General features: G+C 46.1%; 338 protein-coding genes, 5 tRNA genes, 1 pseudogene and 2 riboswitches. Of the genes and pseudogenes, 83 read left to right on the top strand and 261 right to left on the bottom strand.

Features of this window, described 5'->3' with window-relative positions:
• Positions 1-1125 precede the first annotated feature (1125 nt).
• Entirely contained in the window at positions 1126-1371 is a 246-nt protein-coding gene (locus LRL21_RS10960) for a hypothetical protein (protein ID WP_240415822.1), read from the top strand.
• 152 nt (positions 1372-1523) lie between these two features.
• Here the strand turns inward: LRL21_RS10960 and LRL21_RS10965 are convergent, their stop codons facing one another.
• Together LRL21_RS10965 and lipA are read right to left on the bottom strand one after the other, a co-directional pair.
• Entirely contained in the window at positions 1524-2030 is a 507-nt protein-coding gene (locus LRL21_RS10965; RefSeq protein WP_240415823.1) for a YutD family protein, read from the bottom strand.
• Positions 2031-2194: 164 nt separating this feature from the next.
• Positions 2195-3100 carry a lipoyl synthase gene (lipA, locus tag LRL21_RS10970; protein WP_275900695.1) on the bottom strand — a complete coding sequence of 302 codons (906 nt, stop codon included), beginning with the start codon at positions 3098-3100 and terminating at the stop codon, positions 2195-2197.
• 125 nt (positions 3101-3225) lie between these two features.
• Between lipA and larB the strand changes: the two genes are divergently transcribed.
• Positions 3226-4017 (top strand): nickel pincer cofactor biosynthesis protein LarB, encoded by a 792-nt coding sequence (larB, locus tag LRL21_RS10975; protein ID WP_240415825.1) that lies wholly within the window; start codon positions 3226-3228, stop codon positions 4015-4017.
• 2 nt (positions 4018-4019) lie between these two features.
• Positions 4020-5300 (top strand): nickel pincer cofactor biosynthesis protein LarC, encoded by a 1281-nt coding sequence (larC, locus tag LRL21_RS45610; protein WP_275900696.1) that lies wholly within the window; start codon positions 4020-4022, stop codon positions 5298-5300.
• Between the two features lie 115 nt (positions 5301-5415).
• On the opposite strand, the gene larC2 is transcribed toward larC, so the two are convergent.
• On the bottom strand, positions 5416-5952 hold the full coding sequence (larC2, locus tag LRL21_RS10990) for a nickel pincer cofactor biosynthesis protein LarC2 (protein ID WP_240415826.1): 537 nt from the start codon (positions 5950-5952) through the stop codon (positions 5416-5418).
• Positions 5953-6117: 165 nt separating this feature from the next.
• On the opposite strand from larC2, the gene LRL21_RS10995 reads away from it, so the two are divergent.
• Positions 6118-7152 carry a M23 family metallopeptidase gene (locus LRL21_RS10995; RefSeq protein ID WP_240415827.1) on the top strand — a complete coding sequence of 345 codons (1035 nt, stop codon included), beginning with the start codon at positions 6118-6120 and terminating at the stop codon, positions 7150-7152.
• Positions 7153-7165: 13 nt separating this feature from the next.
• On the opposite strand, the gene yunB is transcribed toward LRL21_RS10995, so the two are convergent.
• The 5 genes from yunB to LRL21_RS11020 all read right to left on the bottom strand — a co-directional run bounded on the left by yunB (position 7166) and on the right by LRL21_RS11020 (position 12608).
• Positions 7166-7954: a sporulation protein YunB gene (gene yunB, locus LRL21_RS11000; protein WP_240415828.1), complete on the bottom strand. Its 789-nt coding sequence runs from the start codon at positions 7952-7954 to the stop codon at positions 7166-7168.
• Between the two features lie 202 nt (positions 7955-8156).
• Entirely contained in the window at positions 8157-8969 is an 813-nt protein-coding gene (locus LRL21_RS11005) for a sugar phosphate isomerase/epimerase family protein (RefSeq protein ID WP_240415829.1), read from the bottom strand.
• Positions 8970-9171: 202 nt separating this feature from the next.
• Complete coding sequence (locus tag LRL21_RS11010; RefSeq protein ID WP_240415830.1) at positions 9172-10689, bottom strand: extracellular solute-binding protein; 1518 nt, start codon at positions 10687-10689, stop codon at positions 9172-9174.
• A gap of 24 nt (positions 10690-10713) precedes the next feature.
• Positions 10714-11586: a carbohydrate ABC transporter permease gene (locus tag LRL21_RS11015; RefSeq protein WP_240415831.1), complete on the bottom strand. Its 873-nt coding sequence runs from the start codon at positions 11584-11586 to the stop codon at positions 10714-10716.
• Positions 11587-11675: 89 nt separating this feature from the next.
• Positions 11676-12608: an ABC transporter permease gene (locus LRL21_RS11020; RefSeq protein ID WP_240416127.1), complete on the bottom strand. Its 933-nt coding sequence runs from the start codon at positions 12606-12608 to the stop codon at positions 11676-11678.
• 407 nt (positions 12609-13015) lie between these two features.
• On the opposite strand from LRL21_RS11020, the gene LRL21_RS11025 reads away from it, so the two are divergent.
• Genes LRL21_RS11025 through LRL21_RS45615 form a run of 3 tightly spaced genes read left to right on the top strand, consistent with a single transcriptional unit; the run spans position 13016 to position 13555 of the window.
• Positions 13016-13318, top strand: coding sequence for a hypothetical protein (locus tag LRL21_RS11025; protein ID WP_240415832.1), 303 nt, complete (start codon positions 13016-13018; stop codon positions 13316-13318).
• On the top strand, positions 13267-13458 hold the full coding sequence (locus tag LRL21_RS11030; protein ID WP_240415833.1) for a mannonate dehydratase: 192 nt from the start codon (positions 13267-13269) through the stop codon (positions 13456-13458). The genes LRL21_RS11025 and LRL21_RS11030 overlap by 52 nt, the downstream gene beginning before the upstream one ends.
• Entirely contained in the window at positions 13433-13555 is a 123-nt protein-coding gene (locus LRL21_RS45615) for a hypothetical protein (protein ID WP_275900721.1), read from the top strand. The genes LRL21_RS11030 and LRL21_RS45615 overlap by 26 nt, the downstream gene beginning before the upstream one ends.
• Before the next feature lie 84 nt (positions 13556-13639).
• Here LRL21_RS45615 and LRL21_RS11035 read toward each other — a convergent pair whose 3' ends face one another.
• From LRL21_RS11035 to LRL21_RS11145, 23 genes are all read right to left on the bottom strand, one after another.
• Positions 13640-15172, bottom strand: coding sequence for an extracellular solute-binding protein (locus LRL21_RS11035; protein WP_240415834.1), 1533 nt, complete (start codon positions 15170-15172; stop codon positions 13640-13642).
• 39 nt (positions 15173-15211) lie between these two features.
• On the bottom strand, positions 15212-16381 hold the full coding sequence (locus LRL21_RS11040) for a mandelate racemase/muconate lactonizing enzyme family protein (protein ID WP_240415835.1): 1170 nt from the start codon (positions 16379-16381) through the stop codon (positions 15212-15214).
• 128 nt (positions 16382-16509) lie between these two features.
• Complete coding sequence (locus LRL21_RS11045) at positions 16510-17418, bottom strand: dihydrodipicolinate synthase family protein (protein ID WP_240415836.1); 909 nt, start codon at positions 17416-17418, stop codon at positions 16510-16512.
• Between the two features lie 98 nt (positions 17419-17516).
• Positions 17517-18197, bottom strand: a complete 681-nt coding sequence (locus LRL21_RS11050; protein ID WP_240415837.1) for a GntR family transcriptional regulator — start codon at positions 18195-18197, stop codon at positions 17517-17519.
• 50 nt (positions 18198-18247) lie between these two features.
• The gene (gene gucD, locus LRL21_RS11055) at positions 18248-19705 is read right to left on the bottom strand and encodes an alpha-ketoglutaric semialdehyde dehydrogenase GucD (protein WP_240415838.1); all 1458 of its coding nucleotides are present in this window, start codon (positions 19703-19705) and stop codon (positions 18248-18250) included.
• Positions 19706-19897: 192 nt separating this feature from the next.
• A complete protein-coding gene (locus tag LRL21_RS11060) occupies positions 19898-21493 on the bottom strand; it encodes an extracellular solute-binding protein (protein WP_240415839.1) in 1596 nt (531 codons plus the stop codon).
• 30 nt (positions 21494-21523) lie between these two features.
• Positions 21524-22402, bottom strand: a complete 879-nt coding sequence (locus tag LRL21_RS11065) for a carbohydrate ABC transporter permease (protein WP_240415840.1) — start codon at positions 22400-22402, stop codon at positions 21524-21526.
• 100 nt (positions 22403-22502) lie between these two features.
• Positions 22503-23363 carry an ABC transporter permease gene (locus tag LRL21_RS11070; protein WP_076235612.1) on the bottom strand — a complete coding sequence of 287 codons (861 nt, stop codon included), beginning with the start codon at positions 23361-23363 and terminating at the stop codon, positions 22503-22505.
• Positions 23364-23670: 307 nt separating this feature from the next.
• Positions 23671-26034 carry a helix-turn-helix domain-containing protein gene (locus LRL21_RS11075; RefSeq protein WP_240415842.1) on the bottom strand — a complete coding sequence of 788 codons (2364 nt, stop codon included), beginning with the start codon at positions 26032-26034 and terminating at the stop codon, positions 23671-23673.
• A 39-nt stretch (positions 26035-26073) separates the two neighbouring features.
• Complete coding sequence (locus LRL21_RS11080) at positions 26074-27732, bottom strand: glycoside hydrolase family 43 protein (RefSeq protein ID WP_240415843.1); 1659 nt, start codon at positions 27730-27732, stop codon at positions 26074-26076.
• Between the two features lie 187 nt (positions 27733-27919).
• The gene (locus tag LRL21_RS11085) at positions 27920-30235 is read right to left on the bottom strand and encodes a helix-turn-helix domain-containing protein (protein ID WP_240415844.1); all 2316 of its coding nucleotides are present in this window, start codon (positions 30233-30235) and stop codon (positions 27920-27922) included.
• Between the two features lie 165 nt (positions 30236-30400).
• Entirely contained in the window at positions 30401-31945 is a 1545-nt protein-coding gene (locus tag LRL21_RS11090) for an extracellular solute-binding protein (protein WP_240415845.1), read from the bottom strand.
• A gap of 335 nt (positions 31946-32280) precedes the next feature.
• Positions 32281-33357, bottom strand: coding sequence for a lactonase family protein (locus tag LRL21_RS11095; RefSeq protein WP_240415846.1), 1077 nt, complete (start codon positions 33355-33357; stop codon positions 32281-32283).
• Between the two features lie 76 nt (positions 33358-33433).
• Entirely contained in the window at positions 33434-34885 is a 1452-nt protein-coding gene (locus tag LRL21_RS11100; RefSeq protein ID WP_240415847.1) for a DUF5060 domain-containing protein, read from the bottom strand.
• Between the two features lie 26 nt (positions 34886-34911).
• Positions 34912-36384 carry a DUF5605 domain-containing protein gene (locus LRL21_RS11105; RefSeq protein WP_240415848.1) on the bottom strand — a complete coding sequence of 491 codons (1473 nt, stop codon included), beginning with the start codon at positions 36382-36384 and terminating at the stop codon, positions 34912-34914.
• A 42-nt stretch (positions 36385-36426) separates the two neighbouring features.
• Complete coding sequence (gene glpK / locus LRL21_RS11110; protein WP_240415849.1) at positions 36427-37968, bottom strand: glycerol kinase GlpK; 1542 nt, start codon at positions 37966-37968, stop codon at positions 36427-36429.
• Between the two features lie 12 nt (positions 37969-37980).
• Positions 37981-38919 (bottom strand): transketolase family protein, encoded by a 939-nt coding sequence (locus LRL21_RS11115; RefSeq protein WP_240415850.1) that lies wholly within the window; start codon positions 38917-38919, stop codon positions 37981-37983.
• Positions 38912-39745: a transketolase gene (locus LRL21_RS11120; protein ID WP_240416128.1), complete on the bottom strand. Its 834-nt coding sequence runs from the start codon at positions 39743-39745 to the stop codon at positions 38912-38914. Before LRL21_RS11120 ends, LRL21_RS11115 begins: the two co-directional genes overlap by 8 nt.
• Positions 39746-39975: 230 nt before the next feature.
• The gene (locus LRL21_RS11125) at positions 39976-41412 is read right to left on the bottom strand and encodes an L-fucose/L-arabinose isomerase family protein (RefSeq protein WP_240415851.1); all 1437 of its coding nucleotides are present in this window, start codon (positions 41410-41412) and stop codon (positions 39976-39978) included.
• Positions 41413-41415: 3 nt separating this feature from the next.
• On the bottom strand, positions 41416-42912 hold the full coding sequence (locus tag LRL21_RS11130; RefSeq protein ID WP_240415852.1) for a DUF5060 domain-containing protein: 1497 nt from the start codon (positions 42910-42912) through the stop codon (positions 41416-41418).
• A gap of 54 nt (positions 42913-42966) precedes the next feature.
• A complete protein-coding gene (locus tag LRL21_RS11135; protein WP_240415853.1) occupies positions 42967-43809 on the bottom strand; it encodes a carbohydrate ABC transporter permease in 843 nt (280 codons plus the stop codon).
• Position 43810: 1 nt separating this feature from the next.
• Complete coding sequence (locus LRL21_RS11140; protein ID WP_240416129.1) at positions 43811-44668, bottom strand: carbohydrate ABC transporter permease; 858 nt, start codon at positions 44666-44668, stop codon at positions 43811-43813.
• Positions 44669-44841: 173 nt separating this feature from the next.
• Positions 44842-46173: an ABC transporter substrate-binding protein gene (locus LRL21_RS11145; RefSeq protein ID WP_240415854.1), complete on the bottom strand. Its 1332-nt coding sequence runs from the start codon at positions 46171-46173 to the stop codon at positions 44842-44844.
• 420 nt (positions 46174-46593) lie between these two features.
• Between LRL21_RS11145 and LRL21_RS11150 the strand changes: the two genes are divergently transcribed.
• Positions 46594-47652 carry a LacI family DNA-binding transcriptional regulator gene (locus tag LRL21_RS11150; RefSeq protein WP_240415855.1) on the top strand — a complete coding sequence of 353 codons (1059 nt, stop codon included), beginning with the start codon at positions 46594-46596 and terminating at the stop codon, positions 47650-47652.
• A 398-nt stretch (positions 47653-48050) separates the two neighbouring features.
• On the opposite strand, the gene LRL21_RS11155 is transcribed toward LRL21_RS11150, so the two are convergent.
• The 15 genes from LRL21_RS11155 to LRL21_RS11215 all read right to left on the bottom strand — a co-directional run bounded on the left by LRL21_RS11155 (position 48051) and on the right by LRL21_RS11215 (position 70922).
• Entirely contained in the window at positions 48051-49553 is a 1503-nt protein-coding gene (locus LRL21_RS11155) for a sulfatase (RefSeq protein ID WP_240415856.1), read from the bottom strand.
• A 54-nt stretch (positions 49554-49607) separates the two neighbouring features.
• Positions 49608-51974 (bottom strand): AraC family transcriptional regulator, encoded by a 2367-nt coding sequence (locus LRL21_RS11160; RefSeq protein WP_240415857.1) that lies wholly within the window; start codon positions 51972-51974, stop codon positions 49608-49610.
• 142 nt (positions 51975-52116) lie between these two features.
• On the bottom strand, positions 52117-53634 hold the full coding sequence (locus LRL21_RS11165) for an extracellular solute-binding protein (RefSeq protein WP_240415858.1): 1518 nt from the start codon (positions 53632-53634) through the stop codon (positions 52117-52119).
• A 38-nt stretch (positions 53635-53672) separates the two neighbouring features.
• Positions 53673-54545, bottom strand: coding sequence for a carbohydrate ABC transporter permease (locus tag LRL21_RS11170; protein WP_240415859.1), 873 nt, complete (start codon positions 54543-54545; stop codon positions 53673-53675).
• Position 54546: 1 nt separating this feature from the next.
• Positions 54547-55473, bottom strand: coding sequence for an ABC transporter permease (locus tag LRL21_RS11175; RefSeq protein ID WP_240416130.1), 927 nt, complete (start codon positions 55471-55473; stop codon positions 54547-54549).
• Between the two features lie 347 nt (positions 55474-55820).
• A complete protein-coding gene (locus LRL21_RS11180) occupies positions 55821-56795 on the bottom strand; it encodes a diaminopimelate dehydrogenase (RefSeq protein ID WP_240415860.1) in 975 nt (324 codons plus the stop codon).
• A 226-nt stretch (positions 56796-57021) separates the two neighbouring features.
• Positions 57022-58512: an L-arabinose isomerase gene (araA, locus tag LRL21_RS11185; protein WP_240415861.1), complete on the bottom strand. Its 1491-nt coding sequence runs from the start codon at positions 58510-58512 to the stop codon at positions 57022-57024.
• Between the two features lie 443 nt (positions 58513-58955).
• Positions 58956-60626, bottom strand: coding sequence for a ribulokinase (locus tag LRL21_RS11190; protein WP_240415862.1), 1671 nt, complete (start codon positions 60624-60626; stop codon positions 58956-58958).
• Between the two features lie 19 nt (positions 60627-60645).
• Positions 60646-61341 (bottom strand): L-ribulose-5-phosphate 4-epimerase, encoded by a 696-nt coding sequence (gene araD, locus LRL21_RS11195; protein WP_240415863.1) that lies wholly within the window; start codon positions 61339-61341, stop codon positions 60646-60648.
• Positions 61342-61912: 571 nt separating this feature from the next.
• Positions 61913-66013, bottom strand: a complete 4101-nt coding sequence (locus LRL21_RS46780) for a collagen-like protein (protein ID WP_420832443.1) — start codon at positions 66011-66013, stop codon at positions 61913-61915.
• On the bottom strand, positions 65971-66261 hold the full coding sequence (locus tag LRL21_RS46230; protein ID WP_338044609.1) for a hypothetical protein: 291 nt from the start codon (positions 66259-66261) through the stop codon (positions 65971-65973). The genes LRL21_RS46780 and LRL21_RS46230 overlap by 43 nt, the downstream gene beginning before the upstream one ends.
• A 207-nt stretch (positions 66262-66468) precedes the next feature.
• On the bottom strand, positions 66469-66657 hold the full coding sequence (locus tag LRL21_RS46235; RefSeq protein WP_338044610.1) for a hypothetical protein: 189 nt from the start codon (positions 66655-66657) through the stop codon (positions 66469-66471).
• A 369-nt stretch (positions 66658-67026) separates the two neighbouring features.
• On the bottom strand, positions 67027-67917 hold the full coding sequence (locus LRL21_RS46240) for a hypothetical protein (protein ID WP_338044611.1): 891 nt from the start codon (positions 67915-67917) through the stop codon (positions 67027-67029).
• 565 nt (positions 67918-68482) lie between these two features.
• Positions 68483-69577 (bottom strand): GntR family transcriptional regulator, encoded by a 1095-nt coding sequence (locus LRL21_RS11210; RefSeq protein ID WP_240415864.1) that lies wholly within the window; start codon positions 69575-69577, stop codon positions 68483-68485.
• Between the two features lie 163 nt (positions 69578-69740).
• On the bottom strand, positions 69741-70922 hold the full coding sequence (locus tag LRL21_RS11215; protein WP_240415865.1) for an MFS transporter: 1182 nt from the start codon (positions 70920-70922) through the stop codon (positions 69741-69743).
• A gap of 313 nt (positions 70923-71235) precedes the next feature.
• On the opposite strand from LRL21_RS11215, the gene LRL21_RS11220 reads away from it, so the two are divergent.
• Complete coding sequence (locus LRL21_RS11220) at positions 71236-71979, top strand: DUF975 family protein (RefSeq protein ID WP_240415866.1); 744 nt, start codon at positions 71236-71238, stop codon at positions 71977-71979.
• Between the two features lie 303 nt (positions 71980-72282).
• Here LRL21_RS11220 and LRL21_RS11225 read toward each other — a convergent pair whose 3' ends face one another.
• The 9 genes from LRL21_RS11225 to gcvT form a co-directional block, all read right to left on the bottom strand.
• Positions 72283-73170 carry a 5'-3' exonuclease gene (locus LRL21_RS11225; protein ID WP_240415867.1) on the bottom strand — a complete coding sequence of 296 codons (888 nt, stop codon included), beginning with the start codon at positions 73168-73170 and terminating at the stop codon, positions 72283-72285.
• A gap of 73 nt (positions 73171-73243) precedes the next feature.
• Complete coding sequence (locus tag LRL21_RS11230) at positions 73244-74866, bottom strand: helix-turn-helix domain-containing protein (RefSeq protein WP_240415868.1); 1623 nt, start codon at positions 74864-74866, stop codon at positions 73244-73246.
• Positions 74841-76658, bottom strand: coding sequence for a cache domain-containing sensor histidine kinase (locus LRL21_RS46245; RefSeq protein ID WP_240415869.1), 1818 nt, complete (start codon positions 76656-76658; stop codon positions 74841-74843). The genes LRL21_RS11230 and LRL21_RS46245 overlap by 26 nt, the downstream gene beginning before the upstream one ends.
• 168 nt (positions 76659-76826) lie before the next feature.
• Positions 76827-78167 carry an ABC transporter substrate-binding protein gene (locus tag LRL21_RS11240; protein WP_240415870.1) on the bottom strand — a complete coding sequence of 447 codons (1341 nt, stop codon included), beginning with the start codon at positions 78165-78167 and terminating at the stop codon, positions 76827-76829.
• A gap of 136 nt (positions 78168-78303) precedes the next feature.
• A complete protein-coding gene (locus tag LRL21_RS11245; protein ID WP_240415871.1) occupies positions 78304-79134 on the bottom strand; it encodes a carbohydrate ABC transporter permease in 831 nt (276 codons plus the stop codon).
• A gap of 20 nt (positions 79135-79154) precedes the next feature.
• Positions 79155-80099: a carbohydrate ABC transporter permease gene (locus LRL21_RS11250; RefSeq protein WP_240415872.1), complete on the bottom strand. Its 945-nt coding sequence runs from the start codon at positions 80097-80099 to the stop codon at positions 79155-79157.
• Positions 80100-80420: 321 nt separating this feature from the next.
• Positions 80421-81896 (bottom strand): aminomethyl-transferring glycine dehydrogenase subunit GcvPB, encoded by a 1476-nt coding sequence (gene gcvPB / locus LRL21_RS11255; RefSeq protein WP_275900697.1) that lies wholly within the window; start codon positions 81894-81896, stop codon positions 80421-80423.
• Positions 81893-83254, bottom strand: coding sequence for an aminomethyl-transferring glycine dehydrogenase subunit GcvPA (gcvPA, locus tag LRL21_RS11260; RefSeq protein WP_240415873.1), 1362 nt, complete (start codon positions 83252-83254; stop codon positions 81893-81895). The genes gcvPB and gcvPA overlap by 4 nt, the downstream gene beginning before the upstream one ends.
• A gap of 12 nt (positions 83255-83266) precedes the next feature.
• Positions 83267-84370: a glycine cleavage system aminomethyltransferase GcvT gene (gene gcvT, locus LRL21_RS11265; RefSeq protein WP_240415874.1), complete on the bottom strand. Its 1104-nt coding sequence runs from the start codon at positions 84368-84370 to the stop codon at positions 83267-83269.
• Between the two features lie 110 nt (positions 84371-84480).
• Positions 84481-84590, bottom strand: a riboswitch (glycine riboswitch).
• Positions 84591-84593: 3 nt separating this feature from the next.
• A riboswitch (glycine riboswitch) is annotated at positions 84594-84689 on the bottom strand.
• 181 nt (positions 84690-84870) lie between these two features.
• Here gcvT and gcvH point away from each other — a divergent pair.
• The 4 genes from gcvH to LRL21_RS11285 all read left to right on the top strand — a co-directional run bounded on the left by gcvH (position 84871) and on the right by LRL21_RS11285 (position 88381).
• Entirely contained in the window at positions 84871-85263 is a 393-nt protein-coding gene (gene gcvH / locus LRL21_RS11270) for a glycine cleavage system protein GcvH (RefSeq protein WP_240415875.1), read from the top strand.
• Positions 85264-85420: 157 nt separating this feature from the next.
• The gene (locus tag LRL21_RS11275; protein WP_240415876.1) at positions 85421-86476 is read left to right on the top strand and encodes an SIS domain-containing protein; all 1056 of its coding nucleotides are present in this window, start codon (positions 85421-85423) and stop codon (positions 86474-86476) included.
• 80 nt (positions 86477-86556) lie between these two features.
• The gene (gene fba / locus LRL21_RS11280) at positions 86557-87423 is read left to right on the top strand and encodes a class II fructose-1,6-bisphosphate aldolase (RefSeq protein ID WP_240415877.1); all 867 of its coding nucleotides are present in this window, start codon (positions 86557-86559) and stop codon (positions 87421-87423) included.
• Between the two features lie 10 nt (positions 87424-87433).
• A complete protein-coding gene (locus LRL21_RS11285; protein ID WP_240415878.1) occupies positions 87434-88381 on the top strand; it encodes a 1-phosphofructokinase family hexose kinase in 948 nt (315 codons plus the stop codon).
• A 30-nt stretch (positions 88382-88411) separates the two neighbouring features.
• Here LRL21_RS11285 and LRL21_RS11290 read toward each other — a convergent pair whose 3' ends face one another.
• From LRL21_RS11290 to LRL21_RS11345, 12 genes are all read right to left on the bottom strand, one after another.
• A complete protein-coding gene (locus LRL21_RS11290; protein WP_240415879.1) occupies positions 88412-89419 on the bottom strand; it encodes a LacI family DNA-binding transcriptional regulator in 1008 nt (335 codons plus the stop codon).
• 276 nt (positions 89420-89695) lie between these two features.
• Entirely contained in the window at positions 89696-90217 is a 522-nt protein-coding gene (locus tag LRL21_RS11295; RefSeq protein ID WP_240415880.1) for a hypothetical protein, read from the bottom strand.
• Positions 90218-90363: 146 nt separating this feature from the next.
• The gene (locus LRL21_RS11300; RefSeq protein ID WP_240415881.1) at positions 90364-90882 is read right to left on the bottom strand and encodes a hypothetical protein; all 519 of its coding nucleotides are present in this window, start codon (positions 90880-90882) and stop codon (positions 90364-90366) included.
• 23 nt (positions 90883-90905) lie between these two features.
• The gene (locus tag LRL21_RS11305; protein ID WP_240415882.1) at positions 90906-93053 is read right to left on the bottom strand and encodes an ABC transporter transmembrane domain-containing protein; all 2148 of its coding nucleotides are present in this window, start codon (positions 93051-93053) and stop codon (positions 90906-90908) included.
• Between the two features lie 87 nt (positions 93054-93140).
• A complete protein-coding gene (locus LRL21_RS11310) occupies positions 93141-94373 on the bottom strand; it encodes a Bcr/CflA family multidrug efflux MFS transporter (protein ID WP_240415883.1) in 1233 nt (410 codons plus the stop codon).
• Between the two features lie 99 nt (positions 94374-94472).
• A complete protein-coding gene (locus LRL21_RS11315) occupies positions 94473-94862 on the bottom strand; it encodes a hypothetical protein (protein ID WP_240415884.1) in 390 nt (129 codons plus the stop codon).
• Positions 94863-95009: 147 nt separating this feature from the next.
• Positions 95010-96188, bottom strand: coding sequence for an iron-containing alcohol dehydrogenase (locus LRL21_RS11320; RefSeq protein WP_240415885.1), 1179 nt, complete (start codon positions 96186-96188; stop codon positions 95010-95012).
• A gap of 54 nt (positions 96189-96242) precedes the next feature.
• Positions 96243-98303 carry a glycoside hydrolase family 65 gene (locus LRL21_RS11325; protein ID WP_240415886.1) on the bottom strand — a complete coding sequence of 687 codons (2061 nt, stop codon included), beginning with the start codon at positions 98301-98303 and terminating at the stop codon, positions 96243-96245.
• Between the two features lie 114 nt (positions 98304-98417).
• Positions 98418-99773 (bottom strand): glucarate dehydratase, encoded by a 1356-nt coding sequence (gene gudD, locus LRL21_RS11330; protein ID WP_240415887.1) that lies wholly within the window; start codon positions 99771-99773, stop codon positions 98418-98420.
• A gap of 49 nt (positions 99774-99822) precedes the next feature.
• Positions 99823-101289, bottom strand: coding sequence for an alpha-ketoglutaric semialdehyde dehydrogenase GucD (gene gucD / locus LRL21_RS11335; RefSeq protein WP_240415888.1), 1467 nt, complete (start codon positions 101287-101289; stop codon positions 99823-99825).
• A 53-nt stretch (positions 101290-101342) separates the two neighbouring features.
• Complete coding sequence (gene kdgD, locus LRL21_RS11340) at positions 101343-102266, bottom strand: 5-dehydro-4-deoxyglucarate dehydratase (RefSeq protein WP_240416132.1); 924 nt, start codon at positions 102264-102266, stop codon at positions 101343-101345.
• A 72-nt stretch (positions 102267-102338) separates the two neighbouring features.
• The gene (locus LRL21_RS11345; RefSeq protein ID WP_240415889.1) at positions 102339-103037 is read right to left on the bottom strand and encodes a FadR/GntR family transcriptional regulator; all 699 of its coding nucleotides are present in this window, start codon (positions 103035-103037) and stop codon (positions 102339-102341) included.
• Positions 103038-103253: 216 nt separating this feature from the next.
• On the opposite strand from LRL21_RS11345, the gene LRL21_RS11350 reads away from it, so the two are divergent.
• From LRL21_RS11350 to LRL21_RS11370, 5 genes are all read left to right on the top strand, one after another.
• Complete coding sequence (locus LRL21_RS11350; RefSeq protein ID WP_240415890.1) at positions 103254-105575, top strand: helix-turn-helix domain-containing protein; 2322 nt, start codon at positions 103254-103256, stop codon at positions 105573-105575.
• Between the two features lie 196 nt (positions 105576-105771).
• On the top strand, positions 105772-107058 hold the full coding sequence (locus LRL21_RS11355) for an extracellular solute-binding protein (RefSeq protein ID WP_240415891.1): 1287 nt from the start codon (positions 105772-105774) through the stop codon (positions 107056-107058).
• A 91-nt stretch (positions 107059-107149) separates the two neighbouring features.
• A complete protein-coding gene (locus tag LRL21_RS11360) occupies positions 107150-108022 on the top strand; it encodes a carbohydrate ABC transporter permease (RefSeq protein WP_240415892.1) in 873 nt (290 codons plus the stop codon).
• A gap of 15 nt (positions 108023-108037) precedes the next feature.
• On the top strand, positions 108038-108904 hold the full coding sequence (locus LRL21_RS11365; RefSeq protein ID WP_240415893.1) for a carbohydrate ABC transporter permease: 867 nt from the start codon (positions 108038-108040) through the stop codon (positions 108902-108904).
• Between the two features lie 28 nt (positions 108905-108932).
• Positions 108933-110396, top strand: coding sequence for a sulfatase (locus LRL21_RS11370; protein ID WP_240415894.1), 1464 nt, complete (start codon positions 108933-108935; stop codon positions 110394-110396).
• A 38-nt stretch (positions 110397-110434) separates the two neighbouring features.
• Here the strand turns inward: LRL21_RS11370 and LRL21_RS11375 are convergent, their stop codons facing one another.
• Complete coding sequence (locus LRL21_RS11375; protein ID WP_240415895.1) at positions 110435-112330, bottom strand: ABC transporter substrate-binding protein; 1896 nt, start codon at positions 112328-112330, stop codon at positions 110435-110437.
• Positions 112331-112467: 137 nt separating this feature from the next.
• On the opposite strand from LRL21_RS11375, the gene LRL21_RS11380 reads away from it, so the two are divergent.
• Complete coding sequence (locus tag LRL21_RS11380; protein WP_240415896.1) at positions 112468-113484, top strand: DMT family transporter; 1017 nt, start codon at positions 112468-112470, stop codon at positions 113482-113484.
• Positions 113485-113698: 214 nt separating this feature from the next.
• Here the strand turns inward: LRL21_RS11380 and LRL21_RS11385 are convergent, their stop codons facing one another.
• The 5 genes from LRL21_RS11385 to LRL21_RS11405 form a co-directional block, all read right to left on the bottom strand.
• Complete coding sequence (locus LRL21_RS11385; protein ID WP_240415897.1) at positions 113699-114679, bottom strand: aldo/keto reductase; 981 nt, start codon at positions 114677-114679, stop codon at positions 113699-113701.
• A 111-nt stretch (positions 114680-114790) separates the two neighbouring features.
• Entirely contained in the window at positions 114791-115231 is a 441-nt protein-coding gene (locus tag LRL21_RS11390) for an NUDIX hydrolase (RefSeq protein ID WP_240415898.1), read from the bottom strand.
• 49 nt (positions 115232-115280) lie between these two features.
• On the bottom strand, positions 115281-115433 hold the full coding sequence (locus LRL21_RS11395) for a hypothetical protein (protein ID WP_240415899.1): 153 nt from the start codon (positions 115431-115433) through the stop codon (positions 115281-115283).
• Between the two features lie 230 nt (positions 115434-115663).
• Positions 115664-116296 carry an HD domain-containing protein gene (locus LRL21_RS11400; RefSeq protein ID WP_240415900.1) on the bottom strand — a complete coding sequence of 211 codons (633 nt, stop codon included), beginning with the start codon at positions 116294-116296 and terminating at the stop codon, positions 115664-115666.
• A gap of 59 nt (positions 116297-116355) precedes the next feature.
• Positions 116356-116838 carry an NUDIX domain-containing protein gene (locus LRL21_RS11405; RefSeq protein ID WP_338044613.1) on the bottom strand — a complete coding sequence of 161 codons (483 nt, stop codon included), beginning with the start codon at positions 116836-116838 and terminating at the stop codon, positions 116356-116358.
• Positions 116839-117139: 301 nt separating this feature from the next.
• On the opposite strand from LRL21_RS11405, the gene LRL21_RS11410 reads away from it, so the two are divergent.
• Entirely contained in the window at positions 117140-117625 is a 486-nt protein-coding gene (locus LRL21_RS11410; RefSeq protein WP_240415901.1) for a hypothetical protein, read from the top strand.
• Here LRL21_RS11410 and LRL21_RS11415 read toward each other — a convergent pair.
• The gene (locus LRL21_RS11415; protein ID WP_240415902.1) at positions 117612-118073 is read right to left on the bottom strand and encodes a VOC family protein; all 462 of its coding nucleotides are present in this window, start codon (positions 118071-118073) and stop codon (positions 117612-117614) included. The genes LRL21_RS11410 and LRL21_RS11415 overlap by 14 nt on opposite strands.
• A 160-nt stretch (positions 118074-118233) precedes the next feature.
• Between LRL21_RS11415 and LRL21_RS11420 the strand changes: the two genes are divergently transcribed.
• Positions 118234-118668 carry an Lrp/AsnC family transcriptional regulator gene (locus LRL21_RS11420; protein WP_240415903.1) on the top strand — a complete coding sequence of 145 codons (435 nt, stop codon included), beginning with the start codon at positions 118234-118236 and terminating at the stop codon, positions 118666-118668.
• A gap of 95 nt (positions 118669-118763) precedes the next feature.
• Here LRL21_RS11420 and LRL21_RS11425 read toward each other — a convergent pair whose 3' ends face one another.
• The 4 genes from LRL21_RS11425 to LRL21_RS11440 all read right to left on the bottom strand — a co-directional run bounded on the left by LRL21_RS11425 (position 118764) and on the right by LRL21_RS11440 (position 121505).
• Complete coding sequence (locus LRL21_RS11425; protein ID WP_338044614.1) at positions 118764-119012, bottom strand: DUF2164 domain-containing protein; 249 nt, start codon at positions 119010-119012, stop codon at positions 118764-118766.
• A 243-nt stretch (positions 119013-119255) separates the two neighbouring features.
• The gene (locus LRL21_RS11430) at positions 119256-119405 is read right to left on the bottom strand and encodes a hypothetical protein (protein ID WP_420832437.1); all 150 of its coding nucleotides are present in this window, start codon (positions 119403-119405) and stop codon (positions 119256-119258) included.
• 15 nt (positions 119406-119420) lie between these two features.
• Positions 119421-120650: an MFS transporter gene (locus LRL21_RS11435; RefSeq protein ID WP_240415904.1), complete on the bottom strand. Its 1230-nt coding sequence runs from the start codon at positions 120648-120650 to the stop codon at positions 119421-119423.
• Positions 120651-120902: 252 nt separating this feature from the next.
• On the bottom strand, positions 120903-121505 hold the full coding sequence (locus tag LRL21_RS11440; RefSeq protein ID WP_240415905.1) for a TetR/AcrR family transcriptional regulator: 603 nt from the start codon (positions 121503-121505) through the stop codon (positions 120903-120905).
• A 252-nt stretch (positions 121506-121757) separates the two neighbouring features.
• On the opposite strand from LRL21_RS11440, the gene LRL21_RS11445 reads away from it, so the two are divergent.
• Together LRL21_RS11445 and LRL21_RS11450 are read left to right on the top strand one after the other, a co-directional pair.
• The gene (locus LRL21_RS11445) at positions 121758-122183 is read left to right on the top strand and encodes an exosporium protein C (RefSeq protein WP_240415906.1); all 426 of its coding nucleotides are present in this window, start codon (positions 121758-121760) and stop codon (positions 122181-122183) included.
• A gap of 266 nt (positions 122184-122449) precedes the next feature.
• Positions 122450-122545, top strand: a complete 96-nt coding sequence (locus LRL21_RS11450; RefSeq protein WP_240415907.1) for a YjcZ family sporulation protein — start codon at positions 122450-122452, stop codon at positions 122543-122545.
• A gap of 71 nt (positions 122546-122616) precedes the next feature.
• On the opposite strand, the gene LRL21_RS11455 is transcribed toward LRL21_RS11450, so the two are convergent.
• The 11 genes from LRL21_RS11455 to LRL21_RS11505 form a co-directional block, all read right to left on the bottom strand.
• Positions 122617-123753 (bottom strand): IS4 family transposase, encoded by a 1137-nt coding sequence (locus LRL21_RS11455; protein ID WP_240415908.1) that lies wholly within the window; start codon positions 123751-123753, stop codon positions 122617-122619.
• Positions 123754-124180: 427 nt separating this feature from the next.
• A complete protein-coding gene (locus LRL21_RS11460) occupies positions 124181-125029 on the bottom strand; it encodes an SDR family oxidoreductase (RefSeq protein ID WP_240415909.1) in 849 nt (282 codons plus the stop codon).
• Entirely contained in the window at positions 125026-126102 is a 1077-nt protein-coding gene (uxuA, locus tag LRL21_RS11465; protein ID WP_240415910.1) for a mannonate dehydratase, read from the bottom strand. The genes LRL21_RS11460 and uxuA overlap by 4 nt, the downstream gene beginning before the upstream one ends.
• A 148-nt stretch (positions 126103-126250) precedes the next feature.
• Positions 126251-126937 carry a GntR family transcriptional regulator gene (locus tag LRL21_RS11470; RefSeq protein ID WP_240415911.1) on the bottom strand — a complete coding sequence of 229 codons (687 nt, stop codon included), beginning with the start codon at positions 126935-126937 and terminating at the stop codon, positions 126251-126253.
• A gap of 177 nt (positions 126938-127114) precedes the next feature.
• Positions 127115-127963, bottom strand: a complete 849-nt coding sequence (locus LRL21_RS11475) for a carbohydrate ABC transporter permease (protein ID WP_076235048.1) — start codon at positions 127961-127963, stop codon at positions 127115-127117.
• An 18-nt stretch (positions 127964-127981) separates the two neighbouring features.
• Complete coding sequence (locus LRL21_RS11480) at positions 127982-128893, bottom strand: ABC transporter permease (protein WP_240415912.1); 912 nt, start codon at positions 128891-128893, stop codon at positions 127982-127984.
• 46 nt (positions 128894-128939) lie between these two features.
• Entirely contained in the window at positions 128940-130025 is a 1086-nt protein-coding gene (locus LRL21_RS11485) for a Gfo/Idh/MocA family protein (RefSeq protein WP_240415913.1), read from the bottom strand.
• Complete coding sequence (locus LRL21_RS11490) at positions 130026-131606, bottom strand: glycoside hydrolase family 43 protein (RefSeq protein WP_240415914.1); 1581 nt, start codon at positions 131604-131606, stop codon at positions 130026-130028.
• Positions 131607-131622: 16 nt separating this feature from the next.
• Positions 131623-132780: a Gfo/Idh/MocA family protein gene (locus LRL21_RS11495; protein WP_240416135.1), complete on the bottom strand. Its 1158-nt coding sequence runs from the start codon at positions 132778-132780 to the stop codon at positions 131623-131625.
• A 65-nt stretch (positions 132781-132845) separates the two neighbouring features.
• Positions 132846-134990 carry a glycoside hydrolase family 52 protein gene (locus LRL21_RS11500; protein WP_240415915.1) on the bottom strand — a complete coding sequence of 715 codons (2145 nt, stop codon included), beginning with the start codon at positions 134988-134990 and terminating at the stop codon, positions 132846-132848.
• Positions 134991-135117: 127 nt separating this feature from the next.
• Complete coding sequence (locus LRL21_RS11505) at positions 135118-136647, bottom strand: extracellular solute-binding protein (RefSeq protein ID WP_240415916.1); 1530 nt, start codon at positions 136645-136647, stop codon at positions 135118-135120.
• 260 nt (positions 136648-136907) lie between these two features.
• On the opposite strand from LRL21_RS11505, the gene LRL21_RS11510 reads away from it, so the two are divergent.
• On the top strand, positions 136908-137882 hold the full coding sequence (locus LRL21_RS11510; protein ID WP_240415917.1) for a helix-turn-helix domain-containing protein: 975 nt from the start codon (positions 136908-136910) through the stop codon (positions 137880-137882).
• Here LRL21_RS11510 and LRL21_RS11515 read toward each other — a convergent pair.
• The 3 genes from LRL21_RS11515 to LRL21_RS11525 form a co-directional block, all read right to left on the bottom strand.
• Positions 137848-139938 carry a methyl-accepting chemotaxis protein gene (locus LRL21_RS11515; RefSeq protein ID WP_240415918.1) on the bottom strand — a complete coding sequence of 697 codons (2091 nt, stop codon included), beginning with the start codon at positions 139936-139938 and terminating at the stop codon, positions 137848-137850. The two genes, LRL21_RS11510 and LRL21_RS11515, sit on opposite strands and share 35 nt — an antisense overlap.
• Positions 139939-139956: 18 nt before the next feature.
• A complete protein-coding gene (locus LRL21_RS11520) occupies positions 139957-140340 on the bottom strand; it encodes a hypothetical protein (protein WP_240415919.1) in 384 nt (127 codons plus the stop codon).
• Positions 140341-140565: 225 nt separating this feature from the next.
• The gene (locus tag LRL21_RS11525) at positions 140566-140760 is read right to left on the bottom strand and encodes a hypothetical protein (protein WP_076235027.1); all 195 of its coding nucleotides are present in this window, start codon (positions 140758-140760) and stop codon (positions 140566-140568) included.
• A 289-nt stretch (positions 140761-141049) separates the two neighbouring features.
• Here LRL21_RS11525 and LRL21_RS11530 point away from each other — a divergent pair, with 289 nt between their 5' ends.
• Complete coding sequence (locus LRL21_RS11530; RefSeq protein ID WP_240415920.1) at positions 141050-141679, top strand: DUF1796 family putative cysteine peptidase; 630 nt, start codon at positions 141050-141052, stop codon at positions 141677-141679.
• A 123-nt stretch (positions 141680-141802) separates the two neighbouring features.
• Here the strand turns inward: LRL21_RS11530 and LRL21_RS11535 are convergent, their stop codons facing one another.
• The 4 genes from LRL21_RS11535 to argC form a co-directional block, all read right to left on the bottom strand.
• On the bottom strand, positions 141803-141955 hold the full coding sequence (locus LRL21_RS11535; protein WP_240415921.1) for a hypothetical protein: 153 nt from the start codon (positions 141953-141955) through the stop codon (positions 141803-141805).
• An 83-nt stretch (positions 141956-142038) separates the two neighbouring features.
• Positions 142039-146346, bottom strand: coding sequence for a DEAD/DEAH box helicase (locus LRL21_RS11540; RefSeq protein ID WP_240415922.1), 4308 nt, complete (start codon positions 146344-146346; stop codon positions 142039-142041).
• Between the two features lie 178 nt (positions 146347-146524).
• Positions 146525-147304: an SDR family NAD(P)-dependent oxidoreductase gene (locus LRL21_RS11545; RefSeq protein WP_240415923.1), complete on the bottom strand. Its 780-nt coding sequence runs from the start codon at positions 147302-147304 to the stop codon at positions 146525-146527.
• A 76-nt stretch (positions 147305-147380) separates the two neighbouring features.
• Positions 147381-148334: an N-acetyl-gamma-glutamyl-phosphate reductase gene (argC, locus tag LRL21_RS11550; RefSeq protein WP_240415924.1), complete on the bottom strand. Its 954-nt coding sequence runs from the start codon at positions 148332-148334 to the stop codon at positions 147381-147383.
• A gap of 148 nt (positions 148335-148482) precedes the next feature.
• On the opposite strand from argC, the gene LRL21_RS11555 reads away from it, so the two are divergent.
• Both LRL21_RS11555 and LRL21_RS11560 read left to right on the top strand, forming a co-directional pair.
• Positions 148483-148656 carry a hypothetical protein gene (locus tag LRL21_RS11555; RefSeq protein ID WP_240415925.1) on the top strand — a complete coding sequence of 58 codons (174 nt, stop codon included), beginning with the start codon at positions 148483-148485 and terminating at the stop codon, positions 148654-148656.
• Between the two features lie 101 nt (positions 148657-148757).
• Positions 148758-149426, top strand: a complete 669-nt coding sequence (locus LRL21_RS11560; protein WP_240415926.1) for a YjgB family protein — start codon at positions 148758-148760, stop codon at positions 149424-149426.
• An 89-nt stretch (positions 149427-149515) separates the two neighbouring features.
• On the opposite strand, the gene LRL21_RS11565 is transcribed toward LRL21_RS11560, so the two are convergent.
• Entirely contained in the window at positions 149516-150679 is a 1164-nt protein-coding gene (locus LRL21_RS11565) for a Gfo/Idh/MocA family protein (protein WP_240415927.1), read from the bottom strand.
• A 142-nt stretch (positions 150680-150821) separates the two neighbouring features.
• Here LRL21_RS11565 and LRL21_RS11570 point away from each other — a divergent pair, with 142 nt between their 5' ends.
• Complete coding sequence (locus LRL21_RS11570; protein WP_240415928.1) at positions 150822-151676, top strand: AraC family transcriptional regulator; 855 nt, start codon at positions 150822-150824, stop codon at positions 151674-151676.
• A gap of 41 nt (positions 151677-151717) precedes the next feature.
• Here LRL21_RS11570 and LRL21_RS11575 read toward each other — a convergent pair whose 3' ends face one another.
• The 5 genes from LRL21_RS11575 to LRL21_RS11595 all read right to left on the bottom strand — a co-directional run bounded on the left by LRL21_RS11575 (position 151718) and on the right by LRL21_RS11595 (position 156614).
• The gene (locus LRL21_RS11575; RefSeq protein WP_240415929.1) at positions 151718-152443 is read right to left on the bottom strand and encodes an SDR family NAD(P)-dependent oxidoreductase; all 726 of its coding nucleotides are present in this window, start codon (positions 152441-152443) and stop codon (positions 151718-151720) included.
• On the bottom strand, positions 152440-153150 hold the full coding sequence (locus LRL21_RS11580; RefSeq protein WP_240415930.1) for a ThuA domain-containing protein: 711 nt from the start codon (positions 153148-153150) through the stop codon (positions 152440-152442). Before LRL21_RS11580 ends, LRL21_RS11575 begins: the two co-directional genes overlap by 4 nt.
• An 85-nt stretch (positions 153151-153235) precedes the next feature.
• Entirely contained in the window at positions 153236-154768 is a 1533-nt protein-coding gene (locus tag LRL21_RS11585) for an extracellular solute-binding protein (protein ID WP_240415931.1), read from the bottom strand.
• A 68-nt stretch (positions 154769-154836) separates the two neighbouring features.
• Positions 154837-155715 carry a carbohydrate ABC transporter permease gene (locus tag LRL21_RS11590; RefSeq protein ID WP_240415932.1) on the bottom strand — a complete coding sequence of 293 codons (879 nt, stop codon included), beginning with the start codon at positions 155713-155715 and terminating at the stop codon, positions 154837-154839.
• 17 nt (positions 155716-155732) lie between these two features.
• Entirely contained in the window at positions 155733-156614 is an 882-nt protein-coding gene (locus LRL21_RS11595; RefSeq protein ID WP_420832444.1) for an ABC transporter permease, read from the bottom strand.
• 329 nt (positions 156615-156943) lie between these two features.
• Here LRL21_RS11595 and LRL21_RS11600 point away from each other — a divergent pair, with 329 nt between their 5' ends.
• Positions 156944-157819, top strand: a complete 876-nt coding sequence (locus tag LRL21_RS11600; protein WP_240415933.1) for an AraC family transcriptional regulator — start codon at positions 156944-156946, stop codon at positions 157817-157819.
• 110 nt (positions 157820-157929) lie between these two features.
• Here the strand turns inward: LRL21_RS11600 and LRL21_RS11605 are convergent, their stop codons facing one another.
• The 3 genes from LRL21_RS11605 to rpiA all read right to left on the bottom strand — a co-directional run bounded on the left by LRL21_RS11605 (position 157930) and on the right by rpiA (position 162598).
• Positions 157930-159471, bottom strand: coding sequence for an SAM-dependent methyltransferase (locus LRL21_RS11605; RefSeq protein ID WP_240415934.1), 1542 nt, complete (start codon positions 159469-159471; stop codon positions 157930-157932).
• Positions 159472-159556: 85 nt separating this feature from the next.
• Entirely contained in the window at positions 159557-161815 is a 2259-nt protein-coding gene (locus tag LRL21_RS11610) for a helix-turn-helix domain-containing protein (protein ID WP_240415935.1), read from the bottom strand.
• A 114-nt stretch (positions 161816-161929) separates the two neighbouring features.
• Entirely contained in the window at positions 161930-162598 is a 669-nt protein-coding gene (gene rpiA / locus LRL21_RS11615; RefSeq protein WP_240415936.1) for a ribose-5-phosphate isomerase RpiA, read from the bottom strand.
• Positions 162599-162714: 116 nt separating this feature from the next.
• Between rpiA and LRL21_RS11620 the strand changes: the two genes are divergently transcribed.
• A complete protein-coding gene (locus tag LRL21_RS11620; protein WP_240415937.1) occupies positions 162715-163362 on the top strand; it encodes a hypothetical protein in 648 nt (215 codons plus the stop codon).
• A 3-nt stretch (positions 163363-163365) separates the two neighbouring features.
• Here the strand turns inward: LRL21_RS11620 and LRL21_RS11625 are convergent, their stop codons facing one another.
• Positions 163366-163992, bottom strand: a complete 627-nt coding sequence (locus LRL21_RS11625) for a DUF2812 domain-containing protein (RefSeq protein WP_240415938.1) — start codon at positions 163990-163992, stop codon at positions 163366-163368.
• Positions 163993-164010: 18 nt separating this feature from the next.
• Positions 164011-164322 carry a PadR family transcriptional regulator gene (locus LRL21_RS11630; RefSeq protein ID WP_240415939.1) on the bottom strand — a complete coding sequence of 104 codons (312 nt, stop codon included), beginning with the start codon at positions 164320-164322 and terminating at the stop codon, positions 164011-164013.
• 364 nt (positions 164323-164686) lie between these two features.
• On the opposite strand from LRL21_RS11630, the gene LRL21_RS11635 reads away from it, so the two are divergent.
• From LRL21_RS11635 to LRL21_RS11665, 7 genes are all read left to right on the top strand, one after another.
• Entirely contained in the window at positions 164687-165355 is a 669-nt protein-coding gene (locus LRL21_RS11635; protein ID WP_240415940.1) for a response regulator transcription factor, read from the top strand.
• Between the two features lie 3 nt (positions 165356-165358).
• A complete protein-coding gene (locus LRL21_RS11640) occupies positions 165359-166774 on the top strand; it encodes a HAMP domain-containing sensor histidine kinase (protein ID WP_240415941.1) in 1416 nt (471 codons plus the stop codon).
• A 62-nt stretch (positions 166775-166836) separates the two neighbouring features.
• Positions 166837-167622: a DUF3919 family protein gene (locus tag LRL21_RS11645; protein ID WP_240415942.1), complete on the top strand. Its 786-nt coding sequence runs from the start codon at positions 166837-166839 to the stop codon at positions 167620-167622.
• Between the two features lie 24 nt (positions 167623-167646).
• Positions 167647-168681, top strand: a complete 1035-nt coding sequence (locus LRL21_RS11650) for an ABC transporter substrate-binding protein (protein WP_240415943.1) — start codon at positions 167647-167649, stop codon at positions 168679-168681.
• An 84-nt stretch (positions 168682-168765) separates the two neighbouring features.
• Positions 168766-170424 carry an ABC transporter permease gene (locus LRL21_RS11655; RefSeq protein ID WP_240415944.1) on the top strand — a complete coding sequence of 553 codons (1659 nt, stop codon included), beginning with the start codon at positions 168766-168768 and terminating at the stop codon, positions 170422-170424.
• A gap of 18 nt (positions 170425-170442) precedes the next feature.
• Entirely contained in the window at positions 170443-171525 is a 1083-nt protein-coding gene (locus LRL21_RS11660; protein ID WP_240415945.1) for an ABC transporter ATP-binding protein, read from the top strand.
• 91 nt (positions 171526-171616) lie between these two features.
• Positions 171617-172630 carry an extracellular solute-binding protein gene (locus tag LRL21_RS11665; RefSeq protein WP_240415946.1) on the top strand — a complete coding sequence of 338 codons (1014 nt, stop codon included), beginning with the start codon at positions 171617-171619 and terminating at the stop codon, positions 172628-172630.
• A 537-nt stretch (positions 172631-173167) separates the two neighbouring features.
• On the opposite strand, the gene LRL21_RS11670 is transcribed toward LRL21_RS11665, so the two are convergent.
• Both LRL21_RS11670 and LRL21_RS11675 read right to left on the bottom strand, forming a co-directional pair.
• Positions 173168-174247: a hypothetical protein gene (locus LRL21_RS11670; RefSeq protein WP_240415947.1), complete on the bottom strand. Its 1080-nt coding sequence runs from the start codon at positions 174245-174247 to the stop codon at positions 173168-173170.
• A 36-nt stretch (positions 174248-174283) separates the two neighbouring features.
• Positions 174284-174874 (bottom strand): TetR/AcrR family transcriptional regulator, encoded by a 591-nt coding sequence (locus tag LRL21_RS11675; protein WP_240415948.1) that lies wholly within the window; start codon positions 174872-174874, stop codon positions 174284-174286.
• Between the two features lie 130 nt (positions 174875-175004).
• Between LRL21_RS11675 and LRL21_RS11680 the strand changes: the two genes are divergently transcribed.
• From LRL21_RS11680 to LRL21_RS11690, 3 genes are read left to right on the top strand one after another with little or no spacing between them, the layout of a single operon-like run.
• Positions 175005-175742 carry an SDR family NAD(P)-dependent oxidoreductase gene (locus LRL21_RS11680; protein ID WP_240415949.1) on the top strand — a complete coding sequence of 246 codons (738 nt, stop codon included), beginning with the start codon at positions 175005-175007 and terminating at the stop codon, positions 175740-175742.
• A gap of 51 nt (positions 175743-175793) precedes the next feature.
• Positions 175794-176189, top strand: a complete 396-nt coding sequence (locus LRL21_RS11685) for a MerR family transcriptional regulator (protein WP_240415950.1) — start codon at positions 175794-175796, stop codon at positions 176187-176189.
• A 35-nt stretch (positions 176190-176224) separates the two neighbouring features.
• Complete coding sequence (locus LRL21_RS11690; RefSeq protein WP_240415951.1) at positions 176225-177184, top strand: aldo/keto reductase; 960 nt, start codon at positions 176225-176227, stop codon at positions 177182-177184.
• Between the two features lie 268 nt (positions 177185-177452).
• On the opposite strand, the gene ytaF is transcribed toward LRL21_RS11690, so the two are convergent.
• Complete coding sequence (ytaF, locus tag LRL21_RS11695; RefSeq protein WP_240415952.1) at positions 177453-178061, bottom strand: sporulation membrane protein YtaF; 609 nt, start codon at positions 178059-178061, stop codon at positions 177453-177455.
• Between the two features lie 196 nt (positions 178062-178257).
• Here ytaF and LRL21_RS11700 point away from each other — a divergent pair, with 196 nt between their 5' ends.
• Positions 178258-179391 (top strand): FtsW/RodA/SpoVE family cell cycle protein, encoded by a 1134-nt coding sequence (locus tag LRL21_RS11700; protein ID WP_240415953.1) that lies wholly within the window; start codon positions 178258-178260, stop codon positions 179389-179391.
• Here LRL21_RS11700 and LRL21_RS11705 read toward each other — a convergent pair.
• From LRL21_RS11705 to LRL21_RS11715, 3 genes are all read right to left on the bottom strand, one after another.
• Positions 179388-181607 (bottom strand): ATP-dependent helicase, encoded by a 2220-nt coding sequence (locus LRL21_RS11705; RefSeq protein ID WP_240415954.1) that lies wholly within the window; start codon positions 181605-181607, stop codon positions 179388-179390. The two genes, LRL21_RS11700 and LRL21_RS11705, sit on opposite strands and share 4 nt — an antisense overlap.
• 34 nt (positions 181608-181641) lie before the next feature.
• A complete protein-coding gene (locus LRL21_RS11710; protein ID WP_240415955.1) occupies positions 181642-182250 on the bottom strand; it encodes a hypothetical protein in 609 nt (202 codons plus the stop codon).
• Between the two features lie 122 nt (positions 182251-182372).
• Positions 182373-183056 (bottom strand): sugar phosphate isomerase/epimerase family protein, encoded by a 684-nt coding sequence (locus LRL21_RS11715; protein WP_240415956.1) that lies wholly within the window; start codon positions 183054-183056, stop codon positions 182373-182375.
• A 142-nt stretch (positions 183057-183198) separates the two neighbouring features.
• On the opposite strand from LRL21_RS11715, the gene LRL21_RS11720 reads away from it, so the two are divergent.
• Both LRL21_RS11720 and LRL21_RS11725 read left to right on the top strand, forming a co-directional pair.
• Complete coding sequence (locus tag LRL21_RS11720; protein ID WP_240415957.1) at positions 183199-184107, top strand: AraC family transcriptional regulator; 909 nt, start codon at positions 183199-183201, stop codon at positions 184105-184107.
• A 240-nt stretch (positions 184108-184347) separates the two neighbouring features.
• Positions 184348-184815, top strand: coding sequence for a DoxX family protein (locus tag LRL21_RS11725; protein ID WP_420832438.1), 468 nt, complete (start codon positions 184348-184350; stop codon positions 184813-184815).
• Positions 184816-184878: 63 nt separating this feature from the next.
• Here the strand turns inward: LRL21_RS11725 and LRL21_RS11730 are convergent, their stop codons facing one another.
• The 3 genes from LRL21_RS11730 to LRL21_RS11740 form a co-directional block, all read right to left on the bottom strand.
• Positions 184879-185127: a hypothetical protein gene (locus LRL21_RS11730; RefSeq protein ID WP_240415958.1), complete on the bottom strand. Its 249-nt coding sequence runs from the start codon at positions 185125-185127 to the stop codon at positions 184879-184881.
• A 274-nt stretch (positions 185128-185401) separates the two neighbouring features.
• Entirely contained in the window at positions 185402-186220 is an 819-nt protein-coding gene (locus LRL21_RS11735; protein WP_240415959.1) for an SDR family oxidoreductase, read from the bottom strand.
• Between the two features lie 105 nt (positions 186221-186325).
• Positions 186326-186937: a TetR/AcrR family transcriptional regulator gene (locus tag LRL21_RS11740; protein ID WP_240415960.1), complete on the bottom strand. Its 612-nt coding sequence runs from the start codon at positions 186935-186937 to the stop codon at positions 186326-186328.
• A gap of 213 nt (positions 186938-187150) precedes the next feature.
• On the opposite strand from LRL21_RS11740, the gene LRL21_RS11745 reads away from it, so the two are divergent.
• Entirely contained in the window at positions 187151-187708 is a 558-nt protein-coding gene (locus LRL21_RS11745; RefSeq protein WP_240415961.1) for an NADPH-dependent FMN reductase, read from the top strand.
• A gap of 59 nt (positions 187709-187767) precedes the next feature.
• On the top strand, positions 187768-188646 hold the full coding sequence (locus LRL21_RS11750) for a pentapeptide repeat-containing protein (RefSeq protein ID WP_240415962.1): 879 nt from the start codon (positions 187768-187770) through the stop codon (positions 188644-188646).
• Positions 188647-188794: 148 nt separating this feature from the next.
• On the opposite strand, the pseudogene LRL21_RS46250 reads toward LRL21_RS11750, so the two are convergent.
• The 8 genes and pseudogenes from LRL21_RS46250 to LRL21_RS11790 form a co-directional block, all read right to left on the bottom strand.
• Positions 188795-188994: pseudogene (locus LRL21_RS46250) on the bottom strand (isomerase); the annotation flags it as partial.
• A gap of 60 nt (positions 188995-189054) precedes the next feature.
• Positions 189055-189486 carry a DUF6526 family protein gene (locus LRL21_RS11760; RefSeq protein ID WP_240415963.1) on the bottom strand — a complete coding sequence of 144 codons (432 nt, stop codon included), beginning with the start codon at positions 189484-189486 and terminating at the stop codon, positions 189055-189057.
• A 166-nt stretch (positions 189487-189652) separates the two neighbouring features.
• Positions 189653-190363 carry an AAA family ATPase gene (locus LRL21_RS11765; protein ID WP_240415964.1) on the bottom strand — a complete coding sequence of 237 codons (711 nt, stop codon included), beginning with the start codon at positions 190361-190363 and terminating at the stop codon, positions 189653-189655.
• Between the two features lie 26 nt (positions 190364-190389).
• On the bottom strand, positions 190390-191007 hold the full coding sequence (locus LRL21_RS11770) for a GNAT family N-acetyltransferase (RefSeq protein WP_240415965.1): 618 nt from the start codon (positions 191005-191007) through the stop codon (positions 190390-190392).
• Positions 190997-191923 carry a phosphotransferase gene (locus tag LRL21_RS11775; protein ID WP_240415966.1) on the bottom strand — a complete coding sequence of 309 codons (927 nt, stop codon included), beginning with the start codon at positions 191921-191923 and terminating at the stop codon, positions 190997-190999. Before LRL21_RS11775 ends, LRL21_RS11770 begins: the two co-directional genes overlap by 11 nt.
• 165 nt (positions 191924-192088) lie before the next feature.
• On the bottom strand, positions 192089-194479 hold the full coding sequence (locus LRL21_RS11780; RefSeq protein WP_240415967.1) for a fibronectin type III domain-containing protein: 2391 nt from the start codon (positions 194477-194479) through the stop codon (positions 192089-192091).
• 169 nt (positions 194480-194648) lie between these two features.
• The gene (locus tag LRL21_RS11785) at positions 194649-196274 is read right to left on the bottom strand and encodes a response regulator (protein ID WP_240415968.1); all 1626 of its coding nucleotides are present in this window, start codon (positions 196272-196274) and stop codon (positions 194649-194651) included.
• Positions 196275-196337: 63 nt separating this feature from the next.
• Complete coding sequence (locus LRL21_RS11790) at positions 196338-196727, bottom strand: apurinic/apyrimidinic endonuclease family protein (RefSeq protein ID WP_240415969.1); 390 nt, start codon at positions 196725-196727, stop codon at positions 196338-196340.
• A 234-nt stretch (positions 196728-196961) separates the two neighbouring features.
• On the opposite strand from LRL21_RS11790, the gene LRL21_RS11795 reads away from it, so the two are divergent.
• A complete protein-coding gene (locus tag LRL21_RS11795) occupies positions 196962-198137 on the top strand; it encodes a benzoate/H(+) symporter BenE family transporter (RefSeq protein ID WP_240415970.1) in 1176 nt (391 codons plus the stop codon).
• A gap of 459 nt (positions 198138-198596) precedes the next feature.
• On the top strand, positions 198597-199793 hold the full coding sequence (locus LRL21_RS11800) for a hypothetical protein (protein WP_240415971.1): 1197 nt from the start codon (positions 198597-198599) through the stop codon (positions 199791-199793).
• Between the two features lie 152 nt (positions 199794-199945).
• On the opposite strand, the gene LRL21_RS11805 is transcribed toward LRL21_RS11800, so the two are convergent.
• The 11 genes from LRL21_RS11805 to LRL21_RS11855 form a co-directional block, all read right to left on the bottom strand.
• On the bottom strand, positions 199946-201223 hold the full coding sequence (locus tag LRL21_RS11805; RefSeq protein WP_240415972.1) for an ankyrin repeat domain-containing protein: 1278 nt from the start codon (positions 201221-201223) through the stop codon (positions 199946-199948).
• A gap of 85 nt (positions 201224-201308) precedes the next feature.
• Entirely contained in the window at positions 201309-202541 is a 1233-nt protein-coding gene (locus LRL21_RS11810; RefSeq protein ID WP_240415973.1) for a MerR family transcriptional regulator, read from the bottom strand.
• A gap of 45 nt (positions 202542-202586) precedes the next feature.
• On the bottom strand, positions 202587-203747 hold the full coding sequence (gene wecB / locus LRL21_RS11815) for a non-hydrolyzing UDP-N-acetylglucosamine 2-epimerase (protein WP_338044615.1): 1161 nt from the start codon (positions 203745-203747) through the stop codon (positions 202587-202589).
• A gap of 122 nt (positions 203748-203869) precedes the next feature.
• The gene (locus tag LRL21_RS11820; protein ID WP_338044618.1) at positions 203870-204154 is read right to left on the bottom strand and encodes a response regulator; all 285 of its coding nucleotides are present in this window, start codon (positions 204152-204154) and stop codon (positions 203870-203872) included.
• Positions 204155-204160: 6 nt separating this feature from the next.
• Positions 204161-207331 carry an S-layer homology domain-containing protein gene (locus tag LRL21_RS11825; RefSeq protein WP_240415975.1) on the bottom strand — a complete coding sequence of 1057 codons (3171 nt, stop codon included), beginning with the start codon at positions 207329-207331 and terminating at the stop codon, positions 204161-204163.
• Between the two features lie 5 nt (positions 207332-207336).
• Positions 207337-209013 carry a dockerin type I domain-containing protein gene (locus LRL21_RS11830; RefSeq protein WP_240415976.1) on the bottom strand — a complete coding sequence of 559 codons (1677 nt, stop codon included), beginning with the start codon at positions 209011-209013 and terminating at the stop codon, positions 207337-207339.
• Between the two features lie 450 nt (positions 209014-209463).
• Positions 209464-209901, bottom strand: coding sequence for a GNAT family N-acetyltransferase (locus LRL21_RS11835; protein WP_240415977.1), 438 nt, complete (start codon positions 209899-209901; stop codon positions 209464-209466).
• A gap of 266 nt (positions 209902-210167) precedes the next feature.
• Positions 210168-210563, bottom strand: a complete 396-nt coding sequence (locus tag LRL21_RS11840) for a VOC family protein (protein WP_240415978.1) — start codon at positions 210561-210563, stop codon at positions 210168-210170.
• Between the two features lie 203 nt (positions 210564-210766).
• Entirely contained in the window at positions 210767-211324 is a 558-nt protein-coding gene (locus LRL21_RS11845) for a dihydrofolate reductase family protein (protein ID WP_240415979.1), read from the bottom strand.
• Positions 211325-211477: 153 nt separating this feature from the next.
• Complete coding sequence (locus LRL21_RS11850) at positions 211478-211825, bottom strand: VOC family protein (RefSeq protein WP_240415980.1); 348 nt, start codon at positions 211823-211825, stop codon at positions 211478-211480.
• A gap of 640 nt (positions 211826-212465) precedes the next feature.
• Complete coding sequence (locus LRL21_RS11855) at positions 212466-213497, bottom strand: sensor domain-containing diguanylate cyclase (protein WP_240415981.1); 1032 nt, start codon at positions 213495-213497, stop codon at positions 212466-212468.
• A 685-nt stretch (positions 213498-214182) separates the two neighbouring features.
• Between LRL21_RS11855 and LRL21_RS11860 the strand changes: the two genes are divergently transcribed.
• Both LRL21_RS11860 and LRL21_RS11865 read left to right on the top strand, forming a co-directional pair.
• On the top strand, positions 214183-214551 hold the full coding sequence (locus tag LRL21_RS11860; RefSeq protein ID WP_240415982.1) for a MerR family transcriptional regulator: 369 nt from the start codon (positions 214183-214185) through the stop codon (positions 214549-214551).
• 28 nt (positions 214552-214579) lie between these two features.
• Entirely contained in the window at positions 214580-215341 is a 762-nt protein-coding gene (locus LRL21_RS11865) for an SDR family oxidoreductase (RefSeq protein ID WP_240415983.1), read from the top strand.
• A 189-nt stretch (positions 215342-215530) separates the two neighbouring features.
• Here LRL21_RS11865 and LRL21_RS11870 read toward each other — a convergent pair whose 3' ends face one another.
• Positions 215531-216253 carry a hypothetical protein gene (locus LRL21_RS11870; RefSeq protein ID WP_240415984.1) on the bottom strand — a complete coding sequence of 241 codons (723 nt, stop codon included), beginning with the start codon at positions 216251-216253 and terminating at the stop codon, positions 215531-215533.
• A gap of 346 nt (positions 216254-216599) precedes the next feature.
• Here LRL21_RS11870 and LRL21_RS11875 point away from each other — a divergent pair, with 346 nt between their 5' ends.
• Complete coding sequence (locus LRL21_RS11875) at positions 216600-217097, top strand: DinB family protein (RefSeq protein ID WP_240415985.1); 498 nt, start codon at positions 216600-216602, stop codon at positions 217095-217097.
• A gap of 389 nt (positions 217098-217486) precedes the next feature.
• On the opposite strand, the gene LRL21_RS11880 is transcribed toward LRL21_RS11875, so the two are convergent.
• Both LRL21_RS11880 and LRL21_RS11885 read right to left on the bottom strand, forming a co-directional pair.
• Entirely contained in the window at positions 217487-217777 is a 291-nt protein-coding gene (locus tag LRL21_RS11880; RefSeq protein WP_240416139.1) for a transposase, read from the bottom strand.
• A 153-nt stretch (positions 217778-217930) separates the two neighbouring features.
• Positions 217931-219499, bottom strand: a complete 1569-nt coding sequence (locus tag LRL21_RS11885) for an IS1182 family transposase (RefSeq protein ID WP_240416140.1) — start codon at positions 219497-219499, stop codon at positions 217931-217933.
• 906 nt (positions 219500-220405) lie between these two features.
• Here LRL21_RS11885 and LRL21_RS11895 point away from each other — a divergent pair.
• A complete protein-coding gene (locus tag LRL21_RS11895; protein ID WP_240415986.1) occupies positions 220406-223663 on the top strand; it encodes an Ig-like domain-containing protein in 3258 nt (1085 codons plus the stop codon).
• Between the two features lie 448 nt (positions 223664-224111).
• On the top strand, positions 224112-224273 hold the full coding sequence (locus LRL21_RS11900; protein WP_240415987.1) for a hypothetical protein: 162 nt from the start codon (positions 224112-224114) through the stop codon (positions 224271-224273).
• A gap of 61 nt (positions 224274-224334) precedes the next feature.
• Here the strand turns inward: LRL21_RS11900 and LRL21_RS11905 are convergent, their stop codons facing one another.
• The gene (locus tag LRL21_RS11905; RefSeq protein ID WP_240415988.1) at positions 224335-224955 is read right to left on the bottom strand and encodes a hypothetical protein; all 621 of its coding nucleotides are present in this window, start codon (positions 224953-224955) and stop codon (positions 224335-224337) included.
• Positions 224952-225374 (bottom strand): ribbon-helix-helix domain-containing protein, encoded by a 423-nt coding sequence (locus LRL21_RS11910; protein WP_240415989.1) that lies wholly within the window; start codon positions 225372-225374, stop codon positions 224952-224954. The genes LRL21_RS11905 and LRL21_RS11910 overlap by 4 nt, the downstream gene beginning before the upstream one ends.
• 413 nt (positions 225375-225787) lie before the next feature.
• On the opposite strand from LRL21_RS11910, the gene ku reads away from it, so the two are divergent.
• Positions 225788-226663, top strand: coding sequence for a non-homologous end joining protein Ku (ku, locus tag LRL21_RS11915; protein WP_240415990.1), 876 nt, complete (start codon positions 225788-225790; stop codon positions 226661-226663).
• 41 nt (positions 226664-226704) lie between these two features.
• On the opposite strand, the gene LRL21_RS11920 is transcribed toward ku, so the two are convergent.
• The 5 genes from LRL21_RS11920 to LRL21_RS11940 form a co-directional block, all read right to left on the bottom strand.
• Positions 226705-227013 (bottom strand): transposase, encoded by a 309-nt coding sequence (locus LRL21_RS11920; RefSeq protein ID WP_240415991.1) that lies wholly within the window; start codon positions 227011-227013, stop codon positions 226705-226707.
• Positions 226950-227456, bottom strand: a complete 507-nt coding sequence (locus tag LRL21_RS11925; protein WP_240416153.1) for a hypothetical protein — start codon at positions 227454-227456, stop codon at positions 226950-226952. The genes LRL21_RS11920 and LRL21_RS11925 overlap by 64 nt, the downstream gene beginning before the upstream one ends.
• A gap of 161 nt (positions 227457-227617) precedes the next feature.
• Entirely contained in the window at positions 227618-228409 is a 792-nt protein-coding gene (locus LRL21_RS11930) for an SDR family NAD(P)-dependent oxidoreductase (protein WP_240415992.1), read from the bottom strand.
• Positions 228410-228593: 184 nt separating this feature from the next.
• Positions 228594-229616, bottom strand: coding sequence for an AraC family transcriptional regulator (locus tag LRL21_RS11935; protein ID WP_240415993.1), 1023 nt, complete (start codon positions 229614-229616; stop codon positions 228594-228596).
• A gap of 52 nt (positions 229617-229668) precedes the next feature.
• Positions 229669-230061 carry a MerR family transcriptional regulator gene (locus LRL21_RS11940; RefSeq protein ID WP_240415994.1) on the bottom strand — a complete coding sequence of 131 codons (393 nt, stop codon included), beginning with the start codon at positions 230059-230061 and terminating at the stop codon, positions 229669-229671.
• Positions 230062-230185: 124 nt separating this feature from the next.
• Here LRL21_RS11940 and LRL21_RS11945 point away from each other — a divergent pair, with 124 nt between their 5' ends.
• Complete coding sequence (locus tag LRL21_RS11945) at positions 230186-230944, top strand: SDR family NAD(P)-dependent oxidoreductase (protein ID WP_240416141.1); 759 nt, start codon at positions 230186-230188, stop codon at positions 230942-230944.
• A 32-nt stretch (positions 230945-230976) separates the two neighbouring features.
• On the opposite strand, the gene LRL21_RS11950 is transcribed toward LRL21_RS11945, so the two are convergent.
• On the bottom strand, positions 230977-231936 hold the full coding sequence (locus tag LRL21_RS11950; RefSeq protein WP_240415995.1) for an AraC family transcriptional regulator: 960 nt from the start codon (positions 231934-231936) through the stop codon (positions 230977-230979).
• Positions 231937-232026: 90 nt separating this feature from the next.
• Here LRL21_RS11950 and LRL21_RS11955 point away from each other — a divergent pair, with 90 nt between their 5' ends.
• Positions 232027-234726 carry an MGH1-like glycoside hydrolase domain-containing protein gene (locus LRL21_RS11955; RefSeq protein ID WP_240415996.1) on the top strand — a complete coding sequence of 900 codons (2700 nt, stop codon included), beginning with the start codon at positions 232027-232029 and terminating at the stop codon, positions 234724-234726.
• 181 nt (positions 234727-234907) lie between these two features.
• Here the strand turns inward: LRL21_RS11955 and LRL21_RS11960 are convergent, their stop codons facing one another.
• The 13 genes from LRL21_RS11960 to LRL21_RS12020 all read right to left on the bottom strand — a co-directional run bounded on the left by LRL21_RS11960 (position 234908) and on the right by LRL21_RS12020 (position 251401).
• Complete coding sequence (locus tag LRL21_RS11960) at positions 234908-236602, bottom strand: sensor histidine kinase (RefSeq protein WP_240415997.1); 1695 nt, start codon at positions 236600-236602, stop codon at positions 234908-234910.
• A 145-nt stretch (positions 236603-236747) separates the two neighbouring features.
• Positions 236748-238181, bottom strand: a complete 1434-nt coding sequence (locus tag LRL21_RS11965) for a response regulator transcription factor (RefSeq protein ID WP_240415998.1) — start codon at positions 238179-238181, stop codon at positions 236748-236750.
• Positions 238182-238393: 212 nt separating this feature from the next.
• Complete coding sequence (locus LRL21_RS11970; RefSeq protein WP_240415999.1) at positions 238394-239980, bottom strand: extracellular solute-binding protein; 1587 nt, start codon at positions 239978-239980, stop codon at positions 238394-238396.
• Between the two features lie 119 nt (positions 239981-240099).
• Positions 240100-240972 (bottom strand): carbohydrate ABC transporter permease, encoded by an 873-nt coding sequence (locus LRL21_RS11975; RefSeq protein WP_240416000.1) that lies wholly within the window; start codon positions 240970-240972, stop codon positions 240100-240102.
• Between the two features lie 13 nt (positions 240973-240985).
• Positions 240986-241936 (bottom strand): ABC transporter permease, encoded by a 951-nt coding sequence (locus LRL21_RS11980; RefSeq protein ID WP_240416001.1) that lies wholly within the window; start codon positions 241934-241936, stop codon positions 240986-240988.
• A gap of 241 nt (positions 241937-242177) precedes the next feature.
• The gene (locus tag LRL21_RS11985) at positions 242178-243410 is read right to left on the bottom strand and encodes a family 1 glycosylhydrolase (protein WP_240416002.1); all 1233 of its coding nucleotides are present in this window, start codon (positions 243408-243410) and stop codon (positions 242178-242180) included.
• Between the two features lie 35 nt (positions 243411-243445).
• A complete protein-coding gene (locus tag LRL21_RS11990) occupies positions 243446-244267 on the bottom strand; it encodes a carbohydrate ABC transporter permease (RefSeq protein WP_240416003.1) in 822 nt (273 codons plus the stop codon).
• A 12-nt stretch (positions 244268-244279) separates the two neighbouring features.
• A complete protein-coding gene (locus tag LRL21_RS11995; protein ID WP_240416004.1) occupies positions 244280-245176 on the bottom strand; it encodes a carbohydrate ABC transporter permease in 897 nt (298 codons plus the stop codon).
• Between the two features lie 26 nt (positions 245177-245202).
• Positions 245203-246489 carry an ABC transporter substrate-binding protein gene (locus tag LRL21_RS12000; protein WP_240416005.1) on the bottom strand — a complete coding sequence of 429 codons (1287 nt, stop codon included), beginning with the start codon at positions 246487-246489 and terminating at the stop codon, positions 245203-245205.
• Between the two features lie 128 nt (positions 246490-246617).
• Positions 246618-247646 carry a LacI family DNA-binding transcriptional regulator gene (locus LRL21_RS12005; RefSeq protein ID WP_240416006.1) on the bottom strand — a complete coding sequence of 343 codons (1029 nt, stop codon included), beginning with the start codon at positions 247644-247646 and terminating at the stop codon, positions 246618-246620.
• A gap of 161 nt (positions 247647-247807) precedes the next feature.
• Positions 247808-248689, bottom strand: coding sequence for a carbohydrate ABC transporter permease (locus tag LRL21_RS12010; RefSeq protein WP_240416007.1), 882 nt, complete (start codon positions 248687-248689; stop codon positions 247808-247810).
• Between the two features lie 12 nt (positions 248690-248701).
• The gene (locus LRL21_RS12015) at positions 248702-249643 is read right to left on the bottom strand and encodes an ABC transporter permease (protein WP_240416142.1); all 942 of its coding nucleotides are present in this window, start codon (positions 249641-249643) and stop codon (positions 248702-248704) included.
• A gap of 72 nt (positions 249644-249715) precedes the next feature.
• Complete coding sequence (locus LRL21_RS12020; protein ID WP_240416008.1) at positions 249716-251401, bottom strand: extracellular solute-binding protein; 1686 nt, start codon at positions 251399-251401, stop codon at positions 249716-249718.
• 454 nt (positions 251402-251855) lie between these two features.
• On the opposite strand from LRL21_RS12020, the gene LRL21_RS12025 reads away from it, so the two are divergent.
• The gene (locus tag LRL21_RS12025; RefSeq protein WP_240416009.1) at positions 251856-254147 is read left to right on the top strand and encodes a helix-turn-helix domain-containing protein; all 2292 of its coding nucleotides are present in this window, start codon (positions 251856-251858) and stop codon (positions 254145-254147) included.
• 526 nt (positions 254148-254673) lie between these two features.
• Here LRL21_RS12025 and LRL21_RS12030 read toward each other — a convergent pair.
• Positions 254674-255192 carry a DUF3231 family protein gene (locus tag LRL21_RS12030; RefSeq protein WP_240416010.1) on the bottom strand — a complete coding sequence of 173 codons (519 nt, stop codon included), beginning with the start codon at positions 255190-255192 and terminating at the stop codon, positions 254674-254676.
• A 301-nt stretch (positions 255193-255493) separates the two neighbouring features.
• Here LRL21_RS12030 and LRL21_RS12035 point away from each other — a divergent pair, with 301 nt between their 5' ends.
• Both LRL21_RS12035 and LRL21_RS12040 read left to right on the top strand, forming a co-directional pair.
• Complete coding sequence (locus LRL21_RS12035) at positions 255494-255925, top strand: MarR family winged helix-turn-helix transcriptional regulator (protein ID WP_240416011.1); 432 nt, start codon at positions 255494-255496, stop codon at positions 255923-255925.
• Between the two features lie 4 nt (positions 255926-255929).
• On the top strand, positions 255930-256940 hold the full coding sequence (locus LRL21_RS12040; protein WP_240416012.1) for a hypothetical protein: 1011 nt from the start codon (positions 255930-255932) through the stop codon (positions 256938-256940).
• 6 nt (positions 256941-256946) lie between these two features.
• On the opposite strand, the gene LRL21_RS12045 is transcribed toward LRL21_RS12040, so the two are convergent.
• The 3 genes from LRL21_RS12045 to LRL21_RS12055 are packed head-to-tail and all read right to left on the bottom strand — an operon-like array spanning position 256947 to position 258507.
• Positions 256947-257591, bottom strand: a complete 645-nt coding sequence (locus tag LRL21_RS12045) for a hypothetical protein (protein WP_240416013.1) — start codon at positions 257589-257591, stop codon at positions 256947-256949.
• Entirely contained in the window at positions 257588-257833 is a 246-nt protein-coding gene (locus tag LRL21_RS12050) for a hypothetical protein (protein WP_240416014.1), read from the bottom strand. Before LRL21_RS12050 ends, LRL21_RS12045 begins: the two co-directional genes overlap by 4 nt.
• Positions 257834-257847: 14 nt before the next feature.
• Entirely contained in the window at positions 257848-258507 is a 660-nt protein-coding gene (locus LRL21_RS12055) for a TetR/AcrR family transcriptional regulator (RefSeq protein WP_240416015.1), read from the bottom strand.
• A 126-nt stretch (positions 258508-258633) separates the two neighbouring features.
• On the opposite strand from LRL21_RS12055, the gene LRL21_RS12060 reads away from it, so the two are divergent.
• Positions 258634-260199, top strand: a complete 1566-nt coding sequence (locus LRL21_RS12060; protein WP_240416016.1) for an FAD-dependent monooxygenase — start codon at positions 258634-258636, stop codon at positions 260197-260199.
• Positions 260200-260298: 99 nt separating this feature from the next.
• Complete coding sequence (locus tag LRL21_RS12065; RefSeq protein WP_240416017.1) at positions 260299-260808, top strand: ABC transporter ATP-binding protein; 510 nt, start codon at positions 260299-260301, stop codon at positions 260806-260808.
• Between the two features lie 137 nt (positions 260809-260945).
• Here the strand turns inward: LRL21_RS12065 and LRL21_RS12070 are convergent, their stop codons facing one another.
• The 15 genes from LRL21_RS12070 to LRL21_RS12135 all read right to left on the bottom strand — a co-directional run bounded on the left by LRL21_RS12070 (position 260946) and on the right by LRL21_RS12135 (position 278706).
• Positions 260946-261098: a hypothetical protein gene (locus LRL21_RS12070; RefSeq protein WP_240416018.1), complete on the bottom strand. Its 153-nt coding sequence runs from the start codon at positions 261096-261098 to the stop codon at positions 260946-260948.
• A 363-nt stretch (positions 261099-261461) separates the two neighbouring features.
• Positions 261462-262220 carry an SDR family NAD(P)-dependent oxidoreductase gene (locus LRL21_RS12075; RefSeq protein WP_240416019.1) on the bottom strand — a complete coding sequence of 253 codons (759 nt, stop codon included), beginning with the start codon at positions 262218-262220 and terminating at the stop codon, positions 261462-261464.
• Between the two features lie 22 nt (positions 262221-262242).
• A complete protein-coding gene (locus LRL21_RS12080; protein ID WP_240416020.1) occupies positions 262243-263361 on the bottom strand; it encodes an enolase C-terminal domain-like protein in 1119 nt (372 codons plus the stop codon).
• Between the two features lie 9 nt (positions 263362-263370).
• Complete coding sequence (locus tag LRL21_RS12085; protein WP_240416021.1) at positions 263371-264036, bottom strand: RraA family protein; 666 nt, start codon at positions 264034-264036, stop codon at positions 263371-263373.
• A 24-nt stretch (positions 264037-264060) separates the two neighbouring features.
• Positions 264061-265197 (bottom strand): mandelate racemase/muconate lactonizing enzyme family protein, encoded by a 1137-nt coding sequence (locus LRL21_RS12090; protein WP_240416022.1) that lies wholly within the window; start codon positions 265195-265197, stop codon positions 264061-264063.
• A 48-nt stretch (positions 265198-265245) separates the two neighbouring features.
• Positions 265246-266262, bottom strand: coding sequence for a zinc-binding alcohol dehydrogenase family protein (locus LRL21_RS12095; protein WP_240416023.1), 1017 nt, complete (start codon positions 266260-266262; stop codon positions 265246-265248).
• Positions 266263-266305: 43 nt separating this feature from the next.
• Positions 266306-267928, bottom strand: a complete 1623-nt coding sequence (locus tag LRL21_RS12100; protein WP_240416024.1) for a response regulator — start codon at positions 267926-267928, stop codon at positions 266306-266308.
• A 27-nt stretch (positions 267929-267955) separates the two neighbouring features.
• Positions 267956-269677 (bottom strand): sensor histidine kinase, encoded by a 1722-nt coding sequence (locus LRL21_RS12105; protein ID WP_240416025.1) that lies wholly within the window; start codon positions 269675-269677, stop codon positions 267956-267958.
• A gap of 18 nt (positions 269678-269695) precedes the next feature.
• Complete coding sequence (locus LRL21_RS12110) at positions 269696-270511, bottom strand: carbohydrate ABC transporter permease (protein ID WP_240416026.1); 816 nt, start codon at positions 270509-270511, stop codon at positions 269696-269698.
• Positions 270508-271389 carry a carbohydrate ABC transporter permease gene (locus tag LRL21_RS12115; RefSeq protein WP_240416027.1) on the bottom strand — a complete coding sequence of 294 codons (882 nt, stop codon included), beginning with the start codon at positions 271387-271389 and terminating at the stop codon, positions 270508-270510. The genes LRL21_RS12110 and LRL21_RS12115 overlap by 4 nt, the downstream gene beginning before the upstream one ends.
• A gap of 87 nt (positions 271390-271476) precedes the next feature.
• Positions 271477-272799 (bottom strand): ABC transporter substrate-binding protein, encoded by a 1323-nt coding sequence (locus LRL21_RS12120; protein WP_240416028.1) that lies wholly within the window; start codon positions 272797-272799, stop codon positions 271477-271479.
• A 714-nt stretch (positions 272800-273513) separates the two neighbouring features.
• A complete protein-coding gene (locus LRL21_RS45635) occupies positions 273514-273639 on the bottom strand; it encodes a hypothetical protein (protein ID WP_275900702.1) in 126 nt (41 codons plus the stop codon).
• 857 nt (positions 273640-274496) lie between these two features.
• Entirely contained in the window at positions 274497-275582 is a 1086-nt protein-coding gene (locus LRL21_RS12125) for a UvrD-helicase domain-containing protein (RefSeq protein WP_240416029.1), read from the bottom strand.
• On the bottom strand, positions 275563-276714 hold the full coding sequence (locus LRL21_RS12130; RefSeq protein ID WP_240416030.1) for an ATP-dependent nuclease: 1152 nt from the start codon (positions 276712-276714) through the stop codon (positions 275563-275565). Before LRL21_RS12130 ends, LRL21_RS12125 begins: the two co-directional genes overlap by 20 nt.
• A gap of 414 nt (positions 276715-277128) precedes the next feature.
• On the bottom strand, positions 277129-278706 hold the full coding sequence (locus LRL21_RS12135) for an extracellular solute-binding protein (RefSeq protein WP_240416031.1): 1578 nt from the start codon (positions 278704-278706) through the stop codon (positions 277129-277131).
• A 277-nt stretch (positions 278707-278983) separates the two neighbouring features.
• Here LRL21_RS12135 and LRL21_RS12140 point away from each other — a divergent pair, with 277 nt between their 5' ends.
• Both LRL21_RS12140 and LRL21_RS12145 read left to right on the top strand, forming a co-directional pair.
• Positions 278984-280705 (top strand): sensor histidine kinase, encoded by a 1722-nt coding sequence (locus LRL21_RS12140; protein WP_240416143.1) that lies wholly within the window; start codon positions 278984-278986, stop codon positions 280703-280705.
• A gap of 14 nt (positions 280706-280719) precedes the next feature.
• The gene (locus LRL21_RS12145) at positions 280720-282090 is read left to right on the top strand and encodes a response regulator transcription factor (protein WP_240416032.1); all 1371 of its coding nucleotides are present in this window, start codon (positions 280720-280722) and stop codon (positions 282088-282090) included.
• Positions 282091-282304: 214 nt separating this feature from the next.
• Here the strand turns inward: LRL21_RS12145 and LRL21_RS12150 are convergent, their stop codons facing one another.
• The 8 genes from LRL21_RS12150 to LRL21_RS12185 all read right to left on the bottom strand — a co-directional run bounded on the left by LRL21_RS12150 (position 282305) and on the right by LRL21_RS12185 (position 292686).
• Positions 282305-282733, bottom strand: coding sequence for a hypothetical protein (locus tag LRL21_RS12150; protein WP_240416033.1), 429 nt, complete (start codon positions 282731-282733; stop codon positions 282305-282307).
• Between the two features lie 7 nt (positions 282734-282740).
• Positions 282741-283388, bottom strand: a complete 648-nt coding sequence (locus LRL21_RS12155) for a hypothetical protein (protein WP_240416034.1) — start codon at positions 283386-283388, stop codon at positions 282741-282743.
• Positions 283389-283541: 153 nt separating this feature from the next.
• Entirely contained in the window at positions 283542-284552 is a 1011-nt protein-coding gene (locus LRL21_RS12160; RefSeq protein ID WP_240416035.1) for a D-2-hydroxyacid dehydrogenase, read from the bottom strand.
• 30 nt (positions 284553-284582) lie between these two features.
• Complete coding sequence (locus LRL21_RS12165; protein WP_240416037.1) at positions 284583-286604, bottom strand: alpha-amylase family protein; 2022 nt, start codon at positions 286602-286604, stop codon at positions 284583-284585.
• A 228-nt stretch (positions 286605-286832) separates the two neighbouring features.
• The gene (locus LRL21_RS12170) at positions 286833-288422 is read right to left on the bottom strand and encodes an extracellular solute-binding protein (protein ID WP_240416038.1); all 1590 of its coding nucleotides are present in this window, start codon (positions 288420-288422) and stop codon (positions 286833-286835) included.
• Between the two features lie 134 nt (positions 288423-288556).
• Complete coding sequence (locus LRL21_RS12175) at positions 288557-289435, bottom strand: carbohydrate ABC transporter permease (RefSeq protein ID WP_240416039.1); 879 nt, start codon at positions 289433-289435, stop codon at positions 288557-288559.
• A gap of 27 nt (positions 289436-289462) precedes the next feature.
• Positions 289463-290431 (bottom strand): ABC transporter permease, encoded by a 969-nt coding sequence (locus tag LRL21_RS12180; RefSeq protein WP_420832439.1) that lies wholly within the window; start codon positions 290429-290431, stop codon positions 289463-289465.
• A 29-nt stretch (positions 290432-290460) separates the two neighbouring features.
• On the bottom strand, positions 290461-292686 hold the full coding sequence (locus LRL21_RS12185; RefSeq protein WP_240416040.1) for a helix-turn-helix domain-containing protein: 2226 nt from the start codon (positions 292684-292686) through the stop codon (positions 290461-290463).
• Positions 292687-293660: 974 nt separating this feature from the next.
• Here LRL21_RS12185 and LRL21_RS12190 point away from each other — a divergent pair.
• Positions 293661-293846: a hypothetical protein gene (locus LRL21_RS12190; protein WP_240416041.1), complete on the top strand. Its 186-nt coding sequence runs from the start codon at positions 293661-293663 to the stop codon at positions 293844-293846.
• 877 nt (positions 293847-294723) lie between these two features.
• Here the strand turns inward: LRL21_RS12190 and LRL21_RS12195 are convergent.
• The 16 genes from LRL21_RS12195 to LRL21_RS12265 all read right to left on the bottom strand — a co-directional run bounded on the left by LRL21_RS12195 (position 294724) and on the right by LRL21_RS12265 (position 314981).
• Positions 294724-294894: a hypothetical protein gene (locus LRL21_RS12195; protein ID WP_240416042.1), complete on the bottom strand. Its 171-nt coding sequence runs from the start codon at positions 294892-294894 to the stop codon at positions 294724-294726.
• Entirely contained in the window at positions 294830-294994 is a 165-nt protein-coding gene (locus tag LRL21_RS46785; protein WP_420832445.1) for a glycerate kinase, read from the bottom strand. The genes LRL21_RS12195 and LRL21_RS46785 overlap by 65 nt, the downstream gene beginning before the upstream one ends.
• A gap of 43 nt (positions 294995-295037) precedes the next feature.
• Positions 295038-296231: an NADP-dependent malic enzyme gene (gene ystJ, locus LRL21_RS12200; RefSeq protein ID WP_240416043.1), complete on the bottom strand. Its 1194-nt coding sequence runs from the start codon at positions 296229-296231 to the stop codon at positions 295038-295040.
• A 104-nt stretch (positions 296232-296335) separates the two neighbouring features.
• A complete protein-coding gene (locus tag LRL21_RS12205; RefSeq protein WP_240416044.1) occupies positions 296336-298510 on the bottom strand; it encodes a malate synthase G in 2175 nt (724 codons plus the stop codon).
• Positions 298511-298534: 24 nt separating this feature from the next.
• Positions 298535-299296 carry a fumarylacetoacetate hydrolase family protein gene (locus LRL21_RS12210; protein WP_240416045.1) on the bottom strand — a complete coding sequence of 254 codons (762 nt, stop codon included), beginning with the start codon at positions 299294-299296 and terminating at the stop codon, positions 298535-298537.
• Between the two features lie 105 nt (positions 299297-299401).
• Positions 299402-300163 (bottom strand): IclR family transcriptional regulator, encoded by a 762-nt coding sequence (locus tag LRL21_RS12215; protein ID WP_240416046.1) that lies wholly within the window; start codon positions 300161-300163, stop codon positions 299402-299404.
• A gap of 146 nt (positions 300164-300309) precedes the next feature.
• Entirely contained in the window at positions 300310-301710 is a 1401-nt protein-coding gene (locus LRL21_RS12220; protein ID WP_240416145.1) for an FAD-linked oxidase C-terminal domain-containing protein, read from the bottom strand.
• Between the two features lie 77 nt (positions 301711-301787).
• Positions 301788-303146, bottom strand: a complete 1359-nt coding sequence (locus LRL21_RS12225; RefSeq protein WP_240416047.1) for a (Fe-S)-binding protein — start codon at positions 303144-303146, stop codon at positions 301788-301790.
• A 1-nt stretch (position 303147) separates the two neighbouring features.
• Entirely contained in the window at positions 303148-304476 is a 1329-nt protein-coding gene (locus LRL21_RS12230; protein ID WP_240416048.1) for an FAD-binding oxidoreductase, read from the bottom strand.
• Between the two features lie 349 nt (positions 304477-304825).
• On the bottom strand, positions 304826-305716 hold the full coding sequence (locus LRL21_RS12235) for an NAD(P)-dependent oxidoreductase (protein WP_240416049.1): 891 nt from the start codon (positions 305714-305716) through the stop codon (positions 304826-304828).
• Positions 305717-305739: 23 nt separating this feature from the next.
• The gene (locus LRL21_RS12240; RefSeq protein WP_240416050.1) at positions 305740-306750 is read right to left on the bottom strand and encodes a D-2-hydroxyacid dehydrogenase; all 1011 of its coding nucleotides are present in this window, start codon (positions 306748-306750) and stop codon (positions 305740-305742) included.
• 29 nt (positions 306751-306779) lie between these two features.
• A complete protein-coding gene (locus tag LRL21_RS12245) occupies positions 306780-308804 on the bottom strand; it encodes an alpha-amylase family protein (protein WP_240416051.1) in 2025 nt (674 codons plus the stop codon).
• A 568-nt stretch (positions 308805-309372) separates the two neighbouring features.
• Positions 309373-311478 carry a hypothetical protein gene (locus LRL21_RS12250; RefSeq protein WP_240416052.1) on the bottom strand — a complete coding sequence of 702 codons (2106 nt, stop codon included), beginning with the start codon at positions 311476-311478 and terminating at the stop codon, positions 309373-309375.
• Positions 311479-311558: 80 nt separating this feature from the next.
• Positions 311559-313136 (bottom strand): type 2 periplasmic-binding domain-containing protein, encoded by a 1578-nt coding sequence (locus LRL21_RS12255; RefSeq protein ID WP_240416053.1) that lies wholly within the window; start codon positions 313134-313136, stop codon positions 311559-311561.
• A 67-nt stretch (positions 313137-313203) separates the two neighbouring features.
• A complete protein-coding gene (locus LRL21_RS12260) occupies positions 313204-314073 on the bottom strand; it encodes a carbohydrate ABC transporter permease (protein ID WP_240416054.1) in 870 nt (289 codons plus the stop codon).
• A 2-nt stretch (positions 314074-314075) separates the two neighbouring features.
• Entirely contained in the window at positions 314076-314981 is a 906-nt protein-coding gene (locus tag LRL21_RS12265) for an ABC transporter permease (RefSeq protein ID WP_240416055.1), read from the bottom strand.
• 605 nt (positions 314982-315586) lie between these two features.
• On the opposite strand from LRL21_RS12265, the gene LRL21_RS12270 reads away from it, so the two are divergent.
• Positions 315587-320671: an S-layer homology domain-containing protein gene (locus tag LRL21_RS12270; RefSeq protein ID WP_240416056.1), complete on the top strand. Its 5085-nt coding sequence runs from the start codon at positions 315587-315589 to the stop codon at positions 320669-320671.
• Between the two features lie 235 nt (positions 320672-320906).
• Here the strand turns inward: LRL21_RS12270 and LRL21_RS12275 are convergent, their stop codons facing one another.
• From LRL21_RS12275 to LRL21_RS12315, 9 genes are all read right to left on the bottom strand, one after another.
• Entirely contained in the window at positions 320907-322490 is a 1584-nt protein-coding gene (locus LRL21_RS12275) for a response regulator (protein WP_240416057.1), read from the bottom strand.
• A 35-nt stretch (positions 322491-322525) separates the two neighbouring features.
• On the bottom strand, positions 322526-324331 hold the full coding sequence (locus LRL21_RS12280) for a cache domain-containing sensor histidine kinase (RefSeq protein ID WP_240416058.1): 1806 nt from the start codon (positions 324329-324331) through the stop codon (positions 322526-322528).
• Positions 324332-324911: 580 nt separating this feature from the next.
• The gene (locus LRL21_RS12285) at positions 324912-325112 is read right to left on the bottom strand and encodes an SDR family oxidoreductase (protein WP_240416059.1); all 201 of its coding nucleotides are present in this window, start codon (positions 325110-325112) and stop codon (positions 324912-324914) included.
• 7 nt (positions 325113-325119) lie between these two features.
• A complete protein-coding gene (locus tag LRL21_RS12290; protein ID WP_240416060.1) occupies positions 325120-325305 on the bottom strand; it encodes a hypothetical protein in 186 nt (61 codons plus the stop codon).
• A 696-nt stretch (positions 325306-326001) separates the two neighbouring features.
• Positions 326002-326697 carry an LrgB family protein gene (locus LRL21_RS12295; protein ID WP_240416061.1) on the bottom strand — a complete coding sequence of 232 codons (696 nt, stop codon included), beginning with the start codon at positions 326695-326697 and terminating at the stop codon, positions 326002-326004.
• On the bottom strand, positions 326694-327092 hold the full coding sequence (locus tag LRL21_RS12300; RefSeq protein ID WP_240416062.1) for a CidA/LrgA family protein: 399 nt from the start codon (positions 327090-327092) through the stop codon (positions 326694-326696). Before LRL21_RS12300 ends, LRL21_RS12295 begins: the two co-directional genes overlap by 4 nt.
• A 324-nt stretch (positions 327093-327416) precedes the next feature.
• Positions 327417-328229, bottom strand: a complete 813-nt coding sequence (locus LRL21_RS12305) for a sugar phosphate isomerase/epimerase family protein (protein ID WP_240416063.1) — start codon at positions 328227-328229, stop codon at positions 327417-327419.
• A 471-nt stretch (positions 328230-328700) separates the two neighbouring features.
• Positions 328701-329564 carry a TrmH family RNA methyltransferase gene (locus tag LRL21_RS12310; RefSeq protein ID WP_240416064.1) on the bottom strand — a complete coding sequence of 288 codons (864 nt, stop codon included), beginning with the start codon at positions 329562-329564 and terminating at the stop codon, positions 328701-328703.
• Between the two features lie 4 nt (positions 329565-329568).
• A complete protein-coding gene (locus tag LRL21_RS12315; RefSeq protein WP_240416065.1) occupies positions 329569-330228 on the bottom strand; it encodes a potassium channel family protein in 660 nt (219 codons plus the stop codon).
• 168 nt (positions 330229-330396) lie between these two features.
• Between LRL21_RS12315 and sspI the strand changes: the two genes are divergently transcribed.
• Positions 330397-330600 (top strand): small acid-soluble spore protein SspI, encoded by a 204-nt coding sequence (gene sspI, locus LRL21_RS12320; RefSeq protein WP_240416066.1) that lies wholly within the window; start codon positions 330397-330399, stop codon positions 330598-330600.
• Between the two features lie 156 nt (positions 330601-330756).
• Here sspI and LRL21_RS12325 read toward each other — a convergent pair whose 3' ends face one another.
• The 4 genes from LRL21_RS12325 to LRL21_RS12340 are packed head-to-tail and all read right to left on the bottom strand — an operon-like array spanning position 330757 to position 334929.
• On the bottom strand, positions 330757-331860 hold the full coding sequence (locus LRL21_RS12325; RefSeq protein WP_240416068.1) for a Gfo/Idh/MocA family protein: 1104 nt from the start codon (positions 331858-331860) through the stop codon (positions 330757-330759).
• 46 nt (positions 331861-331906) lie between these two features.
• Positions 331907-332629, bottom strand: a complete 723-nt coding sequence (locus tag LRL21_RS12330) for a ThuA domain-containing protein (RefSeq protein WP_240416069.1) — start codon at positions 332627-332629, stop codon at positions 331907-331909.
• A gap of 50 nt (positions 332630-332679) precedes the next feature.
• On the bottom strand, positions 332680-333840 hold the full coding sequence (locus LRL21_RS12335; RefSeq protein ID WP_240416070.1) for a Gfo/Idh/MocA family protein: 1161 nt from the start codon (positions 333838-333840) through the stop codon (positions 332680-332682).
• A 60-nt stretch (positions 333841-333900) separates the two neighbouring features.
• On the bottom strand, positions 333901-334929 hold the full coding sequence (locus tag LRL21_RS12340) for a LacI family DNA-binding transcriptional regulator (RefSeq protein WP_240416146.1): 1029 nt from the start codon (positions 334927-334929) through the stop codon (positions 333901-333903).
• Positions 334930-335528: 599 nt separating this feature from the next.
• Here LRL21_RS12340 and LRL21_RS12345 point away from each other — a divergent pair.
• From LRL21_RS12345 to LRL21_RS12370, 6 genes are all read left to right on the top strand, one after another.
• Positions 335529-336242: a response regulator transcription factor gene (locus LRL21_RS12345; protein WP_240416072.1), complete on the top strand. Its 714-nt coding sequence runs from the start codon at positions 335529-335531 to the stop codon at positions 336240-336242.
• A gap of 2 nt (positions 336243-336244) precedes the next feature.
• Positions 336245-337690, top strand: a complete 1446-nt coding sequence (locus LRL21_RS12350; RefSeq protein WP_240416074.1) for a sensor histidine kinase — start codon at positions 336245-336247, stop codon at positions 337688-337690.
• Positions 337691-337844: 154 nt separating this feature from the next.
• The gene (locus tag LRL21_RS12355) at positions 337845-338840 is read left to right on the top strand and encodes a FecCD family ABC transporter permease (RefSeq protein ID WP_420832446.1); all 996 of its coding nucleotides are present in this window, start codon (positions 337845-337847) and stop codon (positions 338838-338840) included.
• Complete coding sequence (locus tag LRL21_RS12360) at positions 338841-339857, top strand: FecCD family ABC transporter permease (protein ID WP_240416078.1); 1017 nt, start codon at positions 338841-338843, stop codon at positions 339855-339857.
• A gap of 22 nt (positions 339858-339879) precedes the next feature.
• Positions 339880-340824: an iron-hydroxamate ABC transporter substrate-binding protein gene (locus LRL21_RS12365; protein WP_240416079.1), complete on the top strand. Its 945-nt coding sequence runs from the start codon at positions 339880-339882 to the stop codon at positions 340822-340824.
• A gap of 295 nt (positions 340825-341119) precedes the next feature.
• The gene (locus LRL21_RS12370) at positions 341120-341812 is read left to right on the top strand and encodes a YceI family protein (protein WP_240416080.1); all 693 of its coding nucleotides are present in this window, start codon (positions 341120-341122) and stop codon (positions 341810-341812) included.
• On the opposite strand, the gene LRL21_RS12375 is transcribed toward LRL21_RS12370, so the two are convergent.
• From LRL21_RS12375 to LRL21_RS12400, 6 genes are all read right to left on the bottom strand, one after another.
• Positions 341807-342577: a YheC/YheD family protein gene (locus LRL21_RS12375; RefSeq protein ID WP_240416081.1), complete on the bottom strand. Its 771-nt coding sequence runs from the start codon at positions 342575-342577 to the stop codon at positions 341807-341809. The two genes, LRL21_RS12370 and LRL21_RS12375, sit on opposite strands and share 6 nt — an antisense overlap.
• A 227-nt stretch (positions 342578-342804) precedes the next feature.
• Positions 342805-343341, bottom strand: coding sequence for a CcdC protein domain-containing protein (locus LRL21_RS12380; RefSeq protein ID WP_240416082.1), 537 nt, complete (start codon positions 343339-343341; stop codon positions 342805-342807).
• A 59-nt stretch (positions 343342-343400) separates the two neighbouring features.
• Entirely contained in the window at positions 343401-344972 is a 1572-nt protein-coding gene (locus LRL21_RS12385) for a peptide chain release factor 3 (protein ID WP_420832440.1), read from the bottom strand.
• Positions 344973-345020: 48 nt separating this feature from the next.
• The gene (locus tag LRL21_RS12390) at positions 345021-346088 is read right to left on the bottom strand and encodes a metallophosphoesterase family protein (RefSeq protein ID WP_240416083.1); all 1068 of its coding nucleotides are present in this window, start codon (positions 346086-346088) and stop codon (positions 345021-345023) included.
• Positions 346089-346248: 160 nt separating this feature from the next.
• Positions 346249-347772: a glucose-6-phosphate dehydrogenase gene (zwf, locus tag LRL21_RS12395; RefSeq protein WP_240416084.1), complete on the bottom strand. Its 1524-nt coding sequence runs from the start codon at positions 347770-347772 to the stop codon at positions 346249-346251.
• 281 nt (positions 347773-348053) lie between these two features.
• Positions 348054-348536, bottom strand: a complete 483-nt coding sequence (locus LRL21_RS12400) for a GNAT family N-acetyltransferase (RefSeq protein ID WP_240416085.1) — start codon at positions 348534-348536, stop codon at positions 348054-348056.
• Positions 348537-348897: 361 nt separating this feature from the next.
• On the opposite strand from LRL21_RS12400, the gene fliD reads away from it, so the two are divergent.
• Positions 348898-350181 (top strand): flagellar filament capping protein FliD, encoded by a 1284-nt coding sequence (gene fliD, locus LRL21_RS12405; protein WP_240416086.1) that lies wholly within the window; start codon positions 348898-348900, stop codon positions 350179-350181.
• Between the two features lie 70 nt (positions 350182-350251).
• Here the strand turns inward: fliD and LRL21_RS12410 are convergent, their stop codons facing one another.
• The 16 genes from LRL21_RS12410 to helD form a co-directional block, all read right to left on the bottom strand.
• Complete coding sequence (locus LRL21_RS12410) at positions 350252-350548, bottom strand: hypothetical protein (protein ID WP_240416087.1); 297 nt, start codon at positions 350546-350548, stop codon at positions 350252-350254.
• Positions 350538-352448 carry a DUF4179 domain-containing protein gene (locus tag LRL21_RS12415; protein ID WP_240416088.1) on the bottom strand — a complete coding sequence of 637 codons (1911 nt, stop codon included), beginning with the start codon at positions 352446-352448 and terminating at the stop codon, positions 350538-350540. Before LRL21_RS12415 ends, LRL21_RS12410 begins: the two co-directional genes overlap by 11 nt.
• Entirely contained in the window at positions 352429-352998 is a 570-nt protein-coding gene (locus LRL21_RS12420; protein ID WP_240416089.1) for an RNA polymerase sigma factor, read from the bottom strand. Before LRL21_RS12420 ends, LRL21_RS12415 begins: the two co-directional genes overlap by 20 nt.
• A gap of 137 nt (positions 352999-353135) precedes the next feature.
• Positions 353136-355631, bottom strand: coding sequence for a WG repeat-containing protein (locus LRL21_RS12425; protein ID WP_240416090.1), 2496 nt, complete (start codon positions 355629-355631; stop codon positions 353136-353138).
• A gap of 219 nt (positions 355632-355850) precedes the next feature.
• Positions 355851-356504: a response regulator transcription factor gene (locus LRL21_RS12430; RefSeq protein ID WP_275900704.1), complete on the bottom strand. Its 654-nt coding sequence runs from the start codon at positions 356502-356504 to the stop codon at positions 355851-355853.
• On the bottom strand, positions 356494-357561 hold the full coding sequence (locus tag LRL21_RS12435) for a sensor histidine kinase (protein WP_240416091.1): 1068 nt from the start codon (positions 357559-357561) through the stop codon (positions 356494-356496). The genes LRL21_RS12430 and LRL21_RS12435 overlap by 11 nt, the downstream gene beginning before the upstream one ends.
• Before the next feature lie 33 nt (positions 357562-357594).
• Positions 357595-358305, bottom strand: coding sequence for a cell wall-active antibiotics response protein LiaF (gene liaF, locus LRL21_RS12440; RefSeq protein ID WP_240416092.1), 711 nt, complete (start codon positions 358303-358305; stop codon positions 357595-357597).
• A gap of 148 nt (positions 358306-358453) precedes the next feature.
• Positions 358454-359158: a PspA/IM30 family protein gene (locus tag LRL21_RS12445; protein ID WP_240416093.1), complete on the bottom strand. Its 705-nt coding sequence runs from the start codon at positions 359156-359158 to the stop codon at positions 358454-358456.
• 3 nt (positions 359159-359161) lie between these two features.
• Positions 359162-359704, bottom strand: coding sequence for a PspC domain-containing protein (locus LRL21_RS12450; protein WP_240416094.1), 543 nt, complete (start codon positions 359702-359704; stop codon positions 359162-359164).
• Positions 359701-360390: a PspA/IM30 family protein gene (locus LRL21_RS12455; protein WP_240416095.1), complete on the bottom strand. Its 690-nt coding sequence runs from the start codon at positions 360388-360390 to the stop codon at positions 359701-359703. The genes LRL21_RS12450 and LRL21_RS12455 overlap by 4 nt, the downstream gene beginning before the upstream one ends.
• A gap of 39 nt (positions 360391-360429) precedes the next feature.
• On the bottom strand, positions 360430-360729 hold the full coding sequence (locus LRL21_RS12460) for a LiaF transmembrane domain-containing protein (RefSeq protein WP_240416096.1): 300 nt from the start codon (positions 360727-360729) through the stop codon (positions 360430-360432).
• Positions 360730-360971: 242 nt separating this feature from the next.
• Positions 360972-361673: an adenosylcobinamide amidohydrolase gene (locus LRL21_RS12465; protein WP_240416097.1), complete on the bottom strand. Its 702-nt coding sequence runs from the start codon at positions 361671-361673 to the stop codon at positions 360972-360974.
• A gap of 33 nt (positions 361674-361706) precedes the next feature.
• Positions 361707-362918, bottom strand: coding sequence for a GNAT family N-acetyltransferase (locus LRL21_RS12470; protein ID WP_240416098.1), 1212 nt, complete (start codon positions 362916-362918; stop codon positions 361707-361709).
• A gap of 50 nt (positions 362919-362968) precedes the next feature.
• Positions 362969-363934: an anti-sigma factor gene (locus LRL21_RS12475; protein ID WP_240416099.1), complete on the bottom strand. Its 966-nt coding sequence runs from the start codon at positions 363932-363934 to the stop codon at positions 362969-362971.
• The gene (locus LRL21_RS12480; RefSeq protein WP_240416100.1) at positions 363927-364508 is read right to left on the bottom strand and encodes an RNA polymerase sigma factor; all 582 of its coding nucleotides are present in this window, start codon (positions 364506-364508) and stop codon (positions 363927-363929) included. Before LRL21_RS12480 ends, LRL21_RS12475 begins: the two co-directional genes overlap by 8 nt.
• Positions 364509-364864: 356 nt before the next feature.
• Positions 364865-367219: an RNA polymerase recycling motor HelD gene (helD, locus tag LRL21_RS12485; protein WP_240416101.1), complete on the bottom strand. Its 2355-nt coding sequence runs from the start codon at positions 367217-367219 to the stop codon at positions 364865-364867.
• 373 nt (positions 367220-367592) lie between these two features.
• Between helD and LRL21_RS12490 the strand changes: the two genes are divergently transcribed.
• The gene (locus LRL21_RS12490; RefSeq protein ID WP_240416102.1) at positions 367593-368759 is read left to right on the top strand and encodes an MFS transporter; all 1167 of its coding nucleotides are present in this window, start codon (positions 367593-367595) and stop codon (positions 368757-368759) included.
• Positions 368760-368799: 40 nt separating this feature from the next.
• On the opposite strand, the gene LRL21_RS12495 is transcribed toward LRL21_RS12490, so the two are convergent.
• The 10 genes from LRL21_RS12495 to LRL21_RS12540 all read right to left on the bottom strand — a co-directional run bounded on the left by LRL21_RS12495 (position 368800) and on the right by LRL21_RS12540 (position 378477).
• The gene (locus LRL21_RS12495; protein WP_275900705.1) at positions 368800-370059 is read right to left on the bottom strand and encodes a molybdopterin molybdotransferase MoeA; all 1260 of its coding nucleotides are present in this window, start codon (positions 370057-370059) and stop codon (positions 368800-368802) included.
• Positions 370059-371063 carry a GTP 3',8-cyclase MoaA gene (gene moaA / locus LRL21_RS12500; protein ID WP_240416103.1) on the bottom strand — a complete coding sequence of 335 codons (1005 nt, stop codon included), beginning with the start codon at positions 371061-371063 and terminating at the stop codon, positions 370059-370061. Before moaA ends, LRL21_RS12495 begins: the two co-directional genes overlap by 1 nt.
• Before the next feature lie 134 nt (positions 371064-371197).
• Positions 371198-371812 (bottom strand): molybdenum cofactor guanylyltransferase, encoded by a 615-nt coding sequence (mobA, locus tag LRL21_RS12505; protein WP_240416104.1) that lies wholly within the window; start codon positions 371810-371812, stop codon positions 371198-371200.
• A gap of 237 nt (positions 371813-372049) precedes the next feature.
• A complete protein-coding gene (locus tag LRL21_RS12510; protein WP_420832441.1) occupies positions 372050-372691 on the bottom strand; it encodes an MOSC domain-containing protein in 642 nt (213 codons plus the stop codon).
• Between the two features lie 160 nt (positions 372692-372851).
• Positions 372852-374189 (bottom strand): molybdopterin-dependent oxidoreductase, encoded by a 1338-nt coding sequence (locus LRL21_RS12515; RefSeq protein WP_240416106.1) that lies wholly within the window; start codon positions 374187-374189, stop codon positions 372852-372854.
• 67 nt (positions 374190-374256) lie between these two features.
• The gene (locus tag LRL21_RS12520; protein WP_240416107.1) at positions 374257-375318 is read right to left on the bottom strand and encodes a sensor histidine kinase; all 1062 of its coding nucleotides are present in this window, start codon (positions 375316-375318) and stop codon (positions 374257-374259) included.
• A complete protein-coding gene (locus LRL21_RS12525) occupies positions 375315-376046 on the bottom strand; it encodes a response regulator transcription factor (protein ID WP_240416108.1) in 732 nt (243 codons plus the stop codon). The genes LRL21_RS12520 and LRL21_RS12525 overlap by 4 nt, the downstream gene beginning before the upstream one ends.
• Before the next feature lie 252 nt (positions 376047-376298).
• The gene (locus LRL21_RS12530; RefSeq protein WP_240416109.1) at positions 376299-376913 is read right to left on the bottom strand and encodes a PH domain-containing protein; all 615 of its coding nucleotides are present in this window, start codon (positions 376911-376913) and stop codon (positions 376299-376301) included.
• Between the two features lie 36 nt (positions 376914-376949).
• Positions 376950-377756: a pyruvate, water dikinase regulatory protein gene (locus tag LRL21_RS12535; protein ID WP_240416110.1), complete on the bottom strand. Its 807-nt coding sequence runs from the start codon at positions 377754-377756 to the stop codon at positions 376950-376952.
• Positions 377757-377823: 67 nt separating this feature from the next.
• Complete coding sequence (locus LRL21_RS12540) at positions 377824-378477, bottom strand: CBS domain-containing protein (RefSeq protein WP_240416150.1); 654 nt, start codon at positions 378475-378477, stop codon at positions 377824-377826.
• A gap of 254 nt (positions 378478-378731) precedes the next feature.
• On the opposite strand from LRL21_RS12540, the gene glpX reads away from it, so the two are divergent.
• The 3 genes from glpX to LRL21_RS12555 all read left to right on the top strand — a co-directional run bounded on the left by glpX (position 378732) and on the right by LRL21_RS12555 (position 381036).
• The gene (gene glpX / locus LRL21_RS12545; RefSeq protein WP_240416111.1) at positions 378732-379709 is read left to right on the top strand and encodes a class II fructose-bisphosphatase; all 978 of its coding nucleotides are present in this window, start codon (positions 378732-378734) and stop codon (positions 379707-379709) included.
• Positions 379710-379799: 90 nt separating this feature from the next.
• Entirely contained in the window at positions 379800-380612 is an 813-nt protein-coding gene (locus tag LRL21_RS12550; protein ID WP_240416112.1) for a sulfite exporter TauE/SafE family protein, read from the top strand.
• 79 nt (positions 380613-380691) lie between these two features.
• The gene (locus tag LRL21_RS12555) at positions 380692-381036 is read left to right on the top strand and encodes a DUF3243 domain-containing protein (RefSeq protein ID WP_240416113.1); all 345 of its coding nucleotides are present in this window, start codon (positions 380692-380694) and stop codon (positions 381034-381036) included.
• A gap of 60 nt (positions 381037-381096) precedes the next feature.
• On the opposite strand, the gene LRL21_RS12560 is transcribed toward LRL21_RS12555, so the two are convergent.
• Positions 381097-381771 carry a TIGR00266 family protein gene (locus LRL21_RS12560; protein ID WP_240416114.1) on the bottom strand — a complete coding sequence of 225 codons (675 nt, stop codon included), beginning with the start codon at positions 381769-381771 and terminating at the stop codon, positions 381097-381099.
• Positions 381772-381922: 151 nt separating this feature from the next.
• Positions 381923-382798, bottom strand: a complete 876-nt coding sequence (locus LRL21_RS12565) for an SDR family oxidoreductase (protein ID WP_240416115.1) — start codon at positions 382796-382798, stop codon at positions 381923-381925.
• A 263-nt stretch (positions 382799-383061) separates the two neighbouring features.
• Between LRL21_RS12565 and LRL21_RS12570 the strand changes: the two genes are divergently transcribed.
• The 5 genes from LRL21_RS12570 (at position 383062) to cyoD (ending at position 387593) form a co-directional block, all read left to right on the top strand.
• Positions 383062-383343 carry a hypothetical protein gene (locus LRL21_RS12570; protein ID WP_076236254.1) on the top strand — a complete coding sequence of 94 codons (282 nt, stop codon included), beginning with the start codon at positions 383062-383064 and terminating at the stop codon, positions 383341-383343.
• 342 nt (positions 383344-383685) lie between these two features.
• The gene (gene cyoA, locus LRL21_RS12575) at positions 383686-384624 is read left to right on the top strand and encodes a ubiquinol oxidase subunit II (RefSeq protein ID WP_420832442.1); all 939 of its coding nucleotides are present in this window, start codon (positions 383686-383688) and stop codon (positions 384622-384624) included.
• A gap of 24 nt (positions 384625-384648) precedes the next feature.
• Positions 384649-386616, top strand: a complete 1968-nt coding sequence (locus tag LRL21_RS12580; protein ID WP_240416117.1) for a cbb3-type cytochrome c oxidase subunit I — start codon at positions 384649-384651, stop codon at positions 386614-386616.
• Positions 386616-387269: a cytochrome o ubiquinol oxidase subunit III gene (cyoC, locus tag LRL21_RS12585; RefSeq protein WP_240416118.1), complete on the top strand. Its 654-nt coding sequence runs from the start codon at positions 386616-386618 to the stop codon at positions 387267-387269. The genes LRL21_RS12580 and cyoC overlap by 1 nt, the downstream gene beginning before the upstream one ends.
• A complete protein-coding gene (cyoD, locus tag LRL21_RS12590; RefSeq protein WP_083689773.1) occupies positions 387270-387593 on the top strand; it encodes a cytochrome o ubiquinol oxidase subunit IV in 324 nt (107 codons plus the stop codon).
• Positions 387594-387726: 133 nt separating this feature from the next.
• On the opposite strand, the gene LRL21_RS12595 is transcribed toward cyoD, so the two are convergent.
• The 3 genes from LRL21_RS12595 to LRL21_RS12605 form a co-directional block, all read right to left on the bottom strand.
• On the bottom strand, positions 387727-390066 hold the full coding sequence (locus LRL21_RS12595) for a helix-turn-helix domain-containing protein (protein ID WP_240416119.1): 2340 nt from the start codon (positions 390064-390066) through the stop codon (positions 387727-387729).
• Between the two features lie 27 nt (positions 390067-390093).
• The gene (locus tag LRL21_RS12600; RefSeq protein ID WP_240416120.1) at positions 390094-391650 is read right to left on the bottom strand and encodes an extracellular solute-binding protein; all 1557 of its coding nucleotides are present in this window, start codon (positions 391648-391650) and stop codon (positions 390094-390096) included.
• A 247-nt stretch (positions 391651-391897) separates the two neighbouring features.
• The gene (locus LRL21_RS12605) at positions 391898-392815 is read right to left on the bottom strand and encodes a helix-turn-helix domain-containing protein (protein WP_240416121.1); all 918 of its coding nucleotides are present in this window, start codon (positions 392813-392815) and stop codon (positions 391898-391900) included.
• 216 nt (positions 392816-393031) lie between these two features.
• On the opposite strand from LRL21_RS12605, the gene LRL21_RS12610 reads away from it, so the two are divergent.
• Together LRL21_RS12610 and LRL21_RS12615 are read left to right on the top strand one after the other, a co-directional pair.
• Positions 393032-393763, top strand: a complete 732-nt coding sequence (locus LRL21_RS12610) for a ThuA domain-containing protein (protein WP_240416122.1) — start codon at positions 393032-393034, stop codon at positions 393761-393763.
• Between the two features lies 1 nt (position 393764).
• A complete protein-coding gene (locus LRL21_RS12615; RefSeq protein WP_240416123.1) occupies positions 393765-394826 on the top strand; it encodes a Gfo/Idh/MocA family protein in 1062 nt (353 codons plus the stop codon).
• 203 nt (positions 394827-395029) lie between these two features.
• On the opposite strand, the gene LRL21_RS12620 is transcribed toward LRL21_RS12615, so the two are convergent.
• The 9 genes from LRL21_RS12620 to LRL21_RS12660 form a co-directional block, all read right to left on the bottom strand.
• Positions 395030-395112: transfer RNA gene (locus LRL21_RS12620), tRNA-Leu, on the bottom strand.
• A 7-nt stretch (positions 395113-395119) separates the two neighbouring features.
• Positions 395120-395196: transfer RNA gene (locus LRL21_RS12625), tRNA-Arg, on the bottom strand.
• A gap of 173 nt (positions 395197-395369) precedes the next feature.
• Entirely contained in the window at positions 395370-395837 is a 468-nt protein-coding gene (locus LRL21_RS12630) for a GNAT family N-acetyltransferase (RefSeq protein WP_240416124.1), read from the bottom strand.
• Positions 395838-395905: 68 nt separating this feature from the next.
• Positions 395906-396454, bottom strand: coding sequence for a GNAT family N-acetyltransferase (locus LRL21_RS12635; RefSeq protein ID WP_240416125.1), 549 nt, complete (start codon positions 396452-396454; stop codon positions 395906-395908).
• Between the two features lie 138 nt (positions 396455-396592).
• Complete coding sequence (locus tag LRL21_RS12640; protein WP_240416151.1) at positions 396593-397381, bottom strand: SDR family oxidoreductase; 789 nt, start codon at positions 397379-397381, stop codon at positions 396593-396595.
• A 60-nt stretch (positions 397382-397441) separates the two neighbouring features.
• Entirely contained in the window at positions 397442-397939 is a 498-nt protein-coding gene (locus tag LRL21_RS12645) for a GNAT family N-acetyltransferase (protein WP_240416126.1), read from the bottom strand.
• Between the two features lie 217 nt (positions 397940-398156).
• Positions 398157-398233, bottom strand: a tRNA-Pro gene (locus LRL21_RS12650).
• Positions 398234-398258: 25 nt separating this feature from the next.
• A tRNA-Phe gene (locus LRL21_RS12655) sits at positions 398259-398334 on the bottom strand.
• A gap of 19 nt (positions 398335-398353) precedes the next feature.
• Positions 398354-398430: transfer RNA gene (locus LRL21_RS12660), tRNA-Asp, on the bottom strand.
• Positions 398431-398478 lie beyond the last annotated feature (48 nt).

Below are 398478 nucleotides of genomic sequence, written 5' to 3' on the forward strand. Positions count from 1 at the left end.
ACCAACGTTCGGAATAAGGTAGACTTATTCATGAGGTCGCCTCTTTTCGGAATGGTTTGGTGGTACTTACCATTTACCCGAATCGGCGGTCTTTTTTGTTACATATTTTGGTTAATCAACAGGCGTGTTACATTATTTGAGTTTTACGGCGTTTCCCATTAATCCATAAGTTAAAATCGGGGTCTTTCAGAATATTGTTCAAGAATCTATCTACAACTTCATTTTCGCTGAACCCTGTATAACCGAACACCCGTAAAGCGAACATGTGAAATTTTGCAAATTACAGCTAGGATAAATTATCATTTTGTTCTATATTAGATTTAGATATCTATTGAAAGGAGTGTTTAAACCATGTTCAAACTTTATAAAAATAACATGAGTTATTTCATTGGTGCAAGCTAATTTATAATCCTATTTGACCTAGTTATTGTTAATTCTGTACTGTTTAAAGAGAATGATCAACTCCTGACCATTGGTATTTCGTTAGATTTTGTTGTTGTAATACCTTTATTACTTTACTTTCTTATTTATCGAAACTTAAACAAAAAAATCATAGCGATTCTTCCCTTCGCTCTTTTAGGCTATATCGCTTTGGTATTGATGATACCCAGTACAGGTCAAGGAACACTTGAAGTTGTAAAATATACGCTCATACCAATGGAACTTATGTTCCTTTGTTATGAGATTTATAAAATCTATCAAATCATAATTAATTTTAGACGCAATATTACAGTTGGTTCCCACCCGATAGAAACGCTTCGGAAAAGTCTTGAAGCAACATTCAGCAATTCTAAAATAACATCTCTACTTGTCCATGATGCATCTGTCTTTTACTACGCTTTATTCTCTTGGAGAAAAAAGCCGTATTTACGAACTGCTTCTACTTCATTTAGTTATCATACAAATTCAAGCTGGCTTATAACAGTATTGATATTATCTAAGGTACTGTTAATTGAAGGTGCGTGTGTTCATATTTTTCTTATGCAATGGTCACATACCGTTGCATGGATTCTTTAATTAGGAAATATATATGTCATTATCTTATTAATTTCTGATTACAGAGCTATGTGTTTAAATCCAATCTTAGTTTCAAAACAAGAGATAAGAATTCAGTATGGCATTCAAATGTTATCGTATATTGATATAAATAATATTGAGTCTGTCTCTATGATTAAGTTTGAGAAATTAGCTAAAAAAGATTTGAAAACATCAATTACGCCCCTTGTTATAGAACCCAATGTACTTATTCGTTTGAAAAGTAAGATTACTGTTATCCGTCTGTTTGGAAAGCGACAAATGGTTGATCATGTTTATCTATTCTTAGATAAACCTCATGAATTCCAAGTTGAATGCCATAAATTAATTGGATAAACAAAATAATATTTGATTGTAAAACCAAAAGGACAGCCAATAAAACGCTGTCCTTTTGGTTATTTGTTATTCATTTTCTTACCAAAACAAGTGTCAAAATTGTATTTGCACATCAAAAGGGAACCCGTTTCTTTATAAAGGCTGGCCTTTTTTCATGATGGCTTCGGGTTATTTGATTGGTGGTTCTGGTGGTTCTGATGCTTATTGGAATAAGACTTCCGCTGGTGATGCTGACGCTGCTGGCGAGGAGTCGGTGACTGAGAGGGCAAGGCATCCTCTTGCTGCTCCTGCGCAAGAACCTCGTGTTGTTCAAGGCCAGCAGCTACACCGACTTCCCGTTCTTCCGTTTCCACATCATCTGTTGGCTGCTGGTTGGACTGATGCTTGGAAGGTACCTTTTCAATAATGAAATACGCACAACCGAAATTGCAATATTCATTCAAATAGTCCTGAAACGTAGCAATCATCGATTCCTTGGTAGCTTTCGGATGGCTGTCCTTAAAAAAACCTCGCATACGCAGCTGATTGTAGCCCCAATCCCCAACAATATAGTCATAGCGCTCTAGAACTTCACTGAATCGCTCTTTAAAGGCATCAGGCTTCCAGCCATTTTTGTGGTCAACGACCACCTCGTAGGTTTTGTTGGCGATGAAAATCACTTGGTTTTCCCCTCCTTAAAGTTTTGCGTAAGCAAAACTGACTTCGTAAGCATTCTCTTAAAGTTTTGCATAGGCAAAACTGACTTCGTAAGCATTCTCTTAAAGTTTTGCATAGGCAAAACTGACTTCGTAAGCATTCTCTTAAAGTTTTGCGTAAGCAAAACCTATACTTGCTGTGCTGATTTAACCTGTTCATGCGCATGGTACGAGCTGCGTACCAAAGGTCCGGATTCGACATGACTGAAGCCGCGCTTCATGCCTTCGATTTTCAGCTCTGCAAATTGCTCCGGTGTATAATATTTTTTCACCTTTAAATGTTTAACCGATGGCTGTAAATATTGACCGATTGTCATGATATTGCAGCCAACTGCGCGCAGGTCATCCATAGTTTGCAAAATTTCAGACCATTCTTCCCCAAGCCCCAGCATGATACTGGCCTTTGTCGGGATTTCCGGTGCAATTTTCTTTGACCTTTCCAGCAGCTCCAAGGTACGGCTGTATTTGGCCTTGGACCGTACTTTATCGGATAAACGCTCGACGGTTTCGATATTATGATTCAAAATATCCGGCTTCGCGGCCAGCACGGTACGCAGTGATTCCTCATTACCCAAGAAATCGGGAATCAGCACCTCGACACCACACATCGGCAGCCGTTTACGAATCGCTCTAATGGTAGCAGCAAATATCGAAGAGCCTCCATCAGCCAGATCATCTCTCGCTACAGAAGTAACTACTACGTGTTTTAGACCCATTTGCTCTGATGCCTCGGCCACACGCTCCGGCTCTTGAAGATCAAGCTCAGTCGGCAAACCTGAATTAACAGCACAAAAACGGCAGGCGCGCGTACAAATATCACCAAGTATCATAAAAGTGGCTGTGCGATTCGCCCAGCACTCATGAATATTCGGGCATTTGGCCTCTTCACAAACCGTGTGTAGTGTTTTATCGCGCATCATATTTTTTATTTCTTTAAAATTCTCACCTGTAGTCAATTTAATTTTTAACCAATCGGGTTTACGTTCAAGTGGTGTAGACATTGTGTCGTCCCTGCTTTCCGTGGCATATTCCAAGCTTATGAAGCTATTATATCACGAAAGAGCTAACAATCCACATTCGCTTTTATTTGTGTTAAACTGGATAAGGACAACAATTAACGGGCAGAGCTCAACTGTCACTTTGGAGGCATAGGCTTTATATGATAAATCTGGAATCCATACTTAAACACGTTCGTTCCGGAGATTTGGACGTTGCAGAAGCGCAAAAGCATCTCGAGGAATTCATGAGCAAACAAAGTCAGGCAAGCGATCGTATCGAGGATCTTGGCTATGCACAGCTGGATATCGATAGGGAACGCAGGACCGGCTTTCCTGAAGTTATTTACGGGGAAAATAAATCGGCTGAGCAAATCTCGGCGATCTTTCTTAAGATGATGGAACATCTGGACCGCGTGCTGGCGACACGTGTGAGCAAGGAAAAAGCGGATTTTGTGCAGCAGGCGATTCCCGGGATTACTTATCATGACGATGCTCGTGTACTGACATGGTATAAGGATCAGGCTGCACGCAAACCCAAGACGGAAGGTTATATTGCAGTCGTATGTGCTGGAACCTCCGATCTCTACGTTGCTGAGGAAGCTGCTTTGACAGCTGAAAATATGGGCTGCCGCGTGGAGCGGGTGTATGATGTGGGAGTTGCCGGTATACATAGATTATTCCGTAAGCTTGACGTAATCCGCGGAGCCAATGCGATCGTCGTTGCTGCAGGCATGGAAGGCGCTCTGGTCAGCGTTCTAGGCGGACTCGTCTCGAAGCCCATTATTGCCGTTCCTACGAGCGTAGGCTACGGTGCCAGCTTTCATGGCGTGGCTGCACTTCTCACTATGCTTAATTCCTGTGCACCAGGCGTATCCGTAGTTAATATTGATAACGGCTTTGGTGCCGGTTATAATGCGGCATTAATACATAAAAATACGACAAAGAGGGATTAACGATGAAAATAGCTTTTTTTGACTGCTTTTCCGGGATCAGTGGAGATATGAGCCTGGCAGCCCTCGTCGATGCGGGCGCTGATCGTCATTATATCGAGGAGGAACTGAGCAAGATTCAGATCGAGCCTTTTTCTCTGGAGTGGAAGCGTGTTAATAAAAAAGGGATTTCCGCATTAAAAATGGACGTTATACTCGATCCCCATTCACCTCCGACCCAGCATCGGCATTATTCGGAGATTGTAAAAATCATTAATAGCTGCGGCTTTAACGATCGTGTTGTCACTTTAAGCTCGGCTATATTTGAGAAAATTGCTATTGCCGAAGCCAAAATCCATAATATCCCGATTGAAACCGTTCATTTTCATGAGGTGGGCGCTATCGATTCTATCGTTGATGTAATCGGTGTTGCCCTTGCTCTGGACTCGTTAGAGGTCGAGAAAATATGGTCCTCACCCGTGCCACTCGGTTCAGGAACCGTTCGTTGCGACCATGGGATCTATCCGGTTCCTGCACCAGCAACCTTGGAAATGATGCGTGGGCTTCCTATCGCCCCAACCGTCTACAGCATGGAAATGACCACGCCAACAGGCGCCGGTATCATTGCCGGTGTAGTGGATGAATTCTCCAAGGGTTTTCCTTCGATGATTGTTGAAACCATCGGATATGGCGCCGGGACTCGCGACTTGCCTAACCAACCAAATGTTCTTCGTGTCGTTATTGGAAAAACGGACCCTTTTATTCCTAAATATAAAGTCCCGCATCAAGAAATCCAAAACCATGGACACTTGCATGAACACGAACAGCATCATAAGGACCACGGTCATGATCATAGTCACGACCACGGGCACAGCCACGGACATGATCATTCCCACGATCACGGACACAGCCACGGACATGATCATTCCCATGATCACGGACATAGCCACGGACATGATCATTCCCACGATCACGGACACAGCCACGGACATGATCATTCCCATGATCACGGACATAGCCACGGACATGATCATTCCCACGATCACGGGCATAGCCACGGACATGATCATTCCCACGATCACGGGCATAGCCACGGACATGATCATTCCCACGATCACGGGCATAGTCATTTGCGTAATCAGGATCAAGGACGATTTCGTATGATTGAGCAGCCTCATAGCCATTCCCATGATCACTCACATCCTCATTCACATGATGAGGCTTCCGATCACAATCATCATCATCATAAACATGAACCTGCTATTCATGTCGAATGTGCGGACCTCCCTCCGGATCTCAAGCAGTAGCTCCATAGCTCCAAACAATTCTAGACAAAAAGGACACCGATAGGAAAAAATCCTTCCTAAGGTGTCCTTCTTTCTTCTAACTATTCAAGCCATCCTGCTCCTCACTTCTAGCAGCTTACTCCTCGTTTTCCCGCTTGCCTGTATGAAGAAACTGGCGCTTTACCTCTTCATAAACCTGTTTCAACGGGATGCCATGCGTGAGCGCAGCCTGCTCGCAGTCTTTGAATTCTGGAGCAAATTGAACCATATCGCCGCGGTGATAGCCGACTTTTACATTAATCATACCCCATGGTGTGGGGACCTGCTCAAATGATCGGCCCAGTCTGTGACAGGCTGCCCGTAAGTAACGAAGACCAATCGTTGTTGTTTCGCTAAAAATCACTTCTTCTATCGTTTGCAACTTCTGTTCATCTATTAGTACATTCAACATCATACCGGGTCGGCCTTTTTTCATAATTATCGGAATCCAGTACACATCATTTGCACCTGCATCAAATAACCGATCGGTCACATAAGGACAAATCTCCGGATTCATATCATCAATATTCGCCTGAATGAGCAGCATATCTTCATCAATGTGCTCTTCTCGGTGTTCAAATCCCATCCTGCATCCCTCTTTCTTCAATACCAGATCCCCTGGCCAAGCGATCATGGTTAAACCCTTCTCTAACCTTAATTCTACCAAAAATAAGCTGTGCTGAGAATCTGTACCTCAAGTTTATATCAGCGGATAAAAGCTGCACTTCCAACATAACCTACTAACACCAATTCGATCGGACGTACACAGCCATCATGTCCGAATATGGAGGAAAACATCATGAAAGCAATTGGGATACGTGGGTTCCTTAAAGTATTCATCTGCGGAAGCATTCTTCTGGGTACGTCTTTTCCGATATATGCAGCAGCACAACAACCCACTCAGCCTGCAGCAGATTCCAGGAGCATTAGCGCTGTATTCGCTGAAAGAAAAGATTTATTCGATAAAATCAGTACGGTGACCGGAATACCCTGGTACATATTCGCAGGTATAGACCAATATGAGCGTACCATTCAGCTCGCACGCAAACGCACCAACAGCGATGGGTTGATCGCTTTAAGTTTTACTGAGCTGCAATGGTGCGGCATGATGAATCCTGACCACTCGGATACCAATGAAACCAGTATTGCAATGTTTGACGGAATTGGCAAGGATGGCTCAGGCGATGGAAAAGCAGACCGTTTGAACGAGCTGGACAGGCTGTACGCCATGGCCAGCTATTTGTTAAAGCAAGGCTCAGGCGACGAGGACCTGCGAATTGGATTGTGGGAGTATTATCAAAATACACGCAGTGTGGAGCGCATTGAGCAGTTTGCGAGGCTATATGCAGAGTTTGAAACGCTTGATTTGCACGAGCACGCTTTTGTCATGCCATTGAATGCTGATTATTCATACCGCAGTACGTGGGGAGCAAGCAGGGGCTGGGGCGGTTATCGTATACATGAAGGTACCGATATTTTTGCGGGTTATGGTGTACCTGTGCGAAGTGCTGCTTATGGCATTATCGAAGTGATGGGCTGGAATGTATACGGGGGCTGGAGAGTAGGCATCCGCGATTTAAATAATGTGTATCATTACTATGCGCATTTATCGGGCTTCAATAAAGAGGTCAAGGAAGGGGACATCGTCAAGGCTGGCCAGATTATAGGTTGGGTAGGCAGTTCAGGGTATGGGAAGCCGGGAACGTCCGGAAAATTTCCTTCGCATTTACATTATGGACTATACCGGGATAATGGCTTGACGGATTGGTCGTTCGATCCCTACCCCCATCTGCGCAAATGGGAGCGTGAGGAACGGATTCGTAAAAAGAAATGAGCCCATCGAATCTTTAAGGCTTGACTACACTGCCAGCTTCTCCTGCCTCATGGGGAGCAGCTTCCTTCGAAGGGGCCAATGGCAGCTTGGGCAGCGATAAGCCGGAAGGCAGTGCCGGTGTCTGAGAGCTGTTCACCTGGTTCCCTTTGCCGTCAAAGTAATAAGTTGGAACATCACCCACTACAAGTGCATAGGAAATCGGTACCTCCGTCTCCACCACTTCAGGTACGGTATCCATCGGGATAATAATGGTCACCTCCGCGATAATACGAAGGTAAACCTCTACGAGCAGCATATTGATGCCTGCATTCTGATAGCGCGTGCTTAGGTCAACCTTGACGGCACCTGCAGGTACAAACTTGATAGGAATATTGGGGCCAAACGAAGCCAGAATCGGACTGTTTAATGCTTGCCCCAAAGGGATATGCTCAGGAAAAGCCTGCAGATTAGCTAGCTGACTCTGAACGGTTTTGATCGTATCGGCAGTTATTTTCATATGCTCGGAATAGTTCAGCATGAACCCGGTAATTTTACCGTTATTGTTTGTCCGCCAATCAATCAGCTTTTCAAAATTGGTGCTTTGTGCAATCCTGTCGGATATGGCTGAATTGATGGATTGTGTAGCGATCTGTTTCACCCGAATTTTGGCCAGACTGGCAAGCGGCGGTTTTAGGTTTTTTTCAATATAAATAAACATTTGCAAAGTAAATAGCAGCACAATGAGAGCAATGATGATCAGATTGCGTTTTAACTTTTTGGTGCCAACAGGCTTGCTTCTCCATCTTCGCTTCAGCACCAGCATGGCAGGGACCTCCTAAAAGTTTTTGCAGCAAAACTGGCTTTGCAAGGATGCTCTAATTAGCATGTACTTCCCTAAAGCCTATGCCGCTGCCGACTGAAAAAGAAGAGAAGGATTTGTTCCCCACCACATCGCCTGATCCAGGCCAAAAAGAGCCGCAATAATTTACACGGCTCTTGCTCAGCTCTTAATTACAATTTACAACCTAACCCCGCTGCTTAAGAACGAAATCACGAGCATCGCTGGTATAAGGCTCCTGGGCATTTTCCAAAGTTATGTAGGATAACGGCTTATGCTGGTTCAACAGCTCGATGAACATCGGATAATTTAATATACCTTGTCCTGAAGAAACGGTTTGCAGCTTGCCGTCGGCATCCAGCTTAATATCCTTTGAATGTGCACTAACCACCCGATGTCCCAACAGGCGGAACGCTTCCTGCATAATTTCATGCTGACCCTCATAGTTATCCTGTGTCATCAGATTACACGGATCCATCACCACACCAATATTGGAAGAAGGAACCTCATCAATCAACTGTGCCAAATCCCTGGCTGTACCTACAATATGACGTGATGCAACCTCCAGTCCGATCATAATACCGAATTTCTCCGCTTCCTCGGCCATCTCCTCAACCGCTGAGCGCAAACGCCGCCAATTCCGGTCATGCTCCTGAATTACAGGCACACCCGTTTCAGTAGCAACAATTGATGCACCGAACTGGCGCGCATAACGCAAATGCTCCTTGAAGCGGTCTACGTTATGCCGCCACTTGGTATCGTCAAGTTCAATTAAATCCATATAACAGCCCAACACAGGTATGCCTACACCCTGTTTATCGAAGGCCTCGCCAATAGCGTTTGCCAAACCGGGACTAAGCTTGCCCAAGCTGCAATCGACATCTGTGATAGCTTTGGACAGCGCGAGCTGCACATAGTCAAAGCGATAAGATGCGACCTTGGCTGCAAGCTGCGCAAAGGGCTGAGCACCTACATTATGAGCCAATATGCCAACTGACATGTTTACACACTCCATTTCCATCTATCAAGGTAATTATTGCAGGATCACTAAAAGGTTCAATTTGCAACCACATTCAAAGAGTCACTAGTGATCGTATACTTCTGGTACACATGATACCAGTTTTTTGGACAGCTATAAAGCGCAAACAATCCCTTGATAGCACAAGAGATTGCTTGATCTTTTCGAAAACACGTGCAGCTCGTTATTTCTTCTTACTCATTTTCTCGTAATCCGCTTTATATTCATCCATAATTTTGGAGCCACCGGCCTTCTTCCACTTTTCAATCTCGGCCTGCCAGCCTGCATCGTCAAGCTTGCCCATGATGTATTTGGTTTGGGCATCCCAAATCATTTGCTCCAACTCTTTACCACGCTCTGAATAAGTCGCCGAATTCAAGGTAAGGGCCGGATTGCCGACCGAATACTTCGTATTTTCCTTCGCTACCATGGTCCCCTTCTCGCCAATCGGTGTATCTTTCAATGGCGGGCTGTTATAACCTTCAATCTGGAGAAGGTTATCACGGAAGGGTTTGACTTCCCTTTGGAAAGCCGAAAGATCAGTAAACTCTGCTTTTTTATCGGCCGTCATCACGTAGTGCTTGCCTTCTACACCGCGCTGGAGTAGTGTTGTTGCTTCAGGCTCCATCACACTATCCAGAAATTTTAACAGCTTTTTGACTTCATCCTCGGTTTTTACTGTCGATTTGGGAATGACATAGATGCCGGAGTTGCCCGTTTGACCCGCCACACGAATTCCTTTGGGACCGTCCAACGGCTCCACATCAACTACACCCTTCGGATCTACCTTCGATAAGCGATCCTGCTGGCTCTTGCCAGTTTGCGCGACGGCGATCTTGATCCCGGCTCGCCCAGAATCGAACAGCTTGTCGGCTTCGGTAGAATCAAATACGGCAAAATCCTGATTGAGCAGCTTTTCATCATATAAACGTTTGAACAGCTTCAGTACATCATTGTATTCTTTGGAGGTAAACTCCGGCTCAAAGCTGCCATTCACGATAGACCACTTATTCGGTCCACCTAAGCCAACAGCGAATCGGGTAAGCAGTGATGCCTGGCCTTCATTGTATTTTTTAAACAGCACTATGCCATAGGTGTCGTTCTTTCCATTTTTATCAGGGTCATTCAATGTCATCGCTTTGATAACGTTGTACCAATCGTCAACCGTTTTGGGCACCTTGAGACCAAGTCCATCTAACCAATCCTTGCGGTAAACAATGGCTGCTCGTGCGATTTCGGAGAAAATGGGGACCCCGTACATTTTTCCATCCACCAGGATATTATCGAAAAATTGCTGGTTCTGTGCTGACAAATTTTTGTAATCCTTTAAGTATGGGCCTACTTCCCAGAACAATCCCGACTGCATGGCACTGATCGTATTCGGCGTGTACTGCAATTTGAGCAGTTGGGGCATTTCGTTGGAAGCAATCATCACATTCACTTTATCATCGTACGCTGCCCCTGGAATCCATTGAATGTTCAATTTGGTATTCGTGTACTTCTCAAGCAGCTGCTCGACTTCACCGCCTTTTCCCGGAATATCGCCAACCTGAGCGAACGCTATGCTGATCGGCATTGGATCATTGTTATCTTTACCGGCAGCTTGCTGCTTGTTATCGGAAGTACCTCCTCCGCAAGCCGTAAGGGATGTCGTTACAGCGAGCGCCGCTGCCATTAAAGCTTTTCTGGATTTTTGCGTCATATCGTAACCCCCATATTTTTACAATTAACCTTTAACCGAGCCCAGCATAACACCCTTGGCAAAATGCTTCTGCAGGAACGGATACACTGCCAATATCGGCAAGGTTGCAAACACGATGACCGCCATCCGAATCGTTAACGGTTGAATCTCCGTTTCGTCGAAGCCTGTATCCCCGATCCGGCTTTGCGCCAAAATAACGATCTCGCGCAGAAGTACCTGCACCGGCCATTTGTTGTTATCGTTGATGTACATGATCGCACTGAAAAATTGATTCCAATGCGTGACCGCATAGAACATCCCGAAGGTTGCCATCGCAGGCATAGACAAAGGCAGCACGATCCGGAACAGGACGCCAACATCACTGCACCCGTCGATTCGGGCGGAATCCTCAAGGCCGTCAGGAATTTGCTGGAAAAAGTTTTTCAATACAATCAGATTAAATGCGCTAATCGCATTGGGAATCATGAGCGACCATAAAGAATTCGTTAAGCCCATCGCCTTCACAACGAAATACGTAGGAATCAATCCTCCGCTGAACAGCATCGTGAACAGGACCGCCATGAGAATGAATTGACGACCGCGAAGCGTCTGCCGTGCCAACGGATAAGCCATCAAGGAAGTAAGCAGCAAATTGATGAACGTACCCACGACTGTGATGTAAATGGATACTAACAAACTTTTGAGCAAGGTATCCGTAGAGAAAATATATTTGTAGGCAGACAGGGAAAATTCCTTGGGAAACAGGATAAAGCCGCCTTTGGCCACCTCATGAGGGCTTGTGAATGATACAGCTAATATATAAATGAAAGGAAGTATCGTCGCAAGGCTGATCAGCGTCAGCAGCACGTAGTTAACGCCGTCAAAAATTTTATTACCCACGGTTTGATCGTGATTCATCGGTTGTTCCTCCTTAGGCTTTGCGTAGCAAACTGACTTCGTAAGCATCATCTTGATTTTCGTAGAAAACTGACTTCGTAAGCATCTTCCTAATATACGCCTTCTTCACCGAATTTCTTGGCCATCCAGTTGGCTCCCATGACCAGCACCAGGCCAATTACCGATTTGAATAATCCGACTGCAGCGCTATAGCTGAACTGTGACTGTGTTAAGCCTTTGACATATACATAGGTATCGAACACTTCCCCGACATCGCGATTCGTTGAGGTCAGCATCAGGAAGATGTGCTCAAAGCCAGAGTCCATGAAGGAACCCAGTCGCAAAATCAGCAAAATGATGATCGTTCCACGAATAGCCGGCAGCGTAATGTGCCATACTTGTCTCCAGCGGTTGGCTCCATCCATCCGTGCAGCTTCATACAATTGAAGATCGACTCCGGACAGCGCAGCGAGGAAAATAATCGTTCCCCACCCTACCTCTTTCCAAATCGATTGGGTCACAATCATCGTCCGAAACCATTCAGGCTCCAGCAAAAATGCGATTTTGACACCGGTAACGAGGAATAGCAGTTCATTGATAATACCGCCCTCAGTCGTAAGCAGCATATAAAATACACCGACCACAACGACCCAAGAAACAAAATGCGGCACATAAATGAGCGTCTGCACCCATCTTTTGAAGCGTTCTCTTCTCACTTCATTCATCATCAGCGACAATACAATCGGCAGCGGGAAAAAGAACGCCAGGTTGTATACCGCAAGCAGCGCCGTATTCCTAAATAACTCCCAGAACTGGGGCTCACTGAAAAAACGTTGAAAATGCTTTAGCCCTACCCAATTGCTATTTAACATACCGAGATGCGGCTTGTAGTCCTGAAAAGCGATAATGACTCCATACATCGGCACATACTTAAAAATAACAAAGTAAATCAAACCCGGCAGCAGCATAAAGTACATCCATTTATCCCGAATTAAATCTTTCAAGAGGGGGCTGCGTCGAATCACTTTCGTCTGGCTTTTCATTACCTCTGCTTCAATCTGTGTATTCATGTGAGTAGTCCTCCTGACTGTTATCGTTCAACCTGCTTTACAGTCCTAATTATGTTCCGGTACGTCGTAACATGCTATAGCTTGAATTTAACTTGTTGTCTGGATGCAGGGAATAGGCTGAATTTAACCTGTTTTCTCAATAAAAAGCAGTTGGCGATTAGGCATAACCTAAAGAAACCCCCATGTATACCGTAAGAGACTAAATATTCAGCTTTCATGCAAGGATTTATAATAAAGAAGCAATCACTTGAAGGGAGGTAGTATAATTGGATAAAGGCAGCTATAAGACAAAATGTTAGCGGTTACAAGTTTCGTAAATTCATATCATGAAAAGATGGTCTTCTATGCGTAAATAGATACAAGTCAGTGCTTCAGCCCTTGTGATTTCGAGTCTGATTACAGGCTGTGCCATATCGTACGTAGAAAAATCACCGAATATCAATGAAGACAAGTGGGTGAAAAAGCTGGGAGAGCTGACCCATACGAAGCTTTCCATTACGACGATGATGCCCAAGGACCGTGAACAAAAAATGCTGCAAATGTTTGCCACCAACGATCTTCCCGATGTGGTCCAGACGGGCTTCGACTGGAAACGATCGAAAATGTGCCAAAGCCCTTTTATGATAAAGTCATGCTTGGCCTGCCTGGACGAGATGAACAGATTGAAAATTACCAGCAATTGATCCGTAACGCGGGAAAAGCAGGCATACCACTTCTGTGGAGCCATTACGCGTATTTTATTAAAGCAGTCATTCCTGTAGCGGAGGAAGCGGGCGTGAAGCGGGCCCTTCATCCGGATGATCCATGTTCCGATGATGGATAACGATACGAGCTATAGGCATCTCGCGCGAGCCAACGCCATCGGTTATATCCAAGAGCTGCTGAATATGATAGAGCGGGTTCCGAATTCATTTGAATGACGCAGAGATTCTCCTGAAAGCAATTCCAGCTGTTTTTCCAATAAAAAAAAGCAGCGGGCTATTACCCTAGCTGCTTTCTTATCCTTATTTTTTACTTGTTTTGGCAAAAGAATCTTCATATTCCTTGATCACTTTATCTCCGCCGCTTTTTTTCCATTTATCAACTTCCGCCTGAAAGCCGGCGTCATCGATTTTGCCGACAATGTATTTGGTTTCCGCATCTCTGATCAACAGATCAAGTTCATTGCCGCGCTCGGAATACGTAGCAGACGATAAGGTTAAGGCAGGATTCGGAACTGCATATTTGATATCCTCGCGTGCCAGCTTGGTACCCTTTTCTGCAATCGGAATGTCCTTCAGTTCTGCGACATTATAGCCTTCAATATTCAGTAAAGCATCGCGATAAGGCTTGACTTCCCGTTGAAACGAGCTGAAATCCTTATATTCCGTTTTATTCCCATCAATCTTGGCATAATGCTTTCCTTCGATTCCTCTCATTTGAAGCGTGGCCATCGGCTCATCCATCAGCTTATCCATGAAGGTCAAAACCTTTTTTAATTCAGCCTCTGTTTTTACCGAGGATTTGGGAATCGCGAGAAATCCGAAATTACCCGGCTCTCCTGCAATACGAATACCGCCTGGACCTTTGAACGGTTCAACATCCCATACTGCGGAAGGATGGGTTTTGGCCATCGCAACCTGATACCCCTGACCGTTCTGGGCAGAAACGTTCAAACGGATACCGACACGTCCGTCATACATCATTTTATCAGCTTCAGTCACGTCAAAAGCAGGGAAATCCTGATTAATGAGCTTTTCTTCATACAATTTCCTGAACAATTTTAAAGTATTCATGTAAGGCTGGGTCATAAATTCAGGCGTAAATTTGCCCTTCTCTTCACCCCATCTATTGACACCTCCGACACTGACTGCAAGTCTGGTAATAACGGGTTGAGTTCCCGAGTTATAGCCCTTGAATAAGACTGTACCATAGGTATCATTTTTCCCATTTTTATCCGGATCACCCAATGCGAACGTTTTCAAAACGTTGTACCAATCATCCAGCGTTACTGGAAGCTTCAACCCCGTAGCATCCAACCAATCCTTGCGAAAAACGACAGCCGCACGTCCAATATCACGATAGTTGGGAATTCCATAAATCTTATCCTCGACCTTGATATTGTCGTAATATTGCTGATTCTGGGCAGCCAAATTTTTGTAATCCTTAATGTAAGGACCAAGCTCCCAAAAAACACCATCTTTAGCTGCGTTAATAACGCTTGGAACATAATTGACCTTAATGATCTTGGGCAATTCATTGGAGGCGATCATAATATTCACTTTATCGTCAAATGCGGCTTGTGGAATCCATTGTACGGATAGCTTGGTATTCGTATATTTCTCGATAGCCGTCTCGACTTCATTTCCTTTGGCCGGGATATCCCCGACCTGACGAAGCCCTATCGAAAGCTCATAGGGCTTGCTATCCTTCTCTTCCGCTTTAGGATCGCTTGTCGCTGCTCCTTTCTCCGTATTGCTGCACCCTGCCGCTACGCTTGCTGCCAGCAGAACCGTACACGTACCGGCCACCCAACGTTTGCTTGTCAATATATCCATCCCCCGGTGTTAAATTATTTTCCTCACAAAATCTGCAGCTTACGATTTGGTTTGTGAAGTGCGGTCCTGCAGCTGATGGACGGAAATGGTGCCCCAGCTCAAATCCTTTACCCGATACTTGTCGATTAAATCCCAATCCAGCTCCATTCCGAGCCCCGGCACATCGCGGCCTGGAACCAACAAAAAGCCGTTTTCATACTTCACCGGATTTTTGACAATATCACCGATGTACAATTCAGGTCCGGTAGGATCCGAGGTATAATTCAGATTAACTAAGGAGCTGCCCAGATGCGCCATAGCTGCTGTTCCGATCGATAGCTCCTGAGTTGTTCCCATCAGGCAGCCCTTCCCTGCAACCTCTGCGGCAGCTGCGGCTTTTCTCGCGCTTGTCAAGCCACCGATAAAGATCGGAGAGATATTGAAAATATCGACGGAATCATGACGAATCATTTCGTATTGCTGGCGGAAGCTCCACACATGCTCACTGACCAAATGCTCGCATTTCAATCGAAAATGGTGCAATCCGTCAAAGTCATTTTGCACAGCGGGGCTTTCCACCATTTGAAAATCATATTGGGATAAACGTTTAACCGCCCGCAAAGCCATCTTCCAATCAAGCAAATGACTGAAATCGAGCGATTTGATCGTCACCTTGGAGCCAAATTCGCTTTTCACGCCATCGAGGAAAGCTTCATCCGCATCGAGATTTTTACCGACATACAGGCGGTACGTATCAAATCCCTGGGCAAAGCGCTTCCTAACGACCTCAAGGTTTTCTTCAACCTCTTCCATGAAGCGATGTCTGAAGATCGGGAAGCAAACCTTGATTTTATCCTGAATGCGGCCTCCGATGAAATCAGCAACGGAAATATTCAGAGCCTTGGCGCACAGATCATGCAGAGCCGCGTCAACGCCGTTACGGATAAAGTTACCTTTTTCGTAATAAAACATCGCTTCCGGGAAGTTGGCCGTCAGTTCTTTATTGATTAGCGAGATATCAAATGGATTTTTGCCCACTACAATATCTTTCAGGGAGTGTGTCAAATCATCAACATTCAGTGAATAGTGGGGAAGATGCGAGAAATCTGACATCTCACCGATTCCGGTCACACCCTCGTCGGTCATTAGCTCCACAATCACATGCTTACTCACAAATCCTGTAGTTCTTGGAATGCCGACTACCGTTAAACGAATATCTGAAATTTTCATCAGCTGGCTCCTTTATGATCCGAATTAGAATTACTTTAAAAGTCCGGTGAATAATGAGCGGAGCGGCCAAATTGTCCTGGAGAAGCGTCAACGATCGGAGGGATATTTGGCCGCGCAGCGAGACTTATTCACCGGACTTTTAATCCCCATAGCTTTAAAATTTCCGTCACTCTGCTCTTCTCATTATCCTGAAGCAAGGCAATCGGCGGTCTGACTGCACTGGTGGCGATCAGGCCCAACTGGTACATCGCTTCCTTTACAACGCTGACGTTGTTGCCGTTCTTGTTGCTTTCACGAAGCTCCTCGAACGGTAAAACATCTGACCACACCTTCATTGCCTTTGGATAGTCGCCAGCCTGGAGTGCTTCCAGCATCGTAAAGGACCGCGCTACATCGACATTGACCATACCGGAGGTAAAGCCCTCGGCTCCGGCCGCATAAAACGAAGGCGCCCACATTTCTGCCGTACCGCAAATCCAGACGATATCCTGCTTCACTGCCTCGACGGCTTTTCTAAAGGCCGGGGGGTTGTTAACGGCGTATTTGACGCCAATCACATTCGGCAGCTCCGCCACCTGTGCAAGCACCTCGGGGGTAACCTGCTCGCTGCGTACATACAAGATCAATGGCAGCTTGGTCGATGCCGCAATTTGCTTGTAGTAAGCGATCAAGCCTGCGGGCAGTAAATACGGGTGCACCGGCTGATGAACCATAATGCCGTCTGCTCCAACCTGCTCCGCATGCGCAGCCAATTCGCTGGCTGTTTGTGCATCATAGCCTACGCCCGCTATGACAAGGCTGCGCTTGGCGATAGTGTCGGTTACGAAACGTGTCACTTCCTTCGCTTCACTCACCGTTAACGCATAAAATTCACCCGTATTGCCGCATGGATAAATCGCCTGAATACCTCCATCCAGCAAAAATTCCACATTGCGCTTCAGCGAATCCCAATCGATCTCCAACTGGTGATCGAAGGGGGTAACATTGATTGCATTAATTCCTTTAAGCCTGGATTGAATGGAACTGAAATTACTCATGAATATTTCTCCCTCTTTATTGTAGCTTGTAGTTCTAAAAGTTTGATGAATAAGTCTCCGCTGCGCGACCAAATATACAATAGCTAATGCAGCTCTTCCTATAGGATAATCTCGCCACTTTCCTTAATAAACACGATCGTACGCCGGATGTGAGAGATCATCGCATGCTCGGCTCCATCGGCATTTCTTGCACAAATTTGCTCGTATATCTGAACGTGCTCCTGAAAGCCTCTCTCCAGCTCATCCTCATGAGCCAGTGCTTTCTTACGGAAAGATCGATCGAACGAGTGAATGGCTTCAATCTGTTGAAAAATGTAGTTGTTCTTCGCGCACGTACGAATCAGCTTGTGGAAATCCGCGTTGACGCTTAGCAGCTGCTCGACGTTTTTTTGCTTAGTGAACAGCTTCATTTGATCGACAACAGCGCCAAGCTGGCTGATTTCATCATCCGATATTTTCAAAGCTGCCAGCCTTGCTGCCACACCCTCCAGTGCGGACCGGGCCCAGTTAATTTCCTCGACGGAATTCATGATGTCACTGGAAACAAAGGTCCCCCGTCTTGCGCTGGTTGTCACAAGCCCCTCCTGCTCCAGACGGCGAAGCGCCTCCTTCAGCGGTGTCGTGCTGATTCCATACAGCTTGGCCAATTCCCGTTCCTTCAAATGATGACCCGGCTTATACTGCTCGGATATGATCGCATCCTTCAGCCTTTCGTAAACAACATCGCGAATCGACTTCGTTTGTATGGCGTTCTCGTCTGCCAGCGGGTTGGAATCCATAGCTGCAAGCCTCCTTCTACGCTCAAGTATTCAGTCGTACCTAATAGTTGCTACGCTTTTACAAATACGGTTTTGATTGATGTATAAAACTCAATGGCCGCTTGACCCTGCTCTCGCGAATGCGAGCTGGACTGCTTCATGCCGCCGAACGGTGCCTGCAGCTCAACGCCTGCGCTTTCTGCATTGATTCTGACAAGACCAGCATCCATCTCGCTGATGAATGAGAGCATGTGGCCAATATTTTGTGTGAAAATCGAGGCGCTAAGTCCGAATTCGACATCATTGGCTGCCTCAATCGCTTCCTCCAGCGAATCCACCTTGATCAAGGCCAGAACCGGTCCGAATATTTCTTCCTGAGCAATAGTCATTTTGGACGTTACCTGAGCAAAGATGGTAGGCTCAACGTAGTAGCCATTGTCCAAGCCTTTAGGCTTGCCGCCACCATACAGCAGTACAGCGCCTTCCTCTACGCCTTGACGGATATAGGAAAGTACATTGTTGTACTGATTCTCGCTTGCGCACGGCCCCATCCAGGTATGTGGACTCATACCGTCACCAATCTGCAATTGTTTGACTCTTGCCAGCAGCTTCGTTACAAACGGTTCATAAATCTCGCTCTGCACGATGACACGACTGGTTGCCGTACACTTCTGCCCTGTAGAACGAAGTCCTCCGCTGATCGTTGCCTCTACGGCCAAATCCAGATCTGCATCCGCGGCTACGATCACGGGGTTCTTGCCGCCCATTTCCAGCTGATATTTGGCGCCGCGGGCGATTGCCCCCGCCGCAATTCCTTTGCCAACCGTATTGGAGCCTGTGAAGGTGATTCCGTTAACATCCGGGTGCTCGGTAAGTGCCGGACCGATTACTGAGCCTTTACCTGTCACCATATTGACGACACCGCTCGGGAACCCAGCTTCATGAAAGCATTGGATGACTTTGGCTGCCGTAAGGGCAGTTTCACTAGCAGGCTTCAGCACGACCGTATTTCCGTAGATCAGAGCAGGCGCCATCTTCCAAATCGGAATCGCTACCGGGAAATTCCATGGTGTAACAACAGCAACGACGCCCAATGGAACACGAGTGGTAAACATCATCGCCTCACTGTCCGTTGATGGAATGACATCACCCACCTTGCGCATTCCTTCACCGGCATAATAGCGCAGAATAGCCACACCCCGGGCTGTTTCGCCCTTGGCCTCGGCAAAGGTCTTACCCATTTCCCGAGTCATCGTTTCAGCAATCTCGTTGATATGCTGCTCCACAATATTCGCAGCCTTATATAAAAAATCGCCCCTAGCCGATCCTGCCAGCTTTCTCCAGGCCATACGTGCATTTTTGGCTGCCTGAACGGCCAAATCGACATCTGCCTGATCAGAGCTTTGCAAATAGCCTACGACCTCACCCTTATCCGCGGGATTCAGGCTGGCGTCCAGCTTGCCGGTAAGTGCTGGCTGCCACTGACCTCCAATGTAATTCAACGCTGTAAATGCCGTTGTTTCGCTCATGGTTATACACACATCCTCATTCTGTTTTCATATTTGATATCTGATATATCAGATTTTAAATGAAGAGGGCAGCTTCGTCAATCTTTTTCTACTCTGCTGCATTTCTTATCCGTACAGCAATTGTCCATCTCCGCACAATCAGCCTCCGCTTCCACCGCAATGGGCAGACAACGAAGGCCGATATTTGTTCCTTTATCTTTTTACGTAACGGTCATAAGAGGCTTGCTGGATTTTCAAAACGGCGTCAATACCCATCTTGTCGATCTGCTTGACATAATCGTCAAACTTGCTGATCGGCTCTGAGCCAATAATGAATTTGTTCAGCATCTCGTCCTTATAAGTCGCAATTTCCGTAAACTTGGAGTTGAGCACGTCACGCTCCTGCTGCTTGAAGGAAAGGGCAACCGGGTACTTCGGTTTAATAAAAGGTGTGATGGAATCACGGATTTGCGCCAGCTTCGGCGTTACCATAGCATTCTCGTAGCGGATATCCCACTGATAAGCAAACTCGCGGTGTCCCAGCTCGTACATCTTAATCAACGGTGAGTTGTTTTTATCCTTCATCACCAGATCCGTATACTTGGGTTCATTATTGTCCATCGTATACGTTTCACCGAGCTTACCGAAGTTCATGGCCAGTTGGCCCTCTGGACTGTAGAACCAATCCTGCACCTTGGCAATTTCGGTTTTGAATTTCGATTTGGAGCTGATGCCAAAGCCGTTCTTGATCAGATTTTGCTGGCTTTTGGTATATGGAGCAATGCCTGTTGGCCCCTGAAGAGGCGTCAACCCGGTTAAATTGACCTTCGGATTTGCCTTGCCGACCAGCTTCTCGAGCGCTTCGATCCGTGGAAAGGAATCAAAAGTAGCACCCGACACCTCATTGGTAAATCTCGACTCCCAGATTTTCTGATCATTCGTTATATATTCCTTGTCGATCAGACCTTCCTTGTATAGCATCGCCGTGTACTCAAGCGCAGCCTTTAATCTGGGATCGGTATACGTGTATTTGACCTGACCGTTATCCACATAAAAATCCTCTTCAAATGATACACCAAAAGGCTCGATGAATGGCAGCAGTCCCTTGATCTTGCTTCTTGTCGTGAACGGAATTTCGTCGTTCTTGCCGTTGCCATTCGGATCCTTTTCCTTGAATGCCTTCAGTACCTGATACATCTCCTCGGTTGTTTTCGGTGCTTTCAAACCAAGATTATCGAGCCAGTCCTGACGGAAAATCTGCAGGTTGATCGTTTTGACAGCAGAGATTTGCGGAAAAAAGTAAATGTTGCCGTCATCGGATTTGATATCCTTCAAAACTGCCGGATTTTGCTCAATCAGCTTTTTGAAATTAGGCATGTGCTGGTCGATCAGCTTGTTCAATGGTTCAAACACGCCGTTCTCCCCGCCCTTGTTTAGCAAATCCGGCGGTGCCTCCATCAGATCAGGCAGCGTTCCGCCAGCTAGCGTAAGATTAAACTTTTCAATGTAGTCATTGTTATCGGCCGGAGCCTTCAGCCATTTGAAATTGACGTTGGTTTTCTCCGAAATCGGCTTCATCCACAGCAGCTCATTGGATTCGACTGATTCAGGTCTTGGCCTCATATACACACTGACCTCGATCTGCTTATCGAGAATCTTGCCATTCGCATTCGCAGTCTTCCCGGCTTCCCCTGCCTTGGCATCCGGAGCCACCGCTGCTTTCTCCTGACCTCCTGTCTGACAGCCTGCCAATGCAACCGATGCCAATAATACACCGGTCATTCCTTTCATCCAGCTTGCTTTTTTCATCTTGACGCCTCCCTTTAGTATGAATAATGATTAGCCTTTAATAGATCCCATCATGGAGCCTTGAACAAAATATTTTTGAATAAAAGGATACACCATCAGAATGGGCAATGTCGCTACTACCAAAGTCGAATACTTGATCGATTCACTTAACAGATTTTTATCGTCAAACACATCAACCAAAACCTGGTCTGTCTGGTTCTGAATCACGATGGCCCGAAGCAGAATTTGCACCGGAAACAGATTCTCGTCATTTAAATAAATCATTGCCGGAAAAAAGCTGTTCCATTCGTTGACCGCATAGAACAAACCGATCGTCACCAACGACGGAAGCGCCAACGGTAAAATGATTTTGACCAAGGTTTGTACCATCGAGCACCCGTCGATCTTGGCAGCATCCTCCAGCTCCAGAGGAATTTGCTCAAAAAAGGTACGCTGAATAAATACATAAAAAGAGGTTACTGCCGCCGGAATTACGATGGCCCATATTGAGTCCCGCATTCCAAGCGCATTCACGACGAGAAAGGTCGGGATCAGGCCGCCACCGAACAGCATCGGAATCAGCACGATGGTGGTCATAAATTTACGACCGGGCAGATCCCGCTTGGACATCGGATAAGCCGCACAAACCGTTAATATGAGGCTAATCGCCGTTCCAAGCGCCGTATACAGGATCGTATTCAGGTAGGAGCGTCCCAGCATCGGGAACTCCAGCACTCTGCGGTAAGCCTCCAGCTGAAAGCCCATCGGGATGATCCCGATTCTTCCCTGCTGAATATACAGCTGCTCGCTTAAAGAAGCGGATACCACATACAGAAACGGGTATAAGGTCATTACAACGACCAAACCGAGAATCAATGCATTGATACAACTGAACGCCAATCCCCCAAGCGTCATACGCCGGAAAGCCATATTTTTACCTCCTAAAAGTTTTCGTAAGAAAACTGACTTCGTAAGCATCTACCTAAAAGTTTTGCGTAGCAAAACTGACTTCGTAAGCATCTACACTACATTACCACAAGCTAGTTTCAGAATATTTTCGGGCCAATTTATTGGCAATAACAATCAGCACCAGCCCCATGATTGACTGAAATAGTCCAACAGCGGAAGCAAAGCTGTAGTTGGCATCCAATATCCCTCTGCGATACACGTAGGTGCCGATCACATCTGCAGTCAGGTACGTATTGGGGTTGTACAGGAGCACGATCAGCTCATAGCCGATCTCCAGCATATGTCCGATTTTCAGCAGGAACAAAATAATAATGGTAGGCGCGATACCCGGAAGGGTAATATTCCACGTCTGATGCCAGCGATTGGCGCCATCTACTCTGGCAGCCTCATACAATTCCGTATTGATACCCGTGAGTGTGGCAAAATACAGGATCGCTGACCAGCCGAGCGTTTTCCACAAATCCATAAAGGTATAGATTCCCCAGAAATAGTTCGGGTCCAGCAGAAAGTTCGTTCGCTCCATACCGAATTGCACCAGAATATTGTTGACCAGCCCCACACTGGGTGACAGGAAGGTGACCGCCATACTGGCCACAATAACTGTTGAAACAAAATGAGGCAAGTAGCTGATCGTTTGCACCGTGCGTTTAATAAGCGAATTGCGAACCTCGTTTAACAGCAATGCGAAAATAATCGGTGCAGGGAATACAAACACCAGATTCAGCAGGTTGATCATCAATGTGTTGCGCAGCAATCTTCCAAAATAGACCGAATTGAAAAAATCGATAAAATGCTTGAAGCCCGCCCATTCACTAGCCAGTATTCCTTTGTAAATATTATAGTCCATCATCGAAATCACGACAGCCATAACGACAGGTACATATCTGAAAATCAGATAATAGATCAGTGGCGGTAGGAACATCAAATAGTAAGGCAGCACTTTTTTGAAGGTACTTCGTCTGCTTGATGTTTTTTTGTAGCTCGCATGGATGGATGGCGGACCCGCAGTAACCATAGTTTGCTTAGACAATGCAAGACACTCCTTTCATCGGTTTCATGTGCTTCGTTTGCCTACTCAATGTATCCCCTTACACGAATTTCGTATATCGCTAATTCTTTGGATGCATCTACTTTTTTCATGATGCATGCCAAAAAACCGCCAGGAATCAGCTTCTGGCGGTCATAGAAAAGTGATAATTAAGTTTACGCTGCATGCTGTTGGTCCAGGCCTACTTAGCGTTTTCCTTCGCATGCAATTGCCTGAACTGCCCTGGTGTAATTCCTTCATACCGCTTGAATACGCGGATAAACGTATTGGAATTTGTGAAGCCTAGCTGTTCAGAAATATCAACTACTGTATCCTGCGTTTGCTGCAGCCGTATTTTGGCCTGCTCGACACGCCGGGTATTAATATAATCAACAAAGTTCATTCCCGTAACCTCTTTAAAAATACTGCTCAGATACGAAGGAGATAATCCGATATTCTCACCAAGGATCGTTAATGATAAATCCAGGTGATAATTATTTTCCACATAATCCTTGATTTGATTGAACAGGGTATTGTCCTGCCCTTGCTTCTTGTTATGAATCCAGTCACTGATGCTTTGGAACATTCGTTCAATGAACTCCTTCTTGTCCTCCAAATGTATCTGCTGATTAACCTCCTTGTATAAATCTATCGCGTCACTGAAGATCTCGGCGGTTGTAGATTGGACCTCATAAATTGTCCGTATTGCGGTGCCTACCAGAGCCTGAGACAAATAAGTAATAATTTCAGGTGTAACATCTCCCTGTTGTAAATTCTCCCCCCATAATTTGTGCAAATGCTGCTGCAGGGCAAGCCGGTTCCCCGTTTTTACGCAGTTGATTATATGCTTCTCGGCTTCAATCGAATAGCTGAAGGAGCTTTCAGTCATCTTGCCCACTTCATCAACAAAGATCACGCTGCCTTCTCCCTTGACAATCTTGTACTGCAGCGCAGACAAAGCCTCCACGTAAGAAAAGGGCACTTCCTCAACCGAGCTGTAAATATTGCCAATCCCCACCGTGAAGGTCCGGGAATGCTCCCGCTCAAAATATGACATCACCTTGCTGATAAAATCGTGAATAACCTCGGGCTTCGGATTGGGATGATCCAGGTTTAATAACGATATGATTTTATCATTTCGCTTGCGGATTGACCTCACGCTGATGTGGACATCCTCAAGCTCTGCAATCATACCATCTACAATCTCCAGAATATCGCGATTACGCAGGCTTATTTTATCCTCCAGAGAAAAATCCACCGTTTCAAATACGATCACCTGAAAGGAACCATAGCTGAAATCCAGCTGAATTTCCTTGGCAAGCTCCTGCACATTGGCCGATGACACTCTGCCCTCTATAAGATCATACAGAAATTTTTGACGGAGCGCCGGCAAATTCTTTTCAAAGGACCCTCTCAGGCTTTCATTCTCATAATAGACATAGTTGATAATGCGATCTATGAAGCCAAGCTCATCCTCCTTGGCGCTGCGGTTTTGATTGGATGGTGTACGGCCCAACACATTGATGTATCCGATTATTTTGCTGATGGGACTGTAAATCCGGTTAATAAGAAAATAGGACATAATCAACCCGCCAATCAAACAAATGATCGCTGTTACAAATGTGAATTGACGAATCGCATTGGCTTTCTCGGTGATAAAAGCTGTAGGCACCACACTGATATAGGTCCAGTCATTCACCTTCGAGGAAGTAAACAGAATCTGGTAGGAGTGCCCCGCAATGGTCTGCTCCAGATAACCCTCACGTGCTCCGGTTCCTCTTACTTTCTCTGTAATGGCCCCTTTGACCGAGCTTATCAGCCCGTCCTGTTCACTGCGGATTTTGCTGTTGAAAACAACCCCTCCGTTGATGTCCAAAGCATAGATGAATGCCGGATACGGGTCACTTGCGCCCTGCACCCTGTTGGCAAAATCATCGGTTTTGATATTCAGGTACAAGCCGCCCATAGGCTTGATTTCACTTAGTGGCACCGTCCTCTCAAAGGTAATCACAGATGAGCTTACGCCATAGGTAGTCGCTTGAAATTTGCCGATCGGAGTAAGTCCATGATGGGTTGGACTGGGTCGTTCCCAGCCTGTGGGCTGATCGGTTGTATAAATATCGTCATAATAATAATTCAGATTGTATTTGGATTCCTGATTGATGACGATGGGATAGCGGTAAAACTGAATCCATATATCCGAGATCAGCGTGTTGGAGAGCTTGACGCTTTTTAAATATTTAATGATATCGAGAAACAACAGCTGATCCTGATCCCATGTGGTTTCCGACAAATAGAGCGCCCGCCGAATCTGCGATTGAAGTGAAACCTGATACGATAAATTATCCAGTGAAATCAACGTTTCATCGATATTATCCCTGGCCTGCTCGACATATTTATAGTTGGATTTCACGACTTCCTCGACTAGCAATGAGGAGGACTGGGTATACGACACATAGCCAAATGCAAGAATTGCGATCAGAATAAACAAATTAAATAAAAGCAGCATTTTGACAAAAATGCTTTTTTGCTTAAATACCTTTAAGCCTTGCGGGACTAATTTCAAATCGCATCCCCCCTATTTCCTGAGCCTTATGCATGGATTCTATTCGAAGGTCTCTTCCAAGTCACTGCTTGCATTTGCTGTATCCACACCTCGATAGCTAAAGCTTTTGAACAGTACCTTGCCTTCCGGCTGATACTTGACACCCATTGCATAGATGCCGACGCGGGGCGCGGTGTAGCACTTATATCTCGCATAGTTTTCAGGGTATAAAAAGGCAGCGGGTACCAAAAGCTCAATCTCCTCATAATGAACGCCATCGATCGAATATGAAAAAGACAGCTGGCCAGTCGTGCTCTCAAGTCGGGTCTTCAACCAAATGTCCGCACCCGTCGGAAGCTCCAGCCGAGCCTGGTATAAGGTCGTACGGAAGCATTTCTCGGAACGGTCAATTTGCAAATACAGTCCCTCGTGCTCCTGCTTTTCATGTGATCGGGAAACGTCGAACTTTTGCCCGGAGGTTTGGCCGATTCCATTGCGGATACTCGCCAGCAGCATGCCATCCATATCCCGGTACAGGAGAAGTCCTGCCTCTTCGCCAAGGGTCTGTGGTGCGAAATTGAGACACGCTTCTGCCTCGAATCCAAAATGCTCCCAACGGCGTGTCAGCAGCAGTGTTGAGCCCGGTACATACAGGGGATACGCAGCGCAGTCCATTTCCAGTCCAGCAGCAGTGAGCCTAAATTTGTTCTCCAGCGGATGCCGGACCCATTCCCATACCGATGACAGCTCTTTGCCATCGAATCTGTCAACTGGGTCATCATCAGTGAGTTCTGCGGAGCTTCCAGCAGCCAACGCAGTCTTCCGGGGCATTTCAATCCATTCCAATGGCGCCCCCTCATTACCAACCTCCAACCAATCATCGTCCGTCCAGCGTACAGGCTCCAGAAATGTCTCACGCCCCAGTGGTGTAGCACCATTCGGTGTTAATGGACGTCCGCCAAGGTGGACCATCCACCAGTTACCATCAGGGTCCTCCACCAGCTTGCCATGACCAGCCTTTTGCAGCGGTTTGGTTGAGTCCTGCTGGGATAGAATCGGGTTGGACGGACTTGCCTCATAGGGCCCCCAGACGGACCTACTGCGAGCAAGCGTTTCCATATGTCCGAATGCAGTTCCGCCTTCCGCCAGCAGCAGGTAATACCATCCGTTTCGCTTCACGATATGCGGAGCCTCGGGAGTGCTTCCGCCTGTACCGGACCATACCTGCCTGGCCTCCCCAATCAGCCTTGATCCATCCTGCGCCAGCTCGTGCACCCAGCCACCACCAAAGGCCAGATAACGTTTGCCGTCATCGTCGTTAAAAATCGAAGGATCGATGAAGTGATGGTTAAGCACCACGCCGTCACTGTATGGACCTTCCGGGCGGTCGGCCGTATACACGATATTGGTACAGCGAGGCTGGCCGTGAAAATAAGGAATAACAACCCAATACTTCCCGGCATAATACGAGATATCTGGTGCGAATGCGCCATGGGAGTCAGGTATATCCATGAAGTCGAGCTGGCTGCGGCGTGTAATGACATGGCCTATGGGCTTCCAATGCACCAAATCCCGTGAATGATGAATCAGAACAGATGGAAAATACTGAAAGGTTGAGGTGACCATGTAGTAGTCGGGTCCGACCCGGATCACCGATGGATCAGGATGATCTCCTGGAAGAACTGGATTGGAAAAATATTGCATTGTGGTATTATTCATAGCTATCACCCTTCTTTTATTAATGAACACGTGTACATAAAGCAATTAAATATTCGACCTTCACATTTGTATTCCTTCCACTTCTCATTAATTTATTACCGAGCCATAGCGAAGAACCGGACTGCAGATCAGTCCGGTTCTATCCCAACTTGATATGAGCGTATGAATCGACCGTCCAGCGTACGCCTCACAAATCCTTGTTGTATTGATCCCGATACTGTCCCGGGGTCATATCTACAACCTTGCGGAAGGTACGAATAAATGCCGTCGTGTTCGTATAATTTAATCTCTCGGCGATTTCAGAAACCTTCCAGGATGTGTTTTCCAGCCAGTTCTTGGCTATGGTCATCCGGTACTCAGCCAGGTATTCACTGAAATTGACCTTCATTTCTTTTTTGAATACACGACTTAAATAGACAGGATGAAAATTCAAAATCGAAGCGCATCCCTCCAGGGAAATCTCCTGATCATAACGTTCATGCACCAGCTTGACCATCTGATTAGCGATATTCATATATTGCGATTCCGCCTGTTGAACTGAGAAACTGATGATGGGCTCGAACAGCTCTGTTTTAAACCACTGTATGATCGACTCCAGCGTAGTCAGCTTGAGAAAATGCTCGATTGTTGCTTTTTTGCCAAGCACTTGTTTAACCGAGCCGCCCTGCTCCTGCACCAAATGAAACACTTTGGCAATAAGCTGCATCATCAGTACCGGGTACTCATTGAAATGAATCCCTTTCTCGACAATCGCTGCGATATATTTATCAAAAATCCCATCCACGGCTGCCTGATCGCCGGCCTTCAATGCGTTCCCCAGCTGATCCTCCATCAGCTTCAGCTGCGTATACACCGTGACCTCCATCATTTTCTTGCCGGCATCGATATCCTCGTAATGAATGATGATCTCTTGTCCCAAACTCATCCTGCACTTCAATGCCTCCAGACATTCTCCATAAGCCAGAACCGATTGTGTGACACGTTCAAAAGGCCGACTGATCCCGATACTGACGGGGAGCTGCAAAAATTCATGCACCTTGGCTTTAATCTGCTCTGCAATCGTATAAAATTGCTGCTTCAGCTGTGCCTCATGCTCGTAGGAACTGAGCAGCAGCGTGACCTGGGATTGATTCAGCAGAATCGGGCTGAACCGCTCCTCCTTGGAAATAATTTCACCTGCAATATTATTGATCGCGAACAGCAGCAGCTCCTTATCGTGCTCCTGATAACGCGTTTCCTGCAAGGAATCGATCTGTACGGCCAATACACCAAGCCGCTTCCACTCCGTAGGAAATCCGAAAATTTGCGAGCGATAGGCAAATTCACTATCCGACAGCTGACCCGCAAATAGCTTTAGCATAAAAAATTCCTTCAGTTGGCTGAATTGACCGATAACCTGCTGCTGCAGCTTTCTCTCCGTACTGAACAAGGTACTGAATCTTTTTTCAATCGATAAGAATTCATCTTTGTTATCCTGATCTTCAACTTCAATTTCCTTTGTGAACTCAAACAGCCGTTTAATCGGAGAATACATCTTCCGACTCCCATACAGAGCAAATAGCGCAACCAGCAGAAAGATGACCGAACACGCAATAAACGTAATCCAGGCGATTTTACGTGATTGCTGGGTAATATCCTTAATCGAAACAGCAGAAACATACATCCAGCCATTATAGGGTGAAGCTCGGAAGGTAATACCCAGCGTGCGACCATTCACATCCGCGTTAAAAAAGCCGTTCTCCTCATTGGTCGCGATGATACGTTCAGCTACCAAGGCATGAATGGCACGGTTACTGTCAGACGTATTGCCTTCGGCCAGAAAATCGTATCCGTCGCGATTCACCAGGAACACTTCGCCCAGCTTGGCATTGGAGGATAACAGTTCCTTGAGCTCACTGTTGGCAATTTCCACAATCAACAGTCCCTTGGGCTGTCCCTTCGTTGGAATAGGTATCTTATAGATCATCCTGATAACCTTGGAACTACTATTTGCTCCCTCGGAGGTTGCTTCTGTCGAGCTGGTTTGGGCTTCATTGTTCACAAGATTACCTGTCATCCAGAATAAGCTGTTAGGGTACTGGGCGTACGAAGCCATCCGCGCGTGGTCCGTAAATGTGCTGAATTGGCGAAAAATGGTGAAGCTGACCAACCAATCCTTTTGCAAATTGACCAGATAAGCTTCACGTATGCCGGTAAACGTTTGCAAATTATATAGACCCTTGGATAAATCCCGAATTTCGGAAAAGTCGTCTATACTCAGGTCCTTGTTCATCGATTCCATAACTAGCGGAGAATTTAAATATTGCAGGGAAGTAAACTCCAGCGTTTTCAAAACCTGCTCTACGCGCATTTGTGTTTGCAAAAGCACCTGCATATTGCCTTCCTTGACTTTTTCCTCAATATCGCCAGAAGCAATATAGTAAGAAATCAGACCGATTGAAATGACAGGAATTGCTGCGAGTATAAAACTGAAGCCAAGCAGACGCAGCAAAAATTTGGGCATCAGGCGATTGCCTCCTTTTCTTCGTAATTACTTCACTTCCCATTTTAACATAATACAAGCTTAACATGCCCAAAAAACCCTACCAAAGGCAAGGTTTTTTGAGCTTACATGAATGACTGCCTCATTTGTCCGACCTGGTTCTACTATACATGTATCGTTTCACGATTATTTCTTATTTTTTGCATAAGCCGCTTCGTATTCCTTGATCAGGCTGTCGCCGCCTGCCTTGCGCCATTTAGCCACTTCATCCGCCCAGCCGGCGTCATCAATTTTACCTACAATGTATTTGGTTTGTGCATCTGCGATTTGCGTATCCAGCTCCTTGCCGCGTTCCGAGTAGGTTTGGGAGCTTAACGTCAGTGCCGGATTGGCTACGGAGTACTTAAGATTGTCAGGCTCCATCTTATAGCCCTTCATTGCCAGATCCGTGTCCTTGAGCGGCGGCACGTTATAGGTTTCAAAGTTGATCAGATTATCGCGGTAAGGCTTCACTTCCCGATTAAAGAGCGTCAGATCTGTCCACTCGACAAAGCCATCGGCAACTTTCTTATGGTGAACGCCTTCAATGCCGCGTTTTTGCAGGAGTGACATGTCCTTATCCATCAATTTATCAAGGAACGTCAGCAATTGCTTCAGCTCTGCTTCATTTTTGACTGACGATTTGGGAAATACTAAGAATCCATTGTTGCCTGTTTGGCCTGCGACACGCGGACCTGACGGTCCTTCCCACGGTGTAATATCCATTTGGGCTGTGCTTATAGTTTTAACAATCCGGTCCTGAATGTTAGCCGCATTGGTAGCCAAACCATTGATCTTGATGACCGCACGGCCGGCTTCAAACTGCTTATCCATTTCTGTGCTATCCAAAGCCGGGAAGTCCTGATTGATCAACTTTTCCCCATACAGCTTCCTGAACAGCTTCAATGTATCTATAAATTGCGGAGTTATGAATTCCGGAGTAAACTTTCCACTGCTGTCCACGCCCCATCGGTTAACCCCGCCCTGGCTTACTGCCATTCTTGTCAGGACGGAGTTATTGCCGTCATTGTATTTTTTATCCAGCATGAGTCCATACGTATCATTTTTTCCATTTTTATCAGGATCATCTAATGTTAACGTTTTCACAATGTTGTACCATTCATCCAAAGTTTTCGGCATTTTCAAGCCGTTGGCATCCAGCAAATCTTTGCGGAAAATCAACGCACTTCTACCGATTTCACGATAGGTTGGAATCCCGTACAGCTTGCCGTCGACTTTAATGTTTTCATAATATTGCGGATTTTGTGCAGCCAGGTTTTTGTAGTCCTTCAGTAAAGGTCCGATTTCCCAGAATTGATCGCCCTGAATGGTGTTGATGATCGTCGGAACATAGTTAACCTTCATGATTTTGGGCATTTCATTGGAGGCAATCATCACATTGATTTTTTCATCGTACGTCGAGGTTGGTACCCATTGAAAGCTTAGCTTGGTATTGGTATATTTCTCAATCGCTTGTTCAATCGTGTTTCCCTTGGTTGGAATGTCCCCAACCTGCGTAATCACCATAGAAATCTCTAACGGTTTGGCATCTGCCGCTTTTGTATCAGCAGCAGGCTTAGCTCCTTCTGTTGTCTTACTGGCCGGTTGATCTCCTCCACAGCCAGCCAATACCCCCATCGCCATTGTAATCGTCCCGACTGCTGCAAACCATTGCCTAGGTGTCCTGTTCATTAAACCATTACCCCTTTTCCTACTAAGTTTTGCAAATATGCCCATCTGCTAATCGGATGAAACTGCTGGTTGCTGCTTCATGTAAGCCGAGTATATCGCCATGCCCCATTACAGACAATCCTCTTTATTTAACTTGTTGCAATCTACCTCTAATCCCAGCAATATCAAGGGTTCACGGGTGTAAAAACAAATCTAATGAGCATCGGTGTACATCCGAATATGGCAGAAATCAGTCGGATGAAGCGCTTTAAAATAATAAAAAAGCCGATCCCCCTTATTAACAAGGGAGACCAGCTCTTATGTAAAATCCGTGTATCCTGAATAGTATCATTGAACTAGGGAAGCTTATGGAAACGTACGCAGGTTGGTTGAGGCATCGTAATCTGTTGTCCGGTTGGCGTCAGCTTGCCGCTGTCTGGATCCACCTTGAACCAGTATACCGAATCCGAATCTTTATTGGCTGCGATCAGGAATCGTCCGCTTGGCGTCAGGCTGAAATGACGAGGATGCTTGCCCAGAGTGGACGTATGCTGAAGCAGGCTCAGCTTACCGCTAAGCGGGTCGATGGCAAACACAACGATGCTGTCATGCCCACGATTCGAGCCGTATAGGTAACGGCCGCAAGGAGAAATCTGAACTTCAGCTGTAGAGCTGGTTCCCACAAAACCTTCAGGCAATGTGTTCACGGTTTGAAGCGGAAGCAGCTTGCCGATCAGACGCTCATAGGAGAACACTGTGATCGTGGAGCTAAGCTCTTCAATGACATAAGCAAAGCTGCCGGTCGGATGAAAGGCAAAATGGCGCGGGCCTGCCCCAGGGTTGACAGCAACCTCGTCGTGAAGCACCAATCTAGCCCCTTGGCGATCCAAACGGTACACCATAATTTTATCCAGTCCGAGATCGGGAACAATGACGAATTGATCAGACGGGTCCGGATAAATCGAATGCGGATGAGCAGTGTCCTGACGATCGGCAACAACGCCGCTCCCACCATTATGATGCATGCTTCCGCAGAGCTCGCCAATATTCCCATCACCCTGCAGCTTGAACAAGGAAACATTGCCTTCTCCATAGCTGACTGTCATCAGGAACTGCTCGCCAAGATCCGTATTAATATGGGTTGCCGATTTGTCTGCCCCATTCTGACTGCCTGCCAATGTCAATTTGCCCGTAGTCTCGTCAATCCGATAAGCATAAATGACCGATGTTGGCTGCCCTTCATAAGCCTGCGTAAAGGAATAGAGCATCTTATGCTTGTCACTGACCTTAATGAAGGTCGGGTCCTTCAGGCCATCAACGGATTCAATAAAAGTTAGCTGCTCCGTATCCTCGTCAAACCGGTACGCAAAAATGCCAGGTAATTCCTTTCCCGTATAGGAACCCAAATAAATCACATAGCTTGAGCTTTCCAAAAGAACCACTCCATTCCTCGATTAAATTTTCCCTCCCTATTGTACCCTAAATTTGCCTGCAAGTCCTCTTCACGCTTTACGAAACAGCAGTAATCCGAAGTGCTAAGTATGATTTACCCGGAAGTGTAACCTTGCAGCTTCCGTAATACGTATGAGGAAGCCTCTCAACCTGCATATCCCAAGTATCAATAAGATCGATGTGGAAGGCCCGATGCTCGGGAAGCTGTAGTTCCCAATAGCCGGGACGGCTAAGCCCTAAATAAATCCAGAAGCAGGTGCGTTCACTCTCCAGCTCCCACAAATCTGCTTGACCCGCTTCCATCAATTCGCGTAAAAATTGAATTCGTTTCGGACTCTCCCCCATTAGCGTACCGCCGCGGGAAATCCAGGTACCGCCCCCTTGACCTTCGTAAGCTTCACCATGCGACGCGTACCCGCCCCGGATCTGACTTTCCCAAATTCTCCGCAGCAGCTCCTCACCTGAGATATTTCCCCATCTGCGAATCGAATCGCCTTCATAACAGCATTCATCAATAACGACCGGCTTGCCGCACCTATCCAGCCAGCTTGTTGTCCATGAAGTGTCCCAATGCTGAATGCTTTGATGTGTTATCCAAGGCTTGGTGTAATCATAAAAGGCTGTCCGTTCATAATCGTACATCTTGGTTCCATTGTGGATGGAGCGCAAATGACTGTAGGGATCCAAACGCTGTACGGTTTGCAATAACCGATCCCAATCACTCATGGATTTATGTATATTAAAATCAAACTCGTTCGCAATCGACCACCAAACATTGCGATATGAAGAGAGCCGGGCTATCACATACCGCAGATAAGCTTCTTCTACCTCTGGCTCCAGCTGCTCAAAGCCCCATACGCCTTGGTCGTACGGATGAAACAAAATCATATCGGCCTCAATGCCAAGCTGCTGCAAATCATCAAGTCTTTTTTCCATATGCGCAAAAAAATCCGGGTTAAACTGCTGTATATCGACCCCCTGCTCCCTATTACCGGCAAAGGCAAGCATAGAAGGCTTCATCTCTCCAGTTGGCAGTATGCACATCCGAACCTTATTGAAGGGTGACGCAGTGAGTGTGGCCAAGGTTGTCCGCTCCTGCTCCTCATCCCCATGATGAAACCAATGATACAGCGTCGTGCCAAAAGGCAGGTACGGTGTACCATCGCTATAAGTAAACCTGTATGCATCCTTCACCCTTACCGGCCCGCGGTTCATTCCAACGGGAGCTGACACCTGTAATTGTCCACGTTGAGCGTCCAGCTCTTTGCAATTACTGAACGTCACATAGCTCCAGGCTCCTACCGCATCAGGCATAAATCGAAGCTTGTATACACCGCCGCCATCGTAAAAGCCTTCTGTTTTCACCACCCGATTATGATGCCTGAACTCCGCTTGAAACGTGATTTCTTGAAAGGGATTCCCGTCAGCCGGTCCGTGAAAGCTGCGCTCAAACCGTCCCCAGCATTCCAGTGTATCAGCAGCCATACCGATTGCATCCTTGCTGAACATCTCACCATCTCCGATCTAGCCTCTATTTACCTCTGTGCATGATCCTTCTTGGATCGATCTGTCGTATAGTTGTCATTCTGTTCGGCATCGCGTATCTCTGAACTCTGTGTATCGGTAATGAAGCTTGTACTACCTGAGCCTTGTAAGGATAAATCGTATTTCTTGATGGATTTGGGTTCCTGCGGGTGCCATCTGCGTATGCGCAGGGCATGAAAAGGAAGCGTAGGCAGCTTCACTGTTACATGTTGTTCACAAATACCTGCTACAGCTGTAACCGTCATATTCCACACATCAATGATCTCTACGTTATAGCGACCCTCAGGTAAATACAGCTCTCTGAAAGGAAATCTGTGAATACCACAATATTGCAAATAATACTCCCCTTCGCAGCCAATCGTTGCCGCATCATAAAAAACCGGCATATAACGAAGCCCAAGCGGAGCCTCTTCCAAAATGCTGCGCAAAAAAGCAATTCTCGTGACAGCAGAGCCCTGCAAGGAGCCGCCATCGTGATGCCAACTGTGACCCTCCGGCTGGAGAAACATCTCACCATGTCCGGCATATCCGCCTCTGCATACACTTTCCCAGACGCGGTTGACCATTTCCTCACCAGGCAAACTCCCCCATAGCGTGGGTGCATCTCCTTCACATCCGCACACTTCCATCAGTATGGGCTTACGATGTAATCTGGCATAATAGGCAACTTGACTGGGATCCATACCCTGCAGACTGACATGAGTCAGGCTCCTATACCCATAATCCCTTTCTGGAGTGTCGCTATGGATCGTTATAAGATGATGGTAAGGATCACGCTCTTCCAAAATACGAAGAAGCTCCAGCTTGTTGAACTCCAATGAAGCATGCTCTCCATGGAGATACAGCGACCACCAAATATTGCGGTATGCCGCCAGTCTGATGACAACATGCTCTACAAAAGCCGCAGACTGCGGCTCTCCAGACCCACAGTCCAGCAGCAGCTCAGCTTGCACACCGAGTTCCATAAGACGGACAAGCACTTCCTCAAGAACGGTGAAATCAACAAAGCTGCTGTCCAGGGAAATTCGAACTTTATTAAATGGAGCGGTTGCCATTGACGCCAAAGTCGCTTCCATATGCTCACGCCTAAACCCGTTCAGGCAAGTCGTACCGAACGGATAATACGGCGTGCCATCTGCGTAGCAAAAATCCTTATCATTAACAACGCGAACAGGTCCGAGATTTCCCTCTAAGGGCGCGGTACAGTAGAGGCGACCACTGCCATACCCTTTCTCGTAATCCATAGAGTCGCTGTTTATTTGATATAGCCATTCACCTTGTTCATCCGGCATAAAACGAGCCCGATACCCACCTGAGTTATCGATAAAGGCATCCACTTCCCTTACACGGCTGCCTTTTGAAAAGATAACCTTTCCTGCAAGCTCTCCTCCAGGCACACTCGCCACAGAAGGCAAGGCAAGCTCAAAGATGCCCCAGCATTCAACCTGATTGATAGGTTCCATATCCTGTTTTGTTCACTTCCTTTGCATTGTCACTATCCCTGATCAGAAAATAACCGATTGAACCGCTTTTTTCCAGCCCTCATGAAAGACATCGCTCACTTGTTTATCCATCTTATGTGCATACACGATTGGCACTTGAGCCAATTTGTGCAGCTCCTCTATGCTGCTCCAATAGCCGATGCACAGCCCACCGAGAAACGCCGATCCGATAGCAGACAGCTCTGCAATGGACGGTTTTACGATATGTGCCTGCAGCATATCCGCCTGAAACTGCATCAGCAGCCGGTTTCCAGCGGCGCCTCCGTCCACTCGCAGCTCCACAATGGGGACACCAGACTCTGCCTCCATTAATGTGATCGTATCGCGCACTTGGTAAGCAATACTTTCCAGCGCCGCTCTGATGATATGTCTCCTGTCACTACTCCGGCTCAGACCAACAATAGCCGCTCGGGCATTTGGAACCCAATAGGGTGCTCCAAGTCCGACAAAAGCCGGAACCAAGTATACGCCCTCATTATCTGCAAGTGCAGCTGCTTGAGTCTCTGCTTCCGAATAATCCGTAAACAGTCCCAGCTGATCACGTACCCACTTCAAGCAATCGCCCGTACAGTGGATGATCCCTTCCAACGCATATTCCACCTTGCCATTAATTCCCCAGGCTATTGCCGTAACCAAGCCATTCACTGGTGGTACCGGCTTATCTCCAATATTCATCATCACCGAGGTACCCGTCCCATAGGTAGCTTTGGCCATACCTGGCCGGTGACACAACTGCCCGAATAGCGCAGCATGTGAATCCCCGATAACACCTGAGATCGGAATGGAATCGGCGAATAGCTCAGGAGCTGCCGTATAGCCATAAATCTCATTACTTGATTTGACCTGAGGGAGCTTAAGATTACCTACACCGAATAGCTCGATTAATTCTTTATCCCACTGAAGTGTATAAATATTAAACAATGAGGTCCGGCTTGCATTCGTGTAGTCTGTTGCGTGAACAGCTCCACCGGTCAGCTTCCAGATTAACCAACTGTCGATCGTACCCGCGAGCAGCTGCGGTTTTTGCTCATTGCCACCAGCATGCTGCCGGGCTGCTTGATCACAGATCCAGCGAAATTTGCTGGCCGAGAAATAAGGATCAAGAACAAGACCTGTTTTGGCTTTGACCTGAGGCTCGTTGCCCTGTTCCTTCAATTCTGCGCATAGATCAGCGGTTCTGCGGCATTGCCACACAATCGCATTATATATCGGAAGCCCTGTTGCCGAATCCCAAACTACCGCCGTTTCACGTTGATTCGTAATCGTGATAGCTGCGATTTGTCTTGTAGAAATCCCACTTCTGCTTATAATCTCCTTGATCGCATGGACTACATTCAGATAAATCTCCATCGGATCATGCTCGACCCAACCGGGCTGCGGATAGATTTGGGCATGCTCAATTGCATATTTGCTGACGACACTGCCTGACTTGTCAATCAATAAGGTTTTGGTGCCCGATGTGCTTTGATCGACTGCCAATATATAAGTGTGATCATACTGCTTGTTGAAAGCTTGATGACCCTGTAAGGTCTCGTTATCCTCCATAGCGCAAGCTCCTCACACTCGGTTAACCATATGGACAGCAATGGAGCGGATGGCGTCCACATGTATCCCGTAATGGTTGAACACCTCAGCTGTATTGCCCGTGATGGCCGGTTCGTCCGGTATGCCAATAATTTTCATCGGAACTGCGTAGTTCTGCACGACGACCTCGGCAACGGCTGCGCCTAATCCTCCGAATACACTGTGCTCCTCAACCGTAATGATACGACCTGTTTCCTGAGCGGCCTTGATAATTACTTCCGTATCCAGCGGTTTGATCGTATGCATGTTGATGACCCGGCAGCTAATGCCCTGCTGGGCGAGTGCATCCGATGTATCCAGTGCAACACGTACGGTTTCTCCGGCCGCAATAAGGGTGATATCCGTACCTTCACGAAGCGTAACGGCCTTGCCAATTTCAAAAGGATAATCGTCAGACTCGTAGCAATCCTGAACAGGATTTCGTCCGATTCTTACATAAACCCCTCCCTTATGGGCGGCAAGTGCTTCGGTCATTTTCTTCGTTTCGTGACGGTCAGCAGGCAGGATGATCGTTAGGCCGGGAATGGCGCGTGTCACCGCGATGTCCTGAAGGGAATGATGAGACATGCCCAGTGCTCCATAGCTAACCCCGCCACTGATACCAATAAGCTTAACGTCCGTACCCGAGTATGCGACATCAACCTTTACCTGCTCTATGGCACGCATGCTGAGAAAGCAGGCCGGGGAGGTGACCCATGGCTTCTTGCCGCTGGCAGCCAAACCCGCAGCGATTCCGACAATATTTTGCTCGGCGATTCCGGTTTCAACGAATTGATCTGGCAGCTCCTTGACAAAAGGCGCCATCGACGCCGAGCCTCTTGAATCGCTGGCGAGCAGCACGATATCCCGATCCTGTCTGGCCCGATCCAATAAGGTTTCACATATCACTTGTCGATTAGCGATTTTATTCATGTCCGATCACCTTCAATTCTTCAGTTAATTCAGCCAAAGCGAGCTCCAGCTCGGAATCAGTTGGCACATGATGATGCCAATGCGGTACATTTTCGGCGAAGGACACCCCTTTGCCCTTGATCGTATTTGCCATAATGAGCGTTGGTTTGCCTGCTACACACGGTCCTTGATGAAGAACCTCACACAGCTCCGCGATGTCGTTGCCGTTAACCTGAATAACATCCCAGCCGAAGCTGCTCCATTTCTCATCCAACGGCTCAAGCCCCATGACATCCTCCGTACTGCCGCTGATTTGCAGCTTATTGCGGTCGATAAAGCCGACCAGATTATCCAGCTTGTAGTGAGCCGCAGCCATCGCCGCTTCCCAAACCGAGCCTTCGGCCTGCTCCCCGTCCCCCATCAAAGTAAAGACACGATAAGCTTTGCCGTCCATCTTGGCTGCCTTGGCCATACCAACCGATATCGATAAGCCATGCCCAAGCGCACCTGTATTCATCTCGACACCAGGTACTTTATTATTCGGATGCCCGATTAACCGCGAGCCAAAACGGCTAAAGGTTTTCAGCTCCTCCTTGGGAAAAAAGCCCTTGTCCGCGAGTATGCAATACAATGATTCGACTGCATGACCTTTACTTGCTATAAAACGATCACGATCCTCCCATTGAGGTCGAGCCGCATCCACATTCATCACATGGTAATACAGCGCGGTCAAAATGTCCGTGTTGCACAAGGATGACCCTGTATGACCTGTCTTCGCGTCGTATACCATTTGCAGCAGATCCATGCGAATTTGAACCGCTTTGCGCTTTAAATCATTGATGCTCATCTTGCTTGCCCTCGTATGGTTTGCACTCATTTTCTCTACACTCCTTTTTATATACGGGAATCCGGTGAATAACTAGCGGAGCGGCCAAATGATCCTGGAGAAGCGTCAGCGCTCGCCTTTGTTTCCGTACTTTTACCGCTAAATATTCTATATAATCAAAAAATACGGAAACAACAGCGATCGTAAGGATATTTGGCCGTGCAGCGATATCTATTCACCGGATTTCCCCGTCACTTCCACTCGTTCCCACGCAGCCAGGACTGAATTTCACTAACCGTCGGATCAACCGGATCTGCAATCAAACCCGGAATATACGTACAGGCCTCGAATAAAACAGGAATCACGTCCTGATGAATACCGACAGCATGATGCACATACGGTCCTTTAACCAGCTTTTCTTCCCAAAGCGGCCAATCATTCACTTCCACCCAAACGTAGGAGCCCCGAGTGTAAGGCCCTTCAATCCCTTTGGCTTTGCCGAGAAAAATCGAATATTCACCATGGTCCCCGTCAAACCGTGCCAGCGTCATGGCACCGCCTTTTATTTCCCCTTCATGCGTACCCGGAGAATGATCATCAAACAAAAAATGCTTACGCAGCTTCGGCTTCTCCTCCACACTCAACGAGACCGGGAAGTTCCCGCAGTGGAACAGCAGCTCGCCATTCGGATTTTCGGGATGTCTGATCGTCAAATCAGCAAAAAACGTAGGCGCCGCATTCATCGAAGCCGCCTGCACCATAATGGAAGTAATCGCTCCATGAATATCCGTTTCACAAGTAACCGGAATTTGTTCATCTGTTAGAATCGCATTTGCCAAACAGGGCATGATTCCCATCGCATCCTGCAGCGACGACCAGCATTGAATCGCAATTGCGGTGGAGTTCGACTGGATCGCATAGTTTTTCATGGCAACCTTTAATGCAGCAATTTTGCGGACGGCCTCTTCGCCAACCTCGGTATAGTCGAGCTTCTCTTTGATATATTGAATAGCTTCCAATAATTCAGGACTATCCTTGGCTGCTGCCTTTAAGGAGGCGCGTTTGATATCCTCCAGCGTGATCGGATAAATCTCGATCCCGAAGCGCTCCAGCAGCTCGCCCTCATTGCACATCATCGTCCAGAACGAAGTCGGTCTCGGTCCAATTTGCAAAATCCGCATACTGCGGAAATGCCTGACTACGTTCGCTGCAGCCACGAAATTACGAAAGCCCCGTTCAAATACCGGGTCGTCAACCCGACTGTTCGTAATATAAGTGAACGGCACATTGAAGCGTCGCAAAATTTTACCCGTAGCAAACAAGCCGCATTGCGTATCCCGCAGACGCATACCATCCTCAAGCGGCGCTTCATCACGCGGCCCCCAAAGCAGCACCGGTTTACCAATCGCTTTGGCTACACGACCGACCATATCCTCCGTTCCGAAATTACAGTGCGGGAAAAACACAGCATCTACTTCCTGATGTTGAAAATGCTTAATAATTTCTTCTGCATTATACAGGTCGTCGTACAGTAAGCCTTCCTTATTCAAGCCCTCCAAATCAACAATTTCGATTGGAAGTCCGAAGCTTTCCATCTTTTGACGAATCAAGACTTTATATTTAAAAGCATCCTCCGCGCTGAACACAAATCTTCTCGTCGGCGCATAACCCAGCTTGAATGTTCTCATGAATTAGTTCTCCACCCTTTCTACCCGGTATGCCCGTAATGCAATGTATGGAGTTGCAGGCATGTTAACACGGGTCAAACCTGAGTAAACGCCATTTAAAGCAGTTATAGTCATATTCCATGTATCAATGACCTCGATTTGAAAGCATGACTCTTCAGGCAGCGGAAGATCCCGATAGGCCGGTCGGTGAACACCAAAATATTGTAAATAATAGTCTCCCTCAATACCGAGCGTCGGAGCATCTCGGAAGGTCTCGATAGGCGTTATCCCCTCAGGAGAAGCATCAAAAATTTGCCTTAAGAAAGCAATTCGCTTCGGACTGTCCCCATAGAGCTGGCCCCCTTTGGACCACCATACGATTTCATCGGGATGCAAGAAGGTTTCCCCATGTCCCACATACCCGCCACGCATAAATCCATCCCACATCCGCGCCGCCATATCTTCACCCGTAATATTGCCCCAACGCTGCGGCAGGTTCCCCTCATAGCAGCACTCGTCTACAACAATCGGCTTTCTGTAAAGCTTGCGCCAAGCCGTGGTCGGCGATAGCTCCCAATACTGCATACTGACATGTGTTACCCAAGGCTTCGTATGATCGTAAATCGTCAAATGGGTAGGATCATACATTTTCGTTCCGTTATGGATCGAACGCAGGTGCTGATAAGGATCACTTTCCTGTACGATACGGAAGAAGCGATCCCAGTCGTCCAGCTTTTTTTCTTTCATAAAATCAAATTCGTTGGCGAGTGACCACCAAATATTTCGAAATGCGCTCAATCGGGCGATCACATAACGCAAGTAAAACTCGTCGGTTTCAGCATCCATCCGATCAAAGCCCCACTGTCCATTATCATAGGGATGAAAGAGAATTAAATCCGCTTCGATACCCAGCCTTTGCAGCTCCCCAATTCTTTGTTCCAGTTTATCGAAGTAAAGCGGATTAAAGCGGGTCCAATCAAATCCATCCGTCTTGGAGCCAACAAACGGAAAATGCTCCGGCTCGTTCGTATTGAAGCTGTAGCGCTTCGGGAACACGCACATGCGGATTTTATTGAATGGTGAATGACTCAAGCTTTGCAGCGTTTGCTCCTGCAAGGCTTCCTCTTGATGTGTCCACACATAGCAGGTCGTACCATAAGGCCGGTAGGTGGTTCCATCTGCATAGGCGAACCGGTCCATATCACGAACATGAACAGGGCCATGATTTCCGACTGAGGCTGCCGAACATACAAAACCTCCTGCTGATCCGTTCAACACCGCTATGTTGCTGCTGACCGAATACGTCCATTCCCCTTCGGTATCCGGCATGAAGCGAATTTTGTACACACCATTTCCATCATAAAAGCCGTCCACATCGATGACCCGTTGTTGATGCTGAAACTGTGCTTGCAAGCGAACCTCCTTAAAGGGATTACCGTCACTCGGACCCTCCAAAGATAGCTCGATAAAGCTCCAGCATTCAATTTTAACGGTAGATGAAGCAAGCTGACTCGATTTCATAACCCATCACTCCTATACGAATTAGTTTTTATCTCTATACCTCATGGTTCGAATCTAGCCTTTAATTCCCGAGGTCGAGATCCCCTCAACAAAATATTTCTGACTGCTGAAGAAAATAATCAAGCTTGGAATCAACGACAATACCGACATCGCAAACAACACGCCCCAGGCAGACTCCCCGGATGAATCCAAAAACAACCGCAAACCAAGCGGAATTGTGTATAACTTGGCTGTATTGATGTAAAGCAATTGACTAAAGAAATCATCCCACGTCCAGATAAAGGTAAAAATCGCTGTTGTAATCAGTGCAGGTGCTGCCAGCGGCATAATAACCCGCCAGTAAATTTGTGTCCGTCCGCAGCCATCAATTGTTGCTGATTCATCAAGCTCCTTGGGAAGCCCACGAATAAATTGAACCATCAGAAAAATAAAAAATGCATCTGTAGCCAGCCATTTCGGCACGGTTAATGGATAGTACGTATCAATCCAGTTCAGCTCTTTGAACAAAATGTATTGAGGAATGATCGTCACATGATGCGGCAGCATAATCGTAACCAGCATGAGCGAGAACCATACCTTTTTCCAGGAAAAATCAAGCCTGCCGAACGAGTACGCCGCCATCGAACAGGATAAGAGGTTACCTGCCACGCATAAAGCCGAGATAATAAATGAATTCGTAAAAAAGGTTAAAAAGCTTACGCGCGCAATCCCTGCCCAGCCTTTGATGTAATTATCAAAAGTGATTTCCTTAGGCCACAAACTCATATCGGTAAAAATCAAATTTGCAGGCTTCAAGGAGCTGCTGATCAACCAAAGAATCGGATACAGCATAATCAGTCCCAGGATGAGGATAACAGCATGGAGCAGGTAACGGTTGATTCGGTTGGCAGCTGCCATCTTATTTCCCCCCGTCCGCATAATGCACCCAATACTTGGATGAACCGAATAGTATAGCAGTTACAATGCCGATAATAACGAGCAGCACCCACGCCATGGCGGAAGCATAGCCCATTTCGTAGAACGCAAAGCCCTTCATATACAAGTACAGCGTGTAAAACAACGTCGAGTCCATGGGACCTCCAAGCCCGCCGCTTATAATAAAGGATTGGGTAAAGGCTTGAAACGAACCAATCAATTGAATAACTAAATTAAAAAAGATAACCGGTGTGAGCAGCGGCAATGTGATGTGTAGAAACTGCTTGATTTTGCCTGCTCCATCGATCTGCGAAGCCTCGTAATAATCCTGCGGAATTTGCTTCAGTCCAGCCAGAAAAATAATCATCGAGGACCCGAACTGCCAGACGGAAAGTGCGACAATGGAGTACAGTGCATAGGATGGATTGGATACCCAGTCCGGTGCATGGATATTAAATATTAGAAGAAATTGATTGACGACACCGGAGCCACCGAATATTTTGCGCCACAATACCGCTATCGCCACACTGCCACCAAGCAAGGTGGGCAAATAGTACAGCGTACGGTAAAACCCGAGACCTCGCAGTCCCTTGTTCATTAGCGCAGCAACCATCAGAGCGAAGGCCAGCTTTAAGGGCACAGACAAAAACACATAAGTAAAGGTCACCTTCAATGAAGTAAAAAATCTCGGATCAGCCGTGAACATCGTTTTGTAATTGTCAAACCCGATAAACTGCGGCGGGGAAATCACATCAAACTTCGTTAGTGAGTAATAGAAGGAATTCACCATTGGACCAATAGTCAGCGCGAACAAGCCTATAAACCATGGCAATAAGAACATATAAGGCACATTGTTTTTCTTCCAGAGCTTCACCCAATACCTGCTTATGGTGCTGGGAGCACTCTTATCTGCTGCTGTAGCCTGATTCATTGTTTCACCTCTTAAATGTAAGCTGTGTCAGAGACGAACCCGGATCATCCTCATCCGAGTCCGAATTCTCACATCAAGTTAGTTTACTTTTTCCCGATAGCTTTCTCCGCAGCTGCAAATACTTCTTGAGCCGCATTGTCGATTGTTTCCTTGGCGAAACCTACCTTTTGGCTCATATTAATGAGTGTCGTTTCAAACTCTTTGCCATTTGGAATTTCTCTGTCCGGTACTCGTGAATTTTTGGAGGCGATGTCGATATAATCATAAACCTTTTTATCAACAGGTGTTGCGCTCGCTTTTAAAGCATCCCGAGCTTTTGAGGAGCCTGGTACGCCGCGCTCGCTGCCAAGAATCATCGTAGCTTCAGGATCGTTAACCATAAAGCTGATGAACATCGCCGCTTCCTTCGGATTTTTCGATTTGGCATTAATCGTCAGAAACTGGCTTGGCTGCAGCCACAAGCCTTGTGCTGATCCTCCTGTTGGCGGAAGAACAACATTGATTTCGTCCTTCATCAGCTTTTGATAAGCTGTTATTTGATTGGACCAGATCAAGTGCATCGCCGTTTTGCCTTCGACGAATGAAGAATTTTCCGGTGCTTCTGTATAAGCGGCTGTGACTTCGGCCGGAGGCGTGCTGCCTGCCTTCCGATAGTTATCCCATAACGTAAACCAGTTGGCGATATCTTCCTTGCCCAGACCAGCCTTTCCATCCTTATACAAGGTTTTATTCGTTTGTCTGGCAAAATAGTTCAGATATAATGGAAATCTTGATTCATCAACAGCTCCGTAATAGCCTTTGCCTAACGCTTTGGTCAAGTCTTGAGCATACTTACCGAACTCCTCCCACGTCCACTTGCCTGTTGGGGGCTGAAGTCCGGCTTTTTTAATCAGCTCCGTGTTATAAGCAATACCAAATGCATTAGATCCCAAAATAATGCCGTACTGCTTGCCATCCATCGCACCGGATTCAATATTCCCCTTGTCGAAGTTATCCACGTTGATCTCTTTACCCATATAAGGATTAATATCCAAAAGCGCCGAGCGGGACACATAATCCGGGTAGTTGTTACCGAGCTGGATCAGGTCTGGCGCATTACCACCTGCAACCTGAGTATTTAATTTGTCAAAATACCCGTCGCTGCCCATGTATTCGCCATTTATTTTGATATTCGGATTTTTCTTCTCAAATAAATCAATCACTTTTAAAGTAGCATCATGACGAGCTTGGGAGCCCCACCACATCATTCGCAGCTCAACATTTTTATTACTGGTAGGAGTTGGTGCAGTACCTGCTGCTGCTGGCTGTTTGGTCTCTACAGGTGCAGATCCACCTCCCCCTGGCGTACATGCAGCAACCATAGAAGCTATAGTGGCCAGCATAACGAGCAAGGATGTATTCTTTTTAACGTTCATTGTATATCCTCCTTTAGTATCATTACTAAATTTGTTTAATCCCCATCCCACATTCACATTACATATGAAAGCGTTATCTTTTTATTCAAATAAACCTCCTTTGTTTCTGAATTTTCACCAATTTGCGGATAATAATGATATAATCCAGCTTTATTCGATGAATTTTCCAGCTGATAATCTCACTCGAATCATAACATCGGCTATTAGATGAGTCAATATACAAAATAAACTTTTTTATCAAATTAACTAAACTTGTCTATGTAAATATTGTACTTGTTTATTTTTCCACCTCTCCATAACACAATGTGTACGAAGCGAATAGCATCCCTACAAAATTCAAACTTGTTAAATAAACAAGGTCGTAGTAAACTAAAATAGTTTAGTAAATGCATCTGTGATTTAGAAGGAGTGTAGTACAGCATGAAAATGGAGGACATCGCTAAACTGGCCAATGTATCCAAATCAGCCGTTTCGATAGCGCTTAGTGGAAAACCAGGCATTAGTGAGGATACACGAACCCGAATTTTGAAAATTGTCAAGGACAGCGGCTATATGCCAAGGTCCATGATCAAGGCCGACAAATTCTACAGCTTAACCAAAACATTACGTTTTGTCGCTTGCACCAATAATGGGATCGTCTTGGAGCAGTATTATAAACAGCCCTTTTTTATGGAGCTGATTCATCATATTGAGGAGCAGTGCCGTGTCCGCGGATACTCCTTGTTCTTCTCCTCCGTGACCACTGACCATTTGGAGGACGCGATGGAAACGATGGAAACCGAGCATGAATCGAACGGGATTATTTTACTCGGTACCAATCTGACTCCGGAGCAAATTCAACTGATCGCCAAAAAACAGCCGAATCTGGTCGTGCTCGACACTTGTCTCGAAACGTTGAATATGAATTTTATCGTGATGAATAATGTTATGGGGGCCTATCAGGCAGGACGTTATTTACGGGAGCTTGGGCATTCAAAAATAGGGTACGTTCAGTCGAATTCGCGGATGTACAATTTTGATTCCCGTAAGAGAGGTTTTTTGCAGGCTTTGGAGGAGGATCAGCTAACCGTTGATAAAGCTCACTATTTTGGGGTATCCCCAACAGTCGTCACTGCGCAGGATGAGTTTATGCACAAAATAACCGAGCTGAAGGAAGATTTGCCGACCGCGTTATTTTGCGAATGTGATTATATCGCCGTCAGTGTGATTAAAGCCTTGAACGAGTTGGGTATTCGAGTGCCTCAGGATATATCTATCGTCGGCTTCGATAACATCCAGGAATCCACGATCATCACACCGGAATTGACCACCGTTAACGTAGAAAAGAGCACAATCGCGGAGCTTGCCGTCTCCAAGCTGCTGGATATGATCGAGCACGGGGATACGGTGAAGATCAAATCTTTGATCGATACGCAATTGGTGATTCGTAAATCGTGCAGTCCGGTTGCTGTCAAAGAAACCGACGCAGCTGCGCTGTGAGCTTGGCTAGCCACTAAACTCCGGGGGCTGTACGATAGAAAAAAGCTTGGTGCGTTCGATGAAGCATGACTTCATTCGTCTAAGCGCAACAAGCTTTTCATGCGGGTATGAAAGTACGTTTATTTAATTGTGTATATGTTCACGGGTAAGCGACAGCTCATTGTTAAAGCCTTTGGAAAACAACACCTGGTGAAAGCTCATACTTTTTGTTTTATTTTCTCCTCCTTAACCTCACCAATAGACCTTTCTTTCACCCAGGATTAAATCTTCGACTGTCAGTTAGGGGCTTCGTACGAACGCATGAATTATTTCCAACTGAGTGGTAACTTAGAGCTTACTGAAGGAGGTGAACAGCATTAAAGTTAGCCGTAGGATGACCGTTTTTGATCTCTTAAAGTTTACTCGATCTTATGTGAACTTACAGATTGACCTTCCATCGTCATACCAAGCCGTTCAAACTGCTCCGCAGGCGCATCGTGCTCACGCATCAATCGTGCCATCAGACGCAGCATACGCGCTTCAATCTCGGGATCATTCAGTTGCGATTCCTGCTTCGGGTCCTGACGAAGATCGAATAGCAGGCTACCGTATCGATAAGGATTCAGATAGGTTTTACCTTTTATCTTCATAACCTGTGCACCCTTGGTGAAGGAAAAGGGACCCGCCAGCTCCATCCCTGCAAATTCGCGCGGATCGAACCTTGTGTGCATATGCGTGGGCATCAGCGTGTATTCGTACAACGGTTCATTATCCTCCTGGATAGGGGCACGCATGTATACATAGCGGCCATCCGTGCAATTGACGTGACCACCGTGCGTCCCGAACAACACGGCCTCGCGGGGTCTGTCCCCATCGGAATCGGTAAGTACGTTCAACGGTTTGCCCTGCATATCAGGTGGAATATCTACTGCAAAAAAATCAAGCAGCGTTGGACCCATATCTATCAATTGCACCAAAGCTTCGGACCGTCCACCGCCCACTTGTGTTCTCGGGTCCCAAACAAACAGCGGTATGTTGGCAATTTGGTTATAGAACGGCTGAATGTTTTTGCCCCACCAGCGGTGCTCACCGAGCAGAAAACCATGATCTGTATTCACAATCAGCATCGTATCCTTCCACAGATCATAACGGTCGAAGGTATCCATAATGCGTCCGAGATAGGCGTCACACATGCTCACCAGTGCGGCATACTCATAGATGACATGCTGCACCTCTTCGGGCTGCTGCTTCACAACCCCATAATCGGGCCAGTCAAAATGCTTGCCTTCGTAAGTGTGCGGGTACAAGTCCTTATATTTGCGTTGAGTGAAAAAAGGCTCGTGCGGATCAAACGCCTCGATTTGCAAAAACCAGCGATCCTGATCGTGATTACGCTCGATGAACTCAATGCCCCTGCCTACCGTGACAGCCAACGGCTGCTTCTCCTCCGTGTCCAGATGCTCGCGGTTTACCCAGTCCTGTCTCCATAAATCGCCCAGCTTCGGGCCGCTTAAGGTTTCAGGAATTACCGGGTCCTTCACGCTTCCTTTCCACGGGTCACCCTCCTGGCCTCTGGCAAATTCCCACGAGTTGTAGCGAGTGTGATAGGTGGCGCCACCGTCCTCGAAGTAATGATTGTGATCAGTAGTCAGATGCGTATAGACTCCGTTCTTACTTAACAAATCGACCATGGAATCATCGAACGGCTCGAGCGGTCCCCAGCTTCTATGCAGAAAATTGTATCGACCCGTATGCAAATCCCTGCGCGCCGGCATGCAAGGGAGGCTTCCCGCATAGCAGTTGTCGAAGGTGACGGACCGCTCCGCCAATCTTTGAAAATTCGGTGCATGAACCCAATTGCAGCCGTAAGGGGGGAGCATATGTTTATTCAAGGAATCGAACATCACCATAACTGCCTTCATGCTTTCTCTCTCCCTTTTTATATAATTACAGACAATTATTCAACCCATACCGGGTTATTCATCCTGCGGCGGCAATGTCACGAGCATAGACTCGCGGTATTGACTTGGTGTTACCCCTTCGTTTTTTTTGAAAATTCGGTTAAAATATGTTGGCTGATAGCCGACCATTTCGGCGATGTCATTGATTTTGTAATCCGTTTCCGACAGCAGCTCTTTCGATTTGCGAATCCGGACATCGGTCAAATAAATAATAAAATTGGTGCCTGTCATTTTTTTAAACGCCTTGCTCAGTGTAAGCGGCGTTAAATTGTGCTCCTCGGCAAACAGGTCCAGCGACAAATCGGTTTCGTATTTGTTATGGATGGTCTCGATAACACGTTCAATTGCCTGCTTTAAACGAACATCCTGTTTTTCAGAATCTTGTCGAATTTTGTCAATATAAGGCTGAATGACGCGCTTTTGAAACAAGTTGGTTATATCTGCAGGCTCTGTTAAATTCGCCAGCTCCTCTTGAATGCTGAAAGGGGCTGCTTCAAACGGATTATAGCCTGCTTTCAGAAAACCGAACTGCAGGTTTCCATACAGCTGCAGCATACCTTGTTGAAATAAATATTCCTTGGTCGTATTCGCCTTGAGCTCGCTGCTAAACTTATTCAAAGCGATTATCGATTCCTCCGCGTTAACATTGCGAATAGCCTGAAGGATTTCTGATTCTGCAGCAAAAGGGTAATGGATCGTATCGGTCCCCTGAGATAAATAATCGTCAGCATGGATAACCTGCCTTGATTCGTTCATATCCCGGTAACGGACGATTCGACCAACCTCATCCCAGGCTTGAGGAATATCTACGACCGATGGAACCCATTTACTGATGCATACGGTAACATCCATTTGGATGAAGCGATGCAGCATGATGGACAGCTGTTCAGCAAGACGGTACAGCTCATCACTTCGTTCATCGGCTTCATAATAAAGCGGGCAGCCTACAAGGACACTAATCGAAAGATCGTGAAAGTTAATAATCTCTCCATTCAAAAAGCTGTCCTTCATAATTTCTTCCGTAATATTCACAGATGCAAAGGAAATAAGCTCCTGATCGCCTTTATGAAACCTTCCTTTCACCCGGGAAGATCCATGCAGCTGTATACTGAGAACGACAAAACCAATCTCATCCGTATCCCAGCCAAACAGCCGCATTCTTTCTTCCAATTCGGATTGATCCGATGAGCGAAAATGCCCCTGGAGCAGCTGAAGCAGGAAGCCTTCCTTCATCGTGGGCAGCTGCTGCTGCAATCGCTGCTCCAGCGTCCGGCTTTCAAGGTTCAGGCGTCTCCATTGCTCGCCAATAAATTCGATTTCATCCGCCGATTCCTTGCCTGTATTGCTGTTCGTTTTGAACATTTTCATCAGCTCAAGGATCGGTTGGTACAGCTTGCGGGAGACGACAATCGCCGTTATAATTCCGAACAGCAGCCCTGCCAAGCCTACCATGTATACGAAATTGGAAGCAGCAATGACAGGCGAATTTAATTTATCCAAAGCATCCATCGAGACATAAGTCCAGCTCTTGCCCAGCCGTTTAAATGAGGTGTAGGAGACCGAATAGGCAGACCCACCATAATCGTAAACAAATGAGCCTTTGGCTTGCTCACGTCTCTGGATCAGATGCGCCAGCTCCTGCTGCTGCTGAATAGAATCAAGCGTTTCGTTAGAGCTTCCTACTGTTTCCCCCGTTTCGTTAAACAAAAAGGTCGCACCATTCTCGCCCAAGGTCACCCCGCTTAATAGCTGAGCCACCTGCTTCTGCTTCAAATAAATTAATAGTGTACCAAACGGCTCGGCGCTTTCATCCGACAGCAAATAGGCAAGCGTCAGCCTTCCTTTGCCGACCACCGTATTGGCAGCTTGATAAGCCGGCAGCCAGAAGGTCGAATGCGGATTGTTCAGCAGCTCGTGGAACCTTGGACGCTCCTGCTCACGCAATTGTATCGTTCCGTTACTATCCGAGAATACAAGGCCGGGGCGATCCAGAACGATATAAACCTGATCAATTAACGGATTGGATTCCTTTAAAAGCAATAAATTCGTATATACATTTCGGATAAATTCATAATCGTAGCTCGTTTCCTGACTTTTTAATTTAACGCCAAATTCAGGATTAAATGCCCATTGAGCCGCTGTTTTCTCCAGATAAGAGAAATAATCGTCCACACGCTGGGCTGATTGAGCCACCTGATGATTACGTGCTACGAGCACACTATCCTCCAGCTGCCGCGTACCGATCCATTTGACACCACTGCCTACAACAAGTGTCGGCAAGCAGATCGCTATGAGAATGATCATAAAGCTTTTGCGGTAAAAACGCTTTTGTACCATCGAATATTTACCAAGAGCACGAAATGAGGCAGTCCAGTTATTCAACGCAGCTCTTAACTTCCTTTCTGTGATCGGATGGTCGAATGCTTGAAGTCAGACTTCTGATCCTTTGCCATTTTATCATCCATTAGGAAAAGTCACCATGCCGTGCAGTAAACATCAGGCCCCACTTCGCACACACCAGTCTTTATTTCCCTTGTCTTTTCTTGTAATCGTCATTAAATTCGGTCACGATTTTTTGATATTGGGCGTCTGCTTTTAAGCTTGCTATGTACGTATCCCAGGCCTCAATAGGCTCCCGTCCAAAAATAATTTTCACCTTTAGATCCTGAGTCCTTTTGTCATAATCGATCCCGACTTTGTTATACGTATCGGAGTTTAAGCCAATCGCCGGGTCTCCGGTTGCAACCTTCGCTTGTTCGTCAATAATGGACATATTCCGTTTCAGGAAATCTGCTGGAATACCCGTTTGATAGGCAAATGCATATTTATCGAGGCTTTGGAAGATCGGAAAAATAACCCCGGTGTACACTTTAGCCTTCTCCGTGAACAAATACATACCATCCTGCACATTATAATGCTCGCCTTTAAAGCCATAGTTGGCCATGACGCTGCCTTCCTCAGTGGCGCCGTAGTCCATGAACGCCAGAATCTGCTTCAGCTTCGCCTCAGGTACCGATTTGGGGATTACCCAGAAGCCAAATGCGCCGCTGCCCTTGGGTGCGAACTTGCCTTGAGGCCCTTCGAGAGAAGAAAGCTGCAATAAATCGGCTTTCGGATTAGCTGCACGCATCTGTCCGGTAAGCAGCCAGGTCGGTTTGAGCGCATCCGTGAAGATCCCCACTTTATTCGTTGTGATGCTTTCTCTGACCTGGGAATTTTTTAATGTCGGGAAGTCGGCGGCCAGTAAACCTTCTTTATATGCCTTGGTTAACCAAATTAACGCGTCTTTAGTTCCCTTCTCAAAGGTCATATCGATCAGCTTGCCATCCTTTTCCTTCCACTTGCCGTAATTACCGTTCAATACGTTCTCCACCCACGACAGGCTGCCCATATTGTTCGCATTGACGGTTGCCGTTAATCCGATCGTATCTTTCTTACCGTTGCCGTCGGGGTCCTTTTCAGTAAAGGCTTGCATGACCGCGTACATTTCATCCAGATTTTTGGGCGGCTGCATTCCCAGATGGTCGAGCCAATCCTTCCGCAGGATCGGCATGCCTTCCGTACCATAGAGCGGACGGGTAAATGGAATCCCATAGTTTTTTCCGTTCAGGCTCGTATTTTTCCAGCTTTCCGCCGGAAAAGCGCTTAAATTTTTATAATCCTTCAACAGCGGCGTCAAATCCCAGAAAGCACCCTGGTCTGCCATTTTTCGGATTTGAGCCTGGAACGGTTCACGAATCAGCATCAGCTCCGGAAGATCGCCAGAGGCTAGCGTCACATTCGTTTTGTCTCCATAATTGTTCGGAGATACCCATGTAATGTTCAGCTTCGTATTTGTTTTTTTCTCTATTTCCAAACGAATCGGGTCCTGATCACTCGGAGGCTCTGGACTGTAGAAATCCGACATGATGTTAATCTCAACGGGCTTGTTCGCTTCTTTTCCAGCCGTGCTGACTTCACTACCGCTCTTGCTGCATGCAGCGAGCACCCCACTCATCCCAATCATACACGATAATGCAATTGCACTGCTTTTCTTCATCATTGAATCCTTCCCCCTATTAGTCGTATAATGGTATGCATTCATTCCTTGATGGAGCCGATCATAGCCCCTTTGGCAAAATGCTTTTGCAGAAATGGATACACCATCAGAATCGGTACCGTGGCCACCACCACAGCAGCCATCTTGATCGTCTCCGAAGGCAGCTGCAAATCATTTCCCAAAGCCATCGACCCCCCCATTGAAGTTGAAGAGTCGACGATCATATTGCGCAGCAGCATTTGCAGCGGCCATTTGTGATGATCATTGATATAAAGCATCGCATTGAAAAACGTATTCCAGTAGCCTACAGCAAAGAAGAGGCCAAACGCTACCATGGAAGGCACCGAAAGCGGCAATATAATTCGAACCCATACCCCGATTTCATTACACCCATCAATCGTAGCCGCTTCCTGCAGCGCATCCGGGATCCCATCATAAAAGCCTTTCATTAATAAAATATACCAACCGCTGGACATCACAGGTATAATCAACGCCCACAAGCTGTTCATCAGGCCCAGCTGCTTGATCAGCAAATAATCCGGAATAATGCCAGCCTGAAACAAGGTTGTCAGCAGCACGAGCAGCATCAGAAGCTTGCGGCCCTTTAATCTTTTCCTCGAAAGTGTATAGGCAAAGCTGGACGTAATTAATAAAGAAACTACAGTGCCTGCCAGTGCCAGAAAGCCGCTGACACCAATCGCCTTCACGAATGCTTGCGTCGAAAAAATATATTGATACGATAACAAGCTCCACGACTCAGGAAAAAGCACAAAACCTTTGCTGATATATTCCTCCGGCTTCGTAAATGATACCGTAAATACATAATACAGCGGGAACAAGGTGACCAATCCGACGATCGATAACAGCATAACATTCGATACAATAAACGTTCTATCTCCTATGGACAACCTCATATCAATAGACTCCTTCCTCACCCAGCTTCTTGGCCAATTTGTTGGCAATAACAACCAGGGTCAACCCAACTACCGACTTAAATATACCAATCGCAGTACTGTAGCTGAATTCACCCTGCTGGATACCCACACGGAACACATAAGTATCAAACACGTCTGCCACATCGGAAACGGCACCATTGGCCATAAGCAGCACCTGCTCAAAACCCACATCCATCATATGTCCGATCCGCAGAATGAGGAGAATCACGATCACGTTACGAATGGAAGGCAGCGTAATATGCCAGATTTGGCGAAAGCGGCCAGCACCGTCCATTTTCGCTGCTTCATAGAGCTGTGGGTCGATGCCTGCAATGGCTGCAAGGAATAGAATGGTTCCCCAGCCCGCATCCTTCCATATCGTTTGCAGGGTAAGAATCGGCCAGAACAGCTGCGGACTCGTCAAAAAATCAATTTTGTTCAGCCCTGCGGCGATCAGCATCTTGTTAACAACACCCTCGGACTGGGACAGCAGCAGGAAAGTAATTCCTGCAATAATAACCCACGATAAAAAGTGAGGCATGTAGATAATCGTCTGAATCGTTTTTTTGAACAGCTCATTTTTTAATTCCGTCAGTAAAATCGATAGCAGGATCGGAAGCGGAAAATAAAAAAACAGATTCATTAAGCTGATGGCGATCGTATTGCGAAAAAGATGAAAAAAATCGGGATTGGCAAAAAAACGATTAAAATTGTCCAGTCCCACCCATGGGCTTTTGAAAAACCCCTGGTACGGTGAATAATCCTGAAAAGCGATGCTGATCCCCCATAACGGAACATATTTAAAAATTAGAAAAAATAAAATTCCGGGAACAGCCAACAAATATAAATATTTATCGCGCTTTAACACATACATTAAGGCACTCTTTTTGTTGTGGCTGTTTCCCATGCTCCTCCCTCTTAAGGCGGCTTCCTCTGTTTTGCTAACTGCCATGGTGTTCCTCCCTTATTGCTCGATAGCGCAATCATAGACGGAACTTCCCATTGCCGACAATAACACATTTCTCCCCTATTGTTAGGTGGTTATAACACTTTTTATCCGCTTGCACTTTTTATCCTTGTAATGAAAAAAAGAGCCTGCCACCCTAACAGTGGCAAAGCTCTTCAATTCCCTGTGCGTTGCTTTCGGTATTCTCCAGGCGTGATGCTCTCAAGAAATTGAAAAGGTCCTACCCCTTTTTCCCGCAAGAAAATGGAGGGTATGACCTTTGTGTGCAGCTTTAGTCCCGTTTAATGCTATAACAATTCTTTTCTCAGCTGTTCCGCTGATTTGGGTGACAAATAACCGTATGGAATATCGAATACCGTTTTGGCTCCGACAAAACCTTCGCCAGCAAACTTATGGATGGCTCGGGCATAAGCTACCAGTACGCTGCCCGTAAATTCAGGATTGCTATCCAGGTTAAGTCCAAATTCTATGATCTGCTTGCTGTTGACGCCGGTCTTGCCGCTTCTGAATACAAGCCCACCATGAGGCATAGTCGCATGCTGTTCCTGCAATTCCTCAGCGCTAATAAAATGAACCACAGTCTCATAATCAGCAAAATAATTAGGCATCGTAGTAATCTCTTTTTCAATTCGTGACAGATCTTCTCCGGCTTCCGCCACAACATAACATTCTCTTAGATGCTTATCTCTCGTTGTTAATACGGGATCTTCGCCATTTCTGACTTTATTAACTGCCTCGTCATTAGGGATGGTATATTGGACAGCGTTCTTCACACCCTGAATTCGACGAATCGCATCCGAATGACCCTGGCTTACCCCTTTTCCCCAAAATGTATATTCTTTTCCTTCAGGCAGCACCACTTCAGCCAGCAAACGATTTAATGAAAACAATCCTGGGTCCCAGCCTGTTGAAATGACACTGGCATGTCCAGATTTTTTGGCTGAGGCTTCTACAGCATCAAAATATTCAGGGATTTTGCCGTGATTGTCAAAGCTGTCCACTGCATTGAACATGGACGCGATGTACGGACCTTGCTCCGGTAGATCCGTTGCCGAACCGCCACATAATATCATCACATCGATTTTGCCTATGTAGGTATCGATTTTCGAAATATGAACCATTTCTACAGCTGATTCAATATCAGCGGGTTGACGTCTTGTAAATATCGCAACGAGCTCCATGTCTGCATTTTGCTGAATAGACGATTCCACACCTCGGCCTAAATTACCATAACCTACTATACCTACTTTTATTTTGTTCATCACGAATACCTCCATATTATAATAGCAATCTGCCCGTTCTAATATAACATGAAATGTAAGGATTGCACAAAAGATTTAAGTATGAAGTCCGGTGAAAATGAACCGCTGCGCTCATTATTCACCATACCGCTGGGAAGATAGATAGACAAAAAGTGCTTCTTCACCAGTGGCGTAAAAAAGGAGCCTGTCACCTATTACGGGACAAAGCTCCTTAAATTAATTCTTCTTAGCGCAGGCGCCAGAACAGTTCATTCCACTTCAGTTCATTGCGGAATCCGCGCAGGCTGGTATCTTTATTAATAATGACACTTTCGATACCCGTCATTTCTGCCCAGTCGAGCAGCTGATCAACGGTTACCACATAGGAGAACACGGTATGATGCGCGCCCCCGGCATAGATCCAGGCTTCAGCGGCTTCTTGCAGGGAAGGCTGGGATTTCCAGAGAACTCTCGCTACAGGGAGCTTGGGCATCGATTTATGCGGAGCTACAGCATCTACCTGACTGATGATCAAGCGGAAACGGCCACCCATATCGACCAAGGATGCGTTCACGGCTGCACCGGCACGACCATCAAAGGTCAGGCGCGCCGGATCTGCTTTGCCGCCAATGGAAAGTGGATGAACTTCAATTTTGGGACGCGTCGCTGCGATGGTTGGACAAACCTCGAGCATATGCGAGCCCAGCACCAATTCATTTCCCGGCTCCAGGTGATACGTGTAATCCTCCATGAATGAGGTTCCTTCGTTACCCGCAATAATTTTCATCATCCGTGTTAAAGCCGCTGTTTTCCAATCGCCTTCTCCGCCAAAGCCGTAGCCTTGACTCATCAACCGTTGAACCGCAAGGCCTGGAAGCTGCTTAATGCCATGCAAATCCTCAAAGCTGGTCGTGAAGGCACTGAAACCGCCCTCTTGTAAAAAAGCCTTCATCCCGATTTCAATGCGCGCTTGCTCAAGAATCGAATCCTTCAATGCGCCCGGCGCACGTCCTTCGGCAGAAATATCATACAGCTCTGAGTACTCATCAAACAAAGCATTGATTTGACTGCCCGATACATCATTAATCCGCTGAACCAAATCACCGACGCCATACCCATTGATCGACCAGCCGAATTTAATCTGCGCTTCTACTTTATCACCTTCAGTCACCGCGACCTGACGCATATTGTCCCCAAAACGGGCCAGCTTCAAATTGCGGCTTTCGATTACCGCGACAGCTGTGCGCATCCAGCCACCGATCCGCTCACGAACCTGAGCTTCCTCCCAATATCCGACTACAACCTTACGGACTATCCCCATACGACTGCCGATAAAGCCATACTCACGATCTCCATGAGCCGATTGATTGGTGTTCATAAAATCCATATCGATCGTGTCCCATGGAATATCACGGTTGTATTGCGTATGCAGATGCAGCAGCGGCTTGCGCAGCTCGGTCAGGCCGGCAATCCACATTTTGGCTGGAGAAAAGGTATGCATCCAGGTAATAATCCCCGCGCAGGCTGCGTCCGCATTAGCATCAATGCAAAGCTGGAGAATGGCATCTGGCGTTGTGAGCACACTTTTGAAGACGATTGAGTAAGGAATTGCGTTATCTCGGTCCAAGCCTTGTGTGATCTCGCGTGAATGCTGCTCGACTTCTAATAGTGTTTCAGGGCCGTACAAGTGTTGGCTTCCGGTAACGAACCAAAATTCGTAGGGTTTTATGGTTAGCATGGCGGGTTAATCTCCTTTTTTCGACCCTCCCAAACCCTCCCTGTAGGGAGGGCCCCAAAGGGCGTTGCCCTCTGGACTCCCCTGACTGTCTGCAGACTGGGGTGTTCTCGGGGCGCTTTCGTCCCTGCGGGACACGCTTGGCTTTGGGTGCTGGGGTGCGGGTGCATAGTTTTGTTGTGTATTCGGGGCGCTTTTCGTCCCAATGGGACACGCTTGACTTTGGTGTATGGAGTTAGTTAGGGATAAGGGCACTTCGTTCCTCATGGAACATCAGCAGGGCGAGAACAGAGCGAGAGCAGGGCAAGAGCAGGGCAAGAGCAGGGCGAGAGCAACGACGACAGGGCAATGACGACAGGGCAATGACGACAAGGTAACGATGACAGAGCAACGATAGTGCAACGACTGAGAGACTTCAGTGCAACTCAGCAGAGCGATTTTAGCGATTATTTGATTTCTTCTTTGATGGCCTTTAGGCGCTTCATGACGTCGTTCGCGCCTCGGCCAAAGTAATCGTGAAGCTTGCAGTATTCCTGATACAGCTTCTCGTAGACCTCGACGTTAGCTGGAATCGGCTTGAACGTTTCCTCGCGGATGCGGGCCATTTGCTGGGCGGCTTCGACGATGGTGTCGTAGCCCCCGTTAGCGGAGCCGGCGGCAACAGCGCCAAACATAGCAGCGCCAAGCGCTGGCGTTTGTTTGGAAGCGGCGATTTTGATTTCGCGGTTGGTGACATCCGCGTAAATTTGCATCAGCAGCTTGTTCTTTTGCGGCAAGCCGCCGCAGGCGTACAGTTCTTGGACTTCGACGCCATTATCATGGAAGGCGTCGACGATTTTGCGTGTGCCGAATGCAGTAGATTCCAGCAAGGCACGGTAAATTTCCTCAGGCTTGGTCAGCAGTGTGCAGCCGACCAGCAGACCGGTTAAGTCGGTATCGACCAACACGGAACGGTTGCCGTTCCACCAATCCAGAGCAAGCAATCCGGATTGTCCAGGCAGGTAGGCGGATGCTTGACGTTCCAGCCATTCGTGGACGGTAATATTATCGCTTGCTGCGGCTTCGTGCACGTAAGCTGGGACGGCTTGCTCTACATACCAGGCAAAGATATCGCCTACGGCGGACTGACCGGCTTCATAGCCCATATAGCCGGGGATGATTCCGTCCTCGACGACGCCGCACATGCCTTCGACCTGCTTTTCATGGTCGCCAAGCAGCATATGGCAAATCGATGTGCCCATCGCCATCACGAGCTTGCCAGGTGTGACGACGCCAACAGCGGGAACCGCGGCATGAGCATCCACATTGCCAACAGCTACTGCTGTACCGGCTTTGAGTCCTGTCAGTGCGGCCATAGCTTCAGTCAACCCGCCTGCTTTGGTGCCAAGAGGCAGAACCTCTCCTCGCAGCTTGGTGTCCGTTAAATGCTCGAGTCTTGGATCCAATGCTTTGAAAAAATCTTTGCTCGGGTATCCCTCCTGCTTATGCCAGATCGATTTGTAGCCTGCCGTACAGCTGTTGCGGACCGTATTGCCTGTCATTTGCGCGATAACCCAGTCAGTCGCTTCCAGAAATAAGTCCGTGCGCTCATAAATATGAGGCGCTTCATTCAGTACTTGCCAGATCTTCGCAATCATCCATTCGGACGATATTTTGCCACCGTAACGCGGCAGGAACGCTTCTCCGCGCTGCTCAGCAATTTCATTCAGCAGATTGGCTTCATCCTGAGCCGCATGATGCTTCCACAGCTTCAGCCAGCTATGGGGCTGATCCTTCAGCTCGGGATCGAAGCATAACGGTACCCCTTTTGCATCAACAGGCAGCATCGTACACGCTGTAAAATCAATGCCCAACCCGATCACATCAGCCGGATCGATACCAGATTGCTTCAGCACTGCCGGAATCGATTGTTTGAGTACAGTCATATAATCCGCAGGATGCTGCAATGCCCAATCCATTTCCAGCTTGACATTGGATTCCGGCAGCTGCTCGTCAATAACATTATGCGGATACGGCGTAACATGATCCGCCAGCTCCGTTCCGTCGCTTAAATCGACCAGCACGGCTCGGCCGGATTCAGTTCCGTAATCGACACCAATTGCATATTTGTTGCCCAACCTGTTCGCCTCCATCGCTTTATTTTTGTCCGTAATATGCGTTAGCACCGTGTTTTCTCAAAAAATGCCGATCCAGCAGCACTTGATCCATCGGAGCAATCTGCGGATTCAATTGGTACGTATGGTAAGCCATTTTGGCGACTTCCTCCAGCACAACAGCATTGTGAACAGCATCATGAGCGTCCTTACCCCAAGCGAATGGAGCATGACAATTGACCAATACACCAGGAATTTGCCGTGGATTCCGCTTTAAATTGTGAAAGGTTTCAATAATCACATTCCCGGTCTCCAGCTCGTAAGCGCCTTCAATCTCATCCTTCGTCATATTACGTGTGCAGGGCACTTCTCCGTAAAAATAATCCGCCTGCGTCGTACCGAGAGCCGGAATCGGTCTGCCAGCCTGTGCCCAGCTCGTCGCCCAAGGCGAATGGGTATGTACAATTCCGCCAATATCTTCAAAAGCGCGGTATAAAGCCAAATGCGTAGGCGTGTCGGATGAAGGACGATAGCTGCCCTCCACAATAGTTCCTTGCAAATCCACAACGACCAAATCGTTCGCCTGTAATTCCTCATAAGGCACACCGCTTGGCTTAATGACCACCAGTCCGCGTTCACGGTCAATTCCACTCACATTGCCCCATGTAAAGGTGACCAAGCCGTACTTTGGCAAATCCAGATTAGCCTGCAGCACTTCCTGCTTTAATTTTTTTAACAAACGGTTCCACACCTTTCCTGAAATCGAGTTTGTTCTCACTTCACAATACCCATTATATATTTGTACGTACAAATTTTCCACTTCTATTTTTTAACTTTCTAAAAGTCCTGTGAATAATGTCCCGCTACACGTCAAAATATCTTCCTAACGCTGTTGTTTCCCGTTTAACAGAAACACAGATCCTAATGTAACGAATTCATGCTGAAATGGTAAAAAACAAAAATGAATTGCGGGCCAGACAAATCAAGGTGTTTGAGGATAACCGTATAGATGATGACCTGCACTTAAATATATTTGTCTGGGCTACGATTATCCTTTCACCGTGATGCGAGATGTATTTAAAACGCGTATTAGTATCATGATGGGGAATACGTTAAAGTTTTGTTTACTAAAATGAAAGAGTAGTCCTATAGATTAGTTCTTATACGTATACCACAATATGGTATATTTAGCTTGTTCGGAAGCACCGACAAAGAAAATCCCCGCGCAGCTGCGTGAGGATTTTTCTTATTTGAACAATTTCTTAAGAAACTTAAATATATCAAAGCTTGTTCGTCTATACCACCTTTTGCTAAGGCTGTATTAAAGCGCCTGTAAAAGTGATGGCTCCGACAGCATTAGCCGTACCGATAGTAGTTAATCCGTCTAATGAATACGTTACATTACCGGTTCCAGGGGTTAAATCAACATGGTTCACACTTGTAGCTGCAAACGTGTTGTTCCCGGTCCCATGTTGATTAATGCTGAAAATAACAGTTGCTCCACGAAGAATTTGTAATTGAACTATTGTATTACCTGCCGTATCTTGCCAACCAACGAGACCAGTTAACCACACGCGACTTCCAGCAGGAACCCCTGTTATCGTGATCGTTTTTAATGTAACCGGGGCAAGGCCTATCGCGATTGCTGAACTACCAGTGGTATTTGGAGTATTTTCAGATACCTGAAATTGCTGGAAAACCCCGCCTTGTGGGCCTTGCGGCCCTTGTGCACCTTGCGGGCCTTGCAGTCCTTGCGGGCCTTGTGCACCTTGCGGGCCTTGCAGTCCTTGCGGGCCTTGCAAGCCTTGCGGGCCTTGTGCACCTTGCGGGCCTTGCAAGCCTTGCGGCCCTTGTGCACCTTGCGGGCCTTGCAAGCCTTGTGGGCCTTGCAAGCCTTGTGGGCCTTGCAGTCCTTGCGGTCCTTGTGCACCTTGCGGGCCTTGCAGACCTTGTGGCCCTTGTGCACCTTGCGGGCCTTGCAAGCCTTGTGGGCCTTGCAGGCCTTGCGGGCCTTGCAAGCCTTGTGGTCCTTGCAGTCCTTGCGGGCCTTGCAGACCTTGCGGGCCTTGCAGACCTTGCGGCCCTTGCAAGCCTTGTGGTCCTTGCAGTCCTTGTGGTCCTTGCAGACCTTGCGGCCCTTGTGCACCTTGAGGCCCTTGGGTACCTTGAGGTCCTTGTAGACCTTGCGGCCCTTGGGCACCTTGCGGGCCTTGCAAGCCTTGTGGTCCTTGCAGTCCTTGCGGGCCTTGCGGGCCTTGTGCACCTTGCGGGCCTTGCAAGCCTTGTGGTCCTTGCAGTCCTTGCGGGCCTTGCAAGCCTTGTGGTCCCTGCAGACCTTGCGGGCCTTGCAAGCCTTGTGGTCCTTGCAGACCTTGCGGCCCTTGTGCACCTTGCGGGCCTTGCAAGCCTTGTGGTCCTTGCAGTCCTTGCGGGCCTTGTGGTCCCTGCAGACCTTGCGGGCCTTGCAAGCCTTGTGGTCCTTGCAGTCCTTGCGGCCCTTGTGCACCTTGCGGGCCTTGCAAGCCTTGCGGGCCTTGTGCACCTTGCGGGCCTTGTGCACCTTGTGCACCTTGCGGGCCTTGTGCACCTTGCGGGCCTTGCAGACCTTGCGGGCCTTGCAGACCTTGCGGGCCTTGTGCACCTTGCGGTCCTTGCAGACCTTGCGGGCCTTGTGCACCTTGCGGGCCTTGCAGACCTTGCGGGCCTTGTGCACCTTGCTGTCCTTGCAGACCTTGCGGGCCTTGTGCACCTTGCGGGCCTTGCAGACCTTGCGGCCCTTGTGCACCTTGCGGGCCTTGCAGACCTTGCGGGCCTTGTATACCTTGCGGTCCTTGCAGACCTTGCGGGCCTTGTGCACCTTGTGGTCCTTGCAGACCTTGCGGGCCTTGTATACCTTGCGGGCCTTGCAGACCTTGCGGCCCTTGTGCACCTTGCTGGCCTTGCAAGCCTTGTGGTCCTTGCAGACCTTGCGGGCCTTGCAAGCCTTGTGGTCCTTGTATGCCTTGCGGCCCTTGGGCACCTTGAGGCCCTTGGGTACCTTGAGGTCCTTGAACACCCTGAGGTCCTTGAGGTCCTTGAGGTCCTTGTATACCTTGCTGCCCTTGAGCACCCTGAGGTCCTTGATCACCCTGCGGCCCTTGAGCACCTTGAGGTCCTTGATCCCCCTGAGGTCCTTGCAAGCCTTGAGGCCCTTGGGCACCTTGGGCACCTTGGGCACCTTGGGCACCTTGGGCACCTTGGGCACCTTGGGCACCTTGCGCTCCTTGCGAGCCTTGTGGTCCTTGCAGACCTTGCGGTCCTTGCACACCTTGTGGGCCTTGTATGCCTTGCGGCCCTTGGGTACCTTGAGGTCCTTGATCACCCTGAGGTCCTTGAGGTCCTTGTAACCCTTGAGGCCCTTGGACACCTTGCGACCCTTGTATGCCTTGCGGTCCTTGATCACCCTGCGGCCCTTGAGCACCTTGAGGTCCTTGATCACCCTGAGGTCCTTGCACGCCTTGTGGTCCTTGCAGTCCTTGCGGGCCTTGCAAGCCTTGTGGTCCTTGCAGTCCTTGCGGCCCTTGTGCACCTTGCGGGCCTTGCAGACCTTGCGGCCCTTGTGCACCTTGCGGGCCTTGCAGTCCTTGCGGGCCTTGTATACCTTGCGGTCCTTGTGCACCTTGCGGGCCTTGTGCACCTTGCGGGCCTTGTGCACCTTGTGGGCCTTGCAGTCCTTGCGGCCCTTGCAAGCCTTGTGGTCCTTGCAGTCCTTGCGGGCCTTGTGCACCTTGCGGGCCTTGCAGACCTTGCGGCCCTTGTGCACCTTGAGGCCCTTGTGCACCTTGCGGGCCTTGCAGACCTTGCGGCCCTTGTGCACCTTGAGGCCCTTGGGTACCTTGAGGTCCTTGAACACCTTGAGGTCCTTGTATACCTTGCTGCCCTTGAACACCTTGAGGTCCTTGATCACCCTGCGGTCCTTGAGCACCTTGAGGTCCTTGTATACCTTGTGGCCCTTGGGTACCTTGAGGTCCTTGAACACCCTGAGGTCCTTGTATACCTTGCGGCCCTTGAACACCCTGAGGTCCTTGATCACCCTGCGGCCCTTGAGCACCTTGAGGTCCTTGATCACCCTGCGGTCCTTGGGCACCTTGAGGTCCTTGTACGCCTTGCGGCCCTTGAGCACCTTGCGCTCCTTCTACGCCTTGAGGTCCTTGGTCACCCTGAGGTCCTTGCACGCCTTGAGGCCCTTGGGCACCTTGCGCTCCTTGCGAGCCTTGTGGTCCTTGCAGACCTTGCGGTCCTTGCACGCCTTGTGGTCCTTGCAGACCTTGCAAGCCTTGTGGTCCTTGTATGCCTTGCGGCCCTTGGGCACCTTGAGGTCCTTGATCACCCTGCGGTCCTTGGGCACCTTGAGGTCCTTGTACGCCTTGCGGCCCTTGAGCACCTTGAGGTCCTTGAGGACCTTGCGTTCCTTGAGCTCCTTGAAGTCCTTGATCACCCTGCGGGCCCTGAACACCTTGAGGTCCTTGATCACCCTGCGGTCCTTGAGCACCTTGAGGTCCTTGTATACCTTGTGGCCCTTGGGTACCTTGAGGTCCTTGAACACCCTGAGGTCCTTGAGGTCCTTGAGGTCCTTGAGGTCCTTGTATACCTTGCTGCCCTTGATCACCCTGCGGTCCTTGGGCACCTTGAGGTCCTTGTACGCCTTGCGGCCCTTGAACACCTTGAGGTCCTTGATCACCCTGCGGTCCTTGGGCACCTTGAGGTCCTTGTACGCCTTGCGGCCCTTGAGCACCTTGAGGTCCTTGATCACCCTGCGGTCCTTGATCACCCTGCGGTCCTTGGGCACCTTGAGGTCCTTGTACGCCTTGCGGCCCTTGGGTGCCTTGAGGTCCTTGAGGACCTTGGTCACCTTGAGGACCTTGAACACCTTGCGATCCTTGTACGCCTTGCGGTCCTTGTATACCTTGAGGTCCTTGATCACCCTGCGGTCCTTGAGCGCCTTGAGACCCTAGAGCACCTTGAGGCCCTTGAGCACCTTGCGGTCCTTGATCACCCTGTGGTCCTTGGGTGCCTTCCGGTCCTTGAGGTCCTTGCGATCCTTCTACGCCTTGAGGTCCTTGTACACCCTGTGATCCTTGTGTGCCTTGAGACCCTTGGTCACCTTGAGGTCCTTGAACACCTTGTGAGCCTTGTATGCCTTGCGGTCCTTGGTCACCTTGAGGTCCTTGGTCACCCTGCGGTCCTTGGTCACCTTGAGGTCCTTGGTCACCCTGCGGTCCTTGGTCACCCTGCGGTCCTTGGTCACCCTGCGGTCCTTGGTCACCTTGAGGTCCTTGGTCACCTTGAGGTCCTTGGTCACCCTGCGAGCCTTGTACGCCTTGCGGCCCTAGAGCACCTTGAGGTCCTTGTACACCTTGCGATCCTTGTATACCTTGCGGTCCTTGAACGCCTTGCGGCCCTTGGGCGCCTTGAGGTCCCTGATCACCCTGCGTTCCCTGAACGCCTTGCGGTCCTTGTGTGCCTTGCGGTCCTTGATCACCCTGAGGTCCACCTTGCGGTCCTTGTATGCCTTGCGGTCCTTGATCACCCTGCGGCCCTTGAGCACCTTGCGGTCCTTGTATGCCTTGCGGTCCTTGGTCACCTTGAGGTCCTTGTACGCCTTGCGGACCTTGAGCACCTTGCGATCCTTCTACGCCTTGAGGTCCTTGGTCACCCTGCGGTCCTTGAACACCTTGCGGTCCTTGATCACCCTGCGGTCCTTGAACACCTTGCGGTCCTTGATCACCCTGCGGTCCTTGAACGCCTTGAGACCCTAGAGCACCCTGCGGTCCTTGATCACCTTGAGGTCCTTGATCACCCTGCGGTCCTTGAGCGCCTTGAGACCCTAGAGCACCTTGCGGTCCTTGAGGACCTTGCGTTCCTTGAGCGCCTTGAAGTCCTTGATCACCTTGAGGTCCTTGATCACCCTGCGGTCCTTGAACACCTTGCGGTCCCTGAACACCTTGCGGTCCCTGAACACCTTGCGGTCCTTGATCACCTTGCGGTCCCTGAACACCTTGCGGTCCTTGATCACCTTGCGGTCCTAGAGCACCTTGCGGCCCTTGGGCGCCTTGAGGTCCCTGATCACCCTGCGTTCCCTGAACGCCTTGCGGTCCTTGGTCACCTTGAGGTCCTTGTACGCCTTTCGGCCCTTGAGCACCTTGCGATCCTTCTACGCCTTGAGGTCCTTGGTCACCCTGCGGTCCTTGAACACCTTGCGGTCCTTGATCACCCTGCGGTCCTTGAACGCCTTGAGACCCTAGAGCACCCTGCGGTCCTTGAACGCCTTGAGACCCTAGAGCACCCTGCGGTCCTTGATCACCTTGCGGTCCTTGATCACCCTGCGAGCCTTGTACGCCTTGCGGTCCTTGATCACCCTGCGGTCCTTGAGCGCCTTGAGACCCTAGAGCACCTTGCGGTCCTTGAGCGCCTTGAAGTCCTTGATCACCCTGCGGTCCTTGATCACCCTGCGGGCCCTGAACACCTTGAGGTCCTTGATCACCCTGCGAGCCTTGTACGCCTTGCGGCCCTTGAGCACCTTGCGGTCCTTGGTCACCCTGCGGTCCTTGAACACCTTGCGGTCCTTGATCACCCTGCGAGCCTTGTACGCCTTGCGTTCCTTGAGCACCTTGAAGTCCTTGATCACCCTGCGGTCCTTGATCACCCTGCGAGCCTTGTACGCCTTGCGATCCTTGAACACCTTGAGGTCCTTGGGTGCCTTGCGGTCCTTGAACGCCTTGAAGTCCTTGATCACCTTTCGGGCCCTGAACACCTTGAGATCCTTGTACACCTTGCGAACCTTGAACACCTTGAGGTCCTTGTATACCTTGCGGCCCTTGAGCACCTTGCGGTCCTTGGATACCTTGAGGCCCTTGTATACCTTGCGGTCCTTGATCACCCTGCGATCCTTGTGCGCCTTGCGGTCCTTGCGTGCCTTGCGGTCCTTGCGTGCCTTGAGGTCCTTGTATGCCTTGCGGTCCTTGGGTGCCTTGGGTGCCTTGGGTGCCTTGCGGTCCTTGGGCGCCTTGCGGTCCTTGGGCGCCTTGCGGCCCTTGATCACCCTGCGAGCCTTGTATACCTTGAGACCCTTGGTCACCTTGAGGTCCTTGGGTGCCTTGCGGCCCTTGATCACCCTGCGGCCCTTGAGCACCTTGAGGTCCTTGTACACCTTGCGATCCTTGTATACCTTGCGGACCTTGAACGCCTTGAGGTCCTTGGGCGCCTTGAGGTCCCTGCTCACCCTGCGTTCCCTGAACGCCTTGCGGTCCTTGTGTGCCTTGCGGTCCTTGATCACCCTGAGGTCCACCTTGCGGTCCTTGCTCGCCTTGAGGTCCTTGTGCGCCTTGAGGTCCTTGTACGCCTTGAGGTCCTTGTTTACCTGTCGGACCTGTCAGACCCGTTTGACCTGTCAGACCCGTCTGACCTGTTTGACCCGTCTGACCTGTTTGACCTGTGAGACCTGTCAGACCTGTCAGACCTGATAGCCCCTCAGACATAATTAAATACCGCCTTTCATTAAAAAACTAATATAAATATATATATTAGATTTGATTAATTAAGGAACGGTACCAGTCCAGTGGTATCCATGACGTATCATATTGTGCTTAAGCATCGGTTTTAGGGGGGAATATAGTGGCAAATTGTCTGATCTGTAATCGGATCAAGATTTTTGGGAGATGTTTCTTGTTGAAATAAGCATTGTATCTGAAGCTGTAGGCAATCCTGTTTTATGATTCACAATGATAATTACATAATAGATGAATGTTGCTTTACGGAAACAAAGGCGAACGCTAACGCTTCTCCAGGATCATTTGGCCGCTACACTCGTCCTTCACCAACTTCTAAATAGGCTCTTACGCTCATACCGGTCTCGTCGATTCACGGACAATCAGCTCAGGCTTCCAGATCTTCGAACGATCAGCGGTATCCGATGGTTTATCCTCAACCATATCAATCAAGGTTTCTGCTGCCTGTATGCCCAAATCCAGCTTCGGATGGGTCAATGTTGTCAGCTTGACCTCCATCGCAGTAGCGAGTGTAGAATCATCGTAGCCAACTACAGAAACATCTCCTGGAACGTTCAGCCCTGCCTCGCGAATCGCACCAATCAGCTGTACGGCCAGCTCATCGTTGTAACAGACAAAGGCGGTGGGCCGCTCCTCCTCCTCCTGCCTTAGCATGGATAATGCTGCAGCATAGGGCTTCGTCTTCTTTTCCTCTGTTGTATAATGAATCACTGCGTGTGGCAGCAGCGGAACCTTCCATTCATGGTGCGCACGAATGAAGCCCTTCATCCGGTTCACTCCCTGCAGATCATCCATTTTGAAAAACCCCGCAATGCGTCGGTGGCCTAGCTTGATTAAATGCTCAACTGCTGTAAATCCACCGGCCTCGTCGTCCATTTTAATACAAGGGCAGTCCATCTCCATGTACCGCTCATTGATCATCAGGAATGGTATGCTTCTGTATTCCAGCGATAAATAAAAATCGAGATTCGGGTTTCCCTCCGCGCTTTTGGTCGGCTCGATAATAATCCCGGCCAGTGGATGGGTCAGCAGCATTTGCAGACTTTCGCGCTCCCTGGCCTTATCATTGTCCGTGCTGGAAAGCAGCATCCGATACCCTCTGGACCGAAGCACACTTTCCACTCCACGTACGATGGAAGGGAATATATAGTCGGAAATATAGGTCGTCAGCACACCGATTGTTTGAATTTCCCGCTTCGGCTTTGGTGCTGGCGCCACATACGTACCGCTTCCCTGCACACGATACAGCCAGCCCTCCTGCTCCAGCTCTCCCAGTGTCTGTCGGACCGTCTGCCTGCTCATGCCAAATTGGTCGGCAATTTCGTGCTCGGTCGGCATCCGCTCATTGGGCATAATTTTTGCGGCATGTATCCAACCCATAATTTCCTGCTTTAGCTGCATATATTTAGGTAAAGGTTTTTTACTCATCGTGCACCTCTGCTGTTCGTGATCTTTTCATTTCTATTATACTTTTGTACGTACCATTTATCCATGTTATTCTAATGACCTGCAGCCAGACATACCAAAAAGCCGTCCCTCAGATCCTCTCGGACCTTACGGAACAGCTCTATCAACCATTTTGTCCAAATCCTCATTCAGCTTCCAGGGCTTCCTCACTTTTTTGTGAAAAGAACGGCACCAGCAGTGCGCAGCCAAGTGAAAAAGCAAGCAGCAGGATGAAGGTCATACCCTGTAAATCCTTTACAAATAAAATAAGAACCAGCATCGCGATCCGCGATATATTAAGAAACCATTCACGCCACAATAAAATTCGCGCCTGCTCAATGGAGGTATGACGGCTAATAATCCGGAATTGACCACTGTTCCAGATCGTACTGAAATAAAAGAGTCCCACTGTCGTTAAAATATTCGAAATCACGAGAAATACCGAATGCTGAAGCAGCGCGATCAGAAAGCCGACCGAGATCGCCACCATGCCAACCTTTAACCAAATCCCGCTGCTCACCGTAAGCTTTCTGTGCAGCACCATCGCTATAATCGAGGATACTGCGTAGAGGACATTGAGCAGTGCTATGACCAGCTTGTCATTTGAGACGGAAAACGTAAATATTAAGGCAAACAAGCCCTGAAACTGCAAAAATATACCGGCAGCCAAGCAAGAAGGCACCATCCAGCGGATAGCCGGATAAGAAAATACCGTCGAGAAGCGCATCTGCTGGAACAACGGCTTCCTTTCCTCCGCCAAGGTCACAGGAGAAATGAAGAACGAAACCACCATCAGCACCGTTATAAAAATAAACATCATAATAAACGATCCATAGTAACCGATCCATTTGATAATAAAGGCAAATACGATCGGATTCACAATCGAAACCGTCTGTCCAATAATCGTCGCATACGAGAAATAATCTTCAAATGCTCCACCCTTGCCGATAGCGGACAATGTAATATTTTGCGAAGCCGCATACAATCCCCACATGATACCGACCGGTATCGCAATAATGGTAATCCACAGCAAGCGGCTGTCCAAAGTCAGTGTGGTCAAGAGAATAAACGTGATGGCACCACATATCGCTGTCGTTCGAATCAACGCTCGTGTCGTATATTTGGTTAACAACCGGGATCCCCCTGCAAAAGCAAGACTCCACGTGATGAACATAATCAGATTAAACCAGGTAACATCAAAAATGCTGTGATTCTTTTCCCAAATGAACAGATTTACAAAAATACCAATGTAGTTAAAAATAATCGTTGAGGCTGCGTTCATGATCAGCACTTTGCGGATAGAGGCCGCGATGCGCAAGTTGTCCATCTCCTTAAATTTGTGCTCTTGACTTCGTAAAATTGCGGCATATTAGACCTCTTCAGTTTGCGCAAATTGCGCAGCAGCCTTACATGCATGATGACATCATAACCCATTCTACAGATCATGCAACCATAATTTTTTGGGCTTATCCATTACTTGACAAAAAAGTGTATTCCGCACATAATCAACTGCAGCAGTTGGGTATATATAGATGAAGACCTTATCAAATTGTAAAGGATTGATTCACATGTGGACGCGTAAGGAACTTAAGACGAGAGCAAAGGACGTGTTAAGAACCTCCTACTGGAAAGCCTTCTTGGTGAGTTTGATTATTGGCTTTGTAGGGGGTAACGGGGGCAGCGGCAGCAGTATCCCATCCAATCTCTTTAACGGGTTTAATCCTGATACCTGGAACCTTGATGGCGGCAGCTCGCACAATCGTCATAATGCCAGCAGCGGCGGAGACAGCTTCACTGAGATATTCAGGGATATGATGGATAGTGATTCCCTACCGCTCGTACTTATCTTCGTCATTATATTTTTTGGGATTATGTTGTTTGCAATGGCGTTTCGAATTTTTTTATGTTATTCACTTGAGGTTGGTGGCAGACGGTATTTTGTAAGAAATGCACAGGGCGATAATAATTTGAATCATATTGAATACGGTTTTCGCAAAAACAAATATTTGGCTATCGTAAAATCCATGTTATGGAAGGATTTTCTTAACTTCCTCTGGTTCCTGCTGCTGATTATTCCTGGAATCATAAAATCGTACGCTTATCGCATGGTGCCTTATATATTGGCTGATAATGCCAACATTGGCTACAAACGGGCGGTTGAATTGAGTAATCGGATGACAGCCGGACACAAGTTCAAAATGTGGGTTCTGGATCTTTCTTTTATCGGGTGGTATTTGCTTGGATGCATTGCACTGTTCGTCGGTGTACTGTTTGTTATGCCTTATGAAAATGCTACAAAAGCGGAATTATATTTGGTATTGCGGCAAAATTTGCTGGATAACCACGAGTGCAGCTACGAGGAGCTTGATCTGATCGTGCAATAAGTCACCGTCAGGTGCACCTGTATGCTACAGCGGGAGAAGCCTTTCCAGTCTTATGGTAAAAGCTTCTCCCGCTGTCATCATGATATGGACTCAATCAAATCAAAGGAGCGTGGATATGTGGACAAACACCTGTCGAATTCCATGAAGAGAAAAAAGAAAAGGAACACAAGGATGACCAAGGTGATGATAAAGACAAGCACAAAAAAGCTCACAACACTTAGATGAATTCTCTAAAGCGGTGAGCTTTTTCCTTTGATTCTCCGATTTAAGTATGTACGGGATTTCAGATACTGTTCCCAGACACTAGATGACGATTTTGATCAAACCGCCAAATTCAAGCTCGTCAAACTTGCTAATCGTAGCTTCCTTCTGAATACTCCAAATACATTGCTCCAGACTGCACGTTAGCGGCACATCCAGTCGGATCGTAGCCAATTCCTTGGACAGCATCAGCATGTCCCTGTCGGACTCGATTTTGGTTCGAACTCCTTTGGGCAGCGATTCCAGAGCATCCAATACACCTTCAACGGTTTGATATTCCTGAACTAATTTTAAAGCTGTTTTTTCACCAATTCCCCGAACCCCGGGATAATTGTCACTCGTATCGCCCATAAAGCTTTTTAATTCAATAATCTGATAAGGGTGCAGCTGCTTTTCCTCCCACAATACCTGCAGATCATAGGTCAAATAGTTCAGCTTGCCTTTTTTCATAATAATGACATGAATTCGCTCCGAAATCAGCTGCAGCATATCATGATCCCCGGTCAAAATATAGACTTGCGCTTCCTCGCTGATCGCCTTGGCTACCGTACCGATGCAATCATCTGCTTCATAGCCTTGCACGCCGAGATTGAGTATGCCCATTTCAGCGACAACTTCCTTCACCAACTCGAACTGGGGAATCAGCTCTTCAGGCGGGGCCTTCCGATTGGCTTTGTAGGAATCGAACAACTCCGCGCGAATCGTAGTCCCCCCCAGGTCCCAACAGCACACCACATGAGTAGGCTTGAACGTTTTGACTGCATCGAACAAATATTGAATAAAGCCGTAGACCGCATTGGTCGGCAAGCCTGCGCTTGTTTTTCGAATATATCCACTATACGAGGTTGCATAAAAGGCTCTGAATAATAAGGCCATACCGTCGACAATTAACACCTTAGGTTCGGTTGATAAATCAGATTTCGTTTCCATTCTGTACACTCCACTCTCTGGCAATATGAACTGATGTTCCTATTGTACCAGATTAGAGGTCGCAAAGTGAATGTTACCCTTTAATATGCGCGGCTCGGTAACCGTTCGGCACTGTACCTGTGTGTGCTTTAAACAGCTTGCCAAAATAATTTTTGTTGTCATAGCCAAGCATTTCAGCAATTTCCTCTATCGACTTATCAGTGATCTCCAGAAGCTCTTTTGCCTTCCCCATTTTGATCCGTGTCACATATTCAACAAAATTCTCTCCTGTTTCCCGCTTAAACAATCGGCTCAAATAACTGGGATGCAGATGAAGGTGAGTAGCCGCGTCCTCAAGCGAGATTTTTTGGTCAAGATGATTGTAAACAAAACGCTGGCATTCCACAATCTCGCGGTTATGGGATTCACGATGTACTTGTCCAGCCCACCCAATGGCCTCCCCCAAATAATCCTTCAGCCACAGCTCCAGCTCGCGAACGGATGCTAGCTCCAGCAAATCATGGTGCAGCAGTTCTGAGGAGAAGGTTGCATTGTAGTGCTGCAGCGATTTGAGGCGCAGGCGTACATCGAGAATCATTTTCAGCAGCCATTCCTTTACTTCCATAGGGCGGAAACGATGATATTGGATGAAATCAATCCACTTGGATACATACTCGTTGATCATCTCATTGCGCTCTTCAAAAATAGCACGGCGAAATTCCTCCAACGCGGGCATATACTGCTCCAGCAGCAAATCGCCTTCCCCGAAGCTTCCACTCACATGCTCCAGCTTCATCACTGACGATTCCGGCAAGTAAAACCGTTGGTTCTTGGTTTCGGCCATCTGAATGAGTTGATCCTTCAGTAATTTCGCATTTTTCACCGGACCTCCGGTTAGAAACGAAAAGGGGATTTTGGAATACTGAAGCAAGCAGTTCTGGATTTCTCTCAAGGTCTGCATGATCTTCTGACTGTTATTCACATGAAGCTCTGAGTAATGGGGAAACAGCAATATGATTTCACCTGTATCGTAGGTAAAGAACACCGTTTCCTGGTAATCGACCAGCAGCTCCTCCATAATATTCTCAATCGTATATACGAACAAATCTTTGGACTGAAATCGATTCACAGCCTCTTTAAGCTGATTCGCATAACCGAATACCGGTAATATAGCATGTTCTCCCCATTTGATACCGAACTCTTCAGCCTTGCGATTCCACTCTGCGATATCGAGAAGTGGCTCATTCACCGTACTCCGGATAAAATGACGCTTTGACGCGCTTCGGTTCAGCTCAACCTCCCTCTCCAGCTTTAAGCTCTTTGACAAAACACCAGCTTCCACATCCAACTGCTCCTTCAACTGTAGGAGCACCTCAGTAATGAGGCGTGCATTCATGGTTTCCTTTAATACATATTCACTCACTGATAGCTTCACAGCTGCTTGGGCATACTGAAAATCATCATGGCAGGATAAGATTACAACCTTCAGCATGGAATGATTCTCTCGCAAGGATCGGATCAATTCAAGTCCGTTCAGACCGGGCATACCAATGTCACTGATCAGTACATCCGTCTTGTCCTTACGTCCAGCCTCAAGTGCTTCTAAAGGATCGTCATATGTTCCCGCTAAGCGAAATCCTAGCTCGCTCCAATTGATCGATGTCTCCAAAAATTCAAGTACAGGCAAATCATCATCCACGATCATAACTGAATACATCGTTTTCCCCCTTGTCCGCATTCTCGGGAAAACGCAGCACGATACACGTTCCCCGATCTGGTATGCTGTCGATATCATAGTCGAACCGATCACCGTAAATCAACTTTAATCGTTCAAATACATTATTAATTCCGATACCCGATAATAATTCTTTGTGGCTCTCTTCCATATGGTCCCGCAATTTAGCCTCGATGTGAGCACGCAGGTCAGAGAGTTTGTCGGCAGTCATCCCGATGCCTGAGTCGCGGATCTCCACCTGTAGTCTTCCGTCCTCACACTTGCACGAAGCGATAACAATTTCCCCCGGTTTACTTTTCAATCCGTGAATATAAGCATTCTCGATCAACGGCTGGAGTATAAATCTGGGTACTTTGAGCATAAGCGTATCTGAAGCAGCCTCAATATGCAGCACCACACGATCTCCATGGCGGGAGTTCAATAACCGGACATAATGTTCATTTATATCAATTTCCTCATGCAGCATGATGAACTCATTGTTACGGTTGATCGTCATCCGCAATACCGAGGATAACGAGCTGATCAGTTCAGCATTCTCTTCATCGCCCTTCATGATGATTTTCAGCCTGATCGAATTCAATACATTGAACAAGAAATGTGGATTGATTTGCGCCTGCAGCATTGCAAGCTCTGCCTTACGCTTTAGCTCCTGCTCTCGGAGGTTTTCTTTAATCATATGTTCAATACGGCCAATCATCCGGTCAAATACATAGCCGAGGCGTCCAACCTCATCACCTCCTGTTATATTGGAACGTTCGCTGAGTTGCCCGGATTCGATTTGGACAACAGTCTGGACAAGCTTCGCAATCGGTTTTGTCAAGGCACGCACCCTATAAAGAAGAATACCAACGAATACGATCAAAAATAGCAGTTGAATCAGAAAATCAGTCTGGCGAAACGATTCAATCTTTTGAGCTGCCTTCTTATAAGGACTCATACTCACAAGCCGCCACTCCGGGGTTATTTGCTCGCTGAGCATTATATATTCTTCCCCCGCTACCTTCAGGAATGAAAAACTACTACTCGTCGGCAATTGATCATAATAGGGAAAAGAGGTCCCGATGGAGCTATAATCCTTATCTACCACTACACGACCTTGACGATCGATAATTACCATGACTTCTTCGGCTTTATATTGATCGAATAACTGCTGGAAAGCATCCATCTCCGAACTGACTATCACATAGCCGTAGGTGGATGAGTTGGTGCGTAGAGGCTTGGCTGCCGTGAGCACATAAGGTTTATTTAATGTTTGAAAATCATCGTTTGGCTCTGCCCCAACCCACTTCACATTATAACCGGATACCTTATCAACATCCTGAAACCAGCTTTTATCGAAAATATTACGCGGGTCTTTGCTGAACGTTGAGTAAGACGCTACATACTCCCTGTTGGGCAGCAGTATAGTTACATTCAAATGTCCAAGTGAGTTAATAACCGTTTCCAGTCTTTTAGAAATTTTTTGTTTGTGGGATAAAATATCTCCTTGGCTCGTAGTCTCATCGACCTGCCCCAGCCCTTGGATGGATAGCTGCAATTCCTCATCGAATTGAACAAAATTCATCACATAAAGCATATTTTTTATTTGTCCTGCTACAAACTGATTGACGATTCTCATTGCTTCCTGTGAGTTTTCCGTCACCTGCGAACGAACGACGTCTCTCGTTAACAGATTGGATACATTCATCGAAACGATTGATGGCAGAACGAGACAAACAAGAATCGTTAGCACCAGTTTATTGCTAAGCGACAAGGTACGAAGCCAATTCGGCACTGTAAACCGCCTGCCTTTCCTTAAGGAAGAGAAAAAGAGGAGGCTAATCGCCTCCTCCTTTTAGTATAACATTAGAATGAATAAGTTATCAGCACAGCTGATCCATTCTAATGCTTCAAGAAAACTTACATTTAATACACGGATGTCTCTTCTTCGATACAGAAATGTTTATTTGTTGCTTTTCTTGATTTCTTCTATTTTAGTTGTTGCCGTTTGAATCGTTTTATCCAGATCCTGCTTACCGACCAAGTACAGCTCTACTTGATTCAAATATTCCTTTTCTTGCTGCAATGCATACGTTGGAGGTACTACCAGCTTCGTTGCTTTGTTCACCTTCAGTGTGCTTAACAATGATTCTTTATCAATTAATTTAACATTCTCTGGTTTGCCGCTTTTTAGAATGGCATCAACGTTTTGGTTAATATCAGCTTTTTTCCAGCCGGAGAAGAACATGCCTTGTGTTGTGATACCTTCCGTTGTATACCATTTCACGAAATCATATGCTTCCTGCTTATGCTTGGAGGATGCTGCGACACCCATGAAGTCTGCGCCAATTTCTGTTAAACCGTTTGTATCCTTGGCGTCAAATTTTGGATAAGGTGCAAATACGGTGTTGAATTTACCGTTTAGCGAAAGCTCCCCTACCATCCAGTTACCAGTTGCAAGCATGGCTGTTTTACCCGCATAAAACACATCGCGGTAATTCATTTTTTGTGATACAACTTCGAAGTAAGGTACCGAAGTTTTGTCTACATTTTCCATCTTGTTGCGCAGATCAAGAGAGTAACGAACCTTCGGGTTGTCAATATTCGCTGAGCCATCTGATTTAACGAGGTACGGATTTTCCATATCATTATTCAACGCAAGAAGGGAATAGTCTTTCCAGTTATGGAAATACGAACCATATGTTTTGGATGCTCCTTCACCCTTGGTCATTTTCTTGGCATATTCGGCATAATCGTTCCAAGTCCAATCAGTCGGAACTGGAAGCTTCGCTTCATCCAGCTTGTCCTTATTCAGCATAACGAACCATTCGATCATTTTACCAGGCAAAGCATAATATTTGCCGTTCACGATAGGATCGATCTTGTATTCGTCCTTAACGACAATGTTGTCTTTCTTCAAATAATCATCTAGAGGTTCCAAAATCCCTGCACCTACACGTTGGGCAAAATCAGATGCACTGGAATACATCACTACGTCCATTTGATCACCGGAAGCGGCCAGGAGGTCCATTTTTTTCATACCTTCCTGGGAATCACCCTTCTCGGACATCCCCTCATATACCACTTTAACGTTTGGATGTGTTTTATTATATGCCTCAACTGTGGCATTCCAATTCCCTTGAGCTTCCGTATACCAAGCCTGAACCTTGATCGTTACTGGCTCCTTGGAACCTTCATTACCGGTATTCGTCGATGATCCTGCATTATTATTTGTGGCACCGCATCCAGCAAGTGCGGTTGTGGTTAATAGTAAACCGCTAAGCGTTAATAAACTCTTTTTCATATAAACCCCTCCATATACGAACTATTTATTTGAAAACCGTTACATTCCCGATAATAACAGACGCTTTATTCGAGCAGAAGTCAATTTTTTAACCTATTCCACTCTTATTTTGACCTCTTCCAATCGCTTGAATTGTTTATCCTTTGACCCCACCGACCGAAATACCCTCGATAACATGTTTTTGACCGATGATAAAAATAATCAACAGAGGCAAAATGGCAGACACTGCTCCCGCCATGATCAAGGAGTATAGCGCTCCGTTCAAAGTCGCAAAAGACTGGATACCTAGCTGAATCGTAAACAATTCCTTTGATTTCAGGAAAATAAGTGGACCTTGATAGTCGTTCCACGTCCAGATAAAACGCAGGATTGCATACGTCGCAATCGCCGGACGAACTAGTGGTGTACAAACTGAGAAGAAAATTCGTATATGTCCTGCCCCATCCATTTTGGCCGATTCAATGTATTCATCATGAATCCCCAAGTAAAATTGTCGAAGCATGAACGTCCCGAGCACGCTGAACGAGCCAAGCAAAATCAAACCAAGGTGGCTGTCAAACAGGCCAATCCAGCGAAATATTAAAAACTGAGGAACCAATATCGCCTGACTCGGGATTAGATAGATCGCCAATATGATCATGAAAAACAAACCACTGCCGCGGAACTTGATCTTCGCAAAGGCATATGCCGACATACAAGCAAGTGTGACGGACAATAAAGTCGTTCCCACTGTAACTTTGATCGAGTTCCAGTAAAAGAGCGGAAACTGCGTCGTAGTCCACACCGTCGTATAATTCTCAATCAAATTCCAATGCTTCGGAATCCATTCTATCGGAAATGTAAACACATCGACTTCCGGCTTCATCGATGCGGAAATCATCCATAGAAAGGGAGACATGAACACGAAGCCGAGCGCGCACATAATCGCAGTCAAAATTACTTTTTTTATAACATTCCAATTATTCATCAGATTCATCCCTTTCCCAATTAATAATTAACCCATTTGCGTTGGCCATACCACTGTATCAGTGTGATGATCAGAACGAATATCAAGAGCACAATAGCCATTGCGGACGCATAACCTGACTGCAAATTAATGAATGCTGTTTCATATAAACGATACACGACCACGGTTGTAGAATTAGCGGGTCCACCGCCGGTCAGAACGGCTATCACATCGAACACCTTAAATGATCCGATGATACCCGTGACGAGCAAAAAGAATGTAGTCGGTGACAAGAGCGGTACGGTGATGTTGAAAAACTGTTTAATCTTCGAGGCGCCATCAATGTCCGCAGCTTCATAAAGATCATTCGGTATGGATTGCAGACCAGCCATGAATACAATCATGTTATAACCGATATTCACCCATACCATCAGCCCCATTACACAATATAAAGCCACATCGGGATCGGCCATCCATTTGGGTGGATTGGCTACTCCAAATGACATCAGCATCTGGTTAATCGGTCCGAAGCTTGGGTGGAACAGCACTTGAAATACAATCGCTACAGCGACAATACTTGAGATGTACGGAATAAAATAAACAAGCTTGAACAGATCCTTAAAATAAATCTTTTTATCAATGATAACCGCCAGCACCAGAGATACAATTAAGGTGATAGGTACGACAAACAATAAAATCAGGTTGTTTTTGATGGATAGTAAAAATATACTATCGTGCGCAAGCTTGATGAAGTTGTCAAAGCCTAAGAACTTCATTTTGGAAAAACCGGCGACAAAATTCCAGTTCGTAAAGCTAAGAAGAAATGAAGCTATAATTGGAAAAAGCGTCAATATAAACAGGCCAATTAGCAGCGGACCAATAAATAAATATCCAGCCAAATCCTCACGCCATTGTTCTTTGGAGCTTTTCCGTTTTTTTTGTACTTTCTGTAGAGCATTTGAGTGCGTTTGTGATTCAGTTGCCATGAAGTTCACCCCAAGTCTTGTTTTTAATCATTCTACCTTCCTGAAACTGTGGACGTAAGAAATTATATTAACCCTTTCAGGTAAAGTTTTGACATTCAGTTTTCTCGCTGGCTCTTTAAATCCTTTATGTAAATCAATTTTTTCCCATCGACCCTTTTCCTAACCATCCCTTTAATTGGATGCAGTTATTGATTTCTACCTGTTCAGCTGACTTTCATACCTCGTCACATAATAAATATCCCCTTCAAGGCCACTCATTCCTTCATCATAAAATGAAGGCTTATTCGAGTGTCTACTTAAAGGGGATATGGGAGCTTCAATTCAACCGCAGGTACAATTCAGCACCGGCTTGCGTGCAGCCAAGGTTTCATCAAGACGGCGGACATCTGTTGTATAAGGAGCATTGTGAAGCAGCTCTGGCGTCTCCTCCGCCTCCTTGGCAATTCGGATCATCGTATCGATAAAGGCATCCAGCGTTTCCTTGCTTTCGGTTTCCGTTGGCTCAATCATGATGCACTCCTCAACATTCAGTGGAAAATAAATCGTCGGCGGGTGGTAGCCAAAATCAAGCAGCCGCTTCGCGACATCGAGTGTACGAACGTTGAATTTTTTTAACCCCCGACCCGACAATACGAACTCATGCTTGCATACGCGGTCAAAGGGAGCCTCATAATAAGGCGCCAAGCGGCGCAGCATGTAATTGGCATTCAGCACGGCACACTCCGATACCCGACGCAAGCCCTCCGGACCGTATGTACGAATATACGTGTAGGCACGAACCAGAATACCGAAGTTGCCGTAAAAGGCTTTGACCCTACCGATCGATTCCGGCCTGTCATAATCAAAGTAATACTTCCCATCCTCAGCTTTAGCCACAAGCGGCTTAGGCAGGAAGGGAACCAGTCGCTGCTTCACGCCAACCGGGCCTGCACCCGGACCACCGCCGCCGTGCGGTGTGCTCATCGTTTTGTGCAAATTCAAATGTACGACATCAAAGCCCATATCACCCGGACGCGTGATGCCCATAATCGCATTGGAATTGGCTCCATCATAATAGAGTAACCCCCCTGCCTCATGCACAATCGCCGCAACCTCGACAATCTGTTCCTCGAATAAACCAAGCGTATTCGGATTGGTCAGCATCAGCGCTGCTGTATCCGGCCCTACAGCCTTGCGCAGCGCATCCAGATCAACAAGCCCTTTCGCATTCGACGGGATGGTGATCGTATCAAAGCCTGCAACAGTCGCACTCGCCGGATTCGTGCCATGTGAGGAGTCGGGCACAATAACCTTGGTCCGATGATCCCCGCGGCTCTCATGGTAAGCACGGATCATCATCAGTCCGGTCCACTCGCCATGCGCGCCTGCTGCAGGCTGGAGCGTCACCTGATCCATGCCTGTAATCGCAGCCAGATCGTTTTGCAGCTGGTATAAGAGCTCCATCGCACCTTGAATAGAGCTTTCCGGCTGATACGGGTGAATCTTGGCGAAGCCGGAAAAACGGGCGACATCCTCGTTAATTTTTGGATTATATTTCATCGTGCAGGAGCCAAGCGGATAAAAACCGTTGTCGATGCCGAAGTTTCTCCGAGATAGCGCCGTATAATGCCGAATCACGTCTACCTCGTATACCTCAGGCAATTCCGCCGGCTTGGTACGGAGCAGATTTTCAGGGATCAGCTTGTCCGTGTCTGTTCTCGGCACATCACATTCTGGCAAGGAATAGCCGACACGACCCGGCTTGCTCATTTCAAATATGAGCGCCTTATCGTGCTTGATTTCCAATGTTTCGCTCATAGGGTAGCCTCCAATTGTTGGGCAAATTCGTCGATTTCGGCTTTCGTTCGGCTTTCCGTCACAGCAATCAGCATATGGCCTGCAAGCGCTGCGTCATCTCTGCCTAAGTCATAACCGCCAATAAATCCGGCTTCAAGCAGCTTTTCATTCAATGCTGTAATGGAAGTGGAAGATGCTTCGGGCAGTTTAATTACAAACTCATTAAAAAATGGCGTCCGTCCAAATGGAACCGATACACCGGATATACGGCTTAATACATCAGCGGCATAATGAGCCTTTTGTATATTCAGATCAGCTACCTCTTGAATTCCCTGCTTACCCAGGGTTGAAATATAGACAGAAGCACACAGCGCGAGCAACGCCTGATTGGAGCATATATTGGAGGTCGCCTTCTCACGGCGAATATGCTGCTCTCGCGTTTGCAAGGTTAGCACAAAGCCGCGTTTTCCGTCCCGATCCACGGTTTGTCCGACAATACGACCGGGCATCCGGCGCATCCAGGCCGTTGATACGGCAAAGTAACCGCAGGTCGGTCCTCCGAGCGAGGCCGGAATGCCAAAGGGCTGCGCATCGCCAACCACAATGTCTGCACCTAGCGCACTAGGAGATTCCAGCAGCCCCAGAGAAAGCGGATTGGCGCTGACTACGAATAGAGCACCCGCTCCATGCGTCACAGGCTCGATAGCTCGCAAGTCCTCAATACAGCCAAAGAAATTAGGCGATTGAATCAACACAGCTGCTGTATCCGTGGTCACACATGCAGACAGCTCGTCCAGATCCGTAACCCCATCACGTATGCCCACCTCAACGATGTCCAGATTCAAGCCTTTGGCCGTCGCCGCCACAATTTGTCTCGCTTCAGGATGAATAGCACGGGAAACCACAAGCTGCTTGCGTTTGGTTGCTCCCGATGCCAACGCTCCGGCCTCCGCCAATGCGGTGGAGCCGTCATACATGCTGGCATTGGCTACCGACATGCCTGTCAGCTCGCAAATATACGATTGAAATTCAAAAATCGCCTGCAGCTCGCCTTGGCTGATTTCCGGCTGATAAGGCGTATACGCTGTATAAAATTCCGATCTGGAAATCACATGATTAATAACAACCGGAATATGGTGATCGTAAATGCCGGCACCCAAAAAGCTGGTATAACGGTCAAAATCGGCATTTTTCCCGGCTAATTGCCGCATATGCTTTAACAGCTCACGCTCATTCAAAGCTTCCGATACTTCAAGCCGTCCCTGAAAGCGCACGGAAGCTGGTATATCACTGAACAATTCTTCTACGGTTGTCATGCCAATCGTCTCCAGCATCTCCGTCTGGTCCTGCTCGGTCATTGGCAAATAGTGGTGCTTCACTTGATCCACTCCTTATTTATGATCACGTTTATAAAATGGCGCCTTCACAACAATCGCTTTCAATCGTTTTTCACGAATCTCCACCCACACCTCTGTACCCAATCCACTGTATCCAGCTTCGATTAAGGCCAGACCGAGATTCCGCTTTAAGGTCGGTGACTGAGTGCCTGTGGTAACCTCACCAATGAGACGATCGTCAGCATATATCGGATAATGACTGCGGGGAATGCCGCGGTCGACCATCTCGATACCTACCAGCTTGCGGGGAATGCCGCTTTCCTTTTGACGAATCAACGCTTCCCTGCCTATGAAATCCCCCTTATCCAGCTTTACAAAAAATCCAACCGAAGACTCCAATGGACTCACCAAAGCGGATAGCTCCTGCCCATACAGCGGCAGCTTGGCTTCGAACCTCAATGTATCCCGCGCTCCCAATCCCACCGGCTGCAAACCATATGCTTCGCCAGCCTCCATGAGCAGAGTCCAGACCTCTATGGCGTGCTCAGCTGCTACATAAAGCTCGAAGCCATCCTCACCCGTGTAACCCGTCCTAGATACAAGCGCCTTCAACCCGCCGATTTCAACATCGGGCAGGAACGAAAAAGCTTTTAGCTCATGCACCGGTACCGACGTCACTTTGCGCAATATCGCCTCGGCCGCAGGTCCCTGCAAGGCAAGCAATGCAGTCTGCTCGGAAATATTGTTTAACTGCACCCCTTCAATCAGATGACTTTGCAGCCATTCCATATCCTTATCTATATTGGAAGCATTGATGACGAGCATGAATCGGTCAGCCTCCAGACGATACACGAGCAGGTCATCCACTACGCCTCCAGCCTCATTACACATCAAGCTATACTGAGCCTGGCCGTTAATCAGCTTCGTGACATCGTTGGTGGTCAGCTTTTGCACATAGGCTTCCGCATGCACTCCCGTAATCATCACCTCGCCCATATGAGATACGTCGAACAAGCCCGCCTGCTGTCGAACAGCGTCGTGTTCCTTTTGGATACCGGTAAATTGCACGGGAAGCTCCCAGCCTCCAAAATCAATAACCCTTGGAGTGCCATACTGTGTGTAAATCGGGAATAGCGGTGTTCGTTTTAAATCTGACATACCCTCACCTCCATTGGATGTAATCATCGTTCCCGTCCTTTATGAAAAGCAAAAAAGACAGCGTGAAAAGCAGAGGCTCATCCTGTTTGAACGACCGTACCTGCTTCTCACTCTGTCCTTTGTACCTGAGAGTTACCTACAACCTGTTCTTCTGACCTGCAAAGAAAGCTGTAGTTTCCCCATCGGTGCCACGGCATATGATGCCGAAGTCTCTCCAGAGCTGCGTCCAGCATAAGTCCTTTTGCCTGAGAGATTCACCCTTTCGGGTTTACTCCTTCGGCGCTGCCGTCAGTGCGTCAGTCTCTCCTTATGCTCTCATCCGCCTATTCATTTCATACACTCATTATTACCTTATCGCTTATCTCATTGTCAACCTTATTTTGGCAGCTTGACCGCTTTTTTAGCAGTTAACTTGACATGACCCACAGCACTGATTTAGTCTGAAAGCATCCTATTCGCAAGTAGGCGAATATAACAACAATTCGAAAGTGGGGCTGGCCATGTCGGTGGTTAAGGATCAATTGCTGTACAGTAAGGAGCATGAATGGGTAGAGGTGATTGGCGAGCATACGATCCGGATTGGTATTACAGATTTTGCGCAGTCCCAATTGGGCGATATCGTCTTTGTTGAGCTGCCTGAAATTGGCTCCGAAGTGTTAAGCGCAACCAGTCTCGGAAATATCGAGTCCGTCAAAACCGTCTCTGACGTATACGCTCCGATATCGGGTGTCGTAACCCAGGTCAACAACACTTTGCTGGATCAACCGGAAAATGTGAACAGCGATCCTTTTGGCGGAGGTTGGATGGTAGAGCTCGAAATCGATGATCATGCCAAGGAAGCGCTAACCCAGCTGTTAACTGCAGAGCAATATCGCGAATATACAGCAGAATAAGAAAGATTACATAAATAAGCCTATGACCTTAAACGTAAACGGTCTTGAATTCTATGATGAAGGATTCAAGGCCTTTTTTGTTTGCAAGATCAAATAAATGATTGAATAAATCATAATTTTGAATTATAATTTCATTATATTGAAGGGAGCTGTGAACATGACAACATTAGGACAACATACCTATTCAGAAATTAACGCACAAGCCGAGGCGATTTCAGCCGCATGGAACCAACTGGAGCTTCAGCAGGATTGGATTGAACGTTACTTGAATAACCCTGCTTTTGAAGAGATCATTTTTATCGGGTCCGGTTCCTCGTATTATCAGGCACTTACGATGGCTGCTACCTGCAGAGCCTGGCTGGGAAGAAGCGCCGTTGCTTACCCATCTTCAGATTTGCTGCTGTTCCGTGAGCAAACGGCTCCTTCTCATCGCAATTATCTGGTCATTGGCGTGTCCCGGTCTGGTGAATCGACTGAGGTTGTATTGGCGCTGGAGTCCGTACAATCGCTTGCCAACTGGACAATTGCCGGAATCACCTGCTATGAGGAAAGCTCGATGGCCAAGCTGGCGGAATGCCTCGTCTCCCCACTCGGGAAAGAAACGAGCACAGTTATGACGAAATCACTCAGCAGTATGACATTTATGATGCAAGCAGCAATTGCCAAAGCCGCAGGCCGCAATGACCTGCTGGAGGAGCTTGCCCAAGTCGTGAAGCAGGATGGAGCTACCGTTCTGGCCGCCCAACCTTTTATTGATACCCTGGTGCGTGAGCAATCTTTCATTAAATATGTATATCTCGGTATGGGAGCACTGTACGGTCTTTCATTGGAGGCTTGTTTGAAAATCAAGGAAATGTCCTATGTATGGACAGAAGCGTATGGAACGCTGGAGTTCCGTCATGGCCCCAAATCGATCGTTGAGCCAGGTACGCTTGTCTGTCTGCTGCTGTCAGAACAGGCTCGTGATTATGAGTTGAAGGTTGCACGCGAAATGCAGGAATACGGAGCATTTGTACTGCTGTTAACGGCTAACAAAGGTGAGGATACCTCATTTGCCGATGCTGTGTTCGAAGTAGGAGGCAGCGACATTTCCGATGAAGCCAGAAGTGTACTTTACTTGCCTGCCCTGCAATTTTTGGGCTATTACACAGCCTTGAACCGCAATGCCGATCCGGATTCGCCGCGCAATTTGACACAGGTTGTAAAAATTTAACGTTAGCTTTGTTACGCAAAACTCAGCTTATGCTTACGATGTCAGTGTTCCTGAAGGAACACTCTTAGGAGGAATCATCCATGCCGTTAGTATCATCAACAGCCTTATTGCAAGTTGCCCGCAGCCAAGGTTATGGGATTGGCGCTTTTAATGTACACACCCTGGAAATGCTGCAAGCCGTTGTTGATGCTGCAGAGGAAACGAATTCCCCGCTCATTTTGCAATCGACAGTAGGAACGGTCAAGCATCTGGGAGCTGACTATTTGGTCGCAGCTGCGACCACTGCCGCCAATCGTTCGGGTGTTCCCATTGCGCTTCATCTGGACCATTGCACCGATTTTGATATGATCATTCACTGCATCCGCGCAGGTTACACCTCGGTCATGATTGATGCGTCGATGTTTGCTTTTGAGGAAAATGTGGCTCAAACCAAACGGATCGTGGACATTGCCCGCGCTGCTGGTGTGAATGTAGAAGCCGAGCTTGGGAAGGTTGGGGGCGTTGAGGACGATATCGTAGTCGCTGAACACGAAGCGCTATTAGCTGACCCAGAGGAATGTGCCCGCTTTATTGAGCTTACCGGAGTTCCCACATTGGCTCCCGCCATTGGAACCGCGCACGGCATTTACAAGGGTGACCCGAATATTGATTTTGAGCGAATCCGTCAGGTGGCTGACCGCGTAGCGGTTCCACTCGTGCTGCATGGCGGCTCAGGTATTCCCGAAGATCAGGTCAAACGCTGTATCTCGCTGGGCATGTCCAAAATGAATATCGCCACCGAAATACGCATCGTCTTCTCCGATGCCATTAAGCAGGTATTCGCGCACAATCCGGATGAAAATGATCCTCGTAAATATATGGTGCCTGCCAAAAAGGCCGTAAAAGAAGCGGCTATGGAAAAAATGCGGATGCTTGGCAGCATCGGTAAAGCGTCCGGTATCCGCTAAGGAGGCACTCATGATTACTACTGTAACCCTGAACGCAGCCATCGATAAAACCTACTATATACCCACCTTTCCACTCGGACAGGTATCCCGGGTACGGCAGATGTACGCCGAGCCGGGTGGCAAAGGGATCAATGTAGCCCGTGTTATTCAGCAGCTGGGCTATCCTGTTGTAGCTACTGGTATCATTGGCGGTCATAATGGCCGGTTCATCGAACAAAAATTGGATGCGCAAGGAATCAAGCATGATTTTGTACAGATCGAGGAAGAATCACGGTTATGTTTGAATATGATTGATGAATCAAACGGCGCTTCGACTGAGGTTCTGGAGCAAGGCCCATGGATTTCGGCTGAAGCCTGGCAGCTTTTCCAGGCCAAGCTGGCTGGTCTCGCTGCACAGTCGCGTATTGTATGCTTCTCGGGAAGCTTACCGCAGGGTGTACCCACCGATGGCTACGCACAGCTGATCCGTATTGTGAAGCAAGCCGGCGCGCTTGCTTTTCTCGATACGAGTGGTAATGCGCTGCTGCAAGGGGTAGGTGCGCAGCCTGATTTTGTGAAGCCTAATGAAGACGAGGTAACTACGCTGCTTGGAGCTTTTATTGGGGGCAATACCGAGGATCAACCAGATATTGACCGAGCCGAGGGCTTGCTTCGCTTGCAGCAGCAGGGCATCCCGCGTGTGACCGTTTCTCTGGGAGCAGCGGGTTCGATTAGTGCTTATGAAGAAGCAATATATCGGGTGCAGGGTCCTCCCATTCAGGTGGTCAATACCGTTGGCTGCGGAGATTCCTTTGTCGCTGGCATGGCAATGGCTACGGCTCAAAACATCCCGTTTCCCACCTGCTTGCAGTACGCTTCTGCCGTTGCTTCAGCGAATGCATTGACGGAACGGGCAGGTTATGTGCATCTTCATGATGTAGAACGTTTACAAACAGAAATTACCGTAGAGCTTGTATAGCGAATCGACTATACAAGCTTTTTCCTGCTTTTATTTCCTCGGCTTGGATACCGATGAGCGAATAACGAGCTCTGGTGGCAGCACCATTCTCTGATTCATCGTATGACCGCCATTCATATGGCGAAGAATCATATTGACGACCTGAGCCCCCATGTCCTGAATCGGCTGGGCTATCGTCGTGAGCGGCGGGTCCACGATCGTGGCCAGAATCGTATTATCGAACCCTACGACCGATAAATCGTCAGGGATGGACAGCTTCATTTCGCGTGCAGCCTGAATCGTACCGATGGCCAACAAATCATTACAGGCAAACACGGCCGTACAAGCTTTTAATCCCTGCAGCAGCTCGCCTGCAGCTATTTTGCCGCTTTTCACACTAAAATCACTGATGCGCACCAGCTCAGGATTAAACTCCATACCCGCTTCCTCCAAGGCATGCCGATAGCCGCGAATCCGCTCCTTGCTGCTCATTACTTCGGTATCCTCGGCAATGACGGCAATCTGCTTATGGCCATTTTGGATCAAATAAGAGGTTGCCAAATAACCGCCCTGAAAGTCATCGACCAGCACGATATCCACAGCGACAGCCGGCATATCCCGCGCGATGAGTGCAACGGGGAGCTTCTGCCGAACCAGTTCCTTTAATAGAGCATCATTGCGAACCCCTGTTGCGATAATGATGCCATCAACACTTTTTTGCTTTAACAAAGAAATGTATCGTTCTTCTTTATCCAGACTGTTATCCGTACTGCAAATGACGACGTTAAAGCCCATTTCCTGGGCACGATCCTCTATACTTCTCGCAATCTCCGCAAAAAAAGGATTCGCCAAATCCGGCAGCAGCAGTCCGAGCGTATAGGTTTGCTTGCCGGTCAAAGCCGATGCAACAACGCTTGGCTGATAATTCAGCTCATCCATAATTTTAATGACCTTATTACGGGTCTTTTCGCTTATGCGTCCCCCACGGTTAATAACCTTGGACACGGTTGCTATAGAGACACCCGCTTCCTTGGCAATATCGTAGATAGTAACCTTCATGCCATACCCAACTTTCCACAAACAAATTAAAGCAGACGATTAAGCGCTTTACCTAAATATAAGAGAATTACGGCGATTTTGCAATGCACCTGGACGCTTTAGTGAATATAAGAAAAGCTTCTGATCGAAGCCTATTCGATGAAGAGACATTCGTGTTTTAGAGGATGCTTTTCTTGAAATATCAGAATGTTCAACTTCGTTGAAAACTTATAAATTCCGATATTATAAAAAAGGCACCCCATGGGTACCTGAGTCCTTACCTATGTCTTGAGCCAATTAACTGAAATCCCGCAATCGGTTGCAGTAGGACTCCAGTTCATCGAATGGAATGGTGTAGAACGCCATATTGTTCACGATGGACTTCGTTGCATGAGGCAGTAAAGTGAATCTGCCCAAAAGCCTGTCCAGCTCGGGCTGATCAACAGGCGTCCAGAACTGAACCTGCTGCACAGCTTCATTATCCGCCTTAATGGCTTGGACCAATTCTTTTAAACCCTTCGCAAACACAGAGGTTCGACGATAAGCCTTTTGAATAAAGGCTACCTCCACCTGACAAATATGCTGATCCTCATAATCATGGGCACCTGTTCCATAAACAAAACCTGCAGTCCCGATCATCTCATAGGGCTCTTCATTGAAAATCATCAAAGCTTTACCCAAGACCAAGGGACTGGCGATGAAGCTCAGCTTCATTGCAAACGAATAAGGTAAATTCAGTTCGTCATGGTGTTCGAGTAAAAAAGCGATATACAATTCCATATCCATTTCAAATTGACTAATGCGAAATTGAAGTGACATTATTGAGGTTGTACTCTCAGGTTGTCATTGGTTTTCACGATTCTCGAAAAACCGCCGCCTTTATTTGAACCTTTTGGTATACTGGGGGGCACTGGGAACATAGCATACGCCTCCTTTGTCGCAAAGTGTATTTCCTTGTAACTTTATTATATACGAACGAATCGATCCAAAAAAGCCCTTAATTTGTGAATTTCAACACTGTATATGTCTTCAGTACCTATTGTCCCTTCCCGGCTGCCTATGAAGCTGGCAAACTTGGGATAGAGCTTCTGTAAATACGTATTCTCGGAAAGCGCGACGAAGCGAAATTCTTCTACTTCCGGATTATCCTCGATAATCTGGCTCATCAAATATCGAAAACCGCGGATAAATACACGAGTGCTCCGATAGGATCTGGCTACGATCACATTATCGACTAATACAACCCGCTGTTTGTCCACAAATTCCTGTTCAGGCGTACCCATATAGTATGCACCTAGAGCCAACATATGTTCGTCTCCATCCGTAACCATAATCAGGCTGCCAGCAGTCATATAATAGTAAAGCAGCGTAATAATATCCACGGTGCCTAAACTGGGATGCAGTTCTCTCTTATTCTGCAGCATAAACAGACTCGCTTTGGCATAGTCATCATCGGTCGCACAGCGTTTGCAAAAAATAGTCATGGATAATGTTCCGCTCCTTTCGATTAGATTCGCTCCTTCAAGGTTTGCTCCACAACGGTAAAAATTTGCGGATACTTCGCGGTCAATTCCAGAAACGCTTCCCTTCTCACAGATAGCAATACCGAAGGACCCATTGCCCTCACTGTGGCTGTACGAGGGATTCCCTTTAATAGGGCGATTTCGCCAAAATGATCCCCATCCTGCAGCGTCGCAACCCGCTGCAAGCTGCCACTCTGAAAGCTTTTCAGAATTTCGAACTTGCCTCGAACGATGATGTAAAATTTGTCTCCCTGATCCCCTTCCTGGACGACGGTGTCGCCTTCTTTGAAGGTTTCTGTAGAAAACAGTGTGGAAATGTCCTGCAGGAGCAGCGAATCAACTCCAGCAAAAAATGGAAACTTAGCTAGCCGGTGTCCATCGACTGTGGCATGAAGCCCGTCCTGAGACAGCATAAAGCCATGCTGTTTTTCCCACATTTCATGGTAGAGTCCTGACTGCTGCAGTAGCTCCTGATGAGTTCCGGACTCGACGATCCTGCCGTCTTTAAAAACAAAAATCACATCTGCATTCACGATTGACGACAATCGATGCGTGACGGAAATAATCGTCGTATGATGCCTCAGCTGTTGGATAGTCTGATTGATGTCCGCCTCAGTGGCAGGGTCCAGAGCCGAGGTAACCTCATCCAGCAGCAGCAGCCTCGGATTTCTCAGCAGCGCCCTTGCAATGGAAATTCGCTGGCGCTGCCCGCCAGAAAGCGACGCTCCTTCATTATTGATCAGCGTATCGTAGCCCTCTGGCCAGCTTATCAAGGTTTCATGAATACGGGCCAGCTCAGCCGCTTCAATCATCTCGGCATCTGTAAGCAGTTCGCTGCCAAGCCGCAGATTATCTCGGATTGTCGTGTTAAACAGGAACGTGTCCTGGAACACAATGTCCATTTGCCTCCTCAAGGAAGCCTCGCTTACAGTTCTCAGATCATAACCATCGATACGAACGGAGCCTTGCCTTGGATCGTAAAAACGCGACAAAAGCTGTAAGGCTGTGCTTTTACCGGAGCCGCTTGGACCTACAAACGCAGCATAGCTGCCAGCAGCAATACGCAGGCTGACCTCCTTGATCTGATCCGTCCCCTCTGTGAAACCAAAGGTTACCTGATTCATTTCTATGTACTTGTCCAGGGGTGGCAGAGCAACGGGGTCAGATGCTTCCGGCACACTTGGCTGATGATTCAATATTTCCGCTATTCGTTTGAAGCTGATGCTGGAATCAATAAGGTTGGGTATCAAGTAGGAGAGGTTCGATGCAGATTGACCAACACTCATAAATAAAGTAAAGAAGGCAATAAAGTCACCGACTGTCATCTGATCATGAAAGATCAGGTAACCTCCAAAACCGATCATCGTCCCGTTCAGCACAAGTAGTACGGTTAGCGGCAGCCGTTCAAGCAGCGAATTCAGGATGTGCATGTTTAAACCAAGAGAGAGCAGATCTCTGATTTGCCCCTGGGCACGCTGCAGGAGCCTATCCTGTTGATGTAACGCTTTAACGGTTTTATAGCCTTTGACCGTTTCATCGATCATATTGGAAAATTGCTCTTGCGCTTCTTTATACTTGGCATTGCTGGCTTCTGCCCTGCCCTGCAGCAGCTTAGGGCCGATAAACATCAATATGGAACCGATCAGCATGGCCAAAGTAAGCTTCCATTCTAATACCAACAGCATGGCTAGCCCCATCAGAATGCTTAATGCTTCTTTAATAAGAAAGGGAAACGCTTGACAAATCACTCTTTCAATAGAAGCCATATCAGACGAAAAACGGGAGACAAGATCGCCTACCCGGTACTTTTCAAAAAAAGGAAGCGATTGCTTCTGCATATGGACAAAAAGTTCTGTCCTTAGCCTCTGAATGACCTTCCCGCTCAACTTGTTAAGGGCATAATCACCACCGGTACCGGCACAGATGCTTAACACGCCACCAATGAACAAAATGCTCAATATGACAACGAAAACTTGAAAATTTTTTGGTACGAACGCTTCATCTACCAAATACTTCAGACTTAGTGGTGCTGCAACCAAATAAATAACTTCGACTATAACACCGCATATAAAAAATATGCCCAATAGCTTATTTTGCAGCAAATAGGGCATCAAAGTTCGAAAAAATTGCAAGAATATCGCCCGCCTTCCAATAGCTATAGATTACAGCAGTTCATGACCGCTGTAAACGATAGCTTGGTCAGGCCGCGCCTTCTGAATTTATGAGACCGGTGCTTTACGGCGCACCATAAATACGTATACGATCACAGCGCCTACAGATGTGCAGGCAATAACGAGGCCCATCGGCAAGGCGGATTGGCTTCCACCCAGACCAACAAGCGGGGCTACGACGCCGCCCAGCAAGAGCGAGAGTACACCAAGCAGCGCTGATGCCGTGCCTGCGGACTTGCTTTGATTTTGCATCGCTAATGAGAATCCGGTTGATGATACGATACCGACACTCGACACAACCATAAATAGAGCAGGCAGAATCGCATACAAGCCTGCACCTGTTACGATCATAAGCAGCAGCAGCACACCACCGCAAGATGAAATACCGAGACCTGTGATCAGCAGCTTCGTTTCACCTAATCGGCCAACCAGCCTGCCGGTGATTTGACCGGCAATAATGATGCCAACACCGTTAATCCCAAAAAATACGGCGAACATTTGCGGTGATACATGAAAAATCTCCTGAAGCACAAACGGTGAGCCCGATATATAACCAAACATGGCTGCGAAAACTAACCCTTGCGCAATCGCGTACCCCATGAACACACGGTCGACAAGCAGGCCGCGAAAGGTTGACAAGGTGTTGCCAATGCCGCCCTTCGAACGCAATTGATTCGGCAGCGTTTCACGTAAACCGAAGAACACCGCAGCAAGCATCATCATACCGAACACACATAACACGATAAATACGCCATGCCACGAGGTTACCCTCATAAGCTGTCCTCCAGCAATCGGAGCAAGGATCGGCGCCACCCCATTGACCAGCATCAAAAGTGTAAAAAACTTCGTCAGCTCCGTTCCCGAATACAGGTCTCGTACAATGGCACGGGAGATGACAATTCCGGCAGAGCCAGCCAGTCCCTGGACAAAACGGAGTATGATCAGGCTTTCGACCGAAGGGCTGAATGCACATAACAACGAAGTAACCGCATAAAGAGCAAGACCGACCAGAAGCGGCATCCGACGGCCCCGAACATCACTGATCGGCCCGGCAAACAATTGGCCAAGTGCAGATCCGAGCAGAAAAAAAGTAAGACTGAGCTGAACAAGTGACGCGCTGGTGCTGTATTCCCCGGCTATTGCAGGCAGCGCTGGCAAATACATATCTATGGACAGAGGGGCAAAGGCTGCCAAAGAACCAAGCACAAGCACCATCCACAGCTTATTCCCCCGAGTGACCGGCTGGGGTGCAGCCTTCGTACTATTAATTGAACTATTCATGCTGATTCGTTAACCACCTTTATAAGAATAACAATTGAACGATGTCTGCCACCGAAGCTGCCTTCGTTCAGCTCTACTGAACACATGTACATTCCAATGCTATAAAGTATCGATCAACAATCGTATCGCCTCAGACAAATCCAGCTTTTTTTCCTGGCAATAGCTATTTAGTTTCGCATAAGCTGCATCATCCAGACGCACATGGATCGAATGATTGAGCTTTTCGCAGCTCGACTTTTTCGGTCTTCCTCTTCCAATTCTTCGTTGACCCTGTTCATCCTTCCAGACCAGAAGCGTTATATAACCCTGCTGCTTGATGCACGTATCGCCATCATTTTCTGCCCAGACTACGGCGGCATTCTGCTCATGCTTATTCACGTACTCCGCAAGCGCATCACCTTCCAGACCTTTCTTGTGGCCCTTTTGCATAAACTTGTGCTGTATAAATGCCAGGTACTGCTGCCATGATTCGAAAGTGAGCTCCTTCATAGCTCCTCCTTTATTTATTGTTCTACAAAAAATGATATCACGTTTTTGCAAATTTGCAATGATTTTTCGCTTCGATAGAATGCCGTACAAGCCAACTGTCGTGACAGTTGGCTTCATTGTATGACATCGGTTTTCCTTTCATTCCTGTTAAGAGAAGGAATAGCTATAGCATGTATGATAAAGCTCGATCATTTCTTCTACCGTAGGGACACGAGGGTTGTTACCAGGGCTTCCACTAGCCAGAGCATCCACGGCCATTTTGGAAACCGCTTCCTGAAATTTCAGCTTGTCAATGCCCCAGCCTTCCAAATTCGTTATTTGCAGGTCCTTACATAACCTCTTCACTTCTTGAATCGCTACATCCACCATTTCCTGATCGGAAAGCTGAGATAAATCGGGGCGGAATAAACGTCCGACAACAGCTAATCTCTCTATAGCACGATCTTTACTGAATTCCAATATCGCGGGAAGCAGCATGGCGTTCGAGATACCGTGTGGAACATGAAATATAGCTCCAATGGGTCGGGACATCCCATGAACCAATGTAACGGACGCATTAGAGAAAGCAGCTCCCGCCTGCATCGAAGCAAGTGCCATTTGTTCTCTGGCTCCCAGATCTGAGCCATCCGTGTAGGCTTTACGCAGGTTTTGGGAAATCAGCGCTATCGCAGACAGGGCTAATTGATCTGTCATCGGCTGCGCTTTGCGGGAGATGTAGGCTTCTATGGCATGACAGAGCGCATCTATTCCCGTGGCGGCTGTAACGCTCTGCGGCGTTGATACGGTAAGCATAGGATCGACAATGGCTACGCTTGGAAGAAAGGCAGCATGCTTGACCATCATTTTCACATCGTTGAGTGTGTTGATGATGACCGTCACATTCGTCATTTCTGACCCCGTTCCTGCTGTCGTTGGAATGGCAATCAACGGAATAGGCGGTGCCGATAGCACCGCTTTACCACCCACATAATCTCCAAGCTGTCCACCATTTGTGGCCAAGACGGAGACGGCTTTGGCAGCATCTATACAGCTCCCGCCACCAACCGCGATAATGACATCGCATTGGTGCTCCAGACAAACAGCAAGTGCTTCGGATACATGCCAGTCGGTCGGTTCCGAATTAACATCCAAATAGCAAACAGGCACAATGCCGACTTCCTCCAAATGCTGCTGGCATTGTTCAATGGCCCCGATTTTCTCCATGATGCGATCACTGATTAACAAAGCCGTTCTACCCAGCCTTGTCGTCTGGAGTCCCAACTGGGTTAGAGCATGATGACCGTAGATGACTTGCTGCGGTAGCTGGAACGTAGAAAAAGTGTTCATGACTGGCACCTCTTTTCGATTATCATAATGAATGCCCTACTTGCAACTTAGCATTTACATCCATTTCGACAAGCCTTCAAATCGAACCTCCCATGTGCCATCGGTCGGAAAGCCTGGTGCATGGATGTCCGGTCCGTTATCCCATCCGCAGGCCATCATGGCGACTGCAGTCAATAACCCGCCATTGCCAGGCAAATAAGCCATCAGAGACGTATTCTGATAATTATGGCCATTCGGCAGGTATGTATTTTTCACTTCATCCCGCAATAAAATGTCTACCGCCAAACGTCCATCCTCCAGGCGCCCTGCTGTCATCGCAGCCATCGGGAAATCCCAGCCCCAGGAGGTTTGCCAATTCCACTCCTGCATCACCTTGAGCAGGGTTGCTTTCATGATCGAACGATCCGCCTTTTTGCCTGGCAATATGCCAAATGCACCGAGCATCGAAGGGTGATCGGTATTATCCGTCAGGAACGTATCGGGACGATTTTCGTGGGCTATATATACACCGTTATGAACAGGAAGCACGGATAACAATTCAATAATCCGGTTCCATTCCGGTAATTCTTCCATACCAAGCCGTGAACGCCACGCCTGAGCGATTTCCAGTCCTTGCATCCAATATTCCAGCTCAAAGGTCGGATTCCATGTTTCCTCTGCAGCAAAATTTTCCTGTACCGGGATCAACGGCGGGCCGAGCACATATCGTCCACCCTGCTCATCCCAATGCGCATAGGAAGCCATAAATTCCGCTGACTCCAGGACGATGTCGGCAAATTCATTCAGTGTATCCCGCGTAGGCTCCGCTCGGTAACAGAGCTCTGCATACACAATCGGATGCGGCTGCTGCCAGATGAGTAAATTCCCGATTGGGGAAGGGCTTTGCCGTCCATCCGGTCCAACCATTTTGGGCCATCTCGCTCCCGGGTATCCTTGATCACGCGCAAGCTTTTGTGCTACCGGCAATATATCCCGGTACCATCCAAGACTTTTTTTAAGCAAATGCGTACGGCCCCACAATGCAAAATGCACAGCATGCCACCAATGCATTTCCAAGTGAAATTTGCCATACCAGGAATTATATAAGAGTCCGGTTTCCTGAGGAGGAAGGGAGCCCGCGCAATGAATCGCCGTAACGAATTGCGACAATACGATACGTCTTTCCAGCTCATGCGCACCCGGATCCGTGCTGCCGGCAAGCTCTACGGCTCCGCCACTCAGCCAAAAATGCTCCCAATGCTCCATACTGGCAGTCCGAATCTCATCAAAAGTAAGCGCTGTCAGGTTGCCTGCATCAGGCATAAATCCGACCACAATAGTGAACGAATGGCTATTTTTCCCGGGAATAACCCGATATTGATGATGCCCTTCCTGCTCCAGCTCACCCTCATTCCAATGGCAGGTGACTTTATAGCGATCCTCGTCCAATTTTCGTTCAAATGTGCCGCTGCTGGCCGATACCTCCACCCATTCTGTGCGATGTGTTTCATGCTGCCATTCCAAGTCGAGCGCGCTGCGCCATTCCTTGGCCGTCATGGTTGACGAGGGGAATTGGATGGAAAGCTGCAGCAAGCCTGCCGCTATTAACGGGGATTCGATATGGATCCCAAGCTGATCGGAATCAGGATGGCAGCAGGTAATTACCTTGACAGAAGCTCCTGATACCATAAATTGACTTGTCAGGATGCCCTCCCACAGGTTGAGCTGCTGCTCGGTTTGCTCCAGCTGGTCAATTCCGACTCGTTGGCCATCCGGTGTCATGAGCACAAGCCCGATCTGTCCCAGCTGCAGACGATGCGGATTTTGTCTCAGCCAGTGGAAAATATCCGGCTTATCTCCGGGTGCAAATGGATACTCCACTTGACGTCCATGGGTCTCAAAGGACTGCATGGGCGCATCCTCCAATGTATACCGGCTGCCTCCCGTTTGATGCCAGCCCCACTGCGATTGCGTGCCCAGCGGCATTTGGTACGATTCCGGAAAGCTTTGCAAGCCTGTCAGATCGGCAGTAAAAGCAAACTCGCCATTTCCGACGGTAAGGGGGGATACGGGATTCAGTTCTCTGATGATAGGATGATGACGGTTTACCAAAGCTTTTCTATCAATGGATTGCATAAGGTCCTCCTTCTAAATAAGGGAAAATGGAACAAGGGTTTTCCTTTCCAGTATAAGCCTATAAACGGATAAAGACAAAAAAGGAGCGCCAATTGGCCTCCTTTTCGCTATTTATTAGTCAACCAGGCAGGGACGCTTGTTATTAAACTTCCAGCCGGGCTTCAGATACTGCATGGCAATTGCATCATCGCGAGCTCCGAGCGCCTTCTCCAGATAGAGCCGATGAGCACTTTCGAGCTGCTCCATATCGATGTCAATGCCAAGCCCTGGCTTCGTCGGGACCGTGATCCTGCCCTCGTTAATTCGCAAAGGCTCCTTGGTCAGTCGTTGACCGTCCTGCCAAATCCAATGCGTATCAATCGCTGTAATTTGTCCAGGTGCGGCTGCCGCAACATGCGTAAACATTGCCAGCGAGATATCAAAATGATTATTCGAGTGCGAGCCCCAGGTCAATCCCCAATCATGGCACATCTGGGCTACACGGATCGAGCCCTGCATCGTCCAGAAGTGAGGATCAGCCAATGGAATATCGACCGAGCCTAACTGAATCGCGTGACCCATCTCCCGCCAATCGCAGGCAATCATGTTCGTAGCTGTTAGCAGTCCGGTAGACCGTCTGAACTCCGCCATGATTTCGCGGCCGGAATACCCTTGTTCCGCACCACATGGATCCTCGGCATAAGCCAGCACATGCTGTTGGCCGCGGCACAGCCGGATGGCTTCCTCCAGCGACCACGCGCCATTCGGATCAAGCGTAATTCTCGCCTGCGGGAAACGTTCAGCCAGTGCTGTAACGGCTTCCAGCTCCTCGGAGCCGCGCAGCACACCACCTTTTAGCTTAAAATCGTTAAAGCCGTAACGCTTGTGCGCGGCTTCAGCCAGCCGTACAATGGACGATGTCGTAAGCGCTTCTTCATGCCGCAGGCGCAGCCAATCGTCCTCAGCCTCCAGATCACTCAGATATGGCAAATCCGTCTTGCTGCGATCCCCAATATAGAACAGATAACCGAGCATTTCCACGGACTCGCGCTGCTGCCCCTCTCCCAGTAGGGCGGCAACAGGCACACCGAGATATTGGCCCAGCAGATCGAGTAATGCAGCCTCAAGAGCTGTAACCGCATGAATCGTAATCCGCGAGTCAAAGGTTTGCAAGCCCCGCCCGCCCGCATCCCGATGAGCAAAGCTCCTGCGTACCTTGCCGAGAATTTGGTTATACGTCCCTATCGATTGACCGATGACGAGCGCTTTTGCATCCTCCAGCGTTTGCCGAATCCGTTCGCCTCCAGGCACCTCGCCAATCCCGGTTCGCCCTGCATTATCCTTAACAATAACCACATTTCTAGTAAAATAAGGACTATGCGCACCGCTCAGATTGAGCAGCATGCTGTCATGACCTGCAACAGGAATAACCCGCATTTCCGTAATCATCGGTGTTCCCTGAGCGCTGTCCTGTGTCAGTTGAGCATTCATAGTATCACTCCACTTCTATTCAAGTTTGGAAGAACGGTGAGGCCGCGAGCTAGGATTTGATAAAAACGGTTTTAATCGATGTATAAAACTCTATCGCTGCGCGTCCCTGCTCACGAGAATGAGAGCTCGATTGCTTCATCCCGCCAAACGGGGCCTGCAGCTCAACTCCAGCGCTTTCCGCATTAATGCGCACAAGCCCTGCTTCCATCTCGTTGATAAAGGACAACATATGGTCAATCCGCGTAGTAAATATCGAGGCACTAAGTCCGTACTCCACATCATTGGCAAGCGCTAATGCTTCTTCTACGGAATCTACCTTCATCAGTGCAAGCACAGGTCCAAAAATTTCCTCTTGGGCTATCGTCATGTCCGTCGTTACATCTGAGAAAACCGTCGGTTGGACAAAATATCCATGCTCATAGCCATCTCCCTGCAGGCGATTTCCCCCAGCGACCAGCTTCCCGCCTTCTGACTTGGCTTTCTCTATGTAAGAAAGCACTTTATTCAGTTGATTCTCGTTCGCACAAGGTCCCATCCAGATGCCGTCCTTCATACCATCGCCAACCGTAATTTGCTGTACCTTTTGCAGCAGCTTGTCTTGAAAGGCCTCGTACACCTCGCTCTGAACAATAACCCGGCTCGTTGCTGTACATTTCTGTCCTGTGGAGCGCAGGCCCCCGCTGATGGTGGCTTCCACGGCAAGATCCAGATTGGCATCGGCTGTGACGATCACCGGATTTTTGCCGCCCATTTCCAGCTGGTACTTGGCGCCGCGAGCCAGGGCCCACTGTCCGATCCGTTTGCCAACCGCTCCTGAACCGGTAAACGTAATGCCATGAACATCAGGGTGCTCAACCAAGCCTTGACCGATGACAGGACCCGAGCCGTTGATCAAATTCACAACTCCTGCTGGAAAACCGGCTGCTGCAAAACACTCTATCACCTTGGCGCCTGTAATTCCCGTTTCAGCCGCAGGTTTGATGACTACGGTATTGCCGTAGATCAAGGCCGGAGCCATTTTCCAGATCGGAATCGCAACCGGAAAATTCCACGGCGTGATCACACCTACTACGCCGAGCGGGACCCGCGTGGTCAGCATCAGCGCTTCACTATCTGTCGAAGGGATCACATCTCCGATTGAACGCATGCCTTCTCCCGCATAATAGCGTAATATGGCAACCCCCCGCATGGTTTCACCCTTGGCCTCTGGAAACGTTTTGCCCATTTCCCTGGTCATCGTTTCGGCAATTTCATCTACTCTGCTTTCCAGAATAGCGGCTGCCTTGAACAGGTAATCACCACGTGCGCTGCCTGACAGCTTTTTCCACGCTCGGGATGCCTGCTTGGCACTCGACACCGCCAGGTTTAAATCGTCCAGAGAGGACATAGCGATCGTCCCCAGCTTGTCGCTAATGTTGGCTGGATTGCTGCGAACCTCCACTTCACCTGTGGATGCCGGTATCCATTGTCCATTGATATAGTTTAAATAAGTCGGAATTTCAGTCGGGCTGCTCATGGTCGGTCTCCTTGTCTTATCAAATTATGATGCTGTATAGGATGTGATTTCGTTTATGATTTTGCTGCCTTTGGAAATTTCTCGAAAGCAACCTGGATAATTTGGGCCAGCTTGTCGTAATGATCCTTTTCCACCTGAATGATCGGTGCACGAACAGCAGTGCCAACTGGATGACCGACGATTTCCATACCTGCTTTAATTAAAGCGACGGCATAACCTTTTCTTTGCTTGCGAATTTTGTTAATCGGCAGGATCACATGCTCATACAGCTCATGGAGCAGCTCATCATTATGGCTCAGCAAGGCATCGAAGAACAGCGCCGAAATGTGCGGAATATAATTGGAAATCGCAGAAGAATACGTTCTGAAGCCCAGATTCACATAAGCAGGCATTGTGACCTCAGCCATCGGCATCCCATTGAGCCACTCCAGACGCTTACCGATGGTTTGTGTCATCTCAATATTCAAATCCATGTTGCCCAAGCCGTCCTTCAAACCGACAAGCTGAGGAGATTCCAGCAACCGTTGAAGCGTTTCCAAAGAACATACACAGTTATCCCGCTGATACACGATCGCATTCAAGTCCGTACTTTGGATAATTGCATTCAAATATTGGTACAGCCCCTCCTGCTCCGGCTCTATCAAATACGGTGGTAAAATCAGATATCCATCAACCCCAAGCTCGGCCGACAGCTCCGTTAATTCCAAAGCATGGCTTATATTACCGCCAACTCCGGTATAGACAGGCACCTTGCCTTTGGCAGTAGCAACAGCCACTTCAACCATCGACTTGTAATCACGGTGAGATAGCGCATGAAACTCACCTGATCCGCATGCTATGAATATCGAAGACAAGCCCTCATTAATCAAAAATTGAATATTCGCCTCCAAAGCCTTCTCGTCCAGCTTGCCGTGTTGATTCATTGGTGCTACGGGAAATCCCAAAATTCCTGTTGGTGATTGTCTGACCTGGTTCATGTTCATTTCTCCACCCTTCATGATTTCATTCATTATTACGATTTCGGTTTCATAGATGCCATTCGCGTCGGCTTATCCCAGACTCTTCAACACTTTTGATCGGACATGGTTGAGATGGTGATACATGGCTGAATGCGCTGCAAGCGGATTATGCTGCTGAAGCGCCTCAAATATCGCTTGGTGCTCCTGCATGGTCGCCCTATGATCACGATCCACCGTAGGAATTTGCTTCTCAATTTCATCAAACATATTCAACAGCGGGTCGATAATGCCTTCAAGAATCGGATTGTTGGCGCTGTAGGCAATCGTTCGGTGAAATTCCTTGTCCAGTCCCACATAGCCTTGTTTGCTTAGAGCTGTAGCACGCAAAATCTCAGCCAATTGCTCCAGCTGGCTATCGGTAATTTTCTCCGCGGCCATCGTGACCAAGCCCAGCTCCAAGGACATTCTTGCTTCCATCACGGCAGGAATATCCCCCGCTGACAAAGCCAGCATAATCGAAAACGGCTTACTGCCAATCTTGTTGGAAAAAAAAGTGCCTTCTCGTGTCTTCCTCTGGATCATCCCCATCGTCTCCAATGAGCTTAACGCTTCGCGGAGAACCGGTCTGCTGACAAACAGCTTATCCGTAAGCTCGGCCTCCGTTGGCAGCTTATCTCCAGGATGAAGCTGTCCACTCGTCAGCAGCTCGATAATCTGATCAACCACCTGCTTGGACATCGTTTCCCGTTTGATCGATTTCATCGTTACTTCCTTTGGACCGGTTCCCATCCCTATCCCCCCTTGCATGATGCATGTAAGATTCATTAGTCATATTGTAAGACAAATTAAATTGCGCGTCAATTATTAAGTTATTACGTAGAGCAGCCTGTCTTAACAACCTGCTGTTCCGCATGAAAGTCAGCCCTATTATTCTATGAAATGTGTTACATTATAGAAAAGCTCTGTACTTCAATTACACAATCCTAAATGCATGGAGTTGGATCAATGATTACTATCATTCGTAGAGCATTGCATAGTCTACAGTTCCGCAGCCTGTTTATTAAACTCTTGCTTTCCTTGACAATACTGCTGCTGCTTATCATCTTTCTTGTTACTTCTTTTTTGCAATACCGGTTTCAGATTTCTATCACTGAGAATGAAATCGATAAATCCAGCTTCCAACGATTAGAAGAAACAAAGCTATTTATGGATGCTTTATTGCGAAATATCAATGCGATGACGCTTCAGTTAGCCAATACTACTGAGCTTTCCAATAAGCTCGAAGCCGAGGACCTTACTATCCTTTCACCAGCCATTAAGAAATTCGGCAATAATTTTCGCGAAAGCTTTATCTCTTCCTATTCGGTAAATTCCGCTTTTATTTATATCAAGGGAGAGGGAATCGTACAAGTCCCGATTACAGGCGGGCAAGCCGTTCGGAAGTTTGATTTTGCACAAATTACACAAGAGATCAACCATATAGGCAAGGATGAAAAATGGATCGTGCAGACCTTACCTGATAACCATACACTGATTATTTTGATACGTCCGATCCCCCTGTTGGGTAATGACATTAACGGAGCTATCATAGTCAGCTTTGACCCTGCCGAGTTGTTTAAAAGCCCCTTCGTCCAGAGAGATCAAGAACGAATCTGGATTATTCTCCCGGACGGACAACACGCGTTTGAAACAAAAAACGGTACGATCGTACCATCTGATGTTTTTGGCCCAGCTCGCACGAAAGCGCTATCAAACATTACTTCGTTTCAAGGAAGGCTTGAAGATTCCGTATATGGCTTCAGGGTTAACCCTTCCTCTTTGTCCCATTGGAAATATGTTTATGCGATGCCTTTTCATACAGAATCCAGTAAGGTTTACAATCTGGTTGTCATCTCAGTCCTGCTTGCAACTCTCGGTTTGATGTACTATGTGTTTAGAAAGGCCAGACAAATCCAAAGCTATATAGCTACTTTAACCATTATGGTTGGCCGTAATAAGAGCAATCGCCAAGAAAAGCAGCAGGACGAGTTTTTATATTTAATTTCCGAATTCAATACGATTATGGAGCAGGACACGATTTTACAGCAGCGGCTGGAGCAAAGCGAGATGATGCTGCGACAAAACTTTTTACAGCAATTGCTGATCGAACATACAGTTTTCACTGAGGATCGATTGATGAAGCTGCAAGAGCTTGGAATTGAAGTGAGCAGCCATGGGATTTTCGTAATAGTTGTAAGGATTGACGACTATCTTGGATTCAAGGACAAATATAAGCCAGCTGATCAAAGTCTGTTAGGATATTTCATCTGCAAGCTGGCTGAGGAACAGCTTCACGGTAAATTTAATGTGCTGTTTACGCTTTTCAAAGGTCGGGATGTGGTGATTTTATGTAATTTAACGTCCGAAACCCCAATCTCGCTAGCCCGATCCAATGTATTGCATGTTGTGAATACGATTTGTCAATATATCCATAGCTACCTGGAGCTGACCATAAGCGCTGGTATTGGCGATATCCATAGTGATCTGGGCTACATCTCTGAATCTTATAACCAGGCGCTTCAGGCGTTGGAATTTCGGATATTTAAGGGACATAAAGCTTTGATTCCCATCTGGCATGTTCAAAGCAATCAACCCTACATTATGCTCATGTATAACGAACGCAAGGAAATAGAAACCTCACTTTCTGCTGCCATTAAGGAAGCTGATTTGAATAAGGTGAAATGGTGCCTGGATCAATTGAAGACGATGATCAAAAAGCTGGATGGCTGCCCTATGACCCTCATCCGCCATACCTTTCAGGAGCTTGTTATGGTGATGGTACATTATTCAGCGGATTCAAATATACCCACACCTGAGGTTCCGCAGGACCTTCATGACTCCTTGATGAAGCTGGAGACGTTGGATGAAATCATCGAATGGATGGAACAAACAGCGAACCGGATTATTTCTAGTGCCTCGCATGGTCCAACGATCAGAAATCGCACACCTGTTGAGCAAATTCTTGAATATATTCAAACTAATCATGATAAAGAAATCTCTTTAAACGGCATAGCCGAGCAACTGGGACTTGATCCCTCCTATCTGAGTCGATTATTCAAACAAGCTGTTGGGTTAAATTTCATGGAGTATTTGCTGTCCATGCGGGTCAAGCACGCCAAGATGCTCCTGGTAACCACAGATCACAGTGTGACCGAAATTAGCCAAATGGTAGGTTATCATAATACAGCCAGCTTTATCCGCATTTTCAAAAAGCATGAAGGGGTTCCTCCTGGCCAATATCGCACAGAAAATACGAATAAAAAGCTGGATATCCAAGAAATATATTAAAAAAGCTCAGACATAAATCGCATATCATATCAGATTTGTACAATTGTTTACCTGTAAAGTCCATTATTGACTTCATAACCTTAGGCTAGTATAGACTAGGCGAATGGGGTCAGAAATGGACTATTTTATTCGTGTCGTGCTTTTACTATATTGAATTTGTGAACAAGGAATTACCATATGAAGGGGGAGAAGCATCTTGAAGCGTTTAGCAGCAATGATAACAAGTCTGCTTGTCGTGATCGCACTATTATTATCAGCATGTTCGGGAGCAGTTGAACAATCAGGAACGGATAAGCCAGGAGGAGAAGAGAAAGCCGTAACTTTGAAATACTGGTACCCTGCCAGTGATGAATTGGTTATAGCAGAGGTCAAATCCATTATCGTGAAATTCGAAGCAGCGAATCCCAAGATTAAAATCGAATTGACGACGATTCCTTTCAAAGATTATTTTCAAAAGCTATCTGTCGCTTATTCGGGTGGAATCGCTCCTGACGTGCACGGACTTGGCTTCGGGCAGCTGATCTCTACAGTGGAGCAGGACAAATATATGGACCTGAATAAATTTATTAAAGCGGAGCAATGGGCAGGCTCGGAGGATATGTTTCCAAGCATCCTGAAAGCAGGAGAATGGAAAGGCGGACAATACGGTATATTGATGCCGGAAATTCGCCCGTTAGTTTGGCGTAAGGATTTCTTCACGGAGTCAGGTCTTGACCCTAACAAACCGCCAGCTACAATTGATGAGATTTTTGAGTTTGCCGAAAAAGCCAAGGTGATGAAAGATGGCAAAACAACACGTGCCGGCATCGACCTCCAAACCAGTAACGGGGAACAATCCTATTTATCCCTTATGCTTTTACTTGGCCAGGATATTTATGATGACAAGAACAATCCAACATTCGATTCACCGGAATCCATTGCTCTTGTCGAAAAGATGGTGGCTCTTTATAAATCAGGAGCTATTATTCCAGCCAATCAACAAGCACTGGGCGGTACTCCGTTCCAGAATAGTCAGGCCGCTCTGGCATTTGCAAGCTCACCTTCCTTATCAACGCTTCAAAAAGCTGTAGGCGCTGATAAAATCGGCTGGGCGCTTCCACCCAAAGGCCCGACCGGCAAGCAAACGGCGTTAATGCTGGGAACGTTTCTGACCATGTCCAAGAGCAGCAAGCATCCCGAGGAAAGCTGGAAGTTTATTAAATTCTGGTTTGATAAGAAGAATATATATGACTTCACTCTTAAAACCGGTTTTGTTCCGCCGCTTAAATCATTGAAGGATGAATACGTGAAGGTAAGTCCGGAAAATGAAATTATTTTCAAAGTAATGAATGACACGAAGGGTTATGCCCCTTCCGCGGATTGGGCGATTCACACCAAATATTTGCGGATTGCGCTTGAGGAAAGTTTTAACGGCATTAGACCCGTAGCAGAAGCGTTAAAGGATAATGCCAAAAAGACCAGAGACGAGATCAAAAACAAGTAAAAGAACTCTCGCACTACACATGGTTTAATTACCGTCAGCCGCCCTCCGGGTGAATATCCGGAAGCGGTCGCCCGATGGAAAGGAGTTATACATGCAGACACGGTCCAGTCGCTATTTACCCTATTTGTTTATTTTCCCAAATGTGTTCATTTATTTTATATTCGTTCTGATTCCAGTCATCTGGGTGCTGTATTTAAGCTTTACGAATTATACGCTTATGAATCCCGGAGAATGGATTGGACTTAAAAATTACAGCCTTATTATACAAGATTCCATATTTTTGCGGGCTATACGCAACACGCTCTTTTTCTGGATCTGCACGGTCATCCCGACTATGGCGCTTGGCATGTTTATCGCTCAATTTTTGAATTTAAAAATCAGGTTCATCGCGGCTTTCAGAGCTTCCATTTACTTGCCTGGGGTAATTTCCTCCGTAGCCGTCGCCATGACTTGGTTGTGGCTTCTTGATCCAATGAAAGGACCTGTCAATGTTTTTCTGACGAGCATCGGTATGACAGGTGAAAATTGGCTTCAAGATCCGAAGACGGCTTTAGGCTCGATCATTATTATCGGTATATGGACAGGCATCGGTTATGCGATGATTATTTATTTGGCAGGACTTCAGGGGATACCTGAACATTTATATGAAGCTGCCAAAATGGATGGCGCGAACACCGTGCAGCAGTTTATAGCAATTACACTACCTTTGCTTCGTCCTATTACCTTTTTTCTATTCATTACATCAACGATTCGGTCCTTTCAAATATTTGATCTTGTCTATATCCTGACCAGCGGGGGACCAGCGAATTCTACAACAACGCTCGTTAATGAGATTGTAAAAATGAGCTTTTCGGAATATCGCATGGGGTATGCATCCACAATGGCAATGGTTTTACTCATCATTACCTTGATTGTTACTTTGATTAACTACACATTTGGTTCCAGAGATAACGATATTGACTAAAAAGGGGACAGCTGCATGAAAAGCGGGGTACTTCCAAAGCTATCCGTATATTTCGTGCTCATATTATTTTCACTGCTTATGATTATTCCCTTCCTGGTTATGCTCTTTACTTCCTTTAAGGGAGATAATGAGTTTAGTCTTGGAGCGAATACCCTTCTCCCGATGGAATGGCACCCTGAAAATTTTGTGCGTGCGATGGCGAAGACAAGTTGGGCCACCTATTTTAAAAATTCAATGATAGTTACACTTGTTGCCGTTGGAGGAAGCATGTTTTTTAATTCACTGGCTGGTTACACATTTGCCCGTCTGCATTTTAAAGGTAGAGATTTCATTTTTATTATGCTGCTTATCGGTTTGATGGTCCCGCCTCAGGTGACGATTATTCCACAATTTCTGATTATGAAATCGATGCCTTTATTTGGCGGCAATGACTTATTCGGCAGCGGTGGGAATGGTTGGATTAACTCTTACTTTGCTCTCATCATACCGGAGCTGTCGGGCTCCTTTGGGATTTTTCTGGCTCGTCAGTTTTATATGCAATTTCCGCGGGCGTTGGATGATGCGGCATATATCGATGGGGCCGGCTTTTTACGCAGCTTTCTATCGATCTATTTACCACAAAGCGGGCCGCTCATCGCTACCTTGGGTATATTCAAAACTGTTTCCGTATGGAACGACTTTTTTCATCCATTAATTTATTCTACAAGTGAAAGTATGCGAACCGTACAATTGGGTCTGCAGGTATTCAATGGAGAGCACACGATTCAATATAATTTGCTTATGGCTGCAACCGTCGTTGTTTCCTTGCCTTTAGTCGTGATGTTCTTTATTTTCCAAAAGCAGTTTATTAAAAGTTTAATTTCCAGCAGTGTTAAGGGATGAAGTTATAGGATTGAGAGGAGATCGATATATGAAAGCGATCATGGTTATGTTTGACAGCTTAAACCGGCATATGCTTCCGGCGTATGGTTGCGATTGGATTCATGCCCCCAATTTCAAAAGATTGGCACAGCAAACGGCTGTTTTTGACAACGCTTATGTCGGGAGTATGCCCTGCATGCCTGCAAGAAGAGAGCTCCAGACAGGGCGTTATAATTTCCTTCATCGTAGTTGGGGACCTCTGGAGCCTTATGACGATTCAGTGGCAGAGCTTCTTTGCAATAATGGCGTATATACCCATCTGGTTACTGATCATCAGCATTATTGGGAGGATGGCGGTTGCACCTATCATAACCGCTATCATTCTTACGAGCTTATCCGTGGCCAGGAGGGTGATCCATGGAAGGGTCAGGTTAAGGACCCCGAGCATCCCGACATGCTGGGTGGACATCGGGCTGGCAAGCTGATCCGTCAGGACTGGGTCAATCGCCAATACATCCGGGAAGAAGCCGAATATCCACAAGCCAAAACATTCGCAGCCGGTATGGAATTTATTCGTACCAACGCAGACCAGAACAACTGGTTTTTACAATTGGAGACCTTTGATCCCCACGAGCCCTTTCGTGCACCCGAGAATTATAGAGCGTTGTATCCGCATGATTATGAAGGCAAGCATTTTGACTGGCCACCGTATAGTCGTGTGACTCAAACCCCGGAGGAAGTTGCACATCTTCGTTATGAATATGCGGCTCTGCTCAGCATGTGTGATGCTTATCTTGGGAAGGTATTAGATATGATGGACGAGTTAAATTTGTGGGAGGATACGCTGCTTATCGTCAATACGGACCACGGATTTTTACTTGGAGAGCATGATTGGTGGGCAAAGATGGTGCAGCCTTTTTATAATGAAGTGTCCCGTATGCCGCTATTTATTTGGGATCCGCGCAGCCGGATGCAGGGAGTCCGCAGAAGCAGCTTGGTACAAACCATTGATCTTGCACCCACCCTGCTTGAATTTTTCGGTGCTGCTATTCCGGAAGGGATGCAGGGCAAGCCGCTCAAAGAGACAATTGCTTCCGATCAGTCTGTACGGGAGGCAGCTTTATTCGGTATACACGGGGGGCACGTAAATTGCACGGATGGGCGATATGTCTATATGCGGGCACCGGCAACAGCGACCAATGAGCCGCTATACAACTATACGGTGATGCCAACCCATATGCGGACTATGTTCAGCTTGGAGGAACTCAGAGCAGCTACGCTGGCTGAACCCTTTGCCTTTACCAAGGGAGTCAAACCTCTGAAAACACAGGCAAATTCGCAGGTGCACTATCATTCATTTGGTACACTATTATTTGATCAGCGCTATGATCCACAGCAAAACCAACCATTGGAGGATGCAGCGGTTGAACAGCTTATGATCGATCATATGATAAGGATGATGAAAGACAACGATGCACCCATTGAGCAGTTTCAGCGTCTTGGTTTGGTGTAATGCTTATGGTCAAATAATAATATGCTACGCTGTAAAAGCTATTCAGGCCGCAGTGACAGCTCACGAAAATCAACCCAGCCATAGGGGTTGATTTTTTCTGTTCCGAGCAGGTTCGGATGGTAAAAGGCAGCATGCCGCAAATGATATAGGAAATGCAGCGCATCATGACGCAGCAGCAAAGCTTCCACTTCCTGCAAAAGTACGGATCGGGCTGCGGAATCCTTTTCATTGGCGATGGCCGCATAACTTTGATTAAGCTCGATGGACAATTCCGGGTCAACAAAGCGATGGACCCCATAGTTTCCATGGAGCAGTACATGCAGCAGCGACCACTCCCGATTATTCGTTGTAATAGCGTTAAGCAGCACAATATCCGCGTCATCTACCGCTCCAGGTCGATTGAATTGTTCATAGGGCAGTATGTGAATGTGTATAAGGATACCTGTGGATGCACACCGCTGCTGAATCCACTGAGCCGTCTGCTCAAGCGAATTGTTCAAGATGGAGTGCGTGTACAGCTGAAGCGGATTTTGATAACCATTGGTTTGTAAAGAAACCATCGCATCTGCTATAGCAGCTGTAGCCACCTCCTGCTCTGTCTCTGCGACCTCGGTCTCATTCTCTCCCTTGCTCTCTACCCCTTTCTGAGCCGCTATAGCTGCACTCCAATCCGGAAAAAAGCTGTAAGCGGCTCCGATCCGATTACCTGCAAGCTCCGCCACACACTGTTCGGGCTGCAGAAGCTTACGCAGCCTGTGCCGTACAGCAGGGTCCTGTAAAGGTCCTTGCTTGCGGCCGTTCATGATCATGAACGTGCAGCCTCCCTCCGTCTGCTCCATAATCGTGCTCCCCGTTGGAGCATGCGCATGAATTTGAAACGGATGCGTGTAGAGAATAGGTTGTCCGCCTAAACCACCATCGGACATTTTTTGTGTGAGCAGCTCCTTCAATATCCAAATTTCCACCTTATCCAGCTGTGCCCTCTCCCGATAGTAGTCCGCAAATGCCTCCAGAACCACCATCTCCGCGTCATTACGTAACAGCTTAAACGGCCCAGTTCCTATAGGTAGACGCTCATGATTTTCGTTTGTCTGACATGGAATAATGGATGCCTTGGGTGCAGCCAGATAATGCAGCAGCAAGGAGCTTGGTGCAGCCAGTTGAATACGCAGCGCATACCGATGTGTGGCTTCTATCTTGCGAATATGAAGCACCTTCCATTCACAGCACAATCTATCCCTGTCCTGATTGGTGCAACCCGAATCCAACTGGCTAAGGCGCATGAGCGTATGATGGACATCTGCCGCCGTCAGCTCTTTTTTATTATGAAAAAGGACACCTTTACGCAAGTAAAACATCCATACGGTCCCATCGCTATTCTGCTCCCAGTGCACAGCAAGCCGTGGTACAAAAACTGCATTCGAACAATCCCATTCAACAAGTGTGTCAAAAAGCTGGCCCATCATATGCATCTCCGTCCTGAGATTGGCGTTGATCGGATCCAGCAGAGGCATTTCCCGGTAAAAAGGAAGCCGCAGGACATCGATATGCCCCTTCTTATATGGTGTGGATTGGATGCCAAATAGCTTATAGATCGATTCTGTTATTTGTTGTTGAAGAGGTGAGCTCGGATCATACCTGCGCATAAGCTCCATTGCTTGCGAATACTGACCTTTGTCTATTTTGGTCTGGGCCCATAAGCGTATTACGTTTTCCGCTTGCATGTTAAATGTAATTAGGGAACGATTCCCTCTACCACGCCCAGGCTGCCATTCGATCCACCCCAGCTCCTGGCATTGCTTCACAATCAGCTTTACGTTGCGCGGTGTGCAGCACAACACTTCTGCAAGCTGCTCCAGTGTAACCTCTACAGGCTGTTTTTCTGCATAGCCCACATATTCCCTTAGCTTCAAGTAGTGATAAGCAATTTGCATACAAATCTCCTTAAACAGAATGATAATTTAAAAAGGGGAAAATTAATTAAAGAAATTCTACTCTTTTTATCCCCTTTTCACAAGTCTACTATGGAGATACCAATCAGCCTTAATAAAGAAGGGAAGTAACACCTACTATGGATGCAGAAAAGAAAATTAAGGATAATCGCTTAATAACGGTATGGCAGCGTCCGAACGGGGGGCTTTCGATGCTTCGTGCACTTTCTGTTGCAGCGGCCGTCTTCGTAACGCTACTGTGGTCCTCCTCTTACATTTTGAATCAATATGCGTTTGCTGAGCGAGTAGGTCCCTTCACCCTTGCCGGAATGCGCTACAGCGCAGCGACGTTGACCTTATGGGTGGTGCTGCGGCTTCGTGATCGTAAGCATACTCAGGGAAATGGAGTACATGAGGATCAAAGCGTTAAAACAGAAGTTTCACAGGGGAAAGGGAAGCTGACCTGGAAAGACTATTTGTTTCTCGGAATTACCGGATTTATTCTAGCTCAAGGACTTCAGTATGCAGGCCAATTTTATTTGACCCCTATGCAATCCAACCTGTTCCTATCGGTGGGAAATATGCTGTTCCTGCTCGTTATTGACGCGCTTTGGCTGCGTGAGTTAAAGGGCCGCGCCACCTTCCTGGCTGTTCTCGCAGCTATGGCCGGCATCGTCCTTTACTATTATCCGTGGCATTTTGCCCACAGCAGTCTGATCGGCATCAGCTTGATCCTGCTATCCTGTGTTGGCAATGCCGTGCACTTGACCTATTCCCGTTATTTGCTTACCCATAAACAAACAGCCCCTTCGGCACTCGTTCTTACACCAATGCTGATCGGGGCTGCAGGTATGCTGTTAACTGGATTTATACTAGAGGGTATTCCACCTTACTCTTTAAAGCTGATCCTCATTCTGTTATGGCTTGGACCCATCAACGGAGCGTTGGCCTTTACACTTTGGGCTTGGTCGCAAAAGCAGCTGCGCGCCTATGAAAGCAGCCTCATTAATAATTTGATGCTGCTGGAAGTTGCCCTGATGGATATCTTGCTTCTCGGACGCAGTATGACCTATTTACAAGCAGGCTCGTTGTGTATCGCCGGAACGGCCATTGTTGCTGTGCAGCTTGCTACGTTGTTGAAAAAGCATAAACAATGATCAATTAGAAGTCCGGTGAATAAGTCTCGCTGCGCGGCCAAATATCCTTCCGATCGCTGTTGTTTCCGTATTTTTTTAATTTTGTAAGAGATTTAGCGGTAAAAGCACGGAAACAAAGGCGAACGCTGACGCTTCTCCAGGACCATTTGGCCGCTCCGCTCATTATTCACCGGACTCCAGGCATCAGAAAAGTCTACTATTGTCATTTTACCCTTTAGGCTTGCGGCAGTCGAAAATGTGCGAACGGCTTGCCATAACGCGAATATTCACTGACCTGATCAAGCTCCTGCAGTTGATCGGCATTCAGCTCAATCGATAAGCTTTTGTAATTTTCCTCAAGCTGCGCAGCACCTGAAGCTCCAACAATAACGGTCGATACGACAGGGTTGTGCATCAGCCAGGATAGTGACAGATTGCCGGGAGTGCAGTCCCACTTGGCAGCCAATTCACTGACGCTTTGACTCAGCTGTAATCTTTCATCCGTCAAAAACTTGCCAAAGTTAGGATCTTTATCGGCCCGCGATCCTTCAGGTGCTGCACCTACGGATGTGTATTTCCCTGTCAGAATGCCACCTGCCAGCGGGAAATATGGAATGATGCCCACACTTTGATCCAGAGAAATGGGAACAAGCTCCTGTTCAGGGGTCCGATCAGCCAGCGAATAACAGATTTGATGAGAAACAAAACGGTTCCAGCCCTGACGCTCGCTGATCCCCAGTGCTTTCATCAGCTCCCATGCAGCGTAGTTGGACGCACCAATATAGCGCACCTTGCCTGAGCTAACCATGTCTTCCAGCGTTCTGAGCGTTTCTTCGAGCGGAGTCTCCGGATCAAATGTATGTATTTGGTATAAGTCCACATAATCCGTTTTTAGCCGGCGCAGACTACCTTCGAGCTCCTGCTGAAGATGAAATCGCGAAGATCCCCGTTCGTTAGGGCCACTGCCGCGGACTAATCCTGCCTTCGTCGCTAATACAACCTCATGTCGCTTGCCTTCCAAAGCCAGCCCGATAATACGCTCCGACTCGGATTTGGTATATATATTAGCGGTATCGATGAAATTGATGCCTTTATCTATCGCCTGCCCAATAATCCGGATCGACTCCTCCTGGTCGGCCCTCCCTCCTAATGCATTGGTACCCAATCCCAGTAATGAGACCTTTAATCCACTATTGCCCAGTTTACGATATTTCATCTGATATCCTCCTAGAGTTTCGATTTGGATATTTTCCATAAGTAACATTATACATCAAAGGATTGTTTGGCGTTAACCATGCCGCAAGGTAGTGATGCTATTTACCACTGCTTATTCCCTGATTTGTCCAGCCAGGATTCCTGCTCTTCTTATGACAGCAATCCGTTCTTCACGTCCTTCAACCTTCTGAATGATTTCAATTGCGGTATCAAAATTCGTTATGACATATCCTGTTTTTTCGTACACTTGGGACATTTCAATAAATCTCTTCACTTTAGTTAAATAATAAATGCGGTATGAGTCAAATTCCTTCCAATACCAACATGCAAAAGGGATTCTTTCATCCATTAATTCAATTCCGGCTTCCTCTAACGCTTCTCTATCCATGCCTTCGATTAATGATTCATTTTTTTCTAATCTTCCGCCTATGGTAGTTAATACCTGTTCATCCGTATCCCAAACCATGACTACATTTCCGTTATCCAGGACGGGTATGCAATGAACACCGCTCACAGGCTTATCCGTCGGTACTTCAGTAATAAATGTTAACATCTCTACGATACCTCCAATAGGATGGTATATAATGGTTAAGGCGGGGTGCCTAGCCTTGTGTGTTCTTGAGAGCAATCACAGCCTGGAGGTGAGTCATGATACAATTATTATTTTGGCCAATAATGATTTGCTCGGTGATCACATCTTTGCTTGGAGTCATATTCAACCGTTCCGGCTTATTGTTCATTTCCGCTTGTTTCATACTGCCTCTATCACTTTATCTTTCTGCAACACCAAGATTTTCAATTTGGGGACTTGTGTTCCCATTGTTGTATATGGGCTCAGCAGTTTCGATCAATAAAAGGGCAAGATTGTTATCCGTAATTCTGCTTTTCCCAGTTTATTTCCTTATTGCTTGGCTCGGTTACGTAGTAATTAATCAATAAAATACGATAGACTCGTAATACAGATAATAACTATTCATTCGAATCGCTACTGTGAATGGTTAATGTTCTCTATATGCTTCATTTCCTCATATGCTTCTTTCAACCAGGGATGTACAACTTTAAGCGTTTCCTTACGTTCCCATAAGAATTGGATATAGGAAAAAGCCCCATGGGCTAATGAAATTTTCAAGCTCCTCTGAAGCTCTTGAATATAGGGTGGCTCACCCGGTTGATCCCAAGCCACCTTATCCGCTACGAATAATACTTGATCAAGTAGGGTGGATCGAGCTCTCAAGGTAGTATGACAACCCACTGCATCCAATATTTCTGTATCTGTGATTTTGAAAATATCTGTTGCCATAGCTTTAGAGAGCTTCTGATGAATAATCATTGGAAACAATTCTTCTTCAGGCAAAACTTCAATCTGCAGCTCTCTTGAAACAGCGATTCGCTGATGATTTGGAAACACAGCACTAATATCGTGTAACCAACCGGATATTTCGGCCGCATCGGGATTGGCATCAAATAATAAGGCTATCCTTCTTGCTTCTGCACCCACATCCATGCAATGCTCTGCGGTCTTGCTGCAGTTGTTAGCCGATAGAAACAAGTGGATATCGTGCTTTAAGTCACCCGTAAATTGAATGTTTTGTGTAACCTCTTTAAATATGAAATGCATTGAGGCACCACCTTTTTCCTTATAATTTGTATAGACAGCAAACGGGTTAGATGTTTCAACTATTTTGCATAACACTGCAATTGGTGATCCTCTATCAATTCGATATGTCTTTTATCCCTTGCATATTGGGTAATATGGCTCGCTATATTGGGATACAGAACTACGGCTTCCAAATCTTCTAAGGGCACCCATTTGACACCGACCTGGTGGGGATCTGGATGCTCCGGCAGCTGAGGGACAGATCCTTCTTGAAGACTACAGTCAAAAATAATATTGAGTCCTGGAATACTGGATTCATATTGACCGGATTGCTTGTGTGGGGAATATTCATATAGGAATGCGACGGGTCCAACATGAATTGCAGCATCTGCCTCCTCAAGTAACTCTCTTCTTAACGTATCGATGATCGTTTCCCCGGACTCCACCCCACCACCTGGCAAATTGTAATGGAATTGATCATTTTCGCAATACTCAATCAGCAGCACTTTTCCTTCATTAAGTATCAGCGCAGTGGGCCTTACTCTTATCGGATATGTCATCATATACCTCCCAGTCATCCATGATTTGATGTAAGTAATATTATAGCTTTAAATTGGTATTTATGGTAAAAATAAACGAAATTTGAACGATAACAAGAACCCTGTAACCACAAAATTATATAAAAAAAGACCGGAATGCTAAAAGTAACGTCCCAGTCTTTCCGTATGTTTTATTTATGATGTGTATTGCCGCATTAACCAGCCGTGGTAAACCCACTCAATCTTGCAGAAGGTCAACCGCACTCAAGCATCTCATGATATGAGCGCACTCAACAGAGGATAATCAGCAAGGAAAATGACATATATGATACACTTGCATGAGCAGGAACACCCCGTAGCTACGATTGTTGGGCAGGAGGACAATATGCATCCCATAACCGTCATCGAAATAACCGCATCCGTTATTTTTGTAGTCTTACTTTTTATGATTGCTATGCTTATTCCCAGAAAGGCAAGAAAAATCAGTTTATTCCTTGTTTTATCTGTAACGTTGGTATTGATTTCATGGTTTGCCGTTCGTCCCTATTGGATAGATTACCAGGTTTCCATAAAAACAGAGCAGCTCAACCTGTATTTGAAACAGAAATATCCAAACCAGGAGTGGAAGATTGATCGAAAAGTAGGAAGACAATATAATCCATATTCGCTGGATGTGACGTTTGTGAATGAAAAGGGTTGGACTTACTCTTATCTGGTGAGGGACAACCAAACAATTTCGCAAAATGGTTACAGTGTGTCCGATGGTACAAGCCCTGAGGATGGACAACACCACGAGCCTACGGGACAGTAACCGGTCTTAGATCAAAATCAACCTCCTCAATAAATTCAATAACCTCACCATTCGGACTGTAAATTACTGCGTTTTTGACAACAAGTGGGGGTTCGCCAAGAGACAGCTGGCCCGGTTCTATATATGTGCTGGCCCCATGAGCCAAGGCTTTATGATACATATCGTCTACATGATCAACATAAAAGGCCAAGTGTAATAACGCTCCGTGAGCTATTTCCGCTTCGGACGTTGCTTTTTTTCCTTGTGCCGGAATGACCGCTTCGTTATCAAAGATTTCAATACACGTTCTTTGGTCAGGTGAAACCAGCATCGAAGCTTCGTTGATCTGGAAAGACGGCAGACTCCAATGATGACCTACTTTAAATCCTAAAACTTCCGTATAAAATAAAATGGTTGCTTGATAATCTTTGGCTTGTATCGCCACATGCGCGATTCCCTTTACGCTCATCACTAATCTCTCCTCGATTTATAAGTTGTTTTTATTATAGTCATATTTTTCTGTAGAAACTATACTAAAAGCGAGGGTTTTATATTAGAATGGTTATTAAATATAAGCTAATTCCACTTAAATACCTTACTTTATAAAATTGATTTGGAGGCCGCCAAATATGGAACATCTGATCGATGACATTGATAAAAAGATTATGCAATTATTGCAGCATCATGCGCGAATGTCCATTTCCCAAATCAGTAAAGAAATCTCCATGTCTCAACCTTCCGTTAAAGAAAGAATCTCGAAGCTCGAAGAGAAAAAGATCATTTCCGAGTATGGTACTGTGTTTAATTTGCGGGAGCTGAATCGAGGTACGACCACTTTTATTCTAATCAAGACAGAACGCTGCCAAGAGCTAGTGGATTTTTGTAAAGAGGCCAGGGAAGTAACGGATTTATTTCGCATCAGCGGGGAGTTCAATTATCTTATCCAGGTACAAACAGCATCGATTGAGGAGCTTGCCGAATTCCAAGACTCACTTGTAGAGCTCGGACCTTCCAAATCTCATATTAGTATGAAAAACATATTTGAAAACAGAATTTTACTCTAAATCAGCCCCCGCACAGATTCTTGGTCAAACCATCACTGAATTCAAGAAAAAAAGGACTGCCTTCTTCGGCAATCCTGGCTGTACCTTGTATGGAATTATCTCTTTCGGTTATGGAGCGGCTGTTCAAGCGTATACAATTCATCTTCGATTTGAGCGGCTTTTTCATTTATCAAGGCTCTGGCATCAGCAATTCCCTTGTTATACAAATACGGCCCAAGCTCCTTAATCATAAAATCAATTAATTGCTCTGCACCCAAATCTCCTATCGTTTCCGATCTTTCTTCATTAAAATAGGCCTGAACATTTTTAATGATTTCTTCTTTTTGTTCTTTAGGCAGCTTCATGGGCATGATCATAGGTAACAGCATCTCCTTGAGATTGATTATTAACTTACAGGATATTAATCTGTTACTGCTGTAACACTTGTTCAATCGCTCTTGCTTTGTTGTACCTTTTCTCTCTATATTATACGCATTCGGTATCTCGCTGCCCAATGATAGAACTGAAGATCGTCTGAAACCTGAGCGTAAACTACAATCTTTCCACGGTCCAGAAATAAACACATCCCCATATATTCCACTTCATTGTCAGGGAACCTGCTCCCGCAGGGGCTTGGCTGGTTTCATCGGAATCTGGGCTCTGGCTTCATCCAGTAATTGATAAGGCTTTTCGTCCATACAAATGACGGGACAGTCGACATCGTAGGGTAATTGATACACATCCAGTACATCCTCCATGGACGGTTGGCTCAGTTATAGGGTTTGGACGGCGTTTTCCCGTCCGGCTTCAGGCTGCCTGCGCGGAGCGATTTTAAGTCCAAGGCAAAACCAAGCCGCGGCAAAAACGATAGCGGACGCTATGCCGAACGTGACGATGAGCGTCGTCGATTTCAGCACGAAGCCGGACAGCGCCGATCCTGCGAGTATACCGCCGATCATCAGGGGGGCTATCGCGCCGTTTGCGCGCCCGACATATGTCTCATCAACCAGTTTGATCAGCAGCATGCTGAGCACGATCTGCATGAACGCCATCATGATACCGACGAGAAAACGCATTGCAGCGGTCAAGGCGACCCAGACGGAAAGCGCTTCGACGAGCATCGATACCGCTAAGAAGACGATGCCTGCGAACAGTATCAATTTCGTGTTAAGCCACTCGGCCGTTGCCGCCGCGGTCAGCCCGCCGATCAGCATCCCTGTGCCGGACATCGCGTAAAACCATTGCAGAGCTTCCTTGTCGAGATGCAGCCGCTCGGTCACAATGTAGACGTCCAGCGGCTGGATGAGTCCGGCGCCGAGTCCGATCAGCGAAAACGCTCCGGCGATTAGCAGCAGGTTGCGGCTTGCGCGCACATACCGGAAGCCTTCCTTCATCTCCTGCCAAATCCGGCTGTTTGCGGCACGCTCCGGTTTTGACATTTTGGGCAGCCGCATCTGAACGAGCGCCGATGCGCCAAAGAGTGCGAACAGGCAGAGCAGCGAATACGTGATGCCGAGCCACGAATAGATGAACGTTCCGATCATCGGCCCGACGATCATGAACAGGGACATCATGCTTTGGTTAAGTCCTATGGCTGACGATACTTGCGATTCAGGAACGTATTTTTTGAAAATGATGACGGAAGCTGGCTGTGAAACTTGGCTGACGACGGCGGAAACAAGCGTAGCCGCAAAGACGGCCTTCCAGTAGCCTCCTGCGATCAACAGCATGATGACGGCAATCGAAGCGGCGCTCAGCATGTCGCTGATCATGAGCACCTTCTTCGGATTCCAGCGGTCCGCGAGCGTTCCGCCCAGGAAGGCGAATAGAAAAATCGGCGCCTGCTCGATAACCGTCAGCATGGACACAGCGACAGGATCGCTGTTTGTTTGCTCCATGACGTAAAATAACAGCACAATATTTCGGACCCATATCGCGATTTGCTGCAGCAGATCGGCTGCGATGACGACACGGAACACACGGTTTTGAAACAATTCTTTCATAACGGCCTCCTGTTGGGCAAAGTTTAGCGGTTTTCCGAGACAATAAACTGAACGTCCGGTCAGTTTATATGACTGAAAATTCGCCCGCTGTCGATCGCGGACGAAAGGCTGCCAGCGATCGACAGCGGGCGAAAGACGGCGTGGCGGCATTGACTGGCATCGGGAGTTAGCGACGGATGCAGCAAAGCATCGGTTAGCGTGTGACGTCAGGAGTTGGCGGTGTTGAGTGCCGGTTCAGAGCTTATCGTTCTGTTAAGCGAGTGGCTTCGGCAGGCGTATGCCGTCCAGGAATACGTCAATGGCTTTTTTGTACATCGGACCTAGTTTCTCGTATGGGAGATCGTAGAAGGCGACGCTGAGTCCGCTCATCAAAGCGAACAAGATGTACATCAAATCCTTAGTGTCGTCCTCGTGAAATTCTCCGTTTCGCATCCCTTCGTCAAGAAGCTTAATAAAGGCGGGATAGTGCGATTTCGTGAAAATCAGCAGCTGCTCCATGATCGCCGGATCGGCAGAACGGCTACCGGCAAACTCTTCCGCCGCTTTTAGCAGCGGATTTTGAAAATCCTCGACGTAATGCTGTGCGAGCCGATATAGTTTATCGGTCGATGTCGTCAGCGAAAGCTCGAGTTCTTTCCAAGTATCCAGCCATTCTTGCATGTTGGCCTCAATCAAGTGGAGAAACAATGTTTCCTTGCTTTTAAAATGATAGTAGATGCTTCCTTTGCTCATGCCCGTCGCCGTGCGGATATCCTCTATGGACGTGGCTGCGTATCCTTTCTGGCAAAACAGTTCCTTCGCCTTGGTCGCAATCAGGCGTTTGGATTGTTCAGCCTCTTCTTTGCGGCGTGCCATGGTTGCACCTCCTTGATGATAAACTGAACGTACGGTCAGTTAAATTATAAACGACTCCATACAAAAATACAACGGCCGATCGGCTGGTCCTTTTCAAGGAGAGCAAGGGGCGGAGCATCAAGCAGGAAGGGGTGAAGAATTCGTCTGATGTTACCCTTCGTGGTATGCGCCAGTATATCAGGTTACATTCGTCCAAACATTCTCTTTTTGTCCAACATATCTTGGATATATCAAACAAGAGGAGTTGATATTTTGGTACGTGTTCTCGATAAAGCTGCTGTCCAGCCGCGCCGTAGATTCAATTTAGCAAACTCATTTATTATCCGACGTTCACCAGCAAGATCTCGTCTTGCAACAATCACTATACGTATTCCAATGAATTCTCAACCTAATCGGGTAGATTTGGTAGCAACCGCGGGTGTTCGAGGTGTCACTGGCATTGCGCAAATTCTCTTTAGAATTTTCCGCGATGGAAAAGAGATTTTCAACACACAACAAGGTATCGAATCCATTGGTTCTGAACAAAATTATGCTGTTACGTTCCAAGCGGAAGATAGAAACGTAAGAGCGGGTACCCATGTTTATACAGTCACAGCAGAAAACCGTACTGCAAATACAAGAGCCGATGTTGTTGGGCCTATATCGTTTAGTGGGTTAGCCGTTAAAACGAGAACTTAATACCATTTATTCGCAATTTTCAAGTAAAGGTTAAAGGGTTTTTCAATCCTTTTATAACTACTCTTGAAAGGCCTTAGAATACATTCTACCTTTTCGTCAAAGTGAATCTAATCTCTGATACCACAGTTCTCCGAAATTGTGGACATCATGATGGAGCTTAATCGTTTGCGCTCGTACACTAACAGATATATACATGTCCAATCAAAGGTTATATAAGTGTCATATGATAATAAGGCAGATAAACTATTAAAAAGGAGTGTTTGAATATGGGAGAGGTTGTGGGACATCGTCATACAAATGCAGCAACTATTTTGGTTCTCTTTATCCTCTTGGTTATCGTTACGATGACGTTTTGTTGGTAAAATTATAATCCTTTTATATATATCAGTGTGCCAGAGGCACACTGATATATATATATGATCAGACCTGTTGATTAACCAGATTTTGTAACTCTAACCTCAACAGAGACATACGTTTGAATGAAGCGCTGAATACAAACGATCCATTCAACGGGTAACTTACCAAGAACGAAAAAGCGTGAAAACTGAACAAACGAGAGCCTTGCATGCCGAGGCATTCCCGTGGAAACGGCGTCAAATAACCAGGTAAGCAAAACATAGACCATTAAAGCAGAAAATAACTGGCCATATACGGCGTTTTCGGTGGTGCCGAATAGTGTAGCCAGGTTTAAATGCTGCTTGATCCAGCGGAAAAAGACTTCGATCTGCCAGCGAGCTTTGTACATCTGCGCGATCTGCTCCGCAGTCACTTGCATCAAATCGGTCACTACCCGGATTTCACGGCCCTCGAAATCTCGAAAGATCACGACGCGATGGCGCTTTTCCGAACGACATTGAGGGGTTCCGAGCTGACAGGTGATGTCGCGAATGACCGGAGAATCCGTGGGGCTTTGGCGACGCAATGCTTTTGGTTTTTCCAGATGGATATTGTCGCGTAGGCGAATGACGAAGGATTGTCCTTCTATTTTATAGCGATCCAGACGCTCCAGCTTGCCATATGCCCGGTCCATCACCAGGATAAAAGAGGACGGAGTCAGGCTTTCGCTTACGGGTCCGTCGTGTCGGGAGCCGACGGTTTCCACGACTTGCAGTGGTTGCTGCGTTTCGGCCTGAAGGGCCACATGCAATTTGATACCTGCTCGTTCACCATGATAAGGAGCCCAGGGTAAACGGGTTTTACCTACCGTCACCGTGGTGGAGTCGATGAGCAGCAGTTCCTTCGGGAAAGCCAGTTTTCGCCGAATTTCCCGGTTGCACTTACGGATAAGTAAATGAAGGAGTTCCTTAAATACGGCAAACGGTACTTCGGACGCTTTACTTGAAAACCGGGAATAATGAACTTCTGGTAAGCCACTGAGGGATGCACGATCGGCACCAGCGCGATAACTCGGCCATTCTTCGTAAGCCGCCGTGCACCAATACTGTAACAACGGGTGTACCGTAAATTTACGGGCTTTATCCTCGTACCCCACCTCTTTGACGACGGATTCGACCTCTTCTTGGCTCAAAATGGATTGAAGAATAGACAGGATCGTGGTAGACTTTTTCATGGAGTCGCCACCTTTCGGGAGTTTGTAGGGGTACAAACATTTTACCGATTTGGCGGCTCTTTTTCTACCATTTTGTGGTTATTCAACAGGTCTGATAGGTGATTTAAAATTTCTGGGGAACTTTGTGTTAATCTTGTCTTGAAGAATATCAATTTCCAAAGATATGATTAAACTAATCCAAAACGCTCCGGATAGGAATTCACTCAGACTATTCTATGGTGAAACTATAGCAACAAAGCCTATTTTGTCATAGTAAACAATGTCATTCGATAACCTATTATACAACCGGATACTCGCCAAATTGTATACATCTGAGTTACTTTTTTCCGGTAAATCCAAGGCTAAAACAAAAAAAACCATCCGAATCAATCGGATGGCCCTTCTTATACTCTATACATATCCGCAGCGCTCTTCTCTAAGCCCTTTGCTATACACCCGAATAAGCCATAAATCCGCCATCCACCGGCACCGTAATACCAGTCACAAAGCCGGATAGATTCGAATCGGCCAGCCACAGCAGCGTTCCCAGCAGATCGTCGGGAGTACCGAATCTTCTCATTGGCGTATGCGTGATGATTTTGTGCGATCTTTCGGTTAACGAGCCGTCTTCGTTGGTCAGCAGCTTCTTATTTTGCTCTGTCAGGAAAAAGCCCGGTGCAATTGCATTTACCCGAATACCGGAATCCGCCATGTGCACAGCGAGCCATTGGGTAAAGTTTTCGATAGCAGCCTTCGCCGCGCTGTAGACCGGAACCTTCGTCATCGGACTGGGCGCGCTCATCGAGGACATGTTAATCACAACCGCACCCGGACGATTGATCATACCCTTGGAAAATACTTGTGTCGGCAGGATCGTTCCCAGGAAGTTCAAATTGAATACATATTCAATCCCCTCCTGGCTTAAATCAAAAAACGTCTTCAGCTCTTTGTTATCCAAATCCTCAAGCTTCAGCGTTTCATTCGTTGTGATGCCCTTCGGATGGTTGCCTCCTGCGCCATTAATCAGAATATCGCAAATGCCGAGCTGTTCGGTAACCTGCTTCTCTGCAGCTTTTACGCTTTCGATATCGACCACATTACAAGCTACAGCAATCGCCACACCGCCAGCCTCACGTATCTCAGCCGCGACGAGCTCGCCTTTCTCCGCTGTCCGATTGAGGATTGCCACCTTGACGCCTTGACGTCCAAGCTCTCTCGCCATTGCCGAGCACAGCACGCCGCTGCCTCCGGTAATAACCGCTACTTTTCCTTGTAAATTCTCATTAATACTGATCATACCCTCGTCCCCCGTTTCGTTCTCTCCAATGAATCCCATATCCCCCATAAATACATAATGCCAAGCGCACGATCATATAAGCCGTACCCCGCCCTGCATTTCTCATCCCAAATATGACGGCCGTGATCCGGTCGTGCGTAGCCTGTGAAGCCTTTCTCATGGTACGCCTTCACAATATCGCAAATATCTACGCTTCCGTCGGAGGCTCTATGCGAGGTTTCGATGAAATCCCCATTCTCGTAAAGCCGCACATTGCGAATATGGGCAAAAGGGATCCGGTCTGCGAATTCCCTGACCATCTCGGCTACATTATGATTCGGATTCACACCGAGTGAACCGCTGCACAGTGTCACGCCGTTATACGGATTATCGACCAGCTTCAGCAGCTTGCGGATGCTGTCCGGACCCGTCATAATTCTCGGCAAGCCGAAAATCGACCAAGGCGGATCATCCGGATGAATCGCCATTTTGATATCGTTGGCCTCCGCTACCGGAATAATCTGCTCCAGAAAATATTGAAGATTATTCCACAGGTCATCTTCGGTTACGTTCTTGTACGACTCGAATACCGAGGATAAGTGAAGCAGTCTGGCAGGCTCCCAGCCCGGCATCGTAAAGTCTGGATTCTCATTAATTTTTCGCACCAAATCCATGGGGTCCATCGCGTCAACCATCGCTTTTTCATAAAATAGCGCGGTTGAGCCATCCTCCAGCTCCTTGAACAAATCGGTGCGAATCCAGTCGAACACAGGCATAAAGTTATAGCAGATCACCTTCGCGCCTACCTTGGCCAGCTTCTCAATCGTCCGTTTGTAATTTTCGATGTAACGATCGCGCGTCGGCAGGCCCAGCTTGATATCCTCATGGACATTGACGCTTTCAACGACCTCCAGATGGAAGCCGTAAGAATCAGCCAGTTTTTTGTAGGCAAGGATGTCCTCCATGGGCCATTCTTCGCCTGCGGGCAGATGATGAAGCGCCCAGACAATGCCTTCAACTCCGGGAATTTGTTTGATTTGCGGCAGGGTTACGGTATCGTTGCCTTCTCCATACCATCTAAATACCATTCTCATCCTGATTCCTCCAACAACAACTAATTATACTGATATGACTAGTATACCAGATTATTCATATTTCTGAATACGTTTTCTAAAAAATAAATAGTCCGGTGGTTAAAAACGAAGTAAACCTTATTCACCGGACGTTGACAGCTTCGTGTGACTATTTAAAATATCCTGGATATTTGAGTTTTAATTCCTCTTTTTCAATAACGACCAGCTCCAGATGATCCCGTAACACCTGTTCGGCAGCATCGGGATTCTTATCCTTGATAGCTTGAACAATCCCATGATGCTGGGAAAGAATGATTTTCCAGTCATGATTCGTAGCCAATCGCAAAAAACGGATTCGGTTATAATGTGTCGTCACCTGCTGAATAAGACCCCAGGTGCGCGTACGTCCGCAGCCTACAATAATGGACCGATGGAACTCCTCGTCCAACTCGAACAATCGTTCATAATTTTCTTCGGATTCGCACAGCTCCTGCAGCGCAATCAGGTTCTGAAGGTGCAGCACCTGCTCGCTGCTCAGCTTCACACACGCCTCACGTACAATCGCGGACTCCATTGTTTCTCTTAGGAATCGGGCTTCTTCAGCATGCTGCATATCGATCAGCGAAATCACGGATCCTTTTTGCGGAGTAGTTTCAATCAGCTCATCCTGCGACAATTTAACAAGCGCCTCGCGAATGGGCGTCCTGCTGACCTGAAGCATTTCCACCAGCTCTTTTTCCGAGATTGAACGTCCGGGCTCCAGCTTTAATTCCATAATATTTTTTTTCAGGTTTTCGTATACATGATCCCGAATGAGTCCCTTTTTATCTTTTAAAGTTGTTAGCTGCGTAGACATTAAAAAACCTCCCAGGCTCATTCGAGCTCATGCTGTATGATAGACGAGGACAAAAAACGACATCTGACAGTTGCTGCACACATTGCGATTTTCTGCTCACTATTTATCACTATTATATACGAAGACCTGTCAACGACATAGCATAATTGTCAGCGTCCTCCGGGATGTCGTTTTTGTTTAACCTTTGACAGAGCCCATTAAGGCTCCCTTGGCAAAATGCTTTTGCAGGAATGGATATACAATCATAATAGGAATCGTGGATACGACGATAACCGCCATTTTGACGGATTCGCCATAGAAGGCCACCGATTCGCCGCCATCACCCAAGCCGCCGGACGCCAGCACTACGATCTGTCTAAGCAGTACCTGAACCGGCCATTTATCCGGAGTATTGATGAACATAATCGCGTTGAAATATTGATTCCATATGCCAACTGCATAAAATAAACCAAAAGCAGCGAGCGACGGAAGCGAAAGCGGTAAAACAATTCTTATTAACACGACAATCTCATGGGCACCGTCCATCTTGGCGGATTCGATCAGCTCGGTTGGCACGCTGGAAAAGAAGTCGCGCAAAATGATCAAATAAAAAGCACTGACCAAGCCGGGAATCATAAGCGCCCACAGCGAATCAATCATGTTCAGCTCTTTGACCACGAAATAAGTAGGGATAAGCCCGCCTTGAAAAAGCATCGTGAATAACACGAGCAGCATGATTTTGCTGCGGCCGGGAAGCTGCTTATAAGATAAGGAATAAGCCATCAATGCAGTCGTAAGCAAGCTTAAAGCCGTTCCCAGCAAAGTAATGTAAATCGAAACGCCCAAGCTTCTGACAAACGTTTTCGTTGAGAAGATGTAGCGGTACGCGTCCAGATTATAATCACTTGGCCAGCCCGAGGTATCTGCAGAGAAGGAAGTGATAATGACGTATACGAATGGTAAAAAAGTAAGCAAGCCGATCAAACCAAGCAGGACGTAGTTGCACATTTCGAATATTTTTTCACCAAAAGTCTGATTGTGATGCATGGTGCTCTCCACCTTTGCTTAATATATTCCCTCTTCGCCAAACCATTTGGCAATCTTGTTTGCCATGAGCACCAGGACGAGTCCCACCACCGACTTGAACAGCCCGACCGCCGCGCTATAACTAAATTGGCCTTGCTGTAAACCGACGCGGTACACATAAGTATCAAACACTTCGCCGACTTCACGGTTAACGGAATTGACCATCAGGAAGATCTGCTCAAATCCCAGATCAAGAAAGCTTCCGAGTCTCAGGATGAAGAGAATCACAATAACGCTCCGAATCGCGGGCAGCGTCACATGCCAAAGCTGCTGAAACCGATTAGCACCATCCATACGGGCCGCCTCATACAATTGCAGGTTCACTCCCGCAAGAGCTGCCAGGAATATGATGGTGCCCCAGCCTGCGTCTTTCCAAATCATCTGCATCACAATCAAAGGCCGGAACCAATATTCGCTCGTTAAAAATTCAGCAGGCTTGTACCCAAGCGCTATTAATATTTGGTTAATGATACCGCCCTCAGTAGTCAGAAGCACGTAAGAGATACCGGCAATAACGACCCACGACAGGAAATGTGGAATGTAAACAAGGGTTTGCACGAATCGCTTGAACATCTCTCTGCGAACCTCGTTCAGCAGCAAAGCCAGGACAATCGTTATCGGGAAAAAGATCAATAGGCTGTACAGCCCGATAACGATGGTGTTTCGGAAAAGCATCCAAAATTCCGGCATCCCGAAAAATCGTCTGAAATGCGCCAGCCCGACCCATTCGCTTTGCATCAACCCCGCGAACGGCTGGTAATTCTTGAATGCCATGATCACGCCCCACAAAGGGACATATTTAAATAAAAAGAAATAAATAACGCCCGGAACCATAAACAAATATAACCAGCGGTATTTCCACATTTCTCTCATGGCCAGTTGTACCTGCATTGTGTTCTTCACCTCATCCTGTTTGAATTCTGCAGCTGTCCTTTAGTTACTCTTCAGCCCATGGTTGACGAACCGATACTACGGTTTCACCGGACACGATCGCCTGCTCAATCAGCATCCCGATATAGTGGTCCTGGGATGCCTCCGGCAAACCATAGAATCCGGGGCCGCCTGCGGCGTAACCAGCCATTTTGTTCAGGCAGGCAGCAATGGCGATCTCATCGTCATACAGCCTTGCCGGCATAAAAGGATTTTCGTATACCCAACGTTCTCCCGCCATAATTCCTTTCAGGAAATAACCCTCAGCGTTCTCATATTCGCCTTTATTGACGCGCTTTAATTCCGATTGAATCTGTGTGCAGGCTGGGTCCTGTATGCTGATCCGGTTATCGAATATTTCCCCGCGCTCTCCCCTTATACTCATATGATTGGAGCGTGTCCATGAACGATGCTGATCCTTGGTGAAGTCATAAATACCGAGGTTGCCGCCAAAATCGAGCCAAGCCAAATCCCTCTCCGACTTGACTAACTTATCTTCTGTCGGAGGACCGCTGCGGTTAGGCCCGGCAATCCAATTGGATTCGAATCGCATGGCCTTAATTTTGACTTGCTCATACTGGACCCCAAGCATTTTTCGAATTAAGCTGACAGCATGATAAAATTGAGAAATCGATACAGTCACCTGATTAACGCTGCCTAATTGTCCTGACTGAATAATAGCTGACCGCGCTTCTTGTACAGGGTGAAACTGGTACTGCTCGGCCACTTGAATCCGCGCTCCTTGGCGGACAAGCTTATCATACACCTGTAATAAACCTTCGAGGTTAGGAGCTGGAGGTGTTTCCGCAAGAACAGGAATTCCCCGTTCGGCCAGCTGCACCATATAATCAAAAGCAGCAGACGAGCTGACGGATAATACGACAAAATCCGGCTGTTCACTTGCCAGCAGCTGCTCCAGATTCCGATAGGTCGCTACATGCCATTGTTCCTCCATGGCCCGACCCTTGGATTCGTCCCGGACCACCATGCCACTGATGCGAAACTGCTCCGGCAGTGCTTGCGCTATTCTCAGAAAATATTGTGCGCGAAACCCGCTGCCGCCGATGATGCTAAAGGTTGCTGGTTTTGCCATCTATTCCACCGCCTTTTCTATATAAGAAAATGAATCGAAGTCAGCATGTTTTCGAGTGCCGCTTAAATCCTGAGCGCACATTCCGATAAAGGTGCCGGTAAAACGAATATAATCAGGATAATCATCTGATAAATGACAAATATCGACAACCGGACCGATGGCCGCCCATTCGCCACCTTCGGCTGCGTAATAGAACTGCAGCGCTTCACGATCGATACTGGCTTTTAGCTTACAGCGGGTGATGTCCTGCAGTGGGATGTCCGTATCCAACAGCTCATCATATACGCCACCCACCGATTGAATAATTCCGATGCATTTGCCATGTACCTCGTGGTGTGTGATACGCAAATACATGTAATCCTCCGTATCGTAGTAAACAATCAACCCCGCCAGCTGCTGAAAATTGTCAGGCTCAAATTCCACAACGGTTTCAGCTTCGCAATAAAACGCCTGCTGCCTGCGGGCTACAAGACTTTGCCTGTGAAGCGAGCTCATCGATTCCATACCCTTCAGTCGCAGAAAACCAGGTCGTTCTGTCAAAGAAAGCCAATCCGGCCCAGGCGCAATGCGCAGCGTATTCCATACGACGCCGAGACTCGCATCATCAAAGTGATCCACTGCCGGTTCCGCTTCAAAAACAAACGGTTCGATCCTCGGCGCCTTAACACTCGATTTGGGCCAATTGCCCTCTTCGACTCTAAGCCAATGATCCTCTGTCCAATAGCAGCGCTGTAAAGCCGTCTCTCTACCCAAATTGCAGTATTTGTCCTTAACCGGTCTGGCACATAGATGGGCTAAATACCATTCTCCGGTATGTGTTTCCACCAATGAGCCATGTCCCGCTTTTTGCAGCGCCAGCTCGGGTTTACCGGCAGATGTGAGGATGGGATTGGCAGGGTCCACCTCGTAGGGACCTTCAATGGACCTGGCTCTCGCCATCGTCACCGCATGGTTATATTGCGTACCGCCTTCAGCGGTCATTAAATAATAAAACCCGTTTCTTTTGTACAAATGCGGCCCTTCGGTGAGCTTTAGCTCCGTCCCTTTAAAAATATTAATGACCGGACCGATCAGCCTGCGTTCCTCTACCGAATATTCCTGCAGCGCAGTGCCCGCGAATTTATTGTTTCCTTTGCGATGGTCCCACAGCATATTGACCAACCACTTCCGACCATCATCATCGTGAAACAGCGAAGGATCGAATCCACTGCTGTTCAGAAAAATAGGCTCCGACCAGGGACCCATCATATCAGGGGCCGTAACCATATAATTATGGGTATCCTTAAATGCCCCTTTTCTACTCTTCACATCGGTATATATCAAATAAAACAGACCGTCATCATAAGTTAAGCAGGGAGCCCATACGCCCCCGGAGTTCAGTTCACCCTCCATGTTCAGCTGCGAAATACGGTTCAAGGGCCGCGTTAAGAGGCGCCAATGCACCAAATCCTTGGAATGATGAATCTGAACACCGGGAAACCATTCAAATGTCGATGTTGCAATGTAATAATCTTCTCCAACCCGAAGAATCGATGGATCTGGGTTAAATCCGGTCAGAATCGGGTTCGTAATCGTCTGCATGGCAGGTAAACCTCCTCTATTCATATTTCCCGCCTAATGTAATGTCGTTTTTGGCAAATCCGGTTACCGAATTTGTTTTTTCGTAGAAATGGATAGCATTGACCATAATGCCTTCCCTTGTGTAGAACAGGCTGTCCGGCTGTAAAGGCAATTCGACCTGCTGCCCTGTGCTGGCTGCCATATAAATCGCGGTAATCAGCTCCAGCGTATTCTTTCCTTCATAGCCATCGACCAATACGGTTAACGTATCGTTTTCTATAGCGGACAGCACATTATCAATTTGTCCTTGATGTCCACTGTAAGGCACCGAAGGGAGCTCGTTGTACAGCTGTTCAATTTCATTTTCCAATTCGACATTTTTAATGGGGAATCCATTTTCTTTGGGAACGGAGGCGTATACTTTCCAGGGAGCCGAGATTCTCGCCTTTTCCCCTTGAAAAATGAGCTGCTGCTCTTCACCATGATGAACAACCGAGCTTGTGATTTGCGCCAGCGCACCGCTCGGATAAGATAGGACGGCGATCGATAAATCCTCCACTTCCGCATTGTCATGTGAGGTGTTGCTCATGATCGCCTGCACCTTGGTAGGCATCCCCATCATCCATTGAAGCATGTCAATGTGATGCACCGCATGATTGAGCGTACAGCCTCCGCCTTCCTTCTCCCACGTGCCTCTCCACCAGAGATCGTAATAAACATGTCCACGCCACCAGTACGATTCCACCTGAGCATGTACCACTTTGCCCATTTTTCCTGAATCCAGCACCTGCTTTAATTTCATGATCGGATCGCGGAAGCGGTTTTGGCCGACCACGGACAGGATTTTCTTCGCTTTCTCTGCCGCTGCAATCATCCGGTCACATTCAGCTAACGAGGAGGACATCGGCTTCTCCACCAACACATGCTTGCCGGCATTCAAGAATTGAATGGATAAATCGGCATGTGTATAAGGCGGCGTGCAAATCGAAACGAGATCAATATCATCCCGTGAAGCAATGTCGGCGGAATCACTGACGATGTCACAATTCAGTTTGTGTTGTTCCTTAAGTATGGCTGCTTTTTCCGGGTAAATATCGCATAAAGCGACGATTTGGCACCGCTCCGGAAAAGAAATATAGGCTGCCAAATGAGCTGCCGAAATACCGCCTGTACCTACTATCGCGACTCTAATCATCATAATAACCTCCTGTTTTTAGCTGATCATCCTCATAGAACACTATTCAAAAAGATGTACCGCTACTACTGAGCAAGGGAGTTCCTCCGCTCACTACGCTCCTCCAGCAACCACAATATGGCGGTTACGCCTCGAGGATAATATTTGCTGCCGATAATAACCCCGGCAAGAATTTGATCGCTCCAGCTCCAGTATGAATGCTCCGGATGCTTCAGCCAGGCAACGTGAGCCGCATCGGCCTTCTCATCCTGCGGGAAGCCCAGCAGCTTACGAGCGATAAACTGGCATAAATAAATTTTACTCAGCCATGAATTGCTGCTGGTTGAAGACAGCTTCCAGCCTCCATCAGGAAACAGGCAAATGTCCGGGACCAGAACGGCAGCCAAGTGCTGCTTCAAAGCCTGAATGTAAGGACCGAACCTGCCATTCGCATCCAAAGCTTCCTCGCAGCCTGCAAAATAAGGAAAAATCAAACCCTCTATGGCCGGAATAATTTTCGAATCGTTATTCTCATTAATAACTGCGGGAATATATCCTTGATCCGTCATCTTGGAGGCAAGTGTTGCTGCGCATCGCTCCGCTTGTCTGCCCACTTCGATGGATAGCTGTTCCTCGCCTGTGCTGCGGAATAGCTTCTCAAGGGCAACATAAGCGGCCCAGCATTTGCCTGCCATATAAATGTTGTTGCGCGCTTGGCCCAGAGAAATGTCCAGGCTGTCATAGGTCGATATCTCCGCTCCACCCATTGTTCGGCTGCTGTCGAGTCCCATGATCCCATTGCGCAGCTCGGGAATCGGATGATCCCGGTTCAGCATGCTATTGAAGCATAACTTAAGCGTGGCCAGATGACGGTTCAGGAAATCTCTGTCCCCCGTCTGCTCCACATACACGATGGCACAGCAAATCCAGTTAACCAGCTGCTCATGCGTCATGTAGGAGAAGCAATCTTTAATACCGGATATTTCGTAGGATGAATACTGTGGACGGGAGAACACATTGGCTACACCCATATCATGGGTAAAGCTGATGCCTCCGGGGTATTCGACAGAATCATCCGGAAAGCTTACTTGATCCTCATAGCTGTACCTCCGCACAAACATATCCAGCTCGTTACGGACGGTCCACGGGTTCATCTTCAGCTCATAGAACAGCTGGTCTGCTGTCAAATCGAAGGTGTTCATCATCCGATATTCGCCTTCGTTGACCACCCAGAAGGGCTCCCCTTCATAGTCCAGCAGCTGCGTGTTGCCGTAATAGCTGCGGATGGCATGAGCAAGCATAAACTTTTGGTCATCAGATAAACGGGCTGTATCCACCATTTCGTTCGATTGCTCGCAGGAAGCGACCAGTGCGTCATAATGCTCAAGTGCGTAGGCCGAAACGGCTTCGATATTTTTGAAAAAGCGTGTGTACAGGTAAGACGTATCCATCCCGGCCGTAACAATGCCTCCACGATAAAAGCAGATCGCATACCGTACGGTTTTCTTCTCGCCGGCCGCAACGTCCGTAATCAGGGCGCCGCATCCGCCAAGGCCGAACGCACGGTTTTCAATCAGGGGATTGCTCAAAATTTTCTCCATCGTAAAGCCCTGAGCAGAAGAAGTATCCGGGTCCACGGATACAATAGCTGTGTTAAGTCCTTGCCCGACACCTTTAAATCGACCTTCGCTCGTATCGTCCAGTCTTCTCATCGCACTATAAGGATCATTGCCCTGATAGCCGAAGAAAGCTCGCCTTGTGCGGGTGCCTTTCGTATTATCTATAGTCAGCTCGGCAAAAACAGCCGGAACGATTGCTTCCTTCAGTAGATCAGCCTCCGCAGTCTCTGGATCAGGAACGCTGCGTACCGGTGAATAAATTCGAAACGTAAGCTCTCCCGCTTTCCATGTATCCGTACCCAGCTTATAATCGCGAACGATGCTTTGAGCAGGGAAAGAAGCTAGACGCTGCTTGTTCGCAGGGACGGCCTCTTCCGTTTTTTCCACATCGTATCTTGCACTTTCATCCACAGCATCCAAAGCTTCCGCAAAGAAGGGCAGAGCCTCATACAAGCTGCCGTCATCGGACTGCAATCCAATGAATACATTTTGATCGGCTGGCTTGCCGAGCTCAAGTCCCAACCCGCCCTTAGCGCCGCGGAATCCCAGTGTAAAGGTGGCAAATGCACCGATAGGCGAATGATGTGCGTTAAAAAATATTCGATCCGTCATGATGTCCTCCCAAGTTAAAGTACAAGCGTATATCTATCTTATTTACCAAAACGCGGGCTGCTGGCTGAAACAGAAAAACCTCCTGTTGTGGAAGTTTTTCTGTTTCTGCCTGAGTGGCAGCGCTCTATTATTTCTTTTGTGTCTTAGCGTAAGCTTCTGCGTATTCCTTGGCTGTTTGATCTCCGCCTGCGCCTTTGAATTTATCTATTGCGGCCTTCCAGCCAGTTTCGTCAATCTTGCCCATGATGTATTTTACCTTGGCATCGAGCAAAATTTGCTGCAGCTCCTGGCCTTTGGTTGCCCATGTCGGCGAGATCAGCACAATCGTTGGATCCAGCACCGCATATTTATCGTTATCTTCCTCGAGCTGGATCTGCAGCTTGGTCATAGGGTCGAGTACGCCCTCAGTTCTGATTTTGGTAACAGGAATCGTTTCAAAAGGGAATTTATACGGGAAGCCTACTTCGTTGTCGAAAGCATCCTGATTCGTTCTGACCGCTTTTCCATCCTTCAGATCGTAATGCTTGCCTTCAATGCCCCATTCCAGTAAATCAGCCATCGGTTTATCGGACAGCTTGTCAATAAAACCAAGTAATTGCTTTAAATCGGCTTCTGTTTTGACACTCGATTTGGGGAACATCAGAATACCGTTGGAGCCGCGTTCGCCATTAATGAACTTGCCTTTAGGGCCTTCGACAATACTGAAAGCATCCATAACGGCATTCGGATTATGACTTTTAACACGAGTTTCAAAAGTCAGTATTTTGTTGGTAGCTTCATTAATGACACCGCTTTTGGCATTTTCCAGGTTGGCTTCAAATTTAGGCACATCGATCGAAGCAAAATCCTGATTAATCAATTTCTCGTCATACAATTTTTTCGTAAATTTGATTGCTTCGAAATACTCCGGGGTTTCCTCGGATTTGATAAATTTACCGTCCTTCAGACCCCACGCATTGGGCGCACCGAACGTTACACCGAAATCAGGTCTTAAGGAATCATTCTTAATCATCATCGTCAGACCGTAAGTGTCGTTAACCCCATTTTTGTCAGGATCATTGTTTGTAAACGCTTTAAACATGTTGTATAAATCATCAACGGTTTTGGGCTGCTGCAGACCTACATTCGTTAACCAGTCTTTCCGGTACGTATAAGCGTATCTGGCAAATGGGCGATACCGTGGAACCCCATACAGCTTGCCGTCAATCTTCACATTGTCGTACACAGCCGGCGGCATTAATGACAGATTCTTGTAGTCTTTAATATAAGGCCCGATATCCCAGAAAGCCCCATTCTGCGCTGCACTGATCAGGTAAGATTGATTGGGCGCTCCACAGCTGGCGAGAATTTGCGGCATATCACCCGAGGCGATCATAACGGGAAGCTTGCTGCAGAAATCGTTGCTCGATATCAGGTTAATCGAAAGCTTCGAATTCGTATATTTCTCTATCGCCTTTTGTGCTTCATTCCCAGGCTGCGGGATATCCTTTCCGTCAAAGTTCAACGATATTTTGATGGGCAGCGGTTCTGGACCTTGTGCTGAATTACTCGGGGGAGCGGCATTATTGGTATTACTCGAACAGCCGGCTAACAACGACATTGTCACGATTGAAGTAATGGCAACTACACTTCTTTTTTTAGTATTCAGTGCTTTCATGGCTGACCTCCATTTGTAATCATAAAGTAACAGCAAACTTGAAATCGTTTTCATTATGTCCATTCATAATACTCCGGAACGCTGTTGTACCCTCCTTGTTTAGTAGTAATACTAACATACCACTAACTTTAATGAATGACGATACACTAATCGTGGCTGCAATTTACCCTTTTCGCGCATTTTCCTCTGATCAAATTCGATGATATACTAGTATAACCTGTTGCATTAAGCTGAAAATAACGGAATTAACGGGGGGTGTAATGATGAGAAGCTATTCTGATGAATTTGAGCTGGGACGGCTTCCTGATCTGCGAATTACCGTCCAACTCATGGGTCTGCATGGACGGAAGGTCGATTCACACTGGAGCTATCCTTCTCATGAGCATCCGATGTACGAAATTCATTGGGTCATTGACGGGGAGATGGAGATGGTCGTAGATGGGCACATTTATCGACAAACCGAAGGGGACATTCTGTTTATTCGGCCAGGGGTTACCCATTCCTGCAAATCGTCCGGACCACAGGGCTTCACTTACTTCTGCGTGCACTTCAGTGTCATTGACCGTATTTTCTCCAAGGAGCTGGAGCATCACCAAACGACCTATTATCCGGCTGCATCACCGCTGGCGATCGGCATTCAGCCTGCATTAGCTACCCTTTATGACCTGTCGATCGAGATCAAAAGCTCGATTTTGTCCACCTCGAAAAGCATGAAGGTTCATTCCGCTGTATTTGAGCTGCTTGGAAGCCTGATTGACCAGCTATCACAATCCGATAATGTCATGCTGACCAAAAAAGAAGTCATGGCCAGTCAAATTGCCGAGCAGATTGAGGACTCCGTACAAACCCTGCTGCTGCATGGGCAAATTCACGAAAACGGACGGACCTGGGTACAGGATATTGCCAAATCGGTGAATATGAGCACCTCTCAGGTCAATCGCATTTTTCATCAGGTGTATGGCAAAGCCCCGCGTAAATATTTGTCCGAAATTTTGTTGAACGAGGCCAAACGTCTGCTGCAGCAAACCGACCTGTCTGTCGATCATATTGCGATGATGCTCGGGTATCGAACAAGTCCCCATTTTAGCCGCCAATTTAAAAGATGGACCGATATCACGCCAAGCGAATACAGGGAGCAAATCGCTCCCCGGATCAACGCTCATCAGGAATCGCTTGCTCCCTCTACTCTGACTGAAAATGCTATTCATAGCGAAAATGCAGCATCAAGGCTTTAAGCTCAAAAGCGAGCCTGGAAATAGTACCTGCTGACGAAGCAACCTGCTCGATCGTAGCAGTCTGCTGTTGGGCGGCTGCGGCTACATAACCGGAGTTATCTGCGGTTTCACGAGCCAAATGAACAATCCCATCCATCTCATGGACCATATTCTCAGCACTTGAGAAAATTTCCTCGACAGCAGCCGACACCTCTTCCGTTTGCTGTGATACTTTATTCACCGCGTCAACAATATCCCCGAACGAATTACCAGCATGCCCGGCCTTCTCCATACCAGCGGCGACTGCCAGCCTGCCCGATTCCATGCTCTGTGCCGTTTGCTGAATCGTTCCCTGAATTTCCGCAATCATGCCTCTGATTTGATTCGCTGCCTGTGCAGCCTGGTCAGCCAGCTTGCGCACCTCTCCCGCTACTACGGCAAAGCCTTTTCCTGCCTCACCTGCACGAGCAGCCTCTATGGCAGCATTCAGCGAAAGCATGCTCGTTTGCCCGGAAATTGTCGTGATCATGCTCACAATATCATCGATTTGCTGTGACTTATCCTGCAGCTGCTTAACACTATGAAATGATTCATGAACCGTGCCGTGTATCGTGTTCATCTGACGGATCAACTCATATAACGATTCATTGCCTGCTGTCGCAGCTGCCATCGCGGTTGAAGACGATTCACTGACCAGCTCAACACTACCTGCAATTTGCTCCATCCCCTGGGAAACCTCGGTAGACATTTGCTTCAAATTGCCGATAATATGGACTTCCTTCTCCGTACCTTCGGCAACGCCTTGAATAGAGGTAGCAATCTCCTCCGTAGCCTTATTCGTCTCCATCGCTCCCTGCTTCAGCTGCTCGGCCTGGGTAGCGACTTCTTGCGAGCAGACCGAAATCTGGCCCATCATTCCTTTCAGAACTCCGATCGTACGATTGAAGTTATGCCCCATTTGTTCAAATTCATCCTTCGTACGAATCTCAAGCCGAGTATTGAAATCCCCTTCGGCAAGCGAGGTCGATAACGCATTCACCTTGTGAATGTTAGTCGTAATATAACGACTGAAGGCAATAATCGCTCCGATCATGACCAATACCGCAATAACAATCACAACCAGCATCCGCTGCAGCAGGCTATTCAATGGAGCATACAGCTCCTGCTCCGGTATCGCCAGTGCAAAGCTCCAGCCAGTCTCGGGAATGATCGAATAGAACACCCGAACCTGCTTGCCGGACTGTTCAAAGCCTCCTTGAAATCCGCTGGAGCCGCCAATCTTAACGTCCTCCATAATCTTTGTGCCCAGAGCAGCGAGGGAAGGATTGGCATCCTTATACAGCTCGTCCTTCATCACCTTCTGCGCATCCCGGTCGGCGATGACCTTGCCCGTTTTATCCATCAGGAAAGCCCAGCCGGTTTCACCGACCTTAATTTCCTTGATCATTTGCTGCATGCTGTTCAAGCTGATATCGCCAGTGGTCACACCCAGAAATTGCTTGCGCTCATCGTAAAAAGGGACGGTGGCCGTAATCATCGTTGTCTGGATCGTCTCGTCATAATACGGATCTGTAAAAACCGCGCTTTCTCTGGTATTTACACCATTGCGGTACCAATCTGTTGTGGGATAATCGTACTCCGCAGTCATATACTGCTCGGTATAGGTGATCTTGTCCCCATCCTTGTACACATAGGGTCCAAAGTACTGCTGTCCCTGCTTATACCGATTGGGCTCAAACCAGACGCCAACGCCCAGCGTATCGGGATTTAACGACGGAACATTCAGCAGCATGTCCTTGTAATCCTGTGGATTCAACGCCATTCCCCGTGCTTCTACCAATCTGGCCACAGTTTGCGGGATTCGGGTGTGCGAAGAGAGCTTGTTTTGAATATCGTGAATGGTTTGCTGCAATTGATTGTTCATCTTGCCTTCGATCTCGTGGGTGATCATATCTTGCGAGAACGTATAGCTGATCCACGACAAAGATAAGGTCAAACATATAAGGATGGGAAGCATAAATACCAGGAATTTGGTTTGAATCCTTGTAAATTGCATCAACGCTCTCTGCTTAATCACCCGAGTCCCCACCTTAAGCTAGATTCTATTGGAGTGCGACATCCAAAATCTCGAATAACCGTCGATTTCGACCAATACACGACCCAACTGAAGCGCTGCATCCTTTGCATTAATATCCATGTTCAAATGGGTCATGCTTACATACATATCCTTAATCGCAGCTTCAAAAAAAGCGGCTTTCATACCAAAGGTTCCCCCTGTGCTTATGTATTCATGGTGTTTTCGGATATCATTTTCGATCAAAGCATATTTCTCTGTAAGGTCGATCCATGCCTGAGCGCTGCCATCTCCACCCAGCTCTACTACCTCTAATGACTGTTTTAATTCCCCTACACGTACCATGTAATGGGTAAGTACCTCCACCGCTTCTTCCTTCGAGATTACAGCTGCTTCGTTTACCATACACATAGGCCTCCTTGTCCATATCACTCGTATTGGTCTTTAGGATCACTAGAATAGGTATGAATCCCTATATCATTGAGTATAGGTGATGAGATAGCTAACTATATTAAATAAAAGCAGGAAAATTGTAAAAAAAAAGAACACGGAGCTGCTTTTCCATGTTCAGATCAGAATAATTGGATTATGTCTATGTAGTATGCCGATTTTAACATTTATTACCATATATTAGGAAGCGTTAACACCTCCGTTCATGATTTGGTGTAGGAACCTTTGATGGTATTCAGCGCGAACAACCATCGCTTTCAAACTGACGAGTACCTCCCTCGCTTCCTCCAAATACTCCTTATCTCCAAAAATTTCATATAGTCTCAGGTAATCATTATATTCATCCAGCCATTCGTTGAAATAAGAAGATGTCATATGAATCACTCCTTTAGATTTAAGATTAGCAAGGCAACCTTAATGTTTGATTAGAACCAGATAAATGCCAAATATATTTTTTCCAAGCGCCTCCACGATAGCCGTTGATCTCCAGACAGAATCATTTCTTGTCACCACTCTTGTTAGCGCTTCCAAATCTGTTAGTCATATGTCATTAGCCGTTACACATGCCGCTGGGCCTTTATATACTAGTTTAAGGTTTAGATCTTGTGTGTATGCCTGTTTTCCGACAAATTCATTACTATTTTTTTGACCAGGAGTGAGCGCTATGAGATGGAGTGATTGTATAGGCAGTTATAAGGCCTATCTTAGCTTAGGTACGACCTGTCAAACGGCCCATCAGTTACAAAGACTGGGATTGCGTCAATTTGCCGGTCCCTTGGATTGGTTTATTTCTGATTCCGTTCCTGATCTGGTCCAACTGATCCGCAAACGATTTTATGGTTTTATGGAGTTCGATCATCTTCAGCTCATTGACAGAACCTATGATCATTTCGTTGTCAGAGATAATGCTTATGAGGTGGTCTCTTTTCACGACTTCCCCCGATACCTTACGACCGAGCGAATATGGGAAGCCTATCCCCCTTTCAAAGGAAAGATCGATCGGCGGGTTCAGCGTTTTCTGAGAACAGCAAGGTACAGCAGTCCGGTTTTATTTGTTAGAACTCAGACATCCAAGAGAGAAGCAATCCAACTTAAAGCGGCCTTGAACACATTGATGTACGGCAAATTTCGATTGCTTATTGTTAATAATCATGCCAGCGGCTTACACACGGTGATGCACGAAGATTGGGGTATCGATGGGGTGAGCTCGGTTAATATACCCGGCGGACGCGACTGGAAAGGCTCCGATCAGGCTTGGAACACCATTATGAGAGGCTTCACGCTAAGCTACTAATGGACAATCATCAATCGGTATCCGATAAGGACGCAAAAAAAGCTTAACGAAAGCGAATAAACACACTCCCGTTAAGCTTTATTTATTACGTATATACAAGCGTATATGTTTATGTGCTTACCTTTACAGGTCTCTTGTTTTGAGCGTATGGGTATAAGCTTTTTTCATAAAGGTGGCTTTTAACTCCCTGTCCATACTATGTTCATGAAGGATCAAGTAAAAGTTGGACATGAAGTGATGCCAGTTAATTCTCGTTTGTTTCATAATTTCATCCATATTCAGCCCGCCTCACCTGTAGCTTTGATATGGTATATTACCCATCTCCGGTATTTACTAATCAGGCGGTACCATCTCCGTGCTTAACCCAAGGTGCTCGGCCAAAATACAATCGAATTGCGATCCCGCTCCGCTCCGCGTTTCAGCAGCAATTGCCCTTCAGGGGAATCGACCGCCTGTCGACCGTTCCACGAATCGATAACAATTTTGCGGGATTTGCCGTAATCCAGCATCTGGCGAAATATAGGCAGCAGCAGCTCAGGATTCTGATTGTAATCGTCCCTCAGAAATACGATCTTGCGTCCGTAATTTTCCAGCCAGCACACCCACATGCCCCGATGATACACAAGGAAATTACCTTGCTTACGAGTAAAATGTATCCCCGCTACCTCTGGCCAAGGCACAACGGTTCCGAACACATCAGCGGGGTCTGCCGCATGGATCGCCACAGCACGATCGGCATCGTCCGCTGGGGACTGGGCCTCGCCTTGCTGGCGGAGCATGCCAATAACATCTCGTTCCATAAATTGCATCGATTGCACACCCTGAACGAATAGTCCACGCGTGAGCGTCCCGAGCTCCTCCAGACGCTTGAGCACCTTCAGCATGTTGTCCCATAAAAAGGGTGCATATTGAGAGACGACCTCCTTGGTTATAATCCCATGATTCTGCAGCAGGTGCCGAACCCAGGCAAGTGCAGATTCCTCAAGAGGAATAGCAGCATCCGCCAACGACTCAACGGGATACCAGCGTCCAAGACCCGAGCCCATCTTGGGATTCAGCTTGCCTTTGGCCGCGCTATAATTACGCAGTGGAGACCACTGATCGTTCGAGATATGACCTTCCCAAACAAGATCGAACAGTTGGGCCAAAAGAGTGGAAGGAACCAGACCCGTTTCGGTGGATAGTCGGGTTAAGAAGCTTGCTCCTCGGGTACGAAGCAGGGCCAGCAGCTCGGGGTGTGCGGTTTCCGTTGTAGTTGGCATAAACGGACTATAGAGCGAAGCAGATTCTGCGAGAAAAAAGGCGATCTTGCCTTCCTTTTCGTTAGCCTCCTTACGACCCATCCATATCACCTCGCCCGAAGCGCACAACAAATCCAGATCCGCCTTCTGGTACCCGGCTACCCTGGACGGAAATATCAGCTGCTCCCATTGGGAATAAGGCAGAAAAATCCCTTGCAGCAGTGTCACCGCATGACGCAAGCTATCGATGCCTTTCATTTGCTGACCCGGCAGCAGGTGGTGCCGCTGCAGCAGCATAAGCCCAAGTCGAGCTGATGCGACAGGCTCACCCGCATTACGGAAGTGCTGCAAGGACAGACGTGTAATACGGTCGCAAACCTTGCTGCCCGACCACTGAATTTCATCAGCCCCGCAAGCCAGATCAGCTTTGCTAAATGGCGTACGCTCGATACGCCGCTCTTGCTCCCATTTCCTCATGAGCTGCTCAGTCTGTACCTCGCTCAGCAAATATCTGCGTCCCAGCTCTGCTTCCGAGAACGACAGACGACCCTCAATATAGCGACTCAGCACGAAAGTAACAGAAGCTGGATCAAGTGGAAACAGCTCGTAGGTGTCCTTTTCATCACGGCAGATCCATCGTGGCTCACCGCCTACCTGCAAGCGGATAACGACACCCTGCTCCTCAAGCTGACGGATCCACGTTTCGACTTGCTCTCCGTAAGCTTCCTCCAGCTCGGTATTGCTTAAATCGCCTCGCCTTTTCAGCAGTGCAGCCAATTCCTCAGGGCTTTGCGGCTTGCCCACCAGACGCTGCTGTTCCGCAGCCACTACCTCCGGTTCATAAACAATGCCCACTGCAGCCGATCCGAATACCGCTCCTGCCATCTCACGGTTAATGTTCATTACCTGCATTTGCAGCTCGCTGCTGAGTGCATCCGACTCATAAATCTGAGTGTTCACATAGTCCCACATAAATTGATTAGCCCAAGGAGAGGGGAACCGACTTTCCGTGATCTTGACCTCTATCGCTCCTGACTCTAAGCCACCCAATACATATTTGAGACCGTCTGCATCCAGATGCTCCTCGAAGCATTCCGTGATAGCCGCCTCGAAGAAAGGAAACTGCTCGGCATAAGGCAGCACTTCCTTCAGCAGCTCCTCGCTGCGCAGGCGCTTTTGCCACATCGGTGTCCGCGTAAACTGCCGCGACAGCAGCAGGCCCACCTCAGCCATCCGGCGAAAGGTGATGGCGAACATCGGTGAACGCCCCATCGCCTCCATCAGAATCGGATCGACCGCCGATACCGCAGCCCGCCAAATCGATGGCAGCCAATCCGGGTCCCATTCCTTGAAAATCATCTCAATCCCATTATCCTTAGCGCCCATATATGGCGATTGCTGGAGCTTACGCTCAATCTCATGCTCCAGTACGAGCTGCCACGTCCGGTTCAGCCTGCGTCCCCACACATTATGGATAATAACATGGGTTTGGTTCATAGCATCCTGATAATGCTCAATCACAATAGAACGGTGCGTCGGAACTGCGCTTGCCGCCTGCTGCTTTCTGATCAGCTGAATCAGACTATCCGACGCAAGCGCATCAAAGCCATACATCTGCTCCAGCCAATCGACAGTGTCCACATCCGCATGACGATCTTCCAAGCGAGCACATATTTCAGCCAAAAAAACACCTACCTGCTCTCCGAGCCCAAACGATCTTCCCAGCCCCTCGCTGCGCCAAAAAGGAATTTCGCTAATCCGGTTAGCTGTTTCACTGACCAAGATCCGGTCATTGCGGATTTCCCGGATCGTCCACGACTGCGCTCCCAGCTGAAACAGCTCGCCAACCTTGCTCTCATGCACATATTCCTCGTCCAGCTCACCTAGTTGGATCTGGCTATCCATATGGTAAACCGGATAATTGGCGCTCCCCGGAATCGTGCCGGTTCCCATAATGGCCGCCATCCGGCTGCTGCTTCTGCTGCTGAGCCTGTCCGTGTCCAAATCCCAATCGATCAGAGGGCGGACAAAGGGGTAATAACCGGATAGTACACGCAGCAGCGCTACCAGTCTGTCGCGTGTCAGCGTGTGGTAGCAATCACTGCCGCGCACGAGCTGGAACAGCTGATCGACTGTCCAATCATCCGCGGCAATCATCGCAACAATCTGCTGATTCAGGACATCGATTCGGTTGCGCCGAATGACGATGGGCTCTATTTCCCTTTCCCGAATCATCCTGCTGAGCACAGCCACCTCGGGAAGCGTGCTGCGCTGACGGACGATAATGACACCGCGGCTGACCTCTCCGACACCGTGTCCAGCACGACCTATTCGCTGTATACCCGTCGCGGCTGCAAGCGGAGAGTCGATCTGAATGACCACATCGATCTGACCCACGTCGATTCCAAGCTCCAGGGAAGAGGTGGCAATCAAACATTTAAGCTCACCCGCCTTCAGGCGCCGTTCGACCTCCAGCCTCTGCTCACGCGAGATGCTTCCATGGTGCGAGCTGGCGAAATCGCCGCCGCAATAATCGTTCAATTGCTGGGCCAGCCGCTCACACAGCCTACGGTTGTTGACAAAGATCAATGTCGAGCGGCAGCCTTCCATTTCCTTGAGGATACGGTCCATAATCGCAAACCAGACTACCTCTTTATTTTGAGCTGAGTCATGATCGAGTACCGCCACACGAAGCTCAAATTTTTTATCGATGCTGCTTTCAATAATACTGACAGGTCGGGTCGAATCCTCTGCCCAACCGCCAAGGAAAGCAGCCACCCGTTCCAATGGCTTTTGCGTTGCGGACACACCAATGCGAAGAAACGACTTCTCGCATAGCGCCTCCAGCCGTTCCAGTGAAAGCGATAAGTGAGCACCCCGTTTATCCCCAGCGATGTAATGAATTTCATCAACAATAACATGCTCCACCGAGCGCAAAATTTCCCGCGCCTTGAGCGAGGTCAGCATCAAATACAAGGTTTCCGGGGTCGTCACCAGTATATCCGGCGGCTTTCGCAGGATGGAGGCACGTACCTTTTGCGGTGTATCACCTGTACGAACGGCAGCTTTAAGTCCAAGCCAGCTAAGCTCCGTCCGTTCGGCCAGCTTATCCAATTCCGCCGCAAAAGAAACCACATGATGGTGGATATCATTATTCAGTGCTTTGAGTGGTGTAATATAGAGCAGCTTGACCCCAGGCCGCTGATCGTCTTCTGGATTCAGCTTGGACTGAATAATCCGGTTTAATCCCGGCAGCATGGCGGCCAATGTTTTACCTGAACCCGTCGGAGCCGCAATCAGCGTATGGCGATTGGCCACAATCGATGCCCATGCCTGCATCTGCACATCCGTAGGCTCATTGAAGCTTTCCTTGAACCAGGCAGCCAGAACTGGATGTACCCGCTGCAAATAAGAACCTGTTCCCATCTATATAGAATCCCCCTTAAATGGATCGGATTGATTGTATCCAGCGTCTCTAATCATCGTTACCATTATTATATACTTATAACGTCAAACAACAAAAAACGGCCACCTGTAAGTCGCGGCGCCGTTTCTTTTGTAATCTCACAACATCCTCTATCCCTAGCTAGCTTTCCTGTTCCAGCTACAGTACCGTATACCCGCCGTCCACCACGAATACCCCACCGGTTGCATAAGCGGAAGCCTCAGAAGCCAGATATACGACAATTCCGCCCAAATCCTCTGGAATTCCCGGTCTGCCAAGCGGAGTCCGTTCCATCCACAGCTTCGTCATATCTCCGCCGTTATCAAAGAAAGGCTGTGTCAGCTCTGTTTTCATATACCCGGGAGCAATCGTATTCACCCGGACCGAATGAGCTGCCCACTCGGCAGCCAAGCTTTTCGTTAATGAAATGACAGCGGCCTTGGAAGCATTATAAGAGCTTTGGCATTGAGGCGTATTTACAATAATTCCGGACATCGATGAAATATTCACGATGGAACCTTTGCGCTGCTGAATCATTACTTTCCCTACTGCTTGTGCCATCAGAAAAACACCATGGAGATTCACATTAATCACATCAGACCAATCCTTAAAGGACATTTCCTCCGCCTTGGCGTTACGCACGATACCCGCATTATTCACCAGCACATCAATTTTACCGAAGGAAGCGAGCGTCTCTTCGACAATACGCTCAACATCCTCACTCTTGGTGACATCCGCCTGGATCGCCAGTACACGGACCCCTTTTGCCGTGCGCAGTGCCTCAGCCGTTTGCTCGGCCCGCTGCTGATCCAAATCAGCTATGACGATATGTGATCCCATGTCTGCAAGTGCCTCGGCCATCGCTTTTCCAAGTCCTGTTGCCCCTCCAGTAACGATTGAACAATAATCCTTCATCGCAAACTTTTCCCAGATACTCATCCATATTCTCCTCATCCTACTGTTCTGCTAGCCTACTAATACTATTGTATATTTGCAGAAAATAATCAAGCAGCTGTTAGATTAAACAATACCCTTCGTCATATCCCAGCATCAGGTTCATATTTTGAATAGCTGCTCCTGACGCCCCTTTGCCTAAATTGTCATACCTCGATAACAGGTGGATGTGATCCCCCTCGCCAAATACAAAGATTTCAATCCTATTCGTATTGCTGCACTCTGCCAGCTTAAAGTAACCCTCATCCAGATAAGCATCGGATTCATACGGCATCACACGCACAAACGGTTCGGATTCATAATAGGCTGACAGTAGCTCATGCACGTTCCTGGCAGACATTGGTTTGGTCAGATTCCGTTTGATTAAAGGAACAGACATAGCCAGACCTTGATAGTAATTGGCAATAATAGGTGTAAAAAGCGGCTCGTACTGGAGGTTGGTGTACTTTTGCATCTCTGGGATATGCTTATGCGTTTGCTGCAGAGCATAATGTCTGGGTACGTCCAGCTTTCTCTCATTCACGATGGAAGCATCCTCGTACATCTCGATCTTGCTTTTTCCGCCGCCGCTATAGCCTGTTACCGAATAGCAGCTAACGGGGTAATCTCTCGGTACGACACCAGCGTCAATAAGTGGTCTCAGACTAAGGATAAAGCCTGTAGCATGGCATCCGGGCACCGACACTCGCGCTGCACTGCGAATCGCTTCTCTTTGGCTGCTTGTTAATTCAGGTAAGCCATACACCCAATCGGGGTCAGTCCTAAAGGTAGTGCTCGTGTTGATGATTTTGGTCTTGCTGTTGGTAACAAGTGAAACCGACTCCTTGGCGGCAGCGTCAGGAAGACATAGAAAAACAATATCAGCAGCATTCAGCAGCTCACTGCGAGCTTGCGGATCTTTTCTTTTCAGAGGATCAATGGCTAACACTTGGATACCTGTGATTTTGGATAAATACTCGAATATTTTTATACCAGTAGTTCCCTCTTGACCATCGACAAACACTGTATTGCCCATACCCGAACACCTCAATCCCCAAATTTAACATTAATAATTATACATTTTAATGTATTTATATTCAATTCTATTTAAAAATGATAAAGCATCGGTGTTGGCAAGCTTTTGTGTTATAATGTCGAATATCAAACTTTGGAGGATTCATAACATGAAAATATATGTGATCCTCTCCTTTAATGGAGAGTCTATGGACAATGTGTATGTAGGTACAGACGAGGACAACGCACTAGCTTTCAAGCCAGAGGATTTCGAAGACTGCGATGCGCTTTTCGTGGAAATTTGGGAGGATGGGGAAAAAACCGACGATTACCGTTTGCAGTAAACAGATAAATGCAACCTTCAGTGGATATCGTCCGTCTAATTGAAAGCAGCCTAAACAGCTGCAACAATGAGCAGGATGATATCTATAAAGGAGATAACACCATGAAACCACAGATTAAAGCTTTGGCTTACTCCATGATGCTCGCAGGTGTACTTACGCTTGCAGCCTGTAATTCAGATAGCAAGACCGCGACACCTGACGCGCCTGCGCCTGCAGCAACTACACCTGCTGCACCGACGAACAACACGACCCCAAGCCCGGCACCGACAGCTGCCTCCCCAACAACTGCAACTGCACCCTCTCCGGCACCGACAGCGGCGGCAGGATCTGAAGACACCAGTAAGCAGCTTAAAGAACTGCTCAATCAAGCCAAACAAGGCAAGATTCCTGGCATTAAGTATGCGGCGCATACCGCACTAATTGATGAGGTAGAAAAGGATTGGGGTAAAGCCGATAAACAGGATTCAGCAGGCAAAGGCTTTGTTTACGCCACCTATAGTAAAAAGAACGCCGTGCTCGGCTTTAACAAAGGCATGCTTATATTCGATGTTCGTTCCAATGATCCTTCTCTGCACAAGCTCACGCTTCAGCAGATCGAGCAGACATTGGGCAAACCCGCCGACATCAAGTTGAACGGTGACGATACGATCTACATCTTCAAAGCTAATGATCAATTTCAGCTCAAATTCATCATCCCTAAATCAACCGGACAAGTAGACCATATATCCGTATTTTCTCCGCAGGACTCCGTCAATTTAATGGCGGGATAATAAAATCTGTCCTTACCGGACATACAAAAGCAGCAGGTCTCGGAAAGTCCTAAGACCTGCTGCTTTTGTATGTTCAATCCTTAATCGAATCAGCTGCCTGACTTCAAGCTGCTGCCTGTTGTAATCGTCTGATCCTGAAAGTTCTCAACCGATGCCTTCTTCTCATAGAAGTGAGTAGCATTCGCCTGAATCCCTTCACGGGTATAGAAAGGATCGTCCGCGCTAATCGGGAAGGTTACTTTTTCGCCTGTGCTTGAAGATTTGTAAATGCCCAGAATCAGCTCCAGCGTGCTGCGGCCGCTATTCCCATCGATAAGCACGGGAGCACCGGTTTCGATAGCCTGCAGCACATTATCAATTTGACCCTGATGGCCTTCATACGCTACCTCCGGCAGCTCCTCATACAGCTTGACGATTTCCTGCTCCAATTCAACATTCGGTTCAGGGAACCCATTAGCCTTCGAGCTCGACGCCTTCAGCTTCCATGGTGCCGAGACGCGCGCCTGCTTGCCTTGGAAAATAAGCTGCTGCTCCTCGCCGTGGTGGACGACGGAGCTTGTGATCTGAGCCAATGCACCGGACGGGAAACGCAGCATGGCGATAGACAGATCCTCAACCTCGGCATTATCATGCGACGTATTACTCATGAATGCCTGAAGCTCGCTCGGACGTCCCATCATCCACAGGAACGCATCGATATGATGCACGGCATGATTAAGCGTGCAGCCCCCGCCTTCCTTCTCCCAGGTACCACGCCACCACAAATCATAATAGCAATGTCCACGCCACCAGAAGGAATCAACCTGTGCATGAACTATCGGGCCCATCAGTCCGCTTTCCAGAACCGATTTCAGCTTCATCATTGGTGTTTTAAAACGGTTTTGAGCGACGACCGACAAGATCTTGCCGCTCTTGCGGGCGGCTTCATTCATTTCATCGCATTCCTGCAGCGAGGATGCCATCGGCTTTTCAACCAATACATGCTTGCCAGCCTGCAAAAAATCGACCGTAATCGGCGCATGCGTATAGGGAGGTGTACACACGGATATGAGATCAATGTCCAGCCCCAGCAGCTCTTTATAATCCGAAACGGCCTTGGCCGCGGTTAATTGGAATTGATCGATACGCGACTGCGCCTTGTCCACATAAATATCGCAAATCGCCACAATTTCACAGCGCTCCGAAAATTTCAAATAAGCTTGGATATGAGACGGGCTTATCGCTCCCGCTCCGATAATCGCTACCTTCAACATCGCTGAATCCCTCCAGATTAAGATACTTAGTGCTTTTTCATATCTTCATCATAATCGAATCCAGGCTTATTTTATGCAGCGATGTTGTGATAAAATATTCATATCTTGCTATTATTAATATGAAGTGTGGTGAACCCAGAGGATGAGCATCGCCTCCGATCCGTTCCAATTTGACTATCGGCGAACGTCAACGCTAAATTTTAAAGAAGTCTTCCATGCCCACCCCGAGATGGAGTTCACTTATGTGCATACAGGAAGAGGTAATTTAATTATTGAAGGTAAAGCCTATGCCATCGAGCCCAATACCTTAATGATTTTCCAGCCCTTTCAGCTGCATCGCGTGCAAATACATGTCACTTCCGATTCACCCTTCATCAGAACCGTCATCCAGTTCGACCCTGCATTGCTGAAGCCCTATTGGGCCAGCTTTCCTGTCATTGAACGGTTTTTTCTTGATTTGCAGCAGCAAACCAACGTTATACCGGTACACAGCATTCGGGAGTCCGAGCCAATTATTACGCTTATGGGGACATTTAACGAGGCGCGATCCAAAATGAACACCCATGAAATCAAGGAGGAATTTCATTTTTTCCTGCTTGGCTTTCTTCGCCAATTAAAGTCATTAGGGTATAAGCCCGAGGACAATTCCTCCTTACCTGCGAGAAGGCATCATCATCGGGCTGAAGAGGTTATGCAGTGGATCGAGGAGCATTATCATGAGCCTTTTCGGTTGGAGCAGTTGGCTGAGGAGCTTCACCTCTCCCACTACCATGTCGCCCATTTATTCAAGCAGGCCACAGGAACGACCATTGTCGCTTACACGCAGGCAACAAGAATCCGGCACGCCTGTGTGTATCTGATTACAACATCATTATCCATTCCGGAAATCGGGGTCCGAGTCGGAATACCCAATCCTTCTTACTTTTGCCGTGTATTTCGCCATACGATGGGCAGCACACCACACCAATACCGGCTGCATATTCACAAAAGAATCTGACCCGCCACGATATTGACGTCTACGGCATGCAGCCTGTATGCTTACCACGGTAATTCTTTACCGGTATCCGCTTCTACATAAATCGGCTGCTCACGCTGGATATCCTTAAGCGCTTCAATCCGGTTCCGGATATGTACGGCTGCTTCCTCCGGCGTATGTCTCCCTTTGTCGCTCCAGGCACCGTGCATGAAGGTTTTCACCCAGCCTGGATGCAGCAATAGAACACGCCCGCCTTGCTTGCGAATGGTGTTATGAATCAGGGAGGAGCCCATATTCAATGCCGTCTTGGCCATGCAGTATCCGAACCACGCTTCACGCTGATTGTTCCCGATGCTGCCTGCCTCCGAGGAAATATTGACGATCAGCTTCCCACCATTCATAATCGGGCCAATCAAGGCGTTCGACAAGCGAATCGCGCCAACTGCCGTAATATTGTACACTCGCTGGACTTCATCGAAGTCAATAGTGTCCTCTACAGTAGCCTGCGTATCACCGAGTATCGCCGCATTATTGATCAGCAGATCAAGCTTGTCGGTCTTACTCTCAATGAATGCAGCGGCCTCCCTTACGCTCTGGTCACTGCCTACATCCAACGTAAAGATGTGCAGCTGCTGTGGAAAATGTCCCTGAAGCTCCTTCAACTGTTCATTGTTCGGCACGATGCCACCCGCAAATACCGTATAGCCCGCAATCAGCAATTGGTGGGTTAATGCCAGCCCAATCCCTCTATCGGTACCCGATATGCAAACTGTCTTGGTGCTCGTCATGATTGCTGCTCCTTTTCGGTTACCCAGACTACGGACCGCCTCAGTATTTCCCTCACCTCAGGCACAAGGTAAGCATTACGATCATGTCCAAGCAACGTTTGATATACTCTTGAGTTGCGATATTCACTTACCCAGGCAAGTGGTTCTTCCTTACCCGTGATCTTCGAATGTGCAGCATATAACGGATGGATATCCACGTCGCCCTCTTGATCAAAATATAGTTCATCCGTAATGGTAAAAGACGCAATCCCCTCTGTGATCGGATGGGTATTGTCCGTTATAAACACTTCAAACTCGCCATATTTGTCATGCCTGCTCTTGCCATGATGGTTCCATGCCCGGGGCACGATGCGGTGATATTCCGGCCAATCCGACTGTCCGGCCTCCGGCAGGGAAAAATGAAACGCGCCGTTGGCAAAATGCAGAATGACAATCCCGCCGCCTCGTTCGCCAAATTTAATGACATTAGTCTTGGCTTGCTCGCTCAGCTCGGTCGGGTCCTGCCAATTGCAGTAATTGAAAGCAATGACGTCAAAAGCAAGCAAACTTTCCTCCGCCAGACTTTCGATATCATAAGACACCGTCACATGAATCGCTCCATTTTCCTCCAGCGCTTCCTTGATAAGTGGCGTTGTTTCCTCCCAATTATGCCATTTGTGCTGGTCATTCCCTGAAATCAGCAGTACGTTAATGTGTTTACTTGTCATTGTTCCCTCTCCTCACACCCAGATATGACCGAGCTGATTGCAGCATACAAGAGGGGCATCGCTGCCCCTCTCTGTTTCGATCCGGTTATTTTTTGATTTTTGCGTATTGTGCGCTGTATTCCTCGATAACCTTGTCGCCACCTGCTTTTTTCCATTGCTCAATCGCTTGCTTCCAGCCAGCTTCATCCAGCTTGCCCAATACAAACTTGGTACGGGCATCATCGATGATCGGCTTCAATTCATTGCCCTTGGTCGTCTGTGTATCCGATACAAGCGGATTGGTCGGATTGTTAATAGCGATAGCTTCGTTGTCTGTAATCATTTTACCATATTTCTCCATGAGAGGTGTTTCTTTACCCGTTGTTTTCGCCGAATATTTGGCTACCTGCAATTGAAGCAAGCTGGAGCCAATCTCCGTGTCAAACAGCTTCTGATCCGTGAAGGTTGGCTTATTGTCCTCCATTTTATAGTGTCTTCCCTCGATACCCCATCCGAGTAAGTCCAGCATTTTCTGATCAGACAGCTTATCAAAGAATCCCAGGATCTGCTTCAGCTCGGCTTCTGTTTTTACGCTGGATTTAGGGAACATAAACACGCTGTTGTAGCCTTGTCCGGCTGGTGTTCTTTCACCCAGTGGCCCTTTAATCCGGCTGACCACATCCACATCAGCACCAGGGAACGACTTGGTCAGGGATGCTTGATAATTCGGCGCATCCAGCATGCTGGAGATGACCGCCCCTGCCTTGCCCTGGTTAATATCATCCTTCTTCTGCTGATTGTTCAGTACAGGGAAATCCTGCTTGATCAGCTTCTCGTCGTACAGCTTTTTGTAAAATTTCATCGCTTCAAAATAAGCAGGCGACATGAAATCCGGGCTCAGCTTGCCGTCCTTGGCTTCCCAACCGTTGGGTGCGCCCATATATGAGGCGACTACCGCGAAGCCATCCATCGTTTTCTCATCGGTCAGTCCTACGGTATCTGCTTTTCCATTTTTGTCAGGATCGTCAAGTGTAAAGGCTTTCAGCACATTGTATAATTCGTCAATCGTTTTGGGCTCGCTCAGTCCGACGTTTTTCAACCAGTCACTGCGGAAAATAATGCCGCTCGGCGCAAGGTCACGTGCCCGGAATACGCCGTAAATTTTGCCGTCCACACTGATGTTATCGAACACGGACTTATTCATTTTGGATAGATTCGGGTAATCCTTCAGGTACGGTCCTACCTCCCAGAAGACGCCCGAACGGACGGCAGCCAGGATGTTGGAATCCTTATTATTTTGAACGAGCAGTGCCTTGGGCAGCTCACCGGAAGCAATCGTAACATTAACCTTTTCTTTATAAGAGGAATTCGGCACCCAGGAAATATCCAGCTTGGTGTTGGTATATTCCTCGATTTTCTTTTGCGCCTCGCTGTCAGCTTTGGGCGGCTCGGAATACATAAGCGTCATGATGCTGAGCTTTAGCGGTCCTTTGTTTTCTACGGCCGCATTATTGCTGGCGGGACTGGCCGCAGGAGCCTTGCCGCTGTCACTGCCGCAGCCTGCAAGCATGGCCGCAGCTCCTACCATAATACCCATTGTGGCGATGCCTGCTTTGTTTATACCGTTACGTCTTTTCATTGTGAATGTGCCTCCCCTAATCTAATTGTATGTGAACGTGTCCCGAACATCAATTGTCCGAATCCGTTTCAACCTTTTACGGAACCAAGCAGTACCCCTTTGGCAAAATGCTTCTGTAAAAAAGGATACACGAGCAAAATCGGTACGGTTGAGATGACAATAACGGCCATCTTGATAATTTGCGGCGGCAGCGCTACAAAGTTCTGATCGAACTGGGTCGAGTCGCCAATTCCGCCCTGGGACAAGATCACAATTTGCCGCAGCCATACCTGAATAGGCCACATTTTCGAATTGTTAATGTACAGAATCGCACTGAAAAAGGTATTCCAATGGCCTACCGCATAAAATAAGGCAAACGTCGCCAGCACCGGCGCTGACAAAGGAAGCACGATACGCACCAATATACCCGGATCGCTGCAGCCGTCAATCTTTGCCGCTTCCTCCAAACCATCCGGAAGTTGCCGGAAAAAACTGACGATCACGATTAGATTGAAGGCACTGATCGCATTCGGAATCAGCAAAGCCCAGTAGGTGTTCAATAGTCCCATCGCTTTCACTACGATAAAGGTAGGTAAAATACCGCCATTAAACAGCATGGTGAATACAATCAGCATCATGAACAGCTTTCTACCGTCGAAATCCTGTCTGGATAACGGATAAGCCAGCAGCGAGGTGAAGATGAGATTGATCAGCGTACCTGCCACGGTAATGCCTATGGTCACGAACAGACTGCGAACAATCGTATCCGTGGAGAAAATGTAACGGTATCCCTCCAGCGAGAAGGTCGTCGGGAAGAGGATAAAGCCACGACGAAGCACCTCTTCCGGCTCTGCAAAGGAAACCGACACAATGTAAATAAACGGGATTATCGTAATCAAAGCGAATGCGAATAAAAAAGTATAATTAAAGCCGTCAAAAATACGGCTGCCCAAGCCTTTATTAACCATCCTGCACCGTCCCTTTCTTAATACAGGCCGCTTTCACCGAATTTTTTGGCCATTCGATTAGCGCCCACTACAAGCACCAGCCCGATCAGCGATTTGAACAAACCGACTGTTGTGCTGTAGCTGAATTGTCCTTGCTGAATGCCGACATTATAGACATACGTATCGAATACTTCGCCAACCTCGCGGTTCATCGAATTAAGCATCAGGAAGATTTGTTCAAATCCGGTATCCAGGAAAGATCCAAGCCGCAGAATGAACAAAATAACAATAACGCCGCGGATCGCTGGAAGTGTAATATGCCACAGCCGTCTGAATCGTCCGGCCCCATCAATCGTTGCCGCCTCATACAGCTGAGGGTCAACGCCTGCCAATGCTGCCAGGAAAATAATCGTTCCCCAGCCGGTTTCCTTCCATACAACCTGCGATACGATCATCGTTCGGAACCAATCACTGGAAATTAGAAAATCGATTTTGGAAAATCCCAGTGCTACCAGCATGTCATTGACAATTCCGCCCTCGGTTGTGAAGAAGATATACGAGATCCCGACAACCACAACCCACGATACAAAATGCGGAATGTACACAATGGTTTGAATCGTACGCTTGAACGCTTCCATGCGAATTTCATTCAATAATAATGCCAGTACAATCGGCAGTGGAAAAAAGAACACCAAATTGTAAATAGCTAATATTAGCGTGTTCTGGAACAGCATACCGAAGGAAGCATCAAAGAAAAAACGTTCAAAATGCTTAAGTCCGACCCAATTGCTATTCATCATGCCAAGAGCTGGCTGATAGTCCTGAAAGGCAATGAGCAACCCCCACATCGGAAAATAGCGAAAAATAATAAAGAAGAGCATACCCGGGAGTGCCATCAGATACAGCCACCTGTTTTTCATCAGACGTTGTAATCTTCGGCGGGCTTTGCTCCGGTTGGCCGTTTGTGCCGGCACAGAAGTTAGTTCCACCAATCATCGTCCTCCTTCATTCCTGTTGATAGCGTCAGCATACCAAGGACTCCGAATTGCGCTCAATAATCAACAGCGCTCCAATTGCTCTTTCCCAGTGATATCAAGGGTTTAGCTGCGATTCAGCATGGATAATAATCACTTGCGTCCCTTATCTGTAATCATTGAAAGCAGACCCGCAAACCCAACATCATTGTGCACGAAATGTCGGATGGACGTTTTCGATTTCTGCTATTGTATGAATCAAGGAGGTCAATTAAATGGATTTGCTTAAGAACATGAATAAAGCGATAACGTACATGGAGGAAAATCTTACGAGTGAGATTGATTTTAAAGAAGCAGCAAGACAGGCTTACTGCTCCGAATACCATTTTAAAAGAATGTTTTCCTTTCTCTCAGGCATCACGTTATCGGAATACATCCGACGCAGACGCCTTACTTTGGCAGCATTTGAGTTGAAGGACAGCAGCGTAAAGGTCATTGACATCGCAATAAAATACGGTTACGGCTCTCCCGATTCGTTTGCAAGAGCTTTTCATCATTTGCATGGGATTACACCGTCAGAAGCCAGAAATAGTGGCCATTCTCTGAAAGCCTACCCGCCTATGACCTTCCAGCTAACCATTAAAGGAGGAATTGAAATGAATTATAGAATTGAGGATAAAGAAGCATTTCGCATTGTTGGTATTAAGAAAAGAGTTCCGATCATATTTAACGGGGTTAATCCGGAGATTGCCTCGATGTGGAAAAGCTTAGATGCTGAGACGATCCAGAACCTTAAAAGCCTTTCCAATGTTGAGCCTATAGGACTTCTTAGTGCATCGACAAACTTTTCAGAAGGCAGGATGGAGGAAAAAGGGGAGCTTGATCACTATATTGGTGCAGCAACAACCAAGGCGTGTCCGGATAATCTCACACAGCTCGAGGTCCCTGCCTCAGCATGGGCAGTATTTGAAGCCATCGGACCCTTTCCTGATACATTGCAAAATGTGTGGGGACGTATTTATTCCGAATGGTTTCCATCCTCCAGCTATGAACAAATAGAAGGTCCGGAAATGCTGTGGAATGCAGACAAGGATGTAACCTCACCCACTTTTAAAAGTGAGATATGGATACCGATTATGAAAAAGAAATGAATCCAACGGAGAAAGTAACAGTTGTGCGGCAGGAAGATCACTCTGGATTTAATGGATCCAGGGATCATCCTGCCGCATCTGATAATCGGTCATTGGAGGCTAGCGCCCACCTACAATAGATCCAGAAGCGCCGAAGCCCCTTCATGATCAGGGTCCAAGGCTACTGCTCTATGGGCATAGTTTCTTGCAGCAGCTTCTTTGCCGACCTCATAATAGCAAAGCGCCATTGTGTATAGGATATGAGAATCTGCATCATCTACATAACGTGACCGTTCAAAGAAGAGCAGCGCATCCTCGAACAAATCCATTTGAACCAGCAGCCTCCCGCAAGCTAAAGCTAAATCCGGTTTCTCTTCCATAGGGTAGTGGCTCTTCCACATCGTATGCAGCCCATGACAAATATCTTTCATTGCATGCTCGCTACATACGGGCAGCAGCTCCTCGATGCGCTCAGCGCTATGAAGGAACAACTGAGCATCGTAACCACTTAATCTCCAAAAGGCATGCAGCTGCGGCAGCTCCATGACAGAGGGTTGCTCCTCAAACCAGGCTTTGAGACTAAAAAAATCATCCGGGCCAAAGCGATCTACAAACCGCCGATATGCGAGACGGGTATGGGCATAAATGACCGGTTCCTGCAGCATAAGGATGCAGCCCACATTTAAATTGTTATATTGATGCGTCGTGAATAAGGTTAACGCACCCTTGTGCTCACAAACATATTGAATAGCATGGTAGTTGGCCTCCAAAGAGAAGCTTCCGTGATGAATCAGCTTGGGAGGTTCGGCGAATTCCCAGCTTTCCAATCGATGGTCTCCCTTATCTGCGGTGAGCAGACAAAAGCCTGCTTGCGACAACTGACCAAGACGTTCCAAGCAGATCAATCCCACGACCGGAAGCAGAACGTGCGAATCCTCCAGCTTGTCCGTGTACAGCTCGATAAGGCTGCGGTAAGGGTACGATTCCTGTTCGTATTCAGCCGCTCTGCGATAATGGTACTCAGGGATGATGGTCTCCAGCACATCCGATGGACTCCGCTTGGTGGCTTCATCCGCGACATGCAGCGAAACGTCGCATTCAAATATGCGGCCCTCATCCACATACAGCAGTTCCTGCGGGATACTGTCAAAAAAATAATTCGCGATAATCAGCAGCGGCTGCTCCACTTCAGCAGGTCCTATACGCTCGCCCGATTGCGTCAAATGCAGCTCTGTTCCCGTCACCGCATCGAATTGTGCAAAATCCAATATCCCTTGCTCGACATAGGGAACCAAGCTCTCGTGCTGCTGCCAATACGAAATATTGCGGATAGCTAAGTCCGTCATCACATAGCGAAAAGGAGGCAGCGGGAGGCCTGCATAATCCTTAAGCTCACATAACTCCTTCAGAACCTGACAGGCTAATCGACCTGAGCCTGCTCCAAGCTCCACAATCATAACCGGTTCAGTTATATGGCCTAATCTGGCTCTATCCTGAAGAAATCCGAAGATGATTTCCGCATACGCAGTTGCAATCATCGGATTACTCGTAATGTACTGCGGAACTTCTTCACTTTGCCAGGCACGAATTCCTTGTTCCTCATAATAAGCTCGCTGCAGCTCCCAAATAGGTGCTTCACTGAAACGATATGTAGACGGTTCGTTATGGTTCATGCGTGATAACCTGCTTTGCATAATGGATTTAAACACAGCATAAAGGAGCTCCCGGTATTCATAACCTGGCTCCTTTATAATTCCTTTACAGCTCACTCATTTTCTGTTCCCGATATTGTCCCGGCGTCATTCCTTCCAGCTTGCGGAACTGCCGGATGAAGTTTTGTGCATTCGTATATTGCAGCCGCTCAGCGACTTCCGTAATTTTCATATCGGTCCCACTCAGCCAGCTCTTGGCCATATCATGTCGATACCCGGCCAAATAGTCACTGTAATTCATTCCGGTTTCCTTACGGAACATCCGGCGAATGTAGTGGGTACTGTAATTCAGACGCAGCGCACACTGCTCCAGCGTCAGATCGCTGTCATAATGCTCCTGTACCAGATCCATCACCGAACGTGAAATGCTTTTGCCTGATGATTCATGCCGATTGCGGGTCAGCTCCATCATCGGATAAATAATCTGGGTTTTGAACCAGTCTTCAATTTCCTGCGGCGTCCTCAGACTGAACAGCTGCTCGTACTCATTGCGGTGATCCTGAGAAAACAGCTCTCCGGTATCCCCCATATCGTAGAGCATTCGGGCGAGATCGGTCAGCAGCATCGCGAATGACATCCGATACAAGTGAGGATCGGTTTCGACCCGAAGCACATCCTGTATGAACTGCTGGAGAAGCTCTCCGGCCTTGTCCTTATCGAGAAAGGAGATTGCCTGCGTAAGCTCTGATACCAAATGATGCGGATAATAATGACGTGACTCCTGCTGCGGCTTCAGATCATCCAGATACAGAATTGCCTTTTCTCCTAGACGAATCCGGTATTGAAGAGCCTCCTTCGCTTCCAGGAAGGCTTGCGACGTTGTGTAGAGCAGCTCATACGGCCTGCTAATCCCGATACTAACCTTCAGCTCCAAATATTCAGCAGCTGCCCGCTGAATCGACTCGGCCAGACTGCCCAGCTCACTCAGCAGCTCGCTTTGATTGTCGGCATCACTACCAACAAGTGTCACCTGATAATTATCTATCGGCATCGCATGAATTCGCTGCGGCGGCGGAATCAGCTCGGACGCCATATTATTAATGGCAAACAGGAGCAAATCCTGTTCATTCGCATTATAGCGGGTTTGCGCAAGTGTATCGATTTGCAGAACCAGCACCGCATAACGGCGCCAGACCGGGAATTGAAACTTGGCTGCTTTATCCTCCAGCTCGCTGCGATACAGCTCGCCCTGAAACATTTTCAGCATAAAATAATCGACCAGCTGTGCGGATTGGATCTTCATTTGCCCCTCTAGCTGTTCATTAGATTGATGCAAGGATGCAAACTGCGTACCAATCCATTGCAATTCATCCTTAACCGCAGCGCCTCCACTCGTAGGCTTGCTGTGGCGCATCGTAAATTCCATCAGACTGCGTACTGGAAAATACATGCGTCTGGAGCCCCAATAAGACAGCAGTCCGGTAAAAAGCAGCAGCAGCACAACAGCTGTCAACGTTGCCCAACCGATCGAGGCGGACTCCTTCTTCGCCTCCTCCAAAGGAATGATCGACACATAAGTCCAGTTATTATAACGAGACTGGTTATAGATAACACTGTACGAAGCTCCCTGTGAGGTGCTGTTGATATAACCATGCGTCTGATCCGTGTTTTTGAGCTCCTGCAGCCAGGGCTCGGATGCTACGCTTTGACCGATCCTCTTCACATTGCTGTGAATAATAATATTCATTTTATCGTCCAGAATCATCGTTTCCCGAGTTGAAAAGCCCTGCGTGAGCAGCTTGGCAAGCTCTGTATTGGATACACGGACGGACAAATAACCCTTTGGTTCCGCAGCTGTGGCAGGAATGGCCTTCACCAGCTTCAAGCCGGCAAAGGTTGGACTCTGCTCCGGCATCCAACGGGAATTATTGGCAGCATTCAAAGAAACAGGGATCTTCGCTATATCCGTTCCAAAGTAAAAACCGCTATCCTTGATATACCAGCCGTTCTGAAGACTATGCAGCTCAATGTCTTTAACACCAAGCTCATAGGTTTGAACACCAAGGAGCCCTTTAACGAGCAAATCAACATCCTGAAAGTCTTCAATCTCCATACGCCTCGACACAGAATTAATAACTAAAGGCGATTCAGCAAAACGACCTGATACTTGCTCAATAACTTTGAGAATTTGCTCGACGCGGCTTTGCGACTGCTGCAGGATGAACACGTTGGCTTCGTTAACTTTAGTTTGAACCGTGGAAGTCGATTGGAAGAATGAGTAGATTCCGAGAAATAGGAGCGGAATGGTACTGATCAAGGTAGTAAATGTCATAAGCTTGATAAAAAAAGAATAACGCGAGGGCATACTGCTTCCTCCATACTGCATGTATAATGGTTCTCATTGTATCATATACTTGCGCTTTTGAGGACAAATCTTGGCGAAGAAGCTTTACCTCGCCAGACTCTCCTTCAAGCCCCATCAATTGGACAATATCTTCGTTGATCCGTCCTTATAGCCGACAACAACCGAGCTTGCCATTTGGACGAAAAGTCCGTGCTCCACAACGCCCGGTATCGAATGAATTTGGACTCCCAGCGCTTGCGGCAGCAGGATTTGCTCAAATTTGCAGTCCACAATCCAGTTGCCATTATCGGTCACAAATTCCTTACCGTTATCCAGACGCAGCTGCGGCTTGCAGTCCAGTTCTGTTAGACGGTTGATCGTCAGGTTGGAGGCAAATGGCACGATCTCGACAGGCAGTGAAAACTGCCCCAGATGCTCCACCCGCTTCGAATCGTCCACGATGACAATAAACCTTTTGCTATGAAAAGCGATGATTTTTTCCCGCAGCAGCGCACCTCCGCCACCCTTGATCAAATTCAGCTGATCGTCAACCTCATCGGCCCCGTCTATGGTCAGATCAATACTTGTGATTTTGGAAAATTCGACCATTGGAATACCGGCTTGTCTGGCCAGATCCTCTGAGCTTTGTGAGCTTGCCACCGCACGGATATGCAGTCCTTTTTGTACGCGCTGCCCTATCTGTTGAATCGCCCAATAGGCAGTAGATCCGGTTCCGAGTCCTACAATCATTCCCTCTTCAATGAATTGGACAGCCTGCTGAGCGGCAATTTCTTTTGGATTCATAGCTATCACTCCCTGCTATTTGCATGATCGATCACTTTGATTATAAATCAGGAAAGGCTGGAATGGTAATTTCCCTATGGTATAATAAGGAAAATAGCTTGGAAAGGATTGATTCCATGTTTTCTCGAAATCGCTTAATCGCTGCTGTAAGCTTGATCATACTCACGATGGTCTTATCCTGGACATATCCTGACGCAACCCCGTTAGGCGAACAATGGTTTACAGCGGTAGGCTTGCCTACATGGTCAAATGGCCATACCGGGATCAATTATTTTAGTGTTTTTCTTGTGCTCATTGTACTTACCGGTTTGTTTTTACTGAGATCGTCCTTATACAAGCATCCTCGTAAAATAGTGCTCGCGGCTATCATCGCGCTATTATGGCTGCCGGCAAACCTGGTTATCGGCTATCAAACCGTGTTTGCAAAAGGAATTTATACACTGGAGTATGACAAGCAAGGCAGCAGCTGCAGCTACAAAAGAGAAGAGCAATGGCTGAATGGCAGCTGCACTTTAACGTTTATTAACCATGGACAGAGTGTAGATTTTTCAGTCATGATTCGCAAAGAACCGTTTCCGAACAACGCTTTCCTTGAGCAATTGGATGTGCTGGGTGATCAAACTCTTCACATGGCCGCCCATGATAAAAACTCCATAACAGTAGCCTTCTCAAAATGGGTCGAGAATGTCGAAACACCTTTCAACGGAAGCATGTCGGGCTTTGATATTACGGTCAAAAATGCAACCTCACAAAGACGTTTGTAAAACTTATTTTGTATAATGATCTTCTTGTGATTCCTTGTACAGCTTATTCGCTTTATGGGCCAGAAGAAAACATATAACGATCATAATCGGAATCAGCATCCAGAAAAACCCTCTGAATAAAGCGAACGGTGTTTCAAAAAGAAAGGCCTGCCAAAAACCCGCTCCGCTTTTCTCCCATAATCCTTGTGTATAATATAATAATTTCGGGTTCAAAAAAGCCTTCACATCAATCAAGTCAGTAGTCGTCAGTACAACGAACAGCGGAATTAAGGCAGTCGCCGTTGAGACCCATATTTCTGAAATTCTTTTATATCTTGCGGCTTTGGAATCGGTGTCCGAGAAAATATCCTCGCTTCCGTGAGCGCCTGAATTTTTAAAATATTGAGCTCCAGAGCTTTTCGTTCCGGCGATATGCTTCCAGCCGCTGTCTTCAAAAAGCGCGCGGTAATCTTCAAAATCCGCTGTTTTCTTAAATTTGCGGTAATCCATTTTTATCGCTGCATGCTCAGGCTTGGCAGGTTGAAACTTATACCCGAATGATTTCCCTGTGAATATATAACCTTGCCTCGCCATTTCATTCAGCCACTCTTCTTCCTTGTCAAAATTAATAAAAAATTTGAATTTTCTCATCACGATTTCCCTCATTTCTCATCTCAAGGTATGTTTCGTAACCTCAATCATGTGATTCATTCTTTCAAAGTCGAGACGCAGGATTTCCTGTCCCAGCTCTGTGATCGCATAAACCTTACGCCGGCTGTCCTCACTGGTAACGGGCTGTATAAATTTCAGCTTCAACAAGTTCTCAATAGCCCCGTAAAGCGTCCCTGCCGCCATTCTTACCTGTCCACCGCTGAGCTCCTCCACCTTTTGCAAAATCAAATAGCCGTGAGCCGGTTCGATCAAAGCCAGAAGAATATAATAAACGGTTTCCGTCAGCGGTAAATGTTTGTCTCTACTCATGGTTCCCCTCCTTTTACTCAACGCGACTATATAGTTCAAATGTATAGTTATACTATATACAGTTTAGCTGTATATTGCAACCCCTTGAAAGGCTCCATTTACTTTTTGGCAAGGTAGCGTTAAGTTATAATATAATCCGGGTCGCGCATACTAAGAGATTTAGCGGTAAAAGTACGGAAACAGCCTATGCTTTCGTAGTCGCTTTCTTACAGAAAGCGTGTAGGCGAGCGCTGGCGCTTCTACAGGATCATTTGGCCGCTCCGCTCATTATTCACCGGACTTCGGTATATAACCCAGCTTTACCCTGAGAATCGAATCCAAGATTGCCGCATGTTCACACTAAGAGGTTGGAAGGTGTTTAACTATGAATATATTAATTATCGAGGACGATCCCAGTATTCAAATGCTGCTCAAGCTCAGTCTTGAGGTTGAAGGCTTTCAAACGTCGGTAGCCGGATCGGCGGCAGCTGGCATGGATACATTGGCGGCTCAACACACGGATCTGATCCTGCTCGATCTGATGCTGCCTGATCGCTCCGGCTTTGAACTCCTCCAAACGCTCCAGCAGCACTACAAAACGATTCCCGTTATTGTACTCAGTGCCAAAAATGAGATGAACGATAAAATACTCGGCTTTCAGCTGGGAGCGGACGATTATTTAACAAAGCCCTTTGAAACAAGGGAGCTGATTGTACGCATCCGGGCAGTTATCCGGCGAATGAACACCACGAGCTCAACACCTGAAACTATCCAGGTAGACAAGATCGAGATCGACAAGCGGGAGCGTTCCTTAAAGGTCGGCGGCACCCTCATCAAAACGACCAGCAAGGAGTTTGATTTTATGTGGCTGTTATGCAGCCATCCCAAAGCCGTATTTACGCGTGAGCAAATTCTTGATCAGGTATGGGGCTTTGAATTTTATGGACAGACACGCTCCGTCGATATGATGGTGAATCGGCTGCGGGAAAAGATGAAGCCCTATGACCATTTAGTCGCAACGGTACACGGTACCGGCTATAAGCTGGAGGTATAGGCCATGGGACTGCGAAATAAGCTGTTTCTCCAACATACCGTGACCATTATTATGCTGCTTACCGCCATGTATTTTATCGTAAATTATACAATTAGCAAAAGCATGATTGAACGCGATATCCGCACCTTGAGCCAATACAATACCTTGCACCGCATCGAAGCGTTAAAAATTGTCAATGATAAAAGAATCAGCATCGAGCAGCTGTTCTCTGGAACCTATGCGCCGCTTATTGCTTCACATCTGGCTGCCAACAGCAACTTTCAGGTTCAGCTGTTTGCTTTGGACGAGACGATCGTCGGCAATAGCGGCGACAAAGAAAATTTGCTGAAACGAGATGATATTGAGACCGCTTTGACAGGGCAAAAGGCTACCGTGATTACGGAATCCGAGGATACGCAGTATTTAATTTATTCGGCCCCGTTTATGTATGAGGGAAAAATAGTCGGCGGGTTTCGGTACTTGCTTGATCTCAATCAGCATGTCCAAACGCTTGATGAAATGAGGTATTGGTTCATTGGTGTAGCCTTGGGATGCCTGCTCTTATCGTTACTGGCAAGCTACTCCTTCTTTTCTATCCTGATGAAGCCGCTGCACGATTTGAAGCAAGCACTCAAGCTTGTATCTGTCGGTGATTTCAGCAAAAAAATTGTCGTGAACAGCCAGGATGAAGTCAGGGAGCTGGCTAAAGACTTTAACCATATGTCCGATTCCTTACAGCACCATATCGAAATGCTGCACTACGAGCAAAGTAAGCAAAAAACGTTTTACGACAATATGACCCACGAATTGAAGACACCGCTCACCTCCATCATCGGCTTCTCCGATTTGATCGCACACATGGATCAAAAGGACGATATCCGCAATTGCAATGTGTACATCCGCAAGGAAAGCGGCCGACTATTGAACATGGTCGAGGAGCTGCTGCAAACCTCACTCAAAGGGGAAGAGGCATGGCGTGTGAAGCTGCAGCTCATGGATCTGGGAACCGTGATCACCGACAGTCTGCGAATTCTCGAGCCAACCCTGCACAAGTCATCCATTACGACAACCCTGCATATATCGCCTTGCGATGTGTATCTGGACTCGGAACGCACCCAGCAAGTGCTGTTTAATGTGATTGACAATGCGATTAAGCATAGCGAATGCACCCATCTGGATATTTTGCTGGAGGATTATGAGGGACAAGGCTGTGTTCGCATTGTTGATAACGGCAAAGGAATCTCCGAGCAGGACAGGCTCACCTTATTTGTGCCGTCCGAGCATAAGCAGGACCGGATTATATCGGCTCAATCTCATGGACTCGGCTTGCCGCTATGCAAACAATTAATGGAACTGCAGGGTGGCAATATCGTGATAAACAGCCGGACAGGTGTCGGGACTGAAGTACAGCTGCAATTTAATAAGGGACTTTTCTGGTGAAAGGCTGTTACAAAATTGATACAAACCTACAATTTTTTTGAGATAAAAGGAGCGTAAAGTAAATGCCAGAGGAAAAGAAAGGGCTTTCATGGTTTCGCCTCATCTTACTGCAGGTTGTTGTTGGCTGCATATTGATAGCCGTGTGTGCCTATACCTTTCGCATCCCTGTGGATGAAGTTCGCATCGTTCCGCCTCAGCAGGATGACCGCGATAAGGTAGCCGGAGTTCCCATGCGCGTCAATATCACCTACCCAGGCCTTGGCACCATCTCGATTGATGACCCAAAGGAGCTTCTGAAATTATCCAATACCTTCTCAGGACTATTGTCCGTCGGCAAGCAGCAAAATCCGGCTAAATCTCCACGGCTGCTGCTTACAGGCTCGATGGCTTATCTGGATCAGGAGGACATTCCTTTTCAAGTCGAGACCAACGCCTTCCGTTTCGGTGATGAATCAGTCAATTCACTCAATGTCAGTGCCGAAATTCGCAAGCTGCAAAGTACGCTCATCGATAAAACGCTGACTTCAGATACCATTGGAGCCGCTATGGACGATACTCGTAACGATGTGTTCTCTTTGCAGCAAGGTGAGCTTACCCTGCTAACAAGTGGGGAGCGGGGAGCGCTTACCGCCAAAATGCGTTCGGCTATCCGCGTCATCGACTTCAGCCATTTTGATTACCTGGCAGAGCAACCTGACGCCCACTATGTTGTACGGCTCACAGATGATTCCAAGTCCAAGCAGCATTGGCTACATCTGGACCGATACAATAACGCTTACATTGTGGTATTCGACCTGTTGGATGAGACCAACCAAAGAGCCTATTTCAAATTGAACGATGCCTCATAACAATTTGAAGGGATGATGGATGGCATGGCTAGAAAGAAAAATAATACACCTGTCATAGTTTTATCAGTAATTGTAATTGTACTTATAGCGGGGTTCTTTATGTACAAATCCGGCGTGTTCGGCGGCAAGGCTCAAGGCAAAGTAACCGTATATTCGATTTTCCAAGAGGAAGAAGCACGTAAAATCATGGATAAGTTTAAAGCGGATACTGGTATCGACTACGATATTTTACGCTTGCCAAGTGGTGAAGCGGTTTCAAGAGTACAAAATGAAATGGGTAAGCCGCAAGCTGACTTCCTGATGGGTGGTCCCGCCGATTCCCATGAGGTATTGAAAAAAGCTGGCGCATTGGAAAGCTACATCTCTCCGAATGCCTCGGATATTCCAGATAACATGAAGGATAAAGAAGGCGCATGGACCGGATTTTATTTAAATCCAATTGCAATCGGCATTAATACACAGCGTTGGAAAGAAAAATACGGAACAGCCGCTTATCCGGAAACCTTTAAAGATCTGTTAGATCCTAAATATAAAGGCGAGATCGGGATGTCCGATCCGGCTACCTCCGGTACTTCCTACACAGCTGTTGCTTCACTCGCTCAAGTATGGGGCAAGGATGAAATGCTGAAATACATGACTCAATTGCTGCCGAACCTGAAGGAAAGACCGAAATCCGGTATCGAACCGATTCAAAAGGCCGGTAAAGGCGAATATACCATCGGGATTACGTTCCTGGGCGACCAAATCAAAGTAAAAAATCAAGGTAATCCGATTATTAGCATCGTGCCGGAAGCAGCTGGTTATGAAGTAGGCGGATTAGCTATTGTCAAAAATGGCCCTAACACAGCAGCAGCCAAAAAGCTGATGGATTATATGTTAACTGCTGAACCAGGCAAAATTTACACAGAATCTGCCTATTCCGTCTCCGTGAAGCCGGGCGTTCCCGTTCCACCAGGCGGCGTCGATATCAAAACGACCAAATATAACAAAGCCTACAGCCTATGGACGGCAGCCGAGCAAAGAAAAGCATTGCAGGATGCATTAAAGGATTTGAAATAAGTTGAACCATTGCGGCATAGCAGGACAGTCAATGTCTTGCTATGTCTCCCTTGGAAGATTCAGAAAGGTGGTAGCTCTCCCCCTATGATCAAAGAAAAAAAAGGCATCGGGGAGTCGATCGGCCGGCTCGTCAGGGATCCCTCTTCACTCATGCTTGTACTGATCAGCTTTATCATTCTACTTTTATTTGTTGTCTACCCACTGGTGTTTGTCGTTTTTATTCCTAGTGGCGAAGACTGGATCACTTTTTTTAGCAAAGGCCGTTATGGCACAGCACTGATGAATACGGTGGTTAGCTCCTCGCTATCCGCAATTACGGCAACAATATTCGGTTTCATTTATGCTTATGCGATTAACTACAGCAACATCAAAGGTAAAAAGTTTTTCCGCTTTATTGCCTTCTTACCGCTGCTGGCTCCTTCGGTCATGAGCGGTCTGGCTTTTCTGCTGTTGTTTGGCCGGGGCGGCATGGTGTCCCAATATTTGAAATTATGGTTTAATGTTGAGCTGGACTTATACGGGCTACCTGGACTGTGGATTGTTCAAACCATTTCCTATTTCCCGCTTGCGTATATGACAATAACCGGCGTCCTGCGTTCGATTTCACCGAACCTGGAGGTTGCTGCACAAAATCTGGGCGCGCGAGGCTTTAAGCTGTTTCGCTCGATTACCTTTAAGCTTGCGCTTCCGGGTGTTATCAACGCCTTCTTGCTTGTAGCTATTAACTGTTTTGCCGATTTTGGTAATCCGAAGCTGATCGGGGGCAACTATACCCTGCTGGCTGTTGAAATTTATGGTGAAATCATTAATAACCAACCTGGACTCGCTTCGGTTATGGGGATCATCCTGGTCATTCCTGCCCTGCTTGTTTTCGTTATTCAAAACAAACTGTTGTCCAAAGGCTCCTATTCGACCATTACAGGCAAGCCTGTTTCCGGCCTGAATCGGGTGGCCACCTCCAAAAAAACCGATATCATGCTCTTTTCATTTAATACGTTGATGTCCATTTTCATTATTGCGATGTTTGCCATTACGATCCTGTTCGCTTTCACGAAAAACTTTGGCCGAGACAATACGTTCACACTCGATCATATGATGAAGGTTGTGTTCAGCACTTCCAGTCCTGCGGTGCTTAACAGCTTGGTGCTCTCCTTAATCAGCTCCCTGCTTGCTGTAGCGTTTGGGCTCATATTAGCGTATATCGTAGTGCGCAAGCCTTTCCCAGGCAAAAAATTGCTGGATTTCACGGCTGTGCTGCCTATCGCTTTACCGGGTACCTTCGTCGGACTTGCCTTGATCGTAGCCTTCAGCTCCGGACCAATTATTCTGCAAGGTTCTGCTGTCTTAATTATCGTAGCGATGCTGCTCAAACAGATGCCTGTTGGTTATCGGGGTCTCAGCGCTTCCTTCAAGCAGGTGGATAAATCCATTGAAGAAGCCTCGATGAATCTTGGCGCTGACAGCCGCAAAACACTAACAACAATCGTATTTCCGATGCTGCAAAAAACAATCGTCGCCAATTTCGTTTATGCGTTTATGAAAAATATGAACACCTTAAGCACCATTGTCTTTTTAATTACACCTCAATGGGTCGTTGCGGCTGTATCCATTTTCAACTATGCAGAGACAGGCACCTATTATTGGGCTGCCGCAGTTGCTGTGGGGCTGATGGGCGCAACCTTGGGTACGCTTGGTATCATTAAATTGATTTTCCGTTCTAAAGTGAAGATATTTGATTTCTAGAGGCTGGGAGTGGGAATAATGGGTACAGAAATATTGCTTGATCTCAAAAACGTGAATAAAGTGTTCGGCGTCAATCACGTTTTGAAAAATATTAACTTGCAGATTGAACGAGGCAAGTTCATTACTTTCCTGGGTCCGAGCGGCTGCGGAAAGACGACCCTGCTGCGTTCGATCGCGGGCTTCTACACGGTCGATGAAGGAGAAATCTGGATCGATGGAAAGCTGATGAACGAGCTGCCTCCTTATAAGCGGGGAACTCCCATGGTATTCCAGGAATACGCGCTGTTTCCTCATATGACCGTATTTGATAATGTAGCTTACGGCTTGGATGTTCAAAAGCGCCCTGAAGGTGAAATCCAGGATCGGGTAAAATCCGCTTTAGCCAAAGTAAAGCTGACCGGACTGGAGGAACGCTATCCGCATCAAATGTCCGGTGGACAGCAGCAGCGTGTGGCTATGGCCCGCGCACTCGTCATGGACTCTCCGATTATTTTGCTGGATGAGCCGCTCAGTAATTTGGACGCCAAGCTGCGTGAAGAGGTACGGGTCGAATTGAGAAATATCCAGCTCGATCTGGGCTTAACGGTCATCTACGTGACCCATGATCAGGTTGAAGCCTTATCGATGTCGGATCATATTGTTGTCTTTAATAAAGGGGCCATCGATCAGTACGGCACTCCTCATGAAATCTATTACAAGCCTCGCACCCAATATGTAGCCGATTTTATCGGAACGACAAATTTTGTCGATGCGGTCGTTGTGCAGCTTGAAGGCGATCAGGCGACTGTCAAATACGGCAAAAACAATCATACCGTTACCGTTCAAACCAATGAGCAGCTTACGGTTGGGGAGAATGTGCTATTAAGTGTCCGACCGGAGTCAATGCGTATCAACGGACCCGATGCAGGGGATTTTATTATGGATGGAGTCGTCGTCACCTATTCCATGTTTCTCGGTGAAAAAGAGCGGTATTTCCTTGCTGGCGATGACAGTAAAGAGTGGATTGTCGATGTGTATGACATTGGTCAGACCTCTTATCAGGGAATCGTAAAAATACATGCTGCGGCCAATAAAATTCATTTGATTAAAATCAGCAATTGAAATAGATTGAGATAAGAGTTAGAAATAAGAGCTATGAAAGGAAAACAACCGTTTTCCTTTTTTGCCTATGTATGTGGAGGAGGCGGTTGGGATGTGGAAAAAAGGCATTGTATTCTTGATGCTGCTGGCAAGCGTGATCATTATCTATACGTTGTACTCGGGCAGCCCCAATAACCAGCCGCTCAAGGTTTATGTTATTTTTCAGGAGGATGAAGGCCGGATCCTGTTGGAAAAGTTCAAGAAGCAGACCGAGCAAGCGTACGAAATCATTCGCATGTCCAGCGGGGAAGCCAGCTATCATCTGCTGACCATGAACAAAAGCGGAATTGATGTCGTGCTGGGTGGACCAGCTGACCTCCATGAGCAATTAAGAAACAGCGGCAAATCCGTAAGCTACTTCTCCCCGAAGAGCGATAACATCCCGCTGCAGTATAAAAATAAAGAGGGCTATTGGACGGGCATGTATATGGGAGCGCTTGCGATCGGTGTGAATCAACAAATATGGCAGCGCGATCCGAAGCTGGCCTCCTTACCGCTGCCGCAGCGCTATGAGGATTTACTCCTGCCTGAGTTAAAAGGCAAAATCGAAATACCGGACCCTGAAACCTCCGGTACCGGCTATACACTGTTGGCCTCTCTGGCACAGGAGCGTGGAGAAGATGCGGCCATTCAATTGATGCAAGCTTTGAAGAAGCAAAGCTCATCGACCACATTCGCCGGAATTACTTCGGCCCAACGGCTTGCCGTAGGCGATGTCGCCGCAGTCGTATGCTTCCTGGGTGATCAGCTTCGCTTTACGAACTCAGGCTATGACATCCACTCCTTTATTCCGCCCCAGGCCGGTTGGGAGATCGGGGCTGTGTCCATTCTGAAAAGCGGGAACAACACGACAGCAGCCAAAAAGCTCGTCGATTTCGTCCTGTCCAAGGAAGCACAAACCGATTACATGAATGCCGCCTTCTCTCTCCCTGTACTTCCCGACATTCCGGTTCATCCTCTGCTCTCTCATGTGAAGCTGGAGAATTTGTTGGTTACGTATCGGTTTGATGTTGCCGCTCAGCGTCGTGAGCAGCTGCTGACGAGATGGCGAGCTGTGAAGGAGTGAGGGGTTGTAAGAAGACGGATTGGTTCGGGCTAACTTGTCATGAAAAAAAGGAACCCAGCCAATGGGGTAGGGTCTCATTCTATTTTGAATGTTACCGCGAGTTTTCCTATGATGATCGAAAAGCTCCTGAAGCCTTGATTTATAAGGCTTTTGGGTTCCCCCTTTTTTATATTTGTCTTAGAGTTTCCTTCAGTTACCTTATATCATTGATTGTTACCGACCAAAATTTTTAATAAGGTTTTTACGGTTCATGTTACTTAATTTACACTACCTGGAAATTCAGTTTTACTATTTTAATTAGTGCTGAAAGTTCTAGCTTGTACCTACAAAATCATCATAGTCCAATGTTTTCTTCGCAATAGAATATTAACTCGCTATTTTCATAAACTTCAAATCTAGAGTTATGAAGTTTTGTTCTGGAATCTTAATGACACCTAAACCTTTACTTTCTAAAGTCAATAATTGAACTATTACTCCGCGATAAAAATTATGTTCATATTCTCCCTCAACCCGCGAATTATAGAAGTTTCATAAGTATCAACTAGTGGTGTCGCCTTCGTGGTTAACTACACTTGTTTCCAAGAAAGTACCTAAAAACCACATAGTAAATCCAAGAGCACACCAATAGAAGATTGCCCATGCTGAGAATTCCCACTTAATTAGCCAGATTAAAAAAAACAGTTCACAGACTATTATCCCAAACGCATTACCATGTTCACGCAAATGTCTATATGACTCAACATACTCCTTTCGAGATAACTGACTTTCTATTTCTTCTTCCCCTTGAGAATCTAATTTAGATGTAGTTTTCCTCTGAAAACCTCGTGTAATAATCGTCTTTTCAACTAAATTTGGTACAACCCTCTTATCTTTATTAAAAACTCTGAACAAACTTATCTTAGTATAGAAAGATTTAAATTCTGTTGAACCCACCACTATTATAGCGAAAATCAAAATAAGAATACTAACACTACTGATGTGTTTCCCAATATGATTATCTGCTATAAAAAAAATGCAAAAAAAGAACAATGCTAACAAAGTGAATATCCAACAAAAAACAAAAGGATACTTTCTACTCTCCGGATTTTTAGGGAAAGAAAATAGCACCGAGCGTACACCATGAAGCACTAGTATGAGCATACTTGATAAATACATATATAGGAATCCAGATATCACTATGACAATCGCAGCAAGAATAGGAAAACCTGTTTGTTTTAACTGAATCATCTTATCACTATGTGTACTTGTAAATAAATCAGATTTACCTAAAACTTTTAAAATATCGATTGCATCATCTTTATTTACATCGTAAGTTGTACTGAACAAAAAGCTGAATAGGTTAGCTCTTACCTTATCATCATCACCAAGCATCTTAACAACTCCTAAAACATCCCCCTCATTAAGTAGTTTTTCAGCTTTTAATTTGTCCTCTTGCTCAAATTTCTCTACTTTAATAGCAATTTCACTCTTAAAAAATGAGGCTGTAATTTGATTGTTGTAATTTATCACCAGAAAGAATAAAACAACTACTCCAAATATTGTCCCAAGTAAGTATCTAACTAAATAAAATTCCCAAAACCGATTCCCGCCCATGTTATCCTCCACATCTTTATCCATAATTAAATATAAAACTTTCTCTCTTCCATTGCTCCCTCACTTCGGCCCAAAAATCCGCAACCCGATCGTCGCCAGCGCCTTACAACCCTCTTCGCTATACTCCATGTTGCACATCCCAATACCGCTAATATATGAAAACCATGACCATGCTATGTAATAGGCATCACCGGATTGAATTTGCTCCAGCTGCTGAGCCTCTTGAATGATCGGAATCAACGTATCGACAAAATCTGCAACAAACTGCTTTAAATCGGTTGCCAAGGCCGGAAAGCGTTCCGGATATCCAACTACATACTGGATCAGACTGACAAAGCTGACGTTTTTTAATTGACGTTCAATCTGCCCTTCGATAAGCGCAGAGATTTTGGATAAAGGCGGGCCTTCCACAAGCAATTCCGCTAGATACGCCCTCTTCGCTGCATCCAGGTGCTCCACAACCACTTTGTGAAACAAGTCTTCTTTGTTCGCAAAATATAAAAATACAGACGCATGACTAATGCCTGCCTCTTTGGCAATGTCTTTAATCGTGCTTTCTGCAAAGCCTTGCCGAGAAAACATCGCAGTTGCGGCATCCATGATTTGTTTGCGCCGCTCCTCCCTTAGCTTTTCATTAACGGTTCGCGCCATGTGAATCACCCCGGATCATCAATAAATATGTATATCGTATTTCAGCTAATGGACAACTTGACAATAATACCCATTATATCATATAAATAAACTGACTGATCAGTTATTTAATTAATGGAGGTATTGAACTATGAAATACTTTATACTAACAGGTACATCCCGTGGTATTGGCGAAGCGCTTGCCCATCAGCTGATTTCTGACGAACATCATCTCTTTTGTATTTCCCGAACACCCAACGAATCGCTGGCTGCAAGAAAGGGTCTCGATTATATCCAATTTGATTTGAATCATATACATGGAATTGAAGCCGTCATAAATACCATCTTTGATAAGATCGATCCAGCCAAGGCGGAATCACTCTATTTGGTCAATAACGCGGCCGTCGTTGCCCCACTGGCTCCCATTGAGAACAGCCCTGTAGATCAAATCATCCACAATATCCACATTAATCTGCTGGCCCCCATCGTCTTAACCTCATTGTTCATACATCATTCCAGCCATCTGCCCATAGATAAAAGAATATTAAATATTTCGTCCGCATCTGCCAAGCATCACGTTCCCGGCATGAGCTGTTATTCGACTGCCAAGGCCGGGTTGGATGTATTCTCAAGCTCGGTCGCTCTTGAACAAGGCAGCAAGGATAACGCGGTGAAGGTCGTATCTGTCTGGCCGGGAATGATTGATACCCATCTTCAGGAGGAGGCAAGAAATGCCGACCAGGAAACCTTTGCTTCCTCCGTTCTTTTCCATCAGGTCAAAGACAATGGGATGCTAACTACCCCGCAACTTGCAGCAGAACAAATCAAAGAGCTATTATTAGGTGACCGGTTTACACAAGGAGCACTTATTGAAAATTTATACGCTTGACTTCGAGCGCGCTCTAACTTGTATGATCCATTTATGAGGAGGCCATTTACTATGGATATGGAATTAACGATTCAGCAGGTTGCGGACCGAACGGGTTTAAGTGTACATACGCTTCGTTATTATGAACGAATCGGTCTGATGGATCCGGTCCATCGTACACCTAACGGGCGGCGTTCTTATAAGGAGAATGATATTGAGTGGATTGTTTTGTTAATTCACTTGCGTTCTACCGAGATGCCGATCGCCGAGATGCAGCAATTTGCCAGCTTAGTCCGTCAAGGGGACTCCACCATTGCAGATCGGTGCGTATTATTGGAAGCTCATGAGCGTAAACTGCTTGAGCAGTACCAGGAGCTGCAAACCACCCTTGCACTGCTAAGTGATAAAATCGGATATTACCGTTCATGGGAAATGTCGCAGCATGAAAAGAAACCGATAACGGGCTGACCTCAACCACTCATTGTTACAAAGGAGACTTTTGGATGCAGCAGCTGTTATTAGGAAATACAGGGATACAAGTGAGCGCTCTCGGCTTGGGATGTTTGAATTTCGGTTCTCGTACGGATAAAGAAACGTCTTATCGACTGCTCGATCAATATGTCGATGCCGGCGGCAGCTTTCTGGACACGTCCAATAATTATGCATTTTGGAATGAAGGCTGCTCGGGCGGGGAAAGCGAGCTGCTGTTGGGTCAATGGTTGAAGGATCGGGGAAATCGGGAGCACATCGTTCTCGCAACCAAGGTAGGCGCCCAACCGACGATTCCAGGTGGCGGCTTTGAGAGTATGGAAGGCTTGTCTCGCAAGGCCATTGAACAAGCGATTGACGGAAGCCTGAGACGGCTCGGGACCGATTATGTCGATCTGTATTACGCTCACATCGATGATGTCAATACGCCGATGGAGGAGACGATGGAGGCATTCGATAGGCTTGTCCGTGCGGGAAAAGTAAGAGCCTTAGGCTGCAGCAACCATCATACGTGGCGAGTAGAGAAAGCGCGGAATATTAGCAAATCCCATCATTGGACACCGTACAGCTGCATACAGCAAAGATATACGTATCTTCGGCCAAAGCCTGGTGCGGATTTTGGTGTCCAAATCAGTGCAAATGATGAGCTGCTGAACTATTGTCAAACCCATGATGATTTCTCCTTGATTGCCTATTCACCTTTACTTAATGGTTCCTATACCCGCAGCGATACACCGCTTCCGAAGCAATATATGAGTGAGGATACTCAGGCGAGACTCAGCGTCCTGGCAGAAGTAGCCCAGGAAACCGGTGGCACCTTAAATCAAATCGTCCTGGCCTGGCTCCTCCAAAGTACCCCTACAACCTTATCCATCATCGCAGCCAGCAAGCCGGAGCAGCTTCAGGAGAATCTCGATTCCCTCAACATCCGGCTGACTCAGGAGAAGCTGCATCGGCTGCATACAGCAGGTTAAGCACGACTCCGAACAATCCCTCTATCCGATCGGCCGTCATATCGTGGCGGCCTTTCAGCATGATTGCCCCCCTCTCAACGATGCAACGATGCATCGATGCTTGTGTAATTTCAGCAAAATCCCGTATCGCCGCTGATGCACAGCAGCTCTCCTATCCCTGCCTGATTGAAATCCGTTAAGTACTGTACATCCCCCATCAGCGGCGGTATACTGAAAGGTATGCCCCCAACAACCATACAGTGGGGCCCATACCCGTCTGTGTATGGTCTTACGCTATCATTTCGTAAATACCTATAAGAATTAACAGGACGCCACCGATCAGATCAGCATATTGACTCACCCAGGTTTTGGAAGCCATCAAGCCGATCCGTGTGCCACAGCTAATAAACACAATTGAAAATAATCCAGCAGCCACTGTCGTCCATAGAGGGGAGACACCCGTCGCTCCAGCTCCAAATCCGGTCGCCATATTATTCAAGGCCAGAGCCAAGCCCAAGGTTAATGCTTCCTTCCACGAAATGACTTTATTCAGATCAACGTCAGCCGTTGCAGGATGATGGATAACATCAATCAGACTATGGCTGCCAGCAGCAGACGGTTGGGGAACTGGCGCACGCCGACGGCTGCTTACTATACCCCAAACCCCGATAAACAAGATCATGAGTGCACCCAACAGGTTAGCTGCAAACCCGGACATGTAGGCTGTCACATATTCTCCCAGGGTTACAGATACATAGGTACCCAGCATCGTAATAACCGCAATAATCCCATTGGATAATGCCGGTATCCGCGTCGAACGAATGCCGAATGAAATGCCTATGCCAAGATTATCCAAGTTGGAAGCTAAAGCAATGAAGATAATAGAAATCCAGTGCATGTTGATGCCCCCATTTCATCAATATTGAATACCATCTCCTACCTTATGCCGCCCAGCCCAAATTGTGATTACTTGGGATCAATGCGCCCATAAATTGGCTTGTCAGCAGCATAAGGAATAGCCATGCCTTTATTGGGCAGGGCACGGGAGCTTGCAGGAACATGCACGACAACATCATGTTTGACGGAGTGATCATATGAAAGAAAAATTAAAAAAGCTGGATCAACCCATCCTATGGGTCTTATTCAGCTTCCTCATCATAAGCACGGCTGTCATATTGAGCGCCACCATGGGAACCAGCTACAGTGGATTGCATATTACGAATGCTGTTACCTTCGGTGTGCTTTTTATTGTGATGATCGGTGTGGCTCTGGTCGACTACCGAATCATAGTCAATCATCTCTCGATCATTATTTACGCCATTGGCATTATTCTGCTGTTGTTGGTAGCAGCCAAGGGGATGGATATTAACGGGTCCAAACGTTGGCTGAACTTGGGTTTTATGGCCTTTCAGCCTTCGGAAATCATGAAGATTTGCGTTATTGTCCTACTCGCCAAATGGATGAAAAAAAGAGAGGGTCATTCCCTGCATTTATTCAAGGATCTCCTTCCCATGGCCATTATCGTCTTTGTACCTTTTTTCCTTGTGCTTGAACAGCCTGACCTTGGAACCTCGATTGTATTTGTCGCTATATTTGTAGGCATGATCTGGATCGGCAATATTCGTCTGACTCACGTCGTTATTGGCCTTGTTGCCATATGTGTTCTTGTCGCAGGAGTAACGACGCTATACTTGTCCGAATCTCCGCTGTTTTCCAAAATCGTGAAGCCGCATCAAATGCAGCGGATTCAGACGTTCCTTGACCCCAAGAACGATCCCGACAACAGCTGGCACGTCGTAAACTCCATCAAGGCTATCTCTGCCGGGCAGCTGACAGGGGATGGTTATCAAAAGGGTACGTTGGTCCACAGAGGGTATATTCCTTATGATTACGCAGACTCGATCTTTGTTGTTATCGGCGAGGAATTTGGCTTTCTTGGAGCCTCCGCACTGCTGCTGCTCTATTTTATTTTGATATACAGAATGATCCGAATCGCGATCAATCGCTCTGAATTAGAAGGTACGTACGTCGTCATAGGAGTTATATCGATGTTTACGCTGCAAATCTTTGAAAATATTGCCATGCATATTGGTTTAATGCCCTTAACAGGCATTGCACTGCCGTTTATCAGCTATGGAGGCAGCTCACTACTGACAAATATGATCTCCATGGGCTTGGTATTAAGTGTTAAAATTCATCAGACTCCGGAAAGAATCTACTCCGACTAAGGGGTTCCATCCGCCGGCTCCAACACGCCAAGCTCCATACACATGGTGATCGACAAAGCTTTAATTCCCGTTTTAAAACGAATGTGTACCCGATCCTCCTCGATGCTCGTAATTTCCCCATGGCCGATAACCCGATGCTTCACAAATTGCCCTACGCCCAGATCCGCTTTATGTCTGAACGCATTGGGATTGTCGGGAATATCGGGTTTGCGCTTCACCTGTTTCACAGATTGATCTTGGGGAGAGATCGGCTTGGGAGGGCTCAGGATATGCTGAACAGCCGTCACAAATTGAGACGTATTGACCTTCTCTCCATCACGCTCTTTGTAGGTAATCAGCTCCAGCTGCGATTTGGTTCGTGTCATGCCTACATAAAATAAGCGGACTGCCTCCTCCATAAGCGCCAAATCCCCCTTCGCCTGCTTCTCGATATCTTCAGAGGAAGGCAGAATTCCATCTATCAGGTCGATCATATATACCCGTTCAAACTCCAAACCCTTGGAGCTGTGCAAGGTCGAGAACGTGACGACATTGGCCTCCCGTTGAAACTTGGACTGCTTCATCACGGATTCCAGATGCTTCAGACGCTGGGCAAAATCGGTCATCGTGTCCAAGGTGGTGGCGATCCCTTCCAGCGTGTTCAGAATCCCGATTACCGTATCCTTGCGGAATCCGAGCCGCTCACTCAGTTTCTCAATGGCTTTCTCATAGCCCAGTCTGGTGCGTATTACCTGGATCGCATTGAGCGGCGGCATATCCTTCATCTGAACCAGGGTTTCCTTGCACTCCTGCAATATTTTCCGCTGATAATCCTGCAGCTCCACGTAATTCAGCAAATTATCAAAGACGGATTCGTTGTTGTTGATCTCCTTCAGAACGGACATTTGCTGCTTGGTAATGTACCCGCTGATTTTGGTATGAATAGCTTCCATAATATCGGCACGCTTGTCCGTAAAGGTCATCCGCATGAAATTCAAAATATCCTTCACAACCCAATGGGAGAAGAAACGCAGATCGTGATCCTTCATATAAAAAGGAATGCCCGCCCGCTCAAATTCATTAATCAAAATGACCGATGAAGCATTGTTGCGGTACAAAATGGCAACATCCCGCAGATTGTCCACCTCTTGAACCTGTTCAATCAGGTACTTCACCTGATATTGATAATCGGCAAAGCTCCTGATCAGAATCGGTTTGTGTGAAGGGTTGCTTGTAAACATATTTTTGTCATACCGATTCTGATTTCGCTTAATGAATTGATTGGTTACACTGACTATATCTTGAGACGATCTGTAATTCTGCTCCATGAACAGCGTTACAGCCTTCGGATAAGCTTCTTTAAAGTTGAGCAAATATGACGGCTCCGCACCACGCCAGCTGTATATCGATTGGTCATCATCCGCGACTACACACAGATTGCCATGCTCACGCACCAGCTTTTCGATAATAGCATGCTGCACCATCGAGGTATCCTGACTTTCATCAGTCAATACATGGTCATATGTGTGCTGATATTTCTTCAGCAGCTCTCGATCTCGCTCCATAATCTCATTGCATAGTGTCAGCATATCATCATAATCGACCAGCAGCTTGTCGGTGCCTGTTCGTTTAAACCGTTCGTATTCCCACAGGATCCGATCCGCTTTGGGCACCTCGCATTTGACCAGCGGCCACGATTCTTCAGGAACCATTTTATTTTTGATGTAGCTGATGTAGGTGGTCAGCTCCTCCATTTGATCCTCGGTAATCGGTTCGTTATGAAGTCTGGTGTACAGGTCCCGCAGAATCAGCTTTTTGTGCAGCGGCAGCCCTTCCGTCCTCGTCTTCCCCTGCTCCTCAAGCTCCATATTCCCTTCAATCAAATGATAGGTTATTCTCGTTTTGCGAAAATGCTCACGAACGACCTCAAAGGCCAAACTATGAATGGTAGAAAAATCGACAGGCGGGAGGTCAGGGAAAAAGCGTTGGAACCGTTCTTTCATATCCGCCGCTGAGGCGCGACTGAAGGTAACGGCCTTGATCCGTGATGGATGCACACGCTTTTCCTCTATTAAATAGCCGATTCTCATAATAATGGTAGTTGTCTTCCCCGATCCCGGCGACGCCAAAAGAAGCAGGGCACCCTCCGTCTGACGGACAGCCTGCTTCTGAATTTCACTGAGCGACACACCGATTTCGTTATGCTTACGGACAAAAAAATCTTCCTGTTTCATCATGATCGTAATATTCCCTTTCAAAAGTAAATGAATCTTATTCAAAAACAACCTCTTTATCCAAAATGATATCCTTGGGTGGAGTCTCCATGGGAGCTGCATATGGTATCAAGCCTAAGCTAAATTCACTGATATTATTAGGCAGCGGTGGCATGACCATAAAACGAACCTGAGCTTGTCCCCCACCACCATGGGAACCGTTTCTACGAACATAGTATTCCTGATTACCTTTTACCTCCAGCAGCAATTGCGGACGAATATGACCATTCATTTCTTCACCTTGTACTTGCTCAATTTCCAGAAAGACAATACTTGCGTTCTTATGCTGCATGGCATGTGTCAAATGATATTCAAAACCATCAACAAACGTCTTTTTCATAATGGGCAGCACACTCAGCAGTTCACCTGGTTCATTTGGCATCTTGGGTTTACTTCTCTCATTAAGACTGTGCATAAGCCAACTGATTGTGGGAATGTCCATATCATAGCTTATTGCCCATTCCTGCATAATTTCTTTTGTTGGAAAGTACCGTTTGCCGTTAGCAAGCAGCTTGCGTTCATTCAGAAGTCTCAGGATCGTTTCGTCAACGGCTCTAAATTGATCATTATATTCATTCGGTATCAGCTGCATTTCACCCCAACCCATTGTCGTTGTCTCCTTTATTATAGAAATCCATTTTCCCTTAGGCTAGCTACGGATTGTGCCAAGGAATCACTCGTTTTCACTTCAATAACGACCGAACAATCATGTGTGCGGGCAAATTCCAATCAGTTGTTTATGGGTACGATGCCCGTATATAAAGCTTGATGATCTGACTTGCCATTATAATCATGTAAGTGCATATGTTGAATGCGATTGCTGTAATGAGCGAAGAACGATTCCTCTGCAAAGCCTGCTTTAGCATCATGACCAACATCCCAGGTCAAATAAAAGTTATCGAAAGCACTTAGCTGATCAAGAGCTTTTCGAATATAAGGAAGTTGAAAATTGCCAGTATTCTCAATACATAAGGCTACATCGTAGGCTGCAGCTATTTGATAAAGCTCTGCATACGAATCCTGAAGCAATTCCCGAAAATTGGATTCGTACTGTTCATTGATCCAGACTTTTGTCTGCGGCAGGGTAAAATAAATCCCATTATTCATATGCATGTTCAAGGTTTGGATACCTGATAAATGAGCCCATTCCATCGCTTGTCTGCAGCGTTCCAAATGCCCCTTCCTTATTGAAGGGTGATAGGAGGATACATCCAATTCTTCGGGAAGATGTATCGTAAACTCCACGCCGTATTGTTCTTGATAGGTTCTTATATCTGAACAGCTTAAATTTTCGGGCATGCAGATAGGCAAGTTCATATTTAATTCGATAAAATCCAAACCTAGTTTTTTGCACAACTGGACATTTTCAGCAATGGAAGTGTATTGTACCAATGTAGGCATTCCAAGCTTCATATGAATCCCTCCTCGATCAGGACTAACCCTATTATAACAGCTGCCCCCTTGTCTTGTCCTTCAACTCAAATATAGCAAGAATTATCAAGAAGTAAACGCGAATACCGACTAGAATGGAAACAAAGGGAGGCCACCCGATCGCATGAAGGAAGACTATCTGAAGCAGATTCAAGCGACCATCGATTATGTAGAGACACATATAGCTGAGGAGCTGTCACTGGAGCGACTGGCGCAGGTTGCGAGGCTCTCCGATTATCATTTTCATCGCGTCTTCCTATCCATGGCGGAGGTTACGGTGATGGAATACGTGCGCACACGACGATTGGCGCTCTCTGCTTATCAGGTAGCCTACTCAGATGCACGGATGCTGGACATTGCGCTGGAGAACGGATTTCAGAATCATGAGACATTTACTCGTGCCTTCAAGCGCATGTTCCAAATGACGCCGACCGATTACCGCAAGAAAGGGATTCAACCGCCCAAGTATTCAAAGCTGAACGTGCTTCAACGCAAGTACAATCCTTATTTAGGAGGCATTCGTATGGAATACCGCATCATCACCAAACCTGCTTTTAAAGTTGTAGGTTATGAGCTTCGTACTTCAACCAATAACGGGGAGAACCTGCAGCAAATCCCGGCTTTTTGGCAGGAATATCTTCAAAAAGGCTGGTCCAGGTCCATTCCGAACCGTGTCCATCGAGATAGTCCCGTCGAGCTTGGGATTTGTCACAGCTTCGATATGGATTCGGGTACCTTCACGTATTTGATCGGCATGGAGGCTGAGCATTTCGAAGGGGTGCCAGACGGCCTCGTATGCCGCGAGTTCATGTCCGCCGAATATGCCGTGTTTACAACACCGAAAGTTCCGCATGATCAGTTCTCCCCCTCCATTCAAAGCACATGGAAATCGATTTTCGCGGAATGGTTTCCGCATTCCGGTTACGAGCACGCCGGGACACCGGAGTTCGAGCTCTACGACGAACGCTGTCACCCCGACAAGCCAGATGCACAGATGGACATCTACATTCCCATTAAACATAAAGATGCCTGATCAGACACAAAAGGATGCCGCTTACTAAGCGCTGCATCCTTTTTGTTAGAATTCGCCTTCAAAATTAGCAATCCACAAGAAACCCAAATCAATGTTTTATGATAAATTCTAGAAGTTTGGTGAAGAACGAGCGCAGCGGCCAAATGATCCTGGAGAAGCGTAAGCGTTCGCCTTTGAAATCGTGAATAAACCGCTTAATCTCATCTAATTTCACGATTTCAACAGCGATCGGAAGGATATTTGGCCGCGCAGCGAGACTTATTCACCGGACTTCTAGTTGTTGGATGGAATACAATTAATCAGGTAAGAAAAGGAGCTTTCACAATGAAAAATGGAAAAATGAAAACGATTCTTTATTGGGTAACCACGATATTCGGTCCAGCAAGCTTCGTCATCGGCGGCTTCCTGTTCGTCACTCACGGCGAGCAGCAGGTGGCCGTATTGAACCAGCTCGGTTACCCCGTCTATGTAGCTACCATTCTGGGTGTCTGGAAGCTTCTGGGTGTTATTGCTATCGTGATCCCACGCTTTCCGCGTTTGAAGGAATGGGCCTATGCAGGTTTTTTCTTCGAGCTCAGCGGTGCGGCTGCATCCCATGCATTGTCGGGTGACGGCCTTGCTCTCACCGCCCAACCGCTCGTCTTCCTGGCACTGGTCATCGCGTCGTGGGCACTGCGTCCGTCCAGCCGCAAGCTTGTCGCACAATAGGATATAGGATAGGTTATCAACAGATTCATATCCAGGACAGGACGGTTCCGACGATCAAGGTCTTCAGATCACGCATACCGGGATCAGCATGTCGTGAAAAGGGTTAAGCTCATACACCTGCAGCTCCTGCTCCTCCTTCCACAAACTCATAAATAATTGGTGAAGCTTGGGATATGGTTTGACATATAACTCAAACATAGTCGGCTCAAACAAGATGATACTGCGTGTGTAGGACTCAGCCTCATCGGTATCTACGTGCGCCGACTGTTTGCTTTTTAAAAGTAAATGTACTGTGATCCCGATCGAGTGCAATATACTCCATTTTGTTCACGAAGGTGTTCCCTCCCAAAAATATCAATCCAACAAGATTTTACACAATGGAGTTTTCAGCCGATTGGACAGCCAAGAAAATATGGTCGGGTGCGCCAACCGGCGTGGACCAGGCACTGCGCAAATCATAGAACACAAATAAGGGCAGAGAAGCTTATTAAACAGCTCCCTGCCTTTGCTTATGAGTACTATCTTCTATATCTGCTTCCGATAGAAACCAACCGCTGCTGCTGATAGTTGTTAAGGAAATGCAGTCTTATTTAAAGTTTGCCATAACCTTTTCCAAATATTCCTCAATCGGCACAGAATTTCTGAGTGCGACCAGATTCTTGCTGGATTGGCCTACCAGTGTACGGAATTGCTGGCTGGTCCCGGTTGCCAAGGCCTCAATCTCATCGACGATATTTTGTGGGTCCTCCAATTGACTGCTGTCTATATTTTCGAACATGCGCTTCACTTTTGCGGTTATGGCATCATAGTCCTTAATATCTTCGTTTGTGTTCCAGATGACGTTATTCACAAAATTATTACCACTGGAACCGTCATGCTCCACCAATCTTAATTCGATATTCAGCGGCTTCAGCTCGTAATAAAGCCCTTCGATCAGTCCTTCCAATGCGAATTTCGACATGTTATACAACGATCCGGTCGGTACGGCAGTCGTAACCCCCATCATGGAGCTGATGTTGATGAACATGCCTCCCCCATTAGCACGATAGTGCGGCAAAAACGCACGAATCACATTAATCGGGCCACGAACGTTAACAGCAAACTGCCAATCAATAGCTTCCTCATCGGCTAGCTCCAAGGCACCGTAGGTACCCATCCCTGCGTTATTCACAACCACATCGATTCGACTGAATGCAGCAATCGCCTGCTCTACCGCTGTTCGTACCTGCTGCACATCTGTAACATCCAGCTTGAAGATTTTAATGTTGCTGTACTTGGTAAGCTCGGTTTCCTTGTCAGGCGTGCGCATCGTAGCGGCTACGTTCCAGCCCATCTTGGCAAAATGAATTGCTGTTAATTTTCCCAGCCCAGAGCTGGCTCCTGTAATAAAAATCGTTTTGTTCATGGGTTGATCTCCTCTTTCTGATTTGTTTTATTTGGATCATTCTCAATCTCTTACATGTATAGATCGAATGTTCATTCTATTGACTTTTAAAAAAATCGGCCCTGGTTAAACCAAGACCTGTTTAATTGGCTTTTGGAAATCTCGGCTGATTCCGTTCCAGCAAGCCTGTATCGCGTCACGAGCAATTTCTTCAGTGAATTCAATGTTCCCATGAATATGTCCTTTGACCATATATACGATAGATCCGTAATGCATTTGGACCATTAACTCCGGCTGCATGTCGATAATAAGCTGTTGGTCAATCGCCTCGGCATAAAGCTTGTTCATTGGGCCGCACCAGCCGCCCGAATATGCCTCTTTTTTGACCTCTTCATAAATATAGGGCGAAAACGAATACTGCTCAATAAACAAAAAGCCTTCAGGATACTTTTTGCTCAGCTCAATGACCTTCTCCCAGCCCCAGTTAAAGCGCTCCCGAATGGTCCCCTTCTGATTCAAGCCCTGAATTACATATTCACCGTTAAAGGTAACAATCCCCTTATACAGCTCGTTAACAATATCCTCCTTGCTCTGAAAATAGTGATAAATATTACCTGTCGATACGCCGGATTCCTTAGCGATCAACGCCATCGATGTAGCTTGCAGCTCCCTTTGAATAATGATGCGAAGGGTTGTCTCCAAAACAGCCTGCTGTACTTTATTGTATTTATCAAACATGGCATCCCTCCGTGATTCAGTTTATATAACAAACATAGATCGAATGTTCATTCTATTATATTGTTATTTTGCGTACTTTGTCAAACGGAAACATTAGTTATAACCGATGTTTCTTTTGAACTATACGTAATCCATCTGTTATGATTCACTACAGTGATTATTGTTATATCGCTGCATCAAAAAAATACAGTCAATATGACGAAGGAGCTACTCATGCTAAAAATAGCCATTATTATTGGCAGCACGCGTCCAGGTCGCAGAGGTGAAGCCGTTGCTCAATGGGTGCACGAGATCGCACAAAAACGCAGTGATGCTGTATACGAGCTTGTCGATATTGCAGCATTCAATTTGCCGTTATATGATGAACCGAACCCTCCTTTAATGGCTCGATATACAAAACCGCATACGATCGCTTGGTCTGAGGCAATCAAATCGTTTGATGGCTTTATTTTTGTAACACCTGAATACAATCATGCAATCCCTGGGGCACTCAAAAACGCCATCGACTATCTTTTTAATGAATGGAAGGATAAGGCAGCAGGGATAGTCAGCTATGGCGGTGGTACAGGCGGGGCTCGTGCGGCAGAAAACCTGAGACTTATTTTGGGTGAGCTGCATGTCGCTGATGTGCGTGCTCAAGTTACCCTATCAGTCTTTACGGACTTTGAAAACTACAGCATTCTGAAACCCGCACCCCGTCAGGAAGCGGCCGTCAACACGCTGTTGGATCAGGTCCTCTCCTGGAGCGGGGCATTAAAGGTGTTACGCTAATATTGTAACCAAATTTGAGTCAATTAGCTGTTAAAGGGTACAGCGTAAGGAGTTAACACATGTCCAAGAATCAAGATAAATCAGAGACTTTCCCTGACAGGAGTCGTATCCATCTGCAAGCTGACTGCGAGAATTGCTTCGGCTTGTGCTGTGCCGCGCTGCCCTTTGCAGCATCAATTGATTTTGCAATCGACAAAAACGCCGGTCAGCCCTGTCCCAACCTGCAGTCGGATTTTCGCTGCGGTGTTCACACAAGCCTCAGAGAACTGGGTTTTCGAGGCTGTACGGTTTATGATTGTTTCGGTGCAGGCCAGCAAGTATCCCAAGTCACCTTCGATGGACAAAGCTGGCGGCAAGCCCCGGATACGGCAAAGCCAATGTTTGAGGTATTTCCGATCATGTGGCAGCTCCATGAGCTGCTCTGGTATTTGACTGAAGCGTTGACACTGCAGCCGGCTCAGCCAATCCACGGTGATCTCAGCCTCGCACTCGACGAAACAGAACGCCTAACTTACCTCAGTCCTGACTCTCTCATGGAGCTTGACGTGGCGAAACATCGGGCCTATGTCAATACTCTGCTTCTGAGGACAAGCGAGCTTGTACGAGCCGAAGCTCGTGAACAGCAGCCGGCTTCCTCACGGCGCAAGAAGAACTACGGCCGAGGGGCTGATCTTATCGGGGCCAAGCTTGGAGGAGCAGATCTCAAAGGTGCCAACTTGCGAGGGGCGTACCTTATTGCCGCTGATCTCAAAGGTGCTGACTTGAGAGTGGCTGACCTCATCGGGGCAGATTTTCGAGATGCTGATATCAGCGGCGCTGACCTTACCGACAGTATCTTTCTCACCCAAGCCCAGCTCAACGCGGCGAAGGGCGATGCCGATACCAAGCTGCCCTCTTCACTAACTCGCCCAGCACATTGGACGAGCTTTGGAGCATAAGGCAGCTGCCCTTGGCAGCTTTCGACTAAGCAAAATATGTACGGATCGCCTGTTCCGTCGTTTCTTTGCCTGTTTGAATCGTTCGCTCAATCTCCCAATCCCAGTACTCCGGCCTGAACAATTCTACGGATACCATTTCACTGTATCCAAGCGCATTGAAAGCAAACGGTTTTATGTTACTGGTAGTGAAAAAGTTCTTCAAATCAGCTACTGTATTTTCCTCTAGTATTCCTTTAGTTTATCCAAACGGATTTCAATCAGATCGTACCCGTGCTTTTCACAAAATTCAAGATCGATTTTAAGCGTTGAATTTTTCATTGTGGTTGCTTGGTTAAAGGCGATTTTCACAAGAATCCCTCCAATCTTTCAACATTTTTCGTTGGAGCAAAACAGGCAGAACTCCACCACTTACACTCGGTGGTTATCCGCCCTCCACACAGTTATGGATTTTTTGATCTTGTCAGGCTCCATCCCCGTTTCGGCGGCCTTCACACATAATTGAGGAAATGATTCGTCTGAAGCAAAACGAAGTGCGATGATCTGCTGTAAACTGAGTCTTGGATCTAAAGGTTTGCCTGTAAGCTGAACGTGCCGAAATTTCTCTTCCTGTAAAATGGTACGGTCCTGCAATCGGGTTGCAAATTGTCGAATAAGCGCCGCCAATATTAATACGCATAAGATAATACCAAAATCAAAAAGGGAAGCATAACTAAATTGCTCTTTGAACAAGTGAATAATCGACGCAATAAATAGGATCAGCGCGATGGGTGCCAGGACAAAATGGAATAGAGGTACAAATTTCTTGTGATTATTATAACTTTGCGCTATGGGCTTACTCAAACTTTTTCCTCCTTGAAAGTCGCTTTGATAACACTATGTTCAATTTCAAAATGAGTTACACACGACATGGCATTCACAACCAGCCCCTCTTCACCCCGTCATGCATATCTTTCATATATTCAACAAAAAGTTAGTAAATCCTGTTGTTCTGGTATCATCAAACCTGTTAATCTTCAAACAAATCCTTGAGAACAGCCTTCCTGTTTTCCAGAAAACGTCTTGTAATCAAATAATGCAGCGTATCCTCATATCGAATCTCCGCTACAGGCTGAACGTCAAAATTCAGGATTTGCGCATTTGGATATCCGAGCAGAATCGGTGAATGCGTAGCGATGATGAACTGAGCATCGTTCTCCAAATCTTTAATAATGCGCAGCAATGCCAGCTGCCGCGCAGGGGATAGAGCCGCTTCCGGTTCATCCAGCAGGTAAATCGCCCTTTTTCCAAAGCGATGTGTGAAAAGTGAAAGAAACGCCTCCCCATGCGATTGCTCGTGTAAGGAACGACCTCCATAATATTGCAAGCCCTCGGGCAGCGTGTCCATATGGGACGCAAAGTGATAAAAGGTTTCTGCTCGCAGAAAAAATCCATTCGTGATTTTGGGCATCCACGAGAGCCGGATATGGTCCCCCAGAATGGACGCGGAAGCATCAACCTCATAGGCGTTGTTCCTCCCTCCTCCAGCCGTGTTAAATCCGCACTGATAGGCGATCGCCTCCAGCAGTGTAGATTTCCCCGAGCCATTCTCCCCCACAAGAAAGGTAACATTCGTTTCAAACGAAATGGAGTCCAACTCTTTGATCGCGGGTATCGTAAAGGGATACGCTTTTGAGTCATGATCTTTATTTCTGAGAATTTCCAGGCTACGTAAGTACATGGTGTTCAACTCCAATACTTATACTCTTAATTGGATACATTCAGCTGTTTGATAAGGCTAACACGAATGATATCATCCCAAATAGGACCACGTCGAACCTCTTGATAACCTATTTTTTTATTAAGCTCAATGACGTGATCATTTACCTCTTCGGTATGTGTATAAATTAAATTGACATTGTGATATTGAGCTTCTTCTTCCAGCTTGTTTTTAAGTTGTGTTGCCAAGCCTGCTCTGCGGTAAGCTGGATGCACCCATAATTGAAAAATCTCTAGAAATCGACCGTCACTTTGAAATAAGGTACGATCTAATTCATTATATATTGTTTTCCAGGGATACACATCATCCCTGTTGGATATGGAATACATGATCATACCAATGGGCATGGACATAACTGAATTTTCAATAATAAATGAACCTTTATTGGGGTCAGTTACATACTTTTGTATCTTCTGGCGATGTTCCTCTTGCTGCTGCTCTGTCAGTTCAACATCATCTGCTCCTGACGTATATCCATCATTTTTTAAATCAATTCTAATCAAGAATTCAAGATCATTCCTGTTTCCCTTTCGCAAGATGAGCATGGTTTGCGGATTGAGCCCATATGGTTTTATCGCTGATTTAAGCAGGTCTTCATAGTCCACGTCCATCTGCTCCTCCACAATTTAGCATACTCATGTCAATCTGGTGTAGAATGTGTTTAGCAAGCTCCAATTGTCGAGTTGCAAATCCCAAATCCCCATGTCCCGTATGCGCTAAATCAAGGTTGGATAAGGTAGACATTAGAATTCGTGCGGTAAGCGCAAGCTGAAAAGCTTTTTGATCTTCGCATTTATCTATATGATTCCATATATACTGATAGGTAGGATCCTGAATTCCACCAAATAAAACAAGGTTACCAATAAATGAAGCCATGTCCCAGTAAATCGGCATGATGGACACATCCTCAAAATCCATCCAGAGCCAGCCTTCAGGACCTCGCAGCAAGTTTCGGGCATGAGCATCACCATGAGCAGGTATCAATGCTTCAGGTTGAATCAACCGAATTTGCTCGTTTACTCTCCAAAAAATCTCTAATAGAGTTTGTATTCGGGAGTCAGGATTTTTTTTCAATCGAATTGCTGCCTGTTGTACTCTGTTCCATACGCCGAGTAATGGGATCACACCAGGGAAGCTTTTCATGGCTAAGGATAGTTTATTTACTAGTTCGTATGCATGTCTTGGTTCCAGAGACTCCAATTGTGCAGGAGGCACATACCTCCAAAATGTCGCCCACTTATCCCCCACCTTGTGTGGTCCTGCAACCCGAAAAGGCAGTACAACCGGAACATCATTGGCATGCAGGTGACGTGCGACCTGCAACTCTCGATCCAGCATATGATAGGTGCGCTCCGCGTCATCTTCTGATGTAACAATAGCGAGTCGGGCCACTATCTCATGCGGAGCCAAATGAATAATCAGATTCCCGCCATCGCTGAGAATCATAGGAGTAATCCCGGTGAGTCCAAGCATCTGAGCCGTTGAGAGTACTTGTGAAACCAACTCTTCTCTTGCAGACAATTCAACAGCTCCTTTGCCAATCGGTATTCATTTATTGTAGCATTACGGCTGTATCCGTTACAGGCATAAAACGTTTATAAGCAACTTATCGTCTATTACAATAAACTGCACTGAAGAACAAATAAGAGGATGGATTATTAATCCAACCCCTTTAAACAAATAATTTTAATTCTTAGTAATCTTGTCAGCTACATATTGAATATCAATACTGTTGATTACACCATCATTATTTAGATCATAGATGGAATCATACATAGGCTGTCCTTTGTACGCACCATTATGATGTGAAATGATAACTAGATCACTAAGATTGACGAGTCCGTCATTGTTAAAATCAAGGTCCCCTATATGAACACTTAAACTAACAGGATTGTTTAGATTGCTAATATGTCCATAAGAATCACTTAATTGAGAGTTTGTGGATAATTCAAATTTTCCATTACCATTCTGCAATGCAGTGAACTTTATTGTAGCTAATTTCAGGTTATTATACTTACCAGGAACGTTTCCAAGCAAGACGCCAGAAAAATCGATATGACCTATTAAGCTATCATCTTTCCCAAGTATGGCATCTACATTTTCAATTCCAAAGTCAGAATGCAATCCTATTTGTGTCATCTTAAATTTAGAAGGATCATAGTCTAGCTTCATTAAAAAACCATATAAATCAGATGCACTGCTTGCAGCAACGTTCAGTTCAATTGTGGAGCCGACTTGGATAAACCCCTCGTTAGTTTGGAGTGAAACCTGTGGTGTTTGAGGAATCACATTGGGCAGCTTTACAGTCAGGGAAGGACCACTAGTAGATATATTTCCAGCATAATCCGTCGCTTTAACATCAAATTTTACAGTAGTGTTCGGGATTAAATTCGAAATATTCAATGATGTACTTTTTGCATCAATAGATGCATAAAGCTCGCCATCGCGGTAAATATGATATTGCTTCACACCCACATTATCAGTAGCTGGATCCCAGGATAATGTAAGACTATTATAGGTTACATCTGCTACTGTTATGCGTGCATAAGGCAGCCAGTATGGGGGGGTGATATCATTGGTATTGTAGGTGCTTGTTGTTACTGTAACGATAGGATTATTAACACTATTACCATCCTTATTATTTGCTTCTACCATAAATTTATAGGTTTCTCCAGGGGAGAGCCCATCTACATGATATCCGTATACGTTCCCACCTACAGTTTGTATTAAACTACTATTTTTATAAATATTATAATGATTAATTTCGCTTTGACTAATTGCGGGCTTCCACTCAATATCTGCACTGGTATAAGTAGAATTCGTTACAGAGAGTGCATTTTCAGAAGGCCAGGTCGGGATGCCTGTTTCAAAGTTTATATTATATCTGCTTAAATCTTCATAGCGATAGTTCGCTGTTTGGCTTGTATTCGTTGTAGAGTGATATATGGAGTATGCATTCCCCTGATTATCTTGAAAACCTATTCGATCTAGTACATACACTCCTTTGTCATCATTGGGGCCAAAATATATAGTAGCAATGTATAAGCCCTGATTGTTGCGCACAAAATTCAAGCTTTTGTCATATAATCTCGTGCTATTTATTGGTTTGTAGTTTCCATATGCAATAATTTGGTCTGATTCATCATAAATATCTGCTGTAACAGTTACACTATCTCCAACTCTTACATTCGTGCTGGATATGGTCAAATTATTTAATACAGGCGGTTTCAAATCGGGGAGCACCGAACCTTCTACAACGATATTATATTGACTCAAATCGCGGTAAGAGATATTTGTCGATTGATCAGTATTCGTTTTCGAATTATAAATCGTGAACATGTTTCCCTGCATATCTTGGGCATAAATAGAAGAGATTTCGTATGTTCCTGATGGATCACTTGGACTAAAAAATAGAGTTCCTACATAATCTCCGTTTCCATCAATAAAAAAACTAGTCGATTTCCCTACGTTCGATCCCGCTAGTTGATACCTTATTCCTGCATAAGCAACTCCAGTTAATTCATCGGTAATTGATGCTTTCACTTGGACAATTCCGTTTCCATTAATATTCGTTGGACTAACGGAAATTCGATTAATTAATGGGGGACTTGTATCAGTCACCGTGCCAGAAACGTTAATAGAATAAGAGCTTAGATTCATATAGATTCCATTATTATTGCCGCCTGTCTGTGTTTCCGAATGATAGATATAAGCTATATTTCCTTGTGTATCCTGTATTATTATGTTCTGTAAATTGTATTTACCTGATCTGTCGTTAGTTGATACCAAGAACGTAGTAGTAAGAACACCATCGCCATTAGGTATTATATGAAGGTTCTTACCTGGTCCTCCACCAGCTTCAATTTGATACGATAAATTGATATAAGCAATACCAGATTCGTCAGATGCGTCAGCCGTAATTGTTACAGGTTGATTCGGATCAGCAGTATTAGATGATAAATGGATAGATTTAAAAACTGGGGGATCGTAATCTCCTATTTGAGCAAAAATAGATGAAGAAATGGAAAAGAAGAGAAGCAACGACACAAGAACAGAAGAATAAACTTTCGATTTCACTTGTAAACACATCCCTTAATAGTATTTTAATTCCATAAAATACTATACTACAAAATTTGATAGAAGTCGTTTTTATTCGAGTGAATTTTATTTGCTAATTATAGTTGGCTGCGGCCACCCCTCAATCCAGACAGGCCGCCGCACCGCGGTACGTGCAAGTATTCCCCCCTTACTTCAAGCCGAGATTTTGCTGCAACAAGGAAGGTGGCATATTGTAAATCGATTTAAAGCATTTGTTAAAATAGCTTTTATTCTCATAGCCAAGCTGAACCGATATTTCCTCCACCGTTTTGTTTGTCGTTTCCAGCCATTCCTTAGCCTTCTCCATCTTCATCCGGGTAACATAGCCGATAAAGCTTTCCTGGGTCTCTTTTTTATACAAACGGCTGAAATAGGCCGGATTCAAATGCAGCAGTTCCGAAACTTCCTCCAAAGTAATTTTCTGATCAAGGTGGGTTAGCACATATTTTTGTGCCTTAATGATTTCCATACGTCTGGAACGTTTGGACATGGTTGAAATAGATTCGAGCAATGATTTCCAAAATAAAGTCAACCACGCTTCCAACTCGCAGATCGATTCGACAGATAAAACAGCCTGATGCAGCAGCTCCTTCGACATTTCAAAATCAAAATATTGTGCTGAGGATCTGACTTTCACATATTGGTCCATCACCAGTCTGAGAATGAAGCTCTTCAGCTCTTCAGGATGAAAGCGATGTTCAATGAAGAAGCGGAACCATTCCGAAATCGTTCCATCAATCAGAGCCACAGCATCATCGAGTAACAGCTTCCCGAAGGCATCAGACACTTCCGAGTAATACTGGAAAATATCCTCCCGAGCAAACGGAACGGTTAGCTGTTCCATTCGGGTGACCACCCTATCAGGCAAATAAAACCGTTGAAGAGACAGCTCCATTAGGACATTGATCTCTCTTTTAAGCACTTTAATCGTGCTGCTGTAATGCTCTCCCATAATAAAAGAAACATCAATTTTTATATATTTGTGAATGGCTGACTGTATATCCAATAAAGGCTTCTTATCAAAATCCGTAACCTGATTCCCGTTCATTCTGGACCCGGCAAACAGAAACAATAGCTCCTTGGAGCCTAAACGGAAACAAACCGCATCCTGATTATTATGCAAAATTTCATCGATGATATTGATTATCGCATATACAAGCACTTCCTCGGACTGGAACCGTTTCAACTGCTTGTCATATTGATTGATGTAACAAATGACAGAGAAGTATTTTTTAGCTGCAAAGTCGACACCGAATTTGTCAAACTCCCGATGCCATTCGGCTTCATCAAAGATCGGAGCATGTAATAGCTTGCTGATCAGCTTCTCCTTCAGCGTATCCTGATTTTGCTTGAACGATAGCAGCATCCCTTGAGTTTTTCGGGTTTCGTTCTGTTCCTCATCCAATTGAACCAGCAGCTTTTTCAAAATATCTACCAGCTCTTCAATTTCCATCGATTCCTTGAGCACATAATCTTGTACATGCAGCTTAACCGCTTGCCGGGTATACTGAAATTCATCATGACAGGACAAAATGACTGTACGCATTTTGGGATTGAGCTGCTTCAAGTGCTGGATCAGCTCGATGCCATTCATTCCGGGCATGCCAATATCGGTAATCAAAATATCAGGCATCTCCTCCTGAGCTTTGGCCAATGCCGATAAACCATCCTCCGCATACCCGATAAATTGCAGATTCAGTTCATCCCAAGGGATTTCTTGTCTCAAAAATTCGATTACCGGATAGTCGTCATCTGCCAACAATACTTTGTACACGCTAATCCTCCCCTTAGATTAAGGCCAAACGGTCATGGGCATTTTTCAATCCGATCCCATTAATTAAACTACAACCATCCTGAAGTGAAGCAGCTGGTTAAGAAAAATTATACCGATGTGGCCATGGCTTATAAAGGATATGCAGCTTCCATTCGCTTTGGTAGCATAATATTCTTCCCTCATCAGAAAATCAGATGCATATTCCAGCGCGGTAATTTGCCCGGCCAGCTCCATAATAACCTTCATCCCGATTTGCTCCGCATGCTTAAGAATCTCGATCCCCGTCTGAAAAGGGTAATTCGCATTGGCTTTATTTTCCCACCAAAAAACAGCAGGCCAAATGACGACAAAGTTCATACCACATTGCTTCATATCATCCAATTTCTTTTTGATCGTTTCAAGCGTAAATTCCCGTTGTACCTTGAGCACAGATCCGTACGGAAAGGATTTCATTATATTTCCCCTACCTTCATCATATTAATAGTCATTGTTTAATTATAAATGTCAGGCTTTTGACTGATAAGCAAGGAACATGACCAAATCCAAGAAATTTATACCACTTCAAAAATTCATATATTGGATGGTTACTGATGATCTTTTTTAAGTTAATATAGTTAAGGAAGCTTAGAACGAGCTATTTAACAATATGCCTATGCAACAACTGGTTAAAAAGGAGCATCATCGATTTTGAACAGACACAACGTTTTAGCCGGAGTTTTGTCCGCTTTAATGGCCTGCACAGGCGGTGCAATTCTGGTGATCCAATGTGCAGACATGATGGGATTAAACCGTTCCGAGCTTGTTTCATGGATATTTGCTGTTTACTTTATTGGTGGAACTTTCAACATCATTCTGTCTCTCAAATACAAAATCCCTTTTGGCGGAGCACACTCCATTACAGCCGTCGCTTTTTTAAGCACAGTTGCAGCTGGCTTTTCACTAAATGAATTGTCAGGCAGCTTCATCATGACCGGTGGACTAATCATCTTATTCGGATTTTCGGGACTATTTAATAAAGTACTGGCATTCATCCCCAAACCAATGATTGATGCCATGCTCGCGGGTCTTATTCTGAATTATGTTGTTCATATCGTGCCTGCTTTTAAAGAATCTCCACTTGTAGGTGGGCTGGCCATTCTCGGTTTTTTCATCGGACCTAAACTTTCTAAATGGATTTCTCCTTTATTAGGTGTACTTATTTTTGGTGTCTTAGGGCTTTTCATTGGCTACGATTTTCCAATTGTTGAAACAACTGAACTTAGTTTACCGCAGCTTGTTATTCCGGCCTTTACATGGAATAGTCTGATCTCGGTTGCGATTCCCATCGCTGTTTTAATTTTGAGCAATGACATCGCTGTCGCTTTAGCTGCCCTGAAAAAAAATGGTTATCAACCACCTGTCAATAAAACGCTAATTTTTTCGGGATTGGGAACGTTATTTGTTGGTTTATTTGGGGGACATGCCGTGAACATCGGCGGGATGATGACTGCGCTTTGCAGCAGTGATGAAGCTGGCCCCAAAGACAAGCGCCTGGTGGCAGCGATAGTTTCCGGTGGATTGGTCGCATTATTTGGATTGTTTGCGTGGAAAATGATCATAATTATTGAGCTGCTCCCTTCCTCATTTATTACGCTGCTTTCTGGTTTTGCTCTACTGGGAGTACTGTTAAACAGCTTGCGATCGGCCTTTTCTGAACCCTCATATCAACTATCCATCTTGTTTGTTTTTGTAATCGCCATATCGAATATTTCCTTCCTTGGTATTTCCGCTCCGGTATGGTCTTTGGTGGTGGGTGTGATATCAGCCAAACTGCTGGGGGAAGGCAAGTATAGCAAGGACAAGTTAAAGGAAGATCAAGCTTAAGCAACACACTATAGTAACAGCTATATAATGCTTGCCAAGCACCTGCAATTGGAAAATACAACACAAAAGAAGGTCACACAAAATGTCGTGACCTTCTTTGTGCTGTGCGCTACCTCTTAAAACTCCCGAGGATGTCGTTGTCTCAGTTGTTCTATCGCATGTCCCCGTTCCGATTATTCCAGCCTAAGTGCGTAGTCCTTCAAGTAACCCTTGGCATGGAAGGGGCCGAGTTCCGTAATAACATAGCAAAATAGATGACTGAAAAAGGAATTCAGACCTATTCACCCTCCTTTACAATTAATTAATATTTCTTATAACTTTAGTTACATGTGTTTTCGCTAGCTTGACTAGTATAGTAATGAAAAAATATTACTTTTTATATTAAAAGCTCACTAGATTTATAAGAAAAGAGGATTCGTATATCACATGACTTCACAACAGTAATCGGCAGGTCTCTAAATGTTCGTTCAAACAGATTTTGAGGAAGGCATAGCTGGAATCGAAAAGAACAGAAATATAAAACAGTTAATTAATATGGAGAAGGTTGTGGGTACCGTGCAAGAAAAGCTAATGAAAATCACCAAAAAACAAAAAACAGGATTGATCCTGTGTGCAATTGTTATTCTGGCCATATACGTAGCTTTTACTATTTATTTCGGTTTATTTATGTCAAATGCTAGAGAACAATCCTCTTCAGATCACAAAAACCGTATGGATGTCACTAAGGTAGAGGTTAAATATCCTCCGCAAAAATCTGCCTTCACTGAGGTGAAGATTGGTTCTTACCTGGAAAACATACATAATGTTTCTATTGCGGATTCGACATTTTCCGCCGATCTCTATATATGGTTCTCATGGCTGGGCAATAAAGATCTGAATCCGGGTGAGACCTTTCAGGTTATAGGTGGAAAAATGGATTCAAAGGAACTTTCAAGCGAGCATTATTTAGAAGATGGTAAAAATTATCAACGTTATAAGATTACCGTTACCTTAGATAAGGTTTTCGATACTACTCGTTTTTCATTAGAAGATCATATGCTTAATATCTATTTCGAAGATAAAAAAAATGATGGCGGAGCCTTGAACTATGTTGTGGATGACAACTCAGCCATCAGCTCCAGAGTGAAAATTCCCGGTTATCGCGTCACTAATTTTCAGAATGTGGTTAAACCACATGAGTATAAGTCCACCTTTAGCTCGCCCAATGCAAACGGCTTAAACCGGGTATTCTCTCAATATGCAATAGCTATTTCAATGAATAGAACCGACTGGAGCTTCTATTTCAAAATATTTTTTCCGTACTTATTGTCAGTTGCTCTGGGTTTAATCGTATTGTGGACAAAACCCGATCTTATCGATGCACGAACCGGTTTAGGTGGCGCTTCATTCTTTGGCGTAGTTGCCAATGCCTATGTTGTGAATTCCCTCGTTCCAGCAAACGGAGGTACATTTGGACTTTTGGATATTCTCACGTTATCGTCATTGATTTCGGTCTTTTTAATTGTGGTAGCATCCATTTTGTCCTATAACTTATATAAAAGACAAGAAAAGCCGGAATTATCGATGGTGTTCGATAAAGTGGTGTTTTTCTCCATTAGTGTGGGCTATTTATTGTTATCTCTAGTTATACCGTTCTGTACTTATTTGAAAGTTTAACAGATCACAAGTCGTAAACTTCTTTGAATCCATGAGATCAAGCAAATTCGGAAGCCTCTTTTCACAGCCGCCAAGCATGTAATATCAAAAGTTTCGGACCATTTGTAATAATTCTCCACTCAATGAATTTCGAGCTCTCCTGCCCGATTGTATCATTTCCCTTTCCTAACTCGGTGACGCGCAAGCACTTCCTTTACTTCCTCGCTGCCCGACACCTGGTTGGGCAAGGGAGCTCCTGCTTGAAGGAGTTGCTCCGCTACCGCCGGATAATCCCCGGCCGAATCTCTAAAGTGAACGGCACCCCACATACAGCTATTCAATGCATTGCCGCCGTACCCGTGGGTTAGATGAACGGATGCGCCGTGCGCAAGCAGCAACCGCACGGCTTCGTCGTTTCCACGCATTGCCGCGTTATGAAGCGCCGTAAATTCCTTGCTATCGCGTCGGGAATCTGCAGGGAACCCGGCTTCGAGCATCGTACGAACGGCTTGAACCTCATTGTTCCATGCGGCATCGGCAATTAAGCTTAGATCCTCAGCCGAAAGCGACTTTACCAGATTCGAATCTTGCTCAAGCAGAATTTGCACAGCCGCCGGATCGGCCTGCATGCAAGCAAGCAGCAAACGCTGATTTAAAGGACTATGCTTCGTGATCAAATCCACGATCTCGGGATGATTGCGGCGCGCCGCGAGATAGAACGGTCGCGTATTTGCACCTATTTTGTACGTGTAGATGTGCCCCCCGTTCGAATCGCCGGATGTGAAACTGCCCCGCCCGACTTGAGCTTGAAGGCACTCGGGGTCCTTATTAATGAATGAGCGAACCAGCTCTGTATCTCCGATATTGATCGCTATAAAAATATCCGCTGCCGAGCCACGCTCAATGAGAAGCCTGCATTTAGCCACGTTATCGATTGCCCATTGAGCTGGCGTACTGCCATGATCGATATCACGCCTATCGATATCGGCACCGTTAGCAAGCAGAAAATCAATGATTTCAGGTTCAGTGGCAAAATGAAGCGGAACCTGTCCATCAGGCCCGCGCTGATTGACGGCGGCGGGATTCATCTCGACCATTTCTTTCACAGTATCCAACATGCCCAGCGCCGCGGCCGCGTGTATATCGACGGGAGCTCCTCGTTCAATTAAATATCGGGCAAGCTCATGATGGTCATGATGCAAAACCCCGAATCCTCCTGCCCACCAGCTGCTTTTTGCATGTAAATCAGCACCGTGCTCCAGCAATACGTCCACTGCTTCGCGGGTCCCGTTAGCCGCTGCGGCAACAATCGCAGGTGAATCGAAGGCAAACCACGGCTCGTTAATTTGCTTGGCGAGAAAGGGATGCTCGTTTAAGCATCGGCTCATCGCAACCGTATCATTGCTCATGACCGCCTGCTTGAACTGTTCAACGACTATCTGCTCATTCATGTTTTTAGCCTCCAATCAACTATTCTTTATGGGCTCTCCGAAGCTTCTCTGCTATCGTTAGTTCTCTTCTTTCCCAGCTCTATCATTATTTGCGAAATGCTACAAATAAGCCGACTTCCTTGGTAATATGAATTGCACCATCCGAGCCTATTGATTCGTTCAGCATTGCCTCGAGCTTAGTCAAGCGGCTGTCAGTAAGATTTTCCCGGCCTCCAGGGGTTGTCCGTATGTAGGCGACGAGCGGCTTTGCATCTGTTACTAGCATAGCATCCTCATACCTTTGCAAACGGATATCGACGAAGCCTGCAGCATCCAGTTGATCTTCTCCATTTTCCAAACCAAACTCGCAGGCGAAATCCTGGCGACCAGTATCATAACTCGGATTCAATTTACTTAGAAATCCTTTTACTTCATTCATGTGGCTTTTACCCATCGTGGATGCGAACAGCATGCCACCTGGCTTCAGAACACGCCGAATTTCTTTCAAGCATTGATGACGCTCGCTAACATGATAAAGCATATGATTGGCCAAAACCGCATCAAAGCTTGCGTCCGGAAATGGGATTGACCGTGCGTCTGTCGGGATGAACCGAAATTTGTTAGAGGGCACCCGATGTTGTAGCCCCTCCTTTGCATCATGTATCATCCCCTCAGACAGGTCCGTCAGAGTAACGTCCCACCCTTCCGGTACACGGTCTGCATTCCGTTTCCATAAAGCTCCGTCCCCGCAACCCAATTCAAGGATTGTACTATTTTGCGGGACTATCAATTGATCAAAAAGCCATTGATGCCACTTGTACGGATTTACGCTGAATTCGTCGTGTAATCGAATTCTCGTTTGCAGGTTGAGCGCGCTCTCATACTCTTGATTCACAATTCGGATAATTGAAGCGAATAGCTCCCATGCGGGACTGCTTTCACCGTACTCTGCTCCAGAATCCGGACTTTCCCGCTCTGAGTGATCCAAACTTTCCAATAGCGAAAGAGTCTCTTTTACCGTTTTTTGAACGAGACGAAGATGCTCCATTTTTTGCCCGATAATCGTGCTCTGAACTCTTAAGGACTCCTTCAAATCCTCCTCGTGTCCATCACGGTGTATGATTCGTCCAATCTCTTCAATGGTCAACCCGATATACTTTAGCGTCAATATTCTTTGTAGTCGAGCTAAATCCTGCTTTGTGTAGTATCGATGCCCAGAGTCGGTCCTAAGACTCGGATTTAAGAGTCCTACATTATCGTAAAAACGCACCGTACGTTTTGTTACGCCTGCCTTGTCCGCAAATTGCCCCGCGGTCATCCAATCTCCTCGCATTTGCATTTCATTTTGACCCCCATTAACTTCCTTCCTATATACCTCCGGTTTCTATCCAATAAATTCTTTTGGAAGTTCAGAGGCGAATCCAAAATGATGGGCGATAATCTGAACAATACGCCTTGAGGCTTGCCCATCGCCAAAGGGATTTACAACGTTTGACATGGAATTGTAAAAGGTCTTATCCGTGAGCAGCCTGGCTGTTACCGCATAGATAGAGTCCTCTTCAGTCCCGGCAAGATAGACTGCCTTTGCAGTTACAGCTTCAGGTCGTTCCGTTGTATCGCGCATGAGTACGAGCGGTTTTTTAAATACCGGAGTTTCTTCCTGAAGACCTCCGGAATCACTTAGTACAAGAAAGGATCGAGACAACAAATTGATCATGTCCGGGTAATTTATGGGTTCAAGTAAATGGATTCTATCGTGCCCTGATAATATTCGGAATGCTGTTTCTCGAACGATTGGACTTAGATGAATGGGATAAATAACAGATACATCTGGATTTTCGTCCGCTATACGACGTATGGCTCGAAACATTTGGTACATCGGAGCCCCATAGTTTTCTTTACGATGAGCGGTCATGGTTATGATTTTTCTGTTTTGTTTACATATGTGATTCAGCCTAGCTTCGCTAAATACATAATCAGAGCGATTTGTCATTATTGCAGCATCAACCGCAGTTTGTCCGGTGATATGTATATTGCCTCTATTGTAGCCTTCTTTAAGAAGATTGTCTTTACCGATAGACGTGGGTGCAAACAAAAAGTCAGTAACTACGTCAATGATTTTTCGATTCATCTCTTCCGGCCAAGGCGAGTACTTGTTCTGTGATCGTAATCCTGCTTCAATATGCCCAATCGGTATTTTATGAAAAAATGAAACCATCCCGCCACACATTGCTGTTTGAGTATCTCCGTGAATTAAAATGAGATCCGGTTTTTCTTCGGAAATAACTTTATCTAAACCAGTAACCGCTGCAGACGTAATATAGGCAAGACTTTGGTTTTCTTTCATAAGGTTCAAGTCGACATCTGGTCGTATATCAAAATGAGTGAGCACTTGATCAAGTTGCTCTCTATGTTGCCCTGTAACAATAACCTTCGTTTCGAACCATTCCGGGTGTTTTTTTAGTTCTTGAACCACTGGTCCCATTTTTGTCGCTTCCGGACGGGTGCCAAAAATTAGCATTATCTTTTTGCGTGTTGCCATCATACCTTCCCCCTTGACAAAATTAGCTTGATACAAGAAGAGTAAAGGATGACGTTACGTCATATGCAAGGAAAAAAGTATATAAAGTGACGATTAAATTTTTGTCAGCTAAAAAAAGCACGGAGCTAACACAGACTTAAAAGAAGCACAAAAAAAGCAGAGAGAATGTCATCTCCCTGCTGTGCAACGTCCCTTCCATTTGCCACTTTACCCAACTCTACACCTGTATACGATATGATTTTCGTATGCTTCGACGCCTCGTTAATCTTTTCCGCGAGCTGCCGCCCGTTCATCCTTGGCATTTCCACATCAAGGAAAGCGACATCCGGTTGAAGGTCATGCATACGAGATAACGTCTCAAGCGCGCTTGTAAACGCGCCTGTGATCGTAAAGTGTGGAACTTGTCCAATAACGCGTTACTTTCCACTAACTGATTCCGGCACGTGAACATGATCCACGGACGCCTCTTGAATGTTCTTAAACGCCCAGTGCTGTGCAGGTACATCGCTCCATTTAGCATCGGATACAGATAACGGATCCCGGCCCGACAACTTGTTAAGCATCGTCACCGCTTCAGCCCGGGTAAGAGTCTGCTCAGGACGGAACGTGCCGTCCGCGTATCCGTTAACTACTCCCGCCGCCTTCGCTTTCCCAATCGATGCCGCTGCCCAATGGCCTACGGTGTCGGAGAAGCTGCCGCCGCCTTCCGCGGCTGAGCTCAAACGAGCTGCAATGCTTGCCGCTTCAGCTCGCGTAATGGTTTGCTCCGGCTTGAAGCTGCCATCGGGATAACCGTCCATCAGTCCGCTGTCCGCTGCCAAATCGATAGCTGCATGGGCCCAATGACCAGGCGTGGTATCCTTATAGGTTATGGCAGCTGTCTTACTGCCCTTATCCTTAGCGAACAACCGGACTAACACTGTTGCCATCTCTGCACGCGTAATTGGCTTGTCCGGTCCGAATGTGCCGTCGGGATAGCCCGTCATATACGCTTGATGCACTTTACTTGCTTGCGATCCTAGCTGAACGACGGTAAACGTACTAAACTTGTTCACGGTAAACCGTATACCCAGCTTGCCCGTTGAATCGTAGGAGACAATTTCCCCTCGAATCAGCTCTTTTGTACCGTCGCTATGCTCGATGAAGATGCCCAGCTCTTTAAGCTGCTGCTCGTTCAGGCCCGTCTCGGGTAGAGGCAGTATCAGCGTAACCGGACGGTTCTGCATGTTCGTCTCGATCATCATGGGACGACCCAAGACATTGACAATTGCACTGCCGGCGGCTTCACGCACAATCTGCTCCGTTCTTGCGCGCTGTTCGATTTCACTGCGTTCACTTTCTGTTTTGACCGGCACGATATTGAAGTAGATGTCATCCTTCCATCCTTGCAGAGAGCCGTCCGGAATAACAATACGTACATTATTTGTGCTGATTTCTAAATTCACTTTATTGTCCGCCAATTTGGCTGTTGATTCTTTCGGCAAAGTTACTTTAACCTCTGATACCTCATCCTTGGGATCGGGAATGACGATCTTGGCAGAGTTGGAACCGGCAGCTTTCAGTTGATCAACAAGCTTGTCTGTCTGACCCGGCGTAAGGGAAAGCTCATCCTTCTTTCGTCCGTCTGCTCCAGTCGTTCGATGTATGACCGCCGTGGACACAACGCCGCCGTTGCCGGTGTTTTCAACATTGACGGTGATGGTCTCACCCTGTGAAGAACCGGACGATGAACCTGACGATGAACTGCCCCCGCCGCTGGACGTATTGCGTAAGGTAATCGCCGCGCTGATCGCAGGCGTTGTTACATTGCCCGCCGCATCCGTCAACTCCATGGATACTGTCTTTGCGCCGCTGCCAGGGGTCAACGCCCATGCTTTCGTTCCAGCAATCGCTTCCCATGAGCTCCAGTCCGCGTTGTCGTTAGAAAAGCGCATCCGGATGCCATTCGAGCCCGCACCGTCGCTCCCCGTAATCGTCAAGTTGACAGAGGTCGAGATCGTGCTCTCTGCTCCGCTGTTAATGCTCAATGTTCCCACAGGCGCCGTTTTATCGAACAATACACTGCTGCCATCTGTTGTTGTATTTACGCGCACTCCAAGGTCTCCGGACAAATTGGCGAAATCGATGGTGAACGGAACAAGCCCTTCCGTTTCATTGCCTGTAAATGCATATTCCGCTTTATAGACATTGCCGCCCAAGCTTGTCACGCTGGCCGCCCTGCCTGTAAGGGTGACTGCCGGCAAATTCTTCAAGCTCTCGCTGGCGGTAAAGGTTAGAGTCACCACATCGCCTTTTTTGGCAACGAACGGGGTGGCATTGCTGCTGGCGATGCCCACTTTCGTCAGCGTCGGCGGCACTGCCGTGTTCGGCTTTATGCTGGCCTCATTGGAATCAGTTATCCATCCGTCGGCATTGTATGCTTTGACTAAGAAATAGTAAGCTGTCCCGTTCGTCAAGCCGTTCACGTTATAGGTGGTTTGCGTAACGGAAGCTTTGTAGGTTGCGTCGTAAACGCTGCTTGCTGTACCCATATAAAGATTGTAGTAGGTAGCACCTGTTACGCTGTTCCAGTTCAAGAGAGCTGTGCCGTCTCCCGCAGCCGCCTTCAAATGGAAAGCAACTTCAACTTTACCGGACTGCAGCGTTTTCGTCATTTCTTTCGCTGATGCGTCGGTCACGGTAAATTGTTCCGGATTGTTTCCCTTTAAGGTTAAAGCTTTAGTCCCGGTCATCGCCCCATCCTTAATACGGAAGGAGATTGTAAACATTTTTTGGCCTGCCGTTATAACGGCATCGCCGCCCCTCTGATCTGCCCAAGCAGCTTTGAGCGAGCCTGAAGTATTGTCGTATACGGAATCGAAGCTGTTGCCGGATTGGCCGGTTATTTGGGTCACTTCCAGTGCGGCTGCATCATAGCCGATTTCCATTCCGTAAGATCCTACTCCTTTCGAAGCTTCGCTTACGGATACCGGCACATCGACCGTTTCGCCGGGTGCTCCGCTGGCACTGCCGATACCAATACTTACCGTGCCGGGCGCAAGCGGATTGATGCTGACTGTGCCGGCAGTGAGACCGGGAATCGCAGTGAAAGTCGTACCATCCACCGTATATTGCGCGGTGGTGAAGCTTACAATGGAATCACCCGGTACCGCGTTATCTTTGATTTTCAGTTGAACCGTGAAAATCTTTTGTTTGGAACTAAGAAACCCTAAGTCGGTTAAACCCGTTGCCGCAACCTTAATCTTTCCGGCAATGGATGTATCCGGGTTAAAAAGAGAGGATTGCGCTTCATCTTTTACCGCTGAATTCCCCTGAACAAGCTCAAGCACCTGGGTGTCGTAAGACAATTCCATGTTGTATCCTAGAATAAAATCATTACCTGGTGCTGTCCCTGGCTCCATATTGACTGCCACACTTACCGTACTTCCGGGCTCGCCTGACGCTCCGATAGCCTCAGCTTTCACTCCCGCAGTCGGAGCAGCCTCGGCGCCTCCCATCGGTCCGAATGAAGCCGTCATGCACAAGACTACGATAATAACGAGCATTTGGTACAACCATCGTTTGGTTCCATATCGACGTTTATCCATTTATTTCACTGCCTTCCCAGGTAAATGTTCATCATGATCGCCGTGTCTGCCGCATTCACAACTCCATCGCCGTTCATATCGGCTATTTCGATTTGCTCGGCAGTAAAGGTGATTTTCCCCAATATATATTGATTGACAAGGAGTATATCTGCTGGCGTGACCTTTCCATCGCCGGTCAGATCTCCCTTGATAAGAGTCGTAAAGCTCCATACCCCAGGGGAGGATATCCCCTCATAGGTGCTGCTGTCCTGGTTCTGAAACGCCCCTGCCTCGATATATACATCATACTTGGTACTGCCCTCCAATGGTTTGGACTTAATAGTAACCGTTTTTCCCAAAATGCTCACCTTCTGCGAATCATTAACCCCGATTCTCTCCACCTCGCTGTTATCTGACGACTTGCGGATCACGATGCTTTTTCCGCTCACTGCCGTTGGGTTCTCGCTGAAGGTGAGACTCAGTCCTGTCTTCAGTGGAACTCCGGTCGCATTCGCGGACGGGGCGAAGGTGCTTACTTGCAGTCCAAACGGAATCGCCTTGATCACCAATTGACTTGAACTCGGACTGGCAGCATCGTAAGTTCTATATGCGGCATAAATCGCGCTGTTGTTTCCATACAGGGGGAGCTCACCATTGATATTGGGAAACGTCTCGTTGTTGCCGATCATCGTCCAGTTCCCGTTTACATACTGATGGACGAACGTTTTTAAAGCGAATGTATTTCCCTGCATTTCAACCTTGTTATAGGATACATATAACGAATCCTTCGCCTTTGTGAAGTTGATGTACGAGGGCATCGGTTCCGAAAAATTGGTTGCGCCTACGCTTTCCCATTCGCTTCCGTTGTATTTCCGTACGTTAACATACTGAATATTTGAAGAATTTTGATGTCTGTAGGCAACATAAGGCGTTCCGTTGTCAACGTAAATCTTGGGATATTCAACGAAATCAGCAAAAAAAGGGTTGTTCGACGGTAACTGAACCTGGGAAGAGCTACCCACTACTTTCTCCCATGTATCTCCATTAAACTTCTGCGCTACAATGGAATAGGGGTTTAATTCCTGGTAAACCACATAAGGTGTTCCTTGGTAGACATACAGGTCGTTAGCTTGAGCTTGCTGGCCAAGCTGTGCGTTGGCGAGCGTCTTCCAAGCCCCATTCTCCAACTTCATTACGGATACCTTCCCAGTTGAAAAAGAAATATAAGGAACGCCTTCGTAAGCATAAAGAGAGAAGTTCATCCATCCCGTTCCGATTTGGAATGAGTCATTTCCTGCCAAAGACCAAGAGCTTCCGTCATATTGTTTCACGTATAACTTAGTAGTGTAATTCACACTAGCCGTATAGGCAACATAGATGATCCCGTTACTGATGCTCATTTTGGCTGCGTGGATTTGGCTTTGATCATCATCTGAAATGTATTCGCTGCCTACCGGCTCCCAGGCACTCCCGTTAAATTTCTTTACTTTCATCCTTGGGATATTGTTTACCGTATGGATATAGGCGGCATAAAGACTGCCGCTGTATGAAGCGATAGTAATGTCAGATATGATTCCTCCTTCGTTAATGCTGCTTACATCCTCCCACTTGGTTGCTGCCTGCGCAGGTGCTGCCTGCAATCCGGCGAATGCCCAAACCATTACCAGACTGAAGATCAGCATGCGCTTCATTAAACGCGCCATTTCTCTCACCTTTTTCTATTTTTTTATCCAGGTTTATATGGATATGTATTCTAATATAACAATCACTTCTCACAAGAAACTCACAAACTTGCTGTTTTCCAATGCAAAATATGTTCTATTATGTAGTTATTTGCAAAATGCTAGACGAAGGAGACATCTTCATCTATTTAAATCGTAAATATTACTAAAAAGTGAGACTTAAGCATATTTCATGATCCACGATCGTGTTATAAAGCTTAGGAGGACATTATGACAAATAATCATATCAATTATCTATTCAAGGCTACTACTCCCGACTAGAATCAGAATGAGAAGAAGCCACCCCTGACAATGGAGTGGCTTCTTTGTATAGAACTTTCTCTTTTATTTAGTTGCAGGTAGATACTCCCAAAGTCTTTGGCAGTCAGGGCAATTGAAAGGCTCCGCATCTTCTATGTGTTGTGTCTATCATCAAATATTTGTTGACATATAGTTCTTTCCTTCAACAAAACCAAGACTTTCATACAACGGTTTAGCCATATCAGACGAATGTAGCAGGATTTTTCCAATTCCTTGTGCCTTCAAATCGTCTATTGCTTCAGTAATAAGTTTGGATACTATACCTTGACGACGGTAATTGGGGATTGTGAAAACATTAGTCATGTATGCAACCATTCCAGAAGGATTTTCAAATCGTGGTGCAAATCGACATAAGCAAAAACATACCGTTGATACAACGACTCCGTCATCATCAGCAACCCATACAACGAGTGACTTGTCTGATAATGAGGAATCAAAGTAGTTTCTAAATGTTTCATCCATACTACTGTTGTCCTCATGACATAGTAGTATCTTACGAAATTTAATTAACTGCGGTATATCAGTTGTAATAGCTTTTCGAAACAGCACGATTGACTTCCTTCCTGTTAAAAATATAAATTTCCAAATATTAACCGATAGCTGAGTTATTGCTTGGATCTTTATTAATCGCTTGCTTCACCTTTCTTTACACTATACATATCGAACAGCTTTAACTGTATCATATATTTGACCTTGCCCCACTACTTTGAAGGTAAGTTCTTGATAATCTGCGGTGATCCGTAGATTTTCGACTATTGGTGTGAGTCTCTTTGATCGTATTTAATGTACTATCATGCGTGTGTAGCAACCTAACGTTAAGTCAATTGCTGCGCGATCTCCCAGATATGTCCTCCCGGATCAGTAAAGCTGACAGTGCGTACTCCCCATGACCGATTCATTGGACCGTTGAGTAAAGCCACGCCGCGCACCTTTAATTCATCGCATACGGCATCCACATCATCCACACGGATGGTGAACTGGAAACGTGACCCGGCCTCGCGACTTGCGACCGTTTGGGGAGCGATAAGGCCCTGCGCTTCAGAAATTTTCAGCAGATTGATGCTTATATTTTCAAATTCGAATACTGCCGAATTGTCGTCATCGTACACGGATGAAAGGCCAAAGACATCCTGATAAAACGACATCGCATCTTTCAAATCCTCAACGAATAACGTAATTACATTGACATTCATTGACCCTAAAATGCCCATACCTACACCCCTTCTCGTTTCTTCTTATTGAGCTCCCCTACCCTTTAATTGAGCGAAGACGAATTATCCACTATACAGTACTGGCTTGTAAGAAAATGCTTCCAAAATCGTAATGACAAAGGGACCTGCCGTAGTCTCAGACCCCTTTTCAATTGATTGAGCTATCGTTTCCCTATAATTGAAGAAATTAAATTTTTTGTATTCTAATCAATTGTGTTCATATGATAGATCAGCTGCACAACACCAGAGGAGAACGTTTTTGTATTAACCATTTTTAAATTCAACCTCTGTTTAATATCAATAAACAACGGTTTTCCTTCTCCCAAAATAACAGGGTGAACAGATAATCTAAATTCATCAACAAGCCCTAAATTGATAAAAGTTGTAATAAGACTCGCTCCGCCATATAGCCAGATGTCTTTACCAGGCTTATTCTTTAATTTATTCACTTCTTCAAGAATATTATCATTTATAACTAATGCTTGATTATCCGTCCCTTTTTGCGTTCTGGAAAACACATATTTCTCTTTACTGTGAACCAATCCCCACATTTCTTTTTCAGTTTCAGTATCTTCAATTTCTGGAGTAAATTGTCCCCACAAATCATAGCTTTTTCTTCCGTAAAAAATAGTATCAATTTGATTTAAGAAATTTATAAACCCCGTCTCAGAGTCCATAATGCACCAATCAACTTCCCCATTTTTCCCTTCAATAAAACCATCTAAAGTAACTGCTAAATCTAAAATTATTCTTCGTTTCATGATTTGTTACTCCTTTCGTTGATCTACCACCCATTATAGACTTTAAATATGTCACCTTGTGTCATATTAATAGGTATCTTTTTCAACTATTGGAACAGAACATGATTTCCTGGCTGAAGATCGTGTTAGATAGTGTGGACTTCCGCCAACTCGTTATTTCTCCCAAAGCTCGATTAGTCGACCTTCAGGATCTTCAATCCAAATAAACTTTCCAAATTCACTAATCTCTTGTTTCTTTGCAAGAGGAACACCAATATGTTCAAGATGCTTAATAGTCTCATCTAGATTATGTACTTGGAAATTTAACATCACTTGTTGTTCTGTTGGAAAATAACTGTCATTCTCGGTAAAGAAAGAAAAGATAGTCTCATTTCCTAATTGGGGCTTTATCACAGTCCCATTCCAATTTTCTATTTCAATCTTCAACACTTCACTGTACCATTTTTTTATAAATTCAAGATTTTTAGTTCTCCAAAATATTCCCCCGAAGCCTTTTATCATCGTATCTAACTCCTGTCTGTCATCAAATTTTTAAATATTCGAGATTTAAATTTTATTTCCTTTCTCAACTATTATGCCCTTTAGCCACACATACAGTTCATGGGCCGCACCAACTGGGATCGAATGACTTCTTCATCATCTTAGGCATCTGTACAGTCAAATAGTTATTAACCCACATATCTTGAAATACGAATTAATTTAAACTTCTAAAAAGGAAGTGGAATTCAATGTTCTTTACCCCACTACCACAGGTGTATATGAGACAACCGCTCTCTCCTCCACCTTCATTCATCCCCCCAAAGCCTGAGGTATCTTATGTAGTTGATTGTTTATATGAGAACACCTATGTCTGGCTGCTGAATGGAGACAATTTCTGGTTTTACCCGACTCGTGTAGAGTACGGTGAAGTATCAGGTTATAGGTGGAATGGAGCGTTTTGGATGTTTTATGGCATTGATCCAAGAATAATTGATGTCGTTGCGTGCCCTCCAATTCCTACCCTTTATTGAGATGATTATTAGTTTGCACGACCTCTTGCCTGACAACAAGAAAGGTATCCGTACAATCTGCATCGGCTGCCTTCCTTGTTTATTAAAAACTTTCCCTTTAGATTTCACTTACGATAGGCATTAAGCCTAAACTAAAACTGATACTTATTTTTCCCACTTGCTTTAGCCCGATAAAGTGCGTTGTCCGCATTTTTCATTAAATGATTAATGCTTTCCGATTCATTGGAATATGAAGCAATCCCAATGCTTACGGATAGATGTGATTCTGTTAATAGAGTGTCCCAAGATGACATGCAGCGGAGTATTTCATTGGCACTATCTATAATCTCCTGCTTATCCGTTATCCCTATTAAATATATAATAAACTCATCTCCGCCCAAGCGGATAGCGAATCCGTAATGCTTGTCCACAAACGTTTCTAGCCTGCGTGCCGTCTCTTTTAGAACCAGATCACCTACATCATGGCCATGAATATCATTGACCGCCTTAAATCCGTCTAAATCCAAAAACATTAGAGTACCACATTGGTTGGAATTTTGCGCGAAATATTTGTACAAAAACTGCCTGTTAAAAAGTCCCGTCAATCCATCTCTGTAGGCCAGCCGTTCCAATTCCAGAAAGTAAGTAAATAATTTGGATATCTTTTGAAATAACATGGCGTCCTCTTCCCTTATTTTTGTGGGAATGGAGTTAACAGAACACAAAGTACCAAATACTTTACCGTCACTCAGTATGATAGGTACGCCGAGATATGAATTTACATTCGCCTCCACCAATTGCTTTCTTAAGCTGTCCAGACCTTGGGCCTTGCTCAGGTCTTCATAAATCAGAGGAGCCCCGACCGTAAAGTCAATACGGTTGCAGAGTGTGCTATCCAGAGGAATTTCCATGCCTTCGGTAATTAAACATCCCGTCTTAGTATCTAGAACCTCCAAAATGGTTTGTTCAGTTTTGGAAATCTTGGTCAGGTAGACCATGTTATTGACCATACATCTGTTTGCCATAATCAGGATATCATTGGCTGCTTCTTTAAAATCTTTATACATTTGGTATTCGTTATTGAATTGCACTGTACAAACACTCCCATCATAGTAAGATTTGCCATGCAGCCCTAAAATTTTAATAACTTCTGCTATCGCAACTGCGGTTGATGTCTTTTCCAAACAACATTATCCAATTCGTAATGGGGAATACTATTCCAACCACCAGCGTTAACAGACCCGTAAACAGCAAAGTACGTTCCTGAGGATTGAAGAAGTAGAGAATACAAGCATATAGGCCATGCAGCAGTAAAATAGTAAACGTAACAAGTTGAAAGCCAATGGAGTACCAACGCAGGTGATCGTCGATAAGTTCCGTATCCGTATGAGGAACCCGAATCCTTATTCAGCACGCCTCTCCATTCTCCCGGAACCTGTATATTGCGGATTTGGTTTTCACCCGACTGCATATTCTGACTTGAAATTAACTTTTGGGGGTAGAATTCCCATTCTCCGTTCAAATAGAATGAGGAGGATTTTTCCAAATCCAAACCACGTATGTCGAGTACGCCATTAACAGCAGGATGGTGGTTCGATGTCAAAAAAACTTCGGACCAAGCCCATCGCAGGCCATGAAGAATACTAAGAAACAATAAAATGATGGCTATATATTTTAAGGTAGCTTTGTTTGTTATCCGTATCATAACTAAGAAATTCGACATAAATGAATACATTTCCTTTTTAATAGCTATTGACATACAGGGTCATTAACGGGGACAGCCTAAAATAATTTTTGTTGACTTAAACCAAGGTTTAAGTCGTATGATATTCCTGTCGACGAAGTAAGATAGATGTTGGAGGTCTCCAAATGAAATATTGTTCAATTAGCGAAGCTGCCACCAAATTCAATATTCCTGAATCAACGTTACGTTATTATGAAAAAAAAGGATTACTGCCATTAATCGAGCGTGATGCAGCTGGTAGACGGTTATTTTCAGAAGATCAACTATCGCTTCTCGAAACCGTTATTTGTTTAAAAAGCACGCACATGCCAATAAGTGATATTAAGCAATATATTGATTGGGTGATAGAAGGAGACAAAACCATTGAAATGCGACTTGAAATGATGAATCATCACAAGCAAGCCGTGCTAGCTGAAATTTCATCGATGACCAAATCCCTAAAGGGAATTCAACTAAAAATTACACGTTATACCCAACGCATTCAACATAAATAAGATAAAATAATGGAGAAGAGGAACGATCATGAAGCTTTCAGGAAATACAATACTAATTACCGGCGGAAGTGCCGGGATAGGATTAGCTTTTGCAGAACGTTTTATCAAAGCTGACAATACCGTCATTGTTACTGGACGCCGTGAACATATTCTTCTTAATGCGAAGGAAAAATTCCCAGGTCTTATTACTCGTGTGAGTGATTTGAATATTGAATCCGAGCGTGTTGCCTTGTTTGATTGGGTAACAACGAACTATCCAGAAGTGAATGTGTTAGTTAACAATGCAGGGATTCAACAACGCTTTAATGTGTTAAAAGCGGATGCGACAAACAATTGGAGTTATTTCAATAATGAAATCACAACCAACATTGAAGCACCTTTCCATCTCTCTATGCTGTTCGCTCCATATTTGGCAACAAAAGCAGAAGCAGCTATCATTAACGTGACATCCGGGCTGGCTTTTACACCGTTTGTGATCGCTCCGATTTATTCAGCTACAAAAGCGGCGCTTCATTCATTTACAGTGAGTCTAAGACACCAGCTTGCTGAAACGTCTGTAGAAGTCATTGAAGTTGCTCCTCCAGCAGTGAATACAGAATTAGGTGGAGCGGGGTTACATGTTCATGGAGAACCATTAGATGCCTTCGCAGATGGAATTTTCAAAGGACTAGAAGAGGGTAAAAAGGAAATTGGATATGGTACTTCCGTGGATCGCTTACGCATGTCGCGGGATGATGTTGACAAGCACGTAGAAAATATGTACAAGGCAATGAAAGGTTCAATGGAGTGACTATTATTGCGAATAAAGTACCAACAGTGTGTACCGTGTTTTGAATTTTTGTTATTGGCATATATAAACAAGAAAACTCGCCGCAATATTGGCGAGTTTTCTTATTATAGTTCTCCCTTATTCAACTAAACCAGGAAGCAGTTGCCGCGTGGTGATCTGGTCCCTAGTCATTTTTGAAATAACGCATCTTCATTCGTTGACTTGTTCAACATTCGTGACAGATTTAATCTTTCTCAGTTTGATTGAAGACAAGGTATCCTCATTCAAGGCTGCAGGCAAATCACAGTTAGATCCTAACCAAAAATCACCATAACGCTCCATGACCAAAACGTCCCCGCATCGATAAAATGTATGAGTAGGTCCCTCTTCCTTGGGGCTAATATAGTATCCATTTAGCCATACATCTTCAATCGGCTTATCAAACAACATCTGTATATTATCTAGTTTTCCTTCTATGATATAAAGATGTTTGCAGCCAACAACAACCTCCTGTAAACAAAAGCTTTTCAGAAAATGAAATAAAGAGTCATTTACGATGAGATATCCCTCTGCGTTGTCATCCCAAAGCAGGTGCTCGTCACAGTAGACAGGAGAATCGTTGTTTCCTGCCTCCACCTGGCAAGTCCAGTTTGCTTGATTTTCCTCGAGAAACGTAATCTTATCCGCATCCTTCTTCAGTCGATCCACCGAATAAAGACAATCCTGCTGTTGAAATATTTCTGGAGAGTTCTCGAGATGATCACCCGAACCATCTTTCCAGCGTCCTGCAAACGCATATAAGTCATGCAACGCCTTTGGCAGATATGCAGGAAGCTCGTCCACTGGCACACCGTAGGAGCTTTGGTACCTTCCATAGCAGTTGATTAGAAACTCCTTAAGATCGTCCAGTTGATCTGTATCTTTCAGCAGCATTTGTAATTCCTCCTGTCTAGCTGTTCATAATACAACCGTATTGATTCAGACATCCCAAAAATAAAGATAAATATGTATTATTATACCATATAGTAAATAGTTCAAGCCCAAATACCATATAATCCTGCCTGTACTTAATGAGCAAAAAAGAGCAGCGGCGATGTTTGGAATAATTCGACACCGCACGAAACTCTTTTTCACAAAAACGAAGGACAAGGTCGGTAATGAAGCATACCGTTATTCAGCTATCAGGAATAATCACGCAATATTATAATCAGTGGTTACCAGAGCTTTCCACTCGACTGAGGTTTATAGTATGCTAGAGTCATAAAGGAGGAGAAAATTCATGGTTAAACAACTGATCGTCGGCGACGCAACGCATGAACTGGCCACTACGCGCCGTATTCTGGAACGCTTGCCCGAGGAGCATATGTCGTGGAAGCCGCACCAAAAATCGATGACGCTCGGTGGACTTGCCACGCATCTGATCAACCTGCTGAACTGGCAAATTGCGATTTTTCAGTTCCCTGATTTCGATCTTTCCACCGTGCCGCAGCGGCGGGAGCCTTTAGAAAAACGCGCTGACATTCTGGAGGAGTTCGACTCGAACGTAGGTAAGCTTGAGAAGCTGCTCGCCGACTGCGACGAGAAAGCACTAGGCGAGGAATGGACGCTTCGCCATGGCGACCATATTATTCTCCGCGAGCCGCGGGCGATCGCGCTCCGCACCTTCGGATTAAGCCACATGGTCCACCACCGGGCGCAGCTCGGGGTATACTTGCGGCTTCTCGATATTCCGGTGCCAGGCATCTACGGTCCTACGGCCGACGAGGAAGCCCAATGAACTAAGTTTCTAGAATCCGACCTCTTAAAAGGGTCCCGCCAACATTTTAACGAAAATAAACGCTAAGCCTTCGGATATAACCGGCTTAGCGTTATTTTCTTACTCGCCTTTACGTTTATACCGATCAAGCAGTTCGCTCAATCCAGCTCTCGCCAAATAACACATTTACATCTCAGTAGTTCACTCGTAATAGAGTTAATAATGAACCTCCCCTGCCTACGTTTTGCTTAGAGGCAGGAGTTTCTTACTACTACTTACCGTAACTTTCTACAAAACAGCAGGTTGGCTGCTGTCTTTCACTACCCTGATAGCGGAAACGTTGACAGCAAGCTATCGTAAGCAACACTTTCGCAAGTGGGTGGGAACCTCACCATCTACTACTTCTAGCTTTAGGCTATCCGTAGATACTTGATCTCTTGGGTTTCTCCCAAATGTCGGATCTCTCCATACAGTTGCTTGGATAAGATCCCTTTGCTCCCATGGACATCCCGATGCTCCTTATAGCCGCACCAACATCTGTAATTTCTTGTAGACGTCTTGTTCCGTCTACCGCAACAAGGGCATTGTTGGCTCGTATAGCTTTCATCGATCGTTTTCACGCGGGTTCCATATGCTTCAAACTTGCATCGGATTTGCTTCTGGATCTTGCCAAAGCTCCAATTGGATAACTTTTGGTTCACTACCTTTCTTCTTTTCTTTTTCGTGTTCCGCTGTACGCCTTCAATACCGATACCTATGACCGCAGGCGATGAGGCTGTCCCATAAGTCAAAATTGAAAGATCCGCGACACGTCGGATCTTCAGTGAAAATGAATGTTTAAATGAGCAAAGGAGTTAAGCAACTTGTCTGTGCTTAACTCCTTTGCTTTTTGCGTTTATTGCTGCTTTCTTCAACAGGTTATGGGCGAGCGAAAGCCACCCGACCTCCAGGCTTACTTTGGGTAAGCCTCGAAGCAGGAATCTTTTGAAGCCACGGTTGTTCTTGATGTCACCAAATACAGGCTCCGGTTCAATCATCCGCCTGACGGCTAGCTTGTAGCCTTCTTCACTACGGAGTTTTTCTCGTGCCTGGTTCTTTAATCGTACATAATTCAAGCTTACTTTGACTTCGCGATTTCCCTGGGCTTTCGTACACTGCGGTTTTAACGGACAGCCTTCACAACTTGCACTTCGGTAATGACGATATTCTATTTCGTAGCCACTTTCCGTCTTCTCCTTGCTCACTCTGCGGAATACGAGGGTTTGCCCAGCTGCGCACGTCCATGTATCTTGTTCGGCGTCATAAGTCCAGTTATCTATTTTGCTAATATCCTTTTGCCATCCCTTGCTTTTTTCACGGTGGTACGTGCTGTATTTGACGATGGCTTCGGTTTCATTTCGCTCTAAATAATCGTAATTTTCTTCACCGCCGTAGCCTGCATCAGCAATAACGGTGCTTGGGAGTTTGCCCAGCTGCGATTTTACTTTTTCAAGATGAGGGATGAGACAGCGTGTATCTGTAGGCCGTTGGTGTACACTGTAGCCGAGGATGAATTGATTTTCGGTACCCATCTGCACATTGTAGCCCGGCTTTAGCTGGCCGTTTCGCATGTGGTCTTCTTTCATCCGCATAAATGTGGCGTCCTTGTCGGTTTTGCTATAGCTGTTACGATTTCCTAAAACTTCTTCATGCGCTTCGTACTTTTGAAGGCGGGGGAGAAAGTCTTTTCGTAGTGTACGTACGGCTTTCTTCAGCGGCTTGTTTTTCGGTTTTTCTTGCAGTCTTGCTTCCAATTGCTTGACGGCAAGCTCCAGTTTTTCACTCGTCATCTGCGAAGCTTCGCCTAGCTCACGCAGGTCTCCACTGCCATGGGTCTTTTCTTCTTGTTTCTCCGTTTCTTCGATGGTGGCAAATAGCGTCTGAACTTTTTCCTGAAGCTTGGCTTTGTGCTTCACTACAGCCTTGCCCCAAACAAACGTATACCGATTGGCATTGGCTTCGATTTTAGTCCCATCGACAAAGTAGTTTTCAAGTTGCACGTAGTTCTCATCGGCTAGAAATTGAAGAACCGCCGTAAACACGGCCTCCAACACGTCTTTTATTCGCTCAGAACGAAACCGGTTGATGGTACGGAAATCCGGACGCTGTCTACCCGCGATCCACATGAACATGATGTTTTCACGGACAGCTTTGGCGATCTGTCGGGAGGCATAGACACGCTGAGTGTAGGCGTAGATGATGACTTTGGTTAGCATCTTCGGATGATAGCTGTCTCGTCCACCTCCGGGATAAGCCGCGTCAAAGATGGCGTCGTCAAGCTTATTCACGGCTTCATTAACGACACGAACGAGATGATTTAGAGGAATGTCCTCTTCCAAATCCATTGGCAAGCATAGTTGGTCCATGGTATATTGAATGTACAAAGAAACCGTTCCTTTTGTAAGTGGGTGGGGGTACCTCCATTTTACCAAAGAACGGTTTCTTTTTGTTGTGAAAAATTGAAAAGAGGTGTCCGTAGCCATTTTCATAGCTTATGGGACAGCCTCTTTTATTTTTCGGCTCTGTTAAAAGCGAATGGTTGATATTTAATTGTCTGAGTTTCAATTTTTGCCCCCATCCTACGGGATCTAGGGCCTATTTTGTTGATTTTCTAGAAATAGATTACTTTGAAGGACTTTTGTTGTATATTGTCGAAAGGATACACATTACCAATGTTGAATAACCACCACCACGGTGACGGTAGGTAAAGCCTGTTTACCTTGGGCCCCTTATCATGGCGAACGAGCAGGAATCAAATTGCATATAGCCCTTCAGGCTGAGACGCAGCAACCGCTGCAAGTTGTGGAAACCGTCGGCTCCCGACACGACGGACCTGTGAGCGAAAGCCTGACTCCGTCCTCTTTCATCTTGGTGATGGACCTGGCATATGCTTACCTGGTTATTTGGCGCCGTTTCCTCGGGAATGCCTCGGCATGCAAGGCTCTCGTTTGGTCAGTTTTCACGCTTTTTCGTTCTTGGTAAGTTACCCGTTGAATGGATCATTTGTTTTCAGCGCTTCATTCAAACGTAAGTCTCTGTTGAGGTTAGAGTTATCTGGTTAATCAACAGGTCTGCTATTAAACTTACCTCTGATTTTGCGATAACTGTACAATTAAATATATTATCGATTAGTATTCAAATCTGATTAACTAATCTAAAATTTATTTACTCCAATGGTTGTAACCAGCTAAGCGCTGACTTATATAGTGTCCACTTTATTCTGCATCAGGAGGGCAGTTAACCATGTAAAATGGTAATGTTTCACAACAATACATTGGAGGTTTGCAATCGTGAATGGTCTACTTAAAAAGTCTTTATCGACAGTAGTTATTTTTACTTTGTTAATTATATCCGTTTTACCGGGACTAGCTTTTGCTGCTCCGATATTAGTATCATCTGTAACTATTACCAACCCTGCCGCGACTGTTGCAATGGGTGGAACACTGCAGATGGGTGTTACTGTTTTGCCTGCTAATGCAACAAACCCAACATTGACATGGTCAATAATGCCTGCTACTGGCAATGCTTCGATCTCAAGTTCGGGATTATTGACGCCTATAACGCCTGGACTTGTCGTAGTTAAGGCAGATGCTAATGACGGCTCTAACCAGGGAACTTCAGTTATTGTTACGATAACGCCAATACTCGTTACTGGAATTACTGTAACTTCCGCAGGTAACGCTGTTTCGTTGAATACTGGTGCAACTCTACAATTGACAGCAACAGTAGCTCCAGTAGGCGCAACTAACAGTGCAGTGACTTGGACTTCTTCCAGTACTGCGGTAGCTACTGTTAGTAGCTCAGGATTGTTAACTGCTAAAACTGCAGGAACTGTTACAGTAACTGCCAAATCGACTGATGGGTCTAATAAGACTGGCACTAAGGTAATTACTATTACAGCAGCTCCTATTGCAGTTACTGGAATTACAGTAACAAGTACAGCTGACTCAGTAGTATCTGGCGGCACACTGCAATTCAGTACTAATGTTTTACCAGCTACTGCTACTAACAAACAAGTAACTTGGACAGTAAGTGGTGGAACAGGATCTGGTTCTATTGATGCTAACGGTTTACTTACAGCTGCTCTTGTAGGAACTGTAGAAGTCATCGCAACGGCTCAGGACGGTTCATATGTAGAGGGAACTAAAACAATTACTGTTACAGCGCCACCAATCTTAGTAAACAGCATTGTAGTTGCAGGCTCTACTTCGGTAGTGGAAGGCAATACAATAACACTGACCAGTTCAGTTCTTCCTAGTACTGCCACTAATAAAGCAGTAACTTGGTCACTAACAGGTACTGCGGCTACCATCAATTCTGTAACTGGAGTACTCACTGCAGTATCTTCTGGAGCCGTAGATGTGAAGGCGACAGCAGCAGATGGATCGGGAATTGTATCTAACACTCATACGGTTACTGTTCTTGCAGTACCAAAACCCGTAACAGGAATTACTATTTCAAGTAATAGTGTTACTAATTCTGTGTATGTTGGTGACACTATTCAACTGACTGTTGATGTACTACCGGTTGATGCAACTAATAAGAATGTTGTTTGGTCCGCTTTTGGGCAAACGGGTTCGGCCACTATTACTCAGGCTGGAGTTTTAACAGGAGTGAATGCGGGTACTGTAACGGTTAAGGCTGTTGCCGCTGACGGTAGTGGAGTAAATCGTCTTTTTACAATTACAGTGGAAACACCACCTGTGGCAACTGTCCCTGTGACAGGAATCTCCATTACTTCTGCTAATACAGTTTCTATGGGCAACACTTTACAAATTAACTCAACTGTAACTCCGAACAATGCAACAAATAAAACTCTTACTTATTCTGTTGTTCCAGCTACGACTGGGTCTGCTACTATTAGTTCAACAGGGGTGTTAGCACCTACAGGCGTCGGTGTAGTAGAAGTAACAGTATCAAGTGCTGATGGATCTTCAGTAGTATCTAAACAAATTATTACTATTACTTCTTCCGACATATTTATTACTAATGTATCTCTTGATACTGGCAGCGCCCCTAAAAATGTTGTAGCTGGAAACACTCTTCAAGTTAACGCTACGATTTTGCCAGCTAATGCAACTAACAAGACAATTGCCTGGAGTGTAACACCAATCACAGGAAGCGCTACTATTAGTTCTTCTGGATTGTTAACTGCGGTTTCTGCAGGAACAGTAACAGTAACTGGTAAAGCTACAGATGGTTCGAATGCAGAAGCTTCTATTATCGACATCGTTATCACCCCTCCGGTAACTGTATTACCTACCAGCATTACAGTAATTACACCAAACACAGATCAAGTAATCGTTGGTCAAACATTGCAATTAAGCACTACAGTAACTCCTTCAAACGCAGTAAATAACAGCGTATCCTGGTCGGTGTATAATAATACAGGTACAGCAAATATCGATGCTATAACTGGATTGCTAACAGGTGTTAAAGAAGGAGCTGTTACAGTAACGGCTGCAACTTATTCCGGTTCTGCAATTAAGGGTACAAAAACTATTACTGTAATCGCTGCTGCAGTAGTTCCAATTGCTGTGACAGGAATTACTGTCAACAGTGATGTGAGTAGTGTGTATGTGAATAACACCATTGCTTTTACGGCAACTGTAGCACCGGATAATGCAGCAAATAAAGAAGTTGTTTGGTCTGTTGTTCATGGCACAGGTACAGCAACTATTAGTGAAACTGGCGTGTTAACTGCACTAACTGGTGGATCTGTTAAAGTTGTTGCTACAGCTAAAGATGGATCTGGAATTACTGGATCTAAAGATATTACTATCACGTTCTATAAAAGCAGTGGCGGAAGTTCCGGCGGCGGTGGAGGACCAGTTGTTACCACACCAACACCAGAAGTACCAGTTAATAATGATCCAAATGCTACAACTCCAAGCACAACAAATGGTTTGATTTCTGAAAAATCAAACGTTAATGCTATCATTCAAGCTATTAAAGAAGTTATTGCTTCCAGCAAGGCTCCTCAAAACTTTACTGATATCACTAATCATTGGTCAGTGAAAACGGTTCGAATTCTTAATCAACTTGGTATCGTTGATGGATTCCCCGATGGACAATTTAAACCGGATGCTAGTACTACGCGTGCTGAGTTTGCTTCTCTAATCGTTAGAGCGTTTAAAATTGGTGATACTGCTGGTAGCAGTGTGCAATTGAAAGATGTCGCTAATCATTGGTCTGCTGCAGACGTGCAAAAATTAGTAAATGGTGGAATCATTAATGGTTATGAAGATGGGACATTTAGACCAGATGCTAGTATCACTCGTGCAGAAGTAATCGCTATTGTATCGAGACTGGTAGATTTGGCTAAGGCCACTAAAGTTTCTACTTCTACGTTCAAAGATGTAGACGGAGCATGGAATAAAGATCAAATTCAGCAAGCTGCTGAAGCTGGAATTATTTCTGGAAAGCAAGAAGGTCAATTCTATCCTAACAGCACTGCGACTCGTTCTGAGGCGTTAGCTATTATGTTGAGAACTCTGGAATTGAATCCAGAGATTAAAGCATTACTGGCTCAGTTACAAGATAAGTAATAGGAACACCGTGCGGGTACTTTTTTTTGCCAGCACTTCCGTGATTGCCTGAAGTCACAGAGAAAGCCAGGTCATTGCGATAACGGGCACATAGCTCCATAAAGGTCTCTATAAAAACGATGAAGGATCTGCCACGGCAGATCCTTTTTTAATTTCATCAATAATATTTATGCTTACTTCAAGTCAGTTTTTTTGGGTTTGGAGTTTGGTATTTTTACATTAAATATATTCTGGAATTATTACTCTGGTTAGCCACGATTTTTGTTTTATATCAGATTCCAAAGGAATTAGCTGGAAAATTGGGGAAACCATTATCTTTGGGGTTTCCTATAATTTTATGGAATAATCAACAGTAAATATTAACAGATCCTATTTTTTTAGTAGTTTAATATGCTTATCACATGACCATACTGAGATCTAAATGAATCTTAGAAAGAAGTGGTCCATTGTGAAAGAAGAAAAAAAAGGGAAATTAATAAAAGGAGATTTTAAGCGTCTCCCCTCTTATAAAGAACAGCTGGATGATATCATTAAGCAGGTCAAAGCTCATGACAAAAGTATGGCCAAAGCCAAAAAAACTATTAATGATATACTTAATAAAAAAAAATAACGATCGCATGTATAAAACGAAGAAAATTGGAAACAATGGCTAATACTAACTCTTCTATGACTTATTCAGATAACCAATCTACGAAAACGCTCATGATTTCACTATGATCTTTAGTTCGAATTTCATGAACAAAATCTCTTAGCAGGACTGTGATAATTTCTTCTATGGTCATAGAAAAATCCGGATTGATATTATTTAGATCCATGAGCAGTACGGTCATTCTGCGTAATGCCTTTAGATGGATCTGAAACGAAATGATCTTGTATTTACGCCGCGGCGCTGGAACTTTACTTTCAACCAAATTCCAGCGGTTAATAGATTGCTGCTTTAAGTCACTTTGAAAGGGCTGCAGGTATTTAGTATGTTTTGCCATCAATGCTTCAGCTAAATTCGATAAGGGGATCCCTATACTAATTTGTTTAAGAAAATCGGCTAATAGAATCGAAGTTAACCCTATAAATGTAATTGAGTATTCTCCATCCGTTGAATCGCTGATATCATCTAAAAAAACCTCGATGCGAGAAAATTCAGTATGCGGGAGCTTAATCATAATAGAATCGTATTTTGAAGGTTTCTCAGTCTGCGATCTAAATAATGATGTTAGCAGCTGCCAGGTTATCGGCCTATCCTTTGTAAGAGCTGGATCTAAAATAAGGGGTGACTTTTGAGCTTCGCGTTTCATATTAGGCTCTGCCCTCCTTGAATGGACATTCTACTTTCTATAGCATAATGGATCAACCGATACACCATTTGACGCTCAGAAACATCATAATATATGGCTAATTCAGCAATAATCTTGTACCACTCTTCTGTAGGCTTAACATGCATGTATCTTCTCGTGTCCTCATATGGGTAACTGGGTATTCTCTGATCTCTCCGCTGCAAGGCGGTCATTAATAGATGTGTGCAGCTGGAAGTTTCTGTCAGATTCAATGACTTTCCGATACGCCGAAGCATCATTTGTTCAACTGGAGTTACTGGAAATCGAATATCATGAATTTTGTCCGAACGAGTTTTGCGCTCTTTTGTTCGGGGCTGGTTCTTTTCCTTCTTAGTATTGGATTGATTTCTTGTTTCTTCAATAATCTGATTTAAAAACAAACCTCTTCCCCCCTTAGGATGCTGCATCCAATTTACGATATAACTCTAGGGCCACTTGACCACTTGACCACTCCTTAGTACAAGCTATGAGTGGGGGAGGGGATATATACGTTTTCCAAAAATAATCTATTAGATAAGGAAGAGGAGGGTTTCATGTTGAATAAGCAAAAGGTCCAGAAGGAAATTGCGATTCAATTTTGTAAACTGGCTCAAAAGGTTCAGAAGGAAATTATCGTTCGTAAGAACCCTAAGCCACACAAGTAATACAAGGTGTTGGAGAAGCAGCTGGGGTGGAATTAAAATGCTATTGAAAGTAATAGAACCCTGAGTGTCCGCATCCGGAAAATCAAGGGCTTTTTTGGAATTCTCAACGTTAATAAGTGGTTTGAAATTAATAAAGGAGATGATCACAAATGCATTCCGTTTGGAACGGGACAATTAGAATTGCAAAATTACAATTTCCGGTCAAGTTATACTCTGCTAATGAGGACAAGGATATTTCATTTAAACAACTCCACGATACATGCGGAAAATCCATATCACATCAAAAGTTTTGTTCAAACTGCAATGTGACCGTAGAAAAAGAGAACATACAACGTACATACGATCTTGGAGGCGGTCATTATATTGAAATCACTGATAGCGAGCTAAATAACATCTCCCGAGATTCTGATAAATGTATCTCGCTGGATCAGTTTGTTAATGCAGATGAACTTGATGCACTCTACTTCAAGAAGCATTATTATTGTGCATCGGAACAAGTAGGTCAACAAGCCTTTCACTTACTTCAGACTAGTTTACAGAAAAGTAATAAGATTGGCATTGGGTATATTACCATACGTTCCAATCGGTGCTTGGCTGCTGTAAGAGCAGTTGGGGAAGGTATCGTACTTAGTTTAATGTATTATGCTGATGAAGTCCGTCCCAATGTAAGTATCTCTGCTTTGGAACCAGGTATACATCCATCCGCGCTCGAAGCCATATCTCGTCTTGTAGACGCTCTGTCCACTCCGTTTACCCATGAACAATTTAGAAATCACCAAAAAGAGGAATTGACAGCAATCATCAACGCAAAAATTACGAATCAAATATTACCTACTTCCGTACCAAGAGTAGTACAGGAGGATGGGGAGGAAAGCATTAAGGATATCGTGGCAGCCATACAACGAAGTATCGAATCCGTAAAAGAAATAAACCGAACTCTTAGCCCAGATCAAAGAGATGAAACAATACCTTTTCATATTGACCAAAATTTGAATGATGTCTCTACAGAGAATTACACAAACTAAAATAGAGCTACCTCATTCAAAAGAAGTAGCTTTCAAAAGACTCATTGACTAACTTGTCCAATGACCACTTCTTTGGCTTCATTTTCCATGCACCACTGTACAAATTGTCGGGTTGTTTTGTGGATCGCATCGCTCATTTGCCGTTCGCTCTTACTCAATATGTATTTGTGGGCTCGGTTATATCGCTTCCACTGCCGGCTGCCTTTCTTGCATTTGCTCATGAGCCGCTGAATTTCTGCTAACTTCTTATTTCTGAGTCTGTGAACACTTCTTAGCTTTCTGCCTGTTATGATGATGGATTTGTTCTCGGTGGTCGTTGCGGCAATGGAATGAATCTCACCCAAATCCACGCCAACCAATTTTTTCCAATATTTTCCACAACTGCTTTTCCATCATCGTAACTCATTGAAATCATGAGTTTTCGATCAAACACGAGTTCGATTTCTTTGATCTCTGCAGCAGGCAGGCGAGGCACTGTAATCCAGATGGCTTGTTGTCTTTTTCCCTTCCACACCCCTAAACTGAGTTGTAGGGTATTCCCTCTATCTGGAAAGCTTTGTCCACCCATTTCGTGTTGAACCGCTTGGACCGACTGAGAGTGTAGGGGAAATTGACCTTTCAGTTCGGATTGCAACTGCGATTGGCTGATCCATTTCCCCTCGTGTTGGCTTGCATAATTTCTAGCGTGGGTCAGGCATTCGTTCCATATTTCTGCGGATATTCGATTGCATGCAAACAGTCGATTTAGATTCTCTTTTGTCGTTCGGAATTCTGTTTTTATACAGCGAATCATGCTGGTTTCACTTCCTTCTCTGGAGATGAAAACGAACGTATATTCCCATTTTAGCAGGAGTCTAATCCTTTTGCTACAAGAAAAATGCCATTCATCCCCGTCTTAACGACAGCGGTTGGAGGGCATTGTCGTTGGAAGTCGGGGAATTCTGCCTGATTTTGTTAAAAGATTGTAGGCACCAAGCCACCGTCCATACGGATTGGAGAACCTTTAAATGCGGATGCATAAGGGCTGCATACGAATGCAGCCAGTCTGCCTATTTCAAAAGGCTTGATAAACCGCTGTATTTCGGATTGAGGCAGGTTGGCAGCCATAAATTTCTTCTCTTTTTCGGAAAATGCAATATCATCAGGGAACATACTTTCAATGATTTGATATACATTTTCACTAAGCGTTGGTCCTGGCATGATCGTATTGGATGTGACTTCCGTTCCTACCGTTAGTTTAGATAAGCTTTTTGACAATGATAATAACATGGATTTGGTCATACAATACTGTGGCATTAGCCCTGAAGGCATAATCGCTTCTTCACTTGCAATAAAGATTATTCGTCCATAATTGTTTTCCAACATTTTAGGCAAATAAAATTTGGATAATCCGTTAGCGGCAAGGACATTCGTCCGGAAATATTTTTCCCAAATCTCATCATCAACATCCTCATAGGACATAATTTCATAAATACCCGTATTGTTAACCAAAATATCGACATGGGGAAATTTATTAAATAAAGCCTCTCTTTGCTGCAAATCCACAATATCGGCTGCAGCATTCTGAGGAGAGCTAGACGGGAACTCCGACTTCAATTCATTTACTACCTGCTCTACCTCTTCATGATTCCGTCCATTAACGAGGACATTGACGCCTTCTCTGGCAAGTTCAATGGCAATTGCTTTCCCTATACCTTTCGTCGATCCAGTTACTAAAGCTGTTTTGTTGCTTAATCCCATATCCATAACAAATGTCTCCTTTGTTGTCATTCTCGGCAAGTTAATTAGAAGTTATTTTCGGACCATCCTTGTACTCCGGATAGAGATTATATTACTTTGTCTGGATCGTTACGTAACTAGCGAACCACGTCAAATTACTTGCTTAACCTGCCAAATGAAACCTGGAAAATGCTAGCCTGTGAAGAACGGGTCAGGTTGGCGATTCTATAACAGGGTGTGCCCTTAAATATTCGAATCGCCATTTTGAAGGAGTCTCACCTTCCCAAAGGCGAAAGGCGCGGTAAAACGAGTTCTGGTCTTCATATCCAATTAAGAAAGCCACTTCTTTAATATCAAACTTGGGGTCAGCCAAATATTCTCGCGCCTGTTCATGTCGTGCCTGCGTCAGCAGCTGCTTGAAGGTTGTCCCTTCATCAGTAAGACGGCGCTGCAGGGTACGATCACTCATACCCATCTCATTCGACACGGTCCGAATGTCAAGGGGGCCTCCGGTTAAGCTGCGCTTCAAGATCCATTTGACCGTCTCGGGAATTGAACGGCTGCTTTGTTCATTCAATGTTCGGTCCAATACGGGAATCAGGATCTCCAGCAGCTCTTTGTTGTACGAAATAAAGGGGCGGTCCAAATCTCTTCGATGCAGTGTCAATCGGTTATCGGCTGCACCAATCCGAATCGGACATCCGAAGTAAGCTTCAAGCGCTTTTACATCGCCCATCGCGTGGGAAAATTCCACAGACCGTGCATTGATAGACTGGCCAGTACCTCGTCGCCCGAGCTCTAGCAGAAAGGCCAGCGTGGTTCCAACCAACACTGGCGGACCAGGCTGCTCGTTATGCATCCATTCCAATTCTATTGTACAGTAATCGCCATCTTCGGTTATCCGCAAGCTTTCCGGAGGGCACAGTTGCTTGTACCGGGCCATTCGGTTAAGGGCATCGCGATAGTCACGAGCATGGTAGGTCGCTAAAACAGTCGGTGGGTATTGTGTTGTTTCAAAAACAGTTACAAGCTTGATGATTCCATTGGCTGTGTCACCAACGAGATCGGAGTATGCTTGCCAAATTTTAAAATATTGTTCGGCGGAGACTGCAGTGGATTCTTTAATAATGGTGAGTGGCAGCCGCGCTTTGCGAACTACGTCGTGTGGGGTAAATCCTAATTGTTGCAATCCCTCCCAAAATCCTGGCGGGAATTTTATAAGGTCAGATTTCATGTCAATCCCCTTCCAGTAATTAATGAAATACCATTGCATCGCAAATTGATCATTAATTCTTCATATTTGTCTCGCAAGCGGAGGATTGCTTTTGTTCAATCTTCTTTTTGTAGCCCGCGATTTTTGCCTCCAGCACGTGATCCGTCGCATTCAGACTCTCGATTTGTTGTTGAATAAAGTCGCGATGAGCTTGCAGCAAATTCAACCGGGCTTCCGCGGTATGCTCGCCTTCCATGACGTATTGCGCATACTTTTTGATTTGGACAATGGGCATTTGGGCTTCTTTAAGCTTTAGTACAAATTGTAACCATTGGAGATGTAAATCGCTGTAGACTCGATTTCCTTGGGAATTGCGATCTGGCTTAACGATTTGCTCTCGCTCGTAATAACGCAGGGTGTATGTGCTGAGGTCCAACAAGTTGGCAAGCTGACTAATTGAATACATGCGGTATCTGGTCTCCTTTGCGGAATTAACGATCCGCTCGAACGTAGTTTGAAAATTAGGTTGACTTAGAGTTAACTGTAATGAGTATAATTCTTGCTGAGAGGAAAAAAAAGGAGGAATCATGATGAGATACACCGTCATTACAGGTGCCAGCTCTGGGATCGGATATGAAACCGCACTCGCATTCGCAGCGCGCGGCAAAAACTTGATTCTCGTTGCCCGCAGGCTGGAGAAATTGGAAGAGCTGCAATCTCGAATTCAGCAGACGCATGCGGACGTTCAAGTGGTCATTCGAACAACGGATCTATCTATTTCCGGCAATGCACTCAAGCTTTACGAAGATCTAAAGACGTATCAGATTGAAACGTGGATCAACAATGCAGGTTTCGGAAATTTCGCTTCAGTCGGCGAGCAGAATCTGGACAAGATCCAAGCTCTGCTGCACCTGAACATCGAGACGCTCACCCTACTCAGCTCACTCTACGTTCACGACTACGCCTCAACGGAAGGAACGCAGCTCATTAATATTTCATCGGGAGGCGGATATACAATAGTGGGCAATGCGATCACGTATTGCGCGAGTAAATTTTATGTCAGTGCATTTACGGAAGGCCTTGCCCACGAACTGAAAGCGAGTGGTGCAAAAATGAAGGCGAAAGTGCTGGCCCCGGCTGCGACCGAGACGGAATTCGCCAAACGCTCGATGGATCTGGAGCAGTTTGAATATACAGGTATCGTTCCGAAGTTTCACACGGCGGCGCAAATGGCGGGATTCTTGCTGGAACTGTATGAAAGCGACAAAGTGGTTGGTATCGTCGATGGTTATACGTATAACTTCGAATTGAAAGATCCTATTTTTCCTTATGTAGCAACGATTAGATAAACTTCGTTCTTTAGGGCGCTTACATAACGGGTTCAATGCCGCCTTTCCTGATGCATGCGCCTATCCATATATTGTCTCGGTGAACACCCATGGTATCTTTTAAACAATTGATAAAACTGGGCAGGACTCGTAAAGCCGACTTTTCCGCTAATTGCTGTTACCGACCATGCCTCAGTCAGCAAGAGCTGCTCCGCCCGCTTCATCCGGCGCATTTGAACATAAGACGTAAAGGTCATCCCCATTCCCTTCTTGAACAGCTTGGCAAAATAACTGTCATTGTAGTTCAATTTGCCGCTAACTGCAGTGAGGTGGCAAGGACCTTCGAGACCTTCTTCGATAAAGGCGAGAGCTGGGCGCAGCTTTTCGGCAAGATGGGGGTCCATGGATACGATTAACCGATCTTCGTCAATTTTAACGAGTAAGTGAAGGAGACCTTTCAAGCTTGCATTTACAGACAGCTCATAGCCGCGCTGCTTATCCGACATATCCAACAGCATTAATTGGAGAATCCGAAATGCTTCTAGCTTGCATGCCGGGTATTTGATTAGCTTCTCGTTTAATGGGATCAAGCTGGTAGAGCGCCCCGTAAATGCAGCATAATAAGGCAGCAAGGACGGGTCCATAAACGACGCTACATCTGCATGACAAACAATATACGTCAGCGCTTGCTGCCGATATTTATAAGAGCGATGCAGTTCATTGGAGCCGAGCATCACCACATCGCCAGCTTGCAGCTCATAGCTGCAAGTGGTTGTTTCCATCCGCAGCACTCCCTCTACAACGGCTATCCACTCCATTTCTTGATGGTAGTGCCAAATGCCATACTGCTCCGATGCCTCATTGGCATGACGAATGGTCCATATCTTCAGTCTGAAATAAGGGTCCGAATAGTCCACCTGTTCTTTATCGTACGCTTCAAGGTTAACGGGCACAGCGGTTCCTCCGACTTCTTCTTGTCTTGTCTCTATTTTATCATAAATATCCGATTCCAAGACATATTTACCTGATATCAAGAGGCTTTCTTCTACATAATTAACTAAAATAAAGAGAAGGAAAGCCACTATGGAAGGAGTGTACTTGGCATGAAAAGTTTACCTGCTGGCCATGACCTGAGGCTGCCGGCTTGGGGCCCTTATACGAAGCAATATATGGGCATCTCCCATATCAGCGATCAAGCGCGTGGATTACGCTTTGACCTCAGCTTAATGCCGGGATTTTATAGAAGAAAGATTGACATCCCCTCCGTGTTATGGGAATCCGGCTATCATCCGTGGGAAGCTACGGCAGATTACAGCTTTTTCTCTCACCGCCATGAGCTGGAATGGAAGGATGAAGTGTACACGGATATATCATTTAGCCGACTGGACGATAACTCTCGTCTGGTACGTGCGGGATTCGTCAATCAGACCAACCATGCTCAAAACCTGGTGCTGCATTGGATGGCTTCCCTTCAACCGCCCCGGCTTCCGGGACATAGGGATATTCATATATGCGCTGAGGCTCGTCTGCCTCAAGGAGCCCAATGGATAGATTCACTTGATTACAAGGAATTGACCTTTGCACGCCCTCGCCCATCCGACGGTTTAGTGTATGACGGCTACTTGCGTGGAGAAACTCGCGGTCAGCATTATACCGGCGGCTCTGCCATTGGACAAGGCTTCGGTAAGGATGAATGCGATCTGCTGCACTATGAAGTACATCTGAACACCCCCTTGCAAGAAGGCACATTTCTCCTCCGATATCAAGCATCTCAAAACGGAGATCTCGATATTCGAATCGGTCAACAGTCCTATCGCTTGAATGTGCGTAAATCAAAGGAGCTTCGTACTTCAACTATACTCGTAGGCGGAATCCCTGCAGGCTCGTTCAGCGTTGAACTATACGGGACAGACACAGGAGCCATAATAATAGATGGATTTACACTAATCGAACAAGCTGATATCGAAGCTGTTTCTTTCCCTGACTTACCCTGGCAAACGGATCCTGAGCTTCTGGAGGGCCCTGTCACAGGCAGCCTGATTCTCCGGTATGACAACTGCCCTTATCATTACGGACTTATGTGGAATTATCCCGATGTCGAGGTTCGGCAATATAAGAATGACGAGTTGGATCGTTATGCGCGTCATACGGTTCACAATCATGTCGACGAGGTCCTTCTCGGGAATGAGAAAGGCCACTTTACGAATATTTTCATGCGGCCGATTCACTTGAAGCCGAATTCATCCATTACCCTGCACGGCATGGTTTGCTCTGGCTCATACGAGGAGGTGCAAGCTGCCCTTCAGCAGTTTACCTTGAAGGATGAGCAGTGCGAGATTGTTTATCAAGCAGCAAGGGCAGGGCTGAATCGCCCTTCCATCTATCCGACAGGCGATACCTACCTGTTCAGCCAGCAATTAATGAGAGCTACGCTGCTCACGAATACGGTATTTCCTGTTTATACGAAGCGCAGCTATATCCGTCACCATACACCCGGCCGATGGTGGGATTCACTTTATACGTGGGATTCCGGATTTATCGGACTCGGTCTCACCGAGCTGGATACCCAGCGTGCGCTGGACTGCTTGAATGCCTATTTGACTGAGCCGGGGGATTCTCAGGCTGCCTTCATCCATCATGGCAGTCCGGTGCCTGTCCAACATTATTTGTTCCTGGAATTGTGGAACCGCGGCCAAGCTCAAGCCTACGTACATGCTTTATATCCGCAATTAAGGCAATATTACTTGTTTCTAGCCGGCAAGATCGGCGGCTCCACAACAGCTACAAGCCATTCAGGATTGCTAAAAACATGGGATTACTTCTACAATTCCGGGGGTTGGGACGACTATCCGCCTCAGAAATATGTACATGCACAAGCATTGGAGCTTACAGTTGCACCTGTTATTACTACAAGTCAAGCCATTCGCGCTGCTAAAATACTTAAAATGGCTGCCCGCATGTCGGATGCATGGCTGAAGGATATTCCGGAGTACGAGACAGATATCCGCTTATGGAGTGAAGCGCTTGAAGCGTATGCTTGGGATGAAGAAGCCGGATATTACAGCTATGTTGTTCATGACGAAGATGGCCAACCCGAAGGCATCCTTCGGCATGCTTCAGGCGCCAATTATAACAGGGGCATGGATGGCCTGTATCCTTTAGTTGCCGGAATTTGCACCAAAGAGCGGGCCGAACGGCTGATCTCCGCGTTATTTGATGAAACCCGGCTCTGGACGCCAATCGGAATATCGACAGTTGACCAAAGCGCCCCCTACTATCGAGCAGACGGGTACTGGAACGGTGCAGTCTGGATGCCTCACCAGTGGTTTTTCTGGAAAACGATGCTGGACTTGGGTCATCCCGAGCTGGCTTTCCGAATTGCCGATACAGCGCTTACGGTATGGAAACAAGAAACGGAAACGACTTATAACTGCTACGAGCATTTTATCGTGCAAACCGGGCGCGGAGCAGGATGGCATCATTTTGGCGGGCTGTCGGCCCCTGTCTTGAACTGGTTCGCCGCTTATTATGAACGAGGCAAGGTTTCTGTCGGGTTCAATGTATGGATGCTGGAACAGTCCTTTAACGAGACGCTCACTGCATATAACGCCAAATTCTGCTATGAAGGGGCTACCGATCAACCTTTCAGCTTGATTGTCAATATGGCGAGCGGGCGCCAGTATGAAGCCAGCAGTACGGGTTGTGTTGTAACTTGGACAATGAACCCGTGCGGTGGCTTGGAACTAGTTATCACCGACTGCCTGCCGCAGGCTGCCATAAGGATTCAAGCTGTCGATGCCTAGAAGTCCGGTGAATAAGTCCCGCTGCGCCGTCAAATATCCTTGCTTCTCCAGGATCATTTGGCCGCTCCGTTCATGATTCACCGGACTTCAAGTTGTTTATAAATTTTTGTCATAACAAACAACGCATCTATCCCTGAGATAGATGCGTTGTTCACATATTATAATAGTTGCATAGCCCACTTCAAATATAGGGGATTTTAACTATCACTGTCGTTCCATAACCTACCTGGCTTTCTATCCCTACTCCATAATCTTCTCCAAACAGCAGCTTTATCCTGTTATTTATATTGGAAAGACCGATACTTTTTCCATCAAAATTGTTTCTCACTCTCTCCGATTCTTCCATATTCAGTTTCGCTTTCATGCTTTCCAGCTCATCGTTATCTATCCCTTTTCCAGAATCCGATACTTGAAAACATACATCTCCATTCGCATCTATATGACCGCTCACGCTAAGATGTCCTCCTGCGTCCATACTTTCAAGTCCATGATATACTGAATTTTCAACGATGGGCTGCAATATCATTTTAGGTGTTTTCATTTCCAATAGCTTTTCATCAACATTTACTTCCATAGAAAATTTGTTTTCATATCTAATTGAGATAATATTCAAATATGCTTTAATACATTGAATTTCTTCACTTATCCTAACAAGCTCGTCTTGTTTAATACTATATCGAAATATCTTGGACATGCTTGAAGTGATCTGCGCAATTTCCTTGCTGCCGTATTCAAGTCCGATACTGCTTATGCAATTTAACGTATTATACAGAAAATGCGGGTTTATTTGACTTTGTAAGGCAGAAAATTCAGCCTGCTTTTTGCTGAGCTCTGACTCATATAATCTTCCCTGAGTATTAAATATATTTCTTGTCATCTCTTCCATTTTGTCAATCATGCTATTGATATCATAGGCCAACACTCCAACTTCATTGGTTGAGCGTACCTTTATCCTGAAGCCCATATCTCTTTCACCAATTTTTCGCATATCTGCTACAAGCCCCATGACAGGTCGTGTTAGATTATTTAAGAAAAAATACCCGAGAATAATCATACTTAGACTTATACCAATTCCTGCTATAATACTAATATTTTTAATAGCATTCATGTCCGTTGTCAATTCATGCACCGGAATAATACTTACTATACTCCAGCCATCCGCCTGCTCCAGGCCTTTTTCCTGAACGATTACGTCTTCCCCGTTTATTGTTGTTTTTACTCCATTAGTTAAACTATTCCTATCTACTGAAAGTAGATCCTTGAATAAAGCGCCACGTAAATTTGCATTATTGGATGCAATGGCCTCATTTCGGCTGTTTAGAATATACAAAGTAGAGTTAGGTGTCAATTCCGTATTTTCAACGAGTTCTTGCATTTTTTCCGTATTAACCATAACTGAACAATAGCCAGTTTTTTGAGAAAAATGAACCCCGCCAATAGCTTCAATAATAGGTGCTATATAAAAGAAATATTCGTTTCCTGTTTTTTCGTTTTTTAATATGTTCGTAAACTTTCCTTTGTTAACAGACTCACTATCATTTTTATAATCACTGATAAATGTATCATATTGTTTCAAAAAAAAAATATCACCATTTGTGGAAGCTAAGCTGTAAACTCGTCTTCCTTGATTGTCATTAATAACAATTCCATTCACATAAGAATTAAAGGACCTCATATACTCCATTAGATCCAGTACATAAGTGCCTATATCAAAATCCCTCGTATAATCATCCTCTGCAATGGTGAATTCTTGTATCTTTTTATTATTAACAGCTATGTTTGTACTGACCTTTATATCGTTAAAAACTGAATCTATCTTTTGGCGTGTTTGTTCGATGATTTTATTACCATAATTGGTAGCTCTATTCTGAGTCAAATTATAAAAGCTATAATAGAAATATAACTCCATTGATGTAAATATTATAATCGCGAATAAAAATATGAGTAATATCTGATGTTTGAGCTTTAATCTACTAATCTTCAAATTCCCCCACTCCGATCCTGCAACAAGGTTATATCAATCAGCTTTTTCTGAACTTCGTAGGCGTTATCCCACATTGCTTTTTAAATACTTTATTGAAGTAATAGTAATCAGAAAATCCCACTTTTGTTGTAATTTCTTCAATTGATAATTCGGTATGTTTCAATAGCTCACAAGCTTTTTTTATCCTCAATTCAGTTACATATTCCGAAAAGGTTTTTCCCAAAACTTTTTTAAACAGTTGGCAGCAATATACTTGGTTTATAAAAAATTTTACGGATAAATCTTTAAGATATAGCTTGTGCTGAAAATTATTGTCGATATATTTAACCATCTGAATAAAATAAGAGTTGATATCACCTTCATTTACAGACTCGCTGTTCAACTGCTTTATATAAATAAAAATGTCATATAAAAAACTGCATAATGACTCAAAGTTTTTAAAGCGCTCTTTCAGTTCAGAGTAATTCAGGAAATCGAGCTCCATATATCTTAACTCTTCGTAATAGGTGTTAACCAACACACTGACCACTTGATTCCATAAATAAACCACCTCTCCCATACCCAAATTATTTTGTTTGAAAGAATACATAAGTCTTTTCATGATGACATCCATTTCTTCAAACTTATTCTCTTGAATAATAGAAGAAATTCCATCTATAAACGGCTTAACCAAATTAAGCTTTGGCTCGTATTCAAATATACCTTGCTCTTCATTTAAAAATATGTTTGACGCTGCGATATCTGATTCCTTTATTAGCTTTGCAATATTTTCATAATGATTAGAAATGCTGCTGATTCCTACCGCTTTTATATCTGAACCACTGAATACTGCAGAATCAAATCTATCCAAATCCGTTCTTTGTTCACTTTTGAGAATATATAGTGTCTTTCTTGATCCAAATTCAACTTCCAATGTATGTTTACTATCAAAAAACGGTCTGTCTTTATCATCCTTCTTTTCGCTATTTGAATACATGATAAGTACACGATAGTAATAGTCCGATGTATGATCAAAAAATGGAGTTAAATGTTTTAATTCTCTTTTATCCGTTGAGATTAGTGCCTCTAAAATAAGGTTATTTCTCATACTTTTCTTTTTAGAAAAATGCAATGCCAGCTTTTCGATTAACGGATCTGCCATCTCAATATCTATGGGCTTCAGGAAATAATCCAGCGCACCATACCTTAAGGCCTCCTGCGCGTATGCAAATTCAGCGAAACCGCTTACAATAACGAACTCAACATCCAATTCCTTTTTTTTGGTCATTTTAATAAGGTCAAGGCCGGAAATTTCAGGCATTCTTATATCTGTAAAAACGAGATCAGGACGCTCTTCGCACATAAAATCAATTGCCTTATGGACGCTTGTAAATTGGCCTGTGATTTCAAACCCGTATTTATTCCAGTTAAATGCATTCCGTATTCCTTTTATCGCCCACGGTTCATCATCTATAATAATAACACTATACATAAGTACCCCCTTGATAGCTGATATACCTATTCCTAACAGCCTGTCCGCCTGCCGTCCTATAATCTGCTAAAATTTTAACTCTTTACCCGCAAAATAACAAGACAGCCAAACGTTCCATGATAAAAACCTATGGATATAACGCCGTTATGTCCATAGGCTTTTAACTTATCCGCTGATACGTCAACGGCCTATATGAACTTTTGGATTACTTCTTACTTCTTATTGGATTGCATTGCCTTGTAGATTTTCACATTCTCATCCATTACAGTCTGCCCGCCTGCTGCCATATACTCTGCAACCAGCTTATCGTACAAGCTGTCGAATTCTGCAGGCTTGCAAACAATAAGCTTATCCGTCATTTGTTTGTCCATATCCCCAAGTGTTTTGCCAAACTTAATATTAGACTCACTTGGCGTATCATAGAAGAAATTTGTGTAAGTATCCGTAGTATTGATTTTGTATGATTTTTCTGCAGCATCTTCGAGACCTGGAGCCGATGCAGCTAAAGCCTTAATATTCTTCTGAGGATCACCCAGCTCCACACCATTTACGACCAATGTAAGATCAAGATTTAGATTACTGGTTTGCATGTTGTCCCCTGTTTGACTGACAACCTGCGGAATACCATTCACCATCTTATGATTAACGCCTTCCTGTCCGTATTGCAGGAAAAATAATACTTTGGGGTCTGACATCCAGTTTAAGTATTTAATTGCCAGCTCTGCATTTTTACTGCTCTTAGGGATAAAGATATTCACTCCATTTTCATTGTACGCGATTTTCTTGTATTTCCCTTCAGCATTCTTAAAAGTATCAATAGGAACAAAGTTTGCGTTAGGTACATTTGCTTTTAAGGGCTCACTGATATTTTGCCTTAACGGATAATCCCAGTTAGCAACCATGAATCCAACTTTACCATTTGTAACGTCAGCATCCGCCTGCTTAGCCGTTTTGTCTAGAGCAAAATCAGGGCTGATTAATTTTTCATTGTAGAGCTTGTTAAGAAACTTGAGCGCATCCTTATTTCCGGGTCTTAGCCAGCTCGGAGTTGTAACGAATTCCTCCTCCGACTGCTTCCCCCAGAAAGATTCGCCTAAATTTCCATAGTTATAGTTCATACCGGTTGCTGCCAAACCCCAGGGAATAACCCGATCTACGCCTCCAGGATTTTTATCTCTGAATGCAATTAAAGTATTATATAATTCATCTCGGGTGGTAGGAATGGGCATCCCCAATTTATCCAGCCAATCCTTTCTAATAAACATACCATTCCATGCGAGCGAAGTTCTTTTTGCAGGGATCGCCATCTGCTTCCCACCAAAAAGTCCGTAAGAAAGAACGGTCTTACCGAGATAATTCGTTAATTCCTTACCATGCTTAGCTAATAAATCATCCAATTGAGTAATACCATTAACCTTAGCGTATCGTGATACGGTTGCGCTGTCATAAGTAAATGATATATCAGGCGCCTCGCCTGCAGCCATCAATACATTGAGCTTATCAATTTCCTGTGACCTGGGTACCGGAACGAACTTCACAACCGCATTATTCGGTTTTCCGAAATTTTCATTAATGTACCGTGTCCAGGTATTATTGTTCAAATCCGGTTGCCCCTGTATGCCTCTGTCAAATACTTCAACCGTTAATGTAACCGGCGTACCTGAAGGCGTTGCAGCTGCTGTTGCTGTTGCTGTTGCTGTTGACTGGCCTTCTTTTTTACTCCCGCTTTCACATCCTGCCACTGTACTTATTAATAGCGTCATAACCGGTAATACAGCCAACCATTTTTTATTTTTCATTTTTGACCTCTCCTTTAATACTTAGTCATTTCGAAAATTGTATAGCCATTTGTATGAGTGCCTCACCAATCCTGGCTGATCGGCAAAGTAACCACCTCCTTTCTTTTCCAGATTCAGTATCAGCCCTTAATTGCCCCCGTCATGACACCATCAACAAAATATTTTTGAAGTTTAGGGTAAACAACTAATATAGGAATTGTCGCAAACATTACACTTGCCGCTTTCAATGACTCAGGAACAATAAAGGCACCCATGCTCCCCTCACCTTGCTGGGCATCTAACTGTTGATTTGCAGTTATAATTTGATACAGCTTTAATTGCATCGGATATAAGTTCTTATCTGTTATATAAAAAAGTGCATCTTGAAAACCATTCCATCTGTCAACCGCATAAAAGAGGCTTAAGGTTGCTATAGCAGGCAAAGATAGTGGAAGCACTATCCGTACAAGTATCCCCAGTTCATTACAGCCATCTATGGATGCCGATTCTTCCAGGCTTTCCGGAAGTGATGAGAAGAAGGTCTTTAGTATGATCAAATTGAAAACACTCATAGCACCAGGCAAAACCAAGCTCCATATCGTATTGATCATTAGCAGGTTTTTTACCAGAATATAGCTCGGTATCAAACCTCCACTAAAATACATCGTAAATACCAGGATTGTTAAAAAAAAGCTTCTTCCCTTTAATCGTTTCTTTGTAAGCGGATACGCTGCACATATGGTTAAAAACATACAAATTATTGTATATAAAATTGTAAGAACAATGGTATACCCAAGTGTATAAATCATCTCTATATCGTTTAAGATCGTTTTATAGGTTTCAATTGTGAAATCTACCGGCCAAAGCGCAACCTTCTGGGAAATAATTGCATTATTCGAGCTTAGAGAAAGAGCAATCATATACAGAAATGGAACCAGACAAGTAATGGCTACTCCAGTAAGGAATAATATAATACATAAATCAATTAAATTAGTTTTTTGCTTTCTACTCAACAACCCCAACTCCTCACCAAATTCCCTGTTCCCCAATTTTTTTAGCAATAAAATTCGCTGTCACTAAAAATACCAACCCGACAACAGATTGAAATAGTCCCACTGCTGTTGCCTGTGAAAAATCGCCAGATCCAATTCCTATCCTATAAACAAATGTACTGATGACATCGGAGTATTCACTTACCAGCGAATTTCCCAAAACAAATGGCCGGTCAAACCCTATCGAGAGCATCCTTCCAATTTGTAAAATAAGCAAAATAATGATTGTAGGCTTAATTCCAGGCAAAGTAATATGCCATATTTTACGAAGCCTGTTGCACCCATCCATATCTGCAGCCTCATACAACTCCTTGTTTATTCCAGTTATTGCCGCTAAATATAAGATTGTACCCCATCCTGCACTTTGCCATATCCCAATAGCCAGATACATGATCAGCCAGTTCGTTTTTTCAGAAAGAAATTCAATGTTAGCAAAGCCAAGGCTGGATAGGAAACTGTTCGCCATACCTCCAGAGGAAAATATCAGGTATGCCATACCTCCAATAATGATCCAGGACAAGAAATGCGGTAAATATAAAATTGTTTGGGTCGCTTTTTTAAATCTTACATGTCTAAGTTCATTCAACAAAATTGCCAGTATGATGGGTGCTGGGAAACCGACTATCAAATCCAGAAAGTTTAAAACCAGCGTATTTTTAAGAGCACGGTAAAAACTATTTTGTTCAAAAATGAATTTGAAGACGTCAAGCCCAACCCACTCGCTCCCGCTAATTCCCTCAAAAATGTTATAGTCCTGGAAAGCCATCAATACACCATATATGGGAGCATATTTAAATATGATGATATAAGCCATTGGCAACAGTAAGAGAAAATAAAGTAGAGAATCTTTTTTTAAACTATGTACGATACTGTTTTTCCTGTTTACTTTGATATTGCCTCTAGAGCTGCCTACAACCGCTTTCAATTACATCATCCCTCTTCCAATAAGTTTTAACCAAACATCCTCCTGTTCAATTATTTGCGCTACAAATCTCATAAAGATATCTTTATGTAAAAAATTATACGCTCAATAATGATTAATAAAATGTAATTTTCTAAAATTAATTTGGTAATATTTTTATATTTTATTTGCCAAGGGGTGCTGGCTGCACCCGTGCTCTCCGCAGCAGTCCCAACCAGCACCCCTATTTACAACCGCTTTTTTATTACAAAACTGACTTCGCTCTCAGCTCTTCCTCAAATCTTTTTCCTGCGGCATTTTTGACTCTGTGGATCGTTCCATCAGGCTGCTCTTCCAGGTTATATAAACCGAAGGTAGCCAGATTTTCTTTAAACGATAGACCGTTCGTCCGATAGGGCCAATCCACCATATCCAGAAAAGGGAACCATGTTACACCATAAAGCTCGATCCCCTCTTCACTCATTTTCCAGCCTGCACGAATAACATCCTCCAGCCAGGAAACTCTCTCCTCTTCGCTACCATTGTAACTTGTCTCCGTAATGAAAATCGGTCTGTGATAACGTTGATACAGTTCTCTGGCAATATCGATCATATCCTCGGCAGTTCCCATCACCGCCCTTGGGATCTGTCCTTGCTCGACAGTTTCTTGGCCAACCACATTTAAGGAGAATTGCGGATAATAATTAACTCCGACCAGATCAAGTTCAATGCGATTCTGCGCATACCATGCCAAATCCTGATCGCTCATATGATGATCTTGAACCCATGTGAACAGTGGATGCCCCTGCTGAATTCGTCCCTGCACCAGCTCCCACATGATGAATCGTATTTCATTCCATAATCGGGCTGCTTCTTCGTAGGATGGATCTTCTGCCACATACTTCTTGGAAGCCTCCACGTGCACCATTACGGCATTGGGATCAACCTCTTTTAAGCATTTAACGGTCATAATGATTCCCTTGCACAACTGATTTATCATCAGCGTAAAGCCAAGCACCCCTGTTAAATATGGAGGCCATTTCCCACTCCATCCGCACCATTCCGCATTAACAAATGGTTCATTAAGTGGAGTATAGTAAGAAGCTACACCTTTGTATCTTTCCGCAAACGCCTTGGCGTATCTGGCAACCAATTGCGGATACTCCGCATTCATGAATTCATTCTTGAGCCATAACGGTGTACCATAATGCATCAGGTCAATAATAGGCACTAAATCGCGGTGCTGGTCGAAATAACTCATTACCTGATCCGTCCATGACCAATCAAATACACCCTTACTGGTTTCAATTCGATACCAGGGAATACCATAACGAATCATGGCAGCCCCTGTCTCCCTGACTCTATTCAAATCCTCCTCCCAATATTGATAATGCTGCGTAATCTCATATTCATCCAGAACCCTCTCGCCTCTGGCCGTTTGACCAATGAAGGTATTTTCGAAGCCTACAGCCCAAACCCAAGGATGTAATTTGTCCATACAGTAACTTTCTCCTTTTCCGTCATCTCTGATCTCTATTCTTTTAAGCCAGTAAAAGCAACACCTTGAATAAAATACTTTTGTGCAAATAAAAAAGCGATGACAAGTGGGGAGGTAGCAATCACGGCACCAGCGGTTAAAACACCATATTCCACCACATGCTGACCCATAAATAGGGCAAGTCCGGCCGGCAAGGTTCTCATATTCTCAGTACTCGTAATGATTAATGGCCACAATAAATCATTCCAGTTGTACATCAAGTGGAACAGTGCCAGACTCGCAATAGCGGGCTTGGCCAGTGGTAAAATTATTTGCCAATACAGCCTGAATTCTGAGCACCCGTCCATTCTGGCTGCTTCATCCAACTCTTTGGGCAATCCTATAAAAAATTGCCTAAGCATAAAAATACCGAATGCATTCGTTGCTCGTGGAATAATCAATCCCCAGAATGTGTTGAGCCAGCCCAAATGGCTGAGCATAATAAATAACGGAATGATTGTCACCTGAACGGGAATCATCAATGCCACCAACACGAGAAGGAATAACTTATTTCGTCCTCTAAATGAAAGTCTGGCAAACGCATAACCGGCCATTGAGTCAAAAAGGAGAGAAATCAAGGTAACACTGAAAGAGAAAATAACGCTATTTTTGAAAAAAGTGAGAAAAGGAATCCTGCTCCATACATGTACATACGAGTCCAAGATCATTGTGGACGGTACTAATGTAGGTGGAAAATGCATAATTTCATTCTCAGGCTTAAACGATGTAAATACCATCCATACGAATGGAAAAGCAATAACAACAGCTGCCGCAATCAGCATCAGATACTGGAAATTGCGGGTTACATGTGTCTTCATGCCCAGTACCTCCTAGTCCGTTTCATTGTAATTAAACAGCTTAAGCTGAGTTAACGTAATTAGAAATACAACAACAAACAATACCCATGCTGCTGAAGAGGCATAGCCCATATCCAGCAAATCAAAGCCTTGATGGTAAATGTAATACACGATCGTTTCCGTACTGAACAAGGGACCTCCGTGCGTCATAACAAACACCTGATCAAATACTTGAAATGAAGCAATTACGGATATTATGGTTACGAACAGTGTTGTATGTCGTAGTGCTGGCAGCGTAACGTGCCAAAATTTCTGAAATGTATTTGCACCGTCCATTTTTGCAGCTTCATACAAGGAGATCGAGATTCCTTGCAAGCCTGCCATAAAAATAACCATATTGAATCCGACATTTTTCCAAATAGCAATCAGAATGACGGCTGGCATCGCCCATGTTGGATCCCGCAGCCAACCTGTCACGGAAAAGCCAATAAGATGACCATAATAAGATAGCAATCCGATATCTGGATCCATTAAAAATGACCATATAATTGAAAGTATTGCAAAGGATGAAATCACAGGTAGAAAATAAATAGCTTTAAAGTAGCTCATTCCCTTGAGTGTCAAATTACATAATAATGCGAGCAGCAGCGAGAAAAAAATACCCAAAGGAACCGAACTGATTGTAAAATAAACGGTATTTCGCACAGAGTTCCACAAACGTTCATCCTGCATCAGCTTGCTGTAATTACTGATCCCGATAAAGGGGTGCTCTGTTTCGAGCAGACTCCATTGATGCAGACTTAACCACAATGAGTTCATAATTGGCCAAAATACAAATAAGGACAAGAGGAGCGCTGTTGGCAATAAAAAGAAAAAAGCTGCCCGGCTTTGCTTGGTCAAAGTCCTTCTATGGACGCGTGGGCTTATCATAACTACCTCCTGGATCTCGTTCATTCTTATTTGCCTGATAAGAGGGCATCCAATTTCTTACTTGCATCTGCCATAGTAGCTTCGACAGTACCTTTATTGTTAGTAATCGCTTGAATAGCTGGCGTGAAAATGTCACTGTCAATTTTACTAAACTGCTCCATGCCTGCTAAGTAAAATCTGGAATCATTTGCGACTGCAGCGAATTGTGGAATGAGAGGATTCGACTTCACTAGCGGATTGTCATTTAAATCCGTTCTTGTTGGCGGGAAGCCGCTTTTTGAAGACAGATAAGCTTGAGCATCTGCACTATTCCAGAATTTCATGAACTCGTAAACCTCATCTTTATGCTTGGTGTTTTTTCCAATCACCATCGCAACTGCATTAGCAAGCGTAGCTTTGCCTGCAGGGCCTGATGGAACCGGTGCAACGCCATAATTTACGCCGCTTAACCCACCAGCCATCCAAGGACCATTGATTTCCATTGCAGCTTTGCCAGAGGCGAAGATTTTGTCCGCATCTCCCCCCGTCAGATTAACAGGAGAAATCCGCTTGTTTGCAACTAAGTCAGCCCATATTTTAAGCGCTTCCACAGTTTTGCTGTCGTTTAACATTGATGTCTTATGATCTGCAGAAAGAATATCTCCGCCATTCCCCCAAATGAGAATAGGCCACATCGGAATTGTTGCATGGTCAGCAAGCACCAGTCCATATTGTTTCTCATTGCCGTTCGTTTTCGTTGTTTTCATAATAGCATCCTGCCATTCTGCCCATGTCGTCGGAGGAGCAGCAATCCCGGCAGCTTTAAATAAGTCCTTGTTGTAGTACATTAATAATGTTGCTGTATTGGCAGGCACTGCATATAATTTACTGTTATATTTCATAGCATCGACTAAACTCGCTGCCATCACCTTGGGATCTATTCCCTTCCCATAAATATCATCTACAGGAAGAATCAAATTGCCTTTGGCATACTGTGGAATTAATGCGGAATCGAAGGATGCGATGTCAGGCCCTTGACCCGAAGCAAGAGATGTAGGTAATTTGGCTAGAAGTGCATCCCAGGGAGAGATCTCCATCGTAATTTGAATATTGGGGTGACTGTCGTTAAATCGCTTCACAAGCTCCTCATAAGCAGGACGATCCGGACCGGTAAACCCATTCCAATACGTTAGCGTTACTTTGGCTTCAGAAGCTGCTTTGCTTCCTGTTTCTGGTGCTGTACTGCTGCTTCCGCATGCTGTCAGGACCGCTGATAAAGTAAATATAGATGCGAACGAAATCAACCATGACTTTTTCATTAAAAGGTTGCTCATACTATTCCTCCTATTTGGTTACAAATGTGGTAGACCCTTACCTTCAACTTGGATAGCTCAATAACGCTACATGCACATCACCTCCTTCAAAATTTAAATCGATTTAAATTTGTTTTAAAAAAAAGAATTTATGGCATATCCGCACCGCAGGATTCACGAATAATTAAATGTGTAGACATAACCGTTCTTTTTTCCTTTACTTCCTGGTTATTTAAGACGGCCATCAATTTCTCCGCGGCCACATAACCGAGCTCTCTCATAGGCTGATGAATTGTCGTTAACATGGGAGTAACCACTGTCGACATCTCTATATCATCGAAACCTACAACGGATACATCACCTGGAACCGAAATTTTGTTTTCTTTATAAAATTTCAGTGCGCCAATGGCCATTAGGTCATTCCCAGCGAATAAAGCATCATAATCGATTTGTTTACGCATTAATTCCGCAGCAGCTTCGTATCCGGACTCTCTGGAAAAATCCTTCTCCATAATCAATGCTTCATCATAATGGATTTTATTATCCATGAGTGCTCTCTTATATCCCTCCAGCCTATCAATACCTTCTTGATGGTCCAGGGGGCCTGTAATATGAACAATCCGCTTCCTGCCTATCCGTATAAGATGCTCTGTGGCTGTATAAGCCCCCCCCATATCATCTCTTTCAACGGTTAGCGCATCGTCATGATGCCATTTCCCCAAATACACAACCGGGAAGCCAGATTCGACCATTCTTAATATGTTTCTGTCATGGATAGAAGCTGAAGAAAGTATAATCCCATCTGCACGTCGATTTTTTAATATTTTATTGTAGGCGGCAGATTCATCTTTTTCGGAAGGGCTTGTGGAGATTAATAAATTATAATTGTGCCTGTCTAATACTTCGTTAATCCCTTCGAGCAGTTGTGCAAAGTAAGGGTGTGTAAATACATGGTGTGAAGTATTGGGAATAATAAATGAGATCGTTTCGGTTTTCTTAGCTCTAAGACTGCGACCAATCTCATTAGGAATATAATTCAACTTCATTGCTGCTTCTTCAACCAGCTTTTTCGTTTTCACGTTTACCCTTGGATCACCAGAGAGTGCTAAGGATACGGTCGCGGTTGAAACATTGGCTAGATTGGCAACATCTTTTATTGTAACTGTAAAATTTTTCAATAGCTGCTCCTTTTATTTTAAATCGATTTAAATGATAAGCAAATAGTAAAACGTTTTCTTTTTTTTGTCAATACTTTCTAAGCTCAACTATTGGCAAAAAGCCCTTCCCACGACAAACGCGAAAAGGGCTTTGCTGTTCGGGCTCGCTATAATTGTCAAGTTTAACCTTTGAGCGCTCCAACCATTACTCCCTTCACAAAATACTTCTGCAAGAATGGATACGCCGCCAAGATAGGGAGTGTAGCAACCATAATTGTTGCATATTTTATCGTTTCCCCAATCGCAGCTCTGTCCTGAGCTACTGTTCCGGACATCATTTCATCCGTACTGTTGGAAATCAGAATTTCCCTTAGCGCCAGCTGCAACGGCCATAATTCTCTATTTCTTAAGTAAATCATGGCCCCAAACCATGCATTCCAGTGGCCTACCCCATAATACAGCACCATAACGGCAATGGTTGGCAACGCTAGTGGCAAAATGATTTTAAATAATATGATGAAATCATGTGCACCATCTATATGGGCAGATTCCACCAAACTGTCCGGAATTCCCTGGAACGCCGTTCTCATGATAATCAGATTCCAGGTTCCGATTGCTCCGGGAATGATCAAAGCCCATAATGAATCCATTAAACCGAGATTCTTGACTAATAAGAAATTGGGAATCAGCCCGCCACCGAAAAACATGGTGAACACAATCATGATGGTAATCGGCTTTCTCCAGAAGAAATCTTTCCTGGAGAGAACAAAAGCTCCCATGGATGTCATAATAATATTGTAGGCCGTACCCACCACTACAATAAAGAGCGTATTCATATACCCGGAATAAATGATCGGGTTTTTTAACACAGCTTTATAAGCCGCTAAGCTCAAATTTAATGGCTTTAGGAGTAAGCCGCTATGGGCTGTAAGCTCATCTGCACTGCTCAAAGATGCAAAAATAACATAAACAAACGGATAGGCCGTTATCACAGCCAGTGCTGCTAATATAATAAGATTCACCGAATCGAAAATGTAATCCCCAACTGTCTTTTTGACAACCATACCTTCCACTCCTTACCAAAGACTGGTTTCATTAACCTTCCGGCTAACATAGTTTGCTGTTACGATTAAAATCAGGTTCACTATAGAGTTAAATAGTCCCACTGCTGCACTGAAGCTGTAATTTGCCTCCACCAATCCACGCCGGTACACAAAGGATGAAATGATATCCGCTGTTTCATAAGTGCTAGGATTATAAAGCAATATGACTTTTTCATACCCTTCACTCATCATGTGGCCAATATTCATAATTAATAGGATCACGATTGTCGGAGCAATTCCTGGTAGAGTGATATGGATAAACTGTTTCCACCTTCCGGCCCCATCTATGGTTACCGCCTCATATAGCTCCGTGTCAATAGCGGTGAGGGCAGCGAGATAGATAATCGACCCCCAACCTACGCCCTGCCAGATGCCTGTACCTACATAAATTGTCCTAAACCATCCTGCTTCAACAAGGAAGATAGTTCGGGAGCCTCCAAAATAAGTAATAATATCATTAATCAGGCCGCTTTTTGCGAAAAAATCGATAATCATGCCACAGATAACCACCGTTGAAACAAAGTGCGGTAAATAGGTAACGGTTTGGATCGTCTTTTTAAAATATTTACTTTTGATTTCATTAAGCAATAACGCCAGAATAATGGGTGCCGGAAAAGCAAAGATAAGCTGATAGAAATTGATTAATAAGGTATTTCGGATGACTCTCCAAGCGGATATACTGTTAAAGAAATCATGAAAATGTTTTAGTCCTACCCAGCTACTGTCCCAGATTCCTTTTACCGGGCTAAATTGTTTAAACGCGATGATGACCCCATACATGGGAACGTAGTGAAACAGGATATACCAGGCTACTACGGGCAGGGCCATCAATATCAACCATTTATTTTTTTTATAATCCTTTTTTATTGCCTGAATGAGGCCTGGCTTTTTGTATATCAAATGTTGCGGCTGCATCTTTACTCCTGGCACTATTGGAACCTCCCTGTATTGTGAAATGGGAGAATTTCTTCCCCCATTTCCATCATGCTATTTATCAAAGATGTCGCTGATATTAAACGATTGCGGATTTAATGCCTGCGGGAATTTTTTAATGTACCGATCATAGGCACCCTGTCTAACTTTGTTGATATCCTCAATACCCAGCTTTTTGATTTGCTCCACATATTTATCCCAGGTAGCATCCACATCCTCTTTTCCCATAAGCCACTTCAGGAACATTTCATCCTTATACGTGTTGATTTCATTTTGTTTGGTAGTGGTTTGAGAAACTTCATCCGGTGTCAAGGTTCCTCTATAGTTCTTATTAGCTTTAGTAACCTGCTTTGCATATTTGGTCCAGGTTTTTAGTGATTCTTGCTGCTGGGGTAACGCCATGTACTGCTCAAAATACCTTCGATCCTGTACAAAGGGTCCGTCTTTAAAGGCGCGGGCGTAAAACTGTCCCATGGTTGCGATAGGCTGTCCGTTGGGATTATTCGTAACCAGCTCCGTATATTTGGGATATCCGTTTTCCATCTTATAGCTCACACCCTCAATACCGAAGTTATAGAGCATGGAGCCTTCCTTCGTATAGCCATAATTCAGGAATGCGAGCGCTTCCTTCAGATTCTTCTTAGCTGCGCTGGTCACGTTCCAGGCGCCACCGCCGGTGGTAGGTCCATCCTTCGCCATAAAGGGATTGAAGTCACCCTTGTTAAGGACGGGATACGGCATGGCGACCAAGTCAAATTTGGGGTCCTTGTTCTTCATCAGCGGCAAGTATTTGCCAAGACCTGAACCGGTGTTTCCCACGGTTGCGCCGGCTTGATTTCCGGTAATTTTGGCATCGATGGTTTTGGAATTATTCGTAGCCAATTCGGGGTCTAAGATACCCTCCTTATACCATTTTACCATCGTCTTGGTATATTCTTTAAACCTTGGGTCAATAGCTCCGTATACGACCTTACCATTCTCAATAAAGTGATCCTGGTTAATCCCCCATGCTCCGGTAAAGTAGATTCCTTTAATATTTCCGACATTTCCGGTAAAAGGTACCGTTGCACCCTTCTTTTCTTTGAAGGCTTTCAATACCGTATACAATTCGTCAATAGTTTCCGGCACTTGTAGTCCCAGATCGTCCAACCAGTCCTTACGCAAATAGCCGCCGAAGTAAGTATACACACTCTCGTGACCTTTGAGGAAAGGGAAATAAAACTGCTTACCATCCTCTGTCTCTACATCCATTAATAAATCAGGATAGGCTTCATAGATTTTGGCAAGATCCGGTGCATACTTGGGGATTTCTTTCTTTATGTCAATCAATATTCCATCTTCGAAGGCTTTTACACTTCCTCCCGGATAGTCTCCAAATGTGCCCACAATAAAATCGGGTATATCGCCGGACGCAAGCATAAGATTAAACTGCTCCTTCGCCGAGCCTTCTGTAGGATGAATATACTCAAGCGTAACATTCAGTCTCCTCTGCAGCTCTTTATTCAGTTCTGACTCGGCATAATTCTTCATAACAGCAAGAGCAGTGCTCGGCAGGGGCTCCCAGACACGGAATTTTACCGGTTTCTCAAAAGGTAATTTTATTGCGGTATCCGTCTGAGTCGAATTGGGTTCAGCCCCTTTTTCCTCTCCTGCACATCCTGTCATCGCCGCAGATGACAAAAGCGCTATCAAGAGGGAACCGGTAGTAATCTTGGTAAAAGCCTTTTTACTTTTTAACATTTTTTTCTCCCCTTAAGTTTCATGTTTTTGCTGCACGTAATTGTAACTAGGGCAAGTGTAGTATTTCTATCAACCGTAAATCAATCTCCATCCAACAGAATGCGTATTCAAAATCCCAAAAGTCAATATTAAATATGAGCAATTCATCATCAAAAACAAAAAAAACGGTGCAACGACTGACGATGTCTGCTTCCCGCGCCACTGCCGGAGTGCCGCCAGTCCGTCATGCTCCAAGTTGTAGGCCATAGATGGTCTTATAAAGCTTGCAGGGAAATTGTGGAATTTCATTTGTAATGTATTGTAGTATAATCTTTAGGAACGTAAGCTCTCCAAGACCGTCCCTTCTAGCGGAGCGTGGAGACGAACCTTCGAATGCGGCTGAAGATCCGGGTACCCTCCTCCGTGCGGAATTTTGTTACCCGAACTCACTAATCCTAATAATGAGGGGGATCTCATGAACGTAATGAGAGTTTTGAACACTAGAAATAGTATCATTTTCACCCAAATTTTATCTTATATATTGATTCTGTTAATTCCTATCATTTTCACTGGAATCGTTTATTTTGTTACTGTAAGGACCATTGAGCAAGAAACAAACAGGGCAAATCTTGCTATGCTGAAACTAGTTCAGCTGAATATGGACAACATCTTAAAGGACGCCGAGCGCTTAAGTTTTGATATTGCCTTTAACCCGGATATTCAATTGCTGGCCACTTCGCAGGAAACGAACTGGAATAACAAACAGTATGAGGTTTCTCAAATAGTAAAAGATTTCAAAAGGATGAATATAACGAATGGCTACATAGATAATTTTTATGTGTACTTTAAAAACCTGGATGCTGTGATTTCTTCAACAACAGCTTCAAGGAGTAATTATATGTACTCTAATCTTGTCCATAATGACCTAAGGTACGAACAATGGATAGATACTCTTCAAAAAGCGTACAGCGGCAGATATATCTCAATAGGCAATAAGACAAACTCAAATGAGGATTCAGGAGCGCTCGCTTACATGCGTTCAATCCCAATATCCAATTGGGAGAAGTCTCTTGCCACAATCGTCATCCTGTTAAATAAAGAACGATTTACTGAAATGATTCAAAATATACAATCGGCGCAGTATGGAAGTATCTTTATTTTAGATAATGATAACAACATTCTCGCGTCGACTGCTTCTTTTCATTTATCGGATATCTTACAGGTGGAAGAACTAAGCGATAGCGATAATATGCTGGTGAAAGGACAAGGAAAGGATTCATTAATCATATCCTATACGAAATCCGATGTATCCAAGCTAAAGTATGTTTCCATTGTTCGCCGAGAGATTGTGATGGAAAAAAGTGAGTTTACAGAAAAATTAATGATTGCAAGCATTATACTATGTTTAATTTTTGGAGGAGCAGTATCGGTTTTACTTACATGGCGTAATTATAATCCGGTTCGTAATCTCATCCGCATCGTCCAAAATGGGAAAATAAAGAACACTTATGACAGATCCAATAATGAATATCAGTTTATTTATGAGGCCATCCAGGATACTCTTCAAGAAAAGGAACAAATAAACCTGAAACTTATACAGCAAAGCAGTGTTGTGAGAGCGGATTTTCTGCAAAAGCTTTTAAAAGGGAAGTTTGGCAATATATCTGTACATCACAATGCATTTTACGCTCTTGACATGCAGTTTATATCCGGTGATTTTATAGTAGTGCTCCTATCTATAGAAGATAAGGGCAAGCTTATTTCCTTAGGGATTGGAGATGATTTTGAAGCGAAGTCAAAGCTCCCCAGCTTTGTGATCACCAATGTTTTTGAGGAGCTCTTGGGACAAAAGTATAAGAATTTTGTTACAGAGATTGATGAGAAAATAGTATTCCTGGTGAACCTGCAGGATCTTGAAGCGGTAGATCATGTGCAGGAATTGGTAAACATTACAGAAGAGCTGCAAAGATTTTTTAGAAAATATTACAATATGATCCTCACAATTTCCATCAGCAATGCCCACACGGGTATCCATGGCATGCAGGAAGCATATCAGGAAGCCGTAGAAGCACTCGAATACAAATTGATTGCCGGTAACGGAAAGATTATCAGCTTCCAAAGTCTGAAATATAATGTGAGAGATTATTTCTACCCTCTTGAAAAAGAGCAAAAACTAGTGAATTGCATCAAATCCGGTGAGTTTGACAAAGGAAAGCAATTACTTGATGACATTATTCGCTCCAACTTTATTGATGGCACTCCGACTGCTGAAATGACAAGGTATTTTATGTTTGACCTTGCAAGTACAGTCGTAAAAACAGTAAAAGAAATATCTGCTGCTGAGCCGGTGGAAAAATTGTTTGAATGTGAAACCGTAGCTGAGCTGCAGGCGGAAATTACCAATACACTATCATCAGTATGTAAGCACATACAGTCAAAAACTGGTAATCGTTCCTACGAATTGAGCAGGAGTATCATCGAGTTTGTTAACAGCCACTATGAAGAGGTTACCTTAAATATAGCAATGATTGCAGAAAATCTCGGAATTACTCCAAGCTATATGTCCAAGCTCTTCAAAGAACAAACCGGAGAAACCTTGCCGGATTATATCAATAAGGTAAGGCTGGAAAAAGCGAAAGTATTATTAAGGGACGAAAAACTCAATATCTCCGACGCGGCTGTCAAAGTAGGGTATTTAAACAGCAATGCGTTGATACGCAGTTTTAAAAAGTATGAGGGAGTTACTCCGGGAAAATATAAAGAGTGATAATCCTTTATAGTAACTGAGCTGCTACTTCTTCAACTCGTCCCTTCCATTTTTCATAGGACCCTTGATCACCGCGTTTATAGAACATTTTATTAAAACAGCCGCATATTAATGAAGCATAAGTAAATGGTAAGAACCTCAACGACGACAGACGAAACCAATGAAGGCGAATATCAGCTTATAGTGGCTGTGATTTCGTGTGAAGTAATAACGGCGTTTTTGAATAAGAAGCTTATTACTCCTGAAACAACACAACCCCCATTCCCGAAGGAGTGAGGGTATAGCACAGGACATTAGGGAGTGTTGAACAGGCAATTTAATATTTCCTCATTCACATAAGAATACTCTCACTATTAGAATCTTGCGATAATTTAATACAGTTGATCTTTGGACAGTATTGTTTCATTCCATCCCACTTTCCCCATATACATCCGCGGCATTTTATGGGTTGTCGAAGTTTTATTTCAGTAGTCAAATCTTTATTTCTCCCTTATATTCATTGATTTATTTAAAACCAGTAGTACGGTTAAGTCTGAACGAGTTCAGGCCTTTTGACTTGGAGTGGTGGTGGGACAAGCCACCCTTTTTCCTTACTCATTTCTAAAATTCTTAAACCGAGACTTGCTTTTGTCGCATGATATTTAGCGAACAAAGCACCAATATCTTCTCTGATGGACTTGCCTATAACTTGACTGCATGCTACCAGACCAGCCGCAGTATCCGCTGCAATGATAGCGGCAATTTCCTGATCGGTAAAACGTGCACCAACTGGGATCTCTTCAACCTTCACTTCCGGCCTTGTTGGCAGCGATGGAGATGGAGTAATTCCGTTATGCGTAAGTATAGTGTCACATTCGCTTATTTCGAGCTCTGCCTGATCGATTATAGCGGCAAGTATTTTTTTGAGATCGTAGTCGCCAGCATGATTTTGGAAGGCCCGGTTCATAGATACACAACCCTTAGCTGTCATGGAAAATTGCCATACATCGTAAATTTCCCCATAATGTAATGGCTCATCCTTAGGGTTACCGCTTAAAATACCCATCGTAACAACTCCTTAAATGAATTGGTTGAACGAAAGTATTTTATCCTAAGCTCAAAAATATATCCCAGATACTTTTTTTCGTTGACATGGGTAAATAGACGGCTGTATCCAGGCGCCGTCTATTTAGGTTAAGCGATGGGATGGTAAACGAGGAGGTGGCGATTCGCGGCTTTCCATGGGCATTGAACGCGACGAATCTTCACTTAATATAGTAAATAATTAATTTGTATTATCAATAATCTTAGTTGATTATGTAGGATTATAGTAATATAATATTTACTAAATGAAAGGAGAACTATTAATGATTAAAGAAATCTCACAAGAATACCTCGCTTTAATACCAACCATTTTTGCTAGTTTTAGAGAGTTGAACAAGGAATCGGAAGAATTAACACATATGCAGAATCATGTAATCGAATTTATGTATATGCAACAAAAGCCTTTGAATCTTAAAGACATTAGCTCTGGTTTAAATATTGCAAAGCAACAACTATCGAATATCATTGGTGATTTGGAATTCGGTGGTTATTTGGATAAGGTGCCTGACACTAGGGATAAACGTGCTGTTTTAGTGTCGTTAACGCCGAAAGGAAAGGAAATTGAAGATAGTAAATGGACTGATATTTATCGGAATTTCAGCAATAATCTTGCTAAATTAAGCGATGAGGAGCAAATTGATTTTAAATTCGCTCTTCATAAAGTCAATATACTATTAAAAAAAATGGAGGGATAAAAAAATGAACCAAAGAGAACAAGCGATTTCATCCGGATTAACATTTGGGATTTATCCGCTTAGCGTGGCAGGAACACCTTTCGGTTTGGCTGTCGGACCACAGGATAACTACGAAAAGATTCAATTAGCACTGCGAGATCTTCGAGGCGAGACAAAAAAGCTGATGCCTAGAAATTATCTCATTTACACAAGAGAATGGGAATCCAAAATGTTCTCAAATGCCGATCGATTTTCCAGAGCCGGTTTATTGGGGGACTTGACTATAGGATGCGGGGATTGGACGAACCAACAAGAACCTGGAATTGAACTTGCAAGCTGGCTTGATTTTATTCGCAAGGTCATTAATCAATACGGCACCCAGCTGGCTTCTCTTCAAATTACAAACGAACCCAATTTATCTTTTATGGAAGGTTCGAAGCCTTATATCATGCAAGCCCTTTTAGAAGGAGTTATTACAGCAAAGAAAGAAGCCCGTGAGCACAATCTCCCGATAAAAATCGGATTCGGTTCGGTACCCGACAGTCCAGCGGCGGTTCCGCACTTTTGGGATAACCTCGCCAAGTCTGGCGGAAACACCTTTATAGAATCCGTCGATTTTGTAGGACATAATTTCTATGTTGATGTATTTGATGATCAGCCGCTGGAATTGAAAGAAATACCGGCATCCGTGGAACGCATACTTCGCAATCTAAGGGATAAAGATCTTGTTACGGCTGGTATACCTGCTTCAGTCCCTATCCGAGTAACAGAAAACGGATGGCCTACAGGGAAGAACCCCGTTGCTAATATAGAAAGAACTTACGAACAACAAGCGAAAGTTCTTGAAATGGTTATCCGCACGATTCATGATTTGCGTCTTGAACTGAATATTTCTCATTATGAGCTATTTGGACTTCGGGATGCAGACAGCTCCAAGGATGATCTCTTCCATCAATATGGGATTATGCGGGACGATTATTCAAAAAAACCAGCGTACGACAGATTTAAGAACTTAATACAAGAGCTTGGTAACTGACAAAATTTAATTTGTTTGACCAGCAAAATTGGCCAGATTTTTCGAGGACACTGAAAAACTAGCTTGTGACAGAAAAACAACGAAAAGACCGTTTAGGGCCTTCTCACAGGCTAAAAACGGTCTTTTTGCAAGTCGGTATGGTACCTGACTGACAGCACGTACCGCCTCGCATAAGACGACCCCGTCCGAGGTCTCCGGCAGGCCATACTGGATGCATAAGCGCCTCTGCCAATAGGCAGACGGAGTATCCGGATTATATCCCATACGACCCCAAGCTTCATACATATACCACCGCCGTTCGAAGTCGTACGTTTGTATGTTTCTTCCTTTCTCATCCATTCTAACCTCCTCCAGAAACGGAAGAACCCGCTCCGGGCCGAAAAAGTAGTCTTCTGCTACCCCGTGAGACGTATTAAACTTCCAATCAATATATACCGTGCCTGTATAGTTAGCCAACTCCACCATCGATCGTGTCGCTTCCACCGGAAGCCAGTTGCTGCGCAGGATGAAGGGTACCTGGCGTTTGGCCTCTTTGAGAGCATTAAAATACACATCAAGGATGAAATCCTCGAATGCGCCCGAAGAAAAATCATACATTCGTTCACCCGGATTGGTTGCGAAGCCGCCAAGATCATCGTAGACGGCGATCAACTCCTTGACCGCCTCCCGCAAGTAATCGCGGATGACAGGATGATCTTGCCCGTACAGCTGGAACCCTCCTCCTTCGCAATCTTCTCATGGAGATGTATGTTCCAGGTTTGCATGAATACTTCCATACCACGCGATTTAGCCATAGCGAATAAGGCTTTCCAAAAGCTAATCTTCTCATCCATCTCCTCGTCACTGAAGGGGCACGCCTCCGGATACTTCGGAAGCTGCAGACGTTTGGCCACTCAACTGCTGGCCATCAGTATGATGGTTGATTTTCGTTTTGAACGGTACGTGGTGCATAAGCGCAAAGAAAGACGCGTACGCCTTCAGTGATGATACGTTTGGTTTGTTCCTCCTCTAATGTCCCGGTTTTTCTAGGTTGATTAAATACCAATAAAAACGTTAATGCAGCGAAGTGCTTTGTTGCCATTTCAGGATCGGGCACATCGAGCAATCCGGTTTGTCCAAACTCTGTAAACCTCCTGTTAATCCTCTCTTCCGTCGCTTTATCCAGCCTTTCTAAAAACGAGTCTGGCAGGTTGGCGGCTTCCACCATAACTAGACGGATCAAAGCAATGTAATCGGCCGAACCGTTTGCAGAAGCTACGATTTGTACGCAAAATAAGATGAGTGCCTTCTCCAGATCCTCGAATTCCCAGAGGTGGTCTGAAATCCCTTGCTCAATCATGTCCAGAACCGCCGAACTGGATTCTTCCACAACGGCAAGCAGTAGGTTCTGTTTGTCGCCATAATAATCATAAACTGTCCTTTTGGAAACTCCCGCTTTGGCGGCGACTGCATCGACGCTGGAACGATCAAACCCATCTGAAAGAAACAGATCTCGTGCCGCCGCAATAATTTTAGCTCGTTTGTCTGAAGAGCCTTTGCGGATTGTCTTGTTTTCCGTATTATCCATTCTTACGTTTCCCCCTTATAGATATACTATCAGAAATCGATTAGAGCTCCACTTTATAAATTACACTGTACGGTGTAGTATAGCAAATGTAGCGTATCAAATCAATGATCAAGGAAGATTCTATCCATGAAAACCATGCCGTCTTTTGTTGATGTTCTCATTGTCGGGGCCGGACCCACAGGCCTTACACTTGCCTGCGACCTTGCCCGTCGAAACGTCGACCATCGTATTATTGAACGAAGCACCTTCTATAACGTTGCATCTCGCGCCAAAGGAATCCAGCCTCGCTCGCTTGAAGTCGTCGATGATTTGGAGGCCGTTCACTACATTATTGACACCGGAATTGTGGATTTGCCTCTTCGTTATTATACCGCAGATGGCGGGAGCATTGACAAGCCGGCTATTATCGTTGCAGCCAGCGCCGAACTTGAGACACCCTATCGTGATCCGGTCTGGATTGCTCAATTTGATGTGGAAAAAGCATTGCGCGACCGATATGCAGTGCTTGGCGGTCAAGTTGAGTTGGGCATGGAAGCTGTAGGGCTTGTTCAGGATTTGGATGGTGTAACGGTAACCGTGAATACACCACAAGGAGAAGAGCAAATTCGCGCTCGTTATGTAGTCGGCGCTGACGGGGGCAAAAGTAATATCCGCAAGTTTATTCACTTGCCGCTGGTTGGGGAAACACACGATCATGAGCGATGGTATCTTGGCGATGTACGATTGGAAGGGTTAGATCGTGACCATATCCATATCTGGACATCTTCGGAGGGGATGGTCGGGGTGACACCGCTGCCGAAATCAGATATTTGGCAACTGCAGGCTACAATTCCGACAGACATCGAAGAACCGGAGCAGCCGTCGCTAGAGGCGTATCAAGCCATGTTTGACCGTCGCGCCGGTGCCGGACGTGTTCGACTCACGGATGCTTCCTGGCTGTCCATCTACAGGATCAACGTCCGGATGGTTGAATGTTACCGCAACGGCCGGGTTTTCCTTGCCGGCGATGCCGCTCATGTACATTCGCCGGCCGGCGGTCAAGGCATGAATACGGGGATGCAGGACGCGTACAACCTCGGCTGGAAGCTGGCGGCCGTCATACGCGGAGCGGACACCGCCTTACTCGACACGTACGATGAGGAGCGCCTCCCTGTGGCTCAAGCCGTGCTCAAGGACAGCACGAAGAAGATGGGAGTGGTCGTAGGAACGGCGACTGAAGGTGGAGCGTTGTCCCAATCCTTGAGCACCATATCCGACGATCTGACGAGTGGGCTTCTCATTTCCTATCGGTCAAGTACTCTTACCCGTCCGTCTGCTCGAACAAATGCTACCCGTTCATTTCCTGGAGATCGTGCTCCTAATGCTACGGGCCTGCAAGGCACCAGGTTTGCAGGAAGTGTCTTTGACCTATTGCGCGGCCCGCACTGGACGCTTTTGGCTTTTGCAAACTGCATTGATCCTTCTCTGAAGAACCTCACCAACGACGAACTCCATGTGCATTATATCCTGCCATCGAATGTGGAGGGGGCGGAAGGCATAATAGACACAGCAGGGAATGCCTATCGAATTTACGATGTAGCAAGTGAAGAACTCGTATTGATTCGTCCCGACGGTTACATCGCACTGCGTACCTCCATTGATGATACCGCATCGATCTTGAATTACTTGAATTTCATTTATTCCGAAAACTGATTTGGAACAGCCGGCGGCGATCTTTTACAATATCACAGGTAACCGCCGGCACTTTTAATGAACTGAGTTTTAATTGATGATACGGGAAGGACTGTTACTATGGAAGATATTATTCGAACCGTTAACCTGACAAAGCAATACGGGAATAAAGTCATTGTAGATCGCGTTTCGATTTCCGTTAAGAAAGGAGAAATCTATGGATTCTTGGGGTTGAATGGCGCAGGGAAAACGACAACCATTCGAGTTCTTCTCGGAATGAGTAAACCTTCTTCCGGAGAAGTGTATTTGTTTGGTCAGCGCTGGGCGAACGGGAATCCCGATTTGTCGAGACGAGTAGGTTATATGGTGGAGGTACCTTATGCCTACCCTAACTTTACGGTTAGGGATAACTTGAATTTGATAGCCAGGTTGCGAGGATTATCGGTTCCGAGGGCAGTTAACGAGATCATGGAGCAATTGAATCTGGCCCAATATGCGGATAGTAAGGCAAGAGATTTGTCACTTGGTAACGCGCAGAAACTTGGATTGGCCAAAAACATTTGTATTGGAACGATATCCAATGTCAGCGCGGATTTAGGCTGTATCAGGTCTATCGAGCTTTTATCATAAAAGGTCTCATATGGATATGTCTTCACCGAACCATCACGCTCTGTAACAAATACGATCCTCTTGTTGAAATCGTAAAAATATACAGTATCGACGAAATCATTGGTTAAACGAAAAGTTGTAGAGTCTGCAAAGTTTCGCTACCAGTAATTTGCCGCTAAATCCTCCTGTTTGATTTCCCCTTTAAGATTTTTGTAATAGGCGCCATTCGGATAGCTTTCGAAGTTGGAAAACGTTTGATTCAGTACGATTTGCCGGCTTATATCCTTGATTTGCTTAACGATGATCTCCATACTGTTACAACTGATTTAGAAACTGCTGCCTGAATATAAAGTCCTCGATTATCAACGATCTCATTTTATATAGAATCTTATTAGGGGAGCTTTGTGTCGATATCCAGTCGGGTGTCAAGAACAGCTATTAGCTTTCCAAAGTATCCCCTGCTCGAAATATCCAGATGGCCCGGGCTAAACCAATGGAGCTTAACGGGTTGTGTTAGCTCCCTTTTCAACCATGTCCCCTGATGCCATTTCAGGCAACTGTACATCGACACAAAGTTTGTATTGGTTAGAAATCGATATCTGTATTGCAACATCATGTGGCTTCTTTCTTTATTTCCTGTTCGAAAACGATTAATCTGAGGCTCTTATGAGGATCTAGAAACCAATACCCGCCCCACCATCAATACGTAAATCGACACCTGTTACAAACCGGGCCGCAGGCGAGCATAAATAGACGGCCGCATGGCCGATATCCTCCGCTGTTCCCAGACACCCCATCGGAGTGCGGGATAAAATTTTGCGTTCTCGCTCGGGATCTCCTTCAAATGCCTTGCGGGTCATACTGCTGTCGATCCAGCCCGGAGCAATCGAATTAACTCTGATACCATGAGGGGACAACTCGCTCGCCAACCCCCTCACCATACCACTTACCGCCGTCTTGGCAGCTGTATAGGCGATTACGTTAGGAATACCGAGCAACGCCGACATAGAAGTAATAAATACAATCGAGCCGCTACCCCGCCGTACCATATGGGCAGCGCATTCCCGCGTCAAGCTAAAGCCGCCCTGTACATGCGTTTGCAGCACCTGCGAGAATCCTTCATCGGTCGTTTCCTGCACCGGGCTTTTAAGATGAATGCCTGCATTGTTGATCAATATCTCGATAGGGCCGAACTGTTCTTCCACTTTCTGAACCAGCCCAGGTATCGTTTTCAGCTGCGTAATATCATGCGGTACATACACTGAGGAGGATCCAAGCTCCTCGCAAGCGGACTTCAGCCTGTCCTCTCTCCTCCCCGTAATCACGACCCTCCCACCAGCGTTCACGATTGCATGACTCATGCCAAGCCCAAGTCCAGTGCCTCCACCTGTTATTAAAGCAAGCTTGCCGTCCAGACGAAACGGATTATCCATGGCTCTCACCTTTCTTGTAGCTTTAAGTTTCCAGCTTTTTATAAGAAACGCACTGGCGTTCAATCAGTTCCCAGTCCAGCTCGGCCCCTATGCCTGGTCCTTGCGGGGCCCTGATCAAGCCTTGCGTGTCGATCGGCAGCTTTCCCTTCATAGGGAGCTGGAAGCGATCCTCTGGAACGAAATATTCAAAGTATTCACAATTCCGGATTGCGCACGATACATGCAAGTTCACGATGTCCATAAAATTCATCGTCGTCGTATGGATTTCGCATCTTAAGCCGAAAGCTTCCGCGAGATGGGCTATTTTCAGCGTGCCTGTAATTCCATGTTTCCATGACACATCGGCGCGCACAATATCGGCTGCACGCTCGGAGATCGATTGCGCCACACCCCAGTGGCAGCCTCTCGTCGTTTCCGTAGCTGCAACCGGAATATCAAGCGCTTCACAAAGCGCTTTGTATTTATATAATTCAAAATCCCGGAAGGGCTCCTCAAACCATAAGTAATTGAGCCTCTCCAGCTGCCTCCCCACTCGGATCGCTTCATCGAGACTATATTCGGCAACCGGGTCCGTGATAAGAATATACCCATCACCGACGGCATCGCGCAAAGCCTGGTGAATCTTCATATCCATCTGAACGGGACCGGGTGGATGTGCCTTGTAGGCAGTAATGCCTAGCGATTTATAATGGAGCGCTTCAGCGACATATTGCTCAACATTTTCATGAAACAATCCGCTTGCATAGACCGGCAACTGATCCCGGTAAGCGCCCATATATTTATACAACGGCAGATTGGCCGCTTTGGCGGCGATATCCCACAGTGCCACATCAACCGGACCCGGAAGGAAAATTGGAAAAAAGGCCAAATGCCGGTCAATGTTCCACAGCTCGTGCCAGATGGCCTCGCGGTCGTACGGGTCCCTTCCCATCAGGATAGGCGCTATATTTTCTTGCAAGTACGCCTCCGTTACCGCTCCTGATCTGGCCGCCATTGCCGTGGCAAGGCCCTCGACTCCAGTGTCCGTTGTAAGGCGAAGAACCACCACATCCCAAGGCATACCGCTTTTGCCCTGCCGCTTCTCATCGAATAAACACTCGTCTCTTCGTACCCACCAAGTTTCGAATTTGATGATTTTCATAGCTGCCTCCTATAAAATTCCATACTTTTTGAAAGCCTCGGTGCTAGACATTCCGTTTTCGATCTCCTTGCGAACTACTTTTTCTCCCCGCACCTTCTGAAGCGCCTTCACTATCACCTCATCAGCAATAGCTTGCGGGATAATAAGCACGCCATCCAGATCAGCGAATACTAGGTCACCAGGATTCACCCATACCTGTCCAATCTCAACCGGGCAGCGGTAACGGACCACCTGCGTGCGAACTGAGGAGTCCTGAGCGAACCTCCCTACGCTGAACACCGGCCAGTTCTGCTCCAGCACCATCGGCGTGTCGCGATGGAAGCCGTGGATTATGGCACCGGCAGCACCTCTTTTTTTGGAGGTAGCCGTCAGTATTTCCCCCCAGTACGCGCATCGCATGGTCCCGCCGGACGCGATATACACATCCCCTGGCTGCAATTGATCGAGCGCTTCAGTCAATAATCCGAATGGAGCTTCCTGTTCCCCAAACACATCGATCATTAGCACGGGCATAGCCCGGCCCGCTATAACCATATGATCCTTCATTGGCTGTATAGGCTGCGGAAGAAATTGGTGGTAATAACCCATGGCGTCGAGAATATCCCCGACAACTGGCGTATATAGCTCTTTTTTCAGCAATTCGAAAAGCTGTTCATCGTTAGTCCAAGTTTGCATTTGGGATAAGCCTCCTACGTTATGTTATTTACTGCCTCCGGCAAACGTGCTTCGAAGCCTAGACGCATCAAGCAAATGCGGAGCCAAAGCAGAACGGTCGAAAACAATCCCGTGTCCGGGAATTGACGATGGGATCCCGACGCCATGCTGAACAATGATCGGCACTTCCAGCAAGCCCAATTCGGTCAGCGAGCCTCCTACTACGTTCTCCAGCATATAACTGTTCTGCACCCCGCACAGTAAATGAAGCGAAAGCTCCATCATAAAATGCGGAGCTACCGGTTTGCCGAACGCGTGGGCCAGATGGGCAATCTTCAGCCATTCGGTAATTCCCCCGACAAAAGCAACGTCCGCCTGCACCACGTCGACTGCATCGGCTCTCAAATATTCCAGAAATTGCTGCTTGCTGTACATGCTCTCCCCGAGCGCTATAGGCGTGCGGATCGCCTGCTTCAGCTGCCGATGTCCCTGAATATCCTGATACTGCAGCGGTTCCTCGATCCAGCCGAGATGAAGCTCGTCCAGGCGGGCGCATTTCTGGATCGCTTCAGCGGCACTCCATTTCTGATTCAGGTCCACCAGCAGCGTCCCCCCCTTACCTAGGCGCTGTTGGACCTTCGTGATCCGTTCGATATCCTCCTCGAAATCATCCTTGCCGATTTTCATCTTGACTGTACTATAGCCCTGAGATATATAACCGTCGACCCGGTCGAGCAGTTCCTCTACCGTACCGTTACTTCTCAGATCGATTTCACTGATGTAAGCAGGAATTCGATCACGGGCTCCGCCAAGCAGCTTGTAGAGCGGCTGATTGTAATGCTTCCCCATCAGATCCCATATGGCAATATCTATCGCGGCAATCGCCATCGAATTTACGCCAAGCCCCAGCCGACGGGATTGACGCTGCAGATGCTGCCATATTTGCTCATAGTGAAGCGCATTCATCCCAATAATCAGATTGGCTAAATAATCGTCGATCAGTGTCCGGATCACCGTGCCGCCAATATCCACGGTATAGCTTAACCCAGTGCCTACCAGCCCGGACTCGGTTGTAATTTCCACGATGATGAATTCCAGGCCATCCACCTTGTTGGTAGCATCTTCCCAGGGCACACTTGGGGGAAGACGATAAACATTAGATTGAATATTCGCAATTTTCAATTTATAAACCTCCTATGTTTGCCTGCAGCCGTAGTCGATAAACTTTTATTATAATTCAATGACCGCTTTAATGACTCCGGAATCCGGATTCATCCAGTTCCCGAAAGCGTCAATCGCCCCATCGAACGGAGCCCTGTGTGTGATGTAAGAATCCGCATCGATGCTTCCCGACTTCAGACCTTGGATGACAAATTGAAATTCCTCCCGGGTAGCCGCCCGGCTCCCCAGCAAGGTAAGCTCCTTCTTATGAAACTCAGGATCACTAAAGAAAATATCCGCTTGCACCAGACTAACGTAAACGATCCTTCCTCCATGTGCCGCATACCCAAAAGTGCTGGCCATTGACTGCGCATTCCCTGTGGCATCAATGACAACCGTCGGATAAGCTCCATCCGTCGCCAACGCCAAATCTTCCACAGCATGCTCCGACGCTTCGATCACCTTATCAACCTTCGCCCATTCTTCACAATACTTCAGACGCATTTTATTTGTATCCATAGCTATGACCGTTGCCCCTGCCAGCTTTGCAAACTTCATGACCGCCAGGCCGATAGGGCCTGCTCCGATAACGAGCACCTGCTCCCCCGACGTGATTCCAGCTCGGTTCACAGCATGCAGCCCGATACTCAGCGGCTCGATAATGGCGATCTGGTTCCAGGTCATGCCCTCCGTTTTCACGATATAATCCACGGGAACTGTCATATACTCTCGCATCGCGCCGTCCGCATGTACACCAAGAACCTCCAGGCTGACGCAGGCATTCGGTTTGGCTGATCGGCAGGCGATACACTGTCCGCATGACAGATACGGCATGATCGTAACTTGGTCGCCTATCTCCAGTCCACTGGCCGGAGCCTGCTCCAGTCCGGCAATTTCTCCCGCAATTTCATGCCCCAAAATCCGTGGATATGAAAAGTACGGCTGCTTGCCGCGAAAAGCGTGGTAGTCGGTACCACAAACACCGATAGTGCGAATCCGAATTAATGCCTCCCCTTCCTTGGGTACGGGCAGGTCTGTTTGCTGCATGACGAATGAGTGCGGCTGCTTGCAGATCAAGTTTCTCATTGAGTATAAATCTCCTTCCGCCATGCGCAGATCTTGCGGCTGGCTATCCATGATGATTCCGGTATTCCTGCGGCGTTGTGCCGTATTTCTTTTTGAACAGCTTGATGAAATAGTGCGGGTTTTGATAACCGACCTCGATGGAAATTTCATATACTTTTTTTGCGCTCGATTTCAACAAACGGATTGACTTCTCCAGCTTGAGCTGAGTGATATAATCGCTGATATTTTCTCCCATTTCGAGCTTATACAGCCGTGACAAGTGAGACGGATGCAGTCCCAGACGGAATGCGATGGATTGAACGGAAATATCCTGGGATAGATTCGAAAGTATGAATTTCTGGGCTTCCTTTACCACAGACAACCGGGCGCTATGGGTTTCGCTCTGCGCCTGCAGCTTGAATTTGTCGAATACACTCCATACCCAATCGCTTAAATGCTTAACGGTTTTGCAGGGCAGCAGCTCTTTGACCGGTAAATAGTCACTCCCGATCAAATCGACCAGCATTTTGCCATTGGTATGAGCTAGATTGGAGAAGGCCGCGTAGATGACAAAAAAAGCTTCCATGATATGCTCCGGCGATTCCGCCCACCGCAGCTCCAGCTCCCCGATAATCGATTCCAGCTTCTGGGATATCGTCCCCCAATCTCCTGCTTCCATAAGATGCAGCAGCACCGGAGGCTCATACAAGCTCTGCAGTGTGCTGATGTCGGTTAACTCCCCGCTGCCTGCGATATATAACGCCATATCCTGCTCGCTGCCAAAACGCCTGCGGAACAATTGAAGCAGATTGTGGTACATCTTGAGCAAGTCGCCAGGGAATACGCCGCCGTGTCCCGTCAGAACGGATATATTTTTCTTCAAATATTGCAGCACATTCAATTGAAACTGGTTGGTTAACTGATTCAACAGCTCGACAGACAGTTGCTTTTCATCTGCATTTGGCTCCTTTGGTGTCAGCAAAATAGCCAAATAACCGTGCACATCTCTGCAGGTCCAGACCAGATATTGTTCCCCGAACGTTTCCTCTGCCATATTGCTGACGGCGAATTCCATCAATGACAGCTCGAATGAATCATAATCCGAGAATTGCTCCTTAAATCGCACAAGCATCATGGCAACATGCTCATCTATGCGGGCCGGCACTTCCAGCAGCTTCATTTTTTCTGCCAGCTTTTCTGTCGAGAATCGCTTGCCCTGCAGCAGCTCCTGGAGTAGCTCACTACGCAACCTGGGCATATGCTCGCGCATCGCGTTCATTGCCCGCTGGACGATGCTTTGCTCCTCCCTTTCCTTGCGGATCATCGCGATGACCACAGCAACGCGATCGATCAGGTCCTGGTCGTCGAAGGGCTTCAAAATGTAATCGCATATATTATTTTGGATCGCTGTCAGCGCATAATCGAAATCGGCATAAGCCGTCAGCAGCAAGCATTTTGTGTTTTTCCAGTGCGTATACACATACCGCGCCAGCTCTAGCCCGTCCATCCCTGGCATCCGCGCATCCGTTATGACGATATCAATGGAATGGATATTCAGCAGATTCATGGCTTCTAATGCTGAATAAGCCTTATGCACCTCACCAATACCCATATTCCCCCAAGGAATGGTGCTGGCCAGCGTATCCACAATACTCATCTCATCGTCGACAAGCAGCAGTTGAAGCATCTCTCTCTCCTCCTTCGTATATAGAGTTTACACGGACTGCCTCCAGGTTATCGTGACTCGTAGACCCCCGAGCGGGGAAGCTTCAAACGTAAGACCGGAATGCAGATCATATTGGTAGAATAGTCTTTGATGCACATTCCATAATCCGCAGCTGCCCTCCTGATCTAACGGCTCTGTCATTCTAGTTTGCAGCTCGTGTATCCCTTCTGCTGACATTCCATCACCACTGTCGTCAATAATGATACGATAGGTACCGTCCTCCTCTTCCCCGGTAATCTGAATGATGCCATAGTTCAAGCTTTTTTCAATCCCGTGAATAATCGTGTTCTCCACAATGGGCTGAATCATCAAACGTGGAACGAGCAGAGGCAGCATGGAATCGGGAATATTGATCGTGTAATGAAACCTCTGAATTCGCAGATTCTGGATAGTCAAATAATTCTCGACCAGCTTGATCTCCTCTTCCAAGGTCGATAATGTGTGTTCCAGCTTTGTGATGTAACGAAAATATTCAGCCAGTTTGAGAATCATCTTCGTTGCGGCCTGATCATCTTGAATAGCAATCATATTTTTGACGAATAACAGGCTATTGGCCAAAAAATGCGGGTTGATTTGAGATTGCAGATGCTTCAATTTCGCTTCCCGAAAGCGGATATTCTCCAGATACACTTTTTCGATCAGCCTCTGAATCTCGTCCGTCATTTCATTGAACTTGGTAAACAAATAATCAAATTCATTGCGCGGCCGATAGCTGAGACGATACGAATAAGAGCCAGTCTGAATTTTTTGGACTCCGCGCAGCAGCAGCAGGATCGGCTTCTGCACCTGATTGTAGAGCAGGACGATCGCTAGAAGCTCAAATAACAGCACAAACACCATCGCCACGTAAAACAAATTACGACTTTTTTTGATCGGCGTCAGCACCTGCTCCAGAGGCTGGTAGTCCACCGCGTACCACTCCAGACTTTTAGACTGGGCGAAGCTGATGAGGTAGGACTCCGTGCCGACATCAAGAGTCTGGTTGCCGGATTTGCCCAGCTCCTGATTATCCAGCAAGCTGGCAATGCGCTCCGCCAGATGAGCCTGTGCACGCTCATCCCGAATAGGAGCGAACCCCTTCTTGTAAAAAAAAGAGTTTGCATTTTTTTCTTCATTTTTATAATCGTTCAGCATGCGTATCATATTGCTTTCCCTAAACCGAACCTCTACGACCGCATCCGCTTCCAGCAGACTCCTGTTCATCAATAGAGGACTCCACAGCATTTTAGAAAAGTAGCCATCTTGCTCGCTCCCGGCAGGATGATACGACCAGGATCGGACCGTCTGTTCCTGCAGGTAGCCATCATCGTACACACTAAGATAGTCATTGGATATTACCTGTTTCGTCTTGGGCAAATAAATGATCAGGCTGTTTTTCCAGCTGCTCGTTACACTTAACAGCCCCAGCTTCTGAATGACCTCCTCCTGTGCCTCCAGCTGCTGGAAGGAGCTTGCCAGCGCTACCGCTTCACCGAGCTTTTTCACACTCGAATCCTTGCTCACTATAATCGAGAGTGTGGACAGCTGATCTACAATATTATCGATCTGGCTCGTAAAGAAGGAAAGCCGACTCAAGCTTTTATCCTCCAGCTCCTGACGGATCGTATTTACCGATACATAATTCGTATAACTGTAGATCATGACAACCGGCAAAATAAAAAGCACGATCAGCACAACCATTTTGCTAAAAGTATTCCACCTTGGATGCATTTCTACAGCTCCTTACGGCTAGCCCTTGACTGCTCCTGCCGACAACCCGCTGACCACATATTTTTGCGTCAACAAAGCAAGCAGGATAACCGGAATCGTAATGATACATGCAGCGGCCATCAGTCCACCCCAATCCACTGACGTTCCTCCCATGAAATTATACACGGCAATCGGAAGCGTCTTGGTCTTCTCTCCGGACAAAATGAACGAGAACATAAAGTTATTCCAGGAAAAGATAAAAGCCAGCAGCGATGATGTAATGATACCCGGAAGCGAAACTGGCAGGACCATCTGGGCAAAGGTCCGGATGCGCGAGCTGCCATCGATCCATGAGGATTCCTCAACCTCGCGGGGAAAGCCTTCGAAGAAGGGAATCATGATCCACATGATGAACGGAAGTCCGATGACCATATGACTCAAGATCAACCCTACGTAAGTATCGATCAGATGCAGCTTATTAAACAGAATGTACCACGGGACGAGGTAGCTGATGCCGGGCAGTATTTTTGCCACAAGAATGACGACCGCCACACCCTGCATTCGATATTTGGCAATGGAATAAGCTGCCGGCAGCCCCAACACAAGCGCTCCTGTCGTAGATAGAGCACCTACGATCAAACTGCTTGTCATGTACTTCAGATAGTCATGGTCGTGAAAGACCGAAATATAATTTTTGATCGTGGGCACAAATACGAACAAATCTTCCGGATTCAAAACTTGAATCTGCGACTTGAAGGAAGCCGACAGCATCCATGCAAACGGAAATAATAAGAAGACCAGAACTAAGACATTCAACAGGGAATAAACGGCACGTGCCGAAACCTTTGTTTTCATTGTAGACCACTCAACCTTGTTCGTATAGCCGTCAAAAGCATAACGACAAGAAGCAGGATGATGAAAAATACAATAAGCAACGCAGAAGCGTAACCAAACTTGAAGCTGGAGAAGGCTGTATCGAAAATCAACAGATTCAGCGTCTGTGAGGTAAAGTTCGGTCCGCCTTGAGTCGTCGCATAAATCGTGTCAAACGTCTTGATCAAATCAATCATGCGCAGCGTAACGGCCGTCATAATTGTAGGCATCAGCAGTGGCAGCGTAATGTGCATAAATTTCTGCACGGATGTCGCTCCATCGACACTTGCCGATTCATACGGGTCTGCGGGAACCGTTGCCAATCCTGCGATGCAGATAAGTGCGATCATCGGCGTCCATTGCCAAACATCCATGACGATAAGGGAAGGAATGACCTGTGTCACCGAGCCCAGCCACTCCTGCGTGCTAAAGCCCAGCCCCTTAAGCAGTTGATTGCCCAGTCCGATCGATGGTTCATAGATGAGCAGCCAGACCAATCCGACCGATACTGGAGTTGCCACCATCGGCAGCATCATTAACGTTTTCATCGCTTTCGCTCCCGCCATCCTGCGGGAGAACAGCACTGCGATGGCCACGCCCAAGACTGTCTCCAGCACAATACTTAAGGAAGAATGATAAAATGTGATCCAAAGCGCGTTCCAGAAAGCGCTGCTCACCAGCAACGCCGCATAGTTATCAACTCCGACCCATTTGGGGGGAGCCACCGCTGACATGCTCCATTCGTAAAGGCTGAGCCTTGCGGTATAGAAAATGGGATAAGCTGCCATAAGCGTAATAAACATTAACGCCGGCGTTATAAAGACCCACTTTAGCTTCCGATCCAACCAGTTAATGATCACCCGACTTCCTCCTCCAGTTGAGATTAGATGATTGTAGCAGGCAAGCCTCCTGCCGTAACATTCGACTTGCCCGAGCCCATCTTTCCGTTATTTGATATTATCCTTGTCAATGATCGCTTGCAGTTCTTTGTTGGCGAGGTCGGCTGCAGCCTGAATATCCTCACCCAGCATCGCTTTGACCACGATAGCTCCAACCGCGTCGCGGGACTCCGATACGCTCATAACCTGCGGGACGAAGTGATCTACGCCGATCTTCATCGTTTCCTTAATCGCAGCAGCCAAATCCTTAGGAAATTTCTCCGTTCCTTCCTGCGATGCCCATACGGAATCGCGTGCCCCCGGAACGCCGCTCTGCTGAATCAGCAGGGCGTTGGCTTTGTTCGTCGTCCATTCCATGAATGCCCAGGCCGCATCCTTGTTCTTCGATTTTGAATTCATCGCGAGCGACCAAGAAGCCGTGCTGTAAGGCTTGGCCCCCGCGCTTCCCGCCGGCAGTGTCGCGAATCCGACATTATCGGCAACTAACGATTTGCTCGGATCGGTCGCATTTTTATACAGAGCAGCCGATTCCATATAGAAGGCTGCCTTGCCTTGAGCGAACAAGCCGATAGCCTGCGGCCAGTTCATGTTGAGAACGCCCTGAGGTCCGTATTTTTTAACAAAATCTGCATACCGCTGAAATCCCCGGATCGCTTCCGGCGTATTCACCGTCGCTTTATTTCCTTTCATGAAATCCCCGCCCTCGGAGAACATGAACGAGGATACCGCCGTGACCAGCGCGTTCCGCTGCCCCCGGGCCACGAAGCCGTAGAAATCAGCGCTCGGATTGTGCAGCTTTTTCATAGCTTCCTCTAACTCCGCCATCGTCTTCGGAACCGCAATCTGGTTCTTCTCAAGAAGATCCTTGCGATAATACATGACAAACTGATCCGTCCATAATGGGATTGACATCAGCTTTCCGTTAATCGTGCTGGCCTCAATAGTAGCTTTGGAGAAATCCTTAAAGTCATAGCTCTCGTTCTTTGTCACATAGGTGTCCAATGGGTTCGTCCAGCCGTTTTTTTCATATAATATTTTGTCCATGTAAGGTCTATATGCAAAAGCATCAGGTGTTTCTGCCTCTGTGGTCAGTTGAACAGCGAGCTTTTGCTGAAGCTGCTCCTCCGCAAAAATCTGCAGATCCACCTTCATCCCCGTCGATTTTTCGAATTCCGGAAGCTGGGCCTTCACTGCATCCGTCCACGGGTGATTGACAGCGAATACCGTTATCTTTTTTCCAGCGAAGGATGACTTCGTTCCCGCTGCCGGGGACGGAGATGTCGCCGCCTCCGGGGTTCCACTGCTGCAGGCGGCGAGGAGTAGTGTCGGAACAAGCGCCATGCTTAACAAGGCGGCCATTTTGGATCTCATATTTTTATTTCCCCTTTCACTCAATGTTGTCTACGCTTTCATTTTAAACACTTCAGGTCAGGGAAACTATAGCAATAATCTGAGCTTTCTACACCAATATCTGCATCACTTGTATTTCAGCCAATTTTCCTTTCATTGAGGCTACAGTGTATAGCGACAAGGTGAACAACACCTTCCGATCGATACATATCCAACTGGTCCGTGATGAATTCCCAAACCCATTCGCAGTCCGTAACCAGCAAAAGCTTTAGATGCTGAACGATATTTTGCTCCTTACACGAATTGCCGAATGAAGAGGCTCGCACTTCACCGGTAACAGCAACGTCGAAGCGGGACAATACCTACCGTGGATCGGTCAATGCTTCGTAACTTCTTTAAGCACCTATCTTAGGGTATACTCGGTATGGAGGAAGTTATTTCATTAATGAAAAGGAAGGTGACCATGAATAATTTAACCCTATTGAGAAAACGGATCACTTATATAGCTACTTTGTTTTCTGCCGTTGGCATAGCTTTTTTGCTTTTAAAGGAGCTCAATAATTCTCTCGGTTTCATACTGCTCGTCATTGGACTTTGCCTTTTTATTATCTCTAACTTTTTCAGACCGAAAAAAAGCCGAAAGGGTTAACTTCAGGCCTTCTACCTGCTTCTTTAGTCAGTTTTATGATTGCCGACCGTTGTATTGTAAGAACCGGATTCTCATAGTTTCTTTAATTATGTATAAGGGTCCTGACTTTCGGCCAAATTGTTCAATTCAGCAGGATCCTGTGCTTGGTCATACAGTTCCTCCACCCCATTGTGCTGGTGATAGATGTACTTCCATTGTTGGTCTGCAATCATATACTGTTGATGAGGGTCATCACCGCATTGGATTCTTCAAGAGATATTTGCAAATAGTCGCTATGGATTAGCCATTCTGAAACAGAACGAGCATGATCTAGTTCGCGCAAAATGTAGGCTAAATAATCCAATTTCTGTTTCCGAGACCTTCCCTTCACCTAAACATGCAGGACAGATTTCAGACTTATACCTTCGTTTTATGCTCCTCTTTTCGACGATTAAAACGCTATTGTTGAAATGTGTGGATTTACATTCTCATACTTTGGTGTGTAGAACGGGCTGAGAAAAATATTGCTCTACTCAATTTGGAGAAAATCGCAAATGGCTTAGAAGTTAGTGTGAGTAACGGGTATAAATGAGACAGAATATTTACAAAAACCCACTTATTTCAATCTACAAATGAGATTTATAACTTTTATAATTGAGATAATGAGTTATAATGACTATAATAATTGAGACTTTCCGAGATTCATATAGAACAGTACCATTACTCCATCAAAAAATGAAATTCGACGTTTGGCTTTTACTGAATTCTAGCACCATATTTGCCAAGCATCTTTTAAATATTTCATTTCTGAAAATGGATTGGAAAGATAAAATAAGGTCGTTTATCAAAACCACACTTTTTCTTGAAGAAGCTGACCATATACAACCGGGGTGCGCTTATATCGAGTTAGGTGATATAACAAATTCCCTCATTAGCTACTTTCATTTTGCCCCTTACCAAACCAACTCAGACGCATGCAAAAACTACAAATTCTCCATCTCATATCGCTTGTATGGATCATGTATTCTCAGCAATATAAAACACGGCTGCGAATTTTTAGCCTTACATAAATTTCAGGTTTACTATTTTGCTAGTTATATTCGTATGTACTAATACCTTCAAATGTTGTTTCTTCATTCATCATGATAGCTACACTGTATTTTGCTCTAGTCACTGCAACATAGAATTTTGATCTCGAGTCTTCTTTTAAGACTTCTTTTCCTGTCATTAAATATTTTTTCATAGGTGTGGTTGGAATGATTAACACCCTATTATATGTTTGTCCTTTAGATTGACCAAAATTCATTACAAATTCAGCATTGATTTGTGTTTTTTTATCATGCCTTAAAACGACGGGATTGAACCTTTTGATATACCTTTGAAGACTCGAGCTTTTAACGATAAACAATCCATCGTGCCCTGTCCGACAATCATTTGTTGAAACTGTTTTGGGCATATGGGGATACAATAAATCAGCAAAATTACAGATAACTTGAATGCTTCTGTGACATTCGGTTCTATACTCAATATTACATTGTTTACTCTTCTCCAATCCAATGAAGAAATCCAAAATCTTTTCACCATTGAATTTACTGTATTTAGCCGCGTTATTTGTTTTATATGTTGTTTGCCTGTTATCCCCTACTAAATCCGTAGATATAATTGATCCAAATAATAACTGAACTATATCCAAGTCATAACCTGCTAAATCTTGAACTTCATCAATAAATATGTGATCAAAAATCTTTTCTAACCTATGAATAATAAGTCCTTTGGATTTTTCATTACATTCGCAAACAAATTGAGCAATCTTGTCTGTATAGATTAAACTACCATCATTAAAATAGTATCTTTCTGTATTACTCTTACTTATATAAGAAGCCGATCTTCCTTCTATAAACTTAATGGATTCGATTCTTTTCTTGTCATATAAAAAATTTTGGTATGGGCGGGCACACTCCTGCAATAAAAAAGAAAACCAACTTTGAAGCTTTATATTTGATGGAACAAACCCAAGCTTAGTAATAATACATTTTCTTATTTCTTCTAAATTTTCATTGGTATAAGTTACGATAAGAATTCGTTGTTCAAGTTTGCTAATTGCTTGATCCACTATGTAAGTGGTTTTTCCAGAACCTGCAGCTGCAATGATGACTTTATTCCTTGATTGCATCATTTATATACCTCGGTATAGTAATTTTTTCCTTTGACTCAAATATTTTCAATGCGCAGTTTGTCTTATTCGTTTTCTTTTGCATGTAGGCCATCATTTCATGTTTATGTAAATAACTTGTTTTGAAAATTTTATTTAATGTAGTTAACTCATTACATTTAACAATTTGAGGTTCCAGGGTCTGATAATCCTCATCTTCATCAAAACAAATCTTAATGGTATCCAATCCTAAATAATCTACATATTTCTCCTTTAGCCCCCTTACATCTCCATCATTATCTGTTACTACATTAACCATTAGATGTAATTTTTTTGCGATTTCCAAAAATCTTTTAAATGCCAATGAGTTTACAGCAATGACATCTATGCCGTCTTCAATCGGCAATTTGTTATTCAATTGATAGTAAGCCTTTTGCACTAATAATTCATCTGACGGGCCTTCCACAAGAATGGACTTTTTTGCTAGTAACATTCTTAGGGTATCGTAGCCAGGTAATTTCATGAAATAATTCTGTGTACCAGAGTTCAGATTATTCAAAGTCATTGATTTGCCATTTTTAAATAAAATCACTTTTTCTAGCCCTAATTTATTTAAAACAAAAGTACTGTGTGTAGTTATGATAAGTTGTTTCCCGATACACTTTTTTTTAATTTGGTCGATCAGTTTATTCATACTTGAGAAAGACAAATGATTTTCAGGCTCTTCGATTAAAATTAAATGCGCTTTATGGGCTCTAGCCTCAAGGGCTAATTTCATTTTAATTGTGTTTTGTTCACCTTTTCCTGCGAATTGAAAAGGTACTTCGTCTAAATATGAAGATAAAATCGATTCCCAATTTGTTTTTGAGGAAATATCAATCGAAATAGTAAAATCTTTCTCTGAAATATCTCCTTTTTTTGTTGCCAGTTTTTCATTAATGCTTTTTATCGCATGTTGTTCAGCAAACAATTCTTTAAATTTTCGATAGTCAAGTGCCATGTTGATACGTTCTTTGGGTTCTAGGACATCAGTAATTATTTTAGATATGTATTGATCAGTTCCATTTTGCATTTTATATATCGTAGTGTCAATCAATGAAACATTAATTGGTATACTCCTTGGTGTAATCACTTTATACGCAAACGAATACTTCATTTCGCCCTCCACAGGCCTCCCCAGATAAGAACGTCATCTGTCTGACCGCAACCACTCAAGTGTACAGAGATAGCCTTTGGCGGCTCCGGATTTCGTCATGTTTGGGTGACTCATCCGACTACCCCTGCCTCAAATTGAGTTCGTGTACCTTGGCTCGTGCGTTTGCCTCCAGCTTCCTTCAGATTCCACCTCACGATGGACACCTTTGCTCTTGGCTACTGTAGGCGCTCGCCAGCCCCCATTCGGGACTTTCACCCTAAAGATGACGCTCATGCTGGGCGTACCAAAAACAAAGGAGCTAAGCTGGCACAAGCCGCTTAGCTCCTTTTTCATCCACATCTTTACTTTTTCCAACGTATGGATCTGTCCCGATCATCAACAATAGTTATTTTTGGGACAGCCTCCTGATCGGTTTTATTGTTTTATTTGTTTATACCATTCCTTAACTCTTTTAGTCACTTCATCCCCACCAGTTTTCTTCCACTTTTCCACAAATTCGTCGAACTTATCAATCGGCCATTCTCCGATAATAATCTTAGCCATATATTCCTGGTAAAGTGTATGGTTCTTGATGTCCGTGAATCCGTCATAGACGCTTGCCGGCAAGCCATCTCCCGCGATCGTTTTGGCTTGAGATTGAATGTCCGTTAGTGCCTTATATTTCATCTCTTCCATCCACTTCTGGTCATCATTAAGTGAGTTCATTGTCAATTCATGAAGGATCTTCTCACCTTCCCAGTCGGTGATGGTAGGGAAAAGGATTGCTTCTACTGTACTTTTCTCCGAGTTCAGCGGAATAATCTTACCATTTTCCTCCTTGTAATTAACATCCTTCATTCCGAAATTAGTTTCCTTCAAATGAGCTGGATCATTAATCCAGTCAATCACCTTAAGAGCATTAATAGTAGTAGCCTCCGATTTGTTCGCAATAACCCACGCCGGACTATTAATCCGTGTGTTGGTAATATACCCTTGATAGCCATCCACCTTTATCAACGGCACAGCAGCGATATCCAACTTAGGGTTCTTTTGGGAGATCGGTCCAAAGGTGGTCGATGGCAAGCCATGCCCCAGATGGAACCAGGTCCCCACCTTCTCCGAAGTAATTCTTGCCCACCAATCGTTTGATTTATTTAAAAAGGTATTATTATCAAGTAATTTTTCTGCGTACAGTTTGTTCAGAAACGTAAGCGATGCTTTCATATTGGGCGTTATCGCGGAATAGGTTATCTCCCCGTTATAGAGATCCCACTGAGGGTATCCTTCGAGCATCGCGACTCCGTACATCCCAAATAGGTTGTCAAACCATCTTCCCTGTTCGCGTCCAGATAGCGGCAACTCATCTTTCTGGCCGTTACCGTTCGGATCCTTGTCCCGGAAAGCCCGAAGCACATTCACGTATTCGTCTTGCGTTTGCGGAATGCTTAGACCAAGCTTATCCAGCCAGTCCTTGCGAATAAAACCGCCATAATCATTGGACAAGGTGACCTTGGGAACAAAATAAATCCTGCCTTTACCGGTCGGATCTGATTTCTTTACATTCTTCCAAACGTCTTCGGGAATCCGATTGTACACATGAGGAGCATATTTGGGAAGGAGATCGGTTAAATCGGCTAGAGCGCCTTGTTTGGCTAAATCGCTTTCAATTCCTTTCCAAGGAACAAATAAGTCTGGAATATCACCGCTCGCTATGCGAGTCTGCAGCTTCTGGGAATAATTGTTTCCTCCGTCCCATACTACAAGCGGATTATAGATTCCGACTCCGATATCCTGAAGCATTTTTTTGGAAGTAGGACCGTCCTTCTCATAGTTTTTATTTCCTTGGTCATTTACCGTCCATAGCTCAACGTATGGGTTATTGGATGCATTACTAGAGGCGTTACTGGATGCACCTTGCTTCGCATCTTGATTCGAGCTGCACCCAGCGACCATCGTTCCAAGCAAAGCAATTGAAACAGTCGCTGCCGTGAGTGTTGTTCTTTTTCTTTTCATTTTCGTACCCCTTTCCTTATTTGCCAGTTGTTTTATGATCATTCCCCTAAGGTATAATCATTACACTGCTTTGTACTTTATGGCAACCGCTTTCATATCACGTTTAAAGCGTAACACAGACAGGTTTCATTCATAAGTACACATTTTTTATCTTTTAGGACTACAAATTTGTCATTTCTCCATTCCATTCAACTGGTGTAAAAATAGACTTGTTTATTAGGGTATGATTGTGATATCAATGTAGTAATCGAACAGGAGGCGAGCTAAGGTGATCAATATGTACAGACAGTTCAAACTCAGCACTAAGCTTTTTATCATTACTACCTTTTTGGGCGTAATTCCTTTGCTCTCCCTAGCTCTGATTTATTCGTATTTTTCCATATCGAACGTTCGAGAGGTCACAACCAACTTTACTAATCTATTTGCATCTCAACTACATGCAAGCGTCGAATCGTATGTTAATGAACTTGATAATATTACCAAGACTGCCTTTGATGACAATGAAGTAACCCATTTCCTTACAAATGAAGAGAAATCAAGCACTTCGGAAAAGATAAAGGGAAAAATATCTATTGATAAGTTTCTTTACAGAATGGCGATACTGAAGCCTGATATTTATAGCGTCATGCTAGTGAGCAACAATGCGACCGTTTATTCTTATGGCAGTTTACCGAGTATTATTGACGGCAATATGCTTAGCTCTCAGGCTTGGTTTCAGGATATTCGGAACGCGAATGGTCAACTTATTGTGTCCCCCCTTCATAAACAGCCCTACTCAAATGTAGGGGTTAATACTGAAGTATTTTCGGTAGGAAGATTGATAAAAGACTCGACAGGGAGCTACGGCGTCCTTATTTTTGAAATCGAACCCTATCAGTTACTAAAATTCAATTCCATTCAACACACAATCAACAATTTGTATCAAGCAGGTGTTGTCATTACTACACCTAAGGGGGAACTCATATTCTCCACAACCCCAGATCGCACCAAAGAAATGGATAACAAAGACTTCCTAACGATCAGGAATTACGTGCAGTCTGCAGGTATGGTAACCTCAGTGATTATACCTAATGAAGCTCTATATGAGAAGATTAATCGGTTCAAAAGTATTGCCCTGTTTAGCGCTATTTCCATTATTTCCTTAATGCTCCTATTTTCCTTCTTATTCGCTCGAAATATTTCGGAACCAATCAAACAATTATCTACCCGGATGCGAGAGGCTGGACTTGGACAGTATCTGCAAATTCCCGAAATCGATACTCAAGATGAAATCGGGTTACTACTCCGCAGTTATAACAAAATGATCACGAATATCAGTGAACTGATCGATCATGTTTATTTATCTCAGTTAAAGCATAAACAAGCGCAATTCTCAGCTCTACAGAGTCAAATCAATCCGCATATGTTATTCAATACCCTGGAGAGCATTCGGATGAAAGCCGCTTTGAATGGAGATGTGGAGGTTGTCCGAATGATAAAGATGCTTGCGAAAATATTTCGGTTCAACCTGGCTAAGGAGGGAAAAATCAACTTCATCAAAGATGAAGTTGATTATATTCAAAACTATATTGCGATACAAAACGTCCGTTTTGATAACCGCTTCGTACTTGAGATCGACATCCAAGAGCAGCTATTAATTACCCCGATCATCCGATTTATCTTTCAACCAATCATTGAAAATAGCATTATTCATGGATTTAAAAATAAGAATCGGGAATGGAATATTAAGATTAAAGGCTATCTGCATGAAAATAGAACTATTGTCTTGCAATTCATCGATAATGGTGTAGGTATTGCGCCGGATGAGTTAACAAAGCTGAATGGAGAACTTGATGCACCTCCTTCGATAAAATCGGACGAAGCACTCGGAATCGGATTAAGAAACATAAAAGACCGTATCAAACTGGAATACGGCAACGAATACAAGCTACGGCTTCAATCCAGCGAAGACGAAACAATCGTTGAAGTGACGATACCTATTGATAGGAAGGGTGAATAGATATGTATCGGGTTATGTTGGTCGATGATGAAGTTACAATTACCGAAGGGTTGAAAGTCACTATTGATTGGGAGCAAAACCAATGCGTTGTCGTGGCTACCTGTAAGGATGGCGATGAAGCTGTGCAACTAGCAATCGAAGTCGATCCCGATATTGTGATATCTGACATTCGAATGTTGAATATGGATGGGTTGTCCATGATAAAGCAACTCAAGTCCATAGAATCAAGAGCCAAATTCATCGTATTGAGCGGATATTCTGAGTTTGAGCTTGCGAAAAGGGCAATCCTCTTAGGAATTCATGCATATCTCTTGAAGCCTGTCGAGGAAGAAGAATTGGAAGACGCGCTTCGCCGCTGTGTAGAAAGTATCGAACAAGAGAAAATGATTCAGCATCAGCTTGATATTGCCGGACATTTGCAAACAAATCTAAGGGAATTGGTACTTTTTCAATTGCTGGACCCAGACAACGAGAACAAAGATCAGATTCATCGACTCGTGGATGATGCTGAATTGGAGTTGCCGGGCCCCGTTTACACCGTTCTTCTGATTAATACCGAAGCCCAAGAATTATCTAAAAGGACCAAGTTGGCGGAGTATTGTTGGAAAAACTTTAATTCCTATGTCGTTCCCTACTCCAATAATCAATCTGTTGTACTACTTAACCATCCTCTTCCGACAGAAAGGCAAGAAATTAAGGCAGCGGCTGAGCTGTTGCTTCAATTTCTAAAGGAAATAGGATTTCCCGAAGCTAGAATCTCGAACCGATTGGATCGAGCAGTGGCCCAACAGACGATTGATAACATAATTCAACATTGGACGGAATATTCTTTAAATTCGTCAACTCATGCCATCAAATCATACATGATCAGCATTCTATTGAATTCCCTTCAGACACTGACATACGATGAAAGGCATCATGATGAATGGTACAGCCAAGTGATTATCCTCCTCAGCGAATCAAACTTTCATCGCTCTATTGAAGAGTGCAAAAGGTGGCTGAACAACATGGTAGGGAAAATAATCGACCTGAAGTCCAGAACCCTTTCCTCTCAAAAAAAAGATATCATTGACGAAGTCAAGGCTTATATCCATAATAACTATCAGTCTGCATTCACGCTTGCTTCGCTCTCTGAACAATTTTTTATTAATCCGTTCTATCTTAGCCGCTTGTTTAAGAAACGAACCGGTGACTCCTACTTGAATTACATTACCCGTGTTAGAATGGAAGAAGCCCAGCGATTGCTACTAACAACTGATTTTAGAATCTATGAAATTGCAGAGAAAGTCGGATATGATACAACCAAATATTTCAGCAAAATATTTGAGAAGTGGGTAGGGTTAAAGCCAAGCGATTACAGAAGTAGACAAGGGAAAGGGATTTAAATATCTATTGCCCCCCGAAGGGGATCTAAAATGACTACCGATCACTGTACGCGCTGATCACGAGGAAAGATGCCGCTTTGGAGGGATCCATGACCACTACTGTCTATAGACTCCAAGCAGACGTTTGGAATCCCCTTCCGCAGTCGTGAATACCTCATACAGCCGAATGGTCAGAGGACGTTCTAATTGTTCAGTAGTCGATTGAACTTTGACGTTACCCTTTTGGAACCCTCATCTGTTTTATCGTCCAAATGCATTTCAACGATTGACTATCTTTATGAATCAACTCGCTCAAAGGGTCAAAGCTCATGGGTGCACCGAGCTTATAGGCAGGATACGCAGTTCTTGCACTAACTGTTGGGAGCAGAATGCTCAATCGGCCAACATTGTAGCTCTCTACACTTGGAGTACTACTAGCTCCCGAGCGTGAGAACTCCTCAGGCGTTAATAAGGTAATACTGGTTAGAACGGTATCATTATTTGTTGAGATCACGAAATGGATATACTTTTGCTCACCGGGTTCAACGATGATTTCTTCTACTGCTGGATCACTTTTAAACACACCGGATTCGTTCTTACCTTCAATACTGAAGACAGGCAATGTTTCACGACGGTCGGTTGGGTTAATCACTAACCATTGCAAAACCTGTTTAGTACCCCCATCTGTAATACTGAGATTGTTTTGGGAAAAGCCCTGCCGCATTGATGTGGATAATCAGTAGACCTTCGGCACGGCCGGTAAACATGACCGGGAGCTTCCGAAAGTAGGAGATTACGCCTTTGGACGAAGCTTGCGGCAAAAACGCCCAGCCTTCCTCCGGGACAAAAGCCATGGCATATTCCGGATCGCTGGAGATCTCCAAATCTCCCGGGAGCGTCGCCCCCCGCTCATTTGAAAGCAGGGTACCGCTGCTTCGATTGTAATAAAGAATATCAACAATCGATTCCTGTGACAGCTTGAATAAGTTGAGTAATTTGATGATACTTGCCTGCTCGGACAAATCGGATTGAAAGGCTGGATTCCAAAAAGAGCGGTTCACTCCCATGTCAATAGAAATTTCCAAGGAACTCTTTTCGATCTGCCGCATTTCCCGCTCGGTTTGTTTCATCATCATCAGAAGTTTTGTCTCACTATCCGCTTCGAGTTGTTCAAGCAGATTATTGATGGATGAATAGTAAAAGACCAGTCCTCCCACAAGAATAGGAAGGCAAGTTGAAAGGAATCCAAGCCAGACGACCTTGTAATAAAACCTTGATTTGTGCCTTATTTCGTAGACCTTATTGTGATACCCCTTCATACGTACCCTCCTATTGACCGATAGAGCCGACTTCGTCGCGCCTATCCTGTGATTGGTTCGCTTTTCCTGAAACCTTCTCTCTCACAGGATGCATCCATGTTATCCAATGACGACTTACCGGTCAACTTGCCCGAGGTATGTCTCGCATTCAGGTCAATTCCCAGTATGGTTCCCTCGCGATTCCGGCGTGTATACATCAGAATAGCGTAATTCATTGAGTAGCGGTTCTTCGGCTCGATAGCGTCTGACATTTTCTGCGATAATATCTATGGAACGGCCAGTGCGATCGGGTACCTGCGGTGTCGTATGTGGTGTAATCAGCGTATTTGGCGCGTCCCAGAGCGAACTGTCCGAAGGTAGTGGTTCCTGAGTAAAGGTATCGAGTCCGGCTCCGCCAATCTGTCTCGCATAAAGAGCCTCTGTCAATGCCATTTCCTCAATGACGGCACCCCGTGCCATATTGACAATGCATGCGGTGCGCTTCATCAGCGCCAACTCCCGGCGGCTGATCAAGTGATGTGTCCCATTGCTCAGTGGTACGGCCAGAACGACGAAATCGCTCTCAACCAGCAACTCGTCGAGCGAATCGCCGTCATCGGCGCAGTAGAGCCGGTCAACTCCCGGAGGCGGAGGGGCGCTGCTCCGGCGATAACCGAGCACACGCATGCCCATGGCTTTGGCTCGTACAGCCAGTTCGGTGCCGATGTTGCCCATGCCGATGATACCGACCGTTTGTCCAACCAATCCCCGCAGCTCATTCTGACCGGGTACTCCCCATTGGTGGGCCCGCTGAGCGCCTAGGAATCGCGGAAACTGATACGCCAACGCCAGCATAAAAAATATCGCATGCTCCGCTAACGCCGGAGACGACCGCCCCGCTGAGCTCGTGACCAGCAACTCACGCTCGAACAGCTCCGGCCAAGCGCACCCGTTTAGTCCTGCATGATCGCAGTGAATCCAACGGAGTTGCGGAGCCTGTAAGAATCGTTCATCGAAATCTCCTTTAAGCACGGCCACATCGGCAACCTCAAGCGCTTGCCGGATACCTTCGTGATCGTCTCTTCGCAGACGAATGAGCGATACCGGTTCAAAGACTTGGGCTAATCTGCGATAATGCTCCTCTTTATAGTCAACCGTCGTTAGCACGGTCCGTATGTCTCTCATATATTAGCCTCCCCAAACAATTTTGTAGTCTTAATCCTCAATCACAATCGTCTCAAACAAGTCCAGCTCATTCAGACAAAACGAAACTTGTCCTTCGTTGTAAACAAAAGGTATATCACCAAAACGGCGCAGCGCATAGACACACGACGGTTCGGAATCAACCCGGAGGGTGAAATGCAAATCCCGAATCGGAATCGGCGCATGGAACGCGGTCCCGAGTTGGCCGGATACATTCACAGCGCTGACCAAGTGACGCGAAACCCCTTTATGAAAGGTTACTTCCACGAGCGGTGAAGCGTTTACTTGCAGCGGATCTCGGTGTCCAAGCACGTCCCGTATCGCTGACATCAAGAGGCGGGCATGACCGTGATTGCTCAGCTTTTCATAGTGCGCTCCGATCCCCCACGGGATATAGGCGGATTCTCCTCTTCCATAGCGCTTGTAAATCAGCCCAGCCGTGTCCGTTTCTTCGGTGATGTAACATTTCTCCGGCGGTCCGAACATGCAGGAAGGAATCAGCCCGAGATATCCGGATGCCCCTTCCTCCAGCTTGCATTCCAAGGCTTCTCCGTACAAGTAAACAAGATCGATGGGTTCGAAATGTTGGAGTGTCGCCTTGTCCGCTTCACGAATCCGGAAATATGCCCCTTGAACTTGCGGTTTAAGAACAAACTCCTTGGCCCCTATGCTTTGCAAACGGATGCTTCCCATCGGATGTCCTTTCCGATCGCAGGTGGAGGTAAACCCGGTTGCAAGGAGCTTACCGCCCTCTTGTACGAAACGGTCAACGGCTTGCACAGCATCGTCGCTCATGCTTCGCTGATCTGCAAGGATCAGCAGCTTGTAGCGACGAAGTTTCTCGTCAATCTGCGGCGATTGCAGCATGCTATCGTGCAGCAGATCGTATTGGACGTGGTTTTCGGCCAAAATTCTCATAATTCCCTTTAATTCGTTTTTGCTTCCATAGATACTGCTGCTTTCAGGAACAACCAGGCAAACCTCTGCCAAAGATTTGAGGTTTGCGTAGTACTCTTCATGATCTTGATGAAAACGGAAAATATCTTTCACGAGATCGAAACAAAGCCGGTCATCTTGATTAACGAGGGTACCGATTACGAAATAATCCAGCCACCCCCCATTCACCAGATCTTGGGCAAGCCGCAGCCCTGTTAAGTGAGGAGAAACCGCCGTATGCCGCATAGCATAATCTACAAAGTGAACCGCTGAATTACTTACGGCTAATCCGTCCCAAGTTCCCAGAACGGTGCGCACATTTTCCGTAGCGGAGTAATTCCATTCCGGTAGAGGTCGATTAATCCCCGTATTGGATTCCTTTCGGAAGATGTCGGCACCTGAATGCGAATTGCATACCGCGATATGGGGAATGATGCTCTTAACTACCTTTATCCGTTTGAGAAAAAGCTCTCTTATAGTTTCGGTACGGAACTTATCGTAATCCCGGAATACCGGATCGTTCGGGTCCTCCTTAAGAGGTAACCGTTCCTGACCTGTGTACTCAAAAAAGCGCATTTGGCAGTTGCCGCATTGACAAATCCCATAATAATTGTAGCTATAGTCTTGAGTCACGTAACGGTGCATATTGAAGAATATACCGTCAATTGGATACCGTTCGGCCACTTCCCGCAATATTTGCAACGAATATTCCTGTTGATAGTAGCCATTGACGCAAGTATGAACCTGACCGTTGTAATTGACGATCTCTCCGTCAACGCTTCGATACAGCCAGTCTGGATTCGGCAAAGCGCAAGCTTCATTTAACCGGCTGAAATCGAAACGAGCGATAAGCTTCATCCCTCGTTCGTGAACACGTTCGATCACCTTCCCGGTAAAATCGTCCTTTAAATTGGGATTGACATAATGGAATTCGAGCTTGGAAGGATAATTGGCCACTATCCCCCCTACGTTAAACAGCAGAACGTTTGCCGAAAACTCCTCAAGGCTCCGCATATACTCATCGACATCCAGCATTGTATCAATCTCTCTTAAATTGGTCTGAATCAGCCGCATAGGCTTTCCTTTCCACCAACCCATAGTTAATTCCTCCTTGATTATTAAAATGGATTCTGCCTCCCCAGGGGCCACCCAGTTCTTAATCTTATCCCAAGGGTAGCTCCCTGGAAACGCCTCGGGTGAGTCACGCTCCATTCGGGTGGAAGACTGTTTCCGAAATACATTTGGCAGAAACGCCGGATGTTTTTCTTTATGGATACTGATTAAGAGTTGAGTTCGGCCCGTAGTCGGATGATTAAAGCTGTTGTTTTACTTGCTGTACGTTTCTTTGTAATCCTGGGCGAATTCCTTGTAAGCCTTTTTAATGTTAGGGTCGTCGTTGATTTTTTTGATATAAGCCTTATATTCATCTATAGAGATTTGGCCTACGACCGCCTTAACGGACATCGACGTCCACTCCTGCTCGAATTTCGGCCAAGTGGCGGTCCAAGTTACTGAGCTGATCACGGCGAACGGACTGATCTTTCCTTTTTCGAAATACCCCTGCGATTCAACCTGTTTGATTTTGGCGTCATTATATTCCTTCGGTGCGGCCGGGGACCCGATTTTACCGTACTTATCGTAATACAGCGCAATGGGCTGCCAAGGGGAAGTGGAACCGACATCCTTCTTATGCTGCTCAGTCAGCTTCACCTCTCCATTTACCAGGTTGTAGTGAATGCCTACTATTCCGTTTACGGTGAAGTTATAGTATTCCTTACTGTTGGTCATCTCAAGGAAATCAAGTATGTGTCTCACCTTCTCCTCAGGAACTTTCTTGGAGATCAGGAATCCCCCTTCCACCCCGGTAGAAGCCTTGATCGCATATCCACCCGGACCTTTAAGCGGAGGGACAGAATCGACGATCCCTCCTGGCTGGTTTTTTTGAATTGATGTTTGGAATGGATAATCCCATCGGAAGGCCTCGTTAATTAACGAGACCGCTTTGCCGGACTCGAACAATTCCGTTGCCTGCGTCGGCTTCATGACGGCGAACTCCTTGGCCAACACGCCGTCTGCATAGAGATCTCGCAGCCAAGCGATCAAGTCCACATACTGCGGCGTCATCGTTTCATAGATGAGTCCACCTTCTTCGTTAAAGGTCGGCTTGGGCGTACCGAAAGCATCGCCGAAGCCGCCGGCTACGCCGTTGATGCCGCTGGTGAATAGGCTGCCTTTGGATACCAAGCCTATAATATCCTTCTTTCCGCTGCCATTGATGTCGGAACTTACGATTTTTTTCAAAGCGCTGCGATATTCATCGAGGGTTTGGGGCATCGGGATACCCAGCTTGTCGAGCCAATCCTTACGGATCTTGGGAGCTCCCGATAATTGCGGACGGTTTTTAGGGACTACATAGTTTTTTCCGAGAATTTTGCTTGTCACCCATGCTTCTGGAGCCGAGAAATTCTTAAGATTCGGATACTTGCTAAAATCGCCCAAAAAGGGAGTTAAGTCCCAGAAGGCACCGTTTTTAACAGCGTTAACGACCGGTGGATGCTTAAGGTCTCTGATAGCGAGCACCTCCGGAATGTTGCCGGAGGCTAAAATCAGATTTAGCTTGGTGTTGTAATCGCCGTCTGGTACCCATTCGATGTTCAACTTGGTGTTTGTTCGTTTCATGAATTCTTTCCAATAAGGATTGTCCATATTAGGCGCTTCCTCAAACAATCTCAATGTCATCTGGATCTCCAGCGGACCTTGTGATTGGGCTTGTTGGGACGTCGCTGGCCCCGGTTTCTTTGTCGCATCTCCGCCGGATGCGCTGCATCCGGCAACAAATACCAGTGCCATCGAAAGACTGATGCAGCTAAGTTTGGAAATGAGTTTAAATCCCTTTTTCTGATTGCCTGAAAACATTCGTTTCATCTCCCTTTTTAAATGAACTTTGTCCGTTCCTTATGCCGATCATTCTTCGGTGTGAAGAAGCTCAACTCATGCATAGATTTCCCTCATCACCCCCCTTCTCGAGCCGGCTAGAATATGTTCCACGGTTACCCCTTCACGGAGCCAAGCATAACCCCTTTGGCGAAATATTTTTGCAGGAAGGGATAGACAACCAGAATAGGAAACATAGCCAATATAATGGCGGCCATCTTGACTGTCTCCTTGGGCACGAGCACCTCGTCGCTGCTGCTCGTTGCTCCGACTCCAGAAGCATCGTTTTCCATGACAAGCTGCTTTATCAGCACCTGAAGCATCCACTTTTTTGTGTCGGAAATATAGATCAATGCATTGAAATACGTATTCCAATGCTGCACCGCAAAAAATAATGTGAACGCCGCAATCGCGGGCATAGACAGCGGAATGACGATTCGCAGAAACACGCCGATATCGGAGCAGCCGTCGATTTTGGCCGCTTCCTCAAGCTCGGGGTGAATGGACTCCATAAAACTCTTGACCACGATCAAGCTCCAGGCGTTGGTCAGACTAGGCCAAATGAGTGACCAATACGAATTCAGCAGCCCCATTTCCTTCACTAGCAGGTAGTGGGGTATGACGCCGGCGTTGAAAAACAAGGTCACCAGAACTGAGCCAAGAAAAAAATTGCGACCGAGCACCCATTTCTTTGTCAACCCATATGCCATGGTGAAAGTGACAATGATATTTAGGACTGTGCCAACGAGGGTGACGAAGGCTGTGCTTTTCAAAGAGTTAATGAAACTGTCGGTGGACAAGATGTAGCGGAAAGAAGCTAACGAGAAGCGGTCCGGCACAAAATAAAATTTTAAAGGCGTGTATGTGGCCGGGTCGGTCAGCGACAGACTGACGATATACAGGAACGGGAACAGGCTGACCAGAGAAATGAGGCCAAGCAGGCTGTAGTTCAACCAATCGCCGGCACTCAACCCTTTTTTGTGTACATAACTCATTTTCGCCTTCTCCTTCAGAATGAATTGTTAATAAATTCCTTCGTGCCCTAACTTCTTGACAATATAATTGGACCCCAATACCATCACGAGTCCGACTACGCCCTTGAACATGCCCACCGCTGTGCCGAGACTGATCTGCCCCTGCTGAATGCCGCGGAAGTACACGAAAGTATCGAACACATCGGCTACGTTGTTGACCAGTGGGTTCATCATGAGGAGCACCTGCTCGAAGCCGACGTCCGCCATATGACCAAGACGGAGGATTAACAAAATGACGATGGTCGGGCGAATTGCCGGCAGTGTAATGTGCCAAATTTGCCGCAGCCGCCCGGCTCCGTCTACTACAGCGGCTTCATAGCGCTGGGTATCCACCCCTGCTACAGCGGCGAGGAAAATAATGGTCCCCCAACCACTTTCCTTCCAGATGTTCTGCGCAGTCAGGATTATCCAGAAGTATCGCGACTCCGAAAGAAAGGAGACGCTTTCAAAACCAAGTGAAATGAGGAGTTTATTAATAAAGCCGATATCGACTGACAGGACAAAAAAGGTCATACTGGCGACTACAACCCAGGACAAAAAGTGCGGCATGTAAACAATCGATTGGGTCCATTTTTTAAACCAATCGTGTCTAACTTCGTTCAGCATGACGGCTAGCACGATGGGTACAGGAAAGAAAAAGATCAAATTAATCAAATTGATAAGCAGTGTGTTACGAAGAAGCACGTAAAAATGATCATCCCGGAACAATTCCAAAAAATGCGCAAAGCCGACCCATTCGCTGCCGCTTATCCCCGCGAACGGATTGTAGTTCTGGAAGGCAATCAGCATGCCCCACATCGGGAGCAGTTTGAATAGAGCGAAATAAAAAAATCCGGGTAGTATCAGGATGTACATATAACGACTGGCAGCTAGCCGCTTCCTCCATGACGGTGTGGCGGACGTCCTTGTGCCGCTTATGGATATTTGCACACGTTGCGAGCTTGAATTATTGCTCATCTCTTGGCTCCTTTCTACGTTTGGCGGTTTCACCGGAATTGGGTGCGGTAATCTCTGGGGGACATTTTCAGCATCCGCTGAAACACCCGGTTTAACGTTCTCTGTGAATAGCCGATCGCCTGTGCAATTTGGCTTATGCTCTGGTCGGTGTACGCCAGCAGCCGCCGGGCTTCGTTAATCTTGCATTCAGTAACGTACTCGATAAAGGCACAACCGAACTCCTTTTTGAACACCCTGCTCAGGTGGGCCGGGGCAATGTGAAGCAAGTCCGCGCATTCCGCCAGTGATATTTCACGAGACAAGTTCTCCGTGATATATTTGCTCGCTTTTTGAGCGATTAACTTGCCTGATTTGCTGTAATTCTCGTCGGCGATTTTTTCATATAATGGGAACAGATACTCGTTAAACCATTCGCACATTTCCGCGCGCGTTTCCCTAACCTGGAGTTGTTCGAACAGCTCGTATTCCAGCAAATCCGCCATGCGGCCGCCCTTTTCCTCAAGGGATGCAACAATGGCAGCAAGCAGCATGTAGCAGCTTTGGGCACTGATCGCGTAAGAGCGCGAGGGCTGAAGTTCCCGGATAAATTGGTCAAGTGCGGATTGAGCCTCCTGCAGCTTGCCGACAGAAAGCGCTTTAACGATTGTTTGCTCTAAGGAATAGGGGTAACGGAATGATGTTTGCTTTAGCCCGTCCTCCAGGTCAACGATATACAGAATCGATTCGTCCTCCTTACACAGCCGGTTCTGCAGTGCAAGTTTCGCTTCTCGGTAAGAGAGGCGAATGTCGGCTATATGTGGGTAAAACCTGCCGATACCAATCGAGATGTTCAACTTCAAATATTGACGGAGCGCCGTCTGTATTATGGTTGCGAATTGCTTGGTCAGCAGCAGCCTCCTGTCCTCCGACATGTTCTGGCTGAAGTACAAGATGGCTGTACCTTGTCCCTGATGATCGTGCAGCACGTTACCATGCAAATGAGCGGAATTTGCAAGCAACTCGTTCATAACATTAATAATCGCAAAGGTGATAATCGGTTTATCTTCCGGTTTGAATCGACCCTCCTTAAACAGATTCTCCACCTTCACGAGCAACGTCACATAAACGCCATCCACGGGAATGCCATATTTTCTGCACTCTTCAAAAAGCGTAGGGCTGTGGATGTAATTGCCTGCCAGCCACTGTTGAAGCAACCGTTCCATCAGAGGGGGAATTGAGCTGTCGAGTTGTTCACCGAGCCGTGTTTTTTCCTTTGTCAGATAAGTGACAAGCTGTTGGATTGGATTGTATGCCCGCCTCAGAGCAATGAAAGCGAACATAATACCAAGCGCTAGCAGGATCAGGACTGCAGAAAAGGTAATCCAGCGAATCCAGCCAAGCTGTTCCAACATGAGACGGTATGGCATTATGGAAATATACACGTTCCCGGAAGATGATTTTTTATAGGAATAATAAAACGTTTCTCCTTCGGAATTAGTCCCCATGTGCGTATTACCGTTCTTGCCGCTGTCCGTGTAGATCGCTTGTATCATTGAACTACTCACGTATTGCCTAGATGCACTTCCTTGTGTCGTTTGGAATAGAGGGCGATGCTGCTCGTCAAGCACTACAATCGATTGGGACTTGGCCAGCAGGGATACGCTGGATAAATATTTGATGATCTGGTTAACGTCGACCTGAATGACCAGCAGTCCTTGAAATTCTTTGGAAGCGGGCATAGGCAGTCTTAGTGAGAATGATATGTATCCGTCCTCCTGCCCCCTTGGTAAATACATCCATTGTCCGTCCAAATCCGTTTGCTCCATAATATCAATGTCTTCTTTATACCGAAAATCTTTCACCGCCTGGTGTCCGGAATTGGTAGACAAAACCAGACCAGCCGTTCGGTTATAGTAATAAATGCTGCCGATAAGCTTGTTCTGGATCTTCTCCAAGTTGAATTTGTGCAGAAGCTCCATTTGGGAGACGTAATTGTTCTCGTAATCGTTCAGATGAAAAGATTCCATGATCATCGGATCAAACGCCAGCTGGAACGAACGGTCCACGATGTCGTGCATGATTTTTTCCGTAAATGTCTCTATCATGCCGAGTGACGTCTCATTGTTTTCTTGTAGACTGGAGATGCCTCCTTTCATCGAAAATTGATAATACACAATTCCAGCCAGCAAGATCGGCAAACATACGGAGATGCTGGCAAACCAGATTAGACGCTTGAAATAAGAACTTCTCATTGCGCGATCATCAACAATACTCATTCAAAACAACCCCCGCTTTTTTAGCTTATCAAACGAACCGTAGTGGCAGATACAGACATTATTTGATCAAATCAAGGCTGTGATTTAAACCCATTACGTATGGACATTTTATCCCTAGATTAATAAATGACCTTCATATATGACAAAGGGAAAATCAAAAAATGAGTGATAATGGCGAATACTATCTATATACACGTCTTTGAATTCGCTTACAAAATTAACTATATAACTTGAGTATTGCAATAATTACGCTATCGAATTGACTGAGTTAAAGTAATCTTGTTAGAACCTTTGTCGAAGATTTACAAATAAGAAGGACACCGAACCTTTGTGTAGAAATTGACGGTTACGACGCCACAATTTCCATATAAAGGAGATGTCCCACTCTTGTGGTATCCCTCTACATGCCAATCGTCAAGTTCATTTTTGCTTTGAAACTCGAATTTTCTAAACCGCAACTTGGTCATCTGTTATCCTCGTTCACGGCATCACTCTTTGTGCTGGACGTAAAAATATAACACAAATTCAACATGCTGCCCGAGGAGGTCGCCACCTTAGCAATGTCACGAAACGAATTTTTTGAAGCATTCGCCATGGTGCGTCAATCGTATGCAGCGTAGGCGTATGCAATTCGTCATGGATAAGATTCGCATTAAACGAGCAAAGAACTGTGACACTCGGCAACTCATCTTCTTCATCGTCGATGATACCTGTTGTAAAAAAGAAACCACAACTAAGAAAATGGAAGCACTCAGTTTTCAATACTCACACGAATCTGGAAAGTCAGTCTGGTACCATTGTGTTGTCACAACTCACGTTGTCAGCCAGGACAGTTCCTATGTCTGGGATTTCCGTCCCAACTATTGTGAAGAATATTGCAAGAACCACCGCTTATCCTTTAAAAGCAAAAATGATCTCGCTCTTGAAATGATTGAAGCATTCCCAATTTCGCAGACGAACAGGTCTACGTTCTGATGGATAGTGGGTACACCGGCGAGAAGGTCATCAATGCCTGCAACCGCAAGGGGTTTCACATTATCGCGGTTGTTAAGACGAACCAGCTGATTTTGCTGCCCAATACATTTACAAGTCTGACCTCCGCTCCGTTACAGTGGAGTGTCAGGGAACGTACTGGGTTTATGAATATGAAGAACCCGTAAGCGAAATGGAAAACGTCAAAGCCCTTTTGTCTTGGAAAGGTGAATATACAGATTCGAGCAAACCTCAGGTTTGTCTCCTGTGCACGGATCTAAGCTTGGATCTCGTCACGATCCAAAGCTACTATCACGTACGCTGGAGCATCGAAACGGATTATCGCTATTTCAAGGAGTTGCTAGGTTTTGATCAATGAAAGTTACTCTCGTTTGAAGGCATTCAGCGATTTTGGGCCATTCAGTATCTGACGCAGAACTTTCTCGAATCTCAGCGTCAGGAGTGCATGAAGAGCGACAAGCATCTTACACTTGGAGATGTGCTGCATCGGATTCGGCAGGAATATTTCGGCCATATTATCTTCTACGTATACCAGCAAGCCGTAAAGTAGAAGCCGTTATTCGACATCAAACATCTCAAGCTACCTGCAAAACGGAATCTCAATTCCTGTTACAAGTCTGCCCTTTGTCGGGATTTATGTTGGAAATCGCAATACTCAAGTATATAACTGAAACGTTCATGTGCTCAAGTAGACATTTTAGCGTTTTTAGGCAATTTTAAAGAATTTGAATTTACGTCCCATTAAGTAGGCACAGTAAATGTCGAACAGAGACGATCTCCCGCTTAGTTAGCAGATCTTCCGATTAATTGGAAATTTTTTTGGTGAAACCTCGTTTTTAGACATTGAAGTGAGCTTTAAGCGGCATACAGATATTCATATTTCGTGTATTCCATAGCAAGTCCTTCAGATGTTAATTGATCCTTTCTTGATAACAGACGGAGATAAAAAAATAGGCCCTTGCTGGGCCATAAATTCATTGTATAACTATCAGATCTAGTGGTTCGCTTTTTTCCTGATAAATAATTAGGAGAATCTGTAAAATTTCACTTTGACTCCTGCCGTTGTTCGTTCATTTCGCTCGTGTACAAAATACATGCCGGACATGTCTTTCTCCCCAAAACCTTCGGCTTTGCCTTATGAACAATCTCTTCATCTAAAGGGCCTTGCAGCAGTATCGGTCTGTTGTATCCGTTTAAAGTCAGCAACCAGCGCATCGATAGTTCCTTCGCCTTCGTCCTCTATTGGGATTTTGATCACTTTGGCCGAGGGAATCTCATGTTGTATAGCCCGTGCTATGATCTCCGCAACCTTCAGGGCGAAAAAACTGCTTCGTAAGAATCCGGCGCTATAACCACTCTCACGCTCCCCCCTCCTTTCCCACTAAGGCGACACCCGTTTCCTGGGCCGCCTTTGCGACAGCGGCTGCCACTCTGGGAGCGACGCGCACGTCAAACGGCTGCGGAATGACATAATTTCCGCTCAATTCTTCATCGCTGATTAATTCGGCTATGACCCGAGCAGCTGCAATTTTCATAGCATCATTTATTTCGAAAGCTCTTACATCGAAAGCTCCCCGAAAAACCCCGGGAAAGGCAAGCACATTGTTAATTTGATTCGGATAATCCGAGCGTCCAGTACCGATAACTTTAGCCCCCGCTTCGAGCGCGGCCTCCGGCAATATTTCGGGATCAGGATTGGCCATGGCAAAAATGATCGGGTCTTTCGCCATGGATCGTACCATATCCGCCGTCAACGCCCCGGCTGCCGAAACACCTAGAAAGACGTCCGCTCCGGCGATAACATGTTCCAATAAACCCGCCGTTTTTTGCCGATTCGTAAATTGTGCAATTCCATGTTTTATGCCGTTCATGCCATCCGTACGTCCTTCGTAAATGGCTCCTTTCGTATCGCAAACAATCATGTTTGTTATTCCCATTCGAAGCAATAACTTGGCGATGGCGATGCCGGCCGCTCCAGAACCGTTGATGACGACACGCAGGTCCTCCAATCTTTTACTAACCACTTTCGCCGCATTGATCAGTCCGGCAAGAGTGACTATTGCCGTACCATGCTGGTCGTCGTGAAAAACGGGAATATCGAGTTCCTTTTTGAGACGCTCTTCAATCTCAAAACAAGCCGGTGCCGCTATATCCTCCAAATTGATGCCGCCGAAAACGGGTTCCAGCAATTTGACGGTCTCTACCAGCTTATCGATATCGGAAGTATTGATACAAATCGGAAATGCGTCGACTCCGGCAAACTGTTTAAACAAAACCGCCTTTCCTTCCATCACCGGCAATGCCGCATAAGGTCCGATGTTGCCAAGTCCCAACACGGCTGTACCGTCGGTGACCACCGCCACCATGTTTCCTTTATTGGTATAATCATACACGAACTCTTTCTGCTTTTTGATCTCCCGGCAAGGTTCAGCCACACCCGGAGAGTAGGCCAAACTCAAATCCCTCGAATTTAATACGGGAACCTTTGAAATAATAGCCAGCTTACCTTTGAAGCTCCGATGTAACTCCAGTGCATCCTCGCGTAATGCCATATTTATCGCCGCCTTTTTTTATCATATGAGTCCGGTACTTTCTTAAATAAAAGAAAAGCATGCTGCTGAGACAACATGTCTTTTCCATCCATACCCATTGCGGTTTACACCTTCACCATGGCCTTAAATTGCTTGCGTCTGCGGTGAAGCACAGGCTCCGTATAACCGTTCGGCTGGTTGTATCCTTCGAATACCAGCTCGCAGGCCGCTTGAAACGCCACGGAACGATCGTAACCTTCGGACATGGGCCGGTAAACCGGATCGCCGGCGTTCTGATCGTCGACCACTTTAGCCATGCGCTTCATTGTTTCCATAACTTGTTCTTTCGTACAAATCCCATGATGCAGCCAGTTCGCCATATGCTGGCTGGAGATGCGAAGGGTGGCCCGGTCCTCCATCAGTCCTATATTATTAATATCAGGCACTTTCGAGCATCCGATTCCCTGCTCTACCCAGCGGACAACATAGCCAAGGATACCCTGGGCATTGTTATCCAACTCTTGGGCAATCTCTTCGGGACTCCAATTTCGGCTTCTATCCACCGGAATGTCCAAAATATCGTCCCTGCAGTCCCGGCCGTTTTGCTTTAATCGGTCTTGCACCGCCTTCACATCGACTTGATGATAATGAAGAGCGTGCAACGCGGCCGCTGTTGGCGATGGAACCCATGCCGTATTACAGCCCGCCTCAAGCTGAGCGATCTTCAGCTTTAGCATTTCCTTCATAAGGTCGGGCATCGCCCACATCCCTTTGCCGATTTGAGCGCGCCCTTGTAACCCGCAGGCAAGCCCGATGCTCACATTGGATTCCTCATAGCCCTGCAGCCACTTCGCCGACTTCATGCTGTTTTTGCGAATCATAGGCCCCGCATCCATTGACGAATGAATCTCGTCCCCCGTTCGATCCAGGAATCCGGTATTAATAAACACGATACGATCCTTCACTTCACGAATGCAAGCTTTCAAATTGAGCGAAGTGCGGCGTTCTTCGTCCATGACCCCGATCTTGATCGTATGACGTTCCAAGCCGAGCATATCTTCCACCCGGTCAAACAACTCGCTTGCAAAAGCGACTTCCTCTGGTCCATGCATCTTCGGCTTCACGATATAAATGGAACCTTTGGAAGAATTAGTGTACGGCCCATTTCTCAACAAATCGTGTTTGGCGATAAGACTGGTCATCACCACATCCAGAATACCTTCGGGAATCTCCTGACCGTTCTGATCCAATATCGCATCTATGGTCATCAGATGTCCGACGTTGCGAACAAACAACAGCGAACGCCCAGGCAGGCTGAATTCCTTTTCGGAAGGTAACGTATACTTGCGATCCGGATGGAGTGTTCGGGTTATCGATTTATTGCCTTTCATGAAGGTCGTGGATAAGGTCCCTTTCATGAGTCCCAGCCAATTGCGGTATACCAATACTTTATCTTCGGCATCCACAGCCGCAACGGAATCTTCACAATCCAAGATCGTTGTAAGCGCCGATTCCATCAAAACATCTTTGACACCTGCTGTATCCGTTTTGCCAATAGGGTGATTACGATCAATTTGAATTTCAAAATGCAATCTGTTATTTATGAACAATATAGCGTTAGGAGCTTCCCGTTGCCCTTGATAACCGGCAAGTTTGGAAGGTTCCTTCAGTCCAGCTCTCTCTCCGCTGCTTAGCGAAACGGACAATTTCCCTCCTCCAATCGAATATGCAACAACGTCAGCATGAGACCCTTCAGTCAGCGGCAGTACCCGATCCAAAAAGCTTCTGACATAAGAGATCACCTTCTCGCCTCGAATCGGGTTGTAGGCAGCCGTTAAATGGGAACCGCCCTCATCATCCGTCGCATTGGTTCCGTAAAGAGCATCGTAAAGGCTTCCCCAACGGGCATTCGCTGCGTTAAGTGCGTAACGGGCATTATTTACGGGTACGACCAGTTGTGGGCCAGCTTGATACGAAATTTCGTCGTCAACATTTTGCGTAGTAACCTGGACATCCTGCGCCTCCGGCTCCAAATATCCGATTTCATTTAAAAACGACTTATATTCGTTAAAATCATAAGTCTCCCCGTTTTTCCGATGCCATTCTTTGATCAGGCTTTGAAACTCATCCCTCTTGGCCAGTAATGCCTTATTTTTAGGCGCCAAGTTGGAGATCAGCCGTTCGAAATCGGACCAGAACTGCCCTTCATCTACCCTGCTTTCAGGCAATGCTTCCGTGCCGATAAACCGGTAAAGCTCGGATGCAACTTGCAGATTTCCTACTTTAATATATTTTTCCATCGGAAACTCCTCCTCATATAGATTTTACTCAGCTTTCACTTGATTTCGAAGGTGTCCAATCCCTTCAATAAAACAATCCACAACATCGCCGTCGCGAACGTTATCAGCTCCCGCTGGGGTTCCCGTCAAAATGACATCTCCCGGCATAAGAGTCATAAATTGGCTGATGTACGAAATCATGACGTCGATCGGTGTAATGATGCGATTCATCAGGCTATCCTGTTTCAATATCCCGTTAACAGCCGCTTTTATGCGTGCGGATCTGTAATCAAATTCCGTCTCAAGCACCGGACCGAGAGGACAAAACGTATCAAACGCTTTGCCGATTGTCCAGTGCCCCTCCGGGTGGAAATAATTAAAGGCACCAAAGTCATTCGCTACCGTATATCCGAAAATCGCCTCGTCCGTATCCTCTGGGCTCAAGTTTTTCACGGTTTTCCCGATTACGACAGCAAGCTCCGATTCGAATCTGATCTCCTCTGTCCCGCAAGGCAAGAGTACCGGATCCTCCGGACCGATCACCGTACCGAGCGGCTTTAAAAATAAAATCGGCATATCGGGAACAGGCGGCATCTCTACACCCTCCGCTGCAAAGTTTTTACCGATGCCAATGATATGCCGTGGAATTAGTGGTGCCTTGTATTGAATATCTCCCAGTTGAAACGTTCTCCCTGTTAAGGTACGGTCGCCAAATAAATCTCCGGTAAATTCTTTAACCGTGCTTCCTTCGATAATGCCGCTCATAATCTCGGTTTCTCCGGAAACCGTGAATCGGGTAAACTTCATTTTTCATCAACCTTTCGTTCATTATTGTGAACATCGTTCGCAATTTTACTTAAAAAAATATTCCCATAGTTTTCTTTATACATCAATGGGAATTGAAGCACCTAATTAGTTCGTTGACAACCTCTGAGCCAAAGCGAAAATCTCGCTTACGGCTTTGTGTTTCTTTACTTCCCAATGATGGATCGGTATGGAGCAGCTGACGGCAGCAACCACTTCTCCCCAGTGGCGAATAGGCGCTGCAACACAACAAAATCCCATGACTCCCTCTTGTAAATCCATAGAATAACCGATGTGCCGTACTTTCTCCAGCTCCAAAAGTAAAATCTCCCGCGAATCAAGCGTATGTGCCGTTAATTGAGGCAGCGTCTCCTCGGGGAATATTCGTCCAATCTGTTCAGCATTCATATCCATCATCAGCGACTTTCCAAGACCGCTTGCATGTGCCGGAAAACGAACGCCAGGGCCTAATACCATATGAACCGGAGTAGACGCTTCCATTTTGGCAAGATATAGAACTGTGTTCCCGTCCAAACGAGCTAGCTGTATCGATTCCTGAAGAGCTTGCATGGCCGGCCCCGCTGCCCCTTTAAATTCTTCAATCAGATCATACTGCCTAAAGTAAGCGCCGCCGAAATCTCCGAACGAACTACCGAGCGCATAAGTTTCGCCTCGGTCCTTTTGTACCCATTGCAGGTGTTCCATCGTGGAAAGCAGAGAATACAGCGTGCTTTTGCTGATGCGCAGATGCTTGGAGATATCGGATAGTTTCCATTTAAAGGGCTCTTCGGCAAGCAACTTCAATACGGAATGCGCCCGATCGAGTGCAAGTACGGCATATTTTTGATCCATCGCGTTTCCTTCTTTCATCCATGCAATCCCGTTTTTAAGGCTTCGATCAGAAGCTTTTTTTATTATAACTTCGTATCACACACTCCTAATATGCATTTCTCGGGCCAATCAATGTGTGAGAGGTTTCATTGTCAAAGAACAAGATGAGCTCATAGCTCCGCGTGCTATTCCTTGGATGATGAGATAAAACTCTTAACTTCTACACAACGGGCAGGTTTCGGGAATACTTTGTCCGGGTTGCATAAGCCGTGCGGGTTGAATATGTCGCGAATATCCGTTTGCGCCTGAATTTCACGTTCATTGAAAATAAAACGCATATCCTCCATCTTCTCAATGCCTACTCCATGCTCGCCGGTAATGGATCCGCCTACGTCCGCGCAAGCCTTCAGCACTTCGGAGCCTGCGGCTACCGCTCTTTCGGTCTCTCCGGGAACCCTGGAATCAAACAAAATGAGTGGATGAAGATTGCCGTCACCAGCGTGGAACACATTGGCGATGCGCAGCTCGTATTTCGCGCTGATCTCGCCGACCTTCGCCAGAACTTCGGGAAGCTTGCTGCGCGGGATCACCCCGTCCTGAACCAGATAATCGGGAGAAATGGTGCCCATTGCGCCGAATGCGGTTTTCCGGTTAGCCCACCAGCGACCTCTTTCCTGCATATCGGCCGCCTGGCGCACCTCCCGCACCCGGTTTCTTTGACAAACGGCAATGATGTGTTCGATCTGATCCTGCAGCCCTTCCTCGATTCCGTCGACTTCGACAATGAGCACTGCACTCAAATCCCTCGGGTATCCGACCGGATAGTTGCCCGATTCAACGCCTTCAATGGCGACTTTATCCATCATTTCCAGAGCTGCCGGAACGATGCCAGCAGCAATGATTTCCGAGACGGCCCTGCTTGCGTCATTGACATCGTCGTATAAGGCTAGTACCGTCTTGACTCCCTGCGGCTTCTTCAGAATACGGACCGTAATTTCCGTTACGATGCCCATCGTGCCTTCCGATCCGGTAAGAATGCCAAGCAAATCATACCCGGGACTGTCCAGCGTGCCTCCGGTTTTCACGATGTCTCCGTTCGGAAGTACAAGCTCGAGTCCCAATACATGATTGGTCGTTACACCGTATTTCAGACAGTGTGCTCCGCCAGCGTTTTCCCCAACGTTCCCCCCGATAGTACAGGTTGCCTGACTGGAAGGATCTGGTGCGTAATAGTACCCTTTCGACGAAATCGAATTGGACAGCTTCAAATTGATATAACCCGGCTGAACGACCGCCCTGCGGTTCAAGTAATCGATACTGAGCAATTTGTTCATCCGCACCAGGCTGACGATCACTTCCCCGCCTTGTGCTATTGCACCGCCGCTAAGACCCGTCCCCGCCCCCCTAGGCAAAAAAGGAATTCGCCGTTCATACAAATATTTGACAACACGAGAAACCTCCTCCGTCGACTTTGGGAAAACAACGGCACCAGGAAGCGATTTTTCAATCGTATATCCATCACATTCGTACGCTACTAAGTCTTCATATCGGTGCAGAACGGCAGCCCGCCCGCTTATTTCTACCATCGCCCGAATGAAATGCTCGCGCTGCTCGAAACTGACGAATCCGTTCGATGCCTTATGCTTATTGTTGTTCATGAACGTTACCCCTCCTCGTTGCCGTATGCCCAATCGAGCAGTTGAATCGTATGGACAATTTGCTCCGTACGGTCATGACGCACGACGCCTACTTGAAACTGCATCATACATCCGGGATTGCCCATAGCCACCGCATCGCATCCGCTGGGAATGTCGTTCATCTTGCGGTCCAGAAGCTGCCCCGCCATTTCGGGATGCGTCAGGTTATAGATGCCTGCACTGCCGCAGCAACGATCGGCATCGGGCAGATCGACAATGCGTAAGCCGGGAACGGATGCAAGCAGCCGGCGTGGCTCGGCCCTTATACCTTGCGCGTGCGCCAGATGGCAGGCATCGTGATAAGTGACCGTCATGTCGAGCTTCCCTGTGGGCGCGATCAAGCCGAGCCGGTCCAGAAACTGTGATACGTCCGTGATTTTTTCGCTGAACAAATGCGCCTTGGCGCGGTAGCGCTCATCTGTTTTGAACAATTCCTCGTATTCCTTCAGCGTCGAACCGCAGCCCGCCGCATTTACAATAATGGCGTCAATGTCATCGGATAAAAATACGTCGATATTATGGCGAGCCAATTGCTTCGCTTGATCCCGGTCGCCTGCATGTACGTGCAAAGCACCGCAGCATTTTTGCGCTTTCGGAATCCATACATCGCAGCCGTTGCGTCGCAGAACTCGGATTGTCGCCTCGTTGACGTCACTGAATACGACATCCATGACACAGCCCGTAAGTACCGCCACCTTCGCCCTTTTGACACCGATGGCAGGTAACGTTTCCGGGTGGGAACGCAGCACCGGGGGCCTCGAAAGCTTCGGCAGCGCCTTCTCCATCTCGCGCAAATGCGTAGGAAGGAGACGCATCAATCCGAGTTTATCCGCCACAAAAGCGAGCCCGGACTTTTGGTACACCTTCAGAAGCGTGCCCAGCATTTGCATTCTTGACGGATACGGGAACAGAACATGTAGAAACAGCTTGTTAACCAGACCCGAGAAGCCTTTTGGAGGATCGGCCTTGTACAGCTGACCTCTCGCTTCTTCGATCAGCGCCCCCACTTGAACGTTAGACGGACAAGCGGTTTCACACGCCCGGCAGTCCAGACAAGTAGACACTGGATTTTTGAAAAACTCGTTCAGTTGCATTTTCCCTTCCGCAACGGATTTGATCAGATAAACCCGTCCTCGCGGAGAATGCGGCTCCAAACCGGTTTCCTGATAGGTCGGGCATGCCTCGAGACACATGCCGCAATGCACGCATTGCGAAAATTTATCCGGATCGGGAGCATCCTCCCATAAATAATTGGAACGTATTAACGAAACATCATCGCATGCCGGGGGAACCGCTTGCTTTAATTTAACGTCTTGTTGAGACACTTCAAATCCCTCCTACAAACCGACCCGGATTCAAGATGCGGTTCGGATCGATTTTATGTTTGATCCCTTTCATCAAATCCCAATCTTCCGCTTCAGCACCCCATACGTTCAGCTTCTCCTTGATTTTGAGGGGAGCGAATTCGATCACCGAACGACCGTTCAGACTACCGAGGAACGATTCGACTGTACGAAGCCATTCGAGAACTTCCTGCTGCTGTCCCAAGTCCGCCCGAACTGTTGCCCTGCTGATGCCCGTATATAGGCCCCCATGGAAGTCCAGCTCCAACCCTCTTACATCCGCTGAATTTTGCACGACCTCGTAAATGGCCGGAATTTCTGTAATCGTAGAGAGCAGTTTGACGATTACCACAAGCTTATCGTCAGGAATGTCGTTCGAATTCGGGAGATGCTCACGCAGTCTGGAGATCACAGCCTGAGTTTCTTCATATCCCGAGATCTGCTCCTGCACCACAACTCCTAAGCTGCCACATGCTTCTAGCAGCCAGCTTAACTGAAATTGCACCGAGCGTTCCACGTCCTCAAACGATACCAACATCATAGGACTTTCAAATTCCCTGCCGAATATATGTTTCCCAAGTCTCCCGTTTACCCATTCCACTGTGGAAGGCTCGAGCTGAGAGTCGAGCAACATTTCTTGCAGCTTGCGTAGCTTAAGTAAATCCGGACTACGTACAGCTAAAGCCCCAGCATAACCAGGAATAGGCCGGATTTTAAAGGTGAGTTCGGTGAAAACTCCCAATGTTCCCATAGAACCGATAAATAGCTTGTTCATATCGTATCCGGCCACATTTTTGACGACCTTTGCCCCCGTGCGAATAAGCGAGCCATCTGGATAACAGATGCGGGATGCGATTAAATAATCTCTTGCTGACCCGTACATTGCTCTTTTGGGCCCTGAAGCGTTGGCGGCGACAATCCCGCCCAGGGTCGATTGCTCCCCCCATGCCGGATCTAGCGGTAGAAACTGCCCCTCCTTACCTAAAGCTTGCTGAAGCTCATGCAGCGTTGTTCCCGGAAGCACGGTGACGATGAGGTCCCCGGCGGAATGCTCGAGGATACCGGACATTTTTCTTAGCGACAGTATTACATCCGTTCCATCGCCGGGATGTCCATACGCATCTTTTGTACTTCCGCCCTGAGGTGCAACCCGCACATGGTTTTTGCAGGCCCAGCCGAGAATTTGCTCGATCTTCCGTTCCTCGTCAGGAAACACAACGATCGGAGCCTTAAGCTGATATTGCCGCTCCTTCTCCAAGTGACAAACCGCAATGTTCTCCGATCCAACCACTTGGACCAAATCTTGTACCATTCTATCGGTTGTTAACTTGACCATTTCATGCATGTTCTCACCTCGCTTGAATTTCTGTAGAAACTTGATCATATTATGAATAATGTTCATAATAATGATCAAGTTGTTACTCGCAATGGTTATGACCATCTCCATACCCGTGGGATTTCAAGTGAGCTATCTCCTACACTTACACATATTAAGTTCTAAATAAATGGCACTCAAGAGACAAAATATGATCTTCACCCCACCGGAATATCGAAATCAAAAAATGAGTGCCGTAGGCGAAAAATCAACTATCTGCAAATAGCTGTCATACCAAACGGTTCGTTTAATCCAGACTAGTGGTTAGTAGGAAAACTGCCAGTTTTTACTTTGTTCCCTGCCGTTGTTCGTTCATTTCGCTCATGTATAAATACATGCCAGACATGTCTTTTTCCCCAAAGCCTTCGGCCTTTGCCGTATGGATCAGTTGCTCTACCTCAGCACCTATCGGTAATGCTGCACCGTTATCGTCCGCCATTTTCTTCACCAATACCAGGTCCTTGTGCAGCAGATTAAGAGCGAACCCTGGCTGAAACTCATCCTTTTCAACAAATTGGGTAAAATGCCGGTCATATATCCGGCTCTGAGCGAAGCTGTTGCTCAGAATCCGATGCAGCATATCTTTGGGCAGGCCCATTTTGTCGGCAAGCGCCATCGCTTCGCTCGCAGCTTGGGTATGGATTCCGACCATGAGCTGATTTAACAGCTTGACGACTGTTCCGTTCCCAATTTTCCCTACATGATAGATGTTTTTTCCCAGATTCTCCAGTATAGGAAGTACTTGATCAAACACTTGCTCACTGCCTCCCGCCATGATAGACAGCGTCGCTTGCTCGGCCCCTACCGTTCCACCGCTGACCGGTGCATCCAGAAAATCCATCCCTGCCTGCTCTGCGGCCGAGGCGATTTTTACACAAAGATCCGGCGATACGGTACTGAAATCGATCAAAGCTTGCCCTTTTTTACCGTTAGCCACTATTCCTTCGGGGCCAAGGAACATTTGCTCCACGTCTGCAGGCATCGGCAAGCATGTCATGATCACATCTGCCTGCTGTGCCAATTCTTTAAGAGACAGTCCGATTTTCCCCCCGGACTCCGCAAACGCAATTTCTCTACCCTTACTCCGGTTAATTCCGTATACCTCGTACCCGGCTTTTACCAGATTCCGCGCCATAGGCAGCCCCATATTTCCCAAACCGATAAATGCAAGTTTCATGTCTTATTCCCCCTTGGATAAAGTCATCTTTTTTCATTCGATTCCAGCGTGTGCGTGTATACATCCTCAGGCATCAGTTCATTGAGCAGCGGTTCTCCGAGTCTATAGCGTCTTACGTTCTCAGCTATAATGTCGATGGAACGACCGGTACGGTCGGGTACCTGTGGTGTTGTATGCGGTGTAATCAGTGTATTCGGCGTATCCCAGAGCGGACTGTCCGGGGACAGAGGCTCCTGCGTGAAGGCGTCAAGCCCGGCTCCCCCGATTTGTCCTGCATATAGAGCCTCAATTAATGCTTCTTCGTCAATGACAGCCCCACGTGCCATATTGATAATGCATGCAGTGCGCTTCATCATCGTCAGCTCCTTGCGGCCAATCAAGTGATGCGTCGCATTGCTTAGTGGAATGGCCAGTACGACAAAATCGCTTTCGGCGAGCAGCTCATTGAGCGAATAGCCATCAGCGGCACAAAAGAGCCGATCGACTCCGGGAGGTGGAGGAGCGCTGCTCCGGCGATAACCGAGCACGCGCATGCCCATCGCTTTGGCTCGTACAGCCAGCTCGGCGCCTATGTTGCCCATACCGATGATGCCGACCGTACGTCCGTACAATCCTCGAAGCTCGTTCTGGCCGGGCACTCCCCATCGGTGGGCACGCTGAGCGTCAAGAAAGCGCGGATACCGATAGGCCAGAGCCAGCATAAAAAATAACGCATGCTCCGCCAGTGCGGGGGACGACCGCCCCGCTGAGCTCGTTACCAGCAATCCACGCTCGAACAGCTCTGGCCGGGCGCTCTTGTTTAATCCAGCATGATCGCAGTGAATCCAACGGAGCTGCGGAGCCTGAAAGAATCGTTCATCTAGGATATCGCCTGCTAGCACTGCTACATCCGCGACCTCAAGCGCTTGCCAGATGCCTTCGCGATCATCGCTTCGCAAGCGAATGAGCGATGCCGGTTCAAAGACTTGCTCTAATCTGCGATAATGCTCCTCATTATAGTCAACCGTTGTAAGAACGACCTTAATATCCCTCATATATTAGCCTCCTTAGACTACTAGCTGCTTTAATCCTCGATCACAATCGTCTCAAACAATTCAAGCTCATCCAGACACAATGAAACTTGTCCATCATTGTAGACATACGGTATATCTCCGGGGCGACGCAACCCATAAATACGCGATGGTTCGGAATCTGCTTGGATGGTGAATCGAATGTCTCGAACCGGTATCGGTGCGTGGAATGCTGTCCCAAGCTGGCCGGATACATTCACAGCGCTTACCAAACGACGCGAAGGACCCTTATGGAAGGATACTTCCACGAGCGGCGAAGCGGTTACTTGCAGCGGTTCCCGCTGGCCAAGCACATCCCGTAGCGCTGCCATCAAGAGGCGGGCATGGCCATGATTACTCAGTTTTTCATAGTGCGACCCGATTCCCCATGGAATATAGGCGGATTCCCCGTTTCCATAGCGATTGTAAATCAAACCAGGCGTGTCCGTCTCCTGGGTGAAGTAACATTTCTCCGGCGGTCCGAACATACAAGAAGGAATCAGCCCGAAGAATCCTGACGCCCCTTCCTCCAGCTTGCATTCCAAGGCTTCCCCATACAAGTACACAAGATCAATTGATTCGAAATTTTGAAGGATCGACTTGTCTTCTTCACGAATCCGGAAATAAGCCCCCTGTACCTTCGGTTTGAGGACAAACTCCGTTGTCCCGATGCTTTGCAGACGGATATGCCCTAAAGGATGTCCTTTAAGATCGCATGTAGAGGTAAATCCGGTAGCAAGGAGTTTGCCTCCTTGTTCTACGAAACGGTCGACGGCCTCCACAGCACTATCGCTCATACTTCGCTGGTCGGCAAGGATCAGCAGCTTGTACCGACCAAGTTTCTCGTCAATCAGTGGAGATTGAAGCTCGTTATCATGCAGAAGATCGTATGTCACATGGTTCTCGGCCAAAATTCTCATGATTCCCTTTAACTCGTCTTTGCTTCCGTAGATACTGCTGCTTTCCGGAACAACCAGGCAGACTTCTGCCAGTGATTTGAGGTTCGTGTAGTAGTCTTCATTTTCTTTATGAAAACGGAAAATATCTTTAACCAGATCAAAACAAAGCCGATCATCTTGATTAATGAGCGTACCGATCACGTAGTAATCGAGCCACCCTCCGTTCACCAGATTTTGCGCCAGCCGCAGCCCGGTTAAGTGAGGGGAAACCGCTGTATGCCGCATGGCATAATCGACAAAGTGAACCGCCGAATTGCTTACGGCCATTCCGTCCCAAGTGCCCCGAACGGTGCGCACATTTTCCGTAGCCGAGTAATTCCATTCCGGTAAAGGCCGATTAATCCCCGTGTTGGATTCCTTTCGGAAGATGTCGGTGCCTGAATGAGTATAGTTGCATACGGCGATATGAGGATTGATGCTCTTAACAACCTCAACCCGTTTGAGAAACAGCTCTCTTACAGTATCGGTACGGAACTTCTCATAATCCCGGAATACCGGATCGTTCGGATCCTCTTTCATAGGCAGCCGTTCATGGCCCGTGTACTCGAAAAATCGCTTTTGGCAGCTGCCGCATTGGCAAATCCCGTAATAATTGTAGCTGTAGTCATGGGTTACGTAACCGTGCATATTGAAGAATATACCGTCAATGGGATACCTTTCGGCTACTTCCCTCAATATTTGCAACGAATATTCTTGTTGGTAGAAACCATTGATGCAAGTATGCACCTGACCGTTGTAGTTTACGATCTCTCCTTCAACGCTCCGATACAGCCAGTCGGGATTGGGTAAAGCGCAAACCTCATTTAATCGGCTGAAATCGAAACGAGCTATAAACTTCATTCCTTTTTCGTGAACGCGTTCAATCACTTTTCCGGCAAAATCGTCCTTCAAATTTGGATTGACGTAATGGAATTCGAGAGCGGAAGGGTAGTTGGCCACGATTCCCCCTACGTTAAACAGCAGGACGTTTACTGAAAACTCCTCAAGGCTCCGCATGTACTCGTCGATATCCAACTTAGCGTCAATCTCTCTTAAATTAGTCTGTATCAGCCGCATCGGCTTCTCATCCCACCAACCCATAGTCTGTTCCTCCAAGATTGTATTTGTAACTCTGGGGTATAACGCCAAAACTTCATTATTTAACCACTAAAGCATTTTGTAATCTGAAGTGTTCGTTTACATGATAACTATACGACTCATACATCCAACGCATTAAAGTTGACTTTCCATTTGCATCTACTATAGTTGACTAATTTGCTACTCCACTTTCTCAAGCCACTCCAGCTGTACTGTGACACCCCAGTCAGGGCCATCGGGAATACATATTTTGCTGTCGCGTACCATTCAATGCTGAATTCCATAAATTAACCAAAGTTCGGAATCCCCCTCTGATACTTTCATGACACCTAAATACCTCCGGGCCGAACATGCCGCGAGAATGGAACCCCACTCCGGATTCCTCCATAGAACGGGATCATTTCAACCGAAATTTGTGTTGTTGTATATTTGGACATCAACATAAATATGCCCAAGCAGAGTCCATCGTGTGGTAAGCAAAACAGCTAACTCACAACTAAAGTGGTAAGCGTGGAGACAGCATACTCATGGAACAAGGTTAAGATAAATAATGTCCAAGTCCGCCATTGGGTCAAGACGAGCTGGTTATCCGTTTCTGGACAAATCCGATATCCTCAAGTACCTGCGGACGAAAGAGCTCCCACGAGAACGGCGTTTTGCCTAGATGCAGCAACGGTTGCTTTACATAATGGGAATTGGTCACACGGATTAGATCATCCCAATGTTTAAGGGCGTTCGGCGAATCCAGCCATTGTATGGCTTTCCGTCGTTCCACTTCATTCCCGGTCCTCAGGTATAACTCGTAACAAACTCCGGCACGTAGTTTAGCTGCGAAATAGAGTCCCAAATGTGCCCACGCCTCGATATCGGCCATCTCGCAGCAAAGAGACGGTGACTCGTAGTCTATTGAAGACAGCGTCGCTAAGCCTTCGCAAGCGTCATTCTCCAGTACATTAGCCAATTGAAGAGGTGTCATGCAACCTTCAGTCGGCTTTTTGGCGATGATATGGTCGACATAGCTGCGGATCGATAAATAGTCGGGATCCAGTGGTTCGCTGTTAAGCAAATCCTCGAGCGAAATAAAGGCTTTCCCTGTATTGTACTCGGACTTATCGGTGGCAAGAAATCCCTCCGCATACAAAGTAAAATCCCAAGAGAAAGAAAAAAACGAAGCAAGTGCCATCGGCATTTTACAAACCGACGAAAAAGCCGCAAGCAGTGGTCGACCTACGGACTTGCCGAAACGGTATTCGATTGCATTCACAAAAACATCATCGGATGTCGTTGGGTCATACAACAATCTTCCCCATAACATATAATATAACCAGTGCTTTTCGAAGGCGTATGTCCATTGGATATGTGGACTCCCAGGGGCATGTGAATAATCATAGGCAGGAATAAAACATTCGGAGCCGATGTAATACCCACCGACATAATCCTGGCCATTATCTAACAGATGTTTTCTGATAAAATCTGGCTGAGCCCAGCGCAGGGTGAAAAAATCCTCATTTCGGACCATCCAAGTGACTTTGTAATTTTGCGGTGCCGGATTCCAATATCCTTCCATACCTTCAGAACCTCCGTGCGTCATCAGAAGCTTCGTCGAAGAATACGCATGGGACCAATTGAATTTTACTTCAACCCATACCGGTTGGGGCAATAACTCGTTTTTTTCAATTGCGGTCCTTGTAATGTGCGGATCAACGGAGAATGGGGCACGGTGAATAAATTTCACGGCACGTCCAGCATTCTTCATTCCTTCAAAATACACGTCGGCAATCCAATCCTGCCGGTCCTCAGGTGACATTCCATTCATTCTTTCCCCTACCGAAATGCCAAAGCCGGCCAGTCCGGGATACTCGTCGATGAGCTGCGTCACGCATTCACGGGTATACTGCTTGATTTGATCGGTAGAATAATAATCTCCGTGATGGTAGAATGTCTCGTCGCTAACTGCATTGGTGTCGTAATTCTCCCGAAACGATTCTGAGACGAAAATATTCCAGTTGATCAAATACGTTTCAATTCCGCGATCATGGGCCATTTGGAACAGGGATGACCAAAACTGCCTCCAATCGGCGAGTTCCTCATCCGTAAAAAGGCTGGCTTTAGGAAAATTCATAGGCCTAATCATATAAGGGAATGGATGAAGACACCATAAAGTCAGCACATTGTAGCGGTTTTCCGCCATCATGTCTAAAAAGGCTTGCCAAAAGTCGAGGTCACGGACCGTTCCCTTTTGTAATTCGAAGCATTCGTTCCTCCGGTAGCTTGACCAAGGAAGATTGAATTTCACGGCACGAAAGGGAAATCTAGGGTTGATGATACATTCAGAGACGTCTGTTAGATTTCCGTGGGTCTGAAGCTGTTCTGCGACCTCCAACACGCCATACATGGCGCCGGACTCATCGCTGGCCAAAACGAACAGTGCTGGATTACCTTGATGGTATGCACGGCGAATTTCAAACCCTTCAGCACCAACTGACGCAGCAGCGGTCATACTAGAAGATCCATTTGCATGCTGATCGTTTATAAGGATAATAATGTGATCTGTAGAAGGTGACTGCGCATCATTAACCTTACATGTCTCACCCATATTCATTATTGCTGCTTGCAATCTTCGAATGGCAAAGCTGAGCATTGGTGAATGATCCGGTAATGTCAGTGTGATTGTCATGATCGTCTTCCTTTCAGCTGTAAAAAAGTAGGCACGTTGTCAAGACAACATGCCTTCTCTACCTTGACTCTGTGACTTTGTTATTTCTTTACTTTCACATACCATTCTCTGGCGCGTTTCGTGACCTCTTCCCCACCCGATTTATTCCATTTTTCTACGAACTCATCGAATTTACTGATTGGATACTGACCAAGAATAATTTTGGTGGCGTATTCCACATAAAGCGTACGGTTGTTAATATCCGCAAAGCCGTCATAGATACTTGCAGGTAAACCATCGCCAGCTATGATCTTGGCGTACTTCTGGGCTTCCTGCAAATCGCGGAGAGTCTGGTTAGTAGCCCACACTCTGTCATCTGAAGTTGTATCCTTGACAAGTTCGCTTGTGAAATCAAGAGTGGCAAGATTTTTATAAGGTGCGAGAATATTCAGGTTCTCCTGAGTGCTCTTTTCATCGGGAAGTTTTAAAGCTTTGCCATCTTTCATAACGTAGTGCATGCCTTCTGCTCCAAGATACAGAGCTTTCCAATTCTTCTTGTCGTACATGTTGTTCAACAGCTTTAAGGTAGCCATCAGCTTCTTCTGATCCTTATTGTTTTTGACGACCCAGGCTGGGGGTGTAAGTCTCTTCCAGGTATAGAAGCCCTTAAATCCCGGAGCCTCAAGTGCAGGAAGCACAGACCAATCACCCTTAACTCCAGTGTTCTTTTCCATATTTTCCAAGCGCTTATCAACTGTTTCCGCCCAGTGGAAGTAGTTTCCAGCCTTGTTACCCTCAATCTTGCCATCCCACTTCGTTTTATTGTTCAGTAGCGACTCCTTATCCATTAATCCATCTTTATACAACTTGGCGATGAACTCCAGGGCGGCTTTCATATTCGGAGTTACCGCGGAGTAAGTAAGCTTACCATCGTAGAGGTCCCAATCAGGATTACCTTCGAACATGGCAATACCGAATGGAGCAAACAGATGATCCATCCAAGCCGCCTGCTCTCTGCCACCGGTCGGAAGTTCATCCTTCTGACCGTTCCCGTTGGGATCCTTGTCCCTGAACGCTTCCAATACCTTTACATATTGGTCCAGTGTCTGCGGCATCGGTAGATCCAGCTTGTCCAACCAATCTTTTCGGATCAATCCGGCATACTTTCCGTAGTCCGTTACACCGGGGATATAATAGATTTTGCCCTGACCGGTAGGATCATTAGCCTTGACGATATCCCATACGTCCTTTGGAATTGCTCCCCAAACATTAGGTGCATACTTAGGTAATAATTCAGTCAGATCAGCAATGGCACCATTCTTGGCAAGGCTTGCTTCGATGCCATTCCAAGGCACGAACAGGTCAGGCATTTCGTTAGCTGCGATTTTCAGGTTTAGTTGATTCAGGTAGTTGGTACCTCCGTTCCATTCCACATAAGGAGAGATAACCCCGACGCCCAGCTTTTCCTTATACAATTCATACATCTTACTACCCTTTGTAGTCGGTTTATAGCCGGCGTTGGAGTTCCATACTTCGATATCAACGATTTCATTGGTGGTGCTCAGATCCAACGAAGAAGCTGAAGGTACTTGAGACTCCGTTTTACTGGAACATCCGGCAATGACGGAAAATGCAAGTGATGCCGTCACGGAGAGTATACCAAGTTTCTTGACTTTCATACCTTTTCCCCCTTGAATTCAATTTAATATATGTTTCAGGCTTTAGGCCATAAAACCAATATCAATATTATCCTTTAACCGATCCGATCATGGCTCCCTTGACAAAGTATTTCTGCAGGAAAGGATATACCGCAACGACAGGAACAATTGCGAAAATAACGGTTGCTGCTCTTAATGTTCGTTCATTATAGGTCATGTGAACTGTCGAGGGAGCACCTGCCATAATGATGCTGTCGTCGGTGATGAACTGCCGGATTTTGATCTGTAGCGGGAACAAATCAGGATTTTGCAGGAACAGCAGAGGAGTTTGAAATTGGTTCCATATCACAACACCGTAGAACAAGGCCAAAGTGGCCAGTACTGCCTTGGACAGTGGGAGCACGAATTGGAACAGCATCCGGAAGTATCCGCATCCCTCAATGAAAGCCGCCTCTTCCAGCTCTTTTGAAAATTGCTTAAAGAAAGTCCTCATGATAATTAGATTAAACGGATTCAAAATATGGGGCACGATTAGGACCAACGGGTTATTATAAAGTCCTATACCGCGTACAGTCAAAAAGAAGGGTACGAGTGGCGCTTTGAATACCATTGCTATGACAACGCCGACCATAACCACTGGACCCCAGCGGAACTCAGTTTTGGAAAGCGGGTAAGCAAGCAATGCGGTGACGATCAGCGCCAATACCGTGCCAATCAATGTTGAGCCCAAGGTCAGAAAGAACGCTTTCCACAGATCGGGACGGTATACAATATATTCCCAGGAAGCTAAAGTAAATTCCCTTGGCCAGATCGTGACCAGATTTAGATCCACGGCTCTCTTGGAACTAACCGAAGTGGAGAGGACAGACAGAAGCGGAATGATTGCAATGACTGACAACAGTACAAGAGCGGCTGTAATTCCCGATACATATATCTTTTCTCTTCTTGATTCAGACATATTCACCAAATCCCCCCATCTGAAACTTTTCTAGATAGCTTATTAAAAATGTATACAAGGATAAATCCAATAACCGACTGGAACAAGCCGACAGCAGTAGCAAAACTGTACTGTGCTTGTTGGATTCCCGTTCGAAATACATAAGTATCCAGAATGTCTCCAACACTATATGTCATCGGTGTCAACAGATTGTACACATGATCAAAGCCCAGTTCCATGAAATTTCCGATCTCAAGCAAGAATAGCACCATCACTGTGGGCAAAAGGAGCGGAAAGGTAATGTGGCGAAGTTGTTTGATCTTGGAAGCGCCATCAATCATCGCTGACTCATATAACTGAGGATCAATCGCGCTGATGGCTGCCATATAAACAACAGTCCCCCATCCCGCATCCCTCCATATGGATGTGATGACATAGATCAGGCGAAAATACCCTCCCTCTTGCATGACAAGTACGGGATCATAACCAAACCATCCAATTACCACATTGAACAATCCGCTTAAAGAGAAGAAATCAAAAATGATGCCAGAGATAATGACCCAAGACAAAAAGTGTGGAATGTAGAGCGCCGTTTGAATTCCTTTCTTCAACGCCGATTTGCGGATTTCGTTGATCATGAGAGCCAGCAAGACTGGAACTGGAAAAACCAACAAAATTTTGAGAAAACCTAACATTAATGTATTGCCGAATATCCTGATAAAATCCGGATGTTGAATAAGTGTCTGAAAGTGCCGGGTCCCCACCCAAGGACTATCTAGTATCCCTTTAAACACGGAATAATCTTTGAATGCGATTACAGTTCCTATCAACGGAATGTACTTGAACACGATAAGAAATATGATGCCCGGAATGGCCATAATATATAACGGCCACAATACTTTCATCCGATGATTTGCGACTTTTTTCACTTTACTACCTCCTGCAACAACTTTCATCCGATGATTTACGACTTTTTCCAACTTACTCCCCCCAGCGATCTTGTTGTATTCGTTTACAATTTCACTATACTATTTAAACCAGCATAGCTCAATTAGGCGTTTTTAAGTTCTTAACCACGTCATTTTTAAGATATTTCCTCCCCTTCCTTCTCGGAGTCATAGGCAACCTCCCTTCTTCAACTGCATCATAACCACCCGTGTCGTCTTTAGTACAATCAAATACCCTTACATTACTCAAAGGAGCAAACAATGCTCAATCCCGCGTTTTTTAGACATTACAAGACCACTTTTTAAGAAAATGATGTTAAAATTACACATTTCCATTTTTAGGGATACAGGGAAACCATTCCATCCAGAATTTTAAATTTCTTAAAAATGCCATTGTTTAAAACTATAAAATGCCCTGTTGGAGAATAGCTCAACAGATAGTATAGTTTTTGTAAACGGATACAATTGCTACCGAAAGGCGGTGAATATTTAAGAACCAACCGTAAAAGAAGGTATTCCGTTTACACTCATATTCCAGGCTATTACACCACCAGGATCATCTTATTTCTAGGAGGTAGCACCTATTAATGTTAAACTTCAAAAAAATACTCAGAATGAAGATTCTTAATTTCACTCTCGTTACTGCTTTAGTGGGGACCAGTACAATCATCCCGCAAACAAGCAATGCAAATGAGGCTTCAATTCCTTCAAGTGCAACGATAGCAGTTGATGCTAATGTCTCACAAGGCGCACTTTATAGAGGTGAACAGCACTTCAACATATCCAAATATTTTACCTATGGGGACCAAAGAAATGCAGATGTACAGTTTATTAATGACCAAGGTCTTCACAGTAAAGTGTTAAGGACTTGGGTTGACCAAGATATTTATGATACGGATACCGATACATATAATTTTAGCAAATATGACGATTACTTCTCAGATACAAGTAATATGGCGGATGCCTTACTCGTTAATATAAAAGCAGAGAAAGTGATCCCCGAGTACAAGTCGCCTGATAAAGTCAAGCCCATCCTTAAGAATATCATTAAATATCTGAAACAAAATTATCCGAAAGTAAAGTATATAGAAGCTTTAAATGAGCCTGATGACATGAAAACCAATCGCTATAAAGGCGTTGTTACACCCGACACTGTATACAGCTATTATAAAGCCTTCTCTGATGCTGTATATGAAGTCAACGCAGAGTTAAACCCATCGGTCCCTTTGCAGGTCGGAGGGCCTACAACAATGAGATTGGACTTAGATTGGTTACGGAAATTCCTTGACGGATATAAGAATGATACATCGCCCAAAAAGCAGCTTGACTTCATATCCTACCACGGTTATTTTACAGGACCTAACTACACTGATTTTGTTAAGGAAGACCCTAGTATCGTGAATAATCAACGGAGCCAGATCGATGCTGAGCTCAGCAGCAGAGGCCTCAGCATGTATATACCGTCATTCATTACTGAATCGGGGATTTACCCGGGAACCTTGTCTGATGTTCCCAACAGCAGTGGGGGAGTTCAACCCGACCAATTAAGACAGGCAGCAGGATTGGCATCACTTCATTATTGGTTTATGAATAATAGCAAAAACCACGCGTTCCAGTGGGAATTGCGTCATCCGGATAATGCAAGAAAGGATGTTTTAGTATCCAGGGATCAAAATAATGTTGTACTGTCAAACATACCTACTAATAAGTTTACACCTTATGGAAATATGTTAGTCATGCTGTCAAAGATGAAAGCGACCAGAATATCGGCTACCTCGGACAGCATCATGGGCGGTAAAGGTGTGTATGCTTTGGCCGCTAAGGATGATACAGGCGTTTCCCTCATGATGTGGAACTATCAGAGCACGGAAACAAAAGGTTACAATGGAGTCGCCAATGTATCCAGCCTGCCGTCCATATTCAGCGGTAAAAATGTCAGAGTGAAAACGTATAAAATCGATGCAACCACAAGTAACTATTATGCAAATAACGACAAAGGCAATCTCCAAATGGTAGACGACAAGATCGTGGCCCATAATGGGAATTACACCGCCTCCGTGCAGCTTGAACCGAACAGCTTGCAATTACTGGTTCTGGAGCCCGTAAGCAAACCCTCAAGCGTAACGGTATCCGTTGATGCTAATGTCTCGCAAGGCGAACTTTTTAGAAGTGAGAAGTACTTCAATATAGCTAAACAATCTACTTATACAGCTGCACAGGCTTCGAGGTCCGCAGATATTCAATTTCTTAATGATCAGGGACTTCATACGAAAATTCAAAGAGTGTGGATCAATGAATCAGAAATTTACGATGAATCTACTGGGTTATTCAACAAATATGATCAAATTGACACCTACTTGTCGCAGGTAAGCAATATGGCGGATGAACTGCTAGTTAATGTAAGAGCAGAGAAAGTGATAAAAGAATTTGAGTATACCCCTGCGCAGATCAAGCCCATCGTAAAGGAATATATCAAACACATCAAACAAAATTTCCCTAAAATAAAGTACTTAGAAGTTACTAACGAACCAGATGCTCCTGCAAACAGCGAGGCTAACTATTACAGGATTGACCCGGTTACAAAAAAACAAACTAATACTAATATTCTTTCACCCAGTAATTATTACATCTACTATAAGGCTTTCTCCGATGCTGTAAATGAAGTCAACGCGGAATTAAATCCGTCGGTTCCTTTGCAGGTTGGAGGACCCGCTTTATACAATTTCGATTTAGATTGGTTCAAAGGGTTTCTGGATGGATATAAGAACGATACATCACCCACAAAGAAGCTTGATTTCATATCCTACCATGGTTATTTGAGAAAAGATCCTAGTACTGGAAAAAATCTTTTTTATAAGGATAACCTCAGGATGGCGGAGCCGGAACGATCCGTTATTGAGGGTGAACTCAGCAGCAGGGGCATAAGCACGGATATACCATCCTTCATTACGGAAACAGGTATGTACCCGGGACCATCTGGGGATGATCTGGATTTAATTGCGCTTTCGCAAGGAAAAACCCCCTCCTTTGATTACATTGATAAGGATCAATTAAGGCAGGCAGCAGGAATGGCATCGCTTGCTTACTGGTATTCGGACAGCAGCAGTAAAAACTATCCGTTTGGTTGGAATGTACGCCATAATGGCGGTAATGGCAGAAAGGATGCTTTAGTATCCAGAGATAGAAATAACAAGCTGCTGGATCCAATTTATTCAGATAAGTTTACACCTTATGGAAATATGCGGGAAATGCAGTCTAAAATGAAAGTGACCAAGGTATCTGCTTCCTCGAATAGTATCGACAGTAACGGTAAAGGTGTATATGCTTTGGCCTCCAAGGATGATACAGGTGTTTCCCTTATGGTGTGGAACTATCAGGGCACGGGTACGACAGATTACAATGCAGCAATTCATATATCTAACCTGCCGTCCATATTCAATGGTAAGAATATCAGAGTAAAAACTTACAAAATAAATAATACTACAAGTAATTATTATAACGGAGATCCAGATAACCCTAATCTGCAAATGATTGACGACAAGATCTTGACTCATAACGACTCTTACAGTACTTCCGTCTACCTGGATCCAAACTGTTTGCAGCTATTGGTATTGGAACCGGTAGATGCCAATGTGCTGCTAAGCAATTCTTTTGATGAGGAGGTTACAGGAGCAACACCGGGTTGGACCGTAAGCAAGCCCCCCGGTACGGCCGTTTCCATTGTGAACGTGCCCAGTACGGTCAATCGAAGTGTGTACTTAAAGGATGATTCAACCGCAGGCTTTGCACAGATTACTAAGACCTTCTCAGCTCAAACAGAAGCAGTCACGGCCCAGTGGCGATTTAAAGACGACTCGGATGTAATGGGTGACCGATTCCAATTAAAGAGCGGCACTACTGTTGCAGTTGATGTATACGTGAATGCGTCCGGTATATTGATGGCATCCGGTACTGCTCTTCAGAGTCTGAACTCTGGAACATGGTACAACGTGAGTTTGACGGCGAACCCCGCAACGAATAAGTATGACATCTACATTAACAACTCTTTGAAGGCATCTGGAATACCGTTTTCCGCTCCGGTAACGAAACTGGATACGATCAGTTTCCGTACAGGAGAATCAAACAAGAACTTGCTATATATCGATGATGTGAAGATTTCGAATATAACTCCGCCATCTTGGACGAGCAGCAAAGCTTTAGTCGCCACCAGCCGCAGCCAAAACTCCATAGGACTTTTGTGGAGCGGTGCAGACTATACAACCGTAGCCTACAAGGTTTATAACGGAACTACCCTATCTACTACGGTAGTTGACGCTACAAACACCGACGTCAACGGATTAACCCCTGGTATGGATTACATCTTCACAGTTCAGGCAGTCGATAAGTACGGCAACGCAAGCACGGATGGCCCGACGCTTAACGTGTCCACGACTTCATTCCAGAGAGGAGGTTCCGGCGGTTCCACGAGCAGCGGAGGCGGCGCATTACCAAGCGAATCCGTTTCTCGCGACGGCTTAACTGCAGACGCTGAAGGGAAGGTAGACTCCAATTCGCTCAAATCGGCCCTTTCCGCTTCGAATCTAATAGAAGTTGTGGCAAATGGGGATTACGTTAGCTTGCCCGCTATGGGTCTCATCGATGCTGCGAAGAATCAAAATTCTGCAGTAAAGGTTACTTCAGCAAACGGCTCTATTGTTCTGCCGTTGTCTGTTCTGAAACTGGAGAAATTAGCCGAATCAATAGGAGTCAGCATAAGCGAGCTGAGTGTTAGCGTTTCTATAAAGAAAATATCCGGAGACTTCGCAAAAGGCGTAGCGGAAGCTCTGTCTAAAGCGAATGCTACGTCTCTTTCCGACGCGATTGACTTCAACGTAATCGTTCAAGACAAAGTCGGTAATTCATTTGATGTAAACTTTGGTGCAACCTATGTTTCCCGATCCGTCAACGTACAGAAAGCTGTCCCTGACAAAGCAACGGGGGCTCTATTCAATAAGGTTAGCAAAAGCTTAACCTTCGTGCCTACTACTTTCGAGTTCAACAATGGCAAAACTATTGCTACCTTGAAACGTAACGGCAACAGTATCTACACAGTTGTTGAGCTCAACAGGAATTTTGATGACATCAATGCTCACTGGGCTAAAGCGGAGATTGAATTTCTGGCCAATAAGCTTGTTATCGATGGAGTATCGGAACATAAATTCGATGCCGACCGTAACATCACCCGAGCAGAATTTGCAGCATTGATCGTTCGTGCCTTGGGGCTTAGCCCCATGAAGTCGGTATCCTCATTTGCGGATGTCAAAGCCGATGCCTGGTACTCGGATGCTGTTTCTACAGCCTCGGCTGCCGGAATCATCCATGGTTACGAAAATGGAGCATTCCGTCCGGATACACAAATTACCCGTGAGGAGCTTGCGGCAATGGTTGTCCGAGCCATGAACTACGCAGGTGCTGACAGTAACGTTGCCCCTTCGGATCAAGCCATGATTCTAAGCCGATTCAAGGATTCGAGCAAGATCGGCTGGGGGCAGAAAGAAATCGCTGCCGCAATCAGTGCTAACTTGATTAACGGCATGTCTGAGGACACACTTGGTTCCGACAGAATGGCAACTCGCGCACAAACCGCTGTCATCCTGAAGCGTTTCCTAAAAGCCGTCCATTTTATAGATTAAGCATATAGAGAAAAATTATTGGGGTCCTCCCGTGGACCCCTTCTCTTTTTGGAGGTGTTCTCGGTAGTAGGTCGTTCGTATTATTTGCCATGCTGGCGAATAATACGAACGATCACATTCATCACAACCGAGTCAATAACCGTTCAGATATCATTTAGGATTTTAGGGTGAAAACAAAGCTGCCGGATTCGCCACACACCATGTGTCGAATCCGGCAGCTTTGTTTATGTTCTACTTACTTTCTCCTCGAGTTCTTACGATATTCGCTGGGTTTAGACCCTACCAATTTCTCAAATAAACGGGCAAAATGCTGCGCATCCGAATAGCCGACCATTTGACAGATCTCGTACACCTTCAAATCGGTTTTCTCCAGTAGATCCTTCGATTTATTAATTCGAATCTGAGCAAGAAAGTTAAGATAAGTATCACCTGTCTTCTGTTTAAACAGCTGGCTTAAATAATATGGGTTAATGAAAAAGCGGTCGGATAGATCCGCGAGGCTGATCTGATCGTTGTAATGATCCCTCACGTATTCTTTGATTTGTGTAATGATATCCTTTTTCTTAGGTATTTTTCTTTCCACTTTTAACGAAATAATTCCCCTAAAAACTTGAACCATCCATTGCTCTAATTGCTCAAGGGTTCGAATACGTGAGGTGTCCTCCAGAGACAATATGTTTCCTCCTAAAAAGTTATTTTGCTGCAGCTGAAGGAATGACATTTTACGCACGCTAGATAACAGGATGTTCAAGCACTGCAATTGGAGGTCAACCGGACTCATTCCTCTTTCCGAATCCATCTGCTGGAATATTTCACGTATGATGCGAATACATTCTGCTTCGTCCATATTATCCAAACCGGATTCCAGTTGGTTGATCATATCTTCCGAAATAGGATGGCTCGTTCCCGGAAGGGTTATGATCTCGGGGTAAGGGATCACAACATCCACACCTTTGATTACCTTATAGCTTAATGCATAGCGGGCTTCCTCAAAGGATCGGCTAATCCCCGCTTCACGCTCGTGCACGGTTCCGATTCCAATAGTCATTTCCAGCTTTAACTCGCGATACAGGGACTCTCTTAGACGCTGGATGGAGCCGACCAACTTCTCATAAGCAATATTTCGACTATGTGCAACGACTAAAGCGATCTGGCCCCTGGAATAACGGAATCTGTATACCTTCAGGTACTGCTCAAATGCGTGATCTATCTGGCGAAACACCGGTTCAAGGACAAATTCCTTAAAGCTTTCATTGGTATTCCCTAATTCTAACAAAGCACAAACAAAAAAATTACCTTCGATGGGGATGGATGCCATCCGCAGCAGTTCTTCCACGTAATCGGTATTTTCACTACCAACGTCAATGATGTCCCTCAATGAGATTTCCTGCATGCGGCTATGGACCTCTTGCTTCAGATCCTCTACTTCCTGAAGCTTAGCTTTTTCCGTCTTAATGACCTCTATAACTTTATAAATACAATCGCGTAACTCCTCTATCTCCACTGGTTTGTTAAGGTAATATTGAACCCCCAACTGTATGCCCCTTCGTGCGTATTCAAAGTCGGCATATCCGCTTAATAAAATGAATTTCGCTTGACATCCAGCTTCCTTAAGCATGCTGATCATTTTTAGACCATCAACCTGAGGCATTCGAATATCCGTTATTACTATATCTGGCTTCAGTACTTGAATTAGTTTTACACCTTCAATACCGTTGAGGGCTACACCCACCACCTTACATGCCGAAATATGGCGTTTTATCAATAATTGGAGGCCGTCCAAAATCCCCTTCTCGTCGTCTACTAAAATCACCTTCATTGTTACCCGCCCCTTCCTATTTATTTAACAAGCGATTAGAGCTTAGGAATTAGTATCTCTACCGTTGTCCCTTGCCCGTCCCAAGGCAAAATTTTAAGGTGATATCGTTCGCCATAATGTATTTTTATGCGCTCCGCAATATTTTTCAAACCTAGCCCTTTTTCCTCCGACTCTAGCTTGTACTTATCCATTTCCGCTTCTTCCAAAATTCGGCTAAGCCCTTCGTATTTTTCGTCCGAAATACCAAGTCCGTCGTCCGAAATTCGAATCAATATCCATCCCTCGTCAGTCCAACGCCCTTCAATTACAATATTCATCATTCGGTTGTAATCTTGAAAACCATGATTAACGCTATTTTCAACTATGGGTTGAAAAACAATAGGAATGATGCTGCACCGCTGCATCTCCTCGGGAATGCGGATATCCAAACAGAACTTGTCGTCAAAACGGATATTCTGAAGCTTTAAATAATTAAGCGTGTACTCAACTTCGTCCTTAATAGAATGCCTCCTGCCTTCCTTCCCCAATGCTAAACGAAACATTTTTCCTAAAATCATGATCATGTCAGCGGTCTCATCATCCTCATTGACAAGCGCCTTCATGCGGATCGATTCCAACGTATTATAGAGCATGTGAGGATTGATTTGGTTCTGAAGGGCAATAAACTTGGTATGACGGCGCTTTATCTCGGCTATATAGACTTCTTCGATCAAGGTTCGAATGGTGGTAATCATTTTGTTATAACTATTAACCAGACACCCTATTTCGTCATTGGACTGCTCACTATCGATTGGTTTGTATTCTCCCGTTTCTGCCTGCTTCATGCTTCGACGTAATGCTTTGATTGGCTTGGTGATGGTATAGCTCAAGGTTATGGAGATAATCACCGTAACGAGACTTGTGATCACAATTACCATTACGGTCACAACCTTCATCCTGCTGATTTTCTTCAGTAACTTATCACGGGAAATTTCCGTCTTTATAATTAGATTCCCTAGCTCGGTTTGGCCTGTGAGAACAATTCGGTCATCCGAACTAGAATCACTATTATACTCCTTACCCGATTCCATTATTTCCTTCCATGACTGTTTGCCACTAGCCGCATCGGAATGATACACAATCTCCCCGGATTTATCACTAATGTTAACACTTATACCATATTTGTCTTGAGCTTTGAGAAAATCATTAGCAAGCGGAAGCAATGTATATGGATCAATATCAATAAGAAGCAGCCCTGCATAAGTGCCATCATAATTCAGGAGCACCCTGCCTATCGTGACCAGCACACCTTGTCCTTTATCCTCGTAATAAGTGCGGTCGTGCAGGCCCGTAATAAAAAACGTATTGTCTGAGCTTTGAAGTCTTTTGTACCATTCCCTGGTAACTAACTCTCTCAAATTTACCATGCTAGTTGTATTCCCATACTCGTAAATACTATTGTCATGACTGATCAGCATCACATTAACAATTTCCGGTTTCAACAAAGCAACCTTCATCAATAACTTCTGTACGATAACCTTTTGAATAATGAACTCGTCCATAGTCAACTTCCGCTCATCGCCAGGTTTGAAAATAATATCATTGTCAACCAATACCGATTTGGTAATCTTGTCATATTCTTTAGTGAAATTATTGAGTGAAACCTCGATCTGCGATGTGTACAACGAAACTAATTCTTGTGAAGAATCTTCCAAACCCGCAACCCAATGTTGATATATAATGGCGCTTACAACCACCAGCGGAACGACCCCGGCAAGTAGGTAACCTACCATCAATTTGTTGTGGAACTTCATATTTCTTATGAACAAAACTGCTTTGGGGAACCATTTTGTATGCTCCATAGGAAATCCATCCTCAATTGTTAATTGTCACTTTCTTGATCAATAACCAGAAATAGAAATGAAGCCCTCCAACGGCCCTTAAATATTTCCGATAAACAAATCCATTTTTCACTGCATATTTGTATTCGCTTACACTAATGCTAAATCCCCCTATATCAATAAATGATCAAGATGAGCTAATACTAATAGTACCCAATAAAACATTTCATTACAATAAAATCATCTTGATAAAGGAAAGCAGGATCTTCTTCCATACGGATATTGCTTGTATTATAATTTCCCCAATCGCAAAGTCCTATTATCACTTTCTAATGTTGTTAATGCAACCCGGAACCCCCTAAAACAAAATGATCATGAATTTGCATTTAGAGAGGTCCATATTCCTTTTATGCTCCTACAATACCACTTTAAGTTGTGGTCAGCAGGCTCTAATAATAAGACCTCTAGGAGAAAATGAACACAGTATCCGTTCACCCACCCCAACAAGAAGAGGCCCTCGGAAAGCCTCAAAGTGTCTGATCATTGTTTAATTTCCATGGTTTTCGAGGATAATATTGCGGAAACTTGCCGCCGTTTCACTCTAGATAAAGCTTCCACCGTCTACTTTGATGAGATCACCTTTCACGAAATGCGAATGGGAAATTAAAGAGCAAACTGTTTCCGCCACATCTTCAGGAGTTGCGATTCTGTCGAGCGGCGTTCCCTCCGCCAGTCGCATTATATGATCCTGATGTCCTTCAACCCAACGAGTTTGAACAATTCCCGGTGCAATGCTGTTCACTCGGACTTCAGGGACATGACGTGGGAAGCGATTTCGTTATGCTGATGGCAGTGGCTTTCGAGGCTGCATTAAGCGATTTAGCTCCAATCCCGTCAATACTGCGACCGAGATAATGGTGACGATACAGGCTCTCCGCTTTATAATTCGGACGCTGCAGCTCGGCAAAAGTAGAAAAGCCCCTTGACGTTGACATTCATCACCCGGTTCCAATACTCTTCCTTCAATCCTCCTAAGTCTTCATGGTTGACAAATTTCGTTAATCATTTACCGGAAATGAAAATCTTCAGAAACATTAGCTTTGAGCAGCAAACTTTTAGCTCCTAAAGCATCAATTTGTTTCCCCGTTTCAACGCTTCACTTTCAGATTTGGAGTAATTAATTGTAATGTACTCTTCCCTGTCTAAAGAAAAGCGGTTGCTTTTTCATTGTCGTTAGAGGAACCTGTAATAATAGCAGCCTTTCTTCTCAATATCTGTCCCCCTATTAGTGCTTTAGCGCCTTAAAATACGCGCTTTTTTCATGATGAATGTCGTCATATTGAGAAAATGGTTATATGATATCCAGCACATTGGATAAGCCAATTCTTACATATTATGATACATGTTTATTATACAATTAATAAACCCAATAACGAGTTTTTTCGAGCCACTTCTGCCATGCCGTCACGTCCCAGCTCGATCCTTCAGGGATTGCTACTATAGATCCCCCCACAAAATTCCAAGACTAGGTCAGCGTTTAAAATTGCCGCAACCATGTGCTTCGAAAATAGGTTAACATAAACAAGGTACACCAATAACTTATGGGGTCCCTACCATAAATATACATTTGATATATTTACATCACTTCCATGCCCCCCTCGGCAGAAATAGTTTGCACCTAGACACGACCATTATGGATAAACAAACCAAGATATCGGGATTACCAGTACCGAGGTGATCATCCCCGCCATACACATGGAAAATACGCTGATGCTGCCAAGCAGGTCGGATTCGCGAATTAACCGGCCTGTCCCAATCCCGTGTGAAGACGTTCCCATTGCAATGCCAACGGAAAAATCATCGCGCATGCCAAACAACCTGAGCACCTCGGGGCCGATCATACTGCCCAGCAATCCGGTTAATACGGTGAGCACAGAGCCTAACTCCGGAATCCCTCCCATATTACGGATAATTTCTACAGAAATCGGCGTAGTTACAGACTTGGGCATCATGGTAACCATAATTTCTCGTGAACCGCCCAATAACCAAACCAATGCTGAGCTGCTGGCGATACCCATAACCGATCCGGCAAAAATCCCGGCTAATAAGGGAGCCATCTTATCTTTAAACTTTTGCGCGTTCTTATATAGCGGAACTCCCAGTGCTACGGTCGCCGGACCGAGGAAAAACTCAATCAGACTTCCTCCGGCATGGTAATCCGAATAAGATACTCCACCCGCAAGCAAAACAACAATAATCAGACCTGAACATATAAAGAGCGGATGAATCCATTGAATAAAACGATTTATACCAAACGAAAATACGTATGCCAGCACGGTCAATGATATGCCGAATATCGGGCTTTGTGCAATCGAAGATAAACTCACGTATGCTCCCTCCTTGCGGGAATATGCGACGGTGCAGAGATATTCGATTTTGAATTTTTTCTGTTTCTGCCAGTCAGCGCCTTCACGGTCCATCCAGCAGAAAGCAACACAGCCAACCAACTCAGCAAAAAAGTCACAAAAATAGTTATAACATGCCCCCGGACCAATGGCAGGACGGATACCGTTCCTGCAACAATGGGAGCAAAAAACAACAGCATATGACGTTTTAAGAACATCGCGGCTCTTTCGACCCACTTCAATTTAATTAATCCTAAGAATAAAAATAAAGTAAATAAGGCTAGACCGATTACATTGGAGGGAAGAGGAACATGTAATTCTTTTTGAATGAACATTCCCACCAGATAAAAAACGAGCAAAATTGCAAAACCTTGCATACTGCACCCCCATTAAGTAAAATCAAGCTGTTTAGTTGAGACATTCTTGAATGAACTACCGTATCGGATTGGCTTTAAAGTTACATCTCTAAAGAATCTGAATAAAACATATAGTTCAATATAATGAACTTGGTTCCTTATTTAGAAAGTAATTTTATCACCTAATCTACGTTGAGTCAATTCCGTGTACTTATTAAACCTTCACAATTAAAACTTTCTACGTAAGAGGTATTCTCCTCACGAAAAATCCCCTCCAAGTTAACAGTAAGAACATTCTCTTAACTGTTTGTCTGGAAGGGATATTATCGGAATACTGGTGCTAGCTTACAGCATAAAGCTTTTTCTGCTGCCCGCCATATAGGTGCTTGCACCTATATGGCAGCCTCGGTTATTTAACTTCTGCAATGATGCGAGACAAGTTGGTAAGCTTGTCTGCACGCAAACCATAGGGTCCTTACGACATCTGTCCTGCTCTACGACATACCACTCTACGCCGTTTCGTTCTCCCCAACTCAGAACCGGCTTGAAATCGATGCTTCTTTCGCCGATTTCCGCAAACGTTTGTACATCGTCTCGGGTCATATCCTTCAGATGAATGATCGGCATTCTCCCGGAATAAGGCGAGAGATAAGAAACAAGGTCTTTGCCGCCTTTCTTCACCCAATATACATCGATTTCCGCGAGAAGCAGATTGTCCGCAGTCGGCTCGAGCAAGTACTCCAAAGTGGAGCGACCTTCAATCGTGGTATCAAACTCAAAGGCATGGTTATGATAGCTGATTCGCATTTTTTCCTGCCGCAGTCGTTCCCTCGCTTCATTTAAGCGTTTCCTTACTTCCATGTACCCACTTGCATTTCTCAGGTCCTCAGGTGTGGAGGAGATGACCAAATCACGGGTTTTGAACAGTTGAGCCTCAGCAATTACCTGATCCAGCTCTTCCTTAACCCGCTGGTATTTAATATGTAGGCCCGTTTCCAACATCACTTCCGCCAGAGCCTCCGGCTCATATCCCTGATATCCGGCAAATTGCACGCCGGCCCATCCCATACGTTTTAATTCCCGCAGGACATTTGGAAAATCCGCCTTGCACTCATCCCGCAAAGTATAAAGCTGCAACGCACATTTTTGCTGCATCATTTAATGACCTTCCATATTATTTTAGGGTTGTTCAAGCCTCGTAGTATGGATTTATAATTACAAGCATACTTCCCTTCCGGTTTCTGCGGATTCATAGAGAGCTCAAACATGTATCCAAAATATCCCATTTATTGATCAAAACTTTCTCATTTATAACCGTTACTCACATCGGGTTATACTTTTCATCTTCTTTAGTCCAATTCTTCCACAACCAATCCATACTTGTCATCTCCTTAACGAATTGTCTCATTTATAAACAAAATATTGTTATTATCATATATTCACATTTACCAGAAGGACTATACATAAAATTTGATGCTTATAAAAGAAAAACCCAGTTAGGCCAAGGGTTTGGCCTAACTGGGTTAATGCCCAAAGTCTCAAACATATACCCAAATTTGTCTCATTTATCGATCAAAGCAGTCTCATTTATAACCGTTACTCACAAGTTGACCAAGATTTTTATTTCAACTACATCCCCCGCTGCCTCATAGCCTCAAAAAGTACAACCGTCGCCGCCATCGCCGCATTAAGCGATTCTGCTTTTCCCTGCATCGGTATCCGTATATGCTCTGTTGCAAGACGGGATACCTCGGCCGACACCCCCTGTCCCTCGTTGCCAATAACGAACCAGACCGGACGACGGAAGTCGAACTCATAGCAGCTTGCAGTAGCTTGAAGACTGGTAGTCACAATAGCAACGCCTTGCGAAGCGGCTGAAGGCAGCCACTCTACCAAATCTCCCGAGGCAATCGGTAGATGGAACAGCGATCCCATCGTGGAACGAACGGTTTTCGGATTGTACAAATCCACAGTTCCCTTTCCCAGCAAAATACCGGTAGCACCTACAGCGTCCGCGCTGCGAATAATCGTGCCGAGATTACCAGGGTCCTGCACGCCATCGATGACCACGACAAGGCTCGAAGCTGCAGCCGCGGAGGTTTCTTTACTAGAGGATGAACATTCTCTATCAATCTCATAAGGCTTAAGCAAATCCAGCGGTTCCCAGCCCAGCTTGGGCAGCACGGCAAATACCGCCTGCGGCGTTAAAGCATCCGTACATTTAGCTAACACCACATCACTAACGGCGATACATTCGATGCCAGCGCTCTCTGCTGACTGAAGCATTCCCTGAGGCAGAGACTGCTGCCGCTCCTCTGCGTAGACGAGCGCCTCGATCTTGACACCGGAAGCTAATGCTTCCTGCACGAGATGTACGCCCTCGATCATATATTGCTGCTGCTGGTCCCGCCCTTTTTTGTCCAGCAGCTGTGCCCACGCTTTGACACGCGGATTGTTTACAGATGTAATCAATACTTCACTACTCCTCTTCATCCTGTTATTCCGCAAACGTTTTTTCGAATTTTTGTAAGTCCTCATTGTTCCCAACAACAATTAATATATCCTCAGAATCGATCAGTTCTTCAGCGTTTGGAGCGATATTCATCTTGACACCTGTCTTGATTCCAATGACATTGCAGCCGTATTTGGCACGAATGTCCAGCTGCCGCAGGTTTTTGCCTACCATATCCCGAGAGGCTCTGATTTCAACAATACTATGGTCTTCGGACAGCTCGATGTATTCAATAATGTTCTTGGAAATCAGATGATGCGCTACCCGCTGACCCATATCCCGCTCTGGATAAATAACTTTATCAGCACCGACTTTTTTCAGCACCTTGCCATGAAGCTCGTTCTGAGCCTTGACAATCACCTTGGGCACTCCGATTTCTTTTACGATAATGGTCGTGAGAATGCTTGCTTGAATATCGTCACCGATAGCGACAACCACAACGTCAAAATTACGCAATCCCAATGCTCGGAGTGCTTCTTCATCAGTGGAATCCGCCTGTACAACATGGGTAACAACCGTAGATATTTCCTGGATCCGATGTTCATTGCTATCAATAGCTAATACTTCAAAGTCCAATCCTGACAAGGTTTTGGCAACGCTGGTACCGAAACGACCCAAGCCAATAACGGCAAATTGCTTTTTCACGGACAACTACCACCCTTCTATCCAATCACGGTTTGACTTCTCAGCAGAACGTACTTCCATTGTGCTTTATTATACCATAAAATGATTTCTCCATAACCAAGCATGAACCGCACCCATTTGGCACATATTAAATGAAGTAAATTCAGTGAGTAAAGTGAGGAAACTTTTATGAACATTTCCCTTAGAGAAGCCATTATTCAACGCGTGACGGATAAAAATGACGATGAGCTGACGGGTATTATCGAGGATTCTGTCGGTGGAGCTGAGCAGGTATTGCCCGGTTTGGGTGTATTGTTCGAAATCATTTGGCAGCACAGCGAAAAAAGTGCCCAATCGCAAATGGTTACGGCTTTGAAGGAGCATTTGGCTTAACATTCGAGGAACGAATGGATCCTGTTGCAGGATATTCGCGCTTTATACCACGGATTGCTTAAGCAAATAGTAAAAAGCCACTGTATGGATCCGAATGCTGCGATTACAAGCGGCTCGGTCCACAGTGGCTTTTTTCGTTAACAAATGATCGTAAGCTTAATCCAATATGCCCCTAACCAATCCGCTTGGCAGTGGTACTGGTTTGTCGCAGGTGCTTTGCATCACATAATGTTTACCTTGCTCAGACGCATCATGGAAGCCATGCATCGCTTCAAGAACGTGGTACGCAAGCTCCCCGTTAGCGCGGTTCAATCTGCCGTTGTTAATGGCAAAAGCCATATCCAACACGCCCAGGCCACGGCTGTTATCTGCATAACCGTGAATGAGTGGCACTTCACTAAATTCCTTCGCATCGTGACGACGCACCAATACAGGCCCACCGAATGTGTTCGGGTCAGGTACGCTCAGCGTGCCTTCACTTCCGTAAATTTCAATGCGCGGCACTTGCGAACCGCCAAAGGAATCGAAGCTCGTAATAATCGTTCCAATAGCGCCGCTGTGAAAATCGAGCACGCCTGCAACATGTGTAGGTGTCTCTACCTTGATTTTTTGCCCAAATTTCGGTTGGCTGGTAATCGTCCGCTCTGGGTAGGAGATTTTGGCGGAGCCGGTTACCCGTTGAATTGGGCCAAGCAAAGCAATGAGAGCAGTCAAATAATAAGGACCCATATCGAACATTGGACCGCCGCCTGGCGCATAATAGAACTCAGGGTCCGGGTGCCAATGCTCATGGCCGCGACCGATCATGAATGCGCTGGCAGCAATCGGAGTTCCGATCCAACCATCGTTGATCAGCTTGATGCACGTTTGGATACCGCCGCCCAGGAAAGTATCCGGCGCGCTGCCCACCAAACGATCGTTCTTCTTCGCAGCAGCCAAAATCCGTTGTCCCTCTTCGCGGGTTACCGCTAGCGGCTTTTCCACATACACGTGTTTACCTGCTTCGAGTGCCTGTATACATACGTCAGCATGAGCTGCCGGAATCGTTAAATTAATGACCAGATCAATATCTGGATCTGCCAACAGCTCGGCAACTGAGCAAGCCTTGGCGATACCAAACTCCTCTGCACTCGCTTGTGCTCTCGCCACGTTCAAATCAGCGCACGCTGTAACTTCTAAAGCCGAAAATGTTTGGCAATTTTTAAAATAAATAGCACTGATTTTACCGCAGCCGATTATACCTACACGTACCTTTTCCATTTACAATGCTTCCTCTCTGCTTGCCAATTTTATTAAGCTACCTTGATTAAACCTGACTATCACCCATACCGGAGTAAGCTGCAGTGGCAGATGCCTTGTTGCTTGCCTGTGTCTTGCCCTCGGCCGCCCATAGGAAGCCACGACGCATGAGCAGTTTAACCTGCGGGATATCGATAATGTTGGCTTGATGTCCGAGCGAGTTGTAGTATACGCGCCCGACTCCCCAACGTTTGGTCCAAACTACAGGCATATCAACTGCCTTATTCAAGGAATGCGGGCCTTCTACCACAGGAAATCTTGTAGTCGCCAATACCTCTACAGCTGGGTCTACATGTAGGTAATACTGCTCGCTGGATACTGTAAAATCTTCAATGCCCTCTACGAGTGGACTTGTGCTGCCTTTAATATTAACGACGTATTCCACGCCATCATTGCCCGGATGAGCTACCCAGTTGCCGCCCGTCATGAACTGCCAGTCCACATTATTACGGAACGAATCGCACATACCGCCATGGCAGCCTGCTAGTCCAACTCCGCTTTGGACAGCTTCCGAGACATTTTTGGCGTACTGCTTATCAATCTCGCCCATCGTCCATACAGGTACAATTAGATCGAGCCCTAGCAGCTTTTCGGCATCGGCAAAAGCTTCCAGCGTATCGGACACCTCAACTTCAAAGCCTTCTTCCTCCAAAACAACACGAAATATATCAGATACTTCCTTAGGCTGATGACCTTGCCAGCCGCCTTGAACGATCAGTGCTTTTTTCATTCTGCACGCTCCCTTTTATTTAATAAGAATGGATGATTGTAAGCTCACTTCTAGACTTCGTCAATTCGCACCCAACGACGCTCCGCAATGGAACGATCTACCGCTTCGAGTACCTCTTGACACTTCACACCATCAACAAAATTAGGCACAGGCTGACGGTCTTCCTCCAAGGCCTGCATCAGCTCGACAACCTCATGAATAAAGGTGTGCTCGTATCCAATGGTATGACCGGCTGGCCACCAAGCGTCCATATAAGCATGAGAAGGATCGGTTGCCAACACGCGGCGGAAGCCCTGAACATCCTCAGCATCGTCTGTAAAATAAACCTGAAGCTCATTCATCCGCTCAAAGTCGAATTTTACGCTGCCCTTGCTGCCGTTAATCTCGAACGAATTCGTGCAGCGATGTCCGGGTGCAAACCGTGTCGCTTCGAAGCTGCCGAGCGCGCCATTGGCAAAACGGCTCATAAACAGCGTTGCATCATCGACCGTAACCGGACCCTTGGGCGCATCCTTACTGCCCTTCGCACTCAAGCCTGTCATCGATGTAGGCTCAGGACGTTCTTTAATGAACGTTTCGCTCATCCCGATCACCTCGGTCATGCCGCCGATCAAATAATGCGCCAAATCAATCAGATGTGCACCCAAATCTCCATGAGAGCCAGAACCGGCAATTTCCTTCTGCAGTCTCCACACCAACGGGAAATCCGGGTCGACAATCCAGTCCTGCAGGAACCAGGCACGGAAATGGTAAATCTCACCCAAACGGCCTTCATCAATCAGCTTCTTGGCAAGCATCACAGCAGGTGCAAAACGATAATTGAAGCCCACCATATGCTTCACGCCTGCATCCTCTGCTGCTTTGAGCATTTCCCTGGAATCCGGCAGTGTCAGCGCCAGCGGCTTCTCGCAGAACAAATGCTTGCCAGCCTTTGCCGCTGCCAAAGCAATTTCCAAATGCGCATTACTTGGCGCATTAATATCAATCACATCAATGTCATCGTTATTCAACAAATCCCGCCAGTCCGTCACATAACCGTCCCAGCCGAATTGCTCAGCTGCCTGGGCAACCCCCTGCTCATCACGGCCACAGATCAGCTTCATAGCCGGCTTGGCAACCTTCGGAAAAAACATATGTAAATCACGATAAGCATGGCTGTGTGCCTTGCCCATAAACTTATAACCGACCATCCCGATATTAACTTGCTTCATATTAGAATCCGCCTCCTTCAAAGTTTTACACTGGATGTTCATCTGTGATTACCATGCTGCTTAACTAAGGTTTCTGCTGCACGATTGTCTAACGACGAGCTCGGTGTCCAGCTTAACCTGAAAGCTGCCTTGCTCACCGTTCACCTGTGCCAGCAGACGCTCGGCTGCCAGACTGCCCATATCATAAAAGGGAACGGCCACGCTTGTGAGCGGCGGGTCTGTCACTCGGGCCGCATCAGAGTCATCGTAACCGACAATCGCGACATCCCTGCCGGCTTCCCAGCCAAGCTCACGCAAGCCCTGCATAAGACCTATCGCCATCCGGTCGTTTGCCGCAAATATTGCATCAATCTCGTGCCTGCGTTCGTATAACGCAGCCGCCATCCTGTAGCCACTGGTTCGGCTGTAATTGCCTTCGTAATACAAATTACGTAGCGCCTCGGCATCCTTACCTGCTTCGCCCATTGCCTTCCTGTAGCCTTCATATCGATCCGCACTATTGGAAAATTGCGAGGAGCCATTCAAAAAGGCGATTTGCTTATGGCCCTTATCCATCAAATGCTTCACGGCACGATAGCTGCCACCGATGTGATCCGCATCTACTTCATTGAAGCTTTCACCGGCAAAATGCTGATTGACCAGACAAAAGTGATGCCCCTCGGATTCCAGCATCTTCAGCTGTTCCCTTTCCTGTAGAGTATCACTGGCCCCCAGAATTATGCAGGCATCCACCTTTTGCGAACGGAATCGTTCAATGTAATCGCTCTCTTCGTCCAGGGAACGAAAGGTAAGCAGCAAATCATAACCCTTATCTTTCACCTTCGCGCCAATACCGCTTAACACTTCGGAAAAATAATACGTCGAGAACAAATGAACCTTCGGCAAATAGGGAAGTACAACGCCCAAATTTCCGCTTTTGCGGCGGGCAAAGCTCTGAGCTATCGCATTGGGGTGATAGTTAAGTGTCTTGGCAGCTTCCTGAACCCGCAGCTTCGTCTGTGCCTTCATGGGTCCTACACCATTAAAAACGCGGGAAACTGTAGCCTCGGATACACCTGCCAGCTCAGCAACTTCCTTCCTGGTTACAATAGGACGATCCCTCCTTCAGGTTTATGAAGCAAAATGACTTCGTGAGAAGTACGGTGAATAAAGTTCCGCTGCGCGACCGAAGTATTCCTCCGAGATGATGCTTACGAAGCCAGTTTGCTTAAGCAAACTCTCAGCTGTTGTTCCCAGAATTATTTTATAAAAAATATAGCGGTAAAATTCCGGAAACAAAGGCACCGCTCCGCTATCTCCAGAACACCACGGTCGCTCCGCTCATATATTCACCAAACTCTTTGAGTTTGTACAACAAACAAACTAACTGACTGACTAACCAACAAATCGAATAATCAAATAATTGACCCGCTAACTTCATTAGCCTTCGGCTTACAAGCTTCTCGCGAACTTGATAAAAGGTAATTCGAAAGCATCTTTTTAAAGCATCATTCCACACAATGTACACGCGTACATTTTCTCATGAGACGCCTCCTGTGTCAATACATAATCTAGATACCTTAACCTCCTCCCTTTTCGCGCCATATAGCAACACTCTTAGCGCTCTTCCGATTCATCATGATCTTGCTATTACAGGATCGAGCGACTATGCTTGAAATAACGAATAGCCAAGCCCGGAGGGGATTTCTATGAGACTGCTCGTAGCTGAGGACGATACATCGGTATGTGAAATGCTGCAGCTTTTTTTTCAAAAGGAACATTATAACACTACCTTTGTCCATGATGGATGGGTCGCCGAGCAGCGTCTGCTTGAGGAAAGCTGGGATTTTGTCATTCTGGACTGGATGCTTCCTGGCAAAGATGGGATCAGCCTCTGCAAACAGGTTCGCACCATAACGCCAACACCGATAATATTACTTACCGCACGGGATCAGGAGAAGGATCGGATTCTCGGATTGGAAAGCGGTGCAGATGATTATGTCGTCAAGCCCTTCAGCCCGATGGAGCTGATTGCAAGAATCAAAGCAGTCCTGCGACGTTATCACATGGGTACGTCCTCCTCCAGCTTGCAACCAGAGCCACCCTATCCTCCCCACGACTCTTTGAACATCTTAAAGCACAAGGACATCCGGATCGAATTGGAATCCCGGATCACTATGATACGTGGAGCTGTGCTGACAAATTTGACCCCCAAGGAATTTGAGCTGCTGTGCCTGTTTGTTCGCCACCCGAAAAAGGTATTTACCCGCGATATGCTTATCGAGAGCATCTGGGGCTACGACTATATAGGTGAGGAACGAACCGTCGACGTCCATATCAAAAGGCTGCGCAACAAAATATCAACACCTGAGAATCCACTCGTGGTCACCGTATGGGGCATAGGCTATAAGCTGGAGGAATGACGATGGGGAACAAACGATTGCGTTATCGCTTTACTTTTTTTCAACGCCAATTTATGAGTCATATGCTCGTATCCATACTGATCCTTGCTTTAATGGGAGCTGGCTTTGTCTATTATTTGAAGCAGCAATCGTATGCCCATGTAACGGAGGAGCTCAGCAATGCAGGTAAAGTGATTGTCCGACTGCTGACCCGTGAAGAGGAAGAACCGACTGTACCCCTACAGGCCTATCGAGGTTTGCTAGCTGAGCGCAAAATATCTTTTATTATTTTCGATAAAACCGGAGAGATTGCGTACCGTGATCCGAAAATGTCGGCCGCTCTGCGCAATAAAGCATTTTTGGATGGCCTTCGTGCCCGTGTCATGTTCATTAAAGACAATCAGACCTTTATCGTTGACCGCAGCCCCGAGCAGCCGCTTGTCGTTTTAACCAAACCGATCCATCCCAAAAGCAAAACAACTGATATGTACATGTTCATTTTTTCCCCTGTAGTCGGTTACAAGGACATCCTATTATCCATGGATCGAAATGTTGGATATGCAGCAGCATTAATTTTTGTGATTACAGCCCTTATTAGCGCTTTTATATCACGCAGGATAAGTCGAAGACTTCAACTGCTGCGCCAAGCCACATGCAAGCTCGCGGACGGTCATTATTCTATCCGGTTGCCGATCAATCGCTCCGACGAATTGGGCGACTTGGCACTCGATTTTAATGCAATGGCTGTACAGCTGGAGGCTTCCTCCCTACAACTCAAACAGTATGAATTACGCCGTCACTCCTTTATGACCGATGTATCCCATGAGCTGCGAACACCACTTACCTCCATACGGGGTATTATTGAAGGTTTGAAAAACAATCTCGTCACAGAACCTGAGGATAAACACAAATACTACGCCATTATCGAAAAAGAAACGTTTCGTCTTATTCGTCTGATTAATGAGCTGCTGGACATGGAAAAGATCGAAAATGGTTTGATCACACTGGCTAAGAAAAATAGTCCGCTGCGTGAAATTATGGAGACGGTAGTGGAAACCTTGGAAGTGCTGATCGAAGCCAAAAAATTGCAAATCATTATTGAATGCGACCCTGATTTGGTCGTCTATTGTGATTATGATCGACTTACCCAAATTTTGATCAACTTGATCAAAAACAGTATTCAATTTACCGAATATGGCACAATCCGGCTCACAGCGGCAGAAACCGAAGCCTCCACCCTGATCGATATTACCGATACCGGACGAGGGATGACAAGCGCGGAGCTTGCGCTCATCTGGGACCGATTCTATAAGGCGGACCCATCCCGTGCCAAGAGCAGCAGTGAAACCGGTCTCGGACTGTCCATCGTCAAGCAGCTCGTGGAGGCGCATGGAGGCACGATTGAAGCAAGCAGTACACCAGGAATCGGTTCTAGCTTTGTGATTACGCTTCCCAAGCTCGAATCCTAAATTCTCTCTTGCTATTCTATGGAAAAGAACGTATAATTTCGACTGATAATAATTATCATTATCGTATTTTTGCTCATACATAAGAGGATCCGTACGCTGGAGGTGTCGAAAGCAACACAGCAAGCCTATGAGAAAATTACAAGCCACTTCGAGTATGAAGCTCTTTTCCTTTAGCCTTATTTTTATCATTTCGTTGTTCGTTTTAGTAACAGCCATGTTCCTGGCCATCTCCTACGGAGCCAAAGAAATGACGCTTGGCACCGTATGGACAGCCGTGATCGATTATAACCCTAAATTGACCGCACACCAGATCATACATGAGCTGCGGCTTCCCCGGGTAATAGGAGCAGCGGTTATGGGAGCGGCGTTCGCTGTCGCTGGTGCTTTAATGCAGGGTGTGACACGTAATCCGCTGGCGGATGCAGGAATACTCGGAATCAATTCGGGTGCAACCTTTGCCGTTGCCCTTAGCTTTGCATTTTTTCCTAACTTGCCTTATTCGGCTTTAATTGCACTCTCTTTTACCGGAGCTGTGCTCAGTACGCTATTTATTTTTATGCTGGGCAGATCAGCTCCAGGCGGTCTAACCCCTTTAAGACTCACCCTCGCGGGAGCAGTGGTAGCCGCTCTGCTGCATTCACTCAGCTCAGGGATTGCGATTTATTACAATTTGGCTCAGGATTTGGCCTTTTGGTACGCAGGAGGTGTTGCCGGGGTCAAATGGGTACAATTGCAGCTGCTAGTTCCGGTTATTGTAATAACCATTTTGTGGGCCTTTACGCTTGGACGTTCGGTTTCGCTGATCTCGTTGGGTGATGATGTGGCCGTTAATCTTGGGGTAAACACGAAGCGGATTCGACTACTGGGCATGACCGCATCTGTGATTCTTGCCGGGGTATCGGTTTCAGCTGTGGGTGCGATTGGATTTGTCGGGTTGGTCATCCCACACATCGCACGCAAGCTGGTCGGTGTCGATTACCGATTCATTATCCCCCTCTCTGCTGTGCTGGGTGCCGTACTGCTGGTTGTCGCCGACATGGGAGCCAGAATGGTCAACCCGCCACGAGAGCTTGCGCTTGGCATTATGGTCGCCATGGTCGGCGTTCCTTTCTTTCTTTATCTGGCTCGTAAAGAAAGGAGGAGCTTATAGATGCAGCAGCAAGTATCAAACCGAAGCAAAAAAACGATCCAGGTCGGGATCATCCTGCTCATTATCGGCTTGTGTGCCATCCTGATCAGCTTGAACACAGGAACGATTCGGATCGCTCCTCTTCAAGTGATTCAAACCTTTCTTGGCCAGGGCAGTCCTGACGATAAGCTGGTTTTGTTCGAATATCGCCTGCCGCGGATATTGATTACAATGCTGGCTGGTATCGGATTAGGTGTATCCGGTGCTATTTTACAAGGATTGTCCCGCAATCCACTGGCTGATCCCGGTATTCTCGGGCTTCATGCTGGAGCTGCTTTCGGGCTGATTGCGTTCGTCAGTTTTTTTCATTCGATGAAGGACGCCTCTGCTCTGCTGATTCCTTTATTCACTTTAACCGGTGGTGTGTTGTCAGCCTTTTTAATTGTGCTTCTCGCTTATGACCGCCAAAGAGGTCTGCTGCCTATACGTCTCATCTTAATCGGGATCGCCGTAGCTGCAGGATTCAGTGCGATCACTTTGTTTTTATCGCTTCGTCTGGATGAAACGACCTATGCTTTCACTGCAAGGTGGCTGGTTGGCAACGTCTGGGGACGGGATTGGATTCACGTCTTTGCCCTGCTTCCTTGGATTCTCATATTTGTTCCTTACAGCTTCCTCCAGACCCAAGCACTAAATGCGTTCTCGCTTGGAGATGAGGTAGCGACTGGTATTGGAACAGCCGTACGCAAGCAGCGGCTATTGCTCTTGGTAACTGCCGTCGCTTTATCCAGCGCCAGTGTAGCGATGGCCGGAGGCATAGGATTTATCGGCCTCGTTGCTCCTCATCTTGCACGCCGCTTGGTCGGACCGATGCACCAACACTTTTTACCGATAGCTGGTCTAATAGGGCTCGTCATTCTCGTCGTTGCAGATACGATAGGGCGCTCCTTATTTCAGCCGAATGCGATTCCTGCAGGAGTTATAGTTGCCGCCATCGGTGCTCCATATTTCTTATACTTACTAACCAGATCCAAATAAAACCCAAATTTAAGGAGACCTTATGAAAAAGACACTCATGATCCTGTTAAGCGCCGTATCGATGATTACCGTTTCCGCATGCGGCTCAACAACTCCCACGCCAGCAGCAGATCCACAGCCAGCACCCGCTGCCGCCCCTGCAGCAGCTACCGACAAACCGGCTGCCAAAGCACCAAGAATCGCTTCCGTTTCCATCCATTTAACGAATGATCTGTTGGCGCTCGGTATTACTCCGGTCGGTTCTGTCATCGGTGGCGATTTAAAAGCGTTCCTGCCTCATGTAGCCGATCGATTGAAAGACACGAAGCCGCTTGGTGTAGTTACCGAACCGGATATGGAAGCCATATTGTCATTGAAGCCTGACGTGATTTATCTGGATAAGCAATATGCCGGCAAAGATATTTCCAAATACGAAAAAATCGCTCCGAGCGTAGTATTCGATCTGGATGAAGGCACATGGCGGGATCACCTGAAAAAAATCGGTAAGCTAGTCGATCGCGATAAGGAAGCCGAGACGTTCATTAAAGACTACGAAGCTCAGAAGGAACGTGTAAAAGGACTGATCAATACGAAGCTTGGAAAGGACGCTACTGTAATGGCCGTTCGTGTAACTGCCAAGGAGCTGCGTGTATTCGGAACGAGACGCCCAATGGGTCCTCTCTTGTATGAAGACCTTGGCCTTAAGCCAGCCAAAGGCGTCGAGAAAGTAAGCAAGGACAAAGCGTTTGACGTGATTTCTCAAGAGGTATTACCGGACTATGATGCGGATGCAATCTTCGTTATCGTGAACAGAGAAGATGGAGCCGAGAAATTATTTAAACAAATTGAAAGCAATCCAATCTGGCAAGGTCTCAAGGCTGTAAAATCCCAACACGTTTATCTGATTCCTGATCAACCGTGGTTGGATTACTCCGCGCTTGGCACCAAAATGGCACTTGATGATGCCGAGAAGAAGTTCGCCAAGTAACCCGGATTCGCTTGTACAGAGCAGACGAGCCATGTGGTCAAAAGACTGCTTGGCTCTTTTGCTTTGTACAAGCTTTTTAAGCGCATGCTCAGTTCCCATTCAGCGAGCATTCAGTTTTTAACTGTATACTACTGGAAAGTAGTTGAACTCCACCACAGGCTTGACCCTTAACACTCTGCCGAGTTGCAGTGCTGTTATTTTTTTAAGCAATAACACTACTCGATGTAGTGAATAGTGCAATGATGTCCGTCACGCCACTTCAGACTGCGGTTCATATGTAAAAGGAGGCTTTCCCATGAATATTAGAAAAACTATACTTGCATTAGGTGCAGCGGCTGTACTAATAGGCGGTGGTTATGCTGCTTATGACTACTACGCCGGAAATCACATTACCATCCAACAGGTTATTCCCACAACTACGACCACAACTGCATCTGTTCCCACCAACAGCATGACTGCCGTTGTACCAGCCAAGCTGGACGGGTTGTGGACCATCCAGCCGGCTTCTAAAGTGTATCTCTCCGTGACGACCTCCAAGGAAACAGTGAACATCGAAGGTGCCTCTGTCAAAGGAACATGGATCATCAATACGACCGATCCTAGCATCATGAAAGCTGAAGGGATCGTCGATACGACTTTGCTGCAATCAGGTAATCCGCAAAGGGACAACCATGTCAAAGGAAATGATAGCTTAAACACAGCTAAATTTCCGGAAGCCAAATTCACCGTAAAATCCTTTGATAACTTCCCTAAGGAGTGGAAGGAAGGCAGCAAGGTCGCATTCACCATGACCGGAACCCTCACAATCAAAGACATCTCGAAGGACGTAACCTTTACCAGCGAAGCGTTATACAGTCAAGGTGCTTTGAATGTGGAGGGCAGTACAGTCGTAACCTTCGCCGATTATGGTATGAAAAACCCGCATACGGTTTTATTAGAGGCCCAAAATAATGTGACGGTACAGCTCAGACTTGTATTGAAGCTATAGCCTTTTCCCATACGCTTTTGCATATCTGCGGATTTTCCCGAAGATCGATTTATCCTTTAAACGTCTGAATATATAAGGATCGGGAGAAGTATTCACCTCAAGCACCCACGGGTGCAGCTTATTATCCAATGCAACGTCCAGGCCGATTTCCTTCAGTCCGCGATAGGTCGTGTGAAGCTGACGCGCTGTAGATAGTCCAAGCTTTCGCAAGCGGTGAATATATTTTTTCTTTGCAGTACCGGATACATAGGCGGAAAGCAGCGTCTCTATCGGTTTAAGCGTACCTCCATTATGAACATTCGTAACGATTTTCTTCGGGTGAGCTACACGGCCGATGACACCGGTGGCTTCCCATTTCCTGTTTGGTGTTTGTTGAACCATAACTCGAATATCGAAACGCCGATTCCGGTATTTGGTTAGATGGATGCCCTTCTGTACGAGATACAGTCGTTTTCTTGTGCGTTTTCGGATCGAATTGTAAAGATCATCAAAGTTGGAAAATGATTTTTTCACTACTCCATTCTGATACTTGTAACGCTTCCCATCCGTAACAGAGCTCTTTTCTACACGCATAACACCGTTGCCGTAAGTGCCACTATCCGGTTTGATATAGACCATCCCATATTGATTTAGCAGGTCATGCAGAGAGGTACGCGTCATTTTTCTCGTCTCGGGCACATAAGTACGCAGCTTGGCATTACGCAGCATCACGCTTGTTTTTCTCCATTTACTTACAATATGCCTACTATAGTTTACTTTGCGCATTCGGCTCCACCTTTCTTCAAGCTTCCTTCAGCAGTAACAAACATGAAGTGAATATCTCCCACTTTCAATCTAGTGTATGCACAAGCGGCGCTACTTGAAAGGGCGCTTTCAATATCCTATCCTCCATTTCATCAAGCAGCCGCAACGCAAATAAGCAGCCCCTGTGGGACTGCTTATTCTTGCTATTTAACGATCCAATACAGCTGCAGTCTGCCTGCCCGACATCATCAAGTCAAATGCGATTCAGACCCATCCAGCTCCCTCTGCTTACGCAGCAGGTAAGTAAAATAACGGATATAGAACGAAATCAACACAAAGAATATGCCTACGGTCAGTGGATCCTTCGTGTAGCTTTCCAGTGTCGGCGCTGCAGCTGCTCCGTTCATTCCCGAGTCACTCTGCAAGTAGTACATAGCCAGCAGTCGATACACAATCCGCCCCAGCAGCAGCACAATCAAAGTTACCTCAACCCACAGATGGGTACGATAGTACCAGGCATCGTCTCTTTTTTCAAACTGAATATGCTTGATAGCGTAGTAACTAAGGATCAGCCCGACAGCCAAGCCTACCGCATCGGCAATAAAATGAATAGGATGCAGCAGACCTGCATACAGAAACACGCAGCCTAACACGCCGAATATCGTCGTTCGAAATATAAGCCGTTTACGGTTCAGCTTCTGGAACCCGATCGTCCGTTTTACCCTACGATAAATTCCAAAGGCAATCAATGCCATAATTAGCAGTGTAGGTCCCAAATGCTCCATGTGGATCATCCCTCCTAACCGTTGTATAGATTAGTTATCGAAGTCTTGGTAGATCAAGATCAAGGAGCATTTTCCAAAAATTGCGCAGTCGGATTTTTGTCCATGGCCGAGCGCATCGCATACTCACTCTCAAACAGCACGACAAAATTATTTTTCTTATCCTTCACAAGCTGTGAATTAATCCGGAACTTGGCAGGGTCAACATCTTTATCAATAATCCAGCGCGCGAACTGGAAATTCATCCGCTGCAGCTGTACTTCAACACCATACTCTGCCTTCATCCGGTACTCCAATACCTCAAACTGCAGCTGGCCGACTACACCAAGAATCATATCGTCAAAGCCGATCGTACGGAACACTTGAATGGTACCTTCCTCAGTCAATTGATCGATACCCTTTTGAAATTGCTTATGCTTCAGAGCATTTTTGACGGTCACCTTGGAAAATAGCTCCGGTGAGAACGTAGGCAGCTCATCAAACTCGTAGTTGCCGCCTTGACACAACGTATCGCCAATTCGAAAAATACCCGGATCAAACAGTCCGATGATATCGCCGGGATATGCCTCCTCAACAATATCGCGATCCTGTGCCAGAAACTGCTGCGGTTGAGCCAGCTTGATGTCCTTGCCTGGACGAACGTGTTTCACGGACATTCCACGCTCAAATTTACCGGAGCAAATACGCAGAAAAGCAATCCGATCCCGATGTGCCGGGTTCATATTTGCCTGAATTTTAAAGACGTAACCGGAAAATTGCTCACTTAGCGGATCAATCTCTCCTTGTGTGCTTCTGCGTGGTGTTGGAATGGGCGCCAGCTCCAGAAAGTTTTCCAGAAAGGTTTGTACACCGAAGTTATTGATCGCACTGCCGAAGAACACAGGGGTCAATTCGCCGCTCTGCACCCTCTCATAGTCGAATGGATCACCTGCTACGTCCAACAGCTCCAAATCCTGAACAAGCTGATCATAGAAAAATTCCCCTGCAATTTCTTTAACCAGAGGGTCCTCATAGCCGCTCACCTTACGCACTTCAATCATTTTATGATCGTTGCCCTGAAACAGCTCGACCTGCGTCTGCTGACGATCGTACACACCACGGAACTGCTTGCCCGAGCCAATAGGCCAGTTCATCGGGTAGGATCTGATCCCAAGCACCTGCTCCAGCTCCTCCAGCAGCTCAAAAGGATTTTGTCCCTCGCGGTCCATTTTATTAATGAAGGTAAAAATCGGGATTCCCCGTTTGCGGCACACTTGAAACAGCTTCTTCGTTTGCAGCTCGACCCCTTTGGCAGAATCGATCAGCATCACGGCACTGTCTGCCGCTGTTAACGTCCGGTACGTATCCTCGGAGAAATCCTGGTGACCCGGTGTATCCAGAATATTGACGCGATGCCCCTCATAATCGAACTGCATAACGCTTGATGTAACCGAAATCCCTCTTTGCTTCTCTATTTCCATCCAGTCGGAGGTCGCGTGCTTGCTTGCCTTGCGGCCTTTGACCGTACCAGCCAGTCGAATCGCTCCTCCAAACAGCAGCAGCTTCTCCGTTAATGTCGTTTTACCCGCATCCGGGTGAGAAATAATCGCAAACGTACGGCGTTTTTCAACTTCTTCTTGCATCTTCTGTGGCATGTTCATACTCATGGCTTGTATTGTTCCTTCCTTCATATCACTAAATGTTTACTTGGTCAGCTTTAAATTCCAATCTGCTTCCTTGAGCCAGGTACGATTACTGAACTCACGTCCTCGAACCTTCACATGATCCCGATATACCTGCACATAAAGCCCTTGGGATTTATTTTTACCTTCATTCTGAAAATTGCGGTTTAAGACGCGGCCCACTGAGGAATTGTGAAAAAAATGAAACGTTTCCTTCACATAATGCTCGGTACCGTTTTGAAAATCCTGATGACGATGGCCGCAGAACACGAACACATTCGGATATGGCTTTAAAATTTCTCGAAACAGCTTGGCTCGAATCAACGTATGGCTGCCTCCATCCGAACCTATGGGTGGCAGTGGCTGGTGGACCATGACGAATACCGGTTTGCCATCCTTGTGCTTGGCTAGCTCCGTCTTCAACCAGTCCAGCTGCTCATCGGAATACCAGGCACCCTCACCTACCTCAGGCTTCTCTTGAACATAAGCTTCCTGTGATAGCATCAGAATCGATAATCCGTTGATCTGGGCGGCATGGTAAGGCTTCTGCAAGCCAAAAAATTTCTGAAACCGCTCGCGTGATTGCCAGTCTGTTTTACCATTGGGCACCGTATCTTTATTGAAAGCACCCTTCTTATCAATCCAAATATCGTAATAATCGTGATTCCCCATATTGGCGTGAAGCGGAGGCAGCTTGTAGGCTGCTATTACCTTTTGCAGCTCCCTGTAGCCATCGGGATCGCCAAAATCTGTCAAGTCCCCCGTTAGTAGCACAGTTTCCACAGGTGATTCGAACTGCTTGATATCATCAAATGCTTCCTTCAAATGCTTGATCGTATCCGGGTCGTAGACCGATACGTGAAGATCGCTTAATATCATGAACGACAACAGCGGTTCTTTATCATTAATCGGCGCTGGCTTCGTCTCTGGTGTCTCGGGCTTCGGTGCAGCCAGAGGCTGCTCAGCAGCATGCTTAACGACGCTCTGTGAATTAACGGAGCGCTGAAGCAAATAAATAAGGCCGGTTGTGGCCGCACCAATCATCACAAAAAGCCCGAGCATCCAACGTATAAAAGCCCGACGCGACATATTTATTAACCTCCTGATGGTCTGCAAAATGATGTCTTACTATTATATCTTGTTAGACGGGTATATGTACACTTTTTGACGGTCAGTAAGCAAAAAAAGGCCCGTACCCGATAAAGTACGGACCCTTCTGTATAAGCGAATGCTTCAGCCTGTGCGGAGCCTATTTTCTTAAAGCTGTTTCCCAAGCCACTTCGCCTTCATCTTGTCCATTAACAGGCCACCATTTGAAGCCGTCCTCTGAGAGCAGCTGTTGAGCTTGATCCGGTCCCCACGTTCCAGCTGGATACAGCATTAAAGTGTCCGTACGCTCAGCCCATGCAGAAGCAATTTTATCGACGTATTTCCAGGCTAATGCTACTTCATCCCAACGGGTAAAATAGGTGGAATCGCCACGTGCAGCATCATACAGCAGACGCTCGTAAGCTTCCGGTGTATTCAAGCCTACCTGGCAGCTTTGGCAAAAGTCCATCGATATCGGCAGGATGGAGCCTTCCGAGCCTGGTTGCTTGGCATTCATTTTGAAATAGATGCCTTCCATCGGATTAACACGGAACACAAGCAGGTTAGGCTCAAGCTTATGTTTTTTGGACAAATACACATTATTCGGCACATTTTTAAATTCAACAACAACCTCAGTTGTTTTCACTGGCAGCCTTTTGCCCGTACGAATATAGAACGGTACGCCTGCCCAGCGGAAGTTATCAACAAATACTCTTGCTGCGAAGAAGGTTTCCGTCGTCGATTCCGGATTGACCGAATCCTCCTGACGGTAGCCGGATACTTGAGAGCCCTTCATGGTACCTGCTGAATACTGACCACGGACTGTATTGGAGCGCACCTCTGAGGCGGTTTGGAAGCCGCGAAGCGAGCGGAATACCTTTACCTTCTCATCGCGAATATCTTCTGGAGACAACCGGCTTGGCGGTTCCATCGCTATCATAGCCAGCGTCTGCAGCATATGATTCTGCCCCATGTCACGCAGTGCACCGGAGTGATCATAATAACCGCCGCGGCTTTCAACACCAACCGTCTCACTTAGCGTAATTTGAATGTTGGCAATATATTTATTGTTCCATAGCGGCTCGAAGAATGCGTTGGCAAACCGCACCACATTAATGTTTTGCACCATTTCCTTGCCCAGGTAATGATCGATCCGATAGACGTCCTTCTCTTCAAACACTTCGCGAATCTGCCCGTTCAGCTTCTCAGCAGATGGCAGGTCATAACCGAATGGCTTCTCGATAACAAGACGCGCCCAACCGGATGTTTCCAGCAATCCGCCTTCCTTCAAATTGTACGATACGTTGCCAAACAGCTCAGGGGAAAGCGCCAGGAAGAAGAGCCTGTTGCCGCCTATATCAAACTTGGCATCCAGTCGATTGGTCATCACGCTCAACTCTTTAAAGGATTCGACATTATTCGTATCCAGCGACATATACTCAAAATGCTCGGCAAAGGAGTCCCACTGTTCATCCTTCGTTACATTATAGCGTGCAAATTCCTTGATCGATTCATGTACATCTTCACGAAATTGCTCATTCGTCCGCGGTCTGCGTGCCAAACCGATTACAGCAAAGCGGTCTCCCAGCTTGCGTTCACGGTAAAGGCTGTATATCGCAGGATATAGCTTGCGGCGTGCCAAATCTCCAGTTGCTCCAAAAAGCAAAATTACCGTATCGGTCATATTATCATCATTCTCTCTTATGTATTTTTCGTTGCTATTATTTCATGTTCACTATTCTCAGCTTTCTAAGCATAACCAAATATAACGCAGGATTCAACATCCCAGCTATAATAAATTTTTATAAGCTTTTATATAAAATGTGAATGGAGACATCAGAACTCGCCAAAAAGACCCCGCCACCTGATGCGAAGCCTTGGAATGGCTTGTAAATGAATGTGATCATTATTATTTTGTTGTCCACTAGCCTTTTTCATTCGTTATTTTGTCGAAAACTTTTCCTGCTACTGGTACCCCATCGACCATTGCCTTTCTTGAAATTGGGGAACCTCTAATAATTTTCTGAGCATATAACAGCGAATCGTTGCATCATAATGAATGGACTCGTAGCCCTTGGCCGTGTAAAAGCGCTGCGCCTGTGTATTGGTATCATCTACCCAGAGGTAAATTTCACGCTGCCCCTTCAGCCGACCGTACCGTTCTGCCTGTTTGAGCAGGGCCGATCCGATGCCAAGCCCTTGGATCGTTTTATCGACAGCCAGCATATCGACATACATCACATTCTTGTCCTGTCTGATCGCAATAAATCCGCACACCCTACGTCCTCCACGGAGATAAACATAGGTCACACAACCGCGTAATCGCTTCCGAAGCGCCTTTAGATCCAACTTGACATGTGGCTGGGTTATTCTGGCATATGGCAGCAATAGGCTCTTAACCAGCCCCAGGATCGCTTTGTCATGCAGGGGAAGATGTTTGCAGATCAATGACCATCGCCTCCATAGATAATTGTACTCTATCTTATGAAGAGCGCTGATCGTCTGCTATTATTTCAAGTACTTTTTGCCGACAAAGCCCAAAAACAATACGCTGATAATAACTATAACAATAATGACGACGATCTGAATCCAGTCCATAAGCTTGTACCCCTTAATCAAATTTACGATAGCCTGTTTCAATTGCTGTATCTGGAGTTTATTAAATGATGATCAACTAAATGATCTTGCTCATAAAGTCAATTTTACATCATAATTGATCTTTCATCCAACTGTCAATAATAATTTACGAAAACCCGTCAATATTGTATAATTATACATATAACATCCATGATCGTGAGGTGTATGAGCTATGATTTCCAAAGTTTCCGAGGTCAATCGTGTGTATCGAACAAATGACATATGGCGAGAGGAAGATCATGCCTGGCAGGGGGGCGGCTGGCAGTATCGTCCCTTGGTTTCATCGAAAGCAGAGGCCGAGGTCGTATTTCAACGATATGCCTTTGGACAGCATGCTCGTGCAACCGCGATGGCGGTAGCTGGCTTATTGACCACAGCTGAGCAGCTGAAGCAAGCCGGAGAAGCCATGCTGAGTTCAGATTCTTCCTTGGACCATCGAACAGTTGAGGTTAGTCAACCCTCAGTATTAACCGCCACAGTTCAAAAGGGTGCCCAAATTGGCTCGTACATCATTCAATCCGATCAAATTGCACAATCACAGTTGAATGACGGTGCTGTTCTGCAGCGTACTTCACCAACACTCATGACCGCGGGCTCTAATCAGATGAAGCTTGTCACTGAAAATCAAACGATCTCCTTCTCCATATACATTTTATCAACGGATACAAACCAGCAAGCGCTTCAAAAAATTCGCAGTGCAATCAACAGCACCAATTCGGATCTTCAGGCCTCCCTTGTCAGAGACGAACTTAGGGATACCGTACAATTAAGAATCAACAGCCTTCACACAGGAACAGCTCATGCCTTTTCCATTGTGGATATATATGGGAATGCGGCTGCAATCAGCGGCATCGCTAATGTTACACAACAAGCGGAAGATGCCGTCTACCACATTAACGGAAATGCTTCAGTGGTGTCAGCCTCCAATCAAATTGTGTGGGATCAAGGCAATGTGGCCATAACCTTATTGGCTGCATCACAAAAGCCTGTACAAATCGATATACATCCAGATATGATCGGGATTAAAAGACAGGTTCAAGCTCTCGTTGACCGTTACAATTCTCTTCATCTGCAACTTACCCAATCGGGTGGACTGCTCACAAGTGAAGCTTCCGAATCCGTAATGGGCAAGCTTACATCGCTGCCACTTGAAATGATTGGAATTCAGCTGAATGCAGATGGTTCACTAAAAGTAGACTTCTCCGTTTTGGAGGAGCAGGTCATCTCCCGCTTTAATATGCTGGAATTCAGTTTACGAGGCTTTGGCGGACTTGCTGCAGCACTGAATGTAGCTGCCAAAACCTTACTTGATCCGCCTTCATTTGAATTACTGGATCAAGGGCAGGCTTTATTTCAATCCTTCAATAATTATCAGGTGAATCAGCGAGAAGGAGCTCCCGTTAATACGTATCTTCCTTTACCTCTGTCCGGCATCTTAATGAATGACTATATTTAGTCATAATATTCCGGTGCATGCCATCAAGGCTCAACGCCACGATCCATGTGGCGTTGAGCCTTGATGGCAATTAGGTCTTGGGAATTGTGTTGACTATCGCTTTTTTCCGGCATTCCAACGAATAACTCAGCGCCGCGTGTCTGACTTCAGCCAGACGGGCGGCATCCTCCATATAAAACCATTCCTCATGTGTATATAATTTCAATAAAATATGCTTGGCGGCATGGACAGCCTGCTTCTCATCCCTCAGCATAAACCATGTAATTTGATAGCAGCTGCACTCATAAGCACGTAGTATCGTGACCTTGTCATGAGCTGTCAACGGAATTTCCGCGTGAAGTCTGGAAGGTCTGGAACTAGCGGCCATTGGCTCTGCCTCCTTCATTTATGTTAAAAGACCAGCTTGATTCGGGTGATTCCGGGTATATTCTTTCTATCACCTTGCGAATTAAGGTCAGCTTCTCCGGAATCCGTTGAAGCGTAGGCATGCGAAACGCATAATCCTTACCAGGAAATTCATTCCCAAGTGTCACATAACCGTCGAAAGCTGATGAGCCTCCGCGGTAATGGACTGGATATTCGATACCGTTTGCATCCCTGATCACCCACTCATCACCGGAAAAATGGTTCCTGAATGTGCCTTGAACCCGTAATACGGCTTCTTTTCTGTTCTCCCTCGGATCGGGTGCATCGTCCATTTCAAAGCCTGTCAAGCGAAGCTCGTCCCCCTCATGCCGGAAAATGGCAGGCTGCGCAGACAAAGCATCAGGAATAAAGGTTAATCCTGCCTCCGTTATTTCAGGAAGTATGTAACCGTCCCATACGAACCATACAAAGGATTCTGCAGGTAAATATTTGAACGAGTAGGACCAATGATTGACAGGGGCTATGGGATCCTTTATTTTGGATGCGGTCAATAAACTGTCCTTATGCGGAAATTTCGTGCTCATCACACTATGAATCTCTTCTCCGTTCTCATTTTCAAAATGGAACATCAGCTGCTCTCTTTCCCTCAGTCTCGCTGGAGAACGCTCGGCAGCAGCTGCAGACAGCTCCGTATCCAGATCAAGTCTTACTCCGCTTGGAGTCCGTACCAGCCGTTTCATGCGAATAGTCATTCCGTTCGCCGTTGTGTACGATTGACTTAAAGGCTGTACCGTAGTCAAAGCTTTTGCCTGCTTCAGGTTTACATCAAACGCAAAGTTCCATTTCCCCTGAATATAAGGGATCCGTTGCATGTCACTACCCAACCTGGAAATGGTTGCCTGGATCATCAATTCATCAGCCTGTATTTCCTGCGGAAAATGGGCTACAAGTACATACATTTGTGAGGTCATGCCGATATCATACAGCTCTCCGAGCTTATTCCCGTTACGGTCCGTGATCTGTATCTCATTGGGGCCGCTTAGCTCCAGCATATTATGATTGGCCATACCATCGGGTCCTGTCAGCTTTAACGCCATAACGACTCTTGTCGAATCCGCTACCACCTCGTTGATCTCCATCGTGTACCCTTGATCCTTGACCTTGATATTGGGATTATTGACCAGACCAAGCTCCTGAGACTTTAAGAGCCCGTAATCGACAACATCAGGCGCAAACAAGGAACGTACATATTCCGCCAAGGACGGAGACGCCATAACTGCCAAAGTACTGGATATAAGAAGGATCAAGGCAGCCGTCGTGAATGCCCATTTCTGATTGCGAATAGAAAGCCAACGAATCCACCGTGGAGGTCGAGCTTGGACATGCTGCGAATCCATAAGGTTCGTTACGGATGTCGATGGCAGCTCGGAAAGCTGCTGCTGCGAGTCCAGTGCAGATTTCAGCACCGTCTCGAACTCAGACTCCGGCCAATGAGGCTCGGATATCGGCGCCTGATCGGATTGTGATTCATGATCCGCCAGTACGTATGACGGGTTCCCAGCTGAAGCAGTTTCCGTCGGGGCTGAAGCAGCCCGTGGCCTACTCTCTGTGTATACCGTCGACAGCTCCACATCATCTAATTTAGCCATCAGATCAGCTGTGAATGAGACTGGCAGCGCATCCGCTCGTGGAAACAACTGATCTGTCCATTGCGACTGCTCCATCCGACATTCTTCCAGCCGCATCCGGCAACTCGCGCAGCTGCTTAGATGCTGCTGAATTTCATCAATGAACTCTGCACAGATGAAACCATTACCAGGTAAACAAGCTTTATCCATGCTTTTATGTACATTCCAGCTGGCCAGAAATAAATCTGCTTCCTCAGCGCTCCAGCATTTCATGGACGTTCACCTCCTTGTCCTTCAGCAACTGCTTCATTTTTCTCTTGGCACGATGCAGATCGTTCTGCACCTTGCTGACGGGTATGTCCAGAATGACCCCGATTTCCTCGTAGCTCAGATCATTCGTATATCGAAGCAGCAGCACCATTCGGTGTTGTGGGGATAAGCCCAGCAGCATATCATGAATTTCCAGTCTTTTTTCCATTTGCAAATACATAGTCTCAGGGCACTCCATATGTTCATGCGCATTCAGGTTGAGTCCGTAACCTGTATCAGCCTGTCTGCGCCTCCATGCATCTCTCAGTAAATTGGCAGCAATCGTATACAACCATGAAGCAAAGCTTCGATCTATGTGATGGGAGGATAAGCTGCGATAAGCTTTGATGAATGCCTCCTGAGTCAAATCCTGTGCGTCCTGCTGCTGTGCACCCATACCTCTAAGCAGTTTATACACCCTATCTTTATACCGGTTTACAAGGAACGCGAAAGCTTCCTTACCACCTTGAAGCACTTCTTTGATCAGCGCTTCGTCATTCAACTGATCATCCATAATCAACCTCCACAACATTCTCTACATTATATAGACGCAGCTCAGGCGTATTTCCTTTCATTTTTTACAAAAAAAATACAGCCCGCCTGCCACTAGGCAAGGAGCTGCGTCCAAATCCTATCCTTTAACCGTTTTATTTAGTGAAAAGCCCGCCAAAACTCACCGTTGACCGCAATCAGATTCATGATACTGGAAAAAGGAATTTTGAATGTCGGAAAACCCGCCACATAAGGCGCAATATCGTAGGGATAAAAATATAGATGCAACGCATGTTCCGATACATAGAACGGTTGATCCGCCTTGATCCCCTTGTAAGTATCCGGGAATACATACGAATATTGCGGGTCCTGCTTAATTTGCTGTCCTACAATCTCACTAAGCACGGAAACGTAACCGCTGTCCGGCTTAAACAGGTCCTTCAACTCGTAGATCCAGCCATTCATCAGATTAATGGGTGTATACAGCTTTGTAGGCATCCCATGCGCCGCTCCAAATGGAAAGTTGTAGCCATTCAGCTGAAGCTGCAACAAATTTTTCTTGAAAAATGAGACGTTAAAATCACCGCTATAGCTGTAATCAAGCTGAGTATCAGCAGGTACCGGCTTCACTTGAGACAGCTGCTTCAGCTTCTCATTCACTTGGGTTTGTGCGGCCTTGGAACTCATTCCTTCAATCTGCGGATAATACACCAGATAGTCTTTGTTCGGTTTATACTTAATCTCCCTGACACGATAAGGGGAACGAAGTGAAATCACCGTATTGGGCTGCCATACGACATGCCCTTTGCGGTCCACGTAGGACAACCTTTGATCGATATTTACTTGAATGAGCGGCTTCATCCATACCAGGGTGCCACTCCCCTCCAACCGCGGAAAGCCCGGTGCAGCTTTGCCGCTTGGATCGATAAAATAAGTATGCTCACCATCCGTAACAGAAGCCAGCCCGTCCTTGAACTCGGATATATCCGTATACACAAACTCCGATAGCAGCTTGCCAAACAGATCGGCAATGGCATATTTGGAGCCGATATACGGCCGTTTGGGATCAATGGCTTTCCCGATTGCGACCCTTTGTTCCCCCAGCGTATTTATCGTGTTATATTCAGGCTTAATTTCAAAGTTGGCGTCACGATCAATTAGGCCGTATTGTGCAGTGTAGTCTTCGGAAATATCCACGATCGCCCTGTTGTCCTCAAAAGGCAAGGCAGTTCTATACTGAGGCGAAATAATAATTTTGCCACGTTCATTGATGTATCCGAATTTGCCAGAGGCTTCCTTCTGAAAGGGTAGTAAACCATTTCCTAATGCACCAACATACGCATAGGGATACGAGGCCAAACGTACTCCATTCTTGTCAATCAAGCTATACGATTTTTTTTTCACTTTGACAACAGCCTTGCCTGCATGAAAGTCACCTGCATCTTCATACTGCGGGGCAATAACCTCACGGCCCTGCAGATCCAGATAGCCATAACGTTGGCTTTCGGGGTTATTGGTGCTTAAATTGGCAAATACCGCTCGCTCATTACTATAAGGAGCAATATAGCTGTAGGCTTTATCGGTGACAACTTGACCATTCTCATCCATTACCTTAAAACCCTGCCCGTCGATTACAATAGCGCGTCCTTCGGAATAAGAACTGATAGAATCCCATACAGGCGGAACAACCTGCTTGCCCGTAAGATCGATCATACCGCTATGCTCTTTAACCTGCACAACCGCATAACCATTGCTCTGAAATTGTGCTGCATAAGCATACTGGGGCTTGATAACCCACTCGCCCCGATCGTCGATATATCCCCACTTTGTTCCATGAATCGTTAACAACGAAGCGGGGAACAGAGAGGTTGCACGCGTATCAGCCTCCTGCTGAGCCTGCTCTAGCTGAATCAGCTTCTGCAAATCCTGCAGCATGTCTGGAGTAGGGTAAGCAGGCTTCAGGCTGATTGCTTTATCCAACGATTCAGCCGCAGCTTCAGGCATATCGGCTTTAACCTGTGCATCCGCCAAATAGTACCAGTAATACGCATAATCGGGATGCTTGCCAGCTAGTTCCTCATAGTAGCGGACTACCCTTTGAAAGTAATAAGGATACACATCCCATGCATTCGTGAACTCGCCATTATGCCATCTAAGTACCTCCACCTTATACGCTTCACCCGTATCGTGGGTCCACAGTGCAATTTCACTCAACCCATCCCGGCCATACCGTCCTGGCATATCCTCGATCTCCACATAGCTGTAATTCATATCGGTTGGGGCTGCATCCTTGAAGCCATTAGCCGTCCATTCGTAGACAGACAGCTTCGACCAAATCGAGCCGATCTGCCAGCCGACAATCAAGTTGCTGCGGTCACGGCTGGTCACCGGGGCAGTAGTAAGCAGGCTTACTGCATAGCCTGGTCCTTTCAAATAAGCAAAGGGTCTCCATTCATTGCCCAACTGCTTTAATATCGTTACTCCATTTTCATCGTTCATTCTGTAAGCATACGCTATTTCGGGGTACCCATCCCCATCCAGATCGGCCCGGGCAGATACGGGACGAGGAGAGTTCAAGTCTACAGTCAGCGATTGCGCAGCTTGAGCTGCATACGCCCGGATCAGCTGATAGGTCTGTGTTTCATTCATCATCATCTCAGCACCTCATATGGTTAGTCGCCTATAGCATATGGGCATCTAGTCAATTCGGTGCATGATGGACTGATTGTCGATGTCTGCAGTCCTGCAACAATTAGCATATTCACAGCTTTAAATAAAAGAAAATCCCTGTATATCTCACAATTAATGAATTACTGGAGCATGTATGTATGGGAACAGAAGCTGTTCTGTATATTAGGGGATCTATGACAAGGCTTATTCAGCCAGTCCGTTTTTGAATGCGTAGATGGCCGCTTGGGTACGATCCTCGACACCGAGCTTGGCCAGGATGTTCGTTACATGGAATTTAACCGTTTTGATTCCGATAAACAGCTCGTCCGCAACGTCCTGGTTCGAACGCCCGGATGCAATAAGCCGCAGTACCTCCATCTCGCGCTCCGTCAATTCTTCGTGGGCCGGTGCAATAGGCTTCGGCTGGCGGAAACGGTTCATAATTTTGGAAGCAACCTGCGATTCAAGAATCGATTGCCCTTTGACCGCAGCACGTATTGCCTGAGCCACCTCTGCCGCGCGTGATGTTTTCAGTAAATAGCTGAATGCGCCCGCTTCAATAACAGGGTACATCTTTTCATCATCCAGAAAGCTTGTCAGCACAACGACCTTACAATCGGGATACAGCTTAAGCAGCTGCTTCGTGGTTTCAATTCCATCCATACCTTCCATGACAAGATCCATCAGAACCACATCCGGCTTGTACTCTTGAGCCAGACGAATCCCTTCGGCACCGTTGCTCGCTTCCCCAACTACCTCAATGTCGTCCTCTGTGCTTAACACGGCCGCAAGACCGATCCGTACCATCTCATGATCGTCCACCAGCAATACTTTTATTGCCTGCTCCTCATTCTCCAAGCTCTTCCACTCCTTCCGCTATAATAGGAACCCGAATATCAATTCGCGTGCCCTTACCCGGTGCCGTAATCAGATTCAGGGACCCGCCGATTTCGTTCACACGCTCTTTCATGGTCATAATGCCATACGAAGCATGCTTCTTTACATCCAGATCAAAGCCGATTCCGTTATCGCGGATAAGCAAACGAATGCTTTCCGCCGACGACTGCGTGAGCCGTACCTCCAGTCGTGTCGCCTTGGAATGCCGCAGCGCATTCGACATGGCTTCCTGAACAATACGGAACAGATGATCCTCTATCCCTTTAGGCAGATGGATATCGTCTGTCAGCTCGCCTACGATCTCCATTGGCACCTTGGCCGCTAACTCATCCAGCAGCTCGACCAGGCCCTCTGACAGCCGTTTGCCTTCCAGATGAACAGGCCGCAAATGCAGCAGCAGCGCACGCATTTCCGATTGTGCGACGGATGCCATTTCCTCAATCAAATATATTTGTCGCTGAGCCTTGTCAAAATCCTTATCCAGCGTGCGTCCGACGGCCGTTGCGGTCATCGAGATTGCAAAAAGCTGCTGGCTGACCGCATCATGCAGCTCTCTCGCCAACCGCTGCCGCTCTTCAACAATTGCCGAATATTTGGCTTTTTGCGCAAGCTGCGCGTTGTTATTGGAAAGCCGCTGCAGCGAGCTGACCTGCTCTTCCCATTTTTTCGTTATCTCGTTAAGCTGCTCTCCCAACCGTCCGATTTCATCCTCACCCAGCGGGGGAACGGTGCGGGTCAAATTCCCCTTTTCCAGTGCAAGCATGACCTCACCAAGCTGCTCAAGCCGGGATTTCATCTTGCCGCTGTACCAGATGCCATATACACCGCCGATGGTAACAACGATCAGAATCAGGGTCAGGCTCATCTGAATCCCTTCACTCCAGGAAGTAAACTCTTTGAGATATCCGTAATGAATCAGGAAATACACAATAACGCCAAACAAAACAAGGCTGAGCCCAATCGACTCACCCATGCTTCGCCACATCATATTGGTCAGCCGTTTATTGTGCCTTTCCATTAAGCATGTCCTCCCAGCATTCGTACAATTCCTCTATACAATCTTGATATCGATATCAGCGATAATATAGGAAATCATCAGCTTCACCTGTGTATCGGCCGTTTCAAAGTTAGCTGTTTGCCACACGGTTTTATTTAAAATGCCAGATTCCTTATTAGGTCCAATTACAGCTTCCCCGAAAATAACAGATGAGGTGACCGACAGACCCATATCCTCCGGCACGATAATGTCCAGATCTGCAATGACGCCCTGCAGAACAAGCGTAACTTCTTTTTGTTCAGGAATCGCATAGGTCAAATCAATCTTCACTTCGCCAATAACATGCCAAATGGAGCTATTGCGCAGAACCCATGGCTCTTTTCCCCAACGCACACTCTCAATCAAGCTCTTCTTCACATAGCTTTCAGCTCGATGCAGCTGCCTCGAACGAATATAGAAAAATCCCAAAGATATTAAGATAATGGCAAGCAGCAATGAGAAATTACCGCCTAATAATATAACAAGCCCGATCCCCATCAAAATGTAGCCCTTGCGGGGTGAGGACTTTCTCACCCTATGAATACCGACAAAGATCAGCACAATGGCAAGCACGGTGAAAAAGCCCCAATGATTATTGGAAAGCAAAAATATGCCGACGCCGATCAATACCAGCGCTACATTGCGGTCGTTGCGGTTGCCCTTCCGGTCGTGACCAGTGCCTTCTCCGTGATCGCTTCCCTTCCATTTACGGTCAAATTTCTTCATCCTATGCTGCCTCCTTTCTTATGCTGATTCTGGGTGGTAGTTTATATAGGCGGAAAAGCCATAGCGGCTTTGAAATGGCCCTATGGCTTTTTGCCTTACCAAGCATATCACAATTCGGTATCTACTCAAAGAGGATAATGCGAAGAAATTACTGTGACTTTTCTGTACCCAGCTTTTCTTTTAACAGCTGCAGCTGATCATCGACTTTCTTTTGCTTGGCCGCATCTACGCTGCCCGCAGGTGTGTAGCCAACTCCACCCGAGTATGCACTGCTGCCCACGTAAGGCTTGCGAGCAATTTCAGCTTCCACTTCAAGGGTTACAATCTTGTCTTCCATACGTCTAAAGCCTTTGGCTGCTTGACCGCCTTCGATGACATTGTGTGCACTGACTTGTGCCATCTGACGCTGTGCTCTCGCCAGTTGAGCGCGGGATACCAGCTCACTGCGCTTGTTGCGCATTTGATAGAACGCATCCTTCATCTCATGAAGCTGTTGAACGAGCTCGGCAGCCTGTACCTTGGCCTGCTCATGCGATTCGGCATACTCGGTAATTTTGCCTTCGTAATACAGCTTTTGCTCCAGAGCCTGACGAGCAGCCAATTCCTGACCATTCTTCAAGGCTTCCTTAGCTTGCTCTTCACGTTGATCAGTTAAACGAATCGCTTCTTCATAACGTTCCTTCAGCTTACGCTCGTTGGCAATCTGGCGGGCTACCGTTACTTCCGCTTGAGCAATTTCTTCCTCCATATCACGCAAATACTGGTTCAGCATAATAATCGGATCTTCAACTTTATCCAAAATTTCATGCAGTGATGCTTTCGTCATGTCCTTAATTCTTGAAAATACTCCCATGGTTTACACGTCCCCTTTGGTTTGTTGGTTTTTTTCGTATTGCGCTACTTTGGCACGAAGCTCTTCGATTTCTTTCCACATTGCTTTTTTCTCAATATCCTTCATCAGGTCATCCAGATTGTCGCCGGCTTGACCTTGTCCATTCGCCTGTGAGCCTGGAGAGCCAGCCCCATTAGCTCCGAATTGGTTGTTGTACTGACGATATTCATTGCGTTTATGCTTGCGATAGCCACAGCCATGTTTTTTTCCATCCCATTCCTGTCCCCATGGCTGTTGTCCCCATCCAGGTCCAGCTTGACCATTCCAATTCGGTGCCCCGGCACCTTCGAATCCGTAGCCCGGACCAAACGGTCCATGATCACGCGGTTCCTTCGGAATAACCAGTGCAGCCAGGAAATACAAGACAATTACGACTCCACCGGAAAAGAAAGTGGTGAATACCAGGATCAAACGAATCCAAGTTGAATCGATTCCTAAAGTTTCTGCCAATCCACCGGACAGACCGGTTACATATCGGTCCGAACGTGAACGATATAATTTACTCATGATCGCATCCAGCCTTCCTCCTGCAATTTAACCTTGAGCTTGGCCATCTCCTGGTCCAGCGCTTGCGAGGCTGCCGTCCCAACGGCTTGCAGCACCTCACGTCCATGGCTTCTCACTTCGCGCAATGCGCGTGCTGCCGACTCCATATCGGAGACACGTTCCTCTAACCGATCAAACATCCGCGGCTGTTCAGCACCAATTCCGCCGCCCATACCACGCAGCCGTTCGTTCATCCGCTGCTGCAGGCGCAAGCTCTCCAATCGTGCAATGTAATAGCTGCGTTTGGAGGCAATTTCCTCGTAATCCGCTTTGAATTGCTGAAGCTGGCTTTCCAGCTCGACAATGCCAAGCTTGCTTTGATCGTACAGCATTTTGTACTGTACACTGCGTTCTTCCTGCTGCAGCTTTTCCTGAAGGGCAATGCGGGCTACTTCATCCTCGCCAGCCTTCAGCGCCATCAGCGCTTGCTGCTCGCGGCGTTCCATCAATTGCGCAGCTGTCATATACTGTTGTCTCAGCCCGGAGGCGTGTGACAAGCACTGCTGCAGGAGGCGCTCCGAGTCGCGAATTTGCTCGGCCTGAGAGTTCAAATATTTATCTATCAGGCGAACCGGATCTTCTGAATTTTCCAGCATTTCATTGAATGTAGCAACCGTAATATCTCTGAATCGTTTGCCTAAACCCATGCTTCTTACCACCTTTATCTTGGAATCTGACTATAAGTCTTAATAAGCGCGTGATTTTCTTTTCAAGCTTGATATTCCATATACGATTAACCCTATGGCGACTAATATAGCAATCACACCGGACAACTTCACGATCAGCACTAGCGAACCGATGGCAATCAATATCAGACCGATAATCGTACGATCATTTCGAAGTCCCACATAACCTAAACCAATCAGCGCAACCGGGAATAAGAAACTCATGATGTGCCCCATATGCAATCCCATTTTGCTAAGCAGAATCATGACACCGAATGCTATAAGCGCCAACGCCAAACCGCTGTTTCGATTCAATCTCATTTATGTATCACCGCCTTTCGTTGTGTTGTCTCTTGCTCATGTCTTTATTCTAGACCACGCAACCCTTTTTCAAAACGGACCTGCGGCGGTATTTCATACTGGACCAAAGTCGGGGCAGCTGCACGACCTCAGACGACACCTATGGATATACGCTCAAAGGAGCAACAGAAAAAGCGCAATCCGCCATTCCTGCAGCTCGCGCTTCTTCTGTTGCTTCCATATTCAGAACCATGCCTAAACCGTTAGGATGAGACCGACTCCACCACCGAGCGGTACACCAAACGGCCGATTGCATTGCCGATTTGCGTTGCTGTCCCGGCATGCCGGTGAACGCCGCCTTGAATGTACTGTGAATCAGAGGCAATTACTATAGCATCAGAGGTCGTTCCCGTAGCGATCAGCTTTGTTTCCGGGTCGATAATCGACATATCCTGAAGTGCTGCCGCCTTGGCTTCCGTCGCCGCCATAATGCCCTCAATCATAGCCGAAGTTGTCAGTGAGCCTTGTATAAACAACAAGATATTGATCGTGCCTGGTCGATAAGATGAATACACCGTCCGCTCTACGCCCGCCCTGGCCGCATTCCCCACACCGCTGGTTGTACACACGACAAGACCATAATGATCACCGATCTCCTCATGAACGGATGCCCGATGCAGATGAGCCGCTGTCATCAGACCCACTGTTTTATTTATTGAATAACCAAATTCCAGGATGAGATTTTCCAGACTTTTTTCGGGCATACTACAGTCAAAATCCTTGGAGACGTGTACATTTACAAAATGGGATGAGCTTCCCATTCCGCCGCCCCATAAGGCGTTTCCCAGTGTGTTAAGCTCCGATTGTGAATGAACAACCATATGCTGTGCGTTTAATTGAATCGAAAGCTCAGGCCAGATTGCCGGATGGTACAAGGTCGTCGTTCCTTCAAATGGTTGTGCCATAGGGGTTCACTCCGAATCGTAACCAGCTCTAATTTAAAAGAAATCAGGCAAATAAGTTTGACGACGCGGTATCAATGCTTCCAGTTTCCTTATTGATTCCTCGGAGCCCTGCAGTCGGTTAACGCTGTGTAAAAACTCAGGACGCTGATAGCCCATGAACATCGCAGAAAGCGTCGAGATATCACATTCCACAGCCAGCTCGTTCAAGTCGGTTTGCCCTTCCTGAAGCTTCTCCACCTTGGCTGTGCCAAAGGCATCTATCTTGATTGTAAAGCTGCCATCATTCCACTCGGCATGGCGATCCCGGATGTGCAGGGTTAGTTCACTTTCTCTCATTCCTGTTCCCAACAGATCATCTGCCACCGCAAACGGAAACTGCTCCAGAAAGCTAACGACATCAACAATTCGCGCCATAAAATAAGGCACCAGCTCCTGCTTGATCCGCGGATTGTCTAATAAAAACGATAGACGATTATCGGATGGCGCCTGCAGCGTAACCTTTTCAATCATCGAATCATGATCTGCTATGAACTTCCATAATGCCTGCTCCGCCTCATAATTCAAAGCAATCATCTCATGAATTTTGCAAATGTTATTCTTAACATCATAAAATACATACCCGCCGGGCACCCCCGCTTCGTCACGATACACGGCAGCTGTTCCTTTTTTGGATGCAAAAATACGCCGCTTCCACCACTGCTCATCCCGATCCAGCGTACCATTGTAACGAACTGCATAGCTGCGATAAATCCCATTTAACAAGGGAATTTGATCATCCCCACGCACAATGCTCCCCGTCTGCAGAGGAGGCTTGGGCAGCATAGCTGTAGGAATCTCATATTTCATATAATCTGTGTACGTTTCCCAACCAAATTTACGATAAAAGGCAAATTGGAACGGATGCAGGAACGATAAGGTTTGTCCTTGTTCCTTCATAACATGCAATGCGTTATTCAGCAGCCCCGTAACCAGGCCGCCGCGGCGATATTCAGGCCATGTTGCTACTCCAGCAATTCCCCCCATTTCAAAGCGCTTGCCATGAAGCCATGTATGCAGCTCAAGAATCGACAAACGGGCTGCCAGCTTGCCATCCACATAAGCACCCCATGATTCCTGTTCATTGAAGAACGCAAACCGTTCCTCCCGCTGCTGCGGGGTCAGCTCCATCTGAAAAGCGAATTCGGATAAAGCGATGCTATCCGCTGCATGCTCCTTCTGGATTTGACGAATGTCCAATGTACTCATCCTTATTTCCTCCCATTCCATAACCTTACATTATATTATACTAGTGAAGTCTAGCTTTTTAAACCACCTGCTAGCACGATGGAGCCTCGAGGTTTTTCACCATTGGCATCCGGCTCAAGCGTAATGGCAACCGTGTCGTAATCCTTCGGTTCAAATGTGAAATATACGACACCTTTACCGTCTTGAGGGGAGAACGTTCCTGCGCTCACGGGCTGATTATCTTTAATGAGCCAAACCTGAAAGGCCTCCTGCTCCTTCACTTGGGGCAGATCTTCGGCCTGCACGATCAAGTGCGTGCCTTTACTATCAATGACAATGGAGGCTAGACCTTTGGATACAATATTTTCTGCTTCCGGATTCAAAGTGACGATTTTATTAACCTGCATGTCTGCCGCAGGTTTACTGGCAACAGCCAGCTTGCTATTCAGTCCAACCAGCTCGGTTTGCAGTCCGATGACCGTCTCCTGGATAGCAACCAAATCCGCCTGCAGTCCACCCAGACTGCCTTTAAGTGAATAGGCGTACAGCCCAAGTCCAATTACGGCTGCTGAGAGTCCAAGACTTGCGAGTCTCCAGTAACGAAGCTTTTGATCTGCTTTTCCTTGGCTGGATATGCGGCTAAGCTCCGTCACTCTCGACACATCGTCCATCGCTTTTTGTTCTTCAGCAGCCTGAGTTGAACGGCTTGCCCTTATGGTTTTCAAAGCGGTTCCCGAACCAGACATCGCATCCAGCTCCGAGACAGACCGAATTGCTGCAACCTGAACCGAATTGCTTGCTGCCGTACTATTTAATACATGATCCAGAACTCGCTCGCGCATCCCTTGCGGCACTTCTATCGGTTCCGAGGCAGTTGGCAATAAGTCAACAACTAGCTGCTGCTCTATTAATTGATTGCGACATACGGCACAAGTTTTCAGATGCTTCTTGAACTGCGCTGCTTCTTCTTTTGTTAAGCCATTCAACGCGTACAGTTCTACCAGCTCACACATCAAATCTGTTCGTTGGTTACTCATTGCCCAATTCCCTCCTTCCCCCATCGGATAGATGCCGCTGAAGCTGCTTCATGGCTAACCGAACACGACTTTTAACAGTCCCCAAAGGGATGGCGTGCATGTCCGATACTTCCTGATGCGTGTATCCCTGATAGTAAATCCATTCAACTACTTTTTTCTGATCCTCATTCAAATCATCCAAAGCGGCCTTTACCTGCTCACCGACCCACTTCTTTTCCACATTCAGTTCTGTATTCATCCGTTCATCCGCAATAAACTCCAGCTGATCAGGCTCAGCCATAGCTTGCGGTGTACGGCTTCTTTTTTTCCTCAGCAGATCAATCGTAATATTACGTGTCAACGTGAACATCCAGCTCGTCAGCTTGCCTTGTGCACCATCAAAGCGTTCGGCTGTGTGCCAGATCCGAAGAAACAACTCCTGTACGATTTCCTCGGACATCATAGCATCTCTTACCATTCGATAGGCGAACGAATAGATTGGTTTTTCATAATGATCATAAAGCTGCTTTAAAGCCTCTTCATCTTTAGCTGCAATTCGCTTCATCAGCTCTTGGTCGGGCAATAAACCGTTCATGAAGGATCTCCTTTCAGGTGACTGTCCCTCTTATACTTCTATTCGCAAATGAACTCTCTCTGGATTCACATGACCAAATTTTTCTGCAAGCAGAAGAAATCCCCATGAGCCTTAGCAGGTATGATGCAACAGGTATAAGGAAAAATCGACGATGTTCTCTCTCGTGCCATTGTAACCCAGTTGCAGGATGAATTCCATGAGATGTCAGCTATAATTAAAGTCATCCTACGCAAAAAGGGTGCTTTCCGTATTTCGAAAGTCACCTGATGCGTTCCGTTTGAATCCAGTTCGAGACCATCGTAACCGGCAAGAGAAATACCATGGACACCACTGACAATGAAAAATTAAATTATCATCTAATTGTTCGTGATCATATAAGTATCATCTGCCTGCGAAGTAATAAACGGGCTCGGCTGGCCTAAGGAATATATATACAGCAGATGCATCGCACGGGTACATGCCGTGTAGAACAGCTTGCGCTCATTCTCACGACTGTAACGCTCACGAGAGCCATTATAAATAATGACGGCATCGAACTCCACGCCCTTGGCTAAATAAGAAGGAATAATGAGCACTCCTTTTTCAAAAGACGGCGTTTGCTTCGTAATCAGACGCAGCGGCAGCTGTTCACTCAGTGCTTCATACACTTCAGCACTCTCATTCGCTGTTTTGCAAATTACAGCTATCGATTCATATTGGTCTGCAATTAGCGCCTGCAAATCAGCTTTCATCTGGCTATGCAGCTGTTCCAGCTCCGAAGCCACAATAACCTTCGGTTTCTCTCCGCTGCGATTAAACGGCACGATTTGTTCACCGCCGGGCACCATCCCTCTTGTGAACTCAACAATTTCACGGGTGGAACGGTAGCTGCGCATTAATCGAATCAATTCGGTTTGTTCAGCACCATAAAGCTTGGCAATCGGGTCATGCTCACCCAAGGAAGAAGCATGGGCATAAATCCCCTGATTCACATCACCTAAAGCGGTCATACGACAGCGAGGGAACAATCGTTTGAGAAAATGAAGCTGGAACGGCGAATAGTCCTGAGCTTCATCGATAATGACATGCCGGATGCTCGTATTCGTCTGAAAGCCCTGAACAAGCTCCAGCAAATACAGATATGGTGTTACATCCTCATAAGCAAGCTCTGACTGCTCCAGCCGCTGAATCGTCTGACGACTGATTTCAGGCCAATACTCCGGTACACCGGCTTCTCCCGACAAGCTCGCCAGCAGTCCTTCCTTATCAAATAACTGGCGATACAGCGCTCGTACATTCACAAAGCGCAGCTGCTTAACGCGTCGCCGCAGCGGCTTTAACCGCTCGTGGACAACCATGCGGGCCAGATAGCCTTTTTCCACATCAAAGTCATCGAACGTCGTGCCTTTGTCCTTCTGAATACGCTGCTGCTCTTTATAGGCGCGCCGGTAATCATCGACATCGAGCAGTTCAATCTCTTCTTCCACCCAAGGCATACTCCGCTCCAGCTTTTCAAAGGCACTGATTTCCTTCAGCAGCCAATCGCGCAGCAGCACTACCCGGTTAGCCAGTCGAATGGAGGAATCTAAGCTGTAAAATCGTTCCTTGATCCGGCGCGAGGACACAACCTCACGACCTTTAAAACGAATGGAAATAAAATTCATCCCCTGCTTCTCCAGCCAGGCTTTATACGCATCCATGACCATCAAATAGTCCACGGACGACTTGTAGCGGATACCGCTGTTTCGGGCCGCATACTCTACATCCTCAGGCGCGCTTAATACGTATTCGATTTGGATAAAAGGATCCTCGAGCTGAAAGTCGCGGCCGATTCGGCTTTCCAAATATTGCTGGAATGTCGTTTGCAGCATATTTTCCTCGCCAAGCTCCGGTAACACCGTCGATACGTAGCTGTTGAACATCGGGTTCGGTGAGAACAGCAGCATCTGATCAGCCTGAAGCGTTTCGCGATTTTTGTATAACAGGTAAGCCACACGCTGAAGCGCCGATGACGTTTTGCCGCTGCCTGCTGCGCCCTGGACAATCAGCATGCGGCTGCGGTCATTACGGATGATCTGATTCTGCTCCTTTTGGATCGTGGCGACAATGCTCTTCATTTGCGCATCCGAGCTGCGGCTCAGCACCTGCTGAAGCAGCTCATCACCAATTGTAACACCGGTATCGAACATCAGCCGAATATCGCCTTCACGTATTACATACTGCCTTTTGAGCAGCATCTCTCCTTCAATGGAGCCTCCGGGAGTTTCATAGGCGGACGGGCCCGGCGGGTAATCGTAATAAAGGCTGGACACAGGCGCACGCCAATCATAGACGAGAAAGGTATCGTCCCGCTCGTCCATGAAGGACGCAATACCGAGATAGATCATCTCTGTTTGTTGCGTGCCCGTTTCCTTGAAATCAATTCGGCCAAAGTACGGCGACTTGACCATACGATTCAGCTTTTTCAGCGCAGAATAAGCCAGACGGTGGGTACGTTCCCGTTCTGACAGCATCTCGACCTGCTGCTTAAGGTTGGATAAGGTCTCGGCTGCATCCTCGGCTGTACCCATATTGACTGTGACATCATCCCAGAAATGAGCACGAATATCTACAACCTCGCCTCTAACCTCACCGACCTCTCCTTCCAGCTGCTTGATTTGCTGTCCCATCAAGCCAACAACGTTATTAACGCGCTGCTGCTCCTCATTCCATTGCTGTTCTGTCATGCTCATTCAAGCCGCCCTCTTTCAAAAATAGTGAGTTAGGTAAGGTTATTCAGAAATATCATTGACAATACATGATTATTAATGTTATACTTAGATAAAGATATTCATGTTCGGATTATTCTTATTTCAGACTATTTCTTATTTTAACATTTAATGCCTCCAGAATCAATATAGGAGGCTGTTTGTCATTTCTGTCTATATGCATATAACCGAATCTATGTAATGTTGAGCTTGGAAGGTCATTTCTATCCCCATGCACGACAAAAAAAGGCTTCGCTTCCTATTGGGATTGCGAAGTCTTTAGTGACGCTTATACTCACTAACGTTTCTATCATTCTCCTTAGCCCGTATGATTCCTAATAAAGGCAGGTATTTAATCATGTCCCTTCGGATTGTCATCCTTATCGCACTCAGCTTTCAAATCATGCTGTTCAGTACTAGGCCCATCATGTCCCTGTACGCCTTGCAGTTGGGAGCCAGCACCTGGGAGATTGGCATGCTGACAGCAGCGTTCGCTTTTTTTCCATTCGTATTGGCCATTCATATCGGAAAAATTACCGACTTCATTGGAGATCGTCTCCCTGTCATATTTGGCATGACCGGTTTGACTGTCGGTGTTGCATTACCTTTCTTGTTTCCTCACCTTTGGTCGCTTTATATATCTCAGGCTATTATCGGGGTATCACAAATTTTTGGCGTCATTTCTCTGCAAAATGTAATCGGGAACATATCTACCAAAGAGAACCGCGATCATCATTTCGGTTTGTACAGCACAGCTATCGCCTCAGGCGGCCTGATCGGTCCTGTTCTGGGTGGATATTTGGCCGAGCTGGTATCCTATCCTTTCGCTTACTTCGTTGCGGCCTGCATCGGGGTTTTGCCTATTTGCTTATCTTTCCTGATACCTAATTCAGACCGTAAGAAAAAAACCAGTACAGCGAAAACAGGCTCCTCTTTTCAATTACTCAAAACTCCCCTACTGCGTAAAGCACTCGCTTCCAGTGCACTCGTACTGTATTCAAGAGATATATTTGTTGCCTACTTTCCATTGTTCGCCAGTCAAATGGGCTTATCAGCTACTGAAATTGGCTGGATTATTACGATACAAGGATTAACCATGGTTATCGTTCGCTTTTCGCTAACCCGATTGAGCGGCAAGTTTGGACGTGGTCGTGTGCTGCTCGGCTCTATATTGATCGCAGGATTGTCCTTCCTGTTAGTACCCTTATCCAGTAATGCACTCTTGTTTGGGGTGCTCAGCGCCTTTATGGGAGCCGGACTCGGATGCGGGCAGCCTCTATCCATGACGACCACCTATAATGCTTCGCCAAAGGATCGAACCGGAGAGGTGCTGGGTCTGCGTCTTGCCATTAACCGCCTGTCGCAGCTGGTAGCACCCATGATGTTCGGGCTGCTCGGTACATGGGCAGGTGTCGTTTCCGTCTTTTACGTCAGCGGTGCTTTTCTGATCGGCGGTGCTTTTTTGACCAAGCAGACTACAGAGGAAGACTTTGAAGAGCAGAAACCAGCAAGCCCGCGAGCCTGAGCAAACCACCAATGATTTCATTTGTACAGCAAACTCTTACTTATATACGAGTTTCGTTAAGTAAAAGCACCTTAACAAGCTCTTCCCGTTCGGCTCCACGCCCGCCTGCAGGTATATGAATCAGACAGTCGGCGTCCTTGATTGATCTCATAATACTCGATTTATCCTTGCCGGCAGGTTCGACACATACCCGACCTTCCAGCAGCTTCATCGTACCTCGTACATATCGTGGATAGGCGGAGCCTTTGGCATAGTCGGCCTGCAAGTACCCTTTTGTCTCCACATGCTTCCGTTCTTCGCACCCAAGAATTCCTTTTAAGTAAGGACGGACGAACAATTCAAAGCCTACAAAGCTGGCACCGGGATTACCCGATAAAGCGAACAGCAGCTTACCTCTCCAGAATCCGACTGAGGTAGGGCTCCCCGGTCGCATGGCTATTTTGTTAAAGAGCAGCTGACCATCCCAACGCTCGAATACATCTACCAGGACGTCCTTATCTCCTACGGATACGCCACCTGTCGTGATAATCAGATCCACATCCTCCAATGCGTCCAGCAGTGACCTTTCCACCTCTGCCGGCTCATCTGGTAAAACACTCATTATGACGGGTTCCCCGCCAGCCTCCGTCACCTGGGCAGCCAGCATATAGCTGTTGCTATTGCGAATTTTGCCCGGCTCCAGCTGCTTCCCTACCTCCAGCAGCTCCGAGCCAGTAGAAAATATCGCAACGCGCGGCTTACGAAACACGCGTACCCGATCAAACCCAAAGGTTGCCAGCACTGCAGCATCACCCGAACGAATAATTCTGCCCGGCTGCAGCAATATCTCACCCGGCACTACCTCTTGTCCAATCGGAGTTATATTGTCACCTTCAGCCATTTGCTTGCGAATATATACCATCTGGTCAGCAAGTGTATCCGTCATTTCCATCATAATGACCGCATCGGCACCTTCTGGCACAACCGCGCCTGTCATGATTCGCGCAGCTTGTCCTTGCCCTACGGGAAGAGCTGGCATCGTTCCGCAAGGGATCATTTCGGTAACAGCTAATTTAACGGGCCGGCCCGGTGCCGATCCAATACTATCCGCCGCGCGCAGCGCATAGCCATCTACACCTGAGCGGCGAAAATGCGGAACCGGATGGTTGGCCGTCACCGTAACGGCTAACCGCCGTCCAAAACTCTCGGCAAGCCCTACTTCCTCCGTCTCCTGCAGACGCACGTAATGGAGGACCGCTTGCTGCGCATCCTCCACCTGGACTAGCATTCGCTGAAATCGATATCCGGTCACCGTGTCCATTACCCTCCGATCTGCGACATTCTGCGTAAAGTGGGACTATGACTTTGCTGTTCACTTAACAGAGCTTTTGCCATTTCGTGACTCTCCGGCTTTACATCAAGTGCCTTCAGAAATAGCTCTGCTAATGCCAGATCATTGCCAATACGAGAGCGCACATTAAATTCATCGGACCAGTAGAGACAGGGCTTAATGTTACCATCCGCCGTTAACCGCAGTCGGTTACACGTTTCGCAAAAGTGGTCACTAATCGGGTGAATTAAACCAAACGAACCGAGTGCACCTTCAATTCGATAATTTTGCGAGGGCCCATTTCCATACACCTCACCGGAAGGCAGAGCCGTCCATCCTCTTTCCACACATCTATCCATCACAGTCGTTAGAGGGACATATTTGCTTTTCCAATTCGAATCATCATGGCCGATTGGCATATATTCAATAAACCGCACCTGTACATCGCGGGTCATAGTCATCATCAGAAAATCATCAATTTCATCATCATTCAAGCCCTTCATCAGGACTACATTCAGCTTGATCGGGTACAGACCCACACGATAAGCAGCCTCAATACTAGCCAATACGCGGTGAATATCACCGCCTCTTGTAATTAATGAAAATCGATCAGCACGTAGTGAATCCAAACTAATATTAATACGCGTTAATCCTGCTGCACGCAGTTTATCCGCTCTTTGTGCAAAATATATGCCATTCGTTGTCAAAGCAATATCTTCAATTCCGGGAATCGCGGATAGACGAGCAATAAGCTGCTCCAGATTTTTTCGAACCATCGGTTCTCCACCTGTAATCCTAAGCTTGCGCACACCGAGACCAGCGAGAACCCGTACAACCTCAACTATTTCATCAAAGCTGAGCATTTTGTCCTCAGGCTCAAATTCCATACCTTCCTCAGGCATACAATAGACACAGCGCAGATTACAGCGGTCCGTAACGGAAATGCGCAAATAATCATGAACGCGGCCAAAACGATCCTCGAGTATATCCGCCATATGCATTCACCCCGTTTCCTTTAATTGTAAAATGGAATTGATATATATGGAACGGCGTAATTTCAGAAGAATACTTACTCTTTATTATCGCACATCTTACAATCAAAAAGTAAATCAAGCATGAGTACCACAATTTATTTCACTGGCCCATGCAGTTTCTCCAAGTCAGCGGGTTCATTGACATTGACAATAAAATTCAACGGGATCTCCTGCTGCACGAACAAGGACTCTTCACCGACTGCACTGCTCGCAAGCTCAATTAATGCCATCATCCGGTAGCACTCCTCATCCAGCAGCTGATCGATTATCGGCTTACAGGACCGATGATAAATCGCGTGCAGCGGCTGCAATCTGCCCGCAATCCGCGGCAGCGCAATCTTGTACGCCTCGCCTTTGCTGCGCCTCAGTTCCAGCAGCAGCTGAGCAGCTGCAGCCGAAGCAAAGGGCATATCACAAGCAACGACCCATAGCTCCTCGTACCTTGCCTCAGCCACTGCAGCTTGCAGACCTGCAAGCGGGCCTTTTCCAGGATGCAGATCTCCAATGATCCGTACATTCACTTGCTGATTGGACAAAATCGGCTCGAAGAGCTCGGGTTGATTGGCTGCTATGATAATCTCACCGCACAGCGTACTCAGCTCTTCCAGCTGCCGCTCGATGAATCGCTTGCCATCCAGCTGCAGAAGCGCCTTCATGCTGCCGCCCATCCGACGGTTGCTGCCGCCGGCTAAAATGACTCCAGAGATCAAAGTGCAATCACCCTCCCTAGCCCTCCCTTGAAGGGAGGGACCCAAAGGGCGCTGCCCTCTGGACTCCCTGTATCGTATGCACGTTTTAGTGTGTTATACACGCTTTTCGTCCCTACGGGACACGCTTACTTTGGTGCGGTTGACTCGTTTGTTGATTGACTGTGTATGTTCGGGGCGCTTCTCGTCCCTTACGGGACACGCTTGGTTTCGATTATTAAAACAATTAATCAAACAATCCTATTCGGGATTCTCTAAGCGTTTTTCGAAAAAAGCTCGCCAGCTGTCGGACAGGGCACCGACAGATAGTAATTGGCGAATAGCGGTGGTATCGGACTTATCAACATATTTGAGACGATTGGCAGTAGTAACCGTGATAGCGAGCGGCTGTCTCTCGACCAGACGGAATGTTTGCCCTGCTGAGACACACCCCTCTTGCAGGACGCGAAAGTAATAACCGGTGTAGCCCGTTTCCTGCACCTGTACAGGGAGATCCTTGACTCCATGCTTAAGAGCAAGCTTAAAGCACGGCTGCCGAGGCTGGCTAAGCTGGACGACAGCTGAACCAATTTCATACGTATCCCCGATATGAATATCAGATTCGAGTAATCCCTCGATTGTAAAGTTTTCTCCAAACGCTCCATACGGAAGCTGCCGCTGCAGCTTTTCCTGCCAGTAGGTATAATGCTCGGCGCAATAGACGCAAACCGCTTTGTCTGCTCCACCGTGATTCACTAGGTCTGCCTGCCCATCTCCCTCCAACTGGGTCGTGGAGAGCAGCAGCTCCTGACCTACGGGGTTTTTGAAAATTCCGGTTTGTACAGGCTTCCCCTGATAATCGACCGTAATCGGCATACTGATATTTAATGAAACCAGCTTCATGTCCATAAGCCTCCCGCTCGCCTGTCAGCTGTCCTGCGCGAGTTCTTTTCCTTCCACTATAAAATAAAAAGTCAGAGGAGGCTATAACCAAATTACTGAAACGCTTAGATACGTTGTCTATCCCACATCGAAGCTCATACGGCAAAAGGAGCCAAACTGTCTAAGACAGCTTGCTCCCCGGTACCCAAGCATCATTATCATAGCCGCGAACCTCCCAATAACCAATATGCTCTTCATTGATCAATTCAACAGCCTGCAGCCATTTGACCGATTTGTAAGCATACATTTTCGGGACGATCAGCCGGACAGGACCTCCCAATTGATTCGGAATCGGTTTGCCATCCATTAACACGGCAACCATGACATCTTCCATTTTGACCTGCTCCAATGATAAACAATCCGTATATACCTTGTCGCCCGAATACATTTTGGCATAACGTGCTGTGCCCTTCACTCCAGCCATCTGAAGCAGCTCCGACAGCGGTATCCCTTCCCAGGTTACCTTATACACCGACCAGCCGGTCACACAATGAAAATCACTTACCTGTACCTTGCGCTTGAGCTGCATAAACTGTTCCCAGTTCCAGGTTATTGGTTTATCCACCAGACCCGATATCGAAAACTGCCAGCTATCGCTCGAAAAGGCCGGGATATCCGTAACCGTATATACTCGGAACTCGCCTTTCAGACCTCCTCCGACAGGAGGACTCGATTCGGCAAGTGCAATAGGCTTTGGCTCCATTTGATTGGCATCGGACGCATAAATCTGATCCAGCCCAGCGCCCCCGGTGTCTGAAATACTTTTCATCCAACGGTAAAAATAAGGCCCTACACCGAATACAAGCAGCAGCCCCAATACGGTACGCAAAAAAGTCGCCCGCGAGATCGGTGCATTTTTCAAAAATTCCACAAATTTTTGTGGACTCACAGCACTTGCTGCCACAATCTCGCCAGAACCAGACCCCGTTTCTGCTGCCGCCATACCCGTCATTTCCCGTTTATCCTTCAGCAGCTGTCTTGCTGCCTTCTGCTCCTCAGACCGCATCGTTTTGAGCCAACGGCTCCGTGAAATGGAATGATACAAGGCGTATGGGATTCCGATCCATGTGAACAAGTCATGCAGCACCAGCGAAACGTTACTCCACACTGGAGGCAGGTTGTGGAACTGCCACAGAATAAGCCCTGTAATCCCCCAGCCTAAGAGTAAAAACAGCACAACCGCTAAATTCCACCGCTGCTTTAATCTCGTTTTGAGCTGCTTCCAATGCTTCGGAATCAACGGCAGGTACAAGGCGATGAGAACAATGGACGCGATTCCGAGCACGATGTGAGCCTGCTTCAGAACAACGCGAAGTGCACCCAAATCACCACGAATCGTCGGGATATAGAGCACAACACCCGTAATAGCCAGCAAAAGTATAACCCAAGCGTTCCATGCGTGCAGCCTTGATAATTTTTTGCCGTAAGATTCCTTTAACCAATCTCTCCATTTATCCATTTCCGCACCGCCTTTCCTGTTTACATCTATTCCTTGATTGTGCCGCAGCCCTCTAAACCCATCTTCCTCACCGCTGAACCACAGGTACCGTAAACCAGAATTGACTTCCTTTTCCAAGCTGACTGCTTACGCCAACATGACCACCGTGAATTTCCACAATCGATTTGGTTATCGCCAGACCAAGCCCGGAGCCGCCGCTCGCCCTGCTGCGTGAATGATCCGTCCGATAAAAGCGCTCAAACAGCCGAACCTGCTCCTCTTCAGCTATGCCTTCACCTTGATCCTCGACTGTAACCAATACGAACCCGCCCTTCGGCATTTGCGCGTAAATTCGAATCTTACCTCCATCAGGAGAATGACGCAGCGCATTGTGGAGCAAATTGGAAACGACCCGTTTAATTTCATTAGGCATAATCGAGACGGGTGGCAGTCCCTCAGGAATATGTCCTTCCACTTCGATTCCCTTTTCCTCGATTTGCAGCAGATGGCTTTGCAAGGTTTCGACAATCAGATTATCCAGATGATACGCCTCAGGCTCAAAGCTTTCCGCACCCGCCTCCCTGCGTGACAGATCGAATAAATCATTGATCAGACCACTCAAACGCTGGGTTTCCAGACGAATCGTACTCAGGTAACGTTGATACGTATCCGGGTCCTCGATCAAATCATCCTGCAGAGCCTCAACAAACGATTGAATCGAAGCCAGCGGCGTACGCAAATCATGCGACACGTTGGCCACAAGCTCTCGCCGCGAAGCCTCCGAGGACCGCAGCTGCTGGAAGCTTTCATTCAATTGACGGCTCATTTGATTAAAATGAACAGCCATCGCCTGAAACTCCACAGGGCCGATCAGAGGCAGCTCCCCACGAAAATCCCCCTGTGCGATCTGCTGCGATTCCCTGCTGATCATATCAATGGCCCTCTCAATGGGCCGCGTCATGATCAGATGCACAATGAGGGAAAGGATCCCTGCGCCTACCGTTACAAGTGTAAGCCATATCAACTCATCCAACGTCAAAAACATCTTCCTGTAGCTGACAAGCAAGCTGATCAATATGGCAGCGATACTGACCAAACTCGTTAACAGCAAATAGGTGCGCAGGCCCACCGAGCCCATAAACCGGTTCATCCCGGCCCGCCCCCTTTTCCGTCAAACTTGTAGCCGATACCCCAAACGGTTTTGATGTATTTAGGGGTAGAAGGGTTCTGTTCAATCTTCTCCCGCAGCCTTCGGATATGAACTGTCACCGTTGTCGTATCTCCAAAATAATCAATATCCCAAATCGTATTCAATAATTGATTGCGGGAAAACACCTGATCGGGATGGTTGGCAAACAACCAGAGCAGCTCGAATTCCTTCACCGTAAGCTCCGCTTCCTTACCGCCTACCCTGACTGTCCTTCGCAGACTATCGATTTCCAGTCCCATTCGATGAATGATCGAGCCTGTCTTGCCAGCCGGAGACGAGACTCCTGTGGCGTTGGCTGGTTCTATCGGCCTCAGACGCCTTAGAATCACTTTCACACGCAGCACCAGCTCCCGGGGGCTGAACGGCTTCGTCATATAATCATCCGCGCCCATGGTAAGTCCCATGAGCCGGTCCAGCTCTTCTCCTCTGGCTGTTAGCATCATAATCGGCACATCGCTCCTGCTGCGAATCTCCTCGCACACTTGCCAGCCCGTTTTTTTCGGCATCATCACGTCCAGCACGATAAAATCCGGTGACTCACTTTCCCATATATGAAGCGCTTCATCGCCATCCTTGGCACATACGACCTCAAACCCTTCACGCTGCAGGTATCGGGCGCACACATCGGTTATATTTTCCTCATCATCGGCAACCAATATTTTCACCATAGACTCGTACGCCCTCCTTTTTGGGGAACAGCAGTGAAATTCAAGTCAACTCCAGCTTCAACAAAACATACTCTGTCTGTATTTTAACATAACCTTCACCTGCAAATATTACGTATTCCTTAACAATCTCCGGATCAGCTCTCATTTCTTGCATAACCTGTAAGAACAACAAAAGCCCCGCCGATTTTGTGCTCGACAAGGCTTTTATTCATGTTATCACAATTAAAAACGTATATGAGTGCGGAGCTTAAATTACTGATTAATATAACGCTCGAAAATATGGCCATAATCCTTGACCTTATACTTCTTATGGGTCTCCACCATCCAGAAGAAGGCTGACTCCGTAATTTCCTTAAATTGCTCGACGATGTTGCCGCCCTCTTTGACCGAACGATTTAATGTTGCTGATGCAAGATGTACGCTTTCTTTTGCGTATTGCAGCGTCGTTTCATTATCGTAGGAAATTTCCGCAATTTTGAGCAGTGATTTAAACAAATCCTTGACTTCGGCAATATGCTTCTTGTGAACATCAATGGAATAAGCCGCTGCGCCAATCGTGAATTTAATTTCCACATCGAGATCAACAGTTCCCGCTGTTTCAAGTGCTACGTTCGAAATGGGATGATGGCTGTAATTAAAACGGCGAAGCGTCCGTTTTTTGCTTAGTGCACTCGTACCATCCAGATGGATAAGGCCTAGATTGGTGAAGCAGTATTCATCCGCCTTGGATTTGATCAGAAAGTAAATTTTCTCGTTATCCTCATTCATGACGTAATCGTCAGCATCAACCTTGTCATAATCTGCCGGTTTAATGACGCTTCCAATATCGCTTAACCCTAACGCATCTGCAGCTATTTTTTTGAACATGCAAGTATCAGCCCTCTCCAAACTGGTTATTCAGCCCTAAGACATATACCCCAGAATAATGCCTGCCGTTTCCTCTATCGCCTTGTCCGTTACATTAATAACCGGACAGCCTAGCTGCTTCATGATGCCTTGTGCATACTCCAATTCCTCAACAATACGATCAAGCGCAGCATACTTGGCTCCATTGGGCAGCCCTACCGCCTTTAAACGCTCAGTGCGAATCTTGAGCAGCTTATCCGGATCCATGATTAATCCGATAATTCGCCTGCCGTGCAGCATAAACAGCTCCTTCGGCGGCTTGACCTCAGGAACCAGCGGTAAATTGGTCACCTTATGGCCCTTATGTGCCAAAAAAATACTGAGTGGTGTCTTGGAGGTACGTGATACGCCAATCAATATAATATCTGCTTTTAACAATGAGCTCGTGTCTCTTCCATCATCGCATTTAACAGTAAACTCTATAGCCTCGACTCGGCGAAAGTAATCATCGTCCATCTCATGCTGCAGCCCAGGCTTGCGCTTCGGCGAATCATTGAACGTATCGATGAACGCCTCCATCATCGGTCCCATAATATCGATCGCTCTGACTCCCAGACGGATGGCTTCTTCCTTCATCATTTCACGCAGCTCCGGCTGCACAAGCGTATAAGCCACAAAGCCTCCCCGTTTGGCGGCAGCCTCCATGATTACACGTATTTCATCCTCATGCTTGATATGTCCAATCCGTTTCGTTGTGACCTGATGGGCATCGAATTGGCGCATGGTCGCTTTTACAACCGCCTCGGCCGTTTCACCTACCGAATCCGAGCAAATGGTTATCTCATAAAGCCGATCGTCCGTCATCCACTGTTCTCCTTTGCTCACATCATACTGTATCGGTTACTTCTGGATATTAGGTGAATTCACCGAACTATCCAGACTCCGAGGCAAGCTCCACCAGCAGCTGTGTCATCATTGTATTCGTAATACGGCCAACGACCTCCCAGCGGCTGCGGCCCTGAGCATTATCCTGCTTGATGGGAACAACCACCGGCAAGCCGTCCACCTGATGATGGATCATTCTCCGCGCCGCCTCCAGCACATTGTCCTCAGGCTGTACATGAATCACATTGGGCTCTCGGGTCATGACCATGCTGACAGGCATCGTGGAGGCCGAAGGGTTGCCAAGTGTGAATTTCAACAAATCCTTACGTGAAATAATACCGGATAAGCAGCTTTCTTCATCCACCACAATCAAACTACCAACATTTTCCATAAAAAGTGTAACAACGGCATCGTGAATCAGTGCCGACTCTCTCACTACAACGGGTACGGCCTGTATATCCTTTATTTTCAAAGATTGCAATCTACGAGACACTTGATTCTCAGCAGAAATAGATGAACCCGGTGTATAACCGACCTTTGGCTTGGCATCAACCAACCCGAGCATCACCAGCAGCGCCAAATCCGAACGAAGCGTCGGACGGCTTAACCCGAGCATCTCTGCAATCTGCTCTCCAGTAATAGGCGAGTGCTGCTTAACCAGTTCAACAATATGTAATTGACGGGCTGACAATTCGATAATCGTGACCTCCCTGTCCCGAAACTTTATACTTCTGGAACCTTCTATATGATATAAAGTATACCAAAAATCATAAATGATTTACACAAATACGTCTTATAAACAATATTTATCTGTCATTAATAAAGTTTTTATCGAAAAAATATAATTTTTTCACATTTATCAGTTACATAACGTGTATATAATGTGTAATAATTAAAATGGAACAGCGATATATTACAACTTATTTAATCAAATATGAGTTTGGGGGAAAATGGATGGAACGAGAGCTAGCAATGGAAATAGTAAGGGTCACTGAGTTGGCAGCATTGTCCGCAGCGCAATGGATGGGACGCGGCAACAAAAATGAAGCTGACGGCGCTGCAACTACGGCCATGAGGGCAATGTTCGACTCTGTTTCTGTACAAGGCACCGTCGTTATTGGTGAAGGCGAAATGGACGAGGCTCCTATGCTCTACATTGGCGAGAAGGTAGGAAACGGACAAGGTCCCGAGGTCGATATCGCCGTGGACCCGTTGGAAGGTACTGAATCCGTGGCCAAAGGCTTGAATAATGCGCTGTCCGTTATCGCAATGGCCAATAAAGGCTGCCTCCTGCATGCCCCTGATATGTATATGGATAAGCTGGCTGTAGGCCCATTGTTGGCGGGCAAGCTGCATCTGGATGATTCGTTGGAAACGACTCTGTTAAAAGCTGCTCAATATCTGGATAAGCCGCTCAGCAACCTGACGGTAATGATTCTGGATCGTGAACGCCATCAAGACAAAATCCAAACACTCCGCCGCGTCGGTGTGCGCATTAAGCTGTTAAGCGATGGGGATGTGGCCGGCGCAATGGCGCCTTGCTTAAGTGAATCCGGTATCGATTTGTATGTCGGTTCGGGAGGTGCGCCCGAGGGTGTACTGGCCGCTGCCGCGCTTCGCTGCCTTGACGGTGAGCTTCAGGGACGCTTGATGCCTGCCAATGATGAAGAACTGGAACGCTGCCGACGTATGGGAATTGGCGATCCGTTCAAGCTGCTGAGCATGGACGATATGGTGGGAAGCGAGGATGTATTCTTTGCAGCAACAGGGATCACTCCCGGAGAATTTCTGGGCGGTGTGCAATATATGGGCAATCAACGGGCAGAGACACACTCGATCGTCATGAGAGCCAAAACAAAAACCGTTCGCTTTATCCGTACCGTTCATTATTTGCCCAATAAACCGCTGATCGGTGGACTTTATTTGAAATAACAGACGTGCTGATGCATTGACCTTCCTTATAGGTATGATACTATGATAAATACCGATCATACATGGCTGATTTTGAAGGAAGGAACAAGCATGAGCTTTTTATTTTATACGGTTGTGGGGCTGCTTGCTGCAACACTTGGCAGTCTCGTCGGTCTGGGGGGCGGCATTGTCATTGTTCCCGCTCTCATCTACCTCGGACCTTATTTCGTTGGACAGGAAATTTCCGTATCAACAGCAGTCGGGACGTCGTTGGCTGTGCTGATTTTCACGGCATTCTCCTCTACGTGGGCGTTCCATAAGCAGCGCAAGGTGGACTTTCGCAGCGGCTGGCTCTATTTCTTGACGTGTGGACCGGGAGCGATGCTGGGCTCTTATATGACTCAATTTGTCGATGCCAAGTCGTTTCAGCTCGCCTTCGGGATTTTCATGCTGGTGATGGCGATTCTGCTGATCATTAAAGACCGTTTGAAGCCGCTAAGTCTGAAATGGCCCATCCAAAGAACGTACACTGATGTAGAAGGACTCGTGCATACGTATGGATACGGAGTGCTGCCCGCACTTACGATCGGATTGTTGGTTGGCATCATTTCCGGCTTGTTCGGCATTGGCGGCGGTTCCTTGTTCGTACCGGCGATGATGATTTTATTTCGTTATCCGCCGCATGTGGCAACGGCTACCTCGATGTTTGTAATCTTTTTATCCTCGATTATGGGTACTGTCACCCATCTAAGCTTGGGAGAAGTCGACGGCTGGATGGTGCTGGGACTTGCACCGAGTGCTTTGGTTGGTGGATGGCTTGGTGCCAAAATCGCCAACGCGTTGAGCAGCAAGAAGCTGATGTGGGTGCTGCGCATCACCTTTTTTGTTGTCGCTGTTCGCATGATTAGCGAGGCCTGGAAGTAGCTGACTGTGATTCAAGGGATGCTTGGATTGTGTAATAAAAGGTGCCGAAGCATTATATCCCATTAAGGAGGCGTACCTTATGTCCGAGTACAATCATGTGGTAGATAAAGAAGATCACTTAGCCGCAAACAAGGTAGATAGCGCACTGGACCGAATCAATCCCGCTAAAAAAGAACAGATTCTGCAAAGCTTCGACTCCTTCAAGAGCTACTTGGGAAAGCGTATTGAATTAGCCGAAAAGCTGGGCTTGAGTGAAGAGCAGATCGCGGTTACAGCTGAAAAAATAGCGAATTATTTAGCTGCGAACGAGGAACCACGAAACAGTGAGGAAAAACTGCTGAATGAACTATGGAAAGTCGGAACTCCAGAAGAGCAGCATAAGCTGGCTCATATGCTGGTACGACTTGCCCAACGGGCAGGATAATAAGAAAAGCAGTATCTCTGAAAGCTTGGTCTCAGAGGTACTGCTTTTTCTATGCCATCATTATTTAGGTAGAAAGGTCTTGATCCATGACGCAAAGCCCGCCGGATTCCGGGTCTGAATCAGCACTACCCCTTCACCCCGAAAGCGGCACACAGCAGCCTCACCGCTTGTTATACTGGATATCCAGCCCTTGGATGCCTTTTCAATCGTATAATTCATATAATCAGGCCAAGCCACCAAATGCCCGTTGTCGATAATTCTTTCTTCTCCAGGTCCAAGATTAACTGCATGAATAGCGCCGTAGGACGATAAGAATACGGTACCGCTGCCGCTGATCTCAACAATGAAAAAGCCCTCTCCAGATAAAAAACCTTTCATCAGATTCTGCATTTTCGTGTTAACCTGAATGCCATTGGTTCCAGCAAGAAAGCCATCCTTCTGGACGTACAGCTTATAGGAGCCATCAAGCTCAATAGCTTGTACATCGCCAATCGCCGCGGGTGCGAGGAGCACTTCGCCTCTGCCTTGTGTGGCCGTCAATTCCTGGAAAAAAAACTTTTCGCCGCTCAGCATTCTGCCAAGACCTCGCATCAAACCGCCATCCACCGTACCTTTGAGATCAATATTAGGTGTCATGGATACCATGGCCCCCGATTCCGCCTTTACATTTTCCCCTTTCTCCAATTCAATTTTGACCAACGGAAACGCACCCTGATACAGAATTTCGTACTTCATAGCTTATATATTCCTCCCATTCTATGAGCTGTTGTAAAAATCTTCTTCTATTATAATACATTTCACCCTCGCAATAACAACTTGTGCCGAATGGTGTCGATTGTACAATTCAAATAACCCGAAGCCGCGGCCCGGGTTATTCATAATAACGTCATTTATAAAAGCCCTGCTCATCGGCATATCGTCCCCAATGTGGTCGTGATCCATCCCTATCCGTAAAGCCATACACATCTGAAAGGTCCCAGGAGGTCAAAATCTGTCCTGACTTTTCAAGCACATTCGAATCTGCTGCCAATGCCGCAGCTGCCCGTCCTACAAAATAAGGTGTTTCCGATATCAGAAAATGTGGATCTGTCTTCGCCGCATCACGCCAATTTGCTTCCGTCACGCCAAAATAATCCAGCATCGCCTCCGAACGTAAAAAACCGGGTGTTAATGAAACTGCAGCTACACGATGCTCACGCAGCTCCTCCGCCATGGACTGGGCGAGATGGATCGCCGATATTTTCGCCAGACTGTAATACAAATTTCCACGATATCTATAATCGAAGCCATCGGTAATTTCAATAATCAGCCCCTTGTTTCTGGCAACCATTAAAGGAGCAGCATAATAGCTTGTCACCATATGGGCATGAACCGCAGTAGTTTGCATTTGCAATCCATTGTTCAATGAATGCTCCCAGAATGGCTTCCCCCATTCCGTCAGCCGATCACCGCCCCATATATCATTAACAAGGATATCGAGTACTCCATTCTGCTCCGAATGCACCTGCTCAAAAAGCGCCTTTACGTCAGCCTCAACCGTGTGGTCTACCCTTACTGCAATCCCGACTCCACCCTGTGAGGTAACTAATTCTGCCGTTTCCTCAATGGTCTCCTGCCTTCCCATATCGGATAGATTCCCTCTTGTACTGCGGCCTGTTACATAAACAGTAGCGCCTGCTTCCCCCAGCATCTCAGCAATCCCGCGTCCTGCGCCTCGTGTACCACCTGCCACTACTGCTACTTTTCCTTGTAAAGCCTTCATTGTAAGCTCAGCCTCCCGTCGAATTCATTGTGATAGCTCCTCAGATTACCCAGCCATCATAACAAAGCCTATATGTCAGATACCGTCTTAATTAGGTTTACTATTTATTTCATTCATTATTAACGATGTCAAGCTAACTTTATTGAAACAGGCCCCAACTTATGTCCAATTATTGATCGAATTGCGAATAATGTTTGAACAAATACCAAAAAGTGTAGTATACTATATGTAGGAAAGCACTTACACGATTAGGGGTGTTCATTATGACTACCAAAACAGCTTCAGTACATCATGCGGATCTTGACAAGACCCATTCGAATAACGAAATCCCTCGTCTGGTCACCTTAATGACCTGGATCGCTTGGGTTGCATTAGGCGTCGGCGTTCTTCTTTGCCTCATGAATTTGAACCAATTCAATGACCGTAATACCGGGCTTATGGTCGGACTTGGCTTTATTGTAGGCAGTGTGCATATTTACGTTATCGGAACTGCCATGGGACTTGTTCACAAACGTCATCTCGATAACAACAAGCAGCCATTCTAAGGTAACGAACTTCGTTTTCCGGATTGATAGCGTAGGTTGCGTTTTGTTAGGCACACATAAGCTGTAGCGACCGCTTCGAAATCACATCGTGATGACGAGGCGGTTTTTTTGTACTTATTTTCTGTTTTGCTCACTATTATTGCTGCATAATGAGGGACAAGTCGCCACACATGTCGAACAGGTGACATTTGTATTACGAAGAAAAGACAAATTATTGACGGTATTGTTAAGTCTGCAGTTATCTGCTTTCATTTCTGCTAAGTTATAGATAGTGATTCAATTAATTGAGATTCGGAGTTGAAAAAGGAGATGAAAAGCTTGAGGCCGAACCTACGCATTCTAATGCCACTGTTGTTTATTTTGTCGATCGTCCTGCTCACGGGATGCAGTGAACAATTTATTGTGCTCGATCCTAAAGGCCCTGTCGGCGCGGCACAAAAGGATTTGATCTGGATTTCAACTCTGCTGTGCTCTGTCGTTATCGTTCCCGTATTGCTGTTGAGCGGATTTATCTTATGGCGATACCGCGAAAAGGCGGGCAGTAAAGCAACTTATGCACCCGACTGGGCGCACAGTACCAAACTGGAAGTCATTTGGTGGGGTATCCCGATTATTATTATCATTATTTTGGGTTTAGTTACCGCTAAATACACGTATGCTCTTGAACCGTCCAAACCACTGGTTTCCGACAAAAAGCCGATCACGGTTCAGGTTACCTCACTGGACTGGAAATGGCTGTTTCAATATCCGGAGCAAGGCATAGCTACTGTGAATTATTTACAAATACCGCAAGGCGTCCCGGTCAAGTTTGAATTGACCTCGGCAACGGCGATGAATTCATTCTGGATTCCTCAGCTTGGCGGTCAAATCTACACGATGTCCGGCATGGCCATGACGCTGTTCCTGCAGGCAGACGAGCCTGGTCAATATTTTGGCAGCGGCGCTAATTTCAATGGTCGTGATTTTGCCCAAATGACGTTCAAGGTTGATGCTACCTCCCAGGATGCATTTGACGCATGGGTGAAAAAAACGAAAAACGCTTCCCCTGCCCTTACAATGGGCGGCTATACCAAACTTGCTGAACCGGGACCTGCTAACGTGCAATATTTTTCTTCCTTCCCTACCGGCTTGTTTGAGCGGATCGTAACGCAGTATGCGGTTGGCGGAAGCGCCCATCATCATGGCAGCTCACCACAGCCAAAGGCTGTTGATACCAGCACTACGCAAGGCAAGACAGCTCCTGCTGCTGCAACTACCCCTAATGGACATTCGGGTCATTAACGACGAAACGAAAGGAGACCTACCATGCTGGATTCAATCAAACAATTTTCATCCACATTTTTCGTTACGGGCGATCCGCTGATTCTTGGAGCTCAAGTCTCCATTGCTATCTCAATGGTGGCTATCGTATTGGCCTTGACGATTTTCAAAAAATGGAAGTGGCTTTGGACCGAATGGCTAACTACAGTTGACCATAAAAAAGTAGGGATTATGTATATCATCGCTTCGCTGCTGATGCTGTTCCGCGGCGGTGTTGATGCACTGCTCATGCGTACACAGCTTGCACTTCCGCAGCTTGAGTTTCTGCAGGCTGAGCATTATAACCAGATTTTCACAACGCACGGCGTTATTATGATTTTATTCATGGCCATGCCGCTCATGTTCGGTCTATTCAATATTGCGATACCGCTGCAAATCGGTGCTCGCGATGTCGCTTTTCCGTTCCTGAACTCGCTTAGCTTTTGGCTGTTCTTCTTTGGCGCGATGCTGTTCAACCTGTCCTTCATTATAGGGGGCTCACCCGATGCAGGCTGGCTTGCTTATCCGCCGCTCTCGGAGCTATCGGGCAGTCCTAGTGTCGGTCAAGACTTTTATATATGGGGCATACAAATTTCCGGGATCGGGAGCTTGGCGACAGGCATTAACTTTATCGTAACGATCCTGAGAATGCGTGCTCCCGGCATGACGTTAATGAAAATGCCAATGTACACATGGTCTGTATTTACAACCTGCATCATTATCATTTTTGCCTTTCCGATCTTGACCGTTACGCTTGCCCTGCTGTTCCTGGACCGCTTCCTCGGCGCACACTTCTTTACGCTAGATGGCGGCGGTAATCCGATGATGTATATCAACTTAATCTGGATGTGGGGTCACCCTGAGGTTTACATTGTTATTCTGCCTGCATTCGGTATCTTCTCGGAAATTGTTTCAACGTTTGCCAAGAAAAAGCTGTTCGGTTATAAATCAATGGTATTTGCGATGTTTTCCATTAGTATTATGTCCTTCTTTACCTGGGCGCATCACTTCTTCACGATGGGCTCCGGTGCCAATGTGAATATATTCTTTGCCATAACGACCATGATTATCGCCATACCAACCGGTGTCAAAGTGTTCAATTGGCTGTTCACGCTGTTCCGAGGAAAAATCACATTCTCCACGCCGATGATGTGGACCGCAGCTTTCATCCCCTGCTTCATTGTAGGTGGGATGACAGGCGTGCTGCTCTCTGTTGCACCAGCTGACTTTCAATTTCATAACAGTTACTTCCTGATTGCGCATTTCCACCAGGTGCTGATCGGTGGTGTCGTATTCGGATATTTTGCCGGGTTATACTACTGGTGGCCGAAGATGTTCGGCTTCAAGCTGCATGAGGGACTCGGGAAATGGGCCTTCTGGTTCTGGAATATCGGCTTCTACGTCTGCTTTATGCCGCAGTATGCACTTGGTTTGATGGGCATGACGCGCCGCTTTAATGCCTATGACTTTGATATGGGCTGGCAGCCGCTTAATGTCATCTCCACCGTTGGCGGCTTCTTGATGGGGATTGCGTTCATATTCCAGGTATGGCAAATTGCCCACAGTATCAAGTTTATGGAAAAAGATACAACAGGCGATCCATGGGGCGGACGTACGCTCGAATGGTCCATTCCGTCACCAGCACCGCTATATAACTTTGCAACCATTCCACGGGCAGACACGCTGGATCCGTGGCTGGAAGAGAAAAATAAACGTGCAGCCGGTATTGCCACTCCTGCACCGGAGATCGAACCGATTCATATGCCAAGAAACTCTGCAATCCCCTTCATCATGTCAGTCTGCTGGTTCGTTGCAGGCTTCGGGTTCGTCTGGAGCTGGATGTGGATGGCTATTCCTGGACTTATCGGCGTCGTTGTCTGCTTGCTGGTTCGCTCCTTCACTTACAACACCGACTACTATATTCCGGTCGATGAGGTTAAACGTACAGAAGCTGCATTAAGGGGGTCCCATTAATGGCACAGACAATTACCAACAAGTCTTCCGCACACAGCGGCGGACATGGACATGGGCACGCTAACGAGCATGACCATCATCACGATGGCCATGCCGATCAAGAATCCATGAAGACCTTCGGCTTCTGGCTGTTTCTGATAACAGATTGTATTTTATTCGGTACGTTATTTGCCACCTATGTGGTGTTAAGATTGAATACGAACGGCGGTCCCACAGCTCATGAGCTATTCGAAATGCCTGGCGTCATCGCTGAGACCTTCATCCTGTTAACGAGCAGCTTTACCAGCGGCTTGGCCGTTCTCGCCATGAATCAGGGCAATAAAAAGGCCTTGATCGGTTGGCTGGCTGTCACTGTACTGCTTGGCGCATCCTTTATTACGCTCGAAGTATCCGAGTTTATTACTATGGTGAACGAGGGCGCGACGATCTCCACCAGCGCATTCCTGTCTGCCTTCTTCACGCTCGTCGGTACGCATGGCCTTCACGTATCGCTTGGACTCGTATGGATGATAGGCATCATGATCCAGCTCAGCCGCCGCGGTATCACCGATGTGACAAAACGCAAGGTTACGATCATCAGCTTATATTGGCATTTCCTTGATATTGTGTGGATCTTCGTGTTCACAGTCGTCTACTTAATGGGGGTGATGTAAATGGATAATCACAACGCTGAGCCACATCAGGCACATGGCGGATCCTTGAAATCCTATACAATTGGGTTTATTTTATCCATTGTGCTGACCATCATTCCGCTCGTACTTGTCATGAACCATATGCTTAACACTACCGCAACGCTTGTCATTATTCTTTTAATCGCTGTTTTACAGTTCGCGATACAGATGATCTTCTTCATGCACATCAAGGAAGAGCAGAAACCGCGCTACAACCTGATGGCTTTGATACTGGGTCTTGTTATTCTCGTGACGATTGTATCCGGCTCGATATGGATTATGACGTATAATGCGGTTGCACATTAAAAAGCTGCCATAGTACGTGAAAATATCCCAAGCAACATGAACAAACCCGTAAGGGACAGCTCAAGAAATCTGCTGTCTCTCACGGGTTTTCATTTTCTTGCACATTATTCCGATAAACTGCCTCCACGATACCTCAACGCGTTGACAATCGATACTGCTTAGGCGTCATCGCCACATGCCTCTGAAATGCCCTGTTCAAATTTCTTTCGGAATACCCGACCATCGAGGCAATTTCCGTAATACTATGGTCTGTTACCTCCAAGAGCTTTCGTGCCTTTTCCACCTTGTATTTCATCAGGTACTCGATAAAGGAAATACCTGCTTCCTGCTTAAACAGACGGCTTAAATATGAAGGACTCATGTTGACCAGCTCCGCGCACTCAATCAACGAAGGCAAGCCCTCGTTAGCCTCAATATGTGCACATACCCTTTGTACGGCAAGCTTCGTCGTATTATTCCTGATTTCTTCCGTAATTTGCCGGTGCATCGGAAACAAGATCTCCACAAACCATTCATGGACCTCTTGGTACGTTTGCCTGGCCTTGAGCTGCTCGAATAAATTGTCACCAAGACTATCCAATACACCGTAACCCATTTCCTCCAGTGACTGAATGATGGAAGATAACAGCACCAGATAGCACTGCATCGCTGTATTATATGAATCTGATGCCCGTACCCGCTGCGAAAATTGCACCAGGGTCTCCTCGGCAGCTGACAGCTCGCCCTGAAGCAAGAATTCAACCATATCCAGCTCAAAGCTTTTTGGATAATTAAAAATTTTCAGCTTATCGTTAGGAACGGCTAAGCGGTTGTAGTAGAGTACATGCTGACTTTCGCTAATTAATCGGTATTGCAGAGCAAGCTTAGCTTCATTATAGGATTCTGATAGCAGGGCGATGTTCTCACGCTGCCCTCCAACCCCAATTGAAACCTTAAATGACAAGTACGTCTGCAAAGCCTCGCAGATTTTATCCGCATACCCTTGAATCGTACGTGCAATTTCGTCCTCGTCAGTACTGCTGTTAAAATGCACAATACCAACTGCTTCCTTCTCATCCTTCTCTACTACAAATCCTTGTGCCGGGGCGCAATGCTCCAGCAATTCGAGCATCACATTTTTGATAGCAAACACAATGATCGCGCCTTCATTAGGCAAAAACCTTTTTTCCTTGAACAAATTTTCCGCCATCACAACCAGTACCACATAGATGCCATCCTGTGGAATCCCGTACGTACGACAGGACGAATCTAAAGCTTCTTTACGGATTGCCAATGTATTGCCTAACACATTCAGTAGAAATTGATCGCGTAAATCCGGCTGAATCTTTTTCACATAGCTGTCCAAGGATTCCGCCTGATCTCTCAAATAAGTCAAGCAGGAGCGGATAAACTCGATTTCATTGCCCTTGATGCCGGGAGTCCTCGTCGTACCTACATTCCGCAGCTGTTCGCCATATTTAAGGAGCTTGTCGATGGGGCTGTATGCCATCTTGGAGAATACAATCGTCAATACTACACCGAGAAGCAAAAAAATCAACACGGAAAGGGCGATAAACAAACGAAGCCATGTCAGTTGGCTTGTCATTTCGCGCTCCGGCATCAGTGAAACATAGGTTCTTCCGAGAGCCGTTCGATAAAATACGGTCAGCAGACGCTCACCTTGATCATCGGTTTGGATAAAACGGTCGGTATCGCTATCATCCGATAGGACACGGTTTAGCAGTGGCTGTGTACTGGCAGACTTGCCCAGCAAGAAATCATTGGACGAGTGCAGCATAATATGATTTTTGCCATCCATAACTAATAGATCCTGGGTACGCAGGCTAGAGCCGGAATTGAACAGCAGCTTGCGTATTTCCGCCTCTCTGACCTGGAAAATCATAATACCCTGCGGTTTGCCATAATTCGTTACTGGAAGCCGACGTACGTATGAAATACAGCCATCCTGAGCGGAAGAAGGCAGGTATACCCATTCCGATTTATTCTCCATAGACAGAACCTTTAAGATATTGTCACGCTGCGGGAAGTTCTCCAAAGTGGCTGCTCCGTACCCGCTCGATATCGCAATATCGCTTGCGCTTTGATAAAAAACAACCTCACGAATCAAGCTGCCGGAATTCTTTTGCACCAGCAGTGTTTCCAGTATCTCTGACTGCTCCACATAATGCTCGGCAAAATCGGGCTGACCAAGAACGGCTTTGATCGAGGGCTGAATCGATAGCTGCAGCGATTGATATTCGATTTGCGTCAATACATTTTCCATACGTTCCTTCAGCTGCAATAACGAGGCATAGCTGTCCTCCTGAAACTGCTGGGTCAGCTTGTTCTCAGACACGTGTAAATAAGCGCTGCCCAGAAGAAAAATGGGCAGCGAAACCGAAATACATCCCAACCAGACCAGACGGCTTAAATAGTTTGTTCCGGGGAGCATGGTGCCAAGCAGCGCAAGCCCCCTTTGTATCCAGTATTTCATAGACGCCTCCCCGGCAAACAGAGGTTGTTACTTGCCTAAATAGCTTTTATAATTTTTGGCGAATTCCTGATACGCTTGCTTCGTTTCTGGAAGATTATTGATTTTATCAACATACTGCTTGTATTCGTCCATGCTGATCTGGCCGACAATCACCTTGGTCACCATCGATTTCCACTCGCTCTCATATTTGGACCACACATTGATCCATGAATCGGACACCAGGAAGCGGAACGGGTCCACCTGGCCAATTTCATCGAAGTTGGCTACTTCCTTGATTTTGGCATCATTGTAGGCTTTGCTTCCGGATGCACTGATAACTTTACCCCACTTCTGATAGGTAAGTACTCCGACTCCTTTACTTGTTGTATTGACTTCCTTAATCCCTTTCTCGTTCAGTACCTTTTGTCCATCGACTACCGTATAATGTATACCCTCTGTACCGTAATAGGCAAAATCGGTGATGCTTTCCGAGGCCGTCTTCTCAAAATAATCAAGAAGCTGCCATACCTTGGCTTCAGGTACCTGCTTGGATATCAAGAAGCCCCCACCGCCGCCTATTGCTAGATCAACCGCCATGCCTTTAGGACCTTTAAGCGCCAAATTCAGAATCTGCGGATTTTTTTGTCCGGCTTTTTCCATCGCGGTCTCCCACTGCTTATCCCACCAAATACTTCTTGGATAGGAAGCGGCACGGCCTGTCTGGAATAGCTCCTCGGCTTGGGTCGTTTTCATGACTGCAAATTCCTTGGACAATATACCCTCTTTGTAAAGCTTCTGAAACCAGGCGATCATCTCCGTGTACTGCGGATTCAAATTGGTATAGATCAAGCCTCCAGCAGCATCGTAGGTAGGCTGCGATGCGCCAAATCCAGCGGCAAAGGAAGCATCCCCATCGCTCACGATTACTCCATGGCCGATCAAGCCAAGCGTGTCCTTCTTGCCATTGCCGTCAATGTCGGCATCGATGATTTTTTTCAAGGCGTCCGCATATTCATCCAGTGTAGTAGGTACCGGAATTTTCAACTGATCGAGCCAGTCCTTACGGATTTTGATTCCTGGGTCTACTCTTGAACGTGATCCCGGCAGCGAGTAAATTTTGCCATCTATCGTTCTGTATTTAAAAGCATCCTTAACCAAATTATTTTTCATATTCGGGTATTTGCTAAAATCACCGAGAAACGGGGTGAGGTCCCAAAACGCGCCATTTTTGATCGCACTGAGCAAGGTTGCCTTCTTGAAATCGGGAACAGCAACGACCTCAGGCAGATCACCGGAAGCGAGCAGCAAATCGAGCTTTGTGTTCAAATCACCAGAGGGGACCCATTCCACATTAAGCTTGGAGTTAGTCCTTTTTTGCCATTCCGACCAATAATCATCATTCATATTCGGCACTTCGTTATACAATCCAGCGAACATTTTGATCGATAACGGTTTATCTGCATCCTTGCTTTGTCCTGATGGCGCTGAACCCTTGTCCGTCCCGGCTACCTTATTCGTCTCCGTCGGACCCGAACAACCCGCAGCTGTCGCAAGCGCTAACATCAGTGTCAACGTCATATACACCCTTTTATTCTTGTGCTTCATCCGTTTAAATCCTCCCCATTGTCATTATCGATGCGCAGCTCCTATATGCTACCAGAGCGCTCAAGTCGAATTATATACGGCTTAGGAAAGGCAGAATACGGACAATACTTTTCCATCGCTGCTCAAAAAGAAATGTCCTGCCCTACCGCCGTACTTAGTAAGGAAAAGCGGGGATCATTGCTGTTAACGAAAGAAAAGTCCGGTATATTCCATCCACTTCAACACTGATTTGGAGCAAAATTAGACTCTAGCTCCCGACTGTCTTACCACTCATTCGCGCCTTGAATTCACCAGGCGAGCAATGATTGTGCCGTTTGAATAATTTATAAAATTGCGCAGTGCTCGGGATCCCTACCTCACAGGCAATTTCCGTAATGCTCAGATCACGGGTCGCCAGCAGCCGTTCGGCTTTTTTGACGCGCTTGTAGTTAACGAACTCGATAAAAGACAGTCCCATCGTTGTGCGAAAATAGCGGATAAAATAGGCGTAGCTCAAATTAAGCAGGCTGCAAACCTCTTCGACTGTAATTTTCTCACCTAAATTCCGCTCCACATAATCAAGTGCAGGCCGCAAACGAACCACCTCCAGCTCCGTATCACCCTGAAGCAGCATCCGGGAGTCATAGCGCAGCAAAAGCAGCAGCAGCTTTTTGATTGAAGCCCCAATTGCCAGCTCGTAGCCGCGCTGCTGCGACTGGGACTCCCTATATATCTCGTTCACAAGTGAGAAAGCCTCTTCGCAAGCCTCAGGATGCTCCCTGAATATATAATTCAATGTGCTGAGCGGCTGGGTCAGCTCGGAAAAGCAGTGCAAATAAGGTAGTGAGCTTTGGTCAAAATGCTGCAGCAAGTCGACCTGAAGCACAATGAACCTTAGCGGGGTTGGCATTGCTTTATGAATTCGATGCAGCTGCGAGGAGCCGAACAGCATAACATCCCCATAGTCCTGGATACGATAATCATCCTTCGTTTGTATGCCGGCACGACCTTCAGTTATGGCTAGAAATTCAACCTCTTTGTGATAATGCCAAGGCCATACCTCGGGAATCCCTACTGTCTGTTTGTCGGACTGTACCTCCCATACCTTCAAAAAAAGGGATGGGTTCTGATAGATAACGAGTTCCTCTCTGACAGGATCATGCCGCGTATCCATTGTAATAGTCATAAACGAATGCACCTCATCGGTTTCATTTAAGAAGATTGTTTCCTCTTATAGATTGAGATCTACATATGTTGAGTATAACACAGGATCTTTCAATAAAATCAAAAAGGTCATTTTTGGAGAAGGAACGGGCAGTTTTCAGTCTATCTTTTGTGTAAGCGGTTGCCTATAATCTGAGAAGAAAGCACATATCCTGATTATATAATGGAGGTATTCAATATGAGTACAAAGCTGCGCGTTACCGTCTGGAATGAATTCCGTCATGAACAAAATAACGAAAAGGTTCGGGCCGTCTACCCCCAAGGTATCCATCACGCCATTGGTGAAGGTCTTGGCGATGCTTTTGAGATCAGCTATGCTACCTTGGATGAAGAAGAGCATGGGTTAACCGAAGAGAAGCTGAACGGTACGGACGTTCTGATCTGGTGGGGGCATAAAGCGCACCGTGAGGTGACTGACGTCATCGTCGACCGCGTTCATAAACGTGTACGTGAGGGCATGGGTTTAATCGTGCTGCACTCCGGACATTTCTCCAAAATTTTCATGAAGCTGATGGGTACCTCATGCAATTTGAAGTGGCGTGAGGCTGACGAGAAGGAACGGCTGTGGGTCGTATCCCCCGGACATCCGATTGTTGAAGGCATTGGTGAATACATTGAGCTTGAGCAGGAGGAAATGTACGGCGAGCACTTTGATATCCCGCAGCCGGACGAATTGATCTTTACAAGCTGGTTTGAGGGCGGAGAAGTATTCCGCAGCGGCTGCACGTTCCATCGTGGACAAGGCAAAATCTTTTATTTCCGTCCCGGTCACGAAACTTATCCTACTTATTATAACGAACAAATTCGACGCGTTATCCGCAACGCCGTATCGTGGGCAGCGCCAACCACTCGTCCAGTGCCTGTCTATGGCAACAGCAAGCCGCTGGAGACGATCCAAGGAGGTAAGTAATATGTCGGAAGCTGTCCAAGCTAATAAGCCTTTCAGGGCCGTTCAGGTCGGCTGTGGCAACATGGGCAAACGTTGGGTCAAATATGCGCTTTCGAGAGAAGACGTCGAGATTGTCGCTTTAGTAGATATTTATCCAGCTGCCGCGGAAGCGATGGCTAATGAGCTCGGTCTTACCTGCGGTAAATTTACCAGCCTTGAGGAAGCCATACGTGCTACCGGAGCCAATCTGGTGATGGACGTTACGATACCCGAGGTTCACAAAAGCGTCGTTATGACAGCCACAGCGCTCGGCTGCAATGTGATCGGAGAGAAGCCGATGGCCGCCTCCATGCAGGATGCAATTGAGATGAAGAACTTCGTGAATCAACATAATAAAAACTACATCGTTATGCAGAACCGCAGGTACAATAAACAAATCCGCGAGGCGCGTGGAATGATCGAGCAGAACGTCATCGGACAACCTGGATTTATGAAAGCCGACTTTTTCCTTGGGCCGCACTTTGGCGGCTTCCGCGAAGCTATGGACAACCCGCTCATTCTCGATATGGCCATCCATACCTTTGACCAGGCTCGTTTTCTGCTCGGTGCCAACCCGGTATCCGTGTACTGCCATGAATTTAATCCGCCTTATTCCTGGTACAAAGGCAATGCTTCGGCAGTTTGCATATTTGAAATGTCGGACGGTACCGTGTTTTCCTATAATGGCTCATGGAGTGCTGAAGGCGCTCCAACCTCCTGGGAAAGTGCGTGGCGAATTGTCGGCTCCAAAGGAACCTTGATATGGGATGGTAAGAACAGGCCCTATGCCGAAGTCGTACCCGTAGAACCGGCTCAAGGAGCCTTTATGAACGAACATATGCAAGTTTACCCTTCCGCAGTCTGGGAAGGCCGTGAGGGACACGATGGCTGCTTTGAGGAGATGTTCACCTCGCTCATCGAAGGTCGCAAGGCAGAGACTGACTGCTCGGATAACCTGAACAGTATGGCAATGGTGTTCGGTGCGATCGAAAGCGCGAAGCGTGGGGAAAAGGTACAGATCAGCTCCATTCTCAGCAACTTATAGGTTAAAGGTTCCGCAAGCGAATTTAGTGAACCAAGCCATTTACACGTACGGTCTTGGTTCACTACATTCGAATCAAAGTAAACACTCATAGTACCTGCTGCTTTACAGAGCCTGTCCATTGTCGCTAGACTTTATTGCCTTATAAATGAATGAACAAAAAAGATGAGGATCAATTGATCCTCATCTTTTTTGCACTTCCATGATGCCGGTGAAGGGACTCGAACCCCCACTCCCTCTCAAGAAACGGATTTTGAGTCCGTCGCGTCTGCCATTCCGCCACACCGGCAAGTGTATGGCGCGCCCTGAGAGATTCGAACTCCCGGCCTTTTGATTCGTAGTCAAACGCTCTATCCAGCTGAGCTAAGGGCGCGCGGTATATAATTATATTCTGCATTCCAGCAGTTATTTTTGCGCTGCTTCATGTGCGCAAGAAGTATAATATCACGAATAAAATACGAATGCAAGCAAAATATTAAAATATTATTTTTTTTATAAAAAACCATGCATATTCTCCATTCTACAGCTCACAGAAAATGAACTTCATTACTCCTTTTTTCTCATCACATACCAGCTATCTACTCGATCTGGGTAGTAAATGTGATCGATTATTTCATATTTCAGCTTCTGATACAATTCAATATTTCCTGGTATCGATAAGCGTACTTCCACCCTGGTTTCCAATATTCCTTTGGCTCTAGCTTGTTCCTCAATAAAGCTCAGCAGCTTTTTACAAATCCCATTCCCTCTGTAGGCAGGTGTGACTGACACTCTTCCTATGTACATGTGTGAATCTTTAAATTTATAACGGGCCGATCCAACAGCGGTCTGATCCGCCCAGGCTATCACCGCTCCGCCGCCCTGCTGCATGATTTTAATAATATCGTCCGTTGTTTCGGAAAGCGCCCCTGAGGGCGGATTCAACTTACCTGCGTACTCCTGAAAAGCTTGCTGCATCGTGTACAGGATCAGATCAGCTTGATCGATATCCGCTTCTTTTACCTCAATGTTCATGACTGTCACTCCGTCTATATAAGTTCACTTACAGCTACAACCGTTTTTCAAAACAGATGGGGATGATTCTACTCTGGCGAACTGTCCTTACGATTAAATTCTTGCTCCAATTTGGAGTGAAGTAAGGAATCGTGCCATTTGCCTTTATGGTGCATATGTTCTCGCAGACGCCCTTCATAAGTCATTCCGATTTTCTGCATGACCTTGGCTGAACCGATGTTGTCAGGACGACAAGTGGCGTAGATTCGGTGTAATCCATGAGTTTGAAATCCAAAGCCAAGCATAGCCGTAGCAGCTTCAGCTGCGAAGCCTTGTCGCCAAAATTCCGGATTGAAGCAATAACCAATCTCACCCTGCTTCGGTTCAGATAGGTGAATACCGCATCCACCAATAATCTGATTCGTCGCCTTCAGTACGACAGCCATTTCATAATCCTTTCTCGACTGCACCTGCTGCTGCTCGATGACTCTGCTCACAAAATCCTTGGTATCCTCCTCTGTATTGGGCCCCCAGATCATATGTGTGGCGACCAAAGGACTTGAGGCGTACAGATGCACGGCTTCCCAATCTGCTTGTATAAATTCTCTTATTATCAATCGCTCCGTAACTAGCTGCATCCACATATCTCCTCTCGCTTCAAAGTATTTATAGCGCAAAAAGGAATGCGTCTCATCAAGCAGCATTCCAATACACCCTTAATACGATTATAGGATATTATTCATAAATTTGGAATTAAAATCTCTAGGCGCTTCCAGTCAGCCCCCACGCTTGTATCCACCCTCGGAGTGCATAACCTGCCCGGTAATCCATTCTGCTTCATCACTTGCCAAGAAGGCGATAAGCCGTGCCACATCCACAGGTGTTCCTATCCGTCCTCTCGGAAATCGAGACAGCAGTTCAGCTTTGATAGAGTCTGACATCCAGCCGGTATCGGTTGGCCCAGGGTTGACTGCATTAACTGTGATTCCTTTATCCGCTACTTCAGCGGCCAGCGTCTTGGTTAGCACCTCTATTGCACCTTTTGTCATCGCGTAGGCTAGCTCCTGTTCCATAGCTCCAAGAGATTGTCCTGAGGTCAGGTTTATGATTCTCCCGCCTGTACCTTTGTTAAATCTGCGTGCGAACTCCACACTTAATAAGGAGGCTGTTCGCATATTCACAAAATAGTGTGCATCCAGTATCGAGGAAGTCAGCTGTTCGTAGCCATCTCGAGTCGAATATGCTGCATTATTAACAAGAATCGACGGTTCTCCAAGCTCCTGCTCCACCGTATTCAGAACTTGGTTGAACGAGTCTGCTTCAGATAGATCAACTTCTATAAATTTGCAGCGAACTCCATAGCTCTCTACTTGCTGCTGGATTTGAAATGCTTCATTATCATGGACTCCCCAAGGCATTGTACGATCATAGCTTGGCCACGTTGTAAAAAAGATATCTATTCCCGCCTGCGCCAGTGCGTTGCAAATTGCAGCACCAATTCCTTGCAAACGTGTTGCTCCTGTAACGACAGCTATTGTATCAAGTGAATTGTTCAATCGATTCATATTGGCCATAAAAACCTCCATCCTTCACAGCCGTATTTATACCCTCTTCTATAAGCAGCCTCAAACTTCGTTCGACCTATTTGATTTAAAGGTTTGCAAAGGACCTTCGCCATCATCACGTCTGCCTTCTTCGTAATTATGATCTGCATACTCGGAAATAACCTTTCGCCAAAACAGCTGCGATGAAGCATTATTTTCTATTTGTCCCACCCTCCATATCCCCGGAAACATGTCAAACAAGCTGATCGCCACCTTGCTTCCTATTCCCATTCTTCTAAATTTCTTCATCACAAAAAACTCTGCCATCGAATAGATCGTATCCCCTTCTGTATCGACTCCAAGCGCTCTCACCAAAGCGAAGCCAGCCAGCTTCCCATCAACTCGTATAAAAAAAGCATATCTTCCGTCCTCAGTCCAGTAATGATCCAAATATGGATAATCGTAGTATCCCTGCTCGTTAACATCATCAAGCTCATACTCGCTAAAATCATATTTATACAGCTCCATTAGCTGTCTCAGTACTGATTTTTGTCCATAAGCCACTTTTTCTAATATCATGCTCATAACTCCTCGCTATCCGCTATTTCTTCCTATTATTATCCATATTGAAAGGGTGCTTGAATATGGATTTTTTGTATGTAATTAAGAATTCCTATCCGTGTTTCTACTATTATAATAGTCTTCTTATTTCTGAGCTTGTCCAAAAAAACAAAAAAAACCTTGATAGACAAGGTTTATCGGTTTTCACTATATGTAATTAGCATTAAATTTAAAATGGTCGGGACGACACGATTTGAACATGCGACCCCCTGGTCCCAAACCAGGTGCTCTACCAAGCTGAGCTACGTCCCGACAATATATACAATTAGGAACTACATGGTGGCTCGGGACGGAATCGAACCGCCGACACGAGGATTTTCAGTCCTCTGCTCTACCGACTGAGCTACCGAGCCTTATGTATTTTCATTATAATGGCGGAGCCGACGGGATTCGAACCCGCGATCTCCTGCGTGACAGGCAGGCATGTTGGGCCACTACACCACGGCTCCACAGTGTTTTCGAAGCTTACTTATCTTCGAAATTATTAAGTTGCGGGG

This window comes from Paenibacillus periandrae, from assembly GCF_022458865.1.
Lineage (GTDB): Bacteria > Bacillota > Bacilli > Paenibacillales > NBRC-103111 > Paenibacillus_S > Paenibacillus_S periandrae.

Excerpts from the sequence above, each read along its gene's own strand:
- LRL21_RS10960 (WP_240415822.1), top strand. The coding sequence starts at position 1,126 with ATGTTATCGTATATTGATATAAATAATATTGAGTCTGTCTCTATGATT.
- larB (WP_240415825.1), top strand. The coding sequence starts at position 3,226 with ATGATAAATCTGGAATCCATACTTAAACACGTTCGTTCCGGAGATTTG.
- larC (WP_275900696.1), top strand. The coding sequence starts at position 4,020 with ATGAAAATAGCTTTTTTTGACTGCTTTTCCGGGATCAGTGGAGATATG.
- larC2 (WP_240415826.1), bottom strand. The coding sequence starts at position 5,952 with ATGATCGCTTGGCCAGGGGATCTGGTATTGAAGAAAGAGGGATGCAGG.
- LRL21_RS10995 (WP_240415827.1), top strand. The coding sequence starts at position 6,118 with ATGAAAGCAATTGGGATACGTGGGTTCCTTAAAGTATTCATCTGCGGA.
- yunB (WP_240415828.1), bottom strand. The coding sequence starts at position 7,954 with ATGCTGGTGCTGAAGCGAAGATGGAGAAGCAAGCCTGTTGGCACCAAA.
- LRL21_RS11005 (WP_240415829.1), bottom strand. The coding sequence starts at position 8,969 with ATGTCAGTTGGCATATTGGCTCATAATGTAGGTGCTCAGCCCTTTGCG.
- LRL21_RS11010 (WP_240415830.1), bottom strand. The coding sequence starts at position 10,689 with ATGACGCAAAAATCCAGAAAAGCTTTAATGGCAGCGGCGCTCGCTGTA.
- LRL21_RS11015 (WP_240415831.1), bottom strand. The coding sequence starts at position 11,586 with ATGAATCACGATCAAACCGTGGGTAATAAAATTTTTGACGGCGTTAAC.
- LRL21_RS11020 (WP_240416127.1), bottom strand. The coding sequence starts at position 12,608 with ATGAAAAGCCAGACGAAAGTGATTCGACGCAGCCCCCTCTTGAAAGAT.
- LRL21_RS11030 (WP_240415833.1), top strand. The coding sequence starts at position 13,267 with ATGCTTGGCCTGCCTGGACGAGATGAACAGATTGAAAATTACCAGCAA.
- LRL21_RS45615 (WP_275900721.1), top strand. The coding sequence starts at position 13,433 with ATGATCCATGTTCCGATGATGGATAACGATACGAGCTATAGGCATCTC.
- LRL21_RS11035 (WP_240415834.1), bottom strand. The coding sequence starts at position 15,172 with ATGGATATATTGACAAGCAAACGTTGGGTGGCCGGTACGTGTACGGTT.
- LRL21_RS11040 (WP_240415835.1), bottom strand. The coding sequence starts at position 16,381 with ATGAAAATTTCAGATATTCGTTTAACGGTAGTCGGCATTCCAAGAACT.
- LRL21_RS11045 (WP_240415836.1), bottom strand. The coding sequence starts at position 17,418 with ATGAGTAATTTCAGTTCCATTCAATCCAGGCTTAAAGGAATTAATGCA.
- LRL21_RS11050 (WP_240415837.1), bottom strand. The coding sequence starts at position 18,197 with ATGGATTCCAACCCGCTGGCAGACGAGAACGCCATACAAACGAAGTCG.
- gucD (WP_240415838.1), bottom strand. The coding sequence starts at position 19,705 with ATGAGCGAAACAACGGCATTTACAGCGTTGAATTACATTGGAGGTCAG.
- LRL21_RS11060 (WP_240415839.1), bottom strand. The coding sequence starts at position 21,493 with ATGAAAAAAGCAAGCTGGATGAAAGGAATGACCGGTGTATTATTGGCA.
- LRL21_RS11065 (WP_240415840.1), bottom strand. The coding sequence starts at position 22,402 with ATGGCTTTCCGGCGTATGACGCTTGGGGGATTGGCGTTCAGTTGTATC.
- LRL21_RS11070 (WP_076235612.1), bottom strand. The coding sequence starts at position 23,363 with ATGTTCCTACCGCCACTGATCTATTATCTGATTTTCAGATATGTACCT.
- LRL21_RS11080 (WP_240415843.1), bottom strand. The coding sequence starts at position 27,732 with ATGAATAATACCACAATGCAATATTTTTCCAATCCAGTTCTTCCAGGA.
- LRL21_RS11085 (WP_240415844.1), bottom strand. The coding sequence starts at position 30,235 with ATGCCCAAATTTTTGCTGCGTCTGCTTGGCTTCAGTTTTATACTCGCA.
- LRL21_RS11090 (WP_240415845.1), bottom strand. The coding sequence starts at position 31,945 with ATGAACAGGACACCTAGGCAATGGTTTGCAGCAGTCGGGACGATTACA.
- LRL21_RS11100 (WP_240415847.1), bottom strand. The coding sequence starts at position 34,885 with ATGTTCAGCAAGGATGCAATCGGTATGGCTGCTGATACACTGGAATGC.
- LRL21_RS11105 (WP_240415848.1), bottom strand. The coding sequence starts at position 36,384 with ATGGAACCTATCAATCAGGTTGAATGCTGGGGCATCTTTGAGCTTGCC.
- glpK (WP_240415849.1), bottom strand. The coding sequence starts at position 37,968 with ATGGAGGATAACGAGACCTTACAGGGTCATCAAGCTTTCAACAAGCAG.
- LRL21_RS11115 (WP_240415850.1), bottom strand. The coding sequence starts at position 38,919 with ATGAATAAAATCGCTAATCGACAAGTGATATGTGAAACCTTATTGGAT.
- LRL21_RS11120 (WP_240416128.1), bottom strand. The coding sequence starts at position 39,745 with ATGAGCATCAATGATTTAAAGCGCAAAGCGGTTCAAATTCGCATGGAT.
- LRL21_RS11125 (WP_240415851.1), bottom strand. The coding sequence starts at position 41,412 with ATGAGAACATTCAAGCTGGGTTATGCGCCGACGAGAAGATTTGTGTTC.
- LRL21_RS11130 (WP_240415852.1), bottom strand. The coding sequence starts at position 42,912 with ATGAAATCGAGTCAGCTTGCTTCATCTACCGTTAAAATTGAATGCTGG.
- LRL21_RS11135 (WP_240415853.1), bottom strand. The coding sequence starts at position 43,809 with ATGGCAGCTGCCAACCGAATCAACCGTTACCTGCTCCATGCTGTTATC.
- LRL21_RS11140 (WP_240416129.1), bottom strand. The coding sequence starts at position 44,668 with ATGTTCTTATTGCCATGGTTTATAGGCTTGTTCGCGCTGACTATTGGT.
- LRL21_RS11145 (WP_240415854.1), bottom strand. The coding sequence starts at position 46,173 with ATGAACGTTAAAAAGAATACATCCTTGCTCGTTATGCTGGCCACTATA.
- LRL21_RS11150 (WP_240415855.1), top strand. The coding sequence starts at position 46,594 with ATGAAAATGGAGGACATCGCTAAACTGGCCAATGTATCCAAATCAGCC.
- LRL21_RS11155 (WP_240415856.1), bottom strand. The coding sequence starts at position 49,553 with ATGAAGGCAGTTATGGTGATGTTCGATTCCTTGAATAAACATATGCTC.
- LRL21_RS11165 (WP_240415858.1), bottom strand. The coding sequence starts at position 53,634 with ATGATGAAGAAAAGCAGTGCAATTGCATTATCGTGTATGATTGGGATG.
- LRL21_RS11170 (WP_240415859.1), bottom strand. The coding sequence starts at position 54,545 with ATGAGGTTGTCCATAGGAGATAGAACGTTTATTGTATCGAATGTTATG.
- LRL21_RS11175 (WP_240416130.1), bottom strand. The coding sequence starts at position 55,473 with ATGGGAAACAGCCACAACAAAAAGAGTGCCTTAATGTATGTGTTAAAG.
- LRL21_RS11180 (WP_240415860.1), bottom strand. The coding sequence starts at position 56,795 with ATGAACAAAATAAAAGTAGGTATAGTAGGTTATGGTAATTTAGGCCGA.
- araA (WP_240415861.1), bottom strand. The coding sequence starts at position 58,512 with ATGCTAACCATAAAACCCTACGAATTTTGGTTCGTTACCGGAAGCCAA.
- LRL21_RS11210 (WP_240415864.1), bottom strand. The coding sequence starts at position 69,577 with ATGAGTAAAAAACCTTTACCTAAATATATGCAGCTAAAGCAGGAAATT.
- LRL21_RS11215 (WP_240415865.1), bottom strand. The coding sequence starts at position 70,922 with ATGGACAACTTGCGCATCGCGGCCTCTATCCGCAAAGTGCTGATCATG.
- LRL21_RS11225 (WP_240415867.1), bottom strand. The coding sequence starts at position 73,170 with ATGGAAACGAAATCTGATTTATCAACCGAACCTAAGGTGTTAATTGTC.
- LRL21_RS11230 (WP_240415868.1), bottom strand. The coding sequence starts at position 74,866 with ATGTATTCAGTTATGATCGTGGATGATGATTTGCCTGTACTTGAATTT.
- LRL21_RS11240 (WP_240415870.1), bottom strand. The coding sequence starts at position 78,167 with ATGAAAAAGAGTTTATTAACGCTTAGCGGTTTACTATTAACCACAACC.
- LRL21_RS11245 (WP_240415871.1), bottom strand. The coding sequence starts at position 79,134 with ATGAATAATTGGAATGTTATAAAAAAAGTAATTTTGACTGCGATTATG.
- LRL21_RS11250 (WP_240415872.1), bottom strand. The coding sequence starts at position 80,099 with ATGGCAACTGAATCACAAACGCACTCAAATGCTCTACAGAAAGTACAA.
- gcvPB (WP_275900697.1), bottom strand. The coding sequence starts at position 81,896 with ATGAGCGAAACATTGGAAATCAAGCACGATAAGGCGCTCATATTTGAA.
- gcvT (WP_240415874.1), bottom strand. The coding sequence starts at position 84,370 with ATGTCAGATTTAAAACGAACACCGCTATTCCCGATTTACACACAGTAT.
- gcvH (WP_240415875.1), top strand. The coding sequence starts at position 84,871 with ATGTCGGTGGTTAAGGATCAATTGCTGTACAGTAAGGAGCATGAATGG.
- LRL21_RS11275 (WP_240415876.1), top strand. The coding sequence starts at position 85,421 with ATGACAACATTAGGACAACATACCTATTCAGAAATTAACGCACAAGCC.
- fba (WP_240415877.1), top strand. The coding sequence starts at position 86,557 with ATGCCGTTAGTATCATCAACAGCCTTATTGCAAGTTGCCCGCAGCCAA.
- LRL21_RS11285 (WP_240415878.1), top strand. The coding sequence starts at position 87,434 with ATGATTACTACTGTAACCCTGAACGCAGCCATCGATAAAACCTACTAT.
- LRL21_RS11290 (WP_240415879.1), bottom strand. The coding sequence starts at position 89,419 with ATGAAGGTTACTATCTACGATATTGCCAAGGAAGCGGGTGTCTCTATA.
- LRL21_RS11295 (WP_240415880.1), bottom strand. The coding sequence starts at position 90,217 with ATGTCACTTCAATTTCGCATTAGTCAATTTGAAATGGATATGGAATTG.
- LRL21_RS11300 (WP_240415881.1), bottom strand. The coding sequence starts at position 90,882 with ATGACTATTTTTTGCAAACGCTGTGCGACCGATGATGACTATGCCAAA.
- LRL21_RS11310 (WP_240415883.1), bottom strand. The coding sequence starts at position 94,373 with ATGAATAGTTCAATTAATAGTACGAAGGCTGCACCCCAGCCGGTCACT.
- LRL21_RS11315 (WP_240415884.1), bottom strand. The coding sequence starts at position 94,862 with ATGAAGGAGCTCACTTTCGAATCATGGCAGCAGTACCTGGCATTTATA.
- LRL21_RS11320 (WP_240415885.1), bottom strand. The coding sequence starts at position 96,188 with ATGAACACTTTTTCTACGTTCCAGCTACCGCAGCAAGTCATCTACGGT.
- LRL21_RS11325 (WP_240415886.1), bottom strand. The coding sequence starts at position 98,303 with ATGCAATCCATTGATAGAAAAGCTTTGGTAAACCGTCATCATCCTATC.
- gudD (WP_240415887.1), bottom strand. The coding sequence starts at position 99,773 with ATGAATGCTCAACTGACACAGGACAGCGCTCAGGGAACACCGATGATT.
- gucD (WP_240415888.1), bottom strand. The coding sequence starts at position 101,289 with ATGAGCAGCCCGACTGAAATTCCGACTTATTTAAACTATATCAATGGA.
- kdgD (WP_240416132.1), bottom strand. The coding sequence starts at position 102,266 with ATGAACCAGGTCAGACAATCACCAACAGGAATTTTGGGATTTCCCGTA.
- LRL21_RS11345 (WP_240415889.1), bottom strand. The coding sequence starts at position 103,037 with ATGGGAACCGGTCCAAAGGAAGTAACGATGAAATCGATCAAACGGGAA.
- LRL21_RS11350 (WP_240415890.1), top strand. The coding sequence starts at position 103,254 with ATGATTACTATCATTCGTAGAGCATTGCATAGTCTACAGTTCCGCAGC.
- LRL21_RS11360 (WP_240415892.1), top strand. The coding sequence starts at position 107,150 with ATGCAGACACGGTCCAGTCGCTATTTACCCTATTTGTTTATTTTCCCA.
- LRL21_RS11365 (WP_240415893.1), top strand. The coding sequence starts at position 108,038 with ATGAAAAGCGGGGTACTTCCAAAGCTATCCGTATATTTCGTGCTCATA.
- LRL21_RS11370 (WP_240415894.1), top strand. The coding sequence starts at position 108,933 with ATGAAAGCGATCATGGTTATGTTTGACAGCTTAAACCGGCATATGCTT.
- LRL21_RS11375 (WP_240415895.1), bottom strand. The coding sequence starts at position 112,330 with ATGCAAATTGCTTATCACTACTTGAAGCTAAGGGAATATGTGGGCTAT.
- LRL21_RS11380 (WP_240415896.1), top strand. The coding sequence starts at position 112,468 with ATGGATGCAGAAAAGAAAATTAAGGATAATCGCTTAATAACGGTATGG.
- LRL21_RS11385 (WP_240415897.1), bottom strand. The coding sequence starts at position 114,679 with ATGAAATATCGTAAACTGGGCAATAGTGGATTAAAGGTCTCATTACTG.
- LRL21_RS11390 (WP_240415898.1), bottom strand. The coding sequence starts at position 115,231 with ATGTTAACATTTATTACTGAAGTACCGACGGATAAGCCTGTGAGCGGT.
- LRL21_RS11395 (WP_240415899.1), bottom strand. The coding sequence starts at position 115,433 with ATGAAACAAGCGGAAATGAACAATAAGCCGGAACGGTTGAATATGACT.
- LRL21_RS11400 (WP_240415900.1), bottom strand. The coding sequence starts at position 116,296 with ATGCATTTCATATTTAAAGAGGTTACACAAAACATTCAATTTACGGGT.
- LRL21_RS11405 (WP_338044613.1), bottom strand. The coding sequence starts at position 116,838 with ATGATGACATATCCGATAAGAGTAAGGCCCACTGCGCTGATACTTAAT.
- LRL21_RS11410 (WP_240415901.1), top strand. The coding sequence starts at position 117,140 with ATGATACACTTGCATGAGCAGGAACACCCCGTAGCTACGATTGTTGGG.
- LRL21_RS11415 (WP_240415902.1), bottom strand. The coding sequence starts at position 118,073 with ATGAGCGTAAAGGGAATCGCGCATGTGGCGATACAAGCCAAAGATTAT.
- LRL21_RS11420 (WP_240415903.1), top strand. The coding sequence starts at position 118,234 with ATGGAACATCTGATCGATGACATTGATAAAAAGATTATGCAATTATTG.
- LRL21_RS11425 (WP_338044614.1), bottom strand. The coding sequence starts at position 119,012 with ATGAAGCTGCCTAAAGAACAAAAAGAAGAAATCATTAAAAATGTTCAG.
- LRL21_RS11430 (WP_420832437.1), bottom strand. The coding sequence starts at position 119,405 with ATGGAGGATGTACTGGATGTGTATCAATTACCCTACGATGTCGACTGT.
- LRL21_RS11435 (WP_240415904.1), bottom strand. The coding sequence starts at position 120,650 with ATGAAAGAATTGTTTCAAAACCGTGTGTTCCGTGTCGTCATCGCAGCC.
- LRL21_RS11440 (WP_240415905.1), bottom strand. The coding sequence starts at position 121,505 with ATGGCACGCCGCAAAGAAGAGGCTGAACAATCCAAACGCCTGATTGCG.
- LRL21_RS11450 (WP_240415907.1), top strand. The coding sequence starts at position 122,450 with ATGGGAGAGGTTGTGGGACATCGTCATACAAATGCAGCAACTATTTTG.
- LRL21_RS11455 (WP_240415908.1), bottom strand. The coding sequence starts at position 123,753 with ATGAAAAAGTCTACCACGATCCTGTCTATTCTTCAATCCATTTTGAGC.
- LRL21_RS11460 (WP_240415909.1), bottom strand. The coding sequence starts at position 125,029 with ATGATCAGTATTAATGAGAATTTACAAGGAAAAGTAGCGGTTATTACC.
- uxuA (WP_240415910.1), bottom strand. The coding sequence starts at position 126,102 with ATGAGAATGGTATTTAGATGGTATGGAGAAGGCAACGATACCGTAACC.
- LRL21_RS11470 (WP_240415911.1), bottom strand. The coding sequence starts at position 126,937 with ATGTCTACGCAGCTAACAACTTTAAAAGATAAAAAGGGACTCATTCGG.
- LRL21_RS11475 (WP_076235048.1), bottom strand. The coding sequence starts at position 127,963 with ATGCATCACAATCAGACTTTTGGTGAAAAAATATTCGAAATGTGCAAC.
- LRL21_RS11480 (WP_240415912.1), bottom strand. The coding sequence starts at position 128,893 with ATGCAGGTACAACTGGCCATGAGAGAAATGTGGAAATACCGCTGGTTA.
- LRL21_RS11485 (WP_240415913.1), bottom strand. The coding sequence starts at position 130,025 with ATGGCAAAACCAGCAACCTTTAGCATCATCGGCGGCAGCGGGTTTCGC.
- LRL21_RS11490 (WP_240415914.1), bottom strand. The coding sequence starts at position 131,606 with ATGCAGACGATTACGAACCCGATTCTGACCGGATTTAACCCAGATCCA.
- LRL21_RS11495 (WP_240416135.1), bottom strand. The coding sequence starts at position 132,780 with ATGATTAGAGTCGCGATAGTAGGTACAGGCGGTATTTCGGCAGCTCAT.
- LRL21_RS11500 (WP_240415915.1), bottom strand. The coding sequence starts at position 134,990 with ATGACGGATCGAATATTTTTTAACGCACATCATTCGCCTATCGGTGCA.
- LRL21_RS11505 (WP_240415916.1), bottom strand. The coding sequence starts at position 136,647 with ATGAAAGCACTGAATACTAAAAAAAGAAGTGTAGTTGCCATTACTTCA.
- LRL21_RS11510 (WP_240415917.1), top strand. The coding sequence starts at position 136,908 with ATGATGAGAAGCTATTCTGATGAATTTGAGCTGGGACGGCTTCCTGAT.
- LRL21_RS11520 (WP_240415919.1), bottom strand. The coding sequence starts at position 140,340 with ATGGTAAACGAAGCAGCTGTAATCTCGAAGGAAGAAGCGGTGGAGGTA.
- LRL21_RS11525 (WP_076235027.1), bottom strand. The coding sequence starts at position 140,760 with ATGACATCTTCTTATTTCAACGAATGGCTGGATGAATATAATGATTAC.
- LRL21_RS11530 (WP_240415920.1), top strand. The coding sequence starts at position 141,050 with ATGAGATGGAGTGATTGTATAGGCAGTTATAAGGCCTATCTTAGCTTA.
- LRL21_RS11535 (WP_240415921.1), bottom strand. The coding sequence starts at position 141,955 with ATGGATGAAATTATGAAACAAACGAGAATTAACTGGCATCACTTCATG.
- LRL21_RS11540 (WP_240415922.1), bottom strand. The coding sequence starts at position 146,346 with ATGGGAACAGGTTCTTATTTGCAGCGGGTACATCCAGTTCTGGCTGCC.
- LRL21_RS11545 (WP_240415923.1), bottom strand. The coding sequence starts at position 147,304 with ATGAGTATCTGGGAAAAGTTTGCGATGAAGGATTATTGTTCAATCGTT.
- argC (WP_240415924.1), bottom strand. The coding sequence starts at position 148,334 with ATGGGCAATACAGTGTTTGTCGATGGTCAAGAGGGAACTACTGGTATA.
- LRL21_RS11555 (WP_240415925.1), top strand. The coding sequence starts at position 148,483 with ATGAAAATATATGTGATCCTCTCCTTTAATGGAGAGTCTATGGACAAT.
- LRL21_RS11560 (WP_240415926.1), top strand. The coding sequence starts at position 148,758 with ATGAAACCACAGATTAAAGCTTTGGCTTACTCCATGATGCTCGCAGGT.
- LRL21_RS11565 (WP_240415927.1), bottom strand. The coding sequence starts at position 150,679 with ATGTTGAAGGTAGCGATTATCGGAGCGGGAGCGATAAGCCCGTCTCAT.
- LRL21_RS11570 (WP_240415928.1), top strand. The coding sequence starts at position 150,822 with ATGAGCATCGCCTCCGATCCGTTCCAATTTGACTATCGGCGAACGTCA.
- LRL21_RS11575 (WP_240415929.1), bottom strand. The coding sequence starts at position 152,443 with ATGACGAGCACCAAGACAGTTTGCATATCGGGTACCGATAGAGGGATT.
- LRL21_RS11580 (WP_240415930.1), bottom strand. The coding sequence starts at position 153,150 with ATGACAAGTAAACACATTAACGTACTGCTGATTTCAGGGAATGACCAG.
- LRL21_RS11585 (WP_240415931.1), bottom strand. The coding sequence starts at position 154,768 with ATGAAAAGACGTAACGGTATAAACAAAGCAGGCATCGCCACAATGGGT.
- LRL21_RS11590 (WP_240415932.1), bottom strand. The coding sequence starts at position 155,715 with ATGGTTAATAAAGGCTTGGGCAGCCGTATTTTTGACGGCTTTAATTAT.
- LRL21_RS11595 (WP_420832444.1), bottom strand. The coding sequence starts at position 156,614 with ATGAAAAACAGGTGGCTGTATCTGATGGCACTCCCGGGTATGCTCTTC.
- LRL21_RS11600 (WP_240415933.1), top strand. The coding sequence starts at position 156,944 with ATGGATTTGCTTAAGAACATGAATAAAGCGATAACGTACATGGAGGAA.
- LRL21_RS11605 (WP_240415934.1), bottom strand. The coding sequence starts at position 159,471 with ATGAACCATAACGAACCGTCTACATATCGTTTCAGTGAAGCACCTATT.
- LRL21_RS11610 (WP_240415935.1), bottom strand. The coding sequence starts at position 161,815 with ATGCCCTCGCGTTATTCTTTTTTTATCAAGCTTATGACATTTACTACC.
- rpiA (WP_240415936.1), bottom strand. The coding sequence starts at position 162,598 with ATGAATCCAAAAGAAATTGCCGCTCAGCAGGCTGTCCAATTCATTGAA.
- LRL21_RS11620 (WP_240415937.1), top strand. The coding sequence starts at position 162,715 with ATGTTTTCTCGAAATCGCTTAATCGCTGCTGTAAGCTTGATCATACTC.
- LRL21_RS11625 (WP_240415938.1), bottom strand. The coding sequence starts at position 163,992 with ATGAGAAAATTCAAATTTTTTATTAATTTTGACAAGGAAGAAGAGTGG.
- LRL21_RS11630 (WP_240415939.1), bottom strand. The coding sequence starts at position 164,322 with ATGAGTAGAGACAAACATTTACCGCTGACGGAAACCGTTTATTATATT.
- LRL21_RS11635 (WP_240415940.1), top strand. The coding sequence starts at position 164,687 with ATGAATATATTAATTATCGAGGACGATCCCAGTATTCAAATGCTGCTC.
- LRL21_RS11640 (WP_240415941.1), top strand. The coding sequence starts at position 165,359 with ATGGGACTGCGAAATAAGCTGTTTCTCCAACATACCGTGACCATTATT.
- LRL21_RS11645 (WP_240415942.1), top strand. The coding sequence starts at position 166,837 with ATGCCAGAGGAAAAGAAAGGGCTTTCATGGTTTCGCCTCATCTTACTG.
- LRL21_RS11650 (WP_240415943.1), top strand. The coding sequence starts at position 167,647 with ATGGCTAGAAAGAAAAATAATACACCTGTCATAGTTTTATCAGTAATT.
- LRL21_RS11655 (WP_240415944.1), top strand. The coding sequence starts at position 168,766 with ATGATCAAAGAAAAAAAAGGCATCGGGGAGTCGATCGGCCGGCTCGTC.
- LRL21_RS11660 (WP_240415945.1), top strand. The coding sequence starts at position 170,443 with ATGGGTACAGAAATATTGCTTGATCTCAAAAACGTGAATAAAGTGTTC.
- LRL21_RS11665 (WP_240415946.1), top strand. The coding sequence starts at position 171,617 with ATGTGGAAAAAAGGCATTGTATTCTTGATGCTGCTGGCAAGCGTGATC.
- LRL21_RS11670 (WP_240415947.1), bottom strand. The coding sequence starts at position 174,247 with ATGGATAAAGATGTGGAGGATAACATGGGCGGGAATCGGTTTTGGGAA.
- LRL21_RS11675 (WP_240415948.1), bottom strand. The coding sequence starts at position 174,874 with ATGGCGCGAACCGTTAATGAAAAGCTAAGGGAGGAGCGGCGCAAACAA.
- LRL21_RS11680 (WP_240415949.1), top strand. The coding sequence starts at position 175,005 with ATGAAATACTTTATACTAACAGGTACATCCCGTGGTATTGGCGAAGCG.
- LRL21_RS11685 (WP_240415950.1), top strand. The coding sequence starts at position 175,794 with ATGGATATGGAATTAACGATTCAGCAGGTTGCGGACCGAACGGGTTTA.
- LRL21_RS11690 (WP_240415951.1), top strand. The coding sequence starts at position 176,225 with ATGCAGCAGCTGTTATTAGGAAATACAGGGATACAAGTGAGCGCTCTC.
- ytaF (WP_240415952.1), bottom strand. The coding sequence starts at position 178,061 with ATGCACTGGATTTCTATTATCTTCATTGCTTTAGCTTCCAACTTGGAT.
- LRL21_RS11700 (WP_240415953.1), top strand. The coding sequence starts at position 178,258 with ATGAAAGAAAAATTAAAAAAGCTGGATCAACCCATCCTATGGGTCTTA.
- LRL21_RS11705 (WP_240415954.1), bottom strand. The coding sequence starts at position 181,607 with ATGATGAAACAGGAAGATTTTTTTGTCCGTAAGCATAACGAAATCGGT.
- LRL21_RS11710 (WP_240415955.1), bottom strand. The coding sequence starts at position 182,250 with ATGGGTTGGGGTGAAATGCAGCTGATACCGAATGAATATAATGATCAA.
- LRL21_RS11715 (WP_240415956.1), bottom strand. The coding sequence starts at position 183,056 with ATGAAGCTTGGAATGCCTACATTGGTACAATACACTTCCATTGCTGAA.
- LRL21_RS11720 (WP_240415957.1), top strand. The coding sequence starts at position 183,199 with ATGAAGGAAGACTATCTGAAGCAGATTCAAGCGACCATCGATTATGTA.
- LRL21_RS11735 (WP_240415959.1), bottom strand. The coding sequence starts at position 186,220 with ATGAACAAAACGATTTTTATTACAGGAGCCAGCTCTGGGCTGGGAAAA.
- LRL21_RS11740 (WP_240415960.1), bottom strand. The coding sequence starts at position 186,937 with ATGTTTGATAAATACAATAAAGTACAGCAGGCTGTTTTGGAGACAACC.
- LRL21_RS11745 (WP_240415961.1), top strand. The coding sequence starts at position 187,151 with ATGCTAAAAATAGCCATTATTATTGGCAGCACGCGTCCAGGTCGCAGA.
- LRL21_RS11750 (WP_240415962.1), top strand. The coding sequence starts at position 187,768 with ATGTCCAAGAATCAAGATAAATCAGAGACTTTCCCTGACAGGAGTCGT.
- LRL21_RS11765 (WP_240415964.1), bottom strand. The coding sequence starts at position 190,363 with ATGTACTTACGTAGCCTGGAAATTCTCAGAAATAAAGATCATGACTCA.
- LRL21_RS11790 (WP_240415969.1), bottom strand. The coding sequence starts at position 196,727 with ATGAAATCCTTTCCGTACGGATCTGTGCTCAAGGTACAACGGGAATTT.
- LRL21_RS11800 (WP_240415971.1), top strand. The coding sequence starts at position 198,597 with ATGTTCGTTCAAACAGATTTTGAGGAAGGCATAGCTGGAATCGAAAAG.
- LRL21_RS11805 (WP_240415972.1), bottom strand. The coding sequence starts at position 201,223 with ATGAATGAGCAGATAGTCGTTGAACAGTTCAAGCAGGCGGTCATGAGC.
- LRL21_RS11810 (WP_240415973.1), bottom strand. The coding sequence starts at position 202,541 with ATGCAAATGCGAGGAGATTGGATGACCGCGGGGCAATTTGCGGACAAG.
- wecB (WP_338044615.1), bottom strand. The coding sequence starts at position 203,747 with ATGATGGCAACACGCAAAAAGATAATGCTAATTTTTGGCACCCGTCCG.
- LRL21_RS11825 (WP_240415975.1), bottom strand. The coding sequence starts at position 207,331 with ATGGATAAACGTCGATATGGAACCAAACGATGGTTGTACCAAATGCTC.
- LRL21_RS11830 (WP_240415976.1), bottom strand. The coding sequence starts at position 209,013 with ATGGCGCGTTTAATGAAGCGCATGCTGATCTTCAGTCTGGTAATGGTT.
- LRL21_RS11840 (WP_240415978.1), bottom strand. The coding sequence starts at position 210,563 with ATGGGCATTTTAGGGTCAATGAATGTCAATGTAATTACGTTATTCGTT.
- LRL21_RS11845 (WP_240415979.1), bottom strand. The coding sequence starts at position 211,324 with ATGAAACGAAGAATAATTTTAGATTTAGCAGTTACTTTAGATGGTTTT.
- LRL21_RS11850 (WP_240415980.1), bottom strand. The coding sequence starts at position 211,825 with ATGATAAAAGGCTTCGGGGGAATATTTTGGAGAACTAAAAATCTTGAA.
- LRL21_RS11860 (WP_240415982.1), top strand. The coding sequence starts at position 214,183 with ATGAAATATTGTTCAATTAGCGAAGCTGCCACCAAATTCAATATTCCT.
- LRL21_RS11865 (WP_240415983.1), top strand. The coding sequence starts at position 214,580 with ATGAAGCTTTCAGGAAATACAATACTAATTACCGGCGGAAGTGCCGGG.
- LRL21_RS11870 (WP_240415984.1), bottom strand. The coding sequence starts at position 216,253 with ATGCTGCTGAAAGATACAGATCAACTGGACGATCTTAAGGAGTTTCTA.
- LRL21_RS11875 (WP_240415985.1), top strand. The coding sequence starts at position 216,600 with ATGGTTAAACAACTGATCGTCGGCGACGCAACGCATGAACTGGCCACT.
- LRL21_RS11905 (WP_240415988.1), bottom strand. The coding sequence starts at position 224,955 with ATGAAACGCGAAGCTCAAAAGTCACCCCTTATTTTAGATCCAGCTCTT.
- ku (WP_240415990.1), top strand. The coding sequence starts at position 225,788 with ATGCATTCCGTTTGGAACGGGACAATTAGAATTGCAAAATTACAATTT.
- LRL21_RS11925 (WP_240416153.1), bottom strand. The coding sequence starts at position 227,456 with ATGATTCGCTGTATAAAAACAGAATTCCGAACGACAAAAGAGAATCTA.
- LRL21_RS11930 (WP_240415992.1), bottom strand. The coding sequence starts at position 228,409 with ATGGATATGGGATTAAGCAACAAAACAGCTTTAGTAACTGGATCGACG.
- LRL21_RS11935 (WP_240415993.1), bottom strand. The coding sequence starts at position 229,616 with ATGAAATCTGACCTTATAAAATTCCCGCCAGGATTTTGGGAGGGATTG.
- LRL21_RS11940 (WP_240415994.1), bottom strand. The coding sequence starts at position 230,061 with ATGTATTCAATTAGTCAGCTTGCCAACTTGTTGGACCTCAGCACATAC.
- LRL21_RS11945 (WP_240416141.1), top strand. The coding sequence starts at position 230,186 with ATGAGATACACCGTCATTACAGGTGCCAGCTCTGGGATCGGATATGAA.
- LRL21_RS11955 (WP_240415996.1), top strand. The coding sequence starts at position 232,027 with ATGAAAAGTTTACCTGCTGGCCATGACCTGAGGCTGCCGGCTTGGGGC.
- LRL21_RS11965 (WP_240415998.1), bottom strand. The coding sequence starts at position 238,181 with ATGTATAGTGTTATTATTATAGATGATGAACCGTGGGCGATAAAAGGA.
- LRL21_RS11970 (WP_240415999.1), bottom strand. The coding sequence starts at position 239,980 with ATGAAAAATAAAAAATGGTTGGCTGTATTACCGGTTATGACGCTATTA.
- LRL21_RS11985 (WP_240416002.1), bottom strand. The coding sequence starts at position 243,410 with ATGGACAAATTACATCCTTGGGTTTGGGCTGTAGGCTTCGAAAATACC.
- LRL21_RS11990 (WP_240416003.1), bottom strand. The coding sequence starts at position 244,267 with ATGAAGACACATGTAACCCGCAATTTCCAGTATCTGATGCTGATTGCG.
- LRL21_RS11995 (WP_240416004.1), bottom strand. The coding sequence starts at position 245,176 with ATGATAAGCCCACGCGTCCATAGAAGGACTTTGACCAAGCAAAGCCGG.
- LRL21_RS12000 (WP_240416005.1), bottom strand. The coding sequence starts at position 246,489 with ATGAGCAACCTTTTAATGAAAAAGTCATGGTTGATTTCGTTCGCATCT.
- LRL21_RS12010 (WP_240416007.1), bottom strand. The coding sequence starts at position 248,689 with ATGGTTGTCAAAAAGACAGTTGGGGATTACATTTTCGATTCGGTGAAT.
- LRL21_RS12015 (WP_240416142.1), bottom strand. The coding sequence starts at position 249,643 with ATGCAGCCGCAACATTTGATATACAAAAAGCCAGGCCTCATTCAGGCA.
- LRL21_RS12020 (WP_240416008.1), bottom strand. The coding sequence starts at position 251,401 with ATGTTAAAAAGTAAAAAGGCTTTTACCAAGATTACTACCGGTTCCCTC.
- LRL21_RS12025 (WP_240416009.1), top strand. The coding sequence starts at position 251,856 with ATGAACGTAATGAGAGTTTTGAACACTAGAAATAGTATCATTTTCACC.
- LRL21_RS12030 (WP_240416010.1), bottom strand. The coding sequence starts at position 255,192 with ATGGGTATTTTAAGCGGTAACCCTAAGGATGAGCCATTACATTATGGG.
- LRL21_RS12035 (WP_240416011.1), top strand. The coding sequence starts at position 255,494 with ATGATTAAAGAAATCTCACAAGAATACCTCGCTTTAATACCAACCATT.
- LRL21_RS12040 (WP_240416012.1), top strand. The coding sequence starts at position 255,930 with ATGAACCAAAGAGAACAAGCGATTTCATCCGGATTAACATTTGGGATT.
- LRL21_RS12055 (WP_240416015.1), bottom strand. The coding sequence starts at position 258,507 with ATGGATAATACGGAAAACAAGACAATCCGCAAAGGCTCTTCAGACAAA.
- LRL21_RS12060 (WP_240416016.1), top strand. The coding sequence starts at position 258,634 with ATGAAAACCATGCCGTCTTTTGTTGATGTTCTCATTGTCGGGGCCGGA.
- LRL21_RS12065 (WP_240416017.1), top strand. The coding sequence starts at position 260,299 with ATGGAAGATATTATTCGAACCGTTAACCTGACAAAGCAATACGGGAAT.
- LRL21_RS12070 (WP_240416018.1), bottom strand. The coding sequence starts at position 261,098 with ATGGAGATCATCGTTAAGCAAATCAAGGATATAAGCCGGCAAATCGTA.
- LRL21_RS12075 (WP_240416019.1), bottom strand. The coding sequence starts at position 262,220 with ATGGATAATCCGTTTCGTCTGGACGGCAAGCTTGCTTTAATAACAGGT.
- LRL21_RS12080 (WP_240416020.1), bottom strand. The coding sequence starts at position 263,361 with ATGAAAATCATCAAATTCGAAACTTGGTGGGTACGAAGAGACGAGTGT.
- LRL21_RS12085 (WP_240416021.1), bottom strand. The coding sequence starts at position 264,036 with ATGCAAACTTGGACTAACGATGAACAGCTTTTCGAATTGCTGAAAAAA.
- LRL21_RS12095 (WP_240416023.1), bottom strand. The coding sequence starts at position 266,262 with ATGAGAAACTTGATCTGCAAGCAGCCGCACTCATTCGTCATGCAGCAA.
- LRL21_RS12100 (WP_240416024.1), bottom strand. The coding sequence starts at position 267,928 with ATGCTTCAACTGCTGCTTGTCGACGATGAGATGAGTATTGTGGATACG.
- LRL21_RS12105 (WP_240416025.1), bottom strand. The coding sequence starts at position 269,677 with ATGCATCCAAGGTGGAATACTTTTAGCAAAATGGTTGTGCTGATCGTG.
- LRL21_RS12110 (WP_240416026.1), bottom strand. The coding sequence starts at position 270,511 with ATGAAAACAAAGGTTTCGGCACGTGCCGTTTATTCCCTGTTGAATGTC.
- LRL21_RS12120 (WP_240416028.1), bottom strand. The coding sequence starts at position 272,799 with ATGAGATCCAAAATGGCCGCCTTGTTAAGCATGGCGCTTGTTCCGACA.
- LRL21_RS45635 (WP_275900702.1), bottom strand. The coding sequence starts at position 273,639 with ATGATTGCAGACCAACAATGGAAGTACATCTATCACCAGCACAATGGG.
- LRL21_RS12125 (WP_240416029.1), bottom strand. The coding sequence starts at position 275,582 with ATGATGCAATCAAGGAATAAAGTCATCATTGCAGCTGCAGGTTCTGGA.
- LRL21_RS12130 (WP_240416030.1), bottom strand. The coding sequence starts at position 276,714 with ATGAAGTATTCGTTTGCGTATAAAGTGATTACACCAAGGAGTATACCA.
- LRL21_RS12135 (WP_240416031.1), bottom strand. The coding sequence starts at position 278,706 with ATGAAAAGAAAAAGAACAACACTCACGGCAGCGACTGTTTCAATTGCT.
- LRL21_RS12140 (WP_240416143.1), top strand. The coding sequence starts at position 278,984 with ATGTACAGACAGTTCAAACTCAGCACTAAGCTTTTTATCATTACTACC.
- LRL21_RS12145 (WP_240416032.1), top strand. The coding sequence starts at position 280,720 with ATGTTGGTCGATGATGAAGTTACAATTACCGAAGGGTTGAAAGTCACT.
- LRL21_RS12155 (WP_240416034.1), bottom strand. The coding sequence starts at position 283,388 with ATGAAGGGGTATCACAATAAGGTCTACGAAATAAGGCACAAATCAAGG.
- LRL21_RS12160 (WP_240416035.1), bottom strand. The coding sequence starts at position 284,552 with ATGAGAGACATACGGACCGTGCTAACGACGGTTGACTATAAAGAGGAG.
- LRL21_RS12165 (WP_240416037.1), bottom strand. The coding sequence starts at position 286,604 with ATGGGTTGGTGGAAAGGAAAGCCTATGCGGCTGATTCAGACCAATTTA.
- LRL21_RS12170 (WP_240416038.1), bottom strand. The coding sequence starts at position 288,422 with ATGTTTTCAGGCAATCAGAAAAAGGGATTTAAACTCATTTCCAAACTT.
- LRL21_RS12175 (WP_240416039.1), bottom strand. The coding sequence starts at position 289,435 with ATGAGTTATGTACACAAAAAAGGGTTGAGTGCCGGCGATTGGTTGAAC.
- LRL21_RS12180 (WP_420832439.1), bottom strand. The coding sequence starts at position 290,431 with ATGAGCAATAATTCAAGCTCGCAACGTGTGCAAATATCCATAAGCGGC.
- LRL21_RS12185 (WP_240416040.1), bottom strand. The coding sequence starts at position 292,686 with ATGAGTATTGTTGATGATCGCGCAATGAGAAGTTCTTATTTCAAGCGT.
- LRL21_RS12190 (WP_240416041.1), top strand. The coding sequence starts at position 293,661 with ATGGATAGTGGGTACACCGGCGAGAAGGTCATCAATGCCTGCAACCGC.
- LRL21_RS12195 (WP_240416042.1), bottom strand. The coding sequence starts at position 294,894 with ATGCGCTGGTTGCTGACTTTAAACGGATACAACAGACCGATACTGCTG.
- ystJ (WP_240416043.1), bottom strand. The coding sequence starts at position 296,231 with ATGGCATTACGCGAGGATGCACTGGAGTTACATCGGAGCTTCAAAGGT.
- LRL21_RS12205 (WP_240416044.1), bottom strand. The coding sequence starts at position 298,510 with ATGGAAAAATATATTAAAGTAGGAAATCTGCAAGTTGCATCCGAGCTT.
- LRL21_RS12210 (WP_240416045.1), bottom strand. The coding sequence starts at position 299,296 with ATGAAGTTTACCCGATTCACGGTTTCCGGAGAAACCGAGATTATGAGC.
- LRL21_RS12215 (WP_240416046.1), bottom strand. The coding sequence starts at position 300,163 with ATGAAAGAAGGAAACGCGATGGATCAAAAATATGCCGTACTTGCACTC.
- LRL21_RS12220 (WP_240416145.1), bottom strand. The coding sequence starts at position 301,710 with ATGGTAGAAATAAGCGGGCGGGCTGCCGTTCTGCACCGATATGAAGAC.
- LRL21_RS12230 (WP_240416048.1), bottom strand. The coding sequence starts at position 304,476 with ATGGTACAAGATTTGGTCCAAGTGGTTGGATCGGAGAACATTGCGGTT.
- LRL21_RS12235 (WP_240416049.1), bottom strand. The coding sequence starts at position 305,716 with ATGAAACTTGCATTTATCGGTTTGGGAAATATGGGGCTGCCTATGGCG.
- LRL21_RS12240 (WP_240416050.1), bottom strand. The coding sequence starts at position 306,750 with ATGAGGGATATTAAGGTCGTTCTTACAACGGTTGACTATAATGAGGAG.
- LRL21_RS12245 (WP_240416051.1), bottom strand. The coding sequence starts at position 308,804 with ATGGGTTGGTGGGATGAGAAGCCGATGCGGCTGATACAGACTAATTTA.
- LRL21_RS12250 (WP_240416052.1), bottom strand. The coding sequence starts at position 311,478 with ATGACAATCACACTGACATTACCGGATCATTCACCAATGCTCAGCTTT.
- LRL21_RS12255 (WP_240416053.1), bottom strand. The coding sequence starts at position 313,136 with ATGAAAGTCAAGAAACTTGGTATACTCTCCGTGACGGCATCACTTGCA.
- LRL21_RS12260 (WP_240416054.1), bottom strand. The coding sequence starts at position 314,073 with ATGTCTGAATCAAGAAGAGAAAAGATATATGTATCGGGAATTACAGCC.
- LRL21_RS12270 (WP_240416056.1), top strand. The coding sequence starts at position 315,587 with ATGTTAAACTTCAAAAAAATACTCAGAATGAAGATTCTTAATTTCACT.
- LRL21_RS12275 (WP_240416057.1), bottom strand. The coding sequence starts at position 322,490 with ATGAAGGTGATTTTAGTAGACGACGAGAAGGGGATTTTGGACGGCCTC.
- LRL21_RS12280 (WP_240416058.1), bottom strand. The coding sequence starts at position 324,331 with ATGGAGCATACAAAATGGTTCCCCAAAGCAGTTTTGTTCATAAGAAAT.
- LRL21_RS12290 (WP_240416060.1), bottom strand. The coding sequence starts at position 325,305 with ATGTCAACGTCAAGGGGCTTTTCTACTTTTGCCGAGCTGCAGCGTCCG.
- LRL21_RS12300 (WP_240416062.1), bottom strand. The coding sequence starts at position 327,092 with ATGCAAGGTTTTGCAATTTTGCTCGTTTTTTATCTGGTGGGAATGTTC.
- LRL21_RS12305 (WP_240416063.1), bottom strand. The coding sequence starts at position 328,229 with ATGATGCAGCAAAAATGTGCGTTGCAGCTTTATACTTTGCGGGATGAG.
- LRL21_RS12310 (WP_240416064.1), bottom strand. The coding sequence starts at position 329,564 with ATGAAGAGGAGTAGTGAAGTATTGATTACATCTGTAAACAATCCGCGT.
- sspI (WP_240416066.1), top strand. The coding sequence starts at position 330,397 with ATGAACATTTCCCTTAGAGAAGCCATTATTCAACGCGTGACGGATAAA.
- LRL21_RS12325 (WP_240416068.1), bottom strand. The coding sequence starts at position 331,860 with ATGGAAAAGGTACGTGTAGGTATAATCGGCTGCGGTAAAATCAGTGCT.
- LRL21_RS12330 (WP_240416069.1), bottom strand. The coding sequence starts at position 332,629 with ATGAAAAAAGCACTGATCGTTCAAGGCGGCTGGCAAGGTCATCAGCCT.
- LRL21_RS12335 (WP_240416070.1), bottom strand. The coding sequence starts at position 333,840 with ATGAAGCAAGTTAATATCGGGATGGTCGGTTATAAGTTTATGGGCAAG.
- LRL21_RS12345 (WP_240416072.1), top strand. The coding sequence starts at position 335,529 with ATGAGACTGCTCGTAGCTGAGGACGATACATCGGTATGTGAAATGCTG.
- LRL21_RS12350 (WP_240416074.1), top strand. The coding sequence starts at position 336,245 with ATGGGGAACAAACGATTGCGTTATCGCTTTACTTTTTTTCAACGCCAA.
- LRL21_RS12355 (WP_420832446.1), top strand. The coding sequence starts at position 337,845 with ATGAAGCTCTTTTCCTTTAGCCTTATTTTTATCATTTCGTTGTTCGTT.
- LRL21_RS12360 (WP_240416078.1), top strand. The coding sequence starts at position 338,841 with ATGCAGCAGCAAGTATCAAACCGAAGCAAAAAAACGATCCAGGTCGGG.
- LRL21_RS12365 (WP_240416079.1), top strand. The coding sequence starts at position 339,880 with ATGAAAAAGACACTCATGATCCTGTTAAGCGCCGTATCGATGATTACC.
- LRL21_RS12370 (WP_240416080.1), top strand. The coding sequence starts at position 341,120 with ATGAATATTAGAAAAACTATACTTGCATTAGGTGCAGCGGCTGTACTA.
- LRL21_RS12375 (WP_240416081.1), bottom strand. The coding sequence starts at position 342,577 with ATGCGCAAAGTAAACTATAGTAGGCATATTGTAAGTAAATGGAGAAAA.
- LRL21_RS12380 (WP_240416082.1), bottom strand. The coding sequence starts at position 343,341 with ATGGAGCATTTGGGACCTACACTGCTAATTATGGCATTGATTGCCTTT.
- LRL21_RS12385 (WP_420832440.1), bottom strand. The coding sequence starts at position 344,972 with ATGCCACAGAAGATGCAAGAAGAAGTTGAAAAACGCCGTACGTTTGCG.
- LRL21_RS12390 (WP_240416083.1), bottom strand. The coding sequence starts at position 346,088 with ATGTCGCGTCGGGCTTTTATACGTTGGATGCTCGGGCTTTTTGTGATG.
- zwf (WP_240416084.1), bottom strand. The coding sequence starts at position 347,772 with ATGACCGATACGGTAATTTTGCTTTTTGGAGCAACTGGAGATTTGGCA.
- fliD (WP_240416086.1), top strand. The coding sequence starts at position 348,898 with ATGATTTCCAAAGTTTCCGAGGTCAATCGTGTGTATCGAACAAATGAC.
- LRL21_RS12410 (WP_240416087.1), bottom strand. The coding sequence starts at position 350,548 with ATGGCCGCTAGTTCCAGACCTTCCAGACTTCACGCGGAAATTCCGTTG.
- LRL21_RS12415 (WP_240416088.1), bottom strand. The coding sequence starts at position 352,448 with ATGAAATGCTGGAGCGCTGAGGAAGCAGATTTATTTCTGGCCAGCTGG.
- LRL21_RS12420 (WP_240416089.1), bottom strand. The coding sequence starts at position 352,998 with ATGGATGATCAGTTGAATGACGAAGCGCTGATCAAAGAAGTGCTTCAA.
- LRL21_RS12425 (WP_240416090.1), bottom strand. The coding sequence starts at position 355,631 with ATGATGATGAATGAAACACAGACCTATCAGCTGATCCGGGCGTATGCA.
- LRL21_RS12435 (WP_240416091.1), bottom strand. The coding sequence starts at position 357,561 with ATGGAAAGGCACAATAAACGGCTGACCAATATGATGTGGCGAAGCATG.
- liaF (WP_240416092.1), bottom strand. The coding sequence starts at position 358,305 with ATGAAGAAATTTGACCGTAAATGGAAGGGAAGCGATCACGGAGAAGGC.
- LRL21_RS12445 (WP_240416093.1), bottom strand. The coding sequence starts at position 359,158 with ATGGGAGTATTTTCAAGAATTAAGGACATGACGAAAGCATCACTGCAT.
- LRL21_RS12450 (WP_240416094.1), bottom strand. The coding sequence starts at position 359,704 with ATGAGTAAATTATATCGTTCACGTTCGGACCGATATGTAACCGGTCTG.
- LRL21_RS12455 (WP_240416095.1), bottom strand. The coding sequence starts at position 360,390 with ATGGGTTTAGGCAAACGATTCAGAGATATTACGGTTGCTACATTCAAT.
- LRL21_RS12460 (WP_240416096.1), bottom strand. The coding sequence starts at position 360,729 with ATGAGATTGAATCGAAACAGCGGTTTGGCGTTGGCGCTTATAGCATTC.
- LRL21_RS12465 (WP_240416097.1), bottom strand. The coding sequence starts at position 361,673 with ATGGCACAACCATTTGAAGGAACGACGACCTTGTACCATCCGGCAATC.
- LRL21_RS12470 (WP_240416098.1), bottom strand. The coding sequence starts at position 362,918 with ATGAGTACATTGGACATTCGTCAAATCCAGAAGGAGCATGCAGCGGAT.
- LRL21_RS12475 (WP_240416099.1), bottom strand. The coding sequence starts at position 363,934 with ATGAGTAACCAACGAACAGATTTGATGTGTGAGCTGGTAGAACTGTAC.
- LRL21_RS12480 (WP_240416100.1), bottom strand. The coding sequence starts at position 364,508 with ATGAACGGTTTATTGCCCGACCAAGAGCTGATGAAGCGAATTGCAGCT.
- helD (WP_240416101.1), bottom strand. The coding sequence starts at position 367,219 with ATGAGCATGACAGAACAGCAATGGAATGAGGAGCAGCAGCGCGTTAAT.
- LRL21_RS12490 (WP_240416102.1), top strand. The coding sequence starts at position 367,593 with ATGTCCCTTCGGATTGTCATCCTTATCGCACTCAGCTTTCAAATCATG.
- LRL21_RS12495 (WP_275900705.1), bottom strand. The coding sequence starts at position 370,059 with ATGGACACGGTGACCGGATATCGATTTCAGCGAATGCTAGTCCAGGTG.
- moaA (WP_240416103.1), bottom strand. The coding sequence starts at position 371,063 with ATGGCGGATATACTCGAGGATCGTTTTGGCCGCGTTCATGATTATTTG.
- LRL21_RS12510 (WP_420832441.1), bottom strand. The coding sequence starts at position 372,691 with ATGAAGCTGGTTTCATTAAATATCAGTATGCCGATTACGGTCGATTAT.
- LRL21_RS12515 (WP_240416106.1), bottom strand. The coding sequence starts at position 374,189 with ATGGATAAATGGAGAGATTGGTTAAAGGAATCTTACGGCAAAAAATTA.
- LRL21_RS12520 (WP_240416107.1), bottom strand. The coding sequence starts at position 375,318 with ATGAACCGGTTTATGGGCTCGGTGGGCCTGCGCACCTATTTGCTGTTA.
- LRL21_RS12525 (WP_240416108.1), bottom strand. The coding sequence starts at position 376,046 with ATGGTGAAAATATTGGTTGCCGATGATGAGGAAAATATAACCGATGTG.
- LRL21_RS12530 (WP_240416109.1), bottom strand. The coding sequence starts at position 376,913 with ATGTTCAAAAAAATAGCTGCAGATGCGTTAGGGTTAAGCGATATTGGA.
- LRL21_RS12535 (WP_240416110.1), bottom strand. The coding sequence starts at position 377,756 with ATGACGGACGATCGGCTTTATGAGATAACCATTTGCTCGGATTCGGTA.
- glpX (WP_240416111.1), top strand. The coding sequence starts at position 378,732 with ATGGAACGAGAGCTAGCAATGGAAATAGTAAGGGTCACTGAGTTGGCA.
- LRL21_RS12550 (WP_240416112.1), top strand. The coding sequence starts at position 379,800 with ATGAGCTTTTTATTTTATACGGTTGTGGGGCTGCTTGCTGCAACACTT.
- LRL21_RS12555 (WP_240416113.1), top strand. The coding sequence starts at position 380,692 with ATGTCCGAGTACAATCATGTGGTAGATAAAGAAGATCACTTAGCCGCA.
- LRL21_RS12560 (WP_240416114.1), bottom strand. The coding sequence starts at position 381,771 with ATGAAGTACGAAATTCTGTATCAGGGTGCGTTTCCGTTGGTCAAAATT.
- LRL21_RS12565 (WP_240416115.1), bottom strand. The coding sequence starts at position 382,798 with ATGAAGGCTTTACAAGGAAAAGTAGCAGTAGTGGCAGGTGGTACACGA.
- LRL21_RS12570 (WP_076236254.1), top strand. The coding sequence starts at position 383,062 with ATGACTACCAAAACAGCTTCAGTACATCATGCGGATCTTGACAAGACC.
- cyoA (WP_420832442.1), top strand. The coding sequence starts at position 383,686 with ATGCCACTGTTGTTTATTTTGTCGATCGTCCTGCTCACGGGATGCAGT.
- LRL21_RS12580 (WP_240416117.1), top strand. The coding sequence starts at position 384,649 with ATGCTGGATTCAATCAAACAATTTTCATCCACATTTTTCGTTACGGGC.
- cyoC (WP_240416118.1), top strand. The coding sequence starts at position 386,616 with ATGGCACAGACAATTACCAACAAGTCTTCCGCACACAGCGGCGGACAT.
- cyoD (WP_083689773.1), top strand. The coding sequence starts at position 387,270 with ATGGATAATCACAACGCTGAGCCACATCAGGCACATGGCGGATCCTTG.
- LRL21_RS12595 (WP_240416119.1), bottom strand. The coding sequence starts at position 390,066 with ATGAAATACTGGATACAAAGGGGGCTTGCGCTGCTTGGCACCATGCTC.
- LRL21_RS12600 (WP_240416120.1), bottom strand. The coding sequence starts at position 391,650 with ATGAAGCACAAGAATAAAAGGGTGTATATGACGTTGACACTGATGTTA.
- LRL21_RS12605 (WP_240416121.1), bottom strand. The coding sequence starts at position 392,815 with ATGACTATTACAATGGATACGCGGCATGATCCTGTCAGAGAGGAACTC.
- LRL21_RS12610 (WP_240416122.1), top strand. The coding sequence starts at position 393,032 with ATGAGTACAAAGCTGCGCGTTACCGTCTGGAATGAATTCCGTCATGAA.
- LRL21_RS12615 (WP_240416123.1), top strand. The coding sequence starts at position 393,765 with ATGTCGGAAGCTGTCCAAGCTAATAAGCCTTTCAGGGCCGTTCAGGTC.
- LRL21_RS12630 (WP_240416124.1), bottom strand. The coding sequence starts at position 395,837 with ATGAACATTGAGGTAAAAGAAGCGGATATCGATCAAGCTGATCTGATC.
- LRL21_RS12635 (WP_240416125.1), bottom strand. The coding sequence starts at position 396,454 with ATGCAGCTAGTTACGGAGCGATTGATAATAAGAGAATTTATACAAGCA.
- LRL21_RS12640 (WP_240416151.1), bottom strand. The coding sequence starts at position 397,381 with ATGAATCGATTGAACAATTCACTTGATACAATAGCTGTCGTTACAGGA.
- LRL21_RS12645 (WP_240416126.1), bottom strand. The coding sequence starts at position 397,939 with ATGATATTAGAAAAAGTGGCTTATGGACAAAAATCAGTACTGAGACAG.